At 36.9% G+C, this 373,902-nt stretch carries 354 protein-coding genes, 22 tRNA genes, 2 rRNA genes, 13 pseudogenes, 2 riboswitches and 4 other annotated features (1 of these 397 cut by a window edge); of the genes and pseudogenes, 271 read left to right on the top strand and 120 right to left on the bottom strand.

The features are described from left to right. The 33 genes from AB1284_RS19885 to AB1284_RS19725 all read left to right on the top strand — a co-directional run. Nucleotides 1-1,067: ribosomal RNA gene (locus AB1284_RS19885) — 23S ribosomal RNA — on the top strand; it begins 1,855 nt to the left of the window's first position. A gap of 108 nt (nucleotides 1,068-1,175) precedes the next feature. Next, a 5S ribosomal RNA gene (rrf, locus tag AB1284_RS19880) occupies nucleotides 1,176-1,291 on the top strand. 4 nt (nucleotides 1,292-1,295) lie between these two features. Further along, nucleotides 1,296-1,371, top strand: a tRNA-Val gene (locus tag AB1284_RS19875). A gap of 7 nt (nucleotides 1,372-1,378) precedes the next feature. Then, nucleotides 1,379-1,454, top strand: a tRNA-Thr gene (locus AB1284_RS19870). An 8-nt stretch (nucleotides 1,455-1,462) separates the two neighbouring features. Beyond that, nucleotides 1,463-1,538, top strand: a tRNA-His gene (locus AB1284_RS19865). A 16-nt stretch (nucleotides 1,539-1,554) separates the two neighbouring features. Beyond that, nucleotides 1,555-1,635: transfer RNA gene (locus AB1284_RS19860), tRNA-Leu, on the top strand. 29 nt (nucleotides 1,636-1,664) lie between these two features. Further along, nucleotides 1,665-1,739, top strand: a tRNA-Gly gene (locus tag AB1284_RS19855). A gap of 16 nt (nucleotides 1,740-1,755) precedes the next feature. Continuing rightward, nucleotides 1,756-1,844 (top strand) — tRNA-Leu (locus AB1284_RS19850). 3 nt (nucleotides 1,845-1,847) lie between these two features. Continuing rightward, nucleotides 1,848-1,921: transfer RNA gene (locus AB1284_RS19845), tRNA-Arg, on the top strand. An 8-nt stretch (nucleotides 1,922-1,929) separates the two neighbouring features. Further along, a tRNA-Pro gene (locus AB1284_RS19840) sits at nucleotides 1,930-2,003 on the top strand. Nucleotides 2,004-2,009: 6 nt separating this feature from the next. After that, nucleotides 2,010-2,082: transfer RNA gene (locus tag AB1284_RS19835), tRNA-Ala, on the top strand. 18 nt (nucleotides 2,083-2,100) lie between these two features. Then, nucleotides 2,101-2,177: transfer RNA gene (locus AB1284_RS19830), tRNA-Met, on the top strand. Nucleotides 2,178-2,181: 4 nt separating this feature from the next. Beyond that, nucleotides 2,182-2,258: transfer RNA gene (locus AB1284_RS19825), tRNA-Ile, on the top strand. An 18-nt stretch (nucleotides 2,259-2,276) separates the two neighbouring features. Further along, nucleotides 2,277-2,369 (top strand) — tRNA-Ser (locus tag AB1284_RS19820). 24 nt (nucleotides 2,370-2,393) lie between these two features. Beyond that, nucleotides 2,394-2,470, top strand: a tRNA-Met gene (locus AB1284_RS19815). A 2-nt stretch (nucleotides 2,471-2,472) separates the two neighbouring features. Continuing rightward, a tRNA-Asp gene (locus AB1284_RS19810) sits at nucleotides 2,473-2,548 on the top strand. A 10-nt stretch (nucleotides 2,549-2,558) separates the two neighbouring features. Beyond that, a tRNA-Phe gene (locus AB1284_RS19805) sits at nucleotides 2,559-2,634 on the top strand. Between the two features lie 15 nt (nucleotides 2,635-2,649). Beyond that, a tRNA-Thr gene (locus AB1284_RS19800) sits at nucleotides 2,650-2,725 on the top strand. Between the two features lie 9 nt (nucleotides 2,726-2,734). Further along, a tRNA-Lys gene (locus tag AB1284_RS19795) sits at nucleotides 2,735-2,810 on the top strand. A 7-nt stretch (nucleotides 2,811-2,817) separates the two neighbouring features. After that, nucleotides 2,818-2,888 (top strand) — tRNA-Gly (locus tag AB1284_RS19790). Between the two features lie 8 nt (nucleotides 2,889-2,896). Beyond that, a tRNA-Ile gene (locus AB1284_RS19785) sits at nucleotides 2,897-2,973 on the top strand. Nucleotides 2,974-2,976: 3 nt separating this feature from the next. After that, nucleotides 2,977-3,051 (top strand) — tRNA-Asn (locus tag AB1284_RS19780). A 5-nt stretch (nucleotides 3,052-3,056) separates the two neighbouring features. Continuing rightward, a tRNA-Ser gene (locus AB1284_RS19775) sits at nucleotides 3,057-3,147 on the top strand. 6 nt (nucleotides 3,148-3,153) lie between these two features. Continuing rightward, nucleotides 3,154-3,225 (top strand) — tRNA-Glu (locus AB1284_RS19770). A 577-nt stretch (nucleotides 3,226-3,802) separates the two neighbouring features. Then, nucleotides 3,803-4,555 (top strand): DeoR/GlpR family DNA-binding transcription regulator, encoded by a 753-nt coding sequence (locus tag AB1284_RS19765; protein WP_429753332.1) that lies wholly within the window; start codon nucleotides 3,803-3,805, stop codon nucleotides 4,553-4,555. Further along, a complete protein-coding gene (gene pfkB / locus AB1284_RS19760; RefSeq protein WP_429753333.1) occupies nucleotides 4,552-5,481 on the top strand; it encodes a 1-phosphofructokinase in 930 nt (309 codons plus the stop codon). Before AB1284_RS19765 ends, pfkB begins: the two co-directional genes overlap by 4 nt. Nucleotides 5,482-5,580: 99 nt before the next feature. Then, nucleotides 5,581-7,440 (top strand): PTS fructose transporter subunit IIABC, encoded by a 1,860-nt coding sequence (locus AB1284_RS19755; protein ID WP_429753334.1) that lies wholly within the window; start codon nucleotides 5,581-5,583, stop codon nucleotides 7,438-7,440. 396 nt (nucleotides 7,441-7,836) lie between these two features. Beyond that, nucleotides 7,837-8,781 (top strand): L-lactate dehydrogenase, encoded by a 945-nt coding sequence (locus AB1284_RS19750; RefSeq protein ID WP_429753335.1) that lies wholly within the window; start codon nucleotides 7,837-7,839, stop codon nucleotides 8,779-8,781. Nucleotides 8,782-9,108: 327 nt separating this feature from the next. Beyond that, nucleotides 9,109-11,046: a 1,4-alpha-glucan branching protein GlgB gene (gene glgB / locus AB1284_RS19745; protein WP_429753336.1), complete on the top strand. Its 1,938-nt coding sequence runs from the start codon at nucleotides 9,109-9,111 to the stop codon at nucleotides 11,044-11,046. Next, nucleotides 10,994-12,124 carry a glucose-1-phosphate adenylyltransferase gene (locus AB1284_RS19740; protein WP_429753337.1) on the top strand — a complete coding sequence of 377 codons (1,131 nt, stop codon included), beginning with the start codon at nucleotides 10,994-10,996 and terminating at the stop codon, nucleotides 12,122-12,124. The genes glgB and AB1284_RS19740 overlap by 53 nt, the downstream gene beginning before the upstream one ends. 173 nt (nucleotides 12,125-12,297) lie before the next feature. Next, entirely contained in the window at nucleotides 12,298-13,329 is a 1,032-nt protein-coding gene (locus tag AB1284_RS19735; RefSeq protein ID WP_429753338.1) for a sugar phosphate nucleotidyltransferase, read from the top strand. Nucleotides 13,330-13,422: 93 nt separating this feature from the next. After that, nucleotides 13,423-14,931 (top strand): glycogen synthase GlgA, encoded by a 1,509-nt coding sequence (gene glgA, locus AB1284_RS19730; protein WP_429753339.1) that lies wholly within the window; start codon nucleotides 13,423-13,425, stop codon nucleotides 14,929-14,931. A gap of 147 nt (nucleotides 14,932-15,078) precedes the next feature. Beyond that, nucleotides 15,079-17,487: a glycogen/starch/alpha-glucan phosphorylase gene (locus AB1284_RS19725; RefSeq protein ID WP_429754412.1), complete on the top strand. Its 2,409-nt coding sequence runs from the start codon at nucleotides 15,079-15,081 to the stop codon at nucleotides 17,485-17,487. An 82-nt stretch (nucleotides 17,488-17,569) separates the two neighbouring features. Here AB1284_RS19725 and AB1284_RS19720 read toward each other — a convergent pair whose 3' ends face one another. From AB1284_RS19720 to AB1284_RS19710, 3 genes are all read right to left on the bottom strand, one after another. Beyond that, entirely contained in the window at nucleotides 17,570-17,713 is a 144-nt protein-coding gene (locus AB1284_RS19720; RefSeq protein ID WP_336484253.1) for a hypothetical protein, read from the bottom strand. A gap of 63 nt (nucleotides 17,714-17,776) precedes the next feature. Continuing rightward, entirely contained in the window at nucleotides 17,777-18,499 is a 723-nt protein-coding gene (locus AB1284_RS19715; protein ID WP_429753340.1) for a lipase family protein, read from the bottom strand. A gap of 266 nt (nucleotides 18,500-18,765) precedes the next feature. Continuing rightward, nucleotides 18,766-19,548: a TIGR00266 family protein gene (locus AB1284_RS19710; RefSeq protein WP_429753341.1), complete on the bottom strand. Its 783-nt coding sequence runs from the start codon at nucleotides 19,546-19,548 to the stop codon at nucleotides 18,766-18,768. Nucleotides 19,549-20,069: 521 nt separating this feature from the next. On the opposite strand from AB1284_RS19710, the gene cspD reads away from it, so the two are divergent. Next, nucleotides 20,070-20,270, top strand: a complete 201-nt coding sequence (gene cspD / locus AB1284_RS19705; protein ID WP_035432508.1) for a cold-shock protein CspD — start codon at nucleotides 20,070-20,072, stop codon at nucleotides 20,268-20,270. Nucleotides 20,271-20,430: 160 nt separating this feature from the next. Here the strand turns inward: cspD and AB1284_RS19700 are convergent, their stop codons facing one another. Then, complete coding sequence (locus tag AB1284_RS19700; protein WP_429753342.1) at nucleotides 20,431-21,162, bottom strand: yteA family sporulation protein; 732 nt, start codon at nucleotides 21,160-21,162, stop codon at nucleotides 20,431-20,433. A gap of 552 nt (nucleotides 21,163-21,714) precedes the next feature. Further along, nucleotides 21,715-22,668 (bottom strand): 1,4-dihydroxy-2-naphthoate polyprenyltransferase, encoded by a 954-nt coding sequence (locus tag AB1284_RS19695; protein ID WP_429753343.1) that lies wholly within the window; start codon nucleotides 22,666-22,668, stop codon nucleotides 21,715-21,717. A 247-nt stretch (nucleotides 22,669-22,915) separates the two neighbouring features. Here AB1284_RS19695 and AB1284_RS19690 point away from each other — a divergent pair, with 247 nt between their 5' ends. The 11 genes and pseudogenes from AB1284_RS19690 to AB1284_RS19640 all read left to right on the top strand — a co-directional run. Next, complete coding sequence (locus AB1284_RS19690) at nucleotides 22,916-24,310, top strand: isochorismate synthase (protein ID WP_429753344.1); 1,395 nt, start codon at nucleotides 22,916-22,918, stop codon at nucleotides 24,308-24,310. Beyond that, entirely contained in the window at nucleotides 24,307-26,061 is a 1,755-nt protein-coding gene (gene menD / locus AB1284_RS19685; protein WP_429753345.1) for a 2-succinyl-5-enolpyruvyl-6-hydroxy-3-cyclohexene-1-carboxylic-acid synthase, read from the top strand. Before AB1284_RS19690 ends, menD begins: the two co-directional genes overlap by 4 nt. Then, nucleotides 26,058-26,846: pseudogene (gene menH / locus AB1284_RS19680) on the top strand (2-succinyl-6-hydroxy-2,4-cyclohexadiene-1-carboxylate synthase); the annotation flags it as partial. The gene menD and the pseudogene menH, both read left to right, overlap by 4 nt. 36 nt (nucleotides 26,847-26,882) lie before the next feature. Continuing rightward, complete coding sequence (gene menB, locus AB1284_RS19675; RefSeq protein ID WP_429754413.1) at nucleotides 26,883-27,701, top strand: 1,4-dihydroxy-2-naphthoyl-CoA synthase; 819 nt, start codon at nucleotides 26,883-26,885, stop codon at nucleotides 27,699-27,701. 532 nt (nucleotides 27,702-28,233) lie between these two features. After that, the gene (locus AB1284_RS19670) at nucleotides 28,234-28,530 is read left to right on the top strand and encodes a WXG100 family type VII secretion target (protein ID WP_429753346.1); all 297 of its coding nucleotides are present in this window, start codon (nucleotides 28,234-28,236) and stop codon (nucleotides 28,528-28,530) included. Between the two features lie 291 nt (nucleotides 28,531-28,821). After that, nucleotides 28,822-32,256 carry a type VII secretion protein EsaA gene (esaA, locus tag AB1284_RS19665; RefSeq protein ID WP_429753347.1) on the top strand — a complete coding sequence of 1,145 codons (3,435 nt, stop codon included), beginning with the start codon at nucleotides 28,822-28,824 and terminating at the stop codon, nucleotides 32,254-32,256. Further along, the gene (gene essA, locus AB1284_RS19660) at nucleotides 32,228-32,731 is read left to right on the top strand and encodes a type VII secretion protein EssA (RefSeq protein WP_429753348.1); all 504 of its coding nucleotides are present in this window, start codon (nucleotides 32,228-32,230) and stop codon (nucleotides 32,729-32,731) included. The genes esaA and essA overlap by 29 nt, the downstream gene beginning before the upstream one ends. Nucleotides 32,732-32,743: 12 nt before the next feature. Then, nucleotides 32,744-32,995: an EsaB/YukD family protein gene (locus tag AB1284_RS19655; protein WP_429753349.1), complete on the top strand. Its 252-nt coding sequence runs from the start codon at nucleotides 32,744-32,746 to the stop codon at nucleotides 32,993-32,995. 60 nt (nucleotides 32,996-33,055) lie between these two features. Next, the gene (gene essB / locus AB1284_RS19650; RefSeq protein ID WP_429753350.1) at nucleotides 33,056-34,258 is read left to right on the top strand and encodes a type VII secretion protein EssB; all 1,203 of its coding nucleotides are present in this window, start codon (nucleotides 33,056-33,058) and stop codon (nucleotides 34,256-34,258) included. Between the two features lie 173 nt (nucleotides 34,259-34,431). After that, on the top strand, nucleotides 34,432-38,958 hold the full coding sequence (gene essC, locus AB1284_RS19645) for a type VII secretion protein EssC (protein ID WP_429753351.1): 4,527 nt from the start codon (nucleotides 34,432-34,434) through the stop codon (nucleotides 38,956-38,958). Next, a pseudogene (locus tag AB1284_RS19640) lies at nucleotides 38,958-39,146 on the top strand (YwqH-like family protein); the annotation flags it as partial. The gene essC and the pseudogene AB1284_RS19640, both read left to right, overlap by 1 nt. 437 nt (nucleotides 39,147-39,583) lie before the next feature. Here AB1284_RS19640 and AB1284_RS19635 read toward each other — a convergent pair. Beyond that, entirely contained in the window at nucleotides 39,584-40,081 is a 498-nt protein-coding gene (locus tag AB1284_RS19635; RefSeq protein ID WP_429753352.1) for a CcdC protein domain-containing protein, read from the bottom strand. A 178-nt stretch (nucleotides 40,082-40,259) separates the two neighbouring features. On the opposite strand from AB1284_RS19635, the gene AB1284_RS19630 reads away from it, so the two are divergent. From AB1284_RS19630 to AB1284_RS19600, 7 genes are all read left to right on the top strand, one after another. Next, complete coding sequence (locus tag AB1284_RS19630) at nucleotides 40,260-40,736, top strand: GyrI-like domain-containing protein (RefSeq protein ID WP_429753353.1); 477 nt, start codon at nucleotides 40,260-40,262, stop codon at nucleotides 40,734-40,736. Nucleotides 40,737-41,360: 624 nt separating this feature from the next. Continuing rightward, nucleotides 41,361-42,806, top strand: a complete 1,446-nt coding sequence (locus AB1284_RS19625) for an o-succinylbenzoate--CoA ligase (RefSeq protein WP_429753354.1) — start codon at nucleotides 41,361-41,363, stop codon at nucleotides 42,804-42,806. Next, nucleotides 42,807-43,913 (top strand): o-succinylbenzoate synthase, encoded by a 1,107-nt coding sequence (gene menC / locus AB1284_RS19620; protein WP_429753355.1) that lies wholly within the window; start codon nucleotides 42,807-42,809, stop codon nucleotides 43,911-43,913. 4 nt (nucleotides 43,914-43,917) lie between these two features. Further along, nucleotides 43,918-44,220, top strand: a complete 303-nt coding sequence (locus AB1284_RS19615) for a nucleotidyltransferase family protein (protein ID WP_429753356.1) — start codon at nucleotides 43,918-43,920, stop codon at nucleotides 44,218-44,220. Nucleotides 44,221-44,468: 248 nt separating this feature from the next. Next, the gene (locus tag AB1284_RS19610) at nucleotides 44,469-44,672 is read left to right on the top strand and encodes a hypothetical protein (RefSeq protein ID WP_429753357.1); all 204 of its coding nucleotides are present in this window, start codon (nucleotides 44,469-44,471) and stop codon (nucleotides 44,670-44,672) included. Nucleotides 44,673-45,140: 468 nt separating this feature from the next. Beyond that, complete coding sequence (locus AB1284_RS19605) at nucleotides 45,141-45,683, top strand: DUF1003 domain-containing protein (RefSeq protein WP_429753358.1); 543 nt, start codon at nucleotides 45,141-45,143, stop codon at nucleotides 45,681-45,683. Between the two features lie 286 nt (nucleotides 45,684-45,969). Beyond that, nucleotides 45,970-46,155 carry a YjcZ family sporulation protein gene (locus AB1284_RS19600; RefSeq protein WP_429753359.1) on the top strand — a complete coding sequence of 62 codons (186 nt, stop codon included), beginning with the start codon at nucleotides 45,970-45,972 and terminating at the stop codon, nucleotides 46,153-46,155. A gap of 52 nt (nucleotides 46,156-46,207) precedes the next feature. Here the strand turns inward: AB1284_RS19600 and AB1284_RS19595 are convergent, their stop codons facing one another. The 4 genes from AB1284_RS19595 to AB1284_RS19580 all read right to left on the bottom strand — a co-directional run bounded on the left by AB1284_RS19595 (nucleotide 46,208) and on the right by AB1284_RS19580 (nucleotide 50,939). Continuing rightward, nucleotides 46,208-48,190, bottom strand: a complete 1,983-nt coding sequence (locus AB1284_RS19595; protein ID WP_429753360.1) for an FtsX-like permease family protein — start codon at nucleotides 48,188-48,190, stop codon at nucleotides 46,208-46,210. Further along, nucleotides 48,187-48,939 (bottom strand): ABC transporter ATP-binding protein, encoded by a 753-nt coding sequence (locus AB1284_RS19590; RefSeq protein WP_429753361.1) that lies wholly within the window; start codon nucleotides 48,937-48,939, stop codon nucleotides 48,187-48,189. Before AB1284_RS19590 ends, AB1284_RS19595 begins: the two co-directional genes overlap by 4 nt. Before the next feature lie 290 nt (nucleotides 48,940-49,229). Next, nucleotides 49,230-50,240 carry a sensor histidine kinase gene (locus AB1284_RS19585; protein WP_429753362.1) on the bottom strand — a complete coding sequence of 337 codons (1,011 nt, stop codon included), beginning with the start codon at nucleotides 50,238-50,240 and terminating at the stop codon, nucleotides 49,230-49,232. 3 nt (nucleotides 50,241-50,243) lie between these two features. Beyond that, the gene (locus AB1284_RS19580) at nucleotides 50,244-50,939 is read right to left on the bottom strand and encodes a response regulator transcription factor (protein ID WP_429753363.1); all 696 of its coding nucleotides are present in this window, start codon (nucleotides 50,937-50,939) and stop codon (nucleotides 50,244-50,246) included. Between the two features lie 174 nt (nucleotides 50,940-51,113). Between AB1284_RS19580 and AB1284_RS19575 the strand changes: the two genes are divergently transcribed. The 5 genes from AB1284_RS19575 (at nucleotide 51,114) to AB1284_RS19555 (ending at nucleotide 55,760) form a co-directional block, all read left to right on the top strand. After that, nucleotides 51,114-51,386: an autorepressor SdpR family transcription factor gene (locus AB1284_RS19575; RefSeq protein ID WP_429753364.1), complete on the top strand. Its 273-nt coding sequence runs from the start codon at nucleotides 51,114-51,116 to the stop codon at nucleotides 51,384-51,386. Next, nucleotides 51,383-52,033: an SdpI family protein gene (locus tag AB1284_RS19570; protein ID WP_429753365.1), complete on the top strand. Its 651-nt coding sequence runs from the start codon at nucleotides 51,383-51,385 to the stop codon at nucleotides 52,031-52,033. The genes AB1284_RS19575 and AB1284_RS19570 overlap by 4 nt, the downstream gene beginning before the upstream one ends. 26 nt (nucleotides 52,034-52,059) lie before the next feature. Beyond that, entirely contained in the window at nucleotides 52,060-52,695 is a 636-nt protein-coding gene (locus tag AB1284_RS19565) for an SdpI family protein (protein ID WP_429753366.1), read from the top strand. Between the two features lie 367 nt (nucleotides 52,696-53,062). Next, nucleotides 53,063-53,833 (top strand): ABC transporter ATP-binding protein, encoded by a 771-nt coding sequence (locus tag AB1284_RS19560; protein WP_429753367.1) that lies wholly within the window; start codon nucleotides 53,063-53,065, stop codon nucleotides 53,831-53,833. After that, complete coding sequence (locus AB1284_RS19555) at nucleotides 53,820-55,760, top strand: FtsX-like permease family protein (RefSeq protein WP_429753368.1); 1,941 nt, start codon at nucleotides 53,820-53,822, stop codon at nucleotides 55,758-55,760. Before AB1284_RS19560 ends, AB1284_RS19555 begins: the two co-directional genes overlap by 14 nt. A gap of 88 nt (nucleotides 55,761-55,848) precedes the next feature. Here the strand turns inward: AB1284_RS19555 and fliB are convergent, their stop codons facing one another. The 5 genes from fliB to AB1284_RS19530 form a co-directional block, all read right to left on the bottom strand. Next, nucleotides 55,849-57,096, bottom strand: a complete 1,248-nt coding sequence (fliB, locus tag AB1284_RS19550) for a flagellin lysine-N-methylase (protein ID WP_429753369.1) — start codon at nucleotides 57,094-57,096, stop codon at nucleotides 55,849-55,851. 269 nt (nucleotides 57,097-57,365) lie between these two features. Next, nucleotides 57,366-57,896, bottom strand: a complete 531-nt coding sequence (gene hpt / locus AB1284_RS19545) for a hypoxanthine phosphoribosyltransferase (protein ID WP_336484217.1) — start codon at nucleotides 57,894-57,896, stop codon at nucleotides 57,366-57,368. Between the two features lie 210 nt (nucleotides 57,897-58,106). Then, on the bottom strand, nucleotides 58,107-58,991 hold the full coding sequence (locus AB1284_RS19540) for a nucleoside triphosphate hydrolase (RefSeq protein WP_429753370.1): 885 nt from the start codon (nucleotides 58,989-58,991) through the stop codon (nucleotides 58,107-58,109). A gap of 370 nt (nucleotides 58,992-59,361) precedes the next feature. Further along, a complete protein-coding gene (locus AB1284_RS19535; RefSeq protein ID WP_429753371.1) occupies nucleotides 59,362-60,324 on the bottom strand; it encodes a sugar phosphate isomerase/epimerase family protein in 963 nt (320 codons plus the stop codon). A gap of 36 nt (nucleotides 60,325-60,360) precedes the next feature. Next, complete coding sequence (locus tag AB1284_RS19530) at nucleotides 60,361-61,560, bottom strand: MFS transporter (RefSeq protein ID WP_429753372.1); 1,200 nt, start codon at nucleotides 61,558-61,560, stop codon at nucleotides 60,361-60,363. A 50-nt stretch (nucleotides 61,561-61,610) separates the two neighbouring features. On the opposite strand from AB1284_RS19530, the gene AB1284_RS19525 reads away from it, so the two are divergent. Then, a complete protein-coding gene (locus AB1284_RS19525) occupies nucleotides 61,611-61,961 on the top strand; it encodes a helix-turn-helix domain-containing protein (protein ID WP_429754414.1) in 351 nt (116 codons plus the stop codon). Between the two features lie 260 nt (nucleotides 61,962-62,221). On the opposite strand, the gene AB1284_RS19520 is transcribed toward AB1284_RS19525, so the two are convergent. Beyond that, nucleotides 62,222-64,243, bottom strand: coding sequence for an N-acetylmuramoyl-L-alanine amidase (locus AB1284_RS19520; protein WP_429753373.1), 2,022 nt, complete (start codon nucleotides 64,241-64,243; stop codon nucleotides 62,222-62,224). A gap of 347 nt (nucleotides 64,244-64,590) precedes the next feature. Between AB1284_RS19520 and AB1284_RS19515 the strand changes: the two genes are divergently transcribed. Continuing rightward, on the top strand, nucleotides 64,591-64,923 hold the full coding sequence (locus AB1284_RS19515; protein WP_429753374.1) for a hypothetical protein: 333 nt from the start codon (nucleotides 64,591-64,593) through the stop codon (nucleotides 64,921-64,923). A gap of 74 nt (nucleotides 64,924-64,997) precedes the next feature. On the opposite strand, the gene thiT is transcribed toward AB1284_RS19515, so the two are convergent. Continuing rightward, nucleotides 64,998-65,567, bottom strand: a complete 570-nt coding sequence (thiT, locus tag AB1284_RS19510; protein ID WP_429753375.1) for an energy-coupled thiamine transporter ThiT — start codon at nucleotides 65,565-65,567, stop codon at nucleotides 64,998-65,000. An 88-nt stretch (nucleotides 65,568-65,655) separates the two neighbouring features. Then, nucleotides 65,656-65,757, bottom strand: a riboswitch (TPP riboswitch). Nucleotides 65,758-65,954: 197 nt separating this feature from the next. Between thiT and AB1284_RS19505 the strand changes: the two genes are divergently transcribed. From AB1284_RS19505 to AB1284_RS19490, 4 genes are all read left to right on the top strand, one after another. Then, on the top strand, nucleotides 65,955-66,182 hold the full coding sequence (locus tag AB1284_RS19505) for a FeoA family protein (protein ID WP_154710773.1): 228 nt from the start codon (nucleotides 65,955-65,957) through the stop codon (nucleotides 66,180-66,182). After that, a complete protein-coding gene (gene feoB / locus AB1284_RS19500) occupies nucleotides 66,179-68,167 on the top strand; it encodes a ferrous iron transport protein B (protein ID WP_429753376.1) in 1,989 nt (662 codons plus the stop codon). Before AB1284_RS19505 ends, feoB begins: the two co-directional genes overlap by 4 nt. 16 nt (nucleotides 68,168-68,183) lie before the next feature. Further along, nucleotides 68,184-68,351, top strand: coding sequence for a FeoB-associated Cys-rich membrane protein (locus tag AB1284_RS19495; protein WP_429753377.1), 168 nt, complete (start codon nucleotides 68,184-68,186; stop codon nucleotides 68,349-68,351). A gap of 211 nt (nucleotides 68,352-68,562) precedes the next feature. Beyond that, entirely contained in the window at nucleotides 68,563-69,009 is a 447-nt protein-coding gene (locus AB1284_RS19490; protein WP_429753378.1) for an SgcJ/EcaC family oxidoreductase, read from the top strand. A 44-nt stretch (nucleotides 69,010-69,053) separates the two neighbouring features. Here AB1284_RS19490 and AB1284_RS19485 read toward each other — a convergent pair whose 3' ends face one another. The 3 genes from AB1284_RS19485 to AB1284_RS19475 form a co-directional block, all read right to left on the bottom strand. Beyond that, nucleotides 69,054-69,632 (bottom strand): kinase, encoded by a 579-nt coding sequence (locus tag AB1284_RS19485; protein ID WP_429754415.1) that lies wholly within the window; start codon nucleotides 69,630-69,632, stop codon nucleotides 69,054-69,056. A gap of 409 nt (nucleotides 69,633-70,041) precedes the next feature. Beyond that, the gene (gene cydB, locus AB1284_RS19480; RefSeq protein ID WP_429753379.1) at nucleotides 70,042-71,070 is read right to left on the bottom strand and encodes a cytochrome d ubiquinol oxidase subunit II; all 1,029 of its coding nucleotides are present in this window, start codon (nucleotides 71,068-71,070) and stop codon (nucleotides 70,042-70,044) included. Next, nucleotides 71,060-72,406 (bottom strand): cytochrome ubiquinol oxidase subunit I, encoded by a 1,347-nt coding sequence (locus AB1284_RS19475; protein WP_429753380.1) that lies wholly within the window; start codon nucleotides 72,404-72,406, stop codon nucleotides 71,060-71,062. Before AB1284_RS19475 ends, cydB begins: the two co-directional genes overlap by 11 nt. 223 nt (nucleotides 72,407-72,629) lie before the next feature. On the opposite strand from AB1284_RS19475, the gene AB1284_RS19470 reads away from it, so the two are divergent. After that, the gene (locus AB1284_RS19470; protein ID WP_429753381.1) at nucleotides 72,630-73,193 is read left to right on the top strand and encodes a beta-class carbonic anhydrase; all 564 of its coding nucleotides are present in this window, start codon (nucleotides 72,630-72,632) and stop codon (nucleotides 73,191-73,193) included. Here AB1284_RS19470 and yidD read toward each other — a convergent pair. After that, nucleotides 73,190-73,420, bottom strand: coding sequence for a membrane protein insertion efficiency factor YidD (gene yidD / locus AB1284_RS19465; RefSeq protein ID WP_429753382.1), 231 nt, complete (start codon nucleotides 73,418-73,420; stop codon nucleotides 73,190-73,192). The genes AB1284_RS19470 and yidD overlap by 4 nt on opposite strands. Nucleotides 73,421-73,548: 128 nt before the next feature. On the opposite strand from yidD, the gene luxS reads away from it, so the two are divergent. Then, nucleotides 73,549-74,022 (top strand): S-ribosylhomocysteine lyase LuxS, encoded by a 474-nt coding sequence (luxS, locus tag AB1284_RS19460; protein WP_230576081.1) that lies wholly within the window; start codon nucleotides 73,549-73,551, stop codon nucleotides 74,020-74,022. A gap of 136 nt (nucleotides 74,023-74,158) precedes the next feature. Here the strand turns inward: luxS and AB1284_RS19455 are convergent, their stop codons facing one another. From AB1284_RS19455 to ytzI, 3 genes are read right to left on the bottom strand one after another with little or no spacing between them, the layout of a single operon-like run. Next, entirely contained in the window at nucleotides 74,159-74,389 is a 231-nt protein-coding gene (locus AB1284_RS19455) for a YczI family protein (protein WP_429753383.1), read from the bottom strand. A gap of 54 nt (nucleotides 74,390-74,443) precedes the next feature. Further along, complete coding sequence (locus AB1284_RS19450) at nucleotides 74,444-74,677, bottom strand: DUF3953 domain-containing protein (protein WP_429753384.1); 234 nt, start codon at nucleotides 74,675-74,677, stop codon at nucleotides 74,444-74,446. 1 nt (nucleotide 74,678) lies between these two features. Next, nucleotides 74,679-74,828: a YtzI protein gene (ytzI, locus tag AB1284_RS19445; protein ID WP_429753385.1), complete on the bottom strand. Its 150-nt coding sequence runs from the start codon at nucleotides 74,826-74,828 to the stop codon at nucleotides 74,679-74,681. A 109-nt stretch (nucleotides 74,829-74,937) separates the two neighbouring features. Here ytzI and AB1284_RS19440 point away from each other — a divergent pair, with 109 nt between their 5' ends. From AB1284_RS19440 to AB1284_RS19425, 4 genes are all read left to right on the top strand, one after another. Then, nucleotides 74,938-75,252, top strand: coding sequence for a hydrolase (locus AB1284_RS19440; protein WP_429753386.1), 315 nt, complete (start codon nucleotides 74,938-74,940; stop codon nucleotides 75,250-75,252). 81 nt (nucleotides 75,253-75,333) lie between these two features. Then, nucleotides 75,334-75,813, top strand: a complete 480-nt coding sequence (gene ytkD, locus AB1284_RS19435) for an RNA deprotection pyrophosphohydrolase (RefSeq protein ID WP_429753387.1) — start codon at nucleotides 75,334-75,336, stop codon at nucleotides 75,811-75,813. Nucleotides 75,814-76,135: 322 nt separating this feature from the next. Then, complete coding sequence (locus AB1284_RS19430) at nucleotides 76,136-77,305, top strand: hypothetical protein (RefSeq protein WP_429753388.1); 1,170 nt, start codon at nucleotides 76,136-76,138, stop codon at nucleotides 77,303-77,305. A 205-nt stretch (nucleotides 77,306-77,510) separates the two neighbouring features. After that, nucleotides 77,511-77,915, top strand: a complete 405-nt coding sequence (locus AB1284_RS19425) for a hypothetical protein (RefSeq protein WP_429753389.1) — start codon at nucleotides 77,511-77,513, stop codon at nucleotides 77,913-77,915. Between the two features lie 61 nt (nucleotides 77,916-77,976). Here AB1284_RS19425 and AB1284_RS19420 read toward each other — a convergent pair. Beyond that, nucleotides 77,977-78,201, bottom strand: a pseudogene (locus AB1284_RS19420) (DDE-type integrase/transposase/recombinase); the annotation flags it as partial. 25 nt (nucleotides 78,202-78,226) lie between these two features. Here AB1284_RS19420 and AB1284_RS19415 point away from each other — a divergent pair. Beyond that, complete coding sequence (locus AB1284_RS19415; RefSeq protein ID WP_429753390.1) at nucleotides 78,227-78,955, top strand: stage II sporulation protein M; 729 nt, start codon at nucleotides 78,227-78,229, stop codon at nucleotides 78,953-78,955. 279 nt (nucleotides 78,956-79,234) lie between these two features. On the opposite strand, the gene aiiA is transcribed toward AB1284_RS19415, so the two are convergent. Beyond that, the gene (gene aiiA, locus AB1284_RS19410) at nucleotides 79,235-79,987 is read right to left on the bottom strand and encodes a quorum-quenching N-acyl homoserine lactonase AiiA (protein ID WP_429753391.1); all 753 of its coding nucleotides are present in this window, start codon (nucleotides 79,985-79,987) and stop codon (nucleotides 79,235-79,237) included. 192 nt (nucleotides 79,988-80,179) lie between these two features. Next, nucleotides 80,180-80,887 carry an IS6 family transposase gene (locus tag AB1284_RS19405; protein ID WP_429753392.1) on the bottom strand — a complete coding sequence of 236 codons (708 nt, stop codon included), beginning with the start codon at nucleotides 80,885-80,887 and terminating at the stop codon, nucleotides 80,180-80,182. A 393-nt stretch (nucleotides 80,888-81,280) separates the two neighbouring features. On the opposite strand from AB1284_RS19405, the gene AB1284_RS19400 reads away from it, so the two are divergent. From AB1284_RS19400 to AB1284_RS19380, 5 genes and pseudogenes are all read left to right on the top strand, one after another. Next, nucleotides 81,281-82,216, top strand: coding sequence for a FecCD family ABC transporter permease (locus tag AB1284_RS19400; RefSeq protein WP_429753393.1), 936 nt, complete (start codon nucleotides 81,281-81,283; stop codon nucleotides 82,214-82,216). Between the two features lie 12 nt (nucleotides 82,217-82,228). Continuing rightward, entirely contained in the window at nucleotides 82,229-83,233 is a 1,005-nt protein-coding gene (locus tag AB1284_RS19395; RefSeq protein WP_429754416.1) for a FecCD family ABC transporter permease, read from the top strand. 16 nt (nucleotides 83,234-83,249) lie between these two features. After that, entirely contained in the window at nucleotides 83,250-84,164 is a 915-nt protein-coding gene (locus AB1284_RS19390) for an ABC transporter substrate-binding protein (RefSeq protein ID WP_429753394.1), read from the top strand. A 494-nt stretch (nucleotides 84,165-84,658) separates the two neighbouring features. Continuing rightward, nucleotides 84,659-85,366: an IS6 family transposase gene (locus tag AB1284_RS19385; protein WP_429753392.1), complete on the top strand. Its 708-nt coding sequence runs from the start codon at nucleotides 84,659-84,661 to the stop codon at nucleotides 85,364-85,366. A 140-nt stretch (nucleotides 85,367-85,506) separates the two neighbouring features. Next, nucleotides 85,507-85,659: pseudogene (locus tag AB1284_RS19380) on the top strand (IS4 family transposase); the annotation flags it as partial. Nucleotides 85,660-86,035: 376 nt separating this feature from the next. Here the strand turns inward: AB1284_RS19380 and AB1284_RS19375 are convergent. Further along, the gene (locus tag AB1284_RS19375) at nucleotides 86,036-86,632 is read right to left on the bottom strand and encodes a DedA family protein (protein WP_429753395.1); all 597 of its coding nucleotides are present in this window, start codon (nucleotides 86,630-86,632) and stop codon (nucleotides 86,036-86,038) included. Between the two features lie 360 nt (nucleotides 86,633-86,992). On the opposite strand from AB1284_RS19375, the pseudogene AB1284_RS19370 reads away from it, so the two are divergent. The 4 genes and pseudogenes from AB1284_RS19370 to AB1284_RS19355 all read left to right on the top strand — a co-directional run. Further along, nucleotides 86,993-87,682 (top strand): annotated as a pseudogene (locus AB1284_RS19370) (recombinase family protein); the annotation flags it as partial. A 613-nt stretch (nucleotides 87,683-88,295) separates the two neighbouring features. Then, nucleotides 88,296-89,237 carry an N-acetylmuramoyl-L-alanine amidase family protein gene (locus AB1284_RS19365; protein ID WP_429753396.1) on the top strand — a complete coding sequence of 314 codons (942 nt, stop codon included), beginning with the start codon at nucleotides 88,296-88,298 and terminating at the stop codon, nucleotides 89,235-89,237. 64 nt (nucleotides 89,238-89,301) lie between these two features. Then, on the top strand, nucleotides 89,302-89,700 hold the full coding sequence (locus tag AB1284_RS19360) for an RDD family protein (protein ID WP_429753397.1): 399 nt from the start codon (nucleotides 89,302-89,304) through the stop codon (nucleotides 89,698-89,700). A gap of 205 nt (nucleotides 89,701-89,905) precedes the next feature. Next, nucleotides 89,906-93,634 (top strand): S8 family serine peptidase, encoded by a 3,729-nt coding sequence (locus AB1284_RS19355; protein ID WP_429753398.1) that lies wholly within the window; start codon nucleotides 89,906-89,908, stop codon nucleotides 93,632-93,634. Between the two features lie 208 nt (nucleotides 93,635-93,842). Here the strand turns inward: AB1284_RS19355 and AB1284_RS19350 are convergent, their stop codons facing one another. From AB1284_RS19350 to AB1284_RS19340, 3 genes are read right to left on the bottom strand one after another with little or no spacing between them, the layout of a single operon-like run. Next, entirely contained in the window at nucleotides 93,843-94,649 is an 807-nt protein-coding gene (locus AB1284_RS19350) for an ABC transporter permease (protein WP_429753399.1), read from the bottom strand. Further along, entirely contained in the window at nucleotides 94,642-95,406 is a 765-nt protein-coding gene (locus AB1284_RS19345; RefSeq protein WP_429753400.1) for an ABC transporter ATP-binding protein, read from the bottom strand. Before AB1284_RS19345 ends, AB1284_RS19350 begins: the two co-directional genes overlap by 8 nt. An 11-nt stretch (nucleotides 95,407-95,417) precedes the next feature. Continuing rightward, nucleotides 95,418-96,419, bottom strand: coding sequence for an ABC transporter substrate-binding protein (locus tag AB1284_RS19340; RefSeq protein ID WP_429753401.1), 1,002 nt, complete (start codon nucleotides 96,417-96,419; stop codon nucleotides 95,418-95,420). 137 nt (nucleotides 96,420-96,556) lie between these two features. On the opposite strand from AB1284_RS19340, the gene AB1284_RS19335 reads away from it, so the two are divergent. Together AB1284_RS19335 and AB1284_RS19330 are read left to right on the top strand one after the other, a co-directional pair. Beyond that, nucleotides 96,557-97,531 (top strand): phosphotransferase enzyme family protein, encoded by a 975-nt coding sequence (locus AB1284_RS19335; RefSeq protein WP_429754417.1) that lies wholly within the window; start codon nucleotides 96,557-96,559, stop codon nucleotides 97,529-97,531. A 169-nt stretch (nucleotides 97,532-97,700) separates the two neighbouring features. After that, nucleotides 97,701-98,480 carry a 2-phosphosulfolactate phosphatase gene (locus AB1284_RS19330; RefSeq protein WP_429753402.1) on the top strand — a complete coding sequence of 260 codons (780 nt, stop codon included), beginning with the start codon at nucleotides 97,701-97,703 and terminating at the stop codon, nucleotides 98,478-98,480. Nucleotides 98,481-98,693: 213 nt separating this feature from the next. On the opposite strand, the gene AB1284_RS19325 is transcribed toward AB1284_RS19330, so the two are convergent. Both AB1284_RS19325 and AB1284_RS19320 read right to left on the bottom strand, forming a co-directional pair. Beyond that, nucleotides 98,694-99,425 (bottom strand): hypothetical protein, encoded by a 732-nt coding sequence (locus tag AB1284_RS19325; RefSeq protein WP_429753403.1) that lies wholly within the window; start codon nucleotides 99,423-99,425, stop codon nucleotides 98,694-98,696. 52 nt (nucleotides 99,426-99,477) lie between these two features. After that, nucleotides 99,478-99,822 carry a hypothetical protein gene (locus tag AB1284_RS19320; RefSeq protein ID WP_429753404.1) on the bottom strand — a complete coding sequence of 115 codons (345 nt, stop codon included), beginning with the start codon at nucleotides 99,820-99,822 and terminating at the stop codon, nucleotides 99,478-99,480. Between the two features lie 748 nt (nucleotides 99,823-100,570). Between AB1284_RS19320 and AB1284_RS19315 the strand changes: the two genes are divergently transcribed. Further along, entirely contained in the window at nucleotides 100,571-101,149 is a 579-nt protein-coding gene (locus tag AB1284_RS19315; protein ID WP_429753405.1) for a hypothetical protein, read from the top strand. A 318-nt stretch (nucleotides 101,150-101,467) separates the two neighbouring features. On the opposite strand, the gene AB1284_RS19310 is transcribed toward AB1284_RS19315, so the two are convergent. After that, nucleotides 101,468-101,944 carry a divalent metal cation transporter gene (locus AB1284_RS19310; RefSeq protein WP_429753406.1) on the bottom strand — a complete coding sequence of 159 codons (477 nt, stop codon included), beginning with the start codon at nucleotides 101,942-101,944 and terminating at the stop codon, nucleotides 101,468-101,470. A gap of 275 nt (nucleotides 101,945-102,219) precedes the next feature. Here AB1284_RS19310 and AB1284_RS19305 point away from each other — a divergent pair. Next, a pseudogene (locus tag AB1284_RS19305) lies at nucleotides 102,220-102,327 on the top strand (sensor histidine kinase); the annotation flags it as partial. A 137-nt stretch (nucleotides 102,328-102,464) separates the two neighbouring features. Beyond that, nucleotides 102,465-103,085: a hypothetical protein gene (locus AB1284_RS19300; protein WP_429754418.1), complete on the top strand. Its 621-nt coding sequence runs from the start codon at nucleotides 102,465-102,467 to the stop codon at nucleotides 103,083-103,085. A 75-nt stretch (nucleotides 103,086-103,160) separates the two neighbouring features. On the opposite strand, the gene AB1284_RS19295 is transcribed toward AB1284_RS19300, so the two are convergent. Beyond that, a complete protein-coding gene (locus tag AB1284_RS19295) occupies nucleotides 103,161-104,063 on the bottom strand; it encodes a Nif3-like dinuclear metal center hexameric protein (protein WP_429753407.1) in 903 nt (300 codons plus the stop codon). A gap of 288 nt (nucleotides 104,064-104,351) precedes the next feature. Here AB1284_RS19295 and AB1284_RS19290 point away from each other — a divergent pair, with 288 nt between their 5' ends. Beyond that, entirely contained in the window at nucleotides 104,352-104,675 is a 324-nt protein-coding gene (locus AB1284_RS19290) for an iron-sulfur cluster biosynthesis family protein (protein ID WP_429753408.1), read from the top strand. Between the two features lie 163 nt (nucleotides 104,676-104,838). On the opposite strand, the gene AB1284_RS19285 is transcribed toward AB1284_RS19290, so the two are convergent. Continuing rightward, nucleotides 104,839-105,027, bottom strand: a complete 189-nt coding sequence (locus AB1284_RS19285) for a hypothetical protein (RefSeq protein ID WP_429753409.1) — start codon at nucleotides 105,025-105,027, stop codon at nucleotides 104,839-104,841. A 155-nt stretch (nucleotides 105,028-105,182) separates the two neighbouring features. Between AB1284_RS19285 and AB1284_RS19280 the strand changes: the two genes are divergently transcribed. Beyond that, a complete protein-coding gene (locus AB1284_RS19280; protein ID WP_429753410.1) occupies nucleotides 105,183-106,088 on the top strand; it encodes a DMT family transporter in 906 nt (301 codons plus the stop codon). Nucleotides 106,089-106,111: 23 nt separating this feature from the next. Here the strand turns inward: AB1284_RS19280 and AB1284_RS19275 are convergent, their stop codons facing one another. After that, on the bottom strand, nucleotides 106,112-106,333 hold the full coding sequence (locus tag AB1284_RS19275; RefSeq protein ID WP_336484170.1) for a hypothetical protein: 222 nt from the start codon (nucleotides 106,331-106,333) through the stop codon (nucleotides 106,112-106,114). Nucleotides 106,334-106,580: 247 nt separating this feature from the next. Between AB1284_RS19275 and AB1284_RS19270 the strand changes: the two are divergent. After that, nucleotides 106,581-106,727, top strand: a pseudogene (locus AB1284_RS19270) (ATP synthase subunit I); the annotation flags it as partial. A 153-nt stretch (nucleotides 106,728-106,880) separates the two neighbouring features. Here the strand turns inward: AB1284_RS19270 and pckA are convergent. Next, nucleotides 106,881-108,467 (bottom strand): phosphoenolpyruvate carboxykinase (ATP), encoded by a 1,587-nt coding sequence (gene pckA / locus AB1284_RS19265; RefSeq protein WP_429753411.1) that lies wholly within the window; start codon nucleotides 108,465-108,467, stop codon nucleotides 106,881-106,883. Between the two features lie 218 nt (nucleotides 108,468-108,685). Continuing rightward, nucleotides 108,686-108,810: riboswitch (SAM riboswitch) on the top strand. Between the two features lie 167 nt (nucleotides 108,811-108,977). On the opposite strand from pckA, the gene metK reads away from it, so the two are divergent. Then, entirely contained in the window at nucleotides 108,978-110,177 is a 1,200-nt protein-coding gene (gene metK / locus AB1284_RS19260; RefSeq protein ID WP_336484167.1) for a methionine adenosyltransferase, read from the top strand. 83 nt (nucleotides 110,178-110,260) lie between these two features. Here the strand turns inward: metK and AB1284_RS19255 are convergent, their stop codons facing one another. The 3 genes from AB1284_RS19255 to AB1284_RS19245 are packed head-to-tail and all read right to left on the bottom strand — an operon-like array spanning nucleotide 110,261 to nucleotide 110,999. Next, entirely contained in the window at nucleotides 110,261-110,608 is a 348-nt protein-coding gene (locus AB1284_RS19255; protein WP_429753412.1) for a DUF3139 domain-containing protein, read from the bottom strand. 20 nt (nucleotides 110,609-110,628) lie between these two features. Next, complete coding sequence (locus AB1284_RS19250; RefSeq protein WP_336484165.1) at nucleotides 110,629-110,814, bottom strand: hypothetical protein; 186 nt, start codon at nucleotides 110,812-110,814, stop codon at nucleotides 110,629-110,631. A gap of 2 nt (nucleotides 110,815-110,816) precedes the next feature. Then, nucleotides 110,817-110,999 carry a hypothetical protein gene (locus AB1284_RS19245; RefSeq protein WP_429753413.1) on the bottom strand — a complete coding sequence of 61 codons (183 nt, stop codon included), beginning with the start codon at nucleotides 110,997-110,999 and terminating at the stop codon, nucleotides 110,817-110,819. 158 nt (nucleotides 111,000-111,157) lie between these two features. On the opposite strand from AB1284_RS19245, the gene AB1284_RS19240 reads away from it, so the two are divergent. From AB1284_RS19240 to AB1284_RS19225, 4 genes are all read left to right on the top strand, one after another. Beyond that, nucleotides 111,158-111,667: a MogA/MoaB family molybdenum cofactor biosynthesis protein gene (locus AB1284_RS19240; RefSeq protein ID WP_429753414.1), complete on the top strand. Its 510-nt coding sequence runs from the start codon at nucleotides 111,158-111,160 to the stop codon at nucleotides 111,665-111,667. Beyond that, the gene (gene mobA, locus AB1284_RS19235; protein ID WP_429753415.1) at nucleotides 111,664-112,254 is read left to right on the top strand and encodes a molybdenum cofactor guanylyltransferase; all 591 of its coding nucleotides are present in this window, start codon (nucleotides 111,664-111,666) and stop codon (nucleotides 112,252-112,254) included. The genes AB1284_RS19240 and mobA overlap by 4 nt, the downstream gene beginning before the upstream one ends. A 138-nt stretch (nucleotides 112,255-112,392) precedes the next feature. Next, on the top strand, nucleotides 112,393-112,857 hold the full coding sequence (locus tag AB1284_RS19230; protein WP_429753416.1) for a hypothetical protein: 465 nt from the start codon (nucleotides 112,393-112,395) through the stop codon (nucleotides 112,855-112,857). A gap of 29 nt (nucleotides 112,858-112,886) precedes the next feature. Continuing rightward, entirely contained in the window at nucleotides 112,887-113,531 is a 645-nt protein-coding gene (locus AB1284_RS19225) for an NUDIX hydrolase (RefSeq protein WP_429753417.1), read from the top strand. Nucleotides 113,532-113,647: 116 nt separating this feature from the next. Here AB1284_RS19225 and AB1284_RS19220 read toward each other — a convergent pair whose 3' ends face one another. The 5 genes from AB1284_RS19220 to AB1284_RS19200 form a co-directional block, all read right to left on the bottom strand. Continuing rightward, entirely contained in the window at nucleotides 113,648-114,181 is a 534-nt protein-coding gene (locus AB1284_RS19220) for an N-acetyltransferase family protein (RefSeq protein ID WP_429753418.1), read from the bottom strand. A 285-nt stretch (nucleotides 114,182-114,466) separates the two neighbouring features. Beyond that, nucleotides 114,467-114,907, bottom strand: a complete 441-nt coding sequence (locus AB1284_RS19215) for a hypothetical protein (protein ID WP_429761858.1) — start codon at nucleotides 114,905-114,907, stop codon at nucleotides 114,467-114,469. A 366-nt stretch (nucleotides 114,908-115,273) separates the two neighbouring features. Next, a complete protein-coding gene (locus tag AB1284_RS19210) occupies nucleotides 115,274-116,419 on the bottom strand; it encodes a glycosyltransferase family 4 protein (RefSeq protein WP_429753419.1) in 1,146 nt (381 codons plus the stop codon). A gap of 167 nt (nucleotides 116,420-116,586) precedes the next feature. Beyond that, the gene (locus tag AB1284_RS19205; protein WP_429753420.1) at nucleotides 116,587-117,129 is read right to left on the bottom strand and encodes a phosphatase PAP2 family protein; all 543 of its coding nucleotides are present in this window, start codon (nucleotides 117,127-117,129) and stop codon (nucleotides 116,587-116,589) included. Between the two features lie 142 nt (nucleotides 117,130-117,271). Then, the gene (locus AB1284_RS19200; protein WP_429753421.1) at nucleotides 117,272-117,787 is read right to left on the bottom strand and encodes a gamma carbonic anhydrase; all 516 of its coding nucleotides are present in this window, start codon (nucleotides 117,785-117,787) and stop codon (nucleotides 117,272-117,274) included. 74 nt (nucleotides 117,788-117,861) lie between these two features. Between AB1284_RS19200 and AB1284_RS19195 the strand changes: the two genes are divergently transcribed. Together AB1284_RS19195 and AB1284_RS19190 are read left to right on the top strand one after the other, a co-directional pair. Continuing rightward, entirely contained in the window at nucleotides 117,862-118,653 is a 792-nt protein-coding gene (locus tag AB1284_RS19195; protein WP_429753422.1) for a lysophospholipase, read from the top strand. Between the two features lie 67 nt (nucleotides 118,654-118,720). Beyond that, nucleotides 118,721-119,782, top strand: coding sequence for a tetraprenyl-beta-curcumene synthase family protein (locus AB1284_RS19190; protein ID WP_429753423.1), 1,062 nt, complete (start codon nucleotides 118,721-118,723; stop codon nucleotides 119,780-119,782). Nucleotides 119,783-119,836: 54 nt separating this feature from the next. Here the strand turns inward: AB1284_RS19190 and AB1284_RS19185 are convergent, their stop codons facing one another. Next, complete coding sequence (locus AB1284_RS19185) at nucleotides 119,837-120,409, bottom strand: class I SAM-dependent methyltransferase (protein WP_429753424.1); 573 nt, start codon at nucleotides 120,407-120,409, stop codon at nucleotides 119,837-119,839. After that, on the bottom strand, nucleotides 120,406-121,365 hold the full coding sequence (locus AB1284_RS19180) for a TIGR01212 family radical SAM protein (RefSeq protein WP_429753425.1): 960 nt from the start codon (nucleotides 121,363-121,365) through the stop codon (nucleotides 120,406-120,408). Before AB1284_RS19180 ends, AB1284_RS19185 begins: the two co-directional genes overlap by 4 nt. A gap of 105 nt (nucleotides 121,366-121,470) precedes the next feature. On the opposite strand from AB1284_RS19180, the gene AB1284_RS19175 reads away from it, so the two are divergent. Both AB1284_RS19175 and AB1284_RS19170 read left to right on the top strand, forming a co-directional pair. Then, a complete protein-coding gene (locus tag AB1284_RS19175; RefSeq protein ID WP_429753426.1) occupies nucleotides 121,471-121,734 on the top strand; it encodes a YtzC family protein in 264 nt (87 codons plus the stop codon). A 17-nt stretch (nucleotides 121,735-121,751) separates the two neighbouring features. Then, nucleotides 121,752-121,901: a glycogen biosynthesis protein GlgD gene (locus AB1284_RS19170; protein WP_429753427.1), complete on the top strand. Its 150-nt coding sequence runs from the start codon at nucleotides 121,752-121,754 to the stop codon at nucleotides 121,899-121,901. Nucleotides 121,902-122,141: 240 nt separating this feature from the next. On the opposite strand, the pseudogene AB1284_RS19165 reads toward AB1284_RS19170, so the two are convergent. After that, a pseudogene (locus AB1284_RS19165) lies at nucleotides 122,142-123,043 on the bottom strand (IS4 family transposase); the annotation flags it as partial. Between the two features lie 74 nt (nucleotides 123,044-123,117). Further along, complete coding sequence (locus AB1284_RS19160; protein WP_429751824.1) at nucleotides 123,118-123,504, bottom strand: carboxymuconolactone decarboxylase family protein; 387 nt, start codon at nucleotides 123,502-123,504, stop codon at nucleotides 123,118-123,120. 159 nt (nucleotides 123,505-123,663) lie between these two features. On the opposite strand from AB1284_RS19160, the gene AB1284_RS19155 reads away from it, so the two are divergent. After that, entirely contained in the window at nucleotides 123,664-124,038 is a 375-nt protein-coding gene (locus tag AB1284_RS19155; RefSeq protein ID WP_429754419.1) for a MerR family transcriptional regulator, read from the top strand. Nucleotides 124,039-124,214: 176 nt separating this feature from the next. On the opposite strand, the gene AB1284_RS19150 is transcribed toward AB1284_RS19155, so the two are convergent. Further along, complete coding sequence (locus tag AB1284_RS19150; protein WP_429753428.1) at nucleotides 124,215-125,123, bottom strand: acyl-ACP desaturase; 909 nt, start codon at nucleotides 125,121-125,123, stop codon at nucleotides 124,215-124,217. Nucleotides 125,124-125,541: 418 nt separating this feature from the next. Here AB1284_RS19150 and AB1284_RS19145 point away from each other — a divergent pair, with 418 nt between their 5' ends. The 5 genes from AB1284_RS19145 to AB1284_RS19125 all read left to right on the top strand — a co-directional run bounded on the left by AB1284_RS19145 (nucleotide 125,542) and on the right by AB1284_RS19125 (nucleotide 131,162). After that, nucleotides 125,542-126,249 (top strand): response regulator transcription factor, encoded by a 708-nt coding sequence (locus AB1284_RS19145; RefSeq protein ID WP_429753429.1) that lies wholly within the window; start codon nucleotides 125,542-125,544, stop codon nucleotides 126,247-126,249. Then, entirely contained in the window at nucleotides 126,249-127,235 is a 987-nt protein-coding gene (locus AB1284_RS19140; RefSeq protein ID WP_429753430.1) for a sensor histidine kinase, read from the top strand. The genes AB1284_RS19145 and AB1284_RS19140 overlap by 1 nt, the downstream gene beginning before the upstream one ends. 138 nt (nucleotides 127,236-127,373) lie before the next feature. Continuing rightward, a complete protein-coding gene (locus tag AB1284_RS19135) occupies nucleotides 127,374-128,141 on the top strand; it encodes an ABC transporter ATP-binding protein (RefSeq protein ID WP_429753431.1) in 768 nt (255 codons plus the stop codon). Next, nucleotides 128,119-130,089, top strand: a complete 1,971-nt coding sequence (locus AB1284_RS19130; protein WP_429753432.1) for an FtsX-like permease family protein — start codon at nucleotides 128,119-128,121, stop codon at nucleotides 130,087-130,089. The genes AB1284_RS19135 and AB1284_RS19130 overlap by 23 nt, the downstream gene beginning before the upstream one ends. Before the next feature lie 572 nt (nucleotides 130,090-130,661). Beyond that, nucleotides 130,662-131,162 carry a hypothetical protein gene (locus AB1284_RS19125; RefSeq protein ID WP_429753433.1) on the top strand — a complete coding sequence of 167 codons (501 nt, stop codon included), beginning with the start codon at nucleotides 130,662-130,664 and terminating at the stop codon, nucleotides 131,160-131,162. A gap of 381 nt (nucleotides 131,163-131,543) precedes the next feature. On the opposite strand, the gene AB1284_RS19120 is transcribed toward AB1284_RS19125, so the two are convergent. Both AB1284_RS19120 and AB1284_RS19115 read right to left on the bottom strand, forming a co-directional pair. Further along, entirely contained in the window at nucleotides 131,544-131,909 is a 366-nt protein-coding gene (locus tag AB1284_RS19120; RefSeq protein WP_429753434.1) for a carboxymuconolactone decarboxylase family protein, read from the bottom strand. Between the two features lie 74 nt (nucleotides 131,910-131,983). Further along, entirely contained in the window at nucleotides 131,984-132,655 is a 672-nt protein-coding gene (locus AB1284_RS19115) for a Crp/Fnr family transcriptional regulator (RefSeq protein WP_429753435.1), read from the bottom strand. Between the two features lie 90 nt (nucleotides 132,656-132,745). On the opposite strand from AB1284_RS19115, the pseudogene AB1284_RS19110 reads away from it, so the two are divergent. The 10 genes and pseudogenes from AB1284_RS19110 to AB1284_RS19065 all read left to right on the top strand — a co-directional run. After that, a pseudogene (locus AB1284_RS19110) lies at nucleotides 132,746-133,909 on the top strand (IS4 family transposase); the annotation flags it as partial. 241 nt (nucleotides 133,910-134,150) lie between these two features. After that, nucleotides 134,151-134,768 (top strand): hypothetical protein, encoded by a 618-nt coding sequence (locus AB1284_RS19105; protein ID WP_429753436.1) that lies wholly within the window; start codon nucleotides 134,151-134,153, stop codon nucleotides 134,766-134,768. 237 nt (nucleotides 134,769-135,005) lie between these two features. Continuing rightward, nucleotides 135,006-135,767 (top strand): ABC transporter ATP-binding protein, encoded by a 762-nt coding sequence (locus AB1284_RS19100; protein WP_429753437.1) that lies wholly within the window; start codon nucleotides 135,006-135,008, stop codon nucleotides 135,765-135,767. A gap of 16 nt (nucleotides 135,768-135,783) precedes the next feature. Next, nucleotides 135,784-137,631, top strand: a complete 1,848-nt coding sequence (locus AB1284_RS19095) for an FtsX-like permease family protein (protein ID WP_429753438.1) — start codon at nucleotides 135,784-135,786, stop codon at nucleotides 137,629-137,631. 296 nt (nucleotides 137,632-137,927) lie between these two features. Beyond that, nucleotides 137,928-139,415: an FTR1 family iron permease gene (locus AB1284_RS19090; protein WP_429753439.1), complete on the top strand. Its 1,488-nt coding sequence runs from the start codon at nucleotides 137,928-137,930 to the stop codon at nucleotides 139,413-139,415. Between the two features lie 14 nt (nucleotides 139,416-139,429). Next, a complete protein-coding gene (locus tag AB1284_RS19085) occupies nucleotides 139,430-139,852 on the top strand; it encodes a hypothetical protein (RefSeq protein ID WP_429753440.1) in 423 nt (140 codons plus the stop codon). A gap of 142 nt (nucleotides 139,853-139,994) precedes the next feature. Then, nucleotides 139,995-140,252 (top strand): hypothetical protein, encoded by a 258-nt coding sequence (locus AB1284_RS19080; RefSeq protein WP_429753441.1) that lies wholly within the window; start codon nucleotides 139,995-139,997, stop codon nucleotides 140,250-140,252. Between the two features lie 203 nt (nucleotides 140,253-140,455). After that, nucleotides 140,456-140,917 (top strand): DUF2231 domain-containing protein, encoded by a 462-nt coding sequence (locus AB1284_RS19075; protein ID WP_429753442.1) that lies wholly within the window; start codon nucleotides 140,456-140,458, stop codon nucleotides 140,915-140,917. Nucleotides 140,918-141,222: 305 nt separating this feature from the next. Next, a pseudogene (locus AB1284_RS19070) lies at nucleotides 141,223-141,879 on the top strand (transglutaminase domain-containing protein); the annotation flags it as partial. A 558-nt stretch (nucleotides 141,880-142,437) separates the two neighbouring features. Then, nucleotides 142,438-142,965 carry an isochorismatase family protein gene (locus tag AB1284_RS19065; protein WP_429753443.1) on the top strand — a complete coding sequence of 176 codons (528 nt, stop codon included), beginning with the start codon at nucleotides 142,438-142,440 and terminating at the stop codon, nucleotides 142,963-142,965. 265 nt (nucleotides 142,966-143,230) lie between these two features. On the opposite strand, the gene AB1284_RS19060 is transcribed toward AB1284_RS19065, so the two are convergent. Next, nucleotides 143,231-143,623: a DUF5412 domain-containing protein gene (locus tag AB1284_RS19060; RefSeq protein WP_429753444.1), complete on the bottom strand. Its 393-nt coding sequence runs from the start codon at nucleotides 143,621-143,623 to the stop codon at nucleotides 143,231-143,233. A gap of 336 nt (nucleotides 143,624-143,959) precedes the next feature. Here AB1284_RS19060 and AB1284_RS19055 point away from each other — a divergent pair, with 336 nt between their 5' ends. The 4 genes from AB1284_RS19055 to AB1284_RS19040 all read left to right on the top strand — a co-directional run bounded on the left by AB1284_RS19055 (nucleotide 143,960) and on the right by AB1284_RS19040 (nucleotide 147,541). Further along, entirely contained in the window at nucleotides 143,960-144,487 is a 528-nt protein-coding gene (locus AB1284_RS19055; RefSeq protein ID WP_429754420.1) for an RNA polymerase sigma factor SigX, read from the top strand. A gap of 3 nt (nucleotides 144,488-144,490) precedes the next feature. Then, nucleotides 144,491-145,666, top strand: a complete 1,176-nt coding sequence (locus AB1284_RS19050; protein WP_429753445.1) for an anti-sigma factor family protein — start codon at nucleotides 144,491-144,493, stop codon at nucleotides 145,664-145,666. A gap of 65 nt (nucleotides 145,667-145,731) precedes the next feature. After that, complete coding sequence (locus AB1284_RS19045; RefSeq protein ID WP_429753446.1) at nucleotides 145,732-146,697, top strand: ABC transporter ATP-binding protein; 966 nt, start codon at nucleotides 145,732-145,734, stop codon at nucleotides 146,695-146,697. Beyond that, nucleotides 146,669-147,541 (top strand): ABC transporter permease, encoded by an 873-nt coding sequence (locus tag AB1284_RS19040; RefSeq protein ID WP_429753447.1) that lies wholly within the window; start codon nucleotides 146,669-146,671, stop codon nucleotides 147,539-147,541. Before AB1284_RS19045 ends, AB1284_RS19040 begins: the two co-directional genes overlap by 29 nt. Before the next feature lie 329 nt (nucleotides 147,542-147,870). On the opposite strand, the gene AB1284_RS19035 is transcribed toward AB1284_RS19040, so the two are convergent. Beyond that, a complete protein-coding gene (locus AB1284_RS19035) occupies nucleotides 147,871-148,620 on the bottom strand; it encodes a hypothetical protein (protein ID WP_429753448.1) in 750 nt (249 codons plus the stop codon). A gap of 315 nt (nucleotides 148,621-148,935) precedes the next feature. On the opposite strand from AB1284_RS19035, the gene AB1284_RS19030 reads away from it, so the two are divergent. The 4 genes from AB1284_RS19030 (at nucleotide 148,936) to AB1284_RS19015 (ending at nucleotide 154,797) form a co-directional block, all read left to right on the top strand. Continuing rightward, the gene (locus tag AB1284_RS19030; protein WP_429753449.1) at nucleotides 148,936-150,120 is read left to right on the top strand and encodes an MDR family MFS transporter; all 1,185 of its coding nucleotides are present in this window, start codon (nucleotides 148,936-148,938) and stop codon (nucleotides 150,118-150,120) included. A gap of 50 nt (nucleotides 150,121-150,170) precedes the next feature. Then, nucleotides 150,171-150,458, top strand: a binding site (T-box leader). 65 nt (nucleotides 150,459-150,523) lie between these two features. Further along, a complete protein-coding gene (gene leuS, locus AB1284_RS19025; RefSeq protein ID WP_429753450.1) occupies nucleotides 150,524-152,932 on the top strand; it encodes a leucine--tRNA ligase in 2,409 nt (802 codons plus the stop codon). A gap of 75 nt (nucleotides 152,933-153,007) precedes the next feature. After that, nucleotides 153,008-154,356 (top strand): IS3 family transposase gene (locus AB1284_RS19020; protein ID WP_429749199.1). Its coding sequence is split into 2 segments (ribosomal slippage): nucleotides 153,008-153,464 and nucleotides 153,464-154,356, totalling 1,350 coding nucleotides; the frame shifts between segments, so codons are not numbered across the junction. A 159-nt stretch (nucleotides 154,357-154,515) separates the two neighbouring features. After that, nucleotides 154,516-154,797 (top strand): hypothetical protein, encoded by a 282-nt coding sequence (locus tag AB1284_RS19015; RefSeq protein ID WP_429753451.1) that lies wholly within the window; start codon nucleotides 154,516-154,518, stop codon nucleotides 154,795-154,797. A gap of 358 nt (nucleotides 154,798-155,155) precedes the next feature. On the opposite strand, the gene AB1284_RS19010 is transcribed toward AB1284_RS19015, so the two are convergent. The 4 genes from AB1284_RS19010 to AB1284_RS18995 all read right to left on the bottom strand — a co-directional run bounded on the left by AB1284_RS19010 (nucleotide 155,156) and on the right by AB1284_RS18995 (nucleotide 159,879). After that, a complete protein-coding gene (locus AB1284_RS19010) occupies nucleotides 155,156-155,584 on the bottom strand; it encodes an HAD family hydrolase (protein WP_429753452.1) in 429 nt (142 codons plus the stop codon). A 128-nt stretch (nucleotides 155,585-155,712) separates the two neighbouring features. Further along, nucleotides 155,713-156,819 (bottom strand): Ger(x)C family spore germination protein, encoded by a 1,107-nt coding sequence (locus AB1284_RS19005; protein WP_429753453.1) that lies wholly within the window; start codon nucleotides 156,817-156,819, stop codon nucleotides 155,713-155,715. Then, nucleotides 156,795-157,889, bottom strand: a complete 1,095-nt coding sequence (locus AB1284_RS19000) for a GerAB/ArcD/ProY family transporter (RefSeq protein WP_429753454.1) — start codon at nucleotides 157,887-157,889, stop codon at nucleotides 156,795-156,797. The genes AB1284_RS19005 and AB1284_RS19000 overlap by 25 nt, the downstream gene beginning before the upstream one ends. Before the next feature lie 16 nt (nucleotides 157,890-157,905). After that, entirely contained in the window at nucleotides 157,906-159,879 is a 1,974-nt protein-coding gene (locus tag AB1284_RS18995) for a spore germination protein (protein WP_429753455.1), read from the bottom strand. 307 nt (nucleotides 159,880-160,186) lie between these two features. Between AB1284_RS18995 and AB1284_RS18990 the strand changes: the two genes are divergently transcribed. From AB1284_RS18990 to AB1284_RS18970, 5 genes and pseudogenes are all read left to right on the top strand, one after another. Further along, the gene (locus tag AB1284_RS18990) at nucleotides 160,187-161,311 is read left to right on the top strand and encodes an alpha/beta fold hydrolase (protein WP_429753456.1); all 1,125 of its coding nucleotides are present in this window, start codon (nucleotides 160,187-160,189) and stop codon (nucleotides 161,309-161,311) included. 78 nt (nucleotides 161,312-161,389) lie between these two features. Further along, nucleotides 161,390-161,695 (top strand): rhodanese-like domain-containing protein, encoded by a 306-nt coding sequence (locus AB1284_RS18985; protein WP_098306683.1) that lies wholly within the window; start codon nucleotides 161,390-161,392, stop codon nucleotides 161,693-161,695. A 131-nt stretch (nucleotides 161,696-161,826) separates the two neighbouring features. Beyond that, entirely contained in the window at nucleotides 161,827-162,048 is a 222-nt protein-coding gene (locus tag AB1284_RS18980; protein WP_429753457.1) for a spore germination protein, read from the top strand. Between the two features lie 18 nt (nucleotides 162,049-162,066). Next, nucleotides 162,067-162,366: pseudogene (locus AB1284_RS18975) on the top strand (hypothetical protein); the annotation flags it as partial. Between the two features lie 527 nt (nucleotides 162,367-162,893). Then, the gene (locus tag AB1284_RS18970; protein WP_429753458.1) at nucleotides 162,894-164,120 is read left to right on the top strand and encodes a YHYH domain-containing protein; all 1,227 of its coding nucleotides are present in this window, start codon (nucleotides 162,894-162,896) and stop codon (nucleotides 164,118-164,120) included. Between the two features lie 156 nt (nucleotides 164,121-164,276). On the opposite strand, the gene narI is transcribed toward AB1284_RS18970, so the two are convergent. From narI to AB1284_RS18940, 6 genes are all read right to left on the bottom strand, one after another. Next, nucleotides 164,277-164,975, bottom strand: a complete 699-nt coding sequence (gene narI, locus AB1284_RS18965) for a respiratory nitrate reductase subunit gamma (protein ID WP_429753459.1) — start codon at nucleotides 164,973-164,975, stop codon at nucleotides 164,277-164,279. 17 nt (nucleotides 164,976-164,992) lie between these two features. Continuing rightward, nucleotides 164,993-165,523, bottom strand: a complete 531-nt coding sequence (gene narJ / locus AB1284_RS18960; protein ID WP_429753460.1) for a nitrate reductase molybdenum cofactor assembly chaperone — start codon at nucleotides 165,521-165,523, stop codon at nucleotides 164,993-164,995. A 19-nt stretch (nucleotides 165,524-165,542) separates the two neighbouring features. Continuing rightward, nucleotides 165,543-167,018, bottom strand: coding sequence for a nitrate reductase subunit beta (gene narH, locus AB1284_RS18955; protein ID WP_429753461.1), 1,476 nt, complete (start codon nucleotides 167,016-167,018; stop codon nucleotides 165,543-165,545). Further along, nucleotides 167,008-170,691, bottom strand: coding sequence for a nitrate reductase subunit alpha (locus AB1284_RS18950; protein ID WP_429753462.1), 3,684 nt, complete (start codon nucleotides 170,689-170,691; stop codon nucleotides 167,008-167,010). The genes narH and AB1284_RS18950 overlap by 11 nt, the downstream gene beginning before the upstream one ends. A 205-nt stretch (nucleotides 170,692-170,896) precedes the next feature. Next, nucleotides 170,897-171,589 carry a Crp/Fnr family transcriptional regulator gene (locus tag AB1284_RS18945; RefSeq protein ID WP_429753463.1) on the bottom strand — a complete coding sequence of 231 codons (693 nt, stop codon included), beginning with the start codon at nucleotides 171,587-171,589 and terminating at the stop codon, nucleotides 170,897-170,899. A gap of 168 nt (nucleotides 171,590-171,757) precedes the next feature. Beyond that, nucleotides 171,758-172,429 (bottom strand): NAD(P)H-dependent oxidoreductase, encoded by a 672-nt coding sequence (locus AB1284_RS18940; protein ID WP_429753464.1) that lies wholly within the window; start codon nucleotides 172,427-172,429, stop codon nucleotides 171,758-171,760. Between the two features lie 125 nt (nucleotides 172,430-172,554). Here AB1284_RS18940 and AB1284_RS18935 point away from each other — a divergent pair, with 125 nt between their 5' ends. From AB1284_RS18935 to AB1284_RS18925, 3 genes are all read left to right on the top strand, one after another. Continuing rightward, a complete protein-coding gene (locus tag AB1284_RS18935; protein WP_429753465.1) occupies nucleotides 172,555-172,893 on the top strand; it encodes a winged helix-turn-helix transcriptional regulator in 339 nt (112 codons plus the stop codon). A 294-nt stretch (nucleotides 172,894-173,187) separates the two neighbouring features. Beyond that, nucleotides 173,188-174,201 (top strand): GTP 3',8-cyclase MoaA, encoded by a 1,014-nt coding sequence (gene moaA, locus AB1284_RS18930; RefSeq protein WP_429753466.1) that lies wholly within the window; start codon nucleotides 173,188-173,190, stop codon nucleotides 174,199-174,201. A gap of 16 nt (nucleotides 174,202-174,217) precedes the next feature. Beyond that, nucleotides 174,218-175,231, top strand: a complete 1,014-nt coding sequence (locus AB1284_RS18925; protein WP_429753467.1) for a molybdopterin-synthase adenylyltransferase MoeB — start codon at nucleotides 174,218-174,220, stop codon at nucleotides 175,229-175,231. A 38-nt stretch (nucleotides 175,232-175,269) separates the two neighbouring features. On the opposite strand, the gene moaC is transcribed toward AB1284_RS18925, so the two are convergent. Then, complete coding sequence (gene moaC / locus AB1284_RS18920) at nucleotides 175,270-175,758, bottom strand: cyclic pyranopterin monophosphate synthase MoaC (protein WP_429753468.1); 489 nt, start codon at nucleotides 175,756-175,758, stop codon at nucleotides 175,270-175,272. A gap of 95 nt (nucleotides 175,759-175,853) precedes the next feature. Between moaC and AB1284_RS18915 the strand changes: the two genes are divergently transcribed. The 7 genes from AB1284_RS18915 to AB1284_RS18885 all read left to right on the top strand — a co-directional run bounded on the left by AB1284_RS18915 (nucleotide 175,854) and on the right by AB1284_RS18885 (nucleotide 181,149). Then, on the top strand, nucleotides 175,854-177,146 hold the full coding sequence (locus AB1284_RS18915) for a molybdopterin molybdotransferase MoeA (protein ID WP_429753469.1): 1,293 nt from the start codon (nucleotides 175,854-175,856) through the stop codon (nucleotides 177,144-177,146). Beyond that, nucleotides 177,107-177,628, top strand: coding sequence for a molybdopterin-guanine dinucleotide biosynthesis protein B (gene mobB / locus AB1284_RS18910; protein WP_429753470.1), 522 nt, complete (start codon nucleotides 177,107-177,109; stop codon nucleotides 177,626-177,628). The genes AB1284_RS18915 and mobB overlap by 40 nt, the downstream gene beginning before the upstream one ends. Further along, nucleotides 177,625-178,095 carry a molybdenum cofactor biosynthesis protein MoaE gene (locus AB1284_RS18905; protein ID WP_429753471.1) on the top strand — a complete coding sequence of 157 codons (471 nt, stop codon included), beginning with the start codon at nucleotides 177,625-177,627 and terminating at the stop codon, nucleotides 178,093-178,095. Before mobB ends, AB1284_RS18905 begins: the two co-directional genes overlap by 4 nt. Continuing rightward, on the top strand, nucleotides 178,092-178,325 hold the full coding sequence (moaD, locus tag AB1284_RS18900; protein WP_336484456.1) for a molybdopterin converting factor subunit 1: 234 nt from the start codon (nucleotides 178,092-178,094) through the stop codon (nucleotides 178,323-178,325). The genes AB1284_RS18905 and moaD overlap by 4 nt, the downstream gene beginning before the upstream one ends. A 91-nt stretch (nucleotides 178,326-178,416) precedes the next feature. Next, nucleotides 178,417-179,586: a nitrate/nitrite transporter gene (locus tag AB1284_RS18895; protein WP_429753472.1), complete on the top strand. Its 1,170-nt coding sequence runs from the start codon at nucleotides 178,417-178,419 to the stop codon at nucleotides 179,584-179,586. 208 nt (nucleotides 179,587-179,794) lie between these two features. Further along, the gene (locus AB1284_RS18890) at nucleotides 179,795-180,133 is read left to right on the top strand and encodes a YmaF family protein (RefSeq protein WP_429754421.1); all 339 of its coding nucleotides are present in this window, start codon (nucleotides 179,795-179,797) and stop codon (nucleotides 180,131-180,133) included. A 110-nt stretch (nucleotides 180,134-180,243) separates the two neighbouring features. Next, a complete protein-coding gene (locus AB1284_RS18885) occupies nucleotides 180,244-181,149 on the top strand; it encodes a DUF2935 domain-containing protein (protein ID WP_429753473.1) in 906 nt (301 codons plus the stop codon). A 135-nt stretch (nucleotides 181,150-181,284) separates the two neighbouring features. Here AB1284_RS18885 and AB1284_RS18880 read toward each other — a convergent pair whose 3' ends face one another. Then, nucleotides 181,285-181,872, bottom strand: a complete 588-nt coding sequence (locus AB1284_RS18880) for a DJ-1/PfpI family protein (RefSeq protein ID WP_429753474.1) — start codon at nucleotides 181,870-181,872, stop codon at nucleotides 181,285-181,287. A 140-nt stretch (nucleotides 181,873-182,012) separates the two neighbouring features. Here AB1284_RS18880 and AB1284_RS18875 point away from each other — a divergent pair, with 140 nt between their 5' ends. Both AB1284_RS18875 and AB1284_RS18870 read left to right on the top strand, forming a co-directional pair. Continuing rightward, on the top strand, nucleotides 182,013-182,450 hold the full coding sequence (locus AB1284_RS18875) for an Lrp/AsnC family transcriptional regulator (RefSeq protein ID WP_429753475.1): 438 nt from the start codon (nucleotides 182,013-182,015) through the stop codon (nucleotides 182,448-182,450). Between the two features lie 22 nt (nucleotides 182,451-182,472). Continuing rightward, nucleotides 182,473-182,772, top strand: a complete 300-nt coding sequence (locus AB1284_RS18870; RefSeq protein WP_429753476.1) for a YjdJ family protein — start codon at nucleotides 182,473-182,475, stop codon at nucleotides 182,770-182,772. 86 nt (nucleotides 182,773-182,858) lie between these two features. On the opposite strand, the gene AB1284_RS18865 is transcribed toward AB1284_RS18870, so the two are convergent. Next, nucleotides 182,859-183,224 (bottom strand): CPBP family intramembrane glutamic endopeptidase, encoded by a 366-nt coding sequence (locus tag AB1284_RS18865; RefSeq protein ID WP_429753477.1) that lies wholly within the window; start codon nucleotides 183,222-183,224, stop codon nucleotides 182,859-182,861. A 578-nt stretch (nucleotides 183,225-183,802) separates the two neighbouring features. Between AB1284_RS18865 and AB1284_RS18860 the strand changes: the two genes are divergently transcribed. Further along, entirely contained in the window at nucleotides 183,803-184,207 is a 405-nt protein-coding gene (locus AB1284_RS18860; protein WP_429753478.1) for a VOC family protein, read from the top strand. A 268-nt stretch (nucleotides 184,208-184,475) separates the two neighbouring features. Here AB1284_RS18860 and AB1284_RS18855 read toward each other — a convergent pair whose 3' ends face one another. From AB1284_RS18855 to AB1284_RS18835, 5 genes are all read right to left on the bottom strand, one after another. Then, complete coding sequence (locus AB1284_RS18855; protein ID WP_429753479.1) at nucleotides 184,476-184,883, bottom strand: YvaD family protein; 408 nt, start codon at nucleotides 184,881-184,883, stop codon at nucleotides 184,476-184,478. Next, on the bottom strand, nucleotides 184,880-185,242 hold the full coding sequence (locus tag AB1284_RS18850) for a DMT family transporter (protein ID WP_429753480.1): 363 nt from the start codon (nucleotides 185,240-185,242) through the stop codon (nucleotides 184,880-184,882). Before AB1284_RS18850 ends, AB1284_RS18855 begins: the two co-directional genes overlap by 4 nt. Before the next feature lie 14 nt (nucleotides 185,243-185,256). Next, nucleotides 185,257-185,814, bottom strand: a complete 558-nt coding sequence (locus AB1284_RS18845) for a TetR/AcrR family transcriptional regulator (RefSeq protein WP_429753481.1) — start codon at nucleotides 185,812-185,814, stop codon at nucleotides 185,257-185,259. Between the two features lie 526 nt (nucleotides 185,815-186,340). Then, nucleotides 186,341-186,784 (bottom strand): N-acetyltransferase family protein, encoded by a 444-nt coding sequence (locus AB1284_RS18840; RefSeq protein ID WP_429753482.1) that lies wholly within the window; start codon nucleotides 186,782-186,784, stop codon nucleotides 186,341-186,343. Between the two features lie 42 nt (nucleotides 186,785-186,826). Next, nucleotides 186,827-187,780: a DMT family transporter gene (locus AB1284_RS18835; RefSeq protein ID WP_429753483.1), complete on the bottom strand. Its 954-nt coding sequence runs from the start codon at nucleotides 187,778-187,780 to the stop codon at nucleotides 186,827-186,829. Between the two features lie 144 nt (nucleotides 187,781-187,924). On the opposite strand from AB1284_RS18835, the gene AB1284_RS18830 reads away from it, so the two are divergent. From AB1284_RS18830 to AB1284_RS18815, 4 genes and pseudogenes are all read left to right on the top strand, one after another. Then, on the top strand, nucleotides 187,925-189,367 hold the full coding sequence (locus AB1284_RS18830) for a PLP-dependent aminotransferase family protein (RefSeq protein ID WP_429753484.1): 1,443 nt from the start codon (nucleotides 187,925-187,927) through the stop codon (nucleotides 189,365-189,367). Nucleotides 189,368-189,809: 442 nt separating this feature from the next. Continuing rightward, nucleotides 189,810-190,523: pseudogene (locus AB1284_RS18825) on the top strand (transposase); the annotation flags it as partial. Nucleotides 190,524-190,813: 290 nt separating this feature from the next. Continuing rightward, entirely contained in the window at nucleotides 190,814-191,050 is a 237-nt protein-coding gene (locus AB1284_RS18820) for a DUF2553 family protein (protein WP_098306719.1), read from the top strand. 1 nt (nucleotide 191,051) lies between these two features. After that, nucleotides 191,052-191,237, top strand: a complete 186-nt coding sequence (locus AB1284_RS18815; RefSeq protein WP_336484452.1) for a sporulation protein Cse60 — start codon at nucleotides 191,052-191,054, stop codon at nucleotides 191,235-191,237. Between the two features lie 168 nt (nucleotides 191,238-191,405). Here AB1284_RS18815 and AB1284_RS18810 read toward each other — a convergent pair whose 3' ends face one another. The 3 genes from AB1284_RS18810 to AB1284_RS18800 all read right to left on the bottom strand — a co-directional run bounded on the left by AB1284_RS18810 (nucleotide 191,406) and on the right by AB1284_RS18800 (nucleotide 194,591). Further along, entirely contained in the window at nucleotides 191,406-191,636 is a 231-nt protein-coding gene (locus AB1284_RS18810; RefSeq protein ID WP_429753485.1) for a DUF3973 domain-containing protein, read from the bottom strand. A gap of 173 nt (nucleotides 191,637-191,809) precedes the next feature. Continuing rightward, on the bottom strand, nucleotides 191,810-193,258 hold the full coding sequence (locus AB1284_RS18805; protein WP_429753486.1) for an MDR family MFS transporter: 1,449 nt from the start codon (nucleotides 193,256-193,258) through the stop codon (nucleotides 191,810-191,812). Nucleotides 193,259-193,325: 67 nt separating this feature from the next. Then, nucleotides 193,326-194,591, bottom strand: coding sequence for an NAD(P)/FAD-dependent oxidoreductase (locus tag AB1284_RS18800; RefSeq protein ID WP_429753487.1), 1,266 nt, complete (start codon nucleotides 194,589-194,591; stop codon nucleotides 193,326-193,328). Nucleotides 194,592-194,742: 151 nt separating this feature from the next. Here AB1284_RS18800 and AB1284_RS18795 point away from each other — a divergent pair, with 151 nt between their 5' ends. Further along, complete coding sequence (locus tag AB1284_RS18795; protein WP_429753488.1) at nucleotides 194,743-196,398, top strand: putative polysaccharide biosynthesis protein; 1,656 nt, start codon at nucleotides 194,743-194,745, stop codon at nucleotides 196,396-196,398. 45 nt (nucleotides 196,399-196,443) lie between these two features. Beyond that, the gene (locus tag AB1284_RS18790) at nucleotides 196,444-197,181 is read left to right on the top strand and encodes a pseudouridine synthase (protein ID WP_429753489.1); all 738 of its coding nucleotides are present in this window, start codon (nucleotides 196,444-196,446) and stop codon (nucleotides 197,179-197,181) included. 96 nt (nucleotides 197,182-197,277) lie between these two features. On the opposite strand, the gene AB1284_RS18785 is transcribed toward AB1284_RS18790, so the two are convergent. Continuing rightward, complete coding sequence (locus tag AB1284_RS18785) at nucleotides 197,278-197,499, bottom strand: DeoR family transcriptional regulator (protein ID WP_035436379.1); 222 nt, start codon at nucleotides 197,497-197,499, stop codon at nucleotides 197,278-197,280. A gap of 354 nt (nucleotides 197,500-197,853) precedes the next feature. On the opposite strand from AB1284_RS18785, the gene pepV reads away from it, so the two are divergent. The 4 genes from pepV to AB1284_RS18765 all read left to right on the top strand — a co-directional run bounded on the left by pepV (nucleotide 197,854) and on the right by AB1284_RS18765 (nucleotide 203,445). After that, on the top strand, nucleotides 197,854-199,260 hold the full coding sequence (gene pepV / locus AB1284_RS18780) for a dipeptidase PepV (protein ID WP_429753490.1): 1,407 nt from the start codon (nucleotides 197,854-197,856) through the stop codon (nucleotides 199,258-199,260). 379 nt (nucleotides 199,261-199,639) lie between these two features. After that, a complete protein-coding gene (gene thpR, locus AB1284_RS18775; protein ID WP_429753491.1) occupies nucleotides 199,640-200,194 on the top strand; it encodes an RNA 2',3'-cyclic phosphodiesterase in 555 nt (184 codons plus the stop codon). A 67-nt stretch (nucleotides 200,195-200,261) separates the two neighbouring features. Then, a complete protein-coding gene (pulA, locus tag AB1284_RS18770) occupies nucleotides 200,262-202,403 on the top strand; it encodes a type I pullulanase (RefSeq protein WP_429753492.1) in 2,142 nt (713 codons plus the stop codon). A 244-nt stretch (nucleotides 202,404-202,647) separates the two neighbouring features. Beyond that, complete coding sequence (locus AB1284_RS18765; protein ID WP_429753493.1) at nucleotides 202,648-203,445, top strand: phosphotransferase; 798 nt, start codon at nucleotides 202,648-202,650, stop codon at nucleotides 203,443-203,445. 1 nt (nucleotide 203,446) lies between these two features. Here AB1284_RS18765 and AB1284_RS18760 read toward each other — a convergent pair whose 3' ends face one another. Beyond that, entirely contained in the window at nucleotides 203,447-203,725 is a 279-nt protein-coding gene (locus AB1284_RS18760; RefSeq protein ID WP_336484467.1) for a YtzH-like family protein, read from the bottom strand. Between the two features lie 186 nt (nucleotides 203,726-203,911). Between AB1284_RS18760 and trmB the strand changes: the two genes are divergently transcribed. Beyond that, complete coding sequence (gene trmB, locus AB1284_RS18755) at nucleotides 203,912-204,565, top strand: tRNA (guanosine(46)-N7)-methyltransferase TrmB (RefSeq protein ID WP_429753494.1); 654 nt, start codon at nucleotides 203,912-203,914, stop codon at nucleotides 204,563-204,565. 668 nt (nucleotides 204,566-205,233) lie between these two features. Continuing rightward, the gene (locus AB1284_RS18750; protein ID WP_429753495.1) at nucleotides 205,234-206,217 is read left to right on the top strand and encodes a S66 family peptidase; all 984 of its coding nucleotides are present in this window, start codon (nucleotides 205,234-205,236) and stop codon (nucleotides 206,215-206,217) included. A gap of 367 nt (nucleotides 206,218-206,584) precedes the next feature. Here AB1284_RS18750 and AB1284_RS18745 read toward each other — a convergent pair whose 3' ends face one another. Next, nucleotides 206,585-207,097, bottom strand: a complete 513-nt coding sequence (locus AB1284_RS18745; protein WP_429753496.1) for a GrpB family protein — start codon at nucleotides 207,095-207,097, stop codon at nucleotides 206,585-206,587. Between the two features lie 87 nt (nucleotides 207,098-207,184). Then, on the bottom strand, nucleotides 207,185-207,703 hold the full coding sequence (locus AB1284_RS18740) for a DUF1572 family protein (protein WP_429753497.1): 519 nt from the start codon (nucleotides 207,701-207,703) through the stop codon (nucleotides 207,185-207,187). A gap of 188 nt (nucleotides 207,704-207,891) precedes the next feature. Here AB1284_RS18740 and AB1284_RS18735 point away from each other — a divergent pair, with 188 nt between their 5' ends. From AB1284_RS18735 to AB1284_RS18680, 12 genes and pseudogenes are all read left to right on the top strand, one after another. After that, on the top strand, nucleotides 207,892-208,293 hold the full coding sequence (locus tag AB1284_RS18735; RefSeq protein ID WP_429753498.1) for a YxeA family protein: 402 nt from the start codon (nucleotides 207,892-207,894) through the stop codon (nucleotides 208,291-208,293). 181 nt (nucleotides 208,294-208,474) lie between these two features. Further along, complete coding sequence (locus AB1284_RS18730) at nucleotides 208,475-209,821, top strand: 2-hydroxycarboxylate transporter family protein (RefSeq protein ID WP_429753499.1); 1,347 nt, start codon at nucleotides 208,475-208,477, stop codon at nucleotides 209,819-209,821. A 66-nt stretch (nucleotides 209,822-209,887) separates the two neighbouring features. Continuing rightward, nucleotides 209,888-211,099 (top strand): NAD(P)-dependent malic enzyme, encoded by a 1,212-nt coding sequence (locus tag AB1284_RS18725; protein WP_429753500.1) that lies wholly within the window; start codon nucleotides 209,888-209,890, stop codon nucleotides 211,097-211,099. Between the two features lie 968 nt (nucleotides 211,100-212,067). Further along, nucleotides 212,068-213,675, top strand: a complete 1,608-nt coding sequence (locus AB1284_RS18720) for a sensor histidine kinase (protein ID WP_429753501.1) — start codon at nucleotides 212,068-212,070, stop codon at nucleotides 213,673-213,675. Next, nucleotides 213,672-214,379: a response regulator gene (locus AB1284_RS18715; protein WP_429753502.1), complete on the top strand. Its 708-nt coding sequence runs from the start codon at nucleotides 213,672-213,674 to the stop codon at nucleotides 214,377-214,379. Before AB1284_RS18720 ends, AB1284_RS18715 begins: the two co-directional genes overlap by 4 nt. A gap of 531 nt (nucleotides 214,380-214,910) precedes the next feature. After that, complete coding sequence (locus tag AB1284_RS18710) at nucleotides 214,911-216,377, top strand: catalase (RefSeq protein ID WP_429753503.1); 1,467 nt, start codon at nucleotides 214,911-214,913, stop codon at nucleotides 216,375-216,377. 191 nt (nucleotides 216,378-216,568) lie between these two features. Next, nucleotides 216,569-216,811: pseudogene (locus AB1284_RS18705) on the top strand (catalase); the annotation flags it as partial. 664 nt (nucleotides 216,812-217,475) lie between these two features. Next, nucleotides 217,476-220,331, top strand: coding sequence for a Cna B-type domain-containing protein (locus AB1284_RS18700; protein WP_429753504.1), 2,856 nt, complete (start codon nucleotides 217,476-217,478; stop codon nucleotides 220,329-220,331). A 190-nt stretch (nucleotides 220,332-220,521) separates the two neighbouring features. After that, the gene (locus tag AB1284_RS18695) at nucleotides 220,522-220,902 is read left to right on the top strand and encodes a cell wall hydrolase (RefSeq protein ID WP_429761877.1); all 381 of its coding nucleotides are present in this window, start codon (nucleotides 220,522-220,524) and stop codon (nucleotides 220,900-220,902) included. A 328-nt stretch (nucleotides 220,903-221,230) separates the two neighbouring features. Then, on the top strand, nucleotides 221,231-222,778 hold the full coding sequence (locus AB1284_RS18690) for a spore germination protein (RefSeq protein WP_429753506.1): 1,548 nt from the start codon (nucleotides 221,231-221,233) through the stop codon (nucleotides 222,776-222,778). Between the two features lie 4 nt (nucleotides 222,779-222,782). Next, the gene (locus AB1284_RS18685; RefSeq protein WP_429753507.1) at nucleotides 222,783-223,886 is read left to right on the top strand and encodes a GerAB/ArcD/ProY family transporter; all 1,104 of its coding nucleotides are present in this window, start codon (nucleotides 222,783-222,785) and stop codon (nucleotides 223,884-223,886) included. After that, entirely contained in the window at nucleotides 223,883-224,986 is a 1,104-nt protein-coding gene (locus tag AB1284_RS18680; RefSeq protein ID WP_429753508.1) for a Ger(x)C family spore germination protein, read from the top strand. Before AB1284_RS18685 ends, AB1284_RS18680 begins: the two co-directional genes overlap by 4 nt. Nucleotides 224,987-225,075: 89 nt before the next feature. On the opposite strand, the gene AB1284_RS18675 is transcribed toward AB1284_RS18680, so the two are convergent. Together AB1284_RS18675 and AB1284_RS18670 are read right to left on the bottom strand one after the other, a co-directional pair. Continuing rightward, nucleotides 225,076-225,627, bottom strand: a complete 552-nt coding sequence (locus AB1284_RS18675) for an NAD(P)H-dependent oxidoreductase (protein ID WP_429753509.1) — start codon at nucleotides 225,625-225,627, stop codon at nucleotides 225,076-225,078. Nucleotides 225,628-225,673: 46 nt separating this feature from the next. Continuing rightward, the gene (locus AB1284_RS18670) at nucleotides 225,674-226,282 is read right to left on the bottom strand and encodes an ester cyclase (RefSeq protein ID WP_429753510.1); all 609 of its coding nucleotides are present in this window, start codon (nucleotides 226,280-226,282) and stop codon (nucleotides 225,674-225,676) included. 170 nt (nucleotides 226,283-226,452) lie between these two features. On the opposite strand from AB1284_RS18670, the gene AB1284_RS18665 reads away from it, so the two are divergent. Together AB1284_RS18665 and AB1284_RS18660 are read left to right on the top strand one after the other, a co-directional pair. After that, the gene (locus tag AB1284_RS18665; protein WP_429753511.1) at nucleotides 226,453-226,791 is read left to right on the top strand and encodes a winged helix-turn-helix transcriptional regulator; all 339 of its coding nucleotides are present in this window, start codon (nucleotides 226,453-226,455) and stop codon (nucleotides 226,789-226,791) included. Between the two features lie 199 nt (nucleotides 226,792-226,990). After that, complete coding sequence (locus AB1284_RS18660) at nucleotides 226,991-227,704, top strand: SDR family oxidoreductase (RefSeq protein WP_429753512.1); 714 nt, start codon at nucleotides 226,991-226,993, stop codon at nucleotides 227,702-227,704. A gap of 70 nt (nucleotides 227,705-227,774) precedes the next feature. Here AB1284_RS18660 and AB1284_RS18655 read toward each other — a convergent pair whose 3' ends face one another. Both AB1284_RS18655 and AB1284_RS18650 read right to left on the bottom strand, forming a co-directional pair. Further along, nucleotides 227,775-228,344 carry a nucleotidyltransferase family protein gene (locus tag AB1284_RS18655; RefSeq protein WP_429753513.1) on the bottom strand — a complete coding sequence of 190 codons (570 nt, stop codon included), beginning with the start codon at nucleotides 228,342-228,344 and terminating at the stop codon, nucleotides 227,775-227,777. Next, entirely contained in the window at nucleotides 228,341-228,808 is a 468-nt protein-coding gene (locus tag AB1284_RS18650; protein WP_429753514.1) for a VOC family protein, read from the bottom strand. The genes AB1284_RS18655 and AB1284_RS18650 overlap by 4 nt, the downstream gene beginning before the upstream one ends. An 81-nt stretch (nucleotides 228,809-228,889) precedes the next feature. Between AB1284_RS18650 and AB1284_RS18645 the strand changes: the two genes are divergently transcribed. From AB1284_RS18645 to AB1284_RS18600, 10 genes are all read left to right on the top strand, one after another. Beyond that, nucleotides 228,890-229,753 carry a YtnP family quorum-quenching lactonase gene (locus AB1284_RS18645; RefSeq protein WP_429753515.1) on the top strand — a complete coding sequence of 288 codons (864 nt, stop codon included), beginning with the start codon at nucleotides 228,890-228,892 and terminating at the stop codon, nucleotides 229,751-229,753. Nucleotides 229,754-229,844: 91 nt separating this feature from the next. Continuing rightward, nucleotides 229,845-230,699, top strand: a complete 855-nt coding sequence (locus AB1284_RS18640) for an ABC transporter permease subunit (protein WP_429753516.1) — start codon at nucleotides 229,845-229,847, stop codon at nucleotides 230,697-230,699. Then, nucleotides 230,689-231,735, top strand: a complete 1,047-nt coding sequence (locus tag AB1284_RS18635) for an ABC transporter permease subunit (RefSeq protein ID WP_429753517.1) — start codon at nucleotides 230,689-230,691, stop codon at nucleotides 231,733-231,735. Before AB1284_RS18640 ends, AB1284_RS18635 begins: the two co-directional genes overlap by 11 nt. A 115-nt stretch (nucleotides 231,736-231,850) precedes the next feature. Continuing rightward, the gene (locus AB1284_RS18630; RefSeq protein ID WP_429753518.1) at nucleotides 231,851-232,663 is read left to right on the top strand and encodes a TrmB family transcriptional regulator; all 813 of its coding nucleotides are present in this window, start codon (nucleotides 231,851-231,853) and stop codon (nucleotides 232,661-232,663) included. A gap of 61 nt (nucleotides 232,664-232,724) precedes the next feature. Next, nucleotides 232,725-233,621 carry a DMT family transporter gene (locus AB1284_RS18625; RefSeq protein WP_429753519.1) on the top strand — a complete coding sequence of 299 codons (897 nt, stop codon included), beginning with the start codon at nucleotides 232,725-232,727 and terminating at the stop codon, nucleotides 233,619-233,621. Between the two features lie 196 nt (nucleotides 233,622-233,817). After that, nucleotides 233,818-234,393 (top strand): DUF6434 domain-containing protein, encoded by a 576-nt coding sequence (locus AB1284_RS18620; protein WP_429753520.1) that lies wholly within the window; start codon nucleotides 233,818-233,820, stop codon nucleotides 234,391-234,393. A gap of 202 nt (nucleotides 234,394-234,595) precedes the next feature. After that, complete coding sequence (locus AB1284_RS18615; RefSeq protein ID WP_429753521.1) at nucleotides 234,596-236,152, top strand: fatty acid--CoA ligase; 1,557 nt, start codon at nucleotides 234,596-234,598, stop codon at nucleotides 236,150-236,152. 12 nt (nucleotides 236,153-236,164) lie between these two features. Beyond that, on the top strand, nucleotides 236,165-237,310 hold the full coding sequence (locus AB1284_RS18610; RefSeq protein WP_429753522.1) for an acyl-CoA dehydrogenase family protein: 1,146 nt from the start codon (nucleotides 236,165-236,167) through the stop codon (nucleotides 237,308-237,310). Between the two features lie 28 nt (nucleotides 237,311-237,338). After that, a complete protein-coding gene (locus tag AB1284_RS18605) occupies nucleotides 237,339-238,211 on the top strand; it encodes a 3-hydroxyacyl-CoA dehydrogenase family protein (RefSeq protein WP_429753523.1) in 873 nt (290 codons plus the stop codon). Beyond that, the gene (locus AB1284_RS18600) at nucleotides 238,208-239,359 is read left to right on the top strand and encodes a thiolase family protein (RefSeq protein ID WP_429753524.1); all 1,152 of its coding nucleotides are present in this window, start codon (nucleotides 238,208-238,210) and stop codon (nucleotides 239,357-239,359) included. Before AB1284_RS18605 ends, AB1284_RS18600 begins: the two co-directional genes overlap by 4 nt. Before the next feature lie 86 nt (nucleotides 239,360-239,445). On the opposite strand, the gene AB1284_RS18595 is transcribed toward AB1284_RS18600, so the two are convergent. Then, nucleotides 239,446-239,757, bottom strand: a complete 312-nt coding sequence (locus AB1284_RS18595) for a PepSY domain-containing protein (RefSeq protein ID WP_429753525.1) — start codon at nucleotides 239,755-239,757, stop codon at nucleotides 239,446-239,448. A gap of 143 nt (nucleotides 239,758-239,900) precedes the next feature. On the opposite strand from AB1284_RS18595, the gene AB1284_RS18590 reads away from it, so the two are divergent. The 14 genes from AB1284_RS18590 to AB1284_RS18525 all read left to right on the top strand — a co-directional run bounded on the left by AB1284_RS18590 (nucleotide 239,901) and on the right by AB1284_RS18525 (nucleotide 253,984). Beyond that, nucleotides 239,901-240,974: a M42 family metallopeptidase gene (locus AB1284_RS18590; protein WP_429753526.1), complete on the top strand. Its 1,074-nt coding sequence runs from the start codon at nucleotides 239,901-239,903 to the stop codon at nucleotides 240,972-240,974. A 51-nt stretch (nucleotides 240,975-241,025) separates the two neighbouring features. Beyond that, nucleotides 241,026-241,535 (top strand): DUF84 family protein, encoded by a 510-nt coding sequence (locus tag AB1284_RS18585; RefSeq protein ID WP_429753527.1) that lies wholly within the window; start codon nucleotides 241,026-241,028, stop codon nucleotides 241,533-241,535. Between the two features lie 267 nt (nucleotides 241,536-241,802). Further along, nucleotides 241,803-242,117 carry a thioredoxin family protein gene (locus AB1284_RS18580; protein ID WP_098918480.1) on the top strand — a complete coding sequence of 105 codons (315 nt, stop codon included), beginning with the start codon at nucleotides 241,803-241,805 and terminating at the stop codon, nucleotides 242,115-242,117. Between the two features lie 194 nt (nucleotides 242,118-242,311). After that, nucleotides 242,312-243,124, top strand: coding sequence for a DUF1444 domain-containing protein (locus AB1284_RS18575; protein ID WP_429753528.1), 813 nt, complete (start codon nucleotides 242,312-242,314; stop codon nucleotides 243,122-243,124). Continuing rightward, nucleotides 243,121-243,735 carry a YtpR family tRNA-binding protein gene (gene ytpR / locus AB1284_RS18570; RefSeq protein ID WP_429753529.1) on the top strand — a complete coding sequence of 205 codons (615 nt, stop codon included), beginning with the start codon at nucleotides 243,121-243,123 and terminating at the stop codon, nucleotides 243,733-243,735. Before AB1284_RS18575 ends, ytpR begins: the two co-directional genes overlap by 4 nt. Nucleotides 243,736-244,036: 301 nt before the next feature. Further along, on the top strand, nucleotides 244,037-248,005 hold the full coding sequence (locus AB1284_RS18565; protein ID WP_429753530.1) for a DNA translocase FtsK: 3,969 nt from the start codon (nucleotides 244,037-244,039) through the stop codon (nucleotides 248,003-248,005). Nucleotides 248,006-248,066: 61 nt separating this feature from the next. After that, nucleotides 248,067-249,188, top strand: a complete 1,122-nt coding sequence (locus AB1284_RS18560; protein ID WP_429753531.1) for a nicotinate phosphoribosyltransferase — start codon at nucleotides 248,067-248,069, stop codon at nucleotides 249,186-249,188. A 312-nt stretch (nucleotides 249,189-249,500) separates the two neighbouring features. Beyond that, nucleotides 249,501-250,814 (top strand): UDP-N-acetylmuramate--L-alanine ligase, encoded by a 1,314-nt coding sequence (gene murC, locus AB1284_RS18555; RefSeq protein WP_429753532.1) that lies wholly within the window; start codon nucleotides 249,501-249,503, stop codon nucleotides 250,812-250,814. Between the two features lie 238 nt (nucleotides 250,815-251,052). After that, nucleotides 251,053-251,607 (top strand): GNAT family N-acetyltransferase, encoded by a 555-nt coding sequence (locus AB1284_RS18550; RefSeq protein ID WP_429753533.1) that lies wholly within the window; start codon nucleotides 251,053-251,055, stop codon nucleotides 251,605-251,607. A gap of 140 nt (nucleotides 251,608-251,747) precedes the next feature. Then, nucleotides 251,748-252,299 (top strand): GNAT family N-acetyltransferase, encoded by a 552-nt coding sequence (locus tag AB1284_RS18545; RefSeq protein WP_429753534.1) that lies wholly within the window; start codon nucleotides 251,748-251,750, stop codon nucleotides 252,297-252,299. Between the two features lie 67 nt (nucleotides 252,300-252,366). Then, complete coding sequence (locus AB1284_RS18540) at nucleotides 252,367-252,777, top strand: PH domain-containing protein (RefSeq protein WP_429753535.1); 411 nt, start codon at nucleotides 252,367-252,369, stop codon at nucleotides 252,775-252,777. A gap of 83 nt (nucleotides 252,778-252,860) precedes the next feature. Beyond that, nucleotides 252,861-253,133: a hypothetical protein gene (locus AB1284_RS18535; protein ID WP_429753536.1), complete on the top strand. Its 273-nt coding sequence runs from the start codon at nucleotides 252,861-252,863 to the stop codon at nucleotides 253,131-253,133. 66 nt (nucleotides 253,134-253,199) lie between these two features. Then, on the top strand, nucleotides 253,200-253,379 hold the full coding sequence (locus AB1284_RS18530) for a hypothetical protein (RefSeq protein WP_429753537.1): 180 nt from the start codon (nucleotides 253,200-253,202) through the stop codon (nucleotides 253,377-253,379). A 29-nt stretch (nucleotides 253,380-253,408) separates the two neighbouring features. Next, a complete protein-coding gene (locus tag AB1284_RS18525) occupies nucleotides 253,409-253,984 on the top strand; it encodes a histidine phosphatase family protein (RefSeq protein ID WP_429753538.1) in 576 nt (191 codons plus the stop codon). A 297-nt stretch (nucleotides 253,985-254,281) separates the two neighbouring features. On the opposite strand, the gene AB1284_RS18520 is transcribed toward AB1284_RS18525, so the two are convergent. Continuing rightward, nucleotides 254,282-255,250 carry an FTR1 family iron permease gene (locus AB1284_RS18520; protein WP_429753539.1) on the bottom strand — a complete coding sequence of 323 codons (969 nt, stop codon included), beginning with the start codon at nucleotides 255,248-255,250 and terminating at the stop codon, nucleotides 254,282-254,284. A 547-nt stretch (nucleotides 255,251-255,797) separates the two neighbouring features. Here AB1284_RS18520 and AB1284_RS18515 point away from each other — a divergent pair. Further along, on the top strand, nucleotides 255,798-256,919 hold the full coding sequence (locus tag AB1284_RS18515) for a PepSY-associated TM helix domain-containing protein (RefSeq protein WP_429753540.1): 1,122 nt from the start codon (nucleotides 255,798-255,800) through the stop codon (nucleotides 256,917-256,919). Nucleotides 256,920-257,078: 159 nt separating this feature from the next. On the opposite strand, the gene AB1284_RS18510 is transcribed toward AB1284_RS18515, so the two are convergent. From AB1284_RS18510 to AB1284_RS18495, 4 genes are all read right to left on the bottom strand, one after another. Further along, nucleotides 257,079-258,323: an NAD(P)/FAD-dependent oxidoreductase gene (locus AB1284_RS18510; protein ID WP_429753541.1), complete on the bottom strand. Its 1,245-nt coding sequence runs from the start codon at nucleotides 258,321-258,323 to the stop codon at nucleotides 257,079-257,081. Then, on the bottom strand, nucleotides 258,320-258,652 hold the full coding sequence (locus AB1284_RS18505; protein WP_336484393.1) for a (2Fe-2S)-binding protein: 333 nt from the start codon (nucleotides 258,650-258,652) through the stop codon (nucleotides 258,320-258,322). The genes AB1284_RS18510 and AB1284_RS18505 overlap by 4 nt, the downstream gene beginning before the upstream one ends. Further along, nucleotides 258,649-258,921: a (2Fe-2S)-binding protein gene (locus AB1284_RS18500; protein WP_429753542.1), complete on the bottom strand. Its 273-nt coding sequence runs from the start codon at nucleotides 258,919-258,921 to the stop codon at nucleotides 258,649-258,651. The genes AB1284_RS18505 and AB1284_RS18500 overlap by 4 nt, the downstream gene beginning before the upstream one ends. Nucleotides 258,922-258,993: 72 nt before the next feature. Next, nucleotides 258,994-260,664 (bottom strand): sigma-54 interaction domain-containing protein, encoded by a 1,671-nt coding sequence (locus tag AB1284_RS18495; RefSeq protein WP_429761876.1) that lies wholly within the window; start codon nucleotides 260,662-260,664, stop codon nucleotides 258,994-258,996. Between the two features lie 363 nt (nucleotides 260,665-261,027). On the opposite strand from AB1284_RS18495, the gene AB1284_RS18490 reads away from it, so the two are divergent. The 10 genes from AB1284_RS18490 to AB1284_RS18445 all read left to right on the top strand — a co-directional run bounded on the left by AB1284_RS18490 (nucleotide 261,028) and on the right by AB1284_RS18445 (nucleotide 271,215). After that, nucleotides 261,028-262,203, top strand: coding sequence for an NAD(P)/FAD-dependent oxidoreductase (locus AB1284_RS18490; protein ID WP_429753543.1), 1,176 nt, complete (start codon nucleotides 261,028-261,030; stop codon nucleotides 262,201-262,203). After that, nucleotides 262,200-263,237, top strand: coding sequence for a proline racemase family protein (locus tag AB1284_RS18485; protein WP_429753544.1), 1,038 nt, complete (start codon nucleotides 262,200-262,202; stop codon nucleotides 263,235-263,237). The genes AB1284_RS18490 and AB1284_RS18485 overlap by 4 nt, the downstream gene beginning before the upstream one ends. Next, nucleotides 263,234-264,187: a proline racemase family protein gene (locus AB1284_RS18480; protein ID WP_429753545.1), complete on the top strand. Its 954-nt coding sequence runs from the start codon at nucleotides 263,234-263,236 to the stop codon at nucleotides 264,185-264,187. The genes AB1284_RS18485 and AB1284_RS18480 overlap by 4 nt, the downstream gene beginning before the upstream one ends. Nucleotides 264,188-264,269: 82 nt before the next feature. Beyond that, a complete protein-coding gene (dapA, locus tag AB1284_RS18475; protein ID WP_429753546.1) occupies nucleotides 264,270-265,166 on the top strand; it encodes a 4-hydroxy-tetrahydrodipicolinate synthase in 897 nt (298 codons plus the stop codon). Between the two features lie 40 nt (nucleotides 265,167-265,206). Continuing rightward, nucleotides 265,207-266,691, top strand: coding sequence for an aldehyde dehydrogenase family protein (locus AB1284_RS18470; protein ID WP_429753547.1), 1,485 nt, complete (start codon nucleotides 265,207-265,209; stop codon nucleotides 266,689-266,691). Between the two features lie 357 nt (nucleotides 266,692-267,048). After that, entirely contained in the window at nucleotides 267,049-268,662 is a 1,614-nt protein-coding gene (locus tag AB1284_RS18465; protein ID WP_429753548.1) for an APC family permease, read from the top strand. A gap of 180 nt (nucleotides 268,663-268,842) precedes the next feature. Beyond that, nucleotides 268,843-269,346 (top strand): DinB family protein, encoded by a 504-nt coding sequence (locus AB1284_RS18460; RefSeq protein ID WP_429753549.1) that lies wholly within the window; start codon nucleotides 268,843-268,845, stop codon nucleotides 269,344-269,346. Nucleotides 269,347-269,470: 124 nt separating this feature from the next. Further along, nucleotides 269,471-270,385: a phosphotransferase family protein gene (locus tag AB1284_RS18455; protein ID WP_429753550.1), complete on the top strand. Its 915-nt coding sequence runs from the start codon at nucleotides 269,471-269,473 to the stop codon at nucleotides 270,383-270,385. A gap of 25 nt (nucleotides 270,386-270,410) precedes the next feature. Then, nucleotides 270,411-270,908, top strand: a complete 498-nt coding sequence (locus AB1284_RS18450; RefSeq protein WP_429753551.1) for a GNAT family N-acetyltransferase — start codon at nucleotides 270,411-270,413, stop codon at nucleotides 270,906-270,908. Nucleotides 270,909-270,951: 43 nt separating this feature from the next. Continuing rightward, nucleotides 270,952-271,215 carry a hypothetical protein gene (locus AB1284_RS18445; protein ID WP_429753552.1) on the top strand — a complete coding sequence of 88 codons (264 nt, stop codon included), beginning with the start codon at nucleotides 270,952-270,954 and terminating at the stop codon, nucleotides 271,213-271,215. 84 nt (nucleotides 271,216-271,299) lie between these two features. On the opposite strand, the gene AB1284_RS18440 is transcribed toward AB1284_RS18445, so the two are convergent. Continuing rightward, nucleotides 271,300-272,415, bottom strand: coding sequence for an aminopeptidase (locus AB1284_RS18440; RefSeq protein ID WP_336470951.1), 1,116 nt, complete (start codon nucleotides 272,413-272,415; stop codon nucleotides 271,300-271,302). A gap of 185 nt (nucleotides 272,416-272,600) precedes the next feature. Here AB1284_RS18440 and AB1284_RS18435 point away from each other — a divergent pair, with 185 nt between their 5' ends. The 6 genes from AB1284_RS18435 to AB1284_RS18410 all read left to right on the top strand — a co-directional run bounded on the left by AB1284_RS18435 (nucleotide 272,601) and on the right by AB1284_RS18410 (nucleotide 277,680). Next, nucleotides 272,601-273,104 carry a DUF948 domain-containing protein gene (locus AB1284_RS18435; RefSeq protein WP_429753553.1) on the top strand — a complete coding sequence of 168 codons (504 nt, stop codon included), beginning with the start codon at nucleotides 272,601-272,603 and terminating at the stop codon, nucleotides 273,102-273,104. Between the two features lies 1 nt (nucleotide 273,105). Then, nucleotides 273,106-273,432 (top strand): bacillithiol system redox-active protein YtxJ, encoded by a 327-nt coding sequence (gene ytxJ / locus AB1284_RS18430; protein ID WP_429753554.1) that lies wholly within the window; start codon nucleotides 273,106-273,108, stop codon nucleotides 273,430-273,432. 225 nt (nucleotides 273,433-273,657) lie between these two features. Beyond that, nucleotides 273,658-274,728 carry a bifunctional 3-deoxy-7-phosphoheptulonate synthase/chorismate mutase gene (locus AB1284_RS18425; protein WP_429753555.1) on the top strand — a complete coding sequence of 357 codons (1,071 nt, stop codon included), beginning with the start codon at nucleotides 273,658-273,660 and terminating at the stop codon, nucleotides 274,726-274,728. Between the two features lie 388 nt (nucleotides 274,729-275,116). Beyond that, the gene (gene ccpA, locus AB1284_RS18420) at nucleotides 275,117-276,115 is read left to right on the top strand and encodes a catabolite control protein A (protein ID WP_336481993.1); all 999 of its coding nucleotides are present in this window, start codon (nucleotides 275,117-275,119) and stop codon (nucleotides 276,113-276,115) included. A gap of 354 nt (nucleotides 276,116-276,469) precedes the next feature. Next, nucleotides 276,470-276,742, top strand: coding sequence for a DUF3917 domain-containing protein (locus tag AB1284_RS18415; protein WP_429753556.1), 273 nt, complete (start codon nucleotides 276,470-276,472; stop codon nucleotides 276,740-276,742). Between the two features lie 461 nt (nucleotides 276,743-277,203). Further along, a complete protein-coding gene (locus AB1284_RS18410; protein ID WP_429761875.1) occupies nucleotides 277,204-277,680 on the top strand; it encodes a DUF2306 domain-containing protein in 477 nt (158 codons plus the stop codon). Between the two features lie 187 nt (nucleotides 277,681-277,867). Here AB1284_RS18410 and mscL read toward each other — a convergent pair whose 3' ends face one another. From mscL to AB1284_RS18395, 3 genes are all read right to left on the bottom strand, one after another. Next, nucleotides 277,868-278,266: a large conductance mechanosensitive channel protein MscL gene (gene mscL / locus AB1284_RS18405; protein ID WP_429753557.1), complete on the bottom strand. Its 399-nt coding sequence runs from the start codon at nucleotides 278,264-278,266 to the stop codon at nucleotides 277,868-277,870. 204 nt (nucleotides 278,267-278,470) lie between these two features. Beyond that, a complete protein-coding gene (locus tag AB1284_RS18400) occupies nucleotides 278,471-279,229 on the bottom strand; it encodes a C39 family peptidase (RefSeq protein ID WP_429754424.1) in 759 nt (252 codons plus the stop codon). A gap of 225 nt (nucleotides 279,230-279,454) precedes the next feature. Beyond that, nucleotides 279,455-280,870: an FMN-binding glutamate synthase family protein gene (locus AB1284_RS18395; RefSeq protein ID WP_429753558.1), complete on the bottom strand. Its 1,416-nt coding sequence runs from the start codon at nucleotides 280,868-280,870 to the stop codon at nucleotides 279,455-279,457. Between the two features lie 262 nt (nucleotides 280,871-281,132). Between AB1284_RS18395 and AB1284_RS18390 the strand changes: the two genes are divergently transcribed. Then, nucleotides 281,133-281,879: a YqjF family protein gene (locus AB1284_RS18390; RefSeq protein ID WP_429753559.1), complete on the top strand. Its 747-nt coding sequence runs from the start codon at nucleotides 281,133-281,135 to the stop codon at nucleotides 281,877-281,879. A 269-nt stretch (nucleotides 281,880-282,148) separates the two neighbouring features. Here the strand turns inward: AB1284_RS18390 and AB1284_RS18385 are convergent, their stop codons facing one another. From AB1284_RS18385 to AB1284_RS18365, 5 genes are all read right to left on the bottom strand, one after another. Beyond that, complete coding sequence (locus AB1284_RS18385; RefSeq protein ID WP_429753560.1) at nucleotides 282,149-283,027, bottom strand: alpha/beta fold hydrolase; 879 nt, start codon at nucleotides 283,025-283,027, stop codon at nucleotides 282,149-282,151. Next, nucleotides 283,027-283,884, bottom strand: coding sequence for an alpha/beta fold hydrolase (locus tag AB1284_RS18380; protein WP_429754425.1), 858 nt, complete (start codon nucleotides 283,882-283,884; stop codon nucleotides 283,027-283,029). The genes AB1284_RS18385 and AB1284_RS18380 overlap by 1 nt, the downstream gene beginning before the upstream one ends. Before the next feature lie 105 nt (nucleotides 283,885-283,989). Then, nucleotides 283,990-285,156, bottom strand: a complete 1,167-nt coding sequence (locus tag AB1284_RS18375) for an acetoin utilization protein AcuC (RefSeq protein ID WP_429753561.1) — start codon at nucleotides 285,154-285,156, stop codon at nucleotides 283,990-283,992. After that, nucleotides 285,153-285,797, bottom strand: a complete 645-nt coding sequence (locus AB1284_RS18370) for an acetoin utilization AcuB family protein (protein WP_429753562.1) — start codon at nucleotides 285,795-285,797, stop codon at nucleotides 285,153-285,155. The genes AB1284_RS18375 and AB1284_RS18370 overlap by 4 nt, the downstream gene beginning before the upstream one ends. 15 nt (nucleotides 285,798-285,812) lie before the next feature. Further along, nucleotides 285,813-286,445 (bottom strand): GNAT family N-acetyltransferase, encoded by a 633-nt coding sequence (locus AB1284_RS18365; protein WP_429753563.1) that lies wholly within the window; start codon nucleotides 286,443-286,445, stop codon nucleotides 285,813-285,815. 186 nt (nucleotides 286,446-286,631) lie between these two features. On the opposite strand from AB1284_RS18365, the gene acsA reads away from it, so the two are divergent. The 8 genes from acsA to AB1284_RS18325 all read left to right on the top strand — a co-directional run bounded on the left by acsA (nucleotide 286,632) and on the right by AB1284_RS18325 (nucleotide 293,303). Then, the gene (gene acsA, locus AB1284_RS18360; RefSeq protein ID WP_429753564.1) at nucleotides 286,632-288,350 is read left to right on the top strand and encodes an acetate--CoA ligase; all 1,719 of its coding nucleotides are present in this window, start codon (nucleotides 286,632-286,634) and stop codon (nucleotides 288,348-288,350) included. Nucleotides 288,351-288,626: 276 nt separating this feature from the next. Beyond that, nucleotides 288,627-289,253 carry a LysE family translocator gene (locus AB1284_RS18355; RefSeq protein WP_429753565.1) on the top strand — a complete coding sequence of 209 codons (627 nt, stop codon included), beginning with the start codon at nucleotides 288,627-288,629 and terminating at the stop codon, nucleotides 289,251-289,253. 265 nt (nucleotides 289,254-289,518) lie between these two features. Next, nucleotides 289,519-289,977, top strand: coding sequence for a hypothetical protein (locus tag AB1284_RS18350; RefSeq protein ID WP_429753566.1), 459 nt, complete (start codon nucleotides 289,519-289,521; stop codon nucleotides 289,975-289,977). Continuing rightward, complete coding sequence (locus AB1284_RS18345; RefSeq protein ID WP_429753567.1) at nucleotides 289,958-290,503, top strand: RNA polymerase sigma factor; 546 nt, start codon at nucleotides 289,958-289,960, stop codon at nucleotides 290,501-290,503. Before AB1284_RS18350 ends, AB1284_RS18345 begins: the two co-directional genes overlap by 20 nt. Next, entirely contained in the window at nucleotides 290,484-290,729 is a 246-nt protein-coding gene (locus AB1284_RS18340; protein ID WP_429753568.1) for a hypothetical protein, read from the top strand. The genes AB1284_RS18345 and AB1284_RS18340 overlap by 20 nt, the downstream gene beginning before the upstream one ends. 99 nt (nucleotides 290,730-290,828) lie before the next feature. Then, nucleotides 290,829-291,060 (top strand) — a binding site (T-box leader). A gap of 64 nt (nucleotides 291,061-291,124) precedes the next feature. Further along, nucleotides 291,125-292,381 carry a tyrosine--tRNA ligase gene (gene tyrS, locus AB1284_RS18335; RefSeq protein ID WP_429753569.1) on the top strand — a complete coding sequence of 419 codons (1,257 nt, stop codon included), beginning with the start codon at nucleotides 291,125-291,127 and terminating at the stop codon, nucleotides 292,379-292,381. Between the two features lie 61 nt (nucleotides 292,382-292,442). After that, complete coding sequence (locus AB1284_RS18330) at nucleotides 292,443-293,009, top strand: mechanosensitive ion channel family protein (RefSeq protein WP_429753570.1); 567 nt, start codon at nucleotides 292,443-292,445, stop codon at nucleotides 293,007-293,009. A 141-nt stretch (nucleotides 293,010-293,150) separates the two neighbouring features. Then, the gene (locus AB1284_RS18325) at nucleotides 293,151-293,303 is read left to right on the top strand and encodes a transporter (RefSeq protein ID WP_429753571.1); all 153 of its coding nucleotides are present in this window, start codon (nucleotides 293,151-293,153) and stop codon (nucleotides 293,301-293,303) included. Nucleotides 293,304-293,354: 51 nt separating this feature from the next. On the opposite strand, the gene rpsD is transcribed toward AB1284_RS18325, so the two are convergent. Continuing rightward, on the bottom strand, nucleotides 293,355-293,957 hold the full coding sequence (rpsD, locus tag AB1284_RS18320) for a 30S ribosomal protein S4 (protein WP_429753572.1): 603 nt from the start codon (nucleotides 293,955-293,957) through the stop codon (nucleotides 293,355-293,357). 350 nt (nucleotides 293,958-294,307) lie between these two features. Here rpsD and megL point away from each other — a divergent pair, with 350 nt between their 5' ends. After that, entirely contained in the window at nucleotides 294,308-295,483 is a 1,176-nt protein-coding gene (megL, locus tag AB1284_RS18315) for a methionine gamma-lyase (protein ID WP_429753573.1), read from the top strand. Between the two features lie 11 nt (nucleotides 295,484-295,494). Here megL and AB1284_RS18310 read toward each other — a convergent pair whose 3' ends face one another. Beyond that, nucleotides 295,495-295,974 (bottom strand): GAF domain-containing protein, encoded by a 480-nt coding sequence (locus AB1284_RS18310; protein WP_429753574.1) that lies wholly within the window; start codon nucleotides 295,972-295,974, stop codon nucleotides 295,495-295,497. A gap of 231 nt (nucleotides 295,975-296,205) precedes the next feature. Here AB1284_RS18310 and refZ point away from each other — a divergent pair, with 231 nt between their 5' ends. From refZ to AB1284_RS18275, 7 genes are all read left to right on the top strand, one after another. After that, nucleotides 296,206-296,844 carry a forespore capture DNA-binding protein RefZ gene (gene refZ / locus AB1284_RS18305; protein WP_429753575.1) on the top strand — a complete coding sequence of 213 codons (639 nt, stop codon included), beginning with the start codon at nucleotides 296,206-296,208 and terminating at the stop codon, nucleotides 296,842-296,844. Between the two features lie 380 nt (nucleotides 296,845-297,224). Beyond that, nucleotides 297,225-298,934, top strand: a complete 1,710-nt coding sequence (gene ezrA, locus AB1284_RS18300) for a septation ring formation regulator EzrA (RefSeq protein ID WP_429753576.1) — start codon at nucleotides 297,225-297,227, stop codon at nucleotides 298,932-298,934. 213 nt (nucleotides 298,935-299,147) lie between these two features. Beyond that, a complete protein-coding gene (locus AB1284_RS18295; protein ID WP_429753577.1) occupies nucleotides 299,148-300,290 on the top strand; it encodes a cysteine desulfurase family protein in 1,143 nt (380 codons plus the stop codon). A gap of 6 nt (nucleotides 300,291-300,296) precedes the next feature. Further along, complete coding sequence (gene thiI, locus AB1284_RS18290) at nucleotides 300,297-301,508, top strand: tRNA uracil 4-sulfurtransferase ThiI (protein ID WP_429753578.1); 1,212 nt, start codon at nucleotides 300,297-300,299, stop codon at nucleotides 301,506-301,508. A gap of 91 nt (nucleotides 301,509-301,599) precedes the next feature. Next, nucleotides 301,600-301,800, top strand: a complete 201-nt coding sequence (locus tag AB1284_RS18285; RefSeq protein WP_429753579.1) for a small, acid-soluble spore protein, alpha/beta type — start codon at nucleotides 301,600-301,602, stop codon at nucleotides 301,798-301,800. Nucleotides 301,801-302,055: 255 nt separating this feature from the next. Further along, nucleotides 302,056-303,642: an acyl-CoA synthetase MbcS gene (gene mbcS, locus AB1284_RS18280; RefSeq protein WP_429754426.1), complete on the top strand. Its 1,587-nt coding sequence runs from the start codon at nucleotides 302,056-302,058 to the stop codon at nucleotides 303,640-303,642. A gap of 228 nt (nucleotides 303,643-303,870) precedes the next feature. Next, a complete protein-coding gene (locus AB1284_RS18275) occupies nucleotides 303,871-305,430 on the top strand; it encodes an amidohydrolase (protein ID WP_429753580.1) in 1,560 nt (519 codons plus the stop codon). 173 nt (nucleotides 305,431-305,603) lie between these two features. Here the strand turns inward: AB1284_RS18275 and AB1284_RS18270 are convergent, their stop codons facing one another. Continuing rightward, entirely contained in the window at nucleotides 305,604-306,407 is an 804-nt protein-coding gene (locus AB1284_RS18270) for an NAD kinase (RefSeq protein WP_429753581.1), read from the bottom strand. Between the two features lie 155 nt (nucleotides 306,408-306,562). Between AB1284_RS18270 and AB1284_RS18265 the strand changes: the two genes are divergently transcribed. The 5 genes from AB1284_RS18265 (at nucleotide 306,563) to AB1284_RS18245 (ending at nucleotide 310,829) form a co-directional block, all read left to right on the top strand. Continuing rightward, nucleotides 306,563-307,192, top strand: a complete 630-nt coding sequence (locus AB1284_RS18265) for a DUF2953 domain-containing protein (protein ID WP_429753582.1) — start codon at nucleotides 306,563-306,565, stop codon at nucleotides 307,190-307,192. Between the two features lie 16 nt (nucleotides 307,193-307,208). After that, nucleotides 307,209-307,604, top strand: coding sequence for a GerW family sporulation protein (gene ytfJ, locus AB1284_RS18260; RefSeq protein ID WP_429753583.1), 396 nt, complete (start codon nucleotides 307,209-307,211; stop codon nucleotides 307,602-307,604). 128 nt (nucleotides 307,605-307,732) lie between these two features. After that, complete coding sequence (gene tpx, locus AB1284_RS18255; RefSeq protein ID WP_429753584.1) at nucleotides 307,733-308,233, top strand: thiol peroxidase; 501 nt, start codon at nucleotides 307,733-307,735, stop codon at nucleotides 308,231-308,233. 114 nt (nucleotides 308,234-308,347) lie between these two features. Beyond that, entirely contained in the window at nucleotides 308,348-309,334 is a 987-nt protein-coding gene (locus tag AB1284_RS18250) for a class I SAM-dependent methyltransferase (protein WP_429753585.1), read from the top strand. Between the two features lie 301 nt (nucleotides 309,335-309,635). Next, nucleotides 309,636-310,829 (top strand): acetate kinase, encoded by a 1,194-nt coding sequence (locus AB1284_RS18245; RefSeq protein WP_429753586.1) that lies wholly within the window; start codon nucleotides 309,636-309,638, stop codon nucleotides 310,827-310,829. Nucleotides 310,830-310,870: 41 nt separating this feature from the next. Here AB1284_RS18245 and AB1284_RS18240 read toward each other — a convergent pair whose 3' ends face one another. Further along, nucleotides 310,871-311,302 (bottom strand): NUDIX hydrolase, encoded by a 432-nt coding sequence (locus AB1284_RS18240; protein ID WP_429753587.1) that lies wholly within the window; start codon nucleotides 311,300-311,302, stop codon nucleotides 310,871-310,873. Between the two features lie 127 nt (nucleotides 311,303-311,429). On the opposite strand from AB1284_RS18240, the gene AB1284_RS18235 reads away from it, so the two are divergent. Beyond that, entirely contained in the window at nucleotides 311,430-312,260 is an 831-nt protein-coding gene (locus AB1284_RS18235; RefSeq protein ID WP_429753588.1) for an EcsC family protein, read from the top strand. 28 nt (nucleotides 312,261-312,288) lie between these two features. On the opposite strand, the gene AB1284_RS18230 is transcribed toward AB1284_RS18235, so the two are convergent. Continuing rightward, complete coding sequence (locus AB1284_RS18230; RefSeq protein ID WP_429753589.1) at nucleotides 312,289-312,939, bottom strand: YitT family protein; 651 nt, start codon at nucleotides 312,937-312,939, stop codon at nucleotides 312,289-312,291. Nucleotides 312,940-313,833: 894 nt separating this feature from the next. Between AB1284_RS18230 and AB1284_RS18225 the strand changes: the two genes are divergently transcribed. Next, nucleotides 313,834-314,037, top strand: coding sequence for a Spo0E family sporulation regulatory protein-aspartic acid phosphatase (locus AB1284_RS18225; RefSeq protein WP_377883520.1), 204 nt, complete (start codon nucleotides 313,834-313,836; stop codon nucleotides 314,035-314,037). A 419-nt stretch (nucleotides 314,038-314,456) separates the two neighbouring features. Here the strand turns inward: AB1284_RS18225 and AB1284_RS18220 are convergent, their stop codons facing one another. After that, the gene (locus AB1284_RS18220; protein ID WP_429753590.1) at nucleotides 314,457-314,774 is read right to left on the bottom strand and encodes a radical SAM protein; all 318 of its coding nucleotides are present in this window, start codon (nucleotides 314,772-314,774) and stop codon (nucleotides 314,457-314,459) included. Between the two features lie 167 nt (nucleotides 314,775-314,941). Here AB1284_RS18220 and AB1284_RS18215 point away from each other — a divergent pair, with 167 nt between their 5' ends. Both AB1284_RS18215 and argH read left to right on the top strand, forming a co-directional pair. Then, nucleotides 314,942-316,147 carry an argininosuccinate synthase gene (locus tag AB1284_RS18215; RefSeq protein ID WP_336481954.1) on the top strand — a complete coding sequence of 402 codons (1,206 nt, stop codon included), beginning with the start codon at nucleotides 314,942-314,944 and terminating at the stop codon, nucleotides 316,145-316,147. Beyond that, nucleotides 316,144-317,532, top strand: coding sequence for an argininosuccinate lyase (gene argH / locus AB1284_RS18210; RefSeq protein ID WP_429753591.1), 1,389 nt, complete (start codon nucleotides 316,144-316,146; stop codon nucleotides 317,530-317,532). The genes AB1284_RS18215 and argH overlap by 4 nt, the downstream gene beginning before the upstream one ends. A 25-nt stretch (nucleotides 317,533-317,557) precedes the next feature. On the opposite strand, the gene AB1284_RS18205 is transcribed toward argH, so the two are convergent. The 3 genes from AB1284_RS18205 to AB1284_RS18195 all read right to left on the bottom strand — a co-directional run bounded on the left by AB1284_RS18205 (nucleotide 317,558) and on the right by AB1284_RS18195 (nucleotide 319,092). Continuing rightward, nucleotides 317,558-318,157 (bottom strand): hypothetical protein, encoded by a 600-nt coding sequence (locus AB1284_RS18205; RefSeq protein WP_429753592.1) that lies wholly within the window; start codon nucleotides 318,155-318,157, stop codon nucleotides 317,558-317,560. Between the two features lie 86 nt (nucleotides 318,158-318,243). After that, the gene (locus AB1284_RS18200) at nucleotides 318,244-318,435 is read right to left on the bottom strand and encodes a ProA domain protein (RefSeq protein WP_336481951.1); all 192 of its coding nucleotides are present in this window, start codon (nucleotides 318,433-318,435) and stop codon (nucleotides 318,244-318,246) included. A 198-nt stretch (nucleotides 318,436-318,633) separates the two neighbouring features. Then, nucleotides 318,634-319,092, bottom strand: a complete 459-nt coding sequence (locus AB1284_RS18195) for a universal stress protein (protein ID WP_098305390.1) — start codon at nucleotides 319,090-319,092, stop codon at nucleotides 318,634-318,636. Between the two features lie 185 nt (nucleotides 319,093-319,277). Here AB1284_RS18195 and AB1284_RS18190 point away from each other — a divergent pair, with 185 nt between their 5' ends. After that, nucleotides 319,278-320,042 (top strand): SDR family oxidoreductase, encoded by a 765-nt coding sequence (locus AB1284_RS18190; protein ID WP_429753593.1) that lies wholly within the window; start codon nucleotides 319,278-319,280, stop codon nucleotides 320,040-320,042. Nucleotides 320,043-320,186: 144 nt separating this feature from the next. Further along, on the top strand, nucleotides 320,187-321,320 hold the full coding sequence (ald, locus tag AB1284_RS18185) for an alanine dehydrogenase (protein ID WP_429753594.1): 1,134 nt from the start codon (nucleotides 320,187-320,189) through the stop codon (nucleotides 321,318-321,320). Between the two features lie 114 nt (nucleotides 321,321-321,434). Here ald and AB1284_RS18180 read toward each other — a convergent pair whose 3' ends face one another. Both AB1284_RS18180 and AB1284_RS18175 read right to left on the bottom strand, forming a co-directional pair. Further along, nucleotides 321,435-321,863 carry a DUF4188 domain-containing protein gene (locus AB1284_RS18180; RefSeq protein ID WP_429753595.1) on the bottom strand — a complete coding sequence of 143 codons (429 nt, stop codon included), beginning with the start codon at nucleotides 321,861-321,863 and terminating at the stop codon, nucleotides 321,435-321,437. A 17-nt stretch (nucleotides 321,864-321,880) separates the two neighbouring features. Continuing rightward, entirely contained in the window at nucleotides 321,881-322,513 is a 633-nt protein-coding gene (locus AB1284_RS18175; RefSeq protein ID WP_429753596.1) for a TetR/AcrR family transcriptional regulator, read from the bottom strand. A 224-nt stretch (nucleotides 322,514-322,737) separates the two neighbouring features. Between AB1284_RS18175 and AB1284_RS18170 the strand changes: the two genes are divergently transcribed. Together AB1284_RS18170 and AB1284_RS18165 are read left to right on the top strand one after the other, a co-directional pair. Continuing rightward, nucleotides 322,738-323,061, top strand: coding sequence for a cupin domain-containing protein (locus AB1284_RS18170; protein ID WP_429754427.1), 324 nt, complete (start codon nucleotides 322,738-322,740; stop codon nucleotides 323,059-323,061). 236 nt (nucleotides 323,062-323,297) lie between these two features. Continuing rightward, nucleotides 323,298-325,727 carry an EAL domain-containing protein gene (locus AB1284_RS18165; protein ID WP_429753597.1) on the top strand — a complete coding sequence of 810 codons (2,430 nt, stop codon included), beginning with the start codon at nucleotides 323,298-323,300 and terminating at the stop codon, nucleotides 325,725-325,727. A gap of 231 nt (nucleotides 325,728-325,958) precedes the next feature. On the opposite strand, the gene AB1284_RS18160 is transcribed toward AB1284_RS18165, so the two are convergent. After that, nucleotides 325,959-326,399, bottom strand: a complete 441-nt coding sequence (locus AB1284_RS18160) for an Lrp/AsnC family transcriptional regulator (protein WP_429753598.1) — start codon at nucleotides 326,397-326,399, stop codon at nucleotides 325,959-325,961. Between the two features lie 121 nt (nucleotides 326,400-326,520). Here AB1284_RS18160 and AB1284_RS18155 point away from each other — a divergent pair, with 121 nt between their 5' ends. Then, complete coding sequence (locus AB1284_RS18155) at nucleotides 326,521-326,940, top strand: carboxymuconolactone decarboxylase family protein (RefSeq protein ID WP_429753599.1); 420 nt, start codon at nucleotides 326,521-326,523, stop codon at nucleotides 326,938-326,940. A gap of 71 nt (nucleotides 326,941-327,011) precedes the next feature. Here the strand turns inward: AB1284_RS18155 and pepQ are convergent, their stop codons facing one another. Further along, nucleotides 327,012-328,109 (bottom strand): Xaa-Pro dipeptidase, encoded by a 1,098-nt coding sequence (gene pepQ, locus AB1284_RS18150; protein ID WP_429753600.1) that lies wholly within the window; start codon nucleotides 328,107-328,109, stop codon nucleotides 327,012-327,014. A gap of 149 nt (nucleotides 328,110-328,258) precedes the next feature. On the opposite strand from pepQ, the gene AB1284_RS18145 reads away from it, so the two are divergent. Beyond that, nucleotides 328,259-328,942, top strand: a complete 684-nt coding sequence (locus AB1284_RS18145; protein ID WP_429753601.1) for a metal-dependent hydrolase — start codon at nucleotides 328,259-328,261, stop codon at nucleotides 328,940-328,942. 40 nt (nucleotides 328,943-328,982) lie between these two features. On the opposite strand, the gene AB1284_RS18140 is transcribed toward AB1284_RS18145, so the two are convergent. Continuing rightward, complete coding sequence (locus AB1284_RS18140; RefSeq protein ID WP_429753602.1) at nucleotides 328,983-329,147, bottom strand: hypothetical protein; 165 nt, start codon at nucleotides 329,145-329,147, stop codon at nucleotides 328,983-328,985. A gap of 232 nt (nucleotides 329,148-329,379) precedes the next feature. On the opposite strand from AB1284_RS18140, the gene AB1284_RS18135 reads away from it, so the two are divergent. Together AB1284_RS18135 and AB1284_RS18130 are read left to right on the top strand one after the other, a co-directional pair. Then, entirely contained in the window at nucleotides 329,380-330,693 is a 1,314-nt protein-coding gene (locus tag AB1284_RS18135; RefSeq protein WP_429753603.1) for a DRTGG domain-containing protein, read from the top strand. Between the two features lie 64 nt (nucleotides 330,694-330,757). Beyond that, nucleotides 330,758-331,000 (top strand): DUF3949 domain-containing protein, encoded by a 243-nt coding sequence (locus tag AB1284_RS18130; RefSeq protein ID WP_429754428.1) that lies wholly within the window; start codon nucleotides 330,758-330,760, stop codon nucleotides 330,998-331,000. Between the two features lie 263 nt (nucleotides 331,001-331,263). Here AB1284_RS18130 and murI read toward each other — a convergent pair whose 3' ends face one another. The 3 genes from murI to AB1284_RS18115 form a co-directional block, all read right to left on the bottom strand. Further along, a complete protein-coding gene (murI, locus tag AB1284_RS18125) occupies nucleotides 331,264-332,055 on the bottom strand; it encodes a glutamate racemase (protein ID WP_429754429.1) in 792 nt (263 codons plus the stop codon). Nucleotides 332,056-332,255: 200 nt separating this feature from the next. Continuing rightward, the gene (locus tag AB1284_RS18120) at nucleotides 332,256-333,014 is read right to left on the bottom strand and encodes an arylamine N-acetyltransferase family protein (RefSeq protein ID WP_429753604.1); all 759 of its coding nucleotides are present in this window, start codon (nucleotides 333,012-333,014) and stop codon (nucleotides 332,256-332,258) included. Between the two features lie 11 nt (nucleotides 333,015-333,025). Then, nucleotides 333,026-333,334 (bottom strand): YtpI family protein, encoded by a 309-nt coding sequence (locus AB1284_RS18115; RefSeq protein ID WP_429753605.1) that lies wholly within the window; start codon nucleotides 333,332-333,334, stop codon nucleotides 333,026-333,028. Between the two features lie 118 nt (nucleotides 333,335-333,452). Here AB1284_RS18115 and AB1284_RS18110 point away from each other — a divergent pair, with 118 nt between their 5' ends. Beyond that, nucleotides 333,453-334,385, top strand: a complete 933-nt coding sequence (locus tag AB1284_RS18110; protein WP_429753606.1) for a DHH family phosphoesterase — start codon at nucleotides 333,453-333,455, stop codon at nucleotides 334,383-334,385. 18 nt (nucleotides 334,386-334,403) lie between these two features. Here AB1284_RS18110 and ytrI read toward each other — a convergent pair whose 3' ends face one another. Next, entirely contained in the window at nucleotides 334,404-334,904 is a 501-nt protein-coding gene (ytrI, locus tag AB1284_RS18105) for a sporulation membrane protein YtrI (protein ID WP_429753607.1), read from the bottom strand. Next, a complete protein-coding gene (locus AB1284_RS18100; RefSeq protein ID WP_429753608.1) occupies nucleotides 334,901-335,242 on the bottom strand; it encodes a YtrH family sporulation protein in 342 nt (113 codons plus the stop codon). Before AB1284_RS18100 ends, ytrI begins: the two co-directional genes overlap by 4 nt. Nucleotides 335,243-335,341: 99 nt before the next feature. Between AB1284_RS18100 and dnaE the strand changes: the two genes are divergently transcribed. From dnaE to AB1284_RS18060, 8 genes are all read left to right on the top strand, one after another. Then, on the top strand, nucleotides 335,342-338,671 hold the full coding sequence (gene dnaE / locus AB1284_RS18095) for a DNA polymerase III subunit alpha (RefSeq protein ID WP_429753609.1): 3,330 nt from the start codon (nucleotides 335,342-335,344) through the stop codon (nucleotides 338,669-338,671). Between the two features lie 91 nt (nucleotides 338,672-338,762). Next, on the top strand, nucleotides 338,763-340,019 hold the full coding sequence (locus AB1284_RS18090) for an NAD(P)-dependent malic enzyme (protein WP_429753610.1): 1,257 nt from the start codon (nucleotides 338,763-338,765) through the stop codon (nucleotides 340,017-340,019). 14 nt (nucleotides 340,020-340,033) lie between these two features. Beyond that, entirely contained in the window at nucleotides 340,034-340,669 is a 636-nt protein-coding gene (locus AB1284_RS18085; RefSeq protein WP_429753611.1) for a FadR/GntR family transcriptional regulator, read from the top strand. Nucleotides 340,670-340,874: 205 nt separating this feature from the next. Further along, entirely contained in the window at nucleotides 340,875-341,744 is an 870-nt protein-coding gene (gene accD / locus AB1284_RS18080) for an acetyl-CoA carboxylase, carboxyltransferase subunit beta (protein WP_154711960.1), read from the top strand. Next, nucleotides 341,732-342,706 carry an acetyl-CoA carboxylase carboxyl transferase subunit alpha gene (gene accA / locus AB1284_RS18075; RefSeq protein ID WP_429753612.1) on the top strand — a complete coding sequence of 325 codons (975 nt, stop codon included), beginning with the start codon at nucleotides 341,732-341,734 and terminating at the stop codon, nucleotides 342,704-342,706. The genes accD and accA overlap by 13 nt, the downstream gene beginning before the upstream one ends. Nucleotides 342,707-342,835: 129 nt before the next feature. Then, on the top strand, nucleotides 342,836-343,795 hold the full coding sequence (gene pfkA, locus AB1284_RS18070) for a 6-phosphofructokinase (RefSeq protein ID WP_429753613.1): 960 nt from the start codon (nucleotides 342,836-342,838) through the stop codon (nucleotides 343,793-343,795). Nucleotides 343,796-343,849: 54 nt separating this feature from the next. After that, on the top strand, nucleotides 343,850-345,607 hold the full coding sequence (gene pyk / locus AB1284_RS18065; RefSeq protein ID WP_429753614.1) for a pyruvate kinase: 1,758 nt from the start codon (nucleotides 343,850-343,852) through the stop codon (nucleotides 345,605-345,607). 72 nt (nucleotides 345,608-345,679) lie between these two features. Continuing rightward, entirely contained in the window at nucleotides 345,680-346,069 is a 390-nt protein-coding gene (locus AB1284_RS18060; RefSeq protein WP_429753615.1) for an FxsA family protein, read from the top strand. A gap of 308 nt (nucleotides 346,070-346,377) precedes the next feature. Here AB1284_RS18060 and ytvI read toward each other — a convergent pair whose 3' ends face one another. After that, a complete protein-coding gene (gene ytvI, locus AB1284_RS18055) occupies nucleotides 346,378-347,484 on the bottom strand; it encodes a sporulation integral membrane protein YtvI (protein WP_429753616.1) in 1,107 nt (368 codons plus the stop codon). A gap of 341 nt (nucleotides 347,485-347,825) precedes the next feature. Here ytvI and AB1284_RS18050 point away from each other — a divergent pair, with 341 nt between their 5' ends. The 5 genes from AB1284_RS18050 (at nucleotide 347,826) to AB1284_RS18030 (ending at nucleotide 352,899) form a co-directional block, all read left to right on the top strand. Continuing rightward, the gene (locus AB1284_RS18050) at nucleotides 347,826-348,287 is read left to right on the top strand and encodes a DUF441 domain-containing protein (RefSeq protein WP_429753617.1); all 462 of its coding nucleotides are present in this window, start codon (nucleotides 347,826-347,828) and stop codon (nucleotides 348,285-348,287) included. Nucleotides 348,288-348,715: 428 nt separating this feature from the next. Next, nucleotides 348,716-349,834, top strand: a complete 1,119-nt coding sequence (gene citZ / locus AB1284_RS18045) for a citrate synthase (RefSeq protein WP_429753618.1) — start codon at nucleotides 348,716-348,718, stop codon at nucleotides 349,832-349,834. 132 nt (nucleotides 349,835-349,966) lie between these two features. Continuing rightward, nucleotides 349,967-351,259: an NADP-dependent isocitrate dehydrogenase gene (icd, locus tag AB1284_RS18040; protein WP_429753619.1), complete on the top strand. Its 1,293-nt coding sequence runs from the start codon at nucleotides 349,967-349,969 to the stop codon at nucleotides 351,257-351,259. A 20-nt stretch (nucleotides 351,260-351,279) separates the two neighbouring features. After that, nucleotides 351,280-352,218, top strand: coding sequence for a malate dehydrogenase (gene mdh, locus AB1284_RS18035; RefSeq protein WP_429753620.1), 939 nt, complete (start codon nucleotides 351,280-351,282; stop codon nucleotides 352,216-352,218). A gap of 207 nt (nucleotides 352,219-352,425) precedes the next feature. After that, the gene (locus AB1284_RS18030; protein ID WP_429753621.1) at nucleotides 352,426-352,899 is read left to right on the top strand and encodes a MaoC/PaaZ C-terminal domain-containing protein; all 474 of its coding nucleotides are present in this window, start codon (nucleotides 352,426-352,428) and stop codon (nucleotides 352,897-352,899) included. Nucleotides 352,900-352,986: 87 nt separating this feature from the next. Here AB1284_RS18030 and AB1284_RS18025 read toward each other — a convergent pair whose 3' ends face one another. Further along, entirely contained in the window at nucleotides 352,987-353,310 is a 324-nt protein-coding gene (locus tag AB1284_RS18025) for a YnfA family protein (RefSeq protein WP_429753622.1), read from the bottom strand. 255 nt (nucleotides 353,311-353,565) lie between these two features. Here AB1284_RS18025 and AB1284_RS18020 point away from each other — a divergent pair, with 255 nt between their 5' ends. The 18 genes from AB1284_RS18020 to AB1284_RS17935 all read left to right on the top strand — a co-directional run bounded on the left by AB1284_RS18020 (nucleotide 353,566) and on the right by AB1284_RS17935 (nucleotide 373,902). Next, a complete protein-coding gene (locus tag AB1284_RS18020) occupies nucleotides 353,566-354,282 on the top strand; it encodes a response regulator (RefSeq protein ID WP_429753623.1) in 717 nt (238 codons plus the stop codon). After that, nucleotides 354,275-356,035 (top strand): two-component system histidine kinase PnpS, encoded by a 1,761-nt coding sequence (gene pnpS, locus AB1284_RS18015; protein ID WP_429753624.1) that lies wholly within the window; start codon nucleotides 354,275-354,277, stop codon nucleotides 356,033-356,035. Before AB1284_RS18020 ends, pnpS begins: the two co-directional genes overlap by 8 nt. A 372-nt stretch (nucleotides 356,036-356,407) precedes the next feature. Further along, nucleotides 356,408-359,041: a DNA polymerase I gene (gene polA / locus AB1284_RS18010; RefSeq protein WP_429753625.1), complete on the top strand. Its 2,634-nt coding sequence runs from the start codon at nucleotides 356,408-356,410 to the stop codon at nucleotides 359,039-359,041. Between the two features lie 12 nt (nucleotides 359,042-359,053). Next, nucleotides 359,054-359,884 (top strand): DNA-formamidopyrimidine glycosylase, encoded by an 831-nt coding sequence (mutM, locus tag AB1284_RS18005; protein ID WP_429753626.1) that lies wholly within the window; start codon nucleotides 359,054-359,056, stop codon nucleotides 359,882-359,884. Between the two features lie 124 nt (nucleotides 359,885-360,008). After that, nucleotides 360,009-360,641: a sporulation membrane protein YtaF gene (gene ytaF / locus AB1284_RS18000; protein ID WP_429753627.1), complete on the top strand. Its 633-nt coding sequence runs from the start codon at nucleotides 360,009-360,011 to the stop codon at nucleotides 360,639-360,641. 323 nt (nucleotides 360,642-360,964) lie between these two features. After that, nucleotides 360,965-361,567, top strand: a complete 603-nt coding sequence (gene coaE, locus AB1284_RS17995; RefSeq protein WP_429753628.1) for a dephospho-CoA kinase — start codon at nucleotides 360,965-360,967, stop codon at nucleotides 361,565-361,567. 109 nt (nucleotides 361,568-361,676) lie between these two features. Next, entirely contained in the window at nucleotides 361,677-362,705 is a 1,029-nt protein-coding gene (locus tag AB1284_RS17990) for a glyceraldehyde-3-phosphate dehydrogenase (RefSeq protein ID WP_377881005.1), read from the top strand. 372 nt (nucleotides 362,706-363,077) lie between these two features. After that, nucleotides 363,078-363,461, top strand: coding sequence for an adenosylmethionine decarboxylase (gene speD, locus AB1284_RS17985; RefSeq protein WP_170857660.1), 384 nt, complete (start codon nucleotides 363,078-363,080; stop codon nucleotides 363,459-363,461). A gap of 257 nt (nucleotides 363,462-363,718) precedes the next feature. Continuing rightward, a complete protein-coding gene (gene nrdR, locus AB1284_RS17980; protein ID WP_336481913.1) occupies nucleotides 363,719-364,180 on the top strand; it encodes a transcriptional regulator NrdR in 462 nt (153 codons plus the stop codon). A 522-nt stretch (nucleotides 364,181-364,702) separates the two neighbouring features. Further along, entirely contained in the window at nucleotides 364,703-366,109 is a 1,407-nt protein-coding gene (locus tag AB1284_RS17975) for a replication initiation and membrane attachment family protein (RefSeq protein WP_429753629.1), read from the top strand. 33 nt (nucleotides 366,110-366,142) lie between these two features. Further along, nucleotides 366,143-367,081 (top strand): primosomal protein DnaI, encoded by a 939-nt coding sequence (gene dnaI, locus AB1284_RS17970; protein ID WP_429753630.1) that lies wholly within the window; start codon nucleotides 366,143-366,145, stop codon nucleotides 367,079-367,081. 150 nt (nucleotides 367,082-367,231) lie between these two features. Continuing rightward, nucleotides 367,232-368,113, top strand: a complete 882-nt coding sequence (gene ytxC / locus AB1284_RS17965; protein WP_429753631.1) for a putative sporulation protein YtxC — start codon at nucleotides 367,232-367,234, stop codon at nucleotides 368,111-368,113. 32 nt (nucleotides 368,114-368,145) lie between these two features. Further along, nucleotides 368,146-368,372, top strand: a binding site (T-box leader). 50 nt (nucleotides 368,373-368,422) lie between these two features. Next, entirely contained in the window at nucleotides 368,423-370,354 is a 1,932-nt protein-coding gene (gene thrS, locus AB1284_RS17960) for a threonine--tRNA ligase (protein WP_429753632.1), read from the top strand. A 199-nt stretch (nucleotides 370,355-370,553) separates the two neighbouring features. Next, nucleotides 370,554-370,674 (top strand) — a sequence feature (ribosomal protein L20 leader region). Nucleotides 370,675-370,736: 62 nt separating this feature from the next. Continuing rightward, entirely contained in the window at nucleotides 370,737-371,240 is a 504-nt protein-coding gene (gene infC, locus AB1284_RS17955) for a translation initiation factor IF-3 (RefSeq protein ID WP_020060081.1), read from the top strand. A gap of 21 nt (nucleotides 371,241-371,261) precedes the next feature. After that, nucleotides 371,262-371,459 (top strand): 50S ribosomal protein L35, encoded by a 198-nt coding sequence (gene rpmI, locus AB1284_RS17950; RefSeq protein WP_020060080.1) that lies wholly within the window; start codon nucleotides 371,262-371,264, stop codon nucleotides 371,457-371,459. A 40-nt stretch (nucleotides 371,460-371,499) separates the two neighbouring features. Next, entirely contained in the window at nucleotides 371,500-371,859 is a 360-nt protein-coding gene (gene rplT / locus AB1284_RS17945) for a 50S ribosomal protein L20 (protein ID WP_429753633.1), read from the top strand. 394 nt (nucleotides 371,860-372,253) lie between these two features. After that, nucleotides 372,254-372,745, top strand: a complete 492-nt coding sequence (locus AB1284_RS17940; protein ID WP_429753634.1) for a dUTP diphosphatase — start codon at nucleotides 372,254-372,256, stop codon at nucleotides 372,743-372,745. A 71-nt stretch (nucleotides 372,746-372,816) separates the two neighbouring features. Beyond that, complete coding sequence (locus AB1284_RS17935) at nucleotides 372,817-373,902, top strand: M42 family metallopeptidase (RefSeq protein ID WP_429753635.1); 1,086 nt, start codon at nucleotides 372,817-372,819, stop codon at nucleotides 373,900-373,902.

The following is a 373,902-nucleotide window of genomic DNA, read 5'->3' as shown; positions in this document are numbered from 1 at the left end:
CTGCCCGGTGCTGGAAGGTTAAGGAGAGGGGTTAGCGCAAGCGAAGCTCTGAACTGAAGCCCCAGTAAACGGCGGCCGTAACTATAACGGTCCTAAGGTAGCGAAATTCCTTGTCGGGTAAGTTCCGACCCGCACGAAAGGTGTAACGATTTGGGCACTGTCTCAACCAGAGACTCGGTGAAATTATAGTACCTGTGAAGATGCAGGTTACCCGCGACAGGACGGAAAGACCCCGTGGAGCTTTACTGTAGCCTGATATTGAATTTTGGTACAGCTTGTACAGGATAGGCGGGAGCCTTTGAAGCCGGAGCGCTAGCTTCGGTGGAGGCGCTGGTGGGATACCGCCCTAGCTGTATTGAAATTCTAACCTACGGGTCTTATCGACCCGGGAGACAGTGTCAGGTGGGCAGTTTGACTGGGGCGGTCGCCTCCTAAAAAGTAACGGAGGCGCCCAAAGGTTCCCTCAGAATGGTTGGAAATCATTCGTAGAGTGCAAAGGCATAAGGGAGCTTGACTGCGAGACCTACAAGTCGAGCAGGGACGAAAGTCGGGCTTAGTGATCCGGTGGTTCCGCATGGAAGGGCCATCGCTCAACGGATAAAAGCTACCCCGGGGATAACAGGCTTATCTCCCCCAAGAGTCCACATCGACGGGGAGGTTTGGCACCTCGATGTCGGCTCATCGCATCCTGGGGCTGTAGTCGGTCCCAAGGGTTGGGCTGTTCGCCCATTAAAGCGGTACGCGAGCTGGGTTCAGAACGTCGTGAGACAGTTCGGTCCCTATCCGTCGTGGGCGTAGGAAATTTGAGAGGAGCTGTCCTTAGTACGAGAGGACCGGGATGGACGCACCGCTGGTGTACCAGTTGTTCTGCCAAGGGCATAGCTGGGTAGCTATGTGCGGAAGGGATAAGTGCTGAAAGCATCTAAGCATGAAGCCCCCCTCAAGATGAGATTTCCCATAGCGTAAGCTAGTAAGATCCCTGAAAGATGATCAGGTTGATAGGTTCGAGGTGGAAGCATGGTGACATGTGGAGCTGACGAATACTAATAGATCGAGGACTTAACCATATAATATGAATACTGCATTGATGTTATCTAGTTTTGAGAGAATATAAAAAACTTGTTGACTTCTTTTAGTGAATTAAGTATAATAATGATTGTCTCAAATGAATATAGTCTGGTAATGATGGCAGAGAGGTCACACCCGTTCCCATACCGAACACGGAAGTTAAGCTCTCTAGCGCCGATGGTAGTTGGGACTTTGTCCCTGTGAGAGTAGGACGTTGCCAGGCAAATGGAGGATTAGCTCAGCTGGGAGAGCACCTGCCTTACAAGCAGGGGGTCGGCGGTTCGATCCCGTCATCCTCCACCATATATATGCCGGCTTAGCTCAATTGGTAGAGCAACTGACTTGTAATCAGTAGGTTGGGGGTTCAAGTCCTCTAGCCGGCACCAGGATCATGGCGGCTGTGGCGAAGTGGTTAACGCATCGGATTGTGGCTCCGACACTCGTGGGTTCGATTCCCATCAGTCGCCCCATTTTAAAAAATAATATGCGGGTGTGGCGGAATTGGCAGACGCACCAGACTTAGGATCTGGCGCCTTTGGCGTGGGGGTTCGACTCCCTTCACCCGCACTTTTAATTAAATAAGTCATATATGTCTTGCGGAAGTAGTTCAGTGGTAGAATACAACCTTGCCAAGGTTGGGGTCGCGGGTTCGAATCCCGTCTTCCGCTCCAATTTTCAATATGACATGCCGGGGTGGCGGAACAGGCAGACGCACAGGACTTAAAATCCTGCGGTGGGTGACCACCGTGCGGGTTCGACCCCCGCCCTCGGCACCATATGCGCCCGTAGCTCAATTGGATAGAGCGTTTGACTACGGATCAAAAGGTTAGGGGTTCGAGTCCTCTCGGGCGCGCTTATTAACGGGAAGTGGCTCAGCTTGGTAGAGCACCTGGTTTGGGACCAGGGGGTCGCAGGTTCGAATCCTGTCTTCCCGATATTATGGGGCCTTAGCTCAGCTGGGAGAGCGCCTGCCTTGCACGCAGGAGGTCAGCGGTTCGATCCCGCTAGGCTCCACTTATATCTATCTTTTATGGCGGTGTAGCTCAGCTGGCTAGAGCGTACGGTTCATACCCGTGAGGTCGGGGGTTCGATCCCCTCCGCCGCTACCATAAAGGACCTTTAGCTCAGCTGGTTAGAGCAGACGGCTCATAACCGTCCGGTCGTAGGTTCGAGTCCTACAAGGTCCACCACTCAAGTTTTATATATATGGAGGTATACCCAAGTCTGGCTGAAGGGATCGGTCTTGAAAACCGACAGGCGGCGAGAGTCGCGCGGGGGTTCGAATCCCTCTACCTCCTCCATTTTTTTTAAAAATATTATATCGTCGCGGGGTGGAGCAGTCTGGTAGCTCGTCGGGCTCATAACCCGAAGGTCGCAGGTTCAAATCCTGTCCCCGCAACCAATGGTCCCGTGGTGTAGTGGTTAACATGCCTGCCTGTCACGCAGGAGATCGCCGGTTCGACCCCGGTCGGGACCGCCATTTACATAAAGGCTCGGTAGCTCAGTCGGTAGAGCAGAGGACTGAAAATCCTCGTGTCGGCGGTTCGATTCCGTCCCGAGCCACCATTTTGAAATAAGCAAGCCGGCTTAGCTCAATTGGTAGAGCAACTGACTTGTAATCAGTAGGTTGGGGGTTCAAGTCCTCTAGCCGGCACCATTTCAAAATGAGCCATTAGCTCAGTTGGTAGAGCATCTGACTTTTAATCAGAGGGTCGAAGGTTCGAGTCCTTCATGGCTCACCATTTTTATGCGGGTGTAGTTTAGTGGTAAAACAAGAGCCTTCCAAGCTCTGGTCGAGAGTTCGATTCTCTTCACCCGCTTTTTATATGGGCCTATAGCTCAGCTGGTTAGAGCGCACGCCTGATAAGCGTGAGGTCGATGGTTCGAGTCCATTTAGGCCCACCATATTCCGCAGTAGCTCAGTGGTAGAGCTATCGGCTGTTAACCGATCGGTCGTAGGTTCGAGTCCTACCTGCGGAGCCATATATAGAGAAGTACCCAAGTGGCTCAAGGGGCTCCCCTGCTAAGGGAGTAGATCGCTTACGCGGTGCGAGGGTTCGAATCCCTTCTTCTCTGCCAGAAATTGGCCCGTTGGTCAAGTGGTTAAGACACCGCCCTTTCACGGCGGTAACACGGGTTCGAATCCCGTACGGGTCATACGAAAAGAGATAGCATGTGATGCTATCTCTTTTTTTGTTGTTGAAATTCCTCCATTCTATAATTTGCTGATTTAGCAATTACTTGTAGTTCCCACATCAAAATTAAAATACATTAGTAATCTTTCCTAAAAAGTCTCCAAACAAATATTTGTTGAATTCTGGCGCAGAATACACTTGAATGCTCCATGCAAGAAATATAATCTTTGTGTTGATATAGAGGAATGTTGGTTACCTCGTGTACCAATTTTAGGTGCGATTGCAAAGCAAAGCCCCTTCTTACAACTGTATCAATGCAAGTGATCGTTCTTTTTGACTCTTCCATTGTTGTTCATCCATTGCAATTACCTTTTTTCCTAACATACATAATCCAGTATTAATAAAGTGAAACTTCCGTCAGTGGGGGGCTTACTTCCTGTTAATGCGGAATAAGTGGGCATATGAGGACTGTTAAGTGTAATGTTAAAGTTTTATGACTGTTTTTGGTTTGTTTATAATGTTTTTGGTTGTTTTTGAATGTTTTTGATTGATTTTTGAAAGAGTTTTCGTTATGATGAGTGTAAGAAGGAGGTGGCGGCATGTTAACACCTGAGCGTCACCAAATTATTTTGGATTTGGTGAAAAATAAGGGAATTGTAAAGCTTCAAGAGTTAGTTGCTGCAACTAACTCTTCGGAATCGACGATTCGAAGAGATTTGATTTATTTAGAAGAGAAAAACTATATAAAGCGTGTTCATGGCGGAGCTTCACCGTTACAATCAAAAGGAAAAGAACCGAGTATGAATGAAAAATCCTTCAAAAATCTTCAAGAAAAAAAGCTGATTGGTCAATATGCAGCATCTCTTGTGGAAGACGGGCATTGTATTTATTTAGATGCGGGAAGTACGACGTTTGAAATGATTCCATTTTTGCAAGGAAAAGATATAACTGTCGTGACAAATGGACTTATGCATATTGAGGCATTATTTCAAGCCAATATTCGGGCTTATTTACTTGGCGGCATGATGAAAAGCAATACAAGAGCGTTAATTGGAAGCGCTGCCCTTGAAAGCTTACTTCGCTATCGGTTTGATTTTTGTTTTTTAGGGGCAAATGCTGTTCATCCTGTTTACGGTTATACAACGCCAGACCCTGAGGAAGCTTTGCTGAAGAAAACAGCTCTACAACTTGCTAACTCGTGTTATGTTCTGGCGGATGGCAGTAAATTTTCAGAGATATCATTTGCGAAAATTGAAGAGCTCGAAGCAGCAAATATTATTACAACTAATATTGGAGAGAACGAAGTAGCTCCTTATGCTAAAAAAACATTAATAAAGGTCGTGACAGTATGATTTACACTGTAACATTGAATCCTTCTGTAGATTATGTAGTGCAAGTAAATAATTTTGCACTACATTCGCTAAATCGTATGGAAAAAGAAGTGAAGTATCCAGGCGGAAAAGGAATTAATGTATCCCGTGTTCTAAAAAGAATTGATGTTACTTCAAAAGCGCTTGGATTCATAGGGGGATTTACTGGTCGCTTTATTCAAGAAAAATTAGAAGAAGAGGGTATTGCAACCGATTTTATTGAAGTAGATGGTGATTCGCGGATTAACATTAAATTAAAAACAGGACAAGAAACTGAAATAAATGGAAGAGGTCCTGTTATTTTAAGTGAAAAATTAGGACGTTTAATACAGCAAATAGGCAATTTACAAGAAGGTGATGTTCTATTATTGGCAGGCAGTATTCCACCGTCTTTACCAGAATCGTTATATAAAGAAATCACAAAGGAATGCAGTGCGCGCGGCGTGAAAGTAGCTGTTGATGCGAGCGGAAAGGCATTGATTGATGTTGTAAAGCACCGTCCATTCTTTATAAAGCCAAACCATCACGAGTTAGGCGAACTATTTGGTGTAGAAATTCAAAGTATTCAAGATGCGGCATTATATGGTAAGAAGCTTCTTGAAATGGGCGCAGAGCATGTTGTTGTATCAATGGCTGGGGATGGTGCACTCTTTCTTGCGAAGGAGCATGCATATTTTGCTAATGTGCCGAAAGGGCAAGTTGTAAATTCTGTTGGAGCTGGTGATTCGCTTGTGGCCGGTTTTCTAGGAACATATGAAAAAACTGGAGATTTAAAAGAAGCATTTCGATTTGGCGTTGCTACTGGAAGCGCAACAGCATTTTCTTCTGATCTTGCTGAAAAAGAAAAAATTGAGGAACTATTGTTGCAAGTAGAAGTACAATCTTTATCCTACATTAACGGGCAGTAAGCCACCCATCTTAAGATTGAGAGCGAAGCGAAGAAGATAGGGGAAATGAAGAAAATCTTCACTGATGGAAGTTTCACTTTATAGGAGAGAAGGATCTATATGAAAATTACAGAATTACTAAAAAAAGACACAATTCTTCTACAATTACAAGCATCTTCTAAGCAAGAAACGATTGATGAAATGGTAAGTAAGCTTGCACAAGCAGGCCGATTACATGATGAGATTCAATTTAAAGAGGCAATTTTAACTCGTGAAGCACAAAGTACTACTGGCATTGGAGAAGGGATTGCAATTCCTCATGCAAAAACGGCTGCGGTTAAGACACCTGCTATTTGTTTTGCGAAATCAGATAGCGGTATAGACTATGAATCTCTCGATGGTCAACCAGCTCAGTTATTCTTTATGATTGCAGCAAGTGAAGGAGCAAATAATGCTCATTTGGAAACTCTTTCTCGCTTATCTACATTACTTATGGATGCGGAATTTCGCGGGAAACTTATGAAAGCGCAAACAGAAGACGAGCTACTGCACCTTATTGATGCGAAAGAGAAAGAAGTTAATAAAGAGGAAAATAAAGAAGAAAATAGTGTACAGTCAAGTTCAAAGGGGAAAATTTTAGCAGTTACTGCTTGTCCTACAGGAATTGCTCATACGTATATGGCAGCAGATGCTTTAAAATCAAAAGCAAAGGAAATGGGTGTTGATATAAAAGTAGAAACAAATGGTTCTACAGGAGTAAAAAATGAATTGACTGCAGAAGAGATTCATGATGCAGTGGCAATTATTATTGCTGCAGATAAACAAGTTGAGATGGATCGTTTTAAAGGAAAGCATGTTATTGAGGTACCAGTTGCAGCTGGAATTCGTAAATCTGAGGAACTTATTAACCGTGCGCTTAAACAGGATGGACCTATCTATCAAGGAACAGGGGAAACTGTAAAGGGCGAAGTAAAAGAAAAACGCACAGGATTTTATAAGCATTTAATGAATGGTGTATCCAACATGCTTCCATTCGTTGTTGGTGGCGGGATTTTAATCGCACTGGCATTCGCTTTTGGCGGCATTCATGCAAAAGGGCCGATTGCTTCTACATTAATGGCAATTGGTGGCGGAAACGGAGCATTTTTCTTTATCGTTCCAGTATTAGCAGGATTTATTGCAAGTAGTATCGCAGATCGGCCTGGTTTTGCACCTGGTATGGTTGGAGGTTATTTAGCAGCACAAGCTGGGGCTGGATTTCTCGGTGGTTTAATCGCAGGATTTCTGGCAGGTTATGTGATCGTTCTCTTGAAAAAAGCTTTTCAAGTATTACCGGCACAACTTGAAGGAATTAAACCTGTTCTTTTGTATCCATTGTTTGGTATTATGATTACTGGTTTGATTATGATTCTTGTTGTAAATGATCCTGTAGTAGCAATGAATAAAGGTTTAACACATTGGTTAAATGGATTAAGCGGAGGAAATGCTATTTTATTAGGTATCATTCTTGGTGGTATGATGGCCGTGGATATGGGAGGGCCTATCAACAAAGCTGCCTTTACATTCGGATTAGCGGCAATTGCTGCACATAATTTCGGACCGCATGCTGCAGTTATGGCTGGCGGTATGGTTCCGCCGCTTGGAGTTGCATTAGCAACAACTTTCTTTAAAGGAAAATTTACAGAGGCAGAGCGCAAATCTGGTATTACAAATTATATTATGGGTCTTTCTTTTATTACAGAGGGTGCTATTCCATTTGCAGCAGCTGATCCATTACGTGTAATTGTAAGCTGTGTTATAGGGTCTGCGATTGCAGGTGCTTTGACTATGGGGTTTCATATTACTCTTCCTGCACCGCACGGTGGCTTGTTCGTTATCCCTCTTGTGAATAAACCGATACTTTATTTATTAGCTATCATAATAGGAGCAGTTGTAACAGCAGTTATGCTTGGGATTTGGAAAAAGCCTGTAAATAAATAAAAAAAGCGGTCAATTTTTGACCGCTTTTTTTACATTGTTAAAAAAAGAATGTGCCTAAAAAATATCGAAATGTTGTTTTTAGAGTTCTTTCTTCATAGTACGGATAAGAATCCTTATTTTTCTTTTTATCAAGCATACTTAACAAATATGAAGGAAAACAGTATGTGAATTTAGAATATGTATATGGTAGATTGAGATGGATTCCACATGTACCGTTATAACTTTATCCTATCTGTGAAAAAGTTCACAAATAGGCCATAAATTGTGAATGTATTCACAAAGAAACGTGCTACAATATGCGTGTAAGGAAGTTAAACAATATAAAATCAGTATTTTAATTATTTACTTAAATGACAATGATAATAATGAAATGAAAGATAGAGAGGGGATTTTACCATGAAAAAAGGTATTAATCGCGTAGTATTAGTAGGAACCGGAGCTGTAGGTTGCAGCTATGCATATTCTATGATTAACCAAGGTGTAGCTGAAGAGTTTGTTCTTGTTGACGTAAACGAAGCAAAAGCAGAAGGGGAAGCAATGGATTTAAGCCATGCTGTTCCATTTGCTCCAGCTCCAACAAAAGTTTGGAAAGGTAGTTATGCAGATTGTAAAGATGCAGATCTTGTTGTTATTACTGCTGGATTGCCACAAAAGCCAGGTGAAACTCGCTTAGATCTAGTTGAGAAGAATACAAAAATCTTTAAACAAATCGTTCGCGGCATCATGGATAGCGGATTTGATGGTATCTTCTTAATCGCAACTAACCCAGTTGATATTTTAACTTATGTAACTTGGAAAGAATCTGGATTACCAAAAGAACGTGTAATTGGTTCTGGTACAACTTTAGACTCTGCTCGTTTCCGTTACATGTTAGGTGAATATTTAGATGTGGATCCACGTAACGTTCACGCATATATTATTGGTGAACATGGTGACACAGAGCTTCCAGTATGGAGCCATACAACTGTTGGTGTACAAAAACTAGAAACAATCTTAGCAAACAGTGAAAAATACAATCAAAGCGATTTAGATGAAATCTTTGTGAATGTACGCGATGCTGCTTATCATATTATTCAGCGTAAAGGTGCAACTTACTATGGTATCGGTATGTCACTACTACGTGTAACTAAAGCGATTTTAAACAACGAAAACAGCGTATTGACAGTATCTGCATACCTTGAAGGACAATACGGACAACAAGACGTTTACGTAGGTGTTCCAGCAGTTATCAACCGTCAAGGTATTCGAGAAGTTGTAGAGCTTGAATTGAATGCAGATGAAGAATTGAAATTTGATCATTCTGTAAAAGTGCTAAAAGAAACTATGGCACCAGTACTATAATCCAAATTGTATAAAACCCTTTCCGGCAGCCCCCCCTGTATAGCCCCTTTTGCCGGAAAGGGTTTTTTTATGTTTTACTTTAAGTAGACAGTAATAACAGAATAACTGTAAACTCCCCCCTCTTTTTAATTTAAAAAATTATTCTAAAATAAAACGCTTACAATGAATATTCGTCAAAATTCGATATTTTCAGCTAAAATTTATAGAATTACCATGAATTTCCGCGGAAAAAACGTATATTTTTTTAGAAAATTGCAAGGATATTTCTATTTGCCGAAGAATAGTAATAACATATTTAAAATTCTGTCATCTTGTGAGGTGAACATAGTGATTGTAACAAATTGTAACGAGGAAAAAATGCTATTGTTTCATAAAGAGCAATTTTACGATAGCTACGAAATACTTGGTGCTCATCTAACGAAGGAAGATGGGGTGCAAGGAACACGTTTTTCCGTATGGGCTCCTCATGCACAAGCTGTAAGTATTGTAGGAGATTTTAATGAATGGAATAATCAAATTCATAAAATGGTGCGAGTGACAGAGGATGGGATTTGGTCTTTATTCATACCAAATGTAGCTCAGCTGGAATTGTACAAATATGCAATTGAAGCTTCAAACGGTCGTACAATTTTAAAAGCTGATCCATATGCAATATATGCTGAAGTGAGACCAAATACGGCATCCGTTGTTTATGATATAAAGGGATACAAATGGAAAGATCAAAAGTGGTTTCAAAAAAAGAAACGAAAACCAATTTATAATGAACCGTTAGCAATTTATGAGCTTCACTTTGGTTCGTGGAAAAAGAAAGAAGATGAGTCTTTTTACTCTTACAGGGAAATGGCAGATGAGCTTATTCCGTATGTAGTAGAACATCAATTTACTCATATCGAAATTATGCCGCTTGTTGAACACCCCTATGATCGTTCGTGGGGATATCAAGGGACTGGATATTATGCACCGACAAGTAGATACGGAACACCGCAGGATTTTATGTATTTTGTCGATGAATGTCACAAATATGGGATCGGTGTCATTTTAGATTGGGTACCAGGGCATTTTTGTAAAGATGCTCATGGACTTTACTTGTTTGATGGAGAACCAACGTATGAGTATAGAGATCTTGATGTACAAGAAAACCGTGTATGGGGAACGGTTAATTTTGATTTAGGAAAACAAGAAGTACGAAATTTTCTCATTTCGAATGCCCTGTTTTGGATGAAGTATTATCATATCGACGGTTTTCGCGTTGATGCAGTTGCTAACATGCTATATTGGGAGCGAAATGGGGGGCAGGAAAGTAATGAACATGCCGTATTATTCCTGCAACAGCTAAATGAAGCAGTATTTGCGGAAGATCCAACTTTCTTAATGACTGCGGAAGATTCAACAGCATGGCCGCTCGTAACTGCACCGACATATGAAGGTGGACTTGGTTTTAATTATAAATGGAATATGGGCTGGATGAATGACATTTTAAAATATATGGAATGTGCTCCGGAGTATCGGAAATATATTCATGATAAAGTAACATTTTCACTGCTTTATGCGTATTCTGAGAATTTTATTTTACCGTTATCACATGATGAAGTTGTGCACGGGAAAAAGTCGCTATTAAATAAAATGCCGGGTGATTATTGGTCCAAGTTTGCTCAGCTTCGTTTATTGTATGGCTATTTATTTACACATCCAGGTAAGAAGTTGCTCTTTATGGGCGGGGAGTTTGGGCAATATGACGAATGGAAAGACCTTGAAGATTTAGATTGGGGCTTACATGATTTTGAAATGCATAATCGTACGCATGATTACTTTAAGGAGCTCATAGCATTGTATAAGCGTTCTAAGCCGCTTTGGCAGCTTGATCACACAGACAAGGGGTTTCAGTGGATTGATGCGGATAACCGTGAGCAAAGTATTTTTTCGTTTATTCGCCAAGGAGAGAGAGAAGAGGATGCTCTCGTTATCGTTTGTAACTTTACAAATGCGGTGTATGAAAACTATAAAGTTGGCGTACCAGCATTTCGCTATTATAACGAAATTTTAAATAGTGATAGTTCTGCATACGGCGGTTCGGGACAAATCAATAAGAAGCGATTAAAAGCGGTTATGGAACCTTATCATAATCAGCTTGCTCATGTCGAAATGACAATACCACCATTTGGAATTTCAATTTTACGGCCAGTGAAAACACGAAAGGGGAGTAGTAAACAAGATGGTACAAAAGCAGACGTGTGTAGCAATGTTATTAGCAGGGGGAAAAGGTAGTCGTTTAAGCGCCTTAACAAAAAATTTAGCCAAGCCAGCTGTTCCATTTGGCGGTAAGTATCGCATTATTGATTTTACATTAAGTAACTGTGCGAATTCTGGTATTGAAACAGTGGGGATTTTAACACAATATCAGCCATTAGAATTACATAGTTATATCGGTATTGGAGATGCGTGGGATTTAGACCGTGTAAATGGAGGTGTTACGGTACTTCCTCCTTATGCAGAGTCTTCTGGGGTGAAGTGGTATAAAGGAACGGCAAGTGCCATTTATCAAAATTTGAATTATTTAAAGCAGTATGATCCGGAATATGTTCTCATTTTATCCGGCGATCATATTTATAAGATGGATTATGCAAAAATGCTTGATCATCACATGGAACGAGAAGCAGATGTCTCTATTTCTGTTATTGAAGTACCGTGGGATGAAGCGAGCCGCTTTGGCATTATGAATACGAATGAAGCGATGGAAATTGTTGAGTTTGAAGAAAAACCGCAGTTTCCAAAAAGCAATCTAGCTTCAATGGGCATTTATATTTTTAATTGGGCTATTTTAAAAGAGTATTTAGAAATGGATGCAAGAAATCCAGAGTCTAGTAATGATTTTGGAAAAGATGTGATCCCTCTTTTATTAGATGAAGGTAAAAAGCTTGTTGCGTATCCATTTAGCGGGTATTGGAAAGACGTTGGAACAGTGAAGAGCTTATGGGAAGCAAATATGGATTTGCTTCGCGAAGATTCATCGCTCAATTTGTATGATCGTGATTGGCGAATTTGTTCTGTTAACCCGAATCAGCCGCCTCAATATATTGCACCGTCAGCAAAAGTGGAAGAATCGTTAATTAATGAAGGTTGTGTTGTAGAAGGTGATGTGCAGCATTCTGTATTGTTTCAAGGGGTAACTGTAGAGGAAGGCAGCAAGATTGTAGATTCAGTTATTATGCCAGATGCCAGAATTGGGAAGAATGTTGTGATTGAGCGTGCCATTGTTGGACCAGGAATGGTTATTGAAGATGGAACAATCATTCGTCCAGAAAGAAACATTGAAGACGTTGTATTAATTGCAGAGGAAAATTAAATGAAGTAAAACTAAAGATTAGCAAGGGGAGCTTAATCTTTTCACACATAGTTAGTAGAAATAGTCGAAGCTTTGATGGATAGTGATTCTATTCCTATCTTCTTTGATTTTATGGAAGATTACGATGATAATTTTACTGCCTGATAGAGCGCAACGAAAAGGGGATGAGATGAGTGAGAGAATCAATGTTAGGAATTATTAATGCAACAGAGAGTTTTCCATCACTACAGCAAGTAACAAATCATCGATCATTAGCGGTATTGCCATTTGGTGGACGTTACCGTTTAATTGATTTTATGCTTTCGAATATGGTAAATTCTCATATTCATAGTGTAGCCATTTTCACAAGTCATAAAAATCGTTCGCTCATGGATCATCTCGGTTCTGGGAAACAGTGGGATTTAGATCGGAAACGCGATGGCTTATTTTTATTTCCTCCAAATTGCCAATGCGATCAAGATGAGTTTGGTTCATTTGCTCATTTTAGCAGACATATTGATTACTTTTTACGTAGTAAAGAGCAATATGTTGTGATTACAAACAGTCATGTTGTAACAGCACTTGATTTCCAAGCTGTATTAGACCGTCACTTATACACAGGGGCAGATATTACCGAAGTATGTCACCAAGGTAAGTCACTTCAGACATATGTATTAAAGAAGGAGTTATTATTACAGTTATTTGAGACGTATCAAGACATGGGCTATTATAGCTTACTTGATGTTGTAAAAGAAAAACGAAACACATCATTCCATATTGAAAGTTATGAACATACTGGCTATGTGGCGGTAATAGATTCAATTGAAAGTTACTATAAACATAGTTTGGAAATGCTGCAGCCGCATATTTGGAAGCAAGTGTTTAAGAAAGAAACGCCGATTTTTACGAAAGTAAAGGATGAGCCGCCAACAAGGTACGGAAAAGACGCGAGTGTACATAATGCGATGATTGCGAATGGCAGCGTTATTGAGGGAGAAATAGAAAATAGTGTTGTCTTTCGTTCTGTAAAGATTGGAAAAGGTTCGATTGTTCGTAACAGTATTATTATGCAAAAGAGCCAAATTGGAGAGAATTGTATACTAGATGGTGTAATTATTGATAAGGATGTAAAAGTTGAAGATGGAACGACGTTAACAGGCGGAGCGCGTTCTCCATTTGTTGTAGAGAAAGGAAAAATACAAAGCAGTAATATGACGATTTACTAAGATGTATATTTGAAAATTGAGAGGAGGAATCTGCATGCATAGCATAGGTAAGCATAGCTTGCCTATGCTTGTTGCTGCAGAGACACAATCGCAGTGAATATTTTATTTGCAGTATCAGAATGTGTACCATTTATTAAATCGGGTGGATTAGCAGATGTAGCCGGAGCACTTCCAAAGGCATTACAAAAACTTGGGATGAACGTGCGCGTTATGCTTCCATATTATAGTTTAATTCCAGAGCATGTACGAAAAGAATGTGTGCTTCATAAAGTGATTACGGTCCAGCTTGGCTGGCGTAATCAATATTGCGGTATTTTGAAGATGGAGCATGAAGGGATTACGTATTACTTTATCGACAATGAGTATTATTTTAAACGTGATTCACTCTATGGTCATTATGATGATGGCGAACGTTTTTCGTTCTTCTCAAAGGCTGTATTAGAATGTATTCCGCATTTAGATTTTGAAGTGGATGTTCTGCATTGCCACGACTGGCATACAGCGATGGCGAATTTTTTATTGCGAGAAAAATATCGTGATCAGCCATTATATGAAAAGATAAAGACAGTTTTTACGATTCATAACTTGCAGTTTCAAGGCGTGTTTCCTCGCATCGTTATGGATGACTTATTGGAGCTTGGTGGTGAGTATTTTCATAGTGAACAGCTTGAATTTTACGGAAACATCAACTTCATGAAAGGTGGAATTATCGCTTCTGATATGATTACAGCGGTAAGTCCGACATATAAAGAAGAAATTCAATATTCATTTTTCGGAGAGAAGTTAGATGGTTTATTGCGTAAATATAACGATAAACTCGTTGGGATTGTAAATGGAATTGACGATAGTATGTACAATCCGAAGAATGATAAAACGATAGCGGCAACCTATGATGCGAATTCACTTCATAAAAAAAGAGATAATAAACGTGCATTGCAGCGTTATTTTGGATTGCCGGAAAAAGAAGGTGCACCTATTGTTGCGATGGTTACACGTTTAACGCAGCAAAAAGGATTAGATTTAGTGCGTCATGTTTTTCATGAAATGATGCAAGAAGATGTGCAGTTTATCGTACTTGGATCGGGTGATAAAGAATATGAACAGTTTTTTGAACACATGGCATATCAATACCCAGATAAGGTGAAAGTGTATATCGGATTTCATGAAGAGCTGGCACATCAAGTGTATGCCGGCGCAGACTTGTTTCTAATGCCATCTTTATTTGAGCCATGCGGCCTTGGACAGTTAATTGCCCTTGCATACGGAGCAATTCCAATTGTGCGGGAAACAGGCGGCTTAAATGATACTGTTCAATCGTACAATGAAGCTACAAATGAAGGAAATGGTTTTAGTTTTACGAACTTCAATGCTCACGATATGCTGCATACGGTGCAGCGTGCATTGTACTATTATCATGACAAACAGGTATGGCAATCCCTTGTGAAACGTGCGATGACAGAGGATTATAGCTGGAAGCAGTCCGCGCGTAAATATAAGGAGCTATATGAAAGTTTGGTTGATCCAAATGAGGAATCGCAATCTACTGAGGAACAAAAAGAGATCGATCATAAGCAACCGAGTCTTTCTGCTAACCGTCAGTAGGAAAGCATAATTGATATATGTTTCACTGAACGGGTCGCATGTATGAGGGATTCGAGAGGTAAAACAGACCGTAAGAGCCTGATTGGAAGGGTTATCCAGCAGTGAAAAATCACTGCTGGAAGTTTCACTTTGGAAGAGGTGAGGGAAATATTCTCGAATGCAGAAAGTTTTAAAGCCGCTTTTTTAGAAAAGTTAGAAACGATGTATGGCAAAAGTTTTAAAGATTCGACTGTGCAAGATCAATATAATACGCTCGGGCATATGGTGCGTGAGTATATTAGTCAGCGCTGGATTGGGACGAATGAACGGTACCGAACAGACAATCAAAAGCAAATGTATTACTTATCGATTGAGTTTTTATTAGGGCGTTTATTAGGAAGTAATATATTAAATTTGGGAATACGTGATGTATGCGAGAGAGGATTAGAAGAGCTTGGGATTTACTTGCAAGATCTTGAAGAAATTGAAGCGGATGCTGGACTTGGAAATGGCGGTCTTGGTCGTTTGGCAGCCTGTTTTCTTGATTCTCTTGCTTCATTAAATTTGCCAGGACACGGCTGCGGCATTCGCTATAAGCACGGTTTGTTTGATCAAAAAATTGTGGATGGTTATCAAATCGAGCTGCCGGAGCAATGGCTGCGTCATGGGAATGTTTGGGAAGTAAGAAGGCATGATCAAGCTGTGGAAGTTAGTTTTTGGGGACAAGTTGATACATTTCAGTCAAATGATCGTCTTGAATTTCGACATATAAATTCGGAGACAATTATGGCTGTGCCGTATGATGTACCTGTCGTTGGATATCAGACAAATACTGTGAATACACTGCGCCTGTGGAGTGCAGAGCCTGTTCCATTTCCTCCAAACTGCAAGGACGTATTGAAATATAAACGGGAAACGGAAGCAGTATCGGAGTTTTTATATCCAGATGATACGCATGATGAAGGAAAAATCCTTCGTTTGAAACAGCAATATTTTCTTGTGTCTGCTAGCTTACAAAATATCATTCGATTGCATCGTGAACGAAATGGCACGCTGCGCAATCTGCATGAAAAAATTGCTATTCATATTAATGATACGCACCCTGTCCTAGCAATTCCGGAATTAATGCGCATTTTGCTTGATGAAGAAAAGATGAGCTGGGAGGATGCGTGGTACATTACGACACATACGATTTCTTATACAAATCATACAACCTTATCTGAAGCGTTAGAAAAGTGGCCGATTCATATTTTTGAGCCGCTATTACCACGTATTTATATGATTGTCCAAGAAATTAATGAGCGTTTTTGTCGTGATTTATGGGATCGGTATTCGTATGAGTGGGATCGTATTGAAAATATGGCAATTATCGCTCATGGGCTTGTGAAGATGGCGCATTTAGCGATTGTTGGCAGTCATAGTGTAAACGGTGTTGCTAACATTCATACGGAAATATTAAAGCAGCGAGAAATGCGATTGTTTTATGAGTTTTATCCAGAGAAGTTCAATAATAAGACGAATGGAATTACCCATCGACGCTGGTTATTAAAAGCAAATCCGCAGCTGTCGAAATTAATTTGTGAAACAATTGGCACAGATTGGATGAAGGAGCCAGATCAGCTGCAAGTCTTAGGAAATTATAAGCATGATGCAGCATTTCAAGATGCGCTTCACAATGTAAAACAAGTACGAAAAGAATTGTTAATGAAGCGGATTGAAAAGCAAACGGGCATTGTTGTTGATCCGTATTCTATTTTTGATGTGCAAGTAAAGCGGCTGCATGCATACAAGCGGCAATTATTAAATGTGCTGCATATTTTATATTTGTACAATCGTTTAAAAGAAGATTCTAGTTTTTCTTTTTATCCGCGCACATTTATTTTTGGTGCAAAGGCATCGCCGGGTTATTATTATGCGAAAAAGATTATTAAACTTATAAATGAATTAGCACGAAAAGTGAATGATGATCCGTATGTAAATCAATATATGAAAGTTATTTTTCTAGAAAACTATCGAGTTTCGCTTGCTGAAGATATTTTTCCAGCGGCAGATGTGAGTGAACAAATTTCAACCGCAAGTAAAGAAGCATCAGGAACTGGAAATATGAAATTTATGATGAATGGTGCGGTAACGGTTGGTACGCTAGATGGTGCTAACGTTGAAATAAAAGAAGCTGTTGGAAATGATGCTATTTTTATTTTTGGTTTAACTGCAGAGGAAGTACTGCATTATTATCAAAATGGTGGATATTATGCCAGCGATTATTATCATCATGATATACGCATTCAAAAAGTTGTCAATCAGCTGACAAATGGCTTTTTTGAGGATGCCGGTGATGAGTTTGAAGCAATTTTCGATTCCCTTCTTATTCAAAATGATGAATATTTTGTTCTTCGGGATTTTGCACCGTATGCAGATGTGCAAGAAAGAGTTGGAAGAACATATGAAAATCGAAAAAAATGGCTTGAAATGAGTACTGTTAATATTGCAAAATCTGGTCATTTCGCAAGTGACCGAACAATCTTACAGTACAGCCGTGAAATTTGGAGGATCGCAGAAGGCATGCGAGCGCGGTAAAAGAAGGTAGAGTTTCCTCTAAATAGTTTCGAGGTTATTAAAGGAAAACGAAAAAAACGACTTGGAAACATTCCAAGTCGTTTTACTTTGTGACAGAAGTAGGGTAGAACTGTGTATATAATATACCGTGTCCACCGTATTCTGCTGTAGCAAAGTACGAAAATGTAAAGAAACCTGTAAAAACAACAAGCATAACTAGAAAGAATGTAGCGATAGCTTTTACCATGTTAGGTCACCTTATCAAAAATTTATTCCTTTATTATTATAGGATATTTCCAATCTATTCCTTTTAAAAGAGAGCGGCAATTGACGTTTTATATGTTGTAATGTGATGGTTTTTTGTAATTGAATTCATATTTTTCGTAAAGGTCATACTGCGATGGATATGGGAATATTCCAATTCATTTTCTTCAAATTTTACTTTACGAGGGGGAAGAAGTGGGACAACATCAAATAAATTTACGAAACGAAAACTGTTGGCCACTTGCATCTTATAATAATTTCGAAAGGCAATATCTCCGACTTTCGGGGAGGCGAAATTGTAGAGAGTATAATGAGAGAATGAAGTGTTTACACGGGCATCTAGTATGTGCAGGGTAGCAAGAGCTCCTCCTAAACTATGTCCAGTAACGAAAAGTGCTTTATGAGAAGGTAAGGAAACGAGGGTGTCCATTATTGTGTCTCGGCATGATTCATAAATAGAAAGAAAGCCACTATGAACATTGCCGCTATTTGCAGTAAATGGATATGGTTTTTGCTTTACCATCGAATCGGCCATCCAATCACGGTCGGATTGTGTCCCGCGAAAGGCTACAATAATTTGATCCTCTGATTCTAAAATAAATCCAAACCATGTTGTTGTTTGAATGGCTTTTGCTTGAAAGCCTTGTATATATTGAAAACCTTCGGGAATGGAGAAAATGCCGTTTTGCTTATATTGCTCATATGTTAATTCGCAGCATGTAGCTAACAATACAGCGGTATCCTTATGAAAGGATACAGAAGTTGGCATAGAAAAATCCTCCTCATGAAAATATAATTTTATATAAATACAAATTGAAAAAACGATGTAAAAACCCTTTTTTTAGATGGGCGAGAGCATCTGGCCATGCATAGAAGCGGTCAAACCCTTTTTCTGCCACGTGCCATATGAAAACAAAGAGAGCAAGCGAGTTCAGGTCACTTTTTGCTCTGCATGGCAGTGACTTACATGTTGAAAAATCAAAATGGATTTATATAAATATATGAGGAGGATATATGTTTCATTCTTTTACAAGATTACTCGTCGCCATCAAGAATGCGTCCGAGTCCACCGAGAATACTGCCTTCTCCAGAACTTTTTGCTCCTGGGCCAGTAATGCGTTGTGCTAAGCGGCTTAATGTTAAGGATTGAACCCAGACTGTTCCCGGTCCTTGTAATGTTGCGAAGAATAGGCCTTCGCCGCCAAAGATAGCACTTTTTACATTACCAACAAATTGAATATCATAGTCAACATCTTGTGTCATAGCAACAAGACAACCTGTATCAATTCGTAATCTTTCTCCTGGTTTTAACTCACGTTTATAAACCGTCCCGCCGGCATGCATGAAAGCAAGGCCGTCACCTTCAAGTTTTTGCATAATAAATCCTTCGCCGCCGAAGAATCCACTGCCAAGTTTTTTTGTAAATTCAATGCCGACAGAAACACCTTTTGCAGCACATAGAAAGGAATCCTTTTGACAGATTACCTTTCCTTGATATTCGGTTAAATCAACAGGAATAATTTTTCCTGGGTATGGAGCGGCAAATGAGACATGACGTTTTTCGTATCCTGTATTTGTAAATACAGTCATAAACAAGCTTTCACCTGTAACAAGGCGTTTCCCAGCGCCGACAAGCTTGCCGAAAAATCCACCTGTTTGTGCGGAACCGTCACCAAATACTGTTTCCATTTCAATATTGTCTTCCATCATCATCATAGCACCGGCTTCAGCAACTACGCTTTCTTGCGGATCTAATTCAATTTCAACAAATTGCATATCATCGCCGTATAATTTGTATTCGATTTCATGTGCTTTCATGGTTTCACCTCAAGTATAAATATGTATATCCATTTATCCCGCACTAACGGGCAGTAAAGGTTTGGGAAGATCGGGGAAGAAAACTGCCCGTAAGAGCCCGATTGGTTCAACTAACCATCGGAGAAAAGGCACTCCGATGGAAGTTTCACTTTACCCCGCACTAACGGGCAGTAAAGGTTTGAAAAAATCGGGGAAGAAAACTGCCCGTAAGAGCCCGATTGGTTCAACTAACCATCGGAGAAAAAGGCACTCCGATGGTTAGTTTCACTTTATATTGTACCAAACTTTTTTGAATAGAAAATACAAGTTTTGTTAATTTTCAAAAAAAGTATTTTTGTTTTGTTTGACGTTTTATTTCGGGCATGATATAGTAAAAGAACTATTGAGCTGCATAATGTGGTACGGAAATAAAGCGTGTTTATTTCAAAGCATTAGCTTGTGAGGAAATCATGGTGTTTATCTCGACCTTTGTATGTAGTTTCCAATAGATAGATTTCTTTTTTATTTAGGAGGTACATGCAATGCAAACAGGAAAAGTAAAATGGTTTAACGGCGAAAAAGGTTTCGGTTTCATCGAAGTTGAAGGTGGCGAAGATGTATTCGTACATTTCTCTGCAATTCAAGGCGAAGGCTTCAAAACTTTAGAAGAAGGTCAAGAAGTTTCTTTCGAAATCGTTGAAGGTAACCGCGGACCTCAAGCTGCTAACGTTACTAAAAAGTAATGAAAACAATAAGAAACATTCCTGAATAAGGAATGTTTCTTTTTTTATCCCGCTCAAAGGAACAGTAAAGATGTAAGAGATACAGAGAAGAAACTGTTCCTTTGAGCCCGATTGGTTCAACTAGCCATCGGAGAAAGGGCACTCCGATAGAAGTTTCATTTTACGGTCTTGAACTTGACTCATCTGAAGAAAGTTCCGCTTTAAAAGTTCTTGCTTCGTAGTCATCTAGCATTTGTTCATATTCTTCATGTTCTTCTGTAGCATATACTTGTACGTTTTTCCCATATATATCTGTTCCGATGAAGTTTTCAAAGTCTTCAACATATCCTTGCGGTTCTTCTGCATCTACATACATTTCATTAAAATTTTTAGAGTCGCGGCGCTCCAAATCAGCAGGAGTTTCGGATGTTCCGTATAAAGCAACATCTTGCCAAGCATCTTCAGCATCATATCCAACAGCACTATCCATATCATACTTACCAAAAGGAGGCTCGATAAGTTCTTCCTCAATAGGACGTGCGCCAAGGATGAGCTTATTATGTGTATGCTCAATGCAAGTTGTTGCAGTTGGCATTGCTTCTAAACGTTCAAGTGGAATTGGTTCACCTGATACTTCGCAAATCCCGTATGTGCCAGCTTCTATTTTTTCCAGAGCATGTTTTACATCTGTAAGTTGTTTATGCCAAAATTCGACTAATCCTAAGTCTTTTTCACGTTCATACAATTCCGTTCCCATGTCTCCGGGATGATTATCATACGCAGAGAGTTCGCCAACTGAATCACGTTCCGAAGCTTGCCCTCGATGTTCATGATTTTGCAGCGTTTGTTCAAGTTCTTGTTTTTGCTTTTGTAGTACAGATTGAAAATGATCCATTTGTTGTGGAGTTAGCATAAAATCCACCTTCCTACAATTCGGTTTCTTTAAGTAGTATGAGCTCAATTGCAGGAATTATGAAAAATAATACGTCAATATATTGGCGGTTCAACATAATATAGAGCGAAACTTCCATCAGCAGGGGGCTTACTGTGGGTTTAAAATGAAGTCACGACATAAAAAAATTGCGAAGTTTTTCTCCTTTACATATTTTTGTCTGAAGAAGGTTTTTATGTAAGAACATCTAATATTGAAAAGTGTTTCATGGAAGTTTCACTTCATGAGTAAGCAGTCAGTCGATGGTGACATCTCAGTCAAAGTCCGCTCTTAATGCTATAAAAAGGAGTGACAAAAGTAAGCAACCTTTTGTGTCAGTACACTAAACTATTGGAGGGATTAGATGGTCAACTACCCACCACTTAAACGCTAACGCATTTGAAGATGGGGACTTCTTTCGGAAATACGTTAAACTGTATTTCAATTCAACGCTTACTGCCCATTAATATGGGATAAACATATAACATGAATGCACCACAAAAAAACGCAAGTGCTTCCACACTTGCGCTTTTCTTATAAGAAATATCCAAGTAACAACCCAATTCCCATTAAAAATCCGAAAATTGTATTCGTTTTTGCTGTAGCAACCATCGCAGGTACCATTTCCATTGGGATGCTTTTTCCGATAAATCCTTTTGTTGCTTTAAATGCTTTTGGTGCACTTAGGAAAACGATAAGCATCCATGGAGATACGATTCCGACAATGATTAATGCAATCGTCCAAATATAGGAAACGATAAACATGGAGGCAAGAACACCAACTGCGTTTTCACGTCCAACGATAATTGCTAACGTGTTACGACCATTTTCTTTGTCTCCATCTAAGTCACGAATGTTATTAGAAAGTAAAATAGCCCCGATTAAAATGGCATTTGGAATAGATAGTAATATAATTTCTGATGTTACAGTTCCAGTTTGAATAAAGAATGAAATCCCAATAATAATAACACCCATAAATAATCCTGCTGTTAATTCTCCAAAAGGTGTATAGGCAATTGGAATTGGACCGCCTGTATATAAGTAGGCAACAGCCATACAAACGAGACCGATTGCCGCAAGCCACCAACTGGAGTTCATACAAATGTAAACGCCTAATAAAATTGCGATACCAAATAATCCAAACCCTAAGTTTAAGACTGTTTTCGGCTGAATACCATCGCGAACAATTGCACCGCCAATCCCAACGGATCCTTCATGATCTAGCCCTCTTTTATAATCAAAGTATTCGTTAAACATGTTTGTTGCTGCCTGTATGAGAAGGCAAGCAAGAAGCATGATAAGGAAAAGAGGAAGATTTATTTTGTTCATACCTTCAACTTGCATAGCATAAGTTGTTCCAATAAAGACGGGAACAAAAGCAGCAGTTAATGTATGAGGGCGGCATAAGCTCCACCAAATACGCCAGCCTGTTTGTTTATTTGGCTTTGGCTGCATGGAAGAGGAATTCGTTTCAGCTTTTACTTCCATTTGGAATCCTCCTATCTGTTTGTTATATAAAATAAAAATGAGTTCTTACTGCTCATTAGAGCGGAACAGGTACACAAAAAGTACACAATTAAGTGTAGGAAAAGCATCATATAGTGTCAACGTTTATTTTCTAGGAATATGCTCGGATTTTCTCAGAAATGCTAAACATTGACACACCTTTCATTTGAGGTGTATCTTAAAATCAAGCGTATTTATGACTATTTTTCGCCCATAGGGGGGAGACTGTGTGATTCAAACGAAACAACATGATGTAAAAGATGTGATTCTTACTGCGATTCAGCGCGCGGCTAACGGGCAAGTACTCGTTAGTTTTGTAAAGCAAGTGGAATGGATTGATCCACTCCTTTTTTATGCAGCAGGAACACAATTTGGATATAGAGACAGATGTTATTTTGCAGATCCATCGCAGCACGTTATCTTCGCTGGAGTAGGTTCTGCCTTTACTATAGCAAATTCTTCTAATAAGCGCTTTCAAAATGCTCGTCAAGAGTGGGCGCAATTGAAAGACGAAGCAGTAATTCATCGTGATACTTACGAATTTGGAACAGGACCGCTTTTATTTGGTGGTTTTGCCTTTGATCCACGAAAAGAAAGAACAGATTTATGGAAGTCATTTCACGATACAACACTGCAATTGCCAGCCTTTTTGTTAACGGTAAAGAGTAAAAAGGCATGGTTAACAGTGAACCGTTTTGTTTCCGGAAACGATTGTGCAGAAAAGATTTATGAGCAATTACAAAACGCTGAGGAGCAATTGTTGCAGCAAAGCAAGCATTCCTTCGTGGAAGAGAATGTGACCATTCTTTCGAAAGTGGAGGTAGAGCCGAAGAAATGGTTACGAGCAATTGAACAAGTGCAGGAAGAAATGAAGCGAGGAGTTGTCCAAAAAGTCGTGTTAGCTCGCGAGATGCAACTTGTTTTGGATAAAGATGTTGATTCGGCTTCTGTTTTGGCAGCACTTCGCATAGGACAACCGGATTGTTATGTATTTGCATTTGATTATAAAGGAACGTGCTTCTTAGGAGCAACGCCAGAAAGGCTTCTTCGTAAAGAGGGAGAAGCATATACATCCATGTGTCTTGCCGGTTCGATTGGACGAGGTGCTTCAGAAGAGGAAACGAAAGAGAATGGATATGAACTTTTGCATGATGAGAAAAATTTAGCAGAGCATGATTATGTTGTAAACATGATTCGCAGTGTGTTAACAAGGCATTGTGAAGCGGTCGATATTCCATATGAACCGCAATTATTGCAGACGAAAAATTTACTTCATCTATACACACCAGTACAAGCAAATGGAAATGGTGATTTATTATCGATGATTGAAGAACTTCATCCAACACCAGCTCTTGGAGGAACACCTCGAGAAGAAGCGCTGAAATTGATTCGTGAAGTAGAGCTATTAGACCGAGGCTTATACGGAGCGCCAATTGGCTGGGTTGATGAGCAAGGAAACGGTGAGTTTGCAGTAGCGCTTCGCTGCGGATTATTGTCTGGTAAACAAGCTTCGTTATTTGCTGGCTGCGGCATTGTTATTGATTCGAAGCCGCATTTAGAGTATGAGGAAACTAGGTTGAAATTTAAGCCGATGCTTTCTGCTTTGGAGGGACTATCTAGATGAGCAATCATATAGAAGCATTATCGTATTACTTAGGCGCGTTTGTTGATGAATTGGCGCGCCTGCATGTGCAAGATGTTGTTATTAGCCCGGGTTCGCGTTCAACGCCGCTTGCCTTATTAATGGCACAGCATGAACAAATCCGCACATATTTACATGTGGATGAAAGATCAGCGGCCTTTTTTGCTCTTGGCATTGCGAAGGCAAAAAAACGCCCTGTCGCCTTATTATGCACATCAGGCACAGCGGCAGCAAACTATTATCCAGCTATATGTGAAGCATTTCATTCACGCGTTCCGCTTCTTGTACTGACAGCGGATCGTCCGCATGAATTGCGAGATGTTGGTGCACCGCAAGCAATGAATCAATTTCATTTGTTCGGTTCGTTTGTGAAACAATTTATTGAAATGGCACTTCCTGAAGCTGCAGAACCAATGTATCGATATGCACGGATGACAGCGGGACGAGGGGTTGCAGCGGCATTACAAACGCCGAAAGGACCCGTTCATGTAAACTTTCCGCTTCGCGAGCCGTTAATTCCGAATTTCTCTTTAGAAAATTTATGGGAAAAAGGCCGCGGAGAATACGAAACAATCGTTCATCAAGGGAAAATAGCGGTGACGGATGAATATGCAGCATCTTTACGAGAGCGCCTTTCGCATATGAAAAAGGGGCTTATTGTATGTGGTGATGATAGTCATCCAAATATTGCAGAAGCTGTCGTGGCTTTTTCAAAAGCATACGGTTATCCGATTCTTGCAGATCCGCTTTCTGGTCTTCGCAGCGGTCTTCACGATAAAGAGACGATTCTGGATTGCTATGATACATTTTTACGAAATGAACAACTTCGTGATTATTGGAAGCCAGATGTAATTATTCGCTTCGGCGGCATGCCAGTTTCCAAAGCACTTACGCAATATTTAAAAAAGCAAACGGAAGCATTACACATTGTCGTTGATGAATCTGGAAATTGGCGTGATCCAGCGCTTATGTCTACAGAAGTTGTGTATGCCAATGACGCTACATTTTGTGAGCTGCTTGTAAATGGTACTGAGCAGCAAAACAACCATGACTGGCTTCGGATGTGGCAACAAATGAATGTTGTAACAAAAGAGAAACTTGTCCAAGTTGAATCGTATGAGCATGCATTTGAAGGAAAAGTAATTACAGAACTTGTAGATGTTCTGCCAAATGATGCAACTTTATTTGTAAGTAACAGTATGCCAATTCGTGATACAGATACGTTTTTCTTCACAAATGATAAAAATATTGAAGTATTAGCAAATCGCGGTGTAAACGGCATTGACGGCATTGTTTCGACAGCGCTTGGGGTGAGTGTAGCACGTGATCCGCTCGTATTAGTTGTGGGGGATTTATCATTCTATCATGATTTAAATGGATTGTTAGCAGCAAAGCTACATGATTTAAATGCAACCATTGTTGTCGTGAACAATGATGGCGGTGGTATTTTCTCATTTTTACCGCAATATGAGCAGAAAGAACATTTTGAAGCGTTATTTGGCACGCCGCTCGGACTTGATTATGAACATGTCGTCAAGATGTATAGCGGTTCATTCCAGCGCGTAAAAACATGGGAAGCGTTTCGAAATGAAGTGTACAAAGGTACGAGAGAAAATGGACTGCATGTCATTGAAATACAAACAGACCGTGAAGAGAACTTACAGCTTCATCGTGACATTATGGCAGAGGCAGCAGCCATTGTTTCAGAAGTGTTGCAAGGTGAAGGGAAATGAAAGTAAACGTACATGGTGTTTCTTACGAATATGAAGTAATCGGAAGCGGCGAGCCGCTTCTTGTTCTTCATGGTTTTACAGGCAGCATGGAAACATGGCGTTCGTTTGTTCCTGCATGGAGCGAGCAATTTCAAGTAATTTTAGTGGATCTTATCGGACACGGTAAAACAGAAAGTCCAAAGGAAATCCGGCATTATAATATCGAAACGGTAGCTGCGCACCTTATTGCATTGCTCGATCATTTGCAAATTGAGAAAGCGCATGTGTTGGGATATTCTATGGGCGGACGCCTTGCGCTTACGTTTGCTTGTTTGTATCCAGAGCGCGCCTTGTCTCTTTTGTTAGAAAACTGTACAGCGGGACTCATAACGGAAGTGGAACGTGAAGAGCGCAGGCAGAAGGATGAACAGTTTGCCCAAAACATTGAAAGAGAAGGGGTAGCCGCTTTTGTTGAAAAGTGGGAGAACATTCCGCTCTTTGCCACGCAAAAAAATTTACCGCTTCATGTACAGGATCGCGTACGCGAAGAAAGGTTAGCTAATAATCCTGAGGGCCTTGCGAATAGCTTGCGAGGCATGGGAACAGGAGCGCAGCCATCTTGGTGGAATGAATTGCAACACTTACAAATGCCAGTCTTACTCATGAGCGGCGAATATGATGAAAAGTTCTTTCACATCTTAAAAAAGATGAAAAAACATATCCCTCATGCTGAATTTGTACAAATTATTGGAGCAGGCCATGCAATTCATGTGGAACAACCGCAAAAGTTTGATACAATAGTAAGGGGCTTTTTGCAAAACATAAAAGGAGGTAAAGACAAAATGACGATTGAATGGGTAAAAGAAGGCAATTACGAAGATATTATTTATTCCACATACAATGGAATCGCAAAAATTTCGATTAACCGTCCTGAAGTACATAATGCATTCCGTCCAAAAACGGTAATGGAGTTAATCGATGCATTTGCACATGCGCGCGATGATGCAAATGTTGGCGTTATCATTTTAACAGGTGAAGGTGGACGTGCATTCTGTTCTGGCGGCGACCAAAAAGTTCGCGGTCATGGTGGATATGTAGGTGAGGACCAAATCCCTCGCCTAAACGTATTAGACTTACAACGTTTAATTCGCGCGATTCCAAAACCAGTTATCGCAATGGTAGCAGGTTATGCAATCGGTGGTGGACATGTTCTTCACATCGTATGTGATTTAACAATCGCAGCAGATAATGCAGTATTTGGCCAAACTGGTCCAAAAGTAGGTAGCTTTGACGGCGGATACGGTGCTGGCTATTTAGCTCGTATGGTTGGCCATAAGAAAGCTCGTGAAATTTGGTACTTATGCCGTCAATACAACGCACAAGAAGCACTTGATATGGGCTTAATTAACACAGTTGTACCATTAGAACAGTTAGAAGAAGAAACTGTGAAATGGGCAGAAGAAATTTTAGCAAATAGCCCGATGGCACTTCGTTTCTTAAAAGCTGCATTTAATGCAGACACAGATGGTCTTGCAGGTATTCAGCAACTAGCTGGCGATGCAACGCTACTATACTATACAACAGACGAAGCAAAAGAAGGCCGCGATGCGTTTAAAGAAAAACGCCGTCCGGACTTTGGACAATTCCCTCGATTCCCGTGATGAAAGCGAAGCCGACTGTTCAGCCCTGACGGCTAAGGTTCTTTCGCACAGAAGGCGCTTTTTGTCTTCTCGTGCGGAAGGTTCTTAGACGTGAAGGGCTAGGAGGCGAAGCTGGATAGGATCAAAAGCGGAAGCGGCTCGTTTAGAATGTGAGGGGGATGGAGCTTCTGACGTAGAGGCGCAGTTTGCCTCGTAGGAAGAAGCGAAGCCACCGAACATTCTAACCGCTGTAGCTGGATAGTGATCGGAAAGAGTAAAAAAAGAGACTTGATGAAAATTTCTCAAGTCTCTTTTTTTACAGTTTCTTACCCTAGATTTTAAATAGAAAGAACGTTATTTTAGTCCCATGACGAATCAATAAAATTATATATCTTATAATATTGTTTAGTTTAATTAAACAATATTATTTATTTATTTTTATAAGTTTATAAAATAACCCTGTAAAACTTTTACATATATTGTTATAATTTATTCTGTAAAATTAAAAAAATATTAATTTTATAATTTATTAGATTGATGGGAGGAATATCAAATGGCTGGACAAATTCGTATGAGTCCTGATGAACTTAAATCTAAGGCGCAGCTATATGGAAGAAGCTCTGAAGAAATCAATGGTATTTTAAGAAAGTTAGAAAGTTTACAAAATCAATTAAAAAGTGAGTGGGAAGGTCGTGCTTTCGAAGGTTTTGATCGACAATTTAATGAATTATCACCAAAAGTACGCAACTTCGCTCAATTATTACAAGATATTAACACTCAACTTTCTAAAACTGCAGATGCTGTTGCTGAGCATGATGCGCAGTTGTCACAAAACTTCGGTTTAAAATAAGAACTAGTATTTTTGGTAATTAAAGAAGATTGATAAACGAGCCATGCAACTATTGTTGTATGGCTGATTTATATGCAGCTTGATTAAAGTTTCGATTTATGAATTGCCCCTTGTAGCACTGGAAATAGTTATTCTCTCCATTGTAATTATGTCAATATAACCAACGCGCAACGTAGTAAAAATATGTCGAAAATTTAATCAGCTATATATTTTAAAGCCAAAAACAATCTGCATGCTAATAGTAATATAAAAATTATTTAGTATATTTCGTATTCGCAGGAGTGGTAAGTAGTGAAAAAATTCCAATGGAAGATCTTGTTGTTTATTTCTTTAGCTCTTATGTTAGCAACAGGAACTTCTTATTTAGCATTAAATCAAAAGTTAAAGAAAGAAGACGGAAACAATACTAAAAAAATGGCAGTTGCCATAGTAAACGAGGATCAAGGAACAATATTTGAAGGGAAAAAAATAGAGTTTGGAGATCAATTTATAAAAAGCATTAATAAAAATGATAAACAACAATGGTATGTAGTAAGTCGTGGAATAGCAGAGAGTGGATTAAAAAACAATAATTATAACATGATGATTGTTATTCCAAATGATTTTTCTAAGAAAGCGGTTGCTATTAATTCTGATTCTCCTGAAAAGGTAACATTAAGTTATAGAATTAATACAACTGGTAACAAAGATTTAAAAGAGGAAGCAGAAAATATTGCTTCTTCTATATTAGAAGAGTTCAATAGGCGCATAGTAGATGTTTATTTTGCAAGTATCATTGGGAAATTACAAGGTGCACAGGATAATATACAAGCAATAATCAATAAAGAGCAAGATCATGTGAATGTGTATAAAACGGATATACGTAACCCGTTAGTGAATTATACGCAACAGTTTAAAACTGTACAAGATTATACAGGGGCTTCAGTCGATACGTTCAAAGGATTTGAAGGTGTTTTAAAGGGATTCGAACAAAATATTGATGAAACTTCAAAATATAATTCATCTTATCAAGATAACCTTAGTGGTTTTCAAAAAAATCAGATGGAAAATGGCGTAATCGCAAACAATTTTTCAAATCAACTTAATCAGTTTAACACAGATTTAAATACAGATGATGTAGTAAAGCAACTAGAGGCTTTAGAATTAGCAAATAAAGCGATAGCAGAGCAATTTACCGCTGGAGATAATAAGAATAATATTTTATCAGATTCAGCATCTATTAAAGAATATTTAACGGATATTAATAGTAAAATTCGAAGTTTTGATGCTGATTTAACAGATAAATTAAAGTCGGATATCCAAGCTAAGATTAGTGAGAAATTAAAGAAGGCAATTTCTGATGATAACCAAAAAGAAATATATGTAAATTCACTAATGCAACAGCCTAATGAGCAAATTAAGAAGAAAATTGAAAGTTTAATCAACCAATTACCAACTTTGAAAGTTGAGGATATCGATCAGGTTGCTTTACCTAATGAAACAAAGACACAATTAAAAAATGTGATTCGAGTAACTGAGAAATATAATGCAGAGAATCAATTTAAGTATGAAGGTACTAATACTATACCTTTAGGAGAGACGATTCAAAGTATTAAAGAGGGTCTTGTGGGAAGAGAACTCGTATTTAGCGATATAAAAAAAGTGCCAAGGATGGATGCTAATCAAACTTTTACGTTAAATCTTCCTAGTGGATTTGGGCTATATTCAAATCAGCAAGCGTTAACGATTAATGGCCAAGACTATACAGAAGAATATTTAAAGAGTGGAACGGTCACTTTACCTGCTCGAGAAGAAGGGAATTTAGATGTTCGCGTACATGTTAAGTTATTAGATATAAATGCAGACATAGATGTATTTAGTCCAGTAACATGGCAGTGGAATATAAAACATAATGATGAAAAGATAACAATTACTGATCCGAAAACTGGTACAAACCCAGGTGATTCGAATATAGGGACAGGTACAAACCCAGGTGATTCGAATATAGGGACAGGTACAAACCCAGGTGATTCGAATATAGGGACAGGTACAAACCCAGGTGATTCGAATATAGGGACAGGTACAAACCCAGGTGATTCGAATATAGGGACAGGTACAAACCCAGGTGATTCGAATACAGGGACAGGTACAAACCCGGGTGATTCGAATACGGGAACTGGTACAAATCCAGGTGATTCGAATGCAGGGACCGGTACAAATCCAGGCAATCTCAATAAAGATAATACTAAGGTAAAAACGATTGAACAGACAAATAATCAAATTTCGCATAATAAAGATGAGTATTTATATCGGGGTACAACTAATTCGCTAATTCAGGAACCTGTTAAAATTGTACAGAGTTATCAACAATTGTTAAGTTTATATGATTTATATTATGGTCTAGATATGAAAACAGAAGATTTAGCAGGAAAGCTGGAAGAGGGAAAATTAAGCGATCATGCGACAACAGGCTCTCTTTATTACATTTTAAATAAACAGAATATACTAGATGTGATGGCAAATTTTGTTGCAAATGAGACTCAAAAAGAAGTCACAACAGAAGTGAGTAATTTAAAAGAAAAAATAGACACATATATGCAGTTAGTAAATAAGGCCGATCAAAATTCAGATCACTTGGCAGAGACGTTAAAACAAACAACAGAGCAAGCGCAAATTATGAATACTAACTTAGGTGAATATTTAAAAAATGTAGCGGCCTGGCGTGAAAATAGCTTGAAATTAATAAATGAACAAAAAGTAGTGGCAAGTAGTCGTGAAGGAGAACAAACAGCTGTATTAGCATTAGATTCTGAATTTAAGTCTGTATTAGCACAAAGTCAGTCTTTAAGTGAGCAGTCTAAAAGTAATCTACTAGCATCTGATGGAGTGTATAAAACGTTTGATCAAATTAATAATCAAGCAAAAGACATTCAAGATAGCGGAGTAACAATTGTATCAAAAGCTAATACATTATTAGATGATTTAGGCGATAAAATGACGGATGATAAGGAATTTTCTAAAAACTTCATGAAAGTATTGGAAAATAGCCGTGTTGGGGAGCGCCAAAATGAAAACTTATATCAATTTTTAGCAAATCCAGTTCAGAAGCAAAATGACGGTACGATTACAGCTGGAGATGTGTTTATACCGTACTTAATGGTATTGGTATGCTTTATTGTTGCTTTATTTACTTCTTATGCAATCGCACATCAAGAGAAAAGACGTATTCAAAAAGATGACTTTGAAGAAGAATTATCTACGATGCTTGTAAATGTACCAATTACTGCAATTACTTTAGGAATTGCAATTGCAGAAGGGATAACTATTGGTATTATTTCAGGGCATTTACTGGAATTTGATCAGACACGTAATTTAATGTGGATTGGTTCTATTACAATGATCATGGTTGCTACAGTTCTTATTTCCACATACTTATTACGTCAAGTAAAAATGATTGGGATGTTTGTATTATTAACGTTTTTTAGTATGTATTTGTTCTTAACGAATGCAGTAGGAATGAATATAGATAAAATGTCGTACTTTGGAAAAATACGTAAATTCTCACCACTTCAATATATTGAAACATTTTTAAATGATTTTATAAGTGGTAAAAATAGTGAGCCTGCTATTTTTGGATTTATTCTTGGCTTAGCTATTTTAGGATTTATTATTAATCTCTTTGTATGGCATAGAAGAAGAGGAGAGGAACAAGGGTTAGATGATCAAATCATGGAAAGTATTAGTTAATTTATCATTGTTTCTTTTCCTTTGCTCATTTGCCGCGTTACCGATGAGGAGCGCGGCAGAGAGCTACCTCAATGATAATGGGAAAATGGAGTTTAAATTAGACCGAGTAGAACAAACAGATGAAGAGAAAATGAATAAAGGGAAACAAGAAACGGAATTAGATAAGGCAGGAGTAGAATTATTTAATTCAAAAGTAGAAAAAGAAATTGCAGAAAAACAAAAGAAAGAAAAGAAAGAGATGCAAGAATTAAGAGCATCCTTGTTTCTTAATACAAAAACAAATGATGATGTCAAAGATACAAAAGAAAGTTTATTCCAGAAAAACTATGTGGTCAAAATGAGTTCTATTGAAACAGAGAGTGAAGCAGCTACAAATGGAACACCAGTTAGTACAACAATTACAGTGCTACTCATTATGGGAATCATATTGATTTGCAGTGGTATTTATATCATTATCCGAAAAACCTGGGTATAAGGAGAAATACAAATGGCTGTTCAAACACATGTTAATGTCACCGTAGATTTTAGTAAGTGGAATGGGAACACGTATGATTTACGCATTCCTAATCATCAATCTATTAAATACTTGTTGAAGAATTTAATAGAAACATTAAAGGTTCAAAGTCATGATGGGTCACATTATGTTATAAAAGTTGTCAATAAGTCGCTATTACTAACAGACAATGATCGGTTAATAGATTATGAAGTAACTGATGGAGATATTTTGCAAGTACTATAACTACTTGGATAAATAGCTTAATATGTAGAAATTTATGTATACGATCAAAAGGAGAAGAACATGGTGGAGAAAACGATTCAGATTGATTCAATGAATTATCGATTTGAAATAGGCGAAGGGACTTGGAAATTAGAACTTGCCCAGTCACAAACTCAAGTAAAAGATTTTCGTCAATTTGATTTATTAATGGAGAAGTCAGCAATCTTTGTTCCGGTAGCAGTAGAAGAAACGGAAGATGCTTTTGTCTTTTCATACGAAATTAGTAAGAAACTAAAGAAGTGGGACGATATAAAAGATTTAGAGAGAAATGAAAAATTACGATTGCTTCGAAATGTCGCTCGTTTTAAAGAGTATTTACATAGAAGAATAACGTTCTTTTTACACCCTGAAAATCTAGTATTTGATGCTAATTATTTACCTTTTATTGTTCATCGTGGAATTCGAGAGATTGTCCCCCCAACCCCCATTACAGAAGAAAAATTCTTATTACAATATAAATGTTTAATTATTGCATTGTTTTCTAAAAAATATAGCTACGATGAATTGTATAGTGGCGTCTTGAAAAATGTAAAAGAAACAACATTTGAGCAAAATGTTGTTAGTATGGACAGTTTAGACGGATTAATCAAATTTATTGAAGATAGCTTTGAAAAAGAACAAATAAAAACAGAAAAGAATATGCAAATTGTTCCTAAGAAAAATTTTAAAAGGTTCAAATATATGACATATTCTTTTGCGGCAGCTACGGTTATTTTAGTAGCACCATTAGCGTATTACATATTTATGAAAGTACCTTATCAAAATACATTGCTGGAAGCAAATAAAAACTTTTTAGCTACTGATTATGATCAAGTCATTAGTAATTTAAGAGATGAAGATTCTGAAGGACTACCTTTAGCTTCTAAATATGAGTTGGCATATTCTTATGTTAAGGGTGAGAAATTATCCGAACAGCAAAAATCAGCCATTATGAAGAATGTAAGTTTAAAGAGTGATGAAAACTATTTGCTGTATTGGGTTTATAACGGTAAAGGGGATTTTGATAAATCACTAGATATAGCAAAGCACATTGATGATCCGCAATTAATCATGTATGGCTTAATCAAACAAATAGAGGCTGTGAAAAATAATCCAAAATTGTCGGGAAAAGATCGAGATGAGAAGTTAAAAACATATCAGCAACAGTTAGATGAGTATAAAAAGAAATATAGTGATACATCTGACGAAAAAGATTTATCTAATACGAACAAAGGAACAAAATAAGAACGTTAAAAGAATGAAACTTCTTTTACTTCATGTATCCTGCTCTAATGAGTAGTAAAACTCTCACCTCAAAACGTAAAGAAAAGAAGCTAGGTGGGAGTTTTACTATCTTTAAGAGAAACAGTACACATATTTTTTTACTATAGAAGCTAACAAAGGAGTAGTGGAGAAGGATGAAGCAACAACTTCTAGCAGTGAGCTATGGCGATAAATTGTATAAATGTCGCCTAAATCCATCTGAACGTCCCGTTGTGACAATTGGGAACGAGTGGTCAAATACAATTACGAATCTTGATTTAGAAGAATCGCTTACGATGAATTGGGACCTTGAGAATAATGTATGGAAAATAGAAGATAAAACCATCTATGTTAACAAGGAGAATAAAATTGAACTGAAAAATCATAAATCTCTCCATATGTGGATTACATATGTTGAAGAAGTTGCTGTATATGATATAGCGACGAAGTATTCCATCACGCTTAGCGAACGTGAAGGTGATGATATTACCATTGATGGAACAGGTGCAGACATCGTATTCATTCGTGACTTATTAGATGAACCATTCAAAGTTAACGTATACGAAGGACGTGTATTTCATAACCATCAAAAATTAGAAGGTAGTGCTATTTTAGAAAGCGGAGATCAATTATTTTTTGATGGTGTAACAATCCAAATTGGACATGAAGATATTCAATTTGTAGCGGCCAAAGACAAAGTACACTCAACACTACCTCGTTTACTTGAAGCAGATAGTTATTTTCGCGATGAATACCCAGATTACCATCGTTCACCACGTATTATTTATCGTGAACCAGTTGATAAAATGACAATTGCAAAGCCACCAAGTGAACCATCAAAACCAACAGAACATTTAGTACGAATGATCGCTCCGTCCCTTGTTATGATCGTGGTCACTGTACTATTGTCAATCTTTATGTCAAATGGCTTATATATATTAGCCTCATTAGCGATGACTGTAGCAACAGTAACTATATCAGTCACATCGTATATTAAAAGTGTAAAGCAATACAAAATTGATATTGTAGAGCGTGACAAAAGTTATAGGGAGTATTTAAAACAAAAGACAAAAGATTTATACGAAGAAACTGAAAAGCAACGTCATGCACTTCACTATCATTATCCGGATGTTGCAGAAATTCGCAACATGGCTATGCAGGTAAACTCACGCATATATGAAAAAACGATGCTTCATCATGATTTCTTAACATATCGTGTTGGAACAGGTCAGGAAAACACTAGTTTTGAAATTCAATTTAATGAAGAAGAATTTAGTCAAAAGAAAGATGAATTAATTGATGCAGCACGTGAACTAAGACAACAATACCTCTCACTACAAGATGTTCCAGTCGTGACAGATTTAATGAATGGACCAGTCGGATATATTGGACAACGTTCTTTAGTGTTAGAACAGCTGCAACTTTTAGTTATGCAAACTTCATTATTTCATAGTTACTATGATTTGCAGTTTATTACATTGTTCCCCGAAGAAGAAAAGAATAAATGGGAGTGGATGCGCTGGCTGCCACATGCAAGTGTACGCGATATTAACGTACGTGGTTTTGTATACCATGAACGCAGCCGTGACCAAGTACTAAACAGTCTGTATCAAATATTAAAGGACCGAAAAATGAAAATAGAAGAAAAAGGTTCTTCTAATGAAAAATTATATTTTGCCCCGCACTATGTTGTACTCATTACAGATGAAAAACTAATCTTAGATCACATTGTAATGGAATTTTTTAATGAAGATCCAACAGAATTAGGGGTATCACTTGTCTTCGTACAGGATGTCATGCAAAGTCTACCAGAACATGTGAAGACAGTCATCGATATAAGAGATTCCAAGAAAGGGAATATCATCTTAGAAAAAGGTGAACTTGTTAACCATCAATTCGCACTCGATCATTTTCCAAAAGACTTTAACTTAGAAGATGTATCTCGTGCATTAGCACCGCTGAATCACCTACAAAACTTGAAAAATAGTATTCCAGAAAGTGTAACTTTCTTAGAAATGTATGGTGTTGAGAAAATTCAAGAATTAAATATTACAGCAAGGTGGGAAAAAAATGCAGCCCACAAATCATTAGCTGTACCACTTGGATTACGTGGTAAAGAAGATATTGTAAATCTAAACTTACATGAAAAAGCACATGGACCGCACGGATTAGTCGCAGGTACGACAGGTTCTGGTAAGTCAGAGATTATTCAATCATACATTTTATCCCTTGCGGTTAATTTCCATCCGTATGAAGTAGCATTTCTACTTATTGACTATAAGGGCGGCGGAATGGCGAACTTATTCAAGGACTTACCGCACTTGCTAGGAACCATTACGAACTTAGACGGTGCACAAAGTATGCGTGCCCTCGCATCGATTAAAGCTGAATTACAAAAGCGCCAGCGCTTATTTGGGGAACATGATGTAAACCATATTAACCAATATCAAAAACTATACAAACAAGGAAAAGCGAAAGAACCAATGCCACACCTGTTCTTAATTAGTGATGAATTCGCAGAGCTAAAGGCAGAGCAGCCTGACTTTATGAAAGAGTTAGTATCAACAGCGCGTATCGGTCGTTCTCTAGGAATTCACTTAATCCTCGCAACGCAAAAACCAAGCGGGGTTGTCGATGATCAAATTTGGAGTAACTCGAAATTTAAATTAGCACTAAAAGTACAAAACACATCCGACAGTAACGAAATTTTAAAGACACCAGACGCCGCAGAAATCACGCTGCCAGGCCGTGCCTACTTACAAGTCGGAAATAACGAAATCTATGAATTATTCCAATCCGCATGGAGCGGCGCTGATTACATAGAGAATAAAGATGATCAAGAGTATTTAGACGCAACGATTTATGCGATTAATGATTTAGGGCAATATGAGATTTTGAGTGAGGATTTGAGTGGACTTAGCAGCAGTAAAGAAATCGCTACTGTACCGACAGAACTTGATGCAGTAATTGATTATATCCATGATTACGCAGAAGAAAAACAAATTGAAGCATTACCAAGACCGTGGTTACCACCGCTTCCGGAGAAAATATTCCTGCAAGACTTGCATCCAGTGGATTTTAAAGAAGCGTGGAAACAGGAAAAGAAACCATTACAAGCAACTGTTGGTTTACTAGACCAACCTGAACTACAAGCGCAAACGCCGCTCACATTAGACATAAGCAAAGACGGTCACGTTGCAGTATTCTCAAGTCCAGGTTATGGAAAATCAACTTTCGTACAATCAGTCATTATGGATGCGGCGCGTCAGCATAGTCCAGAGCATTTGCATGTGTATTTGCTTGATTTTGGTACAAATGGATTAATGCCGTTAAGAGCATTACCTCATGTAGCAGACATGGTGACGTTAGACCAAGAAGAAAAATGTGAGAAATTTCTTCGTCGTATAGAAGAGACGTTGAAAGAGAGAAAACGATTATTAAGTAAATACGGTGTCGCTAGTCTTGAAATGTATGAACGAGCTAGTAATGAAATATTACCGACAATATTAATTACGTTAGATAATTATGATGCAGTGAAAGATGCAGGATTTGTAGAGGATTTCGAACGCCTTATTACCCAAGTTGTTCGCGAAGGCTCAGCAGTAGGTATTCACCTCATGTTAACTGCTACACGCCAAAGTGCATTACGAGTACAAATAAATGCGAATATTAAATTGCAAATTGCTCTTTACATGATAGACGAAACAGAAGCGAGAGCAATTGTAGGGCGTACTGACTTGAAAATTGAAGAAATCGCTGGCCGCGGTTTAGTGAAAATAGAAGATCCAACAGTATTCCAAACTTGTATGCCAGCGGAAGGTGAAGATGTGCTGAACTTAATTCAGCATATACAAGCTGAAGGCCGAGAAATGGAGGCTTATTGGAGTGGTAAAAAACCGAAACCTATTCCGATGGTACCAGAAGTATTCGAATACAAAGAATTTATTGCATGGCCAGAAACGAGAGAAATTATTGAAACTGGAAAACTTTCCTTTGGAGTCGAGACTGAGAATGTTACACCAATGGAATTAGATTTAGTAGAAGCTTCTAACGTTGTTGTAGCGGGAATTAAAAAAGAAGAAATTGAAAATGTAATTTCTCAATTTATGCAACAATTAATTGAAAGTGAGAGATTTGATGTCGGTCTTGTAGATACAAGAGCACAGACGTTTTCAAACTTTAAAGAAAAAGCAGCTTTATATGTAGCTGAAAAAGTAGGAATAGAAAAAACGATTAAACAAGTTGCAAATGCTTATAGATCAAGGGAAGTTGCATTTAAAGAGGAGCAAGAAGCCTCTAATGAAACAATGAATCCAGCAGACTTTATTAAAAGGTTCAAGCCAATTGTTATCGTAATTGCAGACTTAAATGACATTGTTAGTAGCTTAGGGGACACCGAATTATTTAGCTTATCTGAATTAATTACAAATGGTGCGTATATGGGAATTCATTTTGTCATTGGTTGTGATGTGGATGCAATTGATAGTCGCTACGATTTAGCTTCTAAAGCAGTCAAAGCACAATCTAACGTTATCTTATTGAGAAAATCATCTGGACAAATGGTGTTTGATGTATCCAATAAAGATTTAAGTAGTACGAGGTTAAATCCTTTTGAAGGATATTTTGTAAAAGATCGATATGCAACAAAAATTAAAGTACCAGTTATTCAGGGGGGATATTAATGGAGTTATCTCAACTTACTAGTCAGAAAGCAAGTTTACTTAGTAGTATTAGTCAGCAGCAGAGCCACTTAGTGGCTCTGCAATTAAAAAAGCAGCGATTAATACAAGCGAAAAGACAATTTGTAAATAATATTGGAGCCATTCGTCAAAATCATGAACAATTTAAATCACTAGAAAGTAATGATAGTTTATCTATAAAACTATCGTTACTGCGTTAATAAAGTGAAAAGAACAAAAGAATCCTATAAATCTAAGGGCACTGAAAAAGTCTATTTAAAGAGAAGGAGCTAATTCTCCACTATATAGTCGATTGGCTTTTTTGTTGTGTGCCCAGCTAAGCTGGACGGTAGGTAAGGGATAACTGCCAGTAAAAGCCCGATTGGTTCAACTAACCATCAGTGAGGAATGAAGCGATATAGGCTATTCGGGATATTTTCTCGCTTTCGTTCAAGTAAATGTAAAGTAGAGAAGATGGCTCTGGTGTTCTGTAAAAAAAATATTTTAGACTAAAAAGGTGCTTTCTGTATATGAAAGCACCTTTTATTAACATAAAACCAATGTATCACAAAACCTTTAAAAGTTCCTTCAGAAGAACTGAAGGAACTTTTCATTCACATAATCAATGTTATCGGAAGTCAATGTTGTCGTTAGTTCGGATTCGACTTTTGTATAGTTGACGAAATTTGATGAAAGAAATAATTCTCCAAGGTAAGATATATCCTAGCGCTACAGTTATAAATAGTGCTGCTATTGTCTCTGGACCTAGCCATTTTAAATAATCACGAAGTAAAAATCGGATAATAAATACGATGAGAAAGGCAATGATAAAGCCCTTGTTTCTTACAGCATAAATATGCTGATCGGATCGGAGTTCATAGTTAGTGGTCCAAATAAGTGGAATTGACAAAAGGAACCCAAAGATAGCTGCACAAACCCATTCCCAGGCAGCAGCATGTACATTTGGATTCAGGATTATGAAAAAACTAGGTAATAATAGAAATAATACGGGTAAAAGAAGACGGATGCCGTTTCCTTTAATCGGACGATACATTGCCCTAGTTCTACGCCATAAGACCAACGCAGCAACTATGATCACAATAGAGTAAAACGAAGAAGAATTCATAATCTCACCTCTATACATAGTGTATTTCAATTATTTTACGGGAATTATAGATGATTGAGTACCAGTATTCGTTTTAATTTGAAAAAGATAAAACTACTTTGTTAATATCATAGATAGAATTTCAGATTTAAACTCAAGTAATTCATAGTGAATATTAATGAGGAGTGGAAATAAAAGAATGGAACCTAAAATAATAAGTATTCCATCCAAAAAAATTGTTGGGATTAAGAGAGAAACAACTTTTGCAACAGATTCCGAAGTCACAAGAGAAATATGGAAAACATTTATGCCGTTAAGAAATCGTATTCCTCATAGAAGTAACTCTTGTTTCTTTTCTATAAAGGCGTTACATACTCCTTTAAATATGAATGATATAAACTATGCTTATGAAAAGTGGGCTGCTGTTGAAGTGGAAGATTTTGAAACGGAGACTTTTTCGGAATTGTCCACGCATACTTTAACAGGCGGCTTATATGCTGTTTTCATCCATCAAGGAACGGCATCTGATATGAGCACTTTCCAGTATATTTTTCAAGAATGGTTGCCGAATTCTAATTATAGTTTAGATGTAAGGGAGCATTTTGAAGTTATGGATGATCATTATCGTCCTGACGATGTAAACGCAAAAGAAGAGGTATGGATACCGATAAAATAAGTTATTAAATTGGAAACATGTACGAGAATAGAACTGATAAAGAGATAGGTGGGAGTAGTTCAATTCATCTATAGAAATCATTTTAGAATTTTCTTTTTTAATCTAATTACAAAAAGAACCTTAAAAAGGTTCTTTTTGCAGGGCATAAAATAAAACGGGGAGGGAGCTTACAATCACACAATGTCGGTGTGTAGGTCTGAAAATTCAGTCTATTTTAGGAGAAACATTCCCAACATCTATATGATTACATTTATAATAACAGTAGAATCATAAAAAAACAACAAAAAAACTGATTTTTTTTCTTTTTTCGACAATTTTATACATACGTTCCCAATTAACGGTCAGTAAGACTTTCAACTCAGGATTCAGAGAGAGGAGAGGAAGATAGGTAGGGGATAAAAAAGTTTTACTTTATGTATTAAGCATTTGCTCGCCATTCAAGAAAGTAATGTAGAATCATTTGTTGCAGCATATGAAACATAGCTAGAAGAAGAGTTCCTATTTGATATAAAAGCCAGAGATAGATAAGATGGAAATAAAGTAACACTAGTTACAAGTAAAGAAATAGGTCAGAAGTAAAAGAAGCTTATGTTAGTCTTCTATTCTGTGAAAGGAGAATATGATATGGAGAGAATGCCTAATTGGCTTATGCAAAGAGCTTTTTTAACACCGGAGCGCATCGCAATTGAAATGAAAGAAGGTACATATACGTTTTTACAACTTCATGAGAAAGTTCTTTCACTTTGTGAACATCTTGCTTGTTTACAAGTGCAAAAAGGGACAAAAGTGGCTGTTCTGATGAAAAATAGTATGGAGATGGTAATAACGATTCATGCCCTTTCTTATATGGGGGCAGTAGCCGTTTTATTGAATACACGTCTTTCAAGAGAAGAGCTACTTTGGCAAATGGAGGATGCAGAAGTTTCTTGTTTGCTTACGGATGAAGATTTCGAGGCAGAGCGAGTGCCCGTATACTTATTTACAGAAGTTGTAGCGTTGCCAAAACAAACAGCAACTGTGCAGAATGAATTTGCTTTGGAAGATACAATGACAATTATTTATACGTCAGGTACAACAGGAAAGCCAAAAGGCGTGATGCTTACGTACGGGAATCATTGGTGGAGTGCTGTTGGTTCTTCACTTAATTTAGGTCTTCGTGATGATGATTGTTGGTTAGCGTGTTTGCCGCTTTTCCATGTAGGCGGGTTATCGCTTTTAATGAAGAATATGATGTACGGTATGAGGGTGTTACTTGTTCCAAAGTATGATCCGGATTTTATTCATGAAGCGCTGCAAACAAGAGGAGTAACAATGATTTCGGTCGTATCTAAAATGCTGACAGATTTATTAGAAAAGCTCCAAGAGGGGACATATTCACAGTCTCTTCGCTGCGTATTACTTGGCGGAGGGCCAGCTCCCAGGCCTTTGTTAGAAACATGTGTCGCAAAAGGGATTCCAGTGTATCAAACTTACGGTATGACAGAAACATCTTCGCAAATTTGTACATTGGCTGCTGATTATATGTTAATGAAAGTTGGCTCGGCTGGAAAACCATTATTTCCATGTCAGCTTCGCATTGAACAAGATGGAAGAGAAGCTGCGGTAGGAACTGCCGGTGAAATTGTCGTGAAGGGACCGAATGTAACGGGTGGTTACTTTAAGCGTGAAGAGGCAACGAGAGAGAGTATTCGAGATGGATGGCTGCATACTGGTGATATTGGTTATTTCGATGAAGATGGCTTTCTTTATGTGCTAGATCGCCGCAGCGATTTAATTATTTCTGGCGGAGAGAACATATATCCAGCACAAATTGAGGAAGTATTGCTTGCACATCCCGCTGTTTTGGAAGTAGGAGTCGTTGGAGCAAGTGATGAGAGATGGGGACAAGTTCCTATCGCATTCGTTGTAAAATCAGAAGAGGTAACAGCAGAAGAATTGCTTGCTTTTTGTGAAGATAAACTTGCACGGTATAAAGTGCCAAAAGGCATTCATTTTCTTTCTGAACTGCCGCGCAATGCTTCAAAGAAATTACTGCGCCGCGAACTGCGTCAACTGTTGGAGGAAATGTAAATGCATATTACAAAGGCAATACTTTACGTAACAGAAATGCCGCTCGTTATTCCGTTTGCTGCAAGTTACGGAACGTATGAAAAGCGTGAAAGTATTGTAATTGAACTAATAGATGAAGAAGGACGAAACGGATGGGGAGAAGTGGTTGCTTTTTCTGAGCCGTGGTATACAGAAGAGACAGTGATAACAGCGTTTCATATGCTGCAAGATTTTTTGTTGCCAGTGCTATTTGAACATGATATTTCGCACCCTTCTGATATCACATCTCTTTTTCAGCATATAAAACGTAATAATATGGCCAAAGCAGGTATAGAGGGTGCATTATGGGATTTGTATGCAAAGCGCGAGAACCAATCGCTTGCTGCGCTGCTTGGCGGTATAAAACGAGAGATTGAGGTTGGCGTTGTCATTGGCCTTGATACAATTCCAAATATGCTAAAACGTATTGAAGCATATGCTGAGGAAGGGTATAAACGTTTTAAAGTGAAAATTAAACCAGATAATGATTATGCGATGCTTCATGAAATACGAAGAGCGTTTCCTGCTATTCCACTAATGGTAGATGCGAATTCTGCGTATACGTTAGATGATATGAAGCAATTGCAGAGATTGGATGAGTTTGATTTAATGATGATCGAACAGCCGCTAGCAGATAACGATTTTCTTGATCATGCCCGTTTGCAAAAGCAAATGGAAACACCGATTTGTTTAGATGAAAGTATTCATTGCTTAGAAGATGCAAGAGTGGCGATTACACTTGGGAGCTGCCGTATTATCAATATAAAGCCAGGGCGAGTTGGCGGATTAACAGAATCGATTTGCATTCACGATTATTGTCAGCAGCACAGTGTGCCTGTTTGGTGCGGAGGCATGGTAGAAATGGGAATTTCACGTGCACAAAATATTGCGCTCGCATCTCTTCCAAACTTCACAATTCCAGGCGATATTTCAGCTTCGAACAGGCATTGGGAACAAGATATTATCTCGCCAGAAGTAACGCTGCAAAATGGAAAAATTACAATTCCAGCGCAAGCTGGGTTTGGGTATATCATAAACCGGGCAAGACTAGAAGAGATAACGAAACAATGCATTGTATGTGAGAGGTGAGCATATGCAAAAGCATGAAAAGGAGCTGCGTCATATACAAAATCGTTTATTGGAAACACCATTTGTAAAAGTGGCGTACATCTTCGGATCTCATGCAAGAAAAGAGGCAATTCCTTCTTCAGATTATGATATAGCCATTGAGACAACAAATATTTCAATAGGTGAGTTTCAGTGGCTTTGGTTTCAACTGATGGAAGAGCTGGACGGAGCAGGAAAAGTAGATGCGGTTCATTTGAATACATTGTCGAATAGCGAACTGAAGCGCCATATTTTACGAGAAGGCAGGTTGTTTGCGCAGCGGATATGAAGATTTTGAAAGAGAAAAAGGCTCTCCTTTGCACGTAAGGGATGAGCCTTTTCATTTACTTTCAATAACTATGTAAAACATACATGTATATGATATACAAAAGGGATTTCACTTTTTAAATGAGAATATCTTAGTAAAAGAAAAAAATATATAAGTATTCTATTAAAAAAGTTGTGAATTGGGCTGTTTGGATACAGTAACATTAGAATTTGTTCATTTGAAATTTATAATAAGGGAGAATTTTAATAATGAACAAAGAGAATATGCAGTTTAAAGAAATACAGCAAGCAGATGCTACGGAAGACCTAAAATATAAAGAAAAAGTACCTTGGAAATTAGGTAGACACCTTAAAGATAAGCATAAAGAGAAGTTAAGTACATTAATAACAGATTATCATCAATGTATGTTTCATTTATTCAATGATAAGAGCGCTGATACAAAACAGGATTGAAGTATACAGGTTACTGATGACTTGGGTTATGTGCATGAAATGTTGTTCATATAAAGTAAATTTTCCATCAGTGGTCCCTCACTGATGGAAAGCCCTTACCAATCGGGCGCATGCCAGGGGTTATCCCCTACCTATCTTCCTTGTTTCTCTCTTAATCTTGAGGTGGGGTCTTACTGCCCGCAAATAGAGAGATAAATTTTTATAAAAATGTAAGATAATAAAGTGCATTTTCTAAATAATGACATAGTCATAGGGAATCAGATAGCATATAATGAGAAAGGATTTCAAGAAAAAAGTGAGGTGGAACTGTTTTATGAGTAATCCTAGCATAGGAGAGCCGGACATAGGACCGGCGTCAGAGGAAGTCATACAACTGAATATCCGAAGCGGATTACTACGTAAAAATAGTTACCGCTTTATATAAGCTTTGGAAAGATGACTTCCTCTATAAGAGAGGAGGTTTGTACAATGGTACAAAATATCTGGAAGCAAATTACAGGAAAAAAACAAGAAGCTACGAAAATCCAAGGTTTTGATATTGACTTAAACCAAGAAAATTTAACGCGTATTGATCGGCTTGTAGATCGCTACGAGTCAGAAATTCTTCGTCAACTTGACAGTGACTACACACAGCGTACAAAATGGGCAGACCGAATAGCTGATAAAATTGCCCAATTCGGGGGTAGCTGGAGATTCATTATCTGGTTTGCATGTTTTCTTGCTGGATGGATTATTTGGAATAGCCTATCTATTACAAAAGGAGCACACTTTGACGCACCGCCATTCATTTTATTGAACTTATGTTTATCTTTTATAGCAGCATTTCAAGCTCCTGTTATTATGATGAGCCAAAACCGGCAAGCAGCACGTGACAAACATGAATCTGTTATTGACTTTGCGATCAATTATAAAGCTGAGCAGGAGATTGATGATATGCAAAGTCATCTTCACCGTATGGAAGGTGAATTAACAGAAATTAAAGAGCTGTTGAAACAATTAAAAATAAAATAAAAATATAGCCTTTTAAAAGAGTAAAAAGCTGATCATTTACATAAGTAGATGATTAGCTTTTTTTATTTTATCCCGCTATTCGTGGGCAGTAAGACTCCCACTGATGGAAGTAATGCAGGAGCGATTATGAAACCAATCTTATTTGGAACATCATGACATACAATATGAGAACAAGCCTGATTTTGAAAAGAACAAGCTCTTATTCTCATTCGAAACATAGGATAAATGGAATCCAATTGAAAGGATCCCACAAATGAAGGACTTTTATTAAAGGAGGAAAAGAGCAATGGGTGAAAGTTGTGATCATGGACATGTGCATCGTCATCACGGCAATGGCTTTGCGATTTTAATCGTATTGTTTATTTTATTAATCATCATTGGTGCTAGCTGCTTCTGTGGCGGTGGCTACGGTGGCTACGGTGGCTACGGCGGCGGCTTTGGCTATGGCGGTTATGGTGGTTTTGGCTGCTAATAAGTTAAAAACTATTGAAAATAGCCTTGTGCAGAGCGCAAGGCTATTTTATTCACAGTTTAATATGTTGTGATAACTTTTGAATGTAAAATGAGCGAATTAGGAAAAAGAAAATGACTTCGACGATTCCAAAGAGGCTTAATACCAAAATGGCTTCTGCTGTTAAAGAGAAAGAGAGTGTACTTTGTATAAATTTAATTGCAAATATCGTATGAATAGAAGCAATCGTATAAGGAACAAAAAATAGTATTGCTAATTGAATTGTTGCTGAACGTATCATTTCAGACTTCATTAATCCAATTTTTGTAATCGTCTTATATTTTTCTGCTTCTCTCGTCAAATCAGTATACATACGGAAGTACAGAACGCTTCCTGCTCCGATGAAGAAAATAATTCCAAGAAATGTACCGGTGAAGAGGTAAGCAACATTCCATCGCTTCTCTGCATATAATTCATCACTGGCTGTATAAATATTAAAAGGGCTTTTCTTATCATGCATTGCTTGCTGATCCTGCTTTGGATGTAAACTATGTTCATCAGCGGTGGTCATACGTAGAATGCGTTTTGTCAGCGGAAGAGTATTTTCCCAATTATCCACCTGGAAATTATAAACCGTAATTGGTTCGAGGTGTGGAATTTCGTTGTTTACAGCTTCATCCGACAGTACGATAAGATATACCCAAGCATGTTGCGGTGCAAGTGGCTTCTTTGCTATTTCTTTTATATAAAATTGTTTTTTATTAGATTGTAACGTAATATTTTCTTGCTTAAGAAAAGGGTTTGTTAACAATTCTAATGTTACGGGCGAATATCTTGGAAGCACATATGTTTCATTGTTAGCTAATTGAATTTGAGAACGATTTAGAAATTTAGCAAGAATATTATAGTCGCTTTGTTTCATAATCCAAATATCTTCGTTAGCTGCCATATCTTTATATACAACTGATTTATGTTTTTGATATGTAAATTTGTCTGTCATTAATTCATTTTCGAGTGTTGTAATATGCTTCGTTTCGAATGGATTTCCTTCGTAAGATACGTAAGTAAATGGAAAAGGAAATGTTTCAATTATAGATGCCTTTGTGTGTTTATTAAGGGCATATAATGTTGTAATAATGGTAAAAGCAACTGCAGATAACACTGTTACAATGAAGAGCATATTAATATTGACACGAACTCTTGATGCCAAATCGGATATCCAAAGCATATTTGTTTTTTTCATATAAAAACGTCGTCTCTTTTTTAATATCCAAATGAACAGGAAGCTAGCTTGTGAGAATAGAAAGTATGTCCCAACTATAACAAGAGGAATAATGGCTAAGATAATGAGTACACCAACTCCATTTGTTAAGCTTTTTTCTGTTATATAACTTTGTGGATAAGCCGCAAAAATATAACCTGAAAGTAAACACAGTAAACTAAAAATTGAAATGACAATGGAAGGTAGTTTCTCCTTCTTTGTACGAATTTCTCCTTTTAGAAGATGAGTTACTTTCCTTGTTCGAATTAAAGCAGGTGTAAAGACTGATACAATAATAAAAAGGATGAGAAATGTCGTTATAGTTGTCCAAATTGCTTCTGATGGCCAATATAAATAAAGGCCGTTAACACCTGAAATCTTTGAGGTGATTAATAAGAAAAAGTTAGAAAATACAAGACCAACTTGAATGCCTATAAAAATAGAAAGCAATCCAATCAGCATATTTTCTAAAAAAATAAGTCGTTTCAGTTGTCTGTTTGAAATACCTAAAATTGTTAAAATGCCAAACTGCTTATTACGTACTTTTAAAAACGCCCCGACGGAGTACAACAAAAAGAAAAAAGAAAACATTACAATTACAAATTGGGTAAAGCCAACTAAATTCATAAGAGGTCCGGTATCTTTATAGTCTCCTATATTTTGCAGGCGTGGATGATACCGATACACAGCAAATGAAAAGAAGACCGTAATGGAAAAAGAACTACTTAAAAAATAAGCAAAATAAGCTCTTGAATTACGGACGACATTTCTAAATGCAAATTGCCAAAACTTCATCCACGTCTTCCTCCTAGCAATGCTAATACATCTAATATTTCTTGATAGAACCTTTCACGGTGTAGACCGCGGTGCAGTTCATTGTAAAGTTCACCATCTTTAATAAAAATAACGCGGCTACAATAACTAGCTGCAAATGGGTCATGTGTCACCATTAAAATAGTAGCTCGTTCCTCTGTATTTAACTTCGTAAATAGCTCCATTACATCGATAGCTGCTTTAGAATCTAAGTTTCCTGTCGGTTCATCAGCAAGCAATAGAGCTGGCTGATGAATAACAGCACGGGCTATTGCTGTACGCTGTGCTTGTCCTCCTGAAATTTCAAAAATTCGTTTATTTAAAATGTGATTGATTCCGAGTTTGTTTGAAATTATATCTAGTTTTTCATCCATTTCAGAAAGCGGGACATTATCTAACGTTAATGGCAGAACGATGTTTTCTCCAATTGTTAACGTATCTAATAAATTAAAGCTTTGAAATACAAATCCTAATTCTTGCCGGCGAAACACAGCTAATTTTTCATTGCGAAACGTATGCGGTTGTTTTCCATTCATAAATACTTCTCCTGATGTAGGAGAATCAATTGTTGAAATGACATTTAATAAAGTTGATTTGCCGCTCCCCGACGGACCCATAATGGCAACAAATTCGCCTTTAACCACATGTAAATTAATATTTTTTAGAGCAGTATGAGGGACTTTTCCCTCATATACTTTCGATACATTTTTTATGTGTAGTACTTCGTCCATATATAAATCACCTTTCTAACTATGCTTATCTTTCATCTCACTATTCGCGGGCAGTAAGACCCTTACTTCAAGATTGGGAGAGAAGCGTTGTCCAGCTCTTGCGGCTAGAATCTCCGATCGTTTCGCTCCCTTAGACGAGGCAAAAGCGACTCTCTGCTTTGGGCGAGCCGCTTCCGCTTTTCTACAGAAGATAGGTGGAGGACCACTGATGGAAGTTTCACTTTATTACAATTTCATATGCTGTGATTACTTTTGCACATATAGTGAACGAATGAATGGGAAAAAGAGGGTTACCCTTCATACTCTTTTGCTTTGTTCATTACGGCGTTATGGAAAATAATTTTAATACTTGTCCCTTTTCCAACTTCAGAGTCTAGTTTGACAGAATGACCTAAATAAGAACAAATTTTGCTAACAATATATAACCCCATACCAGTAGATTCTCCAAATGCGCGCCCATTTTTTCCAGTATAAAACGGTTCAAACACACGGCGAATATCTTCTTCTGGAATACCGACACCTTCATCCCGAACTTCAAAAACAATATCTTTTCCGCTTTGGGAAGCAGATAAAAATACTTTTTTTCCTCTTTCTCCTGAATAGCGCACAGCATTTGTCATTAATTGATAAATAATAAATTTTAACCACTTTGCATCAGAAGCAACCATTAAATCAGAATGTACTTCTAGAACAGGAAAGACACCGCTTCTAATAAACAGTTCTTTTAAGCTGTTTATATTTTTCGTTACCGCATCTTTTAATGAAATGGTTTCCACGTGGAAATCTTCATGGAAGTTCGTTAACCGGGCCATATATAATGCCATATCCAGCCCTTGATTTAATCTTTCTAGTTCTTTTTTAAATTTTGGAATAAGGTGTTCGTCTTCCATTTCAAGTGCCATCAGCTGCATAACAGAAACAGGTGTCTTCATTTGATGAACCCATTGATTAATAAACATTTGATGTTCTTGCTGTTTGACTTCATATGTTTGCAATTCTTTCTGAAATAGACGATATTGTGTACGAACAAGTTCATTTACGCCATGCGGCATAGGAGCATTTGCTCGTTCGATGAATGCATCTTCCATTCTTTCAGGTGGTTCACTTAATCTTTTATACAATCTGCGATTCCGAACGTAGCGGTAAGTAAGAAAACAGATGAATAGATACATACTTAGCACAATAAAATAAAATTTATTGTTTTGAAATCCATCAACGGCATCATACAAAGCGAAGATGACGACAAAGTTTACAATATAAAGAAGTAAAAAACTAACGTGATCACGTAAAAATAACTTCATGATCTATTCACTCCAAGTTGTGTTAAAGCGATAACCTAAACCGCGTACTGTTTCAATAGCATTTTCAATTCCAAGTTCAGTGAATTTTTTCCGAAGGCGCGTAATATTTACGTTTAATGTATTTTCCTCGACAAAGCTTTCATCATCCCAAAGTGCAGATAATAAGTCTTCACGGCTTGCTGTACGAGGATATTTTGAAAGGAGCATTTCTGCTAGAATTGCTTCTTTCTTTGTTAGTAATACTTGCTCATTTCTAAAATGAAGCTCTGGTCGTTCGGGATATAGTTTTAATCCTTCCACTTCAACAATACGTTCTGACATACTTGGTGCATAGTCACCGTAAATGCGGCGCAATTGCCCTTTAATCTTTGCCATTACTACATCATAGTGAAATGGCTTTGTAATATAATCATCAGCACCGCTTTCAATCGCCATAATTTGCTCCATTTCACCAGCGCGAGCTGAAATGAAAACAATTGGGCAAGTGGATTCGTGACGAATTTGACGGCACCAGTAGAAACCATCAAATTTCGGTAAATTTACATCTAATAAAACAAGGTGTGGTTTTACATTGTTAAATGAAATCATAATATCATCAAAGTTATCAGCAACAACTGCTTCGTAACCGTATTTTTGAATGTGGGATTGTAGTAAAGATGAAATATTCGGATCGTCCTCTACAATTAAAATTTTGTACATATGGAAACTCCTCCTCTAACTTTGTATATGTATAGTGTAACATGTGTTTTCTCCGTTTTCATTATGTCAAAATCATGCCTATTATACACCGTGGATAAAATTGACAAATCCTAAAGATAAATTTAACATTTAGATAAATATCTAAATGTCTAATTGATGAAAGGAAGAAGGATATTGAACCAAGCATTTAAAGCGTTGGCAGATCCGACAAGGCGCAAAATTTTAGATCTCTTAAAAGAAGGAGACTTAACAGCTGGAGAAATTGCAGAGCATTTTAATATGACAAAGCCGAGTATATCGCATCACCTAAATGCACTCAAAAACGCAGATCTCATTCAAGATGAAAAAAGAGGCCAGTTTGTAGTGTATTCATTAAACACGACTGTGTTTCAAGATTTATTAACTTGGGTTTTTACGTTTACGGGTAGAGGGGGAGATGGGAAGTGAGGAAGCATATCGTTCCATGGCTCTTAATTTTTACAATTGCAATAGGATGGTATATTGCTTGGCCGCATTTACCAGAGCAAATTCCAAGGCATTACAATGTAGAAGGAGAAGTAGATGGATATTTTTCTAAAATAAGTGCTATGTTTTTTTCAATGGGAAGTATGATATGTTTCTATATTGTCTGGATTTTGATAAGAAGAATTGATTTAACAAAGGGAGAGTATAAATATTTTGCTAAGGCTCTTTCAAAGATTAATTATATGATTCTGATCACTATATTTGGCTCTAATTTATTAGGTATACTTCATTCAGTAGGCTATGATGTGAAAGGTTCCGTAATGGTCAATTTTGCACTTGGTACGCTATCTATTATATTAGGGAACTACATGCAACAAACGAAACCAAATTATTTAATTGGGATTCGCACGTCTTGGACATTAGAGAATGCAGAAGTATGGCGCAAAACCCATCGATTTGCTTCGAAAACAATGGTAATCGCAGGCTTCTTTGTATATGCTGCCGCACTTTTGAAAGATCCTATTAATATATGTATTGGGACGGGTATTGTGTTATTAGGCGCTATTATTCCGACGGTAAAATCATATTCTATTTATAAAAGAGAAACTGGATTAGAAGGTAAATCATAAAAGTATGGTAGAAGGGAAGAAATGAAATGAAGAAACACATTTTTGCCATTATACTTATTAGCATAACAATATTTGCTTGGATTATCTCTTGGCCCCACCTTCCTAATACAATCGCTACGCATTGGAGCGGCGGCACTCCAGATGGTTATTCTTCTAAGTTAACTGGAATGTTATCGGTGGTTGGGATTATGATTGGAACTTATATATTACTCAATGTTGTTCCAAATATTGATCTGAAGAAAGAGCATTATAAAAAATTCTCGAAAGGTTTTAATATGATCACGTATAGTATCCTCGTTGTATTGTTTATTGGGAACATGGATATTATTGCAACTGGATTAGGCTATGATTTACCAATAAATCGTTTTTCAGAATTGATTGTTGGTATTTTATTTTTAGTGATAGGCAACTATTTACCACAATGTAAGCCGAATTTCTTTGTTGGCATTCGTACTCCATGGACATTAAGCAATGAAGAAGTATGGCGCAAAACCCATCGTTTTAGCGGGAAATTATTTATTATTTTAGGGATTATCATGTGTATTAGTGTTTTTGCCCCTGCTGCTTGGAGAACATCGATTGTACTGACTGTCGTTTTGGTTGGAGTGGTAATCACCATGTTATATTCTTATTTTGCTTATAAGAAAGAGATGAAAATATAAAGAAAAAGAATCAATTTCTAGTGGTTTAGAACCAAATACGGTTGCGGAAGTAATTTACTTTGTATTTAATCAGCCTCAAAGTGCAAATATGAGAGACCAGCAAAGCAACAAGCATAAGGTTAGAAAAAGCCGTTCTTCCAAATGGACGAACGGCTTTCTTTAATCTTACATAAATGTAATGTTCATGTAAGAGAAATAGATAGTGGGTCATTAGTGGTGGTGTTATAGTAACAAAGTACTTCGTGAAAGAAATTCTAATATAGTTTTTATAGAGATATTATGACCTACATAACAATCCTGTTTGTGTAGAGGAGTTCGATCGTGGCAACAGTAATGATGAGGTAGGATAAAGTAAGGAGTATGGTATATGAAGACAATGTTAGAAGCGAATAATATTAAAAAGGTATATGACACCGGCGGAAATAAATATGAAGCGTTAAAAGGAATTCACTTACAAGTGAAAGAGGGCGAGTTCGTTGGAATTATGGGACCGTCTGGATCGGGGAAAACAACGTTATTAAATGTTCTTTCTACCATTGATAACGCAACAAGCGGTGAAATTTTAATTGATGGAAATGATATTGTGAAAATGAATGATGATAAACTAGCGTTATTTCGTCGTGATCATTTAGGTTTTATTTTCCAAGATTATAATTTATTAGATACATTAACAGTGAAAGAAAATATTGCGCTTCCACTAGCGTTATCAAAAGTAAAAGCAGGTGAAATTGATCGCCGTGTTCTTGAAATCGCAAAAAAATTTGGTATTGATCATATTTTAGACCAATATCCATACCAAGTATCTGGCGGACAGAAGCAGCGCTGCGCAGCTTCTCGCGCTATTGTTACAAATCCAAGTATGATCTTTGGCGATGAGCCGACAGGTGCGTTGGATTCTAAGTCTGCAACTGACTTATTGGAGAGCTTGAAAGCATTAAATGAATATGATCAAGCGACAATTTTAATGGTCACGCATGATGCATTTGCTGCAAGTTATTGTCAGCGTGTTATTTTCATTAAAGATGGTGAGTTATATAAAGAACTGCACAAAGGAGAATTAACGCGTAAGCAATTTTTCCAAGAAGTACTAGACGTAATGTCTATCATTTCTGGAGGTATAGTAGATGATGTTATCTAATCTTGCCCTTCGCAATATAAAGCGTAACTTTAAGGATTATGCTTTATATTTTATGTCGATGATTTTTAGTATCGTCATTTACTTTACATTTGCAGCACTTCAATACAACACACAAATAGAAAAAGCCGCAGAAGGATCAAAGAAAATTAGCGGGGCATTCCAAGTCTCTAGTGTAATGCTCATTGTTTTCGTAGCGGTATTTATTATTTATTCCAACGGCTTCTTTACACGTAAACGAAAAAAAGAAGTTGGGTTATATTCTTTACTAGGAATTCGGAAACGCCAAATTGGAAAAATGCTGTTTTATGAAAATATGTTAATGGGGTTAATGTCTTTAATCATTGGTATTGTGATTGGTAGCTTATTGTCTAAGCTATTTCTTGAATTACTAGTAAGTTTAATGGGGCTCGATTTACAAGTTCATTTTGAAGTGCCGCTGGCGGCGATTATTAATACAGCAGTTGTGTTCTTTGTGATTATTTTATACACATCGCTGCAAGGGTATCGATTAATTTATCGATTTAAACTCATTGAGCTATTCCGCGCTGAGCGTGAAGGAGAGCAAATGCCAAAAGGGTCTATTGTTATGGCATTTATCGCTGTATTTTTAATTGGTTCTGGGTATTTCTTATCACTTATGTTTACGAAAGCTATTAAATATGCAGACTTCATGATGATTGCATTTTATATTTTACTCGCAACCGTACTTGGTACGTATTTATTATTTATGTTCTTTACAGTTGGCGTTTTAAAACGCACAAGAAATAATAAATCCTCCTTTTATAATGGAATGAATATGATAACAACGTCCCAGTTGTTATACCGCATGAAAGGAAATGCAAAATCCCTTGCGACAATTGCTATTTTAAGTGCAGTAACATTAACTGCTGTTGGTACATCTGTCACGATGTATTACAACACATTTACACAAGCGAAAGATTATACACCGTATAGTTTTTCTTATGTGAAAAAGGATGCGGCTTTAGAACAGAAAGTGAATGCGATCTTTGAGGAAGAGAAGAAGCATAATCCAATTAAAGAGCAGTTCGAAATTGAAATGGTGCCGGTGAAAGGGAAATTTGAAGGTGAAAAAGTTGATATAAGTATGAATGCTCATTATATGATGGCAGAGCAATTTCAACTTATGTCACAATCTGCCTTCAATACAATTGCGAATAAAATGGATACGGTAAGGTTAACTGCTGGAGAAGCTTTTGTATTGGATGGTACGTATATGGAAGGACATGAGTTTAGTACAGTATATACAGGAAATAAAGCGGTATTTCCTCTTGGAAATGAAACGAAGGCATTAACAATTAAAGGTGTTGAAGGTCGTAATGTTACGAACTTAGGAGAATTAGTTGTTGTTGTTCCAGATAATTTATACGAACAAGCGAAAAAGGTAACTGGAACGAGAGTGGTTAAAAATATTGATGTGAAAAATGAGAAGAATAGTAAGGCGTTAACGGAAAAATTAACAAAGATTATGCCAGGAAATCTTGAACCTGCACCGGCATTTAGAGACTTCTATACTGGATTTAAAGGCGGAATCGAAGCAACTGGTATGATGATGTTTATCGGTATTTTCCTAGGTCTTGTATTTTTACTTGCAACAGGTTCTATTATTTACTTTAAACAATTAACAGAAGCAAATGCAGACCGGGATCGTTACGTTGTTCTTCGTAAAGTTGGGGTAACGAAGCAAGAAATGAAGAAGGCAATCGCAAAACAAATCAGCTTTATTTTTGCCATTCCATTAGTCGTTGGAATTTTGCATAGCTTATTTGCGCTAAAAGGATTGTCTAACTTATTACCGTTTGAAATTTTAATTCCATTGTTAATGAGCATTGGAGTATATAGTGTGATTTATATTGGATATTACTTCTTAACAGTTCGTTCTTATTTTAAGATTGTGAGTGGGAGGTAGTAGAAAACGAGGCTGTCCCAAAAGGTCATTGGATACTGACCTTTTGGAGACAGCTTCTTTTGTTGGTTGTTTTATTCGGATCTTATGCCTAGTTCTTCACTAAAATTGCCATATAAGCCATTGTTGTAAGTTCATTTGCATTCAGTAAATCAAATATCCTTTTAAGATAAACATTGTTATGTTCAACTGTTTTTGCGAAAGATTGGATGAGTTTGATCACTAAATCTGTCGTTAATCCTTTATGAAAGCCTGCCATGCCGATTAAATGAAGTTTTATCATTGAATAGTGAATGACTAATATAACATAATCATTGAAAAGCGTTTTGTGTCCAAGTGGGAACAAGTTTTTAAATACATAATTAACTAGGTAGTTTTCTAAAATGTACTCATGTTCTGTCATAAATGGTTCGTAAAATTCTTCATAGGCCTTTTTATAGTGCTCTGTAGTCTCTTCAACAGTTGCTTCTTTTGTATATTGAATACCTTCTAACATCTCTTTTAAACAATCAAGGTATCGTTGACTTGTGATAGACTGGCTAACACGATACTCCACTAATTCTTTACACAATTTCATTTGTACAGCTAATTGAGTAGGTATTTTATCAAGTTGATCTTTCATTCCTTGATTAGACATCCCATTAGTGAACTGAGCAATGACATTTGGAATTCCATCAACATCACCTTGATCAATTTGTTTCTGTACCTTTTGATAGAACATTCCTAAAATGATAAGGCGCTCCGCTAGAGTATAAGATCGGTCTTGTATAATTTGAATGGAAAAAATACGTAATTCCCAGAAGTATTTTTTTGGTTGATTATCGACTTTCAGGTTATCTGTTTTTAAATGTTTTCCAATGAATCCACGAGTACTAGCCGGTTCTTCAGCCTTATTAAAATCAATTCCATTTGGATTAAGAAGGGCTAAACGTGCAGCTTCAGGACATGACATAGTCGCTGATTTTTCAATTACACCGTTAATACTATTAATAGAGCGAGGGTAGACTGCACAAGTATTAGATAAATACTCTTCACCTAAATTTAATTGAACCTTGCAAAGATTCTCTTGGGATAGGAAAGAACATTTTCCGCCCTTCTCCATTTTAATTTTAGCGTAAGACGTAGAAGAGGGGTTTGAACGTTGTCTTGTTACGTTCTTCTTGAGAAGTGGTTTTAATTCTAAATCACGAGATTTTTGGTATTTTTTATAAGTATCTTCATCAACATCTACTCTCCATCCAATGCAACAAGAATCTTCACACTCTGATCCTATACAAGAGAATTGTTGCATATATTGGGGAACAAGCAGCTGTCTATTTTTGGTGTTATTAAGTGTCATCGTACTGATCTCCTTAGTTAATATTACAATAAACTAATAAATATATGATAATTGTATATTAAGAAATATAGATTATCAATATTGCTCTTTTTTTGTAAAATGATTAAGAAATTGCAATGAACCAAAAACGGATAGTTCCTTCATTTCTTTTGGTGACTTAATTAAGTCAAAAAAGGGTAGTTCTTTTTATTTATATGAAAAAAACGAGGCTGCCCAAAAAGTAAAACTTTTGGGGCAGCCTCGTTTTTGCTAAGTATGGTTGTATCGTATTATTTATCAGTTGCAACAGAAGCGATGTATGGTAAGTTGCGATATTTTTCAGCGCAGTCAATGCCGTAGCCAACGATGAATTCATCTGGAATGACAAAGCCAACATATTCAGCTGTTAAATCAACTTTACGGCGTTCTGGTTTATCAAGAAGCGTACAGAATTTTAACGATTTTGGTTTATGCATTAAGAAGTGATCTTTTAAGAAGTGAAGTGTTAAACCAGAATCAATAATGTCTTCTACAACAATTACATTTTTACCTGTAATATTCACATCGATGTCTTTTAGTAATTTCACTTTACCAGTTGTTGTTGTTTGGTTTCCATAGCTAGATGCAGAAATAAAGTCGATTGTTACCTCGTTTTTAATATGACGAATTAAATCGGCTGCAAAGACGAAAGAACCTTTTAATACAGCAATAACAAAAATTTCTTCTCCTTCAAAATCACGCTCGATTTGCATAGCAAGCTCTTTTACTTTTTCTTGCAGCTGCTCTTGTGAGATTAAAGTATCTTTAATTTGAATATCCATCAAAATCCTCCTACATTGTGAAACTTGTGAACAGTTTGACTGTAAAGGATTGACGTGAAAAAGTCAAAAAAGAGAGGGGGGATTTATTTTAAATAGAAGGAATAAGAAATTATAATAGATTGAAGTAGTAGATACATCATGCGGAGACTTATAGATGAAGGAATACCTATAATAAAAACTCTCTTGTCATAAACAAGAGAGTTTACTAGTTTATTCGTTTATTTCACCTATCCAAACTCCGTTGTCTTGGAATGAATGCCATTTCCCATTAATGGAGTGTTTGCCTGTTACCATTTTTCCACCTTGCTCTAAATAATACCAAGCGCCATTCCAATATAACCAGCCTGTATGTACTATGCCATCTTTATTTGCAAAGAGCCACTCCTTTGCATATTGCCCCCATTGATTTATAAGCAGAACGCCATTTTCGTTAAAGAAATAACGGTTACCATCAATCTTATAGGTACTATCTACCATTCGTCCCTCATCTAAATAGTACCATTTCCCGTTTTCTTGTAACCATCCAGTTTTAGCTGCGCCATTCTTATCGAAATAGTACCATGAATTTTCTACTTTCACCCAACCAGTAGCCATTTGTCCGTCTTTATGAAAATAATAAGTTTTACCATCAATAGTGTGTAATCCAACTTTCATTCTTCCTTTATCATAGGAGTCTAAATAGTACCATTTTCCGTTTTCTTGTAACCATCCAGTTTTAGCCGCACCATTTTCACCATAGTAATACCAAATGTTTCCGTCTGGGTTAAGAATCCACCCTTTGGCCATTTTCCCATTGTCATAAAAGTAGTAGCTATTACCGTCGTCGTCTACAACAGCCATGCCTGCTGCCATAGCGTTACCAAGAAAATCAGGGAATAGATACCATGCATCTCCATATTTAAGCCAACCTTTTTTCTTCACACTGTTTTGATCGTAGTAATACCACTGATTATTTTCTTGTACCCATCCAGATTTTTGAGCAATTTGCATTTCTTTTGGCGCATTATTTTTAGCGCTTACATTTTGTTCTGCTTGAGCAATTGTTGGAACGATTAACATTGTAGATAGTAAAACTGGTAAAATAGCTTTCTTCATTTCTCACATCTCCCATTTATTGGTTTATTTTAGATTTAATTTCCACATAAGTTATACTATTACATTGTGAATCTATTTTCAATAGCTTTTGTAATAAAAATGTAATAATTATTTTTTGTTTGTAACATTTATTTATTTTTCGTAATAAAATACCCATTTTATGATAAATTGTTGAAAGGAAATTGAGGTAAGGTTTATCCCGCATTAACAGGTAGTAAGCTGCTTACTTCAAGTTTTAAAGAGAGACGGGATAGAAAGGAGGGAGGATGGTTTTATTATTATTTGCTGCCCATTAATGCGGGATAAAGTGAAAAAGGATCGGCAATTAGCCAATCCCTTTATGGATTTCATATCTATTCTTAGATTCATTTTATCTACAATATTTTTCTCTTAAACCTAATATATGTTCTACAGATTGTTGAACACCTTTTTCTTGATCTTCAAGCATTTTTTCTAATAGATGTTCAGGAGGATAATAGTAATCTACCGGCTTAATAACATGTAAGTCATATGGAGGATTTTCTACTTTGAATGCTCCTTCACCGACTTCATACACGCCCCCAGTTCCTTTTGGACGTTTAAATGGAGCTACGTATGGAAAACACATTTCTACATTAATTCTTGTTAGTGTCGATTCATTCACTAATATTTTGAAACATTCTTCCAAATCGATATTGCCAGTTCCTGCTGGAACACCGCAAACTATATGGTCTTCACCGTCGTGAATAACAATATGATCCTTAAAATGAGTTGTGTAGGCATATGGAGCTAAATTTCTGACTGCTTCAACTGGATCTTCCCATGCCATCATTCCATTTCCTAAATCACAATGTGCTCCAACCCAAGGGCTGTTTACTTCCTTAATAATTTTTATTACCTCAGCTGTTGTTTCTTCTTCGTGATTTTCAACTCCAAGTTTAATTCGATATTTTTTTAACAATGGTACGATTTGTTTAAGATCTTCAGGGGCTTTCGCCATCTTTTCAGCATCGTATTCACCTACACAAACGTAAGTGCGGATGACATCTGCACCAATTTGATTCGCAATGTCTATCACTTTTGTTAAATGCTCTATATCTGTACCTCTTGTATCAATTTCAGCATATAAACCATACTTTTGAATTTCTTCTCGAACCTTTTTCAAATGATCAGGTTCGTTCCCGCCAAGTACACCCCACTCTGGATGTAAATTCTTGTCTGCCTCATTTGTAATAATATTAATTTGAACCCCGTCCAATCCGAGTTCAGCCGTTTTTCTTATAAAGTCAAAAATATCCATTCGGTTGTTGTGAAAAAATAAATGATAGCTTTCTGTTTCTAATCCGATTTTCATGATATCCTCACCTTTCTTATCTTCCTATTATCAATCTCATGCTTCATTTAAAATTGAACTTGCCTCATTCATTTGTAATTTCTTTTTCTTTTTGACAATTCGAACTAAATAACTGCTAATAATCAGACCAAGCACGGAAAAAGCAATCATTGTTAAAAATACATGCCTATAACCATCCATTCCTGGTGTTCTATCTAACATGCTTCCATATAGAGAAAATGCAAACATCGAAGGTGAATATCCTATTAAGCAAGCAATGGAAACAGATGAACCACTGATTTCTCTTGGGATTCCCACCTCATCAATAGGAGCAAAAAATACTGCTCTTTGAGTGAAAATAATTGTGCCAAAGCTAAGTGTAAAGATCATTCCAGTATATACATTCATCGTCTGATGAGGTAAGAAGATAAAAATAGTCATTCCAATAATTGCGACTATAAAAGCAAGTCTCAAATATTTAGATGGAGACTTAAATTTTTTATCAGCTAAGAACCCTCCTAGCGGACCACCAAGCATTTTTAAAGCGTATTGATTAATAATTCCATAAGCACCTACTAGTGCAACAGGCATACCATAGATATCTTTTAAAAACGGAATAAAATATGTTAAACCTATATAGACGGAATATACAGAGAATATAGTAAATGATACGGCCCATACTTCAGGCATCTTTAATGCTTGTAAATCACCGTCTAGTGCAGCTTTATTTTTGTTAATTTTGTTACCTTGTTCATCCGTATCTTTAATTTCATCGTCTTCTACTAAGAAATAAGAAATGATACCAATAACAATTGCTGTTGCTGCAAGGAAAACAATTGCACCTTTAAAGCCGGATGCTCCTGATCCTAACCAACCAAAAATTGCAAGGGCAGCAAAATCGACAATTGTATCAACCACTCCTCTTCCTGCTTCCAGGAACCCGAATACTCTACCTTGTTCATCTTTATCACCTAGTAACCTTACAGCTTTTATTAGCGCAGGCCAATAAGCAGTCTCTGCAAATAAAGCGAAAATAATCCAAACGGTTAAAACGCCATAATAACCAGGAAATGTTGTTAAATATAATCCGGATACTCCAACACCGATTAAGCTAAACGGTATGATTTTCTTCTTAGAAAACCTTTCTACTATATACATCGATGCAATATAACCAAACGCTTGGATGATTCCATAAATTGATAAGATTACACCTATTTGGGTATGGGATAAGTGAAAATAATCAAACGTTTCGTTCATCAAGCTATTTTATTAAAGATGAACACAATAGCATAATTGGAATGCTGTGTGTGAATATTGATATTAGTAACATGATAAAAGCAAGAGACTGGTTAGACAGTATGATTATGAGTAATACTAGCATAAATGAAGATGTAGAGAAGTCTCAGCCTAACCTTGAATTAGACCTTTCTGAGAACTTAGAAGAAAATCTGGATAGTCTTCTTTCATCACTTATTACAGGAGTTTTATTAGAATGCGAAATTCCGCCTGAGAGAATGTCTCCTGATGAAAAAATGGAAGTAATAAAAAAACTTAATGATAAAGGGGTATTTTTACTTAAAGGCGGCGTAAGTGAAGTGGCTAAATATTTAAAGGCATCAGAAGCAACTATCTATCGATACTTAAACAAGGTAAAGTAAATGACACATTTACTTTACCTTGTTTTGTCCTATTAAGCAATTTAACTCAAAAAAGCTAAAAGCTCGATTAGTCGGGTTTTCCACCAGTAGGGGATTAAAAAAATACTGATAGAAGTTTTACTTTATTGTTTTTAAACATGCGCACATCAAATAAATGACACCTAAAATAGAAAGGACTGTAAGCAAACTCAATTTTCATCGAGTTGCTTACAGTCCCAACGGAGAAACTATTAAACGGATTTCTCTTTTTTTCATACATACTATCTAGACAAGTAGTTTTGAATTCCTTCAAAGATAGATTGTGATAGTTTGTTTTGATAGTTGTTAGAAGTTATGCTTAATCTGTCTTCTGTATTCGTTATGAACCCTGTTTCTACTAAAATAGGAAGTGCTTGATTATCTCCTTTTAACACACGAAGTTCCGGACGCTCTTTCAATCCTCTACTTTTACCACCAGTGTTCGCAATTAAAGACTTCTGCACAGCACTTGCTAATTTATAAACTTGATTACTTTTTGGATGGTCAGGATTATATAATGTTTCAATTCCTGCTGCTGCTGGAGAATCTGCAGAGTTTACATGAACACTAACAAAAATATCAGCTTTATTCTTATTGGAAATCTTAACGCGGTCTGATAATTCAATGAAAGTATCTGTTGCACGTGTCATCACAACATGCATACCACTATTTTCCAATAGTTTTTGTAGCTTTAAGCTTACTGATAATGCAATATCTTTTTCAAGTATACTCTTATATACGGCTCCAGAATCCTTTCCACCATGCCCAGCGTCTACAACAATTGTTTTTCCAAAATAGATTGGTTGTTCAATCCAAGCTCCATTTGTATCAAGGTAATACGATATCCCGTTAATTTCAATCCAGCCAGTTTTCATAGCCCCATTTTCAGCCATGTAGTACCATGCATTATCTACTTGTACCCAGCCAGTTTTCATAGCCCCATTTTCAGCCATGTAGTACCATGCATTATCTACTTGTACCCAGCTAGTTTTCATAGCCCCATTTTCAGCCATGTAGTACCACGTATTATCTACTTGTACCCAGCTAGTTTTCATAGCCCCATTTTCGGCCATGTAGTACCACGTATTATCTACTTGTACCCAGCCAGTTTTCATTGTCCCATTTTTAGCCATATAGTACCACGTATTATCTACTTGTACCCAACCAGTTTTCATAGCCCCATTTTCAGCCATGTAGTACCATGCATTATCTACTTGTACCCAGCCAGTTTTCATAGCCCCATTTTCGGCCATGTAGTACCGTGCATTATCTACTTGTACCCAACCAGTTTTCATTACACCATTTTGATCAAAATAATACCAATTATTTTGATCCTGCACCCAACCAACTTTCTTGTCTCCGTCAGTTGGCAACTCAGGCTTTGTCGCTTGTTTTAATTTCATAGTTTCATATAAAAACTTTGAATATTGTCCACGAGTAGTGGTTGTTCCTGGTTCAAACTTTCCGTTTCCCGTACCAACTGTAATACCATTTGATTGCAGCGCACTAATTGCATCGTTTGCCCATGCGTAGTTTGCGGTTATATCATTAAATGTGTGTGCAGCCTGAACTTTTAAGTTAAAGGCATTCTTAAGAACTTGAGCCATTTCAGCACGAGTTAAAGGAGATTTTGGTCTAAAGTTACCATCTTGATCTCCTTTAAAAATACCAGCTTCAGTTAAAGCTAAAATTTCATTTGAAAACATTGTTGTGCTATTACTTACATCATGATAAGGGTTTTTATATTCTGCCTTTGATTGTAAGCCAAGAGCAACATATAGGAGTCTCGCAACTTGTTCACGAGTTACATTATCTTCTGGACCAAATTTTCCATCTCCATATCCAGAAACAATATTTTTGTTTGCTAAATATGTAATTGCTTCATACGCAAAGTATGTGTTTGGTACATCTATGAAACTACCTTGAGAAGCAGAAGCAGCTTGTACTTCTTGCGCCTTATTTTGATCTTGTTGAATAGTTTTAGTAACAGTCTCTTCTTTAGCATTAGTTTCATCTTTTTGCTCAGTTTCTCTTTCTTGGTTAAGAGGTGCTTGTTCTTTTTGTTCAGCTTCTTTCCCTTGGTTAAGAGGTGCTTGTTCTTTTTGTTCAGCTTCTTTTCCTTGATTAAGAGAAGGTGGTTCTGTTTGCTTAACTTCTTTTTCTTGCGTAACAGTTGGCTGTTCACTGTGTGTTTCTGCTAGAATTGGCATTGGACTTAAAACATAGCCTAATGCCAACACAGTTGCCATGGTTTTTTTCAACATGCGTTTATTCACCTTACTTCCTTTGTCTTAGGGATAAATATCCTTATTTGCCATATTTTAATTGTAACAAATAATTCACGAAATGTAATATAAAATATAGATATAAGGAAAAGAGGATGATAGAATATTTATAGTGCGTGTTGTAAAACGTATTCTTCTATATAATTAGATTTTTTAAAATATAATAAATATATATTATGATTTTGAATAAAACCTTACAATTTTGTAAGGTTTTTTGTAAGGTAAATCGATAGTTTGTACTGCTTTTTTTGTATACACTACGTATGTGTAAGGCACACATATTTTAGGAAAATAAGGAAAGTACTAAAACAGAAAGGAGTGAGGGAATGGAGAGGTATTCATCGGCTCTTTCTTTATTATTAGAGAATGATATGATTATGTTAGCTAATAATGAAGGCTGTAAAACTGTAGTTGATCGACAAGAAACATGGGTGGATTCACATGATAAAATTGTGTGGTACAAGTGGAATGAGAACTATAAAGAGAAAATAAAGAAGCAGCACATAGGGTATGAGATGCATAGAGTTGTTTTATGGAATGAGATGAAATCTTGGATTCATAAACATAACGGTAAAAACGAACGAGAGAGCAGCCGAGAGATAGATGCACTCCATTTTCAAACTCCTGAAATTGTTAGACACACAGATTATTCACATTAGGAAAGTAACATGTAAAACTAGGGCACAGAAAAAGAGCAGGTCGCTTATAGAAGCAATCTGCTCTTTTTCTATGATTAAGCGCGTTTCGTAATCAAGCGCGGTGTTGTTGTAAATAAAATGACAAGTAAAATTGCACATAATATGAAAGAACCAATCATTGTGCTACCGTTTATGATGAAGGAATATAAAGCGGCTGACTGTCCTTTTGGTGCATATTGGCCAAAGAAAATAACGCCGGCAATGAAGTGCCAGAAGTAACGAGCTAGGCTGCCGATGAATGTAGCAAAAATGATATACATAACTGCTTTTGTTTTTTGTCTATTGGCAAGTGCTTGTTGAATTGGTAGATGAAATAATCCAGCAAAACCTATAAAAGCAAATGCAATGAAGTATTCAATAAACATTTGTACAGGCGTTAAAATGTATGCATCTCCTACGACAATTTGTAGTAATCCCCAAACGAGGCCACTTAAGAAACTAGCTTTAAATCCCCAGCGGTAAGCGATAATAAAAATTGGAATCATAGCAAATGAGATAGAACCGCTTGTTGGAAGTTTAATAGATAGCGGCAAAATGTCGATGACTAATGCAAGTGCTGCAAGAATCGCTGCCTCTATCATTGCTTGTAAATTTGTATTACGCATGTATAAATCCCCCTACATCCAAGTTACAAAAAAAGAATCATTATCATAGGGGGGTATTGAAATATACAAGTTACAAATAACTATTTACGTATATTCGTTTGCACAATTCCTGCGCTAGCATTAACTAACAGGTTCAAAGGGTCGGAACGATGTGTTCCCTCTCAGCGACGCGGCTCCCCCTGTGACAACGAGATTCTTAAATTGTTAATATTATTGTAGCGGAAATGGATAAGAATGACAAAAGGATTTTAGCATAGCTATGTTATATAAGATAAAACCGTAAAAAATAGTGATAAATTGACACAATATTGTATAGTCTTTCTTTTGAGGTTCATGTTATAATTGGTATTGATAATAATTATCGTTATCGTCTGAGGGGGAGAAATTATGAACTTAGTTGATATGAATATAGATGAAAAAGTACGTGTGAAAGATTTACAATCTCTTGATAAATTATTAAAACGTCGTTTAGCTTCATTTGGATTTGCTGAAGGCTGCGAACTTTGTGTAAAACAAAAGGCAATGTTTAATGGTCCGTGTACATTAGAATGCCGCGGACAATTAATCTCTATTCGCCATTGTGATGCGAAAATGATAAAGGTGGAATTAGCGTGAATAAGGTTGCTTTACTAGGGAATCCAAATACGGGGAAAACATCATTATTTAATGCGCTTACTGGTTCTTATGAATATGTAGGGAACTGGAGCGGAGTAACTGTAGAAAAAAAGATTGGTAAGTTAAAAGGTAAAAATGGAACTTTAATAGACTTACCAGGTGTATATGATTTAAACCCTGTGTCACGTGATGAAGGGGTTGTTACACAATTTCTATTAACAGAAGAATTTCATCATATGTTAAACATTGTAGACGCTTCTCAATTCGAACGTAATATGCATTTAACTTTGCAATTATTAGAATTCGGTAAGCCGCTCTCAATTGGTTTAAACATGATAGATGTTGCCAGGCAGCGTGGAATTAACATCGATGTGAAGAAACTAGCTGAAATACTAGGTGTAACAGTTATTCCGGTTATTGCGAGGAGCGGAAAAGGCTGTGAGGAATTGTTAGCTTCTCTTCACGAAAGTGATCGCGTAGAACAGAAGCCATTTATTCTTTCTTATGGTGAAAAGGTAGATGCAGGAATTCAACAAGTTATGGATAAATTGCAACAAGCGAATTATGAACATTCAAGATGGCTTGCACTTCAATTCTTAGGAAATAATGAAGTGATAGAAAAAGAATTGAGTCAATTACATGTATATAAAGAAATTGTAGCGATTCGCTCTGCATTAGAAGCAGAATTAGACGGAACGCTGGAACAGCATATACACGGAGCACGTGCAGCGTATATCGAAAAGTTAAAGGCAAGTGTACTTCGTCATGAGAAAGAAGGAAGCATTCCTTTTTCTGAACGAGTTGATAAATTGATTACGCATAAAATCTGGGGACTTCCGATCTTTTTAGGGATCATGTATTTCATTTTTCAGGTGACGTTTTCATGGATTGGAACACCTTTATCTGATCAACTTGATGCATTTATCGGCGGACCGTTCACAGATTGGGTAACAACAGCTCTAACTAATATGGGGGCATCTCAATTCATTCAAGCGCTCATTACAGATGGAGTAATTGCTGGTGTCGGAGCAGTAATCGTATTCGTTCCACAAATTCTTGCATTATTCTTTTTCATTTCATTATTAGAAGACTCTGGATATATGGCGCGTATTGCTGTTGTAATGGATCGTATTATGGAGTTTTTTGGACTAAATGGAAAAGCATTTATTCCTATGATTATCGGGTTTGGTTGCAATGTACCAGGTGTTATGGCTGCGAGAACGATTGAACAGGAGAAAGAGAGACTGCTTACGATTTTAGTGACGCCATTTATGTCGTGTTCAGCACGTCTACCTGTATATGCATTATTTGCGGGCGTCTTCTTCCCGCATAGTCAAGCAATCGTTGTGTTCTCTTTATATATTATCGGTATTGTCCTTGCACTAGTCGTTACAAAAATTATGTCTGTGACAGTTTTAAAGCAAGAAAAATCCATTTTTGTAATTGAACTGCCGCCTTATCGCGTGCCGCAAGCAAAAACGTTATGGCGCAGTACGTGGGAAAAAGGTAAGGGATTTGTGCGCAAAGCAGGTACATTTATCTTTGGTGGTTCTGTTGTTATTTGGTTATTAAACTACGCTGGTCCATCTGGATTTGATGTAAAGATGGGAGATAGTTTCTTAGCAATGATTGGCGGATTATTTGCTCCAATTTTTGCGCCGCTTGGTTTTGGAACATGGCAAGCAGCTGCATCACTAATGACAGGATTTTTAGCAAAAGAAGTTGTTGTTTCTACAATGGCAATTATTTATTCCGTGAAAGAAGATGTATTAGGGAACGTAATCGGTACTCATTTTACAACATTATCAGCATACGCATTTATGTTCTTTACTTTATTATATGTACCATGCTTAGCAACAGTTGCGGTCATTCGTCGTGAAACAGGATCTATTAAGTGGACTATTTTCTCTGTTGTTTATCCGCTTGTTGTTGCGTATGTATTAACACTAATTGTATACCAAGTTGGATCCATGCTAGGATTCTAGAAGGAGATGTATCATCATGATAGTCAATATTTTAATTGGAGCTGTCGTTTTTGGGTATGCTGGATACACGTTAATTAACTTTGTAAAGAGAAGTAAAAAAGGGAAATGTGCGGCGTGTTCTCTTAATAAATCATGTCAGTCCAACGTTTGTAGCCCTGATATGAAGCATGTGGTGAATAAGTAATACAGAGATTCTTAGATAATATATAGAAACGCATGGAGAAATGATCCATGCGTTTTTTGTTCATCTCACATTAACGGGCAGTAAGATTCCCCACCTGAAGTGCACTTCAGAAGCAGTAGGTGGGGGTAGTCCAATTGAGTTGAAAAGCGTTTGAGTTGATGTAACAATAATTTAGAATATATATAGTAACTAAGAACCTAGAGGTGATGAAATGAACGAAGGTAAAGAATTACATATCAAAAAAGTGTACGAGCAACTTATTGAAGCTTGGAACAATCGGGATGCAGAAGGTATGGCCAATTTGTTTACTGAACGTGGAGAGAGTATAGGATTTGATGGAAGTCAGTCGATTGGATCTAAAGAAATTTTTTCTCATTTAAGCCCCATTTTTAGGGACCATCCTACTGCTCCATTTGTAAGTAAAATAAAAGATATACGTTTCATTGGTGAAAATGCCGCTATCTTAAGAGCTATCGCAGGTATGATACCGCCAGGAACATCAGATTTAAAGCCAGAGGTTAACACCCATCACACTCTTGTAGTTATAAATAACTCTAATGATTGGAAAATCGAATTATTTCAAAATACACCAGCACAATTTCATGGAAGACCTGAATTAGTAGAACAAATGACAGAAGAACTGAGGGAACTAATATAAAAAATGCTCAGAGCATAAAAACTCTGAGCATTTTTGTTATGCTATTACCCCTGTAAAACTAAATCAGCAATTTTTGTAGGGAATTCTGTATGTACATAAAATTCTTCAGCTTTCCAATACCTATTTTGAAACTTGGAAATATTTTGTTGCGTATGTTCACTTTCACGAAGAAATCTCTTATTTCGCGGGCAGTCCAAATACACTACATAATCGTAGAAACTTCTCCACTCTTTACGTTGAAGAAAAACACCTTCTATTACGATTACACAAGTATTAGGAAGTTTCACGTTCATCATACTCTGTGTATCAGATTCGTTATCATAAAAGGGTAGAATAAGATCGTTCGAAAATCTGAGTTTATCGAAAAAATGATCACGTAACCAAGTAATGTCCCACTGTAAATGATAATATTCATACCATTCTGCATGCCCAGTATTGTAACGTTTTTTACGCTCAACAATGTGGTCATCAATATGAAAGACATAGAAAGGGATATTCTTTTCCTCTACAGCCTCGCTAAGTTTTTTCACAAGTGTTGTTTTGCCAGAACGGCTTAACCCATCTATACCTAAAATAAACCGATCGTTTATCTCAAGATTTGTAATCAAGTGTAAGAGAGTTATGAAATTATCTTTCAAGGTATTGTCATCTCCTTTGAAAAGGTTATTCTTTTTTTACCTTATTTTTCTCAGTTTTGAGCCATTAGCTATTATGCCAATAAAACCAGTGATGGCGAATACATACGCTACGAACAAGAAAGTTGATGATAGTGAGCCTGTAATGATTCTAAATGTGCCAAAAGCAAATAATAGGAAATTACTCACGAGAGCTATCATTGTTCTAGTTTTAATATTCATTTTTTGCACCCCTGAAAAATCTTTATTTTAAATAAATGTTAACACATTGATTGGTATAAATTAACATTAATCGTCATTTAGGAAGAGTTCTCTCTATTTTTATGGATATCGATATGGAAATTTAACACGGTCAAAATGAAAAAAAGAAGCCTTTTAACAGGCTTCTTTTTTTATTTTAATGATATCCCTTTGCAGAGTCTTTATGAATTTTTTCTTTAAAGATGGTGTAGCTCCATAATTGATAGCCAATAACGATTGGTACCATGACCATTGCAACAAAAAACATAATTTTTAAGTTTAACTCACTGCCTGCTGCTTGGAATAATGTTGTGCTGTATGCATCGTTAATGCGAGATGGCAGCATTCTTGGGAACATACCAGTAAAACCAGTTGCCATAAACATGGCGATTGTTAAGCAAACGAATGTGAAGGCTAAACCAATTTTACGTTTGAAAACCATAACGATTACGATGACACTCATTAACATCGCAAGTAACGGAATGATAAACAGTACAGGGTATTCCGTAAAGTTTTGGAATAAGTTTGTAAGGTTTGCCGTTGCGACGTAAAAGATGGCTAAAATAGTTGCTGCTGCCATCGAAAATGGTTTGGCAATTTTATAAGCACGATCTGATACTTCACCAGTCGTTTTAATCATAACCCAAAGTGCACCGGATACAACAAAGATTGCAGTGAAGAAAAGACCGCCTAAAATACCGTAAGGGTGTAATAAGCTCAGTAAATTTCCTTCATAGCCGTGTTTGCCAATTTGTAGTCCGTAGTAAAGGTTAGCGAATGTAACGCCGAATAAGAATGCAATTAAGAAACTACCAACCGCATATGTCCATTTACAAACAGTTTGCCAAACTGGTGAATCATCTTTATGCATAAATTCTAATCCTGCTGCACGAGCGAACAGGGCGAATAATACTAAAAATAACGGTGTGTATAAGTAGCTGAACATGTTTGCGTATGTTACTGGGAAAGCAGCAAATGTCGCTCCCCCTGCTGTAATTAACCATACTTCATTACCACCCCAGAACGGTCCAATTGCTTCTTGCAGTTGATTGCGTTCTTGGCGATCTTTCGTAACGAATGGGAAAATCATTCCGTTACCGAGTGCATAGCCATCGAGAATAAAGTAAACTGTCCAAATCACGCCCCACAAACCGAACCAGATAATTGCAAGTGTATCATGAGACATGAGCTGCACCTCCTTGATTTGTTTCTTCTAATGCTGCAGGTCCCTTTTTCGCAAATTTTAACATGAGATATACATCAGCAATTAATAGTAAAGTGTAGAACAAGACTAAGCTAATTAAAGAGAACCAAATTTGCGGTACAGCAATTGGTGAAACCGCTTCTGCTGTACGCATAAGCTTGTATACTGTCCAAGGCTGACGTCCTGCTTCTGTAACGATCCAACCTGCGTTAATTGCTACATATGGAAGTAATACGGACCACATTGTAATTTTTAAGAAACGTTTTGAGTTTTCTAGTTTTCCTTTGCGCATTAAATAGAAGCCAAACCATGTCAGTGCCATAAAGAATGTGCCAAGGGCAACCATTAAACGGAAACTGTAATAAACAAGATTTACGTTCGGACGATCTTCTTTTGGAATATCTTTTAAACCGACAATTTTTCCATCAAATGAGTTTGTATAGAAGAAGCTGCCGAGTTTTGGAATTGATAGTGCTTCAAAGTTTTTCTCATTTTTCACATCAGGAAATTGAATAATTGAGAAAGGTTTTCCTTCTCCAGTATCCCAAACTGCTTCCATTGCCGCACCTTTAGCCGGCTGCATTTTTGCTGCGAAAGCACCGGATTCGTGACCGATGAAAGGTGTTGCAGTTGCTGCAAATAAACCGAATATTAAACCGTACTTAAATGATTTTTTAAAGAATGCAACATCATTTTTACGCAGTAAGTGATACGCACTAATCGCCATAACGAAGAATGCACCAACGATATAACAACTAATAACAGTATGGAAGAACATATGCCATGCATATGGATTTGTAATAAGTGCCCAAAAGTCAGTTAATTCAGCACGGCCATTGCGGACTACGTAGCCAACAGGATTTTGCATGAAGCCGTCCGCTGTGATAATCCAAAGAGCAGAAATATTTGTTCCAAGTGCGACCATCCACATAGAGAATGCACGGAATTTTGGTGAAATTTTCTCTTTACCGAACAACCAAATTCCCATGAAAGTAGATTCTAAGAAGAAGGCAACAAGTGCTTCTATTGCAAGTGGAGATCCAAAAATATCTCCCATATACTTGGAGTACTCAGACCAGTTTGTTCCGAATTGGAATTCCATCGTAATCCCGGTGATGATTCCCATTACGAAGTTAATGGTAAATAACTTACCCCAGAAATTTGCCATTTTTCGATAAGTTGGATTTAATGTGCGTGCATATTGCGTTTCCATACACGCTACTAAAATAACAAGTCCGAGTGTTAATGGTACAAATAAGAAATGATAAAAGATTGTAATTGCAAATTGAAAACGACTCAGTAATAAAACGTCGGACATAGTAATGAATCACTCCTTTTTTTTTTCATTATCTACAATTAGTTTATAGTGAAAATGTGAGCAAAGTATGGGTGAGTTGTTACAGAACTGTGTGAGAATTATGGAAGAATTATGACTGTTATCTGAAAACATCGTATTTTTAGAATAAAATAATACGTTTTTTGTTTTTTTCATTCTTTGATACACTTAATTTGTAGTTATATGAAGAAAGAGGGGTTTTACTATGAAAACATTAGAAGAAATTTTGCAATATAATAAGGAATTTGTTGAAAGTAAAAAGTATGAAGAATATGAAGCAGGAAAATTTCCGAATAAAAAAATGGTTATTATTTCATGCATGGACACACGTCTTGTAGAACTATTGCCAAAAGCGATGAACATGCGTAACGGTGATGTGAAAATTATTAAAGTAGCCGGTGCTGTTATTTCACATCCATTTGGAAGTATTATGCGCAGCATTTTAGTTGCGGTTTATGAACTTGGTGCAAATGAAGTGTGTGTAGTTGGTCACCATGATTGCGGTATGGCAAAAATTCAAGCGAGCAGCACAATCGAAAAGATGAAAGAGCGCGGTGTTTCAGAAGAGAAACTAGATACGCTTCGTTATTCTGGAATCGATTTAGAGAGGTTCTTACGTGGATTCTCTAGTGTAGAAGAAAGCGTAGAGCACAGTGTTTCTATACTTCGCAACCATCCGCTTATGCCAACAGAAGTGCCTGTACATGGCCTTGTTATTCATCCGGACACTGGAAAGCTAGATGTTGTTGTGAATGGTTACGAAGGTTAATTCTCTTTTTGTTTTTTCTCTGGTACAGGATCGAATCCGCCTGGATGAAACGGGTGGCATTTTAAAATTCGTTTCATTGTAAGCCAGCTTCCTTTTAATGCACCGTGAGTTTGAATCGCTTCTAGCCCGTAGTGAGAACACGTTGGGTGAAAGCGGCATGTTGGCGGTGTCATTGGAGAAATGAATGTTTGGTAAAAGCGAATGATACCGATGAAAATGCGTTTCATAACAATCTCCTTTCGTGCATATGTTGTAAGTATTATAGCATGGTCTGTACATAATACTTTACTAATTTGCAATTCCGTTATATCATATTGGATATAACGGAATTAAAATGAAAGCGGGAGAGATGCATATGCCATCAGTAGAAAGCTTTGAATTAGATCATACAATTGTAAAAGCGCCTTACGTAAGACATTGCGGCGTTCATAAAGTAGGCAGCGACGGTGTCGTGAATAAATTTGATATTCGTTTTTGCCAACCAAATAAGCAAGCGATGAAGCCGGATGTGATTCATACGCTAGAACATTTATTAGCTTTTAATTTACGTAAATATATCGATCGTTATCCTCATTTTGATATTATTGATATTTCGCCAATGGGCTGCCAAACAGGATATTATCTTGTCGTAAGCGGTACGCCAACAGTGCGCGAAATCATCGATTTATTAGAGTTAACACTGCAAGATGCGGTGAAGATTACAGAAATTCCTGCGGCAAACGAAACGCAGTGCGGTCAAGCGAAGCTTCATGATCTAGAAGGCGCAAAACGCTTAATGAATTTCTGGTTAAGCCAAGATAAAGATGAACTTGAGAAAGTGTTTGGATAAGATGAAGGGAAGCTGCCTGTGAAAGGCAGCTTTTTTAATTGGTGGATGTATGTTGACTGATGTTGTGGAATCTTTATATTGTGTCGAAGCGCTGATATAAAGAGTTGGAAGAGCAACCATATATCGAGTGAGAATGCTATCGAGAGATTTTTACCACGGCGACAAATAATATAAAGATAGCAAGACCTAGAAAGAGAACGCCCATTAATTTGCGCTGCTCTTTTATTTCAGAAATCCCCCATAATAGAAAGGCGAGACCTAGGAATATTTGCGTATAAGGAAGGAACTGGGTCCCTTCAGTGAAAAAGGAACAAGTAGCTAAGATTAAAGCAGCTGTACTAAACAGAATGCGAAGTATTTTTAGCATTGTAGCGCTCCTTATCATTTTTTTGTGGTACTTACTATGAAAATAGTGTTTCGTTTAGCGAAAGAACTTCGATAGAGGAACATATAACGTCAACGCGCCAGTAAGAAACAGAAAAATCCCATTCGCTGTTTGTTGTTTTTGAAATTCTGCGATACTAGAAATGAAACACATGAGTCCTAAAGAGATGAGCATATAAGGTAAAATGAATGGAATGTTATCTGTAAAAAATCCAAAAGCAGCTAAAAGTAACGTGATAATGGGAAAAGTAATGCGTAATATTTTAAGCATGTTACTTCTCCTTTCTATTTTTAGTTTGATACGGATTATCCTCTATAGAATCTATTGAATGTTTATAGGAATATCCTTTGTTAATCGTTAGGACGGAGAATAATAAAACGGCAGTCACAATAATGATCGCTATAATTAATATCTTCATCATAGAAAGGTCCCCTTTTTCTTCATTTTATCACTGCACACACTTTGTTTTACATATTTTTGTAAAAAATGAAAACAATAGAAGATAAAGCTGGTGAAAGAAGGGACGTTTTATGGATAAGAAAACATATTATGTGTCAGTTGCAAATGGTGAAATTTCACAGGTGAAAACAGCCAATACATATAGTTTTGCAATTCAAGCGACAGATGAGGAAATCCTTAGATTGCGGGAATGTTTTGATAATGCGTATCGTGAAGATCTTGGAGCATTTGTGCGCTCGCATGTTCCCTTTGTCGAATATCATAATGATTCCAATAATGATCGGTTCGATGAACAACTGCAAGAAGCATATCGTATGATTTATGAATTAGGGGATCATGAAGCGAAAGAATTAATTGCACAGATGGGTATTATCAATGGGTTATGATTGGATAAGATTAGTCATACTAGTCAGAATGTGCTACAATTTGTGGTAAGAAACTTGTAACCATCAATAGGGGAGTAGGGCATGTACACATTTAAAGATTATTATCATAACACTGTACAATTATCGTTTGAACGTTACCCATTTTCTCCAGAACCAAAGCATGTTTGGGTTGTGTGTCGATATGGGAACCAATGGTTATTAACACATCATTTGCGCCGTGGTCTTGAATTTCCAGGTGGAAAAGTAGAAGCTGGGGAAACACCGGAAGAAGCGGCAGCTCGTGAAGTTCATGAAGAAACGGGAGGCATTGTATCAAGCTTAATGTATATCGGACAATATAAAGTATCCGGAAAAGACAAAATAATCATTAAAAATATTTATTTCGCAACAATCAGTGCCTTAGAACAACATACGCACTATGAAGAAACAAAGGGATCTGTACTACTAACAGATATTCCGAAAGACATTAAAGAAAATAAACGCTTTAGTTTCATTATGCGCGATGACGTATTAGCGCGCACAATGCAGCATATAGAAGAAATCGGCTGTTTCACGAAATAGGGACAGGCGATTTCTTTTTTTCATTACATAGCTTTTAAGTGTATTTTCTTATTCATCGATGCTAGGCTTTACAATTGTTTTTTTGAAAAAATGCACTGAAAAACATTATATAAAGAGAGGTAGTTATATGATTAAATATAATTATTTTACATACGCTCTCATGAACACAATTATATTTTTACCATATTTTTTGTTTATCACTATCGGAAACTCTTACAACACCCCCTTGCATGGCTGGTTTCCTCTTATTATCTTTTATACTTTTAAGTATACGGGGGCGTTCCTGATCAATTCGTTTCTCCAAAAAGTGAAGACACGGGAATTGTTGTTAGGTTTTCTTATACTGGCAATTTTCGCAACTGTTTGCGGGATTTTAGCACCTCTTTCAACGATTTGGATTGAATTATCCGCTCTTTTGATGGGAATTGCAACGAGTATCTTGCTTCCTCTTTATACAACAATTCAATATCATGAAAAGCATTTTTATGAGCGTAAAATGAAACTAGAGAATTATGTATTTGCATTATTAACTGCAATCATTCTTGTTTCTGCCATCGTATTTACAGCTCATTCTCATTATTCAGGTGTTGCTTTTTTCATTTATAGTGTGGCACTTTCTCTATGCTATATTTCATTAAGACACATGCCGCAATATGAAATATCGGTAAATTCAGCCGGTGATTTTAGTAAACCATCCTTTATTATTTTTATTCTATTTACCGTTCTTATTTTCATCATGAAAGCTACTCGTGAAACGAATATACAAATTTTTATTGTTCTAATATTGATTGGTTCTTTAACAGTAGTGGCTGCTTCAAGTTTAATGATTACAAAATTTAAATTTCGTCTTCTGCTACCAAAATATATTTACTTTTTTTCTTTTCTGCAAGGCATGGCAGTTAACTTTTGTTTACTTTACGGAACGTTTTATGTTTTATCCCAAAAAAGCACAACATTCATGATGTATGGAGTTTACCTGCCATACGGATTAGGAATTATTTTCTCTTTATTTATGGGGAGTAAGGTTGTGAAACGATTTAATCGTTATCACCCTTTATCTGTCATCAGTGCAGGTTCTGTTTGTGGTTTATTATTTACTATAATACCGTGGACGATTGTCGTAGGCAGTTTTTTCATCGGTTTTTTCACTTCACTGCAAGCTAGAAAATTAAATCGATTTGCTTATGATACTTCTGAAACCTTTAAAGATTCAAGCCTGTTACTACGCAATCGTTGGTCCAAGCTAGGCAGCATGATCAATCAAATTTGTTTAGTTCTATTGATCCTATTAGGTAGCTATATGAATCATATTCCGTTCAATCAAGTTTTTTTAATCATAACTGGAAAAACAACCCACTATAAAGGTGAAATGTTTATAACTCTTATGATGACTGCGATCATGATGTTTTTACTTATTGGAGGCCTTCTGTCATACGGAATTTGGAGAATGAAAGAAATTGCTCCATATGGGAATGAGAATATTGACGATTAAATTGAAAGAACTTGGCTGTTTCATGAAATAGCCAAGTTCTTTTTGTTTTTACAGAAAAGGTATGATTTCTAATAGATCATTGCTTACACTCTCTCAAATGTTCATCTTTCTTCCCAAACCTTTCGTAATAGTTAAATATTGTTATCGTATATTTTTTCAAAATTGATTATCATTTCAATGACAACATAGAGATAGGGAGGACATGATGAGGAAACAGCGTATTTATTTTCTATTTTTGCTCATAAGTATTTGCTTTATGAGTAGTTGTAGTAAAGCAAAAGATGTGGCAAAAGAACAAGAGATATGTAAAACAAAAGAAGAATGTATAAAAAAGGGAGATGCATTGATTAGTCAGATTAACACAAAGTTGCAGGGCATTTCCGAATTAGAAAAATATACAGAAGTAGAAGATGCGGAAGAGCTAGCAGCGTATGAAGAACAAAGAAAAGATGATGAGCGTTACTTCTTTTTAGCTTCTTATTATATTGATAATGATGAATTAGTAGATCCATATTTTGAAGAGCTAGATAAAAAGAGATTACATAAAGTATTTGCTGATGATAAAGAGGCAAGTGAAGAAATTATCACATCTCATGAAGATATGGATTAGGTTCTGGTGCAAAGATGATTTCAAAAAAACATAGGACATGAATTTCCTATTAACCTACGGATTATGCTGCAATACCAAACAGTTTATCAATGAATTCTTTTCGATTTTGGGCAGACTTCACCCCTTGGTGAACTTGCCCTTTTTTCATCATATGCATGGCTTCAATGCCACGTACTATTGAAGTAGCAGTTTCATACGTTTTGAATCCCAGCATAGAGCGTACTCTTTTCTTAATGAAACGATGATCTTGTTCTACGATATTATTGAGATATTTCACTTGTCTCATTATTGACTACTGATAATGTTACGTTATGTTAACCGAACATGTATACCGTATACATCCAAAAATATACAACACATCACTTCTTCCAGATGTTAAAATAGAAAAATGGATCAAGAGGAGGATTTATATTTTTATGAAGAGGTTCTACAAAAAGGAAGTGGAGAAATTCACAAGCCTTTATAAAAAGCAATTCATCATTGTAGCAAGTTTATTTTTAATCATGACCTTTGTTGGATACTATATTGCAGGTTCTTTTCCCGAATTTGGAGAAAGATTTTCAAAGAATTGGGGAAAGGCAATGGATGTAAAAGGAATCACTCAAGATGTTAGTAGTGTAACAGCTACATTTGGAATACTTAAAAATAATGTTGTATCTTGTTCAATATATATTTTAGTTGGATTGATTCCTTTTTTCTTTATTCCTTATGCTTATTCTGTATTCAACGGAACAATAATTGGCGTTCTCATATATAGTGGATTTATAAAAGGGGTTTCTATTTTTAAATTGATTTTTTTAGGCTTACTTCCACATGGAATCACTGAATTGTCTGCGTTATTTCTTTCATTATCAATAGGATTATATATATGCACAAATGTATCTAAAAAGATTTTTTTTAGAAATGCCAAAATAAAATTAATTGAAGTATTTAAATATAGTTTTACAACTTTTGCTTTAATTGTTATTCCTTTAGTCATTATTTCTGCTATTATAGAAGGATTTATCACAAAAGCATTGGTTTCGAATTTCTTGTATTAAAGTGACTTCCAATAACGAATTTTACGTCAACTAGCTTCTTTTGTAGAGGCTAGTTTTTTTTGCTTAGCGTGGGTTTTTTCCGAAATGCTGGCGGTACCCCATAGCCATCAAGCTAAGAAAAGCAAATACCCCAAAACGAGAAAATTGACATCTCTAGGTGAAAATATACATTTTTTTATTTTGGGGACTTTATAAAATTCTTAAGTTGATGGAGATGTGGTGCTACCCCCACGATAAAAAGTCATGAGCTAACGAGCCCATGACTTTTTATATGCAATATCACAAATAATCTGGGAACACTTTACAGCCCTTTTCTTGCTCCATATCATGTCCAAAGAAAATAATCGGATTTTCTTTCCTAACAACATCTTTTAAACGTTTTATTGAAGATAAAGCTAAATCCGGATCAAATCCAGCAAACGGTACTTCATCTTCAAAGTTTTCTTTCGTATATGATGCATCAATAGTTAGTAACACTGGACCTGATTTTTCCGTCTCAATTAATAATGACTGATGCCCTGGTGTATGTCCCGGTGTATATATTAATTGAACACCTGGCACTACTTCATAATCCCCTTCAATGATTTTATAGTTTAAATTCGGCAATATACATTCTTTCAAATATTCCTCTCTGTGGAGTGCTGCCTCATATTCAGCACGCTGTACAATAATTGGTGTATTTGTAAAAACGCCATTTCCTCCTGCATGATCAAAATGCAAGTGAGAACTAATGACATAAAGAAGATCTTCTGGCCCATATCCGGCACGCTTTAAAATATTTACGATCCTATCGTTCTCATTCATTTTAGGTAAAATTTGACCTTCAACAAATGTACCTTTAAAAAGATTCTCATTATTAAGTGCACTTTCTGGCATACCTGTATCTACTAAAATAGGTCCCTCTTCTGTCTCCAAAAGATAACACCAAACAGGTAAGTTTAATAGTTTACCCGGTGTAAGTGTACTATTAACTGAAGAATGATCCAACATACAACGACCTGCTGGGACGAAATAAAGCTTCTTTACTGTCATTATGTATCCACCTTTACAAATAATTTAGGATAAAACAATACAGTATTTCGCTTATTAGAAATAAACTCCTTCTCACCTTTCATTATTTCAACTATTATTATTACAAATTCAGTGATACTGGTATATTTTGGGTTCTGGTGCAAAAAACATTTGATAGGGACATAGAACCTACATGGACTGTTCAATGACGGTTTATGATGCAATTCCAAACAATTTATGTATGAATCTAACTTCATTTTGGGCAGACTTCACCTGTGGATGAAGTTGTCCTTTTTTTAGCATATGCATGGCTTCAATACCACTCAATATAGAAGTAGCTGTTTCATACGACTTGAATCCTAACATAGAACGCACACGTTTCTTAATGAAACGGTGATCCTGTTCCACTATATTATTGAGATATTTAACTTGTCTTATTTGTATGCCTTCAGGCATACGTTTCTCTTCTTTTAACTCTTGAATCGCTACGGGATAGGCTGGGTTCTTGTCTACTGTTATAACACAAGGTTTACAAATATGAGAAGCAGCCAAGGCTTTCTTAAAAAAGCGCTTGGCCGCTTGTTTATCTCTTGATTCACTTAGATAAAAATCAATGGTATTCCCATCTGAATCGACTGCGCGATATAAATACATCCATTGACCTTTTACTTTCACATACGTTTCATCGACTCTCCAGGAATCATTTGTTGTCTTAAGATGGCATCGTACTCTTTCGTCTAATTCAGGTCCATATTCATGCACCCAACGCATAATGGTAGTGTGAGCAATAGACAAACCTCGTTCCTCCATCATTTCCACCAAATCACGAAAACTCAGGTTGTACCGTAGGTACCATCTTACTGTTAATAAGATAATATCAGGTTGATAGTGCTTCCATTTGAACAAATTTTCCTTTTTCATACCAATCACGCACCCTTTCTAGAGTAATAGTATCAGTATGTCCAAGTTTTATAGATTTATTGTAATTATCCTGAAGTTTTTGCACCAGAACCGGACTGAGTATGTTAGAGGTAGTTTTATGTTTAGAATGGAGTTCTGACACACGTTGCTAGCTTGATAGGTATAAATCAGAATCCCTGTTTGCAACCAAAGTGAAAGATTTTATTGCTATTGTACAAGGGTATAGATATAATATTTCATGTGTATAAATGATAACAATTATCATTATCGCAAAAGATGCTGCAGAAGATAAAGGAGTAATTAATGTTAGAAAATTTTTCTTTAGAAAATCGTCGAAATATTTATATAAAATTAAGTCTTTTCATTTTGATAACTCTAGGATTAATAGTGAGCATGTTTTTAGCTATAACATTCGGCGCAAAAGAGATGAATGTTCATACCGTATGGTCAGCCGTATTTCATTATAATCCTACACTAACATCGCAACAAATTATTTATGAATTGCGTCTTCCACGTGTGTTGGGAGCAGCAATTGTCGGAGCAGCTTTTGCTGTGGCAGGAGCTTTAATGCAAGGAGTAACCCGAAATCCCTTAGCCGATGCTGGAATATTAGGGATTAATGGTGGATCAATGTTTGTTGTTGCACTCTGTTTTGCATTTTTTCCAAGCATGCCATATTCCATGTTAATGGTCTTTTCGTTTATTGGAGCTGTGTTAAGTACATTATCTATTTTTATTATTGGCTCGGTTACTCCTGGAGGACTAACACCAATTAAGCTTACTATTTCAGGTGCCGTAATTGCAGCGCTTTTACATTCACTTAGCTCGGGTGTGGCCATATATTACGATTTGAGTCAAGACTTGGCCTTTTGGTATGCAGGAGGAGTAGCCGGGATAAAGTGGGCTCATTTGCGTATCTTAGCCCCTGTTATTTTGTTTACAATTATGTGGGCTATCTTTTTAGGACGATCTGTCTCTCTCATTTCAATGGGAGATGGTATTGCAATAAGCCTTGGGGTGAAAACAACGCGTGTTAGGGTAATTTGTATAACGGTAGCTGTGATTTTAGCAGGAGTTTCTGTGTCAGCTGTTGGCTCTATCGGATTTGTTGGACTTGTTGTTCCTCACCTTTCTAGAAAGTTAGTTGGAGGGGATTATCGGCTTATTATTCCGATGTCAGCATTATTAGGAGCGATTTTGTTAGTTTTAGCTGATTTAGGAGCTCGGACAGTTGATCCACCTCGAGAATTAGCTATTGGTATCATGGTTGCATTTATTGGTGTTCCCTTCTTCCTTTATATCGCACGTAAAGTAGGGAGGGATTTATAAGTGAAAGGCAAAATGAACAGAGATACAAAGAGAGCTTATGGCGTTACCATTCTATTTATTTCTATTAGCCTTGTTTCCGTATTGCTAAGTTTAAATACGGGAACGTTACGTATTTCTCCTGTAAAAGTAATTCAGACTTTGTTCGGATACGGGGATTTTGAAAGTTCAACGGTTTTATTTGATTACCGTCTACCACGAATATTAATCACAATGTTAGCGGGCGTTGGTTTAGGGATTTCGGGAGCAATTTTGCAAGGGTTATCTCGTAACCCTTTAGCAGACCCAGGGATTTTAGGACTACATTCTGGAGCATCTTTTGGTCTTATTATTTTTGCTACATATTTTCATTCAATGGATAAACAAGCGGCAATTCTTATTCCTTTATTTACGTTTGCAGGCGGAATACTAGCAGCATTCTTAATTGTAGTATTGGCTTATGAACGTTACAAAGGGATATTGCCGATTCGACTGATTTTAGTTGGAATTGCTGTATCGGCGGGCTTTAGTGCTATTACACTTTTTTTATCCCTTCGCTTAGACGAAGAAACCTACACGTTTGCTTCTAGGTGGTTAGTAGGTAATGTTTGGGGAAGAGACTGGATTCATGTTATAGCACTTCTTCCGTGGATTTTAATTTTAGCACCCTTTGCGTGGTTTCAATCCAAAACGTTAAATGTGTTATCGCTTGGAGATGATGTGGCAGCAGGACTTGGAGTTTCTGTTCAGAAAAGTCGGTTGCTGTTGTTAGCAACTGCGGTAGGATTGTCCTGTGCTAGTGTAGCAATGGCAGGAGGAATTGGTTTCATTGGTTTAGTTGCCCCGCATTTGGCCCGTCGTCTTGTCGGGGGGATATATCGGCATTTTCTGCCGCTTTCAGGATTAATCGGGCTAGTGATTTTAGTGCTTGCAGATGCAATTGGTCGATCTGTTTTTGGGGCCAATGCTATTCCAGCTGGGATAGTAGTGGCAGCAATAGGGGCACCTTATTTTCTTTATTTACTTATAAAAACTAAATAGACACAAGGAGAAGCTCATGAAAAAAAAGTTTGCGATATTATTTAGTATAATGCTGATTATTGTCTTGTCAGCTTGTGGTCAAAATAATGAAAAGGATAACAAAGCAACAAACAAAGATAAGACGAATAGTGGAGAACCTAAAATTGCTTCGTTATCCATTCACTTAACGAATGACTTACTTGCTTTAGGGATTACACCAGCTGGTTCAGTTATTGGAGGAGACTTAAAAGATTTTTTACCACACGTAAAGGACAAGTTAAAGGATACTAAAAAACTTGGACCTGTAAAGGATCCAAATATGGAAGCATTACTTGAATTAAAACCTTCTGAAATTTATTTAGATGAGGAATATTCAGGGGGGAATGTAGATGAATTTAAAAAAATTGCCCCTACACATGTTTTTAATCTTGATGAGGGAACATGGAGGGATCATTTAAGATCTATAGGTAAACAAGTGAATCGTGAAAAACAAGCAGAACAATTTATTTCAGATTATGAAAAAGAAACAAAAGAGGTTAAAGAATTATTAAATAATAAACTGGGTAAAGACAGTAAAGTAATGGCTATACGTGTTACAGCGAAAGAATTACGAGTTTTTAGTACAAAGCGGCCAATGGGTCCAATTCTATTTCAAGACTTAGGATTGAAACCTGCCAATGGTGTTGAAAAAATTGATAAAAACCAACCTTATCAAGTTATTTCTCAAGAAGTGCTTCCAGATTTTGATGCAGATGCTATTTTTGTCATTGTTAATAGAGATGATAAATCACAAACGGCTTTCAAACAATTAGAAAAAACAGCTATTTGGCAAGGATTGAAAGCTGTTAAAGAAAAGCATGTTTATATTATTCCAGATCAGCCTTGGCTTGATTACTCAGCACTAGGAAATAAAATGGCTATGGATAATGCAAAAGAAATTTTTTCTAAGTAGTAAAATTTAGTCGCTTTTATAAGAGCGTACATGAGGGTGTCCCAAAAGACAGTGCATAACACTACTCTTTTGGGATACCTTTAGTTTTTTTAGACTTGAACTAGCCCCACTTACTTTGTTGAAGTGGGAGATTCCTAAGTATAGAAACCTATCAGTTCAGCTTCTAATTGATTAAGTTATCCCCGTAGTTCCTACGGCTTGTTTTTTACTTTCCTCAGCTATTCGCGTTGAACCAGATGCATAGGTATTTCCTTTAAGGTTATTTCGATTTTACGTACCGTAATTGAAATAAAAATTTTATTACTATTCATTTAGGGGCACGGCAACATGCCCATCAACTTAAGAAAACAAATCCACCCCAAAACGAAAAAATGAGCTTTTTTATTACAAGCTAGGACAAAAGGTTCTGGTGCAAAAACTTCAGGATAATTACAATAAATCTATAAAACTTGGACATACTGATACTATTACTCTAGAAAGGGTGCGTGATTGGTATGAAAAAGGAAAATTTGTTCAAATGGAAGCACTATCAACCTGATATTATCTTATTAACAGTAAGATGGTACCTACGGTACAACCTGAGTTTTCGTGATTTGGTGGAAATGATGGAGGAACGAGGTTTGTCTATTGCTCACACTACCATTATGCGTTGGGTGCATGAATATGGACCTGAATTAGACGAAAGAGTACGATGCCATCTTAAGACAACAAATGATTCCTGGAGAGTCGATGAAACGTATGTGAAAGTAAAAGGTCAATGGATGTATTTATATCGCGCAGTCGATTCAGATGGGAATACCATTGATTTTTATCTAAGTGAATCAAGAGATAAACAAGCGGCCAAGCGCTTTTTTAAGAAAGCCTTGGCTGCTTCTCATATTTGTAAACCTTGTGTTATAACAGTAGACAAGAACCCAGCCTATCCCGTAGCGATTCAAGAGTTAAAAGAAGAGAAACGTATGCCTGAAGGCATACAAATAAGACAAGTTAAATATCTCAATAATATAGTGGAACAGGATCACCGTTTCATTAAGAAACGTGTGCGTTCTATGTTAGGATTCAAGTCGTATGAAACAGCTACTTCTATATTGAGTGGTATTGAAGCCATGCATATGCTAAAAAAAGGACAACTTCATCCACAGGTGAAGTCTGCCCAAAATGAAGTTAGATTCATACATAAATTGTTTGGAATTGCATCATAAACCGTCATTGAACAGTCCATGTAGGTTCTATGTCCCTATCAAATGTTTTTTGCACCAGAACCCGAAGTTTTCACTATCCTCTGGTATAAAAAAGCGTTATTCTTTCTAAACAAGCTAGATTAGAAAGGATGATGTTTTTTATGAATCTTTCGATTCAAAGTGAACTCCAATTATTTGCTGAAGAATTATATGAACATCTTACTCCTTCATTTCTGGAAAATCTCGCTAAAGAACTAGGGTTTATACAACGGAAACGAAAGTTTTTAGCTCATGATTTAGCTACTATCCGTGTTAACAAAGATCCTAGTCCGCCTGTTCAACCTCCTACAGAAGAATGGACGGAAACCTCATCGATATGAGAAGAAAACAGTCTTTGATATTTTGAGTGTTGTCTATGAGTATGGTGGACTTGGAAAACAAAAGAAAGTTGCATAAGTAAAAAAATGAAACCCGTTAGGAGTTATTTCGTATGCTTATTTTTAAAGAAAACACACATTTTAAGAATTTCTTCATTTATTTAAATGCAAGTTTATCTTATTTTTGCGCTTAAGTTGATGGGCATGTACACAAACCCCTATTTCTACAAAAAGAATAACGTTTTCTATGAATTATGGTTATAAATTCATCTTAGGTTGATAGTAATGTATGGTGATCCCTAATAATAAATTTCTAGCCACGTCTTCTCATTAGCTTTTTTACAACAAGATAGAACACAGCAAGAGCCACTGCAATAATAGCAAAATATTTAACATAGGGCCCTGCTACTTCATTTATATTCTCCCACTTTTCACCCAGTTTCCAACCTAAATATACAAATAATGCCGACCAAGGAATAATTGCAAGCGTAGTAAGCGTAATAAATCTAACATGTGACATTTTAGCAATACCTGCAGGTATTGAAATAGCATGGCGCACAAAAGGAATAAAACGTGCTGTAAATATTACACCAGTTCCATAACGATTGAACCATGCTTCCGCATGATCAATATGCTTTTTTTGAATGAAAATATATTTTCCATAACGCTCAAGTACTGGTCTTCCTCCATAACGACCAATCCAATATATAAATAGCTGTGCTATAACTCCACCAATTGTACCGAATACAATAGCACCGAAAAACGATATATTTCCTGATGATACTAAATATCCAGCATAAGCTAGTACAATTTCACTTGGGATTATTTCAATCATTAGTCCAAGCATAACTCCCCAATAACCAAGTCCTTCTAAAAACACTAAAATTGAATGGATTAAATTACCTAACATCTTTACACCTACCATATACAAAATTTTCAAACACACTAACAAAATAAAGAGATACCTTATTCCAGGCACTTCTTTATTTTACATAATATACAAATTATTCATAGTAAAATATGATAATGATAAAGTTTTCTTTGTTATGTACTGGCCTTCCTTTACATACCCCATAATTGGTAGTATCCAAAAAATCTCACTTCTTATCTTTTTTCAAATAAGAAGTGAGATTTTTTATTTTGAGGGCGACTTGATTTCTTAGCTTGATGGGCATGTATGGTGACCCCTTTTAGAGTAATAGTATTAGGATGTCCAAGACTTAGAGATTACTTGCAATTACCCTGAAGTTTTTGCACCAGAACCATGGATTATCATCAAACGTTATGGGATATGTACAGCCTCTTAATTCCAGCAAAATATAGAGAGAGTATAAAAGAATTCGATATCGTGACGGATGGGTACGATAATATCGTCGCTCACGTTATGCAAAATACAGAAAATCCCAAAGACTGGATAATAAGTTTAGATACGTTAGATTCTAACATAAATATAAATGAAGTGATGAAAACGTTAATTCATGAAACTGCCCATGTTTTAACATTGAACAACACCCAAATTTCTGTGGATCAGAAGTATATAAAAGATGTTATAGAGGAAAAGGACATTTCAGCCTATGAAGCAAAATGTACGTCGCTGGTTTTAATGGAAGGTTGTACAAAGAAAGATTCATATATAAACCAATTTTATGATCAGTTTTGGAAGCCGCTTGAAAGTGAATGGAAAGAGAAAAAAGTAGAGATAGATTTAGAAGCGCAAGTGCAATTTTTTAAAGAGCATGAAGACAAGTTTGTTTCTGAATATGCAACAACGAATGTGGCTGAAGACATTGCTGATACATTCACAGCGTTCATTTTACACGATTCGAACAAAGTGAAAGAATCACAAGAGTTAAAATATAAAAAGATTGCTTTCTTTTATCAATTTCCAGAGCTTGTGAAGATGAGAGCGGAAGTGTTGTCTGGACTGCAGCAAATTTCGGAGAAAGTGGAAGAGGCGTAGGATGCGTTGTGGATTGTTAATATGGGGAAGTTGAAGGTAAAGAAATAAAGCTTAGGATAGATACATCTTTATTTTTTGTAACACTAGTATGAACATAATCATAGCAGCTTCATTAAATATATGTAAGAATTATAGAGATGCAGAGAATTGCAGGGAGGTTGCAATTCTCTGCATTTTTCTTTGTAATAAATAATTTAGAATTCCTTTTATATTAAATTACAACACGTTCCGTTTTGACTACGATGACAATAGACAAGTTCGTACGTACAACGCAGGAAAGGGTTCAGGCCCTATGTTTAACTATAATCAGCCAGGGAAAGTAACGGGTTTAGTTGTCGGAATGAAGCCGTATGGTGAAATTTTAGGAACAATCCTCTTATTAGAACGTTATCGATATAATAAAGTATGAAAGTATGAAAGTATGAAAGTATGAAAGTATGAAAGTATGAAAGTATGAAAGTATGAAAGTATGAAAGTATGAAAGTATGCAAGTTTTAAAGTTAGAATTTTAATATCCCGATATAAATAAAATTGAAAAAAGAAATGTAAGATTATCTGATTACCTGTTATACTGTGAAGGCTACAGCAAGATTTATATTTTAGGAGGCTACATATGGGTAAGATGCGAAACTATTTTATGCAAGCGATGCTGCTTGTAGCAATGCTCTTTATGAGTAATGTTTTCAGTAAATCTGCGTTTGCTGAGACAGAACGTATTGATTGGATTAAAAGCGTTCATGTTACGCCGAGTGAAATTCCTTTTGGTCGTGATATAAGGGCAAATATTAGTGTTGTTGTTAATGAAGATAAAGTGAAGCCAAAAGCGGGCGATAAAATCGAGGTAAAATATGTTCTTCCGTATTTAAATGAAGAGAAAGAAGAAGTGTACGATACGATTTATTTAATTTATAACGACCAAACAAAACAATATGAATATTACTTCATGAGTGCCTTTAATTTTGAGCAAATTGGTACTTGGGAGATTGCTGAAATTAGCTCTCAGCAACAGCCATTAAAAGCGTATAACTCTAATGTATATGAAAATATGGAACTACCATTTTATGAAAGTATGGAAGATTTGAGCGGTGGTAATATTACACTATTAGAACCAAACGCTGGATGGAATTACATAGACACCTATGGACATGGTAGCTGGTATTATTTCAATGCTAATTTGGAACCTATGACAGGCTGGCTGCACGACGGGGGGAAATGGTATTACTTACACCCGAACGATGGTCGTATGCAAACGGGATGGCTGCAAGATAATGGAACATGGTATTACTTAACGAACAGTGGTGCAATGACAACTGGATGGGTATTAGATAAAAAGACATGGTATTACCTTGAGAACAATGGTGCGATGAAAACAGGCTGGTTATATGAAGATGGTATTTGGTATTATTTACAGAATACCGGAGCAATGGCAATGAATTGGAAAGAAATCGGTGGAAAGTGGTACTACTTTTACGGACAGAGTGGAAAAATGGCTGCGAATACTTGGATCAGTAAGTATTGGGTAGGAGCGGATGGTGCTTGGTCTAAGACAAGATAATCCAGAATACGTTGTAAATATATGGATTGATCTTTATGCTATATAAGAGAATGGAGAATATAATATGAATCAACAATTAGCAGGGTTTTGGAGACGACTTGGAGCAAATTTTTTAGATGGACTAGTATTAGTTCCATTTCTTGTGATTTTCATGGCGTTAGGTGTGTCTGAGAAGAAAGCAGATGATATAGTAGGTATGTTAGAAACGTTATACTATCTAATTGTTCCTATCGTATGGGGAGGATTTACAGTAGGTAAGAAAGCAGTAGATATTCGAATTGTACGTATTGATGGGAAGAATATTACGATTTGGACTACGTTAAAACGTTACCTATTAGGTGGAATTGTATATGGAATTACGTTTGGAATTGGTGTTATCGTAAGTGCATTTATGGTAGCATTACGAAAAGATAAACGCTCTATTCATGATTTCATTGCAGGAACAGAAGTTGTACGTGATTAGTAAGAAAAGCAACCTATTGTAGGTTGCTTTTTTGTGTATTCTATTATTTTTTGAAATCTCACTTTATCGACTTATATATTTCTTATTCTACAAAAAATACGAATTATTTTAAAATTTTTGTGTATAAATGTAAAAATAAGATAATTTTACTTGTAATATATGGTATCATTCCAATATAAGACGTTATGGAAAGAAGGGGAAATGATTGAAAAAATTTACAAATATTGCTTTTTCAGTAGGACTAGCAACTTCATTATTAATTCCTACTACTAGTTTTGCAGCCACGCCGCAATCTATTATAAAGCAAGCTGCTCAAAAAGATGCGAGACAAACAATGGACACATTTATTGTCAAATACTCTGAACGTATTACAAAAAAAGAACATGCCAATTTAGGAACAACAGTTGTTCAAAGTATTCCAGCCTTAAAATACGATGTTGTTCGTATTAACAAGGGACAAGATACAAAAGAGGTATTCAAAAAATATAAAAAACTAAAAAAAGTAACGAATATTTCTCCAAGTGTCCAATACACAACATTTGCTACAAATGACCAAAAGGTAAAGGACGCATATGCGCTTTCATCATTACATATTGAAGAGGCGTGGAAACATGCTGGTAATAAGCCTGTAACAGTGGCTGTCATTGATACAGGATTGAATGTAAAGCACCCTGAGCTGCAGCATAGCATGCTCCCGCCATATAATGTTGTAAATCCTGCTGGTGGTTTTAATCCAGAAGTTCACGGTACACACGTTGCGGGTATTATTGCTGCGAAGGAAAATAATGAATTAGGTGCATATGGAATAAATCCGAAGGCAAAAATTCTTCCTGTTGATGTTTTTGGAGGAGAACAGGGTGCAGCAGACTATAATATTGCGAAAGGGATATTGTATGCAGTAGACCATGGTGCTGATGTAATTAACATGAGTTTAGGAGGGCCAAGGCCGAGTGCAGTTGTCCAAGAAGCAATAAATAAAGCTATAGAAAAGAATGTTGTTATTGTAGCAGCAGCAGGAAATGATGGGGAAAATTTATATAGTTATCCAGCTTCTTATAACGGTGTTATTTCAGTTGGTGCAACAGATGCGGATAATAGACTTACAGATTTCTCCACCTACGGTCCAAGTATGGATATTGTGGCGCCGGGTGCGCAGATTTTTAGTACGATTTATACACCAGAAAAACCAGATACATATGCGAAGCTAAATGGAACATCGATGGCATCACCAATTGTTGCGGGTGTTGCTTCGCTTATCAAATCAAAATATCCAGATTTAAATTCATATCAAGTGGAAGCGCTTTTAAAAAGTACTGCTACTGATTTGGGAGAAAAAGGATATGATATTAAATATGGATATGGCCTTGTTAATCCAGTTGCAGCATTAGATTTTGATGTAAGTAAACTATCAAACTATGCAAAACCGACACCTGCTACATTAGAGAATGCAGAAGCAGTTACGTTTGAAAATAATAGTGCAACGAGAAAGGGCGCATTAACAAAACCATTTGAATCACAGAATTATAAAATTAACCTAGATAAAGGGAACTATGCACAATTTGCATTAGAATCAAGTGAAAACTTTGATTACAAACTACGCCTTCACTTCTATCCAGAAGGAAGTAAAGAAGCAACTGAAACGATTACAGTTAATGATACATTAGCAGGTAAAGTAGAAAGCGGTTTATTTAAAGCGAAAGAAAAAGGGACACTTGTTGTTGAAGTAACTGATGCAAATGGAAACTATGATCCAAATGGTTCTTCCGCTTACACATTAACAATGAATTTTGCAGATCATGTTAATGATACAATTGCTAGTGCAGAAAAACCATACAACGTAACTTCTTTACCGTTTCAATCAAATAATATTCAAGATGGTGCACCAACCTTCGTAGGAGAAGGAAATGTAGATACGGATTATTATCGAGTACGCTTCCCGTACGACGGTTATGGTCAGATTAATATGAGCGCAATTACAGGCGTGGATACATCCATTACAATCTATCCTGAAAATAAGAAAGAAGATATTAATTCTCATATTGTTGGTGAGAATAGCGGTACTCATGAGAAAGAAGCCGTTGCTTTTCCGGTTAAAGCAAGTGAAACATATATTGTCGAAGTAACAGGGAACGGTCCTAAGGAAGCTATGATGGGAGAACAGGCGGAAAATCGTATTTTTGGCTCTATATTGCCTTATGAGTTAACGATTGACATGGCAAATATGCCAAATGATGAAGACAATTTCCCGGCAGAAAATGCTTCGTTTGACCTTTTTGCTGGAGAAGAATTAACAGCGGCACAATCAGCACAAATGTTACAAAGTGCAGTGCCGATGAACATTGATGAGAGTAAGAAGGCATTTTTTCAACGAGATAAAGATATCGACCTTTATAAAGTAACAGCAAAAGAAGATACAATTATAAGTACGGAATTAGCGGGTGATCCACTTGGACAAACGATGCTAAAACTGTATGAATACAATGAAGAAGCTGGTGTTCTAACAGAGAAGATGGACGGTTCCTTGTTCAGTATGCTAGCTGCATTGTTTGGTGGCGGGGCGAAAGATGCTAATTCAAATTATATGTTAGAAGCAAATAAACAGTATGTGATTGCAGCAACATCATTAGGAAGTATTGCCGGTCATCCATATGAAATAAAGACGAAAACAGTGACACATGTAACACAAGATGAACACGGAATGAACAATGATCCTGAGACAGCGACGCCAATTGAGCTAAACAGCAGCATAAAAGATCGTTTAGTTACTGCATCTGATATAGATACGTATTATTTAAAAATGAAGGAAGATGCGCTAACAAGCTTTAAGCTTAAAACAGTTATGATGGATAATGCTGAGAAAGAGAAATATCCAAGTTCATTAACAATGCCGCCGTTTTACATGTTAGTAGTTGCGGAAGATACAAATGGAAATAAAAAATTAGATCCAGAAGAAGAAGAGAAAATGCTCCCTTACGAAAATCTACAAAGAGGAATAGCGGGATCTTTCCAAGGTAAGAAAGATGTGGGATATTTCTTTATGATTCAACAACACCCATTTAGCATGGGGGCAAGTTTAAATGTAAATGAATATGAATTATCTGTTTCAGCAGTTAACCAAGAAGATGAAGATAAAGATTCTGTTGTAAAAGACAATGTTCCATCTAAGCCAATTGAATTGAAAACAGAAAATCATAGAGAATGGAAAGCATCAGGTCTTTATAATGCAGGTGTTTCTTTTGGAGATAGTGATTATTATGTATTTACGAATCCAATAAAACAGGATGTCACAATTTCTTTAACATCACCAAAGGGTCTTGATTCTGTTCTCTCCATTTACAAAGATAATGGTGATCTTATTAAAAAAGTAGATTCCTATCTTACGAATGATGCTGAAGAAATTACACTTAACTTAAACAAAGGTAAGTACTATATTAAAGCGGAAGATGTGAAAGGGGCATCTAGTAATGACCCTTATCAATTAAGTGTTATGATAAAACCTCATGCAGGATGGAATGGTGAGGGCGGAAATTGGTATTATTTCCATCCAGATACATTAGAACTTGCAACAGGCTGGTTGCATGATGGCGGGAAATGGTATTACTTACATCCGAACGATGGTCGTATGCAAACGGGATGGCTACTAGATAATGGAGTATGGTATTACCTCCATAACAGCGGTGCAATGGTAACAGGCTGGGTATTTTACGGAGGAAACTGGTATTACCTTGAAAATAGCGGTGCTATGAAAACAGGTTGGTTATCTCAAGGCGGAAAATGGTACTATTTAAATCAAAATGGAGCAATGGCAGAAGGTTGGAAAGAAATCGGTGGAAAGTGGTACTATTTTGATAAAGATAGAGGAGAGATGGCTGCAAATACTTGGATAGGTAATTATTGGATAGATGCAGACGGCGCTTGGTCTAAGACTAGATAAGTGTTCGATTCATGATGTAATTGCAGGCGCATAAAGTGAAACTTCCATCAGTGGGGGGCTTCATCCTCCACTGATGGAAAGCTCTCACCAATCGGGCTTTTACGGGCAGTTATCTCCCGCCTTTCTTCTTTGCTATTCTCTGAATTTTGAGGTGGGGTCTTACTGCCCGTTAATGCGGGATAAATAAGAGAAAAGCAACCTATAATTGTTAGGTTGCTTTTTTCGTGCGCGTAATGAACTTTTCAAATGCTGCGACAAGTACATACATAAGTGTTGCGAGAATGCATGTAAGAAGTACGCTAAGTAACACGAGCGTAAAATTAAATACTTGAAAGCCGTAGCTAATTAAATATCCAAGTCCTTCTTTGGAAATAAGCAATTCGCCGAAAATAACTCCAACCCAAGAGAGACCGACGTTTACTTTTAATGTGGAAATAATCGCTGGAAATGATGCAGGCAAGATGACTTGTTTATAACATTGCCATTTGTTTGCGCCAAAGGTTTGCATGACTTTCAAATAATTGGCGTCTACTTCTTGAAAGGCACTATAAATGACGAGGATGGTAACGATGATGGAAATAATGACGCCCATCGCTACCGCAGATGAAATATTCGGACCGAAGATGACGATAATAATCGGACCGAGCGCGACCTTTGGCATTGCGTTTAAGACGACAAGATATGGATCGAGTACACGGGCAATGAAAGGGCTCCACCATAAGAAGGTTGCGATACACGTACCAAGAAGTGTTCCGAGTATAAAGCCAAGGCACGTTTCAAAGAGCGTTGTATATATGTGCGGCCAAAGGGAATTGTCCTGCCACTTTGTGATGAGTAAGTGAAAAATGCTAGAAGGCGAGCTGAATAGTAATGGATCAATCCACTGATTTCGACTAGCGACTTCCCATAAGGCGAAAAAGAGAATGAGGATAAATAGCTGCAACGTTCGTACAGCAAGTGTCCATTTTATTTCTTGTTTTCGAAAGTCTTGATGAATTTCTTTTATATTATCCAAGTTGTTCCAACTCCTTCCATATTAACTGGAAGAATGAAGGGAAATCAGGATGCTGGCGTGCTTCAAATGGTGAGAGGGCGCGAATGTTTTCTGGAACAGAAAAGACTTTGGCGATTCGGCCTGGTTTTGCTTGCAGTAAATAAATGCGATCGCTCATCGCAATCGCCTCTTCGATGTCGTGTGTAACGAGAAGTGATGTTTTCTTATATTCTTTTAAAATGGAAAAAACGAGTTCTTCTAATTTTAATTTTGTTTGGTAATCGAGTGCAGAGAATGGTTCGTCTAGTAATAATATTTTCGGATCTGTTGCGAGTGTCCGAACGAGAGCAGCTCGTTGGCGCATCCCGCCTGATAATTCACGCGGATATTGCTTCTCAACTCCCTGCAGTCCGACTTGTTCCAATAACTGCAAGGCATGTTGCTTCGTTTCTGATGTGTATGCTTTTGTAATGCGTAAGCCGACTGAGATGTTCTCTTCAATCGTTTTCCACGGAAACAAATAATCTTGCTGAAGCATATAACCGATGGAGGATGTTGGTTTTGTCACACATTCTCCATCGAGAAAGACAGTTCCTTGAATTGGCTGCAGTAAACCTGAGATAACAGAAAGAAGTGTTGTTTTGCCGCAGCCGCTAGGGCCAAGGAAGGAGATAAATTCTCCATCCTCAATTGTTAAGGAAATCTTTGATAAGACGAGGCTGGCGTTTTCTTTTGAGAAGAAGCAATGAGATACGTTAGAAAGCTGTAGCAATTTCATTGCACGGTCCTCTACTTCTTAATAACGCTTTCTGCAATGGAAGTATTCACTAATGTGTCATGTGGTACTTCTTTCGGTAATTCGCCAGCTTCTTTCATAATACTTTGCAGTTGTTTCCACTCTGCTTCATCTAATAATGGATTCGTTGCGTACGAATGTTGCGTTTTGTAACGATCAATAACTTTCACCATAATATCTTTTGATGTATCTTTAAAGCGCGGTTCAATGGCTTTTGCAATTTCTTCTGGGCTATGTGTATCGACCCATTGCTGCGCCTTATAAATAGCGCGTGTGAATTTTTCTGCAGCTGCTTTATCTTTCTTTAAGAAGCTTTCTTTTGCCATAAAGTTTGTATACGGAACCGTTCCAGATTCAACGCCAAAGGAAGCGACAATGTAGCCTTTTCCTTCTTTCTCGAAAATACTAGCAGTTGGTTCGAAGAGCTGTACGAAATCACCTGTACCAGAAGCAAAGGCATTTGCGATATTCGCAAACTCGATATTTTGGATTAAATTTGTATCTTTGTGCGGATCGATTCCATGCTTTTTCAGTACGTATTCGCCAACCATTTGCGGCATGCCGCCTTTACGTTGACCGAGGAAAGTTGTGCCTTTCACATCACTCCAATTAAAGGAATCCAATTTTTTACGAGAGACGAGGAATGTTCCGTCTGTCTGTGTTAATTGCGCAAAGTTAATGACAGGGTCTTTTGCGCTTTGAGCGTAAACATAAATAGATGTTTCTGAACCGACAAGGGCAATATCGATGCCATTTGATAATAAAGCTGTCATCGTTTTATCGCCACCAGCTGTTGTTTGCAAATCAATATCTAATCCTTCATCTTTAAAAAATCCTTTTTCCATAGCGACATATAACGGAGCATAAAATAATGAATGTGTCACCTCGCCAACGCGTACTTTCTCTACTTTTGTACTTTCTTCTTTTTTATTACACGCAACAAACGTAAAGACAGTAAGGAAGACAATTAAAAAACACGCTAGAACTTTTCGCAATTTATGACACCTCCTAAAAATACATCTACTGTAATGTATGTGGGTAAATGCCCATGTGTGAATGATTTTTAAGGAAGTGATGAAGGAAACGAACAGGAGAAAGCAAATATATGTATAGTGGGGGTGCGTATGTGAAAATGAATAATACAATTAGACAAGCAGTGAAGTATTTTGGAGGAAAAGAAGAAAGCTGCATAAAACTCGCTAGCGGGTTTCAAAATGAAGTATATGAGTATGCATATGAAGGAGAAAGGCGTATTCTACGCATTACGCATAGTTCTCGTAGAACAATCAAGCAAATACAAAGTGAAATTGATTTTATACGCAGTTTAGACGTAGATGGTGTGAACATTTCCCTGCCAGTTGCTTCTTGCTTTAGGAATGATATAGAACAAGTGGATATAGAGGGGGAGTCATTTTTTGTTACTTCATTTCTAAAAGCACCTGGCCAGTTTGTGAATGCTGCGAATGAGCAAGAATGGAATGAGAAGCTGTTTCAAAATTGGGGGCAAACGATTGGTAAGATGCATGCAATTGCTAAAAAGAATGATAGTGATTATAAAAAGTACGAGAGGCCGATTTGGAAGCCTGATGTAAAAGTTATGAATTTTTTATTATCAATAAGTAAACCATTAGCCATAAGCTATGAAAAAATGATTACAAAAATTCAGACGCTTTCCAAGGAAAGTGGTACATATGGATTGATCCACAATGACCTTCATCAAGGAAACTTTTTCGTTCAAGACAATACATTAACGATTTTTGATTTTGACGATTGCTCGTTTTGCTGGTTTGCACAAGACATTGCCGTATCATTTTATCATGCGGTGTGGCAAGAATTATCAGTAAGGCCGGAACATGTATCCTTTCCACAAGAATTTATGAAGTATTTCTTAGAGGGGTACAGTAAAGAGCATCGTATGAATAAAGAAATACTAAAGCAAATTCCACTTTTTCTTAAACTGCGGGAAGTCTTTTTATTTGCGCTGTTTCATGAAGTATGGGATTTTGATAAGTTAGAAGAATGGCAAGCTTACACATTAAAAGATTTGCAGTATCGGATTGAGCAGGGGGTTTCATATACAGATTTGGACTTTTTAAGTTTTGTGTAAGGATATAAAAAAGCGATGTAATAGCTCACTGAATGTGTAAGCTGTTACATCGCTTTTTTATACAGACCTCATTCAATATGTTATCAAAATTCTGAAAAATAGTCTATTTCTTTTTGCGGCGTGCAGCTAACATGAGAATGAAAATAATAATAAATGAGGAGGATGATACATGTCAGTATTTGATCAATCTTCATTTCAATGCCGCATAGAGTGGGGACGGCGCGGAGCAAGGGAGGCAGCAAAGCGAGGGGACATTACGATTATTGTAGATGTTCTTAGTTTTTCTTCAACAGTAGTCACGGCCCTGCATGTAGGGGCTGAAATCTTTCCATATCCGCCGCCATTGAATGAAAAAGCCAAAGCATATGCGCATCAATTAGGTGCAGGGCTTATGTTAAGCAGGGCAGAAGCCGCGAAAATGGGCAAGCATTCTTTATCCCCAGTAACATTTAGCGATGCTGATCAGGGGAAGAGGTTTGTTTTATGTTCATTAAACGGTGCGTCTTGCGCGTGGATTGCTTCGAAAGTTCCTGCTCTTTTTATTGGCTGTTTACTGAACGCCTCAGCTGTTGCGGAAGCTGCGAATCTCATCCAAAAACAAACTGGTGCAAATATTACGGTTGTTCCTTGCGGTGAACATTGGGAAGAGATAAAAGAAGATGAAAATGGCTTGAGACCAGCAATAGAAGATTATTTAGGAGCAGGTGCAATCATAGAAAAATTACAGGGAAGTAAGTCAGTTGAAGCACAGTTATGTATAGGTGCTTTTCAATATGCAAAGTCCAATCTTAATGAGTTTATTTGGGATTGCGGGAGTGGCCGAGAGTTACGTGAACGCGGATTTGCGGAGGACGTAACATATAGTGCATCTTTAAATTTACTGCAAGTAGTACCATTTTTGCAGAATAATCGGTTCGTGGATTTTTTTAAAATAAGAACTTTACCATGAGATGTATTTTTTAATCCCCTTAGTTGAATAAGAAGCCATTGTGATAAAATGTGCATTTGGTAATATAGATAAGATAATTATCTATACCATTTTTCTAGGGAGATTATTGAATGTTAAAAAAGCTAGTAACACTACTTACATGTAGTGTTACTAGCTTTTAGTTTAGCTGCATGTGGCAATCAGGCGAAAGCGACAGAAAATAAGGGTGCAAATTTACTGTTCATTTTGTACAAAATCGGTATATTGGATGTCATGGCTAAGAATTATTGCTTTCTTATCTCCAACTAAAGAATGCATTCTTTTTTTTCCTAATTCAGATTGATAAAATTTTATTTTTTCCCCTGCTAATGTTTCATAAACTACTTGAATTTTTTTAACAAAAGGTTGATATTGATGCTCTTTATTTAATTTATCGGAACATAATGGAATGAGAATTTCTTCATGTTTTTCAAAAAAATCAATCCACACTTTTATGGTATCAGTTTCTTCAAATTTTATATTGTTTCCAACAATTATTTTAAATTCACAGTTTATTATAACGTCTGGTCCGCCATACCGTAGAATTGAATAATAAGTAGTTTTGTGATTCGTTCCGAGTAACTTAGTGTAACCAGGTGTTAAAGCGATACGACTCTTATTTTTTCTATAAAACTTATTTTCTGAAAAATTAGCAACAATAGTAGCTGCTGATAAAAAAGAACGTTGACTTAACTTAAACTTTTGTCTTTCATTCATGAATTGAGAACTTGAAATAATTAATGCGACTATACCTCCAATAATTCCCCCAGTGTAACTTCCATAAAAACACACCCATGAACTTTCATTGCCAATAGTCAAGTTCCCTGTAGGGATATTGAGAACTAAGCCTATAATGATTGGAGTAATTACTACAATTGCTAAAATAATAATAATTTTTTTCCAATTAGATTTTATAAACTCTTTCAAAGAACTCCCCACCTTCCATCTACTAATCTCACCAAAAGGAAACAATATCTTCTTATTTAAATGTTTTTTTAATAATTACATAGATGTCCCATATAGCAGTAGAAATAAGCACAAATGATATAACTGAGTACATGTACAATATAACGTTTTGTTCATCTGGCAAATATAGAAACAAATAAACAACTTGTAAAAATACTAATAAGAATAACACATTACACAAATATACTAGATAAGTATCCTTGTTATTCTTTAATTGCGTCTTTGTTTGAAACGTAATACCGACTATTACAACAGCGAGCAACTCTATAATTGGACTCATTCCGTGCTTAGTTAATTCTTCAATTAATTTTTTTAATTGTTCTGGATGTTTTAAGGCAGTTTTAGATACCATGAACAAAGTATCAACTGCTAAAAATACAAAAAGTATTTGAAATGTTTTTATTAATGTATTTTTAATTTTTTTAAAATACCACCAAACAAATTACCTTATCCTACTAAATGTTCTACAGGTATAAGGTTAAGTACCCTATACCCATCAAGTTAAGAAATTCATTGAACCCAAAACGAAAAAATGGGTTGAACTCTCATAAATAACTGTAGAGAGATAAAATTTTTATTTTGGGGGATACTTCAAAATCTTAGCTTGATGGCGATAGGGTGCTGACGGCAAAACGCGGATTTTAAACGCTAAGGATATGCAGGATTTCATGCAGGCTACGAGAACGATTTGAACTGCCAAATGCTGTTGTGACGGGGATGTATGAAATTCTGCATACATCTGAGGGAACAGAAGGGTGGCAAACTCTTGGTATGAATAGATTTCTGAGATTTGGTTACTGCTGCTGATGAAACGTTGTGTTAACTTTATATGTATACGATATACAGATAAAATCTTTAAGTCCTTTTTACATAAAAAGGTATAATTTGATAAATGATTATTTTTGTGAAGATAGAGAAAGAAGAATTCTTTCGGATAAATCGTTAAATAAATATGGAGATTTTTTAAGTGTTCTTTAAGTATTCTTTCAGCGTTCTTTAAGTATTCTTTCAGTGTTCTTTAAGAATAATTTAATATGATAACTATACAATAAAAGACTATTGTACTAAGTTAAATTTAATAAATATTTTAAGTTAGGAGTTTTTTTATGCTAAAACAGTGGGTTAAAAATCCAAAAGAGAGGAAATTAATTTATGTTTCAATCATAGCAGCTTTCGTTATTCTTGCATGTGGATTTTGGACAATTGAACACAGAAATTCATTAACAATAAATATACCAACAGATATACCAGCAGATATAAATCATCAACATATGCACCACATGAAAAGTCCTTTGGAATTTTATGCCCAAAATAAAGCTTCTTTAGGTCGAATTGGTATTTTTGCTGCATTTGCCATGTTTCCTCTTTATTTTTTATTAAGACTCAAAAAAATAAAATTAAGCAAAGAGATGAAAGCATTTATTTCAAAAGTTTTGAAGTGGGTGAAATTATTTCATGTTCCTATTGCAGTTCTTGCATTCGCATTGATTACCATGCATGTAATTATTATGATATTTTATGAATGGAAAACAAATGCAATCTCTATATCAGGCGTTATTTCGTATATTTTGTTTCTTGCATTAGGAACATTGGGATTTCTACGATACAAACGAAAAGATAAAAATTGGCATTACTATCTTTCATTTGCTTTTGTGTGTTCCATGCTGATTCATACGTGGCTCTAAATTGAACTACCCCAACTTAGAAGGGGTTGTGTAGCAACCGAACCAAGTCTTACGTTAAGTATTAGCAGACATTCTGAAATTAAAAAACGAGAAGAGTGCAATCTAAAATCATCTGTGTAACTCAAAAATCTATATAAATTTAGTCATTTTCACCGTTTTTAATGTCCGCTAATGCTTATTGCATGATTTGGTTCAAAAAATTGCTACACAAAGGCCATATAGAATTTCAAAATGACTTCCATAGAATGTATACCCATATCCATTCACAGTAATTACATATGAGTTCATGAAAGTATTTGGAACAATGAACCATTTTCCTTACTGGAAGAAAGTGTTCCAAAAAGAGGCTAATGTCAATCCGAGAAGCAAAGTAACCATTGCCCAACCCCATATTTTACCGAACAACCTAGTATGATATTCTCCCATTAATTTTTTATCACTCGTCATCAAAACCATGAAAATAAGCAATGGCAGCATCAGAATACCACCGATGACTTGTGTGATAATAGAGATGAAGTTTAATGGCAAATTCGGTATTAAAATGGCAAGTGCAGCAAGGACCAGACTGCCGATATAGACCGCATAAAATTTCGGTGCATCCGAAATTTTGTCATTAAGGCTTTTGGACCAACCAAACAATTCAGCAATGCTCCAAGAAGAAGATAAAGAAACAGTTATGGATGCAAGGAAGCCGGCATTGAATAATCCCAGTCCAAATTTTGCTCCTGTTACAGCATAAGAAATTACCCCGCCAGCATCATTATAAGCCATTGCGGCGATTAAACCAGGTCCCATTAGAGCTCAAATGAGATAAAAAAAACGTCTCCATCCCTTCTTACGGTTTGAAACCATTTCATTAAACTTAGATTGACTTACATCAGGAGAGGTTAATGTTGATTGTTCTTTACTCATTGTGTTTCACATCCCATATGAAGTTTTTAAATTCTTCAACACATTATTCATAGGTGTTGAAAAATGTGCACGATTATTAACAACTGTTGAAAAAAAAAGAAACACTTCTCAACATGTCCAACTGCCGAATGACTATTGGTGAAAGTGAAAGAGGAATCTCATTAGTTGAAATGCACAAAGGAGAAATTGGGGTGCGAGATCGTTCAGACGGTAAACAAGGAGGTGAATTTTGGTTTACTCTTCCTGTTATATCGGAAAAGAAATAAGACTGTTGAAGGAGAATTAAATATTATAGTACCAAATAATTTTTATGATATAGAAGCAGGCAAGTATACAGGCCTGTTCCTATCCTTTCTATATAATATTATATAGAAAGGATAGGGGGTTCGTTTATTTGAGTGATATTTACAACAAGAAAAATGTGGAACTTTCCCCGCCTTGGATCACATATTTTAATAAAATTAAGTTTTCAATTGGAGCAGATCCAAAGGTAACAGTTGGGCCACTTATTTTAGATGATGATCATTATATTATTCTTGTAACAGTAACAGGAAATGAGAAGGCGAGGGCAATTGCAACACTTCTCAATCCTACGATAAGTTTCGGGAATATGAATGTAAATGTTGTTGTTTCAAATAGAGAAGGACAAATTGCCTCTCCATTTCCATGTCCGTTAGATGAGTTTGAAATTGCACATTATTTTCAAGCGGCATTAGAAGGAAATCTGTTTTTTGAGGATGTGGTTGTGAAATCGCAATTACCTGGAGGACCGAATGTAGTGTATCCTGTTTTTAAGCCTGAAGTTATCCAGTTTTTTAATGATGACATTTCGAATCTATGCAATACGTTTGTAGCAGTTGCGGCAGATGTGTTCAAAGATGTAATACAAAATACAATATGTGATGTACCTATCTTGTTTTCTACAAGTTGTGATGGAACAAGTGTAGCGAGCGAAAAATTAGCGGATTTTGAGGTGAAGAATAAGGGGACTGCACCAAAACTTTTTTTAAAAGAAGTAATCTAACTGGTATTATACTGTTTCCTCTTAAAATGAAGTAATCGCTATCCTTTTTTTATAGAAAGAATAGCGATTATTGTATTAATACCACCATTTCTCCTGTGGCAGTAACACAATATTTACATGAAAATTTTGCGAAAACCAATCATACATTAACGTTTTTTTCACTAAAAACTCAGATGCAGAATGAGAGACCCCGATCAGCGACATATTTGTATGAGGGATGTACTCTTTCATGATGGCATATTTCTTTTTGCCATATTCGTTATCGATATGACAATGCACTTCTCCGGTAATATAAGCCTGCGCCCCTTTTTCCTCTGCTTCTTGCATCATACTTACTTTATCACCGCAGCCAGCGATGATTGCGATTTTCGAAATATGAGAACGTGTTTGTCCTTCAAAGTCTACATAAGGGATGTTAAAAATTTTTTTTGCTTTTTCAATTAGTTCATTTGTATGTGTTGGAGTAATTTTACAAATCAATCCATCGCCTTCAGCGAAGCTTTCAATTACTGATGCATGTAGTGCTTTGGCGATGGCGATACTTGTACCATACGTTTGATGACGGTCCATTGGCGCGTGACATGTGTACACGGACAGTCCTTTTTCTTTTATAGTCCGTAAATAATGTTCTGGAATAGGAACGAATCCGCGCCCTGGTAAGCCTTGCGGGTCTCCGCATTCCATGACAAGAGGATGGTGCATAAATAATAAGTCTCCAGCTTTTCCTTCAGAAAGAAATCTGTCTAGTACTTCATCTGTTGGAAAGACAGCTAGAAATACGTTATGAACAGTATCTTCTCCTTTTAACATGAGCCCATTAAAGTATGTAACAAAATCATCTTCAAAGAAATCTTGCCACGGAAAAGAGATTGGATCGTAAACAGCTGGAATAAAACGGCTAAATCCAGGGTCTATTCCATATTTTTGCACTGCAAATAAAGTATCTAATTGATGTTGTATATCTAGGAGTGCTGGCATGACGAACCCTCCTTTGGAAAAATATATAAAGTGAAACTTTAATCCGTGGGGGTTTTCTTCATCCCCCACGGATTATTAGTTGAACCAATCGGGCTTTTACGGGCAGTTTATCTCCCACTTAACTTCTTTGCTTTCGCTGAATTTTGAGGTGGGAGTATAACTGCCCGTTAATGCGGGATAAATTTTATTATATATTTGAATGAATTTTCTGTATATATAAATCGAACTGATTTATAAAAAAAGAATGCTACAATAGGAGAATCGTTATATATGTAGGAGGAAAAAACAATGAATGTTACAGTGACAGACGCGGCATACGAGAAAATAAAAGAGATGATTCCAAGTGAGGCAAAATATATAAAATTATTTTATGATACAGAAGGATGCGGCTGTGTGATGAGTGGAATTATTGACTTAGTTGCTGTATCCGAAAAAGATGAGCGCGACGTAGAGATTTCATCAAACAAATTTCAGTTTATTGCAGACCGAACGAAGCTTGTTTTTATGGATGATAACTTGACTGTTGATTTTCAGGAATCAGGAGGGAATTTTCAATTAAAAAGCCCAAGTCAATATTATAATCCAAATATGAAATTGCATATTCGAGTGTAATTGATGAAATAAAAGGAAGAAAGCAGATTATGTTTGCTTTCTTCTTTTTTATTTCACTACTTGTATACGATAAGGTTCAGAGAAAACAAAGAAGATAGATGGAGGAAAAGAGTCTGTAGGAAATTCAGCGTTGAGGATTTTCATCCACTGATATTAGCACATATTAAGGAATTTCTTGTTCTTGAATAATTGTTTCGGTTTCGGTTGAGGAATCACCGTTTCCAAAGAGGTAGAAAGAAAGGCCTCCAAGAACAACGAGAAATAAAAAGAGAAGCAAAAAGAGGAAAAGTATAATAAGAATGATTTTCCGTTTCTTGTGTTGTTGCTGAGATAGTTGTTTTTCTGTACTCATATAATCCCTCCTTTATTATGATAAAACCTTATGCATACGTAAGAAAAAAATTCTAAATTTCAATGAAGAAAGTAGAATTTTGAAAGTGAGAAGGGATTTAAGTATGTTTCTTGAATCTTAATGAGGTAAAGTATCGGATATAGTGGGGGAAAGATATGAAAAGATGGGGAATTGAATTACTGCTTTTCTGTGTCGTGATTATATGGGGAATCAATTATACAATTGGAAAATACGGTCTTGTAGAATTAACTGCAATCCAATTTACAGCAATGCGCATGGTTACTGCTGCGCCGCTTTTACTATTGTTGACGTTTTACATAGAAAAGTCGCTTTATATTGCATGGAAAGATATTGTGAGGCTTATTTTTGTTAGTATGGTGGGGATTACGCTATATCAGACGTTGTTTATGGAGACGATTCAACATACGTCTGCAACAAATGCGTCACTATTAATTTCGATTTCTCCCATTTTTACAACAATGTTTGCTATATTTTTGAAAGAAGAACAATTTTCATCACGTAAACTCATTGGATCGGTCATTGCGTGTATCGGAGCTGCACTCGTATTACTTGCGGGGCATTCACTTGAACAATCTTTTTATGGGAATGCAATTGGACTCATTACTTCGATTTGCTGGGGATTGTATCCTGTCTTAGCAGGGCCGCTTATGAAGAAATATTCAGCCCTGCGCGTAACAGCCTGGTCAGCAGCAATTGGTGCAGTGCCACTTGTAATATTAAGCGGTTGGCAAATTGTTCAGCTGCCTTTTGTTATTCAGCACGGTAGTACATGGTTTTCGTTACTGTATTCTATTTTTCTTGTTACAGTGTTTGGACTTGTCATGTGGTACGTTGGAATCCAAAAAATCGGTGCATCCCATACGATGGTATATATGTATGTTACACCGTTTGTAGCAGTTTTATTTGCAGCAATATGGGCGAGAGAGCAGTTATCTTTACAACAAATGATAGGCGGGCTTGTTATTTTTGTTGGTTTGTGGTTTGTAAAATCTAACAAAGCTAATCAAACATTACTCGTAAAAGAAAATATATCAAAATAAGAAAGCAGAGCGAATCTGCTTTCTTATTTTTTTATTTTCGGTAAGAAAATAAGATACAAAATAGCTGTAATAAATGGAATCCAGTTGAGAAAAGGGAAGCGGAAATAAGTGACGAGAATTAGACCGGTGAGGAGAACGCTGAGAACAGCATAGAAAACACTATGTTTAGATGTATACCAATATAATGTTAAGCCGACGAGAGCTGGAATAACAAAATGAATAAGAGCGATTAAAAAGAAGAGCAATGGAAGTCCCTCCTTTATTGTATACTTACTATATAATATCCATATTTTTAAAGATTGATAGCTTATTTTTTAGAATTTGTCAAAAATGTTTGCGAAAGCGACACAATTAGTCATGCTGCTAGAAAAAGAAACCGTGTATAATGTTATTTTTTGAAAATGTTTTACTACTATAATTACTGTGTGTACAAGGGAAATTCTTTGGATATGGATAACTACACATTGGATGAAAATTTATATAGTTAGAAATTTTGCAGCAGCGATACTTGGCACAATTATTATGTACGAAATTGAACATCATATGGTGATGTGGGCATTTGCTGTTGGAAGTATGGGTGGATATGCATTAATTGTTATAAATTTAGCATATTACAGTATAAAAGATGCTAAGAAATAGGAAAGAGGCTTGCGAATTGAATCGTAAGCCTCTTTTTATATGTAAGTATGTGTTACTGCAAGAAAACGTGGGCTTTGTCGGTGAGTACTTGTTTTCCTGCAATAACAACATGCTTATTCACATGATTTAGGATACTTCAAAGTAAAGTCGGGTTTAAGCGATTGGACCGCCAAGTTTTACAATTGTTTCAGAAACGTTATCAAATTGCTTGAAGTTTTCTTTGAACTTATTTGCAAGCTCAGTTGCTTTTACTTTGTAAGCTTCTTTATCAGCCCATGTTTGTTCTGGCATTAATACTTCATCAGGTACACCAGGAACATGAAGCGGTACTTCAAGACCAAAGATGTCATGTTTCACTGTTTCAGCGCGATCTAATTCGCCGTTTAATGCAGCTTGCACCATTGCGCGTGTATGACCTAAATTCATACGTTTTCCAACGCCGTATTCGCCGCCAGTCCAGCCAGTGTTCACTAAGAATACTTTCGCATCGTGCTTCTCGATTTTTTCTCCAAGCATTTCTGCATAGCGAGATGCATCAAGCGGTAAGAATGGAGAACCGAAGCATGTTGAGAATGTTACTTGCGGTGAAGTAATACCGCGCTCAGTTCCTGCTAATTTACTTGTAAAACCGCTTAAGAAATGGTACATAGCTTGCTCTTTCGTTAATTTGCTGATTGGAGGCAATACGCCAAATGCATCAGCAGTTAAGAAAATGATTGTATTTGGATGACCTGCGACGCTAGGTAATACGATGTTATCAATTGCATCAATTGGATAAGCTGCACGTGTATTTTCTGTTAAGGCAGTGTCATCATAATTTGCAATGCGTGTATGATCATCAAGCACCACGTTTTCTAAAACAGAGCCGAATTTAATCGCGTCAAAGATTTGTGGTTCTTTCTCGCGAGATAAGTTCACACATTTTGCATAGCAACCGCCTTCAATATTGAATACGCCGTTATCAGACCAACCATGCTCGTCATCACCGATTAATTTGCGGTTTGGATCAGCAGATAATGTTGTTTTACCTGTTCCAGATAAACCGAAGAATAAAGCAACATCGCCTTCTTCACCTACGTTTGCAGAGCAGTGCATAGAAAAAATATCTTGCTCTGGAAGTAAGTAGTTCATGATAGAGAAGATTGATTTTTTCATTTCACCAGCGTATTCTGTACCTCCGATTAACACGATACGCTTTTCAAATGAAACGATAATAAATGTTTCTGAGTTTGTGCCGTCGACTTCTGGATCTGCTTTAAAGTTTGGTGCAGATACAATTGTGAACTGTGCATCATGATTTTTTAATTCTTCCTCAGTTGGACGAATGAATAATTGATGTGCGAATAAGTTATGCCATGCATATTCATTAATAACTTGAAGAGGAAGACGGTAGCTGCGGTCTGCTCCTGCAAATCCTTTGAATACGAAAAGCTCTTCTTTGTCTTTTAAGTATTCTAATACTTTTGTATATAATTTATTAAAATGCTCTTCAGAAATCGGTTGGTTTACAGAACCCCAAGCGATTTTATCCGTAACAGATGCTTCGTCTACAATAAATTTATCTTTCGGAGAACGTCCTGTATATTTTCCTGTTGAAACAGAAACAGCGCCAGTAGAAGTTAATCTGCCTTCTTTTCTCATTAATACTTTTTCCGTTAATTGCGGAACGCTCAATTGAACCTGTGCATTGCTTCCGTTTAATAGTTCATGTAATCCAATTTGGACATTCACAGTACTCATATTTAGATACCATCCTTTGTTTAATTTATAAATATTCTCGTAATCCCCACCAAGAGTATAACACAATCATATAAATAATGTATACTATTTATTTATTTTTGTTTGTGTTATTATATTACTTTTTTCCATATATTTCAGCCCTAAAAAACTTATAGGAATATGTGTATTTGGATTGACAAATGAAAAGCATTTCTTTAGTATAGTTGAGGACGGATACTCTCTTATCCCGAGCTGGCGGAGGGACAGGCCCGATGAAGCCCGGCAACCTCACTTGTATGTACGACAAGTTCAAGTGAATAGGTGCTTAAACCTGTGCGAGGCTAATAGTCTCGAACGATAAGAGCGAAGGGCAAAAAGCAGTATGCAAGTAGCGAATACAACCTTTCCTCTATTAATTTAGGAAAGGTTTTTCTTTTGCGCTTGTGGGAGAATACATGAATGTCGCAGTTTGTGGCAAATTAAGGATGAGTTCCGTACAATATATACATTTACTGTAGGGAGGTTTACCACATGACAAAAAAACGTCATCTGTTCACATCTGAGTCTGTAACTGAAGGACACCCAGATAAAATTAGTGACCAAATTTCTGATTCAATTTTAGATGCAATCTTAGCAAAAGATGCAAACGCACGTGTAGCTTGTGAAACAACAGTAACAACTGGTTTAGTATTGGTAGCGGGGGAAATTACGACTTCTACTTATGTAGATATTCCAAAAATCGTTCGTGAAACAATTAAAGGAATTGGTTATACTCGTGCAAAATATGGTTTCGATTCAGAAACTTGTGCAGTTTTAACATCTATCGATGAGCAGTCTGCTGACATCGCAATGGGTGTTGACCAAGCGTTAGAAGCACGCGAAGGTCAAATGACTGACGAAGAGATCGAAGCAATCGGTGCGGGCGACCAAGGTTTAATGTTTGGTTTCGCATGTAATGAAACAAAAGAATTAATGCCGCTTCCAATCTCTCTTGCTCATAAATTAGCTCGTCGTTTAACGGAAGTACGTAAAGATGATACATTACCATACTTACGTCCAGACGGTAAAACACAAGTAACAGTTGAGTATGATGAAAACGGTAAACCAGTTCGTGTTGATACAATTGTAATTTCTACACAACATCATCCAGAGATCGCTTGGGAACAAATCGATCGCAACTTAAAAGAATTTGTAATTAAACCAGTTGTACCAGCTGAATTAATCGATGAAGATACAAAATTCTTCATTAACCCAACTGGCCGCTTCGTTATCGGTGGACCACAAGGGGATGCTGGTTTAACAGGTCGTAAAATTATCGTAGATACTTACGGTGGATACGCTCGTCACGGCGGCGGTGCATTCTCTGGTAAGGATGCAACAAAAGTTGACCGCTCTGCAGCATACGCAGCTCGTTACGTTGCGAAAAACATCGTAGCAGCAGGTCTTGCTGACAAAGCAGAAGTACAACTTGCATACGCAATCGGCGTAGCGAAACCAGTATCTATCTCTGTTGATACATTCGGCACTGGAAAAGTATCTGAAGAAGTATTAGTAGAACTAATCCGCAGCAACTTCGATCTTCGCCCAGCTGGTATCATCAAAATGTTAGACTTACGTCGCCCAATTTACAAACAAACAGCAGCATACGGCCATTTCGGACGTACTGATGTAGATCTTACTTGGGAACGTACAGACAAAGCTGAAGCTTTAAAAGAGCAAGCTGGTCTATAATATAGGAAGAAAAAAGCTTTGCGCGTGTGCGCAAAGCTTTTTTTATTTAAATCATACGGTGAGTAGCGTTGTAAACGAGAGTCCTAATACTCCCCAAAATGTTTATGTTTGTATGAATAAGTGTTAGGGTCTACTTTGTCATCAAGTAATGTTTGATGATAAGCAAGTACCCCTTTTCTATCCGTATCTCCAATTTTTTGATAGCGATACGTATACATAACATGTGGTTCATCCTTGTACGTAACATCGACCGTATATCTGAACTTAAAGTCGTACCGTACTTTAAAACTTTTAAAGTCATCTTTCTTGTCGCCTTGTGAGAGTAAATACGCTTCTACTTTATGGGCTATGTGATTTTTATAAAATGAAGTACCGCTCCAAAAACAAATGATTACAATTGTAATTATGAAAGCAATATTTCTTATTTTCATGCAATCACCTTTTTAGCATTTTAGTTGCTTTCCTGTTTTTCTACTTTCCCAACGCAAGAAGTGCAATACACTTCCCCGCCGAGTTCAATATATTTTTGAATGTTTGTCATACCGCTTGGCGGATATTGCATGTAAATCCAAGAACGCTCATGTACTGCAATTTCCTTCCCGCATGATGTACACGTAGTTGATTTTTTACCGAACATAGTTATTCCCCTTTACGATAACGAATTTTTCCGGCACAAAAGGCTGAACATAATAAAAAGAGCGTGCCAAATCCCCAGCCGCCAATTGCTGCATATGGTACAGCGTCTTTTAGTGCCATGCCAGCGCTAATAGAAGCGACGAATAGTAAAATAAATACCGTCGTTAACTTTCTCATTGTATCCATATGAATTTCCCCTCCTTAAAAACCTATATTTTTATTATAAGGTAAATTTTAGAAAAGAAGTGTTTTTTCGATAAAGAAGTGTGACAGGTCTCACATTTTTTTGCTGCCATATTATATATGATAAAATTTAGACAGCTTATCGATGAGGAGGAAAAAAAATGAGCGTTACAGAACATAAAAAACAAGCACCACTATCTGTTCGCTGTAAAATCATAACGATTTCAGATACACGAACAGAAGAAACAGATAAAAGCGGACAGTTATTAAAAGAGTTATTAATAGAAGCAAATCATCAAGTAACAGCTTATGAAATTGTAAAAGACGATAAAGAAAGCATTCAGCAAGCTGTGTTGGCGGGTTGCCAACAAGAAGATGTAGATGTTGTGTTAACAAATGGCGGCACTGGAATTACAAAACGTGATGTTACAATTGAAGCAGTAGAAGCATTGCTTGATAAGGAAATTGTAGGCTTTGGAGAACTATTTCGGATGATCAGTTATTTAGAAGATATCGGAAGCGCGGCGATGCTAAGCAGAGCAATTGGCGGAACAATTGGAAGGAAAGTTGTCTTTTCTATGCCAGGATCGACTGGTGCGGTTCGCCTTGCGATGAATAAATTGATTTTACCAGAGCTTGGACACATTACATTTGAGTTGCACCGCCAATGAAAATTACAGGAATTGTATTAGCCGGCGGAAAGTCCAGGCGTTTTGGCGAGCCAAAAGCATTAGCAATTTGGCAGGGAAAAACATTTATTGAACATAGTATAGAAGCATTGAAAGAAGTTGTAACAGACATTGTTGTAATTAGTCATCCACGCATTACAAATGAACTTTCGCACATATTGGATGCACCCGTTGTAGAAGATATTGAATTATACAAAGGAAACGGCCCGCTTGCCGGTATATTAACAGGCATGGAATTTGTAGATGCAGATTGGTACATCGTTGCACCGTGCGACACACCAAATGTTTCGAAAGAGTGGGCAATGGAATTAATAGAACGAGCGGATGAAACATATGAAGCAATTGTTCCGCTAGATGAAGGGCAGAAACAACCACTTTTAGCGCTATATCATAATAAGGTAAAAGAAAAAATAGAACAGTTATTAAAAGAAGAGCAGAGAAGCATGCAGGGGCTATTATCACAGTGTAGTGTTCAGTATGTGACAATAGAAGAAGCATTAGGTGTATTTCTAAATGTAAATACAAAGGAAGAATATAACCAATTACAGAAGCGGATGGGAAAGGAGTGAGAACTCCTTTCTTTTTTTTTTTGTAAGAAATTACCGAAAATTATCATTATTCTGGTAAAATAAGGAGGCAAAGTTCTTATTCGCATGCATATAAGGCTTTGTAACATAGACAGATTTTAAGGGAAGCGGAGGGGGGAAGTGGGTTTTCTATTAGTAAATTTATTAAAGCTAGTGTACTGTGCTGGCCTCATTCTTGTTTTGTTTTCTATTGGGAAAATTTTCGAAGTAATAGAAAGGTATGTTCGAAAAATATTTGGAAATCGTCTCTCTAAAAAGGCACTATACTTCATATTTGTGATGATGACAATGTGCTTTGAAGGAGCGAGTTTGTGGCTTTTATCGATTTTCTTCCACTTTGAACTTCTTACGACGTTATTTACAGGAGGCTTTTTATTGATAATCGTGACGTGGAATACACTCTATTTTCGAAATTCATTTCATAATCAAGCAAGAGCGGTAAGTCGTTTTGTGGGAGGAACAGATGAGCATACAGAATTTCGAGCAACGGAATTGTCAGTTCATCCGTTTGCGGTTGGAACATTTTTATTTGGAATCATTAGCATTGTAGGTTCGTTTCTCTACTATTTACCATACTTAGTATAGAAGGATACTGAAAATAAGGAGTATACATAATGGAAAGTGAATTACTGAAAATATTTGATAAACATAGAAATCCAGTAGGCGTTGCAACTCGTGAAGAAGTACATAAAATGGGGCATTGGCATGAGACGTTTCATTGCTGGTTCATAAGTAGAGAAGATGGAGTAGATTATATTCATTTTCAAATTCGCAGTCATACAAAAAAGGACTATCCGAATTTATTAGACATTACAGCTGCGGGCCATATATTGGCTCATGAAACCGTGTATGATGGAATACGCGAAGTGAAAGAAGAAGTGGGGATTGATGTCTCGTTTGATGAACTTATATCATTAGGCATTATCAATTATTGCGTTACAATAGAAGATTTTATTGATAAAGAATTAGCTCACGTTTTCTTATATGAAAATAAAAAAACAATGGACGAATATAAGCTGCAAATAGAAGAAGTATCAGGCGTTGTTAAGGCTGAATTGAATAGTTTTTCTAAACTTTGGTTTGGCGAAGTAGAGGGAATTATAGTGGAAGGCTTTGAAATGAATGAAGCTGGAGAAAAAGTTTTAATCCATAAAACCGTAGACAAACGTAACTTTGTGCCTCATAAGCATTCGTATTACGAAAGCATTATCACGTCGATGAGGGAGAACATGAAGTCGTTAGGGAGTACGAAAGCATAAAGCAAATGACCAAATAATTTTTGTATGGGTAGGAGGTTTTGGGTTAACCTCCTATCCATGTTTATCCCGCTATTGCGCAGGCAACCCCCACTGATGGAAGTTTCACTTATCCGCATTTAAAGCATCAAACCCATAATAAGGGTATTATAATACTGACCATTTATATACGTATCTTGTTGTAATAAACCTTCTTCTTTAAAGCCGACCTTCTTATAAAGTTCTATTGCTTTATCATTGTCTTCTCGAGTTACAAGATGTATTTTCTTAGTAGTTCCATTTAATCTTGCCCACTCGATAAGCTCTTCCATCAATATTCTACCTAAACCAAATCCGCAGTGCTCCTCTGCGATCACGATTCCTAGTGTTCCTACGTGTCTCGTTCTAGCTTTTGGACTAGAGGTGATGGAGGCGATACTTATAATTTCATCATCCATTGTTGCTAGTAAGATGATGGAACTATTATCTGTTCCAGTAGTTTCTATGAAGTTTTCATAATCGTGTAAAGACATACTGAACTCATTTTTCCCGAATGAAAGAAAATCAGTTTCTCCGCCGACTACATTATAAAAATCAATCATAGATTGAGCGTCTTTTTGTAAAGCCTCTCTTATAATGACTTCTTTTCCGTTTTTCAAACATATTGTTTGCATATTTATCAACTTCTTTCGGTTTAGTTATGTTCATCTTAATATTAATGTTTGAAATTGAATAGCTTAAATTTTTGAATTTAAAAAATGACAAAAAAAAGCGAAGAATGTTTATAATTCTTCGCTTTTTTATGACATACTAGGGTATATTGTATCTTGCATATATGAGAGAGTTCACTCATATCACATTATAACACTGAAAACTATTTATAAAATATGCAATATTGCATATTTTAAATATTGACAGTTTAAAATGGTCCTCTTCTTTTCAAATAGTTAGTCTGTTATTTACGAGACACACATAAAGTTTCTAATTTGTGCATATCGATAGCTTACTTTTCGGCGGCGTCCTGCTTGCCAAGTATATCCAGATACCCCGTTTTTTCTAACTTCAGTTGGATAAAACCAAAAATCCCTTCCAAAAGGTCCTTGCCCTCTTAAACCAATAAATCCCCACCTGCCTAAACAATTACACATCGCTGATCGTATTTGAATCGTTTGTATAGGAGAGGAAAATGCTGCTGGTGCTGCTGGTTGTTGTGCCGGTGGTGGTGATGTTGGAGCATCTTCAGCATCGTCGGGACGATAGACGTCATCGTCGATCTCCCTTGTTTCCTCGAATGGTTGATAACTTGGCTGTTGATAACCTGGCTGTTGATAATTTGGTTGTTGATAACCTGGCTGTTGATTATAATTTACATGCGGAAAGTACATTGGCTGATTATTCATGAAAAAATCACCTCATTTTTTTTATGCGCACTTGAAATATGAATATGTTGTGTGATTCTTATATGAAGCTTATTTATGGCCCAAATTACTTTCAGCAGTACGAATTATATGAACAAGTTGGATCGAAGGCATTATCTTTTACTTGTAAAGAAACAATTATAAAGTTTGATGGATAGTAAAATAGGGAATCTCATTTTATACTAATGGTGTGCCGTCCCTTCTAAGGGACAGCGCACGGCTGGTGATTGGCTAATGGTAATAATAGATTTTTTGAGATAAAGTTATATAAAAACACAAGATAAAGAGAGGTCATACTACGAAGTAGGACCTCTCTTCCTATATTTTGTACAATATAGAAGTTTCACTTTATGCCAGCATTTCCGCTTTTCGATTTTGAATGACATCTTCATAATGCATCACGAGGTCACTGAAAATTTCATCCCAGCTTTGTGTTAAAGCATAGTTTCTACCTTGTTGCCCCATGTATTCACGTTGCTCTTTCTGATCAAGTAATGTGTAAATAGAAGATAAAAAAGAGTCCGTTTGTTTCGGCTTACAAAGAAAACCTGTTGTTCCATGCGTAATAATGTTTTTTACACCGCCTGCATTTGCGCCGATAACGGGTGTGCCGCATGCCAGTGATTCTAAGACGACATTTCCGAATGTTTCTGTTGAAGAAGGAAATACCATAACATCTGAACAAGAATATGCTTCAGCTAACGCTTCTCCTTTTAAATATCCAGTAAATGTTACATTTTCTGTAATTGTTTCTTTTACTTTGCCAGCGAGAGGGCCATCTCCGATAATTAGCCAATGAACATCATTTTTTCGTTCTTTCGTTGTTTTGTGGATTAATGCCAGCAATGTTTCAATATCTTTTTCAGGAGCTAAACGTCCAACGTAAGAGAGGATATATGGCGATGTAATGTTATATTTTTTTCGAAATACGTCCTGATTATAATGAGGATGGAATAGATTGCAATCTACTCCGCGGCTCCATAAGTATAAGTCTTGGAAGCCTTTTTTTTGCAGTTGTTGCATCGTTTCGAGAGAAGGTACGAATGTTTTTTGCAGGGCGCCATGAAACCATTTTAAATAGTTCCACAGCATATTGGAGAAGAATTCAATTTTATAATATTGCAAATACGCATCGAAATCTGTGTGATAGGAACCGACAAGAGGTATGTTTAGTTTTTTGGCGTAATACGTGCCGCAAAGCCCCATATTAAACGGTGTTGCGACATGGATAAGATCTGGTTGAAATTGAAATAGCTCTTTTTTGATGAAACGTGGATTTGGAAATGCGAATCGGCACTCTGGATACAGTAGTTTAAGTGGAATACTTTTTATTTTATTGACGTTGGTAACAAAGTTATCTTCGGCTGTATGCTGCGGCGCAAACACAGAGTAAGAGATATTTTGCTTTTGCAAATACTGTGTCAAGCGATCGAGTGTTTTCGCAACGCCGTTCACTTGCGGTGTAAACGTATCTGTAAAGATGGCAATTTTCATCAAATTCCCTCCTTCTTCTATCCCGCCATTAATGGGTAGTGATACCTCCACCTCAAAGTGCAAAGAAAATAAAGAAATCAGGTGGGGAATAACTGCCCCTAAGAGCTTGATTAGTGAGAGCTTTCCATCAGTGAGGATGAGCTCTCACCGCCGATGGAAGTTTCACCTTATATGAAAAGTGGAATGAATTGATAATAAGAAATAATGCCGGATATTGTTCCGAGGCACATGCCAACAAGTACATCAGATAGATAGTGCAAGCCGAGATAAATACGCGAAATTCCTACGCTAATTGCTAGTGGAAGCAGCAAGAATGTCATACTTGGTTCATATAATAAAAAAGGAGTAATAACAGAAAAGATAGCAGTCGTGTGTCCTGATGGAAAAGAATGATCTACTAATGGATTTGTTGGATGCTTTGCATTAAGAATTGTTAAATAAGGACGTTTTCTTGGATAAAACTTTTTTAGAATTTGCACGGGTATATGGCTAATCGCAAGGGAAATAGCACTTGCAATTGATGCATTGTGTAAAGAACCGGTTGTGAAAAAAAATAAGAATAGAGCGAGAGAAATTGTAAAGGTAGCACCGCATATATGTGTAATGGTGCAAAAAAAGATGTTTAATGTTTTGCGCTCAAAATAGCGATTAATTCCTTTGAAGATGTAGCACTCTATTTTATATAAGGAGCTGATGGATCTAGTTTTCATCAAAATTCTCCTCCTCACTACATATATATTTGAAGATTTATTTTTATTTTAATAAGATTTTATTGAGGGAATACTAAGATTTTGTAAAGAAAAGGTAGAGATTTGCAAAGAAAAAGCTGCCTGTATAGTGGCAGCTAAAAAATCACTTTGTTTGTAAACTTTTATAATATTGTCCTTTTTCAACATATTGACGACGAATGCGAGCCATATCTTCAAGGTCTTCATCTGTTAACTCACGAATAACTTTGGCAGGGCGACCGAATGCAAGTGTATTTGGCGGGATTTTCTTTCCTTGTGGTACTAAACTGCCGGCACCAATAAATGCACCTTCACCAATTTCAGCTCCATCTAAAATAATGGACCCCATGCCGATTAACGCATCTTTTTTCACTGTACAGCTATGTAAAATAACTTGATGTCCAATTGATACATCATCTTCTAAAATAAGCGGGTATGCTGGGCTTTGATGAAGTGTACATTGATCTTGTACATTGACCCGGTCACCGATAATGGTTGGAGAAACATCTCCGCGAATGACAGTGTTAAACCAAATGCTTGATTCTTCACCAATTATGACATCGCCTGTAATTGTGACATAGTCAGCGATAAATGCGCTATTAGCGATTTTTGGGTTTTTGTCTTTATAAGGATAAATCATATAAGTAATCTTCCTCTCCTAGAAACTACTATTAGTGTAGCAAATTATGAAAGAGAGTGAAACGGAGGAGTTTTATGTGGAATTATGAAGCAGAAGAGGCGAAAGCTGTTATAGTTATAGTACACGGTGCGATGGAGCATCATGGTCGTTACGAGGCACTTGCAGAAATGTGGCGGTATATTGGTTTTCATGTGGTAATGGGTGATTTACCAGCGCACGGAACAACTTCAAGAAATAGAGGACATATTACTTCATTTGATGAATACATAGAAGAAGTAAAGGCATGGATCAAAGAAGCGAGAAAATATTACTTGCCTATTTTCCTATATGGACATAGTATGGGAGGCTTAACGGTCATTCGTGTGCTGCAAGAAACGAAAATGGATGTGCAAGCAGTCATTTTAACTTCACCGTGTTTAGGGGTTGTATTAAAGCCTAAAGTACCGCTTCAGGCCGTTGTAAAAGTACTGAATGTTGTTGCGCCGAAAATGCAGTTTCAGTCGAATATTACAGTTGAAATGGCAACGCGCAATCATGAAGTTCGTGATGCGATGGAAAATGATTCATTGTTCTTGCGTAAAGTATCAGTTCGTTGGTATAGTGAGTTAATTAAAGCTGTAGAAGTCGCTCATGAAAAACGCGATGAATTTCCAGATGTACCACTCTTGCTAATGCAGGCGTGTGAGGATAAACTTGTAGATAAAACACGTGTCCGCAAATGGTTTGATAATCTGAAAATTAGTGATAAAGCATACAAGGAATGGCCGAATTGTTATCATGAGCTATTTAATGAGTATGAAAAAGATGACGTTTTCGCATATGCAAAATCATTTGTAGAAACACATTTAATTCAGAAAGAAAAATGAACAGATGAAATTTGTAATACATTTTGAACATGCTTAACCATATTCATTAGAGGAGATGAAGAAAGAAGTGACAGTACCAAGTAACCCCATAACGCTCATGGCGAAAGTATACCGAGATGTGTTTCCGGTCGTACACCATGAGCTCGCAAAGTGGAAAGAACGCGCCTATCATATTCCGAATGATGAACTTCATAATCAAGCATTAGCGAGTATTGAGCATAAAACGTTTCACTGTGAGGGTGGCGGAATTTTAGCACTGCTTGCCCATGAACATCGTGAAGAATGTATTCGATTTATTGTAGCGTATCAAACGATTAGTGATTACTTGGATAATTTATGTGACCGCAGTACATCGCTTGATCCGAATGATTTTGCGGCGCTTCATGAATCGATGCTTGCGGCGTTAACGCCAGGAAGTGAAGGAAGCAATTATTATCGTTACCGTGATGATCAAGATGATGGCGGTTATTTAGATGAACTGGTAGAAACGTGCCAGGACGTGCTTGCAAAAACGAAGCATTATAACAAGATTGCACCAATTCTTCATGAGCTTGCTTGTTATTATTGTGATTTGCAAATTCATAAACATGTAAAACTAGAAGAGAGAGAAGAGCGTTTAAAAACGTGGTTTGCAGCGCATCGTGAAAAAGTCCCGCCAATGAGCTGGTTTGAATTTTCCGCATGCGCAGGTTCAACGCTCGGTATTTTCTGTCTTGTCGCGTATGCGTTCCACGATGAATTAGCAGATGAAGATATTATGAAAATTAAGCAAGGCTATTTTCCGTATGTACAAGGATTACATATTTTACTTGATTATTTCATTGACCAAGAAGAAGACCGTATTGGCGGAGATTTAAATTTTTGTAGTTATTATGAAAATAAAGAAGCAACTCTTGAGAGATTGAAACATTTTGTGATAGAAGCGGAAAAAAGTTTGGAACAAATCCCGCATATGAAGTTTCACCGCCTCATCAGTCGCGGACTACTAGGTATATATTTATCAGACCAAAAAGTGTCGCAGCAAAAAGAAATGCAGCAGATGGCGCGGCGCATTGTAAAATATGGAGGTCTTACTTCGCGCTTTTTCTATTGGAATGGGAAGATGTATCGAAAGAAAATAGCGCAGTGATGCAAAAAGCCGCTCTTTATACTGTTGTATAAAGAGTGGCTTTTATACTTCTATTTACCGCTTTTCAATTGCAATAATAAACGGCGGGTTATTTTGTTGATTCATAAATTCGTACTTCAGTACATGCGCTTCTTTTTGATCGAGCTCCCCAGCAAATTTTACAACAGCATCGCGTTCGACTTGTCCTTCTGGATGTCCATGATAAATAACGAGAACGATGATGCCTTCAGGTGCCATTACTTCTAATAGTTGCTGTATGGCAGAAAGAGTTGAGTTCGGTTTTGTAACGATGCTTTTGTCACCGCCAGGAAGGTAGCCTAAGTTGAAGATAGCTCCTGTTACTTTTCCTTTTGCATTTTCCGGTAATACAGCTGTTAATGTATCGTGGCTATCATGAACAAGAACGGCACGCTTTGTTAGTCCTTGTTCTTGTAGTCGCGCGCTAGAATTTGTGATTGCTTCTGCTTGAATGTCAAAGCCGAATACTTTTCCATTCTCTCCAACAAGCTTAGCCAAAAAACAAGCGTCATGACCGTTGCCAAGTGTCGCATCAACGGCATAATCTCCTTCTTTCACAGCTCGCTCTAGCAGTGTGCGAGCAAAGGGTAAAATGCGTTCTAACTTCATACTTCCTTCACCTCATTTGCATATTTGCCTTGCCAACTGCCGCGGCGTACAAATTCAGCATCAATTGCATTTAATACTTCCCATTTATTTAAGCTCCACATTGGACCGATCATTAAATTTGGCGGACCGTCACCTGTGATGCGGTGCACAATGACATCTGATGGAATGATTTCAAGCTGATCAACAACAAGGTTTACGTAATCCTCAAGAGAAAGGAATTCTAATTGTCCTTTTTCATATTGCTTTACCATCGGCGTGCCTTTTAATAAATGAAGCAAATGAATTTTAATTCCTTGAATATCAAGCTTTGCGACTTCGCGCGCTGTTTCCATCATCATGTCGTAGTCCTCAAGCGGAAGACCGTTAATGATATGTGAACATACGTTAATGTTATGCTTACGAAGTTTATTTACACCTTCAACATAAGATGGATAATCATGAGCACGGTTAATAAGAAGTGCTGTACGTTCATGCACTGTTTGTAAGCCAAGCTCTACCCAAAGGTACGTACGTTTATTTAAGTCAGCTAAATATTCGACAACATCGTCTGGTAAGCAGTCTGGCCGAGTTGCGATTGATAAACCGACAACACCTTCTTCTTTTAAGAGAGGTTCAAATTTTTCTTTTAATACCTCAACGGGAGCATGTGTATTCGTATAAGCTTGGAAATACGCAATACATTTGCCATCTTTCCATTTTGTATGCATTTTCTCTTTCATTTCATGATATTGCGTAACAACATCATCACGGCGATCACCGGCAAAATCACCAGAACCAGCCGCACTGCAAAATGTACAGCCACCGTATGCGACTGTGCCGTCGCGGTTTGGACAATCAAAACCTGCATCTAGAGAAACTTTAAAGATTTTCTCGCCAAAATGTCCGCGCAGATGATAGTTCCATGTATGATAACGTTTATTGTCATTTGAATATGGGAAAGGATTTTGGACTTTCATATTATTCCTCCTCAATGATATGAGCAAAAATCATTATAACATACTCATAAGGTTCAGATGGAAGGGATAGACTAATGGAGAAATGAAAGGCAAGGAGGAAACATGATGGCAGAGCGTCACGCAATTGAACAATGCATCAATGAAGCAGAACAAGCGATGGAATACGCAAAACAACAGCTAGAAATAGGCATGAGACAAGAACATTACAATAAGATGGATTATTCAGATGCACAGCTACAATTGGAAAAAGCTTATACAGAAATCGAAACAATGGAGCACTTTGCAACTGCTGAGCAGCGTGATCAGTTATATCGTGCACGTCTTGCAGTGCAACAGCTGCGGCATCAAATGATCACTACACCGCACTAATAAGGAGTGAAAGATAAATGGCAAAACGTTCTGATCAAAATAACCCAGAGCAAAAAACGCAAAACGGGCAGAATGCCGAGTTTTCAAATGAATTAGATCCAGTGGTACAAGCAAAGCAAAGAAATCGTAAAAAAGGGCAACCACAAAAATCAAAGCAATCAGAGTAAACCAGGTCGAAATATGACCTGGTTTTATTTTTTATCCCGCTATTTTAGGGGGGCAATGCACCTTGTATTGTGTCAGTCTTTCTTGTTTACTCCCAATGAATTAAAAAAATAAAAACTTTGTGTCGGGACCCCACATCCATCAACTTAAGAGATTTTAATACCCCAAAAACGGAAATTTTGTGTGTTTTTCTCTTTTTTATTGTTTTGGGATAACTAGCTCTTTTAGCTTGATAGGCATGGGGCTTGGTTTTTCCACCGTCTTTTGGTTTGTTCTTCTGTAAGTCGGTGGATAATTAACCTAGCCGGCAACTTTTGATACTGGCCTATGTAAACATCAGAAATTTCATTGGTTTGTCTTGATTTTAATTGATGCATAAGTTCTTCCATATCTATTTGAATATACTCAGTTTGTTTTTTAACTGTACCATTTTTAAAATATTCGGGTTCAGGATTCTTCCGATAAATTCGAGTGTTTAATTTTAAGCGGGAAATATAAAAGGCTCCTATCGCATCCATTTGATGGACATCCTTCAGGTCGAAGTAACCTAAATCACGTATACATAAATGATTTGGTTTTACCGTTTGTAAACACGTGGAATCATAGGTTCGATCATTTTGTTTACCAGGCCCTAAATGAATATGTAGGAATTGTCCACTTAGAAGATCGTATTCTAATTGAATCTTTACGCCAGCTGTATGGCTACTTCCTCCAGATTCTTGATAAGCTAAAGCGAATATATCTGGAAGTTGAAAGGTCGTAGAATCCAAGATTCGTATACGTTGAAACCGATTAGCATAGCGATGAAGAAAGCACTGAGGAGCAAATAGCTTTTGGGTAAGCAAGGAAGAGAATATATGTTGAAGGAGCTTGACAGCTGAAGGATTAAATCGTTGATTGAGTCCCTCAGGGGTCATCAAAACCCCTGTCGAAGACTCTAAATTACTACATAATTGTGTTAATGAAGTACTCGCGACTTTTTGACTTAGCCATACACACAGAGCTACTAATTCTTGAGCACGATATTTACTAGTCCGTTTCACAAACCCAACCTCTCTCGCAACTTCTTGAAGAGCTAGAGGAGATAAACAGTGTTGTAGTTCTTTGGAAAAGAGGTTAATTCATCTGAAATTGAAAGATTCATAAAAAAGCACCATCCTTTCCTATTATAAAAAAATAAGGTAATTGATTCGACTGAGCTTATTCATTAATAGTATCTTATCCTAAGTTCAGCTTACGTTCTTCAAAAATTTGTTTTGCCACAAAGATTGCATTAAGGACTCGTGGAAAGCCCGTATAAGGGATGCAGTGCATAATTGCTTCTACTATCTCATCTGCTGAGAGACCAACATTAAGTGCCGCATTAATATGGACATTAAGTTGTGGTTCACAGCCACCCTGTGTAGTTAATGATGCGATTGTAACCAATTGACGTTGTTTGAGGTCTAATCCTTCTCGAGGATAGATATCACCAAAAGCGAATTCAACAACATATTTACCGAGATCAGGAGCAATATCTTTTAGTGAATCTATAACACGTTGTCCACCTTCTCCATCTACTTCCATTAGTTTTTGCCAGCCACGCTGATAACGTTCATTATCCATTGCATTTGCCTCCTAAGAATTTATCAATTTTAATTTTTTAATCATTTAGTACGTCTATGTTGCGTAGTATCAATTGATTAAAAAGTAACTCTTGATTAAACGTTACACCCTCGAGTGCACTCTAAAGCAACCCCTTTTCTTGGTGTTATAATGAATTTTATGGAAAATATATTTACTATTAAACAAATTTCAAAAATAACAGGATTTACTGTGCACACCTTGCGTTACTACGAAAAAATTGGATTACTTAATGAGGTGAGCCGAGATATCAATGGTTATCGTCAATATTCGGAAGCTGATATTTCTTGGATCAATTTCTTAATCCGTTTAAGAGTAACAGGAATGTCAGTCACAGACATGAAACTTTTTTCTGATTTACGAAGTCAAGGTGAACCTACAATAAGCGCTAGACGAGAATTGTTAGAAATACATCAAAATAAAGTCCTTAAAGAAATTAAAGAGTTGAAGGATAACTTGATGAAAATTGAAGAAAAAATTGATTACTATAAGAGAATGGAGGAACATAGGGAATAACCATTTTACATTATCATTTATGTCAAAAGTTTAGGAAAGTACCTATTGAAAAAACGCCATTCTTTCGAAAGAATGGCGTTTTTTTGTTTTAGGGGTATTAATTTTTTCTTAGCTTGATGGGCATGGGGAGCTACCAATATCTTAAGTTGATGGATGTGTATGGTGACCCCTACTAATTAACGTAGATCAGTTTTCCCTTGAAAACGACCAAATCGATCCCGTATTTTTTTCAATCTTGTGTGGTACTCCAAAATCTTAATTCTTGCTTTTTCAGCTAGAGGTGCAATTGGTCGTAAATCTTTTAACCCCCAATAATCAACTACTACATCAAGTACTTGATCAAAATATTGTAGTGGCCCATAGTTAGCTTCTTTTGCAATCACAGCCATTCTATTTTCAAAATCAGGCATGACTGCACCTGGCATTTTAAAATTCATAATCACATTGGCAATATGATAACAATAATTAGGTTCCAATTCCAAATGTGTTCGAATCACGTCTCGATAAAACGCATAATGAAGGGTTTCATCTTTTGCAAGACGGCGTAATAATGTAGCAAGATCTGGATCATGCTTACTTGCAAACTTAGCTACATTATTGTAAAACACCATCGTTGCAAGTTCTTGTAGCGTCGTATACGTCATGGCTTCGATTGGCGTGTGAAAATCAGGCTCAAATCCACCTTCAACGACTGACTTTCTTAATTCGTGTAATCGTTTAGGGTTCACGCTTCGAGTAAGTAGTAAATATGTCTCCAGCAAATTCGAATGTTGATCCTCTTCTGAAGTCCAAGTATGAATAAAGTCCGTAATAACAGAAAGGGACCCTTTAAAAGTTGCAGATAAATACGTTGTAAACCATGGTAAATTCACTTCTGTTAATAAAGCTGTTTCAATGGCCGTAATTACACCAGAAGGAAGGGCAACCTGACTTTCATCCCAAGGAACTTTTTTAAAGTCCATCCCCTTATCCCATGGTAAAAACTCATGATAACCCCAATCTATCTTCTGTGCTCTTATTTTATGTTGTTCATACAGTTCTTTTAAGCGTGGTTCTAATCGGAAATCTAAATCATTTGTTAGCATATGTAAGTGCCTCCTTTTCTTATCATAGATAGTCATTCTATAATTACATTCGTTTTTATCTTTTAAAATTTCTTTAAATAGATATTACTTTCCTTTTTTTGGGTTCAGCCGCATGCCTATCAATTTAAGAAAAGTAAACACCCCAAAAGCGAAAAAAAGCTGATTTCTCAAATAACTAACTGTAGAAAAAGGAAATTTTTATTTTGGGGGTACTTTAAAATATTAACTTGATGGGCATGTATGGTGAACCCTATATGTAAAATATAAATATTATTTAGAGGAAAGGTAGCGTAATGATACTAAGCAAATAAATCAACAATTTAATTAGAATTTGAAATCAGTATAAAGTATCAAAAAATGTTTTAGAATATGTTACATTTATCCAGACTAAAAATATATAAGTAAAGGAAAATAATATATGTATAAAGTTATGATTGTAGAAGATGATACGAAAATTGCAGAATTGCTTCAATCACACATTAATAAATATGGTTATACGGGAATAATTGCGACAGATTTTGAAAATATTCTAGGGGTATTTCAGACTATTCAACCTCATGTGGTTTTACTTGATATTAATCTTCCTAGTTTTGATGGATATTATTGGTGTCGTCAAATTCGAACTTTGTCTACTTGTCCAATTATTTTTATATCAGCACGTAGTGGGGAAATGGAGCAAGTCATGGCATTAGACTATGGAGCGGATGATTATATTACAAAACCATTTCACTATGAAGTTTTAATCGCGAAGATACGAAGTCAACTTCGACGTGTATACGGTGACTATGCTCCGAAAATAGAAGAAAGAGCAATACAGCAATCTGGTTTAATTCTTTACCCTGAAAGATCCGAAATGGAGTTAAACGGAAAAATAGTACCTCTTACAAAAAATGAAAATTCCTTGTTAACAATATTATTGCAACGCTGTCCAAGTATTGTAAGCCGTGAAGCTATCTTAGAAAAATTGTGGAATGATTCCTCTTATGTTGATGATAATACACTAAGTGTCAATATTACACGTGTTCGTAAAAAGTTGCAGGAAATTGGGATTGATGGTGCGTTAGAAACTGTTCGTGGTAACGGATATCGTCTAAAGATAACATGGGAAGATGAGGAGACAGTGTGATGCGGTTATTTGTAAAGGACCAAATACCTTTTATTTGTTTTTCTGTAATTCAGTTATTTGTCACGCTGTTAGTATATTGGTTAGATGGGTATACAAATCTATTAACTGCTTTGTATAGTGTGTTTTTAGGGACATGCTTTGTAATAGGATATTTAATATATCGTTATTATACCCATCGTAGATTTTATGAGACATTATCTCATCCTCCCCAAATGTTAAATGAATCATTGAAAGAATTAGATTCTTCTCCAGTATCTATTGCATTACACCAGGTGTTAGAAAAGCAATATAGTCATTATGAGCAAACGCTAAAGACTTGGGAGCATAAGCAAGAAGAACACCTCACCTTTTTAAATCAATGGATTCATCAAATGAAAACACCTTTATCGGTAATTGAATTAATTACACAGGATGCAGATGATGAACGTTTTGAAAGTATTAGTGAGGAAGTAGATCGGATGCGAACAGGACTGGAAATGGTCTTATACATGGCGCGTTTAGAAACATTTGAACAAGATTTTTGTGTAGAAAAAGTCTCACTACGAAAGGTTATTGATGAAGTGATTCATGAAAATAAACGTTTCTTCATTAGAAGTTATGTGTATCCAAAGGTACAAATAGAACAAGATTTTATAGTGGAAACAGATAAAAAATGGCTTCGTTTTATTCTGAATCAGATAGTATCTAATGCAATTAAATATTCAATGGGAAGTAAAGAAAATATAACAATTTCTGCTTTTACTAATAATCGAACGTTAACTCTTGAAATACAGGATCGTGGTGTTGGGATTCCCAAAGCAGATTTACCGCGTGTATTTCGGCCGTTTTATACAGGAGAAAATGGTCGGAAATTTAAAGAATCAACAGGAATGGGACTGTACCTTGTTCAAAATATTATTAAAAAACTAGGACATGATATTGAAATAGAGTCTGAAATAGGGGTAGGTACTGCAGTTCGTATTATTTTTTCTCACACTGCTTATTAGAAGATGATTCATCTTCTTTTTTTTATTTTCAGAAACATTACAAAGTTGTTAGATAAATGAAAGACTATTCAATATGAGAAATAAATTATATGCATTACACTTATTTCGAAAAGAACAAAGATAAAGGGGACTTATTGTATGGAAACATTAAAGGTTCGTGAATTAAATAAAACGTATACTGGGAAAGTATTGTATGAAGCACTTTCAAATATTAATTTAACAATCAATAAGGGTGAGTTTGTAGGGATTATGGGACCATCAGGAAGCGGAAAAACTACTTTACTCAATATGGTTTCTACCATTGACGCTCCAACATCAGGGGAAGTATTGATTAATGGAAAGAACCCTTATCATTTGGCTACTAATGATTTGGCGTTATTTCGACGCCGTGAATTAGGATTTATTTTTCAGTCATTTAACCTGTTGAATACATTAACAGTGAAAGAAAATATTGTTCTGCCGCTTACATTAGATAATGTGAATTTGGAAGAGATGAATAAACGAGTAGAATCTATTTCTAGACAATTGGGGATTGAAAAGATTTTAGATAAACGACCATATGAAATTTCTGGAGGACAAGCTCAACGGACAGCCATTGCGCGTGCACTTATTCATTCTCCTCAATTAGTTCTTGCGGATGAACCGACAGGAAATTTAGATTCAAAAGCTGCTAGTGATGTGATGGAATTATTAAAGAAATTAAATAAAGAACAACAAGTAACAATGATGTTAGTTACACATGACCCAGTAGCTGCTAGTTATTGTGATCGAATTGTCTTTATTAAAGATGGAAAATTTTATAATGAAATTTATTGTGGCGAGAATCGTTCAACTTTTTATCAAAAAATTATAGATGTATTGTCACTATTAGGGGGAAATCACAATGAATTTTCGTCAATTCGCTAGTAATAATGTAATCCGTAATAAACGATTATATCTCGGCCATTTTTTGAGTAGCACATTTGCTGTTATGATATTTTTTACTTTTGAATTACTTGCTTTTCATCCTTACTTTAGTGGAAAAATTGCATCAACAAGTGCAACGATGACAGCTTTAGGGACGCAAGGATTTAAGATTGCTCAATATTTAATTATGTTTTTCTCTTTTTTCTTTATTTTGTATTCTGTTAATGCGTTTTTAAAAACAAGAAAGCGTGAATTTGGAGTTTTGATCCTTCTTGGTATGACGAATTCTCAGTTAAAGAAATTAATCTTTATCGAAAATATGTTAATTGGATGTTGTTCTATTATTGTTGGGATTGGAATTGGACTTATTTTTGGAAAATTAATCTTATTAGCAAGTGCAAATCTTTTAGCATTAAAAGGTCGCTTGTTATTTTATCTACCAACAAAGGCAATTGTAGTAACATGTCTTTCGTTCCTAATCTTATTTGTACTCGTTTCTGTTTTTACTGCAAGAATGATGAAGGTATCTCAGTTAATTGAATTGATGAAATCAGAAGAAAAACCAAAACAAGAGCCCAAGTCATCTAAGTGGTTAGCGTTACTCGCTATTCTTTTCATCGCGATTGGATATGCTGCGGCATTTTATTTGTATGCTTCATTATGGAGAGGGAACAGTTTTGTATATGTTATGCTCATTTGCGTCTTTTTTAGTGTGTTAGGAACATATTTTTTATTTACTCAACTTAGCTTTTATCTCATCAAATATGTAAAGGAGCGTGAACATACTTTCTTTAAAAAAACGAATCTATTAACTATTTCAGAATTGGCTTATCGAATGACGGATAATGCGAAAACGCTATTTTTAGTTAGTATTCTTTCTGCTGTCGCTTTTACGTCTATTGGAGTTTGCCTTTCCATCGGAAGTAGTGCTTTAGCAGAATCTCAGAGCCCTTATGCATTTAGTTATACATCATATAAAGGAAACGTAGAGGAAAAAGCACATATTTCTCAAATCAAAAAACAATTGAATGACGCTGGATTTTCATACAAACTGATTTCTCCTACCATTTTCACAACAGAAAATACGGTAGATATTATGAAACTTACGGATTATAATGAGTCAGCAAAAATATTAGGATATCCTACAGAAATTTTGCAAACAGAGAAGGATAGCCTCATTCTTCCGTCTAAAAGTAGATTAAGAAATCAATCATTAGAGGAGTTAAAAAAAGAAGCTTCATCTCTTACCTTGCAAGAAGGTGATGTAAATCTTCATGTTTCTGGAAAAAAAGTATTAATGGATCATATACTGAGTCCTTCGTTTGGTTATATTGCTGTTGTTTCTGATTCAGTTTATGAACAAATAAAAAATACAACGCCATTACAAGAAAATAAACGTAATCAATATACTCAATACGGTTTTTTAATTCAAAATTGGACGAAAACCGAAGCCGTTGCTAATAAACTTATGAGTATAATGCCTTATGATAATACACAAGTAAACCCTCCATATATATTTGAATCACTAATGTTAAAATGGTTGGAAGGAAAACAAGTAAATGGGTTATTATCTATTATTAGTGTATTAATAGGGATTGTATTTTTTGTTTTTGCCATTAGCTTTTTGTACTTCCGTTTATTCACAGATCTAGATCGAGATAGAAGACAGTATCAAATGCTTTCTAAAGTGGGATTAACGGAAAAAGAATTGAAGAAGGTTGTAACACAACAAATTATTGTGTTATTTTTTGTACCAATTGTAGTAGCAGTAGTTCATAGTGGTGTAGCATTTATGGCACTACAATATATAGCGCAGCATAAACACGTAGATTTATCGGTTGCTCAAAATTCTATTTTCGTATTCACAGGGTTTATATTTGTACAAATTACTTACTTTTTGTTGATTCGAAGAAATTACTTACGTCAGTTACTTCGCTTTGTGGGCTGAGGTTCCATATGATTTAAATATATTCAAATTAATAGTGTAAGCTGATTATTGGCTTACACTACTTTTTTATACAAAATTAAAAGAATGCTTTTAAGCAACAGTTTTTTTTAGAATAATACTGTTAGCGTGGTTTTTTTCCGAAATGCTGGCGGTACCCCATGCCCATCAAGCTAAAGTTTTATTACACCCCCAGAACGAAATTTTTTGGAATTTCTTGTGAAAAAAAGCTTATTTATCTTTTTGGGGGGTAACCTGCTTTCTTAGGTTGATGGCAATGGGATGCTGACGGCAAAACGCGGATTTTAAACGCTAAGGATATGCTGGATTTCATGCAGGATACGAGAACGATTTGAACCGCAAAATACCGTTCCCTCCACTGTATGTATGAAATCCTACATACAGTGGAGGGAACGGAAGGCTGGCAAACTCTTGGTATGAATGGGCTTCTGGAATTTAGTTACTGCTGATAATGTTACGTTATGTTAACTCCACATGAATATCATGTACATTCAAAATCTACAATTTACCTCCTTTTCCTAATGGTATAATTAGAAAAAGGGGGTAAGGTTCCGATGAAAATACATATTGTAGGAGGTTCAGGAAGTGGTAAAACCTACATTGCAAAACATATAGGAGAACAATTTGCTGTCCCAGTTTATGATTTAGACGATGTTAGTTGGGAAGGAGAATCCTTTGAAATTAAAGTTCCAAAAACAATTCGTGAACAAAATCTTAAAGAAATCACATCAATGGACTCTTGGATTATCGAGGGAGCATATATAGACGATTGGGTACATTCAAGTTTTCTCCGAGCTGATAAAATATTTATTTTAACACCACCATTATCCTTACAAGAAACGAGGATATGGGACAGGTATAAACAACAAGTATCTGGAATAGAACCAAGTAAAAGAAAATCTACAGAGGAAAGTATTTGGGAACTAATTGAATGGAACATTACATTCAATAAAAATGAAATTCACCAATTTATCCGTGAAAATAGATACAAAAACAAAACTATTATAGTGCAAGATAATCTTGAAATTATAAAATATATGAAATTAGGAAATTAATTTAACTTCCGTTTTCGAATTTTACGTCAACTAGCTTCTTTTGTAGAGGCTAGTTTTTTTGCTTAGCGTATATTTTCATTAAAATGTGGGAGGTACCCCATTGCCATCAAGCTAAGATTTTATGATGTTCCCCAAAACGATAAAATGAATACTTATGTGTAAAGGATACACATTTTTCTTGGATATAAGTATTTAAACATAATAAAGTCATTTAATTTTGATGTGAAAAACGAAGGGTAATGCTATTTATGAATGATAGCTTTACCCTTAAAAGTTGTTTAATTTTTAATGTAAGATACTTCACTATACTTAAAAACATACCAATAAAGCCGTTTAAATCTAAATGCTATCCCATTATAAGTGAATAAACAAAACCATTTACTATAGCATATTGTTTTTCTCATACGCATTTAAGGCATTTACACCGTGACTCAAGGCTGCTCCGGCTTTTACTGCAGATGCAACGATAATTGCCTCCAAAACCTCTTCCATAGTTCCCCCATATTTCTTATACTTGTTTACATGAACATCAATACAATAGGGACAACCAGTCGTATGAGCCACCGCAATCGCAATAAGTTCCTTTGTTTTCGTTGGTATTAATCCAGATACAAACGCCTCCTTCTCAAATGTTAAAAAAGCTTTTGAGGATGCTGGTGCCATTTTTATAAGCTCATTAATTCGTTTTAAATAAGAATTTCGATAAAGAACATCGTCTCCTTTGTAAAGAGCGTTTAGATTTTCCATGAAGATCTTCCTTCCTTAATGAATGTTGTCCTCATTATCATATAATCTAAAAGAGGAGAATTTCTGTAACTATATCACAGAAAACGGCTAAATTTTTGTTGTAGAGCCTTTCGTTGGATGTTTACGATTTTTCCGCGATGTAAAGTAAGAAGTCCCTCCTTCTCGAACTTCTTTAGTGTCCGGCTAACTACTTCCCGTGCTGTACCTAACTCAATAGACAACTTCTCGTGGGTTATGATTATCTCGTCGGAATATAGAGAGGTATGTTTAATGAGATAATCTGCAATCCGATCGTCTATCCCTTTAAAAGCAATCTCTTCTACAAGCTGAGTCACAGTTGACATTTTACGAATAAATAATCCGTATATAAATCTGCTTAACGAATCGTATGTATGTATCCAGTTCCGAAAAGTTTCGGCCGGTATGATTAAGGCTTCAACATCGCTTTCGACTGCGGCAAAAGCCTCATAATCTAAATCACCCAATATGCTAGCTATCATCATTAAACAAACGCCGCCGCTCTGAACCCGATAGAGGGTTATCTCCCTGCCATTCTCTCCAATCCTATAAATGCGTACACAGCCATCCAAAATAAAAATAGCATGGTGTAAGCGATGCCCCCTTGCAAAAGCTACAGGAGTGGTTGGAACTTGCACTATAGAAATATCAGTTCTATTCCATTCCTTAGCTTCAATAGAGGACAGGCAAGGGAAACATTTTATAACCTGATTTAGTTTACTGATCATTTGTTCCTCCTAATCTTTATTAAATCCATGTTTAAATAACTTTTTTGGTGCTTAACGGATTAATAAAATAATATCAGAAAGGGTGGATTTCTTTTATTTCTACAGCGTATTTTTTCTCTTTTAGTCAAAAGCCAACTAAACGATTCGTCTCAAATCGAAAACCAATATACTTCTTATTTTCAACGTATACGTATTTTAGATGCTACTATTTTTCAAGTCCCTAATCATTTGGCCCCTATTTATCCTGGTTCAGGAGGATGTGCACAAACAGCCGGTATTAAAATTCAGCTAGAGTATGATTTACATAGTGGAAAATTCCTCAATTTTCAAATGGAGCCAGGTAAAAATAATGATAAAACCTTTGGTACAGATTGTTTAGATACCTTACGTCCAGGAGATTCATGTATTCGAGATTTAGGATACTTTTCTCTAAAAGATTTAGACCAGATGGATCAACGAGGTGTATTATATGTTTCACGGTTGAAATTAAATAATAGAGTATATGTAAAAAATGATTCTCCAGAATTCTTTCGGGATGGGACAGTAAAAAAGCAATCCCTATATGATTTACTTAACCTTGAAGATATTATGCATCAGATAAAACCAGGAGATACTTATGAAATTTGGAATGCCTATATTGGACAACAAAAATTACCCTCACGAGTTGTAATATACAGACTGACATCGACTCAAACTCATAAACGTAGGAAACAGCAAACCTATGTTGAAAAGAAAAAAGGAGTTACATACTCTGAAAAAAGTAAACGATTAACAGAAATCAACGTTTATATTACCAACATACCATGGGGAATTGTTCCAATGGAACAGGTTCATGATATCTACTCACTACGTTGGCAAATAGAGATTGTATTTAAAACATGGAAATCTCTTTTTGGTATCAATCATTGTCACAATATTAAGCGAGAGCGTCTAGAATGTCATCTTTATGGACAGTTAATCGCTATTTTTCTTTGTTCTTCCACTATGTTCAAAATGCGACAGCTGTTACTACAGAAAAAACAAAAAGAATTAAGTGTATATAAAGCAATTTATATGATTCAAGATCATCTGTACTTAGTATATGAAGCTATACAAAAAGACACCCAAGAAGTATCAAAAATTTTCCTTCGTCTGTTTGACTTCTTACAGAAAAACGGACGGAAATCCCATCGATATGAGAAAAAGACAGTCTTTGATATTTTAGGTGTCGTTTATCAGTTTACTGTATCCAATCTAAAGCAAAAAACTGCATAATCTTTAAAAATACACCGCATTAAGGTTTATTTGGTATGCGTATTTTTAAAAACAAATAAACAAATTATCAAGCATGTAGGCAACCCGAAAGGAAGTTCATGGAAGACCCAACCTTAGCTTGATGGGCATGTGTCGGGACCCCTATTATTTTTTTGTACATTTTAAAAGTTAAGGAAAAGTTAAGGAACCTGTCCGATAATTCTGCTTGTAACATCATTACGTATTTTAGGAGGAATTTTAAATGAAACTAAGATCAAGTTTGATTGCACCTATTTTAGCAGCGACAATATTGACTCCAGCAGCAGGAAGTGCAGTAGTGAATCATTCCAATACATCTAACAAATCAGCTACACATGAAACAGCAGAACATCACTATAAAGGTAACCATGAGAAGGAGCTTACGAATATCATGAATCAATACGCTTCTTCTGATTTGAAAACGAAACTTACACAAGATTTAGCAACACATAAAAGCTTAGAACAACAATTGCACAAAACAGCTGGTTTCCAAAAACAAGAGGCACAAGAGAAAACGCAACGAAAAGCTTTTTACGAAGCTCATAAAAAAGAAATTGATTCTATTAAACAACAAGTAAAAGATGGAAAATTAACAAAGGAACAAGAGCATAAGCAATTAGAAGCGATATTTGGAAAACACGAAGATAAAGATCATGATAAAGATAAAGGTAAAGGTAAAGGTAAAGGTAAAGAACAAGGCGAACGTGGTATTCAAAAAGAATTGAAAACGGCTGTTCAAAAGAAAGACAAAACAGCTATTAATGCTGCATTAGAAAAGTTTGATCAACAATTACAAAAATCTAATCAGAAATTACAGCAAGAAATTAATGCTAACAAATAAGATGAATTTGAACAGGAAGGCAGCTGATCTCAGCTGTCTTTTTGTGTTGCAGCTCATAACACAGAAAAACTAAAGCCCTCGTAAGGAGAGCATATCATTGTTAGAGTGGCTTTTATTTTAAATGGAGCCGTTTATTTATCTTACAAAAATGTAAGTTAAATGTAAGTTTAATCAATGGCAGAGAATGTCCAAAAAGAGCAAAATAGGAGCTGGGAAACAAAGTACAGGAGGGTTTATATGAAAACACCAGTTGTTGACGTAAAAAATGTTCAAAAAGTATACGGTAAAAAAGGTGAGAGCCAATCACATGCATTAAAAGGCGTATCATTCTCCATTCAAGAGGGGGAATTTGTTGGGATTATGGGACCATCTGGTTCTGGTAAAACCACTTTATTAAATGTTATTTCAACGTTAGATAAAGCGACGGATGGCGTTGTTGACATTGCAGGTACGGATATTACGAAAATGAAGCAAGGGGAACTATCTGATTTCCGTTCGCAAAAATTAGGGTTCATTTTCCAAGACTTTAATTTACTAGAGAATCTATCAATCTATGAAAATATTGCCCTGCCGCTTTCTCTACAAGGCGTTTCTTCTAAAAAGATTGGTCCAAAAGTAGAAAAAGTAGCAGAAATGTTAGGGATTTCAGCAATTCTTCAAAAATATCCTTCAGAAGTTTCTGGCGGACAAAAGCAGCGTTCAGCAGCAGCGCGTGCGCTTGTACATGAACCAGCAATTATTTTAGGGGATGAGCCAACAGGAGCGCTTGATTCTAAAAACGCAACAAGTCTTTTAGATGCGATGACAAACTTAAATGAAGAACAAGGTGTTTCGATTATGATGGTTACACATGACCCGTATAGTGCAAGTTATTGCCGACGCATTTTATTTATTCAAGACGGAGAGTTATATAAAGAAATTCACCGCGAGGGTACACGTGAAGAATTTTATAAAGAAATTTTAGATGTGCTTGCCGATTTAGGCACACAAAAAGCGTAAGAAAGGAGGTTCAAGCATGTTATTTAAGCTTTCCATGTCAGGGCTGAAAAGTAAGTTAAAAGACTATATCGTTTTACTTGTCGGCCTTGTTATGTCAATTTCTATTTTTTATATGTTTCAAACGCTTGCAATGAATAAAGCGTTTCTTGAATCGAATTCTGTTATTGCAGCAATTGGGTTTGTCTTTCAAGCTGGTTCATTTTTATTAGCCATTATAACGTTCTTCTATATTTTATATGCAAACTCTTTCTTATTATCTTTGCGTCAAAAAGAATTTGGCATGTATATGATGTTAGGGGCAAAAAAACATAAGGTTACATTGCTTATGTTTATAGAAACAATCGTAATAGGAGTAGCGTCTCTTGTAATCGGGATTGCAGTTGGTGTAGGACTGGCACAAGGAATTGGGCAGCTACTTATGAAGCAGCTTGAGTTTACTGCAGGCGGCTATCATGCATTTTATGTTCCATCCATGACTGTTACGTGTATCTTCTTCTTTGCATTATTTGTGTTATCAGCAATTTTGAATAGTATTAAACTATCACGTATTTCAGTATTGCAGCTTGTGCATGCGGATGCGCAAATAGAGCGCGTTGCTGTAAAAGGAAAAATGACTGGTATCGTAGCATTTCTTGCAATTATTTTACTAGCAATCGGTTATGCTTCTATGATTTATATGGACAAGTTACAACAATTTGGTATCATCATTGCGCTCATTACAATAACATCAGGAACGTATATGTTATTTGCTTCTGTTCTTCCACTTATTATTAAAAAGCTGAAAAGTAATAAAAAACGAAGCGAAAAAGGGCTTAACGCATTTACATTTGCACAGCTAAACTTCCGTATTAACAGCTTAACGAGAGTACTAGCAACAGTAGCGATGTTAGTTGCTCTTGGTGCAGGTGCCATTTCTGGCGGTATGGCTTTTAAAAATAATGTAATGATGACAGTTGATGGCTTTGCAATATATGATACAGTCATTCATAATCCAACAGCAGAAGAGAAGAAAATTTTAGACGGTATTACATTCAATGAGAAAAATGAATATCGTTATAAAGTCGATGATAAATTTGTTTACTATTTAAAAGAGGATTTAGAAAAAAATCGCCCGTTAGTACATGAAGGTAAAGGGAAAGAAAGCTTTGGTAAATTTAAACGTGCTTCGGGAGAGCTTCCTGTAGGTGCAACTTCTAGCTATGGTCAAAAGGCAGAACAAGCAGTGGCAATTCCAGAAGAATGGGACGAGGCTTTAAAAAATATTCAGCCATTCTACCTATACCGTGATCACACTATGAAAATTGTTGATCAAAAGATGTACAATGAAGTGCAAGGAAAAGAAGGAATTGCCCTCATTGGAAAAACAGATGATTTTATAGCGCACAAAAATGAATGGAAAAAACTTGACGAGTTGGAGCTAGCAAAATATAAAGATGTAAAAGCTAATGATCTAGCAACGAAATATGCGATGTATACAGGGTTTTACGGCATTGCGAGCGGAACTGTATTTATGGGCTTTTTCTTAGGAATTGCGTTCCTAGCAATGATGGCAAGTTGCTTAATGTTTAAGATCCTTTCTGGTGCATCAAAAGATATTACGCGTTACAACATGCTTCGTAAAATTGGTGTGCGCCGTGAGTTACTAACGAAGTCTATTTATAAAGAGTTATTCTTAGTGTTCTTATTCCCGGCAATTGTCGGAATTGTACACGTGTTAATTGGAATGAAAATGTTCGGTTTTATTTTACTTGATCCGTACTTCCGTATTTGGCTTCCAATTGTCATTTTCGTAGTCATTTACGCGATTTATTATTTCATTACCGTTCAATTGTATAAAGGAATTGTTTTACCGAAAGAAGAATAGAATTTGGAAAATACCGAGCATACATTGCTCGGTATTTTTTATGTGATAGCAAATGATTATGGTCAATCTGGGAGCCTATAGTTGTTCAATAAACACTCTAATTGCGTGCTTCAAATAGAAATATTCGGCTTTAATAATATGGGAATTTTATGCAAGCAATAAAAGTAAAGAATATGATTGACATCCAAAATATAAAACCCTATAATTTTGTTAGCGATTTAAATGATAATGATTTTCAATATTGGTTAAATTGTATGTAATGGAAAATTGTTGATATATAGAAATGAGGGGTTAACATGAGGTGGAAAGTACATACCTTTTTACTAATTGTGTTATTAGGTTTCATAAGTTTGCCATTCCGTGGGTTTGCTGCAACAGCGGCAGATGATTTAGGAAAAGCAAATAAACCGGTTATACAAGCACTTCAGCTTGTACAACAAGGAGATATAGATGGAGCTTCCAAACAATATGAAGCCTTTAGGTCGACATGGCTTTCCATTGAAGAGGGAATTAAAAAACAATCTTCAGAAGCATATCGCGATATTGAAGATGCAATGGGGCAGGTGCAATTTGCGTTTGCTCAGCAACCAGCAAATAAAGAAAAAGTAGAGACAGCACTTCAAAAACTAAAGGACGTAAACGATAAATTTATTGCCGGTAAGTTCTCTGCTACATCTACTCAAAAAGACGAGGGAAATACAAAAAAAGCGGACGTGGCTAGTTTGATTACCCTTTTAAATGATTCACTTTCCAAAATCGACAAACATGACATTGAAGGAGCGAAAAAGGATATTGAGACATTTCGTTCCTCATGGTTGGATGTAGAGGGTGTAGTGTTGACGCAGTCCTCAAAAATATACGGAGATGCTGAGCGTGATATGGTTACTTCGTATGCTATGCTTGCTTCCGATTCTCCTGATATAGCAGGTGCTAAACGAACAATTGAAGACATGCGGAATTACTTAGCGCCGCTTGTTGAGAAGACGAGCTACAACATGTTAGATGCAACTACTATTCTGTTACGAGAAGGATTGGAAGGGCTATTGGTCGTTGTAGCGTTGCTCGGCTTCTTGAAAAAGGCTGGACATGAAGAAAAGAGCAAATGGATTTGGATTGGTGTTGGAACAGGGCTTGGCGTTAGTATCATTCTCGGTGTGATTGTGAATATGCTTTTCTCCGCAGGGGCATTTGGAAGTAATAACTTTCTCATTGCTGGATGGACGGGAGTATTTGCTGCGGTGATGCTGATGTACATGAGTTATTGGCTTCATAGTAAATCTAGTATCGCAGAGTGGCAACGGTATATTCGTACCCAAAGTACAAAAGCATTGAATGCGGGAAGTCTATGGTCATTAGCAATCTTGTCATTCCTTGCGGTATTTCGCGAAGGAACAGAAACTGTATTGTTTTTCATTGGTATGGCATCTTCCATTAAAATATCGAGTCTGTTAATAGGTATTGCGCTTGGAGCTGTTATACTCATCATCCTATCGTATTTAATTTTAAAGGTAGGCTTGAAAATTCCGATGCGTCCATTTTTCTTAGTTTCAAGTATTCTCATGTTTTACTTATGCTTTAAATTCACAGGAATGGGGATTCATGGCTTGCAACTTGCTGGATTATTGCCAGCTACGCACCTTTCAATTCCTACTATAGACTTTTTCGCGATTTATCCATCATGGGAAAGTACAATCCCACAAGTAATTCTTCTTGCTACTGCAGTAATACTCGCAGTACGGAATAAGAAAAAAGATTCTAAATTAGAACAAAAACAACAGGCATAATAGGAGGAAACAATATGAAATCTCGTAAACTAATTTTACCGGTTATAGTAGCAACTTCTCTAGCATTAGGAGCTTGTGGAACGCAAGGAGAAAAGAAAGCTGAAAGTACGAAAACTACGGAACAGGCATCTGAGAAAAAAACAGTCTCTATTGCTGATGGAACAGCTAGCATGAAACAAACAGTGAACGATTTGAAAGCTCAATTGCAAGCAAAGGATGCTGCCAAAGTAAAAAGCGATGCAGAACAACTAGAGAATACATGGCAAACATTTGAAGATTCAGTAAAAGAAAAGAATGCTGATTTATATGAAAAACTAGAAACACCACTTCATACAATCGAAGCAGGTGCAAAGGTCGAACCGCTTGATGTACAAACTCTAAATAAAGCAGCGGAAGATTTAGATACTGTGTTAACTGAAGTAGGAAAACTAAAATAAGAATACAAAAAAAGCATCTTATCGAATAAGGTGCTTTTTTTATTCCAAAAGAGAAGAATGGAAATAAAAACGTATAATGATAAATAAAGGAATTTTATTTATAATGAAATTGAAAAGAAATTAACAGGAAGGTTCTGATTATATGTTTACGGCAGGGATTGATGTTAAAAAAACGGAAAAAGAATTAATTATTAAGTGGCAGTTTGCAACAGTCAATATTCCATTGGAAGAAATTATTGAAATGACTGAAGATGATACTTACAGCGGCGAAAAAGCTGATGCAATTCGAATAGGTGCACCATACGGTACAACGAATCGGATTTTAATTAAAACGAAAAAACAAAATTACATATTGTTTATGAGTCATATTCCTAAAATTTTAAAAGAAATATATTCCTGAAAAACAAAAAGGTTCTCGATACTCAGTCGGGGACCCTTTTTGTTTGATATGTAAGTAATTAAAAAGAAGACCATTTTGATCAGTTGATTCATTATGATTAAAATAGCTATTTTCGGTAAGCATATGAATTGTATTTTTAAAGGAATTTTAAAAATTAAATAATAGAATTCTTGGTATACATTTTTTCTAGAGGAGGAAAAAAGATGTTTCAAGAAGTATTTTCTCATATTCACCCCATCATGGTACATTTTCCTATTGTGTTAATTATTATAGCTACATGTTACGATTTATTTTGGATTATCACGCACCGTGAGCTTTCGCCTAGAAAAGGTTATTGGCTATGGATGCTTGCTTTTATTTTTGCTTGGATTGCGGTTGGCACAGGTCCAGAAGAGGATGCAAGAGGAAATACGAATATTTTCGAGTATCATCAAAACTTAGCAGATTTTACTACTATATTGGCGTTTCTTGTAGTTGCTTTCCGTACATTCTTTATTATTAAAAGAAAGGAATTTCAAAAGTCTATACTTGTTGTGTATTGTTTACTTTCAGTAATATGCTCTGTTGCGATCCTTTCTGTAGGGTACTTTGGCGGAAAAATGGTTTATGACCAGGGAGTGGGCGTAAAAGTGAACGATAAATATGTAAACCCTCCAAAACCGTGAAATTTTCATCATAGTAATTAAGTAATGCTGGCTGTTTCTTATTGGATTGGTGCAACGCATACGGAGCGTCAAATATAAATTTGCCTCTTAATTGTATAAAGAAATTATTCTTCTGAAAGAAGAATAGGATTTGAAAAATACCGAGCACAGGATGCTCGGTATTTTTTCGTATTAATAGATTTTAATATTTGAGGGTGATAAATTCTATTCTTCAATTATCAATGTTTGATAATTGAAGAATAGTGTTCGAGAAAAAATGGGATTAATCTCCAATTGGGTATATATGGGAATTTTTGTGTGGTAAAATGATATGGAAGAGGGAGGGGAAAGAAATGAAAATAAAATTAGTAGCATTTATGTTAGGGTTAGCTATGTTCGCAAATATAGCAAGTGTGTTTGCGGCTGAGAATGGAATGTCATGGAAACAAGAAAATGGAAAGTGGTATTTGTATAACGGAAGTGGACAAAAAACAACGGGATGGCAGTTCATAAATGGTTCATGGTATTACTTAGACCAAAATGGCGCTATGCAAACAGGTTGGAAGTACATCAATGGAAAATGGTACTACTTAGAGAATAGCGGTGCGATGAAAACAGGTTGGAAAGAAGTAAATGGAAAATGGTACTACTTAAATGCAGATGGATCTATGGCAACAGGCTGGAAACAAGTAAACGGAAAATGGTACTACTTAAATGCAGATGGATCTATGGCAACAGACTGGAAAGAAGTAAATGGAAAATGGTATTACTTAAATGCAGATGGATCTATGGCGACAGGCTGGAAACAAGTCGATTGGAAATGGTATTACTTAAATACAGATGGATCTATGGCAACAGGTTGGAAACAAGTAAATGGACAGTGGTACTACTTAAATGATAATGGGTCTATGCTAACAGGTTTTAAAACAATTAACGGAAAAGATTATTATTTTGACCCAAGCGGTGTAATGCATACGGAAACTGGAGGAAATAAAATAGACATAAAACGTACTTTACAAACCGCTTTAAGCGAAGGGAAATTAGGACCTTTTGGATTTGATGTGATTGGAAAAGATTTCTCAGAAGTTGAAAGAGAGTTTGGCGCACCTGATCAATTCTACGAAGCAGGTTGTACAGAATGCGATTCACCTAATACTGCAATTTATCATGGTTACGGTCTTGATATGTTTCCTACAGAAGTTAGCAGAGTCTGGATGCCAGTCAATGTATCTATAAGAGAATTAAAAGAATGGCTTGGTGAACCAGATGACATAGAAGGCGGTATGGAGGGCGAGGCCCTTGCATATCATCGTGGAAACTATACCTTGTATGCATACTTTTATGATGGTTTTGTTGGACGCGTTGATTTGTATAAAGCAGAATAGCTAAAAATAATAAGTAGGGGACTTTCATAGTTGCCTACTTATTTTATTAGATTTTGTACTGAGCTTATTTTGGATTAAGGAGTATTTTTTTAGTGTAGAACCCTTTTGGAATGAAATGTTATAATTGCAAAGAAACGAATAGGATGTGAAACGATAATGAAGCAAGCTTTAGTTGTTATTGACATGCAAGAGATCTTTTTTAATGAACCGCAAAATTTTTTGTACGACAAGGAACAGGTAGTTGTAAATATAAACGGATTAATCACAAAAGCTCATGAGACAAATATCCCAGTTATCTTCATTCAACATACAGATACAGAGGAAACAGATGAAATGTTCGAAGGAAAAGATGAGTGGCAATTACATAAGGGGCTAGTGAAAACTTCCTCAGATAAAGTTATTCAAAAAACAAAATGGGATTCATTTTATCAAACAGAGCTATTAAACTACTTAAAAGAGAAAGAAATTGAACAAATTATTTTTGCAGGAGCGCAAACTGAATTTTGTTTGGACACTACAATTCGAGCTGCTTATAGCTTAGGTTATCAAAATAACATTCTTTATAAAAATACTCATAGTACGATAACGAGTACAGTATTAGAAGCACAAACCATTATTAAACATCACGAAAACATTTGGAATAATCGATTTTTAAAAATTGTAGAATTAGATACAGTACTATAACGAAATGTATCTAATTCAATAACAAATATGGAAAAAAGCTAAGGAACATTCGATAGAATACATGAATGTTTCCCTAGCTTTTTTCATAGTATGTCATTCGTATCCTCTCTATCATTATTTACGTATTTTTCTTTTTCTGTTTTTAGATGATGTATTTCATCTTTTTATTCATTTATGGATTCTTTCATTTCTTGTGTTCATTTAGACGTATTATCTATGTGTTACGAACTCTTTTGATATTTAAATTCCAAATTAGGTTTTATTTCTAATCTTTTCTAAAGTCATATGTTTCATTTGGTACGTGTAACGTATGGCCATTGATAATAACAGTATCTTCATCTTTCCATTCAATATTGGCTTGGTCTTCTTTGTAATTCCAATAAATATTTTTTGTTTTAAATATCTTACGTTTGTTAAAAATAAGTTCACCTCTCACCGCAAAGCTTGTAGTCGCTCCGCCATTTGTGATATAGGCATTTAACGTATATGTACCATTTGGAGAGTTTACCTCTTGAATCAATTCACCTTTTGGAACACCCTGTAAGCTAAAAAACTTCCAATATACAAAACTAACTCCAATGATCAACATAGAAAATAATACAACTGCTACTTTTCTTTTTGTTTTCTTAATTTCTATTTGTGCTTTTTTTGTATCCATTTGCTTCTCCTTTAAAAATGGTTATATGTATTTTATACCATTTTATGGATAAATTCTATGTGTGGCTAGGTGCTCTCGCCTAACTAATGAAAGCGGACTTTCTATTAGTGGTAATGAAAAAATACTGATGAAAGTTTCACTTTATAGATTTATGCTTTGTACGTGCCTTCCAATAAAATCCCTTAGAGGATAAGGGATTAAAACTGGTTTCAATACAAGATGAAACGATTATAAGAAAATATTTTTTATTTTTCTGTCACAAATAGTTAATTTAGGGTTTCTTTATAGTGAAAGCGGCTAATAAGGAGGAAGAAACGAGTGGAGGTGAATGCTTCATTGCTAAATATATATGAACAAGATTCAGTTTCACATATACAATTTCAAGATGTATTTAAACAATATTATGCTCACGTTGTTAGACAAATTATGCGGATTGTGCGAGATCAAGCAATTGCTGAAGATTTAGCGCAAGAAGTATTTTTGCAATTATATCATACAGAATGGAAACAGATTGAAAGTTTATCAGCATGGCTTGCAAAAGCATCCATTTATGCGGCATATAACTATTTGCGATCTGAAAAAAGGCATCAAGCAAGAATCGAAAAAGAAGCTAATAATAAACAGTCAATTAGCAGTCCGTCATCGGAAGAACAATGTATTCAAAAAGAAGAAATTACTCGTGTACAAAATACATTAAAAGAAATGGATGAGCGGGAACGTACCCTTTTATTAATGAAGTTTTCTGGGTTTCAATACAAAGAAATCGCGGAGGCTACTCATATGGAAGTATCCTCGGTTGGAACATTGCTAGCACGAGCGAAAGCGAAATTTCGGAAGATGTATAGAGTGATGAAGGAGGAGTGACAAGTGAAGTGCCAAGATATTGGATTTATTCAGGCGTATTTAGATGGAGAATTAAACCGCGATGACAGAAAACAATATATTCAGCATCTTGACCAATGTAAAGAATGTCAAAAGACGTTAGAAGAAGTGAGCAAGCTTAATCAATGGGTAGAAGTTGTATTGGATGATGAATATACAAACGTTAGTCAAGAAATTGATATCGATGTTGATCAAGCTTGGAAAACATTTGAACAGAATATTAAAAGTCATAAAACAGAAGAAAGAAATAGTGAAGAAAGTAAAAAGAAGGGAAGATGGCATAATATGAAGAAATCATCTAAACGTTGGATTACTGCTGCAGCAGCGGCGGCAGTTGTGTGTGTGTCTTTAACAGTTCCAGAAGTACGAGCAGGAGCAAGCAGCTTGTTATCGATTTTTCGAGTAAAGAATGTACAGCTCGTTCAACTTACCGATTCGGACTTACGTGAAATTGAAGGATGGATCTCTAAAACGGAAGAGGGAGAAAAGTCCATTAAAGGAATTGGGAAAATAGGAATCAAAGATAACGGAAGTAAAAAAGATGCTCATTTTCAGTCAGAGCAGCAAGCAAGAGAAGCTGGATATGCTGTCCCAAAAGTGCCAAATGGATACCGTGTAACGAATGTGCATGTGAACCCGTCATTTATTATACAATTTGAACTCGATACAGAAAAAGCAAATAAATTGTTGAAACAGCTACAAAGCAATACACAGTTTGAGAGTGCTTTGAATGGTAAGCAGTTTTCGATCACAGTTCCGGAATCAATACGTACACAAATAGAAACTGAGGGCAATCGAATAGCAAGTGGTTTTTCTTATAATGTGATTGATGCACCAAAAATTTCTGTTCCAGAAGGTGTAGACGTTACGAAATTACAAAAAACAGTTTTAGAGCTTCCAATTATTCCTGGGAATGTGAAAACGCAACTTGCAGGTATTCAAGATTGGACACATACATTGCCGATTCCTTATGTAGCAAAAGATGCAAAAGTATCAGAGACAAGTGTTCAAGGAGTAAAGGCCGTTTTATATAATACAGAATATGAAAATGTGCTTATTTGGGAGAAAGACGGGAAAATGCATATGATGGAGCAACATAAGGAGCAGGGGAAAGATATGAATGCAAGTGATCTTATTAAACTTGCAAATGAATTAAAATAATGATTGAACAAGAGCGGCTCCGCAAAAAGGGGCGGCTCTGTTCCTGTATAGGGCGGAGGTAAAACATGAACGAAGACTGGATTATTCAAACGAAGAACTTAACAAAACAATATAACGGAAAAGGCGGTATCCGCAACATTTCATTAGAGGTGCCGCGCGGTACTGTATTCGGATTTATAGGTCCTAATGGTGCCGGGAAAAGTACGTTTGTACGAACGATGCTAGGCTTACTTCATTCGGATTCTGGAACAGCGCAAATGTTAGGACACCCGATTGGGACAATTGAATCCAAACGACGCATTGGCTATTTACCTGAACTATTTCGCTATCCTGATTGGCTGACTGGATGGCAGTTACTTGAAACGCATGCGAAATTATGCGATCTTCCTTTTCGAGAGCGGAAAGCAAAAATGAATGAGGTTATTGAAAAAGTTGGTCTAAAGGGAAGGGAAAAAGAAAAAATTCGCGGTTATTCAAAAGGAATGCAGCAGCGTATCGGACTTGCTTGTGCCCTGCTTTCTGATCCGGAATTGATTTTTTTAGATGAGCCAACATCAGCACTTGATCCAATTGGGCGAAAAGAAGTACGTCATTTAATGGAAGAGCTTCGTGAACAAGGGAAGACCGTATTTTTAAACAGCCATCTATTAAATGAAATTGAACATCTATGTGATCACGTGGCGATTATTAATAAGGGAGAGTTAATTGTACAAGGAGATTGGCGCTCATTGGTGATGATTCAAACGGAAGTCGAAGTAACACTTGGTGAAAAGAGCGAATTATTTTTTAAACAACTGCCTTCGTTTATTAAAAATGTAAGGAAGATAGAAGAACAGCAAAATCGTAAACGTTGGATTATAACGCTGCAACAAGAAGACGACATTCCTAGATTGTTAGAAGCGTTTGTATCATTACATATTCCTGTATATCAGTTAAATCCGGTTCACCCGCATTTGGAAGATGTGTTTATGTACTGGGTAAATAAGAAAGAGGGGACGCAGCATGTGGACAATCGCCAAGTTATCATTTAAAGAAATCCTGTTAAAGCGTATTTTTACCATTACGTTATGTATGACTTTTGCCTTTTTAATATTTTATGGAGTGGCCATTCATTACGCCGTCAGTGAAATCATTCCAGGAGAATCTAGCGGTCTTTCGACAGCTCAAGATTTTATGAGCAAGAGTTTCTTTTCTACACAACTTCTTGGCATTGGTTTATACTTTTCTTCGTTTATTACTGCATTGCTAGCTATTTTAAGTAGTGTTGGAAGTATTGCCAATGAAATTGAAAGTCATCAAATTGATACATGGTTAACGAGACCGATTTCACGCTTCTCATTTTTAATGGGGAAATGGATCGGCTTATGCTTGTTACTGATTGCATATGCTGCCTTCCTGTTTATAAGTATTGTGATCATTCATCAAACAATGGGAGGAAGCGCGTTTCATTTAGATTTCACGGCTGCGCAGATTATAAAAGCATTGGTTCTTTTTTTGCTACAGCCTGTTATTTTAATTAGCATCGCGATATTACTAAGCACGCGTATGGCGACATTAAATGCTGGTATTGTGTTAATTATTTTATACGGAACTGGATTTATTGGCGGATTTGTTGAACAAATCGGTACATTGGCACACAAAACAGCACTTGTGAACATGGGCATAATTGCAAGCCTTTTATTCCCAATTGATACGATGTATCGTAAAATGACAATTTATTTATTTGATTCAGCAGACAATCCTTTATCAATAGCCTCACAAGGCGTGTTCGGGAGTGTTTCAACACCGAGTAACATGATGATTGTTTATGCTGTTTTATATGTGTTAGCAGCTATTTTTATAGCGATTCGAACATTTAAATCACGTGATTTATAGGGGAGAGCCTAAACCAATTGGCTAAAATTTCAGATTCACTCTATTGGTAGTAATTATGCTTCAATCGTTGTATGCGTCCAATCTTGTAAAGCGTGAGAAACAACCATTTGCATTTTGAGAAAAAGATGTATGTTTAGCATAAGCTTTATCCTGCTATTCGCTGACAGTAACCCCTACTCCAAGATTAAGAGAGAAGAGAGGGAGATGGGGTTACTGCTGGCATGCACCCGATTGGTTTAACTAACTATCAGTGGGAAATAAAAAAACACCGATGGAAGCTTCAATTTATATATCATAATTAAAGCTCTTTCAGTTGTAGAGAAGGAGCTTTAACTATGAACGGAAGAGATTTTTTTTTTTACTGTTAATATAATAGCTATGATTAACAAAATAACGCCTAATAAACATGTGAGTATCGGATAAATTATAGGAAAGAATATGCTTGGATATGCTTTCGTTATGTTTGAATGATGCCCCATTGACATTAAGCCCGTGTAAGAAAAATTAATAAGTTCTACACCAAGTGCATGGTTGCTTCTTTCCACATAAGTGAAGCGTTCTTCGAAGTAGGTGCCGTTTTGATTAATACCAATGATTTTCCACTTTTGCTCTTCTATAGGATCTTCGTCGCCTGTTAATCTTTGCACAAAATAAACTTGCTGTTCACCAGTTATTTTATTTTTTACGTTTAATACATCTAACCATGAAAAGTACCTTCCACCTCTTGGGCGATTAGAGAGCCATATCTCATCAGGAGTAGAAACTTCTTTATTATTTATAAAAAGATGGATCTTAACGATTTCACCAGGAGGAACATTTTCTTCTGCATCAAAAGAAGTGAGTGGTGCTAGTTTATTTGTTTTTTCTTCTTCTATTCTAAGATTGATACCATTCACATTTAATTCTTGAACATCTAATGAATTTTCAAATCCATCTTTACCTATATAAGCTTCGTGTATTTCATAAGTGTTTTCCATTTTTGTTTCAATCCATAACTCTCTTAGCATATGAAACATCGGAATACAAGAAAGAGCGAGTAAGATGAGAGAAAAAATAAAATAATAACGAGCTTTTTTCATGATTTTTCTCCTAATATCATTACATTATTTTTAATTTATTCAATAATACACCATATTTATATTGAATGTTCATGAAATGATATTTTGAGGCGAAAAATCTTCGGGAATAATTTTTAAAATGTTCGTCCTCTTATATATTGATGTTACATAGAGAACTAATATTTTCAGATTGTGGTTGAAGAATTCCTATGAACACGATTTCAGCTCATTATCTGAATTTCACCAACTATTAATCATTTGCCTTCCTATCCAAAAACGACTACAATTTTACTGTTATTGAAGACCGAAAAAATAATAGAATAGGAGGGAAGAGGTATGCCAAGGCAAGTATGGCTATTAGTAGCTGGGATGATTATTAATGTCACGGGTGCTTCTTTTTTATGGCCTTTTAATACAATTTATTTACATGATCATTTAGGGAAGTCATTATCTGTGGCCGGAATGGTATTAATGATTAACTCGTTAACAGGAGTAATTGGTAATTTACTCGGCGGTGTTTTATTTGATAAATGGGGCGGATATAAGTCCATTCTAGTTGGTATTGTTATTACATTATTAGCGATTTTAGGATTGGTATTCTTCCATGGTTGGCCATTTTATGTTGTATGGCTTGCATTAATTGGATTTGGTTCTGGAATGGTTTTCCCGTCGATGTATGCGATGGTTGGGTCGGTTTGGCCAGAAGGCGGACGGAGAGCATTTAATGCGATGTATGTTGGACAAAACGTTGGGATTGCGATTGGAACAGCGTGCGGTGGTTTAGTTGCTTCTTATCGTTTTGATTATATTTTCTTAGCAAACTTTGTTTTATACTTTATTTTCTTCGTAATTGCTTTTATTGGATTCCGTGGTATGGAAGATAAGAGTGTAGAAGTAAAAGAAAAAACGAAAAAAGGTTGGTCACTTACACCAGGATTCAAGGCGCTTCTTATTGTATGTGTAGCATATGCTTTATGCTGGGTTACATATGTACAGTGGCAAGGAGCGATTGCAACGCATATGCAGGAGTTGAATATTAGTCTTCGTCATTATAGTTTATTATGGACGATAAATGGGGCGATGATTGTTTGTGCGCAGCCATTAATAAGTATGATTATTCGTGCGATGAAACGCTCTTTAAAACAACAAATTATGATCGGAATCGGTATTTTCGCAGTGTCGTTTATCGTATTAAGTCAAGCGCAGCAATTTTCAATGTTCCTTGTCGCGATGGTAACTTTAACAATTGGTGAATTATTTGTTTGGCCAGCTGTTCCAACAATTGCGAATATCCTTGCACCAAATGATAAACTCGGTTTTTATCAAGGTGTTGTAAATAGCGCAGCAACTGTTGGGAAAATGTTTGGACCAGTTGTCGGCGGAGCAATCGTTGATATATATAATATGGAAGTATTATTTATTGCAATCATGGTAATGCTTGTAATAGCCTTTATAGCAACGAGTATTTATGATAAACAAGTCAAAGTTGAAGAAACAGTTGAAGAAAAAATTGCAGTTTAGTTTGACGGAATATGTAACTTGTTTTAGAATATATTTTAAATAACTCATATGTAATAACAGTGATAAGGAGTAGTAGTAATAGAAGCTGGTTTAGAGAGTTGACGGTTGGTGCAAGTCAATCCAAGTTTCGTTATGAACTCGCCTTTGAGTTGCAGTCGTGAAAGAAAGTAGCGATTTGCCGTCTATCCACGTTACGGATCTAAGCGAATGTATAGTAGTGCTTGTTCAAAAATGTGGATAAAGAAATCGGGTAACGACCTTTACCAGACGTTTTGAACATCCTTTATGACATTAATTTAGGGTGGTACCGCGGGAATCTATAACCTCTCGTCCCTTTTCTGGGATGAGGGGTTTTTGTGTTTTTGGCGGTGAAAATATATAGAATTTGAATGGAGGGTGTTTAATGAGCTTCAATCATCAAGAAATTGAGAAGAAGTGGCAAGCGTATTGGGAAGAGAATAAAACATTCCGTACGCCAGATGAAACAGATAAACCGAAATTTTACGCACTAGATATGTTCCCATATCCATCAGGTGCGGGGCTGCACGTAGGACATCCAGAAGGATATACAGCAACGGACATTTTATCTCGTATGAAACGTATGCAAGGCTATAATGTACTTCATCCAATGGGATGGGATGCATTCGGTCTTCCAGCAGAGCAATACGCGCTTGATACTGGAAATAGCCCAGCTGAATTTACAGAGAAAAACATTAACACGTTCCGTAATCAAATTAAAGCATTAGGTTTCTCTTATGACTGGGACCGTGAAGTAAATACAACAGATCCAAACTACTACAAATGGACACAATGGATCTTCTTACAGCTATTTGAAAAAGGATTAGCTTACGTAGATGAAATCCCTGTAAACTGGTGCCCAGCACTTGGTACAGTACTTGCGAACGAAGAAGTAATCGATGGCGTGAGTGAGCGCGGCGGACATCCTGTTGAGCGTCGTCCGATGAAACAATGGATGCTTAAAATTACAGCTTATGCAGATCGCTTACTAGAAGACTTAGATGAGCTTGATTGGCCAGAAAGCTTAAAAGATATGCAGCGCAACTGGATCGGTCGCTCTGAAGGTGCAGAAGTACACTTCAACATCGACGGTACAGATGAGAAATTTACTGTATTTACAACGCGCCCAGATACATTATTCGGTGCAACGTACTGTGTACTTGCTCCAGAACACGCGCTTGTTGCAGAAATTACAACAGCAGAACAAAAAGAAGCAGTAGAAGCTTACATTGATTCTGTAAAAGCGAAAAGTGATTTAGAGCGTACAGAGCTTGCGAAAGAAAAAACAGGCGTATTCACAGGTGCTTATGCAGTTAACCCAGTAAACGGTGAGAAATTACCAATCTGGATTGCTGACTATGTACTTGCTACTTATGGAACAGGTGCTGTAATGGCAGTTCCAGCCCATGATGAGCGCGATTACGAATTTGCGAAAACATTTGACCTTCCAATGAAAGAAGTTGTAGAAGGCGGAGACATTACGAAAGAAGCACATACAGGTGATGGTGCACACGTTAACTCTGCATTCCTAGACGGATTAAATAAAGAAGAAGCAATTGCAAAAATGATTGAATGGCTTGAAGTAACAAGTGCGGGAAATCAAAAAGTAACATACCGTCTTCGTGACTGGTTATTCAGCCGTCAACGTTACTGGGGTGAGCCAATTCCAGTTATCCATTGGGAAGATGGTACAATGACAGCTGTGAAAGAAGAAGAATTACCATTAGTTCTTCCGAAAACAGAGAACATTCGTCCATCTGGTACAGGTGAATCACCACTTGCAAACATTGATGAGTGGGTAAATGTTGTGGATCCAGTGACTGGTAAGAAAGGTCGCCGCGAGACAAACACAATGCCGCAATGGGCAGGTAGCTGCTGGTATTACCTACGCTACATTGATCCAAATAATAGCGAAGCACTTGTAGATCCTGAAAAAGTAAAACAATGGCTTCCAGTTGATATTTACATCGGTGGTGCAGAGCATGCTGTACTTCACTTACTATATGCACGCTTCTGGCATAAAGTATTATATGATATCGGTGTGGTTCCAACGAAAGAGCCATTCCAACAACTATTTAACCAAGGTATGATTCTAGGTGAAAACAACGAGAAAATGAGTAAATCAAAAGGTAACGTTGTAAATCCTGATGATATCGTAGCAAGCCATGGTGCAGATACACTTCGTCTATACGAAATGTTCATGGGACCATTAGATGCTTCAATTGCTTGGTCTGAAAATGGCCTTGACGGAGCGCGTCGTTTCTTAGACCGTGTATGGCGTCTATTTGTTCAAGATAATGGTGAACTAAGCGAGAAAATTACAGATGCAGCAAAACAAAATCTTGAAAAAGTATATCATCAAACAGTGAAGAAAGTAACAGAAGACTACACAGAACTTCGCTTTAACACTGCGATTTCGCAAATGATGATGTTCATTAATGATGCATATAAAGCTGAAACACTTCCGAAAGAATATGTAGAAGGTTTCGTGAAAATGTTAGCGCCAGTTGCGCCGCACGTTGCGGAAGAACTTTGGAACAAGCTCGGACATAACGAAACAATTTCATATGTAAGTTGGCCAACATTTGATGAGTCTAAACTTGTAGAAGATGAAGTTGAAATCGTTGTTCAAGTCATGGGGAAAGTACGTGCGAAGCTAACAATGAAAAAAGACGCATCAAAAGAAGAAATGGAACAACTTGCACTTGAAGCAATTAAAGAACAAATTGAAGGAAAAACAGTTCGTAAAGTAATTGTTGTTCCTGGAAAACTTGTGAATATCGTAGCGAATTAATGGAAGAGAGCACCTAAAAGTGAACTGCACCCCAATTGTTAGACACAGTCTAACAATTGGAGGTGCAGTTTTTTTATGACAAGATACTCTTTAGAAACCAAGTTATCTGCCGTTACCGATTATCTTAACAGCGTAGAATCCTTTAAAGATATAGCTCAAAAACATTGTGTAGATATGACGATGTTAAAAAAATGGGTAGCTAAGTTTAAAAAACATGGATTGGCAGGTCTTCAAAAGACATATACAAATTACTCTGTTGAGTTTAAAATGGACGTACTTAAATTTATAAGCGAGATGGGAGCGTCCATCGCAGAAGCTACTACGGTATTTAATATTCCTACTTCTAGCACTGTGTGGAAGTGGAAACATTTATTTGAAACACAAGGGATTGACGCTCTTCAACCAAAGGAAAAGGGGCGTCCACCTATGAAAAAGAAGCCAGAGAACAATCAACAAGTAGAAGGATCAGAAGAAGCATTAAAAGCGGAAATTGAGAGATTACGTATGGAGAATGCGTATTTAAAAAAGTTACATGCCTTAATTCAAGAAAAGGAAAAGTCACAGAACAAGACAAAGCGCAAATAATTTATGAGTTGAGGCACGAATTTAAAATCATTGACTTAGTAAAAGTCGCTGATATTCCGCGCAGTACCTATTATTACTGGGTGAAACGAATGGATTGCCCAGATAAATATCACGAAGTGAAAGAAATGATCCAACAGATTTTTCATAAGCACCAAGGTCGATATGGCTATCGTCGTATTACATGGACATTACGCAATCAAGGTATCATATTAAATCACAAAACAGTTCGTCGCTTAATGAGCGAAATGAATTTAAAATCTCTTGTCCGTATGAAGAAGTATCGCTCATATCGTGGGAAAGTTGGTAATATTGCACCAAACATACTAAAACGTGATTTTGGAGCAACGAAACCAAATGAGAAATGGGTTACAGATGTGACAGAATTCCACATACATGGTGAGAAGTTGTATTTATCCCCGATACTTGATTTATATAATGGTGAAATTATTGCGTATAACATAGAGAAACGTCCTGTTTACCCATTAGTCTCAAAGATGTTGAATAAGGCTTTTCAACAATTAAAAAATGGTGAATTTCCTATCCTCCACTCGGATCAAGGATGGCACTATCAAATGAAGGAATACCAACATGTATTGAAAGAAAAAGGAATTACACAAAGTATGTCTCGTAAAGGGAATTGTTTAGATAACGCAGTCATCGAAAATTTCTTTGGCTTATTAAAGTCTGAATTACTCTACTTACAAGAGTTCGAAAGTATGGAACATTTTAAATTAGAATTAGAAAAATATATTCACTACTACAATCATGACCGAATTAAAACAAAATTAAAAGGAATGAGTCCTGTACAATACAGAACGCATTCCTCATTAGTTGCTTAAAATATGTGTCTAACTTTTTGGGTTCACTTCAAAGTAGGTGCTCTTCTTCTGTTTTCAAGGGGGTGGAAGAACTCAATTTTAGAAAAGACAAACACCCATTTCCTTTTTTTGCAATATGATAACATCGACACATTAAATTGTGAGGAAGAGGTGAACGAAATGAATTATAATGAACAGCGACAAATGATTAGTCCGTATGGTATGGGTGGATTTCCTACAACACAAGTAGGATACCATCCATATGGAGGATATCCTGGAGGATATCCTGGAGGATATCCTTATGGCTATCAACATGTGGGGTATCATCCATACCATCACCATTATGGCTATCATCATGTTGGTTATCATCCTCACCATGGCCATCATCATGGTTACCATCACGGTCATCATTATGGTATGCCGCATCAAGGCATGCCACATCAAGGTATGCCACATCAATAACAACAGATGAATGTAAGATTAGTCAACTATGGAAAAGGACGTTAGTGCCTTAAAGAAAATCTCCTTCTATGCAAGGAGATTTTTTATTTGGGAATGATAAAAAAAAGGGGGTGTATACATATGGGTAAAGGAAGAAGCAATAACGCTGGACAAAAACAACCGAACTTCGATGATTCATCTAATTTCTCTAAAGGGAAACAAAGTCAACAAACAGCACCGAAGAAGAAATAACAGAAAAGGAGCTATCTATATAGATAGCTCCTTTTCAAAGTATCAATATATCGACCGTTTTTCATCATATATCGGCATTTCGACACAATATAAAGACCCTTCGACGATATATAACATGATTTTGCTGCTATTTTCCTACTTTTTCAAGTGCTTCTTGACGCTGACGCTCAATTTCCGCACGAAGTTGTGGTTCTGGTGCTTCCCATCCTTCAGGTTTTAAAATTTTGCCGTCACCCTTGCGGAAACGTGGTTTACCGTCTGGGAATAATTTTGCCATGTTTGCATTGTTGACGATCTCAAAACCTTTATCAGGACGTACACCCATTTCTGCGAACGTTCCAAATGCAAAATAAATTAAGTCAATTAATGCATCATATTGATCTTCCACTGTATTTGCTTCTAAGAACTCTTCTAGTTCTTCCTGCATAAAGCTTGCACGAATTTTTGCGCGTTCTTCTGGTAATTTTGTTGGAGCATCAGCAATTGGGTGGCCGAATACTTCATGCATTTTCGCAACAAGCTCATATCCTTTATCTAAACCTTTTTCGTTTGTCATGTTGTTCATCCTTTCTCGTTCTTTGCCGACTTTTATTGTAACATGATTTACGTTAGGGAGGTTTAAATTCTGTTTTACCAAAAAAGATCCTCTTTCCAATTTAATTTTAGGAAAGAGAATCAAATTTTTTACTCAATAACGCCTGAATTTGTAATATCGACTGTAAATTTAACTTTTACAGGAACATCTTTGTACATTTTTTTCCACTCTTTTAACTTAAAAGGTCTGTAATGTTGTTTAAATTTGGCCCCTAAAGCAAGCGGGTCTGTACCAAGAGATTGAAATTTTTTAATTAATTTTACTCCATCTTTATTTAAGTTTGTTTCAATGTCCTTTCTTATTTTGTCTACATTTTTTTTGTTTTCTAAGTTGGCATGCTCCGAAATCTCTTGAATGCGAGCTTTCATTTTTACTTGAATAAAAAAGGAAGGCTTGCCGTCCTTTACATATACATGATAAGAAGGAGAAGAACGAATGTTGTTAATGATTGTATAGCCTAATTTTGTTTTAAATTCATGTGAATCCAATTCACTTTTTTCGAGCAGTGTTTTAAAAAGAAACATATCTTTTTCTTCTATTTTTCCTACGTACTTATCTTTTTGGAAAAGAGCCATACTTGTAATTTTAATGCTTTTCTTTTTCTTTTTTAATATAGGCATATATGTATCTTGCCCCTCACGGTAATAGCGAAAAGCTTGAAGGTGTAAATTATCTTTTGGTACTACCCCCGATTGCATATTATGTTCTAACATTTTTGTCATGTAAATTGCTACGTTAGCAGATGTGTTATATTTGCCTGATAGTAGTTTTTCACCTTCTGCGTTTCCGCCGCCTTCAAGGAGACCAACATATATTACATTACCAATATTGACATCACGAATAAGCGTATCAAGTATACTAGAGAGTCCTTTTTTAGCTAGTTTTTCGGTGAAAAGAACAACGCGCATTTGTCCGCTAGCAAGTGGTTTTCCAGATTCTAAAGAAGTTGTTATTTTAATTTGTTTAACTGTATTTCCGTATCCTTGAAGTATTTCTACTTTATTCCCTTTTCTTTGGATAGGATTAACTGAAGTAACTTTTACTCTTTTTTTGTTTGAATCTGTATCTGAAGTAACATCAAAAACAGCTCCTTGAAGGAGGCTAAGATCGTCAACGACGTTTTTGGGGACACATGCTGTTGTAAAAAGTAAGCATAAACTAAAAAGGAATATCACTTGCTTTTTGATGTTTTCCATTTGTTTTTCACCCACATTATAAGAAATAAAACCGGGATGTACACGTAAATCATCCAAAAATCTACTTTTGAGACCTGAGTAATAAAGTTATTAATATCGTGCCGTTCCGTTAGGAATTGTGAAATAATGACGGTTAAAAATAATAAGGAAATTAATATGTATTTCTGCTTTATGTGAAATAGTTCATAAAATCCTCTTGTTGCACCCCATAAGGGTAGGATGAAACTTGTAATTGCAATGATTGCGTAGCCGGAGATGGCGATATATTCTAGACGTTCAATAAAAGGAAGACGAATTACTTGTGTGATAGATAGCTGTGACCAAATTGTTTTTGATAATTGTTTTTCGCTAAAAAAAGCAAAAGCAAGAATGGCACTTAGTAAAAATAAAAAGTTAGAAAACAAAACGCCATATTGTGCAAATTTATGAGATTTTTCCGGAGTTTTGATAAAAGGATATATCATCAAAATGAGTTCGAAGCCAATCATTGTATAAGTCGACGCTTGAGCTGATTTTAAAATATCCCCAAAAGAATGAGAGAATATAGGTAGTAGGTTTCCCAAATTAGCGTATTTAATGGTTATAAACAGCATCATGATATATCCGCATGTAGCGACAACAGAAACAACACAAATACCAGTCATAACTCGAAAGCCAGATGAGATAATGTAATAACTAAGTATGCATAAAAAGATTGTTAGTTTCCATGTAGCTGCTGTTGGGAACATCCAAACTTGAATAATTTCTACATATGTGCGTATAACGGATACGCTGTCTAGAAAGAAATATGTAATAAACATTAGATTGAATGCATTTCCTAGCCATTTTCCAAATATATTTTGGTGTACTGTAAGCAAGTTTCCGTTTGCGTTTCCTAATAGACGATACATCATCCACATAAGAATGTGAACGCCTATCCCTGCAATAATTACACCCATCCATGCATCATATCCGGTAGCTTTTGCAATAATACGTGCAAATCCGAGAACCCCAACACCGAATTGAGCACCATGGATTAAGAAAAAAACAAAAATGGGAGATACTTTATAATTTGTTTTAACTGTACTCATATGCTCTCCTCGTTTCTTACTCATCAAAATCTGTCATGCGTTTTTGAAACACTTCTTTTACATAACGACCGACATGTTGCGGCCTTGCTTGAATATCGCGCGTATCTCTTTTAGATAAGGGAAGTTGTATAAGTGAGTCTTTTATTGACTGTTTCCGAAATGGATAAAAAAGTCCATACGGTTTTCGAAGGGACGATAGCCGAAAAAGTCGCGTTAAAAGAAAGATAAATCCTACCGAAATTCCTAAAAGTCCCCATAGCTCGGCAAGTATGAGAAATGGAAACCGAAGTATACGAACAGCATTGCCCATCTTATAAATCGGTGTAATAAATGATGCTAGTGCAGATAAGGCGACGATAATTAACAAAATATTGCTCGTCAATCCTGCTTGTACCGATGCTTGTCCGATAACGATACCACCTACAATACCGAGCGTTTGTCCGACTTTCATTGGTAAACGTGCTCCTGCTTCACGGAGAAGATCAATGGCTAATTCTAGAAAAATAGCCTCTATTAAAGGCGGGAATGGCACTTGGGCCCGTGATAAAATTAATGTCTCCAGCAAATCACTTGGAATCAATTCGTAGTGATAACTAAGTACCGCTACATATAGAGGCGTTGCAGCAATTGAAAAAATAATTGCCATAAAACGTAATAAGCGAGAAAAGGTTGCATAAAACCATGACACACTGTAATCCTCAGGCGAGATGAAGAAATCCAGTAGAGATACAGGTGCTAATAAAATATTTGGTGCACCATCGACAAATATAGCAATTTTTCCGTCAACGAGCCCGCTGCTCACACGGTCAGCACGTTCTGTAGTAATAAAAGTTGGAAAAATAGATGTATCGCCCATTAGATGAGCAATATAATTGCTATCATTAATTTGGTCATATTGAATTTTGTTCAGGAGATCTTCCAAATATGCGACGGTTTCTTTTTCTGCTAAATTATCCAAATACATCATTACAACCTTTGTTTTTGAAAATTCTCCAATCAGCAATTCTTTTGTTTTTAATTCCAGAACGGGCAACCGTTTACGAACAAGGTTAATGTTTGTATCGATATCCTCTACAAATCCTTCTTGAGGTCCAGTAACGGTTGATTCGTTTAATGGTATACTGGGTAATCTGTATTTCTCAATTGCGATGTTTGCAAGTAGACATTCAGTATCATGCTCCTGCAGTTGAACAATAGCATGACCTTTTAAGACCATTTCTTCAATTTTTTTTACGTCACTTGTAATGGTAAGGCCGCTTATTGGAACCATCGCTTTTACTTCTTCTAGTGTTGGCGCAGTATGATGTAATAAAGCAGGCATTAAATAATTTTGTAATCTCATACCATCCATTGATGTACGAAAATACGAAATCCAATAAGGCTTAGCTGGATCTTCAGAAGTATGATAGCGAACAAAATCGCTTGATTCTTGTAATTTTTGCAGAAGTTCTTGTAGTGAATGAGCTGTTTCATGCTCTGGCTTACTAAAATCGAAAATGCCATTTTTACTTTGTTTGGAATATTGCTTGTTTGGTTGTTGCTTATTTGCTTGAGTTTGTTGCTGCTCTGGTTGTTGCTTACTTGCTTGAGCTTGTTGCTGCTCTGGCTGTTGCTTATTTGCTTGAGCTTGTTGCTGCTCTGGCTGTTGTTTACTTGCTTGAGCTTGTTGCTGCTCTGGCTGTTGCTTACTTGCTTGAGCTTGTTGCTGCTCTGGCTGTTGTTTATTTGCTTGAGCTTGTTGCTGCTCTGGCTGTTGTTTACTTGCTTGAGCTTGTTGCTGTTCTGGCTGTTGTTTACTTGCTTGAGCTTGTTGTTGTTCTGGCTGTTGTTTACTTGCTTGAGCTTGTTGTTGTTCTGGCTGTTGTTTACTTGCTTGAGTTTGTGATTCCGGCTGTTGCTCCGTTTGCTTAGTTTGTTGCGTGCCTTTCATTTGTTCCGTCTTTGTTGCATCTGTACTGTTCTTTTTTCTATGAAACCATTTGAAAAACATATGTATTCCCTCTTTATCCAAATAAGATAACTTTAGTCTGTGGGAATTTTTATATATTATGCACATATTTGTATTTGGGGAAGTGAAACAGATGGCTTGGTTATGATAGAAGGAAATCATGTTCTATCGTACGAATAAATAATTAATGATGACGTATGTGTATTCTTGTAACAAAGGATATATTTGCAGCGGCTTTTTCTGATATGTTACTAAAGAAAGGCCGTTTTCTTTTTTGATTTGTCTTCAGTATCACACTTTGTTTGTATGAAAAAAATGAAAAAAGGTGTTACGCAAGGAGGGCAAACTGGTGTTATATGTAGAAAAACAAGAATTCAGATTAAAGAAATTTACATTTGAAAACGGTGCGTCCATTCCAATTCAAATTGGTTATGAAACATACGGTAAGTTAAACCGAGAAAAGTCGAATGCGGTTTTAGTATGTCATTATTTTAGTGCAACGAGCCATGCAGCAGGAAAATATACAAAGCAAGATCTTTTGCCAGGTTGGTGGGATGAGTTAATCGGACCAGGAAAAGCGATCGATACAAATAAATATTTTGTTATTTGTACGGACAATCTGTGTAACGTGCAAGTGAAAAATCCCTATGTTATGACAACAGGGCCAAAGACGATAAACCAAGAAACAGGTGCAGAATATGGAATGATTTTTCCCGTCTTCACGTTTCTTGATATGGCTCGTATTCAATATGAATTAATACAGCATATGGGGATTGCTAGATTGCATACCGTGATTGGTCCATCAGCTGGAGGCATGATCGCACAGCAATGGGCGGTTCATTATCCACATATGATGGAGCGAATGATTGGTGTCATTACAAATCCGCAAAATCCAATTGTGACGGCTGTTAATGTTTTGCAAAATGCAATAGATGCAATTCAATTAGACCCAGCTTGGAATAAGGGGGATTACGGAGGGAAGCAACCGGTGAAAGGACTGCATATGGCCGCTAAAATGATGTTTATAAACGCATTTGATGCGCATTATTATGAGACGACATTTTCGCGGAGCTATGCAGAATCTGCGCCTTATCAAGATTTCTTTACATTAACTTCATTTGAAGAAGCAATTCATGAAGTAACATTACAGAATATTGCATTTGTCGATGCAAATTCATGGATGTATACAGCAAAGGCAACGTTATTACACGATATTGCTCGCGGTTTTTCTTCATTAGAGGAGGCGCTTCGCCAAGTAGAAGCGAGTGTTCTTATGATTCCTTGTAAACAAGATGTACTCCAGCCTTCTCGTTATAATTATGAAATGGTTGAATTATTGAGGAAGAATAGAAAATTTGCAGAAGTATATGAGATTGAAAGTATATATGGACATATGGCAGGCGTGTTAGAGACGCATTTGTTTGCTAAAAAAGTACATCAATTTATGAATCAGCAAATTTCAAAGGTTCTCTAATGAGACTTGGGCACATATCTTGTTTTCTAGCTGTTGCATGCTAAAATTGAGAATGAATCGAAAGAAGGAGGCAGTTCCATGTCTGAAATTAAAACAATTATGCCACAAGAAGTACAAGAGCGTTTAGAAAAAGGGGAAACGTTATTTTTAGTAGATGTACGTGAAGATGAAGAAGTAGAATACGGGAAAATTCCAGAAGCGGTTCATATTAAAATGAATGATATTCCGCATAAAGTAGACTTCTTTGATAAAGAAAATGAATACATTTTTATTTGTAGATCAGGTGTACGCAGTGAAAATGTTTGTCATTACCTAAATGAACTAGGTTATAAAACAGTAAACATGGTTGGCGGCATGATGCAATATGAAGGTGAAATAAAATAAAGTGAAACTTCCATCAGGGGGATCCCTGTTAGGAATAATTTTTTAAAACTTGAAACGCGTCCGTTTCAAGTTTTTTTCTTTTGCATACAGTGTAGAAAGAAAGAGATATTGCTAAGGAAGGTGGCTTACGGATGAATCCACTTATTCGAAAAATTAAAGTTATAAACAATACGGGACCAATCAATATGGGGAATTATTATGATCTTTCTCCGTTTATTGTGGCGAAGATATTTAGTGGGGCTGGTGGATCAAGCAGTGCTAGATTGTTAAATGGGAAGGTAACGCCATTGACAGCACCACGGGGTAACACTGAATTTACTTCGGCGGAAATAAGTTCAACAGCAGGAGTGTAATAGAAAGGTTGTATAAAGATGGGAGCTTGTATTAAGGAGTTTGTTATTGTAAATAATTCTGGGAATATTTTCACAGGAGATAATTTGCGGGATACTTCGTTTGTTGCAACGAAAACATTTACTGGATCAACAGGACCAACATGTATGGATGTTGTAGTCGTTATCGGAAATACAGCTGAAGTTTGTCTGAAACCCGGAGACACAATTACAACAACTATTACACGAGGTAGCACCTTGACAGGTGCTGCTGCAAGTAGTAGCGGGATGACAGGTGCTTTACCGGGGGCTCAAAATAGCAGTGGGATGACCAATACTTCACAGGCAGCCCAGAATAACAGCGGTATGACAAGTACTTCACAGGGAGCACAGAATAGCAGCGGAATGACATGTGCTTCACAGGGAACTACGAATAGCAATGGGATGACAAGTGCTTTACCGGGGGCTCAAAATAGTAGTGGGATGACAAGTACTGTACAGGGAGCTCCGAATGTGGAGCGTACAGATTGTATAGTAGAATAAGGAAAAAGCATTCCTTTCATCGGAATGCTTTTTCGTTTTTGTAAAAACATGTATTCCGTACTAACAGGCAGTAAGATCCTCACCCATGGAAGTTTCACTGTATGATGGATATTTAACTTTACTATTATAATAGATGATCGAGAATAAGATAGGAATGCGAATTATGGTTAATCATATTATGTGTGAAAATTATTGTAGAATAAGGATAATCCATTATTTCTCTTATTCGGATGTATAGTTAATGGTAAAATAAATATTTATTACTATTATTTGGATGTAATATAATGATGATTGATACATAGAAAAATAGAAGGGGAAGGGAAGCTATGAAAAAAAATATGAAAGCGTTAGCTATGGCACTTGGACTAACTATTGTTGGATCAACGACATCTGTATATGCAAGTCCTGGTGGATTAGATGCAAACGGAGGGCATCATTGTTATACAAACTGTGCGAAATATGGACTTGAAACAGGCGAATATCATTATCACAATAACTGGAAACAGGATAATGGAAAATGGTATTTCTATGACAAGGATGGTACAAAAGCGAAGGGTTGGAAGGCTATTAATGGTACGTGGTACTATTTTTATAGTAATGGCCAAATGGCAGCCAATACAACGATTGATGGTTATGTACTTGGTGCTAACGGTGCGATGCAACAAGCGCAAACAGTACAAACGGGGTGGAAACAAAACGGTTCTGTATGGAATTACTACAATGAAAACGGCGTGAAACAAACAGGCTGGAAACAAATAAGTGGCGTGTGGTATTACTTCAACGGAAACGGAGTAATGCAAACAGGCTGGCAACAAGTAGGAGGCGCGTGGTACTACTTCAACGGAAGCGGAGCGATGCAAACGGGCTGGCAACAAGTAGGCGGCGTATGGTATTACTTCAACGGAAGCGGAGCAATGCAAACGGGCTGGCAACAAATAAGCGGCGAATGGTACTATTTCAACGGAAGCGGAGCAATGCAAACAAATTGGCAGGCAATTAGCGGCGCATGGTATTACTTCAACGGAAGTGGAGCGATGCAAACAGGCTGGCAACAAGTAAGAGGCGCATGGTACTACTTCAATGGAAGTGGAGCAATGCAAACAGGCTGGATTCAAGATAACGGTAAGTGGTACTACTTAGCAAGTGACGGTATTTGGGATCCGAATGGTCTTACCGAATATCAAGGGGCTTGGAGTAATGTTGACCTGCCAGCAGAGATTGAGAATTGGAATAAAATTCCAACGAATCTAAGTACAGCAATTAATTTTATATCTGGAAATGAGGCAGGTGTTGCAGTAGCTTACACGTCACAAGGGGCTATACAGCATGCTGCAGCTTATGACACTGTAACATTCCAAAATAATAAAGCAGTCTTGAATTTTGAAAATGATGGATGGGGACATTCTGGTAAGATTGAAATTACATTAAAAGATAATAAAGTATACTTAAATATTTCAATAAACTCAGGAGGCAGTAGTGCATGGGGGCTTCCATCAGGTCAGTATACTTTAACGCATCATTATGACTTTGACGGAGGAGAAATTACAAAATAATGAAGTGAAAATGAAAGATGAAATAGCACCTAATCATGGAAAGATGAGATAGGTGCTATTTTTTATCCAGCTATTTTTAGGCAGCTTTCCATCAGTGGGGGATGAAGAAAACCCCACTGATGGAAGTTTCACTTTATCGCATAAAACTGTTGCTGGTTAAAATTTTATTTCGTTAGACTCTATCGGTTTTCTTTTTCGATAAATAACATAGCTGCGTCGTAAATATTTCACGGGAACGCTAAAGACATGAACGAGTCTTGTGAATGGCCATGTTGCAAATAGTCCCATAGCAGAAACGATGTGAATTTTAAACCAAATTGGTACCTCTGCCATATACTCGGCTTTAGGCTGGAAAATAAAGAGGCTGCGGAACCATGGGCCAATCGTTGTTCGATAATCAAAACCGTTTGAATCAATATTTAAAAATGTAGAAGAAAGTCCTGCGAGCATTACGATGAGCAACAAGACGAGAGCAATGTAGTCTCCTGTTGTACTTGTTGCGATAATACGTTTTACGGTAAAGCGGCGATACGTTAAAATGAATAATCCGATTACAGAAGCAATACCTGCCGGAAGGCCGAAACCGATTGCCATTATATGATACGTATGCTCAGAAATGCCGAGGGAACTATAGACGGATTCGGGGATTAAAATTCCCATGACATGCCCGCCAATTACGAACATAATACCAAAATGAAACAATAAACTGCCGATTCGGAGCATTTTCTTCTCTAATAGTTCACTAGATTTTGATGTCCAACCAAATTGATCGTAGTTGTATCTAAAAATATGCCCGCCAATGAAAATGACTAAAATAATATATGGAAAGAGTACCCATAAAAATTGATCCATCATCTTTGCTGTACCCCTTTCTATTGTATTTCATATTGCCATGCACCAATAGCAGTAAGGATGCATCGGACAATTGGTTCGTACATATTGTTTGCGTCTTTTAATTGTTGATGCAGTGCTTCAATATTGTTTTCATATTTTTTCATAATCGGCTCACTATCTTCTTCCACGGCATTTGCGAGAAACTCTAACATAAGCGGTAAATAATCAGGCAGTTCTTTATCTGTTACAGCGAAGCCTGCTTTTTGATAGTGTTGTTTTAGTTCTAGAAGTTCAATTCCTCGTTCTCGTTGTTCACCAGTATTCATGTAAGTAAGATACATATTTGTTTTTTTGCCAAAATCAAATGTATATACATATGCTTCAATTAATTCATCATTTGTTTTTTGCTTCGCCTGTTCGATAAATGTTGTAAGGGTAGTGCGAATTTCCTCATGTTTGATGTTCTGCATATCATCCTGTAAATAAGGAAGTGCTTCTCTCCATTCTTGTTCAGGATAGGAGAGAAGAAAGGAAGAACAAGAAAAAGCTGTTTGTAAACTTTGTTTCATAGTTGTTACCTCCTTTATTTTAAGAGATTGTCATACAAGAGCCAGGACCGCCAGCAAAGGAAAGACCGCAGCTTCCTTGCTCGTTATAAAGGTCTGCCACTTGCTCGCGATGAGAAGTTGGAATAACGAAACGATCTTTATATTTCGCAATCGCAAGAAGACGGTACATATCTTCAACGTCTTCTTTTGTTAAACTTAAGTTTTTTAATACAGCTTCATTTGGTTCTTTATTTATTTGCAATGCTCTCATATGAGTACGCATGACAGCCATTTTTTTCAATGTAAGACGAATATGAGATTCATCGCCTGCAGTTAATAAGTTTGCTAAATATTGAATCGGAATACGCATATTATCAATAGCAGGGAAAATTTCTTCCGCTTGCCAGTTGCTTCCTTTTCCTTCGACCATGTTCATAATTGGGCTTAATGGCGGGATGTACCAAACCATTGGCAATGTACGATACTCTGGATGAAGAGGAAGAGCAATTTTCCAATCGATAATCATTTTATAAATAGGTGATTGCTGAGCATATTTAATCCATTCTTCCGGAATACCTTGTTTCTTTGCTTCAGCAGCTACTTCTGGATCGTTTGGATCTAGGAATACGTTAAGCTGAGAATGGTATAAGTCTTTTTCATCTGGTACAGATGCTGCTTCTTTTACTTTATCAGCGTCATATAACATAACTCCGATGTAACGAATTCGTCCGACGCATGTTTCCGAACAAATTGTCGGCATACCAGCTTCAATACGCGGGAAACACATCGTACATTTTTCAGCTTTATTCGTTTGCCAGTTGAAATACACTTTTTTGTACGGACAAGAAGAGACACAGAATCTCCAAGCACGGCATGCGTTTTGATCAACTAGGACAATTCCATCTTCATCGCGCTTATACATAGAGCCAGATGGACAAGAAGAGACGCATGATGGATTGATACAATGTTCGCAAATACGCGGTAAGTACATCATGAACACATTTTCAAAATCCGTTTTAATTTCTTCTTCCATTTTCTTGACGTTTGGGTCTTGTAAGCCTGTTATATGTCCACCCGCTAAATCATCTTCCCAGTTTGGTCCCCATTCAATTTTATCGATAAATTCACCTGTAATGGCTGATTTTGGGCGAGCAACTGGCTGGTGTTTTCGCTGCGGACTGTTTGTTAATGTTTCATAATCATAGTTCCAAGGTTCAAAGTAATCATCAATTGTTGGCTGATCTGGGTTATGAAAAATGTTCATAAGACGCTTCATTTTTGAACCGGATTTCAACTGAAGATCTCCATTTTTCAGTTCCCAGCCGCCTTTATATTTCTCTTGATCTTCCCATTGTTTTGGATAGCCAATGCCCGGTTTTGTTTCTACGTTGTTAAAGTATATATATTCAGCACCTGGACGATTCGTCCAGGTGTTTTTACACGTTACGCTGCAAGTGTGGCAACCGATGCATTTATCTAGGTTCATTACCATTCCGACCTGTGCTTTAATCTTCAAGCCAATCTACCTCCTTCAGTTTACGGATGACAACGTTTAGGTCACGTTGGTTTCCTGTTGGACCATAGTAGTTAAAGCCGTAGCTTAATTGACCGTATCCGCCAATCATATGTGTTGGTTTTACGTGAATACGCGTCGGGCTATTATGTGTTCCGCCGCGGTTACTTGTTAAGTTCGTACCAGGCACGTTAATATGACGATCTTGTGCATGATGCATAAAGGCCATTCCCCGCGGCATGCGGTGTGTTACGACAGCACGTGCAACAACGACACCATTTCGGTTAAAGCATTCAATCCAGTCGTTATCAGCAACACCAGCTTCAGCAGCGTCATCTTTATTCATCCATACTGTTGGTCCGCCGCGGAACAGTGTTAACATTGGCAGTGAATCAAAGTACATACTATGAATGGACCACTTATTATGCGGTGTTAAATAGTTCAGCGTAATTTCTTTTCCTTCTACGTCAGGACGAGATTTACGGAACGGTTTATGCTGTAAAATTGGTTTGAACGTGGCCATTGTTTCGCCAAATTCTTTCATCATGTCGTGATCTAAGTAGAAAGATTGACGCCCTGTTATTGTTCTCCAAGGAATAAGACGTTCTACGTTTGTTGTAAACGGTGAGTAACGACGTCCTCCTTTTTCTGAACCACTAAAAGCAGGGGAGGTAATAACTGTTTTTGGCTGTGCTGTAATTTGCTCGAATGTGAAGCATTCTTCTTCACGTTCTTCTGCTAAATCACGAAGTTGTAAGTCCGTTTGTTTCTCAAGCGCTTCCCATGCTTTTACTGCCATATGACCGTTTGTTGTAGAAGAAAGGGTTAATACAGCTTCAGCGGCATTGATTGCTTCTGTTATGTCAGGGCATCCTTTCGCGATCGAATCGGTGCGGATCACACCTAATTTACTCTTTAATTGTTCGTATTCTTTTTCCGCAGACCAAGAGATGCCTTTTGTACCAATTGGTTGTTTTCCAACGTTTGGTCCAAGTGCGGTCATTTTGTCATAAATCGTTTTATAGTCACGTTCTACAACATGAATTTGCGGCATTGTTTTGCCTGGGATTGGCTCACATTCCCCTTTGCTCCAATCTTTAATTTGTCCGAGCGGCTGCGCTAATTCTTGCGGTGTATCGTGAAGAAGCGGCGTTGCAACAACTTCTTTCATTGGCTCAAAGTCTAATTTTTGTGCCAAATCAGAGACTGCTTTTGAAAGGGAGCAGAAAATATCCCAGTCAGAGCGTGCTTCCCACGGTGAACCGATTGCTGGGTTAAATGGATGTACGAACGGATGCATATCTGTACTGCTTAAATCATGCTTTTCATACCACGTGGAAGCAGGAAGAACGATGTCAGAGTATAGTGCTGTTCCAGCCATGCGGAAATCTAAATTGATTAGTAAATCAAGTTTTCCTTCCGGTGCCTCTTCATGCCATGTAATTTCTTCTGGTCGTAATGAATCGCTATCATCGTTCATTAATCCATTTGTTGTACCTAATAAATGTTTTAAGAAATATTCGTGTCCTTTACCGGAACTTGAAATTAAATTCGCACGCCATACGAATAAGTTGCGCGGGAAGTTATTTTTGTTATCAGGGTCTTCAATCGCAAATTTAAGCTCTTTGTTTTTTAGCTTCTCTGCAACATATTTTCCGATTTCCTCCCCCGTTGTTGCCCCACTAGCGACCGCTTCTTTATATAATTCAATGCCATTCTTTTCGAACGTTGGATAAGAAGGTAGCCAGCCAAGACGAGCAGCTAACACATTGTAATCACCATGATGTTGATAGCGTGAATTGCCGACAACTGGCGATGCTAAATGTCCAACTGGTGTATCTTCATAGCGCCACTGATCTGTAACGAAATAGAAGAAGGATGTACCATTTTGCAGTTTCGGCGGGCCTTGCCAATCCTTTGCAGTTGCGATGGTTTGCCAACCTTCTGCTGGGCGTAATTTTTCTTGACCGACATAATGAGCCCAGCCGCCGCCATTTACACCTTGTGCACCAACAAGAAGAACAAGGTTTAACACAGCGCGGTAAATCGTATCAGAGTTAAACCAATGGTTAATACCAGCGCCGACAATAATCATCGAGCGTCCATTTGTATCAACTGCATTTTGAGCAAATTCACGAGCGATTTGAATAATAAGTTCTCGTTTTACACCTGTCATTTTTTCTTGCCATGCCGGCGTAAACGGAACATCTTCATCAAAGCTCTTCGGTTCTTGGCCGCCAAGACCGCGGTCTACGCCGTAGTTTGCTAATGTTAAATCATAGACAGTTGTTACGAAAAGATCTCCGTTTGGTGTTGTAATCTTTTTCACCGGAATGGTACGTTCTAATACTTCATTTCCGTCATCAGAAAAGTACGGAATTTGTACGGTACCAATTGCATCCTCCATACCAAGTAAAGAAAGACGCGGATCAATTCTTTCGCCTGTTTGTTCATCTTCTAAACGTAAGTTCCACTTCTTCTCGTTATCCCAGCGTGATCCCATTGTGCCGTGCGGCGTAGCGAAATCATGACTGTTATCGTTCCAAAGAACAGGTTTCCATTCGCCAAGCTTCGTTTCCCAGCCAATATCAGCAGCATTTAAGAAGCGATCTGCAACAAATTGATCTCCTTGCTGCTTTAACGTGACAAGGAATGGGAAATCTGTATATTGTTTTGCATAATTTATGAAGTAGTCTACTTGTTTGTCCACGTAAAATTCTTGTAAAATGACGTGCCCCATTGCCATTGCAAGTGCACCGTCTGTTCCTTGTTTTACACTGATCCAATCATCAGCGAATTTTGTTGATTCGGCAAAATCAGGGCTAACAGAAACGACTTTCGTTCCTTTATAGCGCACTTCTGCTAAGAAGTGGGCATCTGGTGTCCGCGTTAGCGGTACGTTAGAACCCCATGTCATAATATAGCCGGCGTTGTACCAATCACTACTTTCTGGCACGTCTGTTTGATCACCCCAAATTTGCGGTGAAGCTGGCGGTAAGTCAGCGTACCAATCGTAGAAGCTGAGCATCGGTCCGCCCATAAGCTGCATAAAGCGGCTGCCTGCTGCGTGACTTAACATTGACATCGCAGGAATTGGCGAGAAGCCGACATTTCGATCCGGACCGTACTTGATTACTGTATATAATAAGGAAGCAGCAACAAGCTGTAATACCCCATCCCAATTTGCACGAATGAAACCGCCTTTTCCGCGTGCCCCTTTATATGTGCGTGCTTTTTCTGGATTTTCAACAATGCTTTTCCAAGCGTCTAACGGTGATTCATGTTTTTGGAGTTCTTCTTGCCACATATTCCAAAGAACGCCGCGTACATATGGATATTTCACACGAAGCGGGCTATAGATGTACCAAGAAAAGCTTGCTCCGCGCGGACATCCGCGTGGCTCAAAGTCTGGCATATGAGGACCAGTAGTCGGATAATTAAGCTCTTGTCCTTCCCAAGTTACAATTCCATCTTTTACGTAAATGTTCCAGCTGCAAGAACCGGTGCAGTTTACGCCATGTGTGGAGCGGATCATTTTATCATGCTGCCATCGCTTTCTATAAGCATTTTCCCATTCGCGGTCTTCGTATGTTTCTTGTGTATGATTATCGTTATAACGATCTATTGGAGAAAAATATTTTAAACGTTGCATGAATGGTGATGGTTTCTTTTTCATACTGTTCACTCCTTTAATGCGTCTCTCTTGCTTACTTTCACTATAAGAGGGCATGCAAAATAGAGATGTGATATCTATCACAGTTCAACAGATTGTCAAAAATTCATGAATGTGTAAGGGGAAAATAGAGAAGGTGTGACATTTTGCGCATTACAAAACACGTTTAGGATGTAGAATAAAAAAAGAGCAGCATCTAAATGAGATGCTACTCAATACTACAAATAGAGGTAGGGCAATCCTCACAAGCGATTGCACATTTTAAAAAGTGTAAATTATGAATGGTAATCTTTCCTTTGTGAATGGAAATAATGCCTTGTTTTTTTAAATCATTTAACATGCGATTGACACTTTCTCGAGAGGTTGCACAGAAGTTTGCAAGCTCTTGATTCGTTAATGGAAGATCAATGAGAATACCATCTTCTTTTAAAATCCCATAACTATTCGTCATGCGAATGAGAGTCGAATAGAGCGCTCCCTTTTTGCCATGCAATACTAAATCACGAAACTTCGTTTGCATTCTTCGTAAATGCTCACTAATCCACTTCATAAATTCAAATGCAAGAGCTGGTTTTTTTAGCAATGCTTTTTCTAATGCATCTCGTTTAATAACACCGATTTCCGCATGCTCAAGCACTTTTGCATTTAACAAATATTTGGCATCCTCTGTAAACAATGTAAGTTCTCCGATAATATCATTTTGCGAACAAATGCGCAGCGTCAATTCTTGACCATCGGCACTAATTTTACTAATTTGTACTTTTCCAGAGTGAATAATGTATAGTTCTTTTGCCACCATACCTTCTTGGAAAATATAATTGGCTTTGCTCACTTGCATTTTATATTCGACAGATGCGAGTAATTCTTTTAAATCATTTGATAATGCCGTACTGTTTGTCACAGCAATCACCTTTCTTTTCAGAACAGTCTATTTCTTATTTTGAATGTAAATATAGTGAAAATGCAAGAGATATTTTCAATGTAGTATAAGAGATATCGTAATTTTTATCTGTGAGTAAGCGTACTTTTAGAAAAGAAAAAAGATGCCTGTTGCAGGCACCTTTTTTCTTTATTTAATCCATTCAACAACTTGATTCATTGATTGACGCGTTTTATCATGTTTTGGTTCTTCCGCGCGATAACCAAAAGCAACGAGAACAGAGACACCAAATGTATCATCTGAAATAATTCCTTCTTCTTTTAAAACTGCATTTACTTTTTCTGGATTGAATCCTTCAATTGGACAAGAATCGATACCAATCTGAGCAGCTGCAGTCATCATATTACCGAGAGCGATGTAAGTTTGTTTAGAGGCCCAATCAAATATTGCACGATCGCTTTCTAATAATTGAAAATCAGATTCTTGAAACTCCTTATAAAAGCCACGCATCATTGCTATGACTTCTTCTGGAAGCTTCTGAATATTTTTCATGAAATCCGAAATATAGGAAGAATTATAAAGCATTTCTTCTTTTTTACGAGCTAATATAACGACAAAGTGGCTTGCTGTTGGTAATTGTTTTTGAGCCCCCCATGCTACAGGGAGAAGTTTTTCGCGAAGTTCTTGATTTTGAATGACAACAAATTTCCAAGGTTCAAAACCAAATGAACTTGGAGAAAGTCGGCCAGTTTCTAAAATGAAATGAAAATCTTCATCAGAGATTTTTTTATTTACATCGAATTCTTTACACGCATGTCTAAAGTGATAAGCTTTTAAAATTTCTTCCTTTGTATGTTCCATTTACATAACCACCTTTTCGTAATTTGCTTTTTTATAGTAAGTTGATTACAAAATAGATTCTACAGTAGTACAATGAATGATGTAAGTACGTACATTTTTAGCACATAGTATCAATTTGTATACTAATGGAGAGTGATGAAATGAAAAATGAAGAGATATATCGTTGTCCGGTAGAGTTAACACTAGATGTAATTGGGGGGAAATGGAAAGGGGTTATTTTGTTTCATTTAATGAGTGCGAAAGAAATTCGTTTTAATCAATTTTTACGATTAATGCCCGGCATAACGCAGCGCATGTTAACAAGACAGTTACGAGAGCTCGAGGCTGCAGGTGTAATTCATCGGGAGGTATATAAAGAAGTTCCGCCAAAAGTGGAGTATTCTTTAACGAACTTCGGAAGATCCCTTACGCCAATTATTACACTTATGTGTGAGTGGGGTAAGGAATATCGGACGCAAGTATAAGTGGATTAAAAGCAGTAAAAAGTGTGCAACTTAGATTGTACACTTTTTTTGTAATGGGTTGGGTATCAGGACCTTCATACAATGTGAACAAAATACGAACAGATTTGTGAAGAATTTTTGAATGGTATATATGATGTGAGAAATATCACAACATAGATTGTCGTTCTTTTTTATGATAAAGGCAAATGAAAGGCAGTTAAAAAAGATAAGAGTTTTGGGTAAAAACCCCCCATTTAAAAATATATTATAATAGAATAAAAATAGATATACATGCAGCAAGAAGGAGGGGTGAAGATGACTGAGAAGATTTTAGATGCATGGCAGCGTCCGCTTCAAGATTTACGTATTTCTGTCATTGATCGTTGTAATTTTCGGTGCACATATTGTATGCCGGCTGAAGTGTTTGGGCCAGATTATGCGTTTTTAAAAGATGAATTTTTGCTTACGTTTGATGAGATTGAGAGATTGGCGAAAATTTTTGTTCGTATGGGTGTTAGGAAAATTCGATTAACTGGCGGCGAACCGTTACTTCGTAAAGATTTACCACAGCTCATTGAACGTCTTGTGAAATTAGAAGGGCTAACAGATATTGGGCTAACGACGAACGGTATTCATTTAACGAAGCAAGCGAAAGCTTTAAAAGAAGCTGGTTTAGGGCGAGTAAACGTCAGTTTAGATGCACTAGATGATGATGTATTTCGAAGCATTAACGGTCGCAATGTAAGTACGAAGCCTATATTACGAGGAATTGAAGCGGCAAGATCCGCCGGATTAGAAGTGAAAATCAATATGGTTGTGAAAAAGGGAATGAATGATAATCAAATCTTGAAGATGGCTGCTTACTGCAAAGAGCAGTGCATCCCTCTTCGCTTTATCGAATTTATGGATGTTGGTAGTACGAACGGTTGGAATTTCAAACAAGTGATTACGAAAAAAGAGTTAATCGATATGATTGGACGTGTGTATCCAATTGAGCCGGTAGATCCGCATTATTTTGGTGAGGTGGCAAAGCGTTATCGATATGTTGGAACTGAGGCAGAAGTCGGCTTTATCACATCTGTTTCTGAATCATTTTGCTCTTCTTGTACGAGAGCACGTATTTCAGCAGAAGGTAAGTTTTATACATGTTTATTTGCAACAACAGGAACGGATTTACGAACGCTTCTGCGCAGGAATATAGATGATGAAGAGTTATTCCAAATCGTGCAAGATATGTGGACGAAGCGCAGTGATCGCTATTCAGATGAACGAACGGAAGAAAGTGCAAATAACCGCCCGAAAATTGAAATGTCATATATTGGCGGATAAGAGAGAAGGGATCGAGATGCAAGAGCGGTACTCAAGGCAAGTACTCTTTTCAGAGATTGGTGAAACTGGCCAGCGAAATCTAGGTGAAAAACATGTATTAATTATTGGTGCTGGTGCACTTGGTGCAGCAAATGCCGAGGCGCTTGTTCGGGCGGGAATTGGCAAGTTGACGATTGCGGACCGTGATTATGTCGAGTGGAGCAATTTACAAAGGCAGCAATTATATACAGAAGAAGATGCGAATCGTTATGTACCGAAAGCAGTTGCAGCGGCGCAGCATTTAAGGCGAATTAACTCTGAAGTAGATATCGAACCAGTTGTAACGGATGTAACGGTGCAAGAAATGGAACAGCTTGTTAAGAACGTGGATGTAATCATAGATGCAACAGATAATTTCGATACGCGTCTTCTTATTAACGATATTTCACAGAAGTATAACGTTCCGTGGATATACGGTGGTTGTGTAGGCAGTTATGGTGTAACGTATACGATTATCCCAGGGAAAACACCATGTTTTCGATGTTTAATGGAGCATCCAACGAGCGGAGCAACGTGTGATACAGCGGGGATTATTCAACCAGCTGTGCAAATGGTCGTTGCTTATCAAGTTGCAGAAGCTTTGAAAATACTAGTTGGAGATTTTGAAGCATTGCGAGAAACAATGGTAACATTCGATCTTTGGAACAATCAGTATATGGCATTTAGAGTAAATAGGCAGAAAAAAGAGAATTGCCTGTCTTGTGGTAAATTGCGTACATATCCAAGCTTAACATTTGAGGCACAAATGAAAACAGAAGTGCTGTGCGGCCGAAATACAGTTCAGATTCGCTCAGGCATAAATCAGCTTCTTAACTTAGAAGAAATAGAAAAGCGCTTACAAAAGAGCGTGACGATGCAGAGGACACCGTACTTATTATCATTTCATGTAGATGAATATCGCTTTGTTTTATTCCAAGATGGGCGAGCATTTGTTCATGGTACAAATGATATACAAGTGGCAAAGCGATTATACGCTCGTTATATAGGATGAATCCAAGGGGACGCTCCCCTTGGATTCGATGAAAGAATTTAAGATCGATTTCTTGTATAATCGCCGCTTTTGCCGCCTGTTTTTTCAAACAAGTATGTTTCACCGATGATCATGCCTTTATCGACAGCTTTGCACATGTCATATACGGTAAGAGCGGTAGCGGAGGCTGCAGTTAAAGCTTCCATTTCAACGCCGGTGCTGCCCTCTGTTTTCACCTTTACTTCAATAAGTAAACGATATTGTTCATCTGCAATATTCCAGTCAAAGGAAATATCGACACCTTTTAGAAGCAGCGGATGACACATCGGAATGATATCAGAAGTACGCTTTGCTGCCATAATGCCAGCGATTTGTGCAACCGCTAGAACATCGCCTTTTCCGATTTCATTATGGGTAATTTTATCATAAATTTCTTTCGTCACGATGATGCTAGAACGAGCAATAGCTGTTCGCACGGTAATCTTCTTATCGCTAATATCGACCATTTTGGCACGCCCTTGATCATTAAAATGAGTAAATGAAGACATGAAATTCCTCCTTGAAGTAATTGCTATTATGATTAGCATTGTACAATAAAAATTGTAATGAAGATGTGATATTTTGCAAATGTGGGGTGAAAATGATGCTAGAAAAACGAATACCAATTGCTGTTAGCGATGCGGTGGCACATGTGATGAAATATGCAAAACATGGAGAAACAGAGCGAGTACCGCTTACAGAAAGCTATGGACGAATTCTTGGGGAAGACGTAGTAGCGGATCATGATGTTCCTCATTTTGATCGCTCTCCATATGATGGTTTTGCGATTCGTGCAGAAGATACAAAAAAGGCAAGTTCTGAACATCCATCCCAATTTGAAGTCGTTGGAGAAATTGGTGCGGGCTTTGTTTTTACAGAGGAAGTGAAGGCGTTTCAAGCTGTGCGCATTATGACAGGTGCAGCGATTCCAACTGGTTGTGATGCGGTTGTCATGCTTGAGCTTACAGAAGGATTTCAAAAAGACGAGAAAACATATATGAAGCTGAAGCGTCCGTTTCAATCAGGCGATAATATTTCATATAAAGGTGAAGATGTAAAGCAACATGATGTACTTGTGGAAAAGGGAACAGTGATTAATCCAGGAGTGGCAGCGCTTCTTGCAACGTTTGGCTATAGTGAAGTAGCTGTTGTAAAGCGTCCCGTTATTGGAATTGTAACAACGGGAAGTGAACTGTTAGAAGTTCATGAACCGCTTGAACCGGGAAAAATTCGTAACAGCAACTCCTATATGATTGCTGCGCAAATTATGCGAGCGGGCGGCTCTGTCCGGTATTATGGACAATTCGCAGATGACTTTGATACTTGCTATGAGATGGTAAAAAAGACAATGGAAGAAGTCGATATTCTTATTACAACAGGCGGTGTGTCAGTTGGAGATTATGATTATTTACCGGCTATTTATGAGAAGCTTGGAGCGCATGTACTGTTCAATAAAGTAGCGATGCGGCCGGGAAGTGTAACGACGGTAGCGGAAGTAAACGGAAAATTATTATTTGGATTATCAGGTAATCCGTCTGCTTGCTATGTTGGATTTGAATTGTTTGTACGTCCTATTATTCAGACATTTCTACATAGGAAGCAGCCTCATATGTACCGAGGTGCTGCCATTTTAATGAAGGGGTTTCCGAAAGCAAATCCATTTACACGTTTTGTTAGAGGGAAAGTAGAAATAGTCAACGGACAACTGCAAGTAGTGCCAGTTGGGCTTGATAAATCAAGTGCTGTGTCTTCACTCGCTGATGCGAATGCTTTTATCGTCTTACCAGGTGGTACGCGCGGCTTTGAAGAGGGGATGACTGTTACTGTCCTTTTACTAGAAGCAGAGCAAGGAAGTGAGTGGCCATGGAAAGAACCGTTCCAGTCTTACAAATCGTAGGGTATCAAAATAGCGGGAAGACGACATTGACAGAGAAACTGGTTAAGGCGTTAACGAATGAAGGCGTGCGAGTAGGGACGATTAAGCATCATGGACACGGAGGATATCCAGAGCTGCCGCTGCAAAAAGATAGCGAACGCCATCGCCAAGCTGGAGCGATCGTCAGCGCAGTAGAGGGAGACGGATTATTGTCTTTATCTGCTGCTAGCCATTGGTCTTTAGAAAAAATCATTCGTTTATATACATGTTTTGAGGCAGAAGTCATTATCGTTGAAGGATATAAAAAAGAACCATACCCGAAAGTTGTTTTACTTAGGTCAGAGGAAGATGCCTCTTTATTAGAAAGTGTAGAAAATGTGATCGCCGTTATTACATGGAATGAGGCACCGACAACATGGCATGAAAATTATAAAGTTTTTCATATAACAGAAGATGAAGAGTATATAGATTGGTTCGTACAAAGAATGAGGGATGCAAAATGACAAATACGTATTTTGAAGTAGTGGAAACACCGATTTCCATTGAAGAAGTGACAAAGAAAGTCATTCGCCGTGAATGCGGTGCTGTGACGACATTCACTGGTACAGTGCGCGAGTTTACGAAAGGGCGCCGTACACTTTACTTAGAATATGCTGCATATCGTTCGATGGCTGAAAAGATGCTTGCCAAAATTGGTGAGGAAACGAAAGAAAAATGGCCAGGAACACATGTGGCGATTACACATCGCATTGGCACACTGCAAATTTCTGATATTGCGGTAGTTGTCGCGGTATCGACGCCGCATCGAAAAGCGGCATACGAGGCAAATGAGTACATTATGGAGCGCATTAAACAAATTGTTCCAATTTGGAAGAAAGAGTTTTGGGAAGACGGTGAGAAATGGATTGGCGATCAATTAGAACAAACATCGTATCCAAAGGGAGAACCAGGAAAGGAGAATATAGAATGATTACAGTATTATTATTTTCTCATTTACAAGAAGAAGCTGGAGCGCATCAATTACAAATCGATGTACAAAATCTTGCCGTATCAGAATTGAAGGAACTTGTGACGAAAGACTACAATGTATCTCTTTCACAGCACACAATGGTTGCAATTAATGAAGAATATGCAAATGAAGATGATATCATTCAAGATGGTGACGTTGTTGCATTGATTCCGCCAGTAAGTGGAGGCTGATTCTTTCCTGCCTAATCACGCTTTATCGTGATTAGGCAGGAGGGAAGCAATAGAAATTGTGAAATATTGAACAAAATTGGAGGAGAGACTGATGAAAAATCCGAATTTTCAGTTAGGATTACAAACTTCAAATCTTGTAATTGGCTTTATGGTATGGGTTATTTTATCTTCTTTAATGCCATTTATTAAAGCAGACATTGCGTTAACAGCAGGACAGATTTCTCTTGTCACAGCAGTACCAGTTATTTTAGGATCTATTCTTCGCATTCCAATTGGTTACTGGACGAATCGTTACGGAGCAAGAAAATTATTTTTTATTAGTTTTATTATTCTATTATTCCCTGTCTTTTATATTAGTATGGCAAAATCGATGCTAGATTTAATTATTGGCGGTTTATTTGCTGGAGTTGGCGGTGCTGTATTCTCTGTTGGGGTAACAGCTCTTCCGAAATACTATCCGAAAGAAAAGCATGGCTTTGTAAACGGAATTTACGGAGCAGGAAATGTAGGAACAGCAGTTACATCATTTTTTGCGCCAGTACTTGCAACTTCGTTTGGTTGGAGAACGACTGTACAAATATATTTAATCTTGCTCGCTGCATTTGCGTTAGTAAACTTCCTATTAGGAGATCGTAACGAGAAGAAGGTAAATACACCATTAATGGAACAAATTAAAGGTGTATATAAAAATGAAAAACTTTGGTTCTTATGTATTTTCTATTTCTTAACTTTCGGTTCTTTCGTTGCATTTACAGTCTATTTACCGAACTTCCTTGTATCTCACTTTGGCTTAGCTAAAGTAGATGCTGGATTACGCACAGCAGGTTTTATCGTGCTAGCAACAATCATGCGTCCAATTGGGGGCTGGCTTGGTGATAAATTGAATCCATTTAAAATTTTAATCTTTGTATTTATTGGATTAACATTATCAGGTATTATTTTATCCTTTATGCCAAGCATGCACGTATATACATTTGGCTGTTTATTAGTTGCCTTTTGCGCTGGTATTGGAAATGGAACGATCTTTAAACTTGTACCAATGTATTTCTCGAAACAAGCTGGTATTGTAAACGGTCTTGTAGCGGCACTTGGGGGACTTGGCGGTTTCTTCCCGCCATTAATTTTAACGTTACTATTCCAATTAACAGGACACTATGCAATTGGATTTATGGCGTTATCAGAAGTAGCGCTTGCTTGTTTAATTATTACAGTGTGGATGTACAGTCAAGAAAAGTTACTTGCAATGCTAAGTCATAGATAAAGAGTAGAAGAGGGTGTTTCTAAGTCGCGATTTTGGAGACACCTTTTTTATTTTTTAGGAGAGATTGTTCACGGAAGGCTCTCACCAATCGGGCTCTCCTTTCCCAAAAGTAGCAGGATAGATGAGAGAGGAATTATCTCGATAGTATAAGCATACTAGTTTATAGAGTCTATCTTTATATATAAGGGGAATGAGGATCATGAACGGAATGAATAGGGTGGGAAAAAATGATTTTGTTTCTGGATTTGTACCACATCATAACCATGGGTCAGTGGATTATACATCTGTTGATGCAGGACATGTACATCAATGTCTAGATGTAACATCCCCGCCTATTAAGACACAAGAGGGCGGGCATATACATTATACAGAAGGATATGTTTTGTTCGAAGATGGGCATACACACTATTACAAGGCGTATTCAGGCCCAGCGATCCCGGTTGGAAATGGGATGCATGTTCATTATTACGACTTTTATACGACGGAAGACAGTGGACATAAACATCGTATTAAGGGCGTAGATCAGCCTGCCCCGGGCGATAAATAAAGTTAATATAAAAAACCTTGAAAGAATTACTATTTCTTCTATTTATCCTGTATGTAGATTATCCATATACATAGTATAGTAGTGAGATTCGAGGGATAAGGAGTGAGTATATGTCTCAAGATAAACCTATTCCTGAACACTTTGTTATGGATCCTCAGCGTGCTATGCTGTTGCCTCCAGAGCTGAAAGCAGCACCGGCTGAATCGTTAACAGAACAACTATTTATTGAAAGATCCTTAACTGAAAATCAATTTTGGCTGCGAATTATGAAAGAGCATGCTCTTTTTCTGAGTGAAGGGTTTGATAGACATGATAAAAATTTAATTCAACAAGTAGAGCAGTTTTATCATTTGTTTGACCGACATTTACAAAAAGCATTTTCTGTTCCTCAAACCGTTCAAGCAGTTAGAAAATTAAATGAAGAAAGCATCGAGCTCGTTTATGCTTTTCGTAATTATAAAAGAAACCTTTTAATTCTAATTGTTAATTGTAAAGTAAAAGGTTTTAATTTCCCGTTATTAGTCGATCATATTGCACGAGAGGCAGAATATTTTATGAGGTCGCTTCAGAAATTTAATGAGGGAAAAATGGATCCAATTCAAGATGCGATCATTAGTGAAAATGTATTTTGGTTACGAATCATGATGGAACACTCTCGTTTTATTGCTTCTTTACTTGATCAATCAGAGAGAAACTTAGTTCATACTGCTTCGAAATTTGGTGACGATTTTGAGGTTCTTCTCAATCAGGCTAGAGATGTCGAATCAATGTTATATAAGAAACAACCGACATATCCTATTATTGGTAAAATGAATAAAGACAGCGAAAATGCGACTGTTGAGTTAAGAAACTTCAAAAAAGCAGGATTGGAGCTTATTCAAACATGTCAAATTCGAAACGTAATTAATCCTTTGCTAGCTGATCATGTTGTGAGAGAAGCGAATCATTTCCTCTTTATGATTAGCGTTTTAGAACAGCGGTTAAAACAAAAGCAGATGGAGCAATCTGGACAATAATAGAAGGGGTTTCGGACTTCTATCTTAAAATTATGAGATAGCACCGCATTACGATTCATCTAATGGAACTAAGTTCCAAAAAATAGAAAAAGAACTTATATTACTCTATTTCTCGTAATATAAGTTCTTTTTCTATCAAATTTTAAACCCCATTAATTCCTTTACACGTTTGACGTTGATTTCTGAAGTTAATTTTTCAAGTAAGAGAAAAGCGACATCAAATCCTGTAGATGGATTCGATGAAGTTATAATATGATCATCTTGAACGATCGGTACATTCTGAACGGTTGCATCAAATGTTTTTAATTGTTCTTTCCGGTGACTAGTTGGATGGTCGTAAGTGGTTGCTTTTCTATTTTGTAATATTCCACTTTTACCTAAGGTTAAAGATGCTACACAAATACTGGCAATTGGTTTTTTCTTAGTATCAAAGTACCTAATCACTTCAAGAAATCTTTCATCGAAAGCGTCATTATAAAAGCCAGCTTCTTCAAATCCCCCAGGAATAGCTAAGGCATCAAACTCTTCCAAATCTATTTCCGTAATTATTTTTTCAGGAATAATCGTAAAGTTCCAGGTGCATTTTAATTCTTTACGGAGTCCAACAGTTACTAATTCTGTAGTTCCATCGCCTTCCCACTTATTCCAACCAAAAACGTCTGTGAACACACTAGCTTCTACAGCCTCGAAGCCATCCGCTAATAGTAACAATATTCTTTTCATTATTTAGCCCCCCCCTTTTGTTATTATTTTAATTAGAAACAAATGCCAATAACATAATTTAAAAACGATTAATACATAATTTGACTTTACTTATTTAAGAAATTAATATAGTATGCTTTACAAAAAAAGGTTGTGTAATTTTGGATAAAATCGATGAAAGAATAGTAAGCGAATTACAAAAGAATGCGAAGATTTCAATGAAAGATTTAGCAGAGATTGTTCATTTGTCGTCACCAGCTGTTATTGAGCGAGTAAGGAAGTTAGAAGATAATCATACGATTGAAGGATATCATGCGAGTGTATCCTTAAAAAAATTAGATCGGAACATTATGGCTCTTATATTATTTAAAACAAAGGAATGCAAAGCTCTTATGAATTTTTGTCACAATCATCCTGATGTATTGGAATGCTATCGTGTGGCTGGAGAAATTAGCTATATTGCAAAAGTAGCTACTCATTCTGTAGAGAGTTTAGAAATGTTTATTGATGAAGCTATGAAATATGGAAATCCGTCAACTAATATTGTTTTGTCATCCCATGTTAAAAAAGTAAGAAGTAAGTATATAAACGAAGGTTAATACATAGAAAAAGGAGAGTTCTGTGAAAATGAGATACATGGTTCAATTCGGAGTAGCTTTTATATTCTTCATCGTTTCAGCAATTATCAGTTGGTACGAAGGAAGTAATTTAATTGAGGATTCCTTTGACTGGAAGTATTCAGCTAAGTTTACGAATTATTTCAAAGGGCCGGTTTCAGATTCCCATGACATTATGCAAATCGATTTTTTTGTATATGCAGCTAAATTTTACCCTATACCGGTAATGATTATGGTTGCTAGTTTTGGATATATGTTGTTTTTGAGTGTGTATATTGTTTTGAAAAGAAGGCTGTTTGCGTAAAGATGGTCTTATCATACATAAAAAGCGTACGATCTGATAAGAGATGGTACGCTTTTTTCCTTGATGTAATTATGAAATAGAGAGAATTACATTCCAGGTGGAATATAGACATTTAAAAATACAAAAACAGATAAATTTCCTAGGTCTACAAGTATATGAGAATATACAGACCATCGTAAACTCTTCATTTTATACCGAATGAAAGACCAGACAATCCCCATTACAAATAAAGTGAAGAGTAATTGATAAGATCTATTTCCAATTGAAAATACCCCCCAAATAAGAGGATGACTAAAGGCGAATAGGGCACTAGAATAAAGAATTCTCATCCAAATAGGGGGATTTTCCCCAGCATCTAACAACAAACCTCTCCAATATCCTTCTTCAAACCAAGGGTTAATAGCTGCAAATAAAATTACTAATATAGATAAACCCGGATAGTTGAAAATCAAATTATAATTTGGAAGTAAAATTCATAAAACAGGAAATAGACCGATTAGTACTCCTGCAATTAACCAAATCTTATTATAAGAAGGCTTTTTAAACCAGCCTTTCATTCTATTATATGAGGAAAAAAGTAGGATCATCAAACCTAATAATCCCCAATATAATAAAGCAGTAATAATCCAGGTGTATTTCAAGACATAAGGATAAATTAATGATGTAGCAAAATGAATAAATAGAATAATCATTAGTGGAGATAGTATAACTATTAATCTATTTTTTTATGCTCTAAACTAAATATTTAAAATCACTCCTTTAAAAATAATAGCAAGTATTTTTTATCAAAATATTTCATTGCAATTGGAAAGTATTTGCAGTTTTATTTTAACATAAAATGTAAAAATATTTCGTTTTTTTGATGTATATAATACTTTCAATAAAAGATGAGCACTGGGCCGTACTATTGATTCATACTCCTATTTTCGTACCTCGTTCTAACTCTAATGGGGGATTTTAAGAAGCATATCGCTATTTTATAGTAGTAGTAGATGAAAGTGCTCTTAAATTCATAGAGGGAGGAATTTATATGAAAAAATGGGTTCAGTTTAGAATAGCAAGACCGACAGACAAACTTGAAGAAGTAATTAAGTTTTACGAAGAAGGATTGGGGTTAAAACGTATAGGCGAGTTTCATAATCATGAAGACTATGATGGGGTAATGTTTGGCTTACCTGGTGTAGAATATCATTTAGAGTTTACAAGACATATAAATGGAAGCCCATGTCCTGCTCCAACAAAGGATAACTTACTTGTATTTTATTTTCCTGATAAAAGTGAAATCGAAAAAATACATCATAGACTACATACAATGGGGTATGATGAAGTTGAGCCAGAAAATCCTTATTGGAAAGAAAAAGGAATTACAATAGAAGACCCTGATGGATGGAGAATTGTACTCATGAATACAGGGGGATTGCGCTCCCGCGATTGAAGATGTAAGAGCATTAACGGAGCAGAGATTCTATATATTATAAATTTTATTGTTATTAGGAGTACCGCTTCATGCCCATCAAGTTAAGATTTTGAAGTATCCCCAAAACAAAAATCTTATTTCTTCATAGTTGTCCATGGGAATTCGGTTCGTTTTTTTGTTTTGAGGAACAATGTATTTCTTAACTTGATAGCGATGCGACGAGACCCCTATTGTAAGTTCACTTTCTTCTTCCGCTCCGATTATACCTATTGAATTCCTTTCTTAATTATTTCATGTTAGTCTCATACCATCCACACTCTCTCCAAATACCTTTTAAGAAAAAGCATGGATAAACTAATAAATATAAATTAGGAATCCACCAAGAAATATCGAAATCTAAACGGATTGTCCAAAATGCTAGAGCTTGTAATCCTGAACAAAAAGTTAAAATTAATGATAAGAACGCAAAATGGCTCCAAATATGCTTTTGTTTAGAATACAAATACAAACTTAAAAGTCCCGTCAACGAGATTAACAAATCTAAAGGTAGAAAAGACCAGTTCCATGCCACTAAAATAGGATTTTGATAATCTTTAAATAAATATTCTTGTGGAATCATATGAAAAACTGTTATGAACCAATATATAATAAACCCAATATCAGTAATAAGGAAAAAATATTTTAAACGGTTCAATGTACACGTTCCTCCACCATTTTTTTGTTTTTCTCTTCATGTGCCGCACTATTAAAATTTAAGATCACGACTCCAATTAAAATAAAAAGAATCGCTAGTATCTTAATTACATTGATACTTTCTCCAAAATAAAAGAAACCAATTATTGTAATCGTAACAATTCCCATACCTGACCAAACCGCATATGCAACGGACATCTCCATCCCCTTTAATGCAAATGACAGAAATGAAAAACTTATTATATAAAATACAAAAATAAGAATACTTGGGACAAGTTTCGTTAATCCATCAGATAGTTTCATCGCAGTTGTACCCGCTACTTCAAATAAAATTGCTAAGCATAAATAAATCCACTGCATTATTCTCCCACCTTCTATTTTGAATTAGAAATTCCATACAGCAACATGTCCATAATAGATTCGAGCATACTCCCCAATGTATAATCACTCTTTTCAATAAATATAGGATCATATATGCGATTCAGTGCGCCTAAATATACTTCAATAAAAAACGGAACTTGAATTTGTCTAATACTCCCTTCTCTCATTCCCTCTTCTATTAACCGGATTACAGTAGACCAACCTTCACGTAAAAACTGATCTAATTTCAACCATTGATTATAATGGTGTTTTTTTAGTTCTACTAATAAACGTGCATCCATGAATTTAAATTGTTGTGGAATACAAATTAAGATGCGTCTTATTTTTTCAACTGTTTGTAACGTATCATCTTCAGCAATATTTTTTTCCTTTTCTTGAATACTTTCTATTACATTACGAATAACTTCATCTACTATCTCATCCTTTGAAGAGAAGTGCTCATAGATTGTCCTCTTACTCACAGCTAATTGTTTTGCTAGGTCACTAATTGTAAATGTAAACCCCTTCGTTTGAATTTGATGAATTGTTTCTGTTAAGATTCTTTGTTTCATAATCTGCCCCCTAAACCTCGGGTACCCATATGGTTTTTTTGGTACCATTTTTATTTTACAATATTTAACACCATCTAAACAACTAGCATTTTACAAACCTTTTTTTATCTAACGAATTAGGGATACAGCAGAGATACGTGTAAAAACGGGTCATAGTGATACAATATTTACCAAATAATTGTTATTGAGGGTATTTATAGGGGTACAGCCCCCACATCCATCAACTTAAGAAATTGGTTGTTTGCCAAAACGAAAAAAGTGAGCTGAATTCTTATAAATAACTGTAGAAATATAAATTTTTCGTTTTGGGGATATTTCAAAATCTTAGCTTGATGGGTATGGGGTACCGCCAGCATTTCGGAAAAAAACCACGCTAAGCAAATTTCGACATAAAAAGCTGAAACTATGACAAAGATGCACCAGCACGTAAGTGCTGATGCATCTTTGTCAACAACTTGGGAACTCATTCTTTAAACTAGTAATTCCGCCTACATTTAAAGATATGCACTCCCTTGTTTATTTACATTCACATCAAATTTAAAGAATAATTTAGGAAAGAAGTATCGTTTTGATAGCCATTCTTTTCATACAATTTTTGCGCATTCGTATTATCAGGAGCGGTTTGAAGTTCTAATGATTTGGCATTAGATTGAATAGCATGCAATTTTGCTTTATCTAGAAGGGCTTGAGCTATTCCTTGTTTTCTTGCTTCCTCTTGCACATATAAATCATTTAAAATCCATGTTCTCTTCATAGAAACGGAAGAAAATGAGGGATATAACTGAGTAAAACCTAGGTATTCTCCTTCATGAACTGCTACAAAAATAACGGATTCTTCATTTTTTAAGCGATCTGAAATGAAGGATTCGGCATCCTCATAATCAGAAGGTTGCTTATAAAAGATACGATATAAATTAAATAAATGAGAAACAACTTTCAGATCCTTTATTGTTGCTTGATATATATTCATAATTACTCCTCCTTAATTTATAACAATACCATTTCTTTACACTTATTCGTAATTACGTTGTTTCCTCATGTTGCTTTCTCTGAAAATCTTTTTTAGTCTAAATGACTGTTTCTTCTCTTTTATCTTAACTGTGTCAGGTTGAATGGTGGTTAACATGACACCCATCAAAATTATAATGCCTCCTATAATCGTCATTAGGGTGGGAGTCTCTCCTAACCATACCCAAGCGATAACGAAAGATAAAAGGGGAGTGAGGTAAAGAGAGCTTGTAGATTCTGAAGCTCCTCTATGTGTGATAAGAAACCCTAATAGTATATAAGGTAAGACTGTAGGGAAGATGCCTAAGTATACAGCACTCCATGTTGCTTCCTGTGGAGCTTTTGCAACAGAATGCCATAGTCCAGGGAGGAAAATTAACATTAAGAGGGTACCTCCCCAAGTGGTATAGCAAGCAAGAGGCAGAAAACCATATTTCTTTAGATATGGCTTCTGTAGTACAAAGTACAGGCTTTCAGCAATGGAGGCCACCAAGATAAAGAGTGCGCTCTTCTGAAATGAAAAATCCCCTGAATTCCCCAAAGAGAGAAGGGTTACTCCTAAAAATGCGACTATTCCTCCAAACCATCTCCACAAATTTATGCGTTCTCGAAAGATGATCCAAGCTAAGATTGTTGTAAAAATAGGAGTTAACGAAACAAGCAAACTTGCAGTCCCAGCATTTACAAACTTCTCTCCATAGTTTAATGCCATATAGTATGCTGTAAATCCTAGCCCACCAAGTAATATAATAAATGGCATGTCCTTTACTGTCGGTAGTCTCATACGAGTGGCAATAGCAAAAAGTGCTAAAACGAAGGATCCTATTAATAAGCGTAACAAAGAAAGGTCTTCTGGGCTATATCCTTGTAGAGCAATACGAATGCCAGGAAAAGCTGAAGCCCATAGCAATATGATGGATAAGTGAGAAATCAAGATAGCCATATTAGATATTTTCATTACTCTTTCCTCCCTCCTTATAAAAAACCCAACCACTTTTATGTTTGCTGTTTACACTTTTCATCATAGTCTTTGCTTGATACAATGTCTTCAACCAGTGACAAGATAAAAACCCAACCACTTTAAAAAGGAGATATAGCTGAAATGGAACAATGTAATAAGGATAGAGAGGATAAGACACTCAAATACATACAAATCATGGAATACATAAAATCAAAGATTGCGACAGGTGAGTGGACAATTGGAAGTAAAATCTATAGTCAACGCAAATTGGCTACCATTTTTAAGGTCAACCGCAGTACAGTTGTGACTGCACTTGAGGAACTTCAGGCAGAGGGGCTTATTGAGGGGAAAATGGGTATGGGCAATATTGTGACAAATAACACCTGGTCATTGCTAACAAATGAACCGGAAAATTGGAATGACCAGGTTAATGTTGGAGTTCATAAACCTAGCCGAATAGTTGTACAACAGATTAATGAGGCTGAGTCTAACTCTAATCTTATACAACTTAGTAAAGGGGAGTTATCACCCGATATGTTTCCTCTGGTTCAGATGAAACAGAGTATAAAGGATTTGGCGAATGAAATAGGAACATTTGGCTATGAAGAACCAAAAGGATTCTTACCTTTACGTCAATCAGTCAGTGAGTACCTAAAATCTCAGGGGATTCAAGTGTCGTCTGATTCTATTCTCATCGTTTCAGGTGCTTTACAAGCTCTACACCTTATTTCTATAGGACTACTAAGGCCGGGATCTACTGTTTTACTTGAAAAGCCATCTTATCTTTACTCTTTACATGTATTTCAATCTGCAGGTATGTCCCTTGCTGGAGTACCTATAGATAATGAAGGTATGCTCACACAATCTATTCCAATTCAAAAGAAAAGGCATAAAAGAAGCATAATATACACTATTCCATCCTTTCATAATCCAACTGGATGTGTTATGTCGGATACTCGACGAAATGAGCTTTTAAGAATTAGTAAAGAAGAACGGATTCCTATCATTGAAGATGATATTTATAGAGAGTTATGGATTGATAAAGAACCTCCTTTAGCTTTAAAAGCAAAAGATTTACACGGTCAAGTTCTTTATCTAGGAAGCCTATCCAAGACGCTTACTCCAGGGTTGCGAATTGGTTGGCTTGTGGGTCCACAATCTGTTATTAATCACTTAGCTGACATTAAAATGCAATCTGATTACGGATCAAGCTCTTTGTCTCAGCGTATTGCTACTAACTGGCTTAGTAGTGGTTTTTATCAAGAACATGTAATCTCAGTACGAAAGCAGTTGAAAACTCGCAGGGATGCATTGATAAGATGGCTTGAACAATATTTACAGCATTTAGCTACGTGGGAAGTACCTCAAGGGGGACTCTTTATTTGGATTCGTATAAAAGGAGTAGTGTCTATGCGAACCCTGTACAGCCTTGCTTTAGCAAAAGGAGTCCTCTTAAATCCAGGACATATCTATGGACAAGATGAAGGGCAATACATACGTTTATCATACGCTTATGCTTCACTTAATGATTTAGAAAAGGGGGTGTATGAACTAAGTAAAATTATTCAGTCCCTCATCAAATAGGAATGAGTAAAGCTAACCAAACAGAACAACCAATGTCAGTATTAGAAAAGTATCTCTTACTTGTGTGATAGGCAGACCTTAACTTGGATGAACCTAATACAACACAATATTAATTGTGTTGTATTAGTTGCTATAATAGGCCTCACCATACCATTTCGGGAAAATTGTACGTTTAGACACATTTTGGGTATTTCCTGTACGTTAAGAGGCATCTTTCCAGAAACTCCTGTATTTATGAACAGAGAGTAAAAGTCAATAATATCAATGTTTTCTGACTATAATCATGTTCATAAAGTGTGTAAACAAATCAATGTTCAATTAAACTTAGGTTTTTATCTTTCTGAACATATATTTATCTTTAAAAATAATGAAAAAATACGCTATTCTTTCTATAGAATCATAGGAAAGGATGGCGTTTTTGTATGAATCTATCAATTTCTATGGAACAATAAAAAAGCACTCTGAATACATCCAATTAGATATGGAGCAATTCATTGACCAATTAAAGTCAGGTGAAACATATGAAATTCCTGAGATTTATATTGGAATGTATCAAAAACTTCCTGCAAGACTTATTCTGTATAAATTAACTGAAACGCAAATGAAACGTAGACAAAAGGATTTAGCATCTAAAGAACATAAAAAGCAAATTACCTATAGGGAACGTAGTAAGCGGCTTAGTACAATTAATTTTTACATTACAAATATTCCTTTGGAATATCTGCCAAAGGAACAAGTATATGATTTTTACTCCTTGCGATGGCAAATTGAACTTATCTTTAAAACATGGAAATCATTTTTTCGTATTCATCACTGTAATTCTGTAAAATTAGAACGACTAGAATGTCATTTATATGGATAATTAATTAGTATCCTTCTTTGTTCTTCCACCATGTTTCAAATGCGCCAATTACTCCTCATCAAGAAGAAGCGAGAATTAAGCGAATATAAAGCGATTTATATCATAAAAGATTATTTTCCACTTATTTATCAATCCTTACAAAAAGACATCCAAGAATTAACAAAGGTATTATTTCGTCTATTCAATCTCTTACAAAAAAATGGACGAAAATCTCATAGGTGTGAGAAGAAAACTGTCTTTGATATCTTAGGCGTCGTATACAACTTTTCTATGTCTCACAATCATGTAGCGTAATCTAAAAAATTGAAGCCCGATAGGGTTTATTTGGTATGCAACTCTTTAAGGAACTTACACTGGATCTTTAGAAAAAAGAAAAATCTTACGTGAAATTAAACTTATATAATCTTAGGTTGATGGGCGGTACCTCTATTAAAAATGGAGAGCGATTATTTTGTTTATAGTTTATAGGTTTACCTCAAGTTTCTTTTTTTCTCTTTAGCATATCCCCTTAAATTTCATTCATAAAATAAAAAATTCTTAATACAATAAACCAATCCGTTCTTTTTCGAAAGGAGGGGTGGGAGATGAGTCGCACAATTAAAATTGATATTACAGACAAGGTAGTTGCGAAATTTAAGACAGATTATTTGGAATTATATTCTAATAAATTTATGATTGGTAAATTTTATGTCTATACTGAAGAGAAGCAGTATGTATTAGAAGATGGTTATTTGTATGAAGATGGTAAGTTTTATCGCATCATTGATACGCGTCGAGATAACAGTTCAGCAGTAGAAGGCTGTGACTTAGGATGGTGTTAATGTGATTCGCGTGAAGATATTTGATGAAAGTCACGAAAAGGATTTAGAAGAGGCAATCAATGTTTTTTTGAAGAAAATGGATGAAGAGCAAATTGTAGATATTAAGTACCAAGTATCGGTTTCGAACAATGATGAAGAGAGTCAGATTTATTGTTTTTCGGCAATGATTATTTATAAAACAACATGAAAAAGAGCTGGAACATTCCTGGCTCTTTTTTCATGTTGTTTTTAAACATATTTTCGAAAGTGCTCTCATTATCCAAGTATGTGAAAAGGTTCTGTATTTATTTTCTCGTCAATTGTAGTGGGGATTACGGCGAAAACGAGGATGCTTCTTCCGCATGAAAAGGAACGTTTACAGTGGTGTTACATCAGTGAGAGGAAAATCGTTTAAGATTGTGTGTGCATCGGGTATTTCTGCTTCGAGTTCATGAGGAATCGGTACTTCATGTTTTACTGCCGATTGACACATTCCTAAATGAAGTCGTCTGCCTCCAAATGGATCGATATAAAAACCATTTTCGAAAACTTTATCTGTTGCATTTCTTTTGTAATGAATTTCAGAACAGCTGATGCAATAGTACATTTCACCCATCTCCTTTATGTTTCTCATTTTTTGTAAGGTTAAATTGATTTTTGATTTCTTATGTGAGCAGTGTATGAAGAAATGTTGAGAGAAGTGCTTGTCTCATGAAAAAAGTGTTGAGAATTTCTCAACACTTTTTCTACAGTGTGACTCACTTTATAAAGAGTCACGATTTAATTACTTGCTGTTTTTTGCGCAGGTGTAGATGCTTCGGGTTTCGCTGATTGTAAGAACAGCCATGAAATGAGTAAACTCATAACAGCTAATATAAACGTCCCACTAAAGATCATATGCACACTTGAAGCTAATACTTCTTGCGATCCTGATACGGCACTTCCGTGTTCTGAGGTCACTAAGTTTACATTTCCCTCACCTGCGCCGTGAATCATTATATTGAAGATCGTTCCAAATACAGCTGCTCCCAGCGTTTGGCTAAATGTATTAATAAATGTATTTAAACCGACCGCTGTTCCGCGTTTATTTGCAGGGACAGAAGCTTGAATTGTGACCATATAGATTGGTGTCACAAGTCCCATTCCTAAGCCAAACAGACCCATTGCGATGTAAATGAGAGCTGGATGTGAATGAGTAGACAATGTGAATAACAGGAATGTAGAAACGGATATAATGCTGCCGCCAAGTAAAATAATTTGTTTTGTTTGTAACCGCCCAACTAAGTTACCAGATAGCATGGCCCCAACTGTCCAAAGGACTGGAATTGGCATGAGAATCAAACCGGCTTCTGTTGCATTTTTTCCTAATACACCTTGAGTCCAAATTGGGAGGTACATTGTAATACTAATAATCATACCACCAGCAATTAGCGTTAATGCATTCACAATAGATACAGCCCGGTTAGAGAAAAGATCTAACGGAATTAATGGCTCTGGTGATTTCTTTTCTACAAATAAGAAGAGTATAAATGCGAAAACTGCAAATAACAGCAGGCCAATGATTGTGATATCGCCCCAGTTTTGATGCTGACTTCCTGTTAATAGTGCATAAAGTAAGGCAATCGTACTAAGTGAGAAGATAACAGCACCTGGATAATCGATATGATGTTTTGCAGGTTTGATGGATTCTTTATAAGAAATCGCAATCATCGCACAAGCAAAGATTCCGAATGGAATGTTTAAGAAAAAGATATAACGCCAAGATAGTGAATCGACTAAAAAACCGCCAACTAACGGTCCAACAACACCAGATACACCCCAAACAGCACTCAGCCAGCCTTGCGCTTTTGCTCTGTCCTTTGCTTCGCTGTATAAGTCACCAATAATTGTCATTGTAATTGGCATGACAGCTCCTGCACCTAACCCTTGCAAAGCACGGAAAAGAATTAATTGTCCCATTGTCGCTGCAAGGCCGCATAATGTAGAGCCGATTAAAAAGATAGTTGCGCCAATTAATAGTACTTTTTTACGTCCAAACAAGTCTGCTAGCTTTCCGTAGATCGGTGTTGATACAGCGGTTGCTAACATATAAATCGCATATACCCAGCTTACAAGTTCCACACCTGAAAGTTCGCTTGTAATGCGAGGTACAGCTGTGCTAACAATCGTTCCTTCAACGGCGGAGAGAAACGTCATTAACATTAAAGATATCATTACTTTTTTTCTCATCTGTTTTCCCCTTTGGTTCTTTATACTGATATATCGGTTATTTTACAATATCCGACATTTTTTACTATTACATGTTCGCATTTTGCCCCGCAGTCATTCCAGCAATTCGCCCTGTAATAAGTGCAGAAGTAATATTATATCCGCCTGTATAGCCGTGAATATCAAGAACTTCTCCACAGAAATATAAACCGTTCATGAGCTTTGATGACATTTCTTTCGGATTAATTTCTTTGACAGACACACCACCGCCTGTTACAAATGCTTTTTCAAGAGGTTGCGTTCCATTTACGGTAAAGGTAAATCCTTTGAAGTCTGCAGCAAGAGCCCGGATTTTTTCATGAGAAATTTGTCCGCATTGCTGACTGCCGTCAATTTCATTTTTTTCTAATAGAAATAAGAAATAACGCTCAGGTACATAACCTTTTAGTACATTTTTCAATCCTTTTTTCGGTTCTTCTTTTATTTGTTTCATCATGCGCTGGAAGAGTTGTTCACTATGTTCATCCGGCAATGCATCAATGCTCATTGTTACTTTGTTTGTTTTGAATTTTTTCATCGTTTTTACAACAAATTGACTGCAGCGAAGAGCTGCTGGACCAGAAATACCAAAGTGGGTAAAGAGCATGTCCATTTTATGCGAGATAACAGCTTTCCCTTTTGGATTTAATACGCTTAGTTCTACATCACGCAGTGCTAAGCCTTGTAATGTACGGTCACGAATAAATGGTTCATTAGAAAGGATCGGTACCTCAGTTGGGAATAGTTCTGTAATGGTATGCCCAGCTTTTTCAGCCCAAGCATAGCCATCACCAGTTGAGCCGGTATGCGGTACAGATTTACCGCCAACAGCGATTACAACATGATTTGTTTCAAGAACTTCTCCATTTTGCAGAATAACCGCTTTCGTTTGTCCATTTTCATACTCTACTGTTTTAACAGGAAGATTGGTACGAATCGTAACGCGCAGTTCCTTTAAGCGTGTTAACAAAGCATCGACTACTGACTGTGCTTTATTCGATACTGGGAACATGCGGCCGTGATCTTCTTCTTTTAATTTCACGCCGAGCTTTTCGAAAAACTGAATAATATCTTCATTATTAAAAATAGAAAACGCGCTATATAAGAAACGACCATTTCCAGGGATATGCTTTACAATTTCATCAAGCGGGAGACGGTTTGTCACGTTGCAGCGTCCTCCACCAGAAATCGCAAGCTTTCTTCCCAACTTATCGCCTTTATCAAGAAGTAAGACGCGTGCACCTTCTTCTGCAGCTCCGATTGCTGCCATTAATCCGGAAGGACCTCCCCCGATGACAATTACATCATAATACATATAAATCGACCTCATTTTCTTATTTTGCTGCATTCAAGAATATCACGTTTTCATAGAAAAGAAAAATGAGGGAAGGTACTGTTTACACGAGAAATTGTGGTACAATACAAAAGTTGAGTTCAGCGTTTTGAATAATGGAGGAGGATTTTTTATGTCCGATTCAAAATTTTTACGCGGAACGCTTATTGTGACGCTTGGGACATTTTTAGTAAAGTTCCTTGGTATGATTTACGTCTTTCCGTTTCATGCGTTAGTTGGTACAGAAGGCGGGACGCTATATACATATGGATATATTCCATATACAATTTTTTTAAGCATCGCAACAGCGGGAGTGCCGCTTGCAGTTTCAAAGTTTGTTTCGAAGTATAATGCGCTCGGAGATTATAAAACGAGCCGAAGAATGTTTCGCTCGGGTATGATCATGATGATTGTGAGCGGAATTCTTTCCTTTTTCGTATTGTATATGTCAGCACCGTTATTTGCCGAGGCAATGCTAGGGAAAAAGAGTTTACATAACAGCTTAGCAGATGTAACAATGATTATTCGCCTAGTCAGCTTTGCACTTATTGTCGTACCGGCAGCGAGTTTAATTCGCGGCTATTTTCAGGGTCATCAATCGATGGGACCTACGACAGTGTCACAAATTATTGAACAAATTATTCGTATCGTATTTTTACTTGCAGGTAGTTTTATTGTAATAAAAGTATTGAAGGGTTCGGTCGCAACAGCAGTTGGTGTGGCAACGTTTGCAGCGTTTGTTTCCGCAGTTGTAGCATTAGCTGTGCTCATTTGGTATTGGATGAAACGAAAGCATCATTTAGATCAATATATCATGAATCAAACAGTGCCAGAATCAACAGTTCGTACATTTGACCTATTTAAAGAACTGTTTGCTTATGCGATTCCTTACGTTGTAGTTGGATTAACGATTCCGCTTTATCAGCAAATTGACGCGTTAACATTTAACTCAATTATGCAAGCAATTGGACAGGGTGATATTGCAGAGCGTGCTCTTGGTATTTTTACGATGTGGACACATAAGTTAATTATGATTCCAGTATCGCTTGCGACGGCGTTCAGTTTAACGCTTGTACCAGCGATTACAAAGTCGTTTACAGAAGGGCAGTTCCGTTATTTAAAACAGCAAATTACACAAACGTTTCAAGTGAATATGTTTTTAACATTGCCAGCTGTAGCTGGAATTTCCGCTTTAGCTTATCCGATTTATACAGCATTTTACGAAGCTGATCCGCTTGGCGGAAAAGTATTAATGTGGTATGCACCAGTCGCATTATTATTTGCATTGTTCACAGTGACAGCAGCCATCTTGCAAGGAATTAATCAACAAAAGCATGCAATTATTGCACTTGGCATTGGGATTATTTTAAAATTTTTATGTAATGTGCTGTTTATTCGTTATTTTGGAACAATCGGTGCCGTCGTAGCAACAGGTGTAGGGTTTTTCGTATCCATTTGGTATACAAATAAACAAATTCGAAAATATGCCCATTTCTCATTTGGACTTGTATATAAACGAACGTTCCAAATAGCAGTATTAACAACTGTGATGGTGATTGTTGTAAAGCTATTATTATGGATTCTTTCCTTTATGCTTCCATATGAGACAAGCCGTTTTCCGGCATTGGTTACAGTAGGCATTTGCGCATTGGGAGGAGCGTCTGTATATGGCTATTTAGCACTTCGTACAGGCGTAATCGAACGAGTACTTGGCGGTGAATTTTTAGAGAAGATTCAGCGTAAACTTGGTAATAGATTCAAAATTAAAGTGAAAACGAAAGGGGCGTAATTGTGCGCCTCTCTTTTTCTTAGTATAAAAAGAAGGTGTGAAATAATGAGATTAGATAAATTATTAGCAAATATGGGCTATGGTAGCCGCAAAGAAGTGAAGAAGTTATTAAAAGACGGCGTTGTAAAAATAGATGGCGTACCGGTAAAAGATGCGAAATATCATGTGAATGTGGAAGAACAAGAGGTTATGATTCACGGTGAAGTAGTGGAGTATAAAGAATTTGTGTATTTAATGATGCATAAACCGCAAGGCGTTATTTCTGCAACAGAAGATGATAACCATGAAACGGTTGTTGATTTATTAGAACTAGAAGATGCTATTTTTGATCCATTTCCAGTTGGAAGACTTGATATCGATACAGAAGGTTTTCTCTTATTAACGAATGACGGAAAGTTAGCGCATCAATTGCTTTCTCCGAAAAAGCACGTGCCTAAAAAATATTTTGCGAGAGTAGCTGGGAAAGTTACGGAAGAGGATATTGCTGCGTTTAAAAAAGGTGTTATTTTAGATGACGGATATGAAACGAAGCCAGGAGAGCTTACAATTCTAACAAGCGATGATGTGTCTGAAATTGAACTTGTTATTACAGAAGGTAAGTTTCATCAAGTAAAGCGCATGTTTGAAGCAGTGGGAAAAAAGGTTGTGTACTTAAAACGTACAGAAATGGGGCCTTTAGTATTAGATGAAGAATTAGAGCTTGGACAATATCGTGAGTTAACAGATGAAGAAGTAGAGATGCTGAAGTCATATCATTCAAAAACAGAGAGTTTAGATAATTGATTACATATATGATCCTGTGACCGATTCCAAAAACGAAAAAGAATCCCCTTTCTCTGTCTAGAAAGGGGATATATATTGTAAATCAAGTTAAATTTGTCACGAGGTCATTCTCACTTTCTTTCCTGTTGTTGTCCACTTGCCGCGGCAAGGGCTATACACGAGTTCATTAAATTGCAACACATTCAGATCGCGCTGTATCGTTCGCGGTGTGATCCCGAACTCATCTACAAGGTCTTGCGTCGTTACGGTGCCTTTCTCATTAATGTACATATAGATAGATTTAATGCGTGTTAGCATACGAGTAGTTGTAGGTTTTATCAAAAAACCACTCCTCTACAAGTTTTTTGACCCATTCAGGAAAGAAGGTCTTTACTTCCATTGTACTCCATATGAAAAAAATCATGCTCTAACTTGCTCAAATTTTACAAAATTTTAACATGTAATAGAGTTTGTAGAAAGAAAGTTGTTGATATTTTGTTTCTCTTTATCAACTATCTTACTAAATTTCTACGGAAAACGTCAAATTCCTGCAAAAAATTTTGAGAAAAATAAGAAAAACCTAAATTTAATTATCTGAAATATTTAAATTGTTCGGTATTCTACCTTTCCTTGCTAGCATAATAAGAAATCGTTTGCTATGATGAAAGAGAGATTAGAGAAGAAGGTGAAGGTATGGCAAATATAAATTGGATGCAAGAAGTAAAGAAACGAAAAGATGCTCTTATTCACGATGTGCAGCAATTTTTACAAATTAAAAGTGTATGGGAAGAAGATACGGCAAAAGAAGGTGCACCGTTTGGCGAGGGTGTAGCAAAGGCCTTATCTTTCATGCTAGATAAGGGAGAAGCTGACGGATTTCTTTCTAAAAATTTAGAAGGATATGCAGGTCATTTAGAGATGGGACAAGGAGAAGAACTTCTTGGTATTTTATGTCATGTTGATGTTGTACCAGAAGGAGACGGTTGGACAACTCCTGCATATAGTGCGGATATTCGCGATGGTAAAATTTTTGCACGCGGTGCAATTGACGATAAAGGGCCAACGATGGCTGCTTACTATGCAATGAAAATTGTAAAAGAATTAGGATTGCCGCTTTCTAAGCGTGTTCGTATGATTTTAGGAACAGATGAAGAAAGTAATTGGAAGTGTGTGGATCATTACTTCAAACATGAAGAAATGCCAACGATGGGATTTGCACCGGATGCAGATTTCCCGATTATTAATGCTGAAAAAGGAATTTGCGATTTATATGTTGTTCAAAATAAAAAAGAACATGCAGCAGGAGAGAATGTATTAGTATCATTTTCATCTGGACGTCGTTTAAATATGGTTCCTGATTTTGCAGAAGCCGTTGTAACGAGCGAAAAAGCAGCAGAACTTGCAAGTCAGTATGAACAATATGTGGAAGAAGCAAAGAAAAATGGAAAAGCAATTATAGAAGGAAATACAGTTACACTGCAAGTAAAAGGCATTTCTGCACATGGTTCTACGCCTGAACAAGGAGAAAATGCAGGATTAACACTTGCGAACTTTTTAACAGCAATCTATTTAGATGAGCAAGGTGCAGCATTTGTGAGCCTAGCGGCGGAAACATTCACAAATGATACGCTTGGAAAACAAGCTGGCATTGCTTATGCAGATGAGATTACTGGGCCATTAACAGTAAACGTTGGTCTTCTTTCTTATACGCAAGAAGAAGGCGGTAAATTGGGATTAAATATTCGTTATCCAGTTACAACAAACTTAGAAGAAAGGCTGCAAACATTAACGAATTATGTGAGTGCACAGGACTTTGCTATAACAAATGTGTCAGACTCTCGTCCGCATCATGTAGATAAAGATCATGTGTTAATTCGTACACTTCAGCGTGTATACGAAGAGCAAACAGGAGAAAAAGCAGAGTTATTAGCAATCGGCGGCGGTACATATGCACGTTCATTGGAAGCTGGCGTTGCGTTTGGTCCTCTATTCCCGGGAAAAGAAGAATTGGCGCATCAAAAAGATGAGTATATTGAAATTGAGGATTTATTAAAAGCGACAGCTATCTATGCGCATGCTATTTATGAATTAGCGAAATAGTAGTATGGAAATGCAAATTAAAAAACATAAAACCTTTCTTTTTTAGGTAGGCGAGAGGAACTGGCGGTGCATAGAAGCGGTCAGGGCCTATTTCTGCCACGTGCCGTACGAAAACAAAGAGAGAAAACGAGTACAGGTCACTTTTTGTTTTCCGTACCAGCGACACTGGTTACATATAGAAAGAGGGGAAAGCATCTTTCTGCTATTTGCAATATGACATGTTGAAAAATCGAAACCAATGAATAAACCGCTCTCTACAAGGAGAGCGGCTTCTTTTGTATGTATGGAGAATAAGAAGACGTTTCACACTAATAATAGTGAAAAATTCTGCTTTGTATTGTGTTAGATAATGTAATACTGGGCAAAGGAGTTGGAAAAGATGGCGAGACATTATTTTATTGCAGTGAAATTACCAAATGAGATAAAGAACGTGTTGGCAGAGTGGAAAGGAGCGATAGAAGAAACCGCTCTGTTTCGTTCTTGGGTGCATAAAGAGGACTATCATATTACACTGTCGTTTTTAGGAAGTACTGAGGAAACGCAACTTGAAAAACTGAAACAAGACTTGCAGCAGCTAGCTAAAACTTCACGTTTTTCACTTACATTGCAAGGATGTTATACGTTTGGAAGAAAAGAACAGCCGCGTGTTTTTTGGGTGGGAGTAGAAGAAGAAAGAGCTTTGTTTGACTTACAAAAACAAGTGTATACGATATGTGAACAGAATGGTTTTCAATTAGAAACACGCCCATATCATCCTCACATTACGATAGCTCGTAAATGGAAAGGTGAAGAAAAATTTGATGAAAAACAGCTTTCAGCAGTGCCGCGGCGTACATTTGAAATCGAAACAGTAACCTTATACGAAACTCATGTAGACCGGATGCCAAAGTATGAGGCAATCTATGAAATATCTTTACAGAAGACACAAGCTTGAAAACGTTTTCTGATTTTTTGAATATACTATAGAAAATGGAATGTTTCTCGGGAGGATGTGAGTACATATGTTAAACATACAACGTACGTTTGAAGCATATTTAGATGAAATGGATAAAATCACAATTTTACTTCCGCATGCGTACGGAAAGAGCAGCATCTTCCATTTAAAACAAGGTGCAAATGAATGGGAGCTCTCTATCGAACGTGTCACCCCTCTTCCACATGCAATAAAATATGAATGTAAAGTGAATGAATTCATTACACTGAATCAGTGTTATATCATATGTGATGAGCGCGGTGTAGAAACGGATTTGCAGATGGGTGCTGTCATTCGCACAGCGAAGTTTGATGAGTTATATATGTATGAAGGAAACGATTTAGGATTTTCTTATACAAAGGAGCAAACTAAGTTTAAAGTGTGGGCACCAACAGCCACGAAAGCAAAAGTTCGTATTTATGAAAGCGCCGATGCGTATACAGATTATGAAATGAATGGACAAGAAAAAGGCGTTTGGTGTTATGAGTTGGCGGGAGACTGGGATGGTGCGCAATATACATTTCTTGTCTGTGTCAATCTCATTTGGCGAGAGGCCGTTGATCCATATGCAAAATCAGTTTCTTTAAATGGCACATATGGAATCGTCGTAAATCTTGCGAAAACATATGTACAAGACCATGAACCATTACCGCCAATGACTTCTATGACGGATGCCATTATTTATGAGGCACACATTCGTGATATAACGGTTCATCCTAATAGCGGTGCAAGGAATAAAGGAAAGTACCTCGGGTTAACGGAAGAAGGAACAGTAGGAAAACTTGGAACGTTAACAGCTCTTTCTTATATAAAGGAATTGGGAGTTACACATATCGAGCTATTGCCTATTCATCATTATGCTGGAGTAGATGAGGAGCAGCCGTTTAAAACGTATAACTGGGGATATAATCCGTTATATTACAACGTTCCAAATGGAAGCTATGCAACAAATCCGTTTGATCCGTACAACCGAATTGTGGAATGTAAACAAATGATTCAAGCACTTCATCGGCACGGTCTACGCGTTATTATAGATGTTGTTTATAATCATGTGTATGAAAGGGAAACATCTTCTTTTGAAAAGCTTGTACCAGGATATTATTTTCGGCACGATGAAAATGGGATGCCTTCGAATGGGACGGGGGTTGGAAATGATATTGCGTCAGAGCGTAATATGGTGCGGAAATTTATTGTCGATTCGGTATTATATTGGTTAACAGAATACAATGTGGACGGGTTTCGTTTTGACTTAATGGGTATTTTAGATGTTGATACGATGAACGAAATTCGTGAAAAAACAAATACAGTGAAAGAACATGTAGTATTGCTAGGAGAAGGATGGGATTTGCAAACACCGCTTGCTGCTGATAAGAAAGCAACATTGCAAAATGCCATCAAAATTCCATGTATTGCTCAGTTTAATGATCAATTTCGAGATGGAATCAAGGGAAGTACATTTGATGTGCAAAAAAGCGGTTACGCTCTTGGTGAAACAGCAAATAAAGAACATATCCAATATTTACTTACAGGAAGTATCCCTTATGTAAAGTCGTCTAGTTTATTTCAAGAGCCTATGCAAAGCATTAATTATGTAGAATGTCACGATAACATGACAATGTGGGATAAGATTGTAAGCAGCAGTAAAGAAGAGGAACAGTGGCAAAAACGTCGTCATCGCCTCGCAACAACTATGACATTATTAGCACAAGGTATTCCGTTCTTACATGCTGGTCAAGAATTTTACCGTACAAAACAAGGAAATGAAAACAGTTATAATGCTCCAGATTGCATCAATCAGTTGGACTGGGATCAAAAAGAGCGGGAAGAAGAAAATGTTTCCTATATAAAAGGAATCATTCGTATTCGAAAATCACACGGAGCATTTCGTTTTAGGTCGTCGGAGCTCATTAAGCGGCATATGTCTTTTTTTCATGCAGATCCTTCTGTTATTTTCTATTATTTACAAGATGTGCAGCAGTTTGGAACTTGGAAAGAAATTGTTGTGCTCTTTCATAATGGAACAGAAGAGAAAACCGTTTCATTGCCAAATAGCGGTGTATGGCATGTACTTGGAAATGATATAAAGGCAGCAGAGATTCCAATTTCTTCATTTAATGGAGATACATTTGTGATTGCTCCGATTAGTACCTATATATTGGCGAAAATGTGACGAATCGACCCTTGACGATGCGAATATAATAAATGTAGAATTGACAAAGGTGGCTATTCATATAAGTTGCCATATATATTATTATTTTTGTAAAATAAAGTAAAAGATTGAACAGCTTGTTTGTCTCTTTTTTCTTACATTTGCATACAGTGAAACAGAATGGCTGGAAACCCTCAACATGTTTTGAAATATGTTGCGGTGTTTCCTTTCATAACTATAAAAGATAAGGAATTGTTAACGGGTAATGAACATGGAATGGTTGGAACAATTGTTAGGAGAAGAGTGGAAAGTTATACCAGCCGGAGGGGCGACAGGAGATGCCTACATTGCGCATGATGAACAACATAAACTATTTTTAAAGCGCAATTCATCGCCCTTTCTTGCGGTATTGTCAGCAGAAGGGATTGTTCCGAAGCTACTTTGGACAAGGAGATTAACAAATGGTGATGTCATTTCGGCACAAAAGTGGCTACCAGGGCAAAGATTAGAGCCAGAAGATATGAAATCTAAGCGAGTTGCAGCATTGCTGAAAAAAATTCATTCTTCTGAAGCGTTAGTGCATATGATTCAAAAGCTTGGTAAACAGCCTTTGCAAGCGCAAGATATATTAGAAGAAGCGCTTCTCACTTTGCAAGAGGATGTAAAGCAAAATGAAATCATTCAAAAAGGACTTCAGTATTTACAAAAGTCCCTTCAAAATGTAGAATTTGATAATCTTGCTGTTTGTCATTGCGATGTGAATCATAACAATTGGTTATTAACAGATGATAATGAATTGTTCTTGATTGATTGGGATGGGGCAATTATTGCAGACCCAGCTCTTGATATTGGAATGTTACTCCATTGGTACATCCCAAGAGATGAATGGCATGAGTGGCTTGAGCATTACGGATTAGAACTGACTGATTCTTTGTTGAGCCGTATGAAATGGTATGTTACGCTGCAATGTATGATTTTCGTACAATGGTATACAGCAAAAAATAAGCAAGTAGAAGCAGAATATTGGCTTCAATATTTAATGCAACTACTTGCTTCAGAATAATTTAAGAAAAACTATCCATTCCTGTAATCCATTGTGACAGTTGTTCTTGATGACCAGAAATATGGCCATCTAAATCAGAAGAGTATTTACCCGATTGACTATAGTAATATACATCGTTTAACATTGTTTTCACTTCATTTCTCACACTGTCATTTGCGAGTAATGATTGAATAAGACGTTCTAATTGTTCACACTCAGAAACCGTTCCACAGCAATCACTTTGATGATTGACTAAGATGTCTTTTAAGATTGCCATTTGATGTTCATGATTAAGTGGCATTTTTGACACATCCTTTTCAGTTGTTATCGTAACAATGAAACGAGCGTAATGAACTGCTGATGAATACACTTTGTAGTTTCCATCAAAATAACAAATCTTATACTTGAAAGAAACGGACCGAGTGCTCGTACGTACTTGGTTTTTTATTTGATACACACATCTTGAAATACAGAGAGGGAGAGAACTATGCGCTTAAGACATAAACCATATGCAATGGACCGAACGAAAGAATATACGCAGTTTGTAATTGGAAATCCGGAAGAACAGAATGGGAAATGGAAAGAGTTATTTGGTAACGATAATCCAATCCATATTGAAGTTGGAACAGGCCGTGGCCGCTTCATGTACGAAATGGCAAAAGCAAATCCAGATGTAAACTATATTGGAATTGAGAAGTTTACAAGTGTAATTGTAGATGCGCTTGATAAGCTAATTGAAGAAGGAGTACCAAATTTAAAATTGATTAATAAAGATGCAGAAGATTTAACAGTATTCTTTGCGGAGAATGAAATTGATCGCGTGTATTTAAACTTCTCTGATCCATGGCCAAAGAATCGTCATGAAAAACGTCGTTTAACGTATAAAACGTTTTTACGTAATTATGAAACGGTACTTGTAAAGGGTGGAGAAATTCACTTCAAAACAGATAACCAAGCCTTGTTCGAATACTCTCTTACAAGTATGGCGGAATATGGCATGCTGTTGCCGTATATTAGTTTAGATCTTCATAACAGTGATTTTGAAGGCAATATTATGACGGAATACGAAGAAAAATTCTCAAGCAAGGGAAATCGTATTTACCGTGTTGAAGCAAAATATCGTACAGAACCTGCGCAATAGTGCGCAGGTTTTTTCTTTTTTTAGGGAATAAAGTAAAGAAGCCGCCACAAAGTACTAGCTTTGTGACAGCTTCTTGGAAAAAAGAAAGAGTTAGAGAAGCACAAGAATGTCAATGAAAGTAAAACGGTTCAAAAACTCAATTTTCAGAAAAATATAAAGCTTATAGGGTGTTTTTTTTCTACTCTTTCTTTATGATTATGAGTTTATCATTAAAAATAAAATAAATCAACAAAAAATAGACAATTTTCTTTATAATTCGACATTTAAGTAGATTGATATAAGCCTACTTATGAAAACTTAATATATCTAGATATTCGCTGCACTCCCGCCATTCGTTAGCAAGTAGACCCCCACCTCAAGATTGTGAGGGAAGCGTTGTCCAGCTCTAGCGGCTAGAATCTCCGGTCGTTTCGCCCCCTCGTACGAGGCAAAAAGCGCATCTCTGTTGGGTGCTCCAACGTCCTGCGATTCTGGGCGAGCCGCTTCCGCTTTTCTACAGAAGATAGGTGGGAGATAACTGCTGGCATGCGCTTGATTGGTGAGGGCTTTCTATCAGTGGAGGGTGAAAAAACATTGATGGAAGTTTCACTTTACATCAGAATCATCTAAGCTATTATTAGGTCATATTAAATGTGGACATCACATGTAATACATAGGAGTGAAAAGGATTGTTTCAGTTAAACAAAGGAGATCAAATAGGTATTTTTTCACCATCACTGCCAGGTACATATACATCGCCTAATAGATTCAAACGTTCCAAACAGTTTCTAGAAAGTAAAGGATTTCGTATCGTTGATGGAAGTCTTACTGGAAAACATGATGGGTATCGATCTGGAAGTATAATGGATCGTGTTCAAGAGTTAAATGAACTCATTCGAAATCCAGAAATTAAGTGTATTATGTCGTCTGTTGGAGGGAGCAATTCAAATTCTTTACTTCCTTATTTGGATTACGAAGCAATAAAGAAACACCCTAAGATTTTTGTTGGATATTCAGACGTTACAGCAATTTTATTGGGGATTTATGCTCAAACAGGTATTCAAACATTTTATGGGCCTTCCTTAATTTCGTCATTGGGAGAATTTCCTCCGTATGTGAATCATACATTTTCATCATTTGAAGATGTGCTAATAAAAAATGAAGCACTTCCATATGAATATCCGCTATATCCTGTTTGGACAGATGAGCAATTAAATTGGCAGGAACAAAATCGCTCCAAAAAAAGTTATCCCAATGAATGGATTTGTGTAAAAGAAGGTATAGCAACAGGGCGATTAATAGCTGGAAATGTAATGACAATGTTAAGTATATGGGGAAGTCCGTATATGCCTGCTATTAATAGGGGAGATATTTTAATGATCGAAGACTGCAAAAAAACAGCAGCGATCGTTGAAAAGCATTTTAGTTTCTTAAAAATAAATGGTATATTCGACAAGGTTAGTGGGATTATCTTAGGAAAGCATGAACAGTTTGACGATCAAGGAACAGGGTTAACACCATATAACATTTTACTCGAAGTAATCGGGGACACTGACATCCCAATCTTAGCGGATTTTGATTGCTGCCATACACATCCTATCGTAACAATGCGAATTGGAGCGACGATTGAATTAAATGCAACACAGAAAACGGTTCGCATTTTGAGTTTTTAACTTTTTACTTATACTCGATATAACTAGAACGCTACAAAAGTTCCTTCAGAAAAAAATCTAAAGGGGCTTTTTCTATTGCAAAAAGCATACAAGTCTTTGTGTTAATAATCTAGTTAGATAATAGACAAAATGCATAGCAAGCCAAATAACCTCAAAAAATTCAAGGTATTTGGTTTGCTATGACAGGACAGCAAAGAAAGAGTGATAAATGTACACGCATGTCAAACAAGTGAAAAAGGAGTAAACAAGCAAAAAAATGAATATTTATACTTCTTGGAACACAGAGGGTTTTAGCTACTCTCTCTTTGTGATTGTAAGTGTAACACTAAAAATAAAACAAATCAACAAAAAATAGACAATCTTCCTATTAATTCGACAATTTAGCCTTTTGGATAACACTTGTTATGAATGGTGCTTTTGCATTTGTATATGCAACTCTATCAAAATGATGTTTATTTGCTAATTCCTTTTTTAGCTGATTATATTGCTGACGCACATCAAGATGATTTCTTAAATAGTCTCGAAATAAAAGGTTACTATCCCATTCGTCACTACCAAATTTATAAATGTGTAAATGATGCGTTCCACCTCTCCACAATCCTTTTCTAAAGAATCTCCTATTAGGGAATTCTATATGAAATACATGTTCATACCCGATTTTTTCTAATGGTTCAATAAATGTGTCTACTTCACTAAGATCACGAACTCCAATCATTATATCAAGTATAGGTTTCGCGCTTAATCCTTCGACGAATGTACTTCCGATGTGTTCAATAGCAAGCGCTGTACTACCCATAATATCTTTTATGATCTTTTGTTCCTCTTTAAATTGTAATGCCCAATTTGATGTATACTCCTCAATCACAATTGGTTTGTACATATCTATACCTCCTTTATATGCTGAATTATTTATAGGAGTATTCATCTAATAAAGTGAAACTTCCATCATTAAGGGTCCTACTGCCTGTTAATGCGGGATAAAGGCTTTAGATTGTCCTCTTGGAATGCTTAATATTTTCCATTCTGAACCTTTAATTTGCTTACCGATATATAGAATTTGTCCTAAATGATTGCTGCAATGTGCAATTTCAATTTGAATGGCTTCTAAAACTGTTAATGGATTTTTTCTAATGGTCACAATCTTTAGTAGATCATCTGTTTTAAGTTTTTGAATGGTTGAAAATAAGAGGAACCATCCTTTTTCCCAAATGTGCATTAAATCCTCTTTCGATTGAATTGTATCAACGAATTCATCATCTCGATCCCGATATTCTTTTTCGCCATCAGTTGTTAAAAAGTGGAGCCATCTGGAATGCATATTTCCACTTAAATGCTTCATGATGATTGCAATACTATTAGACTCCTCGTTAGGGCGCCAATGTAGCTCTAATTCAGTTAATTGTTCAATTGCTTGTTCAGCTCGTTCTTTTATATGTGTAAATTGGGAAAGTATAGTAGATAAAAATTTATCTTCAACTCGATCCATCAAAAAGTCTCCTCTCTATTTCCTTAATTTAACTTTATTTTAGCAGAAAAAATATATTGAGATGGAAAAAAGGCAATATGACAGAAATGTAATCTTGCTGTCACGTAAATCGATAACAAATCACTCATAAAACCTTTATGATTCACAAAGATAATACATTGTAATTTCATAGAAAAGGTGTGAACGATTTGAAGAAATATGTAATTAGTGTTATTACATGTGTTCTATTATTTTTACTATCGTCAGCAGTAGTTCTAGCTGTTGCTGAAAAAAATGATGCATTAAATATTAAAAAATGGGGAACGAAAGAATATTATGTTCAAATTACAGAGAACGGAAAAGAAGAATCTTGGCAAAGTGATGATGGAGAAACGCACACTTCGTATTGGTATACATTGAAAGCATATGATGAAAAAGGGAAGGAGGTAAACGTTAAATTCTTCGCAAATAAAAACTTGAAATTACATGCATTCCTTCGTGTGTATGTAAATGGTGAATATCCTGACAAAACACATGGAATTCAAAGCTACGAAGAGATAACAAAGAATGAATTACCTATGAAGGCAAAAGAAAAGTTAAGTGTAAAATAAATAAGCAGTTCGTATTTATGTAGAAAAAAACGCTATTCTTTTTGTAGAAATATAAAAAGGATGGCGTTTTTTTACCAATCTCCTTTTTTTAATTACAAAACCAATTACAAAACTTACGAAATCTATTTTTACTACTGAAAGCGTTTTAATATTATGAATAAGAATATAAGGAGGTGCCTCAATGGGGATTCAAAATAAAATGGAAACGGTGTCACCTGTAGGTGAAGTAGAAACAAAACAGGAATCATTCGTTTCAAAAATCATGAATATAAAAATTGGTGTTATACCGTTACCTTTATATCTTGTGTTAGCAGCTGTTATTTACGGAGCATCTGTATATAATAAATTGCCTGCTGATATGATTGGTGGATTTGCAGTAATTATGATTATTGGAATTTTCTTAGGTGATATCGGAATGAAAATTCCAATTTTAAAGAACATTGGTGGACCAGCAATTCTTTCATTATTTATTCCTTCATTGCTTGTGTTCTTTAATTGGATGAACCCAGCTTCAATGAATGCTGCCAATATGTTAATGAAAAAATCGAACTTTTTATATTTATATATTTCTTGTTTAGTAGTCGGCAGTGTTTTAGGAATGAACCGTAAAGTGTTAGTACAAGGGTTTATTCGTATGTTTATTCCGTTAATTGTAGGAACAATCGCTTCTATTGCAGTTGGATTATTAGTTGGATCGCTATTTGGATTTGAAATGAAGAGAACGTTCTTCTATATTATTGTGCCAATTGTAAGCGGTGGTATCGGAGAAGGGATTTTACCACTTTCCTTAGCTTACAGTGAGATTTTACATCAATCATCAGCAACATTTGTATCACAGCTTATTCCAGCAGCGGTTATCGGAAATATGTTTGCGATTATAGGTGCTGGATATATGAAACAACTAGGTGAGAAAAAGCCAGAGCTTAGCGGTAATGGTATATTGGTGAAAACAGGTAATCAAGATGAATTATTAAAAGAACAAAATACAGAAAAACCGATTGATTTCTCATTAATGGGAGCAGGTTTATTACTTGCATGTACATTCTTTATTTTTGGTGGATTTGCTTCTAAATTTATGGGTATTCCAGGACCAATCATCATGATCTTTTCAGCAGCACTTGTAAAATATTTTAAATTGATGCCAGCAAAAATGGAGCAAGGTGCATATCACTTATATAAATTTATTTCAACAAACTTAACGTGGCCATTAATGGTTGGTTTAGGATTGTTATACATTCCGTTAAAAGATGTAGCAGCTGTTCTTTCTGTTGGATATGTTGTTGTATGTGCATCAGTAGTAGTGACAATGATCGTATCTGGTTACTTTGTTGGAAAAGTAATGAAAATGTATCCAGTCGAGTCTGCAATTGTAACAGGATGTCATAGCGGATTAGGTGGAACAGGAGACGTTGCCATTTTATCAGCTTCAAACCGTATGGAATTAATGCCATTTGCACAAATTTCAACGCGTTTAGGCGGAGCAGCGATGGTTGTAGCAGCAACAATTTTATTAAAAATGTTTTCGTAATATATGCAGACAAGCTAGCTATGTAAAGACATAGCTAGCTTGTAAAATTAGGAGGAGATTATTTTTATGTTAGAGAATCAAATTAAAGAACGTTCGTTATTGCTTCATAAAGAATTAGTAGGGAAAATTGAAATTACGAGTAAAGTAGAAGTAAATTCAGCAGATGATTTAAGTTTGACATATACACCAGGTGTAGCTGAATCCTGTAAGGCCATTGCTGCAGATGAAGAAACAGCTTACGACTATACAGCGCGCGGTAATATGGTTGCGGTAGTTTCGGATGGAACAGCAGTACTTGGATTAGGGAATATTGGACCGAAAGCAGCTATGCCTGTTATGGAAGGGAAAAGTATTTTATTTAAAAAGTTTGCGAATGTAGATGCATTTCCGCTTTGCCTTGGAACGACGGATGTAGATGAAATCGTAACCATAGTCAAAAATTTAGAGCCTACATTTGCAGGGATTAATTTAGAAGATATCGCAGCACCGCGTTGTTTTGAAATTGAAAAACGTTTAAAAGAAGAAACGAATATTCCGGTGTTTCATGATGATCAACATGGAACAGCAATTGTTGTTTTAGCGGCGGTGATTAACGCGTTAAAAGTAGTAAATAAAACGATGGATGAAGTGAAGATTGTCATTAATGGAGCTGGTTCTGCAGGAATTGCAATTGGTAAATTATTATTAAAAGCAGGCGCACAGCATATGACGTTAGTAAGTTTAGAAGGTGTCGTTTGTGAAGGAGAATCATGGATGAACCCTGCACAAATCGAGATTGCGAAAGAAACAAATCGTGAACTTGTACGTGGAACATTAAAAGAAGCGATTCACGGCGCAGACATTTTTATCGGCGTATCTGCTCCTAACGTATTAACAAAAGAACTTGTGAAGACAATGAATACAAATCCAATTGTGTTTGCAATGGCGAATCCAGTACCAGAAATATTCCCAGAGGATGCGCTAGAGGCTGGAGCAGCTGTTGTTGGAACAGGACGTTCTGATTTTCCAAACCAAGTAAATAATGTATTAGCATTCCCTGGTATATTCCGTGGTGCATTAGATGTACGTGCCACAGATGTTACAGAGGAAATGAAATTAGCTGCGGCGTACGGAATTGCTAACATTATTACGGATGAAGAACGAAATGCAAATTACGTCATTCCAAATCCACTGGATAAAAGAGTTGTACCAAGTGTAGCAGCTGCGGTAGCAAAAGCAGCAATTGAATCAGGAGTGGCACAAATCACAACGATGCCAAGTTATTCTATCGAACAATAAAGTGAAACTTTAATCAGCTGAGAATTTTTTATACCCCGCTGATTATTTAGCTGAGCTAATTAGAAAAGCACTTTTACAAACAGGATATGGTTATTTACATATACGCCATTACAGCAGATGAAAATCTAGCTTATTTAGTAGCAATTGAGGATTAAAATTTATTTTTTAGTTTGCCAAATTAAAAAGGTATCCATTGTCAATCATGGATACCTTTTTTGTACGCTTAAAGATACTACAAATATAATCTTCGAAAATAGAGTTGTCTAATTCGCATTTTGTGAATCTATACCATACCTAAAAATTCAAATTGTATTCAGTTTAAAGAAATCTTGTAACAAAAATATGACGGTTATAATAACCATTCCGAAATTAAGGATGAGTGCTGTTATAATGGATAAGTCTGTGATATTTAGGAGCAAGATACATAGTGAAAAAATCGATGTAAAAAGGGGAATGATATATCTTATTCTTGTTATCACATACCCTTTACTTTTTTGAAGATATATCATAATTAAACTAATAAGTAATAGTAAGGGAGCAGTAATAAGAACCCCGAAAAATCCTACAGCATCTTCAACATACCAGGGTAGAAATCGCATGGTTGAGGAAAAAATAAATGTGTTAAGTACGAAAAGAACTAACTGTATAAGAGATAATCGTATAAACATATTTTTTTGTTTCATAGTGTTAAATCTCTCTTTAGTGTAATTTTACACTATTTTATTAATAATTCACTTCGATGTCAAATCATAAGCGGCGGGTGAAGAAAACACTAATAATAGTTTCAATTTATTTTTACATTAGGACATATAAATGTATATGGAATTTTCAAAACTGTAGTATATTTGTATCGGAACTAGTAAAGTAATGTAGATGACCTCGATTATACTAAATATTGTTTTATTAAAGAGAATAAGTGATATAGGTTTCGCGTGTAATATAGAAGAACAAAGGGAGATAGTAGAGGGATGAGGAAAAGAAAAACTTCGTTAGGGTTACGTACAACAATTACGTTGCTAGTATGTGCTGTTGTTGCATTTTCTTTGCTTGTAACAGATATTTTAATTAGTCATAATGTCGAGCGTGCGACAGAAGACAGTCAAGCAGAAAAAGCAAAAGTGATTGCACGTATTGTGGCAGATTCACCGCTCGTAATTGATGCTTTAGCGGGAAGAAAAGATACATCTGAAATTCAAACGTACACGAATAGACTTTTAAAAAATACAGGTGTTCACTTTATTGTAGTCATGGATATGAATGGGATACGAAAATCTCATCCAGACCCTCGGAAAATCGGCCAGCATTTTGTTGGAGGCGATGAGGGCATAGCCTTGAAAGGAAAAGAATATGTATCAATGGGAAAAGGCACATTAGGGGAATCTATGCGAGTGTTTGTACCAATCTTTTCTGAAACGAAAGAACAAATAGGGGTTGTTGCCGTCGGAATTTCAGCTGATAATGTGGAAGAAAGGGTTAAGGAGAGCAGACATATTATTTACATCGGTATCGGTGTGGGAATTTTAGTTGGAATTATAGGTGCTATTTTATTAGCAAGACATATTAAGAAGATTTTATTTGGCCTCGAACCAAGTGAAATTTCAAAAATTTTAGAAGAGCGGAATGCCATGCTGCAATCTGTCAAAGAAGGAATTATTGCTATCGATAAGGATGCGAGGGTTACTTTAATCAATAACGAAGCAAAACGGTTAATTGAGAAAAGTGGGATTAAAGAAAATTTTGTTGGTCAAGACATTGGAAAGTATATGCCGAACTCAAGTATAAAAGAGGTATTAAAAACGGGAGTAGCGCAGTTTCATCAGGAACAAAATCTACATGGGATTACAATTGTTACGAATCGAGTTCCTTTATACGTAAAAGGAGAAATTGTGGGTGCAATTGCAACTTTTCGTGATAAAACGGAGATTAGGCAACTAGCAGAGCAGTTAACGGGGATTCGGTTATATGCAGATGCTTTGCGAGCACAATCGCATGAATTTATGAACCAAATGCACGTCGTATTAGGGTTAACATATATGAAAGAATATAAACAATTAGAGACATATATTAGCAGCATGGTGTCAGAGCATCAATATGAAATTGGTGATGTGATGCGGAAAATAAAAAATCCTGTGTTTGCAGGGTTTATGCTCGGTAAACTTAGCTATGCGAGAGAAAAGGGAATAGAACTGATTATAAGCGAAGATTCACATTTACCAGAGTCGGCTGATGAAAGTATTATTCATGAACTCATTACAATTGTAGGGAATTTAATTGATAATGCATTAGATGCAGTGGCAAACTGTGAATCTAAGCAAGTGCATATTTCCATTCAATATAAGGATAAGTTGATTGTCAAAGTTACAGATACAGGACATGGAATCAAAAAAGAAGAAATAGATAAAGTCTTCACCAAAGGATATTCCACAAAAGGAGAAAAACGAGGTTATGGTTTATATCTTGTAAAGGACAGTATAGAGCGTTTAAAGGGAAATATACGTATTGATTCAGTGTTAGGAAAGGGAACGACAATCACCGTTGAAGCACCATATAAAAGTAGGGATGAGATAGAAAGATGATTAAAGTTTTAATTGTAGAAGATGATCCAATGGTAGCTATGTTAAATAAGCATTATTTAGCACAAGTTGGCGGATTTGAACTTGTTCATACAGCTAACTCTGTAGATGAAGCGTTACAAGTGTTAGAGAAATCTCATATAGATTTTATATTGCTTGATATTTTTATGCCTGATGATACAGGATTTGAATTACTATTGCATATTCGCAATAAGGAAAAAGAAATTGATGTGATGATGATTTCAGCGGTGCATGATATGGCGAGTATAAAAAAAGCACTGCAATATGGAGTTGTCGATTATTTAATTAAACCATTTACATTTGAACGTTTTAAAGAAGCGTTATCTGCCTATCGTGAGAAATTTAGATTCATGAGGAAGCAACAAAATATTAACCAATCTGAATTAGATGCATTGATTTTTCAAAAAGAAAAAGTAGAACCTTTTGAAAGTAAAGAACTTCCAAAAGGATTAACAAAACAAACATTGCAGTTAGTTTGGAAACAAATAGAATCGCTTCATGGAAAAGAATTTACAACAGATGAAATGGCACAATTAGTTGGAATCTCAAGAGTATCTATTCGAAAGTATGTCCTATTTTTAATTGAAATCGGAGTTTTAGAAAATGAAATGGTTTATCAGCAGGTAGGAAGACCGGTAAGCAAACTGCGTTGTATCGATGAAAACAAAATAAAGTTGTACATGTAAATCTGTCTCAAAAGGCCGTTGAATAGCGACCTTTTGAGACAGATTTTTTGAATAGAAATGAACCTTTTTATCCCGCTATTCGTGGGGCGGTAAGCCCCCACTGATGGAAGTATCGTTTTAATTTCTCTTAACGTGTCTTAATGAATATAGATATTTAGTGTTGATTCGCGACAATTGTCGAACTTATTAGAAAATTGACGTTTTTTGTTGCCGTACTATATTTTTAGTGCTAAACTAATAATTATTAAGAGAGAGTAGCTAAAATCCTCCCCTTTTAAAATGAAAAGACAGAAAATTCAGTCTTCTTGGGATTGTCATGTATGTTTGCTACTCTTTCTTCTTTTTTTATATCGTATAAAACCCTATAAAGTAGATATGCGAGATGACTAAGAGGTAATGATTTGGTGGCAATATTTTTAAAAAAGTAAAAAAATTTTATATAAATAATTGACAATGGAGTCACTTTTTAATAATAATTAGATTATAATAATTTCAAATAAGTATTTATTATTTAAAAGGAGGATTTCCAAAATGAATTTTAATCATCGTTTAACAACAAACCAAGGTGCTCCCGTAGGAGATAACCAAAATTCTCGCACAGCAGGTCGCCGTGGGCCAGTATTATTAGAGGATTATCATTTAGTAGAAAAGTTAGCTCATTTTGATCGTGAACGTATTCCTGAGCGTGTTGTACATGCGCGTGGTGCTGGAGCTCATGGAATTTTCGTAACAAAAAATAGTATGAAAGAATATACAAAAGCAGCATTTTTACAGAAAGAAGAAACAGAAACACCTGTATTTGTTCGCTTCTCAACTGTTATTCATGGCCAAGGTTCTCCAGAAACGGCTCGTGATCCAAGAGGTTTTGCGGTGAAGTTTTATACTGAAGAAGGAAACTATGATCTTGTTGGTAACCATTTACCTGTATTTTTCATTCGTGATGCAATGAAATTCCCTGATATGGTTCATTCTTTAAAACCAGCGCCTGATACAAATATTCAAACACCAGATCGTTACTGGGATTTTATGACGCTAACACCAGAATCAACTCATATGTTAACTTGGGTATTTTCTGATTACGGTACACCTGCAAACTACCGCCAAATGGAGGGCTTCGGTGTTCATTCATTTAAATGGGTAAACGCAGATGGAGAGATTGTATACGTAAAATACCACTGGAAGCCACAACAAGGCGTACGTAACTTTAATGTAAAAGAAGTAGAACAAGTGCAAGGAAAGGATTTTAACCATGCAACTCGTGATTTATTTGATGCGATTGAGCGTGGGAATTATCCAAAATGGGATCTTCATGTACAAGTCATGAAACTAGATGAAATGGATTCTCTAGAGTTTGATCCACTAGATCCAACAAAAATGTGGCCAGAAGACCGTTTTCCATTAATGGAAGTAGGCACAATGACGTTAAATCGTAACCCGCAAAATTTCTTTGCAGAAGTAGAGCAAGCAGCATTTTCACCAAGTGCAACTGTGCCTGGTATTGAACCATCTGAGGATAAATTATTACAAGGACGTTTATTTTCTTATCCGGATACACAGCGTTATCGCTTAGGGGCAAATTACTTACAAATACCTGTAAACTGTCCGTATGCAGCTGTGCATAACCAGCAACGTGATGGTTTCATGCAAGTGAACCAACAACCATCCACAATCAATTATGAACCAAGTCGCCATGCGGAAAATCCAAGTGAAGATCCGGCATATCGAGATTCAACTATGAAACTTACAGGTTATGTATCTCGTGAAAAAATTGAGAAACCAAACGATTTCCAACAAGCTGGTGAGCGTTATCGTTCATTCTCTCAAGAAGAACAAGATAACTTAATTGCGAACTTAGCAAATGATTTAAAAGATGTAAATGAACAAACAAAATTACTTGCAATTTGTAACTTCTTCCGTGCAGATCGAGAGTATGGTATGCGTTTAGCACAGGCATTAAACGTTGATATTTCGGCATATATGGGAGGAATTGTGAAATAGTGGGAGTTGAATGTAAATATTATGAATCCCAGCAAACAGTTAAGTTTTGATATTGTTTGTTTTAGGTGGAATTCCCTTCTTTCGTCAAAGAATTAAATAATTAGATTATGTATTAACGGTAACCCGAGTAGTGACAAGTTAAAAAGTCGCTATTCGGGTTATTTGTTATTTAGAGAAGAGGTACTGTGCATAACCAACAACGATCTACAAGCAATTATGAATCAAGTTGTCATGCTGGAAATTCAAGTCAATATCCACCGTATTAAGATTCAGTCATGAAACTTATAGGTTATGTAGTTTGTGAAAAAATTGAGAAGCCAAATGATTTAAAAAATGTACATGAACAAACAAAATTGCTTGTGATTTGTAACTTTTTCCGGGCAGATCGAGAGTATGGTATGTGTGTAGCACAAAGATTACTTGTTGGTATTTGAGTATATATAGAAAGGAACTATATGATAGGGGATGTTTTCCATAGCTATTTTTGGGACAAACATACGGTTTTTTTTAATTACAAAACCAGTTACAAAACTTACAAAAACTATTTTTATTATCAAAACAGTTTTAAAATTGTGAATTACGATATAGGGGATTTATATGGGGATTCATAAGGTTCTGGTGCAACAGAAGTTATGAGTCGTTAAAAAGTGGCTATCAAACTCGAACATACTGATACTGTTGATCTAAAAATGGTGAAAAAACGCAATATATTCATTTTTCATATTATCATCATGCTTTGAGTATATCAATATGGTTCGGAGTTAATGGGTGCCATCTTAGGGGAACTAACGATTCTTGACGAATGGATTCCGAAGAAAACGTGATTGATTTTTATCTTAGTAAAATAAGAGACAACGAGCCTGCAAAATGATTTTTTTAGAACGTTTTGTATTTTTTGCGTTTTTTGGCATAGCGTCATAATAGTCGATAAGAATTAAGCATGTCGACTCATGATAGAAGAGTGAAAGAAAGAGGAAACGATGTTAGTAGGCACCTAAATCATTTAAATTGAATATTTTAATGATATATTAGGACGGAATCATTGTCATAGCATATTTGTACCAAGGGCCATCTAAATATAATTTATAGGAGGATGACATGGGTTTAGTTTTAAAAAGAGTAACTTCGATTTTTTCAATTTTAATGATTTTTATGTTTACTATAGGTCAGAGTTTAATGCCTATAATAGCAAATGCACAAGAGTTAAATACAACAGGACTTGTGGATAGTTTTAAGATTGATAAAACAAATCTACAGTATGGAGAACAGACTCAAATAACTGTAAACTTCAGTGAAAAAGATAGAATTAAGCTGAAGGCTGGGGACACATTAACATTAACAATGCCTCCAGAATTAAAAGGGTTTAATGGAACGATTCAATTAGATGATTATGGTATTTGTCAAGTAAATTCAGGTACTGTGGTATGTACATTTAATGATAAGGTGGATACACATCAAAATATTAAAGGTTATTTTACCTTTAATATTCAAGCTACTAATGTAGCAAAGGATGAAAAGAAAGAGATTGAAACAAATTTAGGTACAGATTTAGATAAGCAAACTGTAACGATTACCGGTCCAAGCAGTGGCGGTGGTACAAGTGGGAAGGGGCCGTTTTCCTACAAAGTAGGTGATATTCAACCAGACAAAACTGATGAAGTACGTTGGGGTTTGATTATAAATTCAAACAAAGAATACTTAGGTAGTAATATTGTATTGTCTGATAGTTTGCAAGAAGGTCAAGTACTTAATAAAGATAGTTTCTATATAATTCTTGATAATTATCTAGGCCGTTCATCCATATCACTGCAAGAATTTGTATCTAAAGGTTATGGGACTATTACGTTTACTAGTGATAACGCATTTAAAGTTGTGATTTATAAGGATAAAGGACATGCTACTGCATTTACGATTGGTTATACAGCTGCTATAACGGAAAGCGGAAAGAAACAAGAATCTTTTAAGAATGATTATCAAATTGATTACCAAATTCTATACAAAGATCCGGTTTCTAAGTCGGATAGTGCCATAGTCAAAAATGTAACATCTAACGGTGGTGCTGAAGGTAACAAGATTCCAAAAGGAACGCTAAAAATTGTTAAGCACCTTGAAGGAAGTGAAGAAAAAGTAATACCGAATGTTTCATTTAAGTTGTATAAAGAGTCAGGTGAGCAAGTTGGAGAGGTACATACAACAGATGACCAAGGGATAATTGAAATCCCTAATTTACAACCAGGTAATTACTATGTACAAGAGGTTTCGGCTCCAAACTATATTGATTTTGATCCGCAGGCAAAAGTAGCATTTGAAGTGAAATCAGATGCTGTAAACGGAATTGAGTTACCGGTTTCGAATAAAGTGAAAACTACATCTGTTACAGGAGCGAAGACTTGGAACGATAACAACGCACCAGATCGTCCAAGTACAATAAAAGTCGACTTATTACAAAATGGTCAAGTGATTGAAACAAAAGAAGTAACAGAAGCAAACAATTGGAAGTACACATTTGATAATCTACAAGCATACGATATGAATGGAGAAGCGTACAAGTATGAAGTGAAAGAAGAACCAGTACCAGGATACCAATCCGAAGTGAAAGGTTATGACATCACGAATACAAAAGTAGGTCAAACAACGGTAGAAGGAACAAAAACATGGAAAGACGACAATGCGAAAAATCGTCCAAGCGTAATTAAAGTAGACTTACTCCAAAATGGTCAGGTCATCAAAACACAAGAAGTGACCGAAGCAAGTGGCTGGAAATATGCATTTACCGGTTTAGCAGTATATGATGCAAACGGAAATGCGTATAAGTATGAAGTAAAAGAACAACCAGTAGCTGGATACAAAGCAGAAGTAAACGGTTATGACATTACAAATACAAAAGTAGGAAAGACAAAAGTAGAAGGAACAAAGACTTGGAAGGATAATAATGCAATAGATCGCCCAAGTACAATAAAAGTCGACTTACTGCAAAATGGCACGGTCTTACTTACACAGTATGTAACAGCAGCAAACGGCTGGAAATACACGTTTGCAGACTTAGCAGCATATGATGCAGATGGTAAAGCATATAAGTATGAAGTAAAAGAACAACCGGTAGCAGGATATCAATCCGACGTACATGGTTATGACATTACGAATACAAAAGTAGGTCAAACAACAGTAGAAGGAACAAAAACATGGAAAGACGATAATGCGAAAGATCGTCCGAGCGTGATTAAAGTAGACTTACTGCAAAACGGCCAAGTGATCGGAACACAAGAAGTAACTGAAGCAAGCGGTTGGAAATATGCGTTTAAAGATTTAGCAGCATATGATGCAGGCGGCAAAGCGTATAAGTATGAAGTAAAAGAGCAACCGGTAGCAGGATACAAATCGGAAGTAAAAGGTTATGACATCACGAATACAAAGGTTGGTCAAACAACAGTAGAAGGAACAAAAACATGGAAAGACGATAATGCGAAAGATCGTCCGAGCGTGATTAAAGCAGACTTACTGCAAAATGGTCAAGTCATCGCAACACAAGAAGTAACAGAAGCAAGTGGTTGGAAATATGGATTTAAAGATTTAGCAGCATATGATGCAGACGGTAAAGCGTATAAGTATGAAGTGAAAGAACAACCAGTAGACGGATATCAATCCGAAGTAAAAGGTTATGACATTACGAATACAAAGATTAAGGAATGGACAGTTGAAGTTCCTAAAGAAGATACAAACACAAATACAAATACGGATACAAACACAAACACAAATACAAACACAAATACAAATACGGATACAAACACAAACACAAAGAATGATTCAGAGGTTCCATCTGCTAAGGAAGATAATAGGACACCAGAATTACTCCCTAAAACAGGAGGGACGCCAGCGGAGATAATTTCAATTGCTGTAGGTATGATATTGTTCATTTTAGGTGGAATCCTATTCTTTCGTCAAAGAATTAAATAATTAGATTATGTATTAACGGTAACCCGAGTAGTAGACAAATGAAAAAGTCACTATTCGGGTTTTTGGTTATTTAGAACATGTCTTTTTTAAACAAATGCTCCTTGTTGCATATAGTTATAGTGAGAATGGAGGGATAAAAGTGACGAGAATTGCCTATACGGAAAGTGATGTCGACTTACTTGCTCGTCTTATGCGAGCAGAAGCAGAAGGCGAAGGGCAGCAAGGTATGATGGCAGTAGGGACAGTTGGTGTGAATCGTGTAATGTGTGATTGTTTAGACTTTAAGCAAATCACAAATATTCAACAAATGGTGTATCAGCAGCCAGGTGGATTTGAAGCAGTGACGAAAGGGTATTTTTATCAACGGGCAAGAGAGAGCGACAAGGCAATGGCAAGAAAATGTTTAAATTATGCTCGTATATGGCCGGGTGTATATTCTCTTTGGTTCTTTCGTCCAGTTGGCAGTTGTCCTCCTACGTGGTGGGATCAACCTCATGCAGGACAATATAAGAATCATTGTTTTTACGAACCGAGTGGAGATGAATGTCCGAAAGTATATAGTGGAAAATAGAGTAGGTAGCGTGGGAAAAATATATCGGCGTTTTTCATGATATAAGGGCGCAAGTACATCATTTATCGATGCTTCGACACAATATAAAGTGAAACTTCCATCAGTGACGCTTTTCTCACTGATAGAAAGCTCTCACCAAGACCGCTCGATGATATTCGATATACGAAAAAGCACCTCATGTGCAAAATGAGGTGCTTTTTGTTTTGGGGATTTGGTTAATAGTACTGTCAGTTCGTGAATAATGACTGGAGATAAGAATTAGAATATTTTCCCTTAAAGAATACATAATAAAAATAATATGGAACGCATGTAGAAAGGGGGGGAACTCATGGCTAATTTTCTGAAACGGTTAAAAGGTAGACGCAATCTAACGTCTCTTCAAATAAACAATAATACTCAATTTCAGGAAAAAAACATAGAGAATTCTCCCTTGGACGTTAATTTATCTAAGAACATAGCTCAGCTTCAGCAGTTCTTTCATCAATCTCCTGATTTGGTGATTCGCCGGTTTCAAATGACCGCAGACGGATTAGAAGCAGCCTTGGTCTACTTGTCCGGATTAGCAGACAAGCAATCGATTCAAAATCATGTTTTAAGTCCTTTGATGCATAGTGCCGGTGATCCGAATATGGAACTGCCTATTACATTAGCCGAGGTTGAAATCGTTGATACATGGAGACAAATTGAAAATGCTATTTTGCAAGGAGATAGCATCTTATTTATTCACGGTCGGACTACGGCACATCAATTAGACACAAAAGGATGGCCGCAAAGAAATATTGAAGATCCTAAAAATGAAATATCTTTAAAAGGTGCGCATCAAGCGTTTATAGAAGATGCAAGGCAAAATATTGCATTGATTCGGAGATGCATTCCCAATCAGGAATTAATATTAAAAGAAATGACAATCGGTACGCGGGGAAAAACAAAGGTTTCCATTTTATATTTGAAAGATGTAGCTTCTGAAGACGTACTGAAAGAACTGGAAACAAGAATGCAAGATATTACAGTGGACGCTGTCGGTGGTGCCGGAGAACTTATCGAATTCATTGAAGATAATCCCTATTCACCGTTTCCGCAATTTATGCTCACTGAAAGACTTGATTTCGCGGTATCTCACATTCTGCAAGGAAGATTTGTGACGGTTGTGGATCGTTCTCCCAATGTATTAATTGCTCCTGTAAATTTTATATCTTTTTTTCAGGGGGTTGATGATTACGGTACACGTTGGTTAGTTGCTTCGCTTATCCGTATGCTTCGTTTCATAGCTTTTATAATCGTTCTATTTTTCCCTGCAAGTTATGTTGCCTTTATTTCTTTTAATTTTGAAGTCATTCCTGTACCGCTTTTTTTATCTATCGCGGAATCGAGGGCGACTGTTCCATTTTCACCTATTATGGAAGCACTGCTTATGGAAATGACCTTGGAAATGATGAGGGAAGCAGCTTTACGGTTACCGACTCCTATCGGTCAAACAGTCGGAATCGTAGGCGGAATTATCATTGGACAGGCTGCTGTTCAGGCTGGAGTTGTAAGCAATATTATGATTATTGTCGTTGCTGTTACAGCTATCGCTTCTTTTATTATTCCAAATTATGATATGGGTTCAGCAATCAGAATGCTGCGATTTCCTATGATGCTATTAGCTGCCATGTTTGGAATTGTAGGAATCGTTATCGGATGGATGACATTAGTTGCACATTTAATAAGCCTTGAATCGTTAGGTACTCCTTATGGTACTCCGTTGGCACCTTTTCGCTTTACGGATATGAAGGATGCTTTTATACGTTTTCCTTTATGGACAATTAGAAGTCGTCCTAAAGGTGCTAGAGCGATTCAATCTATTCGCCAAGGGAAAAATCAAAATAAAAGGTGAAGTTATGAAAAAGTATGCTTACAATGAAATCACTCTTATGCAATATATTTTTTTAATCAATGGAATGCAGGTGGGAACAGGGGTTTTAGCTCTTCCGCGAGTACTTGCGGAGAAGGCTGGAACAGATGGATGGATAGCTATACTTATTGCGGGATTATTATCTACAACAGCCGGTATATTTATAGTTAAAACATCCCAAAGATACCCTGATTATACGCTTTACGATATTCTTATACGGTTATTTGGAAGAATAGTTGGGAAAGTAATGGTCGTTATTTACATGATATATTTTATTTTTTATTCCGGTATCATTCTTGTAAACGCGATGCTTTATCTTAAAGGCTGGCTTTTGCCGAAAACGCCTGACTATATCATTATATTTTTGTTCGCAATTCCTACTTTTTTTGTTGCACGAAACGGCATTCATATTATAGGGAGATACAACGAACTCGCTTTTTATATGACATTTTGGATTGCACTGTTTTTTTTGATACCGCTAAGAGAAAATAGTACTTGGCTCCATTTATTTCCGTTACTGAAAGATGGGTGGGTACCGGTATTAAAAGCTGTGCCGACAACTGTGTATACTTTTTTAGGATTTGATGTTGCATTCTTTTTGTATCCTTTTCTACAAAAAAAGCAATACGCCGTCCATGGAATTGTGATTGCAAATATTTTGTCGACGTTATTTTATCTTTTTACTACCCTTATTTGCTTTGCCTATTTTAGCCCTGATAGCATTACAGAATTTAACCAACCAGTACTGAACTTGCTTAAAGTAATTGAATTTCGTTTTTTAGAACGTTTTGACATGGTTTTATTGGCTATTTACTTAATGGTTGTTTCGAAAGCGTGGATTCCTTGCATATACTGTGCTGTATTTTGTTCTAGTCAATTACGTGGAAAACAAGACCATAGCTCTGATGTTATTGTTCTATTATTATTTATTATTGGCTTCATATTTTGGACACATCCTACTTGGAATGGATCAGAGGTTTGGCAACAGGCAGTATCAAATGCTGGGTTAGCATTGACGTATATAGCACCTGTTATTTTATGGATATATAGCTGGGTATATGAGAAGTATCATCAGGGGGGGATACGTTGAGAAGGAAGGTACTATGTTGTGTTCTGTTATTAACGTTCATGATGGCTGGATGCTTTGATCAAACAAGCGTTGAAGATGTTTCCCTTACTCTTATACTTGGTATTGATCTAGATGATAATGATAATTTATTGGTGTACATGTCAAGTCCCGTTTTTAATAAAGAAGCAAAGCAGAAAGAAGAAACTACTGGCGTGAAATCTGTTACAGTTCGAAAATCTAGAGAGAAATTTGATGCTACGGTTATGGCGCTAACATCGGGAAGTAAAACCCAGGTTATGTTAGTTGGGAAACGGCTGCTGAAACGAAAAAACTGGCAAGAATACCTTGATCCATTTTATCGAGATCCCAAAAATACTGTTACTGCGCGGGTTGTTGCTGTAGATGGACCTGTTTCGGATGTAATGGTTTATAATCCAAAAGATAAACCTCGACTTCCCCTATATTTAGCAAAATTAGTTGATACCGCTTCTATAAGAAATGTCACGGTAAGAACAACTCTTCAAGAATTTCGTGAACAATCGAAAGAAAAAGGCATGACAGCAAGTATTACCGAGATGAAAAAAAAGAAGAGAGTATGGGTGACAGGAGCAGCCTTGTTGGATGCAAAAGGAAGATATAAATTAACGTTAACACCGAGTGAATGCATGCTGTTACGTATTTTACAGAACGAAAATAAAGGTGAATTTCCATTTACACTTGCAATCAAGCCAAAATCGGATGATCATAATAAAGATTTGATAAGTTTCTCTGCTCAAAATATCAAGGTAAAGACAAAGGCAAAGTATGACGGGCATTTTATATTTAATACAGATGTAAAGATGAGAATCGTCATTACAGAACGGCTTTTTTCATTCAATACTAGAAAGGATGCAGAGAAGCTGCAAAAAACGATTGAAACTAAGCTGGAAGCTGATTTCAAGCACTTAATAAAGAAAATACAAGACGCCGAAATCGATCCTTTTGGATTTGGTAAATATGCGAGATCTTACACATATCCAGAGTGGAAAAAAGTCCAAAATCAATGGGGGAAGGCGTTTGCAAAGGGAGATGTAAATGTTAAGGTAAATGTAAAACTCGCTGCGATGGGAACGATTAAGTAATAAGAATGCAACTAGGATATGTATGAAAACTGAATTATAAATTGCCCCTTCAGATATTCTGAAGGGGGCTTTTCTAATGCGAAAGTGAATTACAGCGGCAATACTTCTTCTAGGTGAGCATTCAGTTTAGATATAAATTTATCAATGTCCAAGTTCTTTATTACATCATAGCAAGCGAAGCTCTTTAAAGGTTTCATCCCAATAAATTCCTGTGTTCGGTGTAAATGGCTCAGTGCGTCTTCTAAGCTTTTTCCTCCAAAAAACTGTGTTGGATCGTTAAATGCTTTTTCAGGAGCATTCCATGTAGTTGAAAACATATAGTATTTGTCAGTTAATAAACCGCCTCTGCCGTATTGCTCGGATCCTTTGAAAAATAATCCGTAAGCATACACTTCGTCCATATATGTTTTCAGTAATCCTGGAACATTGAACCAATAAATAGGCGTTTGGAAGATTACAATATCAGCCCATAAAAACTTGTTTTGTTCCTCTTCGATATCATATCCGTTTTGAATGACTGTCGTTTGCACATTATTCTTTGTACTCAAAATATTCACCATGTTGTCCGTCAAAGTTTTATTTAGTTTTCCTTCCGCTGATCTGTATGTTTGATGACCATTGATAATTAGTATATTTTTCATTTTATTTATCCCCTTTATCTTATAAATGTGTTATGAGTTCTAGAGATTAATTTTCAGGTATGACGCCGAGTTGTTGCATAAGAGTTAGATTATCTTCTAAGTGCCAATCTTCAACAATCTTTCCATCTTTAATCCGTAAAATATCAATCGCAAAGAAGTTAACAGCTTTACCAGTTGGTTTTTTCTCTCCAAAATCCCCTTTATGTGTCCCAGTGAATGATAGCCGAGCTGTTACTTTGTCCCCAGTTACCAATAAGTCCTCGATGTTACATTGTAAGTCTGGCACAGCTTTACGAAAATTGCTTGATGCAAATGCTAAGCCTTTTGGTCCTTGAGGGCGTCCTTTTGGTAACGTGTTATCAACGAAATTTGTTGTAACAGTTTGCGGGATCAGAGTTTCGTTGCCGCTGTTCCAAAATGCATAAAAGCGCTGCGCAGCATGAACCATCTCTGTAGCTTTCTTTTGATCTAATGAAGGATCTATGGTCATTGATTTAGGCTGAGGAAAATCCTTCACCAGTTGAATCTCTTTCTTTACTGGTGCAGCAGTCTTGTATTCTGATGTTTGCGTACTACACGCAGTCATCAAAATCATAATCCCGAAGATACTTATTAAGAGAGAAATCAGTGCCAGTGGTCGGTGTTCTGTACTCATTTTTATCGCCTCCTTAGTTTAAAAATAGCGTCTAGTCGCTATTGATATTGTATGTATAGTTGGTTTCTTTTGGGAAGTAGTGATATTTATTTCATATAGTTACCGTAAGGATAGAATTGTGATAGCATAAAGAGAAATAATTCAAAAAAATTTTTCAGGAGCGTGTGTCAATGGAGAATATGGAGCCAATTAAATTAACAAAGGGAACACCAGGACAAATTTGTCCCATTGCAAAAACACTAGATGTAATCGGGACAAAATGGACTTTTTTAATTATTCGAGATCTTCTTATTGAAGGAACAATGCGATTTAGTGATTTACAAAAATCGATGGATGGAATTAGTCCGAAGACCCTCTCTCTCCGTCTGAAGGAACTTGAAGCGCAAGGGATCGTGGAAAGAACGGTATATCCAGAAGTTCCTCCGCGTGTAGAATACACATTAACAGACAAAGGAAAACGTTTAGAACATATTTTCATTGAATTAAAGAGATTTGGGTTAACTTTATAAAATGATTTAAAAACAAATAAAAAGGCCTTCATGGTCTTTTTTTTATGATAGTAAATTTTTTTATGCGTATATTTCTTTTCAAAAAAGAAACTTTCTAAAATGTAACTATGTGAATTAAATATCACTACTTCCGAAAAGAAAGTTTTGGGAATACAATAACCTCAGCAAAACAAAACAAGAAAAACTGGGGGAAATGAACATGTTAAACAATAAAAAAATTGTAATTATTGGCGGAAGTTCTGGTATTGGTTTAGAAACAGCGAGACTAGCACTCTTGCAAGGAGCTGAAGTTATCATTGCTAGTCGTTCAGAGGAAAAATTGCAGAGAGCAAAGGATCAGTTAGGAGGGAATATAACTGCTTATATCCTTGATACGACGCAAGAACAACAAGTTCAGTCCTTTTTTGAACAAGTAGGTACAATTGATCATTTAGTTGTTACAGCGGCAGAAACATCAGGGGGCTCTTTTATTGACACAGATACAGCCGCAGCACGCCAGTTGTTTGAAAATAAATTTTGGGGACAATTCTATTCTGCAAAATATGGTGCATCAAAGATTGCTGAGAATGGCTCTGTCACTTTGTTTTCCGGAGTTGTTGCTTATAAATCTATGGTTGGGTCTGCAACGCTTGGTGCAGTCAATGCAGCCGTTTCTAATCTTGGCCAAACGTTAGCGTTAGAGTTAGCTCCTATTCGGGTGAATGTTGTTTCTCCAGGAATTATTGATACACCGTCACGCAGTAAAATGGCAGAAGAAGTGCGGAATACATTCTACACTGACTTAGGAAACAAACTTCCTGCAAGACGAGTAGGGCAAGCTGAAGATGTAGCACAGGCTGTACTATATGTAATGCAGAACGGTTTTGTTACGGGAACAGTGCTTCATGTTGAAGGTGGGCATACGTTAATCTAGTTTGTGCTTATATAATGAAAGACGCTATTCTTTTTGAAAGAATAGCGTTTTTCATTCTCCTATATAAAGTTTAGAGGATAAAAACCTTCACCTTACTCCATTTCTCCTCCCACTTCTTCTTAAGTAAGCGTTCTTCATAAATTTTTGAAAGTTCTTCTGTTTTTTCAAAATAAGGAGTCGGTCTTAGCTCCAAGTTAATCACATCTTGTATGCCCCAAGGAGCAACTAATACAACCTCATTCATTTCATTCAGCTTCAAACCTAGCGCCGTTGCCGTTTCTGGGAATTTTGAAATAGCATCTACGGACGAAGAATAGGGCGGCATGTTGTTAATGATGTTCATTCTTGCTTCGTTTTTTACAGACCACGGTATGTTTGGAGACATATTGAGCAGTCGTTGTTCGTATCTCTTTTCTTCCAACTCATCAATATTTTCTGCATCAAAATAAATAACATCAACATCTGGAAGGTGGGTTCTTTCTTCAAATCCGTGCAGAGTGTCCCATATTTTTGAACGGACAAATCCAGCGCATACCCACCAATCGGGTAAATGTAATTGTTTAGCAGTTTGTAATATGTTCATCATCCACGGATCTTCTTTTACTAATTGAATGATGTCTTGTTCATTTGTTAGTTTCATAGATGTGCTCCCTTCCGCGTTTTATTTATGTCCTTCCATTCGCTTAAGTACATTTTATCCGTTCTGTCTAACTCAAAAGGAAGGCGAGCAATCAGTTCTAAACTATTGCCATCAGGGTCATCGAAATATACCGCGGCATGTGCTTGATTTGGAAATACAATTGGTTCGATAGGCTCCATTCCAAAATCTTTCCGTGCTTGTATTCCTTTTTCTTTTAACCATTCAATCGCATGCTCTAAATCATTCAAATCTACTTGAAAAGCTATATGTCTAAGGGAAGGATGGTACTTTGTTTGATATTCATTTCCTTCCCAAAGTCCTAACCAGCTTTGTCCTTCTACAATCCAAAAGAAGGCTACGGTTTCATGCTTTTTATATAGTTTTAAACCTAATGACTCATAGAATGCGATAGATGTTTCTAGATTACTAACAGGAAGATGTGCTTCGTATAGTCCTTTAATCATAAAAATGGCTCCTTTTTTACTTTGACAAACTATTTTTTCTGAATTATATGATAACATAAAAAGAAAAGGGGGATACAAAAAATGGAATATCTACAAATTGGAGATATACAGGTGACATGGTTGCGAGGAGGAAATACGCATTTAGATGGCGGGGCAATGTTCGGCGTTGTACCGAAAACACTTTGGTCACGCAAATATAGCCATAACGATAAAAATCAAATTTATTTACGAACGGATCCATTGCTGCTACAAACGAAAGATGGAAATATGCTCATAGATTCAGGTATAGGAAACAATAAAATGAATGAGAAAATGAAGCGAAATCAAGGGGTGACTGAAGAGTCGTCTGTTGAACAATCACTCGCTCAACTTGGTTTGAAAGCGGAAGATATTCAGTATGTTCTTATGACGCATCTTCATTTTGATCATGCATCTGGTTTAACGAAATGGGAAGGTGAAAAGCTTGTTCCGATGTTTCCAAATGCAAAAATATATGTATCACAAACAGAATGGGACGAAATGAGAAATCCGAATATCCGCTCACGCAATACATATTGGAAAGAGAATTGGGAGCCAATTGTACATCAAGTACAGCTGTTTACGGAAGAAGTAAACGTTACAGATGAAATTCGAATGGCTCATACAGGCGGTCATAGTGATGGACATGCGGTTGTTGTTGCGCAAAGTAAAGGTGAAACATTACTTCATTTAGCAGATTTACTACCAACACATGCGCATCAAAATGTACTGTGGGTCATGGCCTATGATGATTATCCAATGACATCAATTGATAATAAACAAAAATGGATGAAATACGGAACAGAGCAGAAAGCGTGGTTTACGTTCTACCACGATGCATATTATCGTGCGGTGAAATGGGACGAAGAGGGGCATATGGTAGAAAAATTAGAACGTGAAGAAGTAGAAGTACCGAGCGAAGTATAATGAAAGATTGTTAGTCATTAGGAGATAGCTTAATGGCTAACAACTATTTAACTCATTTGATATTGTAAATAATGACGCAAGGAGATTCAAGATGAAGGGATTTTTCATTGAGAAATGTATAGAATTTTGCATTTGCATCATTGTTATTATTGTTATTAGTTATGCGCCGTTTGGTTTTTTAGAGAACTATCCTCTTAGTTTTACTATGTTTTTACAAAAGGTGTTTATCCCAGGAGATGCTGTAAATCCTATGGCTATGCGCCAAGTTTCTTTTTGGGATATGATTCGGAAGCCGTATATCTATTCAGGGCTTATTCTACTAGCATCTACTTGTTTAACAGTTTTAATTGCGACATGTCTTTCCTTTTGTTATGTATTATCTTCTTTGAAAGTGAAAAAAGCAATTGAGCGATGTTTAGTGTTGATTGAATCTATTCCTGATTTGTTATTAATCTTCATGCTGCAAATATTTTTTGTCTGGGTATTTAAACAAACAGGGCTAAATTTTGTAAATATTTACGCATTCGGTAGTAAACAAGCATATTTTTTACCTATCGTTACGATGAGCATTGTACCTGCTCTCCACTTTTTCCGCATTATGGTTTTATTTTTATTAGATGAACAGAATAAGCCGTATGTAGAATTTGCCCGTGCAAAGGGGTTAAGTAGAAAATATATTTTATTTGTTCATTTGTTTCGAAATGTAATTTATCATTTGCTAAATCATTTACAATCTACTTTTCTATTTATGATTTCAAGTCTTTTGCTTGTGGAGGCTGCCTTCAATATAAATGGATATATGTTATTTATTTTAAAGCCAGGTGTTTTCACTCCTTTATCATTAGCATGGTGGATGCTCTTGTTGTTTATTCCGTTCTATTTTGTGTTTACAATTGCTCATTTCCAAGTGAAGCGTAGAACAGGAGGACTTGCAAATGAAAAATAGTATGATCCATTCTAAACGCTTTTGGATAGGCCTTTCTTTTTTCGGAGGACTTGTGTTAGTTAGTTTTTTATTTACATGGTACGGAAAAGATTTGTATTCTCAAACACAATTGTTAATAAAAGATGGTAACGGTAATGTTTCGCAAAGTGCACCGTTTAATCCTTTTCTGATGCCTCCGTTTGGATCAGATCGAAGTGGATATAACCTATTCTTTAAACTCATTATTGGCGCAAAGTTTACTATTTTATTTGTGTTTGGAATCTGTTTTATTCAGCTTGTATTAGGAACATTATTGGGTAGTTTATTAGCATATACACCACCTTTAGTACAAAAGTTCATTGAAAAAGTATGTAAGGTATATTTCTATGTTCCGACAGTTATTTTAGTTATTTTGTTTATGTTACCATTGATGGTGAAAAGCGAGCAGACAGGCTTTAAGGAAGCTATTGTTATTAAACAATTTCTTATTCTTTGCATCGTCACATTGCCAAATATCATTCTTTATATTAGCCAAGAGATTAACCTTTTTATGAAAAAAGACTATATTACAAGTTCCATTGTGCTCGGTGCTAGAAAAATGCATTTGTTTCGAAAGCATATTTGGTTGTATTTGAAAGAAATTCTTGTGATTCTTTTTCTGCAACAAGCTGTTCAGCTATTTACACTACTCATACATATGGGCTTTTTTAAAGTATTAATTGGTGGAAGAAAAGTAGTGCAGGATGAGAGTGGTTCCGCTACATTTTCTCTTACAAATGAATGGTCTGGATTAATCGGATTAAATAAAAATGAATTATTAACAGCACCATGGATTATATTGGCGCCGTTAGTAGCTTTTGCAATATCGATTTTTGTTTTAAATTTTATGATTCAAGGAATAAAAGAGCAGTACAATACAAGGTTTATTCCTATCCAGCAGAAAAAGCATGATGCAGCTGTTGAAGAAAAGAAAGCAGTGATACATGTGGATAAATTTCGATTTGCAAACATCCATATGAAGCCGATGTATAAAGGAAAAGATAGTTCATATGAGTAAAAGTATCGGTCTACACTGATCGATACTTTTTTATGTTCTAATTATCTGAAATTATAGACAATTAACATTGGATGATTTATAGTAGTTAATATAATAACTACTATCGGGAGGGCTTATGGAAGAGAAAGCAATTACCGAATTGCAAAAACATGGATTTTCAAAATACGAGTGTAAGGCCTACATAGGTTTATTGAAATCACCTGCCATCACGGGGTATGAATTAAGTAAGCGTTCTGGCGTCCCGCGCTCAATGATTTATGAGGTATTAGGAAAATTACTTGATAAAGGGGCAATTCAAACTGTTCCTTCTGATCCGATTGTCTATAAACCTGTTGAACCGAAGCAATTGCTTGCTAGGTTGAAAGAAGAGATGAATACATCATTAGAAGTGCTGGAATCTTCTCTCACAACGTTAGAAAGTGATCAGAAAGTGGACGTTGTGACTAGAATTGTTCAGTATGAACATATTGTTCAAGAAATGATTTCGATGATTCGATCTGCAAACAAAGAACTTTGGCTATCGATTTGGTCTCCTATTGTGAAAGACATTGAAAAAGCTGTTCGAGAGAAAGAAGGATCGATCCCCATTTTTACGGTTTTATTCGGAGCTGAAGATAAGACGCTGGGGCACACGTATCATCATAATTACATGGCACCAGACATTGTGAGTAAACGTATGGGCGGATATTTGACCATTCTTATTCGAGATGAGGAAGAAGCTCTGATTGCTAAATTTAGCGACAGAGGTTCAGAGTGGGCTGTGAAGTCAACTGATCCAGCCCTCGTTCTGATTGCTACTGAATATATTAGGCACGACATTATGGTAGAAGAGATTACAACTGCATACGGTCCTGAAAAGCTAGAGGGGCTATGGAAGACGAGGGAAGATTTAATTCATGTCATGACAGGAAAAAACAGCTTAGCATAAAGCTGTTTTTTACCATAAAACAAGAGTTGTTATAATTATAACGACTTTGGAGGGGAATTAGATGTATGCAAAACTAAAATTTGCCGTCTCTATGGCTATCTTTGGTTCAATCGGTTTATTTTCGATAAAAACAGGTCTCCCATCGATTGAATTGGTTTTTGTACGTTGCCTCTGTGCAAGTATTCTTTTAGGAGCAATATGGGGATTTCGCACATTAACAACAAAACAGCCGCATAAAAGTTTTATTCTGCGCCGGGAGTACTTACTTGCTTTACTATGTGGTGTGTTTCTTATTATAAACTGGGTCTTTTTCTTTCGCTCTATTGAAGTAATGCCCATTACTGTGGCAATATCTATTTATCATTTAGCTCCTGTTATTGTGCTTTTACTAGGTTCTTTTATCTTTAAAGAAAAAATAACAGGAACAGGATTGATATTTTTCTTTGTTTGCTTTTTAGGAACACTGTTAGTTGGAGGGATTCATCAACATACAACCGTTGCTGGATTTTTATCTACAGGCGTTTTATGGGCGTTTGCAGCAGCATTCTTTTATGCTCTTACTTCAATTACGGGAAAAGGCATTCAAACACTTAGCCCGCTGCTAACAACTGTTATTCAAACAAGTCTCGGTGTTTTATTATTGATTCCATTCGTAGATTGGTCAAAGTTTATGCATCTCACCATTGAAAATTGGATTTATATCCTTGTTACAGGATTCATTCATACAGGATTTGTGTTTTATTTGTTTTTCAGTAGTTTGCGAGAATTAAAGGCTCAAACAATTGCTATTTTAGTCTTTGTTGATCCAATTGTTGCAATATTATTGGATGTTACTATTTTGCATTACCGTCCTGATGTCTATCAACTTATTGGAATTTTGCTAGTGTTTGTAGGGATTAGTTACTCTCCGAAAAAAGAAAGACGATTAGCGGAAGAGAAAGTTGTTCGGTTAAACTAATAGTGAGGATTATTTTACCAATAAAATACGTTTAGAGCTTGTTTGAACGAATCTTTTTCAAAACAAGCTCTTTTTTATTAGGGTTACTTATAGTAATGAGAACTAACAGGAGTTTGAACAATTTTATTTTATGTTTAAATTTTATATTAAGAACTTACGTTATATGTTGAATGAAGTATATATGGAGGTGTTAGGAGTGAGACCGAATCTTACAAAGGATATTTCTATTCGAGACTTTAAAGATTTTTATTGGTTAAAAGAAGAATTGCAATTATTTTGTAGGGAAAATGGAATAAGTACATCTGGCTCTAAAGTAGAGATTGCAGATAGAATTGAAACATTTCTTCAGACTGGAGAGATTAAAAAACCATTGAGAAAGCCCAAAGATAAGACAAAACCGCAAGTACAAGGTAACTTGAGTCTTGATACAGTTATTACGGAAAATCATCGTTGTAGTCAAGAGGTAAGAGCTTTTTTTAAAACATCGATTAGTCCTAAGTTTCATTTTTCCACCTATATTCAAAACTATTTTAAACATAATGTAGGAAAAACATATCGTGATGTTGTAGCTGCTTGGTATGAAGAAGAAGAGCGAAAGAAAGACCCATTATATAAAAGACAACTTGCTCCTCAATTTGAATACAATCAATTTACTCGTGACTTTTTCGCAGATTCAAACAATAAAGGAAAAAGTCGTGAAGAAGCGATTGAAGCTTGGAACAACATTAAGAAACTTCCTGGAAGTAACAAATATAAGTCTAATTATTCCTAAGCGAAGCATTTGATGAACAAGTCAACTGCTATTTGTTTAGCTTTTTTAACTATCAAAGCAAATAGTAGTTGTCTCTATTTGTCGAAATATTCACTCTTAAAACATTGTGAAAATTGTTATAATAACCGTAAGCTATTTCATTTTTGATAAGAAGATAACAAAAAATGAAAGCGTTTTAACACATGAGGAGGGGGAATATATCGTGTATATGACCATTGGGAAACTGCTGGAATTAACGGTTGAAAGTTATTCGAATAAGGAAGCAATTGTTGAGCCGGAAAAACAGATTCGCTGGACGTATGCAGAATGGAACGAGCAGGTAAACAAACTTGCTCATGCACTTCAACAAAGCGGGATACAAAAGGGTGACCGCGTTTCGACATTTCTTTTTAATAGTAGTGCGCTGGCAACGACATGTTTTGCCTGTGCAAAAATTGGAGCTGTATTCAATCCAATTAATTTTCGGTTAAAACCGCAAGAACTTGTCTACATATTAGAAGACGCTTCTCCTAAAATCGTACTTTTTGAACAGCAACTATCCTCCCAAGTACAAAGCATTCATACACAATTTCCTCACATTCAGTTCTGGTACATCGATCAAGATCAGCCATCATTTTCTGTTTCTTATGAAGAAAAAATATCTAGTAGCACGTCACATTTTGAAAACGTAGAAGTAAAAGAAGATGACATTTGTTCCATTATGTATACAAGCGGAACAACAGGGCACCCAAAAGGTGTACTTCATCGTCATCGAGAGATTATTGATCAAAGTTTGATGGGCGTTGCCTATTTACATTACACGGAAAAAAGCCGCGGCCTTGTAACAGCGCCGATGTTTCATTGTGCGGAGCTCCATTGCTGCTTTATTCCGAGGGTACATAGCGGTGCGACCAATATTATTCTTCATCATTTTGATGCAAAGCTTGTTTTGGAGACGATTCAAAGTGAAAAGGTAACGGTTATGTTTGCCGCACCGACAATGTGGAATATGATGCTGCAAGAAGATTTATCACAATATGATTTATCATCGCTTCAATACGGTTTATACGGAGCGGCTTCAATGGCACCTGCACTTGTAAAAGCTTGCGATGAAAAGTTGAATGTTTCGTTAGTACAAGCTTACGGAATGACAGAAATGGGACCAGCCGTTACGTTTTTACGTGAGCATGAGCAGCTTTCGAAAGTTGGTTCAGCAGGAAAGGCTGGATATAACCATGAGGTTCGCATTGTTCGTCCGAATGATGATGGACCATCTGAGCCTGACGATCGGTTACCGCCATATGAAATTGGAGAAATTATTATGAGAGGCTCATGTATGATGGCTGGATATCACAACAATAAAGAAGCAACGGAAAAGGCTTTATATAAAGGGTGGTACCATTCGAGCGATTTAGGTTATGTAGATAGAGATGGGTATTTATACGTTGCAGACCGCGTTGATGATATGGTTGTGAGCGGTGGTGAGAATATTTACCCGCGCGAGGTAGAGGACTTTTTGTATACGCATGAAAGTGTTTTAGACGTTGCGGTGCTTGGAGAGAAGGATGAGTTGTGGGGACAGCGCGTCGTTGCTTATATCGTTTCGAAAGATGAGTCTCTTACAGAAGAAATGCTAGACGAATATTGTAAACAAAGCGATACACTCGCTGATTATAAACGCCCGCGCCGGTATGTATTTACGGAGCAGTTACCGAGAAATGCGAGCGGGAAAATTCAAAAGTTTATTTTACGTAGTGAAGGGACAGAGGTGAAAAAATAAGGAGAGAAGACGATGAAGCATGCATATTTGGAAGAGGAGCATTACATTTTCCGTGATGCTTTCCGTAAATTTTTAGAAAAGGAAGCGTATCCGCACTATAACCAATGGGAGAAAGACGGTATTATTCCGCGGTCCTTATGGGAGAAAATGGGCCAAAATGGCTTTCTTTGCCCGATGGTTGAGGAGAAATATGGCGGAGCTGGAGCAGATTTTGGATATTCAGCTGTGATAAACGAAGAGCTAGAAAAGGTTGGTTCGAGTTTAGTAGGAATTGGTCTCCATAATGATATTGTCGTTCCTTATTTAACAGCATATGGAACAGAAGAACAAAAGAAACGCTGGCTTCCAAAATGTGTGAGCGGTGAATACATTACTGCAATTGCGATGACAGAGCCGGGAGCAGGTTCTGATTTAGCTGGTATTCGCGCAACGGCACGTAAAGAAGGGGATCATTATGTTGTAAATGGAGAAAAAACATTTATTACAAATGGTATTCATGCAGATTTGGTTGTTGTTGTTTGTAAGACGGATTCTACTGTAAAGCCAGCGCATAAAGGAATGAGTTTACTCGTTTTGGAGAGAGGAATGGAAGGGTTTAAGAGGGGAAGAAAACTAGAAAAGGTTGGATTACATAGTCAAGATACAGCGGAACTCATTTTTGAAGATGTGAAAGTTCCTGTTTCTAATTTGTTAGGGGAAGAAGGAAAAGGTTTTTACTATTTAATGGACAAATTACAGCAAGAGCGCCTCGTTGTCGCGATTGCAGCTATAACTGCAGCAGAAGTGATGCTGGGTTTAACAAAGGAATATGTAAAAGAGCGAAAAGCATTCGGAAAGAGTATTAGTGATTTTCAAACTGTTCAATTCAGGCTTGCCGAAATGTATACAGAAATTGAAATTGGTCGCACGTTTATTGATGAATGCATTAGAGCACATATGCATGGTGAAAACATTGTAACGAAAGTATCGATGGCGAAGTGGTGGTTAACAGATCTTGCGAAGAAAGTCGCGGCAGAGTGCATGCAACTGCACGGCGGCTATGGATATATGGAAGAATACGAGATTGCAAGGCGTTACCGAGATATTCCAGTAAGTGCGATTTATGCCGGAACAAATGAAATTATGAAAAGTATTATTGCGAAAAATATGGGTTTGTGATGCTGAAAGAAGAAGGGGAGGAGAAACGATGATTCAAAATATTGCAGTAATCGGTGCTGGAATTATGGGAAGTGGCATTGTGCAGTCATTAGCGATGGGCGGAAAGTGTGTGAAAATGTATGATGTCTCGGAAGAAAGTTTACAAAAAGCATATAAGGGAATTACCGCAAGTTTGGATCGCTTTGTGAAAGCCGGGCGTATGAGTGAAGAAGACAAAGATCAAGTTCTCGCTAACATTGTTTCTACCATTACGTTAGAGGAAGCATGTAAAGAGGTAGAGCTTGTAATTGAAGCCGCACCTGAAAATTTACAGCTGAAAAAAGAGATTTTTAAACAACTAGATACTTATACCTCTAAGTCTACGATTCTTGCAACAAATACATCTGAATTAAGTGTAACTGCGATTGCAAGCGCGACAAACCGCTCAGAGAAAGTGGTGGGAATGCATTGGTTTAATCCAGCACCTGTTATGAAGCTCATTGAAATTGTGAAAGGGGTTGATACAGAGGAACATACAATACAAGCAGTGAAAGAGTTAGCAGAAGAGATTGGAAAAGAAACAGTTGTTGTGAAAGATGTGCAAGGATTTGTCACTTCAAGAGCAATTGCAGTGCATTTGTTAGAGTGTATGCGTATGTATGAAGAAGGTGTAGGCAGTAAAGAGGAAATCGATAAAGCCATTAAACTCGGCTTGAACTATCCGGTGGGCCCGTTTGAGTTAGCGGATTATGTTGGATTAGATACGTTGTTATTTGCAAGTCAAGGTTTAAGCGAAGCGTTTGGTGATAGATTCCGCGCTCCGCAAACACTTGTAAAGTTGGTAGAGGCAGGCCATCTTGGCCGGAAAACAGGAAAAGGATTCTATGATTATCAAAAAGGGAAAGTGGGAGAGAAAATATGAGTCGAGAAGTCGTTATTGTTGAAGCAGTACGCACTCCAGTTGGAAAAAGAAATGGTGCTTTTCGTGAACTACATCCAGTGCAACTTGCAGCGGTGGCGCTGAATGAAGTTACAAAACGTGCAAATATCGAAAAAGGAATTGTAGAAGATATTGTAATGGGATGTGTGACGCCGATTGCTGAGCAAGCTTTTAATATTGGTAGACTTGCCGCACTAGAAGCAAATTTCCCGATTACAGTTCCTGCCGTAACGATTAACCGTCTTTGTGGTTCGGGGCAACAAGCGATCCATTTTGCAGCGCAAGAAATTAAATCTGGGGATATGGATATTACCATTGCTGCTGGTGTTGAGCATATGACGAAAGTGCCAATTTTAAGCGATGGAAATGCAAATACAATTCCAAATAGTCTTCATGAAAAATATGAAATTGTACATCAAGGTGTATCAGCAGAAATGATTGCTGAAAAATATGGAATTACAAGAGAACAGTTAGATAGTTATGCCTTTGAAAGTCATCAGCGTGCACTACAGGCAATAGAAGCAGGCTACTTTAAGCGAGAAATTGTACCAGTAGATGGGATAGATAAAGAAGGAAATGCAATACTCGTTATAAATGATGAAGGACCGAGAGCGAATACTTCTCTTGAAGCATTGGCAAATTTAAAGGCTGTGTTCAAGGAGGACGGATCGATTACAGCAGGAAATGCAAGTCAAATTAGTGATGGGGCAGCAGCGATTCTTTTAATGGATAGTGAAAAGGCGAAAGAGTTAGGATATAAAGCAAGGGCGCGAATTGTGAATCAAGTTGTTGTTGGCTCAGATCCTACAATGGGACTTACTGGAGTTATTCCAGCAACGAAAAAAGTACTGCAAAAATCAAACTTAACGATTCATGATATGGACTTAGTAGAAATTAATGAAGCATTCGCTTCTGTTGTTCTTGCATGGCAAAAAGAAATGGAAGCAGATTTACATAAGGTAAATGTGAATGGCGGTGCTATTGCATTAGGGCATCCGCTTGGAGCAACAGGTGTGAAATTGATGACTTCCCTTCTTCATGAACTGGAAAGAAAAAATGGAAGATATGGACTACTTACGATTTGTATTGGGCACGGGATGTCAACAGCAACAATTATTGAAAGAATATAACAGTACATTCATGTTGAATATTGTAAATTCACCGATATATGGATGTAATAAGTAAAGGGTGCAGAAATAATTCTACACCCTTTTGATTAAGCAACTTTTACTTCTAAGATTGTACCTGTTTTTGCATCTACTAAAAATTCAAATCGTTCTTGTACATCGTTTAATAATGTTGTAATACCACCGCGGTATACATCGTAAGTAACATCATATTTTTCAAATGTCTCAGGTACCATATGCACCCAAGAACCTGTAATTTCACCTTTATGACTTAATGCTTGTTTCACCATTTTTAATGCTTTTTCAGAAGAAATGTGGGCTTGTTCTTGTACTTTATTTGCAACAACATATCCCGCTGCGAATCCTAAACCAACACCCGCTAATAAGCTTTTCCAGTTCATGTATTCACCTCTATCCTATAAAAAGTTCATCTTCATAATTATAAATCAATTTACATGAAAAAAGAAGAAACTAGAAAGATTTCGAAAATTTCGTTACAATGAAAGGAGTGATTCTATTATTGGATTGAAGGAAGGATACCGTGATGAATAAAGAGACAATGGAACTATTTCGTACGTTAACAGAGCTGCAAGGCGCTTCTGGATTTGAGCATGATGTGCGTCGTTTTATGAAGCAAGAACTAAGCAAATACTCAGATGAGATTGTGCAAGATCGTTTAGGAAGTATCTTCGGCTTAAAAAAGGGTGACGAAAATGGACCGCGTGTTCTTGTAGCTGGTCATATGGACGAAGTTGGTTTTATGGTAACGCAAATTACGAAAAACGGAATGGTTCGTTTTCAAACATTAGGCGGCTGGTGGAGTCAAGTGTTACTAGCGCAGCGCGTACAAATTATGACAGACAATGGACCAATTATCGGTGTAGTAGGTTCTGTTCCTCCTCATTTATTAAGTGACGAACAACGCGCGAGACCAATGGATATAAAAAATATGTTAATTGATATCGGTGCAGATAGTCCTGAGGAAGCACATGAAATTGGCGTGAAACCGGGTCAACAAATTGTGCCAATTTGTCCGTTTACACCAATGGCAAATCCAAAGAAAATTATGGCGAAAGCTTGGGATAACCGTTATGGCTGCGGTCTTGCGATTGAATTGTTAAAAGAGTTAAAAGATGAAAAATTGCCAAACACGCTATATTCCGGTGCAACTGTACAAGAAGAAGTCGGCCTTCGCGGTGCACAAACAGCAGCAAATATGATTCAACCAGACATTTTCTATGCGTTAGATGCAGGCCCAGCAAACGATGCATCAGGAGATAAAACACAGTTTGGTCAAATCGGAAAAGGTGCTGTGCTTCGTTTGTATGATCGTACTATGGTGACACACCGCGGAATTCGTGAATTTATTTTAGATACAGCAGAAACGCATAACATTCCGTATCAGTACTTTGTATCACAAGGCGGTACAGATGCAGGACGCGTACATACAAGTAACTCTGGTGTACCATCAGCTGTTATTGGTGTATGTGCTCGTTACATTCATACACATGCGTCAATTTTACATATTGATGACTACGCAGCAGCGAAAGAATTACTGATTCATTTAGTAAAAGCAACAGATAAAACAACATTTGAAACAATTAAACAAAATGTTTAATATAGAAAAGGCCAAATGTGGCCTTTTCTTTTTAAATTAGGAGGTTTAACAGTGAAAGTAGCCGTTGGATCAAAAAATCAAACCAAAGTAAATGCTGTTCAGCAAGTGTTATCAGATGCTGAAATGATTTCATTGTCTGTACCATCTCATGTATCAGCTCAGCCATTTTCTGATGAAGAAACGCTGCAGGGGGCAAGTAACCGGGCAAAATTAGCATTAGCAGAAGGAAAAGCAGATATTGGAATTGGTTTAGAAGGCGGTGTGATGCACACAGAGCATGGCTTGTTTATGTGTAACTGGGGTGCTTTAGCGACGAACGAAGGAAAGTTATTTACCGCAGGCGGAGCACGTATCAAGCTGCTAGATGAATTTATTCAACCTCTTGAAGAAGGAAAAGAATTAAGCGAAGTAATGGAAGACTATACAAAGCGGCATGACATTCGCAGCCATGAAGGAGCAATCGGCATTTTTACAAACAATTATGTAGATCGAACGGATTTGTTTGTGCATGTTGTGAAGCTATTAGTTGGACAATATATGTATGACAGAAATGAAGCATAAACCTTGCACCGTATTTCATGTATGGTAGTATATAAATACAAATTAAAAAAACTCTTTCTTTTTAGATGGACGAGAGTATCGGGCCGTGCATAGAAGCGGTCATGGTCTTTTTCAGCCACGTGCAAGGGTTAAAACAAAAGTAGCAAGCAAGTAGCGGTCATGTTTTGATCTGCATAGCAACGACTTATATATAAATCAAAATGGATTTATATATAAATTAAGATTAGATTAGTAAATACATACTTCTTTTTTAGGGAGGAACAATAGATGAAAGCATTAGAAAGCATGGAGCAATTTCAAGAATTAAAAAACGAAGAGAAAGTGATCTTTTTATTCTCAGCAGATTGGTGCCCAGATTGCCGTTTTATCGATCCATTTATGCCGGAAGTAGAAGAAAAATATAGCGAGTTCTCTTTCTATTATGTAGACCGTGATGAATATATCGACTTATGCATCAAATTAGACGTATTTGGTATTCCAAGCTTTGTCGCTTACAATAAGGGAGAAGAAATTGGCCGTTACGTAAACAAAGATCGTAAAACACAAGAGCAAATTGAAGAGTTTATTGAAGGCTTAAAATAAAGTGAAACTTCCATCAGTGGAGGGGTTCCCCCACTGATGGAAAGCCCGCCCAATCGGGCTTTTACGGGTAGTTATCTCCTCGATTTTCCTTGAGGGATCCTTAGGGATAAACTGTTTCCAGTCAATTACAATGCGAAAAACAACCTCTATCTTCACATGTGGAGGTTGTTTTTTTCGGAAGGGAGGTACATCATATGAAAATGACGAGTAAAAAGATGAAAGATGAGCTCATGAAGCGCCTTGAAAGAGCAGAGTGGAGTTTTCAATACGATAGTGAAAAGGAGACGCTTCGCATTGAGCAGACAGATACGAAAAAGGGAATTACTGTTTCTCTTCCAGGTATCGTAGCGAAGTGGGAGGTAAAGGAAGAGAAGGCGATTGAAGAAGTTGTATATTACGTAGAAGAAGCGCTTGTTGCGATGCATAAAGAAGTAAAAAATACGGCGAAGATTTTGCCTGTTATTCGTTCAACGTCCTTTCCGAGAGAAGCGGAAGAAGGAAATCAGTTTGTTATGACAGAGCATACAGCAGAAACGCGTATTTATTATGCATTAGATTCAGATAAAACATATCGCCTTATTGATCAGCATTTGCTGCAAAAACTTGGAATGACAGAAGAACAAGTGCGTGAAATGGCATTGTTCAACGTTCGTTCTTTACGTGCTGATTTTAAGCGAGATGAAGTCGCTGGAAATACGTTTTATTTCTTAAATACAAATGATGGCTATGACGCGAGCCGTATTTTAAACGATGCGTTATTACGAGACATGCGTAAACAAATTTCAGGTGATATGGTTGTTGCGGTTCCGCATCAAGATGTATTAATAGTTGCTGATATCGTGAACAAAATCGGTTATGATATTATTGCACAAATGACAATGAAGTTTTTTGCAGAAGGTCATGTTCCGATTACATCACTTTCATTCGTATATGAGGATGGTAATTTCGAACCAATCTTTATTTTGGCGAAAAATCGGAAGGAACGAAGTGAAAAAGAGAAAGGATGAACAAAGTGAACGTTTTTTATAACCTTGAAGGTATTGGGGATACATTAATTGTTGCCCTGCAAGATATTACATTAGAAAACCGTACATTTGAGCGTAAAGGAGATGTAGCGCGCGTTTTCGATCGTGAAAGCAATGTAACAGCAGGCTTCAACATTTTTAATGCTTCTTCTTATATGGAAGTAACAGAAACAGGCAATCTTACATTAACGAAAGAGCTTGTGGAAAAGATCAATGAAATTTTAGCAAAGAACGATTTTACAGAAAAAGTAGAAGCAGATCTTTCTCCAAAATTTGTGGTTGGTTACATAGCCGAAAAAGAAAAACATCCAAATGCGGATAAATTAAATGTATGTAAAGTAGAAGTTGGAACAGAAACATTACAAATCGTATGCGGTGCACCAAACGTTGACGCAGGTCAAAAAGTAGTCGTTGCGAAAATCGGTGCAGTAATGCCAAGCGGTATGTTAATTAAACCAGCAGAGCTTCGCGGTATTCCATCTTCAGGTATGATTTGCTCAGCACGTGAATTAGAGCTTCCAGATGCTCCGCAGGAAAAAGGAATTCTTGTACTAGAAGACAGCTATGAAGTTGGACAAGAGTTTAAGTTCTAAATATATTACCCGTTAGAGCGGGATTAAGAAGGAAGATAGCCTCATCGTATGATGAGGCTATTTTTTTTAGAGAAGTTTTGAAAGTAATTATATTTATAAAGCAGATTAGTTAAAATCTAGAAAATGTGATAAGGGGAGTGGTATGAAGTACATAAGAATTGTTTCTATCATATAAAACCGTTTTCATTTTGTAATCTTTTTATATTTTTCTGTAAATAATTTGAAAGTAATTTCATCTGCACTTTTTGCCGAATGCTGATACAATAAAGGGTGTTACTATTTAGTAGAAAGAGTGGTAAGCATGCTAGATTGGATGAAAAAGCTTTTTAAAAAAGAGGAAGAAAATGAAGCAACAGTATTGAGAGAAATAGAGACTCCTGTAGAGAAAAAGGTTACTTCGCACACTCCTCGTGTAAACTACTACTCTAATAAACGAGAAGATGAGCTGCAAGTGTCTAAGCCGCATGCGAGCAAGAATTTTCGTTTTCCATTAATTCCTGATGGAGGATTTGAGGAGAACACAATGAAATCGCCTCGTATAGGGGAGCGTGCTATACAAGAAATACCAATTCGAGAAAGACGACAATCAAGACGAGTAGAAGAAATACAAAAAGAGACACGGTTAGAACCGATTATTCAAGAGGTAACGGAAGCAAAGCCTACTTCTGTAGAAGAAAGTCATCGAAGACCGTTTCGTCCAACAGAAGTAGTTTCTCCGATTTTTGGGTATAAACGCCCGGAAGTAGGGAGACAAGAACATACCGAAAGTAGGAAACAACAACGAGAAGATATTGAGATATCAATAGAAGGAAAAGCAGTTGTTGATGCATGGTTTGAGAAGAATGGCTATGCGTTTTATGAATCATCACAAGATGTTCTACCAGAACAAAATCAGGTAGAATTTACACGGATTGAAGCGAACGCAAAGCAAGAGAAAGCAGAAGTTAAGAAGTCTGTTGTTGATACATGGTTAGAGAAAAATGAAGCAGAACTTGCACCTGTGCAAAATGATGCAACATTCGATGAAGCAGTGCTACATAATCGTGAGGCAGAACAGGTGAATATGCGCGAAGAGGCTGTGGTGTTAAAGGGAGATTCTATTCAGCAAATCCATTCATTTGAAAATGAAGCAATTGCGGCTCAAGGTGAAAATGAATTACATGAGTCTATTGCAGTAGAGACAGAATTTGAAATGAAAGAAGAAGTTGAGAGAATAGAAGAACCTGTTATTCAAGAAGATACATTAAAAGTTGAAGAGCCAGAGGAAACAAAAGAAGTAGAGTTATCTTCAGAAATGGAAGAATCCGATGTACAAGGAGAAACACCAGAAGTTGAAGAGTTTGAAGAAACAAAAGAAGTAGAGTTATCTTCAGGGCTGGAAGAATCGGATGTACAAGGAGAAACACCAGAAGTTGAAGAGTTTGAAGAAACAAAAGAAGTAGAGTTATCTTCAGGGCTGGAAGAATCGGATGTACAAGAAGCGACACTAGAAGCTGAAGAGTTTGAGGAAACAAAAGGAGTAGAGTTATCTTCAGGGCTGGAAGAATCCGATGTACAAGGAGAAACACCAGAAGTTGAAGAGTTTGAAGAAACAAAAGAAGTAGAGTTATCTTCAGGGCTGGAAGAATCGGATGTACAAGAAGCGACACTAGAAGCTGAAGAGTTTGAAGAAACAGAAGAGGTAGAAATATCTTCAGAGATGGAAGAGTCCGATGTACAAGGAGAAACACCAGAAGTTGAAGAGTTTGAAGAAACAGAAGAAGTAGAAATATCTTCAGAGATGGAAGAGTCGGATGTACAAGAAGCTGAAGAGTTTGAAGAAACAGAAGAGGTAGAGTTATCTTCAGAGGTGGAAGAGTCGGATGTACAAGAAGCGATACAAGAAGCTGAAGAGTTTGAAGAAACAGAAGAGGTAGAGTTATCTTCAGAGATGGAAGAGTCGGATGTACAAGAAGCGACACTAGAAGCTGAAGAGTTTGAGGAAACAAAAGAAGTAGAAGTATCTTCAGAGATGGAAGGGTCGGATGTACAAGAAGCTGAAGAGTTTGAAGAAACAGAAGAGGTAGAGTTATCTTCAGAGATGGAAGAGTCGGATGTACAAGAAGCGATACAAGAAGCTGAAGAGTTTGAAGAAACAGAAGAGGTAGAGTTATCTTCAGAGATGGAAGAGTCGGATGTACAAGAAGCGACACTAGAAGCTGAAGAGTTTGAGGAAATAGAAGAAGTAGAAGTATCTTCAGAAATGGAAGAGTCGGATGTACAAGAAGCGACACTAGAAGCTGAAGAGTTTGAGGAAATAGAAGAAGTAGAGTTATCTTCAGAAATGGAAGAGTCCTATACAGAAGAAATATTTGAAGCTGAAGAGTTCAAGGAAGTATTTTCAATAACAGAAGAAGTACTTGAAGCTAATGAAGCGGAAGCAGTAGTTACTGAAAGTTTCGTTCAAGAGCAAAGTCTAGAACCGATTCAAGCTAATGAACAAACACAGCAAGCTGTACAAGCCTTTGTAAATGTATTAATAGAAGAAACAGAGGAAAAACAAAATACAATTGCTGAACAGAATAAAGTAAAAACAGAGCAGCGCAAAATAGATTCGATGCAAGAACCGAAACGTGAGAAGAAACGTTTTGTTCCGTTTAATGTAGTGATGTTGAAGCAAGATAAACAGATGTTAGAAGCAAAGCGCCGCGCAGCAATGCCGCCACAACCTGCTCCTTCACATAATGTGACTGAGCAAAAACAAAATATGGAACCGCCGGCAGTGAAACAACCAGTGCAAGAAGAGATGACGCACCGAGTTGTTGTAGAAACAGAACAAGATATTCGTAACGTCTTACAGGCACCGCCAACATATGAGTTTCCACCATTAACACTTTTAAATATCCCAAGTCATCCAGCGACAAATGATGCTGAGTGGTTAGAGGAACAAAAAGAGCTGTTAAATACGACATTCCATAATTTCCATGTTGGTGCAAAAGTAGTGAACGTGACGCAAGGTCCAGCTGTAACTCGTTTTGAAGTACAGCCAGAACCTGGTGTGAAAGTAAACAAAATTACGAATTTAAGTGACGATATTAAACTAAACTTGGCTGCTCGTGATATTCGAATTGAGGCGCCGATTCCAGGGAAAAGTGCAGTTGGAATTGAAGTGCCGAATAAAGAGAGTAAAGCAGTATTTCTTCGTGAAATTTTAAGAAGCCCAGTGTTTACGAAAAGCGAATCACCGCTTACAGTTGCACTTGGCCTTGATATTTCAGGCACACCAATTGTGACAGATATTCGAAAAATGCCCCACGGTTTAATTGCAGGGGCAACAGGATCAGGAAAAAGCGTATGTATTAATGCGATTTTAACAAGTATTTTATATAAAGCGAAGCCACATGAAGTAAAGCTGATGCTCATCGATCCGAAGATGGTTGAACTTGCGCCGTACAACTCGGTGCCACACCTTGTTGCACCGGTTATTACGGATGTAAAAGCGGCCACGGCAGCCTTAAAGTGGGCAGTAGAAGAAATGGAACGGCGTTATGAATTGTTTGCGCATGCAGGTGCACGCGATTTAACACGTTACAATACAATTATGAACGAACAAGAAATTCCAGGTGAGACGTTACCGTACATCGTCATTGTCATTGATGAGCTAGCGGATTTAATGATGGTTGCACCGGGTGATGTGGAAGAAGCGATTTGCCGGATTGCCCAAAAAGCAAGAGCGTGCGGAATTCATTTATTAGTAGCGACGCAGCGTCCATCTGTAGATGTTATTACAGGATTGATTAAATCGAACATTCCAACGCGAATTGCTTTTACAGTGTCATCGCAAGTAGACTCACGTACAATTATTGATATTGGCGGAGCTGAGAAATTGCTTGGCCGTGGTGATATGCTATTTTTAGATAATGGAACGTCAAAACCGGTTCGTGTGCAAGGGGTGTACGTTTCAGATGAAGAGATTGAAAAGTCTGTTGCGCATGCGAAGCGTCAAATGAAGCCAAATTATTTATTCCATCAAGAAGACTTATTGGCAAAAACAGAACAGCAAGAATCCGAAGATGAGTTGTTCTTTGAGGCATGTCAATTTGTTGTAGAACAAGGGGGAGCGTCCACGTCTTCTGTACAGCGAAGATTCCGCATTGGTTATAACCGTGCAGCTCGTCTTATTGAAGACATGGAAGCGCAAGGGATTATTTCAGAAGCACGCGGAACCAAACCAAGAGATGTCCTTATTACAGAAGATGAATTTGCTGCGATGCAGGATATACATGTATAAGAAAAGGTTTTGCTGTATACTAAGAGAAAACGTTGGATAGTAAAGTAGGGAGTATAGCGACATGAAAGAAATCGAATTAAAATTACAAGGTGAAATAAATCGACTAACAAACAAGACGTTCAAGTTTGATGAGCGCGTTGGCGAAGGATGGTTTTCTGCGGTTTATTTCTTAAAAACTCGTGATATTATTAAAGAATTTCGAACAGGAAGCATTGTGACAATGCAATTTTTCCAAAAGGAACATGCTGTATTATGCGGAACAGATGAAATACTTGCTTTATTACAAACATTTGCAGAGCATCCTGAAGAGCTTGAAATTTATTCTTTAAAAGATGGGGATAAAGTTAATCCGTTTGAAACAGTATTAACGATTCGCGGACCGTATGAGTATTTCGGTTATTTAGAAGGTGTGATTGATGGTATTTTAGCACGCCGCACTTCTGTTGCGACAAATGTGTATAACGTTGTACAAGCTGCGCGCAGCGGTGAGAAAGAGAAACCGGTTATTTTCATGGGAGATCGCGATGACCATTATACGCAACAAGCTGGTGATGGTTATGCGGCTTATATCGGTGGTATGAGCGCGCAAGCAACGCATGCGATGAATGAATGGTGGGGTAAAAGCGGCATGGGAACAATGCCTCACGCTTTAATTCAAATGTTTAACGGTGATGTTGTGGAAGCGGCAAAAGCATACCATAAAAAGTTTCCAGAAGATGAGTTAGTTGTACTAATTGATTACAATAACGATGTGATTACAGATGCACTTCGCGTGGCACATGAATTTGGATCAGAGCTAAAAGGAGTACGTGTAGATACATCTCGTACGATGATTGATCAACACTTTATTCGTCATCCAGAAGTGCTTGGCACATTTGATCCGCGCGGTGTGAATCCGTCTCTTATCTTTGCGCTTCGAAAAGCATTAGATGATGAAGGGTTCCAACATGTGAATATCGTAGTGAGCGGTGGATTTGATGAAAAACGAATTCGTGAATTTGAAGCACAAAATGTTCCAGTTGATATTTATGGCGTCGGCAGCAGCTTATTAAAAATGAACATTGGCTTCACAGGTGATAACGTAGAATTGAACGGAAAACCGGAAGCGAAAGCAGGACGTAAATATCGTCCAAATCCACGCTTAGAGCGTGTTCAATTGCAAAAAAAAGAAAACATGGAATAAAGTGAAACTATATAATTAGGAAGTTCATCCCTCATGTAACTGCGTTGTTTTTTGCAGAATGTTGAGGTGGTGGAGAGTTAATTTTATATAGTGGAATAAACGGATAAACTGGTAGGGAATTGACCCTATCAGTTTTTCTGTTATCATAGTATAACGGATCGTTTTTTGCTATAATAAATTTGTTGTGGACTTAAAAGAGAGCATGAACGTGATTATAAGGAATTCGAGATGATTACCAAAATAAAAAGAAAATCATATACTGTCTTATAGATAGACCGTTGGAATAGTTCGAAATGTTGGAGGTTCTTTAAGATGACAGTTTACCATTTTGTAGGAATTAAAGGGACAGGGATGAGTGCTTTAGCGCAAATTTTACATGATATGAATCATACTGTTCAAGGTTCTGATGTAGACAAACGTTTTTTCACGCAAACAGCGTTGGAAAGTCGTGGGATTTCTATCCTGCCTTTTGATAAAAATAATGTTGAAGAAGGACAAGTGATTATCGCAGGAAATGCATTCCCAGATACACATGAGGAAATTGAAGCCGCAAAGGAATTAAATTTACCTATTTATCGTTATCATCATTTTTTAGGCGAATTTATGAGTAAGTATACGAGTGTCGCTGTAACTGGCGCTCACGGAAAAACATCAACGACAGGTTTGTTATCTCACGTAATGCAAGGAGCAAGCCCTACATCTTGTTTAATTGGTGATGGAACAGGACTTGGAGTAGAAGATAGTAAGTATTTTGTATTTGAAGCGTGTGAATATCGTCGTCATTTCTTGTCATATCATCCAGACTATGCAATTATGACAAATATTGATTTTGATCATCCAGATTATTTTGCAGACATTAATGATGTATTTAGTGCGTTCCAAGAGATGGCACTGCAAGTGAAGAAAGGTATTATTGCGTGTGGTGATGATGAAGAACTTCAAAAGATTCATGCGAAAGTACCAGTTATTTTCTATGGATTTGGCGAAGATAATGATTTCCAGGCACGTAACATTCAAAAAAGAACAGATGGTACAGTGTTTGATGTCTTTGTTCGTAATACGTATTATGGAACGTTCCAAATTACAGGTTACGGCAATCATAGCGTGCTAAATGCATTGGCAGTTATTGCTCTTTGTGATTATGAAAACATTGATGTCGAAGTTGTGAAACATCAGTTAACAACATTCGGTGGTGTAAAGCGCCGTTTTAATGAAAAGAAAATGGGTGAGCAGGTCATTATTGATGATTACGCACATCATCCAACAGAAATCAACGCGACAATTGAAGCTGCTCGTCAGAAATACCCAGAACGTGAAATTGTAGCAGTATTTCAGCCGCATACATTCTCTCGAACACAAAAATTCTTAGATGAATTTGCAGAGAGTTTACGTAAGGCAGATCAAGTATATTTATGTGATATTTTTGGTTCTGCTCGTGAAAATAAAGGAGAATTAACAATTCAAGACCTGCAGCAACGCATTGATGGTGCAGAGCTTATTACGGTTATGACAACAGAAGTATTAAAGAAACATAAAAACGGCGTACTTATTTTTATGGGCGCTGGTGATATTCAAAAATTTGAAGCTGCTTATGCGAAGGAAGTACAAGTGGCAGAGAAGAAGTAAGAAGAAATGACGTGCAATTGGCACGTCATTTTTTTGTTGATTTAGAATTAGCTCTAAGTAAGGTGGAACAGTGAAAGTTAAGAGAGAATATAATATATACAATTGCAGGCGTTCTTTGTTCCTAAGAGCTGTTTGTATTAAAAAGTAGAAAAAGAGTTTTTGCTAAGTTGTTATTTCTTTTGGAAAAATCGTGGTTTTAAGTGTCAGAATAATGAGAAAAAGATAAGGGGATAGGAAAATGTTTACATTACGCGTTGATGACGAAATCTCATTGCAATTATTAGAAAAGCAACATAAAGATGAACTGTACGAATTAGTGGATAGCAACCGAGAATATTTCCGAGAATGGCTTCCATGGGTGGACGGCACGAAATCAGCTGAAGCGTACAATGGACTCTGTCCAATGTGGCTGCATAATTTCGCAGATGGAGATGGTTTTGAAGCGGGTGTACGCTATAAAGGAAAGCTCGTTGGGGTGATTGGGATTCATCCAGTAAGTAGGGCGAAGAAAGCGACAAGTATTGGATACTATCTTGCGGAAGAAGCAAGTGGAAAAGGAATTATGACGCGAAGTGTAAAGGCTGCGCTCCGTTATGCTTTCGAAGAATTAAAATTAAATAAAGTTGAAATTCATTGCGGAGTAAATAATCAAAAGAGCCGTGCCATTCCAGAACGCCTCGGCTTTAATTTAGATGGAATTATGCGTGATGGAGAATGTTTATATAATCAATTCCATGATATTGCCGTGTATAGTATGCTAGCAAGAGAATGGAGAGAGAAGCGTATGAAATGACGCTTCTTTTTTTCTGAATTTATCAATAATTGATGGTATAAAAAAATAGAAAAAGAGTTTTTTGCTAAGTTGTTATTTTTTTCTAGAAAACTCGTGATTTTAAATGTTAGAATAATAAGAAAAAATAAGGGGATAGGAAAATGTTTACACTACGCGTTGATGATGAAATCTCATTACAATTATTAGAAATGCAACATAAAGATGAATTATACGAGTTAGTGGATAGCAATCGAGAATATTTACGAGAATGGCTTCCATGGGCGGATCGCACGAAATCAGCTGAAGGGTACAATGAAATCTTTCCAATGTGGCTACATAACTTCGCGGATGGAAATGGCTTTGAATCAGGTATACGCTATAAAGGAAAGCTCGTTGGGATGATTGGGATTCATCCGGTGAATTGGGCGAAGAAAGCAACAAGTCTTGGATACTATCTTGCGGAAGAAGTAAGTGGAAAAGGAATTATGACGCGAAGTGTAAAGGCTGCGCTTCGTTATGCTTTCGAAGAATTAAAATTAAATAAAGTTGAAATTCATTGCGGAGTAAGCAATCAAAAGAGCCGTGCAATTCCAGAGCGGTTAGGTTTTCACTTAGATGGAATTATGCGTGAGGGAGAATGGTTATATGATCATTTTCAGGACATAGCGGTGTATAGCATGTTAGCAAGAGAATGGAGAGAGAGAAGCGTATGAAATGACGCTTCTTTTTTTCTGAACTTATCAATAATTGATGGTATAATATGGATAAGGAGTGATGAAGATGGAATTTTACGTGAAAAAAAATCCAATTATGATACTGCTTACTGTCATTATGCTGCTGCTTGTTGTAATCTCTCCTATCATATCATTTATGTTGAATGAGAAAGGTTGGCTGACAGGACTTGCAGCAGGAATCTTATTTTTAGCTGCAAATATTATTCCTATTTCTGAAATGTTTGTATTCCAGCATAAAGTCGTTGATGGAGAATTAATAACAGGACATTGGCTGACAAAGAAGAAAATTCCGACTGTAAGCATTCGTACTATACGATTTGTGGGAAGAAAAAAGAATAATTTAGAGATCACGTACGGTAGTAATTTTGAAGTGCATATGATTACACTGCCAAAAGAGAAAGAAAAATTCATGGAGCTGCTTTTGCAAGGAAGTCCTTATGTGAGAATAGAAAATTAAATATATGGTGAGAAATCTTTTAAGCAATAGAATGAATAGAGTATGTCAGTTTTCATCAAGTGTGTAATCCAGGAGGTCTCTATATGAACATTCGTTGGCACAAATCCAATTATCGCGAGGATCATATGATTTTTGATACGCTATGGGAAGCTGAGGAATGGAGCTACTCTATAAGTAATGACATATATACAGGTGCATTTGATGGATATACAACTTCAGATAAGAAAGTCGCCTATGTTTTGGCCTTTCGCTTGGCAAGTGCTCCGCGATTTCATGTTCATACGGATACAGTTTGGCTTGAGGATAAAATGATGTATAAGGTGTGGGTTACTTTTTCTACTGATGCAAAATCTTAGATGTTCTGCGCATTACATATGCAACAGGCTTCGTCATACTTTAATAGATTGAAAGGGGGCAGGGATATGGGAGTAGGACATGTTATTTTTAATGTTTTTTCAATATTAGGACTTGTTTTCCCTTTTGCGGCCGCAGTTTTTACAGCATATGTTGTAACGATTGTATTAAAGAGAATGAGAGAAAGAAACGAGTATTTAAAAGATATCCGAGATGAGCTTAGGAAGAGGAATGATACTTCGAACTAAGTTCATTTTTGATAATTTGGAGGTTTCATATGACTAAAATAGGTATAATCCGTCACGGAAGTACACCGTGGAATAAAGAAGGGAGAGCACAGGGGAGTTCAGATATTTCCCTTGATCAAGCTGGATTATCAGAGGCTTATAAACTTGCGGAGCGCTTGCGTAAGGAGAATTGGGATTTCATATATTCTAGTGATCTATTAAGAGCGAAGCAAACTGCCCAAATTATAGGAGAAAAAATTTTGAGTATCCCTCTTTATTTAGAACCTAGGCTTCGTGAAGCAGGCGGAGGACAGATTGAAGGGACAACGGAGGAAGAGAGAGTTTTAAAATGGGGACAGAATTGGAGAGAGCTAGACTTAGGAATTGAAAGTGCTGATAGTGTAATCACAAGAGGTCTTTCGGTAATTGAAGAGATAGCCTCTAAACATGATAACAAAAATATATTAATCGTTAGTCATGGTGCATTCATTCGACATCTTCTAAAGGAACTAGTACCGCATTTGAATATGGTAGAATCTCCGAAAAACACGTCTCTAACTAAACTTATAAAAGCAAAGAATGGCTGGGAGCCAGAACTATATAATTGTACAATTCACTTAGAATAGAGTGTGATATTTCATCTAAAATCGGCAAGGATACCCCACTTCAATCGTGTGAAGGGCGTAGCCAAACGATAAGTGGTGGGTAGTTGAATCAAGATTACTAAAGTGAAATCTCCATCAATGTTTTTTTTTCATTCCACATTGCTGATTGATTGAAGCAATTGCTCGTTAATGCAGGATAAACAATTCCAAAGAAGATTAAACAGCCACCGAGTTCTGATAGAATATCAAATCTCGATGGCTGATTAATCTTTTTTATAGTTGCTTACTTGATAGGAATAGGTAGACCTCTTTTTGTTTTTATGACACTGCTTGCGTTTGTCGTTTCATTGCTTTTCGTTTTGTTAAATAACGAGCAGCAAAGTAAGAGCCTAATACATAAATTACAGCTATAACTTGGGCTGATAATGTCTCAACTGTTGGGAATATACAGAACCAAACCCCCATCCAATCAGGGAAATGAATATTGATGGTAGTTGTACTAATCCATCCTGCTAGTTGCATCTCTTGTACGGTTTCTCCCACCATTACGGCCAAGACAACCACTAAGAGACCGCCTGTAAATACCAACATTTTCTTATAAGGAAGACGGCGATGAGCTAAAAAGGTCAGAACTCCCACTATCATCGTTAACGCTAACCCAATCAGTGCTCCTTGTAAGATAACATCAGACCCCACTTTTAATCGTAAATTTTGAAGGAAAAGAACGACTTCAAAACCCTCACGATAAACCGATGTAAGACCTAGTAGGAAAAGAGACCAAAATGTACTCTTTGCGACACTCTCACCATTATTTCCCGTTATTTTTTGTTTCTTACGATTATGTAGGTTAATCCAACCCTGCCAATAAATCTTATGAAAGAACCAGTTCATGATAATACATAAAACAATAACAGCTAGAATTCCTGTTGCAGCTTGAATATGAAGCTCCGATGCATTCACAGAAGAAATAATCCCTACTACAATAAACCATGTAGCAATTGTGGCTAAGAAGGATACCCCCGCTCCTGCAGAAATGGGCTTCCAATAGTTATCTTGTTTCTTACGCACTAAGCCAGAGATAATTGCTGATAATACTAAAATGGCCTCTAATCCTTCCCGAAAGATAAGGATAGCCGTATTTATGATTGCAGCACCTGGCGTTATATCTTTAGCGGTAGGATCAGGATTCCCTTGATAATTCACTCCCTGCCATATGATGACACCAATTACTACCAACAAGGAAAACGATATAAGAATGGTTTTGAGATTTAAAAATTTTTTAAGCAATGAACTTCCCCCTAGTATATCTAAAAACGATAATGATAATCTTTATCAATAAAAACTAGATTAATCTTAATCCCGCATTTTTTATTTGTCAATGAAAATTTTAGCAACGTGCTATCGCCGCCAAAGCATCACATTTCCTACACTAAGCTATGATTTTATGAAAATATATTTCAAACAGTTTTTTTAGTTTACAAGAATGTCTGTTTTTATCACATGAATAGGCTTTAAAAGGCATACGTTGCTAGCTATATTTCAAGTGAAAGTGATATTGAAATTACTGCTTTGAAAAGGGCTGAAAAATCATGAATCTTGAGATTTATCCCGTATTAACGGGCAGTAAGACCCTCCCTCAAAATTCAGAGAGAAGCGAGGAAGATAAGTGGGGGATAAAAACTTAAGGTAGAGGTGTGAAAAAATAATCCTCTTTTTGTTGTGGGAACAATTATATTTGAACTTTTACTCTATATTTTGAATTTTTACATATTGACAATGATAATCATTATCTTTAATATTAATTTGACTTTTCATTTCATTAAGGGGGACTTTTATGAAGATTCGCAGTATGGTTAGAAAGGTTCATTTATACCTTAGCATGATAGCTGGTATGTTTATTGTGCTAATTGGATTGACTGGAAGTTTGCTTGTCTTTGACAACGAATTAAATCGTATGATTTATCCTGATTTATACAAAATAACTAAGGGTCAACCGGTTACATATCAGAAAGCCTTGCAAACTGTAGCAAGCACATACCCAAAGGGAGAAATTCAGCGTGTGTATACGCCAGATGATCCACACTCTCAAGGGGTTTATTTGTTTAATTTGAAAGAAGGAAAAGGGACGAAATCTGTATATGTTGATCCGGGGACCAGTAACATAAATGGAGAATTAGGGGAAAAAGCGTTTTTTAATCAAGTAAAAGAGATTCATTATCATTTACTTCTTAATGATTTTAACGGTAAAGAAATTGTGGGTATTATTGGATTTATTTTCTTTTTTATTAGTTTATCTGGGTTGTATTTATGGTGGCCTGGAATTAAAAAATGGGCACGCGGTTTTGTTATACGGCGTAGTAAGAATACATATGTAAAACAGTATGATATACATAAAGTCATTGGAATCATTGCTATGCCACTTTTATTAGTGGTTTCATTAACAGGGGCACTTTTTACATACGATAAGACAATTTTTGGGTGGATCGGAGCGAAAACTAGTGTCATGCCATCGAAGGAGAAACTTATTTCTAAGCCTCTTTCAGGAGGAAAACTCCCTCTTGATTCCTTGTTAAGTGAAGCTGAAAAGGCAGTTCCTCAAGGGACTATTACGCAAGTAAGGATGCCTGCGCAAGCGAAAAAAGGAAAAGCAGAAGGTGCTGTGGAAATTCGTTTGAGTCGTCCATACGATCCAGGGAATGGGAATGTGAAAATATGGGTTGACCAGTATAGCGGGAAAGTGTTGGCTAAACAAGATCCAAAGGTGGATGATGGACTGACGTATCAGACATGGCTTAAACCACTACATACAGGAACGTTTGGTGGTTTATTTACAAAAATCTTATATGTTATTGGTGGTCTTACACCATCAATTTTAATGTTTACTGGTACGTATATGTGGTGGCACAAGAAAAAGAGTAAGCGAAAGCCAAAACGTTCTTCAGTAACTGCAGCATAACTGATAAAGAAAAAATTAGAGCAATTAAGAAAGCTCAAAAAGATTTAGGTGAGTCTAAAGGCAATAGTGGTTCTTTATAATACGTATAAATTCCGCTAACGAGCGTTATGTAAATAAGAAATCCCGTCAGAACAAAGACTGACGGGATTTCTCATTTCATTACACAATTTGTTTGGGAGTTTTCCCAGTGCTGTCATTTGAATAGAGACGTTCCCAAAGTTCGTTCATTTTGCTTCTGCCGCTATCAATTCCAGGATTGAATTGGATTGCAGCTTGCTTGCGAACAGTACGGACATGTTGCACTGCTTCTTGTAGTTTTTGGTCAATTGTGTTCGATTCTTTTCCGGCAAGTTTGGCGATTGACAATCCCGCCGTTGTTCCTTGAGCCATGGCAATTTTGCCACTTTCAATCCCGGTGATATTCCCGGCTACAAATAGTCCATTAAGAGGAGTTTCCATCATCTCTGAATGGTGGGGCACGTGACCGCCAAGTTCAGGAATGTATTGAAATGGACATCCGGCAACAGCGGCAAGCTCTGCCAGCGGGTACAAGCCGCCTGCTATACAGACAAAATCCGCTTCGTGAATAGTTTCAGACCCTTCAATAATATTGCCATTTGCATCAATATCGGCGACGCGTACTCCTTCCACTTGATCTGTACCGATAATTTCGAGTGCTGCTTTCCGAAGTTGAAGGGGAGTACCGTTCACTTTCATGCCGTTTTTCGGATAAAAGTTTAAAGCAACGTTCCGCATCCAGTCATTTTTCATGAAACGGCTCCCGATACGTAATAACGGTGATGGAGCGAGATGAGCTGCGTTCAAGAGCGATTTCATAACCTCTTCAGGCTCACCAGCTTTTTGACTAAGGACACTTTTTTCAGGGAGTACAATTCGATCAACTGTTATGCCAGCTAGTTGTAATTCATTTAAAATCGCAAATGCTAAAATATTTGCTCCGATAAGGATCCCTTTTTTGCCGACTTGGACGCGATGAACATTTGTCATGACTTGAGCTGCGCCAATAGACATTACACCAGGAAGGGTCCAACCAGGCAGCGGGATAGAGTACTCGGCAGCTCCAGTCGCAATTAGTACAAATGGTGCTTCTAGCGTACCTAAGCTCGTATGTACATTCCATAGGTGGTTTTCTTTTTCTAAATTGTAAACAGACACACCGCAGCGAATATCGACCGATAATTTTTTCGCTTCTTGATGAAGGCGCTCTGATTCTTTTATGCCATTCCACCATTCACCGGAAGGTTCTTGATGAAGTTGTCCTAGTAACCTGCCGCCTGGTTTTATAAATTCATCAATAACAGTCACGTTGAGACCAAAGCTCGCACATGCAATAGCTCCTGCTAATCCTGCTGGGCCCCCTCCAATTACAATGACATCAATCATCGCTTTTCCACCATCCTTCTTACAATATTCGGATGCTGTTTGCCGCTTTCAACAATCATATCCTTTTCGACAACTGTTAAGCAGGCTCTTACGTTTGCTTGATCATTGACAGTTACACGGCACTCTAAGCAATGACCGATATTGCAATAAATACCTCTAGGTGTCCCGCTATCTTCGTGAACGCGTAGTTTTCGTATTCCGTTTGCCAAAAGAGCCGCCGCAATCGTTTCATTTTCATATGCTTCATATTGAATTCCGTCAAACTGAAAGGAAATACGTTCTCTATCATCTAAATTCCCTAAAATGGGATGGTTCATGATTCTAGTCATTGATTTTCACCTACTGTTCCAAAGGTTACCGGCCGAATGGGGGGCTGATATTTTAACGGAATTTCACCAGGTGACACATTAGGGATAACACTTTCAATAATTCTATCTAATGTCGGCCTGCATGTGCGGCCGCCGCAAAAGCCCATTCCTGCTCGTGTTCTTAATTTTAATTCTCTTGCTGTGCATGTATGTTGATCTGCCGTTTTCTGAAGCTGTCCGTAAGTAACTTCTTCACAGCGGCAAATCACAATGCTCTCTTTGTTAACCATTTGAATTCCTCCTCGACAGTCTTTCATAAAAATATTATGCAAAAAATGTGCCAATGCAGAGGAGGAAGAGGGTTAATGTAGGCCGAGCCGCTTCAAACGATTGTATAAAGTGGCTCTTGTGATACCAAGTTGTTTCGCGCACTCTAATTTATTTCCATCTAAGATCTGTAACGCTCTTTCGATTACTTTTCTCTCGTGTTGATCCATTTCTTTTTGTAGTGATAAGATGGTTGAATCATTTTCTTGAAGTACATTAGATACAGTCTTTGGTGTGTTTTCAAAGTTGATACTATTTGGATGAAAGGGTAAATACTCTCTTTTTATTACGCCATCTGTTGCAAATACGATGAGCCGTTCTATGACATTGCGAAGTTCGCGAATATTGCCAGGCCAATCATACCGAAGCAGTTCATGCATGACTTCTGGAGGAAACTCATGAATTGGCCGCTGATAGCTCAAAGAAAAATCATGTAAAAAGTAATGGGTTAATTCGATAATATCTTCTTGCCGCTCTCTTAAAGGAGGGATGTGCAAACTGACTACGTTCAATCGGTAATATAAATCTTCACGGAATTGTCCTTTTCTCATTAATTCTTGTAAATCGCGATTTGTAGCAGCGATGATACGGAAGTCGATGTTGATTTCTTTTTCTCCACCAACGCGATAATATTTCCGCTCCTGCAGCACGCGTAGGAGTTTTACCTGCATTTCGAGCGGCATTTCACCTACTTCATCAAGAAATAATGTACCGCCTTTTGCTAGTTCTATTTTTCCTTTTTTTCCTTTACTATCGGCACCAGAGAAAGCACCCCGTTCATATCCGAATAGCTCACTTTCAAATAAAGATGCTGGTATCGCGCCGCAGTTAATTGAAATAAAAGGTGCTTTCGGCATTTCACTTGCCTCATGAATTGCTTTCGCAAACACCTCTTTTCCGACACCGCTTTCGCCTAATATGAGAACAGTGGATTTAACAGAACATACTCTTCTAGCCAAATCCACTGTTCTTTGCAGGGTGGTACTTTTTCCTTTAATAGATTGAAATGGATCAGATGAATCCTTATATTTTGCTACTTCTTGTTCTAAACGGTGTACTTCGTTGGACATATTAAATAATTTCTCATTCAGTACGACTTGATTTGTGATATCCGTTTCTGAAACGACGGCCCCGATAATCTGACCATTAAAATAAACGGGATTAGAGTTGATTATGACAAACAAATCAGACCGAGGCTGATGGTGCTGTCCTGCAATACTTTTCCCTTTATGCAGAGATTGCAAGATTTCTAGATTTTTATAGTCGAAAAAATCCGTAATTGGTTGGCCGATTATATTTTCCCGCTTGACTGAAAAAATTTTTTCTGCGCCTTCGGTCCATGTGCAAACATGCTCGTTATCATCAATGACTGTGACTGAAGAATCTGTTGTTTGAATGACAGTTTCATAAAATGCTTTTAATTGATTGTAAGAGTTATGAAGAAAATGGATCATTTGAGTGGCTGTTATACAGCCTATTGGATTTTTGGTTGTATCAAGAATAATTGCTGTGGAATGCTGATTAAACGCCTCAATCAAGGTGAAGAATGGATCATCTTCATATACGATTTTGCATGGGAAATCAAGCGTTTCTGTTGTTGAACGATAATAAAATTCACCGTTTTTCTGTTCAATCTGATGTTTATCGAACGGTGTATCGATTAGAAGATGTTTTATTATTTCTTTTACTGACGGTAATGAAAATATAGTGATCCTCCTCCTGCGCTGTAAAAAATGATTAACACTGTAAAAAAAATTATACACCAATTAGCGGAATGTTTAAAATATTTAAACAGAAAATTTCATTCTATGAAATGAGAGTAAAACTGCTGTGTTTAGAAATTGAGGAACTGAATCAGGAATGAATCCTGGTGATAGGAACAAAAATTTGAAAGCACAAAAGTAATTTCTTTTCCCTCTGAAATTTTCCTGTTCGATGCGAGTCGCCGTCACTTGCACCGAACCGTCAGCCGGGATGAAGTAATAGTCCATTGTGATAGTTTCACATGAATTGGCACACGAATTGCATTTTAGATAATGAGGCCATTTCATCGAGAGGAGGAATGTGATGTGAAACATTGTGACGTGTTAGTCATTGGCGGGGGAATTATTGGCTGTTCGATTGCCTACTATGTTTCTAAGTATGGAAGAGATGTAACGATAATTGAAAAAGGGGAATTTGTTAGTGGCACGTCTTCACGATGTGACGGCAATATTTTGGCGATTGATAAAGACCCGGGTTTTGATAGTCAGATGTCGTTGTTTAGTCAGAAATTAGTGGATGACTTAAGCAAAGAATTGGAGTATCCATTTGAATATCGAGCACCAGGAAGCATCCTTGTTTGTGAGTCGGACGAGGAGATGGAAGCGGCACAGAAATGGGTAAATCGTCAAAAAGCTGCCGGTTTACCATTTCGAATGCTTGACCGGCAGGATATTCGGCAGGAGTCCCCCTTTTTTGCAGATGATTTATTAGGTGGGCTAGAATGCGCCACTGATTCTACGGTTAATCCTTATCTCTTAGCTTTTTCACTTTTGGAAGACGCAAAAAAACTAGGAGCTAAAGCTTTCAAGCATACAGAAGTAAAACAAATGAAAAAAGAAGAAAGTGGTTCATTTACTGTAGAAACGACAAACGGAGCTTTTACTGCGGATCATGTCGTCAATGCGGCAGGAGTATGGGCGCCTCGAATAGGAGAGATGCTTGATCTTTCCATACCAATTGAGCCAAGAAAAGGGCATATCATCGTTGCCTCAAGGCAACAGCATGTAGGATCTCGAAAAGTAATGGAGTTTGGTTACTTAATTTCTAAGTTTGGTGGAAAGCGTCGTGTTGATCCACTCACTGAAAAATACGGAGTAGCTCTTGTCTTTGAACCAACGGAAAGCCAAAATTTTTTAATTGGGAGCAGTAGAGAATTTGTCGGCTTTCATACGAAAGTAAACAATGAAATCATTAAATGTATTGCTAACCGGGCAATCCGCTTTTATCCGAAAATGGCAGATATGATGGTGATTCGTTCATATGCAGGATTAAGGCCATGGACGGAAGATCATTTACCAATCGTTTCACGTGTGGATAAGATTCCAAATTATTATATCGCGGCGGGACATGAAGGGGACGGAATTAGCCTCGCAGCAGTAACTGGGAAAATAATAGAAGAACTCATTAATGAAAAAGAAACATCGATTCCCGTTGCTCCGCTTAGCTTTAACCGATTTACAGAAAGGGTGTTGAGCAGATGAGGGCACAAAGAGTCTTTACAACAATTGATACACATACAGGCGGGAATCCAACGAGGACACTGATTAGCGGGCTTCCTAAGTTAGTTGGAGAAACAATGTCAGAAAAAATGCTCCATATGAAAAAGGAATATGACTGGATTCGCAAACTGTTAATGAATGAACCGCGCGGCCACGATGTCATGTCTGGTGCTTTGTTAACGGACCCTTGCCATCCAGAAGCAGATATTGGTGTGATTTACATAGAGACGGGCGGATATTTGCCGATGTGTGGACATGACACGATTGGTGTGTGTACAGCGTTAGTTGAATCTGGATTGATTCCCATTCAAGAACCGGTCACTTCCTTAAAATTGGATACACCTGCCGGGCTCGTCGAAGTGGATATCGCAGTAGAAAATGGAAAAGCAAAAGAAGTGTCTTTTTGTAATATCCCAGCATTTCTTTTAAAACGTGTTTCCGTTGATGTCGAGGGAATTGGGCGTATAGATGCTGACATTGCGTATGGCGGGAATTTTTACGCAATCATTGATGCAAAATCAGTTGGATTGGATTTACTTCCAGAGAATGCTTCTAACATAATCGAAACAGCAATCAACATTAGAAATACCATTAATGAAAAAGTTGAAATCGTTCACCCGCAACATCCGTTTATTAAAGGGTTAACTCATGTTGAATTTTTTACTGAACCAACCCATGAGGAAGCAGATGTGAAAAATACAGTTATTGTTCCCCCGGGAGGAATCGACCGTTCCCCATGTGGAACGGGTACTTCTGCAAAATTGGCTGTCCTATATGCCAATCAAGAAATTTCAATTGGCGAAGAATTTGTTCATGAAAGCATTGTCGGTTCCTTATTTAGAGGACGCGTATTGGAAACAACAGATGTGGAAGGTACCCAGGCTGTGGTGACCAAAATTGCGGGATCAGCTTGGTTAATGGGGATGCATCGCTTCTTCTATCACGAAGAAGATCCGCTTAAAGAGGGATTTCTGCTCATTCCCCCTATGGAACATGAAACGGAGGACGTGAAATGAAAATTCAGAAGACGTATTCAACAACAGATGTACACGTAGCTGGTCAAGCGTTTCGTGTTATTAAAGATGTGCCGTTCATTCACTATCAAAACTTGGAGCAGCTGAATGAGCAGTTTATGCATGTGTTTGCGGAAGAAATCTATCTTTTGTTGAATGAACCGCGTGGATTTGCTGGTTTAAATGGTTGTCTTGTTGTTCCGACGATTAATGAAGAAGCTGATGCCGCAGTATTATTTTTCAATCATGAAGGAACGGTTCCTCTTCATTACGGGGGCATCGTTGCTGTGATTACAGCTTTATTGGAATGCGGTCATTTAAAGCCGAGGGCGTCAAGTGAATATAAAATCGAAACGGTCAGCGGTGTGATTTCCGTTACCGCGATGATGGAGAATGATGAAGTAATTTCAGTAGTGATAGAAAGTGAATCGTGTCAAATAGTCGAAACGAATATCCCATTGTCTGATTCACATTTCAATACACAGTTCACCCTCGTGCAAGCTGATCAATTATACGCAGTGTTTGAGAAAAGTGATATTTCTGCACAGATTCGTGTTGAGGAGCTTTCTGAACTAAAGAGATGGGGAGAAACAGTGCTTCAAGCTCTCGAATCAAAAATGCCAATAAAGGGCGTCATTTTAATGGATGATTCTCATTTAGAAGAAGGGCGAATCAAAACAATTACATTCCGCACCGACCGGTATGTTGTTCGTTCTCCTGGTTTTGGATCGACGATGGCGTGTTATACAAGCTTGCTTTCTAAAGGGAAGGTGTGTATAGAACCACCATTTGTAAGTGAAAGCATTTTTGGCAGCACTTTGACGGTACAAGGAGTGAAACAAACGGAGAGTGGATACAAGTTTATTTTGAAAAGCCGTGGTTTTATTACAGGAATGCAGATGTTTGTATTAGATCCGACTGATCCTTTATCTGCTGGATTTTTACTAAAATAATCAAATTATAGTCGTTTACTAAAGTTATTGTGCTTACTAGTGATAGCAAAAAAACTAAAAAAATATTAAGGGGGAAATAGAAATGACAACAATTAGAGGAGCTTATCCAGTATTAATTACTCCAATGAATGAGGCGCAGGAGATTGATTGGGGCGGTGTGAAAAATAATGTGAACTACTTCGTAGATCAAGGGGTTGCAGGTATTGTAATCAACGGCAGTACTGGAGAGTTTGTAAGTTTATCAAAAGAAGAAAAGTTCCAAATGGTTGAAACAGTATTAAAAGAAGTGAACGGCCGCATTCCTGTTATTGTGGGAACAGCTGCTGAAACGACAAAAGAAACAATTGAATATACGAAACAGGCGGAAGCACATGGTGCAGATTGTGCGCTGATCATTAATTCTTATTATTGTAAACCGAAAGAGGAAGAAATTTATTTCCACTTTAAAGAAGTATCAAATGCAGTGAATGTGCCTATTATGCTGTACAACAATCCTTTTACATCTGGCGTTGATATGAGTACAGAGCTGATGCTGCGAATCGGAAAAGAATGTGAAAGAGTTACTCACATTAAAGAATCAAGTGGGGATATTCGCAAAGCAAGAGATCTTGTCAGACATGGCAAAGGGGATATTGAAATTTTCTGCGGTTCAGAAGATCTAGTGATGGAGTCTTATTTAGTCGGGGCAACAGGCTGGATTTCTGTCGCAGGGAATATTGTGCCAAAGCTTGTTACGCAAATGTTTAATCATTTCCAAAAAAGTGAGTTAAAAGAAGCTTGGGCAATCAATGACAGTATATTACCACTTTGTACATTCCTTGAAGGGTCAGGAAAATATGTGCAAATTGTTAAGCGCGCAATGGAATTAAATGGGCAGGCAGGAGGTCCTTCTCGTTATCCTCGTTTAGGATTGACACCTGAGGAAGATCAAAAGCTGAAAGATATTTTAGCTACTTTAACCGCCGTTTCACATGTGTAAAAAAGTATAGCACTGTATGAATAGAAAAGGGGAGTGGAACATGTTAACAGCACAAATAGAATTAAAACCGAGAGTGAAAGCTTTTTTAGAAGGAACTATTGAACTTTTTATCGATGGAAAATTTGTACCAGCTACAAGCGGTAAAAAGTTTGAAACGTATAACCCAGCGACAGAAGAAGTTCTTGCTTTCGTAAGTGAAGCAGGGGAAGAAGATGTTGATTTAGCGGTGAAGGCTGCGCGCCGGGCATTTGAAAAAGGGCCATGGCCTGAACTTAGTGCGGCAGAAAGAGCACACTTAATTTATAAGCTGGCTGATTTAATTGACGAATATAAGGAAGAATTAGCTCAATTGGAAGCATTAGATAACGGAAAGCCGTATCAAGTAGCATTAGAAGACGATATTCCAGCCACAGTGGAACATTACCGTTATTATGCTGGCTGGGCAACGAAGATTCTTGGTCAGACGACTCCGATTTCAAAGGATTATTTAAACTATACACGTCATGAACCAATTGGTGTTGTCGGCCAAATTATTCCGTGGAACTATCCATTAGTCATGGCTGCGTGGAAAATGGGTGCAGCACTTGCGACAGGATGTACAATCGTATTAAAACCTGCTGAACAAACGCCGTTATCCCTCTTATATACAGCGCAGCTTTTTAAAGAAGCTGGCTTCCCGGACGGCGTTGTGAATTTCGTTCCTGGATTTGGCCAAACGGCAGGTGCAGCAATTGTAAATCATCATGATATCGAAAAAGTAGCTTTTACAGGCTCCACAGACACTGGCAAGTATATTATGCGCCAAGCAGCTGAAACGATTAAACATGTGACGTTAGAGCTTGGGGGGAAATCACCAAATATTATTTTAGAAGATGCGAATATAGATGAAGCAATTACTGGTGCTTTTAACGGTATTATGTACAACCACGGTCAAAACTGCAGTGCAGGATCTCGTGTGTTCGTTCATAGAAAGCACTATGAAAAAGTCGTAGAAGAACTAGCGAAACTAGCAAACAATGTAAAACTCGGTGCAGGAATGGAAAAAGGGACTGAAATGGGACCTCTTGTATCCAAAAGGCAACAAGAACGCGTGTTACGTTATATTGAAAAAGGAAAAGCGGAAGGAGCAAGAATTGCAGCTGGCGGTGAGAAGTCTTTTGAAAAAGGATACTTCGTTCAGCCAACCATTTTCGCAGATGTTACAGATGATATGACAATCGCGAAAGAAGAAATATTTGGGCCAGTAGTCGCAGTTCTGCCGTTCGATACAGTTGAAGAAGTCATTGAAAGAGCAAATAACACTCCATTTGGACTCGCTGCAGGTGTATGGACAGAAAACATTAAAACGGCACACAAAGTGGCGAATCGCTTAAAGGCAGGGACAGTATGGATTAATGATTACAACTTAGAAGATGCTGCCGCTCCATTCGGTGGTTATAAACAATCAGGCATTGGGCGCGAAATGGGCTCCTATGCACTCGATAACTATACAGAAGTGAAGAGCATTTGGGTGAACTTGAAATAAAGTGAAACTTCCATCAGTGGGGGCTTCATCCCCACTGATGGTTAGTTGAACCAATCGAACTGTCCATCTTTTCAATTAATTTTATTGGAATCCCTAAAAAATAAAGCGTTTATATTAGATGAATCTTCAACCAGCAGTAAGTTTGGAATTTCCTCACTGTTTGAAAGCTTGATGTATAAGAAATACGGAACATATGATTTAGGGAGTAGCCCATCATTAGCGTTCCTTATATTAAACTTTTATAGTAAATTTTTCTTCATATATCCCGTTCTTCTATAAAGTTATGAAAAAATGGCAATAGTCTAATTGTAAAATACTGAATATTAAGAAAATATAAGGTTGAAAGGGGAGTAAAGTATGGCAAACAAAGGCAAGTTTAAAAGAGAAATATCACTACTGGATTTAGCCTTTATCGGTTTTGGATCTATGTTTGGATCAGGATGGTTGTTTGCTGCTAGCCATGTTTCAGGAATAGCAGGTCCAGCCGGAATTATTTCATGGGTAATTGGTGGAATCGCTATTTTTTTATTAGGACTTGTATACTGTGAACTTGGGGCATCACTTCCGCGAGCTGGAGGCATTGTTCGCTATCCTGCTTACTCTCATGGTCCTATACTTGGATATTTATTAGGATTTATTACTCTCATTGCATTTTCAAGCTTAATAGCAATTGAAGTAGAAGCGGCTAGGCAATATGCAGCTGCTTGGTGGCCGAGCTTGACGAAAGAAAATTCTACTTTGCCGACTATAAGCGGATGGCTTATGCAATTTGGGCTGCTCGTCATTTTCTTTCTGTTAAATTATTGGAGTGTAAAAACATTTGCGAAATCGAATTTAATCATAACCATCTTTAAATTTTTTGTACCAGCATTAACAATTATTGTACTGTTAATGCACTTACATGGTGATAATTTTTCAAGTGCTGGTTTCGCACCGTTTGGATTTTCTGGTGTACAAGCAGCTATTTCTGCAGGCGGTGTTATTTTTGCTTATTTAGGACTGACACCTATTGTATCAGTTGCAAGTGAAGTGAAAAATCCACAAAGAACGATACCAATTGCTCTTATTTTGTCTGTAATCTCTTCATTGATTGTTTATGTTCTTTTACAAGTTGCTTTTATTGGAAGTATTCCAACTGAAATGCTTAGCCAAGGATGGGCGGGAATTAGTCATGAATTTAGTTTACCATTTAAAGATATTTCCGTTCTGTTAGGACTGGGGTGGATGGTCTATTTTATTGTTTCCGATGCCATTATATCACCGAGTGGAACGGGGAATATTTATATGTCCGCTACTCCTCGTGTTGTATATGGCTGGGCTCAAAGCAGAACCTTATTTAAAATATTTTCTAAAGTTGATGAAAAATCAGGCATACCAAGACCAGCACTTTGGCTTACTTTTGCTCTTTCTGTTTTCTGGACATTACCGTTTCCTTCATGGGAAGCATTAATCAATGTTGTTTCTGCAGCGCTTGTATTAAGTTATGCCCTCGCACCAATTACAACAGCGGCCCTTAGAAAACGGGCTCCTGAGCTAAACCGTCCGTTTTGGGTAAAAGGGATGTCAATCATTGGGCCACTTTCATTTGTCATTGCATCATTAATTGTCTATTGGTCTGGTTGGAAAACACTTTCTTGGTTATTATCTTCACAAGTTATTATGTTTGTAATCTATCTATGTTGCAAAAAATGGGCACCAACTTCACAAGTATCTTTTGCCCAACAAATCAAGTCATCGTTATGGCTCGTTTTTTACTACATTGCCATAATGGTTGTGTCATACTTCGGTATGTTTGGTGAAGGAAAGGGATATTTAACGAATTCAACAGATTTGATCGCAGTTAGTATTGTTTCCTTAATTAGCTATTACTGGTCGGTTCATACTGCTTTACCTATTGTCGATTTGGATGACGAAGACGAAGTGGAAAGCACTGATTATTTACAGGTAGAGAATGCTACGATTAGTAAATGACATGTAGATTTTGTGAAAAATAGAAACATAGAAAAGGAAGAAGCGTATAGAGAGACGCTTCTTCCTTTTTTCTGAATTGACCGATAATTAGTGGTATAATCTGGATAAGTACGGTTACTATAATCATTTCCTATATATTTTGTGTTTTGGTGGAATGTAGGGAAAAGGGAGATGTGAAATATGATAAATTCCACATTAGAAATGTATGACTACCATGTATGGGCGAACCAAAAAATGATTGATCGATTAAAAGAACTGTCCCAGGATGTTTACACCAAGGGAATGCAGAGTATTTTTCCTTCTATATCAAAAGCGTTATCTCATATTTATCTCACCGATCACTTATGGTTAGATGTGATTTCTGGTAAAAGTATGAATGAAGCATTTGAATTAGTAAATCAATTAATAGAGCAAACAGAGTCAAAAAGTATTGAGGAAATAGAGAGCAGCTTTTTCGATTTATCGAAGAGATATAAAGCCTTTCTGAGTGTTCAGGAAGATATAGAAAAAGTAATTGTAGTTGATAATCCATATGCTGGTTTACTTACAACTTCTATTTCTGAATCTATACTACACGTTGTTACTCATGGATCTTATCACCGCGGTAACATTGCAGCTATGTTACGACAACAAGGTCACGCTTCCGTTATGCAAGATTATGGTCTTTATTTGTATAAGAAGTAATCCTCTATTAGAGAAGTGGATGAAAAAAGAGTGTGTGCATTTCTTCATACAATGTTTAAAAGTGAAAAAGGCTTAATTTTTAAGCCTTTTTTTCGGGTAATGTACGAAGTCGGGAGGGAATGAAATGCCGAATGTAGCGTCAAGAACAGAAGAGTTAAGAACAAAGTTACAAAATATATTAACTAGGGAATATAAAGAATGGGCTGTTAAAAGTTTAGAAGTAGTAGGAAGCGGCGTACAAAATGTTGTCTTTCGAGGAGATTCGGAAAAAGGTCCTTTCGCTTTTCGTGTACCATGGGAGCGCGAAGTTGCCAATATAAATGAAAATACTTTTAGTAGCCGGCTTTCATTGCAAAAGGAAGAAAAGTTGTCTAAGTTTTGTCATTCTAAAGGGATTCCAGTACCAGCTGTTCATGGTCTGCATCTTTCTAAGGAACTCGATTTTTTAATTTCAGACTTTGTAGCTGCTGATTCCACTCCAATTTCTTCTTACGAAATTGGGAAAATAGCCAATAAGCTTCATCATATGCCGATTGAAGGCTTGAATTATGAAAATGAAAGTGGGAAGACGACAGAAAAGCATATAGCAGAGCGTCTCGTCAAAAGACTACAATCATTTAATCAAATTACTTCTTTACGTATTCAATTTCCAAAAAGAGAAGAAATTGAGGCAATCCTAAAGGAAGGAGAACAAGTAAAGAGGCTCCTCCATATGGATATTCGACCTGTAAATGTAATTGGCTATAGCGGGGAAGTTAAAACAATCGTTGACTGGGATAATGCTTTAATTGGTCATCCAATGCTTGAGCTTATGAGAATAGCTGAAGTGAATGAAGTGAATTGGAGTGAATTTAAGGCTGGGTATAAAAATGAGCATATTTTTGAATCTCTTTCTCCAATTGTTTGCTTGTTTTATAGGCTAGATACGGCAGTAATGCTGGCTAATCTGTTTATTGTTCAGCTCAAAATAAAGGATAAAGGGCTGTACTATAAAGAACGTGTTCAAACAATTAGTAACGAAATACATGCACTTTTATAGCTTAATAGGATGGGGAGAAATAAACATGAATTTAAACTTGGAAATTGAAAAAGTAAACATAAAACATAAATCAGTTTTAAAGAATTTGCTGGAACTATATAAATATGACTTCAGCGAATTTGATCCTGAAGATGTGAATGAGCATGGTTTATATGAATACATGTATGTAGATCATTATTTTACAGAAGAAAATCGTTTTCCGTTCTTTATAAAAGTGAATGGAAAATATGCGGGTTTCGCACTCATTCGGAAGATTGAAGAAGACAATCTTACATACTATTCTATGGCGGAATTTTTTATTATGAAAAAGTATCGCGAAAGTGGTGTAGGAAAACAAGCGGCTTTTCAATTATTTAGCCAATTCTCTGGAGAGTGGGAAGTTTCAGAGATAGAGGAAAATGTTCCAGCTCAATCGTTTTGGCGAAAAGTCATTTCTGCCTATACGAATAACGAGTATCGTGAAGTAAGGAAAGAAGGTTGGGACGGACCGATCCAAGTGTTTCATTCGGGAGGAAGTATTTGACTTTTTAGGACATACATTATGGAGGGGAAAGGGAGAAATGAATATGAATTCTTGGGTTATAACTGCAGTTATTTTTTTCGGTGTCATTTATATTTTAGATCATATCAATCAAATTAATAAAAGAGTAAAACGAACAGAAAATCAATTAGAGCAAATAGCTAAACAATTGGGTGTTCCAGAGTATGTAAGCAATGAAGAAATCTGTCAGTTGGTTAAAGATGGAAATAAAATTAGAGCGATTAAGAAAGCACAAAAAGATTTAGGATTATCATTACGTGAGTCTAAAGATTATATTGATTCTTTATAATACATATAATTTCCGCTAATGAACCTCATGTTAAAAACTAAAAACAAAAGTGAGCACAATAACCTGTGCTCACTTTCTCTATCCTTATTTTAAGTTCTCTGGGTTTAGTGCTTCTAGTTCAGGTACAACGAAGCGGCCATCTTTACGGATTAATACATCGTCGAAATAAATTTCTCCGCCGCCGTATTCAGGGCGTTGGATGCATACTAAATCCCAGTGGATGTTAGAGTTGTTGCCGTTCCATGCATCGTCGTATGCTTGTCCAGGTGTGAAGTGGAAGCTGCCGTCGATTTTCTCATCGAATAGAATATCGCCCATTGGGTGTAAGATGTATGGGTTTACGCCAATTGCGAATTCACCAACGTAGCGTGCGCCTTCATCTGTATCAAAAATTTTGTTAATGCGTTCTGTATCGTTTGCAGTTGCTTCAACGATTTTACCGTCTTTGAATGTAAGTTTTACATTTTCGAACATGTAACCGTTGTACGGAGATGGTGTGTTGTAAGAAACTGTACCGTTGACAGAATCGCGGACAGGCGCAGAGTATACTTCGCCGTCTGGAATATTTAAGTGACCAGCACATTTAACAGCCGGAATATCTTTAATTGAGAATGTTAAGTCAGTTCCAGGACCAACAAGACGTACTTTGTCTGTTTTGTTCATTAACTCAACAAGGTTGTCCATCGCTTTATCCATTTTAGCGTAGTCTAAGTTACATACGTCAAAGTAGAAGTCTTCAAAGCCTTCTGTGCTCATTTTTGCAAGCTGTGCCATAGAAGCGTTTGGATAACGAAGTACAACCCATCTTGTTTTTGGAACACGAATGTCTCTATGTACTTTTTTACCTACTGTGTTTCCATAAATTTTCATACGCTCGCTTGGAACGTCAGCTTGTTCATTTACGTTATCACCAGAGCGAAGGCCGATATAAGCATCCATATCTTTCATTACGCTTGCTTCATATGCAGCGATTTGCTCGAAGTGTTCTTCAGTTGCGCCCATCATTAAAGAGCGGTCTACTTGATGATCTTTTAATAGTACGAATGGATAACCACCAGCTTCATATGCAGCTTTTACAAGTGCTGTTACAAGCTCTTTTTGTAAGCCGAAGTTTTCGATTAATACTTTTTCGCCTTTTTGTAAACGAATAGAGTAATTAATTAAATTTTTTGCTAATGTTTCAATACGTGGGTCTTTCATATGTAAAGCCTCCCTTATATATGTATCCTTCCTTATTGTAACCTACTTATCCGAATTTGTTTAATAATTTATGTTGTATTTGCCAAACAAATATGAAAATTAACACGAAACATGGAACAATTAGAATGAAACGGAAAATGATTGTATAATAGGAGTAAGCATAAAAAGATAAAGGAGTGATTCGTATGCAAATTCTTTTATACGTCAGTGTAGCCATTATCGCAATTGCGTTTGCCGTACTAGTTGTATATGTATGTAGAACATTAGTATCTGTACAAAAAACGTTAGAAAATGTAGCAAGTACGATGGAAGGTCTTGAAAAACAAATGCAGGGGATTACATTGGAGACAGAGCAGCTTCTTCATAAAACAAATGCATTAGCAGAAGATATTCAAAAGAAATCACAGTCGTTAAATAAAGTTGTGGAAGGTGTAGAGGGAATTGGAACAACGATTCATTCTTTAAACACAAGATTACGCGGCGTTTCTGATTCTGTTGCACATCAGGTAGAAAATAATGCAGATAAGGTAGCACAAGTGGTGCAATGGAGTAATGCAGTTATTGAGGTGTACAATCGCTTTCGTGCCAAAAAGAAAGAGGATGTAGTAGAGCAGTTTGAAAAGCCAGAGAAAAAAACGAAGAAGGAAAAGAAATTACCGCGACTTCCGGTTCGAATGAGAGGCGAATGAAATGAGCATGACGAAGATTGAAACAATGGAGCAATTTGAAGAAATAACAGCAAGTAAAGAGCCATATATCTTGTTTAAACATAGTACAACATGTCCAATTAGCCACGGTGCTTTCACGGCATTTCAAGAATATCGCAGTAAGGAGCAAGCTGTACTGGCATATTATTTATATGTGCAAGAGGCACGTCCTGTTTCCAATAAGATTGCCGAGCATTTTGAAATTAGACATGAATCACCGCAAGTATTATACATAAAAGATGGTAAAGTGCTATGGCATGCATCACATTGGAACATTACAGAGCAGGCTTTACAAGAGAATATTAAATAAGGAAAAGCAAGCGAATACGCTTGCTTTTTTAATTTTTTGAAAATAACATTGACGGGCTATACAATTTACGATTAAATTAAGAAAAAATAACGATTCCATAAGCAGTCTAATACGAAGTGTATGAAGTGACATCTGCATATGTATCATATATAATAAGTTATCTTATTAACAATAATTATACTTTTTATTAGTATACATATAAATTTTGAAAGAGGTGGCGTGACTATGGCATCACAGGAGTTAGACCGTTTACGTTCTCAAATTGATGAAAAGAACTTACAAATTTTAAAATTGTTAAATGAGCGCGGTCGTCTTGTACAAGAAGTTGGCAAATTAAAAGAAGTACAAGGTGTGAAACGTTTTGATCCAGTACGGGAGCGCAAAATGCTTGATTTAATTTCAGAAAACAATGATGGGCCATTTGAAACATCAACGCTTCAACATTTGTTTAAACAAATTTTTAAAACAGGTTTAGAACTGCAAGAAGATGATCATCGTAAAGCGCTTCTCGTATCACGTAAGAAAAAGTCGGATGATACAATTGTCGATATTAAAGGTGAAAAAATCGGTGATGGCAATGCTCATTTTATTATGGGACCATGTGCAGTTGAGAGCTATGAGCAAGTTCGTCAAGTAGCGAAAGCCATGAAAGAACAAGGATTAAAACTAATGCGCGGCGGAGCGTTTAAACCGCGTACATCACCATATGATTTCCAAGGTCTTGGTGTTGAAGGGCTGAAAATTTTACGCCAAGTAGCAGATGAGTATGATTTAGCTGTAATTAGTGAAATTTTAAATCCAAATGATATTGAAATGGCGCTTGATTACGTAGATGTAATTCAAATTGGCGCGCGCAATATGCAAAACTTTGAGCTGTTAAAAGCAGCTGGTTCTGTCAATAAGCCGGTATTATTAAAACGAGGATTATCCGCAACGATTGAAGAGTTTATGTACGCGGCAGAATATATTATTGCACAAGGGAACGGCGATATTATTTTATGTGAGCGCGGCATTCGTACGTACGAGAAAGCAACTCGAAATACATTAGATATTTCTGCTGTACCAATTTTAAAGAAAGAAACGCACTTGCCGGTTGTTGTTGATGTAACACATTCAACAGGACGCCGTGATTTATTGTTGCCAACTGCAAAGGCAGCAATGGCAATTGGCGCAGATGCGATTATGGCGGAAGTGCATCCTGACCCAGCTGTAGCACTTTCAGATTCAGCGCAGCAAATGGATATTCCAGAATTTAATGCATTTATGAACGAATTGAAAGCATTTCGTATGAGATAAAGTGAAACTTTCTTTTGGAGCGCTCTTCTCCAAAAGGTTAGTTGAACCAATCGGGCTCTAACAGACGGTTTGTTATTACTTCGTAGCTAAGCACCTTACCGACTGTTAGAGCGGGATAAGAATGGCTTCAAAATCTATGCAGCTGAATGCTGCATAGATTTTTTTCTGGAAAATAAGTATTTTTCTATCTAAAATATGAAAATATAAGAAAAGGAATGATTTTTTTCGAAACTTTTTCGGGAAAATATTGTCTCAATCCTTATTTGTATCGTATCATTAGTAAAAGGGCTCGGGAGTGACATCCTCAAGTAGAGTTGATGTCTTTTTTTCATTCAAGTTAACTTGTACATATTATATAGATGAATTTTATAAAGGAGTGTGTGAAAAGATGAACGTAACAATATATGATGTAGCGCGCGAAGCAAATGTCTCGATGGCAACAGTATCACGTGTTGTGAACGGCAATCCAAATGTAAAACCGACAACAAGAAAGAAAGTACTAGAAGCAATTGAGCGTCTTGGCTACCGTCCAAATGCAGTAGCACGCGGATTAGCAAGTAAAAAAACAACAACAGTAGGGGTTATTATTCCAGATATCTCTAACACGTTTTATGCAGAACTTGCACGCGGTATTGAAGATATCGCAACAATGTACAAATATAATATTATTTTAAGTAACTCTGACCAAAACAAAGAGAAAGAGTTCCATTTATTAAATACAATGCTTGGGAAGCAAGTAGACGGCATCGTATTTATGGGAGAAGATATTACAGACACTCATGTAGAAGAATTTAAAAAATCTCCTGTTCCAATCGTACTTGCAGCATCGTTTGATGAGCAAAATATAACACCATCTGTAAATATTGATTACACACAAGCAGCATATGATGCAATGAAGCATTTCTTAGGGCAAGGTCATACACGCATTGGTTTTGTATCTGGTCCTTATGTTGATAAAGCAGGCAGCGCAAAAAAATTACAAGGATATAAACAAGCATTAGAAGAAGCAGGTATTGCTTACGACGAAGAGCTTGTTGTAGACGGTGATTACACATACGATTCAGGTATGGAAGCATTAGATAAACTATGGGAACTTGCTGAAAAGCCAACAGCAGTATTCGTATCCTCTGATGAAATGGCATTAGGCGTAATTCACGCAGCTCAAGATAAAGGTCTAAATGTACCAAATGATTTAGAAGTACTTGGTTTTGACAATACACGTCTTGCACTTATGGTACGTCCACAACTTTCAACAGTTGTACAGCCGATGTATGACATTGGAGCAGTTGCAATGCGTTTACTAACAAAATACATGAACAAAGAAACGGTGGAAGATCATACGGTAATCTTACCGCACCGTATTCAGTTTAGAGACTCAACAAAGTAATAAGAAGAAAACTCGTGGAAGTATAACCACGAGTTTTTTATTTTGGAAAGAGTTCAATAGTCACTGTAACATTTGTTTTTAGAGGGAAATTTCGCTTTACCACTATTTCTAATGTATAATAAGTATAAAGTGAAACTTCCGTCGGCGGGGACGGGCTTCATCCCCCGCTGACGGTTAGTTGAACCAATCGGGCTTTTATGGGCAGTTATCTCCCATCTATCTTCTTTGCTTCTCTCTGAACCTTTGAGGTGGGGGGCTTACTGCCCGTTAATGCGGGATAAAGTGAAACTTCCGTTAGTGGGAGATCTTACTGCCCGCGAATAGCGGGATAAAACTATGTGAGGGGGAGATGAAATGATAATTCTTTGGGGAATTACGCTTTGTGTGACGGCTATATTCGCTTATATGACGTTAAAGCAGAGTGGTATGAGACGCTTTATTCCCGGTAGTGTTTTGGCAGGGATAGCCCTAATCACATACGTTACTTCGATTTTTTTAGAGAGCGCTGGACAACAAATACATGCGAACTTTGTGTTTTTTTCCATTACATTATTTGTAGGCGCTATTATTATTTTACTTGTAGCAGTTATTATTTTGTTTATTCATACAAATTCAGAAATGTTATAAAGTGAAACTTCCATCAGTGGGAGTTTTTTTTATTGCTTTCTCTGCATCTTGAGGTTTTATATTGGGAAGTTTGACAAGAGGGTAAAACGTTAGTAATTACTGCAACCTTTTTCAGATTGCGGAGAAACTACAACGGTATAAGCGGCGAAATCCGCTTTTTTATTATTTATACCGAAAAAACCACCATTATCTATACGGATTGTAGGTGGGGGATAAATGGTTATTTTTTGAAGACAACGATTGAATTCTATGCTATTCATATTCTATATTACATATGTATGATAAAAAGGAGGGGATATATAAAACATGAGTAAGAAAAAATGGTTTCTGGGTTGTCTTGGATTATTTGCCCTCTTTTTTGCATGTTATGTCGTTATACAATATTTTGTTATAGGGCCAACCGTTTCTCCTTTTGTAAAAGGTAAAACAAATGACTTCTTTTTTTTCCCTATCATCCTTGGATATATCTCTTATATGTTCATATTATTTTTGGACTCATCGCTTTACTGCTTGGACCTCTTCAATTTAGTCATAAGATTCGGCAAAAGAGTATAAACACACATAAACTCATAGGGAAAATATACGTGTTATCTATTTTCATTTCCTCTTGCATTGGTTTATATTTATCCTATTATGCGACAGGAGGATGGGTTAGTGTCATTAGATTTTATTCTTTGACAGTAGCTTGGATGTATACAACAGTAGTAGGATTTCTCATGATACGAAAAGGAAACATCAAAAAACATAAACAGTGGATGATGAGAAGTTATGCAGTTACACTTACCTTTGTTACATTTCGCATTTGGAGTTTGCTTGTACTATTGATTACCCAGGAACGTGGTGTGCTATATGGTCTTACCATTATTTTTTCTTGGGTACTCAATCTTTTGATAGTGGAATGGATGTTTTTCAAAACATTGAACGGGTGCAAGAGATAGCTGAACAGCTTTGTGTTAATAACAATAACGATGAAAAAGAGCATTGATGTCAATTCAATGCTCTTTCTACTGCGATTTATTGGGTTAATTTACTACTATTTATATTGATATTTAATTTCAATTAAATATCTTTCCCTCTGAAAAGAGAACCCGTTAATCTATGCCCGCTCTCTTTTTGTCTATTTTATTATGCATTATCTCTTGATGCGTTTTGCTGTTTCAATAAATCACGAATTTCTGTAAGAAGCACTTCTTCTTTTGTTGGTACTGGTACTTCCTCTTCCTTCTCTTCTTCTTTTTTGAATGCTAGTTTATTGAATAGTTTAATGAATAAGAAGATGGAGAAGGCGATGATGAAGAAGTCTACTACCGTTTGAATGAAGGCACCATATTTTAAGGTATCTTTACCAAGCGGGTATGCTAGCTTTGAAAAATTAATACCACCAAGCAATAATCCAAGTAATGGCATAATAATATCATTTACTAATGAAGAAACAATTTTACCAAATGCGCCACCGATTACAACCCCGACAGCTAAATCGATAACATTCCCTTTTAAAGCGAACTTTTTAAACTCGTTCCACATTTATAATTCTCATCCTTTCCACGATTATATATAAAATTATGAGTTCTATCTCATACATTGTATATAGATTTAAGGTAGAAATAAAGAGTAAAAGGGAATGAAAGTAAATTCAGGAAACTGAATGCGTTTTCCTTTTTTGTGAGCTTCTGGAAAGATAACAAAAAAGAAATGTGCTTTTAAAGAGCACATTTCTTTTTGTATTTGTTAACGATACGACAGAGCCTGCTTCTCTAACGCATCCCAAGATTGAATAAACGTTTTTTTGTTTACCTTCAGTGCTTTTTTCTCAGTTAAAGGATCATTAATATAAACGTATCCATTTTCAAAACCTACGAGTACAACAGCGTGTAAATCTAGAGGGGCTGTAATGTTTTCGTTTCCATGTTTCCAAGACGCCCATTTGTCGGGAAGTTTGTAATCCCCTGTTGTCCAAACTACGACAGGTTTACCCATGTTGACTTGAGCTAGCACATTATCAAAAGATTTCCCCGTTAAATTTACTGTGCGATTTGGAAGATAATGTTCCATTAATTGTTGCAATGGTTCAACGTAAACAGCATATCCCATAGTTTTCCCTGTCATATCTCCAACGAACCCTTCTTTAGGGTTTCCCCATTGAAGAATATCCCCGTCTTCGCTGATAGACAACGAATCATTGTCTTTTTTGATATTGTTTGCTAATTGCATTTTATCGACTTTCACGCCAGCGTATTGCAGTACCATCGCTAAGCTCGTCACTTCACAGCCGAATTTTAGCTCGGGTTTTTGAGGTATGAGCGGTACATCTAAAATCGCCTTTTCTTGTTTTGGAGGAGTTGAAAATTGCAATGGTTCGTTCTGGTGCAATGAATATTTTACATTTTTCGTTAATTCAGCTTCTTCATGTTTTTCAGCAAAAGCCTGTTTAGTAGACCAGCCTGTTATAACTGCAAATAGGACGTACAAAATTAGAAATCTTTTTATAGCCTTCACCTTCTTTATGTAGTGCCATATATGGTGTAATGATAGCGTTTTTTATTAAGTTCTTTTATTTTTCATGAAAATATTCAAAAGATAAAGGATTCCGTTTAAGAGTAAAAAAAGAAATTCCCATCGGTGAGAGGAGGAAGAACCTCTCTACTGATGGAAGTTTCTCTTTATTAATAAAGATGTAATTTGAAAATATAGTTAGTGTTTCAATCATAGCATTTATTTCTGTATTTGCTTGTCTTCCCAAGGTTCAAATGAAAACGGGATCCCAACCATTTTCGCAGTTAACTCATCATACGATACTAAATCTTTTTTTGACAATTCTTTTAAGGATCGTTTTCCCATTGCTCTTAATGCCATTTTTATTTCTTCTATACTTGCGGTTAAAAACTTTTCAGCAGATTTTACCCCATCTTCGACATTAAATTGATCCTTAAATTTCCCGTTATACCAAACAGTTTGTGTCGGCGGCTCAAAAGGAAGTGCACTAAAGGATTGAGTATGAGAGAGAGAAAATAACATTGCAGAGCCAAGATATACGGCATCAGCGCCGAGTGCAAGCACCTTTAAAAAGTGTCCAGGGACTAAAAGTCCTCCGGAGACAATTAAACTTATTTCTCCTTTCTTATTTCTCTTTTCTAAATGATTTACAGCACGAACGACCGCATGTAATGTTGGAATACCAAAATCATCGCATAAAATAGGTGGAGCCTCTTTCATTGCTGCTTGTCCTCCGTCAATTGCGATAAAATCAACACCTTGGTCAATTAAAAAATCAATATCTTCTTCAATTTTTCCACCCGCCCCGATTTTCGCGCCAATGGGGACACCGCCAGATAAACTCCTTAGTTCCTCAACTAGTTCTTTTATGTCCTTTAATGTTTGGTTTTCAAAAAAGTGTTCAAAAATCACGGCATCCTCATTTTCCTTAAGCCCCATCACCTCGCGAGCACGGCCTGTTAAATCTTTAGGAGCGATTTTCTGGCCCATCCCGGCTAGTGCACCTTGACCAAGTTTAATTTCGATCATGTCAGCACGCTTAATCACTTCTTTTTCCTTTGCCCAGGCTGTTTTCGAAAACTGTAAAATATATTTTCCAGCCGTGTTTAGCTCTTCAGGTAAGATTCCGCCTTCACCAGAATTAATCGCTGTTCCTGCATTTTTAGCTGCTTCCGCTAATGAAAGCCTTGCTTGTTCACTAAGACCTATTCCATAGCCCATACCACTGATTATTAGAGGGATTTGAATTTCTAGTGGTTTTTTTGCTTTTGGTCCAATCGTTATTTTTACATTGACTTCTTCTTCACCATCAACTGGAAATGGTGTCGTTTGTGCAGGAATAAAAGTTATCGGATCCAAATGCGGCCACTTTTTTGAAGACCCAGCAAGTGGTCGCTGAAGGACGCTGCCTGTTTCTGCACGTAAGCTATTTTCTAGCATATTTTGGATGCCCATATGCCTTAGACCTGGCATCAATTCTATAATATTTTCTTGATAACTATCGGTTAAAATGATTTTTCCGTACTTTTTCACCATTCGTTTTATGATCCAACGCCAACCAATAAGTAGGAATAATGATAGAACAAATATAATGGACAGCATTGCAAATGCTGCATAAATAAAAATGTTTGGCATATTCACTTCTCCGCTATAAAAATAGTTGTTACTACTATTATTCCTCAAAGAGAGATAATTATCATTTGATATGAAAGTACTCTTAGCTGCATCAAGGAAAGGAAATATAAGAGGAGTCGGATTGAAGTTTTCTTTAACGGAAAGACTACAAAAGGATCTTCAAAATTGTACAACAACCAGCATTGATTTTTTAACGTAGCTTAGTCGTATATATTTTCTACGGCTTTAGGTGCTGCTAGCTAGTAAGAAGGAGGTCATTTTCATGAACTTATTAAATGATATCATTCATCGCCCTTTTCCATTACCTTCGAAAAAGTGGATCATGCGACAAACATGGCGGGATCTATTTTTTCTCCATTGGCCTATTCGAACTGAAGCACTCCGTCCACATATACCTGCCCCCTTACAAATTGACACCTTTGAACACTATGCTTGGTTAGGAATTGTTGCATTTGTTATGGAGGGAATTTATCCTCGAGGGTTGCCATCTATTTCAATAACCCCTAAATTTTCAGAAGTCAACGTAAGGACGTATGTTCGATATGATGGTAAACCGGGGGTCTATTTTATGTCTCTAGACGTCGAGAACTGGGCTTCTTATACAATCGCAAAGAGATGGTACCGTTTGCCGTACTATCCCGCACAGATTTCTTTTCAAAATGAAGATAAAACTATTCATTGTCAAAGTATTAGAAAAGGTAAAACAAATACTCAAGTAACATTTAGTGGATCGTTCATACCTTCACAAGAAGTGAATTTTGCCAATACAGGAACGATAGATCATTGGCTCACAGAGCGATATTGCTTATATAGTGCTGATAAAAGAGGTAACATCTATTGTGGGGAAATCCACCATAGTCCTTGGCCGTTACAAAAAATAGAGACAGAAATCGGGATGAATACACTTTTTTCTCCTTTTCATAGTGAGTTTTCTAAAGAAAAACCGATTTCTCATTTTTCAAAAGGGATTGATTCGTTTATATGGAATATTAAGAAGATACATACTTAATGGGGAAAATAATGGTGGGAATTGCAGAAGTTTCATTTTATCCCGCATTAACGGACAGTAAGACTCACCACCTCAAGATTCAGAGAAAAGCGAAGAAGATAGGTGGGGGATGAAGAAAAACCCGCTGATGGAAGTTTCACTGTATAAAAAGTGACATCGTGAAATATTTGAAGAGCCTGTTTTGATTACTCTATTTTTCAAAAGAAGGCTCTTTATATTTAGAAAATCAATAGGGTAGGACGTATTTTTGATCAAACCTTTTTATAAATCTACAGAAGAAACTGCTTAACGATCATCGCATACGTTTCTGTTTCTTCAATGTCTGGAAAATGAGCGCTATGCTCAAAGAGTGCAAGGACAGTATTTGGCATATTACCAGCAAGCTCTTTCGTCATTTCCATTCCTGTATTACGATCGTGTTTTCCAACGAGGAAGAGGGATGAAGCGGCGATTTGAGACGTACGCTCTTTCAAAGGAATAGAAGGAGAAGATTGAAATAAAGCTTTCCCCATCAATCCTGTGTTGGTTAATCCACTTTCTTCCCAAAGTGAACGATTGTGTTTTGCGTATTTCTCATCATGAAAAAGTAAACGATCTACTGTTTTCGTATCAACAATGCTCCATACCATATCGTATTTTTCCTTTAAAGATATTGGAAGCCGCTGAACGTGCTGAATCTGTTGTTTTATTTCCTTAGGAGCAACTTTTTCAAATCCAGCAAGCTGAACTTGATACGTATGTTCATAGTCACCGGAAGAAGGAGCTTGGAGAAGTAACGTTTCTACTCGGTTTGGATAAGCTAACGCATATTCCAAACTAAGTTGTCCGCCAAAAGAATAGCCAAGTAGATGGAATTTGGAAATCTGCAGAGCTTCCCTTAGATTTTCAAGATCATCGACTAGAATAGCGATAGAGTAATCTTTTGCATTTTCGGGAGGATCAGAACGTCCGCATCCACGTTGCTCATAATAAATGACAGTTGTAAATTCCTCTAGTTTTGGACCAATTGTTCGCTCAAATACATAATGATTTCCTCCTGGCCCGCCGTGAATAACAATAATTGGTGTTGTCTCGTGCTGGGCACCAGCAACTTTGCACCAATGACGAATGTGATTAACCGTTATGAATCTCACCCCATTTTGAAGCATTATACTTTTCCAATTCCTTCTTTCAAAGAATGATAGAACGCTGTAATAACAGATGAAAATTTCCCTTTCTCTTCTAAAAAGGGATAATGATTGCTGTGTTCAAAAGGAATAAAAGAAGAGTTTCGAATACCTTGATGTATTTGTAGGGACGATGCAATTGGGCATTGTACATCATATTTTCCGCAAATAATTAGCGTTTTTGTTGTTACGCTAGCAAGTTGTTCTCTTAAATCAAAGCTACGAAATTCTTTTGAAAAATAGTTCATACGGCTTGCGGCCATCGTCTTATGAACCGGTTTTGAAAAGTATGTTTCATATTGTTCTGGATGATATAAAGATAATTTCGTGCGTTTGATTGATAAAGTATGTCTTTCTTCTTTCGTAAGATGCGGCAGTTTTAAATCTTCAATGAGTTGCTGCATATATGCAAACTGAGGATGATCCGGATGGTAAATGCAATCTTTCGTTTTTGTGTAATCACTAGCAGCAGCGCCAACTACTACTAAAGATTGTAATGATTGTGGATAGTTTATAGCGTACATCAGCCCAAGCATGCCGCCGGTAGAGTGCCCTGCAAAATGCCATGATGGAATGTTCAGCGCTTCTCGAATTGCTTCTAGGTCTTCAAGTGTTTCTTTCATGCTTAATTCTTCTTCTTTACAAGCAGTTACTGAATTGCCTGCTTCTTTTAAATTAATTAATATAACTTTATGTAAGGATGTGAAGCTATCGGCAAAATAATCACCTGTTTCATTAAACTGTGAGTAAAGGTGTGTCACGCAAAGAGGCTCTCCGTGTCCTTTCGTAAATATTTCAAATGTTCCTCGCTTTGTATGTATAAGTTGTTGCTTCCACATGAAGGCATCTTCTTTGTCTACTAATTGAATCGTTACTTCCATGATCTACACTCCTTGAGATTGTTACTAAATATAGAATGGGAAGAAGTCCTCCCATTCTAAAATTTAATATAATACCTTTTTCATATTATTCCGAATTATTTCTAGGCATTTTGTTACAGTTAATTCGTTCTTTTCTTCAATTTCTTGTTTTCGTGGAATTGGTTTATACATGTTGTCTGGGTCTTCCCAGGTGAGTGGGAGAGTTGTTTGAGCTTGTCCTTTCCAAGCTTCAATCCATTCTGGAGGGAGATAACCTGAGATGTTCTGGATATTATTCATTTCGAGCCAAATGAGTGCCCAAGCTCTTGGAACGACGCGCCACATATCATAGCCGCCGCCGCCGACTGCAATCCAGCGGCCGTTGCAATATTCATGAGCAATTTCATGAGCAAGTCTTGGGATTTCACGGTAAATTTGTATCGTTGAACAAAGATGTGTTAGAGGGTCATAATAATGAGCGTCAGCTCCGTTTTGCGTTAAGATAATATCTGGTTTGAAATAATCAGCGACTTCACGAATAACAGTGCGATATGCATGTGTAAATGATTCATCTTCTGTAAAAGCATCAAGAGGAACGTTAAAAGAATAGCTATATCCATTCCCTTGACCACGTTCGTTTACAGCACCTGTTCCTGGAAATAAGTAACGTCCTGTTTCATGCAAGGAAATTGTGCATACGTTAGGATCATCATAAAAGGACCACTGTACACCATCGCCATGATGAGCGTCTGTGTCAATGTATAAAACACGAAGACCGTATTTTTGCTGCATATATTTAATGGCAATTGAGCTGTCATTATAAATACAAAAGCCAGATGCTTTGCCGCGAAAGCCATGATGTAAGCCGCCTCCTAAATTTAGAGCATGTTCTGCTTTTCCTTCAAGGATTGCATCGACCGCAGTTAATGTCCCTCCAACAAGAAGGGCGCTTGCTTCATGCATATTGGCAAACATTGGCGTATCTTCTGTTCCAAGACCGTAGGACATTGCGATTGATTTTTCTAGCGTTCCTTCTCCAGCACGTTTTACCGCATTTATGTACTCCTCTGTATGAATTAAAGCAATTTCTTCATCTGTTGCGATTCGAGGTGGAATGACTTGTGAAGGTTGTATGAATCCTCCTTTTTGGAGCAAATCATACGTCAGCTTTACGCGAAGCTGATTAAAAGGGTGATCAGGACTAAAGGAATAGCCCTGATAATCTTCTGAGTAAATGAATACATTTTTCATGTTCCCATCCCCGCGATATTCGGCCATAACACATGGTAACCTTTTTGTTCTAGCTCTTCAATTGCTTTAAGAGGATTCATTGTTTGAATGCGGAAAACAAGAACTTTGTCGCTCTCTTCCTTTGCTGGATAGACGAGAACGCTCACAATGTTAATTTTCAGTTCACTAAAAACTGCAACAACTTTTCCAAGAATACCAGGTTCATTTTTTATTTGAATTTCAACTTGTGAACTTGGTTGATGAGCCCCTGTTAATTTAACGAGCGTATGCAGTACAGTTGATTCTGAAATAATACCGACAAGCTTACCGCTTTTTGTAACAGGAAGGCAGCCAATTTTATTTTCAAAAAATAAAGTGGCAATTTCTTCAACGAAGTCAAGAGGGTGACATGTCATAACGGGATGCTTCATAATACGTTCAATCGGCTCTTTAAGAGCATCCATTGAAACTTGTTCATCAAGAATGGATGGACTTGCATCTCGAACGTCACGGTCGGAAATAATCCCAACGACTTCATATTTTTCATTTATAACTGGAATGTGACGGATGCTTTTTGCTGCCAATGTTCTTAGAGCTGTTTCAATCGTGTCAGTTGGGCGCAGCGCTGTTACATTTTGATTCATAATTTCTTCAACAATCATGATGTAATCCCCCTTTTAGTACATGAAACGATTTTGGAAGCGTAAGCGGTCAAATTTTTGAATGGATTGCGTGTTAACTCGTTTTCCAATGCGAACCATTAAGCAGTTTGCTGGATGTGAACAAATTTCAGGATCATCTGTTGCCATCCATTCCAGTCCACCAGCATTCATCATTTTTTCCATTACTTTTCGATACTCCCAAACATTTAAGCCGGTTTGTTTTAAATCCCAGTGCCAATAGTATTCTGTAGTTAAAATAATATAATCTTCCATATAATCATCCATCATGGAAACTTCTAATAAATTTTTTCCGACAGCACATCCGCGAAAATCCGATGCAACTTCAATGGCACCAAGTTCGATTAAATCCTCCATCTTTCCTTCAGACCATCTTTCAAGCGGATCAGGATATAAATAGGTTACATAGCCAACAATTATTTGTTCATGACGAGCGATAATGATTCGAGCTTCTGGTAACTTAGAAATTTCGACAATTGCTTTATATTGCTGATCAGCAGGTCGAAAGGCAACTAAATCCGGATGAAACTCATACATTTCTAAATTATGTGTTTGGACAGGACCTTCAATAACTAAAGTCCCTTTCGGCGTTTTCAAGTTTTTTACGTTGTACACTTTACTATGAATCAATTTTAGGCTCACCACCTTTAGAGCTTTGTGAATCTACTATCTATTTTCATACTACTGTACTCAGTATGCGATGTGAATCGAAATTTGTCAGCAAAAATTTGTCCGAAATTTGTAAAAAATACTGAAAATTATAAAAAATACATTTATAATAAAATATATTGAGTACATAGAAGGGGGATGTAAAGAATGAAAGTAGAAACGCTTCCAGTAATTAAAGGTGAAAATAATTTGTTGAATTATGATGAAGCATATCAAAATTTTAATTGGGAAGAAGTAAATCAAAACTTTTCTTGGCATGAAACTGGGCGAGTAAATATGGCTTACGAAGCAATTGATCGACATGCCAAATCCCACCGGAAAAATAAAGTAGCATTGTATTATCAAGATGGCGAGAGAAAAGAGAAATATACATTTAAAGAAATGATGGAGTTGTCGAATAAAGCAGGAAATGTCTTAAAGAATTATGGGGATGTCGAAAAAGGCGATCGCGTCTTTATTTTTATGCCTCGTTCACCGGAATTATATTTTACTTTACTTGGTGCAGTAAAACTTGGAGCAATCGTAGGGCCGCTATTTGAAGCTTTCATGGAAGCCGCTGTATGCGATCGTTTAGTGGATAGTGAAGCAAAGGTGCTTGTAACAACGCCAGAATTGTTAGAGCGTATACCTTTTAATGATTTACCAGCATTAAAAACAGTATTTGTTGTTGGTGAAAATGTTGAAGAAGGCGGTAAAATTACAGCGTTTAACCTGCCTTTTGAACAAGCTTCGAACCAATTAAACATTGAATGGCTTGGAAGAGAAGATGGACTTATTTTACATTATACGTCTGGTTCTACAGGAAAACCAAAAGGCGTGCTGCACGTTCAAAATGCAATGGTACAGCAATACCAAACAGCAAAATGGGTACTAGACTTAAAAGAAGATGATGTGTATTGGTGCACAGCAGATCCAGGCTGGGTAACAGGAACAGCATACGGTATTTTTGCGCCTTGGCTAGTTGGGGCATCTAACGTAGTTTTAGGTGGACGTTTTAGCCCGGATGCTTGGTACGAAACGCTTCAAAATTATGGTGTAACAGTTTGGTATAGCGCTCCGACAGCATTCCGTATGCTAATGGGTGCTGGTGACGATACGCTGAAGAAGTATGATGTATCAGCACTTCGTCATATTTTGAGTGTTGGTGAGCCGTTAAATCCAGAAGTTATTCGCTGGGCGATGAAAGTGTTCCATCTTCGCATTCATGATACATGGTGGATGACAGAAACAGGAGGACAAGTTATCTGTAACTATCCTTGTATGGAAATTCGTCCAGGATCAATGGGAAAACCAATTCCGGGCGTGAAGGCAGCAATCGTTGATAATGAAGGAAATGAATTGCCGCCATATACAATGGGGAACTTAGCAATTGGAAAAGGCTGGCCATCGATGATGCGTGCTGTTTGGAATAACCCGCAAAAATATGAGTCTTATTTTATGCAAGGAGATTGGTATGTGTCAGGTGACTCTGCGTATATGGATGAAGATGGATACTTCTGGTTCCAAGGGCGTATTGATGATGTTATTATGACGTCAGGCGAGCGCGTTGGTCCATTTGAAGTAGAAAGTAAATTAATCGAGCACGTAGCAGTTGCAGAAGCTGGTGTTATCGGAATTCCAGATCCAGTGCGCGGCGAGATTATTAAAGCGTTTATTGCACTGCGCGCAGGCTATGAACCATCTGAAGAATTAAAAGAAGATATTCGCCAATTTGTGAAAAAAGGATTGGCTGCTCATGCGGCCCCTCGTCAAATTGAGTTCCGTGATAAATTACCGAAAACGAGAAGCGGTAAAATTATGCGCCGTGTATTAAAGGCGTGGGAGTTAAACTTACCAACAGGAGACTTGTCTACGATGGAAGATTAAGTAAGAAAGGTCTGAACTATACTTGGTTCAGGCCTTTCTTGTTTAGAGTATAGTGAAATTGTGTTCAAATTGTTCAGCGTTACATATACCTTATTGTAATATGTAAAATGCAACAGAGGATGCAAGAATGTTAATATAATGGTATAAAGTGAGAGTTCCATCAGTGGGGGCTTCATCCCCGCCTATCTTTTTTGTTCTCTCAGAATCTTGAGGTGGAAGTCTTACTGCCCGTAAGTAGCGGGATAAAGAAAAGATGTAACCTGTGGAGGGATGTTAATGACGCAATATTATCTTTTTGTTGCTATGTCAATTTTTCTTATTATTTTGCCAGGACCTGATACGGGATTAGTAACTCAGAATACAATGTTGCAGGGAAAACAAGGCGGAATGAAAACTGTTTTTGGTATTCTATGCGGTTTAAGTATTCATACGTTAGCAGCTGTACTTGGGATTTCTGCAATTCTTGTTAAATCGGCATTTTTATTTTCTATTTTTAAGTATATTGGTGCTATTTATCTTATTTATTTAGGATGCGTATCATTGTGGTCTTTACGGAAGAAAGGAAAAGAAACAGAGGATATTACAGTTGAAAATAAGTATCAGGGCGCTCCTTGCTTCCGGCAAGGTTTTCTTACTAATTTGTTAAATCCAAAAGTAGCTATTTTCTTTTTAACATTTTTACCACAATTTATACAGCATGATGGAAATACGTTTTTTCAACTTTTTATTATGGGTATGACATATACAGTTTTAACCTTTCTATGGTTTATACTCTATATTTATTTAATCAATGCAATTCGGACATGGATGAAAAAGCCGTCCACAGAGCGGGCTATTCAAGGGATAAGCGGTTTTGTACTTTTGGCATTTGGGATTAAATTAGCACTGGAAAAACGACCGTAGTCATTTTCATAAGTAAAGCTCATTTCTCACTTATGGTTAGCCAAGCTAACCAAGCCCCTGCTACACGTTAGTTTAAAGGTTTGGGGATTAAACTTGCCGATAGGCGACTGTCTACGATGGAAGATTAAATAAGCAAGTTCTGAATCAAGTATAGTTCAGAACTTGCTTATTTTAAGTATGTTATTAAGAAATAAAATAATTTTTGAACCATTTTCCTCCAGTATTTGTATAAGTTTATGACATGATAGATTAGGAGGCGGTTTATATGCAGAATAGATGGATGATGCTTTCATTAGTTGTAATAAGTATTATCACCGTGTTTACTATAGGTCTGTTTTTGCCAATGGCGATAGGGTTTAAAGTTTCAATGATTACACTGGCAAGTACAATGATTGTTATGTTCTCAATCCTTATACCGTTTGACAAGAAATATATTGTGCGGAAAGCCGGGAATAAAATCGATTTTACAAAAACAAAAGTATACTTTCGTTGGAATGTATTTGATACAATATCTGTCTGCGTTGCAGTGTACGCTTGTATATGTGTACAAGTGTTAAATTTCCTAGTTTCAAGCGGATTAACAGTTCAAAATCCGTATGTACAATTTTTTACGAATCAAGCGCAGGTTTGGACATTAGTTGCAAGTATTTATTTAATTAGCCGAATCTCTTTAACGTTAAAGGGGATAAAGGAGATTAAAAAACATGGCACAGATTGGGATTGAGGAAGAACTCATGCTTGCATATCAAAATGGGGATAAGCGAGCAGGAGAAAGATTATATCTCTTAATCAAACCAGCGTTATATACGTTTTTATATCGTTTTAGCCGTGATGAACAGCTGAGCATAGACCTCGTTCAAGATACGTTTTTGACGTTAGAACGTAAGAAACATATGTATGAGATTGAAAAAGGAAAGATTAAAACGTATTTGTTTCAAATTGGTCATCGGCTTATGATTAATAAACTGAATCGAAGAAAGAAATGGCGTTCACTTATACCATTTCTTGTACCGATTCAAGAGAAGGAATTTTCGCAAGAAGACCGTCTTACAGTGAGAGAAGCGATTTTGAAGGTTCCAGAGGACCAACGAGCGGTCCTTATTCTTTCTTATTATCATGATATGCCGCAAAAGGAAATCGCAGAGGTACTTGATATTCCTGTAGGAACGGTGAAATCGAGGCTTTATCATGGCATGAAGAAATTGAAACAATTGCTGGAGGTGGATGAAATTGAACGAAAATCCCTTTGATAAAGAATATAGATTGAAACAGCATTTAGATAGTGATCATGTGGAAATTCCTGATTTTCCGCAAAAAGTGAATATGGGAGATCGTTTTTTACGTTTTCTTGCGTCTCCGGCTAAAGATCCTGTTGAAGCGACAATTGGTAATGATTTATCAATTGTGTTTCACATCTCTTTGTTAGCCAGTGTTCCGCTCCTTTCTTTACTTACAATATTCATTGCCAATCAGTAAAAATTTTAAAAAAGTGACATAACGAAATCACAACGGAGAAATTTTGGGCTGCATTTGACAGGCATATACAAATGATGTTATAAAGAGAAGTATATAAATAATCGAGCGTGGAAAGGGAACAGTAGTGATCATTTCCCTGTTTTAGAGAGCTGATGGTCGGTGGAAATCAGCACATAAATGATCGTGAATTACACCTCTGGAGCATCTTTCTTCGATTGGATTTAATCCGAATCTAAAAGGGGAAAGACGGTGATGAGCCGTTATGTGAATGAAGTGGCAGGTTTTTTCCTGCAACTAGGGTGGTAACGCGATGAGTAAAATCGTCCCTTATTGAAGGGGCGATTTTTTTATGTTTTAAATTCCGCGCACAAACTATTTTTAAAGGAGTGAATCTGATGAACATTTTACAAGATCTTGAGTTCCGTGGTCTGATTAACCAACAAACGGATGCAGAAGGTTTACAAGAGTTGTTAGAGAAAGAAAGTGTGAAATTATACTGTGGCTTTGATCCAACAGCTGACAGTTTACATATTGGTCATATGCTGCCAATTTTAATACTACGTCGCTTCCAACAAGCAGGGCATCAACCAATCGCACTTGTTGGCGGAGGTACAGGTTTAATCGGTGACCCAAGTGGTAAAAAAGCAGAACGTACATTAAATGAAAAAGAAACAGTTGCCTTTTTCAGTGAGCGTATTAAAGAGCAGCTTTCTAGCTTCTTAGACTTTGAAAAAACAGGGAATCCAGCGATTATCGCAAACAACTACGATTGGATCGGTTCTTTAGACTTAATCACATTCTTACGCGATATTGGTAAAAACTTTGGTCTAAACTACATGTTAGCGAAAGATACAGTTGCATCTCGTTTAGAAACAGGTATCTCATTTACTGAGTTTAGTTACATGATTTTACAATCATACGATTTCTTAAACTTATACCAAACATACGGCTGTAAATTACAAATTGGTGGTAGTGACCAATGGGGTAACATCACAGCTGGTCTTGAATTAATCCGTAAATCAGAAGAAGATGCGAAGGCATTTGGTTTAACTGTACCGCTTGTAACGAAATCTGACGGTACGAAGTTTGGTAAAACAGAAGGTGGAGCAGTTTGGTTAGACCCAGAAAAAACAACACCTTACGAGTTCTACCAATTCTGGATTAATACAGATGACCGCGATGTTGTTAAATACTTAAAATACTTTACATTCTTATCTCATGAAGAGATTCTTGAGTTAGAAAAACAAGTAGCGGAAGCACCAGAAAAACGTGAAGCACAAAAAGCATTAGCTTCTGAAATGACAAAACTTGTTCACGGTGAAGCAGCTTTAGAGCAAGCGATTAAAATTTCAGCAGCGCTATTTAGCGGTTCTGTTGCAGAATTAACAGCGGCGGAAATCGAGCAAGGCTTTAAGGATGTACCATCTGTGGAGCGTAATACAGAAGATGCATTACTAGTGGATGTACTTGTAGAAAGTAAAATTTCACCATCAAAACGTCAAGCGCGTGAAGACATTACAAATGGCGCGGTTTATGTGAATGGTGAACGTACACAAGAGTTAGACTATACTGTAACAGAAAAAGACCGCATTGAAGGTAAGTTTACAATTATTCGCCGCGGTAAGAAAAAATATTTCTTAATTCGTTACTAATGTGCGAAAAAGCGTAAGAATCCTTACGCTTTTTGCATTTTGAAGGAGAGGAGTTAATTTTATGGATATTCAGAAAATTTTAGAGGATTATGTTTTAAACCCAGAAAAATTAATGAGCTTTGGGGGAACTATCCTAAGAATAATTATTATTTTTATTGCTGCAAAAGTGATTATTCGCGTAGCTTGTGTAGGAATTGAACAAATTTTTAAGATGAGCAGCAAAGCGCCTGTGCGTACGAATGAAAGACGTGAGGCGACATTAACGAAGCTTTGTCAAAATATTGTTCATTATGTTGTGTATTTTATGGTAGTTATGACGGTGTTAGATACAGTAGGAATCGATATTAAAGCACTTCTTGCTGGGGTGAGTGTTGCTGGTTTAGCAATTGGTTTTGGTGCGCAAAACTTAGTAAAAGACGTTGTAACAGGATTCTTTATTATTTTTGAAGATCAATTTTCAGTTGGGGATAAAGTGAAAATTAATGATATCGATGGTATCATTGAAGAAGTAGGGCTTCGTACGACGCAGCTAATTGCGGAAGATGGGGAGATTTACTTTATTGCAAACAGCTCGATTACAAAAGTTGCGAACCATTCTTTAGGTGAAAAGCGTAAAGAAACAGCATAAGAGAATATAGATGAAAAAAAGACTTCGGTGATGCCGAAGTCTTTTTTTTTGTTCAAAAATTTTCTGTATGTTCACTTCAAGTTCATAACAAGCTTGTATGATGTATGTATTATAAGTGATAGAAAAAAGGAGCTTAACTATATGTCACTAGAAGCATTAATTATTTTTTCGTTACTGAATGCTGGACAGCTAGCAGAAAATGAAAAAACTCATTTACAAAAAAATCATAGTGAATCATATGTTTGTGTCGAGAAACATGAACAAGATAAAACGATGAATATAAAGCTAAAATAAATATTTTTATTCAAAGAAAAAAGCCAATCCAAAAGGATTGGCTTTTCGTCATTAACGAGAGTAGAACTCTACGATTAACGCTTCGTTGATTTCAGCAGCTAACTCAGCGCGCTCTGGTAAGCGAGTGAAAGTAGCTTCTAATTTGTCAGCATCGAAAGTTAAGTACTCAGGTACGAAGTTGTTAACTTCGATAGCTTCTTTAACAACAGCTAGGTTGCGAGATTTTTCGCGAACGCTGATTGTTTGGCCTGGTTTAACGCGGTAAGATGGGATATCAACGCGAGCGCCATCTACCATGATGTGGCCGTGGTTTACTAATTGACGAGCAGCGCGACGAGTGCGAGTTAAGCCCATGCGGTAAACTAGGTTATCAAGGCGAGCTTCAAGAAGGATCATGAAGTTTTCACCGTGTTTACCTTTGATTTTACCAGCTTGGTCAAATGTGCGACGGAATTGACGCTCAGTCATGCCGTACATGTGACGAAGTTTTTGTTTTTCTTGTAATTGTAAACCGTATTCTGAAAGTTTCTTACGTTGGTTAGGACCGTGTGGACCTGGTGCGTAAGGGCGTTTTTCTAATTCTTTACCTGTGCCGCTTAGAGAGATTCCAAGACGACGAGAAAGTTTCCAAGATGGACCTGTATAACGAGCCATGAATGACTCCTCCTTTAAATGTTTTTATTTTTGTAAAATAAAAACAGACGTAATTGACATTTATGCGCATTTCATTTTCATGTATCCTCGCTCCAGCAGCAGGGAGTTACACGATACACCTCTTCATGAGGAACAAAATACAAACAATAAACTCACATTACAAGGCTGCCTTTTTATTTTACACAAAGGCTATTATATCTGTTTATTAGGAGGGAGTCAAGAATATCAATTTTCATTTTATACATATAAATTTTGGAAAAATGCAAGAAGGAATTTTATGAATGCTCATGGAAAGGATAGCAACAGATAGAAAACGCTTACATAAAATAAAGTATAAGGGGGATGTTTGTATGAAAAAGAAACATATCGAAACGACATTGGTCCATCACGGGTATGATGCTGCACAGTATAAAGGGAGTTTAACACCACCGTTATTTCAAACATCTACGTATACATTTGAAACCGCTGAGCAAGGGGAAGCGAGCTTTGCTGGATATGACTCAGCTTACATTTATTCTAGACTTGGTAACCCGACAGTCGAGTTATTTGAAGAAAGAATGGCAGCTTTAGAAGAAGGGACAGCTGCGCTTGCGTTTGGCTCTGGAATGGCAGCTATTTCAGGGACGCTTTTAGCCTTTTTAAAAGCGGGGGACCATATTGTTTGTTCTAACGGATTGTACGGTTGTACGTATGGATTTTTAGAAGTGTTAGAGGAGAAATTTGCAATTACGCATACATTATGCGAGATGGAAACAGAAGCAGAGATTACAAATAGTATTCAACCGAATACGAAGATTATTTTTGTAGAAACACCAATTAATCCAACGATGAAACTTATTGATTTAGAACTTGTTGTAAAAGTAGCGAAGCAGCATGGACTTCTCGTTATTGTTGATAATACGTTTTGTTCACCATATTTACAAAGACCACTTACATTAGGCTGCGATGTTGTTTTGCACAGTGCGACAAAATATATTGGCGGTCATGGTGATGTTGTTGCGGGTGTTACGATTTGTAAAACAAAAGAGCTTGCAGAAAAAATTCGTCCGATTCGCAAAGATGTTGGAGGGATTATGTCACCATTTGATGCATGGCTGCTTTTGCGCGGTTTAAAAACATTAGCAGTGCGGATGGATCGCCACTCTGAAAATGCAGAAAAAATTGCTGCTTTTCTGCGAAATCATGAACTAGTAGAAGATGTTTGGTATCCAGGAGGAATGCTTGCGAATAAACAAATGAAGCGCGGTGGTGGTGTACTGTCGTTTACAGTAAAAGGTGGAAAAGAAGAGGCACAGGCTTTGATGGATAACTTAAAGTTAATTGCAATTGCAGTTAGCCTTGGGGATACAGAAACGTTAATTCAGCATCCAGCAACGATGACACATGCGGTTATTCCAAAACATATTCGTGAGCAGATGGGTATTTATGATAATTTACTACGCTTATCCGCAGGACTTGAGGCGTGGGACGATATCGTAGTAGATTTATCACAAGCGCTGCAAAAAGAAAAAACGGCTCTATCTTAAGAGCCGTTTTTTTATATATGGTTTAATAAAGTTTCTACAAATTTCTCTAAATATGTTTGATCGATTTCATCAAAACGACCTTTATTTGGACTGTCGATGTCGAGTACGCCGATGACTTCATCGTTTTTGATAAGTGGTACAACAATTTCTGAATTAGAAGCTGCATCACAGGCGATATGTCCAGGGAACTGATGAACATCAGCGACAAGTTGCGTCGTTTTTGTTTCCGCTGCTACGCCGCATACACCACGGCCAAATGGGATGCGAACGCAAGCTGGTAGTCCTTGAAATGGTCCAAGTACAAGCTGATTCCCTTCCGTTACATAAAAGCCTACCCAGTTAATATCTTGTAAAAACACATTGAGTAAAGCAGATGCATTTGCTAAGTTAGCCATTACATTTGACTCACCTGTTAATAATGCATCGAGTTGTTTTATTACTGTTTCGTATTGTTCCTCACGTGTACCTGTATATCCTTGTGCTGTAAACATAAAAACGCCGCCTTTCCCCTAAAAAATGTAAAATAGTCGCGAAATAAGCGATAATTCGCACGACTTTGTCGATAGAAAATTAAAGGAATTTGTCTTAAAAGTCAAGAAATTTACATAAAAGTGAAACTTCCATCAGTAGAGGAGGCATCCTTGGTTAATTGTTAGTTGAACTAACCGGGTTCTTACTGCTTGATAAAGGATAAAAGCTGTTCGATGAAAGGGAGTGAGTGCGTGAAACAGGTGAGACAGAAGATTATCGACGCGGCAATTTCGCTATTTTATGCGAAGGGATATAATGGTACATCGGTGCGTGATATAGCAAAACAAGCAAATGTCAATGCAGCAAATATCTCATATTATTTTGCTGGAAAACAAGGATTGCTGGAACAATTGGTGTCAGACTTTTTAGAGGGGTACTTACGTGTAATTGAAATAGCATTTGAACGGCGGAATTTTTTATCTTCAAAAGAAGTATTATTTCAGATCGTACGCAATATTTTACAATATCAATTTGAGCGAAGAGAGCTTACTCGTTTCTTTTACAGAGAACTTTCATTAGATAGCACATTAATTCGAGAAGTAATGACGATTTACTTTTCAAAAGAGAGATATTATGTGGAACAACTGATTAGACAAGGTCAGGAAAATAAAGAGTTTCAAAAAGTATCCTTCACGATGTTTATGACACAGCTGAAGGGAATGATTAGTATGCCGTATTTATATCCGCAATATATATCAGAAGTGCTGCATTCATTTCCGTCAGAAGTGTTTTTTATTGAAATGTATATGAAGGAAGTAGAGCAGTGGATGGAGCAAACTCTTTGTATAGAGCGTTCACATTATCCCCTGCCGAGAGCGGCTTATGTATAAAGAAAATCGAAAAACATAAAAACAGCTTGTTACCAGTATGTATGGAAACGAGCTGTTTTTTGTTTGCTTCCTATGAGATAACATCTTCTTTTTTAAATCACGATATAGTAGTATATCAATTAAGCGGTAATAGCATTTACGAGAAGAAATACTGTTTTTTAACAATTATCACTTTGGGTAGAGGTATATCCATAATGGATTTGGAAGGAGTAAATTCTTTCGCGAAATTTTTCTAAAAACTAGGCCAAAAACATATAATTACATGGTATGATTAGTACATTGAAAGTTGTTAAATATAGGGGATTTTCCTTTTCTTACATAACGCCTTCCATTTCAAAAAACGGAACGGACAAAAAACAAGATAAATAGGAGGCTTTTGAATGGATTCAATTTTAACGATCGTTATCATCATAGTGAGCGCTATTTTGCTCTTTCTTATAGTAGAGCTCGTGATGAGAAATCGTTTATATAAAGATATTGAGGCATTGCAGCAATGGCAGCAAGAAATTAAGGACAAGCCTGTTGCAGATGAATTAAAGAGAGTAAAAGAATTAAATATGACCGGACAAACGGAAGAACTGTTTGGGAAATGGCGAAATGAATGGGATGAAATTATTGCTAATATTCTTCCGAAAGCAGAAAAAGAATTAGAAAGCGCTCAAAAACTTGCCGCGCAATTTTCCTTCCGAAAAGCAAAGCATATAATGAATGAATCCATTAGCGGTTTAGATGAAGCAGATCATCGAATTACTGATATTTTAAATGAATTGCAAGAGTTGTTAGAAAGCTATGAGAAAAACAACTCAGAAATTGAACATTTACGCGATACATATCGGAATATGAAAAAGAGCGTGCTTGCTCATCGACATATGTTTGGCTCAGCAGAACAGAAAATAGAAGAGGCACTTGATGTGGAATCGAAGAAATTTCAAACATTTGAAGAAGCTACTCAAAATGGAGATTATTTAAAAGCGCGTGAAATTGTTATAAGTTTAGAAGAAGGACTATCAAATTTAGAACTGATTGTGCATGAAGTGCCTGATTTATTAGTAGAATGCCAGGCGACCTTACCAGTACAATTAGAAGACTTAACACAAGGTCACGACGATATGAAAAAGCAAGGCTATGTATTAAATCATTTGGAAATCCCAAAAGAAGTAAGAGAAATGAACCAACAACTGCAAACATGTCTTGCGGATTTAGAATATCTACATGTGCTGGAAGCAAAAGAAAAAATCGACGTTTTAAAAGCGCAGCTCGATACGTTATACGAACAATTGGAATTAGAAGTGAGAGCGAAATATTATGTTGAACAGCAGACAGTAGCTGTATACGAAGATTTAGAAACAATTCGCGAGCAGGCACTGGAAACAAAAGCAGAAACACAGTTTGTGAAGCAAAGTTATCAGCTGCAAGATAAAGATATTGAATCACAAAAAGTGATTGAAAAACAAATGCATATTTTGATGAAGCGTTTCGAAGTATTACAACTTCGTATTGCAGAGCAAGATATTGCATTCTCTGTGATTCGAGAAGAATTAGAGGAAATTTACGAGCAATGTGAAACATTGAAAATACTTCACGATGAGTACAAAGATATGTTGCAAACAATGCGTAAAGATGAATTTGAAGCACGTGAAGCGTTACGAGAAATGCGCCATACAATAATGGAATCAAAACGTATGATGCAAAAATCAAATTTACCAGGTTTACCAGATAATATCATGGTTGATTTGCAAAACGGCCAACAAGCGATGCAAAATGTATATGAGCAGCTGGAATTAAAACCACTAAATATGGGTGTGGTAACCAGTACGTTAGAAGAAGCGGTAGCTATTGTAAATGGTGTATATGAAGCAACGCAAGAATTAATTGAGCAAGCATATTTAGTAGAGAAGTTAATTCAGTATGGTAACCGTTATCGCAGTCATGATGATATGCTGGCACAAAGTTTAGATCATGCAGAGCGATTATTCCGTGAATATGAATATGATGCAGCACTAGAACAAGCAGCTTCTGTATTAGAACAAATTGAGCCAGGTGTTGTCCAAAAGATTGCTGAATTTGTTGACTTAGAACAAACTCCTTAATATGTATTAAGGGGTTTGTTTTTGTTTAGACAACTTTTGTATGCATGAGGATGTAATATTGCTATAATGAATAGCGGAATATAGAGCGTTTTTTAGTTAAAAGTAGAAAAGCATACTTCCGCTTTAATGACGGAAACTATGAGCATGTTTAGCGTAAACGCATGAACTTATGATATGATTGTGTGATGCGATATCGCTGAAAGGGGAAGAACGATGATCTATTTTGATAATAGTGCGACGACAAAACCATACCCAGAAGCCTTGCAATCTTATGTAACAGTTGCAGGAAAATATTTTGGGAATCCTTCTTCTATTCATTCCCTTGGAGGAGAATCAGAGCGTTTATTAACGCAATCACGTGCGATTGCAGCGCAGCTTCTTCGTGTCAAGCCTTCAGAAATTATCTTCACGTCTGGAGGAACAGAAGGGAATAACCTTGCAATTAAGGGGATTGCGATGAGAAATCGCTCCCGCGGCAAGCATATGATTACAACAAATATTGAACACGCTTCTGTGTCTGAGGCATATAAACAGCTAGAAAATCTTGGTTTTGACGTTACATATTTACCTGTAAATAAAAACGGTGTTGTATCGGTAGAAGATGTAAAACGTGCTCTTCGAGAGGATACAATTCTTGTTTCCATGATTCACGTTAATAACGAAACAGGAGCGATTCAGCCTGTTGGTGAAATTGGGAAGTTATTAGCAAATTATCCGAAAGTACGATTTCATGTGGATCATGTGCAAGGAATTGGAAAAGTCCCGCTTGATTTGTATGAAAATCATATTGACCTTTGTACGATTTCTGGGCATAAGTTCCATAGTGTAAAAGGTACAGGGCTTTTATATGTTCGCGATGGTGTTAGACTTGATCCAGTTTTATCAGGTGGTGGACAAGAGTTGCGTTACCGTTCTGGCACAGAAAACTTGCCGGGAATTGTTGCAATGATAAAAGCTTTGCGAATGACATTAGAAAAGCGGTCAGAGAATATCATGCACCTTCAAGCATTAAAAGAAGAACTCATTCATGTTTTTAATGATATGGAAGATGTTACAATTAATACGCCCAATGAACATACGGCACCGCATATTTTAAACGTATCATTTGTAGGATTAAAGCCAGAGGTTGTTGTACATGCTCTAGAAGAACGTGATGTGTATGTATCGACAAAGTCTGCTTGCTCTTCAAAAGCAAACGAAGTTAGCCACGTTTTACTGGCGATGGGCTTGCCGCACGAAGTAGCAGCAAGTGCAATTCGCGTAAGTCTAGCGCCGGAAAATACGATGGAAGAAGTAAAACAATTCGAAGGAATTGTAAAAGAAACATTGCCAAAATTATATGAAGTGATGAGGTAAGGAAAGATGATGACATACGAATATATTTTAGTTCGTTACGGCGAAATGACAACAAAAGGAAAGAACCGTTCTAAGTTTGTAAGTACATTGAAAGACAACGTAAAACATAAGTTGAAGAAATTTACAAATTTAAAAATTGATGCAACGCATGACCGGATGTATATTCAGTTAAATGGTGAAGATCATGAAGCTGTTGCGGATAAGCTGCAAGATGTGTTTGGTATTCACAAGTTTAACTTAGCAATGAAAGTGCCAACAGATTTAGAAGAAATTAAAAAAGGTGCACTTGCTGCTTTTCTGCAAGTAAAGCGTGAAGTAAAAACATTTAAAATTACAGTTCATCGTTCTTATAAGCATTTTCCGATGCAAACGATGGAATTGCTTCCAGAAATCGGCGGGCATATTTTACAAAATACAGAGGATATTACAGTAGATGTTCATAATCCAGATGTAAATATCCGTGTTGAAATTAGAAGCGGTTATAGCTATATTATGTGCGATGAGCGCATGGGAGCTGGCGGTCTTCCAGTTGGTGTTGGCGGAAAGGTCATGCTTCTTCTTTCAGGTGGTATTGATAGCCCTGTTGCAGCTTACTTAACAATGAAGCGCGGCGTATCAGTGGAAGCTATTCATTTTCATAGTCCGCCATTTACTAGCGAACGTGCAAAACAGAAAGTTATTGACTTAGCACAGCAGTTAACGAAGTATTGTAAACGTGTGACACTTCATCTTGTACCGTTTACAGAAGTGCAAAAAACAATTAATAAAGAAATTCCATCTAGCTATTCGATGACAATTATGCGTCGTATGATGATGCGCATTGCAGAGCGTATTGCAGAAGAGCGTAACGCACTTGCTCTTACGACAGGGGAAAGCCTTGGACAAGTGGCGAGTCAAACATTGGATAGTATGCATACGATTAACGAAGTGACGAATTATCCGATTATCCGTCCGCTTATTGCAATGGATAAGCTAGAAATTATTAAAATTGCAAACGAAATCGACACGTATGATATTTCAATTCGTCCGTATGAAGATTGTTGTACAGTATTTACTCCAGCGAGTCCAACGACAAAACCGAAGCGGGAAAAAGCGAATAAATTTGAATCATACTATGATTTTACGCCGCTTATTGAAGAAGCGGTTGCCAATACGGAGAAAATGGTATTACAAACAGTAGAAGTAGCAGAAGAAGAACAATTCGAAGATTTATTCTAAAGCTTATTTAAAAACCATAAATTACCATTAAAAGATATGTATGAAGCCATATAGTTTATCACACTCTATACTCACAAGGAGGTGATACAATATGGCAAACAATAATACAAATAACTTAGTAGTTCCTGGTGCAGAAGCTGCTTTAGATCAAATGAAATACGAAATCGCTCAAGAGTTTGGTGTACAACTTGGAGCAGATACAACATCTCGTGCTAACGGATCTGTTGGTGGCGAAATTACAAAACGTTTAGTTGCAATGGCTGAACAACAATTAGGCGGTTTTCAACGATAACAACCATATATAATGGCTTAGAGAGAGTGGGATTTCCCGCTCTTTCTTTTTGTTGTTGTTTTCTGTCAAAAAATAAGAGAAAACATCTACTATTGTAGCCAACTAGTCAAAATATAAACCGATTTGTCAAAAGAAGATAGTTTTAAATTGACAGAAAATTCTTTACTATCGACAGAAAACTCTTTATTATTGACAGAAAATTCTTTATTATTAAAGGGAAGTCGTATATTGTAAAGGGGGAAGAGTATGAGACATGTGAGCCGTGAAGAATTATTAGCACCGCCAACGTATAACTTAGTAGAAGAGATGGAGCGTTATGCAAAAGAGCCAAATAAACTTGCGCTTATTTGGCAAGATGATCAAGGCAATAAAAAGAAAGTGACATATGGGGAATTGTTAAAAGGAGCAAACAAAATTGGAAACGCTTTTATAAAAAGTGGTCTGCAACAAGGGGACAAGCTTCTCATTATGATGCCTCGTCTGATTGAAACATATATGACGTATATTGCCGCAATTAAAGCGGGATTTGTTGTCATTCCAAGTTCAGAAATGCTGCGTAAAAAAGATATTGAATACCGCATTGCCCATGGAGAAGTAAAAGCGATTGTGAGTTACGAACCGTACGTTAGACAATTCGACGGAATCGAAGCGATGAATTCACTTTGTAAATTTGTATTAAGTGAAAAACCGCTAGACGGTTGGAACAACATAAGGGAAGCGCTTGAAACAGAGAGTGATATACTAGAAGTGGCAAAGACAAACTGTGATGATATGGTCTTTTTATCCTATACATCTGGCACGACAGGCAATCCAAAAGGTGTTGTACATACACATGCTTGGGCGTATGCTCACCTTCGTACGAGCGCTGCAAATTGGTTAGCAATCGAAGAAAATGATGTTGTGTGGGCAACAGCAAGTCCAGGATGGCAAAAGTGGGTTTGGAGTCCTTTTCTTGCAACACTTGGTTCAGGTGCAACGGGATTTGTGTATCACGGGAAATTTGACCCGGCAACATATTTGCAATTATTAAGTGATAATAAAGTAAATGTATTGTGCTGTACGCCGACTGAATATCGTTTAATGGCAAAAATAGAAAACTTGCAGCAATATGACTTGTCTTCCCTGCATAGTGCTGTTTCGGCGGGAGAGCCATTGAACAGAGAGGTTATTGATACATTCCGAAATTATTTTCATGTAACGGTTCGAGATGGTTATGGCCAAACAGAAAATACATTACTTGTTGGTGTATTAAAAGGAATGGAGACAAAGCCTGGTTCGATGGGGAAACCAACACCAGGTAATCAAGTTGACATTGTTGATGAAGATGGTAAACCAGTTCTTCCGGGAGAAGTAGGAGATATTGCGGTGCACATCAAAACACCGGCATTATTTAAGCAGTACTATAAAGACCCGGAACGTACAACTATGCAATTTCGCGGTGATTATTATATTACAGGTGATCAGGCGAAAAAGGACGAAGATGGCTACTTCTGGTTTGAAGGGCGAGGCGACGATATTATTATTAGTTCTGGTTATACAATTGGGCCGTTTGAAGTGGAAGATGCACTTGTGAAGCATCCATACGTAAGAGAATGTGCTGTTGTGGCAAGTCCAGACGAAATAAGAGGGAATGTCGTAAAAGCCTTTATTGTTTTACAAGAGGGGATAGAGAAAAAGGATGAAATGTTAATTCCGCTTCTGCAAGAGCATGTAAAAGAATTAACAGCACCTTACAAATACCCGCGAAAGATTGAATTTGTGGAAGAACTTCCAAAAACAATTTCCGGTAAAATTCGCCGCGTAGAATTGCGAAAACGTGAAATGGAATTAGCTTCGAAATAAAGTGAAACTTCCGTCAGTGGAGGGCTTTATCCTCTACTGATGGAAAGCCCGCCCAATTGGGATTTTACGGGCAGTTCCCCCTTTTCGGTTTTCTCTGAATTTTAAGGTGGGGTCTTACTGCCTGATAATAGCGGAGTAAAGAAGAATCGTAGGCAGAGAAATCTGTCTGCTTTTTTTCTTGCTGACAATTTCGTACACTAAAAAGTAAGAAGCAAAGGGGGAGAAAAAATGGGAGAACTTTGGTATGGCGGAAAGATTTATACGATGGAAGAAGAAGGAACGACTGTAGAAGCCATTTATGTAGAAAATGGTAAGATTATTGCCGTTGGAACGAGAGAAGAGTTAGAAGCTCGTTATCGTCCGAAGCAGTTATTTAATGTAGAAGGCAAAACAATGCTCCCTGGTCTTGTCGATAGTCATATGCATCTTATTGGACACGGAGAACGATTGCTTCGCTTAGATTTATCGACATGTACATCCTATCAAGAAGTGCTGCATCTTGTTGCTGAGCGAATAAAAACAGCTAAACAAGGAGAATGGATTATTGGAGAGGGCTGGAATGAAAATAATTTTACAGATCGAAAAGACATACATAAACGTGATTTAGATGCTCTGTCACTTCATCATCCTATTTTATTGAAACGCGTCTGTCGTCATGTGACTTGGGTAAATTCCTATGTTCTTGAGAAAGCAGAGATTGTGCAAGGGGTAGAAGATCCGAAAGGCGGGAAAATTGGGCGTGATAAAACTGGTGAATTCACCGGTTTATTGTACGAACAAGCGCAGGATTTAATTGCTCATATTCAACCAGAAATTGATGCAGCGTATGTAACCAACGCACTGAGAACAGCCATTCAAGATTGTTGGAAATACGGATTAGTTGGTGGACATACAGAAGACTTAAACTATTACGGTGGTTTTCAAAAAACATATAAAGCCTTTGCAGAAGTGATTCGAGATATGCCGTTTAAAGCACACCTTCTCATTCATCATGAGGTGGCACATGAACGGGAGCGCTATGAGAGTACACATTATATTGAGTTTGGAGCAATGAAAATCTTTTCAGATGGTTCCTTTGGGGGACGGACAGCGCTGCTTAGTGAACCATATGAAGATGCAAAGGAAACAAATGGAGTTGCCATCTTTTCGCGCGATGAACTTGCGCTACTTGTAAAACAAGCGAGAGATTTCAATATGCCTGTTGCGATACATACGATTGGTGATTTATCACTTGAATATGTGATAGATGCGCTCGAAATGTATCCACCAAAAGAAGGGCAGCGTGATCGCATTATTCACTGTCAACTTGTACGCGAAGAGTTAATCAATCGTATGAAGAAGCTCCCTGTAATTTTAGATCTTCAACCTGTCTTCGTTTCTTCCGACTTTCCATCTGTTATTGAAAAACTAGGGGAGCATCGCCTTCGCTACGCATATGCATGGAAAACGCTCCTTCATGCTGGCTTACACTGCGCGGGCGGTTCGGATGCACCAATCGAGCAGGTGAATCCACTTTTAGGGATATACAGCGCCGTAACAAGAAAAAGCTTTGTGGATGAAAACTGTTATATACCAGAAGAAAAGTTAACGGTATTTGAAGCTATTTCGCTATTCACAACAGGAAGCGCATATGCGATTGGAAAAGAAGAAAACCGCGGGAAAATTGCTGCAGGGTATGAAGCGGATTTTACTGTGCTAGACAGAGATATATTTGAAATTGAGAAAGAGGAAATAAAAGAGATAGACGTTGTGATGACCGTTGTCGATGGTGAAATTGTATATAAGTAAATAAAGGCGGCCGAGGCCGCCTTTATTTACTTATCCCGCATTAACGGGCAGTAAGTTCCCCACCTCAAGATTCAAAGAGAAGCAAAGAAGATAGGTGGGTAATAACTGCCCGTAAAAGCCCGATTGGTTCAACTAACCTTTTGGAGAAGAACACTCCAAAAGGAGGTTTCACTTTATAAAAACGTTCTTTGTACTTTTTCCCAGAACGAATTATTTTTCAGTTTTACTGTTTTAATTTGTTTATCGCTTAAACGAACAACTGCTTTTTCGACTTGTTTAATACTTAATGCTTCGTTATCCATGCCCATGACAGGATAGTCGCTGCCACTTGGAGCTAATTTTAGCGTTAATGTACGATCATTGTTTAAGATAAATGGGGAACCAAGTGTACGGTACGTATTGTTATTTAACGAAGCGAGTTCACTCACTTGGAAACATGGAATTAATGGATCCACAACAGCTCCGTGTAGTGATTTATTATATGCTGTGCTTCCTGTTGGTGTAGAAACAACTAATCCATCGCCTCTGAATGTTTCAAAGTATAAGTCATCAACATACACATCTAGCATAAATGTTTTAATAACGCTAGAGCGCAGTGAAAATTCATTTAGGCAATAAAAAGATGTATCATGATCAACTGTTACTTGAATTGTTGGATATCTTCTTACTTCAATTTCATTTTTTGTGATTTCTTGAAGGGCGCTATCGACATGGTCAATGTGGAAGTCACAGTAAAAGGATATATCATTTGTTGTCGAAACCCCTGCGTATAAACAATCTTCACGAAATCCTGTTTTTCTGACAGCTTGCAAGAATGTACTGTCGTCGCCAACACTAACGATAGCATTTGCGTGTTTTGGATGTTCTAATATTGTAAATCCATTTTCTTCTAAAATGTCGTATACTGGTTTCATTTTTTCGACAAGCGCTGTTTTATCATCACCGTAAAAGAAAAATAAATTGCGACGATCTGCCATTTTGTATCCCTCCATGCAGTAAATAATATGTTCAAATACTATATTTCGATAAAAATATCAAAAATCCTCCTGTTTTTAGAAAAATCTATATTTTCAATTTCGTTTATTCTTTTCATATTGTGTCGATAATGGATATGGAATGAAAGGATGGTACGATGAAGTGGCTTGCGATTGGAATTGGAATACTTATCTTGTTCGTCTTGCTTATTTTGTTGTCGAAATTATCGCTGAAAATCAGTTTGTTATATACAGAAACCGAAAAACAATGTTTATTTCAAGTGGAAATATGGATGCTTCATTATACGTTTGACGTGCTTGAGCGGATAGAAAAACAACAAAAGAAAACAAATCAAAAAATTGAAAAAGCAGGAGAGGAAGGTGGAACAGAGGACAAGTTTGTAGCGACGCTTGACAGCATAGCTGAGATTATAAAAAGGATACAAGAAACCCATACTATGTTTAAAGGTTTTCTTCAAAAAGTAAAAATCAAAAATTGGAGATGGCGTTCGCAAATTGGAACAGGTGATGCAGCGAGCACCGGGATTGTAACAGGTTATGTATGGTCAGTAAAAGGAATGATTGTTGGAATTACTGGACATTATATGGACATTATCGGTGCACCGCAGCTTGAAGTTACTCCAATTTTTCAAGGGAAAACTGTGGCATCACATTGTGAATTAACAGCTTCATTTCGGATATACCGTGCAGTGAGAACAGCAATTCGCTTGTTTGTATTATTGAAAAAACAAGGGGCTATTGCTACAGATAATGCTATGCAACAATGAACATAGGGGGGATTATGTGGAACATCCAATTCAAGGATTAATGACAACAGCAATGCAACATTTAAATCATATGATTGATGTAAATACAATTATTGGTGATCCAATTCAATCACCAGATGGAAGTGTCATCTTAACGGTTTCAAAAGTAAGTTTCGGCTTTGCGGCAGGCGGTAGTGAATTTGGGAAACTTGAAAACAATAATCATCATCCATTTGGCGGCGGTAGCGGGGGCGGCGTTTCTATTAACCCAATTGCTTTTCTTGTTGTAAATAGTGAAGGTGTGAAAGTGCTTCACTTAGATAAACAGACGCACATACTTGACAAGATAATGGAATTAGCACCGCAAGCAGTCGATAAGGTGAAAGAAATGATGAACAAACAAAAAGATAAACAGCCGGAGTATGAAATATAGAATGAAGAAGCTAATCTATTGGTTAGCTTCTTTTTTCATAAAACAGAGCGATTCATTTGCATTCTGTTTGCTGAACATCTATCATTTACACTGTACATATTTTGTTTTAGAAAAGGGAGGATTTTCAAATGGCAAACGTAACGTTTAAAGGAAACCCAATCACTTTAGTTGGAACAGAAGTTAAAGTAGGCGACCAAGCGCCTAACTTTCAAGTATTAGCAAATGATTTATCTGCAGTAACTTTAGAAACATATAAAGGTGCAGTGAAATTAATTAGTGTTGTACCATCTATCGATACAGGTGTATGTGATGCACAAACTCGTCGTTTTAACGAAGATGCAGCTGGTATTGCAAACGCAAAAGTATTAACAATTAGTGTGGACCTACCATTCGCTCAAAAACGCTGGTGTGCAGCTAACGGTTTAGAAAACGTTGTTACACTTTCTGATCACCGTGACCTTTCTTTTGGCGAAGCATACGGTGTTGTAATGAAAGAACTTCGTCTACTTGCACGTGCAGTATTCGTAGTAGATAGCAATGATAAAGTTGTTTACGTAGAATATGTAAGCGAAGGTACAAGCCATCCAAATTACGAAGCAGCATTAGAAGCAGCAAAAGCTGCGAAGTAATGCGAAGAGCGAAAAGCGGCCTCTTGTGAAAAGCGGTCGCTTTTTCTTTTGGAAAGAATTTAGAGTGTGGTATGATATAAGTTATGTGTATTTTAGTTTGAAGGAGGAGTTTTCGTGAGCTCAACAGTAGAAACAATATTTTCTATCTTTGATTCTTCTGCCGTAATTTTACGTAAAGAATTAGACATAACGTATTTAGAAGCGCTTGTAGAAACAGGTGATAATTTATTTGAAGGAACAATTTTACAAGAAGGATTAGAGCAGCCAACAATTGAGCGATTAGAGCGTGAATATAGCAAGTTTAATGAAGAAAACTATAAAGGCGAAGAGATTCGCAAGGCGTTCCAACTTGCCATCTTAAAAGGGATGAAAGACGGCGTACAAGCAAATCATGAAATGACGCCAGATGCAGTTGGTATGTTTATGAGCTATTTGTTCCATAAATTTATGAAGGATCAAAAGGAAGTGACTGTTTTAGATCCTGCAGTTGGAACGGGGAATTTATTGACGACAATCTTTAATGGTTGCCCAGAAGGTATAAATGTGAGCGGATTTGGGGTAGATGTAGATGATTTGCTTGTTAAGCTTGCGTTAGTCAATGCAAATTTACAAAAACAAGCAGTTGAGTTTTTCAATCAAGATGGATTAGCTCCACTTTATATTGATCCGGTTGATGCAGTTGTGTGTGATTTACCAGTCGGTTATTATCCAAATGAAATGGGTGCAAGTAAATATACTTTAAAAGCAGACGAAGGTATGTCTTATGCGCATCATCTTTTTATTGAACAAAGTGTAAAACATACAAAAGAAGGCGGTTATTTATTTTTCTTAGTGCCAAACTTCATTTTTGAAAGCGATCAAGCGCCAAAGCTTCATGCCTTTATTAAAGAAACATGTTTTGTTCAAGGATTATTACAGCTACCTGTTTCCATGTTTAAAAATGAAAAAAATGCAAAAAGTATATTTGTTCTCCAAAAGAAAGGGCAAACCATACAAATGCCAAAACAAGCATTATTAGTAGAGTTACCAAAATTCTCTAATATGCAAGCGATGGAGAACATCATGAATCAAATTAATGGTTGGTTCGCTGAGCAAAAATAACCATTGTTTCTATGTAACAGGGGGATATGTATATATAATACAGTTTTATCTTGTATACAGTATTTAGTAACGTATACAAGATAACAATAGAGAAATACCAAATCTGTAATATAAAAAAAATCTTTGTGTTACAATTTTTTCACTTGAAATATATGTCGTACGATGTTTAAATTAAAATCGTGAGTTTAAATTTTTTTCAGTGAAACGGTTATGTTAGCTGATAAAAATTGAAGACATAAAATTGAGCGGTTTGTGGAGAGATTCCACACGGCTAACAAGAGAAAAAGGGGCGAAAGACTAGATGTCAAAAATCATCGCGATTAATGCAGGAAGCTCTTCCTTGAAATTCCAATTATTTGAAATGCCAACTGAAACAGTATTAACAAAAGGTTTAGTAGAACGTATCGGTTTAGAGGATAGCGTATTTACAATTACTGTGAACGGTGAGAAACAAACAGAAGTAACAAATATCCCAGACCATGCAGTTGCGGTTAATATGCTTTTAAATAAGTTAACTGAAACAGGTATTATTAAATCTCTTGATGAGATTAGCGGTACGGGTCACCGTGTTGTACATGGCGGTGAAAAATTCCCAGATTCTGTTCTAATTGACGATAAAGTATTAGCAGATATCGAAGCTTTAAGTGAGTTAGCACCACTTCATAACCCAGCAAACGCTGTTGGTATTAAAGCATTCCGAGAAGTACTTCCGAACGTACCTGCAGTAGCAGTATTCGATACGGCATTCCACCAAACAATGCCGGAGGAATCTTTCTTGTACAGCTTACCTTACGAATACTATGAGAAATACGGCATCCGTAAATACGGTTTCCACGGTACTTCTCATAAGTATGTAACAGAGCGTGCAGCTGAATTATTAGGTCGTCCACTTGAAAGTTTACGTTTACTTTCTTGTCACTTAGGTAACGGTGCAAGTATCGCAGCTGTTGAAGGCGGAAAATCAATCGATACATCTATGGGCTTCACACCACTTGCTGGTGTAACAATGGGTACACGTTCTGGTAACCTTGACCCTGCGTTAATTCCATACATTATGGAAAAAACAGGACAATCTGTAGAAGAAGTTCTTAACGTATTAAACAAGAAAAGTGGTATGTTAGGTCTTTCTGGATTCTCTAGTGACTTACGTGACATTGAACAAGCTGAAGAAGAAGGAAACCATCGTGCAGAAGTAGCACTAGAGATATTTATTAGCCGTATTCATAAATATATCGGTTCTTATGCAGCTCGCATGAAAGGTGTAGATGCAATCATCTTTACAGCTGGTATTGGTGAGAACAGTGCATTAATTCGTGAGCGTGTATTAGAAGGCCTTGAATTTATGGGCGTGTATTTCGATCCAAAACGCAACAATTTCCGCGGTGAAGAAGCATTCATTAGCTTCCCACACTCTCCAGTAAAAGTAATCGTAATTCCAACAGACGAAGAAGTTATGATTGCTCGTGACGTAGTACGTCTTGGAAATATTGGTTAATATATGATGAAAAGACGGGATGATTCCCGTCTTTTTTTGTATTATTTTTTTGAAAGTAGATTTGTTAATCCGTTTGGGTATAATGTTTTTTCTCCTTGCAAAAATGTTTCAACGGGAACCCATACACCGTAGGAGATGTTTTGTCCTTCTGTTATTGTGAATCGATTCTTTTTATAAAGCGCTTTGTTTGAAAAGCAGACAGAATACAATTGAATTAGTTCATGTCCAATTGTATTTTCTATTTGAAAAATGTTTTCTAAACAGCCCAAATATGTAACGATTTCCACAGCGACTCCAAGTTCTTCTTGAAATTCTCGAATAATTGTCTCCGTGGAATGCTCTCCAAGTTCAATAGTTCCTCCAAGTGGTCTATAATAATATCCTTCACCAGTTTCGTGTTTTCCTTTGTATTCTTCAACAAGAATACAATTGTTGTATGCAATAATACCTAAGGCTTTCGCACGTGGATGCATAACATACCTCCCCTTTTTTACTATGGCGCATTTAAAGTTAACATATTTTTCAGAAAAAAACAGGGCGTACGGCCTCTTGCAGCAAATATGTTACAATATAGAAAAAATAATCCAAGGGGTTGTTTGTATGCTGTCAAAGCGAGAAGAACGAATTTTATATGATTTGAAAAGCTGGGAACAGCAATTAGTGCAACAAGAATCAACGGACTTTCAGAGAATGTTTGATAAGTGGTTGAACGGTACATTTTCTAAGCTGCCGGAAAAAAAAAGAAATGAATTTTTTTCAAAAGCAGATGGATGGCTCTTTCATCTTCATGCACTTATTCAAAGCTCGCAGTCGCAACTTGATGCACGGGGACGGATTTTAGGAACGGCTCGTTTATTCGATGATTCCATTGAACATGTTGAAGACATGAAAGTATTATCAATTGATCAATTAACATACATAGCAGAACAGCAAACAGCTCGTCATCGTTTATATTCTTTCGTACAAGGAGGAGTAACAGGAGTTGGTGGCTTTTTATTATTAAGTGCAGACTTACCAGTATTGGTTGCTTTAAATGTGAAAGCGGTACAGCTAATCGCCACATCATTTGGTCATGATGTGAATAAACCGTATGAAATGATGCTAGCGTTAAAAGTATTCCACGCAGCCATATTGCCAGCGCATTTGCAGCAGTATGCTTGGTACAACTTACAGCAAGAGTTAGAACAAGAAGAAGCAGCTCCATTCTTCTATGAGGGAGAAGAGGAAGTACTAAATCCAGCATCTGTACAAGTAATACTAAAACAAATTTTAAAAACGTTCATTATTTATTCGCTGCGCCGCAAGTTGTTTCAAGGTGTACCAGTACTTGGGATTGCGGTTGGATCGACGGCGAATTATCGGTTAACACGGAGCATAACAGAATTTGCGAATCGATTTTATCAAATGCGTTATTTACGCCAAAAAATATAAAAAGCGAAAGGCAGCCGCCTTTCGCTTTTTAGTTTGTTGCATGTTGTTTTGATAATGGAATTGCCACTGGTTTCTTTGCCTTTGCTGGATAGTAAATGAAATCTAGTACTTTTGCCTGCACAGCAAGGGAAAGAATCGTAAAAGCAATTTCAGTCCATGTTAAATAATATAATGAAAGTGCAATGACAATTGCGTCAAAAACGAAGAAAATTTGACCAACTGTAAAGCGCGTTTTTTTGCTTAATACAATGGTTAAAATATCGTCTCCGCCTGTTGCACCACCGAATCGTAAAATAAAACCAAGGCCAACTCCAGCTAACGCTCCGCCGATTACTGCAGCTACAAATAAATGATTTGATAAATCTACCGTAAATGGAGAATAGTTTTCCATTAAAGAATAAAATACTCCGAATGAAATGGAACCAACAAATGAATAACCGACCATTTTTCTACCTAAAAATGTAGCACATAGTAAAATGACAGGAATATCCATTAAAACAGTTGAAATTGACGGTGAAATGTCAAAAAAGTTTTGTAAAAACAGTGCGATTCCTACAAATCCACCTTCTGTTAAGTGATTCTGAAACTGAATGTGGTAAAGTGCGATAGCCAAAATAAATGAACCAAGTAAAACCATAAAAATTTCTTTAATAATTTGTCGACTTTGGATGTTCTCCATCGTTATTCCTTCTCTCCGTAGTTAGTAGTTTTTTGTTTTTCATAAACTAACTACGCCTATATAGCAGCAGTTAGTTTACATACGTCTAACTACGCTATATATCACTGAAGAAATAACGAATAATCCTCTCGTCCATCAATTCTCCCTACTTTCGTTTTAGTTTAGGTCTGAAATAGACTAAACAAAACTTAGAGTAGAATTTTTCATTTAGCAATCCTGCTCTCTTTTATGTTTTGCTTAGCGAATATGAAATAACCTAAACAAAACGCTACGTGTAAGAAGAGTCTTTTCGTTGCCAAATTATCCTTCGGGCAATCATAATTTCCCCACTCCCGTATTTTTTTCGCTAGACAAAGTATCTAAGCAAAAAAATACGCTACGTGTAAGATTCGTCTTTTCGATGCCACATGCTCCTTCGAGCGATCATGATATCTAAATCCTTTCTATAAAAGATTATATACTATTATATCATACTTTTTTAAAATGTATGTTCTTGGAAACCGACAATGGGCAACGAAAAAACTACATACTTCGTAAATATGGAATATTTAGGTGAAATTCATGTGAATTTTGTTGGAAAATGGTGCAATAAAGTGAAACTTCCATTAGCAGGGGTTTTTCATCCCACACTGATGGAAAGCCCGCCCAATCAGACTTTTACGGGTAGTTATCTCCCAACTATCTTCTTCGCTTTTTGAATCTTGAGGTTTGGGTCTTACTGCCCGCGAATAACGGGATAAAAAAAATTTGCCGTTGAAAGGGTCTCTGTATGAAAAAGTAAATTTTGTCGATTTTCCTTTAAAACTTACTTTAATTAATTACAAAATATTAAATTTGATAAGAACATTTTTTATAATTCGAATGATATCACCTATGATGACTGGAGAGATTCGTATGAAAACGAGAGATATACAGGCAAGCATAGAAGAAAAAAGGGAGGAATTGATTGAACTTGTAAAAAAGCATGGTTTAAATCATCATAGAGTGATCGCATGTAGTCAGGAATTAGATAATTTAGTATACCTTTTTACATGCACAGAGAAGGAATCTTATATCCCTGAAAAGAAAAATACAATTAATACTACGCGTTCAACGTAATAGAAAAGTTTGTATTTGTTACTATCAGAATATGAGAATCCATCGTAACACATTTGAACAAACCTTTATTTTTATTTACCTATTATTGAAAGCGTTTACACATTTATTGCAAAAAAGGGAAAATAAAAAAGAGGAAAGATAGCTGTAAGCAACAGCTTGATTGGTGAAAGGTTTCCGTCAATTATCTACTGATGGAAACCTTTTACTTTAATTCGTTTTAATAAGTAAAAGAATGATGTTTTACAGTGATGAAAGAAGTAGAGAGTAAGCTTTTTTAAAATCATCTTCTTGATTTGTTTTCTTATCTTTAGAAAAGGTCCCCAGCTAATAACACTTAGAAAGGTGAGTATGGTAATGAATAGAGCTTTTATTAGGAATATAAATATACTCCTTTCTTTCTATCTTCTATAAAGTTCACCTCACTGATGCGCTTTTCCTTCGGACACATTTTGAGTCAGACGATACCAAAGCCAAAGATCATTAATAATGGAAGCGTGATTCGCGATTTCTGTATTGAGTCTACAAGAAATTTCAAAGTTTTCTTCGCAATTTAAGCGGTGTTGTTTCGTGTTAATGATATGTTCAAGTTCTTTAATCCGATCTGGTATTTTCCCGCGAATTTGTTCCCACTTTAATAAAATTGCATGTTGCACTGTTTTAGGAATATCATCCCATTCTTCTTGGAAATCAGGTAGTTCAATCCCCAGATGTTCATCATATGTGAAATATTGTTCCATATATCGTCCCCTCCATTTATTGTCTTCATTGTATCGAAAAAGAGAAAGAACTTCGATGAAATTGTTTTAAAAAATCTATGAATATCCCTTGCAACATTTTTGAAAAGGTGATAAATTATGAATTAATATTAGATATATTGAATAATTATTCTTTAGGGGGATATAAAATGGAGAACAAAAAAGTTGTATTAGCATATTCCGGAGGTCTTGATACTTCTGTTGCGATTAAATGGTTACAAGAAAAAGGATACGATATTATTGCACTTTGTTTAGATTTAGGAGAAGGAAAAGATTTAGAGTTTGTAAAAGAAAAAGCATTGTCCGTCGGAGCAATTAAATCTTATATGATTGATGTGCAAGAAGAGTTTGCGAATGAATATGCATTAAAAGCACTGCAAGCTCACACGTTATATGAAGGGAAATATCCACTTGTATCTGCATTATCTCGTCCGCTAATTGCTAAAAAATTGGTAGAGATTGCAGAGATGGAGGGTGCAAGTGCAGTTGCACATGGATGTACAGGAAAAGGAAATGACCAAGTCCGTTTTGAAGTTTCTATTCAAGCGTTAAATCCATATTTAGAAGTGATTGCACCGGTGCGTGAATGGAAATGGTCACGTGAAGAGGAAATTGCATATGCGAAAGAAAATGATGTACCAATTCCGATTAACTTAGACAGCCCGTTTTCAATTGATCAAAATTTATGGGGACGCAGCAACGAATGTGGAATCTTAGAAGATCCATGGGCAGCACCGCCAGAAGATGCATATGAAATGACGTTAGCATTAGAAGATACACCAAACACACCTGAATTTGTAGAAATTGGTTTTGAAGCAGGGGTGCCAACGACATTAAACGGTGTATCATATTCACTTTCAGAGTTAATTAAAGCGTTAAACTCTCTTGCTGGTAAGCACGGGGTTGGGCGCATCGACCATGTAGAAAATCGTCTTGTTGGTATTAAGTCACGTGAAGTGTATGAATGCCCAGCGGCGATGACGTTGATTACTGCACATAAGGAATTAGAAGACCTAACACTTGTAAAAGAAGTAGCACATTTTAAACCTATGATTGAACAAAAATTAACAGAGTTAATTTATAACGGTTTATGGTTCTCGCCTTTAAAAGATGCTCTTGTTGCCTTTTTACAAGAAACGCAAAAGAATGTAACAGGTACAGTACGTGTGAAACTGTTTAAAGGACATGCAATTGTAGAAGGACGTAAATCAGAGTATTCTCTATACGATGAAAAATTAGCGACGTATACAGTAGATGATGAATTTAATCACGATGCAGCGATTGGATTTATTTCATTATTTGGTTTACCAACAAAAGTATACAGCCAAGTGAATCAAAAGAAGGTGGAGGCATGAGCAAACTTTGGGGCGGACGTTTTACGGAACAGGCTGAACAGTGGGTTGAGGAGTTTGGAGCTTCCATCTCCTTTGACCAGCAATTAGCAGTAGAAGATATACAAGGAAGTATGGCACACGTTACGATGCTTGCGAAATGCGGTATCGTAACGGCTGAAGAAGGTGAAAAAATTAAAAACGGCTTGCAATATTTACTTGAAAAGGCAAAGAAGCAAGAGCTTACGTTTTCTGTTGAAGCAGAAGATATTCACTTAAACATTGAAAAGATGTTAATTCAGCATATTGGTGAAGTTGGCGGTAAGCTGCATACAGGAAGAAGTCGTAATGACCAAGTAGCAACGGATATGCATTTGTATTTGCGAAATGAAGTGCAAGGCATTATCGAGGCAGTGAAACAAGTGCAAATTGTACTTGCAGAACAAGCTGAAAAACATATCGAAACAATTATGCCGGGGTATACGCATTTGCAGCGTGCACAGCCGATTTCTTTTGCACACCATCTCCTTGCATACTTTTGGATGTTAGAGCGCGATGCGAATCGTTTGAAAGATTCGTTAAAACGTATTAACATTTCTCCACTTGGAGCCGGAGCACTTGCTGGGACAACATTCCCGATTGATCGCGAGTATAGTGCGCAGTTGCTCGGTTTTGATGGAATATATGAAAATAGCTTAGATGCAGTAAGCGACCGTGACTTTATTCTTGAATTTTTAAGTAATGCTTCTATATTAATGATGCATTTATCACGTTTTTGTGAAGAACTTATTTTATGGAGCAGTCAAGAATTTCAGTTTATTGAAATGAGCGACAGCTATGCAACGGGCAGCAGCATTATGCCGCAAAAGAAAAATCCGGATATGGCAGAGCTTATTCGCGGGAAAACAGGAAGAGTATACGGCAATTTATTTAGCTTATTAACAGTTATGAAAGGGTTGCCGCTTGCTTACAATAAAGATTTGCAAGAAGATAAAGAAGGCATGTTCGATACGGTAAATACAGTAAAGGGCTGTTTACATGTAATGGCAGGCATGCTTGAGACGATGACAGTGAAAAAAGATAAAATGGCACAGGCTGTCACGCAAGATTTTTCAAATGCGACAGAGATTGCGGACTATTTAGCGAGTAAAGGGTTACCGTTTCGTCAGGCACATGAAATTGTAGGGAAGCTTGTCCTTCATTGTATTAACGAAGGTGTTTATTTGTTAGATTTACCATTAACAACCTACCAAGAGATGAGCTCATTATTTGAGGAAGACTTATATGAAGTGCTTTCACCATACGCAGCAGTAAAACGAAGAAACAGTGCAGGCGGTACAGGATTCGTACAAATTGAGCAGGCACTTCAAAAAGCAAAAGAGATAGTAGAAAATCCCGTGAACATGTAATGTTTCGCGGGATTTTTCATGATTGTTACATATAATCAATTAATTTACTTTCTAGTGCTTTTGATCTTTGCATAGATGTTGTTTTTCGTTTACGGCTTGTAGCAGTTCCAAACATAATATTTTCTGGATCTAGACTATGCGTTCGATAAGAGTTTCTATCTGGATTTTTTCCTTGTAGTTTACGGTGGGAGTAGAATAAGATATGTCCGAGTTCGTGCGCAAGTGTATTTTCTAGAGAAGATTTTGTGAGGATAATATGGTTGAAACGGCTTTTCGTCGTATAGGAAGAGAATGTTCGTCCTGTTGTATTATTCGAGAGGTGTCTTGCATTTGTATAGAATATTGAAATGCTATTTGGATTTGGAAAAAGATACTTTCTCTCACGAAATAATCGTTGTATATTTTTACTTTGTTTTTTACGAAATGAAGTATCATTTGTTTGAACAGAAAAATCTTTCAGCATTGTGATACTTGTGATAATAAAGTCTATGTTCCATATTTTGGTTGCTAACGCAACTTGCTGCTTAATTTGTTTTTCAGTTACATTGCAGCCGGGAAGAGTAAATATACATAAGTTCATAAACGGAGTAGCGGATTTGCTTTTTCTTTTCTTTTCATCACTCAAAAAGATCACACCTTCATGCTTGGACATATATAAATAATGTATGCATAAAGAAAAAGGTTGCTTGTACGATGCAAGCAACCAGGCGCCTATATTTTTTCCTGTTCGTATTTATGTTTTCCTTCTGTAATGCGAATATATTCTATGTCCATTAAATCGCGAAAAAGTGCACCGTGACTTAATTCCACACCATGTTTTTCTTTGAAATGGGCACAAATTTTTTCTACCATGTCAATTTCTTGTCCATTTAAGTCTAGTATGATACGTTCATGACTTTCCATACCGTTTCCCTCATTTCCTTTTTTCTTAGCATAACCTTACAGAATCATCTTATCCTGCTATTTTAGGGCAGTAAGACGATTAAGAGAAAAGCGAAGAAGATAGGTGGGCCGCCGCTGATGGGAGTTTCTCCTTATTTAAATAAATAAAAAAGCACCAAGCTCATAAAATAGAGGCTTAGTGCTGATTCATTACAGGTATTAAATTTCCCCTTGCTCTTCTTCACCGCGAACAACAAGGACATCGCATTTTGCATAGCGAATAATATGTTCAGAGACACTGCCGATTAAGAAACGCTCTACTGCGTTTAAACCAGTTGCACCGCACATAATTAAATCAACGTTGTGTTTCGGTGCGATATCTTTCGAGATTTTTGATTTTGGATTACCGAATTCTAGTACAGTTTCTATCTTTGTAAGGCCCGCTTCTAGTGCAGTCTTTTTGTAGTCTTCTAATAGATCCTCTGCAAATAGGTTTGCACGTTCTGCAATAGCGCGGCTGTATGCTTCGACTGCAGAGTAAGCTTTGACGTCAACGATATGAGCGATTGTTAATGTAGCATTGTTACGCTTCGCTACTTGAATCGCTTTTTTGAATGCTTTTTCAGCTTCTTTAGAACCATCGACTGCAATTAAAATATTTGTATATGTAGTATTCATGAATGATTCCTCCCAATTGTAAAAGTGTTATAACTCTATACACTTTTATTATAAAGTAAATTATGGAAAAAAGTATGTCAGAAACGTTACAGAATTTTGAAAAATCTGTTCAAACTTTTTAGTTGTAATTGTTCGAAGAAGTTGTTACATATGAATTATAGCAAGAAAAAAGGAGGCTTATTTTTGTGAGACATGCGCTCATTACAGCCGGTACAAAAGGTTTAGGGAAACAAGTAACAGAGAAATTATTACATAAAGGATATTCGGTAACAGTAACGTATCGCAGCGATGTACAAGCGATGGAAAAGATACAACAGCAATATAAAAATCTTGCGCATCGTCTGCAATTTGTGCAAGCAGATGTAACGAAACAAGAAGATTTACATAAAGTAGTAACAAAAGCGATGGAGCGTTTTGGTCGTATTGATTTTCTGATTAATAATGCAGGCCCTTACGTATTTGAACGTAAAAAATTAGTTGAGTATGAAGATGATGAATGGAATGAAATGATTCATGGTAACTTAACGGCAGTTTTTCATTTATTAAAGCTCGTTGTACCAATTATGCGACAGCAGAAATTTGGCCGCATTGTGAATTATGGATTTCAAGGAGCAGATAGCGCGCCGGGATGGATGTATCGTTCCGCATTTGCAGCTGCAAAAGTCGGACTAGTTTCACTCACGAAAACGATAGCTTATGAAGAAGCTGAATATGGTATTACATCAAATATGATATGTCCGGGTGACATTATTGGTGATATGAAAGAGGCAACAATTGCTAAGGCACGTGCAGTACTTGATCACCGTACACCGATTGGACGTTCAGGCACAGGGGAAGACATCGCTCGTACAATTTCCTTTTTATGTGAGGAAGATTCGGACATGATTACGGGAACAATTATAGAAGTAACTGGAGCAGTTGATGTTATTCATCGATATCGTCAAAACTAGACAAATTCTATCGGACAACCCGCGTAATTTTTGTCAAAAATTGCGATATTATGGTAAAATATATGAGAGTAGAAGCGCTTTGTAAAAAGCGTATATACTATGGCTATTCAGGGGTAATTTTATAATCTCAAGGGGGAATTTCCAATGCGTATCGGTGTACCAACAGAAATTAAAAACAATGAAAATCGTGTGGCAATGACGCCAGCGGGTGTTGTTCATTTAATTCACAACGGTCATGAAGTTTTTGTTCAAAAAGGTGCTGGTTTAGGATCTGGTTTTACAGATGAAGCATATGTAGAAGCAGGAGCAACAATTGTAGAAACAGCACAAGAAGCTTGGAATCAAGAGATGGTTATGAAAGTAAAAGAGCCAATCGCAAGCGAATACGGCTATTTCCGCGAAGGTTTAATTTTATTCACATACTTACACTTAGCTCCAGAACCAGAATTAACAAAAGCATTAATTGAAAACAAAGTAGTCGCAATTGCGTATGAAACAGTTCAATTAGACAACCGTTCTTTACCACTACTTGCACCTATGAGTGAAGTAGCTGGTCGTATGGCAGCACAAATTGGTGCGCAGTTCCTTGAAAAAAATAAAGGTGGAAAAGGTATTTTACTTGCAGGTGTTCCAGGGGTAAAACGCGGAAAAGTAACAATTATCGGCGGTGGTCAAGCTGGTACAAACGCAGCGAAAATTGCTGTTGGCTTAGGTGCTGAAGTAACAATTATCGACTTAAGTGCAGAGCGTCTTCGTCAATTAGATGATATTTTCGGTAACCACGTAGCAACATTAATGTCTAACCCATATAACATTGCAGAAGCTGTAAAAGAGTCTGATCTTGTTATCGGTGCAGTATTAATTCCAGGTGCAAAAGCGCCAAAACTTGTAACAGAAGAAATGATTAAATCTATGGAACCAGGTTCTGTTGTAGTCGACATCGCAATCGACCAAGGCGGTATTTTTGAAACAACTGATCGTATTACAACACATGACAACCCAACTTACGAAAAACACGGCGTAGTTCACTATGCAGTTGCAAATATGCCTGGTGCAGTTCCGCGTACGTCAACTCTTGCGTTAACAAACGTAACAGTACCATACGCAGTACAAATCGCAAACAAAGGCTACAAAAAAGCTTGCTTAGATAACAGTGCCTTATTAAAAGGTATTAATACATTAGATGGCTATGTAACATTCGAAGCAGTTGCGGAAGCGCATGGTTTACAATATGCGGATGCGAAAGAGCTTCTTGAAAAAGCTCCTGCTTTATCATAAGAAAGAGTACACAGCGGTTACCCATTGGGTAGCCGCTTTTTTTCTATAAAAGTTCATTGTTACTTTCACTTTACTAAGACTTCATGCGTGCTCGTGCAGTTTCTCGTTGACTACTTACGGAAGAGAAGTACCTGCTTTGGCTAAACCGAATAGGGGCATATTCGCATATAAACTCTCGTATTGACCTTTCTCAACAACAAAAGTTTCATGAAAAATACCAACAGTTTCAGTTTTGGAAGCCTTGTGATTAAAATTTTTCCATGCTTCTAAATGTAAGGAAGCGTGGCGTGCATAGTGTTCAAGGGTTTCGAATGACTTCCAATATTGAATTTGTACAATTGTGCGGCCGTTGAAGAAAGATTCTGTGTCGAGAAAACCGAGTTCTTTATTTTCATATAGTTCTTTTAGCATTCCACCCATTGCCAGGGCTACAGGTAACCACTTTGAAACAGCGAAAAATTTATTAATTCGCATACCAATCACAAATACTACAAAGGAATCATCCATCTGTGCAGTATAACGTCCAGATATTACAGGCTTCATTATTCATCCCTCTTTTATTATGGATTTAATATGTTTAAATGAAGATCATACATTTCCATTACATTTTGAGTTTGAAAGACATGAGCTGTTAAGTAAGCGCCGTAAAAAATAGAGTGTAGTAGTTTTACAATATGTGAAGTGTCCATCTTGATTGTAATTTCTCCTGCAGCTTTTCCTTCTTCCACGCAGTTTGCAAATACTTCATTCAAATTTGGAATGAGCTTTCGTACTTGTTCTTCTTTTTCGGGATATAATAGATGAATTTCTGCATCGGTTAAATGAGGCATACAAGGATGCATTTTTTCTTCAGAGAGAAATGCAATCAAACTTAGCATCAATCCAGGTTTTTCTTTTGCATATTCTGAAACTCCTTCAAAAATATGACGGAGTGCGGTCATTCCCTTTTTCTTTGTTTCTTTCAATTCCAACATACGATCAGTTAACCATAACCTCATGAAATAAATAAGAATGTCTTCTTTTCGAGAGAACATTTTAAAAAATGTCACCTTCGAAATTTCTACTCGTTCGCATAATTCTTCAACGTATACTTCTCGAAATGATTTTTCTCCAATGATGTCTAATGCAGTGTGAAATAGCTTAATTTTTGTTCGTGCTTTTTTGGTTTCTCGTAGTGGTAACTTCTCTTTCATTACTATGCTCCTTGTTGATAAAGATTAACTCTTATTAATAAATTAACACGAGTTAACTTTTTAAGTCTATATTTTAATTTTAATGTTTCAAAATTTTTATCTGATAAATCAGAAAAAAATTGCTATGATGAAATTAGAAGAAATAGTAAAATAACACTTAGATGATTAGTAAGAGGGAGATAAATATGAAAAATAAATTTACAAAAGAAGTAGAGTTAGAAAAAATGAACTTTTTAGAGATGACAAGAAATATTGCAGAGCAACATAAAAATTTTGTTGTTTCAAATGTAAATAATCACTGTTTGCGTATTGCTGTATTTACAGGAGAGTATGATTGGCATTTTCATTCGAATTCAGATGAATTATTTATGGTATTAGAAGGAGAGTTGCTGATTGATTTTCAAGATCGGGAAACAATTGTCTTGAAGCCAAATGATACGTTATGCATTCCAGCAGGGACAATTCATCGGACAAGAGCGATAAAGCGTACTGTTAATCTTTGTTTTGAAGATGTAGATGCCGATACAGTTATCGTGGAGAATGTATAAAGAATTTAGTGGAAAAACAGAAAAGATGTAAGTGTAAAAACTTGTGCCTTTTTTTGTTTTTTCATTATGATACGCTAAAAAGAAGAATTATACGTAAACAATCATAGGTATTTCGTATATAATAGTAAAGACTATTTATTAGAAAAAATGAAGCGATGAAAGTAGATTATTTTGGTATTTTTATGTGTATATAAACGTTATTTCTTTATATTATGATATTGAAGGAGTAAAGGTGGATGCAACAATTAATCGGTTCTTATAATAATTGGTTCGTATCGCTGTCAGTAGTAATTTCGGTTTTTGTATTATATGCTGCTATAAATCTTACAGGACGGATTGTGCATTCTAATAAAAGGCGAAGGGAGTTATGGTTATTTTTTGGTTCCATTACAATGGGAATGGGGGTTTGGACTATGCACTTTATTGGTATGTTAGCCTTTCAATTTCCAATATCTATTAAATATAATCCAAAGCTTGTTTTGCTTTCTATGTTTGTTTCATGTATTGCTTCTTTAATCGGATTGTATAGTGTAAGTTATCTACAAGTAAAGCGTGTTCATTTTGTGTTAGGCGGCAGTTCAATGGGGATAGCAATTGGTGCTATGCACTATATTGGGATGGCCTCGATGGAGGCAGTAGATATTGAGTATGATCCATTTTTATTTATATTATCAATATTGATTGCCATTGTAGCTTCTATAGCAGTATTAAAAATTTCCTTTGAATTGTCTAAAAATGAAAATTCTATAAGGGGTAATATATATAAATTTATCAGTGCTATCGCTATGGGAATCGCGATAGCGGGTATGCATTACACAGAAATGGCCACCGCATCTTTTAACTTACCTTCTGCTTTAACTGTGTCGCCTGGAATGAGTCATTACACACTTGTGATTATGGTTGGTATTACGACGATAATGATTCAGTTTTTTTTAGTATTTGGTACTGTCACAGATAGGCGTTTTCGGTTTCAAGCGATAGAGTTGCTTGAAAATGAAAAGAGGTATCGCTCACTTGTTAATCACAATTTAGATGCTGTTTTTTCAATATCGTATGATGGACGGTTATTAAGCATGAACCCTGCAGGGGAGGAAATGCTCGGTTATAGAGAGCGTGAATTGCAAAATAAAAAAATGATACGTGTGTTAACGAGGGAAGAAAAGCAGAAAGTTAAATTATATTTCTATCAAACGATTCATGATAGGAAAGCACATAATTTTAATACGAAAATTAAATTAGAGGATGACTCTGTTTTAGATGTGAATATTACATTAGTTCCAGTTTACATTGAAGAACGATTGGATTGTATATATGGAATTGTAAGGGATATTACAGAGCAGTTAGAAAATGAAGAAAATATATTTCGATTGGCCTATTATGATAATCTCACAGAATTGCCAAACAGACGCAATTTTATGGAAAAGTTGGAAGCTACTTTGAAGAACAGTGTAGAAAATAATGAAAAGTGTGCTGTATTCTTTCTTGATTTAAATCGTTTTAAAGTGATTAATGATGCCCTAGGACATAATGTGGGAGATATATTATTAAAACAAGTAGCAAACAAGTTAGCAATGGAAGTTGGAAGGAGAGGGACAGTTGCACGCTTAGGCGGCGATGCATTTACAATTTTACTTCCTAATATTCAATCGAAACAGGAGCCGATTCAATTAGCAAAGCAAATTATACATATATTTGAGGAACCTTTTGTAATAGAGGAAAATCATTTATATTGCACTGTTAGTATTGGAATTGCTATGGCTCCGCGGGATGGAGTAGAAGTAGATACAATTATGGGCCGCGCAGATATCGCTATGTATACAGCGAAGGAGAGTAGAAAGAGTAGTTATCGCTTTTATTCTTCAGCAATTGGAGAACTTTCAGAGAAACAATTAGTAGAAGAACAGCAATTGAGGAAAGCGATTGATAATGATGAATTTATTCTCCATTATCAACCACAAGTTCATTGTGAAACAGGAGGGGTTGTTGGGGTAGAAGCGCTTGTACGCTGGCAGTTACCAGATGGTACAATGCGCTCGCCGTTAAAATTTATTTCTTTGGCAGAGGAAACGGGTTTAATTATTCCGCTAGGGAAGCTAGTATTGGAGAAAGCATGCAAGCAAGCGAAAGCTTGGTATGATAAAGGATTCTCAATTCGTGTGTCTGTTAATTTATCACCAAGACAATTTCAGACTGAGGATATCGTAAAAACCGTTGCGGATTTATTACGGAAATATAAGCTGTCTCCTCATTTATTAGAGCTTGAAGTAACAGAAAGTATGACCATGACAAATGTAGAGCGATCGAAAAGGTTGTTACGGGCATTTCGTAATCTTGGAGTAACGATTAGTATTGACGATTTTGGAACCGGTCATAGTTCATTAAGTTATTTGAAAGACTATCCAATTCAAAAATTGAAAATTGATCGCTCTTTTATTAAAGATATTCATGAAGATGTACGAACGAAGCAAATTACTGCAGCTATTATCGCAATGGGGCAACATATTGGTCTTGAAATTACAGCAGAAGGTGTAGAAACAGAGGAACAACTAGCCTTTTTAAGGGAGCATAATTGTTCTTACATACAAGGGTATTATTTTAGTAAGCCACTGCCGGCTTGTGAGTTTGAAGAGTTATTTTTACATACTTATAAAGACAAGGTGGTTTAAAACGAGTTGTTTTAAAGAGGTAGAGGAAACTAGCGTTTATAAGATTGAAAGCACATCAAGTTTTGATGTGCTTTTTATGTGTGGAGATACATGGAAATTGTTGAATGATAATATATACGAATTTTTACGAAGACTTAGCGTTTAAAACAAAGAAGCTGAAGATATTGTGTAAGATACGCAATATCTTCAGCTTCTTATGGGATATATTCCGATAGATAATTACGGAACAGGTCAATCTGAATTAATTTTTAAACTCGTTTGGACTTGAGAAAAGATAAAATGTGTGACAGTGGATGCGTATGGGTTTACAGTGTCGATAAACTCTTCTGCTTTAGAAAAGTTCTCAAATTGCATTTTAAGCATATAACAAGCATTTCCGGCTATACGGTAACAAAAATCCACATTAGGAAGACTCTCAATGTAACTTTTAAAATTTTTATAGCCACCGTTTTTAACTGTTGCTTCTATTATGCATTGGATAGGAAATCCTAATTTTTCATAATCAATTTCTAAAGTATATTTTTTTATTATTCCAAATGACTCCATTTGTCTTACTCGTTCAGTTACAGAGGGAGAAGATAAATTAATTCTTCTTCCAAGTTCACTCATTGATAAACGACTATTGTTGGATAACTCAACTATTATTTTTTTATCAATATCATCTATTTTCATTTTTAAAGTAATCCGCCTTTTTTGGTTTGTTATTTAAATGATTATTAAATAATTCATTTCTAATTTAATGTAGTCTATAGGTTTTATTCTGTATGCTTAATATAACAAGGAGGTATTGTAAATGGCAAGGATCAATGAATCAAATTTCGGAGAAACGCCCTTTCAAAAACTTTTAGGGCACAATAAAAAAGTTATGGAGGCGTGGTCTTATTTAGGAGAAGTACTAGAGAAAGATGGGCTGTTATCATCAAAATTAAAAGAACAGGTTAGAAGAACATTAGCGCAGAGCAATGGTTGTGAGTATTGCAAAGCAAAAGGAAAACCTGAGCCTCATATATTTGATGAAAAAATATCTGTTGCGGTTGGATTTGCAGAAGTGTTTTTAAAAGAACAAAAAGGAAATATTTCAAATTCTTCTTTTCAAATATTAAAAAAGTATTTTTCAGAAGCTGAAATAAGTGAGCTTTGTGCATTCATTTCTTTTACTACTGCTCAACATTATTTTGGTGGAATGATGAAGTTAGAGGCGGATGGATTATAACTTTGAAGTTTAGGAGATAAATAAGCATAAAAAACGCTTGGATAGTGATGATTTCCAAGCGTTTTTTATACTTATTTTACAAACTGTAATTCTTTCGGGAATTTCGTTAAAATTTCCACGCCATCTTTCGTGATATAAACATCATCTTCAATACGAACGCCGCCTACGTTTGGTACGTAAATACCTGGCTCGATCGTGAAGACCATTCCTTCTCGTAATGGAGAGTTGTTGCCTTCTTTTACATCTGGATATTCGTGGACGCTAATGCCAAGTCCATGACCAAGGCGATGCGGGAAGAAGTCGCCGTAACCAGCATCTGCGATAATAGAACGAGCAGCACGATCGATTTCACTAAATGTTGCACCTGGTTTACATGATTCAACTGCATGTAATTGCCCTTTTAATACAGTGTCATAAATGCGTTTTTGTTCGTCTGAAATTTCGCCAAAAGCAACTGTACGCGTAATGTCAGAACAGTAACCGTCGATAATAACACCTAAGTCAAACAGGACGAAATCACCGCGTTGCATTTTATTTGCACCTGGTACACCGTGCGGAAGGGCGGAATTTGCACCTGTTAATACCATTGTGTCAAAGGACATTTTATGAATGCCTTTTTTCTTTAATTCATGCTCAATGATTGCTAATACTTCAAGTTCACTGCGATTTTCTTGAATTGCATTTACCCCAACTTCAACTGCATAATCAGCCATAGCAGCAGCTTGGCGTAAAATCGCTAGTTCTTTTTCATCTTTAATTAAGCGAAGTTCACGTACTTTTTCTTCAGCAGGTGTGAAAGATGCCTTTGGGAATAATTGTGATAAGTGCTCATAGCGTTCTACATTTAAATGTTCTTTTTCAATTGCAACTACATTTGCATCAATGCCGCGTGCTTTGATTGCTTTCGCGATCATATCCCATGGATTGTCTGTATCTGTAAATCCGATAATTTCGTGAGTCCAGCCAGCACTTCTTACTTTGTCTTCTTCCATCTTCGGACAAATTAACATAGGTTCTTTTTCTTGGAATACAAATAGACCGAGTAGTCTTTCATGCGGTTCGCAGTGGAAGTTCGTCATATAGAAGACGCTCGGTGTAGAAGTTAAGAATGCAGCTTCTGTATTTTTTTCTTGTAGCCATTGCATTAATTTTTCTAATCTAGTATTCATAAATCTGCACCTCCGAAATTTCAATTACATGTATAACTTTACATCGAACGAAAGCGCTATGACAAGCAAATCGATGTTTGAAAAGACAGGAAATTGCGAAATCGTGTAGAATAGAAGGTATGAATATGAATAAGGGAGGTAATGAAAAGATGAAAGTATCTTATCACGGTCATTCAGTTGTAAAGATTGAAACGAACGGGAAGGTTATTTTAATTGATCCATTTATTACAGGTAATCCGAAAACAGATTTAAAAGTAGAAGAGGTAACAGTTGATGCAATTATCCTTTCTCATGGACATGGTGATCATGTTGGGGATACAGTAGAATTAGCAAAAAAACATAATGCAGTTGTTATTGCACCGTTTGAGCTTGCGACATTTTTAGGTTGGAAAGGTGTAAATACACATCCGATGCATATTGGAGGTTCTCATGCATTTGAATTTGGAACAGTGAAGTTTACACAAGCATTTCACGGTTCTAGCTATATTGATGAAGAAAATCAAACGATTACATATACAGGTATGCCAGCGGGGATTGTATTTACTGCAGAAGGAAAAACAATTTATCACGCTGGGGATACAGCGTTGTTTTCAGATATGAAACTAATTGGCTCTCGTCATACGATTGATGTGGCGTTTTTACCAATTGGGGATAACTTTACAATGGGTCCAGAGGATGCCGCGTTAGCTGCAGAATGGATTGGAGCAAAAATTGTTGTGCCAATGCACTATAATACATTCCCAGTTATCGAACAAGATCCGTATCAGTTTGTAGGAAAATTAACCGGTAGTGTAGGGAAAGTGTTAGAAGCTGGGGAAGGTATTGAGTTATAAAAAAAGGAAACCTTCATTTTGCGCGGCAAAGTGAAGGTTTTTATATGTGAGAAGAGTATAATGTAAATGTTGTATTTGTTATATCATTTTTAGATTGTGGTGTGCCTGTTTCTATTTCTGCTGTTTCGTTTAATGCTATCGCTACTTTCTTTCCGTCCACGAATGCTAACAATACCGCACTAATTATTTTTAAAGCTTCTTTCATATCATATCGCTCCTTTTCTCTTATTTTTTATTTTCATTGTACGATAAGGAAATGAAACAAACCATCGAATGAGGTGACAAGCAAATTACATTATTGTAAGAAACTTGTATAGACTTGTTATAAAAAAAATAGTACAGATATAGAAAGATGCAGTGTAACAGTTTTTGAAATATAGTATACTAAAAAGATAACGCGTGAAGAATTTAGGGAAAAGAAAGTATGGTGAAACTTTTTGGCTACGAAACACAACCAAATTTTAGAATATATCAACAGTTTGCCAATTGGGCATAAAATTTCTGTGCGCCAAATCGCAAAAGAGTTGAGTGTAAGTGAAGGAACGGCATATCGTGCGATTAAAGATGCGGAAAATAAAGGATATGTAAGTACAATTGAACGGGTCGGGACAATTCGTATTGAACAAAAAAAGAAAGAAAATATCGAAAAGCTAACATTCGCAGAAGTTGTTAACATTGTGGATGGTCAAGTGCTTGGCGGAAGAGAAGGTTTACATAAAACGTTAAACAAGTTTGTAATCGGGGCAATGAAGCTTGAAGCAATGATGCGCTATACGGAAGCTGGGAATTTACTTATTATCGGAAACCGTACACAAGCGCATCAATTAGCGCTTGAAGAAGGAGCAGCTGTATTGATTACAGGTGGATTTGATACAGAAGAGCATGTGAAGAAATTGGCAGATGAATTAAAGCTGCCGATTATTTCGAGCAGTTATGATACATTTACAGTAGCAACGCTTATTAACCGCGCTATTTATGATCAGCTTATTAAAAAAGAAATAGTTCTCGTTGAAGATATTTTAACGCCAATTGAAGAGACTGTATATTTACAGCCAAGTGATACGGTGGAAAAATGGCATAAATATAATGAAGAAACGATGCACGGCCGTTATCCGATTGTAGATGAGGAAAATAAAGTGCTTGGCATTGTAACGTCCAAAGATATGATTGGTGTAGTAAAAGAAACACCAATTGAAAAAGTAATGACAAAACAGCCGATTACTGTAAACGGAAAAATGTCCGTTGCAGCAGCGGCACGTATGATGGTGTGGGAAGGAATTGAGCTTCTTCCAGTTGTTGATGATAGCAATACATTGCAAGGGATTATTAGTCGTCAAGATGTGCTGCAAGCGCTCCAAATGATTCAGCGTCAGCCGCAAGTTGGGGAAACGATTGATGATATTGTAACGAATCAATTTATGAATCCGAAAGAAGCAAAACAAGATTCTGCTTATCATTTTTCTGTCACACCACAAATGACAAATTCAATTGGGACTTTGTCATACGGTGTCTTTACAACAATTGTGACAGAAGCAACAAATCGTGTGCTTCGTGCGCAGAAAAAAGGTGACGTCATTGTAGAGAATTTAACCATTTTCTTTGTAAAACCGGTTCAAATTGATAACGTTGTGTCCGTTTATCCGAAAGTGCTAGAAATTGGACGTAAATTTGGTAAAGTTGACGTAGAAGTACGACATGAAGGAAATGTTGTTGGAAAAGCATTGCTTATGGTTCAATTAATTGATCGTTAAGAAGAAAAAGCTGTCTGAAAGGGCAGTTTTTTTGTATAAATAAATGTCTGAATTTTTGTTCGATATGTTATTGTGGGGAATTAAGGGAGTGGTGTATGTGTTATCTGCTGGTATCTTTTTCGGAAGCATTGCCTTTCTTTACTTTCTAATCATGATTTCAATCCAATACTCTTATATATCTGGGTTAAAAGAAAGAATGAAGAAGATTGAAGAAGAACAAGCGCATTTCAATTTGCAGGGGAATTTGTTTAACATACCGTCGGCTATTGTTGCGAGTCTGATATATAAACTGCGCCATCGTAAATAGGAACAGTTCAAATGTAAGATTAGGTAGTTCTGATAATGTAGAACAATATAATGAATAGTGTGTGAAATCAAGTATAAAATCACATTGGCTTTATACTTGATTTTTATCCCTTGTTAACGGGCAGTATGACCCTTCTATCAGTTTCGCTATTGCTGAAAAGGAGGCAATAGTGAAACTGATAGAGGGAGACCAGATAGCTGTGCTTTTGAAAATTGCAGAACAAGTTAGCTATCTGCGCCTCTTGATTTACCGCTCATATGGAATTATCTTGTGAGTGAGCTTTCCTTATCTAACAGTGCTAATAATTTTTTATAATTAGATAAAGTAGTTTCATCTTCAACTTTATCACCAGATTTAAAAAATGAAATATTTCCTGTTCCGTTGTTTATTTGGTTATTTTCTTCGAGAATTCTCTTTAAATTTTTAGCAGTTCCAACACTTCCGTCGATAATGTCTACATCTTCGCCCAAAAGTTTCTGTAAACTGGATTTAAAATATGGAAAATGAGTACAACCGAGAACGACTGTTCCAAATTGTTTTAAATCAAATATAGATAATTGCTGTCTTAAGTAGGGTAAAACTTTCTCTTCACTAAATTCGAATTCCTCAGCAAATTGCACAAGACCGGGAAGAGGTAGACTTTCAACAATATCGTGATTATCTATACTTTTTACTAAATTTTGAAATTTTTCCTCTTTAAGAGTTAGTTTAGTTGCTAACACTAAAACCTTTTTTCGCTTTTCTTCACTATTTTGAACAGCTGGTTTTACAGCTGGCTCAATCCCTAAAATCGGAAAATCGTACTTTTTACGTAAATCTTCCACAGCAATACTTGTTGCTGTATTACAAGCAATGACTAATGCTTTCACATCTTGATTCGCAATAAAGTCAACAGCATCAAAAATATATTGTTTTACCTCTTCCTTTGGTTTTTCGCCATATGGAACATGTAAAGTATCAGCATAAAAAATATAATCTTCATTTGGTAAGATCTTTAACGCTTGATGAAGTACAGTAATTCCACCGATACCAGAGTCTAAAAATCCTATTCTCACTGCTTTCACTTTCTTTCCTTTTTAATCAATTCAATTGTATTCTATCACTTATGTTTTTTAAGTACCATTTTTACTATGAATGAACTCACTTTCAATTTTAAAATTGAAAGCGGTCATCCCTCCATGAAAGGATGACCGCTTTTTCATGTTTTCAATGAATCTTACAGAAAAACTACAGTTATTGTATAAAGAAATGACTCCTACTTAACCGCAATACCAAATTCACTCAACGCAAGCGCTTGAAAAGTTTGCAGATCAATCGTTTGTTTAGATTTATGATTCCCTCTCGTTACGGTATAGGTTTTGTCTGTCAGTGTAATGTGACCATCGTCTGTTCGTTTTGCGAGAAGCGGTGATTTATTAAATGGTGATTGTTCATGGTGGGTAATGATTTGTTGTGCGTTTTGTAAAACTGTTTCATCAATTGGCGATGTGAAGAAGTCATAGCCAATTTCTAGAGTGCCATTTTTATATTTTTCAAATGCGTATTCTCCTAAATCTGTTTTTTTCTGTTGAATACGGTATTCACCAGTTGAGGATGTCACTGTTTCTCCTGTAAGTGGAATAGGCTGCAGAGCATGATGTGAACCGAAAGCAACATCGATTAGGTATAGCTGATTATTATGATGTAGAATCGTTGCAAAGTGCGTTTCAATTAGCCGAATTTCTCCATCATTAAATACAGTGCCGGATATCATATGAACTTGAAATCCTAGTTCTTTTAAAGCGTAGTAAAATAAAGGATTCAGCTCATAGCAAACACCGCCGCGCTGGTTGTCAATAATCTTTCTTTTTAAGTTTTCAAAGGTAATTTCAATGTTTTCATTTTGTATAATACTAATATTTTCAAATGGCACATGTTTAGCAAATTGAGATTGTAACACACGAATATCTTCAAATGTTACATCTTGCTTTTCATATTGAATACGGTTAAAAAAATCGTTTAGAAAGGTGTTCATTTCATCTCACCTCAAGATTGTTTTTGTAACTGCTCTGCTTCCTCAACCGCAAGCGGTAAGAAATGTTTATATTGGCGAATTCCATTATAGATGCTAGCTCCGCCAACAATTACAAATAAAGCGCCAACGATTATACGAGCCGTTGAAAGATCCAAGAAAAATTGGTTCAGGCCAAATAATGCAACAAATAATCCGAGTGCAATCGCTGATTTTCCAGCAAGCCATCCTTTCTCCATGGAACGGTTTGTGCGAAAATATTTCGTTTTGTAGAAGAGATACAACATAAATGTAACGATAATACAAAAGACTAATACTGGCATGACCCCAATCCCCCATCTATTTGTATGTTATTTATTTTATTGTAAATCAATTATCGTCCTGTATGAAGTGTTTTGGGTTATAATGGGTATAAATTGGTGAAAAAGGAGACTTTTACATATGCATGAGAAGATTTTAGAAGCAATTAAGCAATTTGATACGATTATTATTCACCGTCATGTACGTCCGGATCCAGATGCATTAGGTTCGCAGTGCGGACTTGGTACAATGCTGCAAGAGTCGTTTCCAGAGAAAAAGATCTATATGGTAGGATACAACGAACCATCTTTAGCATATTTACGCGTAATGGATGAAATTGATGATGCTACATATGAAGAGGCGCTTGTTATCGTTTGTGATACAGCAAACCAAGAGCGCGTTTGCGATCAGCGCTACACAAAAGGAAAGCAATTAATTAAAATTGATCATCATCCAAATGAAGACCCGTACGGAGATATTGTTTGGGTAGATACAACTTCTAGTTCTACAAGTGAACTTATTTATGAATTTTATTTATATGGTAAAGACAAAGGATTAAGGTTACCAAAAGAAGCAGCGCGTCTTATTTTAGCGGGTATCGTTGGTGATACAGGACGTTTCTTATTCCCAAGCACATCTGCAAAAACACTTCGTTATGCATCTGAACTTGTAGACATGGGAGTTGAATTCCCCGCATTATATGATGAAATGTATAAAACAAATGAGCGTATTGCACGTTTAAATGGTTACATTTTACAAAGCTTCACAATGACAGAAGAAGGAGCAGCTTATATTAAGTTGACAAAAGAAGTATTAGAGCAATTTGATGTACTTCCGTCTCAGGCATCAGGAGTTGTTGGAGCACTTGGAAATATTGAAGGCTTAAAAGCATGGGTTTTATTTCTAGAGGAAGAAGATGTAATTCGTGTTCGACTTCGTTCAAAAGGACCGGTAATTAATACATTAGCAATGCAATATAACGGTGGAGGGCATCCAATGGCTTCCGGTGCAAAAGCTTTTTCTTGGGAAGAAGCGGACCGTATTTTTGCAGACTTACGCGAATTGTGTAAATAAGAAGAAAGGTAGAGAGCTCTACCTTTCTTGTTTTATCTTTACGCTAATTTCAAGTGTAGTGTCAAAAGAAACTGTTTCGATTTCAAATCTATAGACACGGTCGTAATATTTATATACTTTATTTTCAATGACCTTTTTCAGTAGTTCTTTATTATTTGCGACGCTCTGAATATTTTGGGTAAGCAAGTGGCGGAGATCATCGCGAATCGAGGTTTTTAATGTTTCAACAGTGAGAGAGTCTACATTATATTTATCATGATTGACAATCTCAATTTCAATTTCTTGAATCGTTAACACTTTTTTATTTTTTTCATTTTCTTTATTTTGATCTTCAATGATTATATGTAAGTCATCTGTTAACTTCTTTATTTTTGCTTCTTGTTGTTCTAGTGTTTTTGTTTGTACTTCTTGAAATACACCATATATGTACAAAAAAATAATCCAGCTTAAAATACCGCCAACAGCAGCGCCACCTAAAAAAAGTTTCCATCGATTGGAGAGTGAGCTTGGAACTCTCATACATGCTCCTGTGTAATCCAATTAATAATAATGAATCCTGTTTGCATACCGCCTGTGGCAAAGAAAATAAGCAGAATTTGTTTCACAATATCTTTTGTATCTCCTCCAAAGAAGCTGCGTTCAAAGCTGTAAAATGTATCGAAAGTCCCGCCAATAGCAGCGACAAGTGCCCAAATTCTTAAATTTTCTGCAAACTGCGTAATCATTGTGAGGGGTGGTTTCCCAACTAAAAAAGCACCAATCCCGCCGATTAACGATCCACCAATCATAACACCAAGGGCAATAAAATAACTTGTAACGAGAAGAGAGAAAAAGCTTTGATTCACTTCCATCATCATTCTCCTTTCTTTTTCATGTATATGGACAAAGAAGGGGAAGTATGTTTTGATTTCACGTATAATGGGAAGTAGTCAAATAGATAAAGAGAGGGCATAAAAGTGAAGTTTGTGCATTTACAATGTCAAACCGTTTATAGTTTATTGAAAAGTGCATGTAAAATAGATGAGCTTGTTCATCAAGCGAAAGAACTTGGTTTTACAGCATTAGCGATTACAGATGAAAATGTGATGTATGGTGTTGTTCCGTTTTATAAAGCATGTAAAAAAGCGGGCATTGAGCCTATTATCGGTTTAACAGCTTCGATATGGAATGAAGAAGAAGAGCGATCTTATCCACTTGTTTTATTGGCTGAAAACGAAACTGGGTATCGGAATTTACTTAAAATCTCTAGCAGCATTATGACAAAGTCAAAAGACGGTATTCCAAAGAAATGGCTTGCGCACTATGCAGGCGGATTAATTGCGATTTCTCCAGGGAAAGACGGTGAAATTGAACAACTTGTATTACAGGGCAAACATGAGGTTGCTGAAGAAGTAGCAAATACGTATAAAAGTATATTTGCGAGCTTTTATATAAGCTTGCAGCACCATGCTATTCAAGAAGAATTATTGCTGCAGGAAGAGCTTCTGCCATTTGCAAAGCAGCTGGGAATCCCACTTGTTGCGACAAATGATATTCGTTATGTCAAACAAGGTGATGCGATTGTACAGGAGTGTTTACTATCTGTTCATAGCGGCACAAAAATGACAGATTCAGAAAGGCCGCGTTTACAAACTGATCAATATTATATGAAATCGCCTTCTGAGATGGAAGCGTTATTCTCTGCTATGCCAGAAGCGATTCAAAACACTGCATACATTGCAGGGCGCTGTCATGTAGAGATTTCGTTTCATACAAATCAATTACCGAAATTTCCAGTATCAACAAATGAATCGTCAGATGACTTTTTACGCCGCATTTGTGAAGAAGGGCTGAGGAAACGTTATGAAAGAGTAACAGATGTGCATAAAGCACGTCTAGCGCACGAATTAGGCGTTATTTCTCGGATGGGATTTAGTGATTATTTTCTTATTGTATGGGACTTCATGACGTACGCTCATGAACGCCGCATTTTAACAGGACCAGGCCGTGGTTCGGCAGCTGGATCACTCGTGTCTTACGTATTGGAAATTACCGATATTGATCCAATTCAGTATGATTTATTGTTTGAAAGATTTTTAAATCCAGAGCGTGTGACACTTCCTGATATTGATATTGACTTCCCAGATATTCACCGCGATGAAATGATTCGTTATGTGAAAGATAAGTACGGAGACCTACGTGTTGCCCAAATTGTAACATTTGGAACACTCGCAGCAAAAGCAGCAATTCGCGATATTGCAAGAGTAATGGGGCTGCCGCCAAATGAAATTGATATTTTTTCAAAGCATATTCCATCTAAGGTTGGGATTACATTAGAGGAAGCTTATATAGAATCGCAAGCACTGCAAAATTATATACAAAGTAACCTCATATTTCAAAGGATATTTGATATCGCAAAACGGGTAGAAGGCTTGCCTCGTCATACGTCTATTCATGCAGCCGGGGTAATTATGAGCGAAGAGCCGCTGACAAATAGCGTTGCTATTCAAGAGGGGCATGATGGTGTATATGTTACGCAATATCCCGCAGAGGTATTAGAAGAACTTGGATTATTAAAGATGGACTTTCTTGGTCTTCGGAATTTAACATTGCTTGAAAATATTCGTACCTTTGTTGCGCAAACAACTGGGACAAATATAGATATAAAGAAATTACCTCTTCAGGATGCGAAAACATTCGCACTGCTCGGACGGGGAGATACGACTGGAATTTTCCAGCTTGAATCAAGCGGAATGCGGAATGTTTTGCGTTCGTTACAACCTAATGAGTTTGAAGATATTGTTGCGGTTAACGCGCTATATCGACCAGGACCAATGGAGCAAATTCCAGTATTTATTGAATCAAAACATGGGAAACGTGCGATACATTATCTTCATCCTGATTTGAAACCAATTTTAGAAAATACGTACGGAGTTATCGTTTATCAAGAACAAATTATGCAAATTGCCTCTCGTTTAGCAGGATTTTCTCTTGGTGAGGCTGACTTATTACGCCGCGCCGTAAGTAAGAAAAATCGTGATATTTTAGACGAAGAGCGTACTCACTTTGTGAAAGGCTGTTTGCAAAATGGGTATGATGAAGAAACTGCCCAGAAAATTTATGATTTAATTGTGCAATTTGCGAATTATGGATTTAATAGAAGTCATGCAGTTGCTTATAGTATGATTGGATATCAGCTTGCCTATTTAAAAGCAAATTATCCGTTGCAGTTTATGACAGCACTATTATCAAGCGCAGTCGGAAATGAAGAGAAGATTGTACAATATGTTCGGGAAACGAAGCGAAAAGGATTTCATGTTTTACCTCCATCTCTTCATAAGAGCAGTTATGATTTTCTTGTGGAAGGGAATGCAATTCGGTATAGCTTACTTGCGATTCGTAATGTAGGGATGGCGACAGTAAATGCTTTAATGGAAGAAAGAAACAAAAAACCATTTCAAGATTTATTTGAGTTTTGTTTGCGCATGCCGGCGAAGTTTGTAACAGAACGGAATTTAGAAACCATGATTTGGGCTGGTTGTTTTGATGACTTTGAGGTTTCACGTCCATCGTTGTTTAACAGTATTAAAGGTGCGTTAGAATATGCGAACTTAGCACGTGAAATCGGCGAGGAGCTTGTGCCGAAGTCAGAGTATGCACAAGAGGCAGAGCTATCCTTTATTGAACAATTAAATAAAGAGAAAGAAGCACTGGGCTTTTATTTATCAAGTTATCCAACTGCACAGTACGCACCGCTTGTTAAACAATTGGAAATTCCAACACTTGCACAAGCGATGAAGCAGCAAAGAAAAGTGCAGCGGGCAATTGTGTATTTGACAAATATAAAAGTCATTCGAACAAAAAAATTACAAAAGATGGCGTTTGTTACATTTTGTGATCAAAACAATGAGATGGAAGCGGTTGTATTTCCTGAAACGTATATCCATTTTGCAGAGCGGTTACAAGAAGGTGAAATTGTTTTAATAGAAGGTACAATTGAACAACGAAATCACAAGCTGCAATGGATTATAAGTGGGGTATATCCGTTAGAACAAATGGATACTTACGATAAAATGAAGGACGCTTCTATTTACGTGAAAATACCATCACAGTATGAAAAAAAGCTGTTAAACAATATAACAAAAATATTGTTTCACTATTCAGGTTTTGTGAAAGTACTAATTTATTATGAAAAAGAGCATAAGATGATACAATTATCTCGTAGTTTATCCATTCATCCAAGTGAAGAATGTCTACAAGCGCTTTATGAGGTAGTCGGGAAGGAAAATGTCGTTGTAAAAATATAATGGACAATTTCCCTCTATTTCGATTATAGTAGTAATAGCGTTCGTGGTCAGACCACCTTGGAGAATGAATAACGCTATGCAGTAAGAACATATGAGGAGAGTGGATCGTTTGTCAACACTTCGTGAAGAAGCACTTCACATGCATAGAGTGCATCAAGGAAAATTAGAAACAGTATCAAAAGTAAAGGTAGAAAATGCAAAAGATTTAAGTCTTGCGTATTCTCCAGGGGTTGCAGAACCATGTAAAGTTATTTATGACGATAAAAGCAAGGTATACGAATATACAATGAAGGGCAATATGGTAGCAGTTGTAACAGATGGAACGGCTGTATTAGGTCTTGGAAATATTGGACCGGAAGCATCACTTCCTGTTATGGAAGGTAAAGCTGTATTATTTAAGAGCTTTGCTGGCGTAGATGCATTTCCAATTGCTTTAAATACAAATGATGTAGATAAGATTGTTGAAACTGTAAAATTAATGGAGCCAACTTTTGGCGGCGTAAACTTAGAAGATATTGCAGCGCCAAACTGCTTTATTATTGAAGAGCGTTTAAAGAAAGAAACAAATATTCCTATATTCCACGATGATCAGCACGGTACAGCAATTGTAACAGTAGCAGGTCTTGTGAATGCATTAAAGCTAGTTGGAAAGAAAATGTCTGATATTAAAGTTGTTGCAAATGGTGCCGGAGCAGCTGGTATTGCGATTATTAAACTTTTATATCGCTACGGTGTACGCGACATTATTATGTGTGATACGAAAGGTGCGATTTTTGAAGGTCGTCCTGTTGGTATGAACCCTGTGAAAAATGAAGTTGCAAAATATACAAATAAAAATCGTATAGAAGGTTCATTAGCAGACGTAATTCAAGGTGCAGATGTTTTCATCGGTGTATCTGCGGAAGGTGCATTAACAGAAGAAATGGTTCGCTCTATGAATGAAGATGCAATTATCTTTGCAATGGCGAATCCAAATCCAGAAATTATGCCGGAAATTGCAAAAGCAGCTGGAGCAGCAGTTGTAGGTACAGGTCGTTCGGACTTCCCAAACCAAGTAAATAACGTACTAGCTTTTCCTGGTATTTTCCGCGGTGCCCTGGACGTACATGCAACGCAAATTAATGAAGAAATGAAGATTGCAGCAGTACGAGCAATTGCTGAGCTTGTATCAGCTGAAGAACTAAATGCAGATTATATTATTCCAGCTCCATTCGATGTGCGCGTAGCACCGCAAGTGGCAGCGTATGTAGCGAAAGCTGCAATGGAAACAGGTGTTGCTCGCCGTCAAGTCGATCCGAATGAAGTAGCTGAGAAAACAAGAGAACTAGCGATTATCGGTAAAGAATAAGCGAGGAGTGTCCATTGACATCATCACAAACAAAAGTATACCTGGAAATAGTGAAAAAAATCCGTTCTATTATAAAAGAGGACGGATTAGAAGCAGGTAATCGCCTGCCATCTGAACGAGAGCTAAGCGCGCGTTTAAATGTTGGTCGTTCCTCTGTTCGTGAAGCGCTTAGAGCGCTGGAATTGGTTGGCTTAATTGAAACGCGGCGCGGTGAAGGGACGTTCATTCGAAATTTTTATGAAAATGGTCTTGTGCAATTAATTGCACCGTTCGTATTACAAGATGAAAAAACGCGGCAAGATTTGTTACAAATGAAAGAGTTGCTTGAGAAAGATGCGATTCGTGTTTTATGTCAAATGCAGACAGAAGACAGCTTAAAGGCACTTAAGGTGACTTTTTCTGATGAACAGTCATCTATCGCTGAATTTCATCAAACCTTTTTAAAAACGCTTGTAGAGCAAGTAGATAATTTTTTAATGTATCGTGTTTGGATGATTGTACATGACTACGCTTCGACGCTTTCTTGCGATGTTCATTTAAACGCGAGAGAATTGCATGAAAAGCTATATAAAGCCTTAGAGAATAAGCAGGAACAAACAGCAATAGAGCTTTATGATGCAATCAAAGAGAACATACAGTTTCATTTGTAATTCTATACATCTATACAAAATTTGTCGAAATGACCATGACACGTTCTGACAAACATTCTGCCAGACAACGTTTAAAGTTAAACGTAAAGAGATGGGTTATAAGACAAATTGAGAAAACAAGGCTAACACTTATTGACGTAGGTGTTAGCCACATTTTCTTACTCGTTAACCTTAGCTCTTTTATCACCTAAAGGAGGGTCAAACTTTGCTACGAGATTTATTCCAAAAGAAGAAAAAATATGCTGCAATTCCTTCAGAGCAAGTAAGAAGAGATGTACCGGACGGCGTCATGACAAAATGTCCGAAATGCAAAAAGATCATGTATACGAAAGAACTTCTGAAGAATTTAAAAGTATGTGTTAACTGTGGGTATCATCATCCGATGAACGCATGGGAGCGTCTTGAAAGTTTGTTAGATGAAAATTCATTTCGTGAATATGACAAAGAAATGATTTCGGCAAACCCACTTCACTTCCCTGATTACGAGGAGAAACTTGAGGGCGATCGTAAAAAAACTGGATTAAACGAAGCAGTTGTGACAGGAGAAGGAACAATCGAGAATATGCTCGTTGTTGTTGCGGTTATGGATTCAAGGTTTCGAATGGGAAGCATGGGCTCTGTTGTAGGTGAAAAAATTGCGCGTGCTGTTGAAAAAGCACATGAAATGAAAGTGCCGTTTCTTATTTTTACCGCATCAGGCGGAGCTCGTATGCAAGAGGGTATTTTAAGTTTAATGCAAATGGCGAAAACAAGTGTTGCTTTGAAAAAGCATAGCAATGCAGGTGGTTTATTCATTTCTATTATGACGCATCCAACAACGGGCGGAGTTTCCGCGAGTTTTGCTTCACTTGGTGACTACAATTTAGCAGAACCAGGCGCTTTAATTGGATTTGCAGGTCGTCGCGTAATTGAACAGACTGTTCGTGAAAAATTGCCGGAGGACTTCCAAACGGCAGAGTTCTTATTGGAACATGGACAATTAGATGCAGTTGTGCACCGTAATGATATGAGAGATACACTCCGCAAGATTTTAGAAGTTCATCAAGGGGAGGAAGTGGCGTCATGGCAGAACTAGAATTTGAAAAGCCAGTTGTTGAGCTGAAAAATAAGATTCGTGAATTAAAAGAGTATACGAAAAACAGCCAAATGGACTTCGGTGAAGAAATCCGTATTTTGGAAGAGAAGTTAGAGCATTTAGAGGAAGAAATATACGGCAATATGAAAGTATGGGACCGTGTTCAAATTGCTCGTCATGCCGAAAGACCGACAACGCTTGATTATATTGAGCACTTATTTACCGATTTTTTTGAATGTCATGGAGATCGCCTATTTGGTGATGATGCAGCGATTGTCGGCGGTATAGCGAAATATAATGGAATGCCTGTAACGGTAATTGGCCATCAGCGCGGAAAAGATACGAAAGAAAATATTCGCCGAAATTTCGGAATGCCTCACCCAGAAGGTTATCGCAAAGCATTGCGCCTTATGAAGCAAGCGGAGAAGTTTAATCGCCCAATCATCTGTTTCATTGATACGAAAGGGGCTTATCCTGGTAAAGCAGCTGAAGAACGTGGTCAAAGTGAAGCCATTGCTCGTAATTTATTTGAAATGGCAGGTTTAACTGTACCTGTTATTTGTGTTGTTATTGGTGAAGGTGGTAGCGGCGGTGCGTTAGGTCTTGGCGTAGGAGATTACATTCATATGCTAGAAAATTCCACTTATTCTGTTATTACTCCAGAGGGTGCGGCTGCGATTCTTTGGAAAGATGCAGGAAAAGCAAAAGAAGCTGCTGAAGCGATGAAAATTACGGCGGCGGACTTGAAAGAACTGGGTGTAATTGATGAAATGATTCCAGAAGCTCGCGGCGGTGCGCACCGCAACGTTAAAGAACAAGCTGAATATATAAACCGTACCTTACAAAAAACATTCCAACAATTAGAAGGTGTTTCGAAAGAGGAACTGGTTGAAAATCGTTACACAAAATATATGAAAATTGGGCAAGTTTCGTTTTCAAACGCTTCCATTGGGGTAAAATAGAAAAGGCGTGCGTTCCATCTCGCGAATGCACGTTTTTCTTATGAAAAAGACACATCTTCTCCATTGTCATTTTATCTTTCTTCATGTTATTTTAATATAAGGCAAATAATCTTTATGAGGTGAGTACTAATGAAACGTATTGGTGTGTTAACAAGTGGTGGAGATTCCCCTGGTATGAACGCTGCCATTCGTGCGGTTGTACGTAAAGCAATGTACCATGATCTAGAAGTGTATGGTATATATCATGGATACGCAGGGTTAATTTCTGGTCATATTGAAAAATTAGAGTTAGGTTCTGTAGGCGATATTATCCACCGCGGTGGAACGAAATTATATACAGCGAGATGCCCTGAGTTCAAAGAACTAGAAGGGCAATTAAAAGGAATTGAACAATTAAAGAAATTTGGTATTGAAGGACTTGTTGTTATTGGTGGAGATGGTTCTTACCAAGGTGCGAAAAAATTAACAGAGCATGGTTTTCCATGTGTAGGTGTACCTGGCACAATTGATAATGATATTCCTGGTACTGATTTTACAATTGGCTTTGATACAGCTTTAAACACTGTTATTGATGCAATTGATAAAATTCGTGATACAGCTACATCTCATGAACGTACATATGTAATTGAAGTAATGGGTCGTCATGCGGGAGATATTGCGTTATGGGCTGGTTTAGCAGACGGTGCAGAAACAATTTTAATTCCGGAAGCAGACTATGACATGGATGATGTAATTGCTCGTCTAAAACGCGGTAGTGAACGCGGTAAGAAACATAGTATTATCGTTGTAGCTGAAGGTGTTGGCAGTGCGATTGAAATCGGTAAACAAATTGAAGAAGCAACACAATTTGATACACGTGTTACAGTATTAGGTCACGTACAGCGCGGAGGATCTCCAAGTGCGATGGACCGTGTATTAGCAAGTCGTCTTGGTGCAAGAGCAGTTGAGCTTCTATTAGAAGGAAAAGGCGGCCGCTGCGTAGGTATTCAAAACAACCAACTTGTTGATCATGATATTATTGAAGCGTTAGCACAAAAACATCAACTTGATTTAGATGTGTATCAATTATCAAAAGAGTTATCCATCTAATTGGCGTAGTGTCGGATTGGTGGTAACGTTTTCATAAATATTTGGAGGTGCGTTATGCGCAAAACTAAAATTGTATGTACAATTGGTCCTGCTAGTGAAAGTATTGAAAAATTAGAACAATTAATCGGAGCGGGTATGAACGTTTGTCGTTTAAACTTCTCTCACGGTAGCCATGAAGAGCACGGATCACGTATTAAAAGCATTCGTGAAGCTGCGAAGAAAACTGGTAAAACTGTAGCAATCTTACTTGATACAAAAGGTCCAGAAATTCGTACACATGATTTTGTAGATGGACAAGCTGAACTAAAAACAGGTGCAGAAGTTGTTATTTCTACAGAACAAGTATTAGGAACTGCTGAAAAGTTCTCTGTAACTTATGCGGGACTTTATGATGATGTAGATACAGGTTCTCGTATTCTAATCGATGATGGTCTTATTGAGTTAGAGGTAATTGAAAAGGCAAACGGGGATATCCGCACAAAAGTATTGAATAGCGGTACTGTAAAAAATAAAAAGGGTGTAAACGTACCAAACGTAAGCATCAAGCTTCCTGGTATTACAGAAAAAGACATTCAAGATATCATCTTCGGTATCGAGCAAAATGTTGACTTTATCGCAGCTTCTTTCGTACGTAAAGCATCTGACGTATTAGAAATTCGTGAATTATTAGAAGCGCACGGAGCGCAACATATTCAAATCATTCCAAAAATCGAGAATCAAGAAGGTATCGATAATATCGACTCTATCCTAGAAGTTTCTGACGGTTTAATGGTAGCGCGCGGTGACATGGGTGTAGAAATTCCACCAGAAGAAGTACCGTTAGTACAAAAGCGTCTAATCAAAAAATGTAACGTACTAGGTAAACCAGTTATTACTGCAACGCAAATGTTAGATTCTATGCAACGTAACCCTCGCCCGACACGCGCGGAAGCAAGTGACGTAGCAAACGCTATTTTTGATGGCACAGATGCAATCATGCTTTCTGGTGAAACAGCGGCAGGTTTATACCCGCTTGAAGCGGTACAAATGATGGCAAACATCGCAATTCGTGTTGAGAAATCATTGCAATATGAAGACATGTTCAAAAAACGTCTTAAAGAGCAATCTTGTACAATTACAGATGCGATTAGTCAATCTGTTGCACATACGGCAATGGCACTTGATGTAGCGGCAATCGTAGCTCCGACAGAAAGTGGCTATACTGCGAAAATGATTTCTAAATATCGTCCAAAATCTCCAATCGTAGCAGTAACATCTAATGAACAAGTATGCCGCCGTCTTGCGCTTGCTTGGGGTGTACAAGCATATATGGCAGAGGAAAAGGCAAAATCTACAGATGAAATGTTAGAAACTGCTATTGAAACAGCTATGGATTCAGGTATGGTTGGTCTTGGTGATACAGTTGTTATTACTGCTGGTGTACCAATTGCTGAAACTGGCACAACAAACTTAATGAAAATTCATGTTGTTGGCGAACAAATTGCTAAAGGACAAGGAATTGGCCGTAAAACAGCAAAAGGTAAAGTTGTTGTAGCGACAACGGCTGAAGAAGCATTAGCAAACGTAACAGAAGGTTCTATTCTTGTTACAACAAGCACTGACAAAGATATGATTCCTGCAATTGAAAAAGCTGCGGCTCTAGTTGTAGAGGAAGGCGGCTTAACAAGCCATGCGGCGGTTGTTGGTGTATCAATTGGTATTCCAGTTATCGTTGGTGTAGAAACTGCGACTGCTATCCTAAAAAGTGGTCAAGAAGTAACAGTTGATGCAGCGCGTGGAATTGTATATAATGGACATGCGGAAGTGCTATAAGAAATAATATGTAGGGAAGGATGGAAATCCTTCTCTTTTTTTTACACAATTTGAAAACATGAGGTGAGAGGAATGAAGATATTTCTCTTTTTATTTATTTTAATTCCAGCGTTAGAAGTTACAGTGTTAATTGGATCGAGTCGATGGATTGGGTTGTGGCCGACGTTTTGTGTGATTGTAATAATGAGTATTATGGGAGCATATATAGCGAAACGGCAAGGAGTAGCAGTTTGGAGAGAGATTCGGTATCGGTTAAGTAGAGGTGAAATTCCCGGCGATGCTGTATTAGATGCGATTTGCATTTTTGCAGGCGGTATACTTCTAGTGATTCCAGGGTATATAACAGACTGTATAGGATTGATGTTATTGATTCCGATAGCGAGAAAACCGGTGAAATATATGATAATCAAATGGATGGAACGAAAAATAAACCGAAATAACACTATTATTGTGCAAAAATAACACTTGAAAGAGGAAACTCTTCAAGTGTTATTTTTTTGTCGAAAATACAAATGAATAAATATTCATTTGTTGAAAAAGAGAGAAAAGGATTGTATTTTTATTCATTTTGGTAAATAAAAAAACAAGGAGAAAATTCTCCTTGTTTTTAGCTGATTTTTCTATTGATGAAAATCTACTTTATACCAATCGTTAGAGCTTTACCCCGCCGGTATGTTTGGGTGTTTCGTGAAGTGAAACCGCCCGTAAGAGCCCGATTGGCTCAACTAATCCTCAGCAAGGGCAAATAATTGCTGAGGATTAGTTGAGCTTTACCCTTTTATAAACTTCCAAAGATCTTTAAATACATTTGCTTTATGTAATGTATTTAATAACACGAGTGTTACAGGACCGATAATGAGTCCTAAAAAACCAAATAATTTAAATCCGATAAATAAAGAAAATAATGTTGGAAGTGGATCAAGTCCGATGTTAGATGATAATACCTTTGGTTCCATTAATTGTCGTTGCACAATGACAACGATATATAAAATGAGTAACCCAAGTGCGAAAGCGGTGTCTCCTGTAAAGAATACGTAAATAATCCATGGAACGAAAACAGTCCCTGTTCCTAGGTATGGAAGTAAATCAACAACTCCTGTAATAAGGGCGATAGTAATGGCGTATGGTACACGCAAAATTAATAGACCTATTAGAACGATAATGGTCGTCATTGATATAAGTGTAAATTGAGCCTTTATAAATCCAAACAAAGCTTTGCGCAAATCAACAAAAATTGTTTTTCCATAGCCATGTAACCTATTTGGCAATAATTTTTCAATTTTACGAGCAAGACGGTGCCAATCAAAGCTAATAAAGAAAGTGGCTAATAAGACGAATACAAGAACAGTTAACATAGTCGGAAGAGCACTGATGAAATTTGTTAATCCACTTATTATGGCTGTCAAAATAGTTTTCATTTGCTGCGTTGCTTCTGTACCAAGGTTTTGAATGTTTGTTGTAATCGTACTTTGTTGTGTTGCCCCAAGGTGATTGAATTTTGCAATTAAATCGTTATAGAGCGGCATAATGTTAGTGAGTGCAAATTCTTGCAGATACTGAACAATAGCCGGAAATTTGTCCGGTACAATTTGTAATAAGTAAGTTGTTGCAGAAATCGCTTCTGTTACAAGATACGTAACGAGTCCAACAATGGCTCCAAATACAAGGATAAGGCTAATAAATACAGACAAAGCACGAGGAAATCGTAGTTTTTGATCGAGAAAGTTTACAACTGGATTGATCATATATGCAATTGCAAAAGCGATAATAAATGGGTATACAAGACCTGCTATATATACGAGTGCGTATATTCCAAATATAGCTGCTGCAATGACAAATAGAAGTCGAAGTGCCATATAAAGTGAATGTCGATTCAAAGGTCTTTCCCCCTTTGCAAAATATGTTTCGTAAGAGCTAAGGTTGTGTAAGTATTCACTTATCAAATGATGAGATGCTTTGATGCACCTTCTGTAAATGGTATGATATTGTATGGGTTTTTCTCTTTTTATTTTACCTTTTTCTTGTAAGAAAGAAAAGGGAAGCAACTTCTTTTTGGGCGTAAGTGGAAACGATTCTCTATTCTCTGAATAAATTCCTCTTTTTTCAGAGAAAGCAAAGAAAATAGGTGGAGATGAAAAAACTCCAATGATGGAAGTTACACTTTATTAAAGGGATATGTTCGAGAGCACTTCATTATTTTCAGAAAGGATGAGGCATCATGATTAGTCAATCAACTTTATTTTTATTCATACTTCTTCTCATTGGATTTATCGCAAAAAATCAATCTTTAACAGTAGCGGTTGGCGTTTTATTGTTGATGAAATGGACGTTCTTAGGAGATAAAATGTTCCCTTATCTTCAAACGAAAGGAATTAACCTTGGGGTTACCATTATAACGATTGCGGTTCTTGTGCCGATTGCGACAGGAGAAATTGGTTTTAAGCAACTTGTAGAGGCGACGAAATCTTATTATGCTTGGATTGCTCTTGCTTCTGGTGTTGCTGTAGCACTTCTTGCGAAAGGCGGTGTACAGCTTTTAGCGAGTGATCCGTATATTACGACAGCTCTTGTGTTTGGAACAATTATTTCGGTAGCACTATTTAATGGAGTGGCGGTGGGACCGTTAATTGGAGCTGGAATTGCATATGCTGCGATGAGTATTATACAGCTATTTAAATAAAAAAATTTATTGTAATATAAATTTTTTGAATTCTTTCCATTCACAAAAGTCAGATAATTGTTTATAATAGATTCATGGAACTTTTTTGAGTTACATAACAGCATAGACCTACACCAGATAAAATAAAAACAACATAAAATAATTTGGCTAATATTGTTTTATGTTGTTTTTATATATAAGCTCTCCGAAATTATATTTCCTCACTATGTATCGTTTGTAGCGTGGGGAGGCGGGGAGAATCTCACGTCTATGCTAAAAAGCATGGAACGATAGATAGATGTAAATGCAGATTTGATTGTACTAGGGTGTATTTCGCTTGTTTCAGAGATGAACGGGTGCTCATTCATTTTCGTGAACAGCGGAAAGTACATTTTATTGAGACAAAGTATAAGGTTGGGGAGAAATTTCGTGGAAAAGGAGAGGTTATAATGACTGTTATTCGAGGTTTAGAAGGGGTAGTAGCAACAACATCATCTGTAAGTTCTATTATCGATGATACATTAACATATGTGGGATACAATATTGATGATTTAGCTGAAAATGCTACATTTGAAGAAGTTGTATACTTATTGTGGCATCGCAAGCTTCCGAATGAAGTGGAATTAGAAGAATTAAAAACACAATTATCCCAGCATGCAGGAGTGCCAGGGGAGATTTTAGAATATTTGAAAAACACGAACTTAAAAACAACACATCCAATGTCTGTTTTACGTACAGCGATTTCCATGCTATCATTATACGATGAGGACGCTGAATTAATGAATGCAGAGTCCAATTATTTGAAAGCGGTTAAATTACAGGCGAAAGTTTCAACTCTTGTTGCGGCATTTGCAAGAATCCGCAAGGGGTTAGATGTTGTTGAGCCTCGTAAAGATTTATCATTAGCTGCAAACTTTATATATATGTTAAATAATCGTGAGCCAAATGAAGTTGAAATTGAAGCATTTGATAAGGCGCTTGTACTTCATGCGGATCATGAATTAAATGCATCTACTTTTACAGCGCGTGTTTGTGTAGCTACACTTTCCGATGTGTATTCCGGTATTACAGCAGCAATTGGTGCTTTAAAAGGACCACTTCATGGCGGAGCAAATGAAAATGTAATGAAGATGCTAATGGAAATCGGTGAAGAAGAAAACGTAGAATCATATATTGATAATGCATTTGCGAATAAAGTGAAAATTATGGGCTTTGGACATCGCGTATACCGCAATGGTGATCCACGTGCAAAACACTTACGTGAAATGTCTAAGCGTTTATGCGTGCTAACAGGGCAAGATAAGTGGTATAATATGTCCATTAAAATTGAGGAGCTTGTAACTTCAGCAAAACAGCTTCCGCCAAATGTAGATTTTTATTCTGCATCTGTGTACCATTGCTTAGGAATTGATCATGATTTATTTACACCAATCTTTGCAATCAGCCGTATGTCTGGTTGGTTAGCTCATATTCTAGAACAATATGAAAATAACCGTCTCATTCGTCCGCGTGCAGATTATAATGGTCCGATTAACCAACGTTATGTACCAATCGGTCAAAGAGCGTAATGCGCTTTCAAGAATCTGATTTTTTCGCAAAGAAACAATGATTGGAATATTTAAACTTAATTTATGGTTTGAACTGAGGGGATTATCCCTCAGTTTCATACATATGAAATTTCAAACATGGGGGTAATCGCAGTGACTACAGGAGAAAAAATTACCGTAACTAATGGTGTTATGAATGTACCAAACAACCCAATCATTCCTTTTATTGAAGGAGATGGAATTGGACCAGACATTTGGGAAGCAGCATCTCGCGTATTAGAGGCGGCTGTTGAAAAAGCATATAATGGTGAAAAGAAAATTGTTTGGAAAGAAGTTCTTGCTGGGGAAAAAGCATTTAATCAAACAGGTGAGTGGTTACCAGAAGAAACGTTAGAATTGATTCGCGAATATTTAATCGCAATTAAAGGGCCATTAACAACTCCTGTTGGTGGTGGCATTCGTTCTTTAAACGTAGCGCTTCGTCAAGAACTAGACTTATACGTATGTTTACGTCCTGTTCGCTATTTTGATGGTGTTCCTTCTCCTATCAAGCGTCCGGAAGATACTGATATGGTTATTTTCCGCGAGAATACAGAGGACATCTACGCTGGTATTGAATATGCACAAGGTTCTGAAGAAGTTCAAAAGCTTCTTGCGTTTTTACAAAATGAAATGGGCGTGAAGAAAATCCGTTTCCCAGAAACTTCTGGACTTGGGATTAAGCCAATTTCTGAAGAAGGTACAAAGCGTCTTGTTCGCGCTGCGATTCAATATGCAATTAATGAAAAACGTTCTTCTGTTACATTAGTTCATAAAGGTAACATTATGAAGTTTACAGAAGGTGCATTTAAAAACTGGGGTTATGAAGTAGCAGAAAAAGAATTTGGCGACAAAGTATTTACTTGGGCTGAATATGATCGAATTGTTGAGAAAGAAGGAAAAGATGCTGCGAATAAAGCGATGTCAGACGCAGAAGCGGCTGGAAAGATCATCGTAAAAGATTCAATTGCAGATATTTTCTTACAACAAATCTTGACGCGTCCACGCGAGTTCGACGTTGTAGCAACGATGAACTTAAATGGCGATTATATTTCTGATGCTCTTGCAGCGCAAGTTGGCGGCATCGGTATTGCACCTGGTGCTAACATTAACTATGTTACTGGACATGCTATTTTTGAAGCGACACATGGTACAGCTCCAAAATATGCAGGTTTAGATAAAGTAAATCCATCTTCAGTTCTTCTTTCAGGAGTATTAATGTTAGAACATTTAGGATGGAATGAAGCAGCGAAATTAATTACTAATTCTGTAGAAAAAACGATTGCTTCAAAAGTGGTAACATATGACTTCGCACGCCTTATGGAAGGTGCAACTGAAGTAAAATGTTCCGAATTTGCTGACGCTCTTATTAACAATATGGACGTAGCGGTTATTAAAAACGCATAATTCAAAGTGGGGGAGAAATTATGACAATCAAACGCAAAAAAGTTTCAGTCATCGGTGCGGGATTTACAGGGGCAACAACAGCATTCTTATTAGCGCAAAAAGAATTAGCAGACGTTGTATTAGTGGACATTCCACAACTTGAAAATCCAACAAGAGGGAAAGCGTTAGATATGTTAGAAGCAAGCCCTGTACAAGGTTTCGATGCTAACATCATCGGCACATCTGATTACGCAGATACAGCTGATTCTGATGTTGTAATTATTACGGCAGGTATTGCTCGTAAGCCAGGTATGAGCCGTGATGATTTAGTGGCAACAAACTCTAAAATTATGAAAAGTGTAACGCGAGAAATTGCGAAATATTCTCCAAATACAATTATTGTTGTATTAACAAATCCTGTTGATGCAATGACATATTCAGTATTTAAAGAAGCTGGATTCCCGAAAGAACGCGTTATCGGTCAATCTGGTGTATTAGATACAGCTCGTTTCCGTACATTTATTGCACAAGAATTAAATTTATCTGTGAAAGATATTACGGGATTTGTTCTTGGTGGACACGGTGATGAAATGGTACCGCTTGTTCGTTATTCTTACGCAGGTGGTATTCCGCTTGAAACATTAATTCCGAAAGAACGCTTAGAGGCAATTGTTGAACGCACTCGTAAAGGCGGCGGTGAAATTGTAAATCTATTAGGAAACGGTAGTGCATACTACGCACCAGCTGCTTCTTTAGTAGAGATGGCAGAAGCTATCTTAAAAGACCAACGCCGCGTATTGCCAGCTATTGCATACCTTGAAGGTGAATATGGCTATAGCGATCTTTACTTGGGTGTTCCAGTTATCCTTGGCGGTAACGGAATTGAAAAGATTATTGAATTGGATCTTCTTCCAGAAGAAAAAGAAGGATTAGATCGTTCTGTAGAATCTGTACGCAGTGTAATGAAAGTTCTTGCATAAGAAAAGAAAGAAAAAGATTCGGGGCTCCCGAATCTTTTTCCACTATTAGAGGAATATTTTTGTAAAATAATTTGGAAGCGTTATCAAATAGGTATCCTACAATATAAAATACAGATTTGTAGTGAATGTACTCTCATTGTTATAAAGATTCGTATAATATACCACTTCGAGTAGGATAATTTAAATATCGATCGGAGGGATTGTATCATGTTAAAAAAGAAAAGCAAATTAGGTCGTAAAATGGATGAAATTACAGTAGGAGAAAAGTTATCCGTTACAGAGAAAATAGAAGACAAAGATTTGTTATTATATTTAGGATTAACGAATGATTCAAATCCGTTATATATTCAGCATGATTATGCATCCCAAACTCCGTATGAAAAACCAATTGTACCAAGCATTATGTTAACGGGGATTGTTACAACCGCAGTTACAAAATACTTACCTGGCCCAGGAAGTCATGTTGTAAGACAAGAAATTGAATTTTTAAAGCCTGTATACCATTATGCAACGTTGCAAATTCATTTTGAGGTTGTTTCCGTCTACAAAGAAGATCATTTAATTGAAATGCAAATGTTTGCGTACAATGAGAAAGAAGAAAAAGTGATGAAAGGTTTGCTAGCAGTAACACCGCCGCATCATTTAACAACGATATTTGAAAGAGCGCTTGATAATTTCTGATAAAAAAACAGGTGATGTGATGTCACCTGTTTTTTTATCCCGCTATTTGCGGGCAGTGAGAATTCGATTAGAGTATTAAAGAGTATCTTATCCGCGTGGCCATAACATAATAAACACGCCAACGATACAAACTAAGGCTCCGCCCCAATCGAATAGGTCGGGTGTTTTTTTATCAATCCACCAGCTCCATAATATACTCATTACAATAAATACGCCGCCATAAGCTGCATATACTCTTCCAAAGCTTGAGAATACTTGGAATGTAGCGATGACCCCATATAAAAATAGAATTACTCCTCCGATGATGCCGATTCCAATAGAACTGCCTTCGCGTAGCCATTTCCAAATGAGATAACCACCGCTAATTTCAGCTAGACCTGCAAGAAAAAAGATAATAAATGCTTTTAACATAAGGGCCCTTTCTGTAAAAATGTATTTTGTTGTATAAAGGTAACATAAACTGGAGCGTAAGTCAGTGGGGGTTTCATTTTCTACTGATGGTTAGTTAAACTAATCGGAGTCTTACAGGGTGTTAATGCGGGATAAACTCTTATTTTTCAAAGAACAATTTTATTGAGAGGGGTTTTGTTTTCTAGTATGATGGAAATGTCGGGGAAGAATACTAGGGTGAAGAATGTTTAAGAGTCTATAACCTGGAGGAAAAGAATGAGTAATCGAATTTTAGTCGTAGACGATGAGGAGTTTATCTTAACTTTAATCGAATTTAATCTGCAGCAAGCAGGGTTTGAAGTCATAACAGCGATGGATGGAGAAACAGCGCTGAATAAAGCGCAGACGGAACGCCCGGATCTGATTATATTAGATTTAATGCTTCCAAAAATGGATGGAATGGAAGTTTGTAAAGAACTGCGCCTGCAGCGTATTATGACACCTATTTTAATGTTAACAGCAAAAGATGATGAATTTGATAAAGTGTTAGGCCTTGAACTTGGAGCGGATGACTATATGACAAAGCCGTTTAGCCCAAGAGAAGTAGTTGCGCGTGTAAAGGCTATTTTGCGCCGTACGAAACTCCACGATGAACAAGTGCCGGAAGTAGAAGATGAAAATAGTATTATAATTGCTGAATTGAAAATTTTACCGGATTTTTACGAAGCATATTTCCAAGGGGAAAAGTTAGAACTTACACCAAAAGAATTTGAATTACTTGTATATTTAGCGAGACATAAAAGCCGCGTGTTAACTCGTGATCAGCTGCTAAGTGCTGTATGGAATTATGATTTTGCTGGGGATACGCGCATTGTTGATGTTCATATTAGTCACTTGCGAGATAAAATCGAAAAAAATACAAAAAAACCAACTTACATTAAAACAATCCGCGGATTAGGTTATAAATTGGAGGAGCCAAAAGGGGATGAATAAATTTCGCTCAAGGCTTCTCTTTACGTTTATTTCTCTAATTGTTCTTATTTTTGTAGGGACAGGATTATTACTTGAAAAAGTATTGGAAGGATTTTATGTCGATCACTTCCATGAGAGGTTGGAGAAAGAAACACAGTACGTTGCTTCTGTTGTTGAGACGGAAGGAATTGATAATGCCCTTAAGAAACCAAATGTATTTTTGAAATTTGAAGAGCAGTTTGGTGCATATGTAACGTTTGTAAATGAACAAAAACAAATTCAATATGAGACTGTAAACCAACAGGCGTTATCACGTAAAGAAGTGATAGAAGAACTTCTTCCAGAAGCAAGAAAACAAACGCATACAGTTGTGATGAAGGAAACAAAGGATGAACACCCGTATTACTATGCTATGTTTATCCAAGATGCACAAGGGAAGAAAGGGTATATTCTTATTAATGCTTCTATTGATTCCTTGAAAACTGTGCATCAAAAAACTTGGGGTATAGTAAGTCTTGGTTTTATCACTTCTTTCTTTATTATTCTATTTCTTGTTATGAGAATTACAGGGCAGTATATTAGACCGATTGAGTCTGTTACAAAAGTAGCGATTGAACTGGCGAAAGGAAATTATAAAGCACGTGCTTATGAAAGCCATTCAGATGAGACGGGAATGCTCAGCAAGGCAATTAATATTTTAGCACGTAATTTACAAGAGATGACGTTAGAGCAAGAAATGCAGCAAGATCGTCTGCATACACTCATTGAAAATATGGGAAGCGGTATGATTTTAATTGATAGCCGCGGTCATGTTAGTCTTGTCAATCGTTCTTATAAAGAGATTTTTCATGTAACAGACGAGGAGTATTTACATCGTTTATATTATGAGGCATTTACGCACAAAGAAATTGTCGAACTTGTAGAAGAAATTTTTATGACAGAGGTCAAAGTACGGAAGCAAATGTTGTTGCCTCTTGAAATTGAAAGAAAACACTTTGAAGTGTATGGTGCTCCAATTATTGGAACAAACCATGAATGGAAAGGGATTATACTTGTCTTTCATGATATTACGGAGCTTAAGAAACTTGAGCAAATGCGTAAAGACTTTTTGGCAAATGTGTCACATGAACTAAAAACGCCCATTACTTCTATTAAAGGATTTTCAGAAACATTGCTTGATGGAGCGATGGAAAATCAGCAATTTCTCGAGCATTTCTTACATATTATTTTGAAAGAAAGCGACCGAATGCAAATGTTAATTGAAGACTTACTAGATTTATCGAAAATTGAACAACAAGGATTTCGATTAAATATGGGAGTTGTCGACTTAAAAGGGTTATTAGAAGAAGTCGGTATGATATTAGAAAATAAAGCAAGTGATAAAGACATTCGTTTACATGTCGATGTGAATGAACATATCTCTGTCGTAGGAGATGCAGAACGATTGAAACAAGTCTTTATTAATTTAATGAATAATGCAATTTTATATACACCAGCAGGCGGGACTGTTTCTGTTAAACTTTCGTATGATAGTCAAAACGTATATATAAAGGTATCTGACACAGGGATTGGAATAGAAAAAGACGAAATCCCTCGTATTTTTGAGCGTTTTTACCGCGTTGATAAAGCGCGCAGTCGCAATACAGGTGGCACGGGACTTGGATTGTCTATTGTGAAACATTTAGTTGAAGCACATCATGGGATGATCACTGTAGAAAGTGCAATTGGGGTTGGAACGACTTTTACTGTTACCCTTCAAAAGTACAGTAAGTAGATATTTACATTATATTAACAATATCTTCATTTTATATTAATAAAGGTCTGTTACTATAATACATGAAAACCCCTTCATCCAAGGAGTAGTTTTGGACGAGAATAAGGAGACTTATTCTCGTCCCTTCCCTTTTTGTAATGATAGTTCTTCTTTTGAAATGTTTTCATGCGTGCTATGTTATACCGATATATATATGCTGTTATATTTTAAGAGTAAGAATGAACTCCACCTATATGATGCTGAATATAATTATGAGGAAAGCCGTTGTTTTTCTTCTCTCTTCTAGTCGTGGTAATATAGAGAGAAGAAAAGGAACGGTTTTTTCTATGTATTGAGAAATCGTTTTAATTTTTTACGGGGAGGTTTTTCAAATTGGAAAAGAAAGTCGTTTTAGTTGATGGAAATAATATTGCATATCGCGCATTCTTTGCGTTGCCGCTTTTAAACAACGACAAAGGTATACATACAAATGCCATTTATGGTTTTACGATGATGTTAATGAGAATTCTAGAAGAAGAAAAGCCGACGCATATGCTTGTTGCATTTGATGCGGGGAAAACAACGTTTCGTCATAAAACATATAGTGAGTATAAGGGTGGCCGTCAAAAAACACCACCAGAACTATCAGAGCAATTTCCGTTCATCCGTGAAATGTTAGATGCATTTCATGTGTCTCGTTACGAATTAGAGAACTACGAAGCGGATGACATTATGGGAACATTGGCAAAAGAAGCGAGTGAGCAAGGGGTTTCAGTAAAAGTCATTTCCGGCGATAAAGATTTGCTTCAGCTCGTTTCAGACAATACCCGCGTTTGTATTCCGCGTAAAGGAATTACAGAAGTGGACGAGTATACAAAAGAAACATTATTTGAAAAGTATAGTTTATCTCCAAAGCAAATTATTGATATGAAAGGGCTGATGGGAGATCAATCAGATAATATCCCAGGTGTCCCAGGTGTCGGTGAGAAGACAGCAATTAAATTGTTAACACAATTTGAAACAGTAGAAGCTGTATATGAAAACTTAGACAAAGTGAGCGGTAAGAAATTAAAAGAAAAGCTTGAAGAAAATAAAGAGCAAGCGTTGATGAGTAAAGAGTTAGCAACAATTATTACTGATGCCCCAATTACGGTTCATTTAGATGATATTGCTTATAACGGATATGATAATAGCGATATTATCCCAGTATTTGAGAACTTAGGGTTTCATTCTTTATTAACCAAGCTAGGAGCACCGATTGCAGAAGCGCCTGCAGCTGAGCTAGATGATATCTCATTTGAAATCGTAGAAGAAGTAACGGAAGAAATGTTGCAGCAAGATAGTGCGCTCATTGTCGAAGTGCAAGAAGACAATTATCACGGAGCCGATATTCAAGGATTTGGTATTCAAAATGAAAACGGATGTTACTTTGTTCCGACTGATATCGCTCTTCAATCACAACCTTTTACCAGCTGGTTAGCGAATCCAGAGATGAAGAAGTATACATTCGATGCTAAGCGTGCAATTGTTGCGTTAAAGTGGAAAGGCTATGAAATAAAGGGAATCGATTTTGATTTATTAATTGCAGCTTACTTACTTGATCCAGCAGAAACCGATAAAGATTTTCGTGCCGTTGCGAAAATGAAAGAAACGCATGCCGTGCAATCAGATGAAGAGGTATATGGAAAAGGTGCAAAACGAGCTGTACCAGAGCAGACAGTTGTAGCAGAACACGTAGCGCGAAAAGTACATGTGTTATACGATGTACAGCAGTCATTTGCTGAAGAACTGAAAAAGAATGAGCAGTATGAATTATTTACAGAGTTGGAGATGCCGCTTTGCCGCGTATTAGCTGAAATGGAATGTAAAGGCGTTACAGTTGATACAAATCGTCTCCGTAATATGGGTGATGAATTGGCTGCGCAGCTCAAGAAAATGGAAGGAGAAATTTACGAGCTTGCAGGAACGGAATTCAATATTAATTCACCAAAACAACTTGGTGTGATCTTGTTTGAAAATTTAAATTTACCAGTTATAAAAAAGACAAAAACGGGTTATTCTACATCAGCTGATGTGCTTGAAAAATTAATGGAGCATCATGAAATTATTCCGAAAATCTTACACTATCGTCAGCTGGGAAAATTAAATTCTACGTACATTGAAGGTTTACTGAAAGTTGTTTATACAGATTCGTCCAAAATCCATACACGTTTTAATCAAGTATTAACACAAACGGGACGTTTAAGTTCAACAGATCCAAACTTACAAAACATTCCGATTCGTTTAGAAGAAGGAAGAAAAATACGTCAAGCGTTTATTCCTTCAGAAAAAGATTGGGTTATGTTTGCTGCGGATTATTCTCAAATCGAATTACGTGTATTAGCACATATTTCGAAAGATAATGGCTTGATTGAGGCATTCCAACATGATATGGATATTCACACAAAAACAGCGATGGATGTGTTTGGAGTTGAAAAAGAGGGGGTAACCTCTAATATGAGACGACAAGCGAAAGCTGTAAATTTCGGAATTGTGTACGGCATTAGTGATTATGGTTTATCGCAAAACCTTGGCATTACAAGAAAAGCAGCAGCTGATTTCATTCAAAAGTATTTAGAGAGTTTTCCGGGAGTAAAAGAATATATGAATGATATTGTGCAAGATGCGAAGCAAAAAGGATATGTATCTACATTACTGAATCGTCGCCGTTACATCCCGGAAATTACGAGCCGTAATTTTAATCTGCGCAGCTTTGCAGAACGCACGGCAATGAATACACCTATTCAAGGAAGTGCTGCGGACATTATTAAGAAAGCGATGATTATTATGGCGGATCGACTAGAAGAAGAAGGGTTACAAGCTCGTCTTCTTTTGCAAGTGCACGATGAACTTATTTTTGAAGTGCCTCAAGAGGAAGTAGAGAAGCTAGAGAAGCTTGTACCTGAAGTAATGGAGCATGCGATTGAGCTTTCCGTTCCATTAAAGGTTGATTACTCATATGGTCCAACATGGTACGACGCAAAATAAGGAAGTGATAGTATGCCAGAACTGCCAGAGGTTGAAAATGTAAGACGAACGCTAGAGAAGCTCGTCAAAGGAAAGACGATTGAAGAAGTTATTGTAACATACCCGAAATTGGTAAAAGAGCCAGATGATGCTGAACTTTTCAAAGAGATGCTGCGCGGAGAAACGATTGAAGAGGTCGAACGCCGCGGTAAGTTTCTTCTTATATATGTAACCCGTTACGTCATTGTTTCTCATTTGCGAATGGAAGGGAAATATATGCTGCACGAAGCAAATGATCCAGTTGATAAACATACACACGTCCGTTTTCGTTTTACAGACGGTACGGAACTTCGTTATAAAGATGTACGTAAATTCGGTACGATGCATCTTTTTGAAAAAGGAACGGAGCTTACAGTCATGCCGCTGGCAGATTTAGGACCAGAGCCTTTTTCGGGTGAATTAACACCGGCGTATTTACGAGAAAGAATGCAAAAAACTGCTCGAAAAGTAAAAGTTGTCTTGCTAGATCAACGCATTGTAGTTGGTCTTGGTAATATATATGTAGATGAAGTATTATTCCGTTCACGTATTCATCCAGAGCGAGAAGCGTCTTCTTTAACGAATGAGGAATTTGAAACGTTGTATAAAGAAATTGTTGCAACATTAACAGAAGCCGTGGAGCGTGGTGGAAGTACAATTCGTACGTATATGAATTCGCAAGGACAAATTGGTTCATTTCAAGAACGACTTTACGTATATGGAAGAAAAGGTGAACCGTGTGTAACGTGTGGCACTGCACTTGAAAAAACAGTTGTTGGCGGCCGCGGTACACATTATTGCCCTGTTTGTCAGTTGAAAAGTTAAACAAACAAAGCATCAGTAAAAAATACTTATTGATGTCAGCAACATTTTATTTTTTTGTAATAACATCGGATAGGCTTCTGTCATATATATACAGCAAAGCTATGTATAGGGAAGGAGCTTATCGATGTATCATTATTTCTCTCTAATTTTATTAGCTTTTACGCTAAGTTTAGATAGCTGCAGTGTGGGGCTTACATACGGGCTCCGCAACGTCCGGATTCTACTGAAATCTATTATTGTAATCGGGATTTGTTCAGCTGCCGTGATGATACTATCAATGGGAATCGGGCATATGATTGCACAAGTTTTTTCACCGGTACTTGCGAAAAGAATTGGTGGATTGGTTCTCGTGGCGATTGGTGCTTGGGTGGTGTATCAATTTTTTCAAAGTGATAAAAAAGAGGAAGCACCTCAAGAAGAAAAAGTATGGAACTTAGAAATTGCTTCTCTTGGTCTTGTCATTCAAATTTTACGAAAACCGACTGTTGCTGATTTTGATAAATCCGGGACAATTTCGGGGGTAGAAGCGCTTCTTCTTGGCATGGCGCTTTCATTAGATTCGTTTGGAGCGGGTATTGGTGCGTCATTACTTGGATATTCCCCATTGATGATGGCGGGATTGGTTGCAGTAATGAGCTCGTTATTTTTATTCGCTGGAATGAAAATAGGAACAGCATTATCGAATATGCAATGGCTGCAAAAGTTCACGTTTTTGCCAGGTATATTACTTATTATTATTGGAATTTGGAAAATGTAAGAGGAGACGTGAAACGATGTTTCACGTCTTTATTTTTAAACAATAAGAATTTATCCCGCTATTCGCGAGCAGTAAGTCCCGATCTCAAGATGCAAGGAGAAGCGTTGCCCAGCTCTAGCGGCTAGAATCGCAGGTCGTTTCATCTCCTCGGACGAGGGCGTCCTGCGATTCTGAGCGAGCCGTTTCCGCTTTTCTAAAGAAGCTAGGTGGGAGATGAAAAAATCACTGTTGGAAGTTTCACTTTATAAAAATTGGAGATGCTTAGCTTCAGCGCTTGTTTTTACGAAACAGGACGCTTAAGCTTTTCTTAAGGGGGAGTTATGATGACAGTTGTAATTGGATTAACAGGCGGCATTGCAAGTGGAAAAAGTACAGTGTCACAAATGTTTCAAGGTTTTCACGTTCCAGTTATTGATGCAGATGTTATTGCGAGGGAAGTTGTAGAACCAGGGAAGGAAGCGTATAACGAAATTGTAGCAGCATTTGGGAAAGAAGTGCTGGGGGAAAATGGAGAACTAGATCGTCCGAAGCTTGGTAGCATTGTATTCCATAATGAAGAAAAACGTTTGCTGTTAAATGGCATTGTTCACCCTGCTGTGCGAGAAGAAATGAATGCGCAAAAGGATATGTACATAAGAGAAAAGGTGCAAGCGGTTGTGCTTGATATTCCACTATTATTTGAGGGCAAATTAACAGGTCTTGTAGATAAAATTTTGCTCGTTTATGTTGACAGTGAGACGCAGCTTACAAGATTAATGGAGCGCAACAATTTTACAGAAGAAGAGGCAAAAGCACGTATTGCTTCGCAAATGCCGCTAGAAGATAAAATCACATTAGCGGATAAAGTAATTAATAATAATGGCACAATGGAAGAGACGAAAGCACAATTAAGCCACATTTTAAAAGAATGGAACATTATTAAATAAAAAAATTTAAAAATGATGAAATTGTTTAGTGACATATCGCCTTTTTGTGCTATACTATTATTGGGATTGGAGATAAATAGTATAACGCAATCAAGGGGGATAACATATTATGATTCGTGTGGCAATTAATGGTTTTGGACGTATTGGGAGAATGGTGTTTCGCCAGGCAGTAAAAGAAAGCGCATTCGAAATTGTAGCGATCAATGCGAGCTACCCATCTGAAACGTTAGCACATTTAATTAAATATGATACAGTTCACGGCAAATTTGATGGTACAGTAGAAGCGTTTGAAGATCATTTATTAGTAGATGGCAAAATGATTCGCCTTTTAAACAACCGCGATCCAAGAGAATTGCCTTGGAAAGAATTAGGAGTAGATGTTGTAATTGAAGCAACAGGTAAATTTAACTCCAAAGAAAAAGCAAGCCTTCACGTAGAAGCTGGTGCGAAAAATGTTATTTTAACTGCACCTGGTAAAAACGAAGATGTAACAGTTGTTGTTGGTGTAAACGACGAACAACTTGATATTACAAAACATATCGTTATTTCAAATGCATCTTGTACAACAAACTGTTTAGCGCCTGTTGTAAAGGTGTTAGATGAGCAGTTTGGAATTGAAAACGGTTTAATGACAACAGTTCATGCTTATACAAATGACCAAAAAAATATTGATAATCCACATAAAGATTTACGCAGAGCACGTGCATGTGGCCAGTCTATCATTCCAACAACGACAGGTGCTGCAAAAGCGTTAGCAAAAGTTCTTCCGCATCTAAATGGAAAACTTCATGGTATGGCACTTCGTGTTCCTACACCAAATGTATCTCTTGTTGACTTAGTTGTGGATGTAAAGCGCGATGTAACAGTGGAAGAAATTAATGAAGCATTTATGACAGCAGCTAACGGTGCATTAAAAGGAATTGTAGCATTTAGTGATGAGCCGCTTGTTTCAATAGATTTTAATACAAATACACATTCCGCAATCATTGATGGTTTATCTACAATGGTAATGGGTGAGCGCAAAGTAAAAGTACTTGCTTGGTACGATAACGAATGGGGTTATTCTCGTCGTGTTGTAGATCTTGTAAAACTTGTTGTAGATCAATTTGCGAAACAAGAAAACGTACAACATATTTAATAGATGAGAAAAGGGCAAGCATTAGCTAGTCCTTTTCTTTTTTTATGGATGGAAAAAATTACATATATCTTTTCTTTGTAAATCACCTTGAAAAGCTATGATTACTGTGATTTTGAATTTTTTCTTTTTTTCGAAGAGATGTAAAAAAGAAAGTGTCATCGAAAAATAAAAAACTGTTGTTGCAAAATGAAAATAAACAAAGTATACTAACATTCGTAAACTTAAGAGCTGAGGTGGTAGTCACTACTTAAAGGGTTAGGACCTCTTTGGACTAACTTTCCCCCGTGGTAGTGGAGCAAACCAAATTGCAAATTAGTTTTCAATTCGAACAGTTAGATTAAATTTATAAGGGGGAACTGTAGAATGGATACTATGGATACTATGGGTCGTCACGTAATCGCGGAACTTTGGGATTGCGATTTCGACAAACTTAATGATATGCCTTATATTGAAAAATTATTTGTGGATGCAGCACTTCGAGCAGGAGCTGAAGTACGTGAAGTTGCTTTCCATAAATTCGCACCACAAGGTGTAAGTGGGGTTGTAATTATTTCTGAATCTCATTTAACAATCCACAGCTTTCCAGAGCATGGTTATGCAAGTATTGATGTGTACACTTGCGGTGATCGCATTGATCCGAATGTTGCTGCAGAGTACATCGCTGAAGGTTTAGGCGCAAAAACGAGAGAGAGCATTGAACTTCCTCGTGGTACAGGTAGCTTCGAAATTAAACAAAGAGAAACAAAAGCTCTTTAAAAAAGAAGATAAGTGATTTAAAATGTAAAGAGGTGTATAATACACCTCTTTTTAATTTACCCGCTATTCGGGGATGGTAAGATCCACACTGCTGGAAGTTTCACTTTATACAAGGGTAAATTAATTGTTAGAAAGACCAAAAAGAATAACGTACATAAGTATATTTGATTAAGGCTGTATAATATAGAAGAAAAAATTCTTGTTTATAATGTTTTGATTTTGTTAAGATAAAATTAAATTGTAAAGGAGTGAATGGATTGCGTTGTCCATCCTGTTTTCACAATGGTACGAGAGTATTGGATTCGCGTCCAGTTGATGAAGGGCGATCAATTCGCAGGAGAAGAGAGTGCGAAAGTTGCCTCAATCGCTTTACAACATTTGAACGTGTTGAGGAGCCGCCGCTAATTGTTGTAAAGAAAGAAGGAATGCGAGAAGAGTTTAACAAAGAGAAAATTTTGCGCGGTTTAATTAAAGCGTGTGAAAAACGACCTGTATCTTTAAAACAATTAGAAGAAATTACGCAACATGTAGAACGTGAATTGCGTAACTCAGGAATGTCAGAAGTAAAAAGCGATATGATTGGTGAAATGGTCATGGAAGAGCTTCGTGATATTGATGATGTTGCATATGTACGTTTTGCATCTGTTTATCGACAATTTAAAGATTTGAACGTATTTATTGAAGAGTTAAAAGATATACTTCAAAAAGAACGAAAATAAAAGAGCTAGAAGCGTAAGCTATTAGCTCTTTTTTCACTAATAATTAGTATAAATCACATGTATCCCGCTATTCGCGGGCCGTAAGATCTTCACCTCGAAATTCTGAGAAAAGCGTTGTCCAGCTCTAGCGGCTAGAATTTCCAGTCGTTTCGCCCCCTCGGACGAGGCAAAAAGCGCCTCTCTGCCTTGGGCGCGGGCGTCCTGCGATTCTGAGCAAGCCGCTTCCGCTTTTCTACAGAAGAGAGGTGGAGGATAACTGTTGGCATCCGCCCGATTGGTGAGAGCTTTCCCGCAGTGGGGATGAAAAAAACGTCCCCGCTGTGGGAAGTTTCACTTTATCCCGCATTAACGGACAGTAAGACCCCCACCTTAAGATTCGGAGAAAAGCGAAGAAGAGAGGTAGGGGATAACTGTCCGTAAAAGCCCGATTGGTTCAACTAACCATCAGTGGGGGATGAAGCCTTCCCACTGATGGAAGTTTCACTTTATGATAAGAATGGATAACAGAAAGGATTTGCAAGGATGGAAAGACAGTCATGGATGGAGTTACTGCCAATTGACCGTTATAAAGTAAGCGCAAGAGGACTGCTCAGTAATTATGACCGTAAAGTGCTTACGATGTTATATCAACCGCTAATCGGTAGTAAAGCTTTTAGTTTATATATGACATTGTGGGGCGAATTAGAGCAGGATCGTTTATTTGGAAGAGAAAATACACACCATTCTATTATGGTAACGATGCAAATGCAGCTCCCGGATATTTATGAAGAACGTATGAAATTAGAGGCAATTGGGCTTTTAAATGTGTATATGAAAAAAGAAAAAGATATTCGCATGTTTATTTATGAGTTGCAGCCACCGCTCATGCCGAAGCAATTTTTTGATGATATTGTATTAAGTATTTTTTTATATAATCGTTTAAGCAAGGCAAAATACAATCAAGTAAAGCAATATTTTTTAGAAGAAGAATTTGACTTCGCTTCTTACGAAAATATGACACGATCCTTTAATGATGTGTTTGGTTCGTTTAATCCAGGACAAGTTGAGTATGCCAAGGAAGAATTGCTTATACCAAATGCAACTGTGATGCCGAGCAGAGTGCAGGGTAATGCACCTCAACTTTGGAATGATTTCTTTGATTTTTCATTATTTGTAGAAGGATTATCAGCGCTCGTTCCGCGTAAAGCCATTACAGAACAGATGCGCGAATGTGTGATGACATTAGCATACGTATACGGAATTGATCCGCTATCCATGCAAAATGTTGTTCTTGGTGCTGTTACGGAACATCATACAATTGATATGGAACGACTGCGAAAAGGTGCGCGTGATTGGTATCAATTTGAGAATGGGCAAGCACTCCCGGTGTTTAGTGAACGAACGCAGCCATTGCATGCGCGGACGATGAAAGAAAAAGAACCGACAACACAAGAAGAAATGCTCATTAAGCAGTTAGAAGAAATTTCGCCAAGAGAGTTATTAAAAGAAATTTCAGGCGGGGCTGAGCCGACGAAAGCTGATTTGCAAATTATTGAAGAAGTGATGTTGAATCAGAAGCTCACACCAGGCGTTGTAAATGTGCTTATTTATTATGTGATGCTGCGCTCTGATATGAAACTTGCTAAAACATATGTTGAGAAGATTGCAGGACACTGGGCAAGGAAGAAGGTAGGCACAGTGTCAGAAGCGATGGCTTTAGCCAAAGAAGAGAATCGCCAATATCAAGAATGGGCTGAGACGAAGAAAAAAGGCCGTACATCGAAGAAGCTAGTACGGAAAGAAATGGTGCCGGATTGGCTTAAGGAAGAAGCGGAAGAAGAATCTAAAGAACAATCGGAAGATCGTGCAAGTTCAAAAGAAAATCCAAGCAAGTTAGAAGAAGAACGAAAGAGACTGGAAGAAGTACTAAAAAAATATAAGCGTGATTAGTAGAGGAGAATGAACGCTCTTTGAGGTGAAAAAATGGAGCATATTCAAAATTCATTTGCAAAATTGATGCAAAACGAAAATTTTAAAAATAGATATGAAGTGTTAAAAGCAGAAGTTATGGCACATCCCCGTGTGAAAGAATTTGTGGAAGAACATAAAGGGGAAGTAACGACTTCTATGATAGAACGAAGTCTTGTGAAACTGTATGAATATATTGGGCAAAGTGTTGGATGCACAGATTGTCCGAACTTAGAATCATGTAAAAATATGATTCAAGGATATGAGCCAAAATTGATTATTCAAGGTAAGATGATTGATATTCAGTATGATCGTTGTGTGAGAAAAGTAGCTTATGATGAGAGAAAGAAATATGAAAAATTAGTGCAGAGTGTCTATATGCCAAGTGATATTTTGAAGGCTTCTATGGAAAATTTAGACCCATCGGATTTAGATGCGCGTATTGATGCGATTGATGCAGCAAATGGATTTTTAAGTGCGTATGAACCAGGGAAAAAAGTACAGGGTTTATATCTCTACGGTAAATTTGGTGTAGGAAAAACGTATCTCTTAGGAGCGATTGCAAATGAATTAGCCTTAAAAAAGGTAAGTTCAATGATTGTATACTTACCAGAATTTTTACGGGAAATTAAAAGTTCACTGCAAGATAACACGATAGGTGAAAAGATTGATGCTGTGAAGCGTGTACAAGTCTTAATGTTAGATGATATTGGGGCAGAAGCAATGTCCAGCTTTGTACGTGATGATGTCCTCGGTGCTATCTTACAATTTCGCATGCTGGAAAATTTACCGACGTTCTTTACATCAAATTTTGATTTTAAAGAGTTAGAACATCATCTAACATATACGCAGCGCGGAGAAGCAGAAGAAATGAAAGCAGCCCGTATTATGGAGCGTATTAAATATTTAGCAAAGCCGATTCCTATTGGTGGGAAAAACCGTCGGCATACGTAAAGAGCAAGCGATGAGCTTGCTCTTTATTTTTTTGAAGGAAATATAATAAAGTATTACTTTGAATGATAAATTACTTTACGCTTGTATCATTTTTTGTACATCCCCTTAATATATATGGAAATAGCAAGAATTATAAAAGGGGGGACAAAAGTGATTGAAATTTGCTTCGAAGAAAAAAATGATGCTATTGCCATATATAAAGAGCTGAAAAAACAGACAGATGATATATATGCAGAAATAAACATTTATTTGTACGAACAAATAGTGATTGTTCATATACCAATACAAGAATCATGCTACATTGATGGAGTGGTTATCCCAGTACTTGTTCAATATATTATAAATACAAAACAAGATGAATGGATAAGTGGTATTTTAAAAGAGAATTTTTACTATGAAGAGCGAGAAGAACGAATTCAAATTTTACATATGGCTCATTCTATTTTAAATGGAAAACGTAAAGGGCTAACAGATGCACCTTCTAAACGAAGAGGAAAAGAGTTGGTGGTTTCTTCCTTGCGGGGATGGATGCATGATATGATGTCTTTTTCGTTTGGAGCATACATTCGTTTCCGCTTGAGAAAGTACAAAGAATTTTTATATCGCACTGCAGAAATGGCGATAGATGAATATAAGTTAGAACAAGAGTATCAGATGTTTGTGGAAACGCTCCGGCAGCAAGTAAGCAGCCGAAAGTCGCGTTTGTCATCCTTGCATCTTGTGTTTGATGAAAGTTTTATTTTTTATGATGAAAAGGGGGCTCGTTTAAAACAAGATAAACTTGTTCAGTATATAGAAGAAGAATTACTCTCTCAAAAAGACTTGTACATTGATCCGAATATTATGGCACCGCTTCTTTCGATCTCGCCTAAAAAAATTTATCTATATACGAAAGAGCAAGATCATAATATGATCGTGACAATTCAAAACGTGTTTCAAGAGAGGGTGCAACTATATGCGCTTCATGAATTTGAAAAGAATGTGAAAAATTATAAAAATAAAGGGAACGCCCTTGATTTTCTAAATTTTTGAGCATATAATTACGTACATACATGAAAATACATTGAAATGTTACGATGAGGACATGAGTGATTATCTACGATTCTCAGAGAGGGAAGCCTTAGGCTGTGAGCTTCTTAATACGAGATTATTACTTACCACCTCTGAACTTCAGCAGTGAACGAAATTCTAGTAATTGCTGACGGTAAATGCCGTTATAATGAACTTGAGCAGTTAACAATGCGTTAGCTGAAACAAGGGTGGAACCACGAATTCAACACTCGTCCCTTTTTATAGGGACGGGTGTTTTTTATTTTGACTATGAAAAAGGAGTGACCAAAGATGGCAGATGTAGTAAAAATTACATTCCCAGACGGAGCTGTGAAAGAGTTTCCAAAAGGAACAACAACAGAAGACATTGCTGCTTCTATTAGCCCTGGCTTAAAGAAAAAAGCGATTGCAGGGAAATTAAATGAGGAAATGGTAGACTTACGTACACCGATTGAGCAAGATGGTGCAATTTCTATTGTTACATTAGATTCTGAAGATGGTTTGTACATTTTACGCCATTCAACAGCCCACCTATTAGCACAAGCATTAAAGCGTTTATATAAAGATGTGAAGCTAGGAATTGGTCCAGTAATCGAAAACGGCTTCTACTACGATATCGATATGGAAGAAGCAATTACAGTTGAGGACTTCCCAAAAATTGAAAAAGAAATGCAAAAGATTGTGAATGAGAACTTAGAAATCGTTCGTCATGAAGTACCACGTGCTGAAGCACTTCATCGCTATGAAGAAATCGGCGATGAGCTGAAATTAGAACTAATTAACGATCTTCCAGAAGATGCGGTTATCTCAATTTATGAACAAGGCGAATTCTTCGATCTTTGCCGTGGTGTTCACCTTCCATCTACAGGAAAGATTAAAGTATTCAAATTGCTAAGCGTAGCAGGTGCTTACTGGCGCGGCGATAGCAATAATAAAATGCTACAACGTATTTACGGTACTGCATTTGTAAAAAAAGCAGAATTAGACGAGCATTTACGTCTTCTTGAAGAAGCGAAAGAACGCGATCACCGTAAATTAGGTAAAGAGTTAAAACTATTTACAAATAGCCAAAAAGTAGGACAAGGTTTACCACTTTGGTTACCAAAAGGTGCAACAATCCGCCGTATTATCGAGCGTTACATTGTTGATAAAGAGGCAAGCTTAGGCTATGACCACGTATATACTCCGGTACTAGGAAGCCGAGAACTTTATGAAACTTCTGGTCACTGGAATCACTACCGAGATGGCATGTTCCCATCAATGGAAATGGATAATGAAGAATTAGTACTTCGTCCAATGAACTGCCCTCACCATATGATGGTATATAAAAACGATATCCACAGCTATCGTGAATTACCAATCCGTATTGCGGAGCTTGGAACAATGCACCGTTATGAAATGTCTGGTGCACTATCTGGATTACAACGTGTACGCGGGATGACTTTAAATGATGCGCACATTTTCGTTCGTCCAGACCAAATTAAAGAAGAATTAAAACGCGTTGTAAACTTAACTTTAGAAGTATACAAAGACTTCGGTTTAGAAAATTATTCATTCCGCTTATCTTATCGTGATCCAGAGGATACTAAAAAGTATTATGATGACGATGAAATGTGGGAAAGAGCACAAGGCATGTTAAAAGAAGCTATGGATGAAATGGGTCTTGAGTACTATGAAGCTGAAGGTGAAGCAGCGTTCTATGGTCCGAAACTTGATGTGCAAGTTCGTACTGCGCTTGGAAAAGACGAAACACTTTCAACTGTACAATTAGACTTCTTACTTCCAGAACGCTTTGAGTTAACTTACATCGGTGAAGACGGTAAGCATCATCGTCCAGTTGTCATCCACCGCGGTGTTGTATCAACTATGGAACGCTTTGTTGCCTTCTTAATTGAAGAATATAAAGGTGCATTCCCAACTTGGTTAGCACCAGTTCAAGTACAAGTAATTCCAGTTTCTCCGCAAGTACATTTAGACTATGCGAAGAAAGTACAAGAAGAATTACAACGTGTTGGTATTCGCGTTGAAGTGGATACTCGTGATGAAAAAATCGGTTACAAAATCCGTGAGGCACAAATGCAAAAAATCCCGTATATGCTTGTAGTAGGTGACAATGAAGTTGCTGAAACTGGTGTGAACGTACGTAAATACGGTGAACAAAAATCAGAAACAATCTCGTTAGATGCATTCGTTGACCTAATTAAAGCTGAAGGAAAACGATAAAAAAAGTCGCGGTTCGTCCGCGGCTTTTTTGTATGTTTTTGTTTGGTAATAAGAACCAAAGTTCGCTTTGTATAAAAAAATGTTGCATGTATTCGTTTTGTTTGTTACAATATTTTTTGTTGCTACTTAAGAAGCTCGACTTCTTGACACGCATCACGTCCTATGATAAAATCATCAAGGATAATAGAATACGGATTTGTGGAACAAGTAGAAGCACCCGCTTCTCACCTGATTGACGCGAAAGCAGTTGCCAGGTAAATGTATTTCTTACTTAAGATATTACAAGTGTGGGTGTCATATGCCCGCACTTTTTTGTTTGGGTTCTGCCTTCCCAAAACGTATTCCCATAAAACCTTGGAGGTGGCTTACTATTAGCAAGGACATGATGATTAACGAGCAAATTCGTGCACGTGAAGTACGTTTAGTTGGTGCAAATGGTGATCAACTTGGAATTAAGTCTCGTCAAGAAGCATTAGATATGGCTGCAAACGTAAATCTTGATCTAGTATTAGTTGCTCCAAATGCGAAACCACCAGTATGCCGTATTATGGACTACGGAAAATTCCGCTTTGAGCAACAAAAGAAAGAAAAAGAGCAGCGCAAAAATCAAAAAATCATTAGCATGAAAGAAGTTCGTTTAAGTCCAACAATCGATGAACATGACTTTAACACAAAACTTCGCAATGCTATTAAATTCTTGGAGAAAGGCGACAAAGTTAAAGCGTCTATTCGCTTTAAAGGTCGTGCTATTACTCATAAAGAAATCGGTCAACGTGTTTTAGATCGCTTCTCTGAAGCTTGTGCTGAAGTTAGTACAATTGAATCTAAGCCAAAAATGGAAGGACGTAGTATGTTCTTAGTTTTAGCACCGAAAAATGATAAGTAATAAATAGAGGAGGAAATCACTATGCCTAAACAGAAAACTCACCGCGGCGCTGCAAAGCGTTTCAAAAAAACAGGATCTGGTAAACTAAAGCGTTCTCACGCTTACACAAGCCACTTATTCGCTAACAAATCTACAAAAGCTAAACGTAAATTACGTAAAGCTGGTGTAGTAAGCGCTGGTGACTTCAAACGTATTCGTCAAATGCTTGACAACATGTAATTAATATTTTGTTCAGATAGATATCTAGGAGGGAAATAATATGCCAAGAGTAAAAGGTGGTACGGTTACTCGTAAACGTCGTAAAAAAATTATTAAATTAGCAAAAGGTTACTACGGTTCTAAACATACATTATACAAAGTTGCTAACCAACAAGTAATGAAATCTTTAATGTATGCATTCCGTGACCGTCGTCAAAAGAAACGTGACTTCCGTAAATTATGGATCACTCGTATTAACGCAGCTGCTCGTATGAACGGTCTTTCTTACAGCCGTTTAATGAATGGTCTTAAGCTTGCTGGTATCGAAGTAAACCGCAAAATGCTTGCTGACCTAGCTGTTCATGACGAAAAAGCTTTCGCTGAATTAGCAACAGCTGCTAAAACTGCTTTAAACAAGTAATGATAATAAATCCTTAGGACATTGTTCCTAAGGATTTTTTTATTTTTCATAAACTAACACTCTTTTTGCTGAAATGGAAAAAAGATGAATGGACGTGTTATGCTATATATGACAAAACAAGCATAAAAGGCACAATAATATAGAAGAATAAAGATAAAAAGTGGGAGGGGGGGGCTCTGACTTTTTATCTTTATTTAGATGTATAGTCATAACCTCGCTTATATATGGAAGAATGATGGCGTAAGGAGGAGCTTGACTTCAGACAATCTTGTCTTTCCACGTGAAACTGACACTGTTATAATGTAAGAATATGACTTGCTTATTTTCTTATATTTACCATTAGAATGGAACAATATCGGATAATGTTTATTTGATATTGAAGGAGGAGTACGTTTTGGATTTACTACAACTATTTAAATTACAAAAAGAGTTAGATGACCGTATTGCGAGAGAACATAATTTAGAGCCGAAAAAGCTATTAAAAGAAAAAATGCTAGCGCTTCTTGTAGAAATTGGTGAACTTGCCAATGAAACACGCTGCTTTAAATATTGGAGCAATAAGCCAGCATCTGAGCGTGAGATTGTACTAGAAGAATATGTAGATGGCTTACATTTTATTTTATCTATCGGGATTGACTTAGGCGTTGATAAAAATTTCTTGTTTTATAAGTGTGCAATAACAAATAAAACGCAGGTAGAAATTTTCTTAGATGCATATGCAAAAGCAATCCGTTTTAACGAACAGCCGTCTATTACAAATTATATCGAATTGTTTACGAGCTATCTTCGCCTAGGACAAGCACTTGATTTTGATCAAGAAGAGATTGAGAAAGCATATTTGGATAAAAACGAAGTGAATCATCAGCGTCAAACAGAAGGGTATTGATGAAATTTTTTGAACATTCTTTTCCCCTCTTGTATAATTGAAGGGATGAAGAAAAAGGAGGTCATTGTCCAATGACAAAATTAGATGCGACATTGACAATGTTAAAAGAACTAACGGATGCACGCGGGATTGCAGGAAATGAACGTGAGCCTCGTGAAGTAATGAAAAAATATATTGCATCGTTTGCTGATGAAGTATCAACAGATAATTTAGGAAGCTTAGTTGCGAAAAAAATCGGTGACGGTAACGGCCCGAAAATTATGGTAGCGGGTCACTTAGATGAAGTTGGTTTTATGATTACGCAAATTACTGATAAAGGTTTCTTACGTTTCCAAACAGTTGGCGGCTGGTGGTCACAAGTTATGTTAGCACAGCGTGTAACTATTGTTACGAGCAAAGGTGATGTAACGGGTGTCATTGGTTCAAAACCACCTCACGTTTTACCAGTAGAAGCTCGTAAAAAACCAGTGGATATTAAAGATATGTTTATTGATATTGGTGCTTCTAGTAAAGAAGAGGCAATGGAGTGGGGCGTACGTCCAGGAGATCAAGTTGTACCATATTTTGAATTCCAAGTGATGAAAAATGAGAAAATGTTACTTGCGAAAGCATGGGACAACCGCATTGGCTGTGCAATCGCAATTGATGTCCTAAAACAATTAAAAGATGAAAAACATCCAAATATCGTATACGGTGTTGGAACTGTACAAGAAGAAGTAGGTCTTCGCGGAGCGAAAACATCTGCAAATTATATTCAACCTGATATCGCATTTGCAGTCGATGTTGGTATTGCTGGTGATACACCAGGTATAAGTGAAAAAGAAGCACAAGGTAAAATGGGTGATGGCCCGCAAATTATTTTATATGATGCATCTATCGTTGGACATAAAGGTCTTCGTGACTTTGTTGTTGGTGTAGCAGATGAATTAAACATTCCGTATCAATACGATGCACTTCCAGGCGGCGGAACAGATGCAGGTGCAATTCATGTTTCTGTGGATGGTATTCCAGCAATGGCAATTACAATTGCAACTCGCTATATTCATTCTCATGCTGCAATGTTACATCGTGATGACTATGAAAACACAGTGAAGTTAATTGTAGAAGTTGTGAAACGTCTTGATGCTGAGGCCGTACATAACATTACATTTGATTGA

The organism is Bacillus sp. S2(2024) (assembly GCF_050474045.1).
Lineage (GTDB): Bacteria > Bacillota > Bacilli > Bacillales > Bacillaceae_G > Bacillus_A > Bacillus_A yunxiaonensis.
This window is presented reverse-complemented; position numbering and strand designations above follow the sequence as displayed.

Coding starts and splice junctions, on each gene's coding strand:
- AB1284_RS19765 (WP_429753332.1), top strand. CDS start 3,803: ATGTTAACACCTGAGCGTCACCAAATTATTTTGGATTTGGTGAAAAAT.
- pfkB (WP_429753333.1), top strand. CDS start 4,552: ATGATTTACACTGTAACATTGAATCCTTCTGTAGATTATGTAGTGCAA.
- AB1284_RS19755 (WP_429753334.1), top strand. CDS start 5,581: ATGAAAATTACAGAATTACTAAAAAAAGACACAATTCTTCTACAATTA.
- AB1284_RS19750 (WP_429753335.1), top strand. CDS start 7,837: ATGAAAAAAGGTATTAATCGCGTAGTATTAGTAGGAACCGGAGCTGTA.
- AB1284_RS19740 (WP_429753337.1), top strand. CDS start 10,994: ATGGTACAAAAGCAGACGTGTGTAGCAATGTTATTAGCAGGGGGAAAA.
- AB1284_RS19720 (WP_336484253.1), bottom strand. CDS start 17,713: ATGGTAAAAGCTATCGCTACATTCTTTCTAGTTATGCTTGTTGTTTTT.
- AB1284_RS19715 (WP_429753340.1), bottom strand. CDS start 18,499: ATGCCAACTTCTGTATCCTTTCATAAGGATACCGCTGTATTGTTAGCT.
- AB1284_RS19710 (WP_429753341.1), bottom strand. CDS start 19,548: ATGAAAGCACATGAAATCGAATACAAATTATACGGCGATGATATGCAA.
- cspD (WP_035432508.1), top strand. CDS start 20,070: ATGCAAACAGGAAAAGTAAAATGGTTTAACGGCGAAAAAGGTTTCGGT.
- AB1284_RS19700 (WP_429753342.1), bottom strand. CDS start 21,162: ATGCTAACTCCACAACAAATGGATCATTTTCAATCTGTACTACAAAAG.
- AB1284_RS19695 (WP_429753343.1), bottom strand. CDS start 22,668: ATGGAAGTAAAAGCTGAAACGAATTCCTCTTCCATGCAGCCAAAGCCA.
- menD (WP_429753345.1), top strand. CDS start 24,307: ATGAGCAATCATATAGAAGCATTATCGTATTACTTAGGCGCGTTTGTT.
- menB (WP_429754413.1), top strand. CDS start 26,883: ATGACGATTGAATGGGTAAAAGAAGGCAATTACGAAGATATTATTTAT.
- AB1284_RS19670 (WP_429753346.1), top strand. CDS start 28,234: ATGGCTGGACAAATTCGTATGAGTCCTGATGAACTTAAATCTAAGGCG.
- essA (WP_429753348.1), top strand. CDS start 32,228: ATGATCAAATCATGGAAAGTATTAGTTAATTTATCATTGTTTCTTTTC.
- AB1284_RS19655 (WP_429753349.1), top strand. CDS start 32,744: ATGGCTGTTCAAACACATGTTAATGTCACCGTAGATTTTAGTAAGTGG.
- essB (WP_429753350.1), top strand. CDS start 33,056: ATGGTGGAGAAAACGATTCAGATTGATTCAATGAATTATCGATTTGAA.
- essC (WP_429753351.1), top strand. CDS start 34,432: ATGAAGCAACAACTTCTAGCAGTGAGCTATGGCGATAAATTGTATAAA.
- AB1284_RS19635 (WP_429753352.1), bottom strand. CDS start 40,081: ATGAATTCTTCTTCGTTTTACTCTATTGTGATCATAGTTGCTGCGTTG.
- AB1284_RS19630 (WP_429753353.1), top strand. CDS start 40,260: ATGGAACCTAAAATAATAAGTATTCCATCCAAAAAAATTGTTGGGATT.
- AB1284_RS19625 (WP_429753354.1), top strand. CDS start 41,361: ATGGAGAGAATGCCTAATTGGCTTATGCAAAGAGCTTTTTTAACACCG.
- menC (WP_429753355.1), top strand. CDS start 42,807: ATGCATATTACAAAGGCAATACTTTACGTAACAGAAATGCCGCTCGTT.
- AB1284_RS19615 (WP_429753356.1), top strand. CDS start 43,918: ATGCAAAAGCATGAAAAGGAGCTGCGTCATATACAAAATCGTTTATTG.
- AB1284_RS19610 (WP_429753357.1), top strand. CDS start 44,469: ATGAACAAAGAGAATATGCAGTTTAAAGAAATACAGCAAGCAGATGCT.
- AB1284_RS19605 (WP_429753358.1), top strand. CDS start 45,141: ATGGTACAAAATATCTGGAAGCAAATTACAGGAAAAAAACAAGAAGCT.
- AB1284_RS19600 (WP_429753359.1), top strand. CDS start 45,970: ATGGGTGAAAGTTGTGATCATGGACATGTGCATCGTCATCACGGCAAT.
- AB1284_RS19595 (WP_429753360.1), bottom strand. CDS start 48,190: ATGAAGTTTTGGCAATTTGCATTTAGAAATGTCGTCCGTAATTCAAGA.
- AB1284_RS19590 (WP_429753361.1), bottom strand. CDS start 48,939: ATGGACGAAGTACTACACATAAAAAATGTATCGAAAGTATATGAGGGA.
- AB1284_RS19585 (WP_429753362.1), bottom strand. CDS start 50,240: ATGAAGTTATTTTTACGTGATCACGTTAGTTTTTTACTTCTTTATATT.
- AB1284_RS19580 (WP_429753363.1), bottom strand. CDS start 50,939: ATGTACAAAATTTTAATTGTAGAGGACGATCCGAATATTTCATCTTTA.
- AB1284_RS19565 (WP_429753366.1), top strand. CDS start 52,060: ATGAAGAAACACATTTTTGCCATTATACTTATTAGCATAACAATATTT.
- AB1284_RS19560 (WP_429753367.1), top strand. CDS start 53,063: ATGAAGACAATGTTAGAAGCGAATAATATTAAAAAGGTATATGACACC.
- AB1284_RS19555 (WP_429753368.1), top strand. CDS start 53,820: ATGATGTTATCTAATCTTGCCCTTCGCAATATAAAGCGTAACTTTAAG.
- fliB (WP_429753369.1), bottom strand. CDS start 57,096: ATGACACTTAATAACACCAAAAATAGACAGCTGCTTGTTCCCCAATAT.
- hpt (WP_336484217.1), bottom strand. CDS start 57,896: ATGGATATTCAAATTAAAGATACTTTAATCTCACAAGAGCAGCTGCAA.
- AB1284_RS19540 (WP_429753370.1), bottom strand. CDS start 58,991: ATGAAGAAAGCTATTTTACCAGTTTTACTATCTACAATGTTAATCGTT.
- AB1284_RS19535 (WP_429753371.1), bottom strand. CDS start 60,324: ATGAAAATCGGATTAGAAACAGAAAGCTATCATTTATTTTTTCACAAC.
- AB1284_RS19530 (WP_429753372.1), bottom strand. CDS start 61,560: ATGAACGAAACGTTTGATTATTTTCACTTATCCCATACCCAAATAGGT.
- AB1284_RS19520 (WP_429753373.1), bottom strand. CDS start 64,243: ATGTTGAAAAAAACCATGGCAACTGTGTTGGCATTAGGCTATGTTTTA.
- AB1284_RS19515 (WP_429753374.1), top strand. CDS start 64,591: ATGGAGAGGTATTCATCGGCTCTTTCTTTATTATTAGAGAATGATATG.
- thiT (WP_429753375.1), bottom strand. CDS start 65,567: ATGCGTAATACAAATTTACAAGCAATGATAGAGGCAGCGATTCTTGCA.
- AB1284_RS19505 (WP_154710773.1), top strand. CDS start 65,955: ATGAACTTAGTTGATATGAATATAGATGAAAAAGTACGTGTGAAAGAT.
- AB1284_RS19495 (WP_429753377.1), top strand. CDS start 68,184: ATGATAGTCAATATTTTAATTGGAGCTGTCGTTTTTGGGTATGCTGGA.
- AB1284_RS19490 (WP_429753378.1), top strand. CDS start 68,563: ATGAACGAAGGTAAAGAATTACATATCAAAAAAGTGTACGAGCAACTT.
- cydB (WP_429753379.1), bottom strand. CDS start 71,070: ATGTCTCATGATACACTTGCAATTATCTGGTTCGGTTTGTGGGGCGTG.
- AB1284_RS19475 (WP_429753380.1), bottom strand. CDS start 72,406: ATGTCCGACGTTTTATTACTGAGTCGTTTTCAATTTGCAATTACAATC.
- AB1284_RS19470 (WP_429753381.1), top strand. CDS start 72,630: ATGAAAACATTAGAAGAAATTTTGCAATATAATAAGGAATTTGTTGAA.
- yidD (WP_429753382.1), bottom strand. CDS start 73,420: ATGAAACGCATTTTCATCGGTATCATTCGCTTTTACCAAACATTCATT.
- luxS (WP_230576081.1), top strand. CDS start 73,549: ATGCCATCAGTAGAAAGCTTTGAATTAGATCATACAATTGTAAAAGCG.
- AB1284_RS19455 (WP_429753383.1), bottom strand. CDS start 74,389: ATGCTAAAAATACTTCGCATTCTGTTTAGTACAGCTGCTTTAATCTTA.
- AB1284_RS19450 (WP_429753384.1), bottom strand. CDS start 74,677: ATGCTTAAAATATTACGCATTACTTTTCCCATTATCACGTTACTTTTA.
- ytzI (WP_429753385.1), bottom strand. CDS start 74,828: ATGATGAAGATATTAATTATAGCGATCATTATTGTGACTGCCGTTTTA.
- AB1284_RS19440 (WP_429753386.1), top strand. CDS start 74,938: ATGGATAAGAAAACATATTATGTGTCAGTTGCAAATGGTGAAATTTCA.
- ytkD (WP_429753387.1), top strand. CDS start 75,334: ATGTACACATTTAAAGATTATTATCATAACACTGTACAATTATCGTTT.
- AB1284_RS19425 (WP_429753389.1), top strand. CDS start 77,511: ATGAGGAAACAGCGTATTTATTTTCTATTTTTGCTCATAAGTATTTGC.
- AB1284_RS19415 (WP_429753390.1), top strand. CDS start 78,227: ATGTTAACCGAACATGTATACCGTATACATCCAAAAATATACAACACA.
- aiiA (WP_429753391.1), bottom strand. CDS start 79,987: ATGACAGTAAAGAAGCTTTATTTCGTCCCAGCAGGTCGTTGTATGTTG.
- AB1284_RS19405 (WP_429753392.1), bottom strand. CDS start 80,887: ATGAAAAAGGAAAATTTGTTCAAATGGAAGCACTATCAACCTGATATT.
- AB1284_RS19400 (WP_429753393.1), top strand. CDS start 81,281: ATGTTTTTAGCTATAACATTCGGCGCAAAAGAGATGAATGTTCATACC.
- AB1284_RS19395 (WP_429754416.1), top strand. CDS start 82,229: ATGAACAGAGATACAAAGAGAGCTTATGGCGTTACCATTCTATTTATT.
- AB1284_RS19390 (WP_429753394.1), top strand. CDS start 83,250: ATGAAAAAAAAGTTTGCGATATTATTTAGTATAATGCTGATTATTGTC.
- AB1284_RS19385 (WP_429753392.1), top strand. CDS start 84,659: ATGAAAAAGGAAAATTTGTTCAAATGGAAGCACTATCAACCTGATATT.
- AB1284_RS19375 (WP_429753395.1), bottom strand. CDS start 86,632: ATGTTAGGTAATTTAATCCATTCAATTTTAGTGTTTTTAGAAGGACTT.
- AB1284_RS19365 (WP_429753396.1), top strand. CDS start 88,296: ATGGGTAAGATGCGAAACTATTTTATGCAAGCGATGCTGCTTGTAGCA.
- AB1284_RS19360 (WP_429753397.1), top strand. CDS start 89,302: ATGAATCAACAATTAGCAGGGTTTTGGAGACGACTTGGAGCAAATTTT.
- AB1284_RS19345 (WP_429753400.1), bottom strand. CDS start 95,406: ATGAAATTGCTACAGCTTTCTAACGTATCTCATTGCTTCTTCTCAAAA.
- AB1284_RS19335 (WP_429754417.1), top strand. CDS start 96,557: ATGAATAATACAATTAGACAAGCAGTGAAGTATTTTGGAGGAAAAGAA.
- AB1284_RS19330 (WP_429753402.1), top strand. CDS start 97,701: ATGTCAGTATTTGATCAATCTTCATTTCAATGCCGCATAGAGTGGGGA.
- AB1284_RS19315 (WP_429753405.1), top strand. CDS start 100,571: ATGCTAAAACAGTGGGTTAAAAATCCAAAAGAGAGGAAATTAATTTAT.
- AB1284_RS19310 (WP_429753406.1), bottom strand. CDS start 101,944: ATGGGACCTGGTTTAATCGCCGCAATGGCTTATAATGATGCTGGCGGG.
- AB1284_RS19295 (WP_429753407.1), bottom strand. CDS start 104,063: ATGCCAGCACTCCTAGATATACAACATCAATTAGATACTTTATTTGCA.
- AB1284_RS19290 (WP_429753408.1), top strand. CDS start 104,352: ATGAATGTTACAGTGACAGACGCGGCATACGAGAAAATAAAAGAGATG.
- AB1284_RS19285 (WP_429753409.1), bottom strand. CDS start 105,027: ATGAGTACAGAAAAACAACTATCTCAGCAACAACACAAGAAACGGAAA.
- AB1284_RS19280 (WP_429753410.1), top strand. CDS start 105,183: ATGAAAAGATGGGGAATTGAATTACTGCTTTTCTGTGTCGTGATTATA.
- pckA (WP_429753411.1), bottom strand. CDS start 108,467: ATGAGTACTGTGAATGTCCAAATTGGATTACATGAACTATTAAACGGA.
- metK (WP_336484167.1), top strand. CDS start 108,978: ATGACAAAAAAACGTCATCTGTTCACATCTGAGTCTGTAACTGAAGGA.
- AB1284_RS19255 (WP_429753412.1), bottom strand. CDS start 110,608: ATGAAAATAAGAAATATTGCTTTCATAATTACAATTGTAATCATTTGT.
- AB1284_RS19250 (WP_336484165.1), bottom strand. CDS start 110,814: ATGTTCGGTAAAAAATCAACTACGTGTACATCATGCGGGAAGGAAATT.
- AB1284_RS19245 (WP_429753413.1), bottom strand. CDS start 110,999: ATGGATACAATGAGAAAGTTAACGACGGTATTTATTTTACTATTCGTC.
- AB1284_RS19240 (WP_429753414.1), top strand. CDS start 111,158: ATGAGCGTTACAGAACATAAAAAACAAGCACCACTATCTGTTCGCTGT.
- mobA (WP_429753415.1), top strand. CDS start 111,664: ATGAAAATTACAGGAATTGTATTAGCCGGCGGAAAGTCCAGGCGTTTT.
- AB1284_RS19225 (WP_429753417.1), top strand. CDS start 112,887: ATGGAAAGTGAATTACTGAAAATATTTGATAAACATAGAAATCCAGTA.
- AB1284_RS19220 (WP_429753418.1), bottom strand. CDS start 114,181: ATGCAAACAATATGTTTGAAAAACGGAAAAGAAGTCATTATAAGAGAG.
- AB1284_RS19215 (WP_429761858.1), bottom strand. CDS start 114,907: ATGAATAATCAGCCAATGTACTTTCCGCATGTAAATTATAATCAACAG.
- AB1284_RS19210 (WP_429753419.1), bottom strand. CDS start 116,419: ATGAAAATTGCCATCTTTACAGATACGTTTACACCGCAAGTGAACGGC.
- AB1284_RS19205 (WP_429753420.1), bottom strand. CDS start 117,129: ATGAAAACTAGATCCATCAGCTCCTTATATAAAATAGAGTGCTACATC.
- AB1284_RS19200 (WP_429753421.1), bottom strand. CDS start 117,787: ATGATTTATCCTTATAAAGACAAAAACCCAAAAATCGCTAATAGCGCA.
- AB1284_RS19195 (WP_429753422.1), top strand. CDS start 117,862: ATGTGGAATTATGAAGCAGAAGAGGCGAAAGCTGTTATAGTTATAGTA.
- AB1284_RS19185 (WP_429753424.1), bottom strand. CDS start 120,409: ATGAAGTTAGAACGCATTTTACCCTTTGCTCGCACACTGCTAGAGCGA.
- AB1284_RS19180 (WP_429753425.1), bottom strand. CDS start 121,365: ATGAAAGTCCAAAATCCTTTCCCATATTCAAATGACAATAAACGTTAT.
- AB1284_RS19175 (WP_429753426.1), top strand. CDS start 121,471: ATGGCAGAGCGTCACGCAATTGAACAATGCATCAATGAAGCAGAACAA.
- AB1284_RS19170 (WP_429753427.1), top strand. CDS start 121,752: ATGGCAAAACGTTCTGATCAAAATAACCCAGAGCAAAAAACGCAAAAC.
- AB1284_RS19160 (WP_429751824.1), bottom strand. CDS start 123,504: ATGGATAATGAACGTTATCAGCGTGGCTGGCAAAAACTAATGGAAGTA.
- AB1284_RS19155 (WP_429754419.1), top strand. CDS start 123,664: ATGGAAAATATATTTACTATTAAACAAATTTCAAAAATAACAGGATTT.
- AB1284_RS19150 (WP_429753428.1), bottom strand. CDS start 125,123: ATGCTAACAAATGATTTAGATTTCCGATTAGAACCACGCTTAAAAGAA.
- AB1284_RS19145 (WP_429753429.1), top strand. CDS start 125,542: ATGTATAAAGTTATGATTGTAGAAGATGATACGAAAATTGCAGAATTG.
- AB1284_RS19140 (WP_429753430.1), top strand. CDS start 126,249: ATGCGGTTATTTGTAAAGGACCAAATACCTTTTATTTGTTTTTCTGTA.
- AB1284_RS19135 (WP_429753431.1), top strand. CDS start 127,374: ATGGAAACATTAAAGGTTCGTGAATTAAATAAAACGTATACTGGGAAA.
- AB1284_RS19130 (WP_429753432.1), top strand. CDS start 128,119: ATGAATTTTCGTCAATTCGCTAGTAATAATGTAATCCGTAATAAACGA.
- AB1284_RS19125 (WP_429753433.1), top strand. CDS start 130,662: ATGAAAATACATATTGTAGGAGGTTCAGGAAGTGGTAAAACCTACATT.
- AB1284_RS19120 (WP_429753434.1), bottom strand. CDS start 131,909: ATGGAAAATCTAAACGCTCTTTACAAAGGAGACGATGTTCTTTATCGA.
- AB1284_RS19115 (WP_429753435.1), bottom strand. CDS start 132,655: ATGATCAGTAAACTAAATCAGGTTATAAAATGTTTCCCTTGCCTGTCC.
- AB1284_RS19105 (WP_429753436.1), top strand. CDS start 134,151: ATGAAACTAAGATCAAGTTTGATTGCACCTATTTTAGCAGCGACAATA.
- AB1284_RS19100 (WP_429753437.1), top strand. CDS start 135,006: ATGAAAACACCAGTTGTTGACGTAAAAAATGTTCAAAAAGTATACGGT.
- AB1284_RS19095 (WP_429753438.1), top strand. CDS start 135,784: ATGTTATTTAAGCTTTCCATGTCAGGGCTGAAAAGTAAGTTAAAAGAC.
- AB1284_RS19090 (WP_429753439.1), top strand. CDS start 137,928: ATGAGGTGGAAAGTACATACCTTTTTACTAATTGTGTTATTAGGTTTC.
- AB1284_RS19085 (WP_429753440.1), top strand. CDS start 139,430: ATGAAATCTCGTAAACTAATTTTACCGGTTATAGTAGCAACTTCTCTA.
- AB1284_RS19080 (WP_429753441.1), top strand. CDS start 139,995: ATGTTTACGGCAGGGATTGATGTTAAAAAAACGGAAAAAGAATTAATT.
- AB1284_RS19075 (WP_429753442.1), top strand. CDS start 140,456: ATGTTTCAAGAAGTATTTTCTCATATTCACCCCATCATGGTACATTTT.
- AB1284_RS19065 (WP_429753443.1), top strand. CDS start 142,438: ATGAAGCAAGCTTTAGTTGTTATTGACATGCAAGAGATCTTTTTTAAT.
- AB1284_RS19060 (WP_429753444.1), bottom strand. CDS start 143,623: ATGGATACAAAAAAAGCACAAATAGAAATTAAGAAAACAAAAAGAAAA.
- AB1284_RS19045 (WP_429753446.1), top strand. CDS start 145,732: ATGAACGAAGACTGGATTATTCAAACGAAGAACTTAACAAAACAATAT.
- AB1284_RS19040 (WP_429753447.1), top strand. CDS start 146,669: ATGTGGACAATCGCCAAGTTATCATTTAAAGAAATCCTGTTAAAGCGT.
- AB1284_RS19035 (WP_429753448.1), bottom strand. CDS start 148,620: ATGAAAAAAGCTCGTTATTATTTTATTTTTTCTCTCATCTTACTCGCT.
- AB1284_RS19030 (WP_429753449.1), top strand. CDS start 148,936: ATGCCAAGGCAAGTATGGCTATTAGTAGCTGGGATGATTATTAATGTC.
- leuS (WP_429753450.1), top strand. CDS start 150,524: ATGAGCTTCAATCATCAAGAAATTGAGAAGAAGTGGCAAGCGTATTGG.
- AB1284_RS19015 (WP_429753451.1), top strand. CDS start 154,516: ATGAATTATAATGAACAGCGACAAATGATTAGTCCGTATGGTATGGGT.
- AB1284_RS19010 (WP_429753452.1), bottom strand. CDS start 155,584: ATGACAAACGAAAAAGGTTTAGATAAAGGATATGAGCTTGTTGCGAAA.
- AB1284_RS19005 (WP_429753453.1), bottom strand. CDS start 156,819: ATGGAAAACATCAAAAAGCAAGTGATATTCCTTTTTAGTTTATGCTTA.
- AB1284_RS19000 (WP_429753454.1), bottom strand. CDS start 157,889: ATGAGTACAGTTAAAACAAATTATAAAGTATCTCCCATTTTTGTTTTT.
- AB1284_RS18995 (WP_429753455.1), bottom strand. CDS start 159,879: ATGTTTTTCAAATGGTTTCATAGAAAAAAGAACAGTACAGATGCAACA.
- AB1284_RS18985 (WP_098306683.1), top strand. CDS start 161,390: ATGTCTGAAATTAAAACAATTATGCCACAAGAAGTACAAGAGCGTTTA.
- AB1284_RS18980 (WP_429753457.1), top strand. CDS start 161,827: ATGAATCCACTTATTCGAAAAATTAAAGTTATAAACAATACGGGACCA.
- AB1284_RS18970 (WP_429753458.1), top strand. CDS start 162,894: ATGAAAAAAAATATGAAAGCGTTAGCTATGGCACTTGGACTAACTATT.
- narI (WP_429753459.1), bottom strand. CDS start 164,975: ATGATGGATCAATTTTTATGGGTACTCTTTCCATATATTATTTTAGTC.
- narJ (WP_429753460.1), bottom strand. CDS start 165,523: ATGAAACAAAGTTTACAAACAGCTTTTTCTTGTTCTTCCTTTCTTCTC.
- AB1284_RS18950 (WP_429753462.1), bottom strand. CDS start 170,691: ATGAAAAAGAAACCATCACCATTCATGCAACGTTTAAAATATTTTTCT.
- AB1284_RS18940 (WP_429753464.1), bottom strand. CDS start 172,429: ATGGAACATACAAAGGAAGAAATTTTAAAAGCTTATCACTTTAGACAT.
- AB1284_RS18935 (WP_429753465.1), top strand. CDS start 172,555: ATGGAGAGTGATGAAATGAAAAATGAAGAGATATATCGTTGTCCGGTA.
- moaA (WP_429753466.1), top strand. CDS start 173,188: ATGACTGAGAAGATTTTAGATGCATGGCAGCGTCCGCTTCAAGATTTA.
- AB1284_RS18925 (WP_429753467.1), top strand. CDS start 174,218: ATGCAAGAGCGGTACTCAAGGCAAGTACTCTTTTCAGAGATTGGTGAA.
- moaC (WP_429753468.1), bottom strand. CDS start 175,758: ATGTCTTCATTTACTCATTTTAATGATCAAGGGCGTGCCAAAATGGTC.
- AB1284_RS18915 (WP_429753469.1), top strand. CDS start 175,854: ATGCTAGAAAAACGAATACCAATTGCTGTTAGCGATGCGGTGGCACAT.
- AB1284_RS18905 (WP_429753471.1), top strand. CDS start 177,625: ATGACAAATACGTATTTTGAAGTAGTGGAAACACCGATTTCCATTGAA.
- moaD (WP_336484456.1), top strand. CDS start 178,092: ATGATTACAGTATTATTATTTTCTCATTTACAAGAAGAAGCTGGAGCG.
- AB1284_RS18895 (WP_429753472.1), top strand. CDS start 178,417: ATGAAAAATCCGAATTTTCAGTTAGGATTACAAACTTCAAATCTTGTA.
- AB1284_RS18890 (WP_429754421.1), top strand. CDS start 179,795: ATGAATAGGGTGGGAAAAAATGATTTTGTTTCTGGATTTGTACCACAT.
- AB1284_RS18885 (WP_429753473.1), top strand. CDS start 180,244: ATGTCTCAAGATAAACCTATTCCTGAACACTTTGTTATGGATCCTCAG.
- AB1284_RS18880 (WP_429753474.1), bottom strand. CDS start 181,872: ATGAAAAGAATATTGTTACTATTAGCGGATGGCTTCGAGGCTGTAGAA.
- AB1284_RS18860 (WP_429753478.1), top strand. CDS start 183,803: ATGAAAAAATGGGTTCAGTTTAGAATAGCAAGACCGACAGACAAACTT.
- AB1284_RS18850 (WP_429753480.1), bottom strand. CDS start 185,242: ATGCAGTGGATTTATTTATGCTTAGCAATTTTATTTGAAGTAGCGGGT.
- AB1284_RS18845 (WP_429753481.1), bottom strand. CDS start 185,814: ATGAAACAAAGAATCTTAACAGAAACAATTCATCAAATTCAAACGAAG.
- AB1284_RS18840 (WP_429753482.1), bottom strand. CDS start 186,784: ATGAATATATATCAAGCAACAATAAAGGATCTGAAAGTTGTTTCTCAT.
- AB1284_RS18835 (WP_429753483.1), bottom strand. CDS start 187,780: ATGAAAATATCTAATATGGCTATCTTGATTTCTCACTTATCCATCATA.
- AB1284_RS18830 (WP_429753484.1), top strand. CDS start 187,925: ATGGAACAATGTAATAAGGATAGAGAGGATAAGACACTCAAATACATA.
- AB1284_RS18820 (WP_098306719.1), top strand. CDS start 190,814: ATGAGTCGCACAATTAAAATTGATATTACAGACAAGGTAGTTGCGAAA.
- AB1284_RS18810 (WP_429753485.1), bottom strand. CDS start 191,636: ATGTACTATTGCATCAGCTGTTCTGAAATTCATTACAAAAGAAATGCA.
- AB1284_RS18805 (WP_429753486.1), bottom strand. CDS start 193,258: ATGAGAAAAAAAGTAATGATATCTTTAATGTTAATGACGTTTCTCTCC.
- AB1284_RS18800 (WP_429753487.1), bottom strand. CDS start 194,591: ATGTATTATGATGTAATTGTCATCGGGGGAGGTCCTTCCGGATTAATG.
- AB1284_RS18795 (WP_429753488.1), top strand. CDS start 194,743: ATGTCCGATTCAAAATTTTTACGCGGAACGCTTATTGTGACGCTTGGG.
- AB1284_RS18790 (WP_429753489.1), top strand. CDS start 196,444: ATGAGATTAGATAAATTATTAGCAAATATGGGCTATGGTAGCCGCAAA.
- pepV (WP_429753490.1), top strand. CDS start 197,854: ATGGCAAATATAAATTGGATGCAAGAAGTAAAGAAACGAAAAGATGCT.
- thpR (WP_429753491.1), top strand. CDS start 199,640: ATGGCGAGACATTATTTTATTGCAGTGAAATTACCAAATGAGATAAAG.
- pulA (WP_429753492.1), top strand. CDS start 200,262: ATGTTAAACATACAACGTACGTTTGAAGCATATTTAGATGAAATGGAT.
- AB1284_RS18765 (WP_429753493.1), top strand. CDS start 202,648: ATGAACATGGAATGGTTGGAACAATTGTTAGGAGAAGAGTGGAAAGTT.
- AB1284_RS18760 (WP_336484467.1), bottom strand. CDS start 203,725: ATGCCACTTAATCATGAACATCAAATGGCAATCTTAAAAGACATCTTA.
- trmB (WP_429753494.1), top strand. CDS start 203,912: ATGCGCTTAAGACATAAACCATATGCAATGGACCGAACGAAAGAATAT.
- AB1284_RS18745 (WP_429753496.1), bottom strand. CDS start 207,097: ATGTACAAACCAATTGTGATTGAGGAGTATACATCAAATTGGGCATTA.
- AB1284_RS18740 (WP_429753497.1), bottom strand. CDS start 207,703: ATGGATCGAGTTGAAGATAAATTTTTATCTACTATACTTTCCCAATTT.
- AB1284_RS18730 (WP_429753499.1), top strand. CDS start 208,475: ATGGGGATTCAAAATAAAATGGAAACGGTGTCACCTGTAGGTGAAGTA.
- AB1284_RS18725 (WP_429753500.1), top strand. CDS start 209,888: ATGTTAGAGAATCAAATTAAAGAACGTTCGTTATTGCTTCATAAAGAA.
- AB1284_RS18720 (WP_429753501.1), top strand. CDS start 212,068: ATGAGGAAAAGAAAAACTTCGTTAGGGTTACGTACAACAATTACGTTG.
- AB1284_RS18715 (WP_429753502.1), top strand. CDS start 213,672: ATGATTAAAGTTTTAATTGTAGAAGATGATCCAATGGTAGCTATGTTA.
- AB1284_RS18710 (WP_429753503.1), top strand. CDS start 214,911: ATGAATTTTAATCATCGTTTAACAACAAACCAAGGTGCTCCCGTAGGA.
- AB1284_RS18700 (WP_429753504.1), top strand. CDS start 217,476: ATGGGTTTAGTTTTAAAAAGAGTAACTTCGATTTTTTCAATTTTAATG.
- AB1284_RS18695 (WP_429761877.1), top strand. CDS start 220,522: ATGCGAGCAGAAGCAGAAGGCGAAGGGCAGCAAGGTATGATGGCAGTA.
- AB1284_RS18690 (WP_429753506.1), top strand. CDS start 221,231: ATGGCTAATTTTCTGAAACGGTTAAAAGGTAGACGCAATCTAACGTCT.
- AB1284_RS18685 (WP_429753507.1), top strand. CDS start 222,783: ATGAAAAAGTATGCTTACAATGAAATCACTCTTATGCAATATATTTTT.
- AB1284_RS18675 (WP_429753509.1), bottom strand. CDS start 225,627: ATGAAAAATATACTAATTATCAATGGTCATCAAACATACAGATCAGCG.
- AB1284_RS18670 (WP_429753510.1), bottom strand. CDS start 226,282: ATGAGTACAGAACACCGACCACTGGCACTGATTTCTCTCTTAATAAGT.
- AB1284_RS18665 (WP_429753511.1), top strand. CDS start 226,453: ATGGAGAATATGGAGCCAATTAAATTAACAAAGGGAACACCAGGACAA.
- AB1284_RS18660 (WP_429753512.1), top strand. CDS start 226,991: ATGTTAAACAATAAAAAAATTGTAATTATTGGCGGAAGTTCTGGTATT.
- AB1284_RS18655 (WP_429753513.1), bottom strand. CDS start 228,344: ATGAAACTAACAAATGAACAAGACATCATTCAATTAGTAAAAGAAGAT.
- AB1284_RS18650 (WP_429753514.1), bottom strand. CDS start 228,808: ATGATTAAAGGACTATACGAAGCACATCTTCCTGTTAGTAATCTAGAA.
- AB1284_RS18645 (WP_429753515.1), top strand. CDS start 228,890: ATGGAATATCTACAAATTGGAGATATACAGGTGACATGGTTGCGAGGA.
- AB1284_RS18640 (WP_429753516.1), top strand. CDS start 229,845: ATGAAGGGATTTTTCATTGAGAAATGTATAGAATTTTGCATTTGCATC.
- AB1284_RS18635 (WP_429753517.1), top strand. CDS start 230,689: ATGAAAAATAGTATGATCCATTCTAAACGCTTTTGGATAGGCCTTTCT.
- AB1284_RS18630 (WP_429753518.1), top strand. CDS start 231,851: ATGGAAGAGAAAGCAATTACCGAATTGCAAAAACATGGATTTTCAAAA.
- AB1284_RS18625 (WP_429753519.1), top strand. CDS start 232,725: ATGTATGCAAAACTAAAATTTGCCGTCTCTATGGCTATCTTTGGTTCA.
- AB1284_RS18610 (WP_429753522.1), top strand. CDS start 236,165: ATGAAGCATGCATATTTGGAAGAGGAGCATTACATTTTCCGTGATGCT.
- AB1284_RS18605 (WP_429753523.1), top strand. CDS start 237,339: ATGATTCAAAATATTGCAGTAATCGGTGCTGGAATTATGGGAAGTGGC.
- AB1284_RS18600 (WP_429753524.1), top strand. CDS start 238,208: ATGAGTCGAGAAGTCGTTATTGTTGAAGCAGTACGCACTCCAGTTGGA.
- AB1284_RS18595 (WP_429753525.1), bottom strand. CDS start 239,757: ATGAACTGGAAAAGCTTATTAGCGGGTGTTGGTTTAGGATTCGCAGCG.
- AB1284_RS18590 (WP_429753526.1), top strand. CDS start 239,901: ATGAATAAAGAGACAATGGAACTATTTCGTACGTTAACAGAGCTGCAA.
- AB1284_RS18580 (WP_098918480.1), top strand. CDS start 241,803: ATGAAAGCATTAGAAAGCATGGAGCAATTTCAAGAATTAAAAAACGAA.
- AB1284_RS18575 (WP_429753528.1), top strand. CDS start 242,312: ATGAAAATGACGAGTAAAAAGATGAAAGATGAGCTCATGAAGCGCCTT.
- ytpR (WP_429753529.1), top strand. CDS start 243,121: ATGAACAAAGTGAACGTTTTTTATAACCTTGAAGGTATTGGGGATACA.
- AB1284_RS18565 (WP_429753530.1), top strand. CDS start 244,037: ATGCTAGATTGGATGAAAAAGCTTTTTAAAAAAGAGGAAGAAAATGAA.
- AB1284_RS18560 (WP_429753531.1), top strand. CDS start 248,067: ATGAAAGAAATCGAATTAAAATTACAAGGTGAAATAAATCGACTAACA.
- murC (WP_429753532.1), top strand. CDS start 249,501: ATGACAGTTTACCATTTTGTAGGAATTAAAGGGACAGGGATGAGTGCT.
- AB1284_RS18550 (WP_429753533.1), top strand. CDS start 251,053: ATGTTTACATTACGCGTTGATGACGAAATCTCATTGCAATTATTAGAA.
- AB1284_RS18545 (WP_429753534.1), top strand. CDS start 251,748: ATGTTTACACTACGCGTTGATGATGAAATCTCATTACAATTATTAGAA.
- AB1284_RS18540 (WP_429753535.1), top strand. CDS start 252,367: ATGGAATTTTACGTGAAAAAAAATCCAATTATGATACTGCTTACTGTC.
- AB1284_RS18535 (WP_429753536.1), top strand. CDS start 252,861: ATGAACATTCGTTGGCACAAATCCAATTATCGCGAGGATCATATGATT.
- AB1284_RS18530 (WP_429753537.1), top strand. CDS start 253,200: ATGGGAGTAGGACATGTTATTTTTAATGTTTTTTCAATATTAGGACTT.
- AB1284_RS18525 (WP_429753538.1), top strand. CDS start 253,409: ATGACTAAAATAGGTATAATCCGTCACGGAAGTACACCGTGGAATAAA.
- AB1284_RS18515 (WP_429753540.1), top strand. CDS start 255,798: ATGAAGATTCGCAGTATGGTTAGAAAGGTTCATTTATACCTTAGCATG.
- AB1284_RS18510 (WP_429753541.1), bottom strand. CDS start 258,323: ATGATTGATGTCATTGTAATTGGAGGGGGCCCAGCAGGATTAGCAGGA.
- AB1284_RS18505 (WP_336484393.1), bottom strand. CDS start 258,652: ATGACTAGAATCATGAACCATCCCATTTTAGGGAATTTAGATGATAGA.
- AB1284_RS18500 (WP_429753542.1), bottom strand. CDS start 258,921: ATGGTTAACAAAGAGAGCATTGTGATTTGCCGCTGTGAAGAAGTTACT.
- AB1284_RS18485 (WP_429753544.1), top strand. CDS start 262,200: ATGAGGGCACAAAGAGTCTTTACAACAATTGATACACATACAGGCGGG.
- AB1284_RS18480 (WP_429753545.1), top strand. CDS start 263,234: ATGAAAATTCAGAAGACGTATTCAACAACAGATGTACACGTAGCTGGT.
- dapA (WP_429753546.1), top strand. CDS start 264,270: ATGACAACAATTAGAGGAGCTTATCCAGTATTAATTACTCCAATGAAT.
- AB1284_RS18470 (WP_429753547.1), top strand. CDS start 265,207: ATGTTAACAGCACAAATAGAATTAAAACCGAGAGTGAAAGCTTTTTTA.
- AB1284_RS18465 (WP_429753548.1), top strand. CDS start 267,049: ATGGCAAACAAAGGCAAGTTTAAAAGAGAAATATCACTACTGGATTTA.
- AB1284_RS18460 (WP_429753549.1), top strand. CDS start 268,843: ATGATAAATTCCACATTAGAAATGTATGACTACCATGTATGGGCGAAC.
- AB1284_RS18455 (WP_429753550.1), top strand. CDS start 269,471: ATGCCGAATGTAGCGTCAAGAACAGAAGAGTTAAGAACAAAGTTACAA.
- AB1284_RS18450 (WP_429753551.1), top strand. CDS start 270,411: ATGAATTTAAACTTGGAAATTGAAAAAGTAAACATAAAACATAAATCA.
- AB1284_RS18445 (WP_429753552.1), top strand. CDS start 270,952: ATGAATTCTTGGGTTATAACTGCAGTTATTTTTTTCGGTGTCATTTAT.
- AB1284_RS18440 (WP_336470951.1), bottom strand. CDS start 272,415: ATGAAAGACCCACGTATTGAAACATTAGCAAAAAATTTAATTAATTAC.
- AB1284_RS18435 (WP_429753553.1), top strand. CDS start 272,601: ATGCAAATTCTTTTATACGTCAGTGTAGCCATTATCGCAATTGCGTTT.
- ytxJ (WP_429753554.1), top strand. CDS start 273,106: ATGAGCATGACGAAGATTGAAACAATGGAGCAATTTGAAGAAATAACA.
- AB1284_RS18425 (WP_429753555.1), top strand. CDS start 273,658: ATGGCATCACAGGAGTTAGACCGTTTACGTTCTCAAATTGATGAAAAG.
- ccpA (WP_336481993.1), top strand. CDS start 275,117: ATGAACGTAACAATATATGATGTAGCGCGCGAAGCAAATGTCTCGATG.
- AB1284_RS18415 (WP_429753556.1), top strand. CDS start 276,470: ATGATAATTCTTTGGGGAATTACGCTTTGTGTGACGGCTATATTCGCT.
- mscL (WP_429753557.1), bottom strand. CDS start 278,266: ATGTGGAACGAGTTTAAAAAGTTCGCTTTAAAAGGGAATGTTATCGAT.
- AB1284_RS18395 (WP_429753558.1), bottom strand. CDS start 280,870: ATGCCAAACATTTTTATTTATGCAGCATTTGCAATGCTGTCCATTATA.
- AB1284_RS18390 (WP_429753559.1), top strand. CDS start 281,133: ATGAACTTATTAAATGATATCATTCATCGCCCTTTTCCATTACCTTCG.
- AB1284_RS18385 (WP_429753560.1), bottom strand. CDS start 283,027: ATGCTTCAAAATGGGGTGAGATTCATAACGGTTAATCACATTCGTCAT.
- AB1284_RS18380 (WP_429754425.1), bottom strand. CDS start 283,884: ATGTGGAAGCAACAACTTATACATACAAAGCGAGGAACATTTGAAATA.
- AB1284_RS18375 (WP_429753561.1), bottom strand. CDS start 285,156: ATGAAAAATGTATTCATTTACTCAGAAGATTATCAGGGCTATTCCTTT.
- AB1284_RS18370 (WP_429753562.1), bottom strand. CDS start 285,797: ATGATTGTTGAAGAAATTATGAATCAAAATGTAACAGCGCTGCGCCCA.
- acsA (WP_429753564.1), top strand. CDS start 286,632: ATGAAAGTAGAAACGCTTCCAGTAATTAAAGGTGAAAATAATTTGTTG.
- AB1284_RS18355 (WP_429753565.1), top strand. CDS start 288,627: ATGACGCAATATTATCTTTTTGTTGCTATGTCAATTTTTCTTATTATT.
- AB1284_RS18350 (WP_429753566.1), top strand. CDS start 289,519: ATGCAGAATAGATGGATGATGCTTTCATTAGTTGTAATAAGTATTATC.
- AB1284_RS18345 (WP_429753567.1), top strand. CDS start 289,958: ATGGCACAGATTGGGATTGAGGAAGAACTCATGCTTGCATATCAAAAT.
- tyrS (WP_429753569.1), top strand. CDS start 291,125: ATGAACATTTTACAAGATCTTGAGTTCCGTGGTCTGATTAACCAACAA.
- AB1284_RS18330 (WP_429753570.1), top strand. CDS start 292,443: ATGGATATTCAGAAAATTTTAGAGGATTATGTTTTAAACCCAGAAAAA.
- AB1284_RS18325 (WP_429753571.1), top strand. CDS start 293,151: ATGTCACTAGAAGCATTAATTATTTTTTCGTTACTGAATGCTGGACAG.
- rpsD (WP_429753572.1), bottom strand. CDS start 293,957: ATGGCTCGTTATACAGGTCCATCTTGGAAACTTTCTCGTCGTCTTGGA.
- megL (WP_429753573.1), top strand. CDS start 294,308: ATGAAAAAGAAACATATCGAAACGACATTGGTCCATCACGGGTATGAT.
- AB1284_RS18310 (WP_429753574.1), bottom strand. CDS start 295,974: ATGTTTACAGCACAAGGATATACAGGTACACGTGAGGAACAATACGAA.
- ezrA (WP_429753576.1), top strand. CDS start 297,225: ATGGATTCAATTTTAACGATCGTTATCATCATAGTGAGCGCTATTTTG.
- AB1284_RS18295 (WP_429753577.1), top strand. CDS start 299,148: ATGATCTATTTTGATAATAGTGCGACGACAAAACCATACCCAGAAGCC.
- thiI (WP_429753578.1), top strand. CDS start 300,297: ATGATGACATACGAATATATTTTAGTTCGTTACGGCGAAATGACAACA.
- AB1284_RS18285 (WP_429753579.1), top strand. CDS start 301,600: ATGGCAAACAATAATACAAATAACTTAGTAGTTCCTGGTGCAGAAGCT.
- AB1284_RS18275 (WP_429753580.1), top strand. CDS start 303,871: ATGGGAGAACTTTGGTATGGCGGAAAGATTTATACGATGGAAGAAGAA.
- AB1284_RS18270 (WP_429753581.1), bottom strand. CDS start 306,407: ATGGCAGATCGTCGCAATTTATTTTTCTTTTACGGTGATGATAAAACA.
- AB1284_RS18265 (WP_429753582.1), top strand. CDS start 306,563: ATGAAGTGGCTTGCGATTGGAATTGGAATACTTATCTTGTTCGTCTTG.
- tpx (WP_429753584.1), top strand. CDS start 307,733: ATGGCAAACGTAACGTTTAAAGGAAACCCAATCACTTTAGTTGGAACA.
- AB1284_RS18245 (WP_429753586.1), top strand. CDS start 309,636: ATGTCAAAAATCATCGCGATTAATGCAGGAAGCTCTTCCTTGAAATTC.
- AB1284_RS18240 (WP_429753587.1), bottom strand. CDS start 311,302: ATGCATCCACGTGCGAAAGCCTTAGGTATTATTGCATACAACAATTGT.
- AB1284_RS18235 (WP_429753588.1), top strand. CDS start 311,430: ATGCTGTCAAAGCGAGAAGAACGAATTTTATATGATTTGAAAAGCTGG.
- AB1284_RS18230 (WP_429753589.1), bottom strand. CDS start 312,939: ATGGAGAACATCCAAAGTCGACAAATTATTAAAGAAATTTTTATGGTT.
- AB1284_RS18225 (WP_377883520.1), top strand. CDS start 313,834: ATGAAAACGAGAGATATACAGGCAAGCATAGAAGAAAAAAGGGAGGAA.
- AB1284_RS18220 (WP_429753590.1), bottom strand. CDS start 314,774: ATGGAACAATATTTCACATATGATGAACATCTGGGGATTGAACTACCT.
- AB1284_RS18215 (WP_336481954.1), top strand. CDS start 314,942: ATGGAGAACAAAAAAGTTGTATTAGCATATTCCGGAGGTCTTGATACT.
- argH (WP_429753591.1), top strand. CDS start 316,144: ATGAGCAAACTTTGGGGCGGACGTTTTACGGAACAGGCTGAACAGTGG.
- AB1284_RS18200 (WP_336481951.1), bottom strand. CDS start 318,435: ATGGAAAGTCATGAACGTATCATACTAGACTTAAATGGACAAGAAATT.
- AB1284_RS18195 (WP_098305390.1), bottom strand. CDS start 319,092: ATGAATACTACATATACAAATATTTTAATTGCAGTCGATGGTTCTAAA.
- ald (WP_429753594.1), top strand. CDS start 320,187: ATGCGTATCGGTGTACCAACAGAAATTAAAAACAATGAAAATCGTGTG.
- AB1284_RS18180 (WP_429753595.1), bottom strand. CDS start 321,863: ATGAAGCCTGTAATATCTGGACGTTATACTGCACAGATGGATGATTCC.
- AB1284_RS18175 (WP_429753596.1), bottom strand. CDS start 322,513: ATGAAAGAGAAGTTACCACTACGAGAAACCAAAAAAGCACGAACAAAA.
- AB1284_RS18170 (WP_429754427.1), top strand. CDS start 322,738: ATGAACTTTTTAGAGATGACAAGAAATATTGCAGAGCAACATAAAAAT.
- AB1284_RS18165 (WP_429753597.1), top strand. CDS start 323,298: ATGCAACAATTAATCGGTTCTTATAATAATTGGTTCGTATCGCTGTCA.
- AB1284_RS18160 (WP_429753598.1), bottom strand. CDS start 326,399: ATGAAAATAGATGATATTGATAAAAAAATAATAGTTGAGTTATCCAAC.
- AB1284_RS18155 (WP_429753599.1), top strand. CDS start 326,521: ATGGCAAGGATCAATGAATCAAATTTCGGAGAAACGCCCTTTCAAAAA.
- pepQ (WP_429753600.1), bottom strand. CDS start 328,109: ATGAATACTAGATTAGAAAAATTAATGCAATGGCTACAAGAAAAAAAT.
- AB1284_RS18145 (WP_429753601.1), top strand. CDS start 328,259: ATGAAAGTATCTTATCACGGTCATTCAGTTGTAAAGATTGAAACGAAC.
- AB1284_RS18140 (WP_429753602.1), bottom strand. CDS start 329,147: ATGAAAGAAGCTTTAAAAATAATTAGTGCGGTATTGTTAGCATTCGTG.
- AB1284_RS18130 (WP_429754428.1), top strand. CDS start 330,758: ATGTTATTGTGGGGAATTAAGGGAGTGGTGTATGTGTTATCTGCTGGT.
- AB1284_RS18120 (WP_429753604.1), bottom strand. CDS start 333,014: ATGAACACCTTTCTAAACGATTTTTTTAACCGTATTCAATATGAAAAG.
- AB1284_RS18115 (WP_429753605.1), bottom strand. CDS start 333,334: ATGCCAGTATTAGTCTTTTGTATTATCGTTACATTTATGTTGTATCTC.
- AB1284_RS18110 (WP_429753606.1), top strand. CDS start 333,453: ATGCATGAGAAGATTTTAGAAGCAATTAAGCAATTTGATACGATTATT.
- ytrI (WP_429753607.1), bottom strand. CDS start 334,904: ATGAGAGTTCCAAGCTCACTCTCCAATCGATGGAAACTTTTTTTAGGT.
- AB1284_RS18100 (WP_429753608.1), bottom strand. CDS start 335,242: ATGATGATGGAAGTGAATCAAAGCTTTTTCTCTCTTCTCGTTACAAGT.
- AB1284_RS18090 (WP_429753610.1), top strand. CDS start 338,763: ATGAGGAGAGTGGATCGTTTGTCAACACTTCGTGAAGAAGCACTTCAC.
- accA (WP_429753612.1), top strand. CDS start 341,732: ATGGCAGAACTAGAATTTGAAAAGCCAGTTGTTGAGCTGAAAAATAAG.
- pfkA (WP_429753613.1), top strand. CDS start 342,836: ATGAAACGTATTGGTGTGTTAACAAGTGGTGGAGATTCCCCTGGTATG.
- pyk (WP_429753614.1), top strand. CDS start 343,850: ATGCGCAAAACTAAAATTGTATGTACAATTGGTCCTGCTAGTGAAAGT.
- AB1284_RS18060 (WP_429753615.1), top strand. CDS start 345,680: ATGAAGATATTTCTCTTTTTATTTATTTTAATTCCAGCGTTAGAAGTT.
- AB1284_RS18050 (WP_429753617.1), top strand. CDS start 347,826: ATGATTAGTCAATCAACTTTATTTTTATTCATACTTCTTCTCATTGGA.
- citZ (WP_429753618.1), top strand. CDS start 348,716: ATGACTGTTATTCGAGGTTTAGAAGGGGTAGTAGCAACAACATCATCT.
- mdh (WP_429753620.1), top strand. CDS start 351,280: ATGACAATCAAACGCAAAAAAGTTTCAGTCATCGGTGCGGGATTTACA.
- AB1284_RS18030 (WP_429753621.1), top strand. CDS start 352,426: ATGTTAAAAAAGAAAAGCAAATTAGGTCGTAAAATGGATGAAATTACA.
- AB1284_RS18025 (WP_429753622.1), bottom strand. CDS start 353,310: ATGTTAAAAGCATTTATTATCTTTTTTCTTGCAGGTCTAGCTGAAATT.
- AB1284_RS18020 (WP_429753623.1), top strand. CDS start 353,566: ATGAGTAATCGAATTTTAGTCGTAGACGATGAGGAGTTTATCTTAACT.
- pnpS (WP_429753624.1), top strand. CDS start 354,275: ATGAATAAATTTCGCTCAAGGCTTCTCTTTACGTTTATTTCTCTAATT.
- mutM (WP_429753626.1), top strand. CDS start 359,054: ATGCCAGAACTGCCAGAGGTTGAAAATGTAAGACGAACGCTAGAGAAG.
- ytaF (WP_429753627.1), top strand. CDS start 360,009: ATGTATCATTATTTCTCTCTAATTTTATTAGCTTTTACGCTAAGTTTA.
- coaE (WP_429753628.1), top strand. CDS start 360,965: ATGACAGTTGTAATTGGATTAACAGGCGGCATTGCAAGTGGAAAAAGT.
- AB1284_RS17990 (WP_377881005.1), top strand. CDS start 361,677: ATGATTCGTGTGGCAATTAATGGTTTTGGACGTATTGGGAGAATGGTG.
- speD (WP_170857660.1), top strand. CDS start 363,078: ATGGATACTATGGGTCGTCACGTAATCGCGGAACTTTGGGATTGCGAT.
- AB1284_RS17975 (WP_429753629.1), top strand. CDS start 364,703: ATGGAAAGACAGTCATGGATGGAGTTACTGCCAATTGACCGTTATAAA.
- dnaI (WP_429753630.1), top strand. CDS start 366,143: ATGGAGCATATTCAAAATTCATTTGCAAAATTGATGCAAAACGAAAAT.
- thrS (WP_429753632.1), top strand. CDS start 368,423: ATGGCAGATGTAGTAAAAATTACATTCCCAGACGGAGCTGTGAAAGAG.
- infC (WP_020060081.1), top strand. CDS start 370,737: ATGATGATTAACGAGCAAATTCGTGCACGTGAAGTACGTTTAGTTGGT.
- rpmI (WP_020060080.1), top strand. CDS start 371,262: ATGCCTAAACAGAAAACTCACCGCGGCGCTGCAAAGCGTTTCAAAAAA.
- rplT (WP_429753633.1), top strand. CDS start 371,500: ATGCCAAGAGTAAAAGGTGGTACGGTTACTCGTAAACGTCGTAAAAAA.
- AB1284_RS17935 (WP_429753635.1), top strand. CDS start 372,817: ATGACAAAATTAGATGCGACATTGACAATGTTAAAAGAACTAACGGAT.